This window comes from Caballeronia sp. LZ024 (assembly GCF_031451455.1).
Classification (GTDB): domain Bacteria; phylum Pseudomonadota; class Gammaproteobacteria; order Burkholderiales; family Burkholderiaceae; genus Caballeronia; species Caballeronia telluris.
On record NZ_JARUXL010000004.1, the window covers coordinates 793,422 to 1,243,131 of the forward strand.

Consider the following 449,710-nt stretch of genomic DNA (forward strand, 5'->3'; position numbering starts at 1 on the left):
GAGAATTTGCATGGCGTCACCTGGGCATTGGGGCTGGTCATCATACCGGGTGGCGCCATTTTTCTCAGATGATCGGCTTGCCGCCCGTCACGGCGACGGTCGCGCCCGAGGTGTAGCTCGATTCGTCGGAGGCCAGCATCACGTAGGCGGCGGCGAGTTCGGCCGGCTGGCCGGCGCGCTTCATCGGCACTTGCGAGCCGAAATTCTTGACTTTCTCGGGCGGCATCGTCGACGGGATCAGCGGCGTCCAGATCGGACCCGGCGCGACGCAGTTCGCGCGGATGCCCTTTTCGGCGAGCAGCTGCGCGAGGCCGCCGGTGAAGTTCTGGATCGCGCCCTTGGTCGTCGCGTAGGCGATGAGGCCGGGATTCGGCGCGTCGGCGTTGACCGAACTCGTGTTGACGATCGCGCTGCCCGGCTTCAAATGCGGCAGCGCGGCCTTGATGATGCGAAACATCGCGCCGATGTTGGTCGAAAAGGTCTTGTCCCACTCGTCGTCGCTGATGTCTTCGAGGCCGTCGTAGGTCATCTGATAGGCCGCGTTATTCACGATCACGTCGATGCCACCGAACTTCTCCACCGTTTTCGCGACCAGATCGCGGCAGTGCGCGCGATCCGTGATGTCGCCGGGCAAAAGCAACGCGCGCCGCCCCGCTTCCTCGACCCAGCGCGCGGTTTCCTGCGCGTCGTCGTCTTCGTTCAGATAGGCGATGGCGACGTCGGCGCCCTCGCGCGCGTAGGCGATCGCGACCGCCCGGCCGATGCCGCTGTCCGCGCCGGTGACGAGCGCGACCTTTCCGGCGAGGCGGCCGCTGCCCTTGTAGGATTTTTCGCCGTGGTCGGGCTGCGGGTTCATCGGCGCGGTCAGGCCGGGCTGGCGGTCCTGCTGCTGATCGGGAAACGGCGGGGTCGGATAAGAATGCTCGGTCATGGCGGTTCTCCTGATCGGTTGTCGAAGTGATACCCGGACCTTTTTTTAGCAAGCGCCGGGCCTGTCGTGGTCGCGCCGAACGCCTAGACTCGTTGATACGCAACGTCTTCGAATGGGCGCGAACCTCACGCATGACCGATTCCGTCACCCTTCCCGCGACCGTTTCACGCGACGCCGTTACGGTCGAATACGAATGGCTCGCCCACGAGGGCCGCGACGCGCCCATTGCCGTGTTTCTGCACAAAGGCGGCGCGCCGGACGAAACGTCCGATGACTGGCCGATCGCGCTCGGCCGGGCGCTGAATCGCGCGCTCGGCATCCGCGGACTGGTTCTTTGCCGACCACGCAGCGGCTGGCCCGCTTCCGTACACGCTCACCCGCATCCCTGGCCCATCGACCTGCTGCGCCGGCAGGCGTGCGACATCCTGCCCGGACTGCTCGACGCCCTCGACATCGATCCCGCGCGCCGACGCCGCATGTGGATCGTGGGCGCGCGCGACGGCGCGACCATCGCGTTGCTTTATGCGATCGCGCATCCGGACGCGCTGGCGGGCGCAGCACTGATCGCGCCGCAGGTTTTCGCGGAACCTGCGCGCACGGAGGACTTGCTCGGCGCGCGCGCCACTTTCGAAACGACGAACCTGCACAAACGCCTCGGGCGCTTCCACGGCGAGACCCTCGCGACACATGACGCTGCGCCCGCGAAGACGCCGCCCGAGCCGTCGCTCGTCAACTGGAACCTCGAAGGCGAACTGGATGCGATCCGCTGCCCGCTGCTCGCCCTTTCCGCGAACGCCGACGAGGACCACGGCACCGCCCGTCATCTCGATGCGCTTCGGCTGCATGCCACGCGCGTCTGTCCGCTGGAGATCCCGCCCGCACCGCCCGTAGACAGAGACGCGCTGATCGATACGATCGTGCGCTTCATCGCGCGCTGCACCCTCTATCTCAAAATTAGATAGGCGCTATGCGCCGTATCGCGTTGCGCGATACGGGCGGGCGGCATGACACTGTCTTCACAAAATCACACGCATTCATGGAGACAATCATGCGTACTCAAGTCGGCATCATCGGTGCGGGCCCTGCTGGCCTTCTGCTCTCCCATCTCCTCCATCTTCGCGGCATCGACTCGGTCGTGCTCGAAGCGCGCAGCCAGCACGACATCGAATCGACGATCCGCGCCGGCGTGCTCGAGCAGGGCACGATGGACCTGCTGAACGAGGCTGGCCTCGGCGCGCGGATGCAGGCCGAAGGCGCCCTGCACCACGGCTTCGAGCTGGCGTTCGAAGGACAGCGCCGCCGCATCGCGCTCACCGACCTGACCGGCCATTCGATCACCGTCTACGCGCAGCACGAGGTCATCAAGGATCTGGTGGCCGCGCGCATCGCAGCGGACGGCGCGCTGAAGTTCAACGTCTCCAACGTTTCGGTGCACGACTTCGACGATGCCGCCGACGCCAAACCGCGCATCAAATATCGCCACGAAGACCGCGACGAAGAACTGGAATGCGACTTCATCATCGGCTGCGACGGTTCGCAAGGCGTCGCGCGCGGCTCGATTCCGCAGGCGCTGCGCCACGATTACCAGAAGATCTATCCGTTCGGCTGGTTCGGCATTCTGGTGGAAGCGCCGCCCTCGTCGGAAGAACTTATCTACGCGCGGCACGATCGCGGTTTCGCGCTCATCAGCACACGCTCGCCCGGCATCCAGCGCATGTATTTCCAGTGCGACCCGAAGGATACGGCCGACGCGTGGTCGGACGATCGCATCTGGGCGGAACTCCACGCGCGCGTCGATACGGCGGACGGCTGGCAGATCACCGAGGGGAAGATCTTCCAGAAGAACATCGTCGGCATGCGCAGTTTCGTTTCCACGCCGATGCAGTGCGGCCAGCTCTTCCTCGCAGGCGACGCCGCGCACATCGTGCCGCCGACGGGCGCCAAGGGCCTGAACCTCGCCGTCTCCGACGTGAAAGTGCTGACGGCGGCGCTCGTCGCGTTCTATGAGGAAGGCCGCGGCGACAGGCTCGCGGGCTACACCGAGACGGCGCTCAAGCGCGTCTGGCGCGCGGAGCATTTCTCGTGGTGGATGACGCGCATGCTGCACAAGCTCGACGACACGTCGCCGTTCGAGCAGCGTCTGCAGGTGGCAGAGCTGGAACACGTGACGACTTCGCGCGCCGCCGCGACGGCGCTCGCGGAAAATTACGTGGGAAGCGTGGCAGTTTGACCGCGAAGGTGGCTGCGGACGGTTTCCGTGCGCAGCCGCCCGACGTTACAGCAGCGCGATAACGCGCACCTCCCCCTCCACCGACGGCACGACCTGCCCGCCCACGCGCCGGAACGTGATCGACACGGTCCGCTCGCCGACGCGCAAATCGCCGATCTCAAGCCAGTCGATGCCATCCGGCAGTTGCGGCCGGTCGATCCGCACTTCGTCGCGCGCGGCGTCGATCGTCAGGCCGAGACAGGCTTCCAGAATCATGAACGGCGCGCCCGCCGCCCACGCCTGCGGCAAACACGCGACCGGATAGGCGATCGGCTTCTCGCCGCGCTGGCGCGTGAAGCCGCAGAAGAGCTCGGGCAGCCTCATGTCGAAGGTCACCGCCGCTTCGAACAACGCCTGCAACAGCCGCACGGCGCCGCCCCGATCGCCGTAGCGGGCGAGGCCTCGCGCGCACATCGCGGTGTCGTGCGGCCAGACCGAGCCGTTGTGATACGACATCGGGTTGAAGCGCGGCTGGCTCGCGGCCAGCGTGCGCACGCCCCAGCCCGTGTGAAACAGTGTCGATTCCAGTTGCCGCGCGACCGCTTCGCCGCGCTCGCGCTCGACCAGATCGAACGCGAGCAGATGCCCCGCATTCGACGCCAGGACGCGGCACAACTCGCCGTGTCCGTCGAGCGCGATGCCGTAGAACTGCGACTCGGGCATCCAGTACATCGCCTCGACGCGATCGCGGATGTTCTGCGCGCGCGCTTCGTATTCGATCGCGTCGTCCTTGGCGCCGCGCTGGCGGGCGAGACGCGCCATCGTCGCGAATGCCGTCGCCGCATAGCCCTGCACCTCGACAAGCGCGATCGGGCCATCGGGGAAGCGGCCGTCTGCGTGAAAGACGGAATCCTGGCTGTCCTTCCAGCCCTGGTTCGCGAGACCGTGTTCGGACGCCCGCTGATAATCGAGCAGGCCGAACGCGTTCTTGTCGCAGTGGCGCGCGATCCACTGCGTGGCGAGTTGCAGCGACGGCCACAGTTCGTCGACGAGCGCGCGGTCGCCGGTTCGCTCCGCATAGGCGCCCGCGAGCACGACGAAGAGCGGCGTGCTGTCGACGCCGCCGTAGTACATCGCGAACGGCACCTCGCCCGTGGCGGCCATTTCGCTCTTGCGCGTTTCGTGCATGATCTTGCCGACTTCGGCATCGCGAAACGCCGAATCCTCGCGCGCCTGATGCGCCGCGAGAAAGCGCAGCACGCCGCGCGCAAGCGACGGCTGCAGCCACAGCATCTGCAGCGACGTGATGATCGCGTCGCGCCCGAACGCCGTCGAGAACCACGGAATGCCCGCGTAGGGATAGGGGCCCGTTTCCAGATCAGTGGTGAGCAAACCGAGATCGGACAGCGAGCGGTCGATCCATTCGCTGAAAAGCGGATTGCTCGACCTCACCCGCGCCGTCGCGCGACGCCGCTCGCGCATGCGCTGATGCGCCTCGACGAGCGCCTCGCGGATCGCGGAACGTCCCGATTCGCGCGCGCTTTCCGGCGCTTCGGCGGCGTTCAGCTTGCTCTGTTCGCTTGCGTCGCTGAGCGCGCGCGTGACGGCCGTGACCGAAAGATAGATGGAAATTGCCGTTTCCGACTGGATGTCGAGCGTGTAGTCGGCGCGGCTCGGCGAGAGCGCGTCCGGCGACGGCGTGAACTGGATGCGCGCGGTGCGCTCGACTTCATCGAGGCCTGTGTATTGCAGCACCACCTCGCCGTTCTCGACGACGGGCGGCCGCACCGTGCCGCGCTTCTTGCGCGTGGCGCCGCGCACTTCGAACATGTCGAGGAAGTCGGCGGCGAACGAAATCGACAGCGGCACGGTGGCCGGTTCTGTCCCGTAATTGGTGAGCACGATGCTTTCGTGCAGCACGTGACGCGACAGCACCCGTTTGCGCTCGACGTGGATCACGCCCTCGGGCGTGCGCGCGCCGCCGATGGGCGGCAGCGGATTATTGGTTAGATGCGCGGTGAAGACGGCGTTGTCGCTCGACACGCTGCCCGACAGCAGCGACGGCGCGCGGCCGCCGAAGGTCAGCACCAGTTCCGAGAGCACGCGCGTATCGTTGACGAACAGGCCGTCGTCGGTGCCGCGGATGTCGCCGTTCGCATCGTTGACGGCAAACGTGTTGCCCGATTTCAGCACGAACTGCCGCTCGCTCGCGATATTCGCGTGCTCCGTCGGGATGAACGCGTCGTCGGGATGCGGCGTGAGTTGCTTTGGTTCCATTTGCACCTTCCTGCATGATCGTGAACGAGCGCGAAACCGCGCGTCGAGGCGCCCTATTCTGCGCCTTCGTGCGCGCTTGCCGGCTCGGATTGGCTTGCGCAAAAGAAGCCGTCGGCCGCTACTCTGTATCGGGCCGCGCGGGCCAACTCCGGCCCATCGGGAGCGGGCCGGTCGCCGACCGGCTATCATCGACGGTTTTTCGACCGGCTCACGCCTAACGGGTTCTCCGCGCGAATGTCATTTCCGCATATCGACTTACTTTATTCTGCGTCCGGGCTGGCCGTCGGGTTCCTCGTCGGCTTGACGGGCGTGGGCGGCGGCTCCCTGATGACGCCGCTCCTCGTCCTCCTGTTCGGCATCCACCCGGCCACCGCAGTCGGCACCGACCTGCTCTACGCCGCGGCGACCAAGACGGCCGGGACGCTCGTGCACGGCATCAAGGGCTCGGTCGACTGGCGCATCACCGGCCGGCTCGCCGCAGGCAGCGTGCCGGCCGCCGCCATCACGCTCGTTTTGCTGCACTACTACGGCGTGCACTCGCCCGGCGCAGCCCGCGTGATCCAACTGATTCTCGGCACGGCGCTCCTCATCACCGCCGTTTCGCTCGTGTTTCGCCCGCAACTCGCGCGCCTCGCCTATCGCAAGGGAACGGGCCGCCCGGAACATCCGCAGCGCACCGCCGCGTGGACCGTGCTGACCGGCGCGATTCTCGGCGTACTCGTTTCGATCACGTCGGTCGGCGCGGGCGCGATCGGCGTGACCGTGCTCCTGCTGCTCTATCCGCGCCTTGCGACGGCCCGCATCGTCGGCTCGGACATCGCGCACGCCGTGCCGCTCACGCTGATCGCGGGCACCGGCCACTGGATGCTCGGTTCAGTCGACTGGGCGCTGCTCGCCTCGCTCCTCGTCGGCTCGCTGCCCGGCATCGCGATCGGCAGCATGCTCTCTTCAAAGGCGCCGGAGGCCCTTCTGCGCAATGTGCTCGCCGCGACGCTCCTTCTGGTCGGCGTGAAGCTCGTGCTCAGTTGATCAGTCGAATTCGTCGCTTGGTTGATAGTAGTCGCGTGCGATGACGGTTTCCAGTCGGCCAAAAGGTGTAGGCGAATCGCACATTCGTGCTTTTATTCATTTTGGCGTACTCCGTTCGGCCAGCTTTTCGGCGCCGCGCTTTCCGGGCAAGATGCGGTTCACCTGCTGTTGCGGGCGGCGCGCCGGGGTAAGCACCGGGTTCTGATCGGTTGGCGCGTCGGGCCGGATTGACCATAATGCCTGGCGCGCGCCGCCGCGCGTCCACGCAACTATCTTGCTTGGGACCAGCGTAAGGAGCCAGCGATGAGCCAGAACGACGATCCGCGTGACGACCTCCCTCCTCAAAGCGACGCGCCCGCGGACCCCGCGCGCCGACGCCTGCTTGCCGCCGGCGTCGGTCTCGCGGGCCTGTCGCTCGGCGGCTGCAACTTATTTGAGCCGAAGCCGGCCGCGCCCAAGACCGCCGCCGATCTCGCGCTCGACCGCACGCTGCAGGCGAAGGTGCGCCGCATCGTCGTGATTTACGCGGAAAATCGCAGCTTCACGAACCTGTACGGCGACTTTCCGGGCGTTCAGTATCCGCTCGCTTCCGTGCCGTCTGCGCGCTATATCCAGCTCGACCGCGACGGCCGCACGCCCCTTCCCACGCTGCCGGCCATCTGGGGCGGCCTCGTGCCCGAGGCGCAGGAGGTGAACGGCAAGCGCTATGCGATTTCGGAGAAACAGATCGCAGGGCTCGCGAATTCGCCGTTCCGCCTTTCGGATGCGCAGGGCGAGCCGCTACCGAACGGCGTCATCACGCGCGATCTCGTCCACCGCTTCTATCAGAACCAGATGCAGATCAACGCGGGGCGCAATAACCAGTTCGCCGCGTGGGGCGATTCCGGCGGCCTCGTGATGGGCCACTACCGCAATTCCGCCGATACGCTGCGCCTCTGGGGCCTGGCGAGCCAGTACACGCTCTGCGACAACTTCTTCATGTCCGCGTTCGGCGGCTCGTGGCTCAATCACATCTTCCTGATTTCAGCGCAGGCGCCGTTCTACCCGAACGTGGAAAGCGGCCCGGCGTCGAAGCTCGTTTCGGTCGTGGAAGGCGACGATCTCACCGGCACGCGCCTGAAGCTCGCCCCCGATTCGCCGAAATCGGCGCTGGAAGGCCCGCCCAAGTACGTGCGCGACGGCGCGCTGACGGCAGACGGCTACGCGGTCAATACGATGGCGCCGCCGTTTCAGCCGAGCAACGTGCGTCCGGCCGAACATGGCGATCCGATGGTGGCCGACCCCGCGAATCCGCGCGTGCTCCCACCCCAGGATTACGCGACGATCGGCGACCGGCTTTCGGCCAAGGGCGTCGACTGGGCGTGGTACAGCGGCGCATGGCAGTACGCACTCGACCATGCGGACACTGGCTCGGTGCCCGATTTCCAGTATCACCACCAGCCGTTCAACTACTTCCGCAACTTCGCGCCGGGCACGCAGGCGCGCGCGCAGCATCTGCGCGACGGCGGTATCGGCGACGATCCGTCGACCAACAAGCTGCTCGCCGACATCGACGCCGGCCGCCTGCCCGCCGTCACGTTCTACAAGCCGCAGGGCAATCTGAACATGCACGCCGGATATGCGGACGTGGAGTCCGGTGACCGGCATATCGCGAACGTGATCGAGCATATCCGGCGCGGGCCGCAGTGGGAAAACACCGTGGTAATCGTCACGGTCGACGAGAACGGCGGATGGTGGGACCACGTCTCGCCGCCGAAGGGCGATCGCTGGGGACCGGGTTCGCGCATTCCCGCGCTCGTGATCTCGCCTTATGCGAAGAAGGGTTTCGTCGACCATACGGTCTACGACACGAACTCGATCCTGCGCTTCATCTCGCGCGTGCACGATCTCCCGCCGCTCGACGGCGTCGCGGCGCGCGACCGCGCGTTCGCCGCGAATGGCGAAGCGCCGCTCGGCGACATGACATCGGCGCTGGATCTGGCGTAAGCGGGGGCGTCGGGGCGAACTTGGGCAAGCGCTAAGAGGAAGCCCGCCCCGCCCGTGCGTCCGCTGCATCGACGGCTTCCTGCCGCCAGCCGCGCCGCGTGCGCATCATCCGCCGCAGCGCGAGCCGCGCCATCTTGAGCCAACCGAACGGACGCGGATCGGCGAGCATGCTGAGCGCCCGCGCGTAGTCGAGCGTGAGGCCGGCGTCCAGGCCATCGTCGCCGCGCGCTTGCGCAGTTGCGCCGCGACCCACAGTTCCGGCGTCACGATGAGCCGCCAGAATGCGCGCCAGCCCGTATCGCGGCCATGAAAGTTGCCGACCGAGCCTTCGAGCGCCGCCTCCAGCGCATTCGACACCGTGCTCGAACAGTTGCGGTACGTGAGGTTGTAGGTCAGGTCCTGCCGGTACGCGTCCCAGAATTCATGGAGGCGCGCCGGGCTGTAATTGCGGATGCGCACCTTCGTCGTCGATTCGCACCAGGCCTTCGATTCCGTCGCGTAGTCCGGCTGGAAGACGCCCGGCACATCGTTTTCGCGGGTCGCGCGCAGGATGCGGCCGAATTCGTCCGGCGAGCGGTCGATCTCAACGCCCGGATACAGGCTGATGTAGATGCCCTCGGGCGACTCCAGCGCCGCGTGGCCGGTCGAGATCACGCCGTTGGCATCGACCGCCGCGATGTAGCGATCGACGATGAGCGCGCGCTGCGCCTGCGCGCGCGCCGATCCGACCGGCGTCCAGACATGAACCGTCAGCGCTTTTTCATCGGGCGCGGGCGGGCCGTCCCATTCGAACGGCGTATCGGCGGCGTCGGCATCAGCATCGGTGGCGGTCGCGGCGCGCGCTTCGGCGGATCGGGAGGCGATCGTATGATCGGCGATCACGTCGTCGGACAGACGCAGCGTGCGTTTGCGCTCCGCCGGGAGACGCCGTAGCGCACGCACGCGCAGAGCGATCCACAGCAGGTTCCAGCCGCCGAACGCGAGACCGAGACCCAGGCAGTAAGGCGCCGTGCCGACGTAATGCGTCGGATACGGCTGGAAGAAAAATATCGCGAGCAGGATTTCGACGACCGCCAGCGCGAGCACCACACGCCAGCGCGGATAGCGCACGACGTAAGCCGACGCGGCCTGTAACAACCCGTCGGCGAGAAAGAGCGTGCCGAAGATCATCGAGAGCACGAAGTTGCCGTGGTGATGTCCGGCGAGGATCAGCGCCGCCGCGACCACCACGGCGACGCCCTTCACGTAGCGCAGCACGCGTTGCCCGCCCGCGCCCGTCCAGGCGACCGCGAGCGTGGCGAGCCCTTCCGCGAGCAGCAGATAGGCGAGGAGCTGCATCGGGAAGTAAATGGCGTTGTCGAGTGCGTCGACAAAAAGACCTACGCCCGTCACGAGCCAGATGAGCCCGACGACGAAAAGTGTGCGCCAGCGCTTGCGCAGATAGTCGACGCCGAGGAGAAGCATGACGAGCTGAACCATGACGCAACCCGTAGTGACTGGACATCGGAATGATAAAGCGCCGTTCGGCCGCGCCAAACTGAACGAAAACTAGTCGCGCTCGACCCACGCCCGCGCGGCAATCTCCAGCAGGTAGCCGTAGTGCAGCGCGCCGACCGGCACGACCGCCCGCGCCGGCTTCCAGTCGCCGAAATGGCGCGCGTAGATCGCGTTGAACGCCTGCCAGTGCTCCACGCCGACGAGATAAACCGTCACCTCGATGCAGTCCTTCAATTCCGCGCCCGCCGCCGCGAGCACCGCGCGCAGATTGGACAAGGTCTGCTCGGCCTGCACGGCAAACGGTTCCGAACCGGTGTGCGTGCCGTCGGGGCGCATTGGCAACTGGCCCGACACGCAGATGAGATTGCCCGCGCGTGTCGCGTGGCTGTAGTGGCCGGCGGGCATCGGCAGGTCGGGGGCGTTGATGGCTTCGATCATCGTCATGGCGCTCGGTCGGGTCGGAAGGAAAAGCATACGCAGCCGCGTCTCACGCCGCCAGCTTCGCCGCCAGAAAATCGAGAAACGCACGCGCGCGCGCCGCCATCGACGCGCTCTGGTAATACACCGCGTTGATCGGCAGGCGGACGTCCGCGAGCGCGTGATCGAGCAGCGGGCGCAGGCGGCCGGCGGCGACGTCGGCGGCCGTCATGAACTCCGACAGACACGCGATCCCGCCGTCGAACAACGCCAGTTGCCGGATCGTTTCGCCGCTCGACGCCGCTACGCTCGGCGTGATGGTGACGAACGTGCCGCCGCGGCCGTCGCGCAACGGCCAGTCGTTCAGGCTTTCCGGCGCCGTGAAACCGATCAGCCGCTGACGCAGCAATTCGTCGACGTCGCGCGGTTCGCCGTGTTCGGCCAGATAGCCCGGGCTCGCGAGCACGCGCCAGCGCGTGCTGCCGAGCGAACGCGCGTGCAACGTCGAATCCTGCAGCGCGCCGAGCCGGATCGCGATGTCCACGCGCTGCTCCATCAGATCGACGATGCGTTCGTTGCTCGTCAGCTCCAGCCCGATTTCGGGATAGAGCGCGGCGAACGCCTTCACGTGCGGCACGATGCAATGCAGCATGAACGGCGAGGCGGCATCGACCCGCAATCGCCCCGCCGGCCGCTCGCGATGCCGTGCGATCGACTCCTCGGCGTCGTCCATCGCGGCGAGAATCGCCCGGGCGCGCGCGAGAAACAGTTCGCCTTCGTCGGTCAATTGCAGACGGCGCGTCGTGCGGCGCACCAGCGTGGCGTCGAGCTTCCTTTCCAGCCGCGTGAGCGCCCGGCTCACGCCGGAAACGGTCTGCTGCAAGGCTTCCGCCGCCGCCGTGATCGAACCGCAGTCGATCACGCTCACGAAAACCTGCAACTCGTCGGTGTTCGTCTTCATTGTTGATTCTGAATCAATATTGATTTGAGACTAGCACGGTTTTTGCGAAAGTCGAATGGGCCGATACTGCCATCCATCAACTCATCCACCGGAGCAGCAACATGAAAATTTTTGTCACAGGCGCAGGCGGTTTCATCGGCGGTTCAATCGCGGCGGGTCTCGCGCGCGACGGCCATCAGGTTCGCGGGCTCGTGCGCCGCGCGGAGCAATCGGACGAACTGAAGCGCCTCGGCATCGAGCCGGTGCTCGGCAGTCTCGACGACCGCGCGTTGCTTGTCGCCGAAGCGCGCGCGGCCGATGCCGTCATCAACGCCGCCAGCAGCGACCATCGCGGCGCGGTCGAAGCGCTGATCGACGGGCTCGAAGGCTCGAACAAGCCGCTTCTGCACACGAGCGGTTCGAGCATCGTCGGCGATGCATCCGGCGGCGAGTCGTCCGAAGCGATTTACGCCGAGGACGACCTGCCCGAGCCGACCGCCGACAAGGCGCCGCGCGTGGCGATCGACCGGCTCGTGCTCGACGCGGCGCAGCGCGGCGTGCGCTCGGCCGTGCTCTGCAACACGCTGATCTACGGGCACGGCGCGATTCCGACGGCCGCGAGCGTGCAGTTGCCGCGTCTTTTGCGACAGGCGCACAAGAGCGGCGTCGTGCGACACGTGGGACCGGGCCGCAACATCTGGTCGAACGTGCATATCGACGATGTCGTCGATGCGTATCGCCGCGCGCTCGACAAGACGCCCGCCGGCACGTTCTATTTTGTCGAAAGCGGCGAGGCGTCGTTTCGCGAGATGACGACCGCGATGGCCGAGGTGCTCGGTCTGGGCGCGCCGCAGGACTGGCCGCTCGAAGACGCGAAGCAGGAATGGGGTTACGAGATGGCGTCGTATGGGCTCGGCTCGAACAGCCGCGTGCGCGGCCGGCACGCGCGCGAACTGCTCGGATGGACGCCGAAGCGGACGTCCGTCGTCGAGTGGATCAAGAAAGAGATGGTCTGAGGCCTCTGAAGGCTCGCTGACCAGAAAGCCGCGCCGGGTCCGGCGCGGCTTTTCGCATTTAACGCAGTTGCGCCGCGAACGCTTCGATTTCGTCGGCCGGCATGCCTGACGCCGCAGCCGCGTCGCGAATCTGCTGCCAGGTCGTCGGGTCGATTGGCAAGCCGTTCGCGCCGCGTTCCCCGCGACGCGCCTCTTCCGGCTCGCCCGGCGCGTAAATGCGCTCGACGCCTTCCTGCAACGGCGACGCCTTCACCCAGTCGACGAACGCTTCCGCTTCGGCCTGCGCGGCGGGCGCGTCGAAGGCGTTCGGATCCAGAATCACCGAAGTCATGCAGTTGATGATCGCGTTCGATTTCTCCAGCGTGCTTTCGCGCGTCGTGTAGCCGCCCGACAGCGCGCCGCCGAAAATCTCGCACATCGCCGCGAGCCCGAATCCCTTGTGCAGTCCGAACGGCAGCAGCGAGCCAAACGGCTCCTCGTGCATCACCTTCGGCTCGACGGTCGGCGTACCGTCGTGTTCGATCAGATAGCCCGGCGCGACCTTCACGCCCTTGTTGTACGCGACGCGCGTCTTGCCATACGCGATGCCGCTTGTCGCGAAATCGAGCACGAGCGGCGTCTTTCCTTCGCGCGGAAAGGCCGCGCAGAACGGATTCGTGCCGAAGCGCCGGTCGATGCCGCCGAACGGCGCGACGAGCGGATCGCCCGCGACGTTCACGAAGTGAAACGACACGAGACCGGCCTTCGCGCACTGCTCGGCCCAGTGTCCGATGCGGCCGATGTGGTGCGCGTTGCGCAAGCCGACGGCGCACACGCCCAGTTTCTTCGCGCGCTCGATGCCGTGCTCCATCGCCTCGTAGGCGACGACCTGGCCGAACCCCTTGACGCCGTCGAGCGACAGGACGGCGCCGGCGTCGCGCACGATGCGCGCGTGTTCGTTGAGTTTCAGCTGGCCGTCCGCGAGCGACGCGACGTAGCGCGGGATCATGCCGACGCCGTGCGAATCGTGGCCTGACAGGTTCGCCATCACCAGATGGTCGGCGACGAGTTCCGCCTCGCGCGGCGCGCTGCCGGCGCGTTCGAAAATCGCGCGGACGTAGGCGTGGAGGGCTTCGGCGGGAATGCGCAGTTCGGGCGCGGCGGACGTTTTGATGTCGTTCATTGCTGCTTTCGTCTCCTTTCGGGGGTTGAAACGCGCGCTTTTCGCGCTTCCCACACTCTACAGACGATCAACTGGCCTTACCACTTTGTCCGCGCGCGCCGTCGAAAAAAAAAAGCGCGCAGTCGCTGCGCGCTTTCCTTGACACGCCAACCCGATCAAGGCGCCGACGCGATCACCTCGGCCACCGCCGCCGTCAGCTTCTTGCCGTACGGAACGTGCAGGAACTCGTTCGGCCCGTGCGCATTCGACTTCGGCCCGAGCACGCCGCACACCATGAACTGCGAGCGCGGAAAGCCTTCCTTCAGCGTGTTCATCAGCGGAATCGTGCCGCCCTGCCCGATATACGCGACATCGGCGCCGAAGTGCCGGCGCGACGCGTCGTTCAGCGCCGAGCCGAGCCACGGCGCGAGGTCGGGCGCGCTCCAGCCGGTCGCGGCGGCCGCTTCCGGCTTGAACATGACCTTCGCGTTGTAAGGCGGATCGAATTCGAGCAGCGCCTTCAGTTCCGTAAGAGCCTGCGTCGCCTCGACGAGCGGCGGCAGACGCAGCGACAGCTTGAACGCCGTGCGCGGCGCGAGCACGTTGCCGGCGTCGGCGAGCGGCGGGAGGCCCGCCGCGCCCGTCACCGTGAGCGACGGACGCCACGTCGAATTGAGGAGCGCCTCCTGCGGATCGGTCGTGGTCGGCAGCACCTGCCCGCCGTCCTGGCCGCAACTCCACGGCAGCTTCTTCCAGACGTCGTCGCCGAGAATGTGCGCCGTGGCTTCCGCCTCGCGCAGACGCTGCGCCGGGATCGGGCAATGGAAGCCCTTCGGCAGCAGATTGCCGGTGCTGGCGTCTTCGAGCCGCTCGAAAAGCTGGCGCATGATCCGGAACGTCGACGGCGCGATGCCGCCGTAGCCGCCCGAGTGAATGCCTTCGTCGAGCACCTGAACTTCGAGATTGCCCGCGACGACACCGCGCAGCGACGTCGTCAGCCAGAGCTGGTCGTAGTTGCCCGCGCCCGAATCGAGGCAGATCACGAGGCCGACGTCGCCCAGGCGCTCGCGCAACGCGTCGATGTAAGGCAGCAGATCGTAGCTGCCCGATTCCTCGCACGTCTCGATGATGCCGACGCAGCGCGGCCGCTCGATGCCCTGCGCGTCGAGCGCGGCAATCGCGGTGATGCTCGCGTAGGTGGCGTAGCCGTCGTCGGCGCCGCCACGGCCGTAGAGCTTGCCGTCTTCGAGCTTGGGCGTCCACGGACCGAGGTCGCGGCGCCAGCCTTCGAATTCCGGCTGTTTGTCGAGATGGCCGTACAGCACGACCGTTTCCGTGCTGCCCGAGCGGGTGGCAGGCGCTTCGAAGAAAATCACCGGCGTGCGGCCTTCGAGGCGCACGATCTCGACTTTCAGACCCGTCACGCGCTGCTGTTCGACCCATTGCACGGCGTCCGTCACGACCCGCTCGATGAAGCCGTGGCGCGCCCAGTCGGCATCGAACATCGGGCTTTTGGCGGGGATCGCGATGTAGTCGGTCAGCGCGGGAACGATCTCGTCGTTCCATTTGCGCTCGACGAAGGCGCTCAAGGCGGTGCGGTCGAGCTGCGTGGTGTCGTCGGAAATCATGACGGTGGTTCCATCCGGATAAACCTCCAATGATAGACGCGTTTGCGGCCTTTTCGGCGCGCGTTTCTCCGCGCCGTGACGGTTTCCCGGCGTTTACTGCGGCACGCGCCTCGGTCCGACCGCGCGCACGACCGGCTCCGGACGGCGCTCTCCCGTGAGCGTCGTGCGCTCGATCGCGGGATCTGCGTCGATCGCCTGATCGGTGAACGGGAAGCGCTGCCACGTCTTGGACGAGAAAAGCCGCGTGCCGTCGCCGGAATGCGGCGATGCCGGATCGTCGGATTCGGAGTGTGCGAGCATCGTGTCGGCCTCCACGCCCTGCTGCCCGAACGACACCACTTGTAAATAACTGTCGCCGTGGCCGTTGAAATCCATCGGATAGCCGCGCGAATCGAGCGGACGGCGCGCGCAGATGATCGTGAAATAGCCCGCTTCGTCGCACCCGCCATAGAGCGGCACGCGCGCGCCGTTGCGTGTCGAGTAGAGGATGTCGCCGCGCCGCGAATTCAGCGCGAAACCGTTCAACTTGAGCGCGAGCACTGCGCCGCCGAGCGCCTGCTTCAGGTCCTGCACGACGGCCGGATTTGACGTGTTGAAGCCGCCGGGCGTCGCGAGCGGCGCGGCCGGGTCGAAGCCGTTCGCGTACAGACGCTCGGGTGCGATGCGCGTCACGCGCACCCAGAATTCGTCCCACAGATTGGCGCCGCGCGCGTCGATGTTCGCGGTGCCGTCCCAGGCGCGCAGCACGTCGCAGGCTTCGCGCAGGTTGTTGGCCGGATCGCCGAAATTGCAGGCGGCGTCGAGCAGCGGCTTGCGAAAGAGGCGCTCGGACAGCGAGCCGCTTTCCAGCACGGCCGACTTCAGCGCGTCGCGCGTGACGCCGCCCGGTTCGCGCTGAAGCTGCGCGGCGAGCAGATGCCCGTAGCGCGTGCGCAGCGACTGCTGCGTGCCGGTCGCGCCCGCGATGCGCGGATAGCCCGTCATCGGCGCGTTCGCGTTGGTCAGCCAGTAGCTGTCGTTGAAATTGCCGACGTAGTCGCCGCGCGCGATGCTCGGCATCTGCTCGACGGGCAGCGAATCCGCCTGCACCGCCGGCGCGTCCGCGCGCCACATGCACGCGCTCTTCGAGCCGTCGAGGAACGGCACGCCCGGCACGCGGCCGTTGAACGCGCGGCCGGCGGGCGTCGTGCAGGCGTCGGCGAGGGCATCGGGCACGTTCGGCATCGGGCCGATGTCGGCGAACCAGACGCGCGCGTCGCCGCGGCCGATCGCGAAGGTGTTCACCCACGGCATCGCGGCAAAGCGCTTCTGGATCGCGATGAAATCGTTCAGCGAGCGCGCCTGGTTCCAGGCGAAGAAGTTGAGGAACGCGCGGTCGTTGTCGGTGTTGACGTCGCGCAGCGCGTAGGCGCGCTGCGCGGTCCAGCCGAGCCCCGGCGCCAGCGACGACAGGTCGACCACCGGCCCGAAGCGCGTGCGGTAGAGCGTGCGCGTGACGGTCTCCGACGAGCCGTCCGGGCGGCGCGACTGCACGGTGATCGGCACGGCCGTCATCGGCTCGGGACGGCCGTCGTAGACGTAGCGCGTCGGATCGGCGGGATCGAGCGTCAGCTGGAAGATGCCGAAACGGCGCGCGCTGGACACGGTGTGCGTCCACGCGACGTTGTCGTTGAAGCCGAGCACGATCACCGGCACGCCGAGAAACGACACGCCCGCGACGTTCACCACGCCCGGAATCGTCAGCTGCGCCTCATAGAAGCGGTCCGGCCCGCGCCAGAACCAGTGCGGGTTCCCGAAGAGAAGGCTTTGGTCGTCGTGCGTGATGGGCGCGCCGAACGCGAGCGCGTTGCTGCCGATGCCGGGCGTCGTGCCGATGTCGAAGCGCGACGGGTCGTCGTCGAGGGCGGTGTCCTGCGTGGCTTCGTCTTCGCCCGGCGCGGCGGCCGACGACGCGCGCGGCGGCCGCGCATTGGCGATCTGCTGCACGAAGCGCGTCGCGCCGCCGCCGAGATTCGCCGCGATCAGGCGCTGATAGACGTCGGCGGACGTGATCCGCCCGACCCACGGCTTGCCTTTGCAGGCGGCGTGCGCGTTGGGAAAACGGCCGGCGTCGAGGTCGCCCAGATAGCGGTTGTAGCCCGCCGCGAATCCTTCGATCAGGCTTTGCAGTGTCGCCGGCTGCGCCGAGCGATAGCGCTCGACGGCGGCGGCATCGTCGACGAGTCGAAAGAAGAAGTCCGCGTCCAGGTTGCGCGGCTGGCCGAAACTCGCGCCCGAAGGCGGCCGCGCGTCGGGGCCGAACCAGGCGGAGCGCTCGCCGCGATAGGTGACGAAGGCGTCGGCGAGCGTGCACAGGTTGTCCTGCGCCTGCGCGTAACCGTAGCCATAGCCGAGGCTGCCCCAGTCCGCGGCCTTGATGTGCGGCACGCCCGCCTGCGTGCGGCGGATTTCGGCGCTGTAGGGCGCCTCGGGCGCACCGGACAGATTCGGCTGGGGCTGGACACAACCGGCCAGCACGATACCCGCGAGCACCGTGGCGGCGGCGAACCTGGCGGTCTTGTTCATCGAAGGAACCTTTAATTCGTTCGAGATGCGGCTCGCCCGGCTTGATGCCATCGTGCGCGGCGAGCAGGAAATGACTCGTGGCGGGCCTCTCCCGCGTGATTCGTCCGCCACGGCTCGTGACTGCTGCGGGAAGTATGCCATTGGGCGATTCGCCGGGCGCCGCCAAAACCTAGCCGCCGGAGTCCGCGCGCGGCGATCGGGGCACAATGCGTGGATTGTGTTCCACCTTCGGAAAAATGCCCGACGCGCCCGACTCCGATCCCCGCCCCGTTGCGCCCGAGCGCCCCGCTCCCGACGAGTGCTGCCAGAGCGGCTGCGACCCGTGCGTGTTCGATCTGTACGAAGACGCGCTCGATCGCTACGAGGCGGCGCTGAAGGCGTGGGAAGACCGCCGCGCGAAGCGGTGAGGCGCGTTTGGGCAGCGAAAGGGGCGAAGCGCTATGCTTGACACCCCTTGTCAAAAGACGGAGACATTCATGTCCCTGACGATGTATCGCGCATCGATTCCCGTGTTCGTCCGCGGCCTTACCGTGCTCTCTTCGCTGCTGGAAAAGGCGGCCGCGTTCGCCGACGAAAAGAACATCGCGCACGCCGACATCATCGGCGCCCGGCTCGCGCCGGACATGCTCGCTTTCGCCGCGCAGATCCAGCGCGCGAGCGACACGGCGAAGCTTTCGGCGCAGCGGCTAGCGGGCGGTGAGGCGCCGAAGTTCGAGGACAACGAGGAAACGTTCGCGGACTTGCAGGAACGCATCGCGAAGACGCTCGCGTATCTGAAGAGCATCGACGCGAAGCAGCTGGACGACGCCGAAACGCGCACGGTCACGCTCAAGTTCAAGGACTTCGAGCCGAGCTTCAACGGCGTGGATTATCTGTTCGGCTTCGGGCTGCCGAATTTCCAGTTTCACATCGTGACGGCCTACGACATCCTGCGCCATCTCGGCGTGCCGATCGGCAAGCGCGACTATCTGGGCGCGCTCAAGTAAGCCCCGGATCGCGGATGGCGGCGGACCCGGAGCCTGTGCGCTTCACGCCCCGCCGCGCACCGCGATCTGCTTTTGCCAGCCGCCGAGGATGCGCCTTGCCAGCGCGTCGTAGTCGCCGCCGAAGTGGTGATCGCCCGGCGTTTTGATCACGTCGATGCCCGTCTTCGTCAGCTTCGGGCACAGCGTGTCCTCTTCCTTCTCGCCGTAAATGCACTGGACCATCGCGGGCGGCAGCTTGGCGAGTTCGCCCTTCACGGGCAGCGCCTTGTCGCTCGCCGGCATGCCGAGCCAGCCCGTCACGCGAATCTGGAAGTCGGCGGACGGCGCGAAGCCCATCAGCGAAACGTAGGACACCTTCGCGCGCATCGCGTCGGGCAGACGGTTGTAGGCGAACGGCATCACGTCCGCGCCGAACGAATAGCCAATCAACGCGACGTGGTTCGTGTGCCAGCGTGCGCCGTAAGTCTGGATCACGCGCGCGAGGTCCTGAGCGGTCTGCTGCGGCGACTTTTCGCTCCAGAAATAGCGCAGCGAATCGATGCCGATCACCGAGACGCCGTCCTTCTGCAGCGCTTCGGCGATCGTCTTGTCGAGATCGCGCCAGCCGCCGTCACCGGAAATGACGATCGCGAGCATGTCGGTCGGGCGCGCCGCGCGCAATTCGATCAGCGGCAGGTCGGATACGTCTTCCTCGTGCTCGGCCTGCGCCTTCAGATGCGGCGCCGTCATCGCGGTGAGCGCGTCGGCCTTGTTGCGGCCCGGCTGCATCGCGCCGCGCTCGACGAAGCCCGGCAGGCCCTTGCCGTGCGTGATCGTCGGGTCGGGCGGACAAAGGGAAAACCGCGCGTCGAGCTGCTTGTCGGCGTCGAGCGAAACGGCGCCCGCGACGGTGTTTTCCGGCGCCTGCGCCAGAATACGCTCGGCGAGGATCGCGCCCTGCCCCGTGCCCGCGACGATCGGCGCGAAATAGCGGCTCGTCTGCACGCCGCGTTCGAGCTGATGGCTCACGGCTTCGGCATCGCCGACGAGGTTATGGCAGCTTTCCTTCTCCGCCGGCGATTGCAGGCGCGCGGCGTAATGCTCCGTGTCCACGCCGACGACCATCGCGCCGTTCTTCGCGAGCGCGTCGGCGGCCTGCTGGTCGGCGGGGCTCCAGCCGCTCTTCTCCGAAAACAGCACGACGAAGCCGCGCATGTCGCCGACGGGTTTCGTCAGCGTGACCTGACCGTAACGGCCGCCGGGGATCGTGCCCGCGTGGGCGGTGGACAACAGCGCGAGCGAAAGCGCCGCGGCTTTGAAGAACGATTTCATGAACGCCAGCCTCCGGCCAGCAGGGAAAGATCAGCCAACGTGAAAAACACTCCGACCGAACCGGACGCCGCGAGATAACGCGGTTCCCAGCGCGGCTGGAACTTGCTCTTGAATCCGCGCAGGCCGCGGAAATTGTAAAAACGGCCGCCGAACCGCCAGATCAGCCCGGCGAGCCGGTGCCAGTACGAGGCGAGCGGCGTCGGCTGCATGCCGGACAACGGCGCGATCCCGAGCGACAGCGACTTGAACCCCGCCTGCTTCAGATGCAGCGCGAGCTTGGTGAAGAGATACTCCATCGCATACGGCGACGCGCTCGGCAAATGCCGCATCACGCCGACGGTCGCCTCGGTGTTGAGATCGGTCGTCATGAAGGTGACGAACGCGACCGGCACGCCCGCCTGGCGCACGAGCAGCACGGACTGCGCCGCCAGATATTCCTCGTTGAACGCCGCGACCGAAAAGCTCTTCTCGCGCGCGAGACGGCTTTCGAGCCAGGCGTCGGAGATTTCGCGCAGCATCGCCACGCTTTCCGGCACCTGCGGCGGCGCGATCACTTCGACGTCGAAACCGTCGCGCTCGCCGCGCTTCAACGCATAGCGCAGATGCGCGCGGTGCGAGCCCTTCAGGTCGAAGTCGTCGAGCACGACGTGCGCTTCCTCGCCGAGCTTCATCAGCGTGAGGCCGGCGTCGAGGTAGAGCGGCAGCGCGTCGGCGCGCACCTGATAGAACGCGGCGCGGCCGTTGTGCGAATGCGCCAGTTCGACGAACTTGCGGATCAGTTCCGCCCATTCGCGGCGCGGGCCGACCGGATCGTGCAGCGCGGCCCACGTGCGGCCGTGTTTCGCGTACATCAGGAACGCCTCGCGCGATTCGGAAAACAGGAAACTCTTGTCGCCCATCATCGCGAGGCCGGCGTCGCTGCGCTCCTGCGCGCGGAAGATGCGCGCGGCGTCCGCCAGATCCTGCGGCGCCGGCTTGACGAAGCGGCCGGCGGCCGGACGCAGCAGTTGCCACATCGCGAACACGGCGGCGAACAGCACGGCGGCGAGCGTCGCGCGCAGCGCGCGCGGGGCGCGGTGATCGAACGCGAACTGCCACCAGAGGTCGCCGCTATATTGAACGTCGCGGAATGCGAAGAACATGATCCACACCGCGAGCACCATCACGACGCCCACCGACGCGAGCCAGGTCGCCGTGAAACGCTCGGCGAACAGCGACGAGCGGCGGTTGAACCGATCGCGCGTCGCGAGCAGGAGGACGATCAGGAAACCGAGCACGCCGGCCTCGATGAACGCCAGCCCCTTCGCCAGCGAGAGCGCCAGATTCGCGACCGCGAGCATCAGCGCGAGCCACCACGCGGCGTCGAGGCGCCGCAACAGGCCGCGCGCGACGAACAGCAGCAGCACGCCGAGCACGCTGCCGAGCAGTTGCGAGCCTTCGAGCACCCAGAGCGGCAGGATCGTCTGGAGCGTCGCGATGCGTTTCGCGAACGCGGGCGTCGCGCCGGAAATGACGAGCATCGAGCCCGCCACGAACGTGACGATCGAGAGGAACAGCGGCGCGAGTTGGGACACGTGGGCCGGGCGCAAGAACGCGAAGCGGCCCTTGAGCGCGCGGCCTTCGAACGCGGCCATCACGCCGGCGGAGAGGATCAGCGGCACGCCGAAATAGATCGCGCGATACGCGAGCAGCGCCGCGACCATTTCCGGCGTCTGTACGCTGCCGCCGAGCGCGAACACCATCGACGCCTCGAACACGCCGACGCCGCCCGGCGTATGGCCGATCATGCCGAGCAGCATCGCGGCGGAATAGACAGTGAGGAAATCGCCGAAACCGACCTGCGCGTGCGGCAGCAGCGCCCACAGCGCAAGACCGGCGGCGATGACGTCGACGACCGCGAGCGCGATCTGCGCGACAAAATCGCGGCGCGCCGGCACCGTGAAACGCAGCCACGTCCAGCGCGAACTCAGGGTGCGCGGCGTTTTCCCGCAACACGCGACGAGCGCCGCCATCGCGAGGACGAGCGCCGCGCCGGTTGCGCGCAGCATCGCGGGCGACAGCGGCATCATGCGCGCGAGGGTGTCGGCGGACACGACCATGCCGGCCGCCGCCATCAGGACGAGCGAGAGCGCGAGCGTGACGCTCGTGAACACCGTCAGGCGCCCGACCTGCGCCGGCGTCACGTCCGCCGCGCCGTACACGCGGCAGCGCACCGCGCCGCCCGTCAGCGCGCCGAAGCCGGTCGCGTTGCCGAGCGCCGAACCGACCGTCGCGCCGACCCACAGGAGTGAGCGCGGCACCATCGCGCCAATATGTCGCAGCCCGACGGCGTCGCGGCCGATCAGCGCGACGAAGCTGAGCGCGGTCGCGCCGAGCGCGGCGCCCCAGGCGTCGAGCGGCAGTTGGCGCAATTGCCGCATCACCGATTTGTAATCGACGGCCTGCGACAGATGCTGGAACACGGCGAGAAGCAATGCGCACACGACGACCGTCACGAGCGGCGCAGCGAATCGCTGCAAACCATGCGCTTTGGACCATCGACTCAGTGTCGCGGTCACGCGGGCGGGATCGACCAACTTTCTGCGAGACATGCGTTCAACCAGACTTGCAGAGCAGCCGCAGCGTGGCCCGGAAGTCGGGACTGGGTGCGGCAACTCGGATTTATTGTGGGCGTCAGCGCTTATCGGCCGTTGTTCGCGGCGGATCGCTGCGCAATAAGAAACGCCTGTATAACGGCGTTCGTTGACCTGACTTAAGGAAATGGTAAGAAAAGCGCCCGCTGTCGAATGTCGGAATCGGACGAATTATCGAAATTTGATGAAATTTCGTCCAATTTTGCGGGCATTTCAGCGCTTCTCGTGCCAACCGGGTGCATCGGAGCCGCCGACGCCCCCGACAGGCGACCCGCGATCATACGCGATGACCCTTGCAGTCCGCTTTGCGGTTCGTCCGGCGAGCAGTTAGGATCGGGACGTCGATTCGCCTCAGACCGCAGCGGCGCTTATGCGCGGCCCTACCCGGAAACCACTGAACGCATGAACTTTCCCGCTCTCGCTTCGACTGCCGCCGCTTTCGCGCTCGTCCTTTCCGGCTGCGCCGCCTCGATGGACGACAGCAATCTGATGAAAAACGTGCCGGTCGGCGCCGGAACGTCGCATCTCGATATTTATCCGTTCGTCGACTGCGTGAAGGCGAAATGGACGCCCCAGGCGGGGCGCCTGCGCCAGTATTCGCCCGATGCCGACGGCCAGGTCCTCGCCGTGCGCAGCGCGACGAGCGGAGACTCGGTGCTGCTCTATGCGCAGCCTTCGGCGGCGGGCACGACCGGCTACACGATCTACGGCGACGTGGCCGCGGCGAGCCGCTACGTCGCGGCCGCCCACACCTGCGACTGAGCGGCGTTCCGGGTCGTTCCGCGTATCAGGAAGCGGCCTTGCCGCCGTGCAGATCGACGCTCGCCTGATGCGTTCCGACGATGCGCCCGATCAGATACCCATCCGCCGCGCACGCGTTCGTGCGCTCGTTGCCGTTCCACTGGATCTTGTACTGATCCTCGCGCGACTGGAGGCTCGACGCATCGAACTTGCGCTTGGGCGGCGTCTTCGCGCCGGAATCGCGCGCCAGCTCCATGATCAGACGATTCCACGTCAGCGCGTAGCCGTAGCGCACGCCATCGGCGAAAGCGTCGCTGTCGCAGACCTGCGAGGGCGGCACCAGCTTGAGCGTCACGTGATAGCCGCCCGGGCCGCCGACCACGATGCGCGTTTCGCCGGGCGGCCCCGCCGGCACGGGCGGGCCGACCAGCGTCGTCGTTGCGGAGGCCGCGTTCGGCGCTGCCGCCGGGGCGCTGCCGTCCGCATTCGGGGGAAGCGGCGCGCACGCGCTCAAAACGACCATCGCCGCGCCAAACACAGTCAAACGTCGGAAGAAAATCACCCTGCGGTTTCCATCTCAAAATAATCCGACCGCTACCTTAACATTTCAGACGAATCCAGATTTTTTGGAAACTCGACGAGATCATTCGGATCGGCGAGTGGTATTGCATCGAGAAGGAGGGATTCGATGGCGGATGCAAGGGCGAGTGGGGTCTCGTTCATCGGATAGTGGCCGGCGTTCTTCAGAACTTCGACGGTGGCGAGGGGATACCGGCGAAGGAACGTGTCAGCCATCAAACCCGCGTTGAATGTTGGATCGTGTTCGCCCACCAGCACCTTCACCGGGTGCTGACCGCGAATGTGGTCGCTGAAATCGGTATCGGCCCACGCACGGAAATACGCAGCGAACGCTTCCGCTGAAGAACGCGAGGCCGAATATTCCGCTTTCCAGCCGATCCACGACCATGGAAGTCGACCGCCGGTGCTGCGGTCGATGATGGTCCTGCGGTTGTCCAGGCGCACGGCGGCATCTTCGAGAAAGCGCCGCGTCGCGGTGTCGTACCGTATGCCGCCGCAAGGAACCGGGGCCACGGCAACCAGCGCCCGCACCCTGTCGGGCGCGATGGTGGCGACCCGCTCGATCGCCATACCGCCCATTGAGTGGCCGACCAGGCTGAAGGTGTTCAACCCCAGCGCGTCGGCAAGCGCCAGTGCATCGGCAGCAATCTCGTCGATCGTGTACTTTCCACGGGTTTCCAGCATGCCACCGTAGCCGCGATAGTCCATGAACACGTGGCTGGAAGCCTCGCGGGAAAGCCACGGCTCGATCTGCTCGAACGAGCGCGAATCGCCAAACCAGCCGTGCAGAACGAGGACAGCGCGAGGACCATTCCCCACGCGATGGTATGTATTAGGCATATCGACTCCGGTGTGATTTTAGGGTTGCCATTCCCTCGACGGATGAGGAGCGTAAGCGCGCCGTCGTCGGCCCGCCTTCTGCACCGGGTCATTCACTGTAGAATTCGGGCCATGCGAAATACGGTTGTCGATCCCTTTGAGGACATCTCGCGCATCGTGGTCGTGACTGCGAACGACTATCCCGCCGACTCGACGTTTCCGATGCATGCGCATCGGCGCGGGCAGTTCGCGTTCGCCTCTCGCGGCACGATCAGTGTGACGACACCCGCAGGCCGGTGGCTCGTGCCGCCTCAGCGAGCCTGCTGGCTACCCGCTGGCGTCGAGCATGAAATGACGATGAGAGGTCCTGTACGGATGCTCAACGCATTCGTGTCGGTCGACGATAAAAACGCGGCGCGAATGCCGGACCATTGCTGTGTCTACGGCGTTTCGATGCTGCTGAAGTTGTTGTTCGAGGAGGCCATCGACTTGCCCGCGATGTACGACCTTGAAGGGCGCGCAGGCAAGCTGATGGATCTGCTCGTTGCAGAAATCACGTTAATGCCGCGTCTTGCGCTTCACGCGCCGTTGCCGAGCGATGCTCGACTTGCTCGCGTGTGCGGACGCGTGTTCGATGCGCCATCGATTGCGATCGGACTCGACATGATCGCCACCGAAGCCGGAATGAGCCGGCGCACGTTTACCCGACTCTTCCGTGAGCAGACAGGCGTGAGTTTCGCCGAGTGGCGTCAGCAGGTGTGCCTGCTCGCGGCCATCGAACGTTTGAGCGAAGGTCAGCCCGTCACCCGCGTTGCGCTCGATTTGGGGTACGCAAGCCCCAGCGCGTTCGCATCGGCATTTCGTCGCGTTCTCGGGGACACGCCACGGGGGTATCTGGAGGTCCGCCGAACGCCATGAAAGCACGGCGTTCGATATCCACTCGATCGCGGACGATGCTCGCGCATCAACCGTTCGTTTTGCAGACCTCGTAAAGCGCGTCGAGGCGCCGCGCCGCATCCCTGACGAACGGATTCGTCTCGTCCCACGCATATCCCGCGAGCACGGCGCTGACCATGCGCCGTATCTGCGGCGTCTGCTGCGGATAAAACAGGATCTCCTGCAATTCGCCTGAGTACCACCGCTCGACGAACGCGCGAAACACGTCGATTCCGCGACGCAGTTCATCGTCGTACTCGCCTTGCCAGTCCACCGGCTCGCCCGACAGTTGCCGCGCGAGCACGCTTGCGGCGAGATGCGCGGATCGCAGCGCGATCGTCACGCCCGACGAAAACACCGGATCGAGGAACTCGCCCGCGTTACCGAGCAGCGCGTAACCGGGCCCATGCAAGCGCTCGACGTTGGCCGAGTAACCGCCGATCGTCCGCACCGGCATCAGGAAAGGCGCGTCGCCGAACCAGGCGCGAAGCGTCGGCTCCTGACGGATCAGCGAACGCAGCCGGCTCTCGCGCTCGTCTTCCGCGCAGTGCAGGAAGTCGCCTTCGGCCACGCATCCGACCGATGCGCGTCCGCCCGCGAGCGGGATCATCCAGTACCAGACATCGCCATGCTCGGGATGCACCACCACGCTGATCTTCTCGCGGTCGATCGCGCAGAGCGGCATGTCGTCGCGCACATGCGTGAAGAGCGCGGCGCGCGTCGGCAAGCCGGTCGGCGTTTCGAGGTCCAGAAGGCGCGGCAGAACGCGCCCGAAACCGCTCGCATCGAGCACAAAGCGCGCTTGCAGGCGATACGGCACGCCGTTTTCATCGGTGACGTCGAGCGCCGGCCGCTCGCCCGTTTCGATCGCATGCACGGTGTGGCCGAAGCGGACGTCGGCGCCCTGCTCCGCCGCGCAGCGGATCAGCAGATCGTCGAACGTCGCGCGTTCCACCTGATACGTCGTGCCCCAGCCCGGCGAATGTTTGTCGCGGAAATCGTAGGCCGACGTTTCGTCGCGCCGCACGAACCGCGCGCCGTTCTTGTACTGGAAGCCGGCTTCGACGACCGAGCGCAACATGCCCGCCTCTTCGAGATACGCCATGCTCTGCGGCAGCAGGCTCTCGCCGATGGAAAAGCGCGGGAATTGCTGCCGCTCCAGCACGCGCACGGTGCGGCCGGCCTTGCGCAGCAAGGCCGCCGCAACCGCGCCCGAAGGTCCCGCGCCGATGATGGCGACGTCCACGTCAACGTCGACGTTCCGATGATCCAGCGTACTCGTATTCAATTTGACCTCTTTCAATGCATGGGTGATGTGACGCTGTCGCGGCACGAGTGCCAGCACCTACAATGGCGCACTTCTTAACCACGCACCCAGCCGACGGAGCCAAGACGTGTCGCCATCTGAAATTCAACGTGTTCCCTTCGTGCCCGAGACGGCGTTCGGCATCTGGTTCCTGCGCACGCATACCTGGGAGCATCACGTCCTTCGCGTGGCGATCAACGACCTCACGCGGCTCATCGGCGACCGGCGGCCGGCGTCTCCCGTCATCGTCGATGTCGGCTGCGGACAGGGCAAGTCGTTCCGGCTGCTCGCCGATGCGTTCAAGCCGGCGCGCATCGTGGGCGTCGATTATCACGAGCCGTCGCTGCGCGTCGCGGCGCAAGCGGCCGACGCCTGCCGCACGCAAAGCGGCGCGCGCTGCGAGATCGAACTGCTGCATGGCGACTGCGCGAAGCTGCCGTTGCCCGACGCGAGCGCCGACATCCTGTTCTGCCACCAGACGTTCCATCACCTCGTCGACCAGGCGAGCGCGCTCGCGGAATTCCGGCGCGTGCTGAAGCCGGGCGGCGTGCTGCTGTTCGCGGAATCGACGGATGCCTACATCAAGTCGTGGGTCATCCGCCTGTTGTTCCGCCATCCGATGCAGGTGCAAAAGAGCGCTGACGCCTATCTGGACATGATCCGCGCCGCGGGCTTCGCGTTCGAGCCGCGCAACGTCTCGCTTCCCTATCTCTGGTGGAGCCGCGCAGCCGATTTCGGCCTTTTCGAACGGCTCGGGCTGCATCGTCCGAAACCCGGCAAGCGGCGCGAGACGCTCGTCAACGTGGCGGCCATCAGGCAAGCCGGCGACGAGCGTTAAGCACGGCGGCGCGGCGAAACGCGTCGCGTCAGCGAGCGCCGATCACGACCAGATCGCCGGCCACTTTCAGCGACGCGGCGCTCGGGCTCACGCCGCAGGCGAACTCCGTGGCCGCCTCCGGATCGTTCGCGTGAAACGACGTCCGGATGTTGACGACCGCGTTCGCGTTGCGGTCCTGGGCGTTCACTCGCAGCTTCTGCAGCCCTTCCGCGAACGCGCGTCTGCATGCGGTCGCGCTGTCGTCCGTGTTGCGCGCGATGCGCACGGAATGCTCGACGCGCCCGATCACCTTCACGACAGCCGGATGCGCTTGCGACTTCAGATAGAGCGCGACCTTCGCGTCCGGCGTCGTCGCCTGGTCTGCGACCGGCTGGGCCGGCAGCGACATGAAGCTCGTCCCGCAACCGCTCAGCGCGACGGTTGCCGCCAGCATGCTTACCCAGTATGTGCGTCTCATCGTTATTCCTTGTCGTGTAAAAAAGTATTTGGTTCGGCTTACGCCCAGGCTTCGAACATGAGGCTCGCGCAACTTCCGCCGAAGCCGAACGACACCGACATGGCCCGGCGAATCCGCGCCGCCCGCGACGCCATGACCACCGGAAGCGCGTTTATACAGACATCCGGCGCGTCGATATCGCCTGTTCCGGCTATGAACCCATCGCGCATCATGAGAAGCGTGTAGATCGCTTCGTGCGCGCCGCACGCGCCCAGCGGATGCCCGGTCCAGCGCTTGGTCGCGGAGAACGGTGGGATGTGCGCGCCGAACACGTCGGTCATCGCGCGTGCTTCTTCGCGGTCGCCGGTCACGGTCGATGGCGCATGCACGTTGACGTAATCGGGATACGAGCCCGCATCATCGAGCGCCGCGCGCATCGCTCGCGCGATTCCCCGCGCGCTCGGCGAGATCATGCTTGCGGCGTCGGTGCAATGTCCGAAGCCGGTTAGTTCCGCGTGGATGCGCGCACCGCGCGCGAGCGCATGATCGAGCGATTCGAGCACCAGCACGCCGGCGCCGGACGCGATCACGAAGCCGTCGCGCGCGGTGTCGTAGGGACGCGACGCGCGCTCGGGCGTGTCGTTGAAACGCCGCGACAACGCGCCCATCGCGTCGAACATCAGCGTCATGTTGTCGTGCAGCGCCTCGCTGCCGCCCGCGAGCACGATGTCCTGCCGGCCGCTCTCGATCAGTTGCATCGCCTGGCCGATGGCAAGCGCGGACGTCGTGCAGGCGGACGAAGGCGAATAGCTCGCGCCTTCGATGCCGAACAGTTGCGCGACGCTCGCGGACGCGGTGCTGCTCATCGCCTGCGGCACCGTGTACGGCGGCACGCGGTCGATGCCGCGCGCGTCGGCCGTCTTCATCGCGGCGTCATAGGCGGACATCGTGCCGATGCCCGAGCCGATCACCGCTCCGGCGCGCGGCGAGCGCAACGCATGCGGATCGAGGCCCGCGTCATCGAGCGCCTTGCGCGCGGCGTGACACGCAAAGCGCCCGGTGTCGCCCATGAAACGCTCGATCTTTCGATCGAACGGCGCTTCGTCGTCCACCGAGGCGACGCCCGCCACCTGACTCGCGAAGCCGCGCTCGCGCCATGCTTCGACACGCGTGATTCCCGAGCGTCCGGCGCGCAAACGCAAGGACACGTCGTCGAGCGAATTGCCAAGACACGACACGATGCCCATGCCGGTCACGACCACCCGCGACAATCCGCGACGCGCGATGTTGCTCACCGCGCGCGCCTGAAAATGAGCGACGTATTGATGCCGCCGAACGCGAAGTTGTTGCTCATTACATACTCGGCGTCGATCGCGCGCGCCTCGTGCATGATGTAGTCGAGCGGCGCGCAAGCGGGATCGGGCTGCGTCAGATTGAGCGTCGGCGCGTAGCGGTTGCGCTTCATCATTTCGATGCTCCACCATGCTTCGAGCGCGCCGCACGCGCCGAGCGTATGCCCGACGTAGCTCTTGAGCGAACTGATCGGCATGCGCTCGCCGAAGACCTGCGCCGTCGCGTGGCTCTCCGCGAGGTCGCCGCGATCGGTCGACGTGCCGTGCGCGTTCACATACGCGATCGCTTCGGGCGCGAGATGGGCGTCGTCGAGTGCGAGCTGCATCGCGCGCGCCATCGTCGCGGCGGTCGGCTGCGTGATATGCACGCCGTCCGAATTGCAGCCGAAGCCCACAATCTCCGCGTGGATGCGCGCCCCGCGCGCGACGGCATGCTCGTACTCTTCCAGCACGAGCGTCGCCGCGCCTTCACCGACGACAAGGCCATCGCGCGCGACATCGAATGGACGCGGCGTGAGATGCGGCTCGTCGTTGCGCGTGCTGGTTGCATAAAGCGTATCGAACACCGCGACCGCCGGCCCCGACAGTTCCTCCGCGCCGCCTGCGAGCATCATCGCCTGCTTGCCCGTCGCGATGCTTTCGTAGGCGTAGCCGATTGCCTGACTGCCCGATGCGCACGCGCACGAGGTCGGCACGATCCGCCCTTTCAGGTCCCAAAAGAGACTCACGTTGACGGCGCTCGTATGCGGCATCATCTGCACGTAGCTGTTCGACGTGACTTCGCTCATCGAGCCAGTTGAGAGCATCGTGCCGAACGCGCGTATCGGCTCGACCGATCCCGACGACGATCCATACGCCACGCCCATGCGGCCGTCCGCGATGCTCGTGTCGCCGCTCAGGCCCGCATCGGCGAGCGCGAGTTCGCTCGCGCGCACCGAATAGAGCGAGACGGGTCCCATCGAGCGCGTCTTCTTGCGCGGATAGTGCGCGGGCGTGACGAAACCCGGCAGCGGGCACGCGAGCCGCGTATGCAGCGACTCGAAAAAGTCCCACTCGGTCATGCGGCGCACGGCGTTGCGCCCGGCTTCGAGCGCGACTTCGATCTCGCTCCACTGATCGCCGAGCGCGCTCACGCCGCCCATTCCTGTTACGACGACGCGCTTCATCAGATCATCCCGCCGTTCACGCCGAGCACCTGGCGCGTGATGTAGGAAGCCGCATCTGACATCAAGAAGCTGACGGCCGCGGCGACTTCGGCGGGCTGTCCGACGCGGTTCATCGGCACGCCTTGCAGCGCTTTTTCAAGCGGCATCTGGTCGAGCATGCCGGTTTCGATCAGCCCCGGCGCGACGCAATTCACAGTGATATGGCGGCTCGCGAGTTCCACCGCGAGCGCCTTGGTCGCGCCGATCACACCGGCCTTCGCCGCGCTGTAGTTGACCTGTCCGCGATTGCCCGTCACGCCCGAAACGGAGGCGATCGTCACGATGCGCCCGCCTTGCTTCGCGCGCACCATCGGCATGGTCAGCGGATGAACGACGTTGTAGAACGCGTCGAGGCCAGTCTCAATGACGATGTCCCAGTCCTCGTCGGTCAGTGCGGGGAACGCGGCGTCGCGCGTCACGCCCGCGCAGCAGACGATGCCGTAGTACGCGCCGTGCGCGGCGACATCGGCTTCGAGCGCGCCGCGGCAGGCGGCGCGCTCGCGCACGTCGAACTGCAACACGCGCGACACGCCGCCCTGCGCGGCGATGCCGGTCGCAACCGCGTCCGCTTCCGCGCGGCCGGTGCGGCAATGCACCGTCACGGCGAAGCCGTCTGTTGCGAGCTGATAAGCGATCGCACGGCCGATGCCGCGGCTCGCTCCGGTGACGAGAACACGCCGGTTCATGAGCTGACACTTCCTTCGATGAAAGACCGGAAATCGGTCGGTTGAAACACCTTGACGACGGCCCGCGCGCAGCAGACTCCATCCATTGCGATTGCGCATTCATACGCGCCGTGGCCCGCTTCGCTGCGCAACAGTTCCGTCGCGCTGACGACGAGCCGCGAATCGCGCGCGAACGACGGCCGAAGCGCCTCGTAACTGCGCGATCCGAGCAGCACGCCGGGCCGCGCCTGTTCGCCCTTGCGCATCGCGATCAGCGCGACATGCGCGGCAATCGCCTGCGCCATCAGTTCGATGCCGATCCACGCTGGCATCGCGCCTTTCGCATCGGCGTACCAGGCGTCGCCATGAACCGTGGCGTGAGCGCGAAGCGACTCGTCGTCGAGCGCGGCGATCGAATCGAGCAGCAGCATCGTGCCGCGATGCGGCACGATCGTTTCGATCGGCGGGAACGGTTTGGACGTATCGAGAGGCATCGTCATGCACCGAGGATCAGGCTGGCGTTGCTGCCGCCGAATGCGAACGAATTGCTCATCGCGTAACGCGGACCCGCGACGGCGCGCAGAGGGCGCTCCGTCTCGACGAGATCGAGCGGCGGCAGCGCGCTGTCCGCTTCGCCGTCCCACAGGTGACGCGGCAACGCCATGCCCTCGCGGGCGAGCGCGAGCCACGCGAAGCCGAGTTCGGTCGCGCCGGCCGCGCCGAGCAGATGACCCGTCAGCGGCTTGGTGCCGCTCGCGGCGACGCCGCCGGGGAAGACGCGCGCCATCAGATGCGCTTCCATCTCGTCGTTCTTGCGTGTGGCGGTGGCGTGCAGGTTGACGTAGCCGATCGCGCGCGCGTCGATCTGCGCATCCGCGAGGGCCGCGCGCAACGCACGCTCGGCGCCGACGCCATGCGGATCGGGCGACGAAATGTGGTACGCATCGCTCGATTCGCCGGTGCCTGCGACGAACACGGGCGCCTCTTCGCGGCTCATCAAAAACACGGCCGCGCCCTCGCCCACATTGATACCGGCGCGATTGCGGCTCATCGGATTCGCGCGCGCTGGCGACGTCGATTCGAGCGATGCGAAACCCGCAAGCGTTAGTTCGCATGACGAATCGACGCCGCCGACCACGACCGCATCGCAGAGATGCAACTGCAAGAGGCGTCTTGCCGACGCGAACGCCTTCGCGCTCGATGTGCACGCGGTCGAGATCGTGTAAGCGGGTCCGCTGAGGCCGAGCGCCGCCGCCGCAAACGGCGCGGCCGTGCCGATTTCCATCTGCCGATAGTCGAAGCTAGCGGGCATCGCGCCGGTTCGTGCGCGATGCGCGAGCGCCGCTTCCGTCGCCGCGATGCCCGACGTGCTCGTGCCCAGCACCACGCCGATACGATGCGCCCCGAAACGCTCGCGAGCGTCGTCGATGGCAGGCGCGATTTGCGCGAGCGCGGCCAGCAGCAGCCGGTTGTTGCGGCAGTCGAAGGCCGCGAGCGCGGCAGGCGGCGCGACGTCGAGCGGCGCGCATACGCGGCCTGCGAAGACGGCGGCGCCGCGTGCGTCACGATGGGGCAGCGTGCCCATGCCGGGCGCGCTCGACGTAGCGAGCGCGTCAACGATCGTCGGCACGTCATCGCCGAGCGCGTTGAGCATGCCGAGCGCGTGCAGATAAACGCGAGGCAGTGTCATGAGAGGCTCCCTTGTTTCGATGGCATGCCAATCGGCGCAAGCATCACCGAGACCGCGATGCCGAGCGCGAGCGTCGCGCCGAAGCTCGTCAGCGCGGGCATCGCGCTCAAGGCGAGCATGCCGAAGGACAGCAGCGTCGTCGCCGCCGACAGCAGCACGCCCGCCCATACCGCGCCGAGATCGCCAGCGGCGCGCAACGCGCCTTCGCGCAGGAACACCGCATAGTTCGCGCCGACGCCGAGCACGAGCATCAGCGCGAGGCAGTTGAAGAGATTGAACGGCACGCGCAGATAACCGAACACGGCGAGCGTCACGCCGATCGCGAGCACGACGGGCAGCGTCGTCGCGATGCCGCCGCGCGGTCCGTAACGCCACGACAGCAACGCGGCGACCAGGAGCGTCGCGCCCGCGAGCCACGCGCCGCTGTCGATCCGATAGACGCCGAAGAGTTTCGACACGCTCATGGCCTTGTCGACGAAACTCGCGCCCGGCACCGCGCGCGCCGCCTTGACGAGCGCGGCTTCGTTCGCGGACGTCACGCCCTGCGGCATGACGACGGCCGCATAAGTGCGCGCCGACGCATCCACTTCACCGAGCCACAAATGGCGAAACGGCTGCGACCACGGCGCTTTGAGCCACGTGTCGATGCTCAGGATCGCGTCGCCGGATCGCGAGGCCGCGAGCCATGCGTCGGCGACGTTATCGCGAAAGCCCGCTTCGAGGAGCGTCGCACGCAGCTTCGCGGGATCGTCGAAGAGGCGCTGTTGAAGGAGCGCGCGATCTTCGCGCTGACGCCGCGCCGACGGCACGAACGACGCCGGCGACTGCCAGCCGCGCAGCCGTTCGCCGCCTTGCAGCGCATCGAGCCGCGCGCCGAGCGCCTCGGCGCGTTGCAGCACGATCTCCGGCGTCTCGCCGCGCACGACTAAGAACTGCGCGCCATCGTCGATGCCGACCGCCGCGCGCACCGCGCGCTCCTCGGCCATCAACGCGGGATCACGCTGGATCAAAAGGTGAATATCGTCGTCGCTCGACAGGCGCAACCAGCCCGGCACCGCGACGATCGCCAGCAGCACCGCGAGCATCCAGCCGCTGCGTCCACCCAATGCGCGCCGCCAGATCGCGAGCAATTTGCCGGACGCATCGAACAAGGAACGGGGACGGCGCTTCGGCGGCCGCGCCAGCATCGTCGGCAGGAGCCACGCGACCGATGCGAACGCCGTGAGAATGCCCGCCATCGCGAAGCACGCGATCTGTTCGAGCGCGGGGAACGCCACGCACGCCAGCACCGCGTAGCCGAGCAGGCTCGTTGCAAGCGCGACGCTGAGCGCCGGGCGCACCTTGCGCGCGCCCTGGACCGCGTCCCAGTCGCGCCCCGCGCCGAGATAGACGACGAAGTACTGGATCGAATAGTCCACTGCTTCGCCGATCAGACTCGCGCCGAAGACGAGCGTCAGCAGATGAAGCTGGCCGAACACGAGCATCGTCACGGCGAGCGCGGCGACGATGCCGAGCGCGGTCGACAGGAAACCGAGCATGATGAGGCGCGGCGAGCGGAACACCCACAGCATCAGGAGCGCGATGCCGCAGAGCGACACCAGCCCGATCAGATGCACTTCGCGTTCCGACGCACTGCGCGCGGCTTCGGCATAGAAGACCGCGCCCAGGCGATCGAGCGTGACGTCGGGATGCGTCTCGCCGAGCGAAGTTTTGGCGCGCGTGACTGCATCGTGAACCGCGCGCTGCACGCCCGATTCATACGCGGACCCGTCGAGCGTCGCGGTGACGAGCACGCTGGTCGCATCCCCGCGATGCGCAACGAGCAGGCCGTCTTCGAGTTCGAGGTTCGATGACGCGAGCGGCAGACCGCCGAGATAGCGTTGCAGCCAGCCGAACGGATCGTCGGCGAGCGGCGTCACGAGGCCGCTGTCGAGCGGGCTGTAGAGACGTTGCAACAGAGCTTCGCGAGCGACGAACGAGCCGTCCTGCAACGCGGCGCGATCGGCGGGCGCGAGCAGGCCGAAGCGGTACGGCAGGTAAAGCGCGCCGATCGACGAGACGTCGAAAGGCGGCAGCGTCGCGATCACCGAGCGGAACGCGCCGCTCGTTCGCAGCGTCGCGCCGAGTTGCTTCGCTGCGGCTTTCGCGTGTTCCGCGTCCTTGCTCGTCACGATGAAGACGGTACGATCGCCGAGCGCGGCGGCCAGTTTGCCAGCGGCTTTTTCGGCGACCGGATCGACTTCGGTCGCGGGCAGAAGCGCGAGGAGATTGGTCTGCAACGGCGACGACCCGGCGAAGCGCCAGCCGCAATACGACGCCGCGACGAGCGCGAACAGCAGCCACACGAAACGCATGGTCCAGAGCTGTCGCGACGAGCGCCGTTGCAGGACTTCCATCACGGCGCTCCGAACTGCGCGCGTTCAGCCGGCGACAGTTCGCCCGCCGGCGCGCTGCCGGTGAAGTCGATCTGCGTGGCGTCGCCATTGGCGAGGACGATGCGCAAGCCTTGCAGAAAATCGCCGCCGTTCATGTCGAGACGCCTGACCGACTGCGCGAGTTGCGGCTGGTTCGGCGTCAGTTCGATCCGCCAGTTCGACGGCGTGCCATGCGCCTTCACGTCGAATTGCGAATAGAGACCGGACAGATCGCCGCCGAGCATCGCGCGCATCATCCGCGACACCTGCGCCGCGCCGCGCGCGTCGTTGGCACGCGATGCGCGCGGCTTCCCGTTCACGCCGATCTCGCGCATGCCCGCATCGGTGATCGCGTAGGTCGCCTTGTACGGCGTCTCGACGCGCCAGATCACGCCGCGTTCGCGCACGAACACGATCGAGCCCGTGCTGACGAGCGGCTCTTTCATCGCGGCGAGCGTGCGCGTCTGCTTGAACTGCGCGCGCACGCCGCCCGCGTCGGCCAGATGTCGCGCGACACCGGAGACGAGCGTCGCGTCCTGCGCGCTTTCCGCCGCCCACGCGCCGCCCGCGAGCGACAACGCCGCCGCCGACATTGCGATCCAGCGCATCAGCGAGCCCATGCGCGCTCCAGTTTGTCGAACACGACCGGCGGCGACACGAACTGAAGCTCGTGCGTCGCGGCATCGACGGCGACCTGGATCGTATGTCCGCGCGTGAGCCGAACGCCCGTCGCCGGATCGACGATTTCGTAGCCGATCTTCAAGCGGTTCTCGAACTCCAGCAGTTGCGTGCGCACTTCGATTTCCTGGCCGTACACGGCGGGCCGCACATACTTCAAATGCGCCTCGACGATCGGCCACAGATAACCCGACGCCTGCATCTCGCGATAGTCGTAGTCGAACGTGCGCAAGAGCGCCGCGCGGCCGATCTCGAAGTACTTCAGATAATGTCCGTGCCAGCAGACGTTCATCGCATCGACGTCGTGAAACGGCACTTCGACGCGGGCGCTCGCCGCAAGCACGCTTTTCTCGCGGCTCATGCTTCGCTCTCCGAATGATTCGCGTCGGCATCGACCAGTGCGCATGCCGCGATCCGCGCCGTCAGCGCGCGCAGGTCGCTTTCCAGCGCGCGGTCCTCGTCGACGAACGCCGAGGCGCGCGTCACGCTTTCCATGAAAGCGCGCAGCGGCGCGGGCACGTGCGTCGCGCCGTCGATCCGCAAGCGCAGACGCGCCGCCTGCACGGTCGCGAGCGTGTGCGCCGCCGCGACCTGCTCCGTCAGTTCGAGCACGCGCAGGCAATCGCGCGCGGCGATCGTGCCCATGCTCACCTTGTCCTGATTGTGCGACTCGGTGGAACGCGAGAACACGCTCGCGGGCATCGTCAGCTTGAGCGCTTCCGCCGTCCACGCCGACGACGAAATCTGCACGGCCTTGAAGCCGTGATTGACCGGCGCGCGCTCCGCCGTCGCGCCCGACAGGTTGCGCGGCAGATGGTTGTTGAACTTGTCATCGACGAGCAGCGCGAACTGGCGGTCCATGAGGTCCGCGAGATTCGCGACGGCGGTCTTCAGCGCGTCCATCGCGAACGCGATGTGGCCGCCGTAGAAGTTGCCGCCGTGGAGCACGCGTCCGGTGTCGGGATCAATCAGCGGATTGTCGTTCGCGCTGTTGAGCTCGTTCTCGACATCGCGCCGCACCCACGAGAGCGCATCCCGCGCCACGCCGATCACATGCGGCGCGCAGCGAATCGAGTAGCGATCCTGCAAGCGATGACCCGGCGAATCGTCGCGGCCGGCGAGATCGGCGCGAATCCATGCCGCCGCTTCCGCTTGGCCCGCATGCGGCTTCACTTCGAAAAGAAGCGCGTCGAAATGCGCCGCGCGGCCATCGAGCGCGACCGTCGCGAGCGCGGTCAGACGCGCCGCGAGGCGGCTCAGATGCGACGCGCGCGCGAACGCGAGACACGCCAGTCCGGTCATCACGGCCGTGCCGTTCATCAGCGCGAGACCTTCCTTCGGCGCGAGCTGCAACGGCGCGTGGCCGAGTTCGGCCCACACGCCGCGCGCCTCGCGCAGACGTCCGCGATACATCACGTCCCGCTCGCCAGCGAGCGCGGCCGCGACATACGAGAGCGGCGTCAGATCGCCGCTCGCACCGACCGATCCTTCCGCCGGAATGCGCGGCAGCACGCGATGATTGACGAGATCGGCGAGACGTTCGAGCAGCACCGTGCGCACGCCCGAGAACCCGTATGCGAGCGAGTTGAGACGCGCGGCGATGACCGCGAGCGCTTCCGCGTCGTCGAGATGACGGCCGAGGCCGCAGCCGTGATAGCGCGTGAGTTGCAGCGGCAACGCTTCGACCAGCGCGTGCGGCACGTCGACCACGCAGGCGTCGCCATAGCCGGTGTTCACGCCGTACACGGTGCGTCCTTCGGCGAGATGCGAGCGCAGAAATTCGGCGCCGCGCTCGATGCGGGCACGCCACGCCGGATCGGCGTTCAGCGCGACGGGCGCGCCGTGCTGCGCGATGCAAACGATGTCTTCGATCGTCATCCTGCGCCCGCCGACGACGATTGCGAAAACGTCAGCGGCAACGGCCGTCGCCGTGGTCAGATCATGTTCGGCCATTCGCGTCTCCACCGGGACGCGCCCAGAAATCGAAGAAATTGAACCATTGATAGGGCGCCTTGCGGCAATAGTGTTCGAGGCGTTCGGCATAACGCTGGGTCCACGTGGCGAGCCGCTCGGCGCGCTCGCGGCGCGGTAGTTCGATGCGATCGGCGAACGGCTCGAAATAAAGGTGATAGCCCGTGCTTTCCTTCAGGCAGAAGAACAGATACACCGGGCAGCCCAGTGCGTGCGCCAAGATGTAAGGCCCTTGCGCGAACGGCGCGGGCGCGCCGAGGAACCGCGCGTCGGTGGTGCGCCCGGCGTCGTGCGCGGGCACACGGTCGCCCACGATGACGAGCAGTTCGCCCGCATCGACGCGCGTCTGCATCATGAGCGCCGTCTCCGGTCCGAAGTCGCTCACTTCGACGAGACGCTCGGAGAAATCGTCGTTCGCCGATGCGAGCACGCTGTTGAAACGGCGCGCATGATCCGTGTAGACGATCGCCGTGACCTTCGCGTGCGCGCCGCGCACGGCGAGCGCGCGCGTCATTTCGAGGTTGCCCAGATGCGCGCCGATCACGAGCGCGCCGCGTCCGCTCGCGACGAGCGCTTCGAAGGCGGCGGGGTCATCGAACGTGATGTCGGCATCGTTCACGCGGCCCGTCCACGCGCCCAGCTTGTCGAAGCCCGATTGCGCGAACGCCAGCATGTGCCGATATGCCGAGCGCCATCCCGGACGCGGCAAGCGGTCCTCCGGCGCGCTCGCACGCAACCGCGCGAAGTAGCGCGCCGACGCGCCGCGCGCCGCATGTCCCGTCAGCAGGAAATAAGCGACGACCGGATGCAGCCACAGCGAGGTGAAACGGCGTCCGAAGATGCGGCTGCTGAGGGCGAGCAGCTTCATGCCGACATGACTGCCGCGCTCCGCGATGCGCCACCAGTCGCTTGCGCCGTCGCGCGGCTTTGGCAGCAGTTTGCGCGCGAGCAGCAGCGGCAGCCGTGCCAGCATTCCCGCGACGAGGCGCGTATGCGCGGCGCTGATGCGCACGTTGTCCCACAGCACGTCGAAATGCGACACGCCGTCGGTGGCGTAAGTGACGCGCGTCGGGATGCCGTGGAACGCGAGGCCGCGCCAGTGCAGGCGCACGAGAATCGCGATGTCGAAGTCCATGCGCGTCGGCAGTTTCACGGAGTCGATCAGCGCGCACGCGGTGTCGAGCGGATACAGGCGAAAGCCGCACATCGAATCGCGGATTGACAGCGACAACGTCTCGATCCACACCCACACATGCGTGACATAGCGGCCATAGAGCCGTGAAGCGGGCACGCTTTCGTCGAAGACAGGCTGGCCGAGAATCACGGCTTGCGGCGCGGCGCGCGCTGCGTCGACGAAACGCGGGACGTCGGCGGCATCGTGCTGGCCGTCGGCGTCGATTTGCAGCGCATGCGTGTGGCCCGCGCGCCGCGCCGCGCGCAATCCAGCCATCACGGCCGCGCCTTTGCCGCCGTTGACCGGCAGGCGCAAGAGCGTCAACGCGCCGTCGTGATCCGCCGCGAGTTGTGCGAGCACGCGCTGCGTGGGCTCGTCGCTGCCGTCGTCGACGACGATGATCGGCAACCCATGCCGCCGAAGCTGCGCCACGGTGCCCGCGATCGCGTCCTTGTGGTTGTAGATCGGGATGACGATGCACGCCGAGAAGCTCATGCCGCGCTCCCATAGACGATCGCGCCCGAAGCGCAGTCGCGCGCCTCGGCGCCCCGGCCGAGCCGATACGCGAATTGCACGCGACCGCGCGCCGAATCCCGCGACAGGCGCAACGCGAGCAACGCGCCGGGGCCGACTGGGGCCATGAACTTCAGCCGATCAATCGACGCGACATCGCGCGTTTCGTCGAAGCACTCGGTCGCGAGCCGCACCGCCCAATCGAGCTGGACGACGCCCGGCAGGATCGGCAGGCCGGGAAAGTGTCCGGCGAAGTGCGCGAGTCCGGGCGGCACGCGCAACTCCAGCGAGCACGCGTCGCCATCGCGGCAGATCGACAGCAATTCGAAGCCTTCCGCGCGCGCGTCGAACGCGGCGGCGATTGCGGCGGCAGGCGTTTTCCCGCGCGCGTCGCACGGCAGCGCGAGCGGAAAGCGCCAATGGCGCGGCAGCACGACGAGATCGAAATAGCCCGCGAGATGACGACGCAACGCTTTCGCCAACGCCACGCGGCCGTCCGCCGCGAGCGCGGCGTGGCCTTCGCCGGTCAGCGCCACGACAGCGCCCGCGCGCTGTCGCGAGGTGGTCTCAAGCACGGCGACAGCCGCGCGCGCCACATACGGATGCAGCGCGAGACGCGCTTCGAGTTCGGGCAGCGAGACGCGTTTGCCGTCGAGCTTGACGACGCGATCCAGCCGGCCGTTCAGGCGGAAGCGGCCATCGGCGTCGAAGGCGACGGCGTCGTCGGTGCGATGCCAGTCGTCGTGGCCGAGATGCGGCGAACGCACCAGCAACGCGCCGTCCATGTCTCGCTCGATCGCGATGCCGGGAAGCGCTTGCCACGCATCCGACTGGTCCTGTCTGCGCCACGCGATGCCGCCCGTCTCCGTGCTCCCGAACACTTCGAGCGGCGCCGCGTCGAACGCGGCGCGATAGGTGCCCGCGGTATCGGCATCCAGCGGACCGCCCGACGAGAAGAACGCACGCGGGCGGCGCGCGAGCGAAGCGAAACCTGTCATCCACGGCCAGCGCGCGAGTTGCGCCGGCGTCGATACGGCGATTCCCGCATCGCACGCGGCAAGACGCGCGTCGAGTTGCTGCGGATCATGGCAAAGCGCGCGGTCGAACGGCCGGCCCGCCGCGAGCGGCCAGAACACGCGAAACAGCAGCCCGTAGATGTGATGATGCGGGACGCTGCCGAGCACGGTGGCGTCGCCCGCGAGCGCGCCCCATTGCGCTTCGAGCGTGCGAACTTCGGCGTCGAACTGCGATAGCGTCTTGCGGATCGGCTTGGGCGCACCGCTGCTGCCCGAGGTATAGAGCGTGAGCGCGGCGTCCGCGTCGATCGCATGGGCCATTTCCGGCGCGGTGCCCCCGCGTAATCCGGCTAGATCGGCATCGGTGATGATCGCGTCGAAATCTTCGGCGAGGCTCGCGAGATAGTCGGGCGAATGCGATGCGGGCACGACCGGATGCTTCGCGCACGCAAGGAGCGCGAACATCGCGCAGGCGAAGTCGAAGGGATCGTCGATGCACAGCGCGTAGCGCGTTGGCATTCGCCCGCGCCACGCGGCGGCGATCGCCAAGACGCGCGAGCGGAACGCCGCGCGATCGAGCGTCACCGCGCCGTCGATGCACACGGGCGTGCTGCCCGCGTCATCATCGAGCAAAAGATCATGCAACGGGATCATGCCGACTCCGAGCGCACGGAGCGCGGCAGCACGGCGAGATGCCGCCACGCAAGCTCGCCGAGCAGCAACCCGCCGATCACGCCGTACACGATCCCGCCGTTGTACAGCGACCACGCCGCGCGGCTCCACTGCAACGCGGTGTACGCGGAGAACGCCGCGTTGCACGCAAAGAACGCGCACCAGATCTGCGTGACGCGCAGCGTGTGACGCACGCCGAGCGCATCGAGTTGCGGATTGCCGAGCCGCGCGAACTTTTCGATCATCGACGGGCCGCGCACGAGCGTCGCGCCGAACGCGACCAGCAAGCCGAGATTGACGAACGACGGGTAGAGACGCATCAGCCGTTCGCTGCCGGTCAGCACGATCGCGACCGACACGCCGCTCAATACCGCGGCCACGCACCAGTCGAGCGCGGTGAGCCGGCGCAGCGATGTCGCGACGACGCCGCGGCCGAGCCAGCGCTGCATCCACAACAGCGCGAGCAGCAGCGCGCCGATAAGACGCGGCTTGTCCCATAGCCACGCGCAGAGAATCGTCGCGGGATACGCGACGGCGAGCGCGCACCGCGCCGCGCTCAACGCCTTATCGGCGAGACGGGAGCGCGTTCGATCGTGCGCGGGCTCGGCCGTCGTGCGACCGCCGCTCCGCGAATGCCCGACCGGCATCAGTCCTGCGCCGCGAGCAGCGACTCGACCGCACCGATTACATCGGCGACGGTCCGCACGGCCTTGAACTCTTCCGGCTTGATGCGCCGGCCGGTCATTTCCTGCAACTTGATGGCGAGATCGACTGCGTCGATGCTGTCGAGATCGAGGTCTTCGTACAGGCTCGCTTCCGGCGTCACGCGAGCCGGCTCGATCCCGAAGTTGTCCTGGAAAATCGCGCGGATGCGCTCGAGAATTTCGTCCCCGTTCAAGATGTTCTCCTCAGGCTGTTTTAGTCGTTGCGGCAACGCCGTCGTGCGTGCTCCGCTGGGTTTCGATCAACGCCGCGAGCGTGTTGATCGAGCGAAAATGGTCGCGCGTGCGCTCGCCGTTCGCTTCGATCGTGAGAGCGAAGTGCTTGCGCAGCACGATGCCGATCTCGAGCGCATCGATCGAGTCGAGTCCGACGCCGTCGGTCGAAAAGAGCGGAGCGTCGTCGTCGATGTCGGCGGGCGTCAGGTCTTCCAGATCGAGTGCCTCGATCAGCAGCGTTTTCAGTTCAAGTTTTAAAGAATCCATGGTCCAGAAGGCGCTGGTTGATATGTGCCTCGACGGCTTGAGTGAGCGCGCGCGCGGCGATCGCCGTGCTCGCGTGTTGTGCGGCGATCGCCGCCGCGTTGATCGGTTCGAGCACGTAGAGCCGCAGACGAAACGGACGCGACGGTACGTGATACCAGCGCATCTGCTTCGTGAACGCGGGCGGATCGCAGTCGATGAGCACGGGCAGAATCGGCGCGTCGGCCTTGAGCGCGATATGCGCGAAGCCGCGCGAGAACGCGTGAAGCCGGTCCGGCGCGGGACTGCGCGTGCCTTCGGGAAAAATGATCATCGTGTAGCCGGCGCCGAGCTGACGCGATGCCGACTCGACGAGTTCGGGCGGCGCCGCGTTGCTCACGTATTCGGCCGCGCGCACGATGCCCCAGAAACACGGATTGCGCCAGTGCGCGTGCTTGACGACGCAGCAAGCCGAAGGCGTCAGCGCCAGCAGGATCATCACGTCGAGATAAGTCGGGTGGTTCGCGACCACGATCATCGGCGCGCCCGTGCGCAAGGCCGATCCGTTGGCGATGTCGAGCCGCATCACGCCGAGCTTCTGCAGCGCGGCGACGAGCGTGCGAAAGAAAACGTGAATGATCGCCGTGACGGCGCGCTGGCGCGACACGCGATGCGGCCATATCGAAGCGAACGGGAACACGAGCACCGAAAACAACAGCCCGCAGACGCCGAACACGACGAAGCTCGCTCCGGTCGCAAGCAGACGCCAGATGAAGTCAGCGCGGGCCGGCATGCCAGCTCCATTGCCAGACGTCGCTCGTGTTCGCGGATTGCGCGCGCCATTGCGCCGCCGTCTTCGATTCCAGACAATGCATGAGCGCTTCGGCTTGCGTGGCGAATGACGGCGCGGCCAGCGCCGCTTCATGCGTCCGCGTGCATTCGATGCGTTGCGCGGCCCGTTCGTCGAGCAGGATCGCAAGCGCGCCGCTTGCTGCATCGTGCCCGGCGCCGTAGATCGGATCTGCCGGCTCGTCTGCATACACGACGAGCACCGGCGACGACGGATCGGTCGCGAGTTGCGCGTGCGCTTCGAGAAGCGCGAGTCCGAGCGTTTGCTCGCCTGCCGACAGCGCGCTCGCGGGCGCGCGCTCGCCGCGCGAAATGCCGAGGACGCCGGTCATTGCGTTGAGCACCGAGAGGCTGAAGGCCGTCGGCGAGACGGATTCGTTTTCGGTGATGGCGTGAAGGATGTCGGTCGTGCGCTTCAGTTCGCCGTGCCGCGATGCGAACACGACCCGGATACCCGCATCCGTGGAGGCGTCGGTCTGCGCGGGCAGGCAGTCGTGCGCGACCTTCAATGCGCTGCGCGAGAGGCTGCTCAACCGCCGGCGGACCATCGGCTCGATGAAGCCGACTTCCGCTGCGCCCGCGACTGCAAAGGACCAACGGGCAACGGGAAGGGTCCAGCGCAGAGCTTGCATATCGCAGGAAAAGGATCAGGCAACAGGGGTTTTGCGTCAGCCAGAACGGCACCGCAGCCAAAATTTAATGGATCAGCGCGATGGCGCAGCGGCGCCTGAATACGGTCGACGCCGGCGAATAAAGCGCAGATGCACCGGTTTACGGCTCACTTTGCCGGATCTTTAGGTAAGCCTGCTTACAAAATCGACGGCTTTCGCGGGCTCTAAACCTCGGGCGGACGTGCATCATACTGAAGAACGCCGGTCAAGTCAGCCAGAATGCGGGATGGGCGTCTCGCGCGTGCGACAGGGCTTGTGCAATTGCGTGGATGCTGCCAGCGGCTTCGCCTGGCGACTGCTGCGGCGGGCGGAGGCCGGCGGTATCGACACGAATCTCGGCCGCGAGCCGGCGCTTTCCGCCGCTGAACGTCGGTCCGATCGTCGCGGCCGGCGCATGGCAAATCCTTCGTGCCGAACCCGTCAGCGGCGATGGATACAAACCCTGCCGCATTTCCATCAGATAAGCATCACGAATCGTTATTCGGGAACAACCCGCCATGCCCCTCCACAAAGTCATCTACGATACCGATCCCGGCATCGACGACGCCATGGCGCTCGTTTTTCAGGCACTGCATCCGGAGATCGACCTGCTCGGTATCACGAGCGTCTTCGGCAACGCGACCATCGATACCACCACGCGCAACGCGCTATATCTGGCGCAGCGTTTCGCACCGGGCTTGCCGGTGGCGCGCGGCGCCGCCGCGCCGTTGCAGGGCGCCGCGCCCATGCCGCTCGGCTGGATTCATGGCGACGACGGTCTCGGCAATATCGCATTGCCCGAGCCGGATCACGGCAAACTCGACGCGCGGCCGGCGCATCGTTTCATCGTCGAGACGGTGCGCGCGCATCCCGGCGAGGTCACGCTGCTCGCGGTCGGGCCGCTGACGAATCTGGCGCTCGCGCTCGCCGACGATCCCGGCATCGCGCATCGGGTGAAGGAAGTGGTGATCATGGGCGGCGCGTTCGGAATACGCGGCGTGCTCGGCAACGTCACGCCCGCCGCCGAGGCCAACGTCCACGGCGACCCCGAAGCCGCCGACATCGTCTGCGCCGCGCCGTGGAAGCTCTCGATCGTCGGACTCGACGTCACGCACGAAACCGTGATGACGAACGCCTTCCTCGCGTCGATCCGCGACCGCGGCGGCGAGCCGGGCCGCTTCGTCTGGGACATTTCGCGCCACTACGAGCGCTTTCATTTCGAGAGCGACCGGATCGAAGGCATCTACGTGCACGATTATTCGGCGGTCGCGTACCTGCTCGCGCCGCATCTGTACGAGACGCGCAGCGGTCCGGTGCGCGTCGTGACGAGCGGCATCGCGACCGGGCAGACAATCCAGAAGCCGTCGGCGATGCACGTCGACGCGCCCGACTGGGACGGGCGTCCGGCGTGCGCGGTGTGCGTCGGCGTGGACGCGCCCGCGGTGCTGAACCTGTACGAAAGCACGCTCTGCGCTGGCGCTTAGGACGCCGCCGCGAGCCGCTCGCCGAGCCACTCGCGCAACGCCTCGATCTCTTCGAGGCAGACCGAATGCGGCATCGGATACGCGTGCCATTGAACCCGACAGCCTGCCGCCAGCGCGAAATCGCGCGCGGCTTCACCGAGTTTGAGCGGCAACACGTCGTCGGCTGTGCCGTGGGCGGCGAAGATCGGCGTGTCGCGGTTCGCGGCGCTGAACGACGCCTCGATCAGACTCTTCGACGGCGCGTAGCCCGACAGCACGATCAGTCCCGCGAGTTTGTCGGGGTGCGTGAGACCGGCCGTGTAGGTCATCGCGCCGCCCTGCGAAAATCCCGCGAGGAAAATCCGGTTGGTCGGAATGCCGCGCGCGTTCTGCGCCTCGATCAGCCGCCGGATCGTGGCGCACGATTCCAGAATGCCCGCCTCGTCGACGCGCCGCTCGATGCCCTCGAACGACAGAATGTCGTACCACGCGCGCATCACGTAGCCGTTGTTGGCGGTCACCGCGATCTCAGGCGCGTTCGGAAACACGAAGCGCACGGCGGGCGCGTCGGACAGACGCAACTCGGGGATGAGCGGCACGAAATCGTTCGCATCGGCGCCGAGGCCGTGCATCAGGATGACGGCGAAGGACGGGTTCGGCGCGGTTTCGATTTCGATCGTCGGCGGCTGGTCTGTCATGCGAATCCTTGTTCAAATGATGGGTACGAGCACCAGAATGATCCCCGCGAGCGAAGCGAGCCACACGAGCGAGCGCAAAAACGGCACGCCCGCCGCGTACAGCGGCACGTAGATCACCCGCGCGACAATATAAAGCAGCGCGCCCCAGTGCGTGAGCGCGCCTTCGCGTCCAGCGACATGCGCGATCAGGATCGCGGCGGCGAACACCGGCAGCGTCTCGAAGAGATTGCTCTGCGCGCGCATCAGGCGGCCGGTCAGCTTGCGAGGCGGCGGCGCGGGCGCGTCGCGCGGACCGGCGTTGTAGCCGATGCCCGTCTCGCCATTGCGCAAGACTGCGGGCAGGAGCACCTGAACGAGCGCGAGCACGAGCGTCCAGGCGAGAACCGTCAGTTCAAAGCTCATGGGGTCTCCGGGTGGCGAAGTGAATGGCGAGACAGCAAGCGGCGTGCGCGGACATCATGCCATCGCGGTCGCAATCTCGCGTGTAGTCTTGTTCCTTTCACGAGGAGAACCGCCCGATGCACACACTTCCACTGCGGCTCGTCCCCGGCGACGACCTGCGCTCGACGCTCGAAGACATCGCCCGCTCGCGCACGCCCGGTGCCGCGTTCGTGCTGCAGGGCATCGGCAGTCTGAGCGTCGCGCAACTGCGCTACGCGGGCGCCGACGATCCGGCCGAACTGCGCGGCGACCTCGAAATCCTGACGCTCGCCGGCTCGCTTTCGCCGGATGGCGCGCATCTGCACATGTCCGTCTCCGACCGCGACGGGCGCGTGTACGGCGGCCATGTCGCGAAAGGCTGCATCGTGCGGACGACGGCGGAAATCCTGGTCGCGTGTCTCGAAGAACACCGGTTCTCGCGCGAAACCGATCCGGCGACGGGCTTTCCCGAACTCGTCGTCAAGCCGCGCTAGGGCGTCGCCGCCTTCGCCACACCATCCGCGACACCTCGATGCTCAAAATGCACGCGACGAGCCACGCCGTCCCCGACGCGAAACCCGCCAGCACGTCGCTCGCGAAATGCACGCGCAGAAAAACGCGACTGCACGCGGTCGAGAACGCGACGACCGTCGCCGCCACCGCGATCGGCACGTGCCAGCGCGCGGGCGTCGTGCGCACGAGCACGTAGGCGATGATCCCGTAGGTCACGAGCGAGCCGGACGTGTGTCCGCTCGGGAAGCTCCAGCCGGCGGCCGTCGCGATCGACTGATCGTGCACTGGGCGCACGCGCTCGAAAATGTGCTTGAGCGTCTGGTTGAGCAGTCCGTTGCCGGCGATCGCGAGCACCACGCCGAGCGCGAGCAGCCGCCGCCGCGCGACGAACAGCGCCGCCGCGCCGCCGACACACCACACGGTCAGCACCCACGGATCGCCGAGATGCGTAATCCACGCGAACGCGCGGATTACGCCGGGCGCGACCGATTCCGCGATGGCGTCGGCGAACGTCTGGTCGAGCCGGCCGAGTTCTTCTTCGGCGCCGAGTTCGTCGGCGATCGCGGCGAAAAGCGCCGCCCCGCCCGCGATGACCGCGAAACTCACCGCAAGCTGGACGACGAGCAGCGTCTTCGGCGGAATGCGGCTGTCGTCGCGCGGCACGCCGTAGCGCAGCACGAAGCGCCACGCGAGCGGCACCGCGACCACGAGCGCGAGCAACGCGATGCCGAAGCCCGCGAGCGCGTGCTCGCCCGCGAAGCGCGCGAGCGTGCCGCTGTCGACGCGGCCGAGGGCGTTCATGGCATCGCGCAAGCCTGACGGGCTTCGTCGAAGACGAGTTCGTGATGCGTCACGCGCCCGAATGCGCCGCTCGCTTCCGCGAAATCCCAGCGCTCGACGACCGCGCGCCGCGGCCCGGGGTCCGTCTGATCGTAGCGAATCAGGTTCACCGAATTGTCGATCGTGCCGCGCACCCGCGCCGACACCGCCGTGCCCGCCTGCACCGCCCACATCCGGCGCGGCAGATTCGCGAAAGTATCGTGCAGCGGCAGCACGTAAGGCAGATGGATATGGCCGCCCATCACGAGATCGGCGCCCGCGCGCGCCCAGCGCTGCACGGCGCGCTCACGCCCGTGCAGCAGGTTCGCCTCGTCCTGCGCGCGCGTCACCGCGACCGGCTGATGCGTGACCACGATGCGCAACTGCTGGGGCGTCGCACGTTCGAGCCGGTCGGCCACGCGCCGCACCTGCTGCATCGACACCTCGCCGTCCTTGTGGCGATAGGGCCGCGTCGTGTTCAGCGCGATCACGAGCAGCGCGGGCGAATCGAACACCGGTTCGAGATCCACGCCGAACACGCGCTGATGGTTCACGTACGGACGGAACGCGCGCGCGAAGAGGTTGAAGAGCGGGATGTCGTGATTGCCCGGCACGACGAGCGTCGGCGTGGCGCCGAGCCGGTCGACGAACGCGCGCGCCGCGAGAAATTGCGCGCGGCGCGCGCGCTGCGTGAGATCGCCGGACATCACGACGAGATCGGGCGGCATCGAATCGACGAGACGCAGCAGCGCATCGACGACGCGCGGCCGTTCAGTGCCGAAATGCGGATCGGAAACCTGCAGCAGCAGCGTCATGAGCGATTGGCTTGGGCGATGTCGGGCTCCGGCTTGAGCAAAAAGAGCGGTTCCGGCGCGACGTGGAATTCGAGCGGCATGTCGAGCCATGTCGTTTCGCCGTCGGTCGCGATCTTCACGCGGCGGCGGCGCTTGCCCGGATGCGTCACGGTGATGCGGCGAAACGTAAAACTGACGACGTTGTCCGCGTCGGAAAGACGCCCCGCCGCGCCGCGCAGCGTGAGCACGATCTTCGCGAGCCGGCCGACCGCGCGCGGCGCGATCGCTGCGAGCAAGCCCTGTTCCAGAAGCGGCGCCTCCTTCATGCCGATCTGTTCCAGTTGCAGCCGGTTGTTGCCGACAAAGAGCGTCGACGTGCGGATTTCGCGCCGCTCTCCGTCGTGGTCGATGTGCAGCCGAAGATGGCGATGACGCCGCAGCAGGGTCGCCATCGCGGAAAAGAGCGCGATCAGGCGGCTGCGGCCGAACTGGCGCTTGTAGACTTCGCGGTCTTCGAGGAGCTTCGGATAAAGGCCGAGACTCGCGTTGACGAGAAACATGCGGCCGTTCACGACGCCGACCTGCACCGGATAGGCGCGCGCGGTGAGCAAAAGGCGCGTCGATGCTTCGAGATCGGCGGGAATGCCGTGGTCGCGGCTGAAGTAGTTGAACGTGCCGCGCGGCAGGACGGCGTAGGGGCAGCCGCTGCCGAGCGTCGCCTCGGCGACGGCGCAGAGCGTGCCGTCGCCGCCCGCGCCCACGACCACGCCGTTCTGTGCGATCGCGTCGGCCACGGCGCGACGCGCGGTGGCGCCGAGTTCGGCGGGATCGTCGACGAGACGCAGTTCATAGCGGCGTCCGGCGGCGCCCAGTTCGCGTTCGAGGATCGCGCGCGTCTGTGCGCTCTGCTTGCGGCCGGAACCCGCGTTCATGACGATGAAAAACGGGGCGTCGTCGGGGATCGTGAGAACGGGGGCGCAGGCGGGAGCTTCGTCCGGCGGTGCGGCGGGCGTGTCTAGCGGGGTCATCGGGCGGGCGCCTCCTCGTGCACAACGCGCCGCGTTTTCCGGATGAATCGCGACGCGGCGCGCGCTTCACGCGTCGCAGCCAGTATAGGAGTGGCTTACAGTTTGCTTGGTTCCGGGATCGAAGGAATGAGCCGGGCGCATGGCGCGCCCAGGCTCAGATACGCGCAGACAGCAGCCGTTGCACGCCCTACGTATGCTCCCCGCGAATATAGAATTCGAGCTGCTGAATGGTGAACTGCTGCTCGGAGATGATGTTCTTGACCAGATCGCCGATCGAAATCATGCCGACGAGCTTGCCGCCGTCGATCACCGGCAAATGGCGCATGCGCTTGTCCGTCATGAGCGCCATGCAGTCGTCGGTGGTCTGGTCTAGGCGCACGTAGCGCACCTGCGACGTCATGATGTCGCGCACCGGCGTCTGCTTCGACGCGCGGTCCATCAGCACCACCTTTCGCGCGTAGTCGCGCTCCGTCATGATGCCGACGATCTCGTCGCCCTCCGTCACCACCACCGCGCCGATGTGCTTTTCGGCCATCAGCTTGATCGCGTCGTACACCGACGACGTCGCGGCAATCGTATAGACCGTCTGTTCGGGCTTCGAATTCAGAACCTGTGCGACAGTTGCCATCGAGCGCCTCCGGTTTGACTGCACGGCACGCATCGGCCGATGCGCGCTTGTCCCATGCATAGTGCTGTTTCTTCTTCGGGATCGCCACTTCTCGCCGCGGTAAGCGTCCGCGCGCGCCGGCAATTTACGCCCCGATTACCCCGACTATTCAAAAAGTATAGATCAGAGACCCCTCGCGATGTGCGCCACCGCCCGCAACGCCGGTTTGCCGCCGGTCAAGGCCCGGCGGGATTTCGTATCGGACATGCCTTCAGTTTCGCAGAAGTCTGCCGCTAATCAGCAATCCATCGCCGCACACCGGGCGATGGCACGCAGACTTACACACACGCCTGGACGCGCACGCCGCTTCCCGGCGACGATCAGGGGCAAAGAGTGAGCAATTCACAGCACGACATCGAGCAGCGCGTCCGGCTCGCCGGCAACAACATGTTCGAGCTGCTGCTGTTCCGGCTGGGCGAAGCCCCGGATTCGGAGCAGCGGGAGCTTTACGGCATCAACGTCTTCAAGGTGCGCGAAATCCTCGCGATGCCGGCCATCACCGCCGTGGCGGGCGCGAACGACGAAATTCTCGGCGTCGCGGACATTCGCGGCCAGATCATTCCGGTGATCGACCTGGCGAAAGTCACCGGCTGCCGTCCGAAAAACGGTCCGAAGATCCTGCTCGTCACGGAATTCGCGCGCACGACGCAAGGTTTCGCCGTCGAGGAAGTCGACGATATCGTGCGGCTGGAGTGGAATCAGGTGTTGTCGGCGGAATCGCATTCGAGCGGCAGCACCGTGACGAGCTTCGCGCGCCTCGATGGCAATGTCGACGGCTCGCGGCTCGCGCAGGTGCTCGACGTCGAGCGCATCGTGCGCGACGTGCTGCCGTCGCAGGACGCCGACATCACCGAGGAAAGCACGGGCCACGTAAAGCTCAAGCCGGGCGCGAAAGTACTCGCCGCCGACGACTCGGGCGTCGCGCGCAGCCTGATCGAACAGAGCCTGACCGCGATGGGCGTGCCGTTCGTGATGACGAAGACGGGCCTGGAAGCGTGGAACGTGCTGCAAAGCGCGCAGAAAAAGGCCGAAGCCGACGGCACCGCCGTCAGCGACCAGATCGCGCTGGTGCTGACCGATCTCGAAATGCCGGAAATGGACGGCTTCACGCTCACGCGCCGCATCAAGGCGGACGCGGGCCTGCAATCGATTCCGGTCGTGATCCACTCGTCGCTGTCGGGTTCGGCGAACGAGCAGCACGTGCGCAAGGTCGGCGCGAACGCCTACGTCTCGAAATTTGTGGCGGCCGAGTTGGCGTCGGTCATGCGCGAAGCGCTCTACGGGACGTGATTGCGCGAGCAGCGCGCCGGAACTAAAGCCGAACTGAAGCCGCAAACGCGCCGACGCCCGGTGCAGCGAGACCTCGTGAGTCTGCTGCACCGGGCGTCGGTTCGTTTACGCGACGCGCCCGGACCGGCGGATAGCCGGTCGGACGCGGTTTCGATCAGTGACCGAAGTAGATCGAGTTCGTGTCGTTGGCTTGCGCGCGGCTGCCTGCCTGGCTCAGCGTGTCGCGCGAACCGCCGTAGGCGCGGGCGTCGCTGCCGCTCGTTGCCTGTTCAGCGGCGATGGTCTGTGCGCTCGGGCCTTGTTGCGAAGCGGGCGCCCCGACTGCCGGGCGATACGAAGGAGCCGGACCGTAGCCGCTGGCGAAAGCCGGCGCGGCGAGAGCGGCGGAAGCTGCGATCAGCAAGGTAGCGAGAAGATTGCGTTTCATGGTGTTCTCCAAAGGCGTTTGACGTTCGTTTCAGAAGACGCCGCAGCAGGCTTGCTTGAAACTGTGTGCTACGTCGATGAAATGCAGTGTATACCCCTACTATCGAATTTTTATCTCCATAAATTTCAATTCTCTTTTCGGGATAAACCAACAATCGATCTGGCACCGAAACATTAATCGGGCGCGAAGGCGCGCCGCGCAAGGCTTCTCGCGGATCGGACCGGCACGTTGGTTGACGGGGGCAGAACAATCGCGGCGCAGATTTTTCGTGCGCCGCGTCGTGAAGAGCGAGGAAGGCGGCTAGTGGACGAGCCGCTGGATGAGGTGAACCAGCGCGCCGGGCGTATTGCCCTTTTGGCAATAACCGTCGAAGCCAGCGCGCAGGCCTTGCGTGCGCACGTAATCTTCGCCCAGCGCGGTAAACGCGATGATCCCGACGTTGCGGGTCGGCGGAATTCGCCTCAGGACGCGCGCGGTGGCGAAACCGTCGTGCTCCGGCATGCTGATGTCGAGGACGATCACGTGCGGAATCCACCCGTCGATCGCGTGGAGGGCGTCGACACCGCTCAGCGCATAGCGGGTTTCGAGGCCATCGGCGGCGAGCGCGGCGGCGAGTCCTTCGGCGCTTGCTTCGTTATCGTCCACGACGAGAACGCGCCAACGCTGCAAATCGACGTCGACACTTCGATCCGTCCAGAGGACGCAAGAAGACTGAAAGACTGAATGCATGAAACGCCCGGAATATTCGCCTGAGCGACGGGAAGCAGGTTTCGCGCCCGGACCGGGCATCGCGCGGACGTTCGCGGCCGTGGGCGCGCTCAGGCGTCGTCTTTCTTGTTCCGCCGCCGCTTGACGGGCGCTTCTTCGCTGGCGCGAAGGCGCGCGTTCGCCTGCACGAGCAGATCGGCGCCGCGCTGGACGAGCGCATGTTCGAGCGCATCGATGGCATCGCGCAACGCGGCCTGCTCTGCCTTCCCGAGGCTCACCGGGCCCCGTTCGACGACACGCTTCGCCTCCTTTTCGAGACGCTTGTGCAGTTTCGCGCCCAACCTGCTGTCGATGGCCTGCTCGCGCATCAATTCGGTGATCGCCATGGCAAGCCGTATCAGGCCGGCCGCGCTCGTCTGCGTGGGCTCGTCGATTTCGTCCTGAATATCCACGTCGGTTCTCCGTAAAGCGGCGAATGCGAGGCAATCACGCGTCGTGTCATCGTAGTGGATCAATATGACAGTCACGCCAGCGATCCAATATGCACGATTTCACCGAGACGCGCAGCACTCGACGCGCGCAATCCGGGCAATCCGGCGGCGAACCGATGGCACACTACGGCACTGAAGGCGTTCCGAACCACGGCATCATCGACCATTCCACCCCCCGCATGAAATCCGCCACGATCCAGCCAGCGCCATACGGCTCCGACTTCTCGGGCCTCGTTTGCGGCTTTCGCTTCGTCGCCGACGAACCCGGCACGCCCATCGATTCGAGCGGCGTCGTCGAATGGCTGTCGCGCGCGGACGCCGCGAAGGAATTTCTCTGGCTGCACTTCGACCTTGCGAACAGTTCGAGCGAGCGCTGGATGCGCGCGCGGCTCGACCTGCCCGACGCTTTTTTCGACACCCTGCGCGACGGCTCGCATTCGACCCGCATCGAGCATCAGGAAGGCGCGCTCATCGCCGTCATCAACGACGTCATCTTCAACTTCGAACTGACGCCCGCCGAAATCGCGACGCTCTGGGTCTACACGCATCAGAGACTGCTCGTCACCGCGCGGCTCAAGCCGCTGCGATCGGTGGACACGCTGCGCGAATCCGTGCGGCGCGGCGAAGTATTCCGCTCGCCCGCCGAACTGCTCACGCACCTGTTGCGCGATCAGGGCGACCTGCTGGTGCAGATCGTGCGACGCACGAACGTCGAGGTGGACGGTATCGAGGATCGTTTCCTTTCGATGCGCGCGCCCGCCAGCCGCTCCGACCTCGGCGCCATGCGACGCGTCCTCGTGCGCCTCCAACGCCTGCTCGCGCCCGAGCCGGGCTCCGTGTTCCGCCTGCTCGCGCGGCCGCCGCGCTGGCTGCATCTGCATGATGTGCAGGATCTGCGCGACGCGACCGAAGAATTCTCGCTCGTGCTCGGCGATCTGGCCGGACTCGTCGAGCGCATCAAGCTCTTGCAGGAAGAAATCGGCACGCGCATGGACGAGCAGAGCAACCGCACGCTCTTCACGCTGACGCTGGTCACGGTGCTCGCGCTGCCGATCAACATCGTCGCGGGATTCTTCGGGATGAACGTCGGCGGCATTCCGTTCGCCGAGAATCATCACGGGTTCTGGCTGATGGTGCTGATCGTGGCAAGCTTCACCGTGCTCGCCGGATGGTGGGTGTTCCGCCGGCGACGCGATCGCTAGCCGGTCATAACCCGAGGTCGCTCAGGCCCGGATGATCGTCCGGGCGGCGGCCGAGCGGCCAGTGATATTTGCGCTCCGATTCCTTGATCGGCAAGTCGTTGATGCTCGCATGCCGGTGCGTCATCAGCCCAGCCTCGTTGAACTGCCAGTTCTCGTTGCCATAACTGGAGAACCAGTGGCCGGAATCGTCGTGCCATTCGTAGGCGAACCGCACCGCGATGCGCGAACCGTCGTGCGCCCACAACTCCTTGATCAGCCGATAGTCGAGTTCGCGCGCCCATTTGCGCTGCAGGAACGCCTCCACGGCGGCACGCCCGTCGACGAATTCCGCGCGATTGCGCCAGCGTGTGTCCTCGCTATACGCAAGCGCGACGCGCTTCGGATCGCGGCTGTTCCAGCCGTCTTCGGCCAGACGCACTTTCAGCTTCGCGGATTCGATATCGAACGGCGGGAACGGCGGTTTGGTTTCCATGGCGCATCCTGGTTACAGGTTCAGTGGCGGGTAGACAGACTTGTCTCCTCGCAAACTCTAGCGTAGGGAGACAGACCTGTCTACAATCGTTTGCATGAACCGCACCGCTCAAGCCGAAGCCACCGAAGCCAACGATCCCTCGCCGTCCGATCGCATCCTGCATACCGCGCACGATCTTTTTTATCGCGACGGCATCCGCGCGACCGGCATCGACCGGGTGATCGCGGAATCGGGCGTCGCCAAGAAGACGTTCTATCGGTATTTTCCGAGCAAGGACGATCTGATCGTCGCGTTCCTGGAGTATCGACACAAGAACTGGATGACGTGGTTCGCCGACGCGCTCGAACGTCACGGCGGCGGCTGCGCCGCGCTCGTGCCGGCGCTCGCCGAATGGTTCGAAAGCGATGTTTATCGCGGCTGCGCGTTCATCAATTCCGTGGCGGAAGTGGGTGGCACGCACGCGCACGCCCTGGATATCGCGCGCCGCCACAAGCGCGACATGACCGACGCGATCAGGAAGCTGCTGCCCGCCTCCCGGACCGCGAAGGCGGATGCGCAAGCGCTCGCGATGGCGGTCGACGGCGCGATCGTCGCCGCGCAGTTCGAGGACTCGCCGGCCGTCGCGTTGAAGTCGCTCGCGCGCATCGTGCGGGCGATGAGCGCGTAAGTCCCGCGGGCAAAAAAGCACCGGCACGACGCCGGTGCGAAGGGTTGGTCTACGGGATGTGACGCAACCGAGAGAAAACCGAGCTGAACGCGCCGTCACGCGACGGAGAAATCAAGCGTCCCAACGTCGCGATAGAGCGCGCCGCAGCGCTTATCGTGCGAGCACGATCTGCGCGATGATTCCCGAGGTCACCGCGACGAGCAGATAGTCGCCGCCCACGCCGACCCAGTGATAACCACGCGGCGGCTGGCGCAGCCCATAGCCGCGCCAGTCGTCGACGACATACTGGCGGTTGTGATAGTCGCTCGACAGGCGCTCGCCCTTGTGCCAGTCCCGATGATCCGGACCGTTGTCCGCGTGCGCCGGCGGACGTCCCATGTCGTGACGGTCGTCATGGCCCTGGTCGTGCGCTGCGCCCGGATGACCCTGTTGAGGCTGGTTGCTTGCATACGGCTGATGGCCCGGGCCGCCGTGTCCGTCTTCGGGGCCGCCGTGGATCTGCTGCGCGAAGGCCGCGCTGGTTGACAGACCTACGCTCGCGCAAAGTAGCGCAACAACGATTCGACTTTTCTTCATGAGCACCTCTTGTACGTTCCAGAAATCTGCCGATCAAAAAGGTCGTCCGGATCGGTCGATGCCGGACGAATCGGTAGTCGAAACTGTACGCGGCGGTGCGCGAAAGCGGCGTGATAATGTGTAAGCAACGCTTACTGCAAATTACGGGATAGGCGCGGCGCGATGCGTCATCGGCTGGTCTATCGGGCACGCGCGCGGATAACGGCAACGTGCTTGAGCGAATCGGCCCGCTTTGGGCTACATGAAATGTTTGAATTCCTCGAAGCGCATCCCAAAAACATAGGTGTCCTACAATCTGCTAGGTTTACGCCGTCATAAACGACGGGGCCGGCGATGGGTGGAATTGAACTGAAGACCGATTCGTTTCAACGCTGGATGATGTATAGCAAGGATGCCTACGGAAGTGGGCCAATTTTTCTCACCGCCGAGCAGAAACAGGCGATTGAAGAAGGCAAGAAATTTTCGCAACGCGCATTCGCCGATGTATGGGCAAAGGATGCCGCGCTTGTTCAACGGGTGCGCTCGTTTCTCGGGACGAATTTCCATTGGCATCAGCGGCTGGCAAAGCATGGCGCTGCCCTTGACGTCGTAGAAACCTTGCAGTCCATGATTCGCGGCGAGAGTGTTGTACTCATTGCCGAGCAAGCGCCACCAGGCGGCGCGGTGAGCAATCCGGCACCTAAGCCGCAAGAGCTTCCCAGTTTCCGCGAATCATTGATGACCGGCTTCGGGATGTCATACGATGCGGCGACGGCTTATATTGAACGCTATAACGACATGGTCGACCAGGTGAATGCCGTTGCCGCCCGCTATGCAAATGCGGGCGCTTCATCACTGGCCGACGGCGCTAGTGATCTGGCAGATGCCGCGACGCCGTCCGGGAATACCGAAGACAGCGACGGCGGTAGCCTGCTCAGTGACGCGCAGCCGTTTGAATATCAGCCGGATTCATCGAGCGGTGATATAACGGAACTGGCGGCGCGTGGTGTAAGTGAAGGAGAGGAAGGAGAGTGCTTCGCCGCTTACGAGAGGGACCTTGACATGTGCAACGCCCTCGCCATTCCGATGGGCGGCGCTCGCGCCCTTGCTCTGTGCAAGCAACAGGCATTCTCTAACTATCAGCAATGCAGGGGATATTGATGGCCGCAAAGCACCCACCCTATTCGGTTGTTTTGACTTACGCAGAAGACCGCCAAATGCTGACAGCGCGCACGGTTGAAACTGCCCGACTGGCCGACCTCATGGCAACAAGACTTGAGATGCCAATCCTTCTCGATGAATTCGAGTTCAAGCTCGACGACGAATTTGCAAGACGACTGGGCGTCGCGGTCCTCAACCTGATTGCACTGGGCCAGCCCGAGATCAAGCAATACATGACCGTGACGCAGGCACCACTCCCGCGCGACGAATAGCCGGTCAAGAAGCACCGGTCTTCCAGCGGTGCTCCTGCCTTTCTTTTTGCCGCGTCTAGTGCTCATGCGCGGCTCGTCGAGGCCCTTGCAGACGATACTAAGATGACGAAAACACCGCGAGCTACAATCGTTTTCTATGACGAAGATTCTGGGGAATTCAAAATTTGTAATATACAGCGAACACAGGTCCAGGCCCAGATTGAGCGAGCTATGGTTATGCCTGTACCGCTTGATGATCAGGACGCCTCAGACTCCGCGATCACTGACGAGGATGCGCGTAGGCTGGGAGGCATGTTGATGCTGATGCAAGGGTATTCGAATCCCGAATTGCGCGAACGTTTCAAATTCGCGACAGAACGGCCGATTAATTGGGACTCACCGACGCGACCCGCGCCGGATTAATTCACTGCCGGCAGCGACGAGAATTTGCGCTCAAGGTTGATGACAAGTTCGCCGCCCATTCGGTGCGGCAGTACTCGATCTGCTCGCCCTCTCACACCCGATCTCAAAGCGAAGATGAACCCCGCCCCGCACCCTGATGCTCGGCAACCCCATAAAGCCAAGCACTCCTTCATACAGGGCATTTTGCAATGGGCGGTGCGCGTTTCATGGATGCCTGTACTCAACGCGCGTTTCAGAACTATCAACAATGCAGGGGATATTGATGTCAGATCATCCAGAAAAGCGGTGCGTCGTAGTATTCTGGTCCGACGAAAAACAGGCGATCGTTTCTTATACGCTCGATCTTCGAAAGTCAGAGCGGTCACGTCACGGCTGTTTCCGTTGGAGCTACCAGCAGCCGAGTACAACAACGTTTTCGATGATGAGTTCGCTCGTAGATTTGGCGGCGCGACCCTGAAGTTGCTCGCGCATTCCAACCCGGATTTGAAGCCTCTTATCAAAGTGACAGACGCAGCAGACTGAGGAACGCGAAGCACTCTTCGACACCCTTGCGTGACAACGCACAAGCAACGCCCATCGCAAACTACGGCACAAGCGCCGCACGACGCGTCATCGCCTGTTCGATCGTCTGCGCGAGCGTGGCGAACGCGGGACCGATCTGCTCGCTCGGCACGCACGCATAACCGAGCATCAGCCCCGGCCGAGCCGAGGCCCCATCCGCGTAGTAATTGACGAGCGGCCTCGTGACGACACCCGCTTCGAGCGCCGCGGCGGCGACCGCGCGGTCGTCGGTGCCGTCGGGCAGGCCGAGCACGAGATGCAATCCGGCTTCATCGCCCATCACGTCGAGCGTGTCGCCGAAATGCGCGGTGATCGCGTCGATCAGCAATTGCCGCCGCTCTCCGTACAGCGTGCGCATGCGCCGCACGTGCGACGTCAGATAGCCGTCCATGATGAATTCGGTCAGCACGGCCTGCTGCATCAGTTGCCCTTCGCGATAAAGCTCGGCGATGCCCGTGCGGAACGTATCGACCAATTGTTCCGGCACGACCATATAACCCATGCGCAGACCCGGATACAGCATCTTGCCGAGACTGCCGACATAGATCACCTGCCCCGCTTCGTCGAGCCCCTGAAGCGACGCGAGCGGCCGGCTGCCGTATCGAAACTCGCTGTCGTAGTCGTCTTCAATAATCCACACGTCGTGCTGGCGCGCGAATTCGAGCAGCGAGCGCCGCCGCGCGAGGCTCATCACCATGCCGAGCGGATATTGGTGCGACGGCGTCACGAGCGCGAGGCGCGGCGGGTTCTGCATGTCTCGTTCGAGCGGGTTGAGCCCTTCGCCGTCGACGGGAATCGGCACGAGCGTCAGCCCCGCCGACTGAAGCACGCTCCGCGCGCCCCAGTAGCACGGCTCTTCGACCCACGCGCGGTCGCCGAAATCGTTGAGCAGGCGCACGGCGAGGTCGATCGACTGATGGATGCCGGTCGTGATCACGATCTGGTCCGGCGAGCACTTCACCGACCGCGCGACGCGCAGATAATCCGACAGCGCGCGCCTGAGTGGCCGGTAGCCACCGCCGGGCGCGTAGGTCAGCAGTTCGGGATTGGCGCGCTTCCAGAGCCGCGCTTGCAGGCGGCTCCAGGTGCGCGCGGGAAATTCGGAGACGTCGGGCACACCCGGCATGAAGGCGCCCCACTGTTTCGGCGAGACGCCCGCCTCCGCGATCAGCCGCGCGCCACGTCTGGAGAGCGCGCAGGGCTTGCGCGGCCCGCAGTCGTCGACGTGCGGCGCGGCTTCTTGCGGACGCGTGTCGGCAACATAGGTGCCGCTTCCCGTCGACGAAATCACGTAGCCCTCGGCCGTCAGCTGGTCGTAGACGTGCAGCACGGTATTGCGCGCGATTTCGAGGTCGGCGGCGAGCGTGCGCGAACTCGGCAGCTTGGTGCCGGGCGCGAGCTGGCCGGTCAGGATGGCCTGCTGCATCAGGTCGAGCACCTGACGGTATATCGGTGCGGCGTGCGCGCGGTCGAGCCGCGCGTGCAGCCAGTCGGAAAGGATGATCGTGTCCAAGGCGTTTCCTGCGCGCACTCGCGGCCGTCTTAAGTGGTTCTACCGTGAATATTGAAATGGCTCCACATTGTAGAACCGTACAGGGCTATAGTTATTGCAGGCAGTGGAAATAATTTCCGGTGCGGCGCCGCATGCGTTGCAACCGCGGTCATCCGCCATACAGGAATCGAAAGGAGACTCGGACGATGAAATCCGATCAGGTGATCGTCAGCTTTCGCGGCGTTCGCAAGACCTATGATGGCGAGACGCTCGTCGTAAAAGGCCTCGACCTCGACATCTATCAGGGCGAATTCCTCACGCTGCTGGGGCCGTCCGGGTCCGGCAAGACGACCTGCCTCATGATGCTCGCGGGCTTCGAGTTTCCAACGGGCGGCGAGATCTGGCTCGACGGCAAGCTGCTCAACAAGGTGCCGCCGCACAAGCGCGACATCGGCATGGTGTTTCAGAACTACGCGCTCTTTCCGCATCTGTCGGTTCATCAGAACGTCGAATATCCGCTGACGGTGCGCAAGATGTCCGCCGCCGAGCGCGCCGAACGCGTCAACACCGCGCTCAAGATGGTGCGCATGGAAAGCTTCGCGAAGCGTTATCCGGCGCAGCTTTCGGGCGGCCAGCAGCAGCGCATCGCGCTTGCTCGCGCGCTCGTGTTCGAACCGAAGCTCGTCTTGATGGACGAGCCGCTCGGCGCGCTCGACAAACAGTTGCGCGAACACATGCAATACGAACTGAAATCGCTGCACGAGAAGCTCGGCGTGACCTTCGTCTACGTGACGCACGACCAGGGCGAGGCGCTCACGATGTCCGATCGCGTCGCGGTCTTCGACAAAGGCATCGTGCAACAGCTCGACACCGTCGACCATCTTTACGAAGCGCCCTGCAATGAATTCGTCGCGAACTTCATCGGCGACAGCAACCGCCTGCGCGGGACCATCGAGCAGACACAAGGCGACTTCTGCGACATCCGTCTCGTCGACGGCACGCGCGTCTCGGGCCTGAACGTCGCGAAGGCCAAGCCGGGCTCGGAAGCCATCGCGTGCATCCGGCCGGAGCGCATGAAGCTCACGGCGATGGCGGGCAGCGGCCGTGCGGGCGCAAACGCGCTCGCGGGCGAGGCGAAGAGCCTGATCTATTTCGGCGATCACGTGCGCATGCGTTGCGGCGTGCGCGAGCAGGACGAGTGCTTCGTCAAGGTGCCGCTCGGCACGGACGCGCTCGCCGCCTTCACCCCCGGCGCGCCCATCGCGCTGGAATTCGCACCGGAGCACCTGCGCGTATTTGCTTGAGCACAACCACGGTTCCCAACAGCAGTCCACTCATAACAGCAAGCAGAAGAGGAAACCCGATCATGAAGAAGTTCGCAATGTGTTCCATCGCGGCTGCGGCTGCGCTCGTGTGTGCCTCGGGGGCGATGGCCGCCGAACTGACCGTCGTGAACTTCGGCGGCGCAAACGGCAACGCGCAGAAAGTCGCGTTCAACCAGCCGTTCGAGAAGGAATCGGGCGCCAAGGTCACGGCCGTCGAGTACAACGGCGAGCAGGCCAAGGTCAAGGCGATGGTCGAAGCGAAGCACGTGAACTGGGACGTCGTCGAAGTCGAATCGGGCGATCTCGGACGCGGCTGCGACGAAGGTCTGTACGAAAAGCTCGACTGGTCGAAGATCGCGAAGAAAGCGGACCTCGTGCCGGAGTCGCCAGCGACATGCGGCGTCGGGTTCTTCGTGTGGTCGACGGCGCTCGCCTACAACGCCGACAAGCTCAAGTCCGCGCCCGCCGGCTGGGCCGACTTTTGGGACGTGAAGAAATTCCCCGGCAAGCGCGGCATGCGCAAAGGCGCGCGCTACAACCTCGAATTCGCGCTGATGGCCGACGGCGTCGCGCCCAAAGACGTGTACAAGGTGCTCGGCACGAAAGGCGGCGCCGATCGCGCATTCAAGAAGCTCGACGAGCTGAAGCCGAACATCCAGTGGTGGGAAGCGGGCGCGCAGCCGCCGCAGTTTCTGGTCGCGGGCGACGTGGTGATGTCCACCGCCTACAACGGCCGCATCGACGCCGCGCAGAAGGAAGGCAAGAACCTGAAGGTCGTGTGGAACGGCAGCATCTACGACCTCGACTACTGGGCGATCCCGAAGGGCTCGCCGAACAAGGACCTGGCGACGAAGTTCATCGCGTATTCGGTGTCGGACAAGCCGCAGCAGGTCTATGCGCAGAACATCGCCTACGGCCCGGTGAACAAGGCCGCGATCAAGTCGCTCGACGCGAAGACGCAGGACAACATGCCGAACTCGCCGGCCAACGCGAAGAACGCGGTGCTGCAGGACATGGCGTTCTGGACCGATCACGGCGACGAACTGGAACAGCGCTTCACGGCGTGGGCATCGAAGTAAGGGAATGGCGGCCGCCTTCGCCATGCGAAAGGCGGCCGGGTCGACAGGAGACTTTTGCGTGAACACGATGACGATTGCCGCCGAACCGACGCTCGAATCCGCCGCCCGGCTCAAGCGCGAACTGAAGCTCGCGGAAGCGAAAAAGCGCGCGGTGGCGCTCGTCTTCATCGCGCCCCTCGCGATTTTCCTGTTTCTGATCTTCGTCGTGCCGATCGCCGCGCTGCTCACGCGGGCGGCCGAAAATCCCGAAGTCGCGACGGCGCTCCCGCACACGGGCGCCGCGTTGCGCGCGTGGGACCGCAGGACGCCGCCGCCCGATGCCGCCTATGCCGCGCTCGCCCAGGACCTGACCGCGATTCAGGACGGCGAGTCGATGGGCGCGCTCGCCCGGCGCCTGAACACCGAGATTCCGGGCTACCGCTCGCTCGTCGCGAAAACGGCGCGCGCGATGCCGCTCACCGGCGACGACGGCAAGCCGCTCGCCGCGCCGCAGATCCGCGCGAAGATCGTCGAACTCGACGAACGCTGGAACGACGTCAACTACTGGCAGGCGATCGCGAAAAACGCGGGCCGCTATTCGCCGTTCTATCTGCTGGCCGCGCTCGATCATCGCCAGGACGGCTTCGGCAACATCGAGCACGCAGGTCCCGACCAGTCGATCTACCTCAACATCTTCGGGCGCACCTTCGTGATCGGTGTCGCGGTGACGTTCTTCGCGCTCGTGCTCGGCTATCCGCTCGCGTACTGGATTTCGACCCTGCCCGCCCGCCGCGCCAACCTCGTAATGGTGCTCGTGCTGATTCCGTTCTGGACGTCGGTGCTGGTGCGCGTCGCCGCGTGGATCGTGCTGCTGCAAAGCGAAGGTCTCGTGAACAAGGCGCTGATCGGCGCGGGGCTGATCGACCAACCGTTTGCGCTGCTGTTCAACCGCGTCGGCGTCTACATCTCGATGACGCACATTCTCCTGCCGTTCATGATCCTGCCGCTCTACAGCGTGATGAAGTCGGTGCCGCCGACCTACCAGCGCGCGGCGGTGTCGCTCGGCAGCCATCCGTTCGCCGCGTTCTGGCGCGTCTACGTGCCGCAGACGTATCCGGGCGTCGGCGCGGGCGTGCTGCTCGTGTTCATTCTCGCGATCGGCTACTACATCACGCCGGCGCTGCTCGGCGGACCGAACGACCAGATGGTCAGCTACTACATCGCGTATTTCACCAACGTGACGATCAACTGGGGCATGGCCTGCGCGCTTGGCGCGCTGCTGCTCGCCGCGACGCTCGTGCTGTATGTGATCTACGGACGTTTCACGCGCTCGAACGTGAGCCTGGGGTAATCGAGATGAAACTTTCCAAGCCTTTGTTCGCCCCGCATACGTCGGTCGTCGAACGCATCTGGTTTTTCGCGCTGCGCATCATCTGCGTGCTGACGCTCCTTTACCTGATCCTGCCGGTGCTCGCGATCGTGCCGCTGTCGTTTTCGTCGAGCACGTTCCTCGTCTATCCGATTCCCGGCTTCTCGATGCGCTGGTACGAAAACCTCGTGATGTCCGACGAGTGGCGCATGGCCGCGAAGAACAGCTTCATCGTGGCGCCCTCGGCGACCATCGTCGCGACGATTCTCGGCACGCTCGCCGCCGTCGGCCTGACGAAAGCCAACTTCCTCGGCAAAAGCCTGCTGATGGCCGTGCTGATCTCGCCGATGATCGTGCCGGTGATCGTCGTCGGCGTCGGGATGTATCTGTTCTTTGCGCCGCTCGGCATCGCCAACACATATTTCGGGCTGATCCTGGCCCACGCGGCGCTCGGCGTGCCGTTCGTCGTGACGACCGTCGGCGCGACGCTGCAGAACTTCAACTACAACCTCGTGCGCGCGAGCCAGTCGCTCGGCGCGAGTCCGCTCGAAACTTTCTTTCGCATTACACTGCCGGTGATCGCGCCGGGCGTGATCTCGGGCGCGCTGTTCGCGTTCGCGACCTCGTTCGACGAAGTCGTCGTGACGCTTTTCCTCGCTGGCGCCGATCAAACCACGCTCCCGCGCCAGATGTTTACCGGCATCCGCGAAAACATCAGCCCGACGATCGCCGCCCTTGCGACGATCCTGATCGTGTTCTCGACGAGCCTTCTGCTCGCGCTGGAATGGCTGCGCGGCCGTGCGGCGGCGCGGGCGGTCGCTGCCTGACGTGGCTTTTCAGCACAGTCGCGTTTTATTCCACGCGATTATTCGTCCCAACGGGACAGTGTTTTCACCGATGCAGTATTTATCGGAATGTGCCTATTGACGTACGTTCTAGGGCAAGCAACGCCTGGAACAGATGCCATGACAGCATTACTGAAAAGAGCGGACCCGTGGATGCAGACGGTCCACCAGTTGAAGGCGCTCCCGAGCGAGAGCGTCGAGGGGAGCGCGCCGAAGGCGGCGCGCGCGGAAAGCGACTTCATTCTGCAACTGACGCGCGCGTGGGATCGGGATCATCCGCAGCCGTCGAACGACCGCCTGCCGTTCCCGCAGGCCGTGGTGCGGGTGATCGAGCGACCGAGCAGCGCGACGGCGCTCGTCTACTGGTCGGACCCCGGAACGTGCCACTACGGCTATCAGGGCTGGCGCGCGACGACGGCGACGAGCGAAGGCGTCTGCTCGCTTTCCGGCACGCCGATCCACCGCGGCGACCCGATTTACCGTCCGTCGCAGCGAGATCCGAAGCCGCAGAACGCATCCGCGATGATTCTCGCCGCCGCGATGCCCGTCGACGAGGAAGTGGAAGCCGACGTGCACGATTGACACGCCCAACGGCTGAACGCGGCGCTCGGAATAGCGCCGCTTGCGTTTGGCTTACGCCAGACCGGTCGATCAGTATCCGACCGTGAAGCGCTGGCGGATATGCGCGGGCTTTTCGAATTCGTCGAGAAAGGCGATCGCGAAATCCTGGAACGTGATCCAGCTCCGGCCGCTGCCGTCGACGAGCAACTCGTCGCGGCCGAGGCGGAAACGCTGCGTGCGCTTGCCATCGACGAACTCCGCCGACGGCGATACGAACGTCCAGTCCAGTTCCTTCTCGGCGCGCAGGGCATCGAGGAATGCGGCGCCTGCGGCCGCCTCTTCCTTGTACTGCGGCGGGAACTCGGGCGTGTCGATCACACGCACGCCGGGCGCGACGAAAAGACCGCCCGCTCCACCCACCACCATCAGGCGCGGGACGCCCGCCTCCCGCACCGGCCCGACGATCGCGCTCGCCGGAACGCCCGCGAAGCGCGCCGAACTGAATACGGCGTCGTGATCCTCCATTGCACCCGCCAGCGCGTTCGCGTCGAACAGATCGACGCTGCGGGCGCCCACGCCCTCCCGCCCTTCGAGCGGCGCCGCATTGCGCGCAATGCCCGTCACGGTGTGTCCGCGGCGCAACGCCTCCACGAGCAATTGCGTTCCGACGTGCCCCGTCGCTCCGATGATTGCGATCTTGCTCATAGCCTGTTCTCCTTACACGGCTCGCGGACAACGGCGCCCGCTCTGTCACCCCGATCATAGTGGCGAACAAAGCTCCAAGACAGCCGCGAAATGGGCAGAAATAATTTCCCGGACGAAGGAATCGCGCGGATTCTGCCTTTGGTCATTATCCCATTGCGCACCAAAATTGCGCATTAGGGCAATATTCACGCCCGCGCGCGGTGCGCAATCGCTATACCCGAACGTGCGCGCCATAACCCGGGCGAACATTCGCCTGGCACGGCAGCGATTAAACTGTAGAGCCGCGCACTCGTCGCAGACGCAGCCGGGCGTCCGATTCCTTTGCTTCGCGCCGCCTCCAGTCTGCTTTCGGGTGAAATGAACGTCGTCAATTTGTCATCCCTTTAGTCTATATTGCACTCTCTCGCCCGCTCCCACTACCGCAAGGAGTAAATCGTGAAGAATCCGCAAGTGCAGGGTGTGAACGAAGGAGGCGCGGTCCGTCCCGGCGAAGCGAACGTCGAGCCTCCGGTCCGCGCGATGCCCGAATCGTCCTCCGACGATTCCGGCTACTCCGATTCGCTAGACATCCCGCTCGACTACGGCATCGTGATGGATGCCGTCAGAGACGCCGTCAGGGCGAATCTGTGATCCACGAGCTGGTCCCTCGAACAGCGCCCCGAACGGGGCGCTTTTTTTTGCCCCTTCCCGCTGGACCCAAGCAAGTTGCCGCCAGAAAATCGTGTATTTCCGCTCGACGCAGGTAAACTCAGCGACCGCCGCGCCGTTAACGAGATAGTACAAACGGAAGCTTAGATCGGACGAATAGCGTGCTTTTCTGCTGATATGTGAACGCAGAGTTTTTGTCCATCCCTTAAAGCTGCGAATCGGTAAATTGCGGGGCGATTGGGGGTGTCTTCGTCAAATTCGATGGAGATGGCACTGCTAGTCTTTCTACTGGCGAAAAAAAACCCGTTGAAGTACCTTCGGGCGTGCGAAATCCCATAGATAAGCGCGCCGGATTATGTTGTCCACAAGCAGCGATTAAGCTTTCTATGCGATCCGAGTAAGAACGACCGAATATCGGTCGGAGTTCCCAGTCTCTTTCAGGGCCCACATGGTTGCCATTTTTGATTACCTGCTGGAACGCCAGATATCGACGCAATGGCGCGGCGTGCTCGCCGCGCTGGCCGAAGAATTCGAAGCGCAGATCGGGCGCAATGAACTGCGTCAACTGATGAACCGGATCGGGCAGCGCTTCGCGAACGCGCATCCGCTGCCCGCGTGCGAATCGCTCGCGGACCTCGTCGAATCGCTCAACGCCTTGTGGCGCGAGACCGAGTGGGGTTTCGTCGCGCTCGCGGAAGAGCCCGCATATCTGAGCATCACGCACTACTGCGCGCCGTTGCCGGCATTCGGTGAACGCGCGCTCGACTGGACGCCCGCGTTTCTCGAAGGCGCCTACCAGCACTGGCTAGGCGCGCTCGGCGCGGACGGTCTGGCGGTCAAGCAAGCCGGTGAATTCGACGAAAATGCCGCAGTCGAATTTCGATTGGCACGCGGCGCGGCATAAACGAAACATCGTCACTGGCAGAAAAAGCGAAGCGTGGACACGGCATCGAAATTCGATGCACTCGCTTTGAATCATTACCGCAGCGGTTCGGCGAAATCCGCGCGGCATTACTAAATTGCAAAGCGAATCAGGGCATTCCGAGGACGGCGGCATCATGAACACTTCGCGGGACATCGAAAAGTTATTCGAGCATTTCGGCGGCAACGCCGGTGATTATCAGGAAATTGGCAAGGAGAACGAAGCACGCTCGGCACGCACGCGCTGGCCGCTCCTTGCGACGCTCGATTTCGCGCAGCCGCCGATTCCCGAGGTCGCACAGCGTCGCGACGTCCAGTTGCCGACTGCGCGCGGCGCACGCGGCGAGGCGGCGGCCGACGCTTCGCCCACGCCGACGCCGATCAACCGCGGCAAGCCGCCGCTCTTCGCGCGAGCGCACCGGCGCACGATTCCGCCGGTCGGCAACGTGACGCTGCCGGCGGTCGCGCCGGGCGCTTCGCGCTTCGCGGATGCGGGTGAAGCGGCGCCATCGGCCGACGCAGCCCCGCTGACGGCGATGCCGCCCGCTGCGGCTCCGGTCCAGACGCCGTTGCGCGCCGCCATTCCGGTCGTGCCCGCTGCGCCTGTTGCACCGGCTGCACCCGCCGCGGCAAATCCGTTTGCATCGCGCCCGGTTCAGACGCCGCTGCGCGCCACCCTGAGCCCCACCCACGCGACGCCGCCCGCAGCACCGCCCGCCCGTCCGGCGGTTCTGCAACCGCAAGCGCCCGCCCCGGCGCCGCACTCGATTCTCGGCAAGCTTTTCGCCTCGCCCGCGCAGGATGCCGCGCCGCAGCCGCAAACCCCGGCGGCCACCGAGAAATCGCTCGTCTCGGTCTTCGATCGCCTGCGCGGTTCGCTTACCAACCCGGACGACGCCCGCCACGACAATCCCGCCGCGAGCCGCGCGTGGGCCACCAGCCGGACGTCGCGCTCATGAAAGTCATCACCGTGGTATCGGCCAAGGGCGGCGTCGGCAAGACGACGCTCGCCGCGAATCTCGCGTCCGTGCTCGCCGCGCGCGGACGGCGCGTGATCGTGCTCGACCTCGATCCGCAAAACGCGCTGCGCCTGCATTTCGGCATTCCGCTCGACAGCATCGACGGCATCTCGCGCGCGACGCTCGCCGGCGATGCCTGGCAAAGCGTGATGTTCGACGGCGTCGACGGCGTCACCGTCTTGCCCTACGGCGCGGTGCTCGAAGACGACCGCCGTCGCTTCGAGGCCCACGTCGATCGCGAGCCGGCGTGGCTCGCGCATTCGCTCGACACCCTCGGGCTCGATCCGTCGGACATCGTGATCGTCGATACGCCGCCGGGTTCGTCGGTCTACACGCGCGCCGCGCTGACGGCCGCGAATTTCGCGCTGAACGTCGTGCTCGCGGACGCCGCGTCCTACGCCGCGATCCCGCAGATGGAACGCATGATCGAGAACTACGCGTCACCGCGCAGCGATTTTGGCGGTCAGGGCTACGTCGTGAATCAGGTCGACCAGTCGCGCCAGTTGAGCAAGGACGTGCTGAAGGTGCTGCGCAACATGCTCGGCACAAAGCTGTTCCCAGGCGTGATTCATCAGGACGAAGGCGTGAGCGAATCGCTCGCGTGCGACACCACGCTCATCCATTACGACCCGCTCTCGCAGGCCGCCGCCGATCTGCGCGCGTGCGGCGACTGGCTGCTGTCGGCGATCGACACGATGCAGGTCTCGCCGAGGAACGTCGCATGAGCACGCCCAATGCCACGCCCGAGGCGGCCGAGAAGCCCTCGCGCCTCGAACGGTTCGTCGATGCGCGCATCTGGGCGAGCCGCCCGGTGACGATTCTCGTGACGCTGTTCGCGGTCGTCGCGCTGTACTTCGTGGTGACGGTGCCGCTCGCGTTCGGCCAGCAACTCGCGTTCGCCACGCTTTGTTTCCTGTTCGCGCTCGGTTTTCGCCGTCTGCAGGGCCAGTACGCGACGCTCGTGATGATCATGCTGTCGGTGGTCGCCTCGAGCCGCTACATGTTCTGGCGACTGACGGAAACGACGTACTGGGAGCGTCCGCTCGACGCTGCCTGGGGCTTGTTGCTCGTCTCGGCGGAAGTCTATTCGACGATCGTGCTGCTGCTCGGCTATTTCCAGACCGCGTGGCCGCTCAAGCGCAAGCCGATGCCGCTGCCCGCGTCGCGCGCCGAGTGGCCGACCGTCGACATCTTCATTCCGACCTACAACGAACCGCTGTCGGTCGTGAAGCCGACGATCTACGCCGCGCTCGCGCTCGACTATCCGACCGACAAGATCGCGATCCACGTACTCGACGACGGCCGTCGCCCGGAATTCAAGGCGTTTTGCGAGGAAATCGGCGTCAACTGGACGATCCGCACGCACAACCGCCACGCGAAGGCGGGCAACATCAACGAGGCGCTGAAGATCACGAAGGGCGAATATCTCGCCATTTTCGACTGCGATCACATCCCGACGCGCTCGTTCCTGCAAATCGGCCTCGGCTGGTTCCTGCGCGACAAGCTGCTCGCGATGCTCCAGACGCCGCACCATTTCTTCTCGCCCGACCCGTTCGAGCGCAATCTCGGCACGTTCCGCAAGGTGCCGAACGAAGGCGAACTGTTCTACGGGCTCGTGCAGGACGGCAACGATCTCTGGAACGCGACCTTCTTCTGCGGCTCGTGCGCGATCCTGCGCCGCACGATGGTGGAAGAAATCGGCGGCATCGCGGTGGAAACCGTGACCGAAGACGCGCATACGGCGCTCAAACTGCACCGCCTCGGCTACACGACCGCGTATCTCGCGATTCCGCAGGCGGCCGGACTCGCGACGGAAAGTCTCTCGGGACACATCGGCCAGCGCATCCGCTGGGCGCGCGGCATGACGCAGATTTTCCGCATCGACAATCCGCTGACCGGACGCGGCCTGAAGATCGGCCAGCGCCTGTGTTACCTGAACGCGATGATGCACTTCTTCTACGGCATCCCGCGACTCGTCTTCCTGACCGCGCCGCTGTCGTTCCTGTTCTTCGGCGCGCACGTGATCGAGGCGGCGGCGAGCACCATCGCGATCTTCGCGCTGCCGCACATGATGCACGCGAGCATCACGAATTCGCGGATGCAGCGCTCGTTCCGCCATTCGTTCTGGGCGGAAGTGTATGAATCGGTGCTGGCGTCGTACATCACGGCGCCGACGCTGCTCGCCGTCATCAACCCGAAGCTCGGCAAGTTCAACGTGACGGCGAAAGGCGGCCAGATCGCGAAAGACTATTTCGACTGGTCGATCTCGCGTCCTTACCTGTTCCTGCTGCTCTTGAACCTGATCGGCTTCGTCGCGGGCATCGCGCACATCTGGCTGTACTGGGACGTGCGAAGCGAAGTGCAGACGACCATCCTGAATCTGTGCTGGACCGTCTACAACATGCTGATCCTCGGCGCGAGCGTCGCGGCGGCGAGCGAGCGCCGCCAGGTCCGCACGACGCATCGCGTGCACATGCAGATGCCCGTGATGCTCAAGTTTTCGACCGGCCGCACGCTCGCGTGCGAAACGATCGACTACTCGGAAGGCGGCGTCGGCGTGAAGCTGCCGAGCGAGATCGAAGTGCCGATGCACGAACGCGTGACCGTCTCGCTCTTTCGCGGCGACGAGGAATACGCGTTTCCCGCGACGGTCGGTTTCACGGCGCCGGGGCGCGTCGGCCTGCGGTTTTCCACGCTCACGCGCGAACAGGAGTTCGAGTTCGTCAAGACGACCTTCGCGCGCGCGGATGCCTGGACCCAGTGGGGCGAGGGACGTCTCGCCGATACGCCCCTGCGCGGGTTGTCGCATGTGCTGCTGGTCGGCACGCGCGGCATCGCAGGATTGTTCGAACATCTGCACAGTGACCTTCGGACGTGGCTCAGCGCCAAGCGCCCCATCGATACCAAGAAGCTGAAAACGAAAGACTGAAAATGGGCAAGAGCATCTCGAAGTTGCGCGTGGATCACGAACCCGGCGAGCGCACGCCACGTTTCTGCGAAAGACCCCTCGGGCGCGTGCTGGCAATCTGGATGGCGTTGCAGACCGCGTTCGCGGCGCCGCTCGCGAGCGCGGCCACGGCGGCGAGCGCACCGAATGCGACCGACGCGACAGGCGTCGGCTCGGTGCCCGCGCCGAGTCCGGCCGTCGTGCTGAATCCGGCGACGGTCGCGCAGCCCGCGCTGGCGATGCCGGTGCCGGCGTTCTCGGGCAACCAGGGCAAGCCGCTCACCGTGCGCGTGCCGACCACCGCCGATCCGGGCACGCTCGTGCCGGGCGGGCGCCGTCAGACGCTCACGTTCGCCGATCTCGGCGCGCTCGATCCGCTGCAACTGCGCGGCACAGACGGCCAGAACGGCGTGCCGTTCTCCGTGCGCGGCGACGAAGTCGTGACGGCGGCGGTGCTGCATCTGATCTACAGCTATTCGCCGTCGCTGTTGCCGAACATCTCGCAGCTGAAGGTGCTGATCAACGGCGAAGTCGCGGCCACGCTGCCGGTGCCGCGCGATCAGGCGGGCACGCTCGTCGCGCGCGACGTCGCGATCGATCCGCGCTTCATCACCGAGTTCAACCACCTGAACGTGCAGTTGATCGGGCATTACACGCAGCAGTGCGAGGACCCGTCGAATTCGACGCTCTGGGCGACCGTCAGCAACGCCAGTTCGCTCGACCTGACCTATGCGTTTCTCGCGAGCAAGCCCGATCTCGCCGCGCTGCCCGCGCCGTTCTTCGACCGCCGCGACGTGCGCCGGCTCGAACTGCCGTTCGTGTTCGCGCAGAAGCCGACGAGCCAGACGCTCGAAGCGGCGGGCTCGGTGGCATCGTGGTTCGGTTCGCTCGCGGGTTATCGCGGCGCCGTGTTCCCCGCGCAGATCGACAACGCGCCGCTCTCCGGCAACGCCGTGATCTTCGCGACGTCCGATTCGCATCCGACGGGCGTCGAGATTCCGGCGGTCTCCGGGCCGACGATCGCCGTCGTGGACCGCCCGGCGCCCGCGCGCGGCCGGTTCCTGCTCGTGCTCGGCCGCAACGACACCGAGTTGAAGACCGCCGCGCGCGCGCTCGGCATGGGCCAGAACGCGCTGTCCGGCGCGAGCGCGACGATCACGCAATTGACCGACCTCCAGCCGCGCCGTCCATATGACGCGCCGAACTGGCTCGCGACCGACCGTCCGGTGCGTTTCGGCGAACTGGCGGAAGCCCGCGACCTGACCGCGACCGGCTACGACGCCGACGCCGTGCGCGTGAACCTGCGCGTGCCGCCCGACCTCTTCATGTGGCAGACCAAGGGCGTGCCGATCGACCTCGGTTATCGCTATACGGTGCGGCCCGCGCCGGACCGTTCGTCGCTCAACATCAGCGTGAACAACGGCTTCGTGCAGTCGCTGCGGATTCCGGCCGTGTCGGCGTCGACGTTCGATCTCGGCCAGTACTTCAGCCGCGTGATGCCGGACAAGACCGTCGCCGCGCGCCGCGAGATTTACGTGCCGCCGCTCCTGCTGACGCCGCGCGCGCAGTTGCGCCTGCACTTCTACTACGACATCCCGAAAACCGGCGAATGCACGGGGCGCGTGCTGGACAACGTCGTCGGCGCGATCGATCCGAATTCGACCATCGATCTCTCCGGTTTCCCGCACTACATGGCGCTGCCCGATCTGGCCGCGTTCGCGAATGGCGGCTTCCCGTTCACGCGTCTCGCGGATTTGTCGCAGACCGCCGTGATCCTGCCGAACGACGCCGGTTCCGCCGACTACAGCCTGTTCCTGCTCGAAATGGGCCGCATGGGCGCATCGACCGGTTATCCGGCGACGAACGTCGCGGTCGCGTCCGCCGATCAGGTCGACCAGTTCGCCGACAAGGATCTGCTGATCCTCGGCTCGCCGGGACGTCAGCCGCTTCTGCAACGCTGGTCGAAGTCGATGCCGTTCTCCGGCGACGGCGACGCGCGCACGTTCGAGCTGACCGATGTCGCGTACAAGGTCGTCGACTGGTGGCACGGACCGCACGGCGTCGAGCGCTCGCCCGCGCGCGCGGACCTCTCGCTCGTGAGTTCGAGCGGCGACGCGCTGATCACCGGCTTCGAATCGCCGCTGAAGAAAGGCCGGAGCGCGGTTGCGCTCATCAGCGCGGCGGGCCAGTCGGACGCCGATTTGAGCGCCGCGCTCCTCGACAACGACCTGCTGCCGGAAATCCAGGGCGCGATGGCGGTGATTCACGGCCGCTCGGTCACGGTGACGTCGAACGGCGAGGCGTACTACGTCGGCCATCTGTCGCCGATGCATTACATGCGCTGGGCGCTGTCGTCGCACCCGCTGTTGCTGGTGTTCTCCGGCCTGATCGCCGCGCTGATCATCGCCGCGCTGTTCTACCGTGCGTTGCGTGCGATCGCCGCGCGCCGCCTGAGGGACTGACATGCGGCATGCCCTCCGTCAGACGACCGTGGCGGCCGCGATGCTGCTCGCGGTCAGCGCGGCGAACGCCGCCGCGTGCAGCGCCGACTGGCCGGCGTACCGGACGTTCGTAGAACGCTTCGTTTCGTCCGACGGCCGCGTGATCGACTATTCGACGCCCGCGCAGCAGACCACGTCCGAAGGCCAGTCCTACGGGATGTTCTTCGCGCTCGTCGCCAATGACCGCGCGACCTTCGACCGCCTCGTCGACTGGACGCGCGCGAATCTCGCGGCGAATCGCTTCGATGCGCAGAACGTGCAGCTTCCGGCGTGGCAGTGGGGGAAGAAGCCCGACGGCTCGTTCGGCGTGCTCGATCCGAATTCGGCGTCGGACTCGGACCTCTGGATCGCCTACGATCTCCTGCAAGCCGGGCGGCTCTGGAAAGAGCCGGCCTACACGAAGCTCGGGCAGGCGCTCGCCGCGCAGATCGTGAAGCACGAAGTCGTCGATCTGGCCGGTCTCGGGCCGATGCTCTTGCCCGGTCCGCAAGGCTTTCGTACTGGCGACGTGACGCGCCTGAACCCGAGCTATCTGCCGCTTCCGGTGCTGCGCGCGCTCGCGCACGACGCGCCCGGCGGCCCGTGGACGCGCATCGCCGAGAACGCCTACAAGCTGGTGAAGACGACCGCGCCGCACGGCTACGCGCCCGACTGGGCGGCGTACAAGGACGGCCAGTTCGTCGTCGATCCGAAAAACGGCGATACCGGCAGCTACGACGCGATCCGCGTCTATCTGTGGGCGGGGCTCGCCGCGCCCGCCGATCCGCTCGCGAAGCCGTGGCTCGCCGCGCTGGGCGGCATGCGCCAGAGCATCGCGCAGACGGGCGTGCCGCCCGAGCGCGTCGCGGTCGCGACCGGCACGGCGAGCGGCGAAGGCCCGCTGTCGTATTGGGCCGCGCTCGCGCCGTACTTCAAGGCATTGAACGACGAACGCGGGCTCGGCCTTGCCCGCACCCATCTCGCCGCGTTCGACGCGCCCTCGCCGGGTGCCGGACGCGATCCTGTCTATTACGATCGTGTGCTGGGCTTGTTCGGCACGGGATTCATCGACGGCCGCTATCGTTTCGACGAAGCCGGCCGTCTCGTGCCAAGCTGGAGAAGCGCATGCTGATTCGCGCAAAAAGAAGCGCGCTCGCGCTCGGCATCGCGGCGGCATTCGCCGCCAGCGCGCCCGCCGTCGTGTTCGCGCAGGCCGCGGCCGATCCGCTCAACGTCCTGATCGACCAGGGCAAATACTGGCAAGCGCACAAGCGCGGCGACCTCGCCGAGCAGGCGTGGCAGAAAGTGCTGCGCATCGATCCGAAGCAGCCCGACGCCCTCTTCGGCATGGGCATGGTGCTCGCCGACCGCAAGGATGGCAGCGGCGCGCAGCAATATCTCGCGCGCCTGCGGGAAGCGGCGCCCAATTATCCGAACATCGACGAACTCGGCCGCCGGCTCGGCGAAACCAGTTCCCGCGACCAGACCGTGAACGACGCGCGCCGCCTCGCGCAGAGCGGCCAGAGCGCGTCGGCGGTGGAAGAGTACAAGCGCGCGATCGAAGGCAAGCCGTCGACGCCCGCGCTTCAGCTCGAGTACTACCAGGCGCTCGCGGCGACGCCGCAGGGCTGGGACGAGGCGCGTCGCGGGCTCGAACAGCTCGCGCGCCAGAATCCCGACGATCCGCGCTACACGCTCGCCTACGCGCAGCATCTGACGTACCGCGATTCGACCCGTCGCGACGGCATCGCGCGGCTCGCGCAATTGTCGAGCGACAGCACGGTCGGCGCGCAGGCGAAGAAAAGCTGGCGGCAGGCGTTGTTGTGGCTCGGCGCGCGGGCGTCGGATGCGCCGCTCTTCCAGGCGTATTTGCAGACCTCGCCCGACGACGCGGCCGTCAAAGCCCGCTTCGATTCGACGGTGCAGCAGGACAAGGCCGCCCGCGAGCGCGCGCAGGCCGACGCGGTCGTCGATGCGCGCGGACGCACTGTCGCCGAGGGCTTCACCGCGCTCGACCGCGGCGATCTCGTCACGGCGCGCGCGAAGTTTTCGTCGGTGCTGGCGTCGAATCCGAACGACGCCGATGCGCTCGGCGGCATGGGCGTCGCCTCGCTCAAGCAGGAAAAATTCGCGGAAGCGCGCACGTATCTCGAACGCGCGTCGCGGGCGGGCAACCCCGCGCGCTGGAAAGACGCGCTCACGAGCGCGACCTACTGGACCTACACGAGCGAAGCGATCGGCGCGCGCAGCAACGGCGACAACGCGAAGGCGAAGGCGCTGTTCGAACGCGCGATCGCGGTGAATCCGTCGGAGGTGACGGCGCAGACGCTGCTCGGCGAAACGCTGCTCGCCACGGGCGACGCGCGCGGCGCGGAAGCGGCGTACCGCATGGCATTGCGCCGTCAGGCCGACAATCCCGACGCGATCCGCGGACTCGTCGGCGCGCTCGCGGCGCAGGGTCGCGGCGACGAGGCGCTCGAATTCGCGAACCGGCTGAACGCCGAACAGCAGTCGAAGGCGGGCGGCATCAACAAGCTGCGCGGCGAAGCGCAAGCGGCGCAGGCGCGCGCGGCGGAAGCGCGCGGCGATCTCGGTCAGGCGCGCAGTCTGTTCGAAGACGCGCTCCTCAACAATCCCGACGATCCGTGGCTGCGCCTCGACCTCGCGCGCATCTACGTGCGCCAGGGCGCCGTCGCGAACGCGCGCAGCATGATGGACGGCCTGCTCGCGACGCATCCCGACATGACCGACGCGCTTTACGCGAGCGCGCTGTTGTCGGCGGAAACGCAGGACTGGTCGGCCGGACTCGCGCAACTCGACCGCATCGCGCCCGCGCAGCGCACCGCCGCGATGACGTCGCTTCAGCACCGGCTGTGGGTTCGGCAACAGGCCGACCTCGCGACGCGCCTCGCGCGCAACGGCCAGCGTCAGCAGGCGTTCGCGACGTTGCAGGCGGCCGAACCGGTCGCGTATGGATCGCCGGAACTGATCGGCGCGCTGGCTTCCGCCTATGTGACGGCGGGCGATCCGTCGCGCGCGCTCGCCCTCGTGCGCAGCGCGATGAGCGCCGCGCCGAACGATCCCGGTCTGCTGCTGCAATACGCGGGAATCTTGTCGGCGGCGCAGCAGGAGGCCGAACTCGGCTCCGTGATGCGCCGGCTCGTGGCGATGCCGCTCACGCCGCAGCAACGCACCGATTTCAACAATCTCAATCTCGGCATCGTCATCAAGCAGTGCGATGCCGTGCGGCTGCGCGGCGACCTCGCCGCCGCCTACGACGTGATCGCGCCGTGGCTCGCCGCGATGCCCGACAACGCCGATCTGCAGGCGGCGCTCGCGCGCCTCTACACCTCCGCCGGCGACGACGCGAGCGCGCTCAGGAGCTACCGCGCGGCGCTCGCTCGCCGTCCGGACGACCTCGGGCTGCAACTGGCGGCGATGTCGTCGGCGACGGCCACGAAGGATTATCGCTACGCGCAAACGCTCGCGAATCAGGCGCTCCAGGCCGCACCCGGCGATCCGGCGACGCTCGCCGCCGTCGGCCGGATGTATCGCGCCGAAGGCAAGCTCGATCTCGCGGCGCGGTATCTGCAACGCTCGCTCGTCGCGGCCAACACGCCGCTCGCGCCGACTGCGCGTGGCGCCGCCGGGGCGCCGTCGAACGTGCCGCGCGGCTGGGAAACCGCGATGCAGCGCGTCGGCGCGGCGCCCTTGCCCGGCACCAATCCGTTCGAAGGCAAGACGGCCGTCGATACGACGACGGCCGCGCCTTATTCCTCGGCCCCTTTCCAGCCGACTACTTCTCCGACTCAAGCCGTGCCGAACTATCTGCCGCCTTCCCAGCCCGCGCCTTATGTGGCGCCTTATGCGAATCCCGGCGCGCCGTCCGGTGCGACGCGTCCGGTCGCCGCGAGCGGCGGCTACGGTCCCGATACTGACGGCTCCGGACAATCGGGCGGGCCGGCTGCCGCCCCGCTGCAACCCTATCCGGGACAGGACGGGCAGGCGGTCTATGGCGCGCCGCAGTATCAGCAGGCGCCCGCGCAGGCGTATCAGCAGCAACCGGCGTATCCCGCGCAAAACGGTTACGTGAGCACGCCCTGGCCGATGTCGCCGGCAGCCCGCGACGCGCAGCCTTATGCCGCCGACGTCCCGTTGCCCGCCGCAGGCTCGAAGCGCTCGACGAGCAAAAGGCCGACGCCGGCGCGCGCGCCTCAATATGCGGCCGTGCCGACGTATCCGCAGGCGCCATATCCGCAGCAACCTTATCCGCAGCAACCTTATCCGCAGCAGCAGGCTTACGCCGCGCAGCCCTATGTGCCGCAGGCGCCGTATCCGCAACAGCCGCAGCCTTACCAGCCCTACGCGCAGCAGCAGTACATCCCGCAACCGCCGGCGGGCTACGCCCAGCCGTACAATCCGGCCCAGCCTCAAGCCCGTCAATCCGCAGGCGCGGCGGCGGCCAACGCGCAGATGCAGGGCGTCGCGGAAGAACTCGCGCAGATCGAGCGCGAGCAGGCGAGCACCGTGTCAGGCGGCATCGTGTTTCGCAATCGCAACGGCGAAGACGGACTGTCGAACCTGACCGACATCGAAGCGCCCATCGAAGGCCGCATCAAGGCGGGTAACGGCCACGTCGTCGTGCGCGTGACGCCCGTCACGCTCGACGCCGGCAACGCCGAAACCACTTCGCAGACGCTCGCGCGCTTCGGCTCCGGCCTCGGGCCCGTGACGGGCCTGGCGTCGGCCAACGCGCTCACCAACCCCTACGGCTCGCAGACAGCGACGGGCGTCGGCGTGTCGGTCGGCTACGAGAACCGCAACCTCAAGGGCGACGTCGGCTCGACGCCGCTCGGCTTCCGCGAGACGACCGTGGTCGGCGGCGTGCAGTACCAGAACGCAATCACCGACAAGGTGTCGTACTCGGTCGCGGTCGCGCGACGCGCGGTCACGGACAGCCTGCTCTCCTACGCCGGCGCGCGCGACAGCTTCGCGGGCCTCGAATGGGGCGGCGTGACGTCGAACGGCGTGCGCGGCGACCTCGGCTGGGACGACGGCACGAGCGGCGTCTACCTGAACGCGGCTTTCCAGTATCTCGACGGCAAGAACGTCGCGAGCAACAACGCGGTCAAGGGCGGCGGCGGCATCTATACGCGCCTCATCAAGGACGCGGACCAGACGCTGACCGTCGGCGCGAACACCACGCTGATGCATTACGACAAGAACCTGTCCTACTTCACCTACGGTCAGGGCGGCTATTTCAGCCCGCAGCAGTACGTGATCCTGAACTTTCCGGTCGAATATATGGGTCGCACCGGACTGTTCTCGTATGATCTGAAAGGATCGATCGGCGTGCAGCATTATCGGCAGGACAAGTCGGATTATTTCCCGACCAACGCCCGCTATCAGGCGGCCTACGCGAGCCTCGGATTCGCGCCCGATGCCGGCGCCGTCTATCCGGAGCAGAGCAAGACGGGCGTGTCCTACTCGCTCAACGCGACGGGCGAGTACCAGCTCGCGCCGCAGCTCGCGTTCGGCGCGACGGCGGCCTTCGGCAACGCGTATCAGTATCGCGAGTGGCTCGCGGCCGTGTATGTCCGCTACAGCTTCTCGAAGCAGTCGGGCATTGCGTCCTTCCCGCCGAATCCGCTCGTTTCGCCGTTCCTCTCGTTGTCCAACTGAGCGCGACCGCCGGGCGTTGCCCGGCGGTCGACGCCTGCACGCGCCGCCGCAAGGGCGGCGCGCTCACCCCATGTATCCAAGGTGCTCGGCGAGAATCAACGAGCCGATCGCGATCAGTATCACGCCCCCGCCGATTTCCGCCCGCTGCCCCACGACCGCGCCCAGAAAGCGCCCGACCATCACGCCGAGCGTGACCATCACCATCGTCGCGAGGCCGATGGTGGCGGCCGTCGAAAGGATGTTCACGTCGATGAACGCGAGGCCGGCGCCGACCACCATCGCGTCGATGCTGGTGGCGAAGCCCGTCAGCGCGAGCAGCCAGAACGAATGCCGGCTCGGTTTTTCGGATTGCGGCTCGGGCGTGCCGAACCCTGAACGGATCATCCGCAAGCCGAGCAGCGCGAGCAGTCCGAACGCGATCCAGTGATCCCATGAAGCGACATAGGGCGCGGCGGCCCGACCGAGCGCCCAGCCGATCAGCGGCGTGGCCGCCTCGATCAGGCCGAACACGAGACCCGTCCTGAGCGCCTCGCGCAGATGCGGCCGGTTGAGCGCCGCGCCTTTTCCGACGGCGGCAGCGAACGCATCCGTCGACATGGCGACGGCAAGCAGAAGCGTGGAGGCGATATTCATGTAGAAGGGTGCGCGCCGGGCGTGAACATGCGACATGCCCGCGCGCCCGGCTGGCCGCGCTGACATGTCGATGGTCTTGCCAACCTGAAAAGGCGCGACGGCTGCTCATGCCACGGTCGGTCCGACCAAGCGTGTTGACATGAGCGCTTCCGGAGACGGAAGCCGGCTACTCCCCAAAGACAGCCGAAAGCGTATCACAGAAAGGCATATGTAATAAATATGCTCATCCGATGGCTGCTTTCAGCAGGTTGATCCTTTTTTACATCATCTTGTTAATAATTATTACTCGTGTAATGATAACGATTCGCATTAACTATCGACAGCTTCCGTCAGCGAGTCCGGCGCGATGGCGGCTGCCTATCCATACCGGGCAGTTCGGCATCAGCCGCGGGCTGCGCCGTGACTGGACGGGCGGCGACTGACGTCGGTTGCGCCTGTCAGCAAAAAACTTTAAGTATCGGGGATTTACATGTTGAGGAAGACGCCGCTTGCCGCGGCCTTGATGACGATCGTCGCCGCGCCGCTTTACGCTCAGACCGCACCGCAAGCTGCACCGCAAACCGCGCAAACCCCGGCCGCCGCCGACACCGCCGCGCCCGCCGAAGGCGGCGCCCTGCCCGCCGTGCGCGTCATCGGCCAGGCCGACACGAGCGGCGACTTTCAGGCGGACACGTCGAGCGTCGGCGCCAAGGTGCCGACTGCGCTGCGCGACATTCCGCAGGCCGTGACCGTGGTGCCCAAGGCGCTGCTGCAATCGCAGGCGGTCACGTCGTTCAGCGATGCGCTGCGCAACGTCCCCGGCATCACGATCGGCGCGGCCGAAGGCGGGCAGATCGGCAACAACATCAACCTGCGCGGCTTCTCGGCGCGCACCGACATCTACCTCGACGGCTTTCGCGACCGCGGCCAGTACTATCGCGACACGTTCAACCTCGACTCGATCGACGTGCTGTACGGCCCGTCGTCGCTCTATTTCGGGCGCGGCTCCACGGGCGGCGTGATCAACCAGGTCAGCAAGCAGCCGAACCTCAAGCCCCGCGCCGACGTGTCGCTGATGGCCGGCACGCACGACCGCTATCGCGCGACCGTCGACGTGAACCAGCCGATCAACGATACGACCGCCGTGCGCGTCAACGCGTTCGGTCAGGACATCGGCACGACGCGCGACGTGATGAAGAGCAAGGACTACGGTATCGCGCCGGAGATCAAGTTCGGCATCGGCACGCCGACCGAAGTCACGCTGACCGCGCTGATCGAACACAACCGCGACCAGCCCGACTACGGCGTGCCGGCGCTCAACGGCCATCCGGCGCCCGTCGATCCCAAGACTTTCTACGGCTTCACCGACGACCGCACGATTCAGGACGTGCAAACCGTTTCGGCGCGCATCAAGCACCGCTTCAACGAGAACCTCACGCTGCGCAACCAGACGCAGTTCAGCCACTACGGCACCGAGGCGCGCGCGACCAATGCCGCCGCCGTGCTGACCGGTCCGCTCGGAACATCGACCGCGCTGACGAACGGCAATTACACGACGCTGCCGTTGTCGTCGCTGTACGTGAGACTGCAGGGCAAGGACCGCACGATCAACGATCATTCGGTCTACAACTCGACCGATCTCGAAGCGAAGTTCGACACCGGCTTTCTCAAGCACGACGTCGTGACCGGCGTGGACCTGAGTCACGAAACGTACAGCAACCAGAGTTTCACCTCGACCGCGGCGGGACTGCCGTCGAACACGCTCGCGATCGTGCCGCTCGTCGATCCGGTCTACACGACTCGGCCCGCGAGCACCCGGACTGTCGCGACCAATCTCGTGGAATCGAGCGCGAACAGCATCGGCCTCTATGTCAACGACACGGTTTCTATCGGCGAGCACTGGAAGGTCGTGGGCGGCGTGCGCTGGGACCGCTATGAAGCGTCGATCAACAATTCGATCAACCAGCCCCCGTATGCCACGCAGACGAACTTCTTCACGAGCGTGCGCGGCGGCATCATCTGGCAGCCGTCCGACTGGCAATCGTATTACGTGTCATATGGCACGTCGTTCAACCCGTCGCTCGAAGCGCTGACGCTCACCAGCGGCCAGCAGAATCTGCCGCCGGAGAACAACCGCTCTTACGAAGTCGGCTCGAAGTGGGACCTGCTCGGCGGCGGGCTGTCGGTCACGCAGTCGCTCTTCAACATCGAGAAGACCAACGCGCGCACGGCCGATTCGACGGGCGGCTACCATCTCGACGGCGATGTGCGCGTGCGCGGCTATCAGTTGGGCGTCGTGGGCCACATCACGAACAAGTGGCAGGTGTTCGGCGGCTACACGTACATGGACGGCGAAGTGCTGAAGGCGCTCGACGGCACGACCGGCCACACGCTCGCGAACACGCCGCGCAACATGCTGACGCTGTGGACCACCTATGCGTTCACGCCGCAGTGGGAAATCGGCGGCGGGCCGACGTACATGTCGTCGCGCTATGCGGCGAACACGAACTACGTATCGGTGCCGGGCTACACGCGTTGGGACGCGATGGCCGCGTATCACGCGAAGAAGTTCGACATCCAGTTCAACGTGCTCAACATGACCGACAAGAAGTACTACGACGCGCTCATCCCGTCCGATGGCGGACGCGCGGTGCCGGGTGTCGGACGCACGTTCATCGGAACGCTAAACTATCGCTTCCTGTGATCGCCTGAGACGACGATTCACCCACGCCGCCCGCTTCTGCTGGAAGCGGGCGGCCTTTACGCACGTAGAACCGGATCATGATTGTCTGCATCCCCAACGTACTCAGCCCCGAGAACGCCGCCGCGATGCGCGCCCGGCTCGAAGCCGCCGCCGACTCCTGGGTCGACGGGCGCGTGACCTCGGGCTATCAAAGCGCGCCCGTCAAGCAGAACCAGCAGATCGCGGAGAACTCGCCGATCGCGCGCGAGATGGGCGACGTCATCATCGGCGCGCTCGAACAGAATCCGCTGTTCATCAGCGCGGCGCTGCCGAATCGCGTCTATCCGCCGCTCTTCAACCGCTATGAAGGCGGCATGCATTTCGGCAGTCACGTCGATGGCGCGATTCGCATCGTGCCCGGACATGGCGCGCGCGTTCGCACCGACGTGTCGATCACGCTGTTCCTCTCGCGGCCGGAAGACTATGAAGGCGGCGAGCTCGTCATCGAGGACACCTACGGCGTGCAGGAAGTGAAGCTACCCGCCGGACACGCAGTCGTCTATCCGGCGACGAGTCTGCATCAGGTGCGCGCCGTGACGCGCGGCGCGCGCGTGTCGAGCTTCTTCTGGGTGCAGAGCCTCGTGCGCGACGACGCGCGTCGCACACTGCTCTTCGACATGGACTCGGCCATTCAGCGTCTTCCCGCCGATGATCAGGCACGCCGCACGCTCGTCGGCTGCTATCACAACCTGCTGCGCATGTGGAGCGACACGTAAGCGTCTACATTCCCCACCGCAGCCCTGGTGCATACACAGGGCTATCCCAGTGCGCGGTCATTTCGTCATCGAGCACGCATAGCGTGATCGACGCGCCCGCCATCTCCAGCGATGTCGTGAGCGGCCCGACCAGCACCCGCGCCACGTGCAGGTCGCGCTGCTGCAACCAAAGACGCGCCGAGTTGAACAGCAGATAAAGCTCGCCAAGCGGCGTCCCGCCGAGCCCATTCACGAGCACGAGCAACTGCGCGCCGGCTTGCGGTGCGAGATCGTCGACGATGGCGGTGAGCAACTCGCCCGCGATCGCATCGGCGGAGGCCATCGGCGCGCGTCGCCGCCCGGGCTCGCCATGAATGCCCACGCCCACCTCGATTTCATCGTCGCCGATCTTGAATGTGCGCGTGCCCGCCGCCGGCACCGTGCAACTCGTGAACGCGACGCCCATCGATGCCGTGCGCTTGTTGATGCGGTCCCCGAAGGTCTTGCACTGTTCGAGACTCGCACCGCTCTCCGCCATGCTGCCCACCAGCTTCTCGACGATCACCGTGCCCGCGACACCGCGACGCCCCGTCGTATAGCTCGAATTCTCGACGGCGACATCGTCGTTGATGAGCACCATCGCGTTCTCGACCTCGCACATCTCCGACGCCATTTCGAAGTTCATCACATCGCCGGAATAGTTCTTCACGATGAACAGCACGCCCGCGCCCATATCGACGGCCTTCGCGGCAGCCATCATCTGGTCGGGCGTCGGCGAGGTGAAGACCTGCCCCGGACACGCCGCGTCGAGCATCCCGTAGCCGACGAAGCCGCTATGCAGCGGCTCGTGTCCCGAGCCGCCGCCGGAGATCAGCGCGACCTTGCCGGGCTTCGGCTCACGCCGCCGCACGAACACGGGGTCTTCGTTGAGCACGACCAGATCCGCATGGGCGGCCGCGAAGCCGGCGAGGCTTTCCGTGAGAAAGTCGTCGACGTGATTGATGAACTTCTTCATGTCTCCACTCCTCTTCAACTGGATTGGGCAAGCCGCGCGCACACCGCCGCGATCATGAGCTGACTGGACCGCGCGCCGGGATCGATATGGCCGCGCGAACGTTCGCCGAGAAATGACGCGCGCCCCTTGGTCGCCAGCATGTCGCGCGTGGCGAGCATCGACGTTTCGGCGGTTTGCGGCAACGCGGCGAGCACGTCGCCAGCGGACGCGCCCACCGCAGCCAGTTCCTCGAAACGCCGGGCAACCGGGATCAGCACGTCCATCATCGTCTTGCTGCCCTCGCCCGTCTTGCCGCGCTGTCCGACCGCATCGACGCCGGCGGCGAAGATGCGCGCCAAGGCATCGACGTCGAGCGATTCGTTCGCGGATGCCTTTCCCATGCCGTTCAGCAACGAAAAGAACAAGGGACCCGACGAGCCGCCCACCGTCGAGAGGATCTTCATCGCGGCCAGGTCGAGCGCGGGCCCGAACGCGGCGGCCTCGATCTGCGCGCGCGCCGTGACGAGCGCTTCCATGCCGCGCAGCAGGTTGAAGATGTGATCGCCGTCGCCGATCTGCTGGTCGAGTTGCGCGATCTCGTCGGTGTTCGCCACGAGCGCTGCGTGCGCGGCCTCGATGCATGTCATGACCGTCTTGCCGTTCATGTCCGGATCCTCCTGCCGTCGGCGCGAAAATATAAAAGGCTCGGCGCGGGCAACGTGATGCCTACCGTCTGTCCCGGCCTGAAGTTGCGCTCCATCGAGGTCGTCGCGACGACCGGCGTGCCGTTGCGATCGAGAATCAGCAGATGCCGCAGCGGCGAATATTCGAGCACCTTCAATTCGAGCGCGTTCGGTTTGTCGGCTGCTTCGAGCACGATATCCTCCGGACGAATCGCGACGACGGACGCATCGGCCGGCAGCGAGGACGCATCGAAGAACGCGCGCGGCAGCAGGTTGATCGGCGGCGAGCCGAGACGCCGCGCGGCGGACAGGCATTCGGGATCGCCATAGACTTCGCGCGGCGTGCCGATCTGCACGAGACGCCCGTGTTCGAGAATGCCGATGCGGTCCGCGAGCGTCGTCGCTTCAACCTGATCGTGGGTCACATAGACGATGGTCGCGCCGATCTGCCGGTGCAGCCGCTTGAGTTCGATGCGCAGTTCCTCGCGCAGCTTGGCATCGAGCGACGAGAGCGGCTCGTCCATCAGGAACGCGCGCGGCTCGCGCACGAGCGCGCGCCCGATCGCGACGCGCTGCATCTCGCCGCCCGAGAGATGCGTCGCCATGTTGGCGAGCTTCGTCTCCATGTGCAGCATCCCGGCGACCTTCTGCACGCGCGCGCGCACTTCGCTCTCGCTCGTGCGACGGCGCGGCGAGCGCAGCGGAAACGCGAGGTTGTCGAAGACGCTCAGATGCGGATACAGCGAATACTGCTGGAAGATGAACGCGACATCGCGCTCGGACGGATGCACGCCGGTCGAAATCTCGCCGTCGATCAGCACGTCGCCCGCATCGGGGCCTTCGAGGCCCGCGATCAGACGCAGCGTAGTCGTCTTGCCCGCACCGCTCGGACCGAGGATCACGACGAATTCGCCGTCCTTCACGTCGAGCGAGAGATCGTCGACCGCGACGATCGCGCCGAAGCGCTTCGAGACGTTGCGCAACGCTATCTCAGCCATGACCGGCTCCCGGAAGCAATCGGCCGCTCGCCGCATCATAGAGCAGCGTGCGGTCGCGGCGCATCGACAACCCGACAGGCGACCCCGCCGCAAGCCTCGCGTCCTTGCTCGTGCGCGCGCGCACGACGCCCGCAGCGGTCTCGATGACGAGCACCTGATGCGAGCCGAGATATTCATCGGCGATCACCTTGCCGCGCAGCGGCCCCGCATCGTCGATTATCACATGCTCCGGCCGGATGCCGAGCAGCACGCGCTCGGCCGTGGCATCGCAACGCGGCACGGCAACCGCCGCGTCGTGCAGACGCACGGCTTCGTCGCCTGCCTGCACGGCGCCGTCCACCGGCAAAAAATTCATCGGCGGACTGCCAATGAAGTTGCCGACAAACACCGTCGCCGGATAGTGATAGATCTCGTGGGGCGGCCCTGCTTGCAACACCTCGCCCTGGTTCATCACGACGAGATCGTCGGCCATCGCCATCGCTTCGCTCTGGTCGTGCGTCACGTAGACGGTCGTCGCCGAGAGCGCGTTGTGCAGCTTGCGCAATTCGAGGCACATCAGTTCGCGGAAGTCGGCATCGAGCGTGCCAAGCGGCTCGTCCATCAGGAACGCCTTCGGCTGACGCACGATCGCGCGGCCAAGCGCGACGCGCTGCCGGTCGCCGCCCGACAGGCCGCCCGTCTTGCGATCCATCAACTGCTCGATGCGCAGCATGCGCGCGGCGGCATCCACGCGCGTCGCAATATCGCGGCGCGGCACATGCTCGTTCTTCAGCGGAAACGCGATGTTCTCGCGCACCGTCATGTGCGGATAGAGCGCGAACATCTGGAACACGAACGCGATGTCGCGTTGCCGCGCGCGCAACGCGGTGACGTCCTCGCCGTCGATCAGGATCTGGCCGGAGGTCGGCAACTCCAGCCCCGCGATCATGCGCAGTGTCGTCGTCTTGCCGCAACCCGACGGTCCGAGCAGCACGACGAAGCGCCCCGCGCCGACCGTCAGATCGGTGCCGCGCACGGCGGTGAAATCGCCGAAGCGCTTGTGCAGGTTGACGAGAACGATCTGCGACATGAGTCAGTCCGGGAAATGGCTGGTGACGAGAAACGCGAACGCGCCAACGAGGATCACGGGAAACGACCACGTGAAGAGCGCAAGCGAGAACGGCTGCACGAGCATCGCGACGCCCGCGCCGATCAGAATGGTCGAAAGCGCTTCGCCCGGTCCGCGCCTTAGCAGGTTCACGCGCGGCAGTGTCAGGTCGCGTTTCATTTGCGTACCGCTCCGAAAGTGATGCCGCGCAATAGGTGCTTACGCAGCACGACGGTGAAGAAGAGGATCGGCAGCACGAAGAGCGTCGTCGCCGCCGCGACCGCCGGCCAGTCCTGACCGCCCTCGCCGATGATGAACGGGATGAACGGCGGCATCGTCTGCGCATCGCCGCTCGTGAGCAACGAAGCGAACGCGTACTCGTTCCACGCGAAGATCAGGCAAAAGATCGCGGTCGCCGCGATGCCCGTGATCGCCTGCGGCAACACCACTTTCACGAACGCATGCAGCCGCGTGTAGCCATCGACGAGCGCAGCCTCTTCGTACTCGCGCGGGATCTCGTCCATGAAGCCCTTGAGCAGCCAGACCGCCAGCGAGACGTTCACCGCCGTATAGAGCACGATCATGCCGACATAGCTGTCGCTCAGGCCGAGCGCGCGATACATCAGGTAGATCGGGATCGCCACGGCGATCGGCGGCATCATGCGCGTCGCGAGGATGAAGAACAGCAGGTCGTCCGCGAGCGGCACCTTGAAGCGCGAGAACGCATACGCCGCGAGCGTGCCGAGAAACACGGCGAGAAACGTCGAGCCGAAACCGATCACAAGTGAGTTCATGAAGCGCGGCAAGACCTTCGATGGTCCCGCGATCACCATGCTGCGCTTTCTCACGTCGCGTTCGTACCAGGTCGTCGCGGGCGGCAGGCTTGCGATGAACTCGGGCGTCTGCCGCGAGCGGATCGTAAAGAGATTCACATAGCCTTCGAGCGACGGATGAAACACGAACACCGGCGGATACGCGATCGCGTCCTCTTGCGTCTTGAAGCTCGTCATGAAGATCCACGCGATCGGCAGCGTCGTCACGAGCGCGTAGGCGATCACGACGATCGCCGCGAAGCGCTTGCCGCCCGCCGATGCGGCCACCACGGAATAGGCGTTGCCAGACGGTCTCATCGCTGTTTGATCCGGTTGAGAGCCTTGATATAGATGTTCGCCGCGCCGAACACCGTCACGAAGAGAATGATCGCGAGCGCCGACGAATAACCCGTTTGCCATTTCTCGAACGCGGCGCGCTTCAGCGTGATCGATACGGTCTCCGTCACCGATCCCGGGCCGCCCGATGTCAGCAGGTTCACCATGTCGAACATCTTGAAGTTCTCGATGCCGCGAAAAAGCACCGCGAGCATCAGGAACGGCAGCGTCATCGGCAGCGTAATCGACCAGAACTGGCGCCACGGGCTCGCGCGATCCACTTCCGCCGCTTCGTAGATGTAGTCGGGAATGGAGCGCAGTCCCGCGAGGCAGATCAGCATCACGTAAGGCGTCCACATCCAGGCATCGACCATGACGATGGTCCACGGCGCTAGCGGCACGTCGCCGATCATCTGGAACGAACCGGGCGGGATGCCGGTGAGAAAGCTCACGATGTCGTTGAAAAGACCCGTCTGCGGTTGCAGCAGAAAGGTCCAGAAGTTGCCGACGACCGCGGGCGACAGCATCATCGGCAAGAGGATCAGCGTGGTCCAGAAGCTGTGACCGCGAAACTGCCGGTTGATCAGAAGCGCGAGACCGAAGCCGAGCAGCACTTCAAGTCCCACCGACCAGAACACGAAGCGCGCGGTGACCTGCATCGCGTACCAGATGTCTTCGTCGGTCAGGATGTCCACGTAGTTGTCGATGCCGACGAAGCGCGGCGCCACGCTCGGCATGTTCGACTTGAAGTTCGTGAACGACAGCCGCAGCGCCCAGATCAGCGGAAAGATGTTGATCGCCAGAAGCAGCAGGATCGTCGGAAGAATGAAGAGCCACGCGATCGTGCGGTCCGAAAGCCCGCGCAGCTTGCTGAGTGCGCGGCGCGACTGCGTCGCGTCGACTTCCTGCGTGACGAAAGGCCTGTCTGCCTGCATGCGCGTCTCCTTCTCATCGAGCGGCGGCTCCTGCGAGCCGCCGTCATGTTGCCAAACCTCAGTTCTTGCCCGCCTGCTTGAACACCTTGTTCCAGTCCTTGACGAGCAGATCCAGCGCTTCCTTCGCCGTGCCCTTGTCCGCGACCACGTAGTCGTGCACGCGCTTTTGCATGTCGAGCAAAAGCTCCGCATACGTCGGATCGGCCCAGAAGTCCTTGACGATCTCCATCGACTTCAGGAAGGCCGGCGCGAACGGAGCGCTGCCCGGAAAGCTCGGGTCCTGCACGACCGACTTCGCCGCCGAATAGCCGCCCAATTGCCACCACTTCTTCTGCACGTCGGCCTGGGCGAACCACTTGATGTATTCGAGCGCGTCGTCCTTGTGATCCGAGTACGACACGACCGAGATGCCCTGTCCGCCGAGTTGCGTGAACTGCTTCTTCTCGCGCGGATTGACGAAGAAGCCGATCTTGTCGCCGCCGACATTCGGGTCCTTGTACAGGCCGGGAAAGAACGCGAACCAGTTCATCTGCATCGCCACCTGACCCGACTTGAACGCATCGAGCCCTTCCTGCATGTACGCGTTCGTCATGCCGGGCGCCGTGCAGCACTTGTAGAGCGATTTATAGAACTCCAGTCCCTTCACCGCATCCGGCGAATTCACGAAGCCTTCGAGGTGATACGGCTTCTTCGGGTCCTGATACTCGAAGCCGAAGCTGTAGAGCGCGTTGGTCACACCCATCGTGATGCCTTCCGATCCGCGCTCGGTGAAGATATACGCGCCGTACACGGTCTTGCCGTCGATCTTGCGGCCCTGAAAAAACTCGGCGGTCTGCTTGAGTTCATCCCATGTCTGCGGCGGTTCGAGTTCGCGCTTGTACTTCTGCTTGAACTCCGCGCGCAACTCGGGCCGCGCAAACCAGTCCTTGCGATAAGTCCAGCCGACCGCGTCGGCCATGGCAGGCAACGCCCAGTAGTTCGGCGTGTTCTTCGGCCACTCCGCGTAACCGACGACCGTCGCCGGCATGAAGTCGTCCATCGAGATCTTGTTCTTTGCGAAGAAGTCGTTGAGCTTGACGTAGTGCCCATTGACCGCCGCGCCGCCGATCCACTGGCTGTCACCGATGATGAGATCGCACAGCTTGCCCTTCGAGTTGAGTTCGTTGAGAAAGCGGTCCGCGTAGCTCGTCCACGGAACGAACTCGAACTTCATCTGTATGCCGCTCTTCGCCGTGAAGTCCTTCGATAATTCGACGAGCGCATTCGCCGGGTCCCATGCCGCCCAGCAGAGCGTCAGCTGCTTGCCCTGCGCCTGCGCGCCGCCCGCCATGCAAAGCCCCAGCGACAACGCGAGAGCGGCGGCCATCCTTCGTGGTGTAAGCCGTAACATGTGTCTTCTCCTTCTTGCTTGCGGTCTCCATCCTGATGACGGTCGACGCCCATGCGCCGGGCGCCGTGCTTCGGCACTTGCGGGGTCAGCCGCCGGTCCGCGTGTCGCGATCCGTCTCGCGATCCGTTTCGCGATCGTTAGGCATGCGCATTCTCACGAAGATAAATCCGGGTATCCGGCGTCGGGATCGCGAGCGCGCCCCGCACGTCGTTCAGAAAGTTGACGGCCGCGATGCCCGCCCAATGCACGATGCCGCGCACGTCCTGATCGAGGATCACGTCGATCGCACGCTCGGCGAGTTGCGCTCGCGTCTCGGGCGAGAGGCCGTGGCCGATCACGACGACGCGCGCCTTGTCGCCCGCCTCCTGCAACGCCGACGCGATGCCCGAGATGCCGCCGCCCGTCGCATAGATGCCCGCGAGGTCTTCATGCCGCGCGAGCAGCCCGGCGGTCGCGAGGCCCGCGCCGTCGCTGTCTTCGGCGAAGTCGGGTTCGGCGATCCAGCGCAGATTGCGAAAATCTTCTTCGAGCACCTGCGAAAAGCCGGTGCGCCGTTCGAGTTGATCGTGAAGCCGCGACGATCCCGACACCACCGCGACCGTGCCGATGCGGCTGCCAAGAAAGCGGCCCATCAGGAGGCCCGCGGTGCGTCCCGCGATGCGGTTGTCCACGCCCACATACGCGGCGCGACTGCTGCCGGGAAGATCGGAAAAGACGGTGACCACGGGCACGTCGGCTTCGGCGAGTTCCTCGATCATGCGCTCCACCCACGGGTAATCGAGCGGCGCGAGCACGAGGGCGTCGTAGTCGCGTGCTTTCTCGGCGAACGCAACGGTCTCGCGCTGGCTCGCGAAGTCGCAGCGGTAGAACGAAGGCGTGACGCGATGCTCGCGAAAGAAGCTGGCGGACAACGCGATGTCGCGCTCGACGTGATCGAGGAAACGCGAGTTGACCTGCGGCAGCACGAAGGCCACGCGAAACGTGCTCGGCTTGGGAGGACGTCCGCGGCTCGCGCGTTCGTCGCGAAGATTGGCGAGCGCCACGTGCACGCGCTCGGCCGTCTCGGGCCGCACGGCCTGATCGTCGCGCAGCACACGATCGACCGTCGCCACACTGACGCCGGCTCGCCGCGCAATCATCATCCGTGTCGCCGGCATGGTCTCCTCCGCCGCGCTTGCATCGCTTTTGTTTAATCAAGTTAGTTTTTTCCGCGAGAAATGCAAGCTTTTTTCGCTGAGAAAAACTGTCATTTGATTGCATGCGTCAGCGCATTCAGATTTCAAATTCTTTAGCCATTTACTTCGGATGACGGATAAAGTTAATCGATGAGCATCCGTATGTAAATCTGAGCGAGAATGACGATTGCCTGCGCTTTCGCTAAGGGCAACAGGAGGAGCACATGACCACAATCACCTGGGTTCTTGCAGCCGACGGCTGCCGCGCCCGGATCTTCGAGACGCATGGACTCAAGCTCGACCTTCAGGAAATTGAAGACCTCACGAACCCCGTTGCCCGCTCGACCGAACTCAGCGACAAGGATCGCGAGAAGTTCGCGAGGAATGTCGCGAGTCATCTGGAACAGGCGCGCTTGCAGCATCGATTCGATCGTTTGCGCCTTGCCGTGGAACCCAGGTTTCTGGGCCTCTTGCGCGAACATCTGAGCAGCGAAACGCGCAAGCTCGTCTACGAGGAAGTGAACCACGACATCTCCAAGGTCGACTCGCGGGGCGTCGAGCGGCATCTGGGACGGCCCTGATGCGCGGCAATGGCGCCACGGCAAACGAAACGGGCCAGCGTTCACGCTGGCCCGTTTTCACATCGATGCAAGCGCGTTTCAGGCCGCCGGCTTGATGTTCTGGTTGGTGCAAAACAGGTTATGCGGATCGTACCGGCTCTTTACGTCCGTAAGCCGCGCGTAGTTCGGTCCGTATGCCGCCTTCACGCGATCCCCTTCGTCGCCCGTCAGGAAGTTAACGTACACACTGCCGATCGCATGCGGCGTGAGGGCGTCGAACACGTTGCGCGCCCAGCCGATGCAGGTCGCGTCCTCGGCAGCGTCGGTCCAGCGCGAGTGGATGTTCACCGTGTAAAGCGAATCGCGGTTCGCATAGGCCGTCGCGTTCACCGGCACGCGATTCGTCTCGCCACCCATCGCGCCGATGAAGATCTCGCAATGCGGCGACGGCAGATCGCCCGTATATTTCGCAAGCGACGCTAGCACGTCGTCGTCCATCGCGGCGAAGTTGTGCGACTTCCAGTAGTTGCGCGCGCCTGATGTCATCAACGGATCGAAGCCCTTTTGCCACGCGGTGAACGGCATCGCGCCAAGATGTTCGCCGTAGGGCGTACCGAAGTGACGCAGCGGCTCGACGGCCTCCGCACCGCTTTCGAGCGGACCGACATAACACGAAGCCAGCACGATGATCGGCTTGCCGTGCACGTCTTCGGGCAGGAAAGGCAGCGGTGGCGCGAGGCGCATCACGGCCCATACGGTCAGCTCGTCGGGCATCGCGGCGACGAAGTCGCGATACTTCGGCAGCACTTCGTTCGCCTGTTCGAGCGGATACACGACGAGGCCGCCATAGATCTGCGGACCCACCGGATGCAGGCGATACTCGAACAGCGTGACCACGCCGAAGTTGCCGCCGCCGCCGCGAATCGCCCAGAAGAGATCGGCGTCCTGCTCGGCCGTCACGCGATGCCACTTGCCGTCCGCGGTCACGATCTCGGCCGCGACGAGATTGTCGACCGCCGTTCCGAACTTGCGGCTGATCCAGCCAAAGCCGCCGCCGAGCGTGAGTCCTGCGACGCCCGTCGTCGAGTTGATGCCGAGCGGCGTGGCGAGACCGAACGCCTGCGCTTCGCCGTCGAGGTCGCCGAGCGTCGCGCCGGGTTCCACATACGCGCGCTTCGCTTCGGGGTCCACGCGCACCGACTTCATCGCTGAGAGATCGAGCATCACGCCATCGTCGCAGACAGCGCTGCCGGCGATGTTATGCGCGCCGCCGCGGATCGAGAGCACGATGCCGTTGTCGCGTGCGAATCCAACGGCGGCGATGACATCGGCCGAGCCCGCGCAACGCACGATGATCGCCGGACGCCGGTCGATGGTCGCGTTCCAGACCGTGCGCGCTGCGTCGTAGCCGGGATCGGACGGCGTCAGCACGGCGCCGCGCAGTTGGGATTTGAGAGTGTCGATTGCTTCGCTTGTCAGACTAACCATGGCTTTACCTCACTGCATACTTCAAGAATTGCGCGATGACGGACGCGCGCGCACAGCCGCATGCACCGCCGGTGCGGATCACCTGTCTCATGTTATGGATGATTGGAAGAGACTGGAGCGTTATGAGCCGAAGACGGGCAATCGTTTGCCCAAGCTCATTTAAGGATTGCGTCGCGCGGATGTAAAGGCTTGGTCAAGCGCGAGCGCGCATCACATCTAGCATCGATCGGACATTCGCCCCTGCTATGAGCGATAGCGCATTAAGGATCGCCAATTAAGTGCTTCAATGCGATGCTGAATCCAGCTTCGTCGCGTTTAGTCCGTCGAAGCTTGTATCGAGCGAATGGAGAGGTCGCCCGCCTTGTCGGAAATGCGCACGAGTTCGGCAAGCGAGTGCGCGCCCATCTTCTCCATCACGCGTGCGCGGTGGACCTTGATGGTTTTTTCGACCGTGCCGAGTTCGGACGCCACCTGTTTATTGAGGCGCCCCTTTACCACCAGCGCGAACACTTCCCGCTCGCGCGGCGTGAGTTTCGTCAGACGCAGCCGGATCGCGTCGATCTCGACGCTATCGCTTAGCGCTTCTCGCGAGCGCGCTAAGGCGACGTCGATCGCCCGAAGCAGGTCGTGCTCGCTCACCGGCTTCTCCAGAAAGTCGGCGGCACCGGCCTTCATCGCGGTGACGGTCATCGGAATGTCGCCGTGACCCGTGATGAACACGATGGGCAACGCCGCGCCCGCGCGGTTGAGCCTTTGCTGTAATTCGAGGCCGCTGAAGTCCGGCAGCCGCACGTCAAGGACAAGACATGCCGGGCGACCGGACGCGATCTCGAATGCGAGAAACTCGCTTGCGCATGCGAAGCCCTGCACGGCATAGCCCGCCGAGCCGATCAGGCGGCAGAGCGCACGGCGCACGGCGTCGTCGTCGTCGACGACGAATACGACGGGCTCCAGCTCGATCATGATGCGGGCCGCCACGATGCGTCGCGCGGCTCGACTGCGGCCGGCAACGTGAAATGGATGGTCGCGCCGCGCGCGTCGTTGCTCTCGGCCCAGATGCGGCCGCCGTGCATGTCGAGGATGGAGCGGCTAATCGACAGTCCGAGACCGAGGCCGTCGCGCTTGGACGTATAGAACGGCTTGAAGATACGGTCGCGGTCGTCGGCGGACAAGCCCGCTCCGCGATCCCGCACCGCGACGTGCACGCTGTCCGTGCCATCCGGAATCGCCGACACGACCACTTCCCGCTCGCTCGGCGCGCAATGGGCCATGGCATCGAATGCGTTGAGCAGCAGGTTGAGCATGACTTGCTGCAACTGCACCTTGTCGCCGCGCACGGGTGGCAGGGACGCATCGACGTCGAGCGTCACGCGCATCGATCGCACGATCGCATCGCTGTGGACGAGCAACGCCACGTCGCCGATCACGCTCGCGAGATTGAGCGGCGCGAGTTCGACTTCGCCCTTTTTCACGAGCGCGCGGATGCGGCGCAGAATGCCGCTCGCACGATTGTTGTCCTCGACGAGATCGCTCAGGATCTCGCGCACTTCGTCGAGGTCGATGGGTTCGCGCGTCATGAAACGCTGTGCCGCCTGCGCGTTGCTCAGGATCGCGGTAAGCGGCTGATTCAGTTCGTGCGCGAGCGACGCCGTAAGTTCGCCGAGTGCGCACACGCGCGTGAGATGCGCAAGTTCCTGCCGGTTGCGCTGAAGCTCGTATCGATCGGTGCGATCGATCACGAGCGCGCACGTGAAGCGCGTGTTCATCGACGGCACCGGATTGCGCGCAACCTCGACAAGAAACTGCGTGCCGTCCTTGCGCCGCGCGAAGTGGTGCTGCATGAGGGGCGCGTCGTCGCGTGCAGGCACGCTCGCGTGAGCATCGTTGAGAAAGCCAGGCACGAGCCATTCCGCCGCCGCGCCGATCATCTCGGCGCGCGCGTAGCCGAAAAGCTTCTCCGCCACCGAATTGACGAGTTCGATCCGACCCTCTTCGTCGACGATGAGCGCCGCGAGCGGCAGGCATTCGAGCGAGTCGCGACACTGCGCGTCGAGCGGCTCCGGATTCATGCGCTTGGGCGTCCTGCGCATGCGGCCGACGGGCAACATGGCGATGCGCCGGCGCACCGGCTGCCATCGGTCGCGCAGGAATTCCTGCCACAGCGCCGTGTGCGATGCGCGCGGCCGGCCGGACAACGCGGCGGCCTCGCCCGCATGGACGACGGCCGACGCAGCCGGCGGCGCCGCGAGGGCGGTGCGCCCGCGCAGGACGCGCTGCACGATCAACGCGGCGATCAGCATGGCCTCGCTGAATGCAGCGGCGTGAACGATGGTCATGGCCCCGTGCTCCTGTCGTTGAGCCCGCATCGCGCGAGCCGGTACTGGAAGACTCAAGGGACAACCGGAAGCAAGGCGAGTCGACGTTCAGGGTATCGCTGGAACGACTGCGTCGTCATGCACCGCGCTTACATGCGTTGTTTTTCCGTGCAGCGGTATTCGCAAAGCGCCACAGTGAGCGATGAAACGTGAGGGGGTCAACGAATGGTAGGCGGCGTATAAGGCTTTGTAAACCGTGCCTTTCGGTCGAAGCGGCCCGGTAGATGCGAGCATGACACTTGCATCTATCGGACGTTTCGCTCGACGCAATCAAGCGCGCGTTCGTTGCACGCGACGCCTCGGATACTCAGGATGCAACCGGAAAGCCCAGCGCGGCCGCCTTCGCGTGCAGGTCCGCGAAGCGGCAGCCTGCATCGCTCGTCGCCACGGAGCCGTCGCTCGGCGATCCAGGCTGCCGGTGATCCAGTTGCCGGATACCGCTCGTGATCGAGCCGGTGGAGATCAGCGAGCACGCCGACCCGAACACGCCTTGCGTCACCGCGATGGCCGGCGCGTCGGCACGCGCCGCGCTCTGCAAATCGAGCGCGTAGGCCATGTTGCCGGCTGCGCAACCAAGGCGCAGGCACGGCCCGTGCGTAAGGTGTCTGATCGAATGCGCTGCAGCGACAGCAAAGCAAACCGCGCACCTTGCCCCTTTCACTTCCATTCCAGCGTCGTCACAGGCGTTGCCAACTTGCGAGCATCGTCATGAAGAATCCGTGGACCAAGAAGAACCCGTTGATGAGCATGTGGCTGAGTGGCGCGAATGCCGCGGCCGGGTCCGCGCGCGGACATGCGAGCGCCGCCGCGAAGCGGCAGGCGTCGACGGCCGTCAGAAGGGGAAACAAGCAGATCGCCGATTTCTGGACGGCCGCGTTCACGCCGCCGAAACCGGCAAGAAAGAAGCGCCGCTGAGTCAGCGCGGCGCCGCAGAACGCGCCGTTCAGGCGCGTTCGAGCACCGCCATCTCGCGCACCACGACGAGCAGCATCGAAAGGCTCGCGCCGCCTGCCGCGCGCAGTTCGGTGAGGAGCCGCGCATAGCGTTCGAGCGCATCCGCACGCTTCGCACGCCAGCTATCGACGATCACATCGGGCGAATCGATTCCGCGCGACGCTTCGAGCGCGCTCATGGTGAGCGCGCGCTTGAGCCGCGCGAGTTCTTCCAGCGCGGCCGCGCGCGCGAGCAAGTCCCAGTGCGTGGCCGTGGGTAGCGCCATCGCCCGCTCGGCGATCCAGCCGTAGTCGAGCAGCGTGCCGATCGCGAAGTACACGCTCGCGACGACTTCCAGCGGACGATCGCAGTTTGCCGCGACTTCGGCGCTGTCCAGCACCGCCGTCGAGATGTCGCCGCTCGCGACCCGCGCCGCGAGCCCGCTTTCCACGCCCGCGTCTTCCAACTCGCGCCTGCGTGCATACCACGACTCCAGATCAGCCGTCGGCAGAAGCGCCGGCAACTGCGGCGCAAGCCGCGCCGCCGCTTCGCGGCAGCGCGCGAGCAGCACGGAGCCGTCGCCCGTGCGCTCCTTCAGACGCCGCAGGAACCAGAGCGTCGTGCCTTCGAGCAGCCGCACCACTTCGACGAACATGCGCGCCTGCACTTCATCGGCGACGACGTTGTCGAGCAGGTCGATGCGTTTCCACAAATCGTTGAGGTCGAAGACATCGCGCACCATCAGCGCCGCGCGCACGATGTCGCTCGGACACGCGTCGGTCTCTTCCATCAGACGCTGCACGAAGGTGCATCCCACGCGATTGACGAACGCATTGGTCAGATGCGTCGCCAGAATTTCGCGTCTGAGCGGATGTCGCTGCATCGGTTCGCTATAGCGCTGCTGCAGCGCCTGCGGAAAATAGTCGAGCAGCATGTCGGCGACGAGCGCATCTTCGGGCACGTCGGAGTCGAGCAGTTCGTCGTACAGCCACATCTTGCTGTAGGCGAGCAGCACCGCCCGTTCCGGCGACGTTAGCCCTTGCTTCGCCGCCTGCCGCTCGGCGATCTCGTCGTCGGAAGGCAGAAATTCGATCTTGCGCTTGAGCCGCCCCGCGCGTTCGAGCGAGCGCATCAGGCGCGCCTCGGCATCGAGCATCTCGGTCACGTAACGCTTCGCGATCGAGAGCGCCTGCGTCTGCGAGTAGTTGTCCTTCAGCACTAGCAGGCCCACTTCGTCGGTCATCTCGGCGAGGAGCTTGTTGCGCTGCTTCTCGGTCATCTCGCCGTCGGCCACCACGAGTCCGAGCAGGATCTTTATATTCACTTCGTGGTCCGAACAATCTACACCTGCCGAGTTGTCGATCGCATCGGTGTTGATGCGCCCGCCGTGCTGCGCGAACTCGATGCGTCCGAGTTGCGTGAAGCCCAGATTGCCGCCTTCGCCCACGACCTTGCAGCGCAACTCGGCGCCGTTCACGCGGACCGCTTCGTTCGCGCGGTCGCCGACCTGCGCATGCGTCTCGCGCGCCGACTTCACATAGGTGCCGACGCCGCCGTTGTAAAGCAGATCGACATCGGCAAGCAGGATCGCGCGGATCAGTTCGTTCGGCGCGAGCGTCGCCGCCGTGATGCCGAGCATCGCCTGCACCTCGGCGGAAATCGCGATGGTTTTCGCGGTGCGCGGATACACGCCGCCGCCCGCCGAAATCAACGATGCATCGTAGTCGGCCCAGCTCGAACGCGGCAGCGCGAAGAGCCGCTCGCGCTCCCTGAAACTCGCTTCGGTGTCGGGATGCGGATCGAGGAAGATGTGCCGGTGATCGAACGCGGCAACGAGCCGGATATGACGTGAGAGCAGCATGCCGTTGCCGAACACGTCGCCCGACATGTCGCCCACACCGACCACGCTGAAGTCGGTCGTCTGCGTATCGACGCCCATCTCGCGGAAATGCCGCTTGACCGATTCCCACGCGCCGCGCGCGGTGATGCCCATCTTCTTGTGGTCGTAGCCGACCGAGCCGCCGGACGCGAACGCATCGTCGAGCCAGAAGCCGTATTCGCGCGCGATCGCGTTCGCGTAGTCGGAGAACGTGGCCGTGCCCTTGTCGGCGGCGACGACGAGATAGGGATCGTCCGGATCGTGACGCACGACATCCGGCGGCGGTTCGATCTCGCCTGCCACGCGATTGTCGGTGACGTCGAGCAGGCCGCGCAGGAACATCTGATAGCACGCGATGCCTTCCTGCATGAACGCCTCGCGATCGCTCGCGGGCGGAGGATTCTTCACGACGAAGCCACCCTTCGATCCCACCGGCACGATCACCGCGTTCTTCACCATCTGCGCCTTCATGAGGCCGAGCACTTCCGTGCGGAAGTCCTCGCGGCGATCCGACCAGCGCAGCCCGCCGCGCGCGACGCGCCCGCCGCGCAGATGCACGCCCTCGACGCGCGGCGCATAGACCCAGATCTCGAACATCGGTTTAGGCTCGGGCAGGCCCGGCACCTTCGACGGATCGAGCTTGAACGACAGATAGGGACGCGGCCGGCCGTCCGCGTCCTTGCGGAAATGATTGGTGCGCACGGTCGCATTGATGACGCCGAGGAACTGGCGCAGGATGCGGTCTTCGTCGAGATTGGGCACCTTGTCGAGCGCCGCCTCGATCGCCTTCAGCATGCGCTCGACGAGCGTCTCACGCGCGCCGCCATCCGCGAGTGCCGGATCGAATCGCGCGAGGAACAGTTCGAGCAGCATGCGCGCGATGCCCGGATTGCCGGTGAGCGCGCGCTCGATATACGCGTCGCTGAAGGTCGAGCCCACTTGCCGTAGATACTTCGCGTAGGCGCGCAGGATCGTGACATCGCGTGCGCCAAGTTGCGCGCGCAGCACGAGCCGGTTGAAGTCGTCGTTCTCCACTTCGCCCGTCCACACGCACGCGAACGCGTTTTCGAAGAGCGCCTTCACCAGATCGATGTCGAACTCCACGTCATCCGCGAGTTCGAGGCCGAAGTCGTGGATCCACGCGTGCTGCGAGCCGGTCGGCTCAATGCGGTAAGGCCGCTCTTCGTCGACGCGCACACCGAGATGTTCGAGCATTGGCAGGCTGTGCGACAGCGCGATCGGCTCGCCCACGCGATACACCTTGAAGCGAAACGCCCGCCGCCCCGCTTCGATCGGACGATACAGGCTCATCGCGAGGCCGCTCGCGCGCGTCTGCGTCTCTTCGATCAGTTCGATGTCGCGCACGGCGGTGCGCGCCGGATAGTCTTCGCGATAGCCGGCGGGAAACGAATCCGCGTAACGTTGCAGCAGGCGGTTGCCTGCTTCTTCGCCGTGACTGTCGATGAGCGCATCGGCGAGATCGTCCTGCCAGCGGCGCGCCACCTGCACGACGCGCGCTTCGAGTTCGCGCGTGTCGACTTCCGGCATGCCGCCCTTCGCCGCGCGCACGACGATATGAATCCGCGCCAGCGGCGACTCCGACAAAAGCGGCGTGAACTCGATGCTCTTGCCGTTGAACGCTTCCATCAGCACCTTCGAGATGCGCCGCCGCAAGTCGGTGTTGAACTTGTCGCGCGGCACGAAGACGAGGCATGAGACGAAGCGGTCGAAGCGGTCGCGCCGCACGAAGAGCCGCGTGCGCTGATGCTCCTGAAGGCGCAGCACGCCGAGCGCGATGTCGAAGAGCACGTCTTCGTCGGCCTGAAAGAGTTCGTCGCGCGGATACTGTTCGAGCACCGTGATGAGCGACTTGTGCAGATGTCCCTTCGCGAGGAAACCCGCGCGCCGCACGATGTTCGCGCACTTGCGGCGCACGATCGGAATCTCGGATGTCGGCACGAGATACGCGGTCGAGGTATAGAGACCGAGGAAGCGCCGCTCGCCGATCACACGGCCGTCGGGCCCAGTACGCTTCACGCCGACGTAGTCGAGATAGCCCGGACGATGCACCGTCGCTCGCGAATTGGCCTTGGTCAGAAAGATCGGCGACGCGCCTTCGACGATCGACGCCGCTGCGGGCGGCAGCGGCGTGACGTCGTCGGCGGAGGGCGGGCGCAGCGTCTCGCGCAGAATGCCGGCGCCCGAGCCGGGCAGCCCGCGCAGCGCGAACGCGCCGTCCTGCGTCACGAGTTCGTAGTCGCGATGGCCGAGGAACGTGAAGTGATCGGCCACCATCCATTCGAGGAACGCGCGCGCCTCGATGCCGTCCGGGCTCGTATCGCGCGCCTTCATTTCGCCGATGGTCGCGCGCGCCACGTCGACGATCTTCGGCCAGTCTTCCACGGACGCGCGCACGTCGCCGAGCACGCGCGCGATGTTCACGCGCAGTTCGTCGAGCTTCGACGCTTCGCCGCAGCGGTCCACTTCGAAATGTATGAAGGATGCGAGCGACGACGCCTCTTTGTCGCTTGCATCGGCGTGGCCTGGACCGATCCGCTCAATCGCCCCGGACTTGCCGCGCCACACGCGAAAGACCGGATGGATCGCCGAATGCAGCGAGAGGCCGAGGCGGTTGATTTCCATCGTGACCGAATCGACGAGGAACGGCATGTCGTCGTTGACGATCTCGACGACCGTGTGGTCCGAATGCCAGCCGTGCTGCTCCAGATTCGGGTTGTAGACGCGCAGCACTTCGCGCCCCGTGACGAACTTCTGCGCCGTCTGCCAGTGCGCCATCGCGGCGCCGTAGAGATCGGCGAGGTCGCGGCTCTGGATGTCCTCGACGTCCACCAGTTCGTAGTAGCCGCGCAGGAAGGGTTCGATGACGGCGAACGTCTCTTGCGGCAAGCGTCCCCGCGCGAACTCGACGACATCGTCGAGCAGGCGCTCGACGCGCTCTTCGTTCTTGACCAGCATGGTGTCCTCCTGGCTCGCCGAGATGGCGTGCACTGCACCCGCATCGCATTTTCTGCGATTATGCGCCGGTTAGCGTGACGCGCGCGCGGCACGGGACGGAATCCGACCGAGCACGCTTCGGAGAAACGACATGCAGAACGATGAACACGATGCCGCACCGCGCAACGATGCAAACAAGCAGGAGCGCGTCGATCCGTACAACCCCGCGGACGGCCTCTAGAAGCCACCGCCCGAGGGCAGGCTCAGCGTGCCCTTGTCGTTGAAGGTCGCGCCGCCGAACGGGCCGCCCGCGAGCCGTCCGCGCAATGCATACGGGATGTTGTCGAACTGCGAGGCGTTCGCGAAGCCGAGCGCCTGGCGCGCCGCCGTGAACGCGGAAACGGTCACCGGCACGGCGAGCACGGCTTCGCCGAAGCGCGGCACGCTGCCTTTCTGGTCGCTCACGCCGCTCGCGAACGGCCGGCCGTTCAGGTCGAGATCGAGCGAGATGCCGTTGTAATCGATCGGCGCGTCGTTGGGATTCTGCACGCGCAGCTTCACGTTAAAACGCGCTTCGAGCCCTTGCCCCTCGAGCGGTTCGAGTCCGACGACGTTCACGCGCATCGCCTCGCGATTGAAAAGGCCCGCGCAGCCGCCGAGCGAGCACACCGCGAGCAACGCGAGGCACGCAAAGACGAAACGTCGGATCGTACGGACGGCGAAATCGGATTGCATGAACGGGTCACCGGTTTGAGTTGAACGGATCATTGTACTGGCGCGGCCTAAAGCCCGACCGCGCGAAAGAAGCGCAGGCTTTCGGTGCCGTGCAGCAATGCACCATGCAGCCAGACGTGATCGGCTGTGAGCCCCGCGCCAATCCACGCAGCGCCGACGACGAGCAGATCGCAACGCCCGCTCGTCCAGAGGTTCAGGGAATGGCGCGCGGCGATCCACGGCACGCCGAGCGGATTCGGCCAGTCGGCGAAGAGATGCATGAGGCCACCGCACGCGAAGCCGAACGTGACCGCCGCGGACGGATACACGCCGAGCAGCCGATACGAAATCACGCAGAGCGCGATCCATCCGACACCCCAATGCGTGAGCGTGCGATGCGTGATCCAGAGCCGCCTCGCACGCGACCACCACGCGACTTCGAGCCAGTCGGGCGCCGTGCTGCCGAGCACGGCCGCGGCGAGCGCGAGCACGCTGCCAAGCTGGTGAGGACCCGCGCCGCCCGTCTTGCTGACGAGCGCCGCCGCGATGATGCCGGCCGCCCAGCCGGTGGCGTGATGCGCCTTGTTTGAAGCCATGATGTCGATGCCGCGCTGCGATGATGAAATCAGGCCGCGCATCTTGCCACGCCGCGTGCGCCTTAACGACGATCCGAACACAAACTTACGCGTTTGGCTGCGCTCGTTACAATCGAGTCTTGTTCGCCGCCCTTTTGCCCCTTCCGACCGCCATGCAACATCTGAAATACCTGAGCGCCTATTCGGCCACGCTGCAGGAAAAGGTTCGCCGCCTGATCGCCGAGGGTCGGCTCGGCACCTATCTCGAAGCGCGTTATCCGCATCGTCATGCCGTGCAGTCGGACCGCGCGCTCTACGAATACTGCTGCGAACTGAAGCAGGAATTCCTGCGCGTCGCGCCCGCCATCGACAAGGTCGTCTACGACAGCAAGCTCGACGTGCTGCGGCACGCGCTCGGCCTGCACACGGCCATTTCGCGCGTGCAGGGCGGCAAGCTGAAGGCGAAGAAGGAGATCCGGATCGCGTCGCTGTTCAAGGACACCGCGCCCGAATTCCTGAAGATGATCGTCGTGCATGAACTCGCGCATCTGAAGGAAGGCGATCACAACAAGGCGTTCTACCGGCTCTGCGAATTCATGCAGCCGGGCTACCATCAGATCGAATTCGATCTGCGGCTCTATCTCACGCATCGGGACCTGTGCCGCATCCAGGCGGCCTGAGACGCTAGTGCGCTATCGCGCGATGGCGAGCACCAGCAGCACCGCGCCGCCGACCGCGATGACATCCTCGATCAGCGCCGCCGGCAGATCGCGTCCGAACGCGCGCGCCAGCGCGGCGCGTGCCTTCGCCCCGCCGAGCGTCCCGATGATCGCCCCCACGACACCCGCGACCAGCCCGCCGATCCACCCGCCCGCCGGCGTGGCGAGCGCCGCGCCGCACAACGCGCCGAGCACGATGCGCGCGCCGAACTGCATCGGCACTGTGCGGCTCGGGGTGCGCGGCAACTGGTCGGTGACCAGTTCGACGACGGCGAGCGCCGTGAAGATCCACGGCGTCGCGGAATAGCCGAAGAAGGCGAGCGGCGTGCCCGCGAGCGGCAGCCAGCCGAGATGCGCGGCCCAGCTCACGGCGGCGGGCGCGGTCATCGCCCGCAGGCCCGCGACGATACCCATCAGCAACGCGATCAGATACACGGACACGGACGCCTCCCCGGGCGAGAGCGATAAAGACGATCGGCGATACCGACGATCAGGCGAGCGACCGCCCCGTGCCGGCGGCAAGCAAGCGGCGCTTCGCATCGGCGAGCAGCGCGTCGAGCAGCGCCATGTCCACCGGCTTGACGAGATGCGCGTCGAAGCCTTCGCCGATCGAACGCTCGCGGTCCTGATTCTGCCCGAAGCCCGTCATCGCCGCAGTCACCGTGCGCGCGAACGCCACGTTTGCGCGCAGCGCCCGCAGCACGGCAAAGCCGTCCATGTCCGGCATCGCGAGGTCGACCAGCACGAGATCGGGCAGGAACTCCCGGGCGACGGTCAGGCCGCTCGCGCCGTCGTAGGCCGCGCGCGCCTCGTGGCCCTTCATGCCGATCAGCATCGCGAGGCTGTCGGAGGAATCGCGGTTGTCGTCGATCACGAGCACGCGCATCGCGTTCGCCGGCATGGGCGCCGACGGCCGCCCGGCGGCGTTTGCGGAGCGGGTGGCGCGCCGCCGCGCGCGCGGCAGGCGCACGGTGAAGACGCTGCCCATGCCGCGTCCCTCGCTTTGCGCCGAGATCATGCCGCCGTGCAGTTCGACGAGCGAGCGCGACAGCGTCAGGCCGATGCCGAGCCCGTTGTGCGTCGGGTCGAGCAGCCGGTCTTCCTGCGCGAAGAGCGTGAAGATGGTGTCGAGCGAGCCGGGCGAGATGCCGCGTCCCTGATCGCTCACCGTCAGCACGATGTTGCGCGCTTCGCTCACGATCTCGATGGCGATGCGCCCGCCCGTCGGCGAAAATTTCGATGCATTGTTCAGCAGATTCTGCAGCACCTGCACGAGCCGCACGAAGTCGCCCTCCACGACGACGCCTTCCGCCGGCAGCCGCACGTCGATCACCTGCTGGCGCTGGTCGGCGAGCGGGCGCGCCGCTTCCACGCTCTGCGCGACGACCTCGGCCATGTCGACGCTCGCCATGCGCAGATCGATCTTGCCGGTGGTGATGCGGCCCATGTCGAGCAGGTCGTCGACGAGCCGCGACAGTTGAATGGTCTGACGGTCGATCATGTCGCGGCACGAGGCGATGGTCGGCGAGAGCTGCGGTTCGAGCTGCATCACGCCGACCGCGTTGCGCAACGGCGCGAGCGGATTGCGCAGTTCGTGCGCGAGCGTCGCGAGGAATTCGCTGACGTGCTGGCTCGACCGCTCCAGTTCTTCCAGGCGCTTTCTCTCGCTCAGGTCGCGCGTGACCTTCGCGAAGCCGCGCAGCGTGCCGGACGAGTCGTACACGGCCGTGATGATGACGTTGGCCCAGAAGAGCGAGCCGTCCTTGCGCACGCGCCAGCCTTCGTCCTCGACGCGACCGAAGCGCGACGCGCGCGCGAGTTCGCCGGCGGGCTTGCCGGCGGCGTTGTCCTCCGGGCGGTAGAAGACCGAGAAGTGCTGCCCGATGATTTCGTCGGGCCGGTAGCCCTTGATCTCGATGGCGCCGGCATTCCAGCTCGCGACGCGGCCGTCCGGATCGAGCATGAAGATGGCGTAATCCTCCACCGATTCGACCAGCAGACGAAAGCGCTCCTCGCTCTGGCGCAGGCGCTCCTCTTCCTGGCGGCGCAGGGTGAGGTCGCGGGTGAGCTTGGCGAAGCCGATCGGCGTGCCGTCCGGGTCGCGCATGGTCGTGATCACGACGTTCGCCCAGAAGAGCGAGCCGTCCTTGCGCACGCGCCAGCCTTCGTCCTCGAAGCGTCCGACGGCGAGCGCCTCGCGCAACTCGTATGCGGGCCAGTCGCGTGCGAGCGCTTCCGCGGGATAAAAGCGCGAAAAGTGCTGGCCGATGATCTCGCGCGCCGCATAGCCCTTGATCTTCTGCGCGCCGGCGTTCCACGTGCGCACGCGGCCTTCGAGATCGAGCATGAAGATCGCGTAGTCCTCGATTTCCTGGACGAGCGTCCGGTAGAGCGAATCGCGGACCTCAGCGTCCTCGCGCGGCTCCAGGGCGGGAGTGTCCTCGGGACTCGGGGAGGAAGCGGGTTGGGTCATAGTGTCGTATTTTTGTAGAAGCTCAGGCGTTGACGAGCATACACCGTTCGGGTTCGATGACCAGCGTGCTCAAGCATCGCGGGTCGAATCGCGCAGTCGCGGATGCAGCAGCAAACGCGCGCAGCCATCGCCTTCGACGATCACGACCGCGTTCTGCTCGAATGTCACCATCAGATCGTCGGCGGCCGGGCGGTCTGCGCCGAGCGCGAGCACGCTTTCCTCGGACGGCCACTGGCCCGTCGGATCGATTCCGGCGCCTTCGATCGTCTCGAAGCCAAGGCGCGCGAGATGCGCCTTCAGCCTGAGCTGGCGCGCGGCGTTGTCGTCGTCGCTGACGCGCCGGCTGAACGGGTTGAACGCCGTCACGAACACCGCCGATCCGGCGCCATGCCGCGCGAGCAGCGCGGTCATCGCAGCGCTCGTTTCGCCGATGCGCATGTCGATCGGGATGTGGGCGAACACGCGATACCGCGTCGCCCGGTAAGCCGCGAGCGTCTCGCCGTTCACGACCGCTCCGGGCGGCGGCGCAGTTCGATCGGCTGGCCGTGGGGCGTCGCGCGCGCTGCGTCGTCCCAATCGGCGCGGCGGCTCGACAGCATGCCGTCCGTCACGAGTCCTTTCTCCGTGCTGATGCGCTCGAGCGCCGTCAGCCAGTGCGCGTAGTAAGTATCGCCGCGATCGGGGTCGCCCGCGGCCTGCGCGTCGGCGATCGCGCGACTCAGGTACTGCGCCCATTCATGCCAGGTGAAGAGCCCGCGCTCGTGCAGCGCTAGCGTCATCGCGAAGGCCTGCGCCTGCCACGGCGCATCGAAGACGGGACCGGCGGCGTCGGCGGGCAGTCCGGGCAACGCGGCGCGCCATCCGTGCGGATTCGGTTCGGTATCGTGCGATGTCATGCCGGACACGGTTCCAGATACGGCTCCCAGCAATCGACGCACACCGACGTCGCCGATGTCTCTGCGCCCCACAACTCGGCCGCATCGAAGCGCACCGTGTAGAGCCAGTGCGGCTCTTCGCCCGCGCCGATCGCGTGGGTATCGGGAAAGACGTGCGCGCCCCGCACCGCGACGATCTCGCCGCGCCTGCCCCGGCAATAGCGCGGCAGGCGCGTGTGCGTCGGCGGATGCATCTGCCGGGCGCGCACCGCATCGCCGGCCGCGAAACGCGCTGGCGCGCGCGCCGGGCGGTCGACGGGACTGCCGCGCAAAAGCGCCGCCTGCACCTGATCCGCGTGCAGGACGCGCTGCACGCGCGCCGCCGCGCTGCGCAACTCGCCCGACTCGATTTCTTCGACGGTGGCGAGACCCGCGTTCACCAGCAGCGTCTTCAGACCTTCGAACCAGATTTCGAAATAGCTGCTCGACAGGTATTGCGCAGGCGGGAGACTCTCGCGCGCGGCCCGCGATGCGTCGATGTTCCATGCGCCGGTCGCGCCCATCGCGAGCGTCACGGCGAGGACGCGGCGCTCCCAGTCGTCGTGCAGCGGCAAGTCGTTTTCGCGCGGGCGGATCGGCCCGAACGACTGCATGCCGCCCATGTCCTGCGCGCCGTTCATGCTGGCTCCTGTGTCCGGGTGGCCGACGAACCGGGCATCGCCGGCAGGCCGGTGCCGATCATCGAATCGCGCGTGACCAGTTCGGCGAGCGCGGCTTCGGCCATGTTCTCCGTGCCCGGCGGGCGCATCGGCAACACGAGATAGCGGACCTCGGCGGTCGAATCCCATACACGCAGTTCGACCTCGGCCGGCAATTCGACGCCGAATTCCGCCAGCACGCCGCGCGGGTCGATCACGACGCGCGAGCGATACGGCGCCGACTTGTACCACGCGGGCGGGAGGCCGAGGACCGGCCACGGATAGCACGAGCACAGCGTGCAGACGACGAGGTTGTGCACCGCGGGCGTGTTTTCGAGCACGACCATGTGCTCGCCCTGCCGCCCCGTGAAGCCGAGCGACGCGATGGCGGCGCTGGCGTCGTCGAGAAGCCATTGGCGGTAGGCCGGATCGGCCCACGCCTTCGCGACGACGCGCGCGCCGTTGCGTGGTCCGACCCGATGCTCGTAAGTGTCGATGAGGACATCGAGCGCCTTCGGGTCCACGTAACCTTTCTCGACCAGAAGCGACTCCAGCGCGCGCACGCGCAGGTCCATCTCCGGCAGCGCGCTGCCGGCGTGATCGTGGTCGTGGTCGTGGTGGTGGCTCATCGGCGCCGCTCCTTGCGCGAAGACGTCCATACCTTACCGGAGCGCGCGGACCTCCGCAAACGCACCGCAACACGGCTTTCGACATCTATACTTTCAGAAGCGTTTCCAGGTGGAACGCCTTCCGGCATCGCAGCGCTCTTACCGCGTTTTCCGGGCCCGCACGGCGATGCCTGCGGGCCGATGACCCGTTCGAGGGAGACATCATGACGCGCAAGTACATCGACTGCCGCGAAGTGCCGAGCGACAACAACTGCTCGGTGGCACTCTCCGCGGATTCCGACGACGAATTGCTCGAAGCAGCCGTGCAGCACGCGGTGTCAGTGCATCAGCATACGGATTCGCCGGAACTGCGTTCGCAACTGAAGACGTTCTTCCACGACGGCACGCCGCCCGTCGACACACCTCGCAAGTAACCGCGTTCAGCGAGCGCGTCCGGCGCAGCGCGGCGGATGCGCTCATCCGAGTTCGAACGACGTCACCCCGAACACGCAATCGAGCGGCACCGCAGGCGGCGCCTTCGTGTACATGCGCGCGGTCTCGAAGACACTCGACATGCCGTGACGCACGGCGAGCGCGACCGCCTCGGAATTGGCCTCGGGCACATCGAGAAACACGGCCGCGCCGGGCACACGGGCGACGAGCGCGCCGTACAGATCGTCGGCGATGCGCGCGTCGTCGGCGAAAAGCGGGCCGATCTTGTAGCCGCTGCGGCAGGCGCGCAACACGCCGTAACCGCGCACGCGACCGTTTTCCTGCGCAACGAGCGCGGCGCCTTCGGGCTGGGCGAGCCACGCGCGAAGGAACGCCTCGCGCGGCGCGCAAAACATCCGGCGATCATAGGCGGCGATTTGTTCGAACGGCACCGCCGACGCCTCCACGATGGCCGCAGACGTCGGCGCATCGTCGCGCGCGAGTCCCTCGAACCGGACGTTGCGGTACGCGAGCCGAAAACCCAAACGCCGATAATTCGCCTGCTGGCTCACGACGCCGTCGAGCCCGATATTACGCTCGCCGAGACTGGCGATTCCCGCGTTCCAGAGACGTATGCCGAATCCGCGTCCGCGAAAGGCGGGCGCCACGATGTAGAGGCCGATGAAGCCGAGCGTATCGCCGTAAGCGACGGCCGACAGGCACGCGACCGGCTCGCCGTCCAGTTCGCCGATGAAAAAGCCGTGCGGATCGGCGGCATGGAAAGCGCGCGCGTCGTTCAGCCCCGGATTCCAGCCTTCGACGGCGGCCCAATCCAGCGCGAGCCCGATTTCGTCGGCGCGCATGCGGCGGATCGTGTAGGCCGCGTCACGATTGACGGTCGCGTTCATGCCGTGCACCTCGGCGGGCGGGTTACGCAGATGCGTCGAGTGTCGCGCGATTCGTTACGCGAGGGGAAGGCGAAAAGAAGTATTGCGATCAGTCCGGCGACGCCCGCCGATACGGCGCGCGGACTGCGGCTCAGACGCCGGAATGGCTCGGTTCAGCCCGGCGCGCCCCGGACGCGCGCCATTCGCCCTCGCGCACCGCGCGCTGGCCGTCTTCGCGGGCGTCTTCCTCGGAAGCGAAGCCCTCGTAGCTATACGCGACGACTTTCATCCCGTTGCCTGTCGGCCGGGGGATGGTGATGGCCCAGTGCCACTCGCCGTCCTGCTCGAAGACGTGCAGCGTAGGGTCAGACGACTTCTGAGCGTCCATGATTCGACTCCTTGCGGCAAGCCACTGCGCGGCACCTCGTTTGCATCGTCTGGACGGAGATCCGGCTCGCCGGGGCGCCATGACAGCGCATCGATGCAAGGGCCACGCGATCCTGCCCAGCCAGTACAGGATACGCGGCGCTTTGTTGCGTTGCAACATCCGAATCCCCCGGACGTGGCGCGAATCGTACGGTCGTAAGTTGGACAAACGCACGCCGGGCGCGATCAGGCGGGCTCGCGGCGAATGCTGGCTTCGTGTTTAGCTTCATCGACTAAATAAAGCCAGTCGGCGATTGTGTCGCAGGTCCAGGCAGGGTCGTCGTGCGGCAAATCGTGTCCCGCCCACGGATGGCGCGCGTGCGTCGCGCCCCACTGGAAGGCGATGCGCGCGGAACAGACCGGATCGACGAGCCGGTCGTCCGTCGAGGACAGCAACAGCGTCGGGCAACACGGCGCTTCGCGCGGCGCCCGAAAGCGCGCCGCCGCCGCAAGCTGGCGCAACGCGCTCGCCGCGCTCACGGGCGCCGTGTTTCGCACATGATTCCACGCGGCGACGTCGGCGTCGAGCGTGTCGTGCCGGTGGCAGGTCAGCGCATGGACGATGCGCTCGCACTGTGCGCCGCGCGTCCAGCAAGCCGCGACGCGAACGAGCGCCGGCCACGCCGTCGGCCGCAAGCGCTCGCCGATGCCCGCAAACGGCCGCATGCTCGTGTTGATGAGCACGAGCCGGTCGATTTCGCCCGGATGGCGCGCCGCCCACTGCGTCGCGACCATCGCGCCGAGCGACATCGCGAAGAGCCGGTACGGCGCCGCGATTCCCGCCGCCTGCGCGCGCGAGCGGACCGACTCCGCGATGCCGTCCACGTCCGCGGGCACGCGCATCGCGCGCGCGGTGCCGTTGCCCGGCAGGTCGATCGCCAGAACGCCGCCGGCATCCGCGATCCGCGTGCGGAAATCGTCGGCGAAGGCGCCCCAGTGGCGCGTCTCGCGCGTGAGTCCGCGCAGCAGGATCCACTGGCTCATGGCGCGCCCTTGCTCCACCAGTGCTCGGCGGCGCGCGCCGTCACCTGCTCGCGGAAATCGCCGCGCGGCAGCCATCGATGCGAAGAAAACGCCGCGCGCGTCAGAAAGTCGAAGAAATTGGGATGCCGGCGCAGCACGCGCCTCGTCCGATGTGCCTTGATCGGGTTGTAGATGCCCAAGCGCGAGAACAATTGCGGCGGATTTTTCCTGATCCAGCGCCAGGAACCGAGTTCGAGCGTCATCGGCAGGAAAATGTTCGGCGCGCGCGTGCGGTCGTAGGCGCAATCCCAGAGATCGCCGTGCAGCAGGTACTGATGGCTCTGCGGTTCGAACGCGTAGCCGTGATGCGGACACGACTGCTCGAACATCGTCTTCAGCATGAACATCTCGGCGAGATGCGGCATCTGCCGGTCGGTGCGCGCGTAGGGAAACCAGATGCTGTCGTCCCAGCCGAAGCCCGAATGGCAGTCGAGTGCGAAGCTGAGCGGCCGCGACATCAGTTCCTCCTCGACAACAGAGAGGAGCGCCGCGCTTTCCACTTCCATCGACGCGTCGCGACTCCCGCGATACCACGGCAGCCACGGCCCGATGCGCTGTCCGCCCGCGAGCCACGGCACGCGGCCTTCGGCGCTTTGCGGGGCGTTGCGCATCAGGTCGACGCCGTTCGGGTTCGAGCGCGTGCGCGCCCACATGCCGCCGGGATTGACGATCGGCATGAAGACGAGCCGGATCGAACGCAATTGCTCCGACAAAAGATCGTCCCATTCGAGGCGGCGCAAAAGCGCGCGCATGTAGTCGAGGATCAACTGCGTGCCGATCCGCTCCAGTCCGTGCACGCCGCCGAAGAAGCCGATCGCGGGCGCGCCGGGATCGGTCGTGCCGAGGGTCGCGGTGAGGATAGGGAACGTGTGGCGGCTGGTCCGCACTTCGGTCACCGTGCGTCCGACGAACCAGGCGCGGCCGGCATCGAGCAGCGACCGGAGATCGTCGAGTTCCGCAAAGCTGTCCGAGGCAACCCGCAACGTGCTCATGGTCCCGCCCCTGTCGTGTGATTGTTCTGATGGTTTCGTGCGCAGCCGGCGCCCGCCGCGGGCTCCGATTTTCGCGCCACCGCATGACTGCGCACAGCGCAGCGCACGACAAGATGGCCTTTTGCATCGGACGGGCCGAGGGTATCGTTTCGGACCCGAATCGCGCCTCGCCTTGTGTAAAGCGTCGCCTAGAATGAAAAAACCGACTTCCGACGGTGCGAGGCTCCCGCCATGAAAAACCTTCCCTGCCTTCTGGCCGGCGCGCTGTTCGGCGCGTCGTGTGTCGCTTCGGCGTATGCACAACCGCCGTCGAAGTCCGATCCGTCCGCGCCCAAGACCCGCGCCGAGGTCAAGGCCGACACGCTCGCCTGGCTCGCCGCCGGCTACGATCCGAACAACTGGTGGGACTACCCCGACAACGCGCAGCGCGCCGGACGCATCGTCGCGGCCCAGCGCGCGCAGGAAGCGGGCGGCGCGCCGATGCGCCCGCAGTGACGTCCCGTTGACGCACGCGCCGCGTTCACGCAACGCGTCCAGCTGCACTCATTCCCGGCTCGCGCGCTTGTCGCCGCGCAGGATGCGTCGCGCGATGCTCCAGCGATGCACTTCCGAAGGACCGTCGTAGATGCGAAACGCGCGCATGTCCGCGAAGATTCGCGCGACGACGGTTTCGTGCGTCACGCCCTGTCCGCCCAGCACCTGCACGGAGCGGTCGACCACGCGCCACAGCGCCTCCGACGACACCACCTTCGCGATGCTCGATTCGTGCTTGCCGAGCACGCCCTGGTCGAGCACCCACGCGCAGTGCCAGATCGCGAGGCGCGTGACGTGCAGGTCCATTTCGTTATCGGCGAGCATGAAGCCGACGCCCTCGTGTTCGCCGAGCGCGCGCCCGAACGCCTGCCGCTCGCGCGCATACGCCGAAGCGACGTCGTGCGCGCGCCGTGCCGCGCCGAGCCAGCGCATGCAGTGCGTGAGACGCGCGGGCGACAGCCGCACCTGCGCGTAGCGAAAGCCTTCGCCGGCTTCGCCCAGCACGTTCGCCGCCGGAACGCGCAGACCCTCGAAACGCACGACGGCGTGGCCGCCCGGAAAACACGTGTCGAGCGAATCCATCGCGCGTTCGATCACGATGCCCGGGCTCGTCATGTCGGCGAGAAACATGGTCGCGGGACCGTCCGAGAGCTTCGCCATCACGATCGCAACCGCCGCGCCCTCCGCGCCCGTGATGAACCATTTGCGACCGTCGATCACGTAATCGTCGCCGTCGCGGGTCGCGACGGTCTGCAGCATCGACGGGTCCGCGCCCGCGCCGGGCGGCGGCTCGGTCATGCAGAAGCACGAGCGGATCTCGCCCGCCGCGAGCGGACGCAGCCAGCGTTCCTTCTGCTCGGGCGTCGCGATCGCTTCGAGCAGGTGCATGTTGCCTTCGTCGGGCGCGGCGATGTTGAGCGCGACCGGGCCGAGCGGCGAATAGCCGGCCTCCTCGAAAAGAATCGCTTTCGCGACATGGCCGAGCCCGAGGCCGCCGAATTCCGGCGACACATGGCTCGACAGCAGTCCCGCGCGCCGTCCTTTGGCGATCAGTTCCGCGCGCAGCGACTCGTTCGGCCCGTGCGGCGTGCAGCGCGGATCGCGTTCGAACGGCACGATTTCGTCGGCGATGAAGGCGCGCACGCGGGCCTGCAGGTCGGTCAGTTCGGGGGGAAGCGAGAAGTCCATCGGCGGTTCCTGTCGTTTGATGAAACGGCTTGCAGCCTCAATCCTCGTACTCACTATACTTGCGCGCGTCGCCGCGGACTTTGTGCGCCGGATATTTCGCCCGGTTCAGCGCCATCTTCTCGAACACCGCGCGATACAGATCGACGTCGAGCCGGTCGGCCAGCATCACGAGGTAGGCGAGCACATCGGCCATCTCATGGCGGACGGCGGTGAGCTTGGCGTCGTCAAGTTCGTCGCGCTCGCCCGAGGCGAGCCACTGGAACGGTTCGAGCAACTCGCTCGCTTCGACGCTGATCGCGGTCGCCAGGTTCTTCGGCGTGTGAAAGCGCGCCCAGTCGCGCTCGCGGACGAACTCGCGCGTCAGCGCGCGCAGTTCGTCGAATTCGCCACGCGAGGGCGGCGGGTCATGCGGTTCGTTCATGTCGAGGTTCCTTCTCGAGGTTCCTTCTTTTGGTTGCACGTGCGCTCAATCCGCCGGATACAGCCCGAGCGTGCGCGCCTTCAGCCGCGCGAGTCCGAAGAGCGCGTCGGTGAACGGCGTCGCGACGCCGGTCATCCGGCCGAGTTCGCACACCGCCGCCACCAGCGCATCCAGTTCGACCGGCCGCGCCGCCTCGACATCCTGCAGCATCGACGTCTTGATCGCGCCGAGCCTGAGCGTGACCGCGTGCCGGTCGGCGGGCGCCTGGTCGATCGGAATGCCGAAGCGAGCGCCGATCTCCTTCGCCTCCAGCATGATGCGCGTGACGAACCCGCGCACGAGGTCGTCGCCGAGGATGCGGTCGGTCGTGGCGCCGGTGATCGCGCTGATCGGGTTCATCGTCATGTTGCCCCAGAGCTTGAACCACACTTCGCGCTGGATCTGGTCGCACCCGCTCGCCTCGAAACCCGCTTCGTTCAGCCGCGCGCACAGCGCTTCCACGCGCTCGCTCGCGCGCCCTGCCGCTTCGCCGACGATCAGACCCTTGCCCTGAACGTGACGGATCACGCCGGGCGCGTCCGTCGCGCAGGCCGCGTGCACGACGCAGCCGAGCGTTAGCGCGCCGGGAATGGCCGCCGCGATTTCGCCGTGCGGATCGACGGAGGCGAGCCGCTTGCCCGCGAAGTCGCCGCGCAGGCCGTCGCAGAACCACCACGGCACGCCGTTCATCGCCGTGAGGACGACCGTGCCGGCGCCGAGAAGCGGCGCGATGCGCGCCGCCACCGACGCCATCGCGGGCGCCTTGACCGCCACCACGACGACGTCCTGCACACCGAGGTCGGCGGGATCGGCGCTCGCGCGCACTTCGACCGCGTGGGTCGCGCCGCCTTCCACGAGGCGCAGGCCGTGCGCGGCGAGCGCGTCGAGCGTCGCGCCGCGCGCGACCACGCTCACGTCGTGTCCCGCCTGAGCCAGCTTGACGCCGATCCATCCGCCGATCGCGCCCGCGCCGTAAATGCACACCTTCATCGTCTCGCTCCTTTGTCGCATGCGATGCGCGCGCCTGCCGCATCCCACGCGTCATGGTAAGTTGCAACCTGCGCGATCGTACCGAAAAATCTTTCCATGCCCCTTCCAGACCCCTTCATCGCCCTTGGCTTTGCGTTCAACCCGCTCAACCGGCATTCCGAAAAACGCGACGACGAAGCGTTCATCGAACGCCTGCATCGCGATCCGTCGACGCGGTTCGTCGTTTTCAGCTCGGATGTTCCGCTGCTGAAAGCATCGAACGGACACGACGCGCTCTTCTCCGCCGACGAAGCCGCCCGCTTCGGCGAGCCGGTGCAGACGGTCTTTCTCGGCCAGGAAACGGACGGCGAACACGAGGGCCGCGCGCTCTTCGCGCTGGGGTTCGGGAAGGACGCGATCGACGCACCGGCGCCGCACGCGGAAATCGAGCCGATCGACCTGCGCTCGATCGCGATGCGGGGCCTCGTTGCGCCTGCGCTCGTCGGCGCGCTCGGTCAGGCGAAGTCGATGCTCGACTGGCACCGGCGCCATCGCTTCTGCGCGAACTGCGGGCAGCCGAGCCGCGTGGCGGCGGCCGGCTGGCGCCGTCACTGCGACGCCTGCGGCACGCAGCACTTTCCGCGCGTCGACCCGGTGGTGATCATGCTCGCCATCGACGGTGAGCGCTGCCTGCTCGGCCGCCAGCGCCAGTTCGCGCCGGGCATGTATTCGGCGCTCGCGGGTTTCGTCGAGCCGGGCGAAACGGCCGCCGACGCCGTCGTGCGCGAAGTGCTGGAGGAGGCGGGCGTGCGCTGTTCCGGCGTGACGCAGTTCGCTACGCAGCCGTGGCCGTTTCCGTCTTCGCTGATGATCGGCTGCTTCGCGCACGCCGATGACACACAGATCGTCGTCGATACGGTCGAACTCGAAGACGCGCGCTGGTTCTCGCGTGCCGAAGTCGCGTCGATGCTCGATGGCACGCATCCGGACGGCCTTACGGCGCCGAAGCCCTTCGCGATCGCGCATCATCTGCTGCGCGCATTCGCCGACCGCGGCACCGCCGTGCTCGGCCACTGACCGCGCGATGCGGATCATCCCCGTCGTCGATCTTCTGGACGGCGTCGCCGTCCATGCGGTGCGCGGCGAGCGCAGCCGCTATCGGCCGGTGCAGTCGCAACTGTGCAGCGGCAGCGATCCGGCTGTCGTCGCGCGCGCGCTCGTCGACTATTGCGCGGCGCCCGTGCTCTACGTCGCGGACCTCGACGGCATCATGCGCGGCGCGCCGCAGCGGACCGCGCTCGTGCGTCTCGCCCGCGCGCTGCCCGGCGTCGAATTGTGGCTCGATGCGGGTTTCACCGACGGCGCGTCCGCGCTCGACACGATTGCCTCGTTGCGGGAAGACGGCGCGGTCGTCACGCCGGTCTTCGGCAGCGAGACCTTGCGCGCAGAACCAATTCACGCGTTCGCGCACGATGCGGTGCTCTCGCTCGACCGCCGGCTCGATGCGCCGCTCGGCGATCCCGCGCTGTGGCATGACGCATCGCGCTGGCCCGCGCGCGTGATCGCGATGTCGCTCGACCGCGTCGGCTCGTACAGCGGCCCTGATCTCGCAACGCTCGCCGATATCCGGCGCCGAGCGGGAAACGATCGAACGATCGCTGGCGCGGGCGGCGTGCGTCACATCGACGATTTGCGCGCGGCCGAAGCTGCGGGCGCGAACGCGTGGCTTATCGCGTCGGCTTTGCATGACCGCAGTATCGCGTCGTTCGATGCGGCCGGTATTTAGCTATCCGACCTTCTATAAACAAATCTTTTTTCGGCAACGAATGCGCGCAGGTGCGGGAGCGACACGTGCTTGAAAATACTGCGAGTCATCTTGGCAACATATGAACGAAATCTCTGACCAGCTTTCCGAGCATGGACACTTTCACGACTGGTATCTGGAAGCGATCATTATTCGGGGCACGGCTAACCGAAGGGTTCCCGATACACTTGTTCTTGGACTGTTCGAAAGCGAACGCGAGGCAACGATCACTTTCAGCGGCGTTACGCGACTCGGAATCGAGGATGGCGGCGCGCTGAACATTGTGAATGCAATAGAAGTGGTCGAATCGAACAGCCAGGCATTTCAGCAAGCGCAAAGCCTCCTCGCCAAGTCAGCGCACGACAAGCGGAAAGGAAACTATACGGTCTACCTGTATTCGACGGTCGGTGCTGAGATTGCGGTGGAATTCGACTCAATGAATATTGATTTGAAAAGGCCAATCGAAGTCGGCAAACTGCGTTAGTCAGAATTTTATGGCACCGACACATAAGCCGTCATCCATCGTGCTGTCTTATGCGCAGCACGAGGAACAACTTTTGATACATGTGGTTGAGACGGACAAGCTCTCCGCATTGACCGCACAGGTTCTCGAAGCGCCCATTCTCCTGTCGGAATCGGACTTCCGGCTAGACGACGAATTCGCGCGCGAACTCGGCGTATCGCTTCTGAATGTGCTTGCGCTCTCGCACCCTCACCTCTCCCAATACATGACCGCGACCCAGACACCGCTCCCACGCGATGAATAGCCGGTCAAACGAAGGCGCGTCACCGCGCGCCCGACCTACGTGCGCGAACCCGGCTGCTGAAGAAAATACTGCTCGATCACTTCGATGATCCGCGCCGGCTCGGTCGGCTTGACAAAGTACGCGTCGAAACCACTGCGACGCGAGCGCTGCCAGTCCGCGTAGTCGGTGGAACTCGTGTGCGCCATCAGCAGCATGCCGGGGTCCGACCCTCGGATCACTTCAGCCGCCTCCCAGCCGTCGCCGAGCGGCATCGTCAGGTCGAGCAGCACGGTGGCCGGCCGCCATTTGCGCGCCACGCCGACCGCATCGAGCCCCGTGTGCGCCGCGCGCACGACGAAGCCCGCATCCTCCAGCGCAAGCATCGTGGCGCGCGTGGCGTTGAGGTCGTCGTCGGCGATCAGGACGCGCTTTTCGTCAATCGGCGATGCCGCTTGCGGAATGCGCCAGATCGTTTCTCGCGGAGTGCGTTCGTAGGATTCCATGCGCCGTCGTTGCGCCCTTTTGCGTCGATTGTCCAAGAAAGCACTCTGTTAGCAACCGGCATACCTTCGACGCATTTCTACGGGAAAACGCCGAGGCGCGGCCTTCGGCGCTCCCGAACCACGAGCCGCTACAATCGGCCGACGCCGCTCTGGCGCGAGATTCCCGACCACGGAGACCCCGATGACGAACGCGAAACCGATCAGCCGTTACCCCGTACCCGATCCCGCTGCCTGGCCCGACGATATCCGCGCACGCATCGTCGCAGTGCAGGAAAAGGCCGGTTTCGTGCCGAACGTGTTCCTCACGCTCGCGCATCGCCCCGACGAATTCCGCGCGTTCTTCGCGTACCACGACGCGCTGATGCTCAAGGAAGGCGGCCTCACGAAAGGCGAGCGCGAAATGATCGTGGTCGCGACGAGCGCGGTGAACGAGTGTCTTTATTGCGTCGTCGCGCATGGGGCGATCCTGCGCATCTATGAAAAAAATACGCTGGTCGCCGACCAAATCGCGGTCAATCATCGCAAGGCGGACATCACGCCCCGGCAAAAGGCGATGCTCGACTTCGCGCTGAAGGTATGCCGCGCGTCGGGCAGTGTCGATGAAGCGGATTTCGCGGCGCTGCGCGAGCACGGCTTCTCCGACGAGGGCATCTGGGACATCGCCGCCATCACGGCGTTCTTCGGGCTCTCGAACCGGATGGCGAACGTGATTTCGATGCAGCCCAACGACGAGTTCTTCTTGATGGGCCGCGTTCCGAAGTCGTGATGACGCCGCTCACGCGAGCAACGCCCGCGCGATGACCGTGCGCTGGATCTCCGACGATCCTTCATAGATACGCAGGATGCGCGCGTCGCGCACGAGCCGTTCGAGCGGCAACTCGCGCGTGTAGCCGTAACCGCCGTGCATCTGCAAGGCGGCATCCGTGACGAAGCCGGCCATCTCCGTGGCGTAGAGCTTCGCCATCGAAGCAGCGTCGGTGAACGGCTCGCCCGCCGCGCGCCGCGCCGCCGCCTGAAGCGTGAGAAGCCAGGCGGCTTCGAGCCGCGTCTTCATGTCCGCGAGAACCCATTGCAGCCCCTGCTTGTGCGCGAGCGGCTCGCCGCCCACCTGACGCTGCTTCACCCAGCCGACCGCGTGCGCGAGCGCTGCTTCGGCGATGCCGAGCGCCGTCGCCGCCACATCGAGCCGGCTGCTGTCCAGCACCTTCATCGCCGTGCGAAAGCCGCTGCCCTCGGCACCGAGCCGGTTGACGGCGGGCACGAAGCAGTCGAGAGACACTTCATGCGCGGGCGCCCCGTGAATGCCCATCAGTTTCTCGGGCGGCCCGACATCGACACCCGCCGCGTGCCGGTCGACCACGAACGCGCTGATCCCGCGCACCCCCGCGTCTACGTTCGTCTTCGCATAGACGACGATGAAGTCGGCCGCGTGCGCGTTCGAGATGAAGTGCTTCATGCCGCAGAGCCGGTAGCCCTCGCCTTCGGGCGTGGCGCGCGTCGCCATGTCGGCGGGATTCGAGCCGGCGCGCGGCTCGGTGAGCGCGAACGCGCCGAGCTTGCGCCCCGCCGCTGCGTCGGGAAGAAAGCGCTCGCGCTGTGCATCGTCGCCGGCGATCAGGATCGAATCGGTCGCGAGATAGTGGGCGCCAATCATCGACGATGTCGCCGCGCACGCCCGCGCGATCTCGACGAGCGCCAGAACGATCGACGCAGGCGTTGCACCGCTGCCGCCCCAGCGTTCGGGCACGTTCATGCCCATGACACCGAGTTCGCCTAGTTGCGCAACATAGCGCGTCGCCGCGATTTCGTCGCGGTCCACGATGGCCGCTTGCGGCGCAAGCTCGCTCTGCGCGAAGCGCGCGACCGCATCGGCGATGTCGATGTCGCCGTCTTCGATGCCGAGTCGCTTAAACATGATCGCTCTCCTTCTGCACGGCGTTTCCGAAGGCGCCCAGCCGACGCAACGCTTCGATCTGGCTCGCGTTCATGCCGAGCTGGCCGCGCAGGATCGCGTCGGTATGCTCGCCGAGCGCGGGTGCGCGCGTCACGCGATTGCCCGCGTACCCCGAGAACTTCACCGGCTGCGAAGGCAGCCGCCGCGCGCGGCCACCAGTATGCGGCGTCTCGCTCAACAAGCCGCGAAATGCCGCGTGTTCGCTTTCGAGCGCCTGCCGGACGTTGCGGATCGGCGCGACCGGAATGCGCGCGGCTTCGAGCATCGCGTTGACCTCTTCCACCGACCGCTCGCGCGACCAGCTTTCGATCGCGTCCCGCAGCGCCGCTTCGTTCTCGCAGCGCGACTGATCGTCCGCGAAGCGCGGGTCGCTCGCGAGTTGCGGCGCGTCGATCGCCTGGGCGAACGCATCGAAGAGGCGGTTGTTCAGCACCGCCACGACGAAGAAGCCATCGGCGGCACGATACGCCCCGAACGGCGCCGATGACGCATGCCGGTTGCCCGTGCGCACGGGCGCGATGCCCGTCGCCGCATAACGCGCGACGAGCGTGGCCGAGAGGGCGAGCGTCGCATCGAACATCGACACGTCGACGTGGGTGCCGCGCCCGGTCTTTTCGCGCGCCAGCAGGGCGGCCAGCACGCCCCACGACGCGAACAGTCCGCTCACCACGTCCGACACCGATTCGCCGACGAGCGTGGGCGGGCCGTCGGGCGAACCGGTCGCGTCCATCAGGCCGCACATCGCTTGCAGGATGATGTCGTAGGCCGGCCGGTGCGCATGCGGTCCCGTCTGCCCGAATCCCGACACGCTTGCATAGACGAGCGCCGGGTTCACTTCGCTCAACTGCGCATGGCCGATGCCGAGCTTGTCGGCGACGCCCGGCCGGAAATTTTCCACGACGACATCCGCCCACGCGCACAGTGTTTGCGCGAGCGTGCGTCCGGCGTCGGTCTTCAGGTCAATGACGATGCTCTGCTTGTTGCGGTTCAGCGCGCCGAAGAGGCCGCTCTCGCCGTCGCTGAAAGGGCCGACCGAGCGGTAATCGTCGCCGTCGGGCGGCTCGATCTTGATGACTTCCGCGCCCAGATCGGCGAGCAGCGCGGTGCAGTAAGGACCCGCGAGCACGCGGGAAAAATCGATCACATGGATGCCGGCCAGCGGCAGCGCGTCTACGCTCACGTCGATCTCCTTCCCAGATTCGTCGATTGGCCGATTCTGTTCGCTGCAAGCTATCAAGTAAAATATCAGATTGAAATAGGTCTTATAGGATTTTCTAATGACCGTCTCGTTGCGCCTGCTTCGCTATTTCGTCGCCGCGGCGCAGTCGGGCAGCACGACCGCCGCTGCAAACGAACTGAGCGTGTCGCAACCGTCCATCTCGGTCGCGGTCCGCGAACTGGAGGCGCTGTTTGGCGAAAACCTCTTCGCGCGCGGCCCGGGAACGAAAATGACGCTGACGCGCTTCGGCACGCGCAAGCTCGACGAAGCACGGCGGCTCCTCAAGGCCGCCGCTGCTTTCGAGGCCGACGACGGCGGCGACCCCTCACGCGGCGAAGTGCAGATTGGCGTCTTCAGCACGATCGCGCCGGTGTATCTGCCGCTCGTGCTGCGCATCGCACGCGAGCGATATCCGAATCTCACAGTGCGTTTCGTCGAAGGCGATCTCGCTGATATCGAAGCGTGGCTGAAGAGCGGGCGCATCGAACTCGCGCTGACCTACGACGTCGCATTGCCCTCCGAGATCGCGCGCGAATGCCTGGCCGAACTGCAACCTTACGCGCTCGTGCCGGAGCAATCGCGTCTTGCCAGAAGGCGCGGCGCGATTGCGCTCGCCGAACTTGCGAAAGAACCGTTCATCCTCATCGACCTGCCGCACAGCCGCGATTTCCTGATGGCGCCGTTCTGGCAGTTCGGGCTCGCGCCGGAGGTCCGCTACCGGGCGACGTCGATGGAACTGGTGAGGGGCATGGTCGCGAACGGGCTCGGCGTTTCGCTGCTGATTACGCAGGGCGCGACGAATACACCAGTGCCGGGCATCGTCGAGCGGCCGATTCGCGAAGCGACCGTGCGCCAGCCGCTCGTGATTGCGCGCCCGACAAGCGCGGTGCCTACGCAGGCGTCCGGGCTCGTTGCCGAATGCGTGCGCGAAGCCGTTTCGCAAGTGCTGAAACGGCGCGCGCGCCGGCGCCCTGCGCCCTGATTGCGGTCCGTTGCAAGACGCCTGCAAAATGCTCCCGGAAAAGCCGTAGGGTGTTCCTATAATTGGAAGCGCCGCGCGAGGATTTGCGCGCGGCCGGCGTCACGGGCCGGCGCCTGTCCGCTGGCACACGCCGTGCTAGACGAGGCTTTGCGACTCAATCACGGAGAGATGACATGAATATTGAATTCAGCGGCCGCCGTCACATCGTAGCTGCTTCGCGCGTCGCGTTCGAAGCCAATGTCGACGGCCGTGAGGTCTGGTGCAGTGTGTCTCTCGATGCGCTCAACGATCATTTCGGCAATGCCGGCACGTCTTCTCATGCACTCTTGAGCACCTTCGAAGGCAGCCGCGTGCGCATCGAAGAGGCCGCGCGGCGCGTGCTCGATCACAATGGCGGACAGTCGGTGGAACTCGAAACCAGCGACTTCAAATAGCGGTCCATACGGGTTCGTGCTCTCGCCAGTCGCCCGGCCGGAGCACGCCCATCTTTCTCCTGCGGGCGCCCGTGACTTTGCGCCGCCTTGCATCGCGCGTCACGGCTAGTCAGCCCGTGTGACGCCCCTTCCGCTCGTGAGGCGAACTGAGCCCGACAGGTGCCTCTGTTCGCCCAATTGTCCGCGTGCGGCGTCGCTAGACTTGAATCATGTCAAAACGGCGACGGGCCAAGCAAAAGGAGAACGTCGATGAATTTGCGTCACTGGATCGTAGTGCTCGAATGTGCGTACATGGAGTACACCACGTGGGGCGACCGGCACGTCTTTCGCCGCACGGTCGGCTACGACCGCGTCGTCTGGTGCTAAGGACGCGGCTCGCGGAACGGCACTTGCTGCGCAGACGGATCTTCCGTCCATTGCAAGGAGTCCGCCCCGATGAAGCCTTATATCGTTGCCCACATGATGTCGTCGGTGGATGGCCGCAGTCTCACCGACGGCTGGCATCTCGACTATGCGAGCGATCTCTACGAGCGCACCGCCGCGACGTTCGAGGCCGATGGCTGGATCTGCGGGCGCGTGACCATGCAGGAAATTTCGCATGGCAAGGATTATCCGAAGGGTCTCGCGAAATCGCCGATTGCGCGCACTAACCATTTCGTGAAACGCGACGCCTCGCAATACGCGATCTCGATCGATCCGCAAGGCCGCGTCGCGTGGAAAAGCGACACGGCGCTCGAATCGCACGTGGTCGAAGTGTTAAGCGAAGCAGTGCCGGACGACTTCCTCGCCTATCTGCAATCGATCGGCGCATCGTATCTGTTCGGCGGCAAGTCGCACATCGACCTCGCTTCGGTCGTCGAGACGCTCGCGCGCGAACTGAACGTGAAGAAGCTGATCGTAGAAGGTGGCTCGCACGTGAGCGGCGCGTTCGTGCATGCGGGGCTCGTCGATGAAGTCAGCGTGCTGATCCTGCCGCTCGTCGATGGCCGCGACGAACACCCGTCGTCGTTCGAAGTGGCGATGCAACAGTGGAAAGCGCCGTCGTACCTGAAACTGGCGTCGGTCGAGAAGATCGAGCACGACGCGGTCTGGCTGCGCTACACGAAGCGATGACGCGCGTTCACGCCACGCGACGGCGGCGCGAACGTGCGACGAGCGCGTCGATGGTCATCTTCGCAATCGCCCTGCGCGTGCTTTTCGCCGCGCGCGCGAGGCGCCTCTCGCTCACCGGATGACGCGCCCACACGAACGCTGCAATCCATCCGACGATCGTCCAGCCGAGCAGCACGTTCACGATCGTGATGGCGAACGCGTCGTCGCGCGAGCGAATGTCCGCGACGATGGCTGGCGCGAGATACAACAAAAGCGCCGCGAGGTACGACACGGCTTCCAGAATCCCGAACATGGCGATGCCCCTGAATGGCCGTCGATGAAGACGATGGCGAGTTAAGCAGCGTCGCGCGCGTACATGGGTCGTCGTTCGCGACAGTCGATAAAATTCAGTTTAGGTCGCATCTATCGAACTACCATGCTGATAGAACGAAATCACTCTTGCCAATCGGCGAACAATCGCCCGGCGCTCACGCGTGCCGCAAGTGTGCGCGGCGACTCGGATCGCGGATACCCGTTTCAAGAGTGGCCGCGAAGGAAGGGATCGGCGGCGCGGGCAAAAAAAAGGCCGCCCTCGCGGGCGGCCAGCGTACATCTGAAACTCGAAGGCTGAAAACTTAACCGTGCGTCGCAGCGAGCGTCGCGTTCAGCGTCTTGCTCGGACGCATCACGGCATCGAGCTTGTCGAAATCGGGCTTGTAGTAGCCGCCGATATCCGCCGGTTCTCCCTGCACATCCGTCAGTTCCGCGACGATCGCCTGCTCGTTTTCGGCAAGACGCTTGGCGAGCGGCGCGAACTGCTCGGCCAGCCCCGCGTCTTCCGTCTGCGACGCGAGTTCCTGCGCCCAGTACATCGCGAGGTAGAACTGGCTGCCGCGGTTGTCGAGCTGACCGGTCTTCGGCGACGGATTCTTGTTATTGTCGAGCAGCTTGCCCGTCGCGGCGTCGAGCGTTTTCGCCAGGATCTTCGCCTTCGCGTTGCCGGTCTTGATGCCGAGATCTTCCAGCGACACCGCGAGCGCGAGGAACTCGCCGAGCGAATCCCAGCGCAGATGGTTCTCTTCGACCAGTTGCTTCACGTGCTTCGGCGCTGAACCGCCCGCACCGGTTTCGTACATGCCGCCGCCCGCCATCAGCGGAACAATCGACAGCATCTTCGCGCTCGTGCCGAGTTCCATGATCGGGAACAGGTCGGTGAGATAGTCGCGCAGGATGTTGCCGGTCACGGAAATCGTGTCGAGCCCGCGAATCACGCGTTCGAGCGTGTAACGCATCGCGCGAACCTGCGACATGATCTGGATGTCGAGGCCTTCGGTGTCATAGTCCTTCAGATACGTCTCGACCTTCTTGATGAGTTCGGCTTCGTGCGGACGATACGGGTCGAGCCAGAACACCGCCGGCATACCCGAGTTGCGCGCACGCGTGACGGCGAGCTTCACCCAGTCGCGGATCGGCGCGTCCTTCACCTGGCACATGCGCCAGATATCGCCTTCTTCGACGTTCTGCACGAGCAGCACGTCGCCCGTTTCGTTATCGACGATGCGCGCTTCGCCCGCTTCCGGTACTTCGAACGTCTTGTCGTGCGAACCGTATTCTTCCGCCTTCTGCGCCATCAGGCCGACGTTCGGCACCGTGCCCATCGTGCGCGGATCGAACGCGCCATTGGTCTTGCAGAAGTTGATGATTTCCTGATAGATGCGCGCGAACGTGCTCTCCGGAATCACCGCCTTGGTGTCCTTCGGACGGCCGTCTGCGCCCCACATCTTGCCGCCGATGCGGATCATCGCGGGCATCGACGCATCGACGATCACGTCGTTCGGCGCGTGCAGGTTCGAGATGCCCTTTGCCGAATCGACCATTGCGAGTTCCGGACGATGCTCGTGGCACGCGTGCAGATCGCGGATGATTTCTTCGCGCTTCGTGCTCGTCAGCGAATCCAGCTTGTCGTACAGGTTGACGAGACCGTTGTTCACGTTCACGCCGAGTTCGTCGAAGAGCGCGCCGTGCTTTTCGAACGCTTCCTTGTAGAAAATCTTGACCGCGTGGCCGAAGACGATCGGGTGCGAGACCTTCATCATCGTCGCCTTGACGTGCAGCGAGAACATCACGTCGGTCTTGCGTGCGTCTTCCATCTGCTCTTCGTAGAAGTCGCAGAGGGCCTTCTTGCTCATGAACATGCTGTCGATGATCTCGCCTTCCAGCAGCTTGACCTTCGGCTTCAGCACGATGGTCTTGCCGCTCTTCGTCACGAGTTCCATCTTGACTTCGCGCGCGCGGTCGAGCGTCATCGACTTTTCGCCATGATAGAAGTCGCCGTGCTTCATGTGCGCGACGTGCGTGCGCGACGCCATGCTCCACTCGCCCATGCTGTGCGGATTCTTCTTCGCGTAGTTCTTGACGGCGGCGGGCGCGCGGCGGTCCGAGTTGCCTTCGCGCAGCACCGGGTTCACCGCACTGCCGAGGCACTTCGAGTAGCGCTGGCGGATCGCGTTCTCGGCGTCGGTCTTCGGCTCTTCCGGGAAGTCCGGCACCTTGTAGCCCTTCAACTGCAACTCCTTGATCGCGCCGATCAGCTGATGCACCGATGCGCTGATGTTCGGCAGCTTGATGATGTTGGTGTCGGGCAGGAGCGTGAGGCGTCCGAGTTCGGCGAGGTTGTCGGGAACGCGCTGATCTTCGGTCAGGAATTCCGGGAATTCGCCCAGGATGCGGCCCGCCACCGAGATGTCGCTCGTCTCGACGTTGATCCCTGCCGGCGCGGTGAACGTGCGGATGATGGGCAGGAAGGCACTGGTCGCGAGCAGCGGTGCTTCGTCGGTGAGGGTGTAGATGATCGTCGGTTGCTGGGTACTCATCGCTTGTCTCAAGTTCGAGAATCGGGTTGGGAAGCTGGTCGGAAACCGGCGGCGGGGGCGCTGCGGCGAGGCGCAGGCCGGTGCCGAACCCTGAATTTTGCCTGATTTTCCGCCGCGACGGATTTGGGCGTCGATTTATCTCGGCGCGGGGCGCGACATATGGTCTCGCCACTGCCTCGGCCCACCCGTTTCGACAAGGTGAAGGAGGCGAAGTCGCTTAAGATTGCGCTCGCCGCATTGTCGCTGTCCGCAATCTCGATCGCGCGTGCGCAAACCCGGCTCCCGCCGCCAGCAACGCCACCGCGCAACAGCAGATCACGCAGTGTACGACGTGAACGCACCGCGCGGCCCAGCGCACGCCCGAGCCTCCCCAGCAAAGACGCAGACCGCGCCGGCAGGCTTGAGCGACTTCCGTTCAGGAACCGGCCCGCGCTTCATCGACCGCAGCGCCAGTCGCAGCGTCCGGGGCAATCGTCTTGGGCGGAGTGGCGGCGAACCGGTCCGACAGACACGCAAGAAGGCCGTCCGGAAGGGGATGGATCGAGGAATTCCAATCATGTACGAAGACCGCATTCGATGCGCCGCGCTGCGCGCGAAGATCACCACCGCGGACGACGCCGCGCGCCTCATCCACGACGGCATGACCGTCGGCGCGAGCGGGTTCACGCGCGCGGGCGACGCGAAGGCCGTCCCGGCCGCGTTCGCCGAACGCGCGCGCGCCGACGCCGCGCGCGGTATCGCGCCGCCGCGCATCACGCTCGTGACGGGCGCATCGCTCGGACACGACACGGACCGCGTCCTCACCGAAGCCGGCGTGCTGGCGCGCCGCCTGCCATTCCAGGTCGATTCCACCCTGCGCCGCGCGATCAACGACGGCCGCGTCATGTTCGTCGATCAGCATCTCTCCGAGACCGTCGAGTTGATCCGCGCGAACCGGCTCGGTCCGCTCGACCTCGCGATCATCGAAGCGGCCGCGATCACCGAAACGGGCGGCATCATCCCGACCACGTCGATCGGCAATTCGGCGAGCTTCGCGATTCTCGCGAAGAAGGTAATCGTCGAGTTGAACCTCGCGCAGTCCGCCGCGCTCGAAGGTCTCCACGACGTGTGGATTCCGGGGCGCCGCCCCGCGCGCGAACCGCTTCCGATCCTGAGCCCGCGCGACCGTGTCGGCACCGCTGCGATCCCCATTCCGCCCGAGAAGATCGCGGCCATCGTCGTCACCGACATGCCCGACAGTCCCTCGACCCTGCTCGCCGCCGACAGCGACACCGCGTTGATCGCGGGCCACCTGATCGAATTCATCCAGCACGAAGTGTCGCGCGGCCGCTTGCCGGCGACGCTGCCCCCGGTGCAGGCCGGCATCGGCACGATCGCCAACGCGGTGCTCGCGGGCTTCGCCGAATCGCCGTTCGAGGCGCTCACGCTCTATTCCGAAGTGCTGCAAGACTCGGCCTTCGACCTGATGGACGCCGGCAAGGTCGTGTTCGCCTCGGGCGCGTCGATCACGCTCTCGGCAGCGGCCCAGCAGCGCGTGCTGAACAACCTCGACCGCTATCGCGACCGGCTCGTGCTGCGCACGCAGGAAGCGAGCAATCATCCGGAAGTGATCCGGCGCCTCGGCCTCATTGCGATCAACACGGCGCTCGAAGTCGACATCTACGGCAACGTCAACTCGACGCACGTCGGGGGCACGCACATGATGAACGGCATCGGCGGCTCGGGCGACTTCGCGCGCAACGCAGCCTATGCGATCTTCGCGACGAAATCGATGGCGAAGGACGGCCGCATTTCCAGCATCGTGCCGATGGTCCCGCATTGCGACCACAACGAGCACGATGTCGACATCGTCGTCACCGAGCAGGGCCTGGCGAACCTCACTGGCCTCGCGCCGCGCGAACGAGCGCTGCTCATCATCGAGAAGTGCGCGCATCCGCGCTATCGCGACGTGCTGCGTGACTACTATCGCGAGGCGCTCAGGCACGGCGGACATACGCCGCACGACCTGACGCGCGCATTCTCGCTCCACACGCGCCTCGCCGAAACAGGCTCGATGCTGGCCTGAGCACAATCGCCGCCGGGCTTTCGAAACGCCGCGACGCCGCGCAAACGCTGCATCGCGGCGTTTCGGCGTTTCGCGCCCGCAGCAATGAAATCCGCTTGGGCCGGCGCATCGGAACATCCCGAACCCGCTCTTTCTCGCGCTCGCATCGCCTGCCGGCGTACCGGTGCCGCCGCAGAGCCGCTGACATGCTGTCATCCGGCTTGCCGTATCATGATTGCAGCACCAACCAGACACCCTCGACAAGGAATCCCGCTCCATGTCCGACAATTCGTCCACCCGCGAAGACCGCAACGATTCCGGCGAGCACGACCTGCTGTACCTGCTCAAGGGCGCGGACAAGTTCAGCCGCGACGTATTCCCGGACAGCGAAGACTTGTTCCGCAGCCTCGCCGCGCATCAGGCGCCGCACACGCTTTTCATCACCTGCGCCGATTCCCGCGTCTCGCCCGAAATGATCACGCAGACCGGACCCGGCGAGCTTTTCGTGTGCCGAAATATCGGCAACATCGTGCCCGCATATGGCGAGATGCTCGGCGGCGTGTCGGCGGTCGTCGAATTTGCGGTGCTCGGGCTGAACGTGCGGCAGATCGTGATCTGCGGCCACTCGGACTGCGGCGCGATGAAAGGGCTTGCGTCGGGCGCGACCATCGCCGATGAAATGCCCACCGTGCACGCGTGGCTGCGCAACGCGGAAGCCGCGCGCAGTGTCGCGCTTGCGCGCAAGTTGCACGACGAGCAGATGGTGCAGGCGATGGTGGAGGAAAACATCCGCCTGCAGTTGAACCATTTGCGCACGCATCCGGCGGTGGCGGGACGCCTCGCGCTCGGCACGCTGCAAGTGCAGGGCTGGGTGTACGACATCGGGCACGGGAAGGTGTCGGTGTTCGACGACGCGGCCGGCGTTTTCGAAACCACCGCCGAGGCCCGCGCGCGCCTCATGCGCAAAGCCGCGCCGTAGACGCTAGCGCGCCATTCGGGCTTCGAGCGTCGCCTTTACGCCGGGCCATTCCGAATCGATGATGCTGAAGCGCACCGAGTTGCGCACGCGGCCATCGGGCATGATCCGCTCGTGGCGAACGATGCCTTCCTGCTTCGCGCCGATCCGCAGGATCGCGGCGCGCGACTTCTCGTTGAGTTCGTCCGTCGTGAACTGCACGCGGACCGCCTTCATGGCATCGAACGCGTGGGTCAGCAGCAGATACTTCGCCTCCGTATTGACGCCCGAGCGCTGCACCGATGCGGCGAGCCACGTATGGCCGATCTCCATCTTGCGGTTCGCGCGGTCGATCTTCCAGAAGCGCGTGCTGCCGACGATACGACCGGTTTCGCGCATCGCGATGACGAAGGGCATCACGGTTTGCGCTTCGCGGCCGGCGAGCGCCGTGGCGATGTATCGGTCGACCGTTTCGGGGCCGGGCACGACAGTCAGCGTCAGGTTCCACAACTGGCCGTCGGCGGCGGCCTGAAGGAGCGCGGGTGCATCGTCGTCCTCCAGCGGGCGCAGTTCGACCGTCGTGCCGGTCAGCGTCGGCTGCATGGATGAAGGGTCGGTGTCGGTCATGTTCTAGCGGGCGTGAGTCGCGAAGCGCACATCTTAGCGCGGCGTCCGGGCCGCGTTGACACGCGCGCGCGAACGCCCGATGATCTGCGGGACCGAAGACGAAAAGGAAGACCACGGCGCCAGCCGATCCCTCATGTCATGACAAGTTATCGCGGTTCCTGCCACTGTGGCGCGGTGCGCTTTCGCGTCGATGCCGACATCGCCGAGCTGACGACTTGCGACTGCTCGCTGTGTCGCATGAAGAACGCGCTGATGACGAAGGTCCACGAGAGCCAACTGGAGATTCTCGAAGGCGCGCAGCATCTCTCGACATACCGGTGGAACACCGGACGCGCCCTTCACCATTTCTGTTCGCGCTGCGGCATCTACACGTTTCATCGCAAGCGCGCGGCGCCCGACCATTACGGCATCAACGTTTTCTGCCTCGCCGGCTTCGACCCTGCCGCGGTCCCCATGCGCGTGACGCCGGGCGCCTGCATGTCCGTCGTGACGCCGGATGCGCGCCCCGAATGGCCGGGACCGAGAGACCTCGGCGAATGATGCGCGCGCCGCCGCGTCACGCTCGAAAGGCTGCGGGCGCGGGGTTAAGATAGACCTGTCGACGCGCGGCAGGAACAAGGCGAACCGTGCCCCGCGAAGACCGTTACTCGTGACGTGCCGGTTCAGACCATCCGATGAGGCTCTCATGAAGCATCGTCGTCCGCAGCGGCCGCGTTTCCCGCAGGAGCACGCGAGAGCGGCCTGGCGCGACATGGCCGTGGCCTTCGCGCCCTTCGCGCTGATCTTCGTAGTGATGGCGGTGCTCGTCGTCTGGCTGATCAATCCGGCTCCGCCGCGCACCATCACGATGAGCGCCGGCCCGCGCGACAGTTCGTTTTTCGTCACCGCCGAGGAATATCGCAAGATCCTCGCGCGCAACGGCATCAAGCTCGACGTGCTGCTCTCCGATGGCTCGGTGCAGAATCTCCAGCGCCTGCTCGACCCGAAACAGCACGTCGATCTGGCGCTCGTGCAGGGCGGCGTGTCGGACGGGTTCGATACGTCGTCGCTCATCTCGCTCGGCAATGTCTTCTATGTGCCGGTCGTGGTGTTTTATCGCGGACGCGGCCTGACGCAGCTTTCGCAACTCAACGGCAAGCGGATCGCCATCGGCCGTGAAGGCAGCGGCACGCGCATGCTCTCGCTCAAGCTGCTCGCCGCCAACGGCATCGAACCGGCCAACGGTGCCGGCACGGGCACGACGCTGCTGCCCAGCGACGGCCTGGACGCCGCCAAGCAACTGGTCGCGGGCGAAGCGGACGCGGCGATCCTCAACGGAGATTCCGCCACGCGCGCGCTGATGCTGCGTCTGTTGCGCGTGCCCGGCATCTCGGTGATGGATTTCACGGAAGCCGCCGCTTACACGCGCCTTTTTCCCTACCTCGATGAGATCGACCTGCCGCCCGGCGTGCTCGACCTCGCCCGCCGCATTCCGCCCGAGACCGTGCACCTGATCAGCCCGACCGTCGAAATCGTCGCGCGTCCCAATCTGCATCCGGCCATCTCGGACCTCATCATCGAAGCCGCGCAGGAAATCCACGGCAGGCCCGGGCTTCTGCAACGGGCAGGACAGTTCCCGAGCCCGGTCACGCACGAATACGCGATCAGCGACGACGCCAAGCGCTATTACCGCTCCGGCAAGAGTCTGCTGTTCCGCACGATGCCGTTCTGGGTCGCGAGCGTGGTCGACCGGCTGCTGTTCCTGCTGCTGCCCGTCGCGGTCCTGCTGGTGCCGGCGTTGCGGCTGCTTCCGGCGCTCTACCAGTGGCGCGTGCGCTCGCGCATCTATCGCTACTATGGGTCGCTGATCGCGATCGAACGGCGCGCGTTCGACCATTCGACCGCCGACGAACGCAAGGCGCTCGTCGCCGAACTCGACCGGATCGAGGAATCGCTCAATACGTTGCGCATGCCGCTCGCCCATGCAGATGCGTTCTATGTCCTGCGCGAACACGTCGGATTCGTGCGCGACCGTTTGAGCGAAGCCGCGAGGGATGGCGCGCGTCAGTCGACGGTGAACGTGACCTCCGCGCAGTGAGCTTGTTCAGCGCGCGCTGTCCGGATAGCAGAACCCGAAGTCCTCGCAACCGGGACAGCCGGGCGCGCCCGTGACCGCGCGGCCATGCGCGAGCGCCACTTCCTGCGCGAGAAACTTCTTCCAGCGCAGCGCGTTCACGTTCCGCTCGACCAGCCGCGGATAGTGGCGCTCGAGGATCGCCGTGACGTCATCGCGGCCGGAAAGGCCCAGGTCGCGCCACAGATGATCGGGACGCAGGCAAGCAGCGGCGATGATGGTCGCGAGACAGTGCGCGTCGGCGGGATGAGCGGCCGCGGTGACATCGTGAGCGATCAGAAGCGCGCGCAGTTCGCTCACGAAAGACCAGTGCGGCGACCAGAGCAGCGCGTGCGGCAGGCCGGCGCGCGTCACGGCGCGCGGAAAATGACGTGCGATCAGCGCGTCCAGTTCGGAGCGCGCGAGGCCGAGCAGCAGCAGTTCACCGGAGCCGATGCGCGCGCCGATCAGGCGAGCGAACGCGACGGTGTCGGCCGAAGCCGGGTCGTTCGCACCCGAGATGAGCGCGAGCGCGTCGTCCCCGGACGAAGCGGCTTCGTTCACGACGGCGGCGAGAGCACGATCGCCTCGATGCGCGTGAGGCGCTTGACGTGCCGCGGCGCACGCACGGTATCCGCGCCGGAGACGAGCACGGGCAGGCCGTCGTCGATTTCCAGCGCTTTTTCCCCGCACGCATACGCGACCAGCGCGCGGTCCCCAACCGGCGAATTGAACAGCTCGTGCCACGAGAAAGTGACCGCGTAGCCGTCGTGTCCGTGCGCGAGAAACACGGTCCGCTTGAAGTCCGAACTTCCCGGACGACGCACGCCCGACGCATCGAGCAGCACGCGCAACGGCACGCCGCGATAGCTTTCGACCGTGCGAATGAAACGGCCGCTCGTAAAGCAGAACAGGTCGAAAGGTTCGAGCGACACGCTCTCGAATTCGCGCAGCGCGGCGACATCGAGCGACATCGGCCGCTCGACGCGTCCGTGGATCGTCACGACCGGTCCGGCCAGTTGAAGCAAGGTGGATTCGTCCATGTGCAAGGCTCGCTGGGAACGTTCGAATCGGGTTGAAGCGAATGCGTAATGTATCCGAGGATATGACGCGGTTCGCTTCAATGCCAGGATATTCGCTGCATGCCGGTCATGTTCGCCGGCGCATGATTCCCAAAAAGACCGTTCGCGCGGCCGCTCAATCCACCGCGATGATCACGCTCGACGCCTTGATGACCGCGCTGGCCGGCGTGCCGTTGACGAGTCCGAGGCGCGTGGCGCTGTCGTTGGTGATGATGGCCGCGATCTGCAGGCCGCCCGCCGAAATCGTGACTTCGGTGTTGACCGCGCCCGGCTTGACGTTCGAGACGGTGCCGGTGAGCACGTTGCGCGCCGAAATCTTGGCGGGATCGCTGTCCACCATGACGAGCACCGACGACGCCTTGATGAGCGCCGACGCCTTCCCGCCGACCGCGAGCCCGAGCGACTTCGTGCTTTCCTGCGTGACGACGGCGACGAGCGTCGTGCCGTCCACTTTTAGCGTGATTTCGTCGTTGACCGCGCCGGACTTGATTCCGGTGATTTCCCCTGAAAAATGATTACGCGCGCTGGTTTTCATGACCGTGCTCTCCGTGGTTGTGGTTTGAATCCCGGCAACTCTACCGCATCGGCGCGCGACATTTGCCCGTGTCGATGCGGCTAAGATGTGACGCAGGCGAAGGCAACGATCTTGCGATACTGCAAAACCCAAAACGTCAGGGGCGTGGAATGGATGGTCTCGAAGCAAAAATGACGCAATCGCTGCAATTCAGGCTTTCGCTGTGGCTCGCGGTGGCGATCCTCGCGAGCGCGCTCGCCGCTGGATCGTTTTCGTTCGCGGCGGCATTTCACGAAGCCAACCTGATCCAGGACGCGCAGTTGCACGAAGTGGCGTCGCTCGTGACGAGCCGCAACGTCGACGAAATGGCGCACGGCTCCGCCCGCTACGTGCCGACGCAGGAGCCGGAAGCGAAAGTGGTCGTCGAGCGCATTCCCGAGCGCGACGCCCTGCAAGGCACGTATTTCAGGGTCGTGCAGTCGCTCGGCGACGGCATCCACACGGTGACGATCGGCGGCCTCGAATGGCGCGTGATCGTGAAGACGCTCGAGGCCGGCATGCGCATCGCGATCGGCCAGCAGACGCGCGATCGCGACGAAATCGCGCGCAGCAGCGCCGCCGCGACGCTGATCCCGTTCATCGTGCTGGTGCCGGTTCTGCTCGCCATCGTCGCGGTGCTGGTGCGGCGCACGTTCCGCCCGCTCGCGCGGCTCGCCGCCGAACTCGACAACCGCAACGCAAACGACCTGTCGCCGGTCGCGGACACGGCAGGCGGTCGTCTGCCGACCGAAATCACGCCGTTCGTCGTGGCGAACAACCGGCTGCTCGCGCGCGTCGCGCACGCGGTCGAAGTGCAACGCCGGTTTGTCGCCGATGCCGCGCACGAACTGCGCTCGCCGCTCACGGCGCTCTCGCTGCACGCCGAGCGGCTCGACGCGGCGGAACTGGCGGCGCCGGCGCGCGAGCGGCTCGCGACGCTGCGCCAGGCCATCGCGCGCACGCGGGCGCTGCTCGAACAGTTGCTGACACTCGCGCGCGTGCAGGATGTCGCCGATGCGAGAGTCGGGCCGGTCCATGTCGCGGCGGTGTTCAGGCAGATCCTGGAAGATCTGGTCCCGATCGCGCAGGCGCGCAGACTCGACATCGGCGTGGTCGGCGACGCGGCGGCCGTCGTGGAAACGAGCGAACCCGAGCTTGCGACGATGCTGAAAAACCTCGTCGACAACGCGATCCGCTATACGCCGCCGGGTGGCCGCGTCGACCTGTCGGTGCGGGTCGAACATGGCGCGACGTCGATCTTCATCGACGATACCGGCCCCGGCATTCCGGAAAGCGAGCGCGAGCGCGTGTTCGACCGCTTCTATCGCGTGCTCGGGAGCGGCCAGTCGGGCTCCGGGCTCGGGCTGTCGATCGTGCAGACGATCGCCGCGCGGCTTGGCGCCAGCGTGGCGCTCGGCAGCGCGCCGTGGCCTTCGGGCGCGAGCGGACTGCGCGTGGCGGTCGTCTTCCCGGCGACGGTGCAGCGCCGCGCCGCCCGAACGCAGCCGCTGGCGACGAGCGCGTGAAACCCAACGCGGGCTAGCGCGCACGCATCCGGCGCGTTTCGGGCACAGTGCAGGCATTCGATGCGTACTTTTCCGGCCACTCGTCCCGATGCGCTTCTCACTCTCCACACTGATGCTCGGCGCGCTGCTTTCGGCGTGCGTCGGCACGCCGGCACAGACAACGCCGCAGCGCCCGGCGCCGATCCTCGCCAATACGCGCCCGCCGCTGCATCACGCGCGCCATACGGCGTCGGGCTACGTGAACAACTACGGCGACCTGCCGCACGCATCGTTTCTGAAATGGCAGTGGGAACGCTGGACGCAGGGCCTGCCGAAGCCGCCCGCGAACGGCTACCGGTTTCCGGTCGACCGTCCCGATATCGCGTGGCTCAAGGCGAACCGCAGCGTCGATACGCTCACCTGGATCGGCCATGCGAGCGCACTCGTGCAGATCGATGGCGTGAACGTGCTGACCGATCCGATGTTCTCGAAACGGGCGTCGCCGGTGTCGTTCGCCGGTCCCGAGCGCAAGGTGCCGGCGGCGATGTCGATTGCGGAGTTGCCGCACATCGACGTCGTGCTGATCTCGCACAACCATTACGACCACCTCGATACCGCGAGCGTGCAGGCGCTCAACGCCCAACCGGGCGGGCCGCCGCTCTTTCTCGTGCCGCTCGGGATCAAGGCGTCGATGGCGGACAAGGGCATTGCGAACGTCGAGGAACTCGACTGGGGCGACGAAACGCACGCCGCCGGCCTCGACGTATGGTTCGTGCCGAGCCAGCACTGGTCGGCGCGCGGCCTGACCGACCGCGCCGAGACGCTCTGGGGCGGCTGGGTCGTGAAGACGCCGCAGGGCGCGGTGCGCCCGTTTTCGTTCTGCTTCGTGGGGGATACGGGCTACTCGAAGGATTTCAGCGACATCGGCGAGGCATTCGGCGGCGTCGATCTTGCGCTGGTTCCGATCGGCGCCTACGCGCCGCGCTGGTTCATGCACGCGCAGCACGTCGATTCGGACGAAGCGGTGCGCGTCTTTCGCGATCTGCGGGCGAAGCGCGCGATCGGCATTCACTGGGGCACGTTCGAACTCGCCGACGACCCGCTCGACGAGCCGCCGCGCCTGCTCGCCGGAGCGGTCGCGAAGGCGGGTCTCGCGCCCGATGCGTTCACCGTGCTGCGGCACGGACAGACGATCCGGCTGGGCGGCGAAGGCGCTTCGTCGAACGCGTCTGCGCCAAAGCGCTGATCGCTTACCGCGACCGAAGCGCCGAGCGGTCCATTGCCGCGATAGACGGCGCGAAGCCGAGCATGGCGTCGCGGATTGCGTTGTCGTTCATGAACCGGCCTTCGCTGCGAGTTCTCCCCAACGCCTACGGCCGCGCGCCGGAAAGCTCGAGCAAAGGCCGGTATCAACGCCCGATCAGTTCGACACGTTCGCGACCAGCACCGCCTTGTCGCGATACAGGTCGGGGAACATCTGCTTGAGATAGTCGATCTTCGGCAGGTCGTTGATCGCGATGTAGCCGCTGTCCGGATGCAGCGTCAGGTAGTTCTGGTGATAATTCTCGGCGGGATAGAAGCCCTTGAAGTCTTCGACGCGCGTGACGATCTTGCCGTGAAACGCATGCGATGCATCGAGTTGCGCGATGTACGCATTCGCGACGGTACGCTGCTGCGCGTCGAGCGGAAACACCGCCGAGCGGTATTGCGTGCCGTGATCGGGCCCCTGGTAATTCAGTTCGGTCGGATTGTGCGCGACCGAAAAGAACACCTGCAGCAGCCGGCCGTAGCTGATCTCGGCGGGATCGTAGGTGACCTGCACGGACTCCGCATGGCCCGTATCGCCTTCGCTCACGACTTCATAGTGCGCCGTGTTCGCCGCGCCGCCCGAATAGCCGGACACCACCTGCTTCACGCCGCGCACGTGCTGGAACACGCCCTGCACGCCCCAGAAGCAGCCACCCGCGAACACGGCGGTCGCCGTGTGGGTCGCGCCGGCGTGTTCGTCCTGCGCGGGCGGCGCGATCTTCGTCGCGCCTTCGGTCGAATAGGCGACGCGCTGCAACGCGAACACGCTAACCACGAGCATCGCTGCGCCCGCTGCCTTGAACCACGGTTTGCGAGCCTGAAATTGAGTCGACATTGCCACTCCTTCGAAATTGACGGTGATGCCGGTTCGCCCGACGCAGGCGGATCAGCCGAACGTGAAGGCGTATGCCGCGACGCCCGCGTCCAGGAACTCGATGCTGAAAGTATGATCCTCGACCGGGCCCGGCTGTCGCACGAGCTGATAGAGGCGTTCCTCGGTGACCGTGCCGCTGCCGTCGGCGGCGACGTCGGTGCCGTGCGCTTCGCCGGGGGCGGCGCCGTCGATGCTCACGCGAAACCGCACCGGCTTGCCGTTCGCCGACGGCCCGAGCACCAGATGCAGGTCGCGCGCGTGAAAGCGATAGTCGATGCGACCCGCATTTCTGGCGAGCGTCGCGCGCTCGCCGCCAACTTGCCACGCTCCGGCAAGCGCCCAGTCGTTGACCGCGAGCCGCGCAGGCGCGGCGTAATCGTGCACGCGATCGCGCGCCTCGCCGCCGGGCGACGCGAAATGCTCCGCGCGTTCGTAGCCGAGATAGGTCTCGGGCGAGCGCACGTCGGCCGTGTCGGCGGCGGCCTGCACGCCTTGAGCGTTCTGCGCGTGATGTGCGTTCTGCGCGCCGTCATTCGTCAGACCAGCGGACGCTTTCGCGACGCCTCCGTGGCCCGCTTCGGCGAGCAGCCGCTGGATCACCTTCTCCGATTCCGCGTAGTTCCCCTCGCCGAAGTGGTGATAGCGGATCTGCCCTTGCGCATCGACGAAGTAGTGCGCCGGCCAGTACTGGTTGTCGAGCGCGCGCCAGATCGCGAAGTTGTTGTCGATCGCAACCGGATAGTCGATGCCGAGATCGCGCGTCGCCTTCTTCACGTTGTCGATGTTGCGCTCGAACGCGAATTCCGGCGCGTGCACGCCGATCACGACGAGCCCCTGATCGCGGTATTTCTGCGCCCACGCCTTCACATACGGCAGCGTGCGCAGGCAGTTGATGCAGGAATACGTCCATACGTCGACGAGCACGACTTTGCCGCGCAGCGCTTCGGCCGTGAGCGGCGGCGAGTTGATCCACTCCACGGCGCCCGACAGCGACGGCAGCTTGCCTTCCACCGGCAGCGCGGGTTCTGCGGCGGTGCTCGCGCGCATCATGCCGGGCGCGGCAGCAGTTTGTTCTGTCTTCATGCGCCCGCCGGCACCGAAACGGTCGACGAGCGTCTGCTCGATACCGCTCGTCGCCACGGTCGAGACGCGGGCGAGCACGCCGGTATCGAAGCCGAACGCAATGGCGACGACGCCCGCGAGCATCGCCGCGCCGATGCCTTTCCGGACCCATTCACCCGCGCCGAGCGAGCGCTTCATCGCGGTGAACACCCGGCCGCCGATCAGGAGCGCGATCGCCAGCGAAGTCGCCGCGCCCGCCGCATAGGCGACGAGCAGGAGCGTCGTGCCCGCGCTCGCGCCGCGCAGCGCGGCGCCGGTGAGCACGAGGCCGAGGATCGGGCCGGCGCAGGGCGCCCAGAGCAGCCCGGTCGCGATGCCGAGCAAAAACGAGGACCCGAACGACGACGCGAACGACGACTCGCCGCCCGCCGTTCCGCCGTCGCGCTGCGCGAAATTCGACAGCCGGTTGCCCGCGTCCACGAGCGGGCGCATCAGGCGCTCGGCGAAATCCGGCAGCAGGAGCGTCAGGCCGAACACGGCGAGCAGCGCAATGGCAACCCAGCGCCCGTACTGGTTCGCCTGCGTGACCCAGCCGCCGCCGACGGCGGCGAGCGTCGCGACGAGCGCGAACGTCAGCGACATGCCCGCGAGCAGCGGCAGGCCGTTGCGGACAAAAGGCTTGTCGGCGCGAGCGAACACGAACGGCAGCACCGGCAGGATGCACGGGCTGAGAATCGTGAGCGCGCCGCCGAGATAGGCAAGGACGATAAGTAACATGGTCGTGTGAAGGTTCGGTCTGAGGAAAGGCGGCGCGTCAGGCGGCGCCGGGCGTGAAGTTCATCGCGACGCCGTTCATGCAGTAGCGCAGGCCGGTCGGCTTCGGGCCGTCGTCGAAAACGTGCCCGAGATGGCCGCCGCAGCGGCTGCAATGCACTTCGGTGCGCACCGTGCCGAACGAAAAGTCCGAGCGCGTCGCGACGGCCTTGTCGAGCGGCGCCCAGAAACTCGGCCAGCCGGTATGGCTGTCGAATTTCGTGCGCGACGAAAACAGGTCGAGCCGGCAGCCGGCGCAGCAAAAGCGCCCCGCGCGATGCTCGTCGTTGAGCGGGCTCGTGTACGGGCGTTCGGTGCCTTCCTGACGCAGCACGCCGTACTGGGCGGGGCTCAGGAGCCGCCGCCATTCGTCGTCGGTGTGGACGACGCCGAAGGCCTCGCGCGGCGGGGCCGTCTCCGTCCCGCGCGCGACCGCTGCGGCGAGCGCCGCGGCCGCCGCGCCGGCGGTGAGCAGAAAGCGCCTTCGTGTGTGCATGATGTGCTCCTCGATCGGATTTCGTGTAGACGCATCATCGGCCGCGCCCGGTACCGAAGTCCTCACGAAAAGTTAAATTAATCGTGATACCTGGCGGCGCGGTTTTTTTGCACAATGACGAGGCCGCCACGGTGCCCCGTCCGGACAGCGGCCGCTTTCGAATCGAAGGGAACCCGGCATCGCATGGAACAACCGAAGCGCATTTTGATCGTCGAGGACGACGTCCACATCGCCGATGTCCTCAGTCTGCACCTGCGCGACGAGCGCTACGAAGTCGTGCACTCCGCCGACGGCGCCGAGGGCCTGCGTCTGCTCGAACAGGGCGGCTGGGACGCGCTGATCCTCGACCTGATGCTGCCGGGCGTCGACGGGCTCGAAATCTGCCGCCGCGCCCGCGCCATGACGCGCTATACGCCGATCATCATCACGAGCGCGCGTTCGAGCGAGGTGCACCGCATTCTCGGCCTCGAACTCGGCGCCGACGACTATCTGGCAAAGCCGTTTTCCGTGCTCGAACTGGTCGCGCGGGTCAAGGCGCTCTTGCGCCGCGTCGACGCCGTCGCGAAGGATCGCCGGCTCGATGCGGGACGGCTCGACGTCGCGGGCATCTCCATCGACCCGATCGCGCGCGAGGCGTCGGTGGACGGACAGCGCATCGAACTGACGCCGCGCGAGTTCGACCTGCTGTATCACTTCGCGCGCCATCCGGGCAAGGTGTTCTCGCGCATGGACCTGCTCAACGCGGTGTGGGGTTACAGCCACGAGGGCTACGAACATACCGTCAATACCCATATCAACCGGCTGCGCGCGAAGGTCGAGGCGGACGCGTCCGAGCCGCGCCGCATCCTCACGGTCTGGGGCCACGGCTACAAGCTCGCCGCCGATGCAGCATCCGGAGAGGCGCCGTGAGATTCCTCGTTCCGAATCTCACGCTGACGCAGCGGCTCGCGGCCGTCTTCTGCGTGTTGCTGCTCGCGTGCTGCGGGGCGTCCGCGTGGTTGCAGATCCGCGCGAGCGACCTGCGCGAGAAGGAAGTCGTCCAGAGCATTTCGCGCGGGCTCGCGGGGCACATCGCGCGCGACGCCGCCCTGATGGACGCGAACGGCCTCAAGCCCGACGCCGTGCGCAAGCTGTTCATGCAATTGATGGTGGTGAACCCGAGCGTCGAGGTGTATCTGCTCGACAAGGACGGCAACATCAAGGCGCACGACGCGCCGCCGGGACATTTGCGGCGCGACCATGTCGATCTCGCGCCCGTGCAGCGCTTCATCGCGGGCGACGCGCTGCCGATTCTCGGCGACGATCCGCGCGGCACGGAAAGTCACAAGGTGTTCAGCGCGGCGCCGCTCGTGTCGGCCGGACGCGAGCCGGCGGGTTACATCTATGTCGTATTGCTCGGCGAGGAACACGACGAACTGGCAGCGCGCGTGTCGGCGAGCGGCGTGCTGCGCACGACGCTCGCGTCGATGGCGCTCGTCACGCTGCTTGCGCTCGTCGCCGGGCTGGTCGCGTTCGGCCTCATCACGCGCCCGCTGCGCCGCCTGACCGACGCGATGCGCCGCTTCGACGCGAACGGCGCGCCCGACGACCAGCCGGGCGTGCCGCGCTCGCCCTACGCGAGCAAGGACGACGAGATCGTCGTGCTGGAGACGGCGTTCGAGCAGATGGCGCGGCGCATCGGCGAACAGTGGCGCGCGCTGACGCGGCAGGATCGCGAGCGGCGCGAACTCGTCGCGAACATTTCGCATGATCTGCGCACGCCGCTGTCGTCGCTGCACGGCTATCTGGAGACGCTCTCGCTCAAGGCGGACGCGCTCGGCGACACGGACCGCCGCCGCTATCTCGCGATCGCGCTCGCGCAGAGCGCGAAGGTCGGCCGGCTCGCGCAGGCGCTCTTCGAACTCGCGCGGCTGGAGCACGGCATGGTCGCGCCCGAGCGCGAGGCGTTCGCGCTTGCCGACCTGTTGCAGGACGTCTTCGAGAAGTTCGAACTGGCTGCCGAGTCGCGCGGGGTCGAACTGCGGGCGAGCATTCCGCCGCGCCTGCCGCCCGTCGTCGCCGATGTCGCGATGATCGAGCGCGTGCTCACCAATCTGCTCGACAACGCGATTCGCCATACGCCGCCCGGAGGCGAGATCGAGGTGGCGCTCGCGAGCGTCGACGGCAAGGTTTCGGTGACGGTCAGCGATACCGGTCCCGGCATTCCCGCCGCGTTGCGCGAAGCGCTTTTCCAGCGGCCGTTCAGCTCGGGCGGCGCGCAGCGCGGCGGCGGGCTCGGGCTTTTGATCGTGCAGCGCATGCTGCAGTTGCATGAGAGTCAGATCCGGCTCGTCGACCGGGCCGGCCGGGGCACGACATTCCAGTTCGAACTGGCGGCCGCCGATGTGACGCCCGGCGTGCGGCATGCGGAGTGAGCCGAGGTCGGATGTTCAACCGACCGCCTTTGCGCGCGGGCAAAAAAAGAGCGCTACAGGTCAGGCCTGCAGCGCTCAAATGGCAATAGGACGTCGGTTTCGCGCTTGGGCGAAAAGATGCGTTGGAACGCGTGAACGCGTCGATCAGAACTTGTGGCGCAACCCGATACGCGCCGCGAACTGATTGTTCGCGCCCGTGCCGGAATTGCCGATGAAGCTGGAACTCGAACCGATCTCCGCCTGCACCGGCACGCTGCGGCCAGCGACCGTGTTGCTGCCCGAAGCCTTCTGATAGATCGCGAGCACGTAGACGTCGGTGCGCTTCGAGAGCGCGTAGTCGACCATGCTGTTGATCTGATGCCACTTGCCCTCGAAGTTGTCGTCGAGCTTCGAGAAGGTGTAGCCGAGGCCCGCGCTCAACGCCGTCGTGAAGGCATATTTGCCGCCGATTTCGTAGTTGTTCAGCGTCGACGTGGCCGCAGTGATCGGCTCGAACTTCGTGTGCGTCCAGTTGCCCCAGATCGTGCCCGCGCCGACCATGTAGCGCGCGCCGACACCGTAGGTTTCGAGATCGCGCAGACCGCCCGTGTTCACGTTCGCGATGCTCACGCTGAAAGGCGGCGTCGCGCCGTTCGGGAAGCGGATGTTCGTGTACGCGCCGCCGATGCCGAACGGACCCGCCGCGTAGTTCACGCCGAAGCTGTATGCGCTCGACGAACCTTGCGTCGTCGCGCCGCCTGCCGTGACCGTCGGCGAGCCGGCGAACGCGCCCGCCTGATTCGAGAAGCCGTACATGGCGCCGAAGGTCAGGCCCGAGAAATTGGCGCTGCTGAACTTGACCGAATTGTTGATGCGGCTCGACGTGAGCTGATCGAGGTCGTTGATGTGGTACGCGTAGTTGCCGGCGGGCGTCTGACTGCCCATCGTGTACTGGCCGCCGAGGAAATCCGTCGAGAACGAGTACTGGCGGCCGAACGTGATCGAACCTACATCGTTCTTCGCGAGGCCGACGTAGGCCTGACGCCCGAACTCGGCGCCGCCTTGTTGCAGCGTGCCGTCACCGGAACTGAAACCGCTCTCCAGCACGAAGATCGCCTTCAGTCCGCCGCCCAGATCTTCCGTGCCGCGCAGGCCCCAGCGGCTGCCTTGCGCGACGCCGTCGCCGTACTTGAACAGATGATCGTGGCCCGTTGCCGTTGCTGCGTTCGTGACGTATGTGACGCCCGCGTCGATGATGCCGTAAAGCGTCACGCTGCTTTGCGCGTGTGCAGTCGCCCCAAGGCTGCTCAGGGCCGCAGCCGCCAGAATCTTCTTTTTCATTGGTTTTCTCTACGTTGTGTGCCGCGTCGACATCCGGTCGGACGCGGGCCGGGATTCGGCGCGAACGCCACGAGGATCGCCGCCCGGCGATGCCTCACCTCTTTGCGGCACGCGTTGCGCACCGTTATGTTTGCGTGAATATAACGAACGATTACACCGTGGTAAAGTCGATCGTCACGCTTCGTGGCGCATTCGACACAGCTTTGCCCGAATCCCGCTCATACGCCTTCGTGTATCCTCTCGGGCATGGTCACGCCCCTCAAGACAAAACAGGCCGCCGTCCGCAGTCGTCCCGAAGTACGCTTTCGCATGCGCATCCGCACGGGCGAAACCGTCGCGCTCGGACCCGGCAAGGTCGCGCTGCTGGAAGCCGTGCATGAGCACGGCTCGATCTCCGCTGCCGCGCGCAGCCTCGGCATGTCGTACCGGCGCGCCTGGCTTCTGATCGACGAACTGAACCGCTCGCTCAAGGCGCCGGCCACCGTCTCAGAACAAGGCGGCCAGAGCGGCGGCGGGTGCGTGCTGACGCCGGTCGGCGAGAACATCGTGCGGTTGTATCGCGAGGTAGAGACCGAGGCGCAAGCCGCCTGCGCCACGCAGATCGCCGCGCTGACGAAGCTGATCCGCTAGCAGGCCCGCGGCTCAACCGTGCCGCAAACAGAACGCCGACGCGGGCGGCGTCCCCGCGCGCACCGGCTCTGCGGGCGCGAGCCGCGCCATCAATTCGACAAAGCTCGCGACGCTCGCCGTCCGTATCGGGTAGTAACGCACCTGATGACGGTCGCAGACGCGCTTCACTCGGTTCATCGAGTCGTGATCGATGCAATCGACCGGGAACACCACAAGATCCGCGCCGGGCAGCGCGCTGGCGAGCAGACCTTTGCGGTCTTCGAGACCGCCGTCGTGCACGACGAGTTCGCCGCCCGCCGAGTCCACCAGCGCCTTGAGCGCCGCATTCGATCCCGGCCGGCCCCCGACGTACACGATCCGCCTGCCGCCGATCCACACATGATCGCTGCGGCGCGTGCCGGGGCGGTCCGCCTGCGGCGTCGTCGCGCGTTCGAGCGCATGGCACTCGGCCTGCATGATCTTGACGAGCGACTGCGCCTCGTCGAGACACGCCCGCAACGCCCGCGCGCTCCCCTGTTCGAGGACGGCGCGCGCTTCGGCCGCTTCGCAGCGGCTCGCGTGGAGCGCGAGTCGACGCTCGCAGTCTTCCAGCTTTTCTCTCAGGTGCACTACTTCCGATTCGGTGTCGATGGGGCGCGCCTGCGAAGCCGCGCGCGCGACGCGTTCAGCCAGTTCGCGCAGCGCGCCGTCGCGGTCTGCGGCCATCTCCCGCAGACGGCCCTGCTGACGCTCGACCTTGTCCCTCAGCGCCGCGTTCTCCTTTTCGAGCGCGACGAGCCGCCGGATGTCGGCGCGATTGGCTGCGCCGACGAGATGCGACAGCATGTGCAGTTCGCCGAACGCGGCCTGCCGCACTTCGATCGTCGATTGCGGATGCGTCATCAGCGCCCAGTAAGCGGGCGGGATGTCACCGTTCCTGCATGCTTCTTCCCACAACGCGAGCACGGCCTGCGGATCGCGGGCCGTTTCGAAGCGCCGGATCGCGCCCGCGTAGCGTTCGTCGAGCGCCTTGTGCAGCGCCTTGCTGCCGGGACCGTCGGCGATCGCCAGTTCGACCGCCGTGTGATGGATTTCCAGATCGCTCGCGCGTTGGCGGTCGATTCCGGCGAACTTCGGCACGAGCTTGCGCAACTCGTTCGTGCCGAGGCAGGTGCCGATGATCGAGCAATGCAGATGCGAATCCAGTTCCGCGAGCCGCACGCGCCGCCGCAACAACCGAAGCGACGGTTGCGCGGGCTGGCAACAGGCGTCGGCGGCACGCATACGGCCGGGATCGCGACTGTCGGCGAGGCTCACGCCGCGCGAGCGGGCAAGACGAAACGGCGGAGTTTGCATGTTGACCTCGTGTCCGGACTAATCTCGGCAGCGCTGTTTTATCCTTGCGTAATATACGACAGAATATAACGAATGCCAACGCCGGGCGCGTCGCGATGCATCTGCGACGCGCTAAAACAATTCCTTCTGCCCTGTCATCAGCGAGCCGAAATCGTCGCGCAGGAACGGCAGGATTGCATCGGCGACGGGCTGAAGCTGGCGCGTCAAATAATGGTCGTAGTCGATCGGCGCGCGTTGCGTTTCCACCGGCTCCGGTCCGGCCACCGTCATCACGTAGCTGACCCAGCCGCCGTTCTGATATTGCAGCGGGCGGTTCTGCCGGCGATTGAATTCGTCGGCGATGCGCGCCGCGCGCACGTGCGGCGGCACATTGCGCTGATAGTCGGACAATCGCCGTCGAAGCTGCTTGCGATAGACGAGCAGCGCGTCGAGTTCACCGGACAGCGTGCGCGCGACGTAATCGCGCACGAATTGCTGATACGGCTCGCCCTTGAAAATGCGCAGATAAAGCTGCTGCTGGAACTGTTGCGCGAGCGGCGTCCAGTCGGTGCGAACCGATTCGAGGCCCTTGAAAACCATTTCGTCGGCGCCGCGCGCATCGACGGTCAGGCCCGCGTAACGCTTCTTGCTGCCCTGCTCGGCGCCGCGGATCGTCGGCATCAAAAAGCGCCGATAATGCGTGTCGACTTCGAGCTCCAGCGCGCTTTCCAGCCCGAACGCCTCGCGCAGATGTGCGCGCCACCAGCCGTTCACGCGCTCAACGAGTTCGCCGCCGATGCGTTGCGCCTCGTCCTCCGTGCGCGCGTGCTTGAGCCACACGAAGGTGGAATCGGTGTCGCCATAGATGACCTGGAAGCCCGCGTCTTCGATCATCTCGCGCGTGCGGTGCATGATCTCGTGCCCGCGCATCGTGATCGACGAAGCGAGCCGCGGATCGAAGAAGCGGCAGCCGCTCGAACCGAGCACGCCGTAGAACGAGTTCATGATGATCTTGAGCGCCTGCGACAGCGGCTTGTTCTGCTGGCGCTTCGCCGTGTCGCGTCCTTCCCACACCTGTCCGACGATCGCCGGCAGGCTGTGTTTCGTCCGCGAAAATCGCGCGCCGAGAAAGCCGGGCACCGAATCGCGGTCGTCGGGATGACGCAGACCTTCCACCAGCCCGACCGGATCGATCAGGAAGGTGCGGATGATCGACGGATACAGGCTCTTGTAGTCGAGCACGAGCACGGAATCGTAGAGGCCGGGTTTCGAATCCATCACGAAGCCGCCGGGACTCGATTCGAGTTGCACGTCGCCGAGATTCGGCGCGACGAAGCCCACGCGATGCATGCGCGGCATGTAAAGGTGCGTGAACGCAGCGACCGATCCGCCGCTGCGGTCGGCCGCGAGTCCCGTGACCGTCGCGCGTTCGAGCAGGAAGGTGAGCAGTTCGGTCTTCGCGAAGACCTTCGTGACGAGTTCACAGTCGTTCAGGTTGTAGCGCGCGAGCGCGGGTTTATCCTCGGCGAAGCGGCGGTTGATCTCGTCCATGCGCTGGTACGGGCTCTCGATCGACTTGCCCTCGCCCAGCAGCGCCTGCGCGACGAATTCGAGGCTGAACGACGGAAAGGTCCACGTCGCGGACTTGAGCGCCTCGATGCCGTCGATCACGAGTCGTCCGGCAATCGACGTGAAATAGTGATTTTGCTTCAGCCCATGCTCGCGCCACTCGACGAGACTGCCGTCGCGCCCAAGCCGCAGCGCGACGCCATAGCGGTCCGCTTCCTTCTGCAGCACGCGCAAATCGAACTGCACGACGTTCCAGCCGATGATCGCGTCGGGATCGTGCCGTCTCATCCAGTCGATAAAGCGTTCGAGCAGTTGCGCGCGGCTCTCGCAGTAGTCGAGATCGAAGTCGCGCGGCCCGTCGACGCCGTTCGGCGGGCCGAGCATATACACCTGCCGCGCGCCGCAGCCTTCGAGCGCGATCGAATACAGGTCGCCGTGTTCGCTGGTTTCGATGTCGAGCGAGACGACCTTCAGCCGCGGACGATATTCCGGCGCGGGCCGCAGTTCGCTAGCCAGCAGCGGGCCGTCGCCGTTGGGCTCGCCGCTGAACCACACCGGCGCGGTAATGAAGCGCTCCATCAGATAGCGTTCGGGCGGGCGGATATCCGCCTCGTACACCTGCACGCCGCCATCCCTGAGCGCCTTGTCGAGCGCAGCCAGTTGCCGGTACTGTTGGCAGTACAGCCCGAGTACCGGGCGATGCTGGAAGTCGACGAGCGGCAGCGGCCGCAACTCCACGCCGCGCGCGCCGCCGATGATTCCCTCCGCGCGCTCGCGCTGCACGGCCGGCACGAACGCGACCGAAGGCTGCGGCGCGAGGCGGATGCGTCGCGGGCCGTGGTCGGTGGCGAGCCAGAACTCGACCTCCGTCCCGGCCGGCGTGTCGCGCCAATGTCGGGTCAGAAGAAAGCCCTGTTGTGTCTGCCGTTCCTGCGATGCCTGAGTCAAGCCGATGCCTTCGAAAGCCTGTGCGGTCGCATCATTTTACTTTCGATGGCCGAACGCCTCGCGCGTCGCCGTGACGTCAGTCGGGCAGCACCTCGATCGAATCGACGCGATCGGGATAGAACGCCAGATGCTCCCCGATCTGCGCCACCGCCTCATACGGCGCTTCGTAGGTCCAGACGGCGTTGACGCCGCGCTCGCCCGCCACGCTCACGCTGTAGTACGCCGCCTCGCCCTTGTACGGGCAATAGCTCTGATGATCGGTGCGCGCCAACAGCGACAGATCGACGTCCTTGCGCGGAATGTACTGCACCGGCGGATAGGCGGCCTCGCGCAGCGTGAGCGCGTCGCGCGTATCGGCGATCACGCGGCCCGCCACCTTGACCACGACTCGCGAGGAGGTCGGCGCGATATCGATCGGATGATCGGGCCCCGGGACTCGCTTCACTCTGGTTTGCGTCTGCATTCGATTCGGCTCCTGACATGAATGACGTTGAACCGCCCGAACGGGCGATCCGCCGTTTGATGCTACGTCATCGCGCGCCAGGGAAAAACGCCGGCGCAACAAACAAACATGTCGTTTCAGCCGAATAATCGGCGATCGGCGACGCGGCTCACGCCCAGTGCGCCGGGACGAACACGCGTCCCACCCAGTGCGCGGGCACCCATACGGCCGGACGGGGCGCGGGCGCGACGTACACCACATGCGGCGGCGCTGCCACGACGACTGCGGGCGGCGGCGCAGCGACCACCACGGTCGAAGGCGGCGGCGGCACGACGACAACCGGCGCCGTGCCGACGACCGCCACCGTGCTGCCGGTCGTCGTGACGCTGCCGGTCGTGACGGTCGACGATCGCGTGACCGTGCCGCTCGACGCGACCGTGCCGCCGTGCACGCCGGTCACGCTGCCGGTCGTCGTCACGACGCCCGGTGCGACGCGCGTCGCGCTGCCCGCGTGCTCGACCGTGCCGCCGTCGTTGCCCGTCACCGTGCCTGAACGCGCGCAAGTCGAGCCCGCACAGTTCGTCGATGCCGAATGGCCGACCGTATTGCCGTTCGCACCGTTGACCGTCCCCGACGACGAATACTGGCCGGGCGCCGTGCGCGTGACGGAGCCGTCGGTGGTCGCGGTCTTGCCGTCAGGGCCGGTCAGGTTGCCGGAGTGCGAACAGGTGCCGCCCGCGCAGTTCGTGTCGCCCGCGTGCTGGACGGAGTTGCCGTAGCGGCCGGTCGCGGTGCCCGAGTTGGAGAACTGTCCGGCTGCGTTGCGAGTGACCGTGCCGGTGTTGGTGGCAAGGCCGCCGAAGGGCCCCGCGACGCCGCCCGCGTGCGAGCAGCTTCCGCCGCCGCACGATCCGGCGTGCGCGCCGTTATACACGCCGCGCGACGTCGACATCGTGCCGTGCTGCGCCCATCCTGCGAAAGCCGGCGCGCTTGCGAAGGCGAACACGGCGGTGGCAGCCGCGACAACGAGCTTACGCAGGCCGATGCTTGCATTCGGGACGACAGACGATGAGTTGTTCACGGAGATGTCCTTCGCGGTTCGGGCCACTTCGTGCAGTGCAACTCAGTGCAGTGCGGCGTGGCGACGGAAAGGACTATAGAAGAACGCGGCGGCGCGGTCTGCCGCAAAGATATGTCGCGGAATTTCACGCCCCGCCGAGGGCCGCCGCGCGGGCTAGACGAGCGGCGCGGCGGGTCCGGGAACGGCCGGCGTTTCAGACACGCCGCCCACGACCGGCGCCAGATCGGCGATCGACAAACCCACAACCTCGTCCGCTTCGGACAGCGAATCGGCGTTATCCGCCTTGCCGTGATTGCGCCGCCAGCCGGCGGGCGGCATGCCGAATTCGCGCTTGAACGCGCGGTTGAACGCCGCTTCGGATTCGTACCCGACCCGCTCCGCCACCACCGCGACCGACTTCGTGCCCGCAAGCAGTTCCTGCGCCGCGATCTGCAGGCGCCAGCGCGCGAGATATTGCATCGGCGGCTGGCCGAGCAGTTGCGTGAAGCGCTGCGCAAGCGCCGAGCGCGAGAGTCCCGCCTTGCGCGCGAGTTCGTCGACGGTCCAGCCGTGCGCCGGTTGCGCGTGCAGCAACGCGAGCGCCCGCCCGACGAAACGGTCGCCGACGCCCGCGAGCCAGCCCTTGCGATCGGCGGGCAGCGCATCGATGCAGCGGCGCACCGCTTCCACGAAGAGCAGTTCCGAGAGCCGCGCAAGCACGATCGCGCTGCCGACGCGCCACTCGGCCGCCTCCGCCGCCGCGAACTTCAGCGACGATTCGAGCCACGCCGATTGCGGATCGTTGCGCATGTCGACTTTGAAGATGCGCGGCAGCGCCGACAGCACCGGATTGCTCAATGTGTCGTCGCAGGCGAGAAAACCGCAGACGAGCCGCGTGCGGTCGCCGCCGCCGCCATAGCTCAGCTTCATTATCTGGCCGGGCGTCGCTTCGAGCTGGCTCGACAGCAGATCGCCCGTGGGCGCGGGCGCGAGTTCGAGCGAGCTGCCCATCAGGTGAGATTCGCCTTGCGGCACGACCAGCAGTTCGCCCGCATCGACGCGGATCGCGGACGCGGGATCGCCCGCGAGACTGGCCCAGCAGCCGCCCTCGGTGATGAGGTGATAGGAGACGACGCGTTCGGCGCGCGGCAGATACGCGGCGCACAACGCCGCGTCCGCCTGGCCGTACAGGCACCAGGGCGCCGTGAAGTCGCCGTTTAGATAAACCGCGCCGCCGAGACGAACCACGCGAAGGACGTCGGATAAAGCATCCATGACAAGCCCGTCAGTTTCGGCGTCCTGCGCAAAACATCTGGACGCCTGGTCATTCATCGATACCGCCCGCGCGCTGATACTAGCACTCACGCGATTGCGCAACAACGAACGTCGGGCGCACGCGGCAGAACCTGCCACCCACATCATCGAAGGAGACCGACATGAGTCACGCAGATGCCTATCACGGCCAATGCTTTTGCGGCGCCGTGCAGTTCACGGTGAGCGGCGAACCCGCGGGCATGGGTTATTGCCATTGCGAATCGTGCCGGACGTGGTCGGCGGGACCCGTCAACGCGTTCACGCTCTGGCGGCCCGAAGCGGTGCGCGTCACGCGCGGCGTGGACCATATCGGCACTTACAACAAGACCGAGCACAGCTACCGCAAATGGTGCACGACGTGCGGCGGGCATCTCTTTACCGAGCATCCGGGGCTCGGGCTCACGGATGTCTACGCGGCCGTCATCCCGGATTTTCCGTATGAAGCCGGCGTGCATGTCCATTACCCCGAGTCGCGTCTGCCGATGAAGGACGGGCTGCCCAAACTGAAGGACCTGCCGAAGGAAATGGGCGGTTCCGGCGTGAGCGTCGCCGAATAGCCGTCACGCGTTTTTTGTCTTGCCCGCCCGCCGCGCGGGCACTCGAGCGGTTCGAACTCGCGGCGATATCAGAACAGGCAGCACGACCATGCACTCCCGCATCGCTGCCATCTTGCCTCTCAGGAGCATCGCCATGTCCGCAGCCGATACCGCCTTCTCGCCCGCCGCCGACCTCGCCGCTGTCAAGGTCCGTCAACAGGCCGCCTGGTCGACGGGCAACTATGCCGTCGTCGGTACCACGCTGCAGATCGTCGGCGAAAATCTCGGCGAGGCGCTCGATCTGCGCGCCGGCAGCCGCGTGCTCGACGTCGCCGCGGGCAACGGCAACGCGACGCTCGCCGCCGCGCGCCGCTGGTGCGACGTCACCTCGACCGACTACGTCGCTTCGCTACTCGACGCCGGCCGCGCGCGCGCCGGAGCCGAAGGCCTTGCGGTGCAGTTCCAGGAAGCGGATGCCGAAGCGCTGCCTTTCGCGGACGCCTCGTTCGACGTCGTGATGTCGACTTTCGGCGTGATGTTCACGCCGAACCAGGAAAAGGCGGCGAGCGAACTTGCGCGCGTCTGCAAGCCGGGCGGGAAGATCGGCCTGGCGAACTGGACGCCGGAAAGCTTCATCGGGCAGGTCTTCAAGACGATCGGCAAGTACATCGCGCCGCCTGCGGGCGTGAAGTCGCCTGCGCTCTGGGGCACCAAGGCGCGGCTGGAAGAGCTAGTCGGCGGCAGCGCGCGGAACATCGTCGCGACGAGCCGCGACTTCACGTTCCGCTACCGGTCGCCGGCGCACTTCATCGAAGTGTTCCGCACCTACTACGGGCCGATGAACAAGGCGTTCGCCGCGCTCGAAGGCGAGCGGCAGGCCGCGTTCCTCGGCGAGCTGATGGCGCTGATGGAAAGCCGCAACCGCTCGGGCGACGCGACGCTCGTGCTGCCGAGCGAGTATCTCGAAGTCGTGGTGGAACGAAAATGAACGGACTCGGACGGAGAGTCGCCGCGTCCCTCGCATCCGGGCTGCGTCTGTGGCCTTCGGCGTGCGTGGTCGGGCTTCGGTATGGCTCGGCGTTCATGGGCTTGCCGCTGTGCTCGTCGGTGTGCTTTTTCGGCCTTCGCTTCATCCTGACGACGCTCGGGCTTTCTGCCTGAGCGCCGCCAACCGCTTCGCCAGGCTTCGCCGCGCTCGCGTGCGCGGCGAAGCCGGCGCCACGCGTTGCCCGCCTTCACTGCCGCGCGAACGTCCGCGTGAACGGCTCCGGCCGCGCCGGCACGGGCTCGACCGGATAGCCGCGCGCGACCCACGCATCGAGCCCGCCCGCGAGCGTATGCGCATGCTCGACGCCCTCGCCGCGCAAGCGTCCGCAGACCCGCTTCGCGGTGACATCGTTCGGACACGCGCAATACACGACGACCTCGCGTTGCGCCAACCCCGAGCCCAGCGCGCGAGGCGCGTCCGGATCGAAGAGCAGCGCGCCGGGAATCCGGTACGGCTCCTGACTGATGGCGGTGGCGAGCCGCGCATCGAGCACGACGGGCGGCGCGGCGGAATGCATCATCGCGTCGAGTTGTTCGGCCGAGATGGTCAGGTCCCGCAACCATTTGCGCAGACGCCAGCGCCGCAAATACCGGTAGCCGATGTACAAGAGCGCCAGCGCCAGCAGCACGTCGACGACGGTCGCGCCATGCCGCTCCACGGTGCGCAGCAGCATCGCGAGTTGCCGGCTGAAGAGCGCGCCGCCGAGCAGCCAGAAGCCCGCCCACGCGAGCGCGCCGATCGCGTCCCACGTCACGAACGACCGGGCCGCGATGCGCGTCGTGCCCATCAGCGGCGGCGTGATGAGCGCGAGCCCCGGCACGAACTTGCAGACGGAGACGATCGGCACGCCGAAGCGCTCGAAGAGCGCGCGCGTCGTCTGCACGCTTGCGTCGATGGAAAGCGAAAAGCGCGCGAGCCGGTCGATGAGCGGCCGTCCGTAGACGCGGCCCGCCGAAAACCAGACGCCGTCGCCGATGAGCGCGGCCAGCACCGCCGCGAACAGGACGTGCGTGAACGAGAGCGTGCCGTGCGCCACCGCCGAGCCCGCGAAGACGAGCACCGGCACCGCCGGCACCGGCACGCCGAGACGCGTGCACAGCACGTTGACGAACACGGCCTCGCTGCCCCATGCCGTGACCGCTGCTGGCGTGACGTGTATCAATTGCCGCCCTCCTCGATCGGTTCCCGCTGCGTTTTCATTGTTGCATGGGCCGCCGCGCCTCGCCGCGTCAACGCGCGCGCGACGCGATCAGCGTCACCCGCACGCCCTCGCAGCCCATGCTGCGCGCCACTTCGATGTCGTGCCACGGCGATCCTTCGCCATGCTCGGCGATCATCGGCTCGACCTGGCCGGTCGGACGCAGCACGTTGAACGGCCACGACGGCCGGCGCAGGCGCTCGTGGACCAGCGAGCCGAGCCAGATCGGCGCGGCCGACGTGCCGTCGTGGCGTTCGACCGCATAACGCGTCGGCCAGAAGCGCAGCACGTCGCGCTGATCGTCGCCTTCGTGCGAGCGCACGAATTCGAGCTTCGACGGCTCGCCGTTGTTCAGGCGCGGCAGCACCGGCAACGCCGTCGCCGTGACGTTCGGCGACACCAGCGACAACAGGCTGTGCGCCGAGAGCCGCGTGCCTTCGGTCCAGCCGCGGCTTTGGAGCTGCACCTTCATCTGCTCGGCGGTCGCGGCCCATTGCACGGTGATCGGCTCGCGCCTGTCGCCCTCCATGTTCGAGCGATAACACGAGAACGTGCGCCAGATCTTGTCGGTCCATTGCGCCGGCGTCACGACGACGACTTCCGGACGCTCTCCGCCCTCGGCCGTCGGAAACGCGTTTCCCGTCGCGAGTTGCAGCGCGACCGCCACGCCGACCACCGCCACCACGGCGACGGGCAAGAGCGGCCGCGCGCGCGGCTTCTCGGGATGCCGCCAGACCGCCGTCAGCGCGACGAGAAACACCCAGATCGCCGCGAGCGCCGCGCCGCCGAGCGCGTCGGAGAGCGTGAAGCGGTCGAAGTAGAGCCCGGCGAGCGTGACGGCCGAGACGACCGCGACCGTCGCCACCGCGACCAGCACGCGCGCCACCGTGCCGACGCGCCGCTCGATGAGAAACGCGAGAAAGCCGTAGATGATGACCGTCGCCGCGACGTGGTTGCTCGGGAAGGCGCGCGCGTTCGACGCGAGCGCGCCGAGCGGCAGATGCCGCGTCGCGATCTGGATCGCGAGGATCAGCACCTGCGAGAACGCGACAGCCGCGAGCCAGTACGCGATAGTGCGCCAGCGCCGCTCGAACGACATCCACGCGATCACCAGCACGACGAGCGCCGTGAGCGTCGGCAGGCTGCCGAGCGTCGAGAGGACCGCGAGCACGTCGTCGGCCCAGGTCGAGCGGAACGACTGCAGGAACCGGTAGGCCGACATGTCGACCTGCACGATGGGGTCGCCGTGGGCGATGTCTTCGAGCGTCGAGAAGAACACCGCCGCCGACACGAGCAGGAACACCGAGATCGTCGCGATCAGGCCGGCCGCCGGGCTTTCCGGACTGAGCGCGCGCATCACGACGCGCCGGGAGCGGCCCGGATGCCGCTCAGCCCACGCGATCAGACGTTGCCGCGAACTGCTGGTCCACGAGCGCGCGTGAGAAACCGCGATGCGGATCACGTTGTAGATGAGCCAGGCCGCCACCGCGACGATCGCGACGACCACCACGAGCCGGAACGACACCGCGCCCGCCAGTTCGACCGACGCGCCGAACACCACGCCCGGCAGGATGTGCACGGGCGCCCACAGGAGCGCCGAGAGCACGTTGACCGCGAAAAAGCGCGCGGGCGCCATGCCGAGCATGCCAGCGACCACGGGCACGATCGCCCTGAGCGGCGGCAGGAAGCGCGCCGTCACGACGCTCTTCGCGCCGTGCATCAGGAAGTATTTTTCGCCTGCCGCGAGCATGGCGGGATGCGTGCGAAACGGCCAGATCTGCCGCAGCGACTCCTGGTAGCGCGCGCCGACCCAATAGCTCGCGGCATCGCCGGCGATGGCGCCCGCGATCGCGCAGACGAATACCCAGCCGAGGTTCAGCGTGCCCGTGCCGACGAGCGCGCCCGCGACGAACATCGCCGTGCTGCCGGGAATGAACGTTCCGATGAAGGCGACCGATTCCAGCAGCGCCGCCAGCGCGACCACGGCGAGCGCCCATCCGGGATGCCCCGACAGCAGATGCAGCAACTTGAAATAGGCATGCTCCATCGGCAGCTCCGTGTTCTTTGGTCCGATTCTAGCCCCGTTGGCGCGGCGTCTCCGGCCTCTCGCGGAGCGTAATCGGAGGCGGCCGCGGTCGATTTCGGCGCACGCCGTTCGTCGTATCGAAGGGAGGCGCATGTTGCGCGCCCGTTCCCTCATCGGAAATGGAGGTGGTACATGAATTACGTCGATGGATTCGTCGCGGCGGTGCCCGTCGCCAATCGCGAGGCCTATGTGAAGCATTCCCGGCTGGCGGCGGCCGTGTTCAAGGAAAACGGCGCGCTGAAACTCGTCGAATGCTGGGGCGACGACGTCCCGGACGGCGAACTGACGTCCTTCCCGATGGCGGTCAAGCGCAAGGACGACGAGGTCGTGGTGTTCGCGTGGATCGTCTGGCCGTCGCGCGAAACGCGCGACGCCGGCATGAAAGCCGTAATGGCCGACCCGCGTCTCCAGCCCGACGCAAACCCGATGCCGTTCGACGGCCGCCGCATGATCTACGGCGGCTTTCAGGTGATCGTCGACGAGTGAATGGCGTGAACATTTCTGAGGGCGTCCGCAAGTAGGCATCCGTAAGCGGGGATGTCTGAAGGCAGTCGTCGTGGGATAAAGCGCAAAACACGCCGCGCGTCGAAAGACGTGCATCCCAGGCGACAGCAACGATGTTGCATGGGGCCAGAGTAAGCGCTGAAGCGCTATCCCTGGCCGACAGGAGACGACGAGATGCCCTCAGATAACGCAATGCAGCCGCCGACGCGCGGCTACGCGAACCCCACACGCGACCGCTCGCGGCTGCTCTGGGCCTTCGTGCTGCTGGTGAATCTCGCGGGCGGCGTCTTCCTGTGGCTGCTGATGCCGCCCGGCGGCTGCGGGCAGGACGAGCCGTGCGGCATCGCCGAAAGCGTGCGTTCGTGGCTGTGGGGCATGGTCGGCCGCTCGCCCGCGCATGGCGACGCGTTGCGCGGACTCATGTCGCCCGACGATTTCGTCGTCGCGATCCTGCTGGCGGCGATCGTCTCGATGCTCGTCGCCGCGCCCTTCATCGGCTTTCTGACGCGCGGTTGGCTCGCGCGCGTCGACGAGTTCCGCAACAGTCTGCAAGACGGCGCGCTCCTCGCGTATCTGCGGCGCTTTTGATCGGTGCGTCTGCCCGGCGAGATCCATCGTGGTCCGTCGGCCGCGACAAGGACATTCCGCTCGCGCTCATGCAGATGAAGTTCCGCCAGATCGCGGGCGAAGAATACGCGCGGATGCTCTCGAAAATCGTTTCGCTGAGGTACTCGGCGTCCGACCTCGGCGGCGTGCAGGCGACGCGCGTCGATCCGGCGCAAAAGGCCGCCGCGTAAGGCCCGGCGCCACGTGACATGCCGCGAAATAATTGTCGAATGGAGTTCGCGAAGCCGCTCACCCATACTCGCCTCTGTCGCTGGAGCACGAAAGAAAGCGCGCCAGCCGAGGAGTATCGCGCAACGACGACATCGCCTCGCGATGTCCGGATTGCCCGGCGATACGTCGATCACGATAGAGACACGGCTGTGTCGTTTGAGAGGGTGAACATGTTTGCTTCGATCGGTTCTTTCGGTATTGCAAGTCGCAAGGGTCTGCGGATGGCTTCGGCGGCGATCGCCTTCAGTTCGGCGATGCTGGCGGGATGCGCGAGCACCGGCGCAAGCGCCGCGCAATATTCGGCGGCACCCGCGACGCGGCCGGACACCATCTACGTGTACGCGTTCGATAGCGCCGCCGGCGAAGTCAAGCTCGACAGCGGCATGATGCAAAAGATGAAGGCGCGGGTGGAAGGCAAATCGGCGGCCGACGAGCAGTCCGCCGACGCCGCCGAAGTCCGCGAGGACGTCGCGAACGAAATCGTGAAGCAGCTGCAGTCGATGGGCCTGCACGCGGTCCGCGCCGACGTGCCCGCGCCGGCCGCCGAGAATGTGCTGCTCGTGACCGGCCATTTCGACGACATCGATGCCGGGAGCCGCCGCCGTCGCACGCTCGTTGGGCTGGGCGCGGGCAAGAGCGAGGTGAGCACGTCGGTGCAGGTTCTCTACAAGCCGGCGGGCGGCGTTGCGCAGGTCGTGCAGAGCTTCGACGCGAGCGCCGACAGCGGCAAGATGCCCGGCGTCGCGGAAACGGCGGGCGTCGGCGCGGTCGCGGGACATGCGGCGGTGTCGGCTGCGGCGGGCGCGGGCCTGCACGGTGCGTCGGAAGCGAAGCGCGACAGCGTGTCCGCCGACGCGAAGCATCTCGGCGATTCCATCGCGAAGCAGATCGCGCAAGTCGGCGTCGCACAGGGCTGGATGTCGAGCGGCCGGGCCAAGGGTTGAGCCAGTCGGATCACGGCGCAACGCGACGGCATCGCGTTGCGCGTCAGATCAGCCGCACGTTGCCCGTCGCCAGATCGTAGATCCCGCCGACCACCTTCACGCGCCCGCTCTTCACATAGCGTTCGACCAGCGGTCGCGCGACCATCAGCCGGTTCGTGTTGAGCCGCACGTTTTCGATCGTGGTCTGCGCGATGAGGTCGCCGCCTTGCGCGCGGGCGATGCGCAACGCCGGCTCGATCGCCCGCACGAGTTCGGGCAGGTGGCCGGGCAGCCGGACGCCTTCTTTCACCGCTTTGACCGTCGCTTCGACCGCGCCGCAGTTGGTGTGTCCGAGGACGATGATCAGCGGCACGCCCAGAAACTCGACGCCGTATTCGAGGCTGGCAAGAATGTCGTCGTTGATGAAGTTGCCCGCGACGCGCACGACGAAAATGTCGCCGGGACCCTGGTCGAACGCCAGTTCCGGCGCGACTCGCGAATCCGCGCAACCGACGATCGCCGCGATCGGATACTGCGCCGACACGCGCGCGACCCGTCCGGCGGAAAAATCGCGGTTGGCCGGCTGGTTGGCCGCGTAGCGCGCATTGCCTTGCAGCAAGCGCGCGAGCGCCTCGTCGGGGTGGATCGAATTCGGCGCGGGACCGTCCGGCGGCGCCGCCGCCCGCGCATCGTCGAGCCGCAAGCCCGCGAATGCCGCCGACGCCACACCAGCGAGCAGCCAGTGACGCCGCGCGAGAGAACACGTTGGATCGCACATGGATCGCCTCGGATCGGAGAAGCGCGGCAGCGCGAACGTCCTTTTCGCGTCGTTCGCCTGCGCATCACATAGTCGCGCTTTTCGGGCCCGGTGCGCGCGAATCGTCGCGCGATAATCAGGCCAAATTCCTCGGCGAGTGAGCGGCTTCGCACAGACGATTTCGCGCGTGCCGCCCGAAGCTTCCAAGCCGAAACGCGCCGCACGGGCGCCGCCGCATCGGCATCGCCGGGGAGAACCTCGATGGGATCGACACCTTTGCAGGGACGCCGCCGCTTTCTCGGCGCCGCGCTGTGCGGCACGCTCGCGGCGTGCGGCGGCAGCGACTCGAACGGCGACGAGTCCCAGCCCGCGCCCGTCCCCGACAAGCAGATCAACGACGCCATCGGGCAGCTCGACAAGCTCGCCGCCGACCTGATGTCGAGCACCGGCGTCCCGGGCATGGCGGTGGCCGTCGTGCGCAACGGCCAGACGGTCTACGCGAAAGGCTTCGGCACGCGGCTCGTCGGCTCGGGCCAGCCGGTCGATGCCGATACGGTCTTCCAGCTCGCGTCGGTATCGAAGTCGGTAGGATCGAGCGTGGTCGCGCATCAGGTCGGGACCGGCAGCGTCGCGTGGAACACGCCCGTGCGCGCGCATTTGCCGTGGTTCACGCTCTCCGATCCCGAGGTCAGCCAGGCCGTGCAGATCGCCGACCTGTACTCGCACCAGTCGGGCCTGCCAGATCACGCGGGCGATCGTCTGGAAGACATGGGCTACGGTCAGACGGAAATCCTTCAGCGCCTGCGCTTTCTGCCGCTGCATCCGTTCAGGGGCTCGTACTTCTATACGAATTTCGGGCTGACGGCGGCGGCGGAGTCCGTGGCGACGGCTGCGGGCATCGACTGGGCGACGCTTTCGGAGCAGGTGCTGTATCAGCCGCTCGGCATGACCAGTACGAGTTCGCGCTACGCCGACTTCGCCGCGCGCAGCAACCGCGCGCTCGGGCATGTGAAGGCGAACGGCAAGTGGGTGCAGGGCTTAGGGACGATGCCCGATGCGCAATCGCCGGCGGGCGGCGTCAGTTCGTCGGTGAACGACATGGCGAAGTGGCTCGCGATGATGCTCGGCAATGGCGTGTTCAACGGCCGCCGCATCGTCGACGAGAAGGCGCTCGCCGCCGCCACCAGCGCGCAAGTGCAGTCCGCGCCGCCGGGCGACGGCCATCCCGCGAGCTTTTACGGCTATGGCTTCAACGTCGGCACGACGGCGGCGAACCGGCCGACTTACAGCCACTCCGGCGCGTTCGGCGTGGGCGCCGCGACCAACTTTGTCGTCGTGCCGTCGACGGGCGTCGCGATCATCGCGCTCACCAACGGCTATCCGATCGGCGTGCCCGAGACGCTGACCGCCCAGTTCTTCGATCTCGTGCAGTTCGGCTCGATCCAGCGCGACTGGGCGAAACTTTACGCCGATGCGTTCGCGTCGCTCAGCAAGCCGGAGGGTTCGCTCGTCGGCATGACGCCGCCCGCTTCGCCGCTGCCGGCCCGCGCCCTTTTCACCTACGCGGGAACCTATCGCAACGACTACTACGGGCCGATCCGGGTGGTCGATCAGGGCGGCTCGCTCGTGCTCTCGATCGGACCGCGCCCGATGATGCTGCCGCTCACGCATTGGGACGGCGATATCTTCACGTTCACGCTCGTCAACGAGAACGCGGCGCCCGGCACGATCTCGAAGGCGTCCTTCCTGAGCGACCGCGTGACGCTCGAGTATTACGACGAGGACGGCGTCGGCACGTTCATCCGCTGATCGGCGGCTTCGCGCGCGCCCGACGGCTCGGCTTGCGCGAGCGCCGCGGGCAGCAATTCGCCGCGCAACATCAGCGCGACCGTCTTCACGACCAGCATGCCGATCACCACGTTCGCCGCGATGAAGAGCGAAGGAGCAAGCCACACGACAAGCCCGGTGCTGCCGCGCTCGACCATGCGCATAGCGAGCGTCGGCAGCGCCGCGACCCCGAAGCTGAACGCCCAGTACGACGGCGCGAAGGCTTGCTTGCGAATCCACGGCAAGAGGCGCAGCAGCAGGAGCGCCTGATAGAGACCGTAACCGAGCAGGATCATCGCGAACACGTCGGGCGTGCCGTTCGTGATGCTCATGTACGTGACGCCGCCCACGACCGGAGGCGCAAGCTGGATGCCGAGCGTCGGCCGTAGCGCGTCGGGCAGCGGCTCGAGTACCGACGCGCGATGCAGGATCATCGATTCGAGCGCGAGCCACGACAGCACGCCCGCGCCGAAGAACAGCGCGCCGAGCTGGGTCCATCCGAACGCGGCCGCCGTCGTCCCGGCGACGAAGCTGGTGCCGACCGACGGCAGGTAGATGGCGGGCGTCGTGAGTTCTGCCTTGCGTCCGCCCTGCCAGAAACGGCCATGCAGGTAGACGCCGATTGCGAGCGCGCTCGCCGCCGCGACGACGAAGACCGCGAAGGCCAGCGGCCGCGAATAGTGGATCAGCGCCTGCGCGGCGAGCAAGCTCGACACCGGCCCGAGTGCTGAAAACGAAGATTGCACCGGATGCTGCATCTCGGCGATGGCTGCATCGCGATGCACGAGCCACTTGTGCGCATAGCCGCCCAGGACCGCGATCCACACGGCAAGCGCGGCGAGCGTCAGCAAGTGTTCGACTGCGGCCGGCACGGACCAGATTCTCTCCGCGACCCGCCACGCATTCGCCATCGCCAGCGCGCCCACCGCAATGCCGAAGAACGCCACCGGCATCGGTCCACGATTCTTGTTCATCGCTCTATCTCCTGAAGGATTGGCGACGGCCCGTTTCGTTGCGGCGAGCCCGTCAATGGGACGTAATTTAACGGGCGCCGTGTTTCTCGTGAATGCCGGTGGGGCTCAGGAACATGCTCGATCGGATCATGTGAGGTTAGTGGCGTAGGTCGCGCGCGCTGCGCGGCTCGCATCGTCGAATATCCCAAAAACATGGGTGTCCGGCAAGCTGCTAGGTTTATGCCCGCGCACGATTGGGATGATGGAGTGCGTGGCCGCATTTTCTCTATTACCGTGAGCATTTGCAGGAGATTGTATGGATACAGGCAAATACACCGATATTCGAACCGTCGCAGACTTCCCGAGCTTTCACGATGCGGAGTTATTCGGCATCGAGCACGACCCTGAGACGCGCTCACTCGAGCTTCGCTTTCGCCGGGTTGGCGGCGAAGTGGAGGCGCTAAGATTTTCAGGCGTGATAGGCCAACGCATGATTGATTTCGCTAGTCAGAATGTTGCGTCAAGGCTTCTAATCTCGCCGAGATACGCCTTTACATCGGCTGAAGCTTGCAAGTGGGTTCAGTGGATCAATAGTCGCGATGATTCGAAGGCCACCGCCATACGCGAAGACAAAGGCGATGAGTACGTCATGGATTTCCAATCCGGGTCACGGGTGCTGTTTGTTCTTGAGCCATCGTGTGGAGCAGAATTAGCTATCCTGTGTGAGTCCATTTCGCTTAAGCGATGATTTGCTCGTTGTTCGCGTCCGGCAGGTCGATCTTCTGCCCTGAAAAATAGAGCGAATATCCCAAAAACATGGATGTCCGACAATCTGCTAGGTTTACGCCGTCATAAGCGACGAGGCTGGCGATGGGTGCAACTGAACTGAAGACCGATTCGTTTCAACGCTGGATGATGTATAGCAAGGACGCCTAGGGACGTGGGCGCATCTTCCTTTCTACCGAGCAGAAGCAGGCAGTTGAAGAAGGCAAGAAGTTCTCCCAACGCGCATACGCCGATGTATGGGCGAAGGATGCTGCGCTTGTTCAACGGGTCCGCTCGTTTCTCGGGACGAATTTCCATTGGCATCAGCGGTTGGCAAAGAATGGCGCTAACCTTGATGTCATAGAGACCTTGCAGTCCATGATTCGCGGCGAGAGTGTTGTACTCGTTGCCGAGCAAGCGCGGGCAGGTGGCGCGGGGGGAAATCCGGCACCTAAGCTCCAGGGGCTTCCTAGTTTTCGCGAATCGTTAATGACCGGCTTCGGGATGTCATACGATGCGGCGACGGTCTACATTGAACGCTATAACGACTCGGTTGAGCGGATTAATGCGGTGCAGACCGCACGTGCTGCGGTGAGTAGCGGTAGCGGTGACCAGCCTGGTGAGGTCGAATCGGTGGGCGAAGAGATAGCCAACGCCGATGACCCAGCCGGGGAGGTGGGACCGGACGACACTGGCCCCGACGGATCGACGCCACTCGGCGACGCGCAGGCATTCGACTATCAGCCCGATATGCCGGACGGCGACGAGGAACGAGTCGCGGCGCGGGGCGTCCGTATGACGGGGAACGAACCTGGGGGCTTTGCCATTAACCCCCAATGGCCTGGACGTGGATTATTTCGATTCAGACGGCAATCTTTCGGCTCAATATCATGGAAGCCATGGCAATCCGCACGGACACAATTTTTCAGATGGCGTGCGGGACAACACCCACCTTCCAATGTCACCAATCAACTTTGACTAGGCGCGCGCCGAATAGAGGACTGTCATGAGCAAGGCAAACAGGACATGGGGTTGGCATCTTGCCAAGGATGGCAAATGGCTTGAATTGGTTCTAGGTGGATATTCGTCTTTCCACGATTCCGCTGTACGCTCATTCTGTTTGCAGAGAATCCGGCGAACGCACGAAGGTGTCAGTGGTCTTCCTTTGCCGGGGAATCGCACGCGCGAGATGCTAGACCTTCGGCTAGAAGTGCTTCACAACCGGTATGGCGCGCCGCCCGTTCCGGGGCAACCCGATTACATCGCCATACTCGACTTTCTGGATATCCGGGCGTCGGATATCGACGTGAACGGTATGGTCGAAGAAGCAACGATTACGGAAATGACGCTTGCAGAAACGCCGGAAGGTTTGATCCAGCTTGACCTTACACCAAACATTGGCCTTGATATCCGGCTAACGTGCAAGGAAGCCGTGGTTGTTGATTTGCGCCCTTACACGCGCGAAGCCTAACCTTTCCGAACGCAAATTCCGCCGATAGCTGCCCTCGATAGGCGGTTTTTTTGTGCGTGTCTATTGAGTCAACTCGCCAGCCCACACACATGCGCCGCCCACGCTTCCATCATCGGGCGTCGCTGTTCTGGCAAGTCCGTACAGTGATAGGTCGCTTCAACCTACGCCGCAATGGACAAAGGATATTGGGGTGTCTGCAAGGTGCGAGCAATGCAACGATATTCAAACTGTCTTCGAGGGAGATTTGTAGGATGAAGACAAAACCACGCTGCGTCGTCATCGCCTATGACGAGCACAACGATCAGATCGAAACTCGCACGGTTGATCGTGAGGCCATCGAGCGCCTTCGAACGGCTTCGATGATCATGCCGTGGTCCATCGCAGAACACGGCGGAAAACTAGGTGACGAATTCGCGCGAAAATTGGGAGGCGCGTCATTACTTTTGTTGGCAATCCAGCAGCCAGCGCTCAAGCCTTATATCGCGGTGACAGAGGATACCGGGAAGGGATAGAACGGCTTGGAAAAAAATGGGCCGCCTACCTGTACCCCAAAGGTCGGATCGGTGTACAACTCTGCGGGGTCAGTTCATTGCGGGCGCATCTTTCTTTCTACCGAGCAAAAGCTGGCGGTTGAAGATGGCAAAAAGTACTCCCGACACAGTATGGATTCGCACCAACTTGCACACGCATCATTCACGGTTTCAGGCGATGAAGTTTCCCCAACGTTCTGGACAGAATACTTCGGCGTTGTTCCAGATGTCGCGCACCGCAAAGGCGACGCAATATTCGACCGTAACGGACAACCACTAGGTATAGGCAGACGGACAGGGGTGTGGGGCGTCCGCAGCAAATCGGCGGTCAAGAGCGACCTCCTGGAACCCCATTTGCGATATCTCGTCGAGCATCTTGGCTTGCCGCGCGCAGACCTGCCCGAACTACTCAGGCACGGAAACGCGCGGATGCGCTTCTTTTGCTATTGGGACAATGAGACTGGCGACCGCGTGCCGGATGTGCCCGACGATATCCGCGCGATGATGGAGGCGATGGGCGGCACAATTGAGCTCGACGAGTATCGGTAGCCTGTCGTCCGCTTACGCATGCGGGAACATATCTGCGGCGGCGTCCGTCGATACCGACGCGCGCGCGGCATCTCTGTTCAGGCGCACGACGGCGCCTCGCGTGCAGCACCATCGAGGCGTTCGTCGCCGCCTGCCTTTCTGCGAAAAAGCGCGCGGCTGATGATTGAAAGCCCACCCGACTACACTCCCGATACCACACCGCAAGCGCGGCTTCGATCATCGGGAGAACCAGCATGCAAGCACCCAGCACAGTCCACCACGCCGCCGCCGACGGCTACACCACGCACACCGCCGACACCTACGTGCGCGGCCGTCCCGACTACCCGGCGGCGCTCGCCGACTGGTTGCGCGACCAGCTCGGCCTCGCAGAAGGCCAGACCGTGATCGATCTGGGCGCGGGCACCGGCAAGTTCACGCCGCGCCTGATCGCAACGGGCGCACGCGTGATCGCCGTCGAGCCGGTTGCGGCGATGCGCGAAAAACTCTCGGCGACGCTGCCGCAGATCGAAGCGCTCGCCGGCACCGCCGATTCGATCCCACTGCCCGATGCGTCGGTCGATGCGGTCGTCTGCGCGCAGTCGTTCCACTGGTTCGCGACGCGCGAAGCGCTCGCCGACATCCTGCGCGTGCTCAAGCCCGGCGGCAAGCTCGGGCTGGTCTGGAACCTGCGCGATGCGCGCATCGACTGGATCGCGCGACTCGATGCGATCGTGAACCGTCATGAAGGCGATACGCCGCGCTACTACACCGGCAAGTGGCGCGCCGTGTTTCCGTTCGATGGCTTCGGACCGTTGCAAGAGACCCGTCTTGCGCACGGCCACGCCGGCACGCCCGACGACGTGATCGTCAACCGCGTGCGATCGACGAGTTTCATCGCCGCGCTGCCGGCCGACGAGCGCGCAAGGATCGATGAGGAACTGCGCGCGTTGATCGCCAGTGAGCCGTCGCTTGCGGGAAAGACCGAGGTGACCGTTCCCTACGAAACCGCTGCGTTCTGTGTCGAGAAGGTCGCGAATTAGCCACGCGCCTCAGCGCTGGTTCGACCCCGACACCACGTCGATCCACACGGCGAGCACGAGAATGCCGCCCTTCACGATCATCTGCCAGTACGAATCGACATCGAGCATCGACATGCCGTTGTCGAGGCTCGCCATCACGAGCGCGCCGATCAGCGCGCCGTAGACCGTGCCCGACCCGCCGCGCATCGACGTGCCGCCGATGAAGCACGCGGCTATCGCATCGAGTTCGCCCATTGACCCCGCCGACGGCGAACCCGCCGCGAGCCGCGCCGTGTTGACGAGTCCGCCGAACGCGCACATGAGCCCCATCAGCGCGAAGATCGCAAGCTTCACGCGATTCGTGTTGACGCCGGAAAGGCGCGTCGCTTCGAGGTTCGATCCGACTGCGTAGATGCGGCGCCCGAACACCGTCTGCGTGGCGATGTACGTGAACACGCCGAGCAGCGCGAGCAGCAGCAACACTGGCACCGGAATGCCGCCGTAACGGTTGAGCGTCGCGACGAACGCAAGCAGGATCACGCCCGCCGCGACGATCTTCACGCCGTCCTGCCACATCGGCACGAAGGGCAGGCTATAGCGCTGGCGGTTGGTCCGCTGGCGCACGGTCAGCACCGCGAGCAGCACGAACAGCACCACAGCAAGCGCATTGCCGGCGATGCGCGGCAGATACCCTTGCCCGATGAAGACGAGATTGTCCGAGACCGGCGCGATGGTCGAACCGCCCGTGATGCCGAGCAGCACACCGCGATACGCAAGCATGCCGCCGAGCCCGACGATGAACGACGGCACGCGCAAGTACGTGGACCACCAGCCGTTGAAGAAGCCAATCGCGATGCCGAGCAGCATGACCGCCGGCAGCGTGAGCGCAAGCGGCCAGTGGTACGTGACGTCGAGAATCGCGGCCACGCCGCCGAGCAGGCCGAGCAGCGAGCCGACCGACAGATCGATCTCCCCCGCGATGATCACGAACACCATGCCGCATGCGAGCATGCCGGTGATCGACATCTGTCGCAGCAGGTTCGACAGGTTGCGCGGCGTGACGAACGCGCCTTCGGTCAGGAACGAGAAGAAGATCCAGATGACCGCGACGGCAAGCAAAAGCGCAAGCAGCTTGTAGCGCGCAAACAGTTGCTTGAAGCGCTGTCCCGGCGAACGGGAGGGGCCGCTCTTTGCGCTCTTGCTTGAAGTAGTGAGATCAGGCGTCATGCTGCACTCGCTGAGGTTGTCGCGTGTTTAGGGTTTCATTACCGCCAGCGCCGATCGCCGCCGACAGGATGTGTTCCTGCGTGAGTCCATCGTTGACGAAGTCGCCGCGCAGCTCGCCCTCGCCGATCACGAGCACGCGATCGCTCACGCCCAGCACTTCCGCCAGTTCCGACGAGACCATGATGATCGACACGCCGCGCTTAGCGAGCGCGAACATGAGCTTGTAGATCTCGAACTTGGCGCCGACATCGACGCCGCGCGTGGGCTCATCGAGAATCAGCACGGCCGGGTCGGTAAGCAGCATGCGCGTGAGCACTGCCTTCTGCTGGTTGCCGCCCGAGAGGCTCGCGATCGAAAGCATCGGGTGCGCCGCGCGCACCGACAAGCGCTTCATCTCGGTGTGGATCGTGTCGAGTTCGGCGGCGGCGTCGATGCGGCCGCCCTTCGCGAAGCGCGCCAGCACCGCGAGCGTGATGTTCTGCCCGACGCCCAGTTGCGGCACGATGCCGTGACGCTTGCGGTCTTCCGGCACCATCGCGATGCCCGCGCCAATGGCATCCGAGGGCGCCGCGATCTTCACGCGCTTGCCGTTCATCCAGACTTCGGCTTCGCTCACGCCCGGATACGCACCGAAGATGGCCTGCATCAGTTCCGTGCGCCCCGCGCCGACGAGCCCCGCTACACCGAGAATCTCGCCGCGCCGCAACGTGAACGACACGTTGTTGACGCGCTTGCGGTCCGCGTTCGTCACGTCGAGACAGGTCACGTTGCGCGCCTCGAAGATCACTTCGCCGATGTCGTGCGGCTCGCGTGGAAAGAGATTCGTGATCTCGCGTCCGACCATCATCGCGATGATGCGGTCGGTGCGCAGCTCCTTCATCGGCTGCGTGGCAACGTGCCTGCCATCGCGGATCACGGTGATGGTGTCGCAGACGGCTTCGACTTCATCGAGCTTGTGCGAGATATAGACGCAGGCCACCCCGCGCCGTTTAAGGTCGCGCACGATGTCGAGCAGGATGCGCGTCTCGGCTGCGGTCAGCGATGAAGAAGGCTCGTCGAGAATCAGGAGCTTCGCGCGCTTGTTGAGCGCCTTCGCAATCTCGATCAGTTGCTGATGTCCGCCGCCGTAGTTCATCACCGGCTGAGCGACGTTGATCCCTTCGATGTTCAGTTCGCGCAGCAACTCCGCCGCGCGCCGGTACATCGCCGCGTAGTTCATGCGCCCGCCGGGCAGCGTGATCTCGTTGCCGAGAAAGATGTTCTCCGCCACCGACAACTGCGGCACGAGCATCAGTTCCTGATGGATGATGACGATGCCCGCGCGCTCGGTGTCGCGGATGCTCATCGCGCGCAACGGTTCGCCTTCCCAGCGGATGTCGCCGTCCCAGGTGCCATGCGGATAGACGCCCGAGAGCACCTTCATCAGCGTCGATTTGCCTGCGCCGTTCTCGCCGCAAAGCCCCACGCATTCGCCGGGCGCGACGACGAGATCGATGCCGTCGAGCGCCTTCACGCCGCCAAACGACTTGACGATGCCGTGCATCTCCAGAAGCGCATGTGCCATGCTCGGATTCCTGGCTGATTGAGAGACGCGCGGGCGCACATTCGATGCGCCCGCGCTCGCCGCCTAGTTGCCAGCCAGTTGAGCCTGCGTATAGAAGCCGTCCTTGATGACAACGTCGACGTTGCCCTTCGTGAGGAGCGTCGGTTGCAACAGCACGGTATCGACCTGCTTCTTGCCGTTGTCGTACTTCGCGTTGAACTTGGGCGTCTGGCCTTTGGCGAGATCGACCGCAAGCTGCGCCGCATCGCCCGCGATCAGCTTGAGCGGCTTGTAGACGGTCATCGTCTGCGTGCCGGCTACCAGCCGCTTGACGGCTGCCAGGTCCGCATCCTGTCCCGACACCGGCACCTTGCCCGCCATCTTCTGCGCGGCAAGTGCCTGGATCGCGCCACCGGCCGTGCCGTCGTTCGACGCGACGATGGCGTCGATCTTGTTGTTGTTCGCGGTGAGCGCGTCCTCGGTGATGCGCAAGGCCGTCGCCGCGCTCCACTCCGGCACCCACTGCTGCCCGACGATCTTCACGTCGCCACGATCGATCGCGGGCTTCAGGATCTTCATCTGCCCTTCGCGCAGCATCTTCGCGTTGTTGTCGGTGGGCGCGCCGCCTAGCAGGAAGTAGTTGCCCTTCGGCTGCGCGCCGAACACGCCCTGCGCCTGCATCTCGCCGACCTTTTCGTTGTCGAAGGAGATGTAGGCATCGACATCGGCGTCGAGGATCAGGCGGTCGTAAGACACGACCTTGATGCCCGCCTTGTGCGCCTCGGCCACGACGTTGCCGAGCGTTTTCGAATTGAACGGCACGATCACGATCACATCGACGCCGCGCGAGATCAGGTTCTCGATCTGCGAAATCTGACGCGCTTCGCTCGCATCAGCCGATTGCACCGACACCTTCGCGCCGAGCTTCGTGGCGGCCGCCACGAAGTAATCGCGGTCGCGCGACCAGCGCTCGACGCGCAGGTCGTCGATGCAAAAGCCGATTTCGGGTTTGTCCTTGCTTGCGTGAGCCAGGGACGAAACCATCGACAGGCTGGCGAACATCGCTGTACAGACGAGCGTACTCAACGCCTTGCGGCGCATGGCTGATTTCATGTCTCACTCCTATATGGTTGGCGGCCGGTCCGTTCCCCGCATGCGAGAGAGAGGGAACGCCGCCGGAACCTGCTAATGCGCCGCGAATCGTGGTTCGCGGTCGTCGTTATGTGTGGTGTCGAAAACCGGTTGCAACGCTAACCATATATCGCCCGGTTGACGATGTTTTCGAGCCGTTCCTGCTGCCCGCTGACGTGCTTCGGTGCAATCTCGCGGGCAATAGCGTCGGCCGCGAGCGAGTCGAGCGAATACCCGCCCGCCAGCACCTTGCGGCCGAAGTCGCTATCCCAGTTCGCATAACGCGCTTCCTTGAGCCTTGCAAGCTGGTCGTCCTCAATGAGCGCGGCGGCACGCTCGAGCGCTACTGCAATCACGTCGATCGCGCCGATGTGACCGTGAACCAGATCCTCGGCATCGACGCTCTGGCGGCGCACCTTGGCATCGAAGTTCATGCCGCCCGTCGTAAAGCCGCCGTGACGCAGGATTTCATAGAACGCGAGCGTCAGTTCCTCGACGCTGTTCGGAAACTGATCCGTGTCCCAGCCGTTTTGCGGATCGCCGCGATTGGCGTCGATGCTGCCGAACACGCCGAGCGCAATCGCCGTCGCAATTTCGTGATGAAACGAATGACCCGCAAGCGTCGCGTGATTGGCCTCGATGTTCACCCGAATCTCGTCCTGCAAGCCGAACTGCGCGAGAAAGCCGTGAACGGTCGCCACGTCGTAGTCGTACTGGTGTTTGGTCGGCTCCTGGGGCTTCGGCTCGATCAGCAGTGCGCCCTTGAAACCGATCTTGTGCTTGTGCTCGACCACCATCGACAGGAAACGCGCAAGCTGTTCGCGCTCGCGCTTGAGGTCCGTGTTGAGCAGCGTCTCGTAGCCTTCGCGGCCGCCCCACAGCACGTAGTTCTCGCCGCCAAGACGCTGCGTCGCTTCGAGCGCCTGCAACACCTGCGTCGCCGCGAACGCGAACACATCGGGATTCGGATTCGTCGCCGCGCCCGCCGCGTAGCGCGGATGCGAGAAGAGATTCGCCGTGCCCCAGAGAAGCCTCACGCCCGTATCGGACTGCTTGCGCGCGAGGTAGTCGCTCATCTTCCTGAAGTTGCTCACATAGTGGCGAATGCTGTCGCCTTCGGGCGCGACGTCGGTATCGTGGAACGTATAGAACGGCGTGCCGAGTTTGCCGAACAGATCGAACGCGGCGTCCGCCTTGAGCTGCGCCATTTCGAGCGCATCGCCCGCCTGTTGCCACGGACGCTTGAACGTGCCCGAGCCGAACATGTCGGCGCCCGGCCAGACGAAGGTATGCCAGTAGCAGACAGCAAGCCGCAAATGATCTTCCATGCGCTTGCCGAGCACGAGCTTGTCGCGGTCGTAGTGGCGATAGGCAAATGGATTCGTCGTCTCGCGGCCCTCGAAGCGAACCGCGGGCAGGTGTTCGAAGTAGGACATGCGCGTCTCCATGAATGTTGTATGCCGCACCGCACGAAGCGCAACGGCGATGAAGTGACGCCATGCTGCCAGCATGCCGGGGATCGCGGCAATTGCGAAATCCGCCAGCGCCGATGTCGATTCTTGTTGTCGGCGATAATGCGCTGGCGGGCCGCTCGCACTGCGGCCTAGAATAAGCTGAACGCTTAAAACAAGGCGCAAGCCGCATAAGGAGACGACGAAGCGCACCGCTTCGTTCATGCACAGTCGATGACAAGACATCAGGCCGCTCCACGCACGCACCGCATCGCGCTGCTCTTCAATGCGAACAAGGTGTACGACCGCGAGATCATCACCGGCATCGGCAACTATCTGCTGTCGACGCGCGTCGCATGGGACCTTTTTCTGGAGGAAGACTTCCGCGCGCGCCTGACGGGCATCGAGCGCTTCGAAGGCGACGGCATCATCGCGGACTTCGACGATCCCGCCGTCTGCGATGCGCTCGCCGAGTGTCCGCTGCCGGTGGTCGCGGTGGGTTCGTCGTATGAAGACGCAGCGCGCTATCCCGCGAATCTGCCGTACATCGCCACCGACAACGCGAAGCTCGTGTCGCTCGCGTACACGCATCTGATCGGCGCGGGCTTGCAGCGCTTCGCGCTCTACAGCTTGCCGGAGTCACCCGAGAACCGCTGGGCGCAGGAACGCGAACTCGCGTTCCGCGCGCTGCTCGACGCCGACGGACTCGAAGCCGACATCCATCGCGGCCTGCCGACGAGCGCGCCCGTCTGGAATCAGGCGAGCGCGCAGCTCACGTCGTGGCTGCAAAGCCTGCCGAAGCCCGTCGGCGTGATCGCCGTGACCGATGCGCGCGCCCGGCATCTGTTGCAGGCGTGTCTGATCTCGGGCATCGCGGTGCCCGAGGAAGTCGCGATCATCGGCATCGACAACGATCCGCTGACGCGCTCGCTCACGCGCATACCGCTTTCATCCGTGATTCAGGGCACCGAGGAAATGGGCCGCACCGCCGCGCACTTGCTGCACCAGATGCTGGGCGGCGCGCGCTTCGCGGGACGGCGTATTCTCGTGCCGCCGGTCGGGATCAACGTGCTCGAATCGACGCGCCATCAGCCCGTGTCGAGCCCGCATGTGATGCGTGCGCGCCACTACATCAGGCAATATGGATGTCAGGGCATCAAGACCGAACAGGTCGCCGATTACGTGGGTGTGTCGCGCTCGTCGCTCGAAGATCACTTCAGGCGCGAACTCGGCTACACCGTGCATCAGGAAATCCTCAATCACAAGCTCGATGTCGCGAAGCAGTTGCTCGCGCGTCACGACATGTCGAGCGCCGAAGTGGCGATTCGCTGCGGCTTCACATCGGTGCAGTACATGTACGCTGTTTTTCGTCGCGAACTCGACTGCACGCCGCGCGAGTTTCAGGAGCGTCTGCAGAAATCGCAGACGCCGCAACCCGGCTGACGCCACGCATCCCCATCTTCCTCATGAATCTCGCCGACACCGGCAGCACCGGCCGCACCACTCACGCACGCATCGGCGTCGAGCGCTGGGGGCTCGTGCCCGGCGGCGACGCGGCACGCCTGTTCACACTGCGCAACGCGCACGATATGCGCGTGGCGATCAGCGACCTGGGCGCGACGCTCGTGTCGTGGCACGCGCCGGATCGCTCGGGCCGGATCGCCGACGTGCTGCTTGGACACGACACACCTGCGGACTATCTCGCCGCGAGCGCGTTCATGGGCGGCACGATCGGGCGCTGGGCGAACCGCATCGCGGGCGCGCGCTTCACGCTCGACGGCGTGACGTATTCGCTCGATCGCAATGACGGGCCGAATCATCTGCATGGCGGCGCGACCGGTTTTCATCGTGCGATGTGGAGCGCGCATGAAGCGGATGGCACGCTCGTCATGACGCACGAATCGCCCGAGGGCGACGCGGGTTTTCCCGGCGCGCTGAAGGTCGCGGTGCGCTTTTCGCTCGACGACGAGGGCACGCTCACGATCGACTACGAGGCGCATTCGGATGCGCCGACGCCCGTCAACCTGACGAATCATGCTTACTTCAATCTGTCGGGAGATGCGCCCGACGTGCGCGGACACGTCATCGCGATCGAAGCGGATGCGTTCTTCGAAGTGGACGACACGATGATTCCGGTGGCACGCGCCGAGGTCGCGGGCAACGCGTTCGACTTTCGCGCGGGTGCGCCGATCGGCGCGCGGCTCGACTGGCCCGACGTGCAGCTCGCGCGCGCCGGGGGATTCGATCATTGCTATGTGCTGCGTGGCAACAGCGATGCGTTGCGCACCGCAGCCGTTCTCTATGATCCCGCCAGCGGGCGCGAACTGACCGTCGCCACGGACATGCCGAGCATGCAGTTCTATACGGGGAATTTCCTCGCTGGCGTCGCGGGGCGCGGGGGCCGCGTGTATCGCAAGCATGCGGGGCTTTGTCTGGAGACGGGCGCGTTCCCCAATCAGATCAATATGGACGGCGAGGCGGCGGAGGTCGTGTTGCGCCCCGGCGAGTGCTACCGGCAGAGGACGAGTTACAGGCTGGGCGTGCGCTAGCCGATTGCTTTGCGTCGCCGCGCGCCCTGCACGGTCCGTGTGTCGCCGATAGAATCGGCAGCATGGCTACTTCGAATCCCCCCGCCGGCGACCAGGAACCGGAACTCCCGCTGCACACGCCGAGCGTCGCGTCGCTTTCGATGGCGGCGGCCATTGCGCTCATCGCGTGGCTCGCGCTCGCCGCGCAAACCGACATCACGATCGACCGCTGGGTATCGCGCGGCTATACCGTCTTCGACGGCATCGAGCGCATGAGCAGCTACCTCACGAACCTCACCGTGTTCCTGAGCGCGATCTGCTTTACCTGCGTCGCGACGCGCGCGCGTTCGCCTGTCGCGCGCTTCTTCCGGCAGCCGACTGTCGTGACGGCGATCGTCGTCTACATGGTGTTCGTCGGCATCGCGTACAACGTGCTGCTGCGCTATCTGTGGACGCCGTCAGGCTATCGCGCGCTCGTCAACGAGTGTCTGCACACGTTCGTGCCGGTGCTCGCTGCGCTCTTCTGGGTGTTCTTCGTGCCGCGCTTTCACCTGAGCGTGCGGCAATGCCTGCTTTGGCTCGTCTATCCGCTGGGGTATCTGTGCGTGACGCTCTTGCGCGGCAGCGTGTCGGATTTCTATCCGTATCCGTTCATCGATGTCGGCGAGCTCGGCTATCCGCACGTCCTCGCAAATGCGACGCTCCTCGTGCTTGCGTTTCTCACGCTGATGGGCGTGTTCATCGCGATCAATCATCGCCGCCGTGATCTCGACATACCCGACGCCGCCGAGCAAGAGGAGCAAGAAGAACACGCACGCGACGAACGCTGAGCGCCGTCGCGTCGCGACACCGAATCCGCGTTCAGGCTTCCTGCGTGTCGAACATCAACAACTCGACGCCGGCCTGCGCGAAGTTCGCAAGATCGCCGGCGGTCGCCTGTCCTTCGGGCGAGCCGAGTGCCGACTGGATCGCCGCGAGCGATTCGAATTCGAGAATCGCGACGAGGTAATACGGCGACTCGCCCGCCGCGACGCTCACGGGCCCCTTGCTCATCCGGTAACTATTGAGTCCCGGCAGCGTCTTCGCGAGCGGCGCATGCGTGGACGTGTAGTGCGCATCGAAGGCGGACGGGTTCGCGGGGGTCTTGTAGAGCGCCAAGAGTGTAGCCATCGGGTGTCTCCTGTGTGGACCTGAGTTGGACGTTTGAATGCCGGGTCACTGCTTTTCTAGTTGCAGATAAAGCCGCTGCACGTTCTGCGGCTGCGCGATTGCATACAGCTTGTAGTGGCGAAAATCCTTCAGTTGCACGGTATGCATCGCGTCGGTGAGGCCGGTGCCGTCGGCGTAGGCGCGGCGCACGGCAGTGTCGAGTTCGCGAAGATAGGTCGCGGTCTGCCTGAATCCGTCGCCGTCTTTCACGAGCGGTCCGAAGGCCGGCACCACGACACGCGGCTCCATCGCGCGCAATTGGTCGAGGGCCGCGAGCCAGCCGGGAATCTGTTCGTTGCGAAGCTCGGGAATTCGTCCGACGTTCACGAGGCCGCCCGCGAATACCGCGCCGGTCGCGGTATCGAGCACGGCGAGATCGCCGGGCGTGCTTGCCGGACCGAAATGCAGCAACTGCAGTTCGCGTCCGCCACTTTCGATGCGCGTGCTCGCATCCACCGTGCGATCGGGCACGGTCACGCGCGAGCCGCTCATCTCTTCGTCGCCGAGCGTGCGTTGCAGGTTCTTCAGACAGATCGCGCAGCGCTCGCGGATCAGTTCCGCCGCGCGGCGATGCGCGAGGATCGGCACGCCTCGGTCGCGGAACGCCGACGCCCCGAATACGAATTCCGGCGCCTGATGCGTGATGATGACGAGTTCGACGGGCAGCGGCGTGACCGCGCGGATCGCTTCGATCATCGCGCGCCCGTAGCGGTACGACGAACCGCTATCGATCACCGTCACGCCGCTCTTGCCGACGATGAATCCGTTGTTCGCGACGATGCCGCGATTGGCCGGCGCGACCGCGTCGGCGTCGCCTAACATCGCGTAGACGCCCGGCGCGATCTGCTTCGGCACGGGCACGTCGCCCGCAGCCGCGCGCGCCAGCGCCGCGCAGGCGAGCAGCATCGTCAAGAGGAAGAGCCGTTGCAAGGCGCGCATCAGAGCCCGTTCGATGAAGTCCGTTGCACGCCGCCTTGCGCGTTGACCGCGACGGCGCCCTGGAACTGCTTGTTCTTCGTGTCCTCGGCCTGCGCCTTCAGTTCGCCACTGCCTTGCGGCACGAAGTAGAAGCGAAAGTTCGGGTTCTCGCTGATCGAGAAATTGACGTTGGCCGTCATGACCGGCTTGCCGTCGTAGGTCACCGCGACCTTGCGGATGAAATACGCGCTCGCATAATTGCGCGTGACCTGGTTCATCGCCATGCCGGTGCGGTTCGGATGGCGCACCATCACCTGCGCGAGTTGCGGTTGTCCCACGACGGTCTTGCCTTCGGCCGTGACCCGGACCTGGCCCGCGCTTGCCTCGGCAGCGGCGTCGTCCTTGCCTGCGGGCGCCGAACACCCGCCCGATGCCTTGATGAAGCGCACCGCGCTATACAGATGTCCGTCGTTGGTCTCCGCGATGGCCCGCATGAACGTGTAGTCCTCCACCCGCACGCGCGTCTCGATGTTCGCAAGCCCGGATTCCGGCGTGAACTCGAAGAAGCCCGCATATGGCTCGGGATTCTCGTCAATGAAGAGATAGATCTTCCTGATGAAATGCGCGGGCGTCTGTGGAAACTGCGCGGTGATCGAAATCGGCACGACGGCGGCATCGGCGGCGCGCGCAGGAGCTTCGAGCTTGATGACGGCGTCGCCGTGCTCATCGACCGGCCGGCCCTTGAACATGCCCTCCTTGAAGTCGAGCCAACGCGCTTCCTTGCCCGGATCGTCGTCGGGCTGGGCGGCGTAGGCGCCGTTCAGTGCGAGCGTCGCGAACAAGGCAATCAGCGTGCTGCGCCTTGAGATGACCATGATGTCCCTCCGTTCTTTCTGCTTGCGTGACGGAATGCGTCGCGCGGCACTACCGCGGTCTTACTTTTCCCACTCGAGTTCGGCATACGCAGCCGTCACGTTGCGGCGATGGTAGAGGTCGAAGAGGAGCCACTTGTCGCGCTCGTTCACGCCGATCGTATCGATGGCCTGCTGCATCGTCTCGCCCCGTCCGATTGCCGCGCGCACATCGCGCGCCAGATTCGCGAGATAGCCTTCTTCAGCATCGAGCGCGGCGGGCCACGGCGTGTCGATGGGACCGTGCCCGGGCACCACGCGCCGCGGATTCATCTGGCGAATCAGCGCGATGTCGGCGAGCCAGCCCGTCACGCTGCCGTCGATCACGGGGATGCACTTCACGAAGAGCAGATCCGCGAGCCAAAGCGTGCCGGTCTTCTCATCGTATACCGTCAGGTCGTTGTTCGTATGAGCTGTTTTCCATGCGCGCAACACGAGCTTGCGATCGCCGAGATCGAGCGTCTTCGTCGACTCGACGAGGAGCGTCGGCATGACGATTTCGCTGCCGTCGGCGAGCGATCCGAGTTCGCGCCGCAGCACGCGCTGGTAGCTCTCGGCATGCGATGCCTCGGCCTCGCCGAGCGTGGCGCTGCCGACTAACTTCGGCCCGTCGTCGCGGAAGGCGGCGTTGCCGAAGATGTGATCCGGATGCATGTGCGTGTTGATGACGTAGCACACGGGAAGCGGCGTCACGGCGCGGATCGCGGCGCGCAGTTCACGGCCTTCTTCGGCGGTGCCGCCGGTGTCGATCACCGCGACGCAGCGCTTGCCGACGATAAAGCCGATGTTCGCGATATCGCCCTTGTTCTCGCGAGTCGCGACATCGTCGTGGCCGCGATGCACGTAGAGGCCGGGGGCGAATTGCGTCACCGCGAGTGGCGTGGCGGACTGGGCCGAGGCGCTCGTGCACAGAAGGAGTGTCAGGGTCAGGTGGTGACCGTAGCGCTTTCGGGCAACTTGCTTTCTTAGTGGTCTATTAGCACTGCCCCTGTCCGGGGCGGGACTTACTTTCTTTGCTGCTGCAAAGAAAGTAAGCAAAGAAAGCAGCTTTTCTGGCATCGGTCTCATGAGTGCAACGCCCGCACAATACAAAGTGGACATGCCGCCTAAGTGTCGCCCTCACTGGACTAACCCAGCTTGGTGCGATTAACTATTGTGTCATCGCACAGCAAACTACTTGGTAAGGCAGTCATCCACCCGTCCACGCGCCGCGGACGAAAGGCATAACCGAAAGCCACCGGTCCGCAATCGCAAACATCGACCGCGACCGATGCACCTGACGTCTGAGCGAAGCGAAGATGGATGGATGACTACTGTACCAATTCGTTCGCTGCGCGATGAGACAGTGGTTAATCGCGCCAAGCCGCTAAGACCTTTGAGGGAGACACCTAGGCGGTATGTCCACTCGTTACTTCAAGGGCGTTTCCGCTTCAAGACTGCTGCCTAAAAAAAGCTGCTTTCTTTGCTTACTTTCTTTGCAGCAGCAAAGAAAGTAAGTCCCGCCCCGGACAGGGGCAATGCTAATAGACCGACGTGAAAGCAAGTTCCATAGAAGCGCAGAAAGGTCAGACGGTGTTCACCCCACCCACCCCGACACCCGCCGCCAAGGCGCCCCCCCCAATCAACTCTCCCTGCGGCCGCTTCCCGCGCCGCACCCCGAACGGTGCATATTCCGCTTCGAGAAACGGCTCGGCATGTTCGAGCAGAAAGCGCCGAAACACGAGACAAGTGGGCGATAACTGTTTCGAACGCGAATGCACCAGTTGCCAGGTGCGCTCGATCGGCATCCCATTCACATCGAGCACCGCAATCTCGCCGGTGCGCAATTCGAGCGCGAGCGTGTGCAGCGAGATCAGGCTCACGCCCATGCCCGCCATCACGGCCTGCTTGATCGTTTCGTTGCTGCCGAGCGTCACGCTGCGCGCCGGCACGAACAGATGCTGGCGAAACATGTGCTCGGCGACCGCGCGCGTGCCGGAACCCGGTTCGCGCAACAGGAACGTATCTCCTGCAAGCTCCTGCAGGTCAAACCGCTCCGCATGCCGCAAGCGATGCGTCAGCGGCGCGACGATCACATGCGGGTGATACGCGAGCGGCTCGGCGGCCGTGCCCAGTTCGGGCGGCGGGCGGCCCATGATCGCGAGATCGGTGGCGTTATCGGCAAGCCAGCGCAGCAGGGTCTCGCGATTGCCGACGGAAAACCGCACGTCGACCTTCGGATATTGCTGCGAGTAAAGCGCGAGCAGCTTGGGCGCGAAGTAAGTCGCGGAACTCACGATGCTCACCGCGATGGAACCGCTGTCGGCCTGCGTGAGCGACATCATCGCGTCCTCGGCATCCTTGATCTCGCCGAGGATGCGGCTCGCGTGGTGCGAAAGCCGCTCGCCCGCCTCGGTCAGCGAAAGCCGGCGCGCGACGCGTTCGAAGAGCGGCAGTCCGATCGCCTCTTCGAGCTGCCGGATCTGCATTGACACCGCGGGCTGCGTGAGATGCAGTTCCTCGGCCGCGCGCGCGAAGCTCGGGCAGCGGCACGCAATCACGAAGATCTGCAACTGGCGCAACGTCAGCGAGCGGATGAAGTTCACGATGGGCGGCCATGCGTCGAGGAAAGCCGGACGACGCGCCCGGCTCCAACCACAATCAACGGCTCGCGCGCGGTGCGTTCGCCGGCTTCTGGGGAATGGGGTCGCCGGGCTTCGCCGGCACGAGCGCATGCTGCGCGCTCTGGAAGTTCAGCGTCTCCGTTTGCAGCGGATGATCGAAGTCGTTGTTCTGACCCGGCACTTCGGTGCGGATCGTCATCACGTGGCCGGGCACGTCGTCGGCGACGATGAATGTGTAGCGCTTGCCCGTGTACTGCGGAAAGCGCGAGGCGTTCGGGTCGTCGAGATACGGCTGGATCACGATCTTCTGCGCCTTCACCTTCTTGCCGCCCGCGTCGCTCACGATCTGCGTGATCGGCGGCCCGGCCGCAAGCGCAAGCCGCACGCGCTGCTGGAAATAGCGCCGCTTGCCGCCCGTCATCTGCTCCATCTCGGCGATGTCGTGTTCGAGAAAGTACAGGATCACCGGATTGCACGGCAGGTTGCCCGGCACGTCCACCGGCCCCGTTCGATCGGACACGCGCGCATCGCCGTTCGCGTTGCCCGCACTCACGACGAGCACGCGCACCGTGTCGTTGACCTTCGCCGGCGGGCCGGACATTTCCATCGCGTAGTCCAGTTCGGTCTCGGCACCGACGCTCTTCATATGCGGCGCCATGAAGAGCAGTTGTTCAGCCGGCGCGATGTTGCCGCCGGGCTTGTCGGCGGCGTTCGCCTGCATCGCGAGCGCGACTGCAAAGAAGCCTGCTGCGATCTTCATCACAGGCAAGCCCCTCATTGCGCGGACACCGGTTGCAACGGCAAAAGCGGCACCTGATAGCCCGTCAGGATCTGGTCGATCTTCGGCTGATTCGTGGCGATCCAGTTGTCGATCTTGTCCTTCCATGCCTTCTCGCCGTAGCGCACGCCCATCGATATTTCGTAATCGAAACGGATGCCGGGCGTCGGCGGGAACGGCACGAGCCGCACCGAATCGCCTGCGCGTTTCGTGAAGTAGCCGGCAATCGGTCCCCACAGGAACACGACGTCGACCGTGCCCTTCGTCAGGTCGTGCTCGATCATTTCGCCGGGGAACGCCTGCGGGTCGCCGCTTTGCACCTTGTACGACACGGCCTGCTCGATCAGGTTGTTGCCGAGCAGCCAGTCGACGGCGGGCGTCTGCGAGAAGATGCCGAGCCGCAGCTTCTTCAACTGGTCGGGCGGCAGCTTCAGCAGGTCGGAAGGCGTCTGGATGCTCGCGAACTCGGGTCGGTTCGGGAACACCATCGCGTAGGTTGAATGCAGATAAGGGCGCGTCGTGGCCGCTAGGTCGTAGCCCTTCGGCAAGCCGATCACGAGATCGCACTTGAAGCGCTCGGTGTCGGGCACCTTCGCGCGCAGCGTATTGCGGATGAAGCCCATGCGCTGCGGAAAATACGTGTACTCGATCTTGTAGCCGAAGTCGCTCGCCATCTGGTCCGCGATCTTGTTCTCGTAACCCTCGCCCTTGTTGTTCGACAGCGGCATGTTGTTCGGGTCGGCACAGACGCGCAGCACGCCGTCGGCGCCGTCGTTGTTGGGCAGCGCGGCATCCTGGGCGAATGCGCTCTGCGCGGCGCACGCCGAGAGCAGCGCCGCGACGAAGACACGCCTTACCTTGCAATCAGACATCGACACCTCCGGTTATGACTTCGGGCACACGATGACACAACGTAGCACGCAAGCGCGTCATTTGGCATCGATGGCCTGCAAGTCGCCCGGGTTGATCTTGCCGTCGGAGCGTCCCTTCAGATACGCGTAGAGGTTTTCCCAGTTCTTCTGCATCATCTGGCTCGAACTGAAGTCGGGCATGCCCTTGTCGATCCGTCCGCCGAATACCGTGCGATGAAACTCCTTCGTGTCGAGCGTCTTGAATGCCTCGATCAGCGACGGGCCGACCATGCCTTCCTGCTTCGCCCCGTGACAGCGTTCGCACGCAAGCGCCCGCCACGTCTTCCAGCCCTGCAGGGTGTTGCTGTCGACCTTGTTGCCGTCGACGACCTTGTACGCCACCGGCTTCATTTGCCCGGCATCGGTCTGGGCATAGGAAGGGGGCAACGCAAAGAGTGCTATCGCCAGCGGCAAAAGTGATCGGCCTTTCATCTGTCTGTCTCCTGTCGGCCGTAGCCGGCGCCTTGGCGCCCGACCCGGACCGCATGCAAGGGTTGCGGTTCTTCCGGCATACGCACCGGGGTGAAACACGAACTTCTGCTGCTTTCGGGACGCCGCCAGCCGCCGCCTCATGTTTCGAGGCGGGGCGTGACGTGCGTTTGACGCTTGATGTGACTCAGAGATCGGGCAGGAACAGATCAGCCGCCCGGGATGGCGAACACGAAGAGCGTGCCGCCGAGCGCCGTGTACTTCGCCAGTTCGCGATAGCCGCCGACCGCGCCCAGGCCTTCGGTCGACTTTTGCAGGCCGGCCGCCATGCCGATGCCCGCCCAGCCGCCAATGCCCGAATACACGCCGACGTACTGCTTGCCGTTGAACTGATACGTGAACACGTTGCCGATGATCCCCGACGGGGTCTTGAACTTCCACAGCTCCTTGCCGTCCTTGATGCGGACTGCCTTGATATAGCCTTCGAGCGTGCCGTAGAAGGCGATGCCGCCGGCCGTCGTGAGCGCGCCGGACCACACCGAGAACTTCTCCGGCTTGGACCACGCGATCTTGCCCTTGCTCGCATCCCAGGCGATGAAGTTGCCCATCGCGCCCTTTTCGTTCGGGCCCGGGAACATCGAGAGCGTCGCGCCGACAAACGGCTGGCCCGACACGTACTCGACTTCGAACGGCTCATAGTCCATGCAGACGTGATTCGTCGGCACGAGGAAGAGCCCCGAGTTCGGGTCGAACGAAGCGGGCTGCTGGTCCTTCGAGCCGAGCGCCGCCGGGCAGATGCCCTTCACGTTCTTGTCGGGACCGGCTGCCTGCGTCGAGTACTTCACGTTGCGCACCGGCAGGCCGCTCTTCACGTCGACGCTGTCGGCCCAGTTCACCGCCGGGTCGTACTTCTGCGCGACGAGCAGTTCGCCCGTCTCGCGATTGAGCGTATACCCGAAGCCGTTGCGGTCGAAGTGGACGATCGCCGGAACCTTCTTGCCGCCCATCGGCAGGTCCGCGAGGATCATCTCGTTCACGCCGTCATAGTCCCATTCGTCGTGCGGCGTCATCTGGTAGACCCACTTCGCTTTACCCGTATTCAGGTCGCGGGCGAAGATGGACATCGACCATTTGTTGTCGCCGGGACGCTGCGTGGGGTTCCACGTGCCCGGATTGCCCGTGCCGTAATAGACAAGGTTGAGCTTGGGGTCCCATGCGTACCAGCCCCAGGTCGTGCCGCCCCCGGTTTTCCACTGGTCGCCCTTCCAGCTCTTGAGCGACGAATCCGCACCGACCGGCGTCATCTTGCCGTCGGTCCAGGTCATCGTCTGTTGCGGGTCGAGCAGCATTTCGCTGTCGGGGCCCGTACTGTAGGCCTTCCAGACTTCCTTGCCGGTCTTCATGTCGTAGGCAATCAGCCGGCCGCGCACGCCGAACTCGCCGCCCGAGATGCCGGTGAGCACCTTGTCGCCGAAGACGTGCGGCGCATTGGTGTTGGTTTCACCCGCTTTCGGATCGCCGTTCTGCGCGGTCCATTTCACTTCGCCCGTCTTCGCGTCGAGCGCGACGAGTTTCGTGTCGGCCTGCTGCAGGAAGATCATTCCGTCGCCATAGGCGAGGCCACGGTTGACCGTATCGCAGCACATCACCGAGATGACCTGCGTGTCCTGCTTCGGTTCGTATTGCCAGATGAAGGTCTGGTCTTTCAGGTTGATCGCGATGACCTTGTTGGGGAACGGCGAGTGGATATACATCGTGTCGCCGATGACGAGCGGCGAACCTTCGTGACCGCGCAACACGCCGGTCGACATGGTCCAGGCCACTTGTAGCTTGCCGACATTCTGCTCGTTGACCTGCTTGAGCGGGCTGTAGCGGTGATTCGAATAATCGCCCGCCTGTGCCGCCCAGTTCGATGGGTTCTTGATCAGTGTGTCGAGCTGCGAGTCTGCTTGAGCGACATATGAATTCAGACTCGTCGTCGCGACCACCGCCAGTCCAAGAACCAGGGTGCGTAAGTTCATGTCTCCTCCAGAATGGTGATGCCGTCCGACCCAGGGATGACCACGCTACGCTTGCATTCCCGCGCGCCTTCTCGAATGCAGGTAACGAGCAACGCCCAAGCCCGGTTCATTGCCGGGCTGATTGCGTATCGGGGGCAATTGCATATTCCATGCCGGAAAGCGCGCTGCCCGCTCCGGTGCTGCCGCACGCGGGCTGCACGTGGCCTGCGCGCAGGTCGGCCCCGAGCGCCTGGCGTCGCCGCGACGGGCTTGCGACACATACTGTGTCAAATCCGCGATACGAAGCGCGCCGCGCGCCACACTTCCAACGCAGTCCGCACATGCCGCGATGCAGCACCCAAGCGCCTTTTTCTCGATGGCGCATACTGAACGCACGCACTTCGTGTTCATCGACATCGCCTCTGGAGGCCATCGCCATGACTCAAGCCGAGAAGGTCTACACCGAAGCAGAAATCAAGGAGCGGCTCACCGGCGCGCTGCAGCACTGGTATCTGGAAGACGGCTGGCTCAGGCGCAAGTACAAGACGGAGGGCTGGAAGGGCACGCTGATGGTGGTCAACACCGTGGGCCATCTCGCGGAAGCGGCGTGGCATCACCCGGACCTGACGGTCTCGTATGCGTTCGTCGTCGTGAAGCTGATGACGCACACGGCGAAGGGCATCACGGACAAGGACTTCGCGCTCGCCACGAAAATCGAGGATGTCATTCAGTGGCAGCCCGGCAAGGAAGAGGGTCCGCTCGAAGGCACCCCCGCCGACGACCAGCGCTTTCGCTATATCAAGTACGACGCGGCGAAGTCCTGAGCACTTTGCTGAAGTCCGGTTGAACAGTGTGGCGCAGGCGTGACGCAGTGCGCGCCGTCCCTGCGCGCGCGGGTGCCCGGGCCTGCCCGGCTCCGGCTGGTACGGCTCTTGCCTCAGATGCTCGGCTCGCGCGGCTGCCATGCGCGACGCGCCCAGCCAGCGCCGTCTGGAACGCCGACCTCAACTTGGGACATTCGCGATGCAGATGCCTTCCGGTCGCCTATCGCCGCCATCGGCCGTGACGGTCGATGCCCCCGCGCGCCTGCATCTCGGCTTCATCGATCCGAACGCCTCGCTCGGTCGCGCGTTCGGCAGCGTCGGCCTGACGATCGACACCCACGGCACGCGCATCACGGCACGGCACGCGGACACGATGCGGGTCGAAGGCGCCGCGAGCGAAGCGCAGCGCGCGCGCATCGAACGGCATCTGGAGCAACTGCGCTCGGCGTTCGGCGGCTCGCCGGTGGCGGTGGAAGTCAACGAAGCGCCGCGCGCGCATACGGGCCTCGGCTCCGGCACCCAGCTCGCGCTGGCGGTCGGCGCAGCCTACGTGCGGCTCGCCGGCCGCGGCGCGACCACCGCGCAGATCGCGCGCCTGCTCGAACGCGGCGCGCGCTCGGGCATCGGCATCCACGGCTTCGACCACGGCGGGTTGATGGTCGATGGCGGACACGGCGCGAACTTCACGGCCGGCAGCGTGCGCGTGGCGCCGCTCCTGTTTCGCCAGCCGTTTCCCGACGCCTGGCGCGTGCTGCTCGTCGACGACACGTCCCGCGAAGGCCTGCACGGCGACGAAGAGCGACGCGGCCTCGCCGCCCTCGGCGCCTTTCCGCGCGCACTCGCGGCGCATCTGAGCCATCTCGTCCTGATGCGCATCCTGCCGGGCATCGCCGAAAGCGACTTCGACGCCTTCGCGAAAGGCATCGGCGAATTGCAGCAGACGATCGGCGCGTACTTCGCGCCCGTGCAGGGCGGCGTGTTTTCCAGTCCCGCCGTCGAAAGCGTGCTCGGCGCGGTTGCCGCAGTCGAAACGGCGGGCATCGGACAGACCTCGTGGGGACCGACCGGCTTCGCCTTCCTGCGTGGCGAGCGCCAGGCCGAGCGCGCGCTCGCCGTCGCGCGCGAGGCGAGCCGCGCGCTGCCGTCCATTGCGTGCTCGATCGCCACCGGCCGCAATCGCGGCGCGAACTGGCGGGCGGCCAATCAAGAGAAATGCGGCATCGACGCCGCGTGACGTGAGAGGGCGTGCCCGGGCGTGCCGCGCTGCCCGTCCTGCCGCCGCAAAAACCCAAGCGAGCTGACCCATGCCCGAAGCCAACGAAAGCATTCCAAGGCCCTTCATCCTGCACATGTTCACGGCCACGCCGCAGATGAGCCCGTTCGACGTCAACATGGCCGCCGACGCCGGCTACCAGATCGTCGTGCCGTACTGCAACGTCGACGAGGACAGCGTCGTCCAGTTGACGCAGGACGCGATTTTCTCGCGCGGGCCGAAAGGCGTGTCGCGCACGGGCATTTTCATCGGCGGGCGCGACGTGATGCTCGCCGCCGACATGCTCGACCGCGCGCGCCAGGCGATGGTGCCGCCGTTCGAAGTCTCCGTGTTCGCCGACCCGAGCGGCTCGTACACCACGGCGGCAGCGCTCGTCGCGCTGGTCGAGCGGCATCTGAAGACGGAGCACAACGTCGAACTGGGCGGGCGGCGCGTGCTGATCCTCGGCGGCACGGGCGCGGTCGGGCGCGTCGCGGCGGCGATGGCGGCCTCGCTCGGCGCGGACGTCGCGATCGCGAGCCATTCGAGCCAGTCGCGCGCGACGCAGGTCAGCGACGAGATCAACCGCCGCTTCGACATCGCGACCTCGGGCGTCGCGACCGGCAATCCCGAGCAGCTGCACCGGGAACTGGCGCGCGCGGAAGTCGTGTTCGCGACCGCCGTGGCGGGCGTCCAGGTGATGAGCGCCGCCGATCTCGCGTTTGCGAAGAACCTGCTGGTCGCCGCCGACGTCAACGCGGTGCCGCCCGAAGGCATCGCCGGCGTGAACGTGATGGACGACGGCAAGCCGCTCGCGGGCGCGGCGCGTTCCGACGCGATCGGCATCGGCGCGCTCGCGATCGGCAACGTCAAGTATCAGGTGGAGCACCGGCTCTTTGTCCGGATGCGCACGAGCAACAAGCCGGTGTATCTCGGCTTCCCGGAAGCGTTCGACGAAGCCCGCGCGATCGCCGCCGGCCTCGGCTGATGCACGCGAGCACGCCTTTGTCGCGCGCGCCGTGCGTCGCGGTCGCGGGGCTGTCGGCGCGGATGCTGGCGCAGGCGGCGGCGCGCGCGGGGCTGAACCCGGTCGCGCTCGACCTGTTCGGCGACCGCGATACGCGCGAGTACGCGAGCGCGTGGTTCGACATCGGCGGCGAGGGGCTTTCGATCGACCGCGCGCGCCTGCTCGAAGCGCTCGAACGCGCGATCCGCCTGCCGCGCATGCTCGGCTTCATCGCGACGAGCGGCGTCGAGCCGCATCTGGATGCGCTCCTGCGGCATGGCGCGCGCTTGCCGAGACTGATCGGCAATGGCGCCGAAGCGACGGCGGCCGTGCGCGATCCGCGACGGTTTTTCGCGCTGCTCGACGAGCTTGGAATCGGGCATCCGGAGGTTGCGTTCGCGCGGCCCGCGAATCCGAAAGGCTGGATCGTGAAGCATGCCGATGGCTGCGGCGGCGTGCATATCGAAGCCGCGACTTCGAGCGCCGGCGATGGCTACTTTCAGCGCCGCGTGCCCGGCCGTTCGATGTCCGCGCTGTTCGTCGGCGCGCGCCGCGAGGCGACGCTGATCGGTTTCGCGGAGCAACTGAGCGTCGAGGCGGGCGCGCTGCCGTTCGTGCACGCCGGTTCGCTCGGACCCGTCGATCTGCCGCGCGACACCGCGCAAACACTTGAAGAAGCGATCCGCGCCATCGTCTGGCGCACCGGTCTCGCAGGGCTGAACAGCATCGACTTCCTGCTCGACGGCGACGCGATCCGCGTGCTCGAAATCAACGCCCGCCCCTCGTCGACGATGACGCTCTACGACGCCGTCTGGCCCGCCGTCTGGCCGCGCGGCCTGATCGGCTGCCACATCGACGCGTGCCTCGACGGCTTCTTGCCCGCCGAACCGCCCGCGCCGCCGCGCCGGGCGGGCCAGCGCGTGGTTTTCGCGCCGCGCGGCTTCACCGTGTCGCCGGCTTTCAGCGACGCCTGTCTCAGCGATCCCGCCTGCCACGACGTGCCGCACTCCGGCACGCGCATCGAAGCGGGGCAGCCGGTCTGCACGCTCGTCGTGACGGCGCCTTCCGTCGATGCCGTGCGCCGCGACATCGAACGCCAGCACGCGCTTCTCCTGCAACGCATCGAAACCTGCCGCGAGTTTTCCCATGACGTCATCCCAACCCATTGATCCCGCGCGGCCCTTGAGCGTGAACGCGCTCGCCGAGCGCCTCGTCGCGCGGCTCGTCGGAGAGGCCGCGCGCTTCGGCGTCACGGTCACGCGCACCGAAGGCGGCTCGACGATCGTCGATGCGGGCGTCGATGCACCCGGCGGCGTCGAAGCGGGCCTTCTGATCGCGCGCATCTGCATGGGCGGCCTCGGGCGCGTCGCGCGGCGCATGAGCGACGACGCCGAGCCGTTCTGGCCGAGCCTCGTCGAAGTGCACACGTCGACGCCCGTGCTCGCCTGCCTCGGCAGCCAGTACGCGGGCTGGAGCCTTTCCGCGAGCAAGGAGGAGACGGGCGGCAAGAAGTTCTTCTCGCTCGGCTCGGGCCCGGCGCGCGCGCTCGCCGTGAAGGAACCGCTCTTCGACGAACTCGGCTACCGCGACCGCCACGAACGCGGCGCGCTGGTCATGGAAGTGGACCGCCTGCCGCCGCAGATCGTGATCGACAAAGTGCTGCGCGACTGCGCGCTCGCGCCGGAAAACCTGACGATCGTCGTCACGCCGACACACTCTGTCGCGGGCACGGTGCAGGTCGTGGCGCGCGTCGTCGAGGTTGCGCTGCACAAGACGCACGTGCTCGGCGTCGATCTCGCGGAAGTCGTCGAAGGGAGCGGGACCGCGCCGCTGCCGCCGCCCTCGCCCGACGGCATCCAGGCGATGGGCCGCACCAACGACGCGATCCTCTACGGCGGCCGCGTGCATCTGACCGTGAAGCACGACGCGGTGGCCGAGCGGCTCGCCGCCGAACTGCCGTCGAAGAACGCGCGCGACTACGGGCGGCCATTCGCGGACATCTTCACGTCGTTCAACTACGACTTCTATCAGATCGACGCCGCGCTCTTCGCGCCCGCCGAAGTCTGGGTGAGCAGCCTCGAAAGCGGCGCGACGTGGCACGGCGGACGCATCGACGAAGCGCTCTTGCGCGCGCAGTGGGGAAAACCATGAGCGGGGCTTTGCGCATCGCGATCATGACCGACGAAACCGGCTGGCACACGTCGCGCCTGAAGAAAGCGTTTCGCGCGCGGGGCGCCGAGGCGCGCTGCGTCGATCTGGCCGACTGCCGCATCGACACGACCTGGGCGCCGCACGGTCTCGCGATTCCCGGTTTCGGCCACGCGCTGCCCGACGCGGCGTTCGTGCGCGGCATCGCGGGCGGCACGTTCGAGCAGGTGACGATGCGGCTCGGCATCCTGCACGCGCTGCGCGAATGCGGCGTGCCGGTCTACAACGACGCGCGCGCGATCGAGCGCAGCGTCGACAAGTCGATGACGAGCTTTCTGCTCCACCGCCACGGCGTGCCGACGCCCGCCACGTGGGCCGGCGAATCGGCCGCGTTCGCGCAGCGCGTGCTGATGCGCGAAGCGGCGGCCGGACGCAAGGTCGTGATGAAGCCGCTCTTCGGCTCGCAAGGCAAGGGCTTGCGGCGGCTCGGCGCGAGCGCGCGCGGCCGGCTCGCGCCGTTGCCGTCGCTGCGGGCATTCAGCGAAGTCGCTTACTTGCAGCGCTACGTCGAAGGCGGCCAGCCGGGCTTTGACTGGCGCGTGCTCGTCGTCGGCGGACGGGCGGTCGCCGCGATGCGGCGGGTCGGCGGCCAAGGCTGGATTCACAACTTCGCGCAGGGCGCCGCCTGCGAGCCGGCGCTCCTGACCGACGCGCTCGCCGCGACTGCCATCCGCGCGACGGAAGCGCTCGGCCTTGACTACGCGGGCGTCGACCTGATTCCCGCGAACGACGATCCGGCCAGCCCGCTGGTGCTCGAAGTGAACGGCGTCGCGGCGTGGCGCGGGCTGCAATCGGTGACGAAACTCGACATCGCCGCCGCGCTCGTCGACGACCTGCTGGATCGCAAGCTCGCGGGTTCGCGCGCGCCCGTCGCGCTCGCGAGTGGCGATGCGCCCCGCTGAAACCGCCGCGCGCGACGCGTTCCTGCGCGCGTGCGAATTGGACGTCGAGACGCCGAAGCCCGGCAATGTGAGCATCGCGAGCGCGGGACACGGAATGAGCGCCGCGCAGTTCATCGCGAGCGCGCGCGCGGCGGCCGGCGCGCTGTTCACGCCCGGCGCGCGCGTCGGCACGCGCATTCTCGACGCCATGACGCGCACGCTGGACGTCGCGGGCTGCAACACGAACCTCGGCATCGTGCTGCTCGTCGCGCCGCTCGCAGCCGCGCTCGACGACCTGGCGCGGCCGCTGTCGACCCGCGCATGGCAAGACGCGACGGAACGCGTGCTCGCGCGCCTCACTCTCGACGACGCCCGCGCCGCCTATCGCGCGATTGCGCTCGCGAATCCGGGCGGTCTCGGCGATGCGCCCGAGCAAACGGTCCACGCCGAACCGAGCGTCGATCTGCGCGCGGCAATGGCGCTCGCCGTCGATCGCGACAGCATCGCGCGTCAGTATGCGAACGGCTTTCGCGACGTCTTCGAGACGGGGCTCGCGGCAGTCGCGACTGCGCCGGCCGATACCCCGCAGGCGATCACGCTCGACGTGTTCCTGAGCTTTCTCGGCGGCTGGCCGGATTCGCACATTGTGCGCAAGCAGGGTGTGACGGTGGCGCAAAGTGTCACGGGAGAAGCAAAGCGTCATCGTGCGCGATGGCGCGCGGCGCCGGACGCGCGCGAGCTTGCGGCGTGGGACGCGCAACTCAAGGCGCGCGGCATCAATCCGGGCACGAGCGCCGATCTGACGGTCGCGACGCTCTTCGTCGCGGGATGCCTCGATCCGGCGCGCACCGGCGTCGGCGCGGCGCGCGGAGGCGATTGGCACGGATCATGATAGGTACACCACGTTCTGCTCACCTTGAGTCTTGCGCGGCCGGAATCCGGGCGTCGCGAGTTGTCTGCAAGTCGAAATATCCGAGACCTATTCACTGGAGGAACAGCATGGCTAAGATCAATCGTGTCATGGTAGGAGAGTCGCTCATCGGCGACGGCAACGAGGTCGCCCACATCGACTTGATTATCGGACCGCGGGGTTCCGCTGCCGAGACCGCGTTCTGCAACGCGCTCACGAACAACAAGGACGGCTTCACGTCGTTGCTCGCCGTCGTCGCCCCGAATCTGCTCACGAAGCCGAACACGATCCTCTTCAACAAGGTGACGATCAAGGGCGCGAAGCAGGCGGTGCAGATGTTCGGCCCGGCGCAGCACGCGGTGGCGCTCGCGGTGGCGGACAGCGTCGAGGACGGCACGATCCCGGCGGACGAAGCGGACGACCTGTTCATCTGCGTCGGCGTTTTCATCCACTGGCAGGCGGAAGACGACAAGAAGATTCAGGAGTACAACTACAAGGCGACGCGCGAAGCGTTGCAGCGCGCCGTGGCCGGCGAGCCGAGCGCGAAGGACGTCGTAGCGAAGAAGGGCGGCGCGGCCCACCCGTTCGCGCCGAACTGACTGCAGGCGGTTATCCGCGCGGCCCGGCGTGTTCCTGGCCGCGCGATTCCGAAGATCAACGATCCGAGGTTTTTCGCATGACATTACGACGTCGCGCGCTGCTGGCTCTCGCCTGCCTCTCGCTCGTTTCGCCGGTCGCGTTCGCGGCGGATAACACCGCTGCGGCGACCACGGCACAGAGCCACGATTACCCGACACAGGGGCGCGTGGAGTACGTACTCGGCTGCATGGACGACAACGGTCACGACTTCGTGAACGTCTACAAATGCTCGTGCGCAATCGACCGCATCGCGGCCAAGCTTCCCTATGACGATTTCGTCGAGCAGTCGACGTTTTCCAAGTACGCGACGCTTGGCGGCGAAGGCGGCGCGGAATTCCGCGTCGACCGCGCGAAGGCGCAGACCAAGAAGTTCCGCGCCCTGCAAGCCGAAGCGTATCGGGCTTGCGGTATCGGACAGGCCGCGGCGTTGAAGTGACCGTGCGCGTCTAGTTCGGAACGAGCCCCTCGCCGAGCGACGCATAAGTCGCCGCTCCGCGCGGACGACGCCGCTCGATCAGCACCCCGACCGCATCGACGTCGTCGAACTTGGCGGGCTTCGCCAGCGACACGCGCACCCAGTGCGCGCCGAAATCCGCGATCAGCAACTGCGCGATCCGTTCCGCGAGCGCTTCCAGCAGACGCACGCCGTGCGAAGCAAAGAGCCCGTGCAGCGCCTCGCGCACGGCGGCGTAGTTGATCGTGTCCTCGATCTGGTCCGTCCTGCATGCGCGGATCGCCGGCACGCCGATCGCGAGACTCAGGCGCACCGGCTGCGGCTCGTGCAACTCGCTGCTGTCGATGCCGATCACCGTGCTTCCCGTCAGCCCTTCGATATAGACGATGTCCATCGGCGTGTGCTCGCGATCATGTTGCGTCGCGGCATCGAAGGCCGGCGCATCGGGGAAACGGGAATGGGCAATCGCGTCGAAACGGTCCATGTCGATAGGCTCCGCCGCGCGCGCGGCTTGAAGGGTTGGTGTTTGCCCGAGGTTCCGGTGCAAGTCAGGGGAAGCGTAAGCAAAAACCGGGCAAGATCACGTTCCTCTGCGCGACTACTTATTGAACAAGCGCGCCATCGGATGTACAGTTTTGCGATAGTTTCGCGGTGGCCGGTCCGGCTGGCGGCACTGTCAGCCCGCGCCGCGCGGTGTGCATGCGTTCAGTTCTTCACCAGTCGTGATAGAAACGCAGCGCAAGGGGAATCACAACATACTAGGCGCCGAGTAAAATCCGCGAACAAAGCGGCACGCTTCGGACGCCAGGGAGACAGGCCCCCATGTCGTCGCTCGCTGACATCGACACACATGTCCGAGAAGTACTGAACATCGTCAACAACCCGCTCGCCGCGCGTGCCGCGAGCGACTCCGTTGCGCAATCGTGGATCCGCTGCCTGAACGAGTTCAGACTCGACCCCGCGCGCTTCGTGATGCCACCCGTGCTGACGCAGCCGGAACTCGTCGACCGCCGCGAGGCCGCGAGCGATCTGATCGCGTGCTCCAGGCTCGAAATGACCACGCTGTACCAGCAACTCGCGGACCCGGAACTCGCGGTCGTCCTCGTCGATGCGGACGGCGTGATCGTGCATCAGGTGTCGTCGGTGCCGTTCGGCGAAGCGGTCGCCGCCGACGGGCTGCGCGTCGGCGCGCTGTGGAGTGAGCGCGAAGCCGGCACCAACGGCATGGGAACGTGTCTCGCGGAACGCGACTGCATCGCCGTGTGCCAGCACGAGCACTTCTATCCGCGCTACACGTCGCTCACCTGCTCGGCCGCGCCGATCTTCGATGATCGTGGCACGATCGTCGGCGTGCTCGACGTCACGAGCCGCTCGAAGCTCTTGCAGCAGCATTCGCTCGTGCTCGTCGGCATGTCGCGGCAGATGATCGAAAATCGCCTGATCGACGCGCGCTACCGGCACGCGAACATGATCCACTTTCACAGCCGCCCCGAGTTCGTCGGCACGCTGCACGCGGGCAAGCTCGCCGTGAGCGACGACGGCGTCGTGCTCGCCGCGAGCCGCAGCGCGCTCTTCCAGCTCGACTTCCGCTCGCCCGCCGAGTTGTGCGGCAAGCGCATCGAGGAAGCGTTCAACGCGTCGCTCGAAGACATGATCGCGCGCAGCATCCGCGGCTCGTTCCATCCGGTGACGGTGTACAGCGCGAAGGCGAACAGCCGCTTCTTCCTGACCGCGCAAACGCCGCGCGACGCGGCCAAGAGTTCGACGCGCATCCTGCTCAGCGATCCGGTTTCCGCTGCATCGCGCGCGAAGGCCGTCAGGAAGGACGCGCGCGAGACGACCGGACGTCTAGACAAGCTCTCGCACCTCGAATTCGGCGATCCGCGCATGGCCTCGCAGATCCAGCTCGCGGCGCGCGTGATCCAGCGCAAGATTCCGATCATCCTGCGCGGCCAGACCGGCACGGGCAAGGAAGTGTTCGCCAACGCGCTGCACAGCATCAGCCCGAACAGCGGCGGGACGTTCGTCGCGGTGAATTGCGCGTCGCTGCCGGAGAATTTGATCGAAAGCGAACTGTTTGGCTATCGCGCGGGCGCGTTCACCGGCGCGCAACGCGAAGGACGGCGCGGCAAAATCGTGCAGGCGAACGGCGGCACGCTGTTCCTCGATGAAATCGGCGACATGCCGATGGCGCTGCAAGCGCGCCTCTTGCGCGTGCTGGAGGAGCACGAGGTCACGCCGCTCGGCGCGGAAACCACGGTCAAGGTCGATTTCCAGCTCATCAGCGCGAGCCACCGCAACCTGCTCGAACTGGTGCAGACCGGCGTGTTTCGCGAGGACTTGTATTACCGGCTGAACGGCATCGAAATCAATCTGCCGCCGCTGCGCGAACGCGCCGATGCGCTCGCGCTCATCAATCACATCCTCGAAAGCGAAACCGAAGACCCGCCGACCCTCAGCGCCGAAGCGCGTCACGTGCTGCTCAACTACGCATGGCCGGGCAACATCCGCCAGTTGCGCCATGTGCTGCAGATGGCGATCGCGCTGTGCGACGGACCCGAGATCAGGTGCTCGCATCTGCCCGCCGATATCGTGAACGGCAACGCACCGCAGCGCATGCCGGCGGCTCCCATCGCGCCGCAATCGGCGCCCCATCTCGCCGACGACGCCGACACCTCGGCGCTGAACGCGATCCAGGTGCGTGAGCGCGAGACGGTGCTGTCGCTGCTCGACGAGCATCGCTGGAACGTGAGCAATGTCGCGAAGGTGCTCGGCATTAGCCGCAACACGCTGTACCGGAAGATGCACAGGCTGCATATCCGGCTGTCGCACGACGGACCATCGGCCGCTTCCGACGCATGAGCGAACCCACGCCCGCCCGAAAGCTCGACGAGTTCAAGCCCGACGCGCGCTTCGCGTGGTGCGTGACCGGTTCCGGCCACATGATCGAGGAATCCATCGACCTCGCGCTGAAGCTGCCGGGCGTCGATCTGTTCTTGTCGTCGGCGGGCGAGGAAGTGCTGCCGCTCTATGGCTGGCCCGTGCCGAAACTGCGCGAGCATTTCCGCGTGTTCCGCGACAACAGCGCGAGCAGCGTGCCCGTCGGCATGCTGTATCAGGGCGACTATCACACGGTCGTGATCGCACCCGCGACGAGCAACACGGTCGCAAAGTGCGCGCTCGGCATCTCCGACACGCTGCCGACCAACCTCTATGCCCAAGCCGGCAAGCAGTGCGTCCCAGGCATCGTTTTCGCATGCGATACCGCGCCGAGCGTCATCACGCAGAGTCCGCACGAGTGGGTCGAGGTGCGGCCGCGCGCGATCGAATTCGAGAACGTCGAGCGGCTCGCCCGCATCGAACACACGACCGTCGCGCGCTCTCTCGACGACCTGAAGGCGGCGCTCGATCAACGGCTCTCGAACCTCGGGCTCGCATGGAACACATCGTCTTCCTGACTGGCCGTCTCGCCGAAAAAAGTCTGTATCAGGTGCTCGAAGGCATGCAGCCGACGCCGTTCTCGTGGGAAGTACGCGAGATCGGTTTGCAGGTCGCGGGGCTCATGACCGCCGACATGATCCGGCGACGCGTTGCCGCGCCGGTCGAGGCGAACCGCATCATCGTGCCCGGCCGATGCCGCGGCGATCTCGATGCGCTCTCGCAGCACTACGGCGTGAGCGTCGAGCGTGGACCCGAGGAGGTCAAGGACCTGCCGCAGTTTTTCGGGCGCGAAGCGAAGCACTTCGACCTGTCGCGCTACGAGACCGAGATTTTCGCGGAGATCGTCGACGCGCCGCGGCTCGATCTCGATGGCATCGCGGCGCGCGCGCGCGATTATGCGCGGCAAGGCGCGGACGTGATCGACATCGGCTGTCTTCCGGAGACGCCCTTTGCGCATCTCGAAGATGCGGTGCGCATGCTGAAGGAACAGGGTTATCGCGTGAGTGTCGATTCGATGCTCACCGACGAACTCGTGCGCGGCGGCCGCGCGGGCGCGGATTACCTGATGAGCCTGAACGTCGATACGTTGTGGGTCGCGGATGAAGTGGCATCGACGCCGGTGCTCGTCGCGCGTGAACCGGGCGATCCGGCTTCGCTCGATGCGGCCATCGACGCCATGACGAAGCGCTCGCGCGCCTTTCTCGCCGACCCGATCCTCGATCCGATTCCGTTCGGACTCGCGGCGTCGATCGCGCGCTATGTCGCATTGCGCGAGCGTTATCCGGAAGTCGCGATCATGATGGGCATCGGCAATGTCACCGAGTTGACCGAAGCGGACACGAGTGGCATCAATGCGGTGCTGCTCGGAATGGCGGCGGAACTGCGCGTGGCGGCGGTGCTGACGACATCGGTGAGCCTGCACGCGCGGCGTGCGGTGCGCGAAGCCGATGTCGCCCGCCGCGTCATGCATGCGGCACGCGAGGCGCAGGTGCTGCCGAAGGGCATCTCGGGCGATTTGTCGGCGCTGCATGCGAAGCGGCCGTTTCCTTATAGCGCGACGGAAATCGACGAGTTCGCGGCTGCGGTCCGCGACCCGAACTTTCGTGTGCAGGTCGCAGCAGATGGCATTCATGTCTATAACCGCGACGGTCATCAAACGGCGAACGATCCTTTCGAGCTTTACCCATCGCTGAATGTGGAGAACGACGGCGGGCATGCGTTCTATCTCGGTGTGCAACTTGCGCGCGCGGAGATCGCGTGGCAGTTGGGCAAGCGCTTCGATCAGGATCAGCCGCTCGACTGGGGATGCGAAGTGGATCGCGTCGAAGAGGATCTGATGGCGTGGCATGCGCCCGGGGCGACGAAGAAGAAGCATTGATCCGCCCGCTGCAAGCGAACCCGCCTTCACGTTCGTGATCGTCGTGCCGGCCGTGCCGCCGCCGAGCGTGACTTTGCCCTTGGTTGTATCGTCGTAGGCGACGAAGCTGTTCGTCGCAACGCCGCTGCTGTCGACAGTCAGGCCCGCTGCTTCCAACTAACCCACGTTGACGGGCGTCCGTGCCCTGCGTGCCCGCCGCGACGTTGACGATCTAACACTCGCTTCCTGCTGCGCCGACCGAAATCGTGTTGTTGCGGTTCGCTATGGATCTATTGCCGAGCGCGACGCTGTTACCGGAGGCGCGACCGCAAGCGCGCCCAATGCAACGCTATTCCAACCCGAAACAGTCGAAAGCGCGCCAATCGCTGTGCTTTCGCGGGCACTCCCCGATGCATTGGCCTGCGCGCCGATTGCTATGTTAGGCGATCGTCGCCATGAGCGCGGTCACGGACATGACCGGTCTTTTCACCGGAAGGATTTCCCTCGAAGCTGGGCGCGTATTTCAGCGCCCTTGTGTCAAGCCACGAATCGGACATGTTACCTCCATGACAACGGGTTCGGGCTTCGATGCGTCTGCACTGCCAAACATCGGTGGATAGCTGGCCCGCACATCCAGCCACTTTCGTTCCTCAGTGATACCTCTGCGCCATCGCCTCCAGCGGCATCGGCTTGATGCGCTCGGCCTGTCCCGCGCAACCGAACGCCTCGAAGCGCGCCCTGCACAAGTCGCGCGCCGCCGCCGTGGCCGCCTTGAGCGCGTGACGCGGATCGAACTCCGAACGCGCCGACGCCAGCGCGCGCCGCATCGCGCCATTCATCGCGAGCCGGATGTCGGTGTCAATGTTCACCTTGCGCACGCCGTGCCGGATGCCGCGCTGGATTTCCTCGACCGGCACGCCGTATGTCTCCGAAAGCTCTCCGCCGAATTCGCGGATCGTCGCGAGCCATTCCTGCGGCACCGACGACGACCCATGCATCACGAGATGCGTGTTTGGAATGCGCTCGTGAATCTCGACGATACGGTCGATCGCGAGGATGTCACCAGTCGGCTGACGGCTGAACTTGTACGCGCCGTGCGACGTGCCGATGGCGATCGCGAGCGCATCGACGCCCGTCGCTTCGACGAAGGCCTGCGCCTGCTCGGGATCGGTGAGCAGTTCGTCGCGCGAGAGCGTGCCTTCTGCGCCGACGCCGTCCTCCTCGCCGGCCACGCCCGTTTCGAGCGAGCCGAGACAGCCCAGCTCGCCCTCCACCGACACGCCCACCGAATGCGCCGCCTCGACCACGCGTCGGCTTACGTCGACGTTGTAGTCGTAGGCGGCGGGCGTCTTCTGGTCGGGCATGAGCGAGCCGTCCATCATCACCGACGTGAAGCCCGAGCGGATCGCCTGCTGGCACACCGAAGGACTCGCGCCATGATCCTGATGCAGCACGACGGGCAAGTCCGGATGCGCCTCGATGGCCGCGAGCACGAGATGCCGCAGATACGGCTCGCCCGCGTACTTGCGCGCGCCCGCCGACGCCTGCAGGATGACCGGACTCTTCGTGGCCTCCGCGGCCTGCATGATGGCCTGCACCTGCTCCATGTTGTTGACGTTGAACGCGGGCACGCCGTAGCCGTGCTCGGCCGCATGATCCAGCAATTGACGCAGGGCGATGAAGGCCATCACAGGCTCCTTGAAGACGTCACGACGCGCTGCGCTTCATCGACGAGCGCGCCGACAGTCAGCCCGAAATGCTCGAAGAGCGCGGAGGCTGGCGCGGACTCGCCGAAGGTATCAATGCCGACGACGCCGCCTTCCAGCCCTACGTACTGCCGCCAGAACGCGGTGACGCCCGCTTCGACCGCGACGCGTGGCACGCCCGGCGGCAGCACGCGTTCGCGCCATGCGAACGATTGCCGGTCGAAGACGTTGGTGGACGGCATCGACACCACGCGCGCCAGGATGCCGGCTTCGCGCAACGGTTCGATGGCGCCGAGCGCGAGCGCGACTTCGGAGCCGGTCGCGATCAGCACGACGCATTTATCATTCGGACCCGACGCATCCGGCCAGTCGCGCAACACATAGCCGCCGCGTTCGATCGCATCGAGTTGCTGTTCGCTGCGCGCGACGAACGGCAGGTTCTGGCGACTGAGCAACAAGCACGACGGCCGGTCGCGATCCACCGCGCTGACCCACGCCTGCGCGGTCTCGACCGTGTCGCACGGACGCCATACGTCGAGGCCGGGAATGAGTCGCAATGAAGCCGCATGCTCGACCGACTGATGCGTCGGACCGTCTTCGCCGAGGCCGATCGAATCGTGCGTGAAGACGAAGACGGTGCGCGTCTTCATCAGCGCCGCCATGCGCAGCGCGTTGCGCGAATAGTCGGAGAAGGTGAGGAACGTGCCGCCGAACGGCAGATAGCCGCGATGCAGCGCGACGCCGTTGAGCACCGCGCTCATGCCGAATTCGCGCACGCCGAAGTGGATATAGTTGCATCGCGAACTATTTTCACCCGGCTGCAGGTCGACGGCATCTTTCCAGCGCGTGAGGTTCGATCCCGTCAAATCCGCCGACCCGCCGAGCAGTTCCGGCAATGCGCGTGCGAGTCCTTCGATCGCGTTCTGCGATGCCTTGCGTGTCGCGATGGATTGCGCCTCGCGATTCGCGTCGCCGACCAACGCACGCGCCGCCTTGCGCCATCCGGCGGGCAACGCGCCGCGCGCGCGCCGTTCGAACTCGCCGGCCTGGTCGGGATAGTGTGCACGGTACGCTTCGAAGCGCTGTGTCCAGTCGGATTCGGCTGCCGCGCCTTCCTCGCGCGCATCCCACGCATGCCGTATCGACGAAGGGATCTCGAACGGCGCATGCGGCCAGTCCAACGCTTCGCGCGTCGCGGCGGCCTCCTTCGCGCCGAGCGGCGCGCCGTGCACGTCATGCGTTCCCGCCATCGACGGCGCGCCCTTGCCGATCACCGTCTTGCAGCAGATCAGCGTCGGCTGCTGCGATGTGCGCGCATTACGCAACGCTCGGTCGATGGCATCGACATCGTGACCGTCGACCTCGGGCAGCACGTTCCACCCGTAAGCCGCGAAGCGCGCGGGCGTGTCGTCGGCAAACCACTGCGTGACATGGCCGTCGATCGAGATGCCGTTGTCGTCGTAAAGCACGACGAGCTTGCCGAGTTCCAAGGTGCCCGCGAGCGACGCCGCTTCATGCGAAATCCCTTCCATCAGGCATCCGTCGCCGACGAACGCATAAGTCCGGTGATCGACGATCTCATGCCCCGGCCGGTTGAACTCACGTGCGAAAAGCGCTTCGGCGAGCGCCATGCCCACCGCATTCGCAAAGCCTTGTCCGAGCGGTCCGGTCGTCGTCTCGACGCCAGGCGTCACGCCCACCTCGGGATGTCCCGGCGTCTTGCTGTGCAACTGTCGAAAGCGCTTCAGTTCGTCGATGGAGAGGTCATATCCCGTCAGATGCAAGAGGCCGTAGAGCAGCATCGAACCATGTCCGTTCGACAGCACGAAACGATCGCGGTCGGGCCAGTCGGGATTACGCGGATTGTGCTTCAGGTGCCGGTCCCACAGCGCGACCGCGATCTCGGCCATGCCCATCGGCATGCCGGGATGCCCGGAGTTCGCCTGCTGGACCGCATCGACGGCGAGCATGCGCAGCGCATTCGCCATCGACCGCGTGTCGTTGCGCGTCTCTGGCCTGTCGAGTGTTTCAGCCACGGCATTCATGAATGCCTCCTTGTCTACGAGTCGAAGAAATCGGTTCAGGCGCGGGCGCAGCGGTCGCGCAACTGCAGGATCATCGGCGTGAAGATGAGTTGCATCGCCAGTCCCATCTTGCCGCCCGGCACGACGATCACGTTCGGCCGCGACATGAACGAGTCGTGCAGCATGGTGAGGAGATACGGGAAGTCGATGCCCTTCGGCCGCGTAAAGCGGATCACGACGAAGCTCTCGTCGGGCTGCGGAATCTCGCGCGCGGTGAACGGGTTCGAAGTGTCCACGGTCGGCACGCGCTGGAAGTTCACATGCGTGCGCGAGAATTGCGGACAGATGTGGTTCACGTAGTCGGGCATGCGTCGCAGGATCGTATCGACAACCGCTTCGTGCGAATAGCCGCGCATCGTCTGGTCCCGATGCAGCTTCTGAATCCATTCGAGGTTAATGATCGGCACGACGCCGACAAGCAGATCGGCGTGACGCGCGACATCGACCTTTTCCGTGACGGCGGCGCCGTGCAAGCCCTCGTAGAACATCAGGTCCGTGCCCTGCGCGATGTCTTCCCACGGCGTGAAGGTGCCTGCGTCCTGCTTGAAATGGGCGGCTTCGGCGTCGTCGTGGATATAGCGGCGGAGCTTGCCGGTGCCGCTTTCGCCGTAGCTCGCGAACAGTTGCTCCAGTTCTTCAAGCAGGTTCGCTTCCGGGCCGAAGTGGCTGAAGTTGATGAGGCCATCGCGCTCGCTCTGCTTCATCGCCTCGCGCATGCCGAGGCGGTCGTAGCGATGGAACGCATCGCCTTCTACGATCTGCGCGTTGATGCGCTCGCGCCTGAAGATGTGCGTGAAGCTTTTCATGACCGTGGTCGTGCCGGCGCCGCTCGAACCGGTCACTGCGATGATCGGATGCTTGACTGACATGCGCTGTCTCCCTTGTCTAGTGGTTCATTCGCGCGTTTGCAATCTCACACCGGATCGGGCAAAAACAGCGACCGCTCGTTGAACAGCGGCGACGTGTAAGGCTTGTCCTCGCCACGATCGTATTCGCCGTGATAGCGACCGATGCGCGCCACTTCGTTCTTCGATCCGAGAATCACCGGCACGCGTTCATGCAGCGCGCGCGGCGTCACGTCCAGGATGCGTTCGCGCCCGGTGATCGACATGCCGCCCGCCTGCTCGACGAGAAAGCTCATCGGGCTTGCTTCGTAAAGCATGCGCAGGCGTCCCTGCATCGCGGGGGTCTTGAAGTCGCGCGGATACATGAACACGCCGCCGCGCATCAGGATGCGATGCACTTCGGCCACCATCGATGCGATCCATCGCATGTTGAAGTCGCGCTCGCGGCAGCCGCTTCTGCCGTCCTTGCACTCCTGCACGTAGCGACGCACGGGCGGCTCCCAAAAGCGCTCGTTCGATGCGTTGATCGCGAATTCGCACGAGTCCTCGGGGATGCGGATATCGGAATGCGTGAGCACGAAGTTGCCGACATCGCGCTCCAGCGTGAACCCGTGGGTGCCGTTCCCGACGGAGAGAACGAGCATTGTCGAGGGGCCGTAGATCGCATAGCCCGCGGCGACCTGTTCACGGCCCGGGCGCAAGAAACCCGCTTCGCCGGACTCGCCGTTCACACGCAGCACCGAGAAGATCGAACCGACGACGCCGTTGATGTCGATATTCGACGATCCATCGAGCGGATCGAATGCGAGCAGATACTCGCCGCGCGGGTAGGCTTCAGGAATCTCATAGACGCTCTCCATTTCCTCGGACACCATGCCCGCAAGCAGGCCATCCCACTCGCAGTGCTGAAGGAAGATGTCATTGGTCGCGAGGTCGAGTTTCTTCTGCTCTTCTCCGTGGGTGTTGACGCTTTGCGCCGACCCGTAGTTGCCGCCGAGCGCGCCTTTCGTGAGCGCCGCCGAGATGGTCTTGATCGACGCGGCGACATCGATCAGGAGTGCCGATAAGCCGCTCTGCGATTGCGGCCCGGGCTTGCGGTCGAGCGTGTCGATGAGGAATTTCGAAAGGGTCGTTCGTCCGTCCTGCATGGCACTCTCCTTGGAGGTCTATCGAATCGGGTCGGGCGGCGGCGTATCGAACACGCGGCTTGCGCGGACGTCGCTTGCGGCGATGAGTGTCAGCGCGTCGCTGCCGGTCGGCTTGCCGCCTTGCAGCGCATCCGCGAAAAGGCGGTTCGCCTGACGCAGCCGCGCGCGGTCGAGCGCATTGCGCACCGAGCGCGCGTTCGCGAAGTTGGGCAGCGCGATGCGATGCGCGAGGTAGTCCTCGAACGCGCCGCGCGAACTATCGTCGAGCCGGTAGTGCATGGCATCGAGCATGCGTTCTGCAATTTGCAGCAGTTCGGCGGCCTCGTAATCGGGGAACGTGATGTGATGCGCGATGCGCGAGCGAAAGCCCGGATTGCTCCTGAAGAACGTGTCCATGCGGTCTTCGTAGCCCGCGAGGATCACGACGAGGTCCTCACGCTGGTTCTCCATCGTCTGGAGCAGAATCTCGATGGCTTCCTGTCCGTAGTCGCGCTCGTTCTCCGGGCGATACAGGTAATACGCTTCGTCGATGAAGAGCACGCCGCCCATCGCGCGCTTGAGCACGTCGCGCGTTTTCGGCGCGGTATGGCCGATGTACTGGCCGACGAGATCATCGCGCGTCACCGAGACGAGATGATTGCGCCGGATATAGCCGAGCCGGTGCAGCACTTCGGCCATGCGCAGCGCGACGGTCGTCTTGCCGGTGCCGGGGTTGCCTGAGAAGCACATGTGCAGCGTGGGCGCGCCGCTCGCAAGGCCGAGCGTATCGCGCGCGCGCTCGACGAGCAGATGCGCGGCGATCTCGCGGATGCGCGTCTTCACGGGCACGAGGCCGACGAGATCGCGATCGAGTTCCGCGAGCACGTCGCCGATGCCGGAGTCGCGAAACAGCGCGACGAGATCGACGTGCGGCGCTGTTGCGGCTGTCTCTTCCGACCGGTCGAGGATGGCTTCGGCGGACATCGTTCATCGCTCCGTGTAGCGTTCGCCAGCGGGGCGATCGGTGGCGTAGGTTCGCATCGCATAGTGCTGCGCGCGGCCGGGGCCTTCCTGGCGTTCGAGCCTGAAGCCTCGTTCGACGGCGGGGCGGTTGACGATGAACGAGAGCCGCATGGTCTCGAAGCCGCGCACCGAATCGAAGGCGTTCACCTTGATGTAGTGCTGCGGATAAGTCGTGCGGCAAGCGTTGACTTCTTGCAGTACGCCGGCGGCATCGTGAAGGTCGAACATGGGCAGGCCCCACATTTCCCAGTACGTATTGCGCGGATGCGGATCGTCGGTGAACTCGACTGAGCAGGCCCAGCCCTGACCCAGCGCGTAGTCGATCTGTTTGCTGATCTCTTCGTTCGTCAGGGGCGGAAGGAAGGAAAACGTTCCTTGAGTGATGTGCATGACTGGCGTCCTTGAGTGAGGGGTTCAGAACCGGTCTCTATACCGCAGTCGGCGTGACAGCGAAGTCGGGCGTATCGGTCGACGCATAGTTGAACGTGACATCGCGCCACGTATCGAGCGCCTGCTTGAGCGGCGAGCACCAGCGCGCCGCGGCCTCGAGCAACTCGGGCCCTTCGCTAGCGATATCGCGTCCTTCGTTGCGCGCCTTGACGATCGACTCAAGCGCCACGCGATTCGCCACTGCCCCAGCCTGAATCCCCCCCGGATGCCCGATCGTCCCGCCGCCGAACTGGAGGATGCAGTCGTCGCCGAAGAGATCGATCAACTGATGCATCTGCCCCGCATGAATGCCGCCCGACGCAACCGGCATCACCTTGCGCAGTCCGGCCCACGGCTGATCGAAGAAAAGTCCCCGCGACAGATCGACATCGTTGCGCGCCTCGCGGCACACGTTGTAATAGCCCTGCACCGAAAGCGGATCGCCTTCCAGCTTGCCGACGGCGGTGCCCGCATGCGCATGATCGACGCCGGCCATGCGCAGCCACTTCGCAATCACGCGAAACGAAATGCCGTGGTTGCGCTGTCGCGTGTAAGTGCCATGTCCCGCGCGATGCAGATGCAGGATCATGTCGTTCCTGCGCGCCCACTTCGACATCGACTGGATCGCCGTCCAGCCGATTACGAGGTCGATCATCACGATGCACGAACCCAGCTCCTTGGCGAACTCGGCGCGCTCGTACATGTCCTCCATCGTGCCGGCCGTCACGTTCAGATAGTGACCCTTCACTTCGCCCGTCTCGGCCTGCGCGCGGTTCACGGCCTCCATCGAAAAGAGATACCGGTCGCGCCAGTGCATGAACGCCTGCGAGTTGATGTTCTCGTCGTCCTTCAGGAAGTCGAGACCGCCCTTCAATCCCTCATACACCACGCGCCCATAGTTCTTGCCCGACAGCCCGAGCTTCGGCTTGACCGTCGCACCGAGCAGCGGCCGTCCGTACTTGTCGAGCCGCTCGCGCTCGACCACGATGCCCGTCGGCGGCCCCTGAAACGTCTTCAGATACGCGACCGGTATGCGCATGTCCTCGAGCCGCAATGCCTTCAACGGCTTGAAGCCGAACACGTTGCCGATGATCGATGCCGTCAGGTTGGCAACCGAGCCTTCCTCGAAGAGATCGAGTTCATAAGCGATGTACGCAAAGAACTGCGGCTCGCCGGTCGCCGACGCGGGCACCGGCTCCACGCGATACGCCTTAGCGCGATACATGTCGCAGGCAGTGAGCCGGTCGGTCCAGACGACGGTCCAGGTCGCCGTCGACGATTCGCCCGCCACCGCTGCCGCCGCTTCCTCCGGCTCGACGCCCGGCTGCGGCGTGATGCGAAAGAGCGCGATGACGTCGGTGTCCTTCGGCGTGTAGTCGGGCTGCCAGTAGCCCATCTCGCGATACTTCATGACGCCTGCCGCATAACGCGAACGCGGGTCCTGCGGATTGCGGACCGCCTCGACGGCGGCTTTGCTGAAGTCGTTCATTGCGGTTCCTCGAGAGTGGTGGTCCCTGTCTGCCTGCTGAGACTGCAGCGTAAGCGCGGCCTCTCTCGAAGTGAATTCACGAATTTCTTGTGCGGCCTTAAGCGATCCTTTTATCGCGGGTTATTGCCTATGATGCGAATGGAACACTTTGCTGCGTTTCCGCGACAGTCGTCGTCGAAAACGTGCGCCCGTTCCATTCGCCGTCGCTCGCGATCGCATTGGCATGACGCTTGCGTCATGATCGTCGCCTGCGCGTTGCAGCGAGCGATCGCTGAGGCGCAAGGGCATCGGTTGAATCACCAACGAGGAGGAACGTGTATGCAATGGACTACCCCGAGCTTCACCGATATGCGTTTTGGTTTCGAAATCACGATGTATATCGCCACCCGTTAATCCCGCACTGGCCGCGATGAGCGGCTCTCGTGCGGGATCGTTTCATCCGTAGTCCAACCTGCCGGCTCAAAGCCTGCCGCTACGACCAGCGTTCCCCGCCATGATTTTCGAAACGATCGTCACGACCGCGGCGCGCGATGGCCGGCCTCACATTGCGCCGATGGGCGTGCGCTTCGAGGACGACTTCGCGATCCTCGCGCCCTTTCGTCCCTCGACGACGCTCGACAACATCCTTGCCACGCGCGCCGCCGTGATCAATCTCACGACCGATGTGCGCCTCTTCGCGGGCTGCGTGACGGGCGCGCAGCGCGACTGGCCGACGCTGCCCGCGAGCCGCGTCGAAAGCGTGCGGCTCGACGGCTCGCTCGCGCACATGGAATTGCGCCTCGACGAAGTGCGCGACGACGACCAGCGTCCCATGCTGAGAATGAAGTGCGTGCATCGCGAGACGCACGCGCCGTTTGGCGGCTTCAATCGCGCGCAGAACGCCGTCGTGGAAGGCGCGATCCTCGTGAGCCGGCTTTTCATGCTGCCCGCCGACAAGGTGGACAGCGAGATGGCCTATCTTCAGATCGCCATCGACAAGACCGCTGGCGACGCCGAACGCATCGCGTGGAACTGGCTGACGGAAGCGGTCGCGCGGCATCGAAGCTCGAACCCGCAGTAACGGAGACACCCATGACCGCCTTGCTCGCGAGCGTGCGCTCGTCCGCTGAAGCGCTGGATGCCGCACATGCCGGCGCCGCGCTGATCGATCTGAAGGAACCGGGCGCGGGCGCGCTCGGCGGCGTGGCCGTCGACGAGATCGCGCGCATCGTGCGCGAGTTGCGCGCGCACTATCCGGTGAAACCGATCAGCGCGACCATCGGCGACCTGCCGACCGACGCCTTCGACGAAATCGCCGCGCGCGTGATCGACGTGAGCAACGCGGGCGTGGACTACGTGAAGGTCGGCGTGACGCCGGGGCCCGATGCGGCGCGCTGTCTCACCCTGCTCGCGAGCCTGCCCGCGTCGGTCGTACCGGTGCTGCTCTCGGACGATGGCGCGGACGAAGCGCTCGCGGCGTTCGCGGGAGGCCTCGGCTTCGCGGGCATCGTCTTCGATACGGCGAGCAAGGACGGCCGCACGCTCTTCGATTGCGTCGATGCGCCGACGCTCTCGCGCTGCCTGTGCGCGGCCGGCGCGCGCGGATCGATGACGTGCGTGGCGGGATCGCTCGGCTGGGCGCAGCTCGCGCAGATTCGCGCGCTCGGGCCGGATATCGCGGGGTTCCGCACAGCGCTCTGCGACGAGACGGAAGGACGCGCGGGAAGGCTCGACCCGAAGCGCGTCGCGCAACTGGCCGACGCGCTGCATCACCCGGCGCAGGCGGCGAGCGCGGTGTAAGGCGGCCTCAAACCACCGGCACGTTCAACAGCCTGTCGCGCATGACCGCGAGGTCGCCCTTGTTGAACATCTCGACGACGTAGTTCGCGTCCTTCACATGACCGACGAAACGCGCGTCCACGACGCCGCTCGCCGCGAGCGTCTCCAGCGGCGCGCCCGCGTCGACGGGACATGACTTCACGACCATCAGGCGCTCGGCGTTGAGCGACGTCGAGAGGATCGCCGCGAGGCTGTCAGAGGTCGTGTCCCAGTTGGTGGTCGTATCCGGCGTGATGCGCATCAGGCCGGTCGGCACCCACACCGCGACATGGCCGTCGCGCAACGCGCTGCGGATCCGTTCCTCGCTCGACGCCAGCACGAGTTCCGGCAGGATGCCCTGCATCAGGATCGCGTACTGCGCCATCGCGAGCAGACACATGTTGTGCGCGACGAGATCGTCGACCCGCCAGTCGAGCTGGTACTGGCGAACGGCGTCCGCGAAATCGGCGCCGCCCGGCACGATCACGACGCGCCCGCCTCCTATTTCCCAAAGCTGCGTGAGCCATTCGCGCAGCGCCGGGTCGTGACTCAGGCTTCCGCCGATTTTCACCACCCACATGACATGTGTCCTCGCATTGTCGTGACTACTTCGATGCCGCGCACCGCGTGTCCTGCCGTTCGATTGTCGTTTTCCCGCTGCCTTCGCGCGCCTTTTCCGCTGCGCGCGCGGCCATTCGCGCCGGTAAGCGTTCCTGTTTTCACGCCGCCATCGATTCTCCCTCGCCGCCCGCGCGCGGCTGTTCCGTCGAGGTCGCTGAAGCTGCTAGCAATCCGACGGCCACACTCGGCGCGCATGTCGACGCCCACTCGCCGAGGTCGGCGGCTTGTCCCGCGACACCGCGTGCCGCGCCCGCCAGCATCGCGAAATCGACGTAGCTGCGCGCGTCCTGGCGCGCGAGCGCCGCCGCCAGGAAACGTCCGCATCCCGCCCCGACGATCGGCGCCGCCGCCAGGTCCGGATGCGCCGCGCACACGCGCGCGAGGTTGGCCTCGATCGCGCGCAACTGCTCGCGGCGCCACTCGTCGGCGAAACGGCGCCAGTCGGCGTCGCTCGCATCGGTGGCATCGCGGCCGATCATGCGGGCCATGCGCGCACGGCTCGCGGGCTTCGTCTTCGGACCGTTGTCGGCGCTCGGATGCTGGTCGTGCGGCGGCCACAGTTCGTCCGTCAGACGATAGATATCCGCGCTCGTCGCGAACCATTCGTTCATCACGCTCGTCGCCTCGCCGCGAAACGCGATGCGATGCGCGATGCCGCACAGCGGCGTGCGCACCACGCCCTGATACACGAGTTCGCCCGTCACGAGCCGCTCGGCATCGTTCGAGCCGCGCGCCGCGACCTGGCCGCCGACGATCGGCACGATGTCCGTCGTCGTGCTGCCGATGTCGATGAAAAGCGCGTGGGGAACGCGGGTCGCGACCCATTGCGCGCTCGCGTGCCAGTTCGCGGACGCCACCTTGCGCCAGCCGTCCGCGCAGGCCGAGCGCGCGAGCCAGCCCGCCGCGCCCGCATAGAACAGCGTGCGCGGCCCGAGCCGCTGCGCGAGCGTGCTCGCGAGCACGCGCACGCCTTCGGCGCGGCTCGCGAAGAGATCGACCATTTCGCCCGTCATCGTGACCGCGTGGCGCGCGGCGGCATCGCCCGCGGCGGGCCAGCGCTCGAACACGGCGTCGATCGCGCGCTCCAGATGCGCGAGTCCCTGCCACAGCGGACACGCCCATTGCGCGACGTCGGCCACGATGCCCGCGCGGTTCGCCATCGACACCTTGACGTGCGCGCCGCCGACGTCCCAGCCGAAGACCGGTGCGTCCGAGGCGCTCACGAAAGTCCTCCGAACGCGCGAAAGCGCGGCTGGGCGTCGGGTTCGAAGCCCGCGACGCCGTGCACGGCGAGCAGGTCGCGCGCAAGATTGTGCTTCCGGACCCGCGACTGCCCGGCATACGCGACCGTCAGGCGCGGATTCACTTCGATCACGACCGGTCCGCGCTCGCGATGCCACACGAGATCGATGCCGGCGAAGCCTCGCAAACCCGGCAGCGCCCCGACGACGCGTTGCGCGAGCGCATCGAGCGTGCGCCCCTGCACGCCGCGCCGGTCGATGCGGTCGATGTCCACGCCGCTGAACTCGACGACACGTTCGTTGCGGCCCGGAGCGGCGGCGTCGGGCAAGCCGATGCGCTGGCGGTTGATCGAGAGAAGCGTCGCGCCGCGCTCGCCGCACAGGAGTGAGAGACTCAGCGGCTCGCCGTCGATCCATTGCTGGAGCACCGGATTGCGGCCCGCCTCCGCCCGCGCCTCGTATTCCGCGACGGCGTGGCCGAGATCGTCGAAGACGTAGGTGTCGAGGCCGCCGGCGCCGTCGTCGGGCTTGACGACCCACTTGCCGCCGTCGACAGCGGTGGCCGCAACCGGTTCGAGCGCGGGCGTCGTGACGATGCCGCGCGCGGCCAGGCACGTCGCCGTCGCGCTCTTGCTCGATGTCACCCGAATCGACTCCTTCGAGCAGCCGAGCCAGCGCGACGCGCCGACCGCATCGTAGAGCCGCAGCAACAGGCCGTCGCATTCCGGCGCAATGATCCACGCGTAGTCGTGCTCGCGGGCGATGCGGGCGACGAAGCGCGTCATCGGCTCGCCGGGTTCGGCGACGTGGCGCACGGTGTCCGTGTCCGCGCCGGCCGATTCGAAGCGCGAACTCGCGTAGGAAACCTCCACGCCGTCCAGCTCGCGCAGATCGGCGACGAGCGCATCGCGCATCACGCGGCCCTCCACGATCAGCGCACTCAGGTCCGCGAGGCTGCCCGCGCCCGCGACTTGCGGGTCGATGCCGCCGCCCGTGAGATATTCGAAAACGAAGATTCTGGTCAAAACGAGAGACCTCATCGCAGGTGATGCCGGTTGTCGATTGTGGACGGCTCACACAATATCCGTGCCATGTGGTGCGGCGCGTCATAGGCATCGGCGGGCTGTCATCCATCTGCAAGGCACTGTTGCAGCGCGTGTCCGGCGGGTGACACTGTGTTCCAGAAGGACGCACATTATGTTCGGCCAACGCGATTCGTCCGTTCGCGCACCGGCCGATGTGCCAGGCATGCATCGATCCCGGGCGTCGAAGCCCCCGAGCGGACGCACGCAGCGCGCGAGCGTGCCGTGCGAAAACCGGCATGGACCTTGCTCAAAGGGGCGCCATGCACGAACCGTCTCCCCCTACTTCGAGTGCCGGCCAACCGGGCGCCGCTGTCGCGCCTGCGCCGTCACCTTCATCGTCGCCTGCGCAGTCCGACCCGGTCACACGCGCGGCCAAAGGCGACTGGACCTGCCCGTTTTGCCCGCTGCTATGCGACGACATCTCGTTAGACTTGCACGGCGACGACAGCCTCGCCGCATCGAACACCGACTGCCCGCGTCTTGCCCGCTCGATTGCGCGCTTCGGCGCCGCCGATGCCGCGTGCACGCCGACGATCGACGGCGCGTCCACCGATCTCGCGTCGGCGCTCGCGCGTGCCGGGGAGATCCTGTCGCGCGCGGGCCGGCCGCTCTTCGGCGGCCTCGCGACCGACGTAGCCGGCGCCCGCGCACTGTATGAACTCGCGGCCCGCGAGGGCGCGGTGCTCGACCATCTGCACGGCGACGCGCTCGCCGCATCGACGCTCGCGCTGCAGGATCGCGGCGCGTTCTTCACGACGCTTTCCGAAGTGAGATCGCGCGCCGATCTCATGGTCGTATTCGCCTGCGAGCCCGCGCGGCGTTATCCGCGCTTTTACGAGCGCGCGTTGGGCGGCGTCGAGCGGGACGTGGCGGCCTGTTTCGTCGCCTGTTCCGTCGATCCGGCTGCGGCCGCGCTGCCTCACGTCAGCACCGATTCGATCCTCGCCGATGCCGATCCGTTCGACCTGCTCGCGCAATGGTCCGCGCTCATCGAAGGACGCGGCATCGCGGAACGCGACGTGTCCGCGCTCGCCGACCGGGTCGCGGCCGCGCGCTACACGGTGTTCGTCTACGAGCCCGCTGCGTTGCCGCAGCCGCACGCGGCGCTCTTGATCGAAGCGCTCAATCGCATCGTCAAGGCCGTGAATCGCACGACGCGCGCCGGCGGCCTCGCGCTCGGCGGCGACGACGGCGCGCTCACCGTCAATCAGGCGATGACGTGGCTCTCGGGCTTTCCGCTGCGCACGCACGTCTCGATGACCGCGCCGCTCGACTACGATCCGTATCGCTATCGCACGGAAACGCTGCTCGCCGACGGCGAAGCCGACGCGCTCCTGTGGATCGCGAGCTTCGGGCCGCAGCCGCTGCCCGCGTCGCTCGCGGACGACGTGCCGGCCATCGTGCTTGGCCATCCGGCGCTCGCGGGAATGCTCGGCAAGCGCAGCGCGCCTACGGTGTTCATTCCCGTGGCGACGCCCGGCATCGACAGCGGCGGGCATCTCTTTCGCATCGACGCGACGGTGGTCGCGCCGCTTCAGCCCGCGCGCCGTGCCGCGCTGCCGACCGTCGCGGCCATCGCGCAGCAGCTCGCGCAAAGGAGCCGGCCATGAGCCTCGCGCGGCTTAAGGGCGGCATCGTCTACGATCCCGCGAACGGCGTGAACGGCGAGCGCCGCGACGTGTACTTCCGCGACGGACGGATCGTCGATGTCGCGGCGAACGCGAGCGTCGATCACGATTACGATGCGTCCGGCATGGTCGTGATGGCGGGCGGCATCGATCTGCACTCGCACATCGGCGGCGGCAAGACGAACCTCTCGCGCCTGTTGCTGCCCGAAGACCATCGCGCCGATGCCGCGCCCGATGCCAACGGCAAATATCTGCGCTTGCCGTCGTGCGGCGTCTGCACGCCGGGCACGCTCGCGACCGGCTATCGCTATGCCGAGATGGGCTACACCGCGGCCTTCGAGCCGGCGATGATGCCGTCGAACGCGCGTCACACGCACCTCGAAATGGGCGACACGCCGATCATCGATCACGGCGCCTACGTGATGATGGGCAACGACGAACTGTTCCTGCAGATGCTCGCCGCGCGCGACGACTTCGAACGTCTGCGCGACTACGTCGGCTGGACGATCCACGCGAGCAAGGCGCTCGGCGTGAAGGTGGTGAATCCGGGCGGCATCTCGGCGTTCAAGTTCAATCAACGCTCGCTGAACGTGGACGAGGCACACGTCCACTACGGCATCACGCCGCGCGAAGTGCTCGCCACGCTCACGCGCGCGCTGACGGAACTGCGCGTGCCGCATCCGCTGCACGTCCACGCGAGCAACCTCGGCGTGCCCGGCAACATCGACTCGACGATCGCGACGATGGACGCCGCCGACGGCCTGCCGATCCACCTCACGCACATCCAGTTCCACAGCTACGGCACCGAAGGTCCGCGCAAGTTTTCGTCGGGCGCGCGGGCCATCGCGGACGCGGTGAACGCGCGGCCGAACGTCTCGATCGACGTCGGCCAGATCATCTTCGGGCAGACCGTCACCGCTTCCGGCGACACGATGATGCAGTTCAGGAACGCGCCGCTCGCGAATCCGCGCAAGTGGATCGTCGGCGATATCGAATGCGACGCGGGCTGCGGCATCGTGCCGTTCCGCTATCGCGAACAGAGCTATGTGAATGCGCTGCAATGGATCATCGGGCTGGAGATTTTCCTGCTCGTCGACGACCCGTGGCGCGTCTCGATGACGACCGATCATCCGAACGGCGGCCCGTTCACGAGCTATCCCCATCTGATCCGGTTGCTGATGGACAAGAGCTTCCGCGACGAACAGCTTGACCGTTTGCATCCGGAAGCGAAGGTCGCAAGCGCGCTCGCCGAACTCAGGCGCGAGTTCTCGCTGTACGACATCGCGATCATCACGCGCGCGGGTCCGGCGCGTTTGCTCGGGCTGAAGGATCGCGGACATCTCGGCGCGGGCGCGGCCGCCGACATCGCCGTCTATCGCGACGAGCCGGATCGCGAGCGCATGTTCACGTCGCCGGCTTACGTGTTCAAGGACGGGCAACTCGTCGCGGAGAACGGCACGCTGGTCGCCGCGCCGACGGGCGGCATCCACTTCATCGCGCCCGAATTCGATCGCGGCATCGAAAAGACGCTGCGCGCCTTCAGCGAAGCGAACCTCGCGGGCAACTTCGCGCACGCCGCCATCAGCGACGACGAAATCTGCGCCTGCTGCCGCGGCGGGCGCCTGTTGCCGGTCGCGTGCTTCGACCCCGCGTGAGCGCCATGCAGATCAACGACACGCTCATCGACGACACCTTCGCGGAAGCCTTCCCGATGAAGGCGACGCGTCTCGTCATCACCGCGCATACGCCGGCGTGGGCGCGCAACGCGGCGCTCTCGCTGACGGGCTTCGCGACCTCGGTGATCGACTGCGGCTGCGAGGCGGGCATCGAACGCGACCTCGCCGCGAGCGAGACGCCCGACGGCCGGCCGGGGATTTCGGTGCTGATATTCGCGGTGTCGTCGAAGGAACTGGCGAAGCAGATCGGACGGCGCGTCGGCCAGTGCGTGCTCACCTGCCCGACGACGGCCGTCTACAGCGGCATCGACCCGGCGACGAGCCGCGCGCCGCTCTCCGACAACGCGCCGCTCGGCAGCGGCCTGCGTTTTTTCGGCGACGGCTGGCAGATCTCGAAGATGCTCGACGGAACACGTTACTGGCGCGTGCCGGTGATGGACGGCGAGTTCGTCTGCGAGGAAAGCACGGTCACGGTGAAGGCGGTCGGCGGCGGCAACCTTCTTTTTCTCGCGCGCGACATCGACTCGGCGCTCGGCGCCGCCGAAGCCGCCGTCACCGCGATGCACCGGCTGCCGAACGTCATCACGCCGTTTCCGGGCGGCGTCGTGCGCTCGGGATCGAAGATCGGCTCGAAGTACGCAGGCGCGACCGCCTCGACCAACGACGCGTTCTGCCCGACGCTCATCGGGCTCTCGCGCAAGAGCGAACTCACGCCGGACGTCGCGTGCGTGCTGGAAATCGTGATCGACGGTTTGACCGACGCGGACGTCGGCGCCGCGATGACGGCGGGAATCGCGGCAGCGTGCGAACTTGGACGCGCCAACGGCGTGCTGCGCATATCGGCGGGCAACTATGGCGGCAAGCTCGGGCCTTATCACTTCCGTCTGCGCGAACTCGCGGCAAGCATCGATGGAGCGCGCGCATGAGCACGGTCACGCTTGCCGTAAAAAGTACATTCGACACGCGCATCGACGGGTCGAACTTACTGCCTGCCACGCTGGCCGCGCTTTCAGTCGACGAAATCAGGCGCGTCGCGCTGCGTGCGGGCAATGAGACGCGCGTGCTTGGCGACCTGTTCGATATCGCTCGCGAGGAAAGCGAAGCGCCGGCGCTCGTCATCGAAGGCGATGCGCGCCTGATCGACCGGCTCGGCACGAACATGAGCGAAGGGCGGCTCTCCGTGAACGGCGCGGCGGGCGACTACGCGGGTTTGCGCATGACAGGCGGCGAGTTGCGGATCGCGGGCGACGCGGGCCGATTCGCGGGCTGCGAGATGAGCGGCGGGCGGCTGACCGTCACCGGCCGTGCGGGCGACTTCGCCGCCGGCGCGCTGCCGGGCGACATGGAAGGCATGACGGGCGGCACGCTCACCATCCACGGCAACGCTGGCGCGCGTCTTGCAGACCGGATGCGTCGCGGACTCGTGCTGGTAGGCGGCGACGCGGGCGACTTTGCAGCGTCGCGCCTGATCGCGGGGACGGTCTGCATCGCGGGGCGCGTCGGCGCACACTATGGCTATGGCATGCGGCGCGGCACACTACTGCTGATGCGCGATCCCGGGCGCCTGCCGCCGACCTTCACCGAAGGCGGCCACGGCTTCGAGGTGTTCTGGTCGCTGTTCGTTCGCGCGCTTGGGGCGCAGATCGCGCCGTTTTCCGCGCTCGATCCGCGCGTGCCGCCGCGGCGTCATGCCGGCGACCTCGCGGTGGACGGACGAGGGGAATTGCTGATCGCGTAATCGTTCTCACGCGATAAGAATGGAACGAGCGTCAGATAAGGAAGTGAACGAGCGCGCGAGCGCTGGCGAAACCTGCGGCATTCGACGAGGAGCCTCGACATGAACACTGCGCAATCGCCCGGTGCGACGCGCGAACCGGACGGACGGACGAGCGCTGACACACAGCGCTTTGCCCGGCCGCTTGTCGTGCTGCACTGGCTGATCGCGCTGTGCATCATCGCGATGCTTGGCGTCGGACTGTATATGGTCGGCTTGCCGAAGGGGCTGCCGTTCAAGTCGACGGTAATCAACTTCCACAAGTCACTGGGAATGACGGTTTTCCTGCTGGTGCTGATCCGCATCATGGTACGCATGGCTTACGGTCGACCGCCTCTGCCGCCGATGGGAGCGTGGCAACGCGCCGCCGCGAGCACCACGCAGGCTCTTTTATATGTCGGCATGGCGGCGATGCCGTTGACCGGGTATCTGGGTTCGTCGTTCAACAAGTACGGGACCAAGTTCTGGGGATTGCCGCTGCCGCAGTGGGGACGCGACGATCCGCAGTTGAGGGAAGCGTTCTTTACCGCGCATGGCGCGATTGCCTGGGTCTTGATCGCGCTGATTCTGCTGCATTTTGCCGGGGCGATGAAACATCACTTCATCGATCGCGATGGGCTCTTGCGGCGCATGTGGACGTGATGTTTTGGTCGCGCTTGTGTTGTCGTGCTAAACCCATTTCCAACGAAGGACATGTCTGAATGAAGATCAAAGTGCTCGGCTCATCGGCCGGCGGCGGCTTCCCGCAATGGAACTGCAACTGCCGCAACTGCGACGGCGTGCGCAAACGCACGCTGAAGGCGATTCCGCGCACCCAATCCTCCATTGCGATCAGCGAAACCGGCCACGACTGGCTGCTCGTGAACGCTTCTCCCGACATCCTCGCGCAGATCGCCGCGAACCCTGAGCTGCAACCCGCGCGCCGCCCGCGCGATTCGGGCATCGCCGCCGTGCTCACCATCGACGCGCAAATCGATCACGTCACCGGTCTCCTGATGCTGCGCGAACGCGACACGCCTCTGCCGCTCTACGTGACCGATCCCGTGTGGCAAGACCTCTCAACCGGCTTCCCGGTCACGTCGATCCTCGCGCACTACTGCGGCGTCGAACGCCATCGCATCGCGCTCGACGGACAAGCGCTCTCGGTGCCGGCTCTGCCGAACGTGCGCATCGACGCGCTGCCGCTCACGAGCAAGGCACCGCCCTATTCGCCGCATCGCGAAGCACCCGAACGCGGCGACAACATCGGCCTCGTCTTCACCGATACGGTATCTAACCGGCGCTTGTTCTACGCGCCGGGCCTCGGCGCGATCGAGCCGCATGTGTACGAGGCGATGTCGAACGCGGACCTGATCCTCGTCGACGGCACGCTCTGGACCGACGACGAAATGATTCGCCTGGGTCTCTCGAAGAAGACCGGCGCCGACATGGGACACCTCGCGCAATCGGGCGCGGGCGGCATGATCGAAGTGCTCGATTCGATCGACCGGCCCGGCGCGCGCAAGGTGCTGATCCACATCAACAACACGAACCCGATACTCGTCGAGGACGGCCCCGAACGGCGCATCCTCGCTGAACACGGTATCGAGGTCGCGAGCGACGGCATGTCGTTCGAACTATGAAGAGGCAGGGAGAATCGTCGATGCAGAAAGAGAGACAAGCCGCCTGGACCCGCGACGAATTCGAAGCGCAGTTGCGCGCGAAGGGCACGGCGTATCACATCCATCATCCGTTCAACGTGAAGATGAATAGCGGCGGCTGTTCGCGCGAACAGATCCGCGGCTGGGTCGCGAACCGCTTCTACTATCAGATCAACATTCCGCTGAAGGATGGCGCCGTCATCTCGAACTGCCCCGACCGCGAAACGCGCCGCCGCTGGGTGCTGCGCATTCTCGATCACGACGGCTATGGCGACAATGAAGGCGGCATCGAAGCATGGGCACGCCTCGGCGATGCAGTCGGCCTCACGCGCGACGAACTCTGGTCGCTCGAACACGTGACGCCCGGCGTGCGCTTCGCCGTCGATGCCTACGTGAACTTCGCGCGCCGTGCGCCGTGGCAGGAAGCGGTCTGCTCGTCCCTGACGGAAATGTTCGCGCCGCAAATCCACAAGGACCGGCTCGCGACGTGGCCCGAGCACTATCCGTGGATCGAACCGGTGGGCCTCGCGTACTTCCGCTCGCGCATCTCGCTCGCGCAGCGCGACGTCGAACATGGACTCGAAGTGACACTCGACCATTTCACGCGCCGCGAGCAGCAGGAACGCGCGCTGGAAATCCTGCAGTTCAAGCTCGACATCCTGTGGACCATGCTCGATTCCATCGAAAAGGCGTTTCCGCAATGAACGACGAAGCCCATCGCCCGAAGCTCAAGAAGCTGTTCCGCCTGCAGTGGGAACCGGCGCAGGACGCGCACGTCCTGCTGTATCCGGAAGGCATGGTGAAGCTGAACCAGAGCGCCGCGCAGATTCTTCTGCGCTGCGACGGCACGCGCGATCTGCCCGCGCTCGTCGCCGATCTCGAACAGGCGTTCAACGCAACCGGGCTCGATGCCGACGTGCGCGCGTTCGTCGCCGGCGCGCAATCGCGCGGCTGGCTGGAGTAAGAGCATGACCGATCTCTCGCAACCGATGACCGAAGCCACGCCAGCGGCAATCGCGCCGCCGCTGTGGCTGCTCGCCGAACTGACCTACCGCTGTCCGCTGCATTGCGTGTTCTGCTACAACCCCGTGAACTACGCGGACCACAGCAGCGAACTCACGACGCAACAGTGGATCGACGTGCTGCGCGAAGCGCGCGCGCTCGGCGCGGCGCAGCTCGGCTTTTCCGGCGGCGAGCCGCTCCTGCGCGACGATCTGGAAGAACTCGTCGGTGAGGCGCGCAAGCTCGGGTTCTATACGAACCTCATCACGTCGGGCATCGGTCTGACCGACAAGCGGCTCGACGCGCTCAAGGACGCGGGACTCGATCACATCCAGTTGTCGTTTCAGGACTCGACGCAAGAACTCAACGACTTCCTTTCCAGCACGCGCACGTTCGACCTGAAGAACCGTGTCGCGCAGGCGATCAAGGCGCACGACTTCCCGATGGTCCTCAACTGCGTGCTGCATCGCTACAACCTGCCGCACGTCGACAAGATCATCGACATGGCGCTCGCGATGGGCGCCGAGTATCTCGAACTGGCGAACACGCAGTACTACGGCTGGGCGCACACGAACCGCGCGCAACTGATGCCGACCGCCGAGCAGCTAAAGGAAGCGGAAGCGGTAGTCGAGCGCTATCGCCGCGAGATCGGCGACCGGTGCAAGATCTTCTTCGTCGTACCCGATTACTTCGAGCGGCGTCCGAAGCGCTGCATGAACGGCTGGGGCTCGGTGTTCCTCGGCGTCGCGCCCGATGGCGCCGCATTGCCCTGCCACACCGCGCGCTCGCTGCCGGGTCTCACGTTCCCGAACGTGAAGGACATGCCGCTGCGCGAGATCTGGTACGAGAGCGATGCGTTCAACCGCTTTCGCGGCTTCGACTGGATGAAGGAACCATGCCGCAGTTGCGAAGAGAAGACCATCGATCTGGGCGGCTGCCGCTGCCAGGCGTATCTGCTCACGCAAGACCCTGCGAACGCCGATCCGGTTTGCGACAAGTCACCGCATCACGAGAGCGTCGTCAAGGTCGTGCGTGCCGCCGCCGCGCGCGAGCCGAACGAGCATCCCGTCGTCTTTCGCAACGATGCCAATTCGCGGCGCTTCACGTCGAAGCCCGCCGCGTCCGACGATCCGCCCAAGGGAGCGCGAACATGATCACCGCCGACATCTCGGTTCTGCTCGTCGACGATCACGCGGTGGTGCGCGAGGGCTACCGGCGTCTGCTCGAACTCAGCCCCGACGTGCGCGTCGCGGGCGAGGCCGCCAACGCGTCCGAAGCGTATCAGCGGTTTTGCGCGCTGCGGCCGGATGTCGTCGTGATGGATCTCGCGTTGCCGGGCGCGAGCGGTATCGAAGCGATGCGGCGCATGCTCGCGCGCGAACCGGATGCGCACGTGCTCATCTTCAGCGTCCACGAGGAAGCGATCTTCGTGCGCCGCGCACTCGATGCCGGCGCGCGCGGCTATGTGACGAAGGCAAGCGCGCCCGATGTGCTGGTCGAAGGGGTGCGCGCAGTGGCGAGGCGCGTGTGTTACCTGAGCGCGGATGTCTCCCAAGCACTCGCCTTGCGCACGACGTTCCAGGAAGGACCGCCCGGGCGGCAACTCTCGGCGCGCGAGTTCGAAGTGCTGCGTCTTCTGGTGCAGGGCTACACGCTGCCCAGCATCGCGGAGAAACTCGGCCTGAGCCAGAAGACGGTGGCGAACCATCAGTCGACGATCCGTCAAAAATTCGGCGCCGACAACGGTGTGCAGCTCGCGCAGATGGCGAGCCGTCTCGGACTTCACTTCTCCGATTTCGCGGGCGGCACACCCTCGTTTGGCTCGCTCGGCTCCGGCACGCCTGCATGAGCTGAGACGCGCGCGCAGAAGAGAAAGCCGTCGCCGGGCTGGCTCGCGATGTGGAACTCGCCGCCGAGCGCTTCGACGCGCTCGCGCATTCCGATCAGACCCAGGCCGCGGCGCGGTTTCGCGAGGTCCATGCCCGGTCCGTCGTCGGCCATCGTGACGACGATTTCGCCCGCACTCGAAGTCGCGTCGCCGCCCGGTGCGCGCACCAGATAGATCTCGACGCGCGAATCGCGCGCGAACTTCGACACGTTGGTCAATCCCTCTTGCACGAGCCGGTAGAGCGTGATGTTGAGCGCGTCGGAAAGCCCGGAAAAATCGCCGTCGACGGCGAGCGCAAAGCTCGCGTGCGGCAGACGCTCGCGCCAGCTTTCGACGCAATGCTCGATGGCGGTCGGCAGGCCGAATTCGTCGAGGCCGATAGGACGCAGACGACGGATCATTCCGCCGATCTCGCGGTACACGTGGTTCGCGCTTTGCATCAGCGCGAGCGAAAGGCGATGAATCTCGGGCTCGCGTTCTACCGACAAATCGCGGATGCGACCGGCATCGAGCGAGATCGCATTCAGATACTGGCCGAGTTCGTCGTGCAGTTCGCGCGCGAGGTGCCGCCGCTCGGACTCTTGCGCATCGAGCCCCTGCATCGCGAGACGCCGGTTGTCGGCGAGCAGCCGCTCCGCTTGTTCCTCCAGCGCGCGACGACGTCCCAATTCCTGCTGCGACTCGCGATAGCGCCGCCACGCAAACCACGCGCACCCGCTTGCGAGCACGACGAGCGTACCGGGCAGTTCATCGAGCTGAAAGCGCTCGGCGCTGCGGGTCCAGTGATACGCCAGCTCGCTGAAATCGAAGACGGAGAAGAGCACACCGGCAAGCGCGGTGAGCGCGAAGACGAACGCGAGATCGCGCCGCACCGTCGAGCGAGGCATGGCACGTTTCGCGGGCAATGGCAGGGAGTCGGGTGGCATCACGGAAGGCATTGTACGCATGGGCCTCGCCTCTCTCGGGTACGTGCGGATTCGTTTGGGAACGTTTCCCAGCGCGATCGGGAGAACTTCCCGGGGCGCTGCTGAAATCTTATGCGACGCTTACATCAAAGGCTCAAGCCCATAAAACAAGCGTGTGGAGACGACGATGAAGAGCATGACGCGCAAGACATGGCAAGCGCATCCGTTCAAACCCCGATCCGCGTTGCGGCTCTGCTTCGGCGGCGCACTCGCGAGCATCACGGTCAGCGCGTGGGCACAGGCCGAAGCGCCGTCGGCGGCGTCCGCGGCTTCCGCGCCCGTCGCGGCATCGGAGGCCGCGCCCGCACCCGTGCAGGCCGAGGCGCTGCCCTCGATCGTCGTGGTCGGCACGACGCCTTTGCTCGGCGTCGGCACGCCGCTCGAAAAAGTGCCCGCGAACGTGCAGACGATCCGCGGACGCGACATCGACGCCCAGCATCCGCAGACGATCTCCGATTACTTCGCGGCCAACGTCGTGAGCGTCGACATCAACGACGCGCAGGGTAACGGCTCGCAGGCCGACATCAACTATCGCGGCTTCACGGCGTCGCCGCTGCTCGGCACGCCGCAAGGGCTTTCGGTGTTTCTGGACGGCGTGCGCGTCAATGAACCGTTCGGCGACGTCGTCAACTGGGACCTGATTCCGCAGGCCGCGATCAACATGATCCAGATCGTGCCGGGATCGAATCCGACCTTCGGCCTGAACACGCTCGGCGGCGCCGTCGTCGTGACGACCAAGAACGGCCGGTCCAATCCGGGCGGCAATGTCGAAGCGAGCTTCGGCTCGTTCGGGCGCAAGACCGCGCAGATCGAACAGGGCGGCGTGATCGGCAGCAACCTCGACTACTACTTCACCGCCAACGTCACGAACGACAACGGCTGGGCGGACCACAACGCGAGCAAGCTGCGCCAGGCCTTCGGCAAGCTGCGCTACACCGACGCCGACACCACGCTTTCCCTTTCGATGGGTGCCGCCGACAACACGCTCGACGGCAGCCAGACGATCCCGACATCGTTCCTCGACAACCGCAAACAGGCCTACACGTATCCCGACACGAACGAGAATCAGGTCGGCTACCTGACGCTTTCCGGCGATCACTACTTCAGCCCGAACGTCCAGCTTTCCGGCAACCTGTACTACCGTCATTACCGCAACAAGAACACGAGCAGCAACGTCAACGACGAGTTCGGCTCGGTCGAGGACGACGGCGACATCGACGAGATTCAGGCGACGAACGACCAGTCGGTGATCGTCACCGACAGCTATGGCGGCAGCTTGCAGCTCACGCTGCTCAACAAGCTCTTCGGGCGCGACAACCAGCTGGTGCTCGGCGCCGCCGGAGACTTCGCGAACTCGCACTTCACGCAGGCATCGCAGGATGCGTTCTTCACCGACACGCGCGCGACCGTGGGCATCGGCGGCTTCAATCCGCAGACCGATGCGAAGACGCGCAACCAGAACTGGGGCATCTACTTCGAGAATACGTTCTCGTTCAACGAGCAGTGGTCGATGACGCTCGCGGGGCGCTACAACTGGTCGAAGGCCGTGATCGCCGATGAGAGCGGCGTGCAGCCGCTGCTCGACGGGAACCATACGTTCTCGCGCTTCAATCCGGCGATCGGATTCAACTGGAACCCGACGCCCGCGTTCACGGCCTACGCGACCTACAACGAAGGCATGCGTTCGCCGACGGCGATCGAGCTGGCGTGCGCGGACTCGGCGGCGCCCTGTTCCTTGCCGAACGATTTCATCGCCGACCCGCCGCTGAACCCGGTGATCTCCAAGACGTTCGAAGTGGGCGCACGCGGACGCCTCGGCAACGCGACGACGTGGAGCGCGGCCGTCTACAGCACGAATCTCACGGACGACATCCAGTTCGTGAGCAGCGAGGGCGCGGCGAGCACGCTGGGCTATTTCCAGAATGTCGGCAAGACGCGGCGGCAGGGGCTGGAACTGGCGGGGCGCACGCAGTACGGACCTGTCGGCATTGCGGCGAGCTACAGCTATGTGAGCGCCACGTATCGGTCGACGTGGACGGAGAGCAGCGGAAGCAATTCCAGCGCGGATGACGACGGCAACATCACGGTGCATTCAGGCGACCGCATTCCGGGCATTCCGGCGAACACGGTGAAGGTGAGGCTCGACTATTCGGCGACGCCGAAGTGGAACATCGGTACGAACCTGTCATATCGGGGCAGTATTTTTGCTCGCGGCGACGAGAACAATCAAGACACGAACGGCAAGATCCCGGGGTATTTCCTGATCGACCTCGATACGACGTACAACATCACGAAGCAGTTACAGGTGTTTGCCACGGTCAAGAATCTGCTGAACAAGAAGTACTCGACGTTCGGGATTCTCGGCGAGAACTTCTTCAACGGGCCGAACCATACGTTCAACGGAGCGGACACCGTCAATGAGCAGTTTCTCGGACTGGGGGCGCCGCGGGGCGCCTGGGTCGGAATGCGGTATGCATGGAAGTGAATGGCTGCTAGCGCCTGTTTGAAACAAGCGCCAGCAAAACCTCACCGTCCAATCGACCCCGCCGAAGGCGGAAAAGTCACGATCCCCCAGGCCAACGGCAACTCGTCGATCTGCTTGATCGTCTGGTAGTTCGCGGCATCGAGCACATAGACCGCATTCGACCTCCCGCACGCGAGCAGCAGCTTTGCCCCGTCCGGCGTGAAGCTGAAGTGCCAGCACCGCTGCCCCACGGGAACATCGCTCACGTGTTCATAAGTCTTGCCATCGAACACCTGCAAGGTCTTGTCTCGCGATGCGGCCACGAAAAGCTGCTTGCCGTCCGGCCCGAACGCGACCCCATATGGCCCCGTCTTCGTATCGACGGTCTTCACCGTCTTCAGATTGCGCCCATCGAGCACGATGAACTTGTTGGCGTTCTCCAGCGTGACGACATACTGCTTGCCATCCGGCGAAGCCTTGATCCCGCGCGGCCGCGATCCTTTCGCGAGCTTCACGGTGCGCAAGGGCTTGCCCGTCCCCACGCGATACACCGACACCGTATCGTCGCCCTCGTTGGTCACGAGAACTTCCTTGCCGTCAGGCGAAAACTCGACGCCTTCCGTCTCACGACCACTCTTCACCGAATGCACGACCTTCAGGCTTTTCAGATCGACGATGGCGACCTCCGCCGGCGGCGAGTTCTCGTCTTCCTTCTCTTCCTGCGGCGGCTGTCCCGGCGGACCGCTCTCGCCCGGCTCGTAGGTCACGTAGGCATAGCCCTTGAACACGCGCACGAACTCCGGGTTCTGGCCGATCTTCGCCCGGCGCACGATCTGTCCCGACGACGTATCGATCTCCGAGAGATCGCCCGTCGCCTTGTTCGCGACGTAGAGCCGCGTGCCGTCGGCATTCAGACTCAGTCCGCGCGGACCGTCCTTGCCGAGCGAGATGGTCTTCGTGAGCGTCATCTTGTCGAGGTCGATCACGCCGACACCCGCCGTCTCGCTCGTCACGTAGGCGACCGGCGCGGCGGCGTGGGCGGCGTTGAAGGCACTTGCGGCAAGCGTCGTCGCGGAAAGCAGCGCGAGGCGCGCCGCCTTGTATCTATCTTGCATGTTCGTCTCCGGCGTATTGTTCTTTGCCGCGCGCAGGCGATGCCGCCACGATGCGCGAGCCCCGATAGGCAAGTTAGCCCATCAGGCGTTCGCTTGACAATGGCAGAGGGCGGGAGATTTTCCCGATTCGTCCGCGCGCGGACGAGTCAACGCGCGCCGGCGTCGGCGGCGAGCAGATCGACGAGCGATTTCACGCCGCGCCGCCAGGACTGGTCGGTATTGCCGCGAATATCGACGGAGCGCTGGAACACCGCCTTGCCCGTCGCGACATCTTCGACGCGCAGGTTGATGTTGAGGATCAGATTGCTGATTTTCTGCACCCAGCAGACGCCCACGCGATCGACGCCAAGCGTGCGTCCCACTTCCAGTTCGCAGCCGTTGCACGCGTTGAGATCCTGCGATGCCTGGAGGCTTGCGATGAGTTTGCCGGCCGGCGCGTTGTCGGCGACCCGGAAGAGTTCGCGCGAGCGCAACTGGTCGCGTAATTCGTCGCTGATCATGCCGAGCCGCGCGTTCTGGACGCGCGTGAGTTCGGCGTCGTTGTAGGCGGCGTTGTCGTCGATCAGCGCGCAATTGACGACCGCGATCGAGCGAGGCGCAGCGTGCGCCGGCGAAGCGAGGATGCAAAAGCACGCGGCAAGAGTGCAGGCGATGGTCTGCCGGGTCATGGGTTCTCCTTTTCCAGACGACTGCGCAACGGATCGACGTTAAATCAACGCGGCCAGGAATTCAACGCGCATGCGTCGCACGCGGACCAACTGCGGTGCGCTGCCTGTTCGACCGAAGCCAACATGAGCGGCATCGAATACATCGCGCGTGAAGGGCGCGAGCCTTATCCCGCTTCGCTTCGCGCGGGCGACGACCCCGCTTCGCACGATTGGCACAGGCCTTGCAAAATACCGGACGAGCACACGCCGTGCTTGCGTCCGACCTCAAGGAGCCCATCATGGAACGCGCCCTCATCATCAAAGACCTTCCCTTCTCCGAAGAAGAAGCCACCCTGAACCGCGAGCAAATGAAGCAGCTTACCGGCGGCCGGGCCGTTCGGGTGCGCGTCGACAACAACGGCGTCGGCACGGTCGACGACTGGGAGATCAACACCGCCATCTTCGAGGGCCGCATCAAGGGGACGTATATCTGAAGCCTGCGCGGCGTGCGGTGACCCTTCGACGCGTCACCGCATCGTTCACAACGCCATGCTCCTTGAGGCGTTCGGCCTGCGCGATGGTGCGCTCGACGTTCGAGGTTCGCGTGCTGCCGTCAAACTCCATGCGCACGCAGCTCTCGCGCCCGTAGAGCAGCGCCAACGTCACGCATGCGGCAAGCACGCTCGGGCGAACCCCGCGACCTACACTGAAGAGACAACACCGCGAGGCGCTTCGTCCGTTTCGTCTGACGTGACGGTTAGCGACGCGGGCGGAAGGCAACAAAAAAACCACGAACATGCCACTCACCGAGTACCGCTTCTCGACCGTCTGGTGCATCGACGCGAACATCGAGCGCGTGTGGGACGTCATCCACGATGCCGCGCGCTGGCCCGACTGGTGGAAGAACGTCGAGCGCACCGTCGAATTGAAGCGCGGCGACCGCGACGGCGTCGGCGCGCTGCATCGCTATGTTTGGCGCGGCGTGTTGCCGTACCGCGTGGTCTTCGATATGCGCGTCACCCGCGTCGAGCCGTTGAGTGCGCTCGAAGGCGAAGCGAGCGGCACGGTCGAAGGCACCGGCTGCTGGCGCTTTAGCGCACTAGCCGAAGGAACGCAGATCCGCTATGACTGGCACGTGCGCACCACACGCTTCTGGATGAACCTGCTCGCGCCGCTCGCGCGCCCGCTCTTTCGCTGGAACCACGACGTCATCATGCGCGAAGGCGGTCATGCGCTCGCGCGGCGGCTCAATGCGCGGCTGATCCGCATCGAACAATGGTAGACCGCTCGCGGCCGCACCCTTCGATGGATTCGAACCATCAACTGGAGTAACGTTGGACCGGAGCGGCCCGGCGTTTCGTTGCTCGTTTCGCTGCTCATTTCGCGAGGCGTTCAACACGCACGTTCGCTCCGCACATTCGCCAACAAGGAGGCGCTCATGCCCGACGAACCTGCTCAATGGCACGTGTTTGAATACGAAGGCTTCGAAATCCACGTGCTGCCGCAATTGAAAACGGCTCCGGAGCACGCGCCGCCGCGCACGATCGAACGCTATGTGTATATCGGCCACGTGTGCCGGCACGGCGCGAACGCGAATATGCCCGGCGAGGCGGTGCATTTCCACGCCGACGGCAACGACGAGTTCAAGTCCGCCGACGATGCCGTCGACGACGCGCGGCACGTGGGCAAGACCATCATCGACGGCACGCATCCGGATCTTTCCGTGTTGCCGCTCGTGTCGCAGCACCATCATCACTGACAACCCGACGACCGCCGACGATGAATCTGTTGACCGAGCCGAGCTTCGAAAGCCTGAGCGCCATCACGCTCGTGACCCGCGACATGCAGCGCGCGGTGCGCTTCTATCAGACGCTCGGCTTGACGCTTCTTTACGGCGGTCCGCAGGAAGCGTTCACGTCGTTTGCGATCGGCGGATCGTTCCTCAATCTGATCGCGGAGGCGCACGAACCCGTCAGCGGATGGGGACGCGTGATCATCTATGTGTCCGACGTGGATGCGCTTTATCGCAAGCTGATGGCGGCGGGCATCAAGCCGTCGTTCGCACCACGCGACGCGCCCTGGAACGAGCGTTACTTCCACGTCATCGACCCCGACGGCCACGAACTCAGCTTCGCGCGTCCGCTCGGTTCATAGCGATCCTTCCCGGCACGAGATTCGCTCTGTTTCCGTCAAGGGTCTTTCCCGCGACGTTCTCGAACCCTATGAATGATGGCGCACAGACCCGCGCTGCGCTCACGCGCACGCTGAAGGCACGCATCGAAAGAAAGTACCGGTCTGTTGCTATTTCGCCAAAAAACGCACACCGAAGCTTTCGAAGCGTAGAGTTAAAGTGCTTTCTCAAGTGTGTGGTGCGACGCGGCAGCCGGCTCGGTTACGCGATGCGCGCAGTCCGCGCAAGGCGGCAGAAACCGGTGAGACGGAGAGTGGAAATGAAAAGCACGAGTGAGCGGTCTCTGCGGTATCAGGTCGAAAAGTGGCTTGCACCTGGATGCTCTGCGCCGGTTCACGTGATGGAATTCAGCCGGACGCGGGTCGGCCACAGGCGGTATGTGCGCGTCGAGACTTCGCAGCCAACGGGTACGCGTTCACTCTTTTTCTTTCGCCATGACGACGGCTTCTGGTGCGTCTTCCCGCCCGACAGCGATCGCGTGAAGATGCATGTCGAAAGGCTCGCAGCCTAAATCTTGCGGCTAGAACTTCAGGCCGTTGAGAAACTGGAACCACAGCGCGCCGAGATGATGGGCGTGCGCAGGTTCCTTCTCCTTATCTTTCGTTTCCGTCTGCGCTTCTTCCTGTTCCCCTGCTGTCTGCTGCCGCGAGACATGCAACGCGATGGCGCTGTCGGCGATCTGACCTGCGGTTTGCGCGTCGCATCGCTGGCCGAGCAGCACGCCGAAAACTACATCGCGGTTGTAGCCTTGCGTGGCAAAGTGCATCGCGAGCGCCACGCGCTCCGCATACTCGGCCTCGGCCGCCGCCTGCACGGCCGCGCGTCGTTCGGCTTCCTCGGCCTCTTCCTGCTGCCGCTGCGCTTCCCAGCGGCGCATCTCTTCCGCGAAGATCGAATCGTAGACTTGCCGCTGCGCCGGGTCAGAAAGGATCGCGTACGCTTCCTTGATCTCTTGAAACGCGGCGCGTGCAGTGTCCTCGCTGCCGACATTGCGATCCGGGTGACAGCGCATCGCGGCCTTGCGGTAGGCACGTTTGATTTCGTCGTCGGTGGCGTGCTCGTCGACGCCCAGCGTTTCGTATAGCGTTGCCATCGTGCGTTCGGTTCGTGTTCGGGTCGCGGATCATCGTAACATGCGAAAAATGCAGCCTCGCGACGGCGCGAAGCATGAGCCACTTCACGGCATCCGGCGTCCCGTGAGGTGGCTCACGCCCTCGGCGCCGAGCCGGTCGAAGACGGCGCGCGCTGCCGGAAGCTGGCGGCGGATGTGCAGCCTGATGTTGAGCATCGCCACCGCGAACAGCGCGACGGTCGCGACGAGGTAATCGCGACGGCCGGGCAGCACGCCATACCATGTATGCGCGAAGACGAGCGCGATCCACACGACGGCCGGCAGATGCAGCCCCCAATGCCGTTGCGCGAAATGCCATGCAAGGCGCCGCACCGCGCGCTTCGATGCGCGGTCGAGGCCCGCGAGCGGTGCGTGCCTGCCATCGGATGCAGGGGGCATCGAATTCTCCAGCTTCGGTGGACCGTGCCGCTCCGGCGACACGGGATCGACACACGCGGGCATTATGATCCCGCACAGACCTTCAAGGGCGGCGCTCTATTCCCCTCTCGCGACACACGATGGCACTTTCGATCGCCGACATTCAACATCTCTTCGATTCACACGGCGCGCTCGCCTACAGCGGCGAACCCGTCACGCAATGCCAGCACGCCTTGCAGACAGCGACGCTCGCGCACGAGGCGGGCGCGAGCGCGGAGCTCGTCACGGCGTCGCTGCTGCACGACCTCGGGCACCTGCTGAACCGGCAAGGCGAGACGCCGACCGAGCGCGGCATCGACGACCTGCATCAGTACTACGCCCTGCCCTTCCTGCGCCCGCTCTTCGCGGACGCGGTGCTGGAGCCGATCCGCCTTCACGTCGACGCAAAGCGCTGCCTGTGCGCGATCGATCTCGCGTATCGCGCGAATCTGTCCACGGACTCAGCGCGCAGTCTGCGCCTGCAAGGCGGCGTCTTTAGCGAAGACGAAGCGCAGGCGTTCCTCGCGAAGCCCTTCGCCGAAGACGCGATGTCGTTGCGACGCTGGGACGATCTCGCGAAAGACGCATCGCGTTCGACACCCACGCTCGCGCATTTCCTCGCGATCGCCGACAGCGTCGACCGTCGTGTATATCAAAACACCTTCACCGCTGAACCAACAATGCTCTCTGCGTCGCAGCGAACCCCGCCCCCACAGCGAGCAACGCTGCCGAATAAACAAGCCCTCGCGCGAGCCCGGCGCCATCGGAGATCAACCCGATGACCATCGGCCCGACGATCTGCCCGAACGCGAACACGATGGTGAAAGCGCTGATCCCTTGAGCCCAGCGCGCGGCCGGCAGGTTGTGCCGGACGAAAGCCGTCGTCGACGCGACGGCCGACAGGAACGTCGCCCCGAAGAGAATGCCGGACAGGAACGCGACGACGGTCGAGCCGAAAACCACGGGCATGATGGTAGCCAGCGCGAGCAAACCGTTGAGCGTTGCAAGCGCCTGCCCGCCGCGCATTCGGTCGAGAAGCCGCGACCACAGCCGCGCGGACACCACCGTCGCCAGCCCGAGCAGCACATAGAACGCAGTGACGGCAGAAGCGCTCATGCCGCCGTTGCGCAGCATCGCGATGATGAACGTCATGTAGCCGATATAGCCGACGCCAAAGAAAAAATAGCCGGCGAGCATGCGAGCGAAGCTCGGCCAGCGAGGCGCATCGGCGAGTGTCTGGGCGGCGCCCTGACCGCCGGGCTGCGTCGGCTCGCCGGCCTCGATGCGCCGCGCCGCACCGGCCGCGAACACCGACAACACCGCGCACGCGAGCGCCAGCGCGAACCACGCGAGCTGCCAGCCATGCGTGCCGCTTCGTATGCTCGATGGCACGAGCAGCGCGGAGACCACGATCCCCCATCCCGCGCCGCCGTAGTACAGGCCAAGCACGAGCCCCGCGTCGCGAGGATGCGACGACGCGAGCCGCGCCGCCAGCACGCCCCCGCCGATGAAGATGAACGCGCTGCTGATGCCCGTCGCGACCCGTTGTGCGAGCAGCGCGCCGGTGTCGGCGAGCACGCCGCTTATCGCCATCACGATCGCCGTGACGATACAGCCCGCGATGAACGACATGCCCGCCGTCCAGCGTCGCGAGCAAAGTGGAAAGACGAGTGCGCCCAGCAGATAGCCGAGCGCGTTGGCCGTGTTCATCGCGCCGGCCTGCGCGAACGTCCAGCCGAGGTCCGCCTTCATCGAAGGCAGCAAGAGCGCATAGGAAAAGCGCGTGAGCCCGAGCGCGATCGCGCTGCCGAGCGACAGGCACACCGCGAGCGCCAGCGTCTCTTTGCGAGAACGCGCCGCACGGTCCGATGCTGTCCATGTCGCTTCGTGCCGTTGCGCGGTGCTGCCGGTGTCGTCGGTCATCGGTTCTTGTGGTGGCGGATGTGCCGCCTATGGTATCGCGAGCGCTCGCCGCCCGTTAAGACCGTTCCGCGCGCAAAGCGCCGACACCTGCTCGCGCGCGTTCAAGTAGACTGGCCTTCGCCCGTCATTCGTCGATGGACTCGACGCACCTACAAGCCCGTGAACCAGTCAGTAAACTTTCGCATCACCGCGGCCGTCGTCGCGAGTGCGCTCTTCATGCAGAACATGGACGGCACGATCGTCGCGACCGCCATTCCGTCGATGGCGCGCGATCTGAACGTCGATCCCGTGCATCTGTCCAGTGCGATCACCGCGTACCTCGTCGCGCTCACGGTGTTCATTCCGGCGAGCGGCTGGGTCGCGGACCGCTTCGGCGCGCGGCGCGTCTTCATGTGGGCCATCGCCACCTTCACGCTGGCATCGATCGCGTGCGCGGCGTCGACGAGTCTCGCGACGCTCATCGCCGCGCGCATCGTGCAAGGACTCGGCGGTGCGATGATGGTGCCGGTCGGCCGGCTCATCCTCTTTCGCGGCGTGAAGCGCGAAGAACTGCTGCAAGCGACGACCTGGCTCACGATGCCCGCGCTGATCGGCCCGCTGCTCGGACCGCCGCTCGGCGGCTTTCTCACCGATACGCTGTCGTGGCGCAGCATCTTCTGGGTCAACGTGCCGGTCGGGATCGCGGGATTGCTGCTGACATGGCGACTCCTGCCGCCTTCGCATCCCGAACACAAGCGGCCACCCGACGTGCGCGGAATGGTGCTGATCGGCGCGTCGCTCTCGCTCTTCATGATCGGCATCGAAAGCGCCGGACGCGGCTTCCTGCCTCGCGGCTTGCCGTGGCTGCTCGCCGCGTGCGGCGCGCTGCTCTTCTGGCTCGGCGTGCGGCATTGCAAACGCGTGCCGGACCCGGCCGTCGACTTTTCGCTGCTTGGGATTCCGACCTTTCACGCCGCGACGATCGCGGGCAGTCTCTTTCGCGCGGGCGCCGGCGCACTGCCGTTTCTCGTGCCGCTGACGCTGCAGACGGGCTTCGGCTACAGCGCATCGGCGAGCGGCCTCATCACGTTCGCGAGCGCGCTCGGCTCGTTCTGCATGCGGCCGATGACTGCGCTCGCGCTGCGCCGCTTTTCCGTGCGAGCCGTGTTGTGCGCGGGGAGCGTCTCGTTCGCGATCGTGCTCGCCATCTGCTCGACGATGTCGCAGGCGTGGCCTGCCGCCGCGATCTTCGTGCTGCTGTTGCTCGGCGGCCTGAGCCGTTCGCTTTCGTTCGCGACGATGGGCGCGCTCGCCTTCGCCGACGTGCCGCGCCCGAAACTGGCCGCCGCGACCTCGTTTCAGGGAACCGCGCAGCAGTTGATGAAAGCGGTCGGCGTGACGGTGGCGGCGGGCACGATCCAGGTCACGATGTTGATTTCAGGCAGCGCGCGTGCCGAGCGCTGGCAGCTTGCGTGCGGATTCCTGGTCACGGCGGCCATCGTGCTCGGCTCACTGCCGATGTTCGCGCGACTCTCGCCGGAAGCGGGCGCTGGCATCTCGACGCCGGGCCGCAAGGCTGCTAGCCACACGGAAACGCGTTAGCGAAGTCGCACCGGGGCGCCCAAGCGGCGACGGAATTTCACCAACCCCATGATTTGCAAGGAATTTTATTGTCTGTATAATGCCGCTTTTGCTTTCCCGCCCCATTGTCATGCGCCGTCTTCTCCTTATTTCGCTCGTTTCGCTCAGTCTGACGCAAGGCGTCGCTGCGCAGGAGAACGCGCAAGCCGACCCCGCTGAACAACAGGCGAGCGAGCGCATTTCGCGCGTCATTTCGCAAAAATTCGGCGTGGCCCGGGAAAAGGCCCAGCAGATTTCGGTGGCGGTGATGTCGTCGGCATCGAAATATTCGCTTCCTCCGGCGCTTCTTCTCGCGATCATTTCCATCGAATCGCGCTTCAAGGAAAAGGCCAAAGGCGCTAACGGCGCGACGGGTCTGATGCAGGTCGTTCCGGCGGCGCACAAGCGGCTCGTGCGCAATGTCGATCTGACGGAACCGGAAGCGAACATCGAGGTAGGCTCGGCAATACTGAACGGCTACCTGAGGTCCGCGCAAGGCGATCTGGATTCTGCTTTGAAAAGCTATGGCGGATCGAAGGCCTACGCAGAGAAGGTCAGCTTGCGCGCGAAGAGCTTCGAGCCCGTCGCTCCTTCCGTCGACGCATCGGCTGACAGCCTGCCTTCCAACTAACGTCTCATTCGATATCGCCGCGCGCCCGATCCATATCGATGCCGCATGAAGCCGGCGATGGACAGTCAAAGGCGCGCGCGTTCTTACGTTTCTACAAGCGCTAAGGCGCTAAAGTCTTAGTAGCCTTTCTGCGTGCCGCCGGACGTGCCGCTCGTACCGTTCGAGTTCATCCCGCCGCTCGAATTGGGCGCCTTCCTTTGCATGGTCCCCGACGACGCATCGTTGCCCATCCCGCTCTTCGCGGCTCCCGTGCCGCTCGTGCCATCCGTCGAGCCACCCATGCCGTTGCCGTTCATCCCGGCGCCGCCGTTCATCCCCGCAGCCGGAGCCCCGGTGCTACCCGCCATGCCGCCAGTATTTGCGCCGCCCGCTGCGCCCGTACCCGTCCCGCCGCCACCGCCGGCCCCTTGCGCATAGGCGCCCCCCGACAGACCCAGCACGAGTGCGGAAATCAGAATCGTTTTCGTCGCTTTCATTGCAGCCTCCATAGGTGTGCATGTCAGGCGCGGCAACGAGGTCGTCGCAGCGCCCGTACTCACTTCTTTGCAAACCGCGTGCCGCATCCGGGCTTCGACGAAGGCTTCCAGTGACGAACGACCGCGCCCATTAATAGCCCGGCGCGTAGGCGGGGCCGCACGGCACGTAGGCGCGCCGATAGTTGTCGAAACAGTATCCGGGTGGCGGCGGCGCGGGCTGCGCATACGCCGGCTCTGCATAGACGGGTTGCGTGTACACCGGCTGGGCGTAGACGGGCGCCTGGTACACCGGCGCCCCATTCGCAGCCGATCCGACGATCGCACCCAGCACTGCGCCGCCGATCAGCGCGCCGACGATCGCGCCACCGTCGCCGCCTCCGTGGCCGTGCGCGGACGCCTGTCCCGCCACCGACAAACTGCCGATCATCACCAAAGCAACTGCTGCGCGTTTCATGAGGTTCTCCAGGTCCGGTCGTCGGGATATGGGGCGGATATTAAGCGGACCGCGAAGAAATATCTGCAGCAGTTGGTAACGGCACATTTCAGCGGAAACATTTGCGCAAGGAACAATCGCCTTTGCCAAGAACCCTGTCGTCCAAACCGACTTGAGGCTTTATACGACTGTGCTTCAAGTCATCTGTTCGGATTCCGTATCATTGTTAGCCGACGAAATCACGCGATCGGTAAGCACGCGCCATAGGCTAAGAGCCCGCCGGATGTTCTTACCGGAGCTGCGTTGCAATTGGTCGCGACTGGTTACCCTTTGTCACCAGATGATCGTCAACGCTTGTCAAACGTTCGACGTTGATATGGACAGCACTGACACAAGCAGTGCACATTTCAAAGGAGTCTAAAACCATGAAGAAGATCGTCGCTGCTCTCGCATCCGCCATGCTGGTTACCACGGTATTCGCGCAAACGGCCGCGCCGGCAACGGAGACCGGCAAGGCTCAGATGAAGGCCAACAGTGAAATGGGTGAAGCACAGGCAACGGCCAACAAGAAGAAGGCCGAAGCGCAGGGTGACGCCGCAAAGGCGCAGGCGTCGGCGAATGAAGACAAGGCATCGGCACAGGCCGACGCCGACAAGAAAGCCGCGAAGGTAGCGAAGGCGACCACGCCGGAGCAAGCCTCCGACGCTCGGGGCGATGCCGCGAAGGCGCAAACCAAGGCAAACAAGAAGAAGCACGATGCTCAGGTCAAGGCCGACAAGAAGAAGCACGATGCCGCCAAGGACGCCGATGTGGCGCAAGCAAAGGCCGACAAGGAAAAAGTCGAGGCTCAAAGCGACGCTAACAAGACGGCCGCCGATGCGAAGGTCGACGCTGCAAAGAAGTAACGGGGCGAACGTCACGCGCATCGCGCACATCGGACCGCTAACGCACGCGTCGCGCAGCGGCTCATGATGTGCGTCTCGGGGCGAGTCTCGCGACTCGCCCCTTTTCATGCGTCGGTGCGAATAAAGACGGCCTTTTCGAGCGCGTCGAGGTCGAAGGGTTTGGGCAGCAGCGTGGCGCCGCTCATGTCGTCGTCGAGTTCGGCTGCGATGCCTGCGCCGTAGCCCGACGCGAACACCACGCGCAGCCCCGGCTGCATGCGCTTCGCCGCACGCGCGAGTTCGATACCCGACATGCCCGGCATGCGCACGTCGGTGAGCAGCACGTCGAACGACTGCGCGTCGAAGAGCGCGAGCGCCGCCTGTGCGTCATCCGCCGCCGACACTTGCGCGCCGAGCAGTTGCAGCAGTTCGCGCGTGGCATCGCGCGTGTTGACATCGTCTTCGACGATCAACACGCGCAGCGGATCGGGCGTTTCGTTGCTCGGCGCGTGGCTGTCGCGGAACATTGCGCGGACCTTGCGCGCGAGCGCATCGCGCCGGTACGGCTTGCTGATGAGCGCGACGCCCGGATCGAGCCGCCCCTTGTGCACGATCACGTTCTCCGTATAGCCCGACGTGAAGAGCACAGAGATCGACGGAATCGCCTCCTTCGCGCGCCGCGCGAGTTCGACGCTCGTTAGCGGTCCCGGCATGACGACATCGGAAAAGAGCAAGTCGATTTGCCCGTCGGCGGATTCGAGCATCGTCAGCGCGCTCTGTGCGTCGGATGCCTGCTGCACGTGATAGCCGAGTTGCGCGAGCATGTCGACGGCGGTCGCGCGCACGTCCGGATCGTCCTCGACGACGAGGATCGTCTCTGTGCCGCCCGTGACGGGCTCGTTTGCCGTGTCGGGCGCGAGCGTTTCTTCTTCCGGCGTGCACGGCAAATAGAGCGTGACCGTGGTGCCGCGCTCGATCGCGCTTTCCAGATGGATCGCACCGCCCGTCTGCCGCAGGAAGCCGTAGGCCATGCTGAGGCCGAGGCCGGTGCCGCGTCCGTCCGACTTGGTCGTGAAGAACGGCTCGAATGCGCGTTCGAGCACGGCGGGCGTCATGCCGGAGCCGTTGTCCGACACGGTGAGCATCACGTAGTCGCCGGCCGGAACGAGTTCGTCGCCGAGCGCGCGGTCCGCATCGAGATGCGCGTTCGATGCGACGATCGCGAGTTTGCCGGCGCCGTCGATCGCATCGCGCGCGTTGATCGCGAGATTCACGATCACGTTTTGCAGATGATTGCGGTCAGCGAGCGTGTTGCAAAGCCCGTCCGCAATCTCGATGTCGAGTTCGATCGATTCGCCGAGCGTGCGTCGCAACGCATCGGAGCATCGGTGCAGCATCCGGCCGACGTCGATGGGAACCGGCTCCAGCGGCTGGCGCCGCGCGAACGCGAGCAGTTGCGAGGAGATCATCGCGCCGCGCTCGACGGCTTCGTGCGCGCTTTCAAGGCGACGCAGGAGCGTGGCATCGTCGTGCGCGTGCTGCGTCGCGAGTTGCAGATTGCCGCCGATCACTTGCAGCACGTTGTTGAAGTCGTGCGCGACGCCGCCCGTGAGCTTGCCGATCGCTTCCATCTTCTCGGATTGCGCGAGCCCCGTGTGGGTGTCGCGCTTACCCGCGTGGGCCTCTTGCTCGCGCATCGCGGCGTCGAGCGAGCGCTGAGCGAGCACGCGCTGCGTCGCGTCGCGCGCGACCGACACGAGCCATTGCACGTCGCCGTTCGCATCGGGCACCGGCGACACGGTCACTTCCCAGTGCTTCAGATTGCCTCGCGCGGTCGGGCAGACGGCCTCGAAGCGTGAATGACGGCCGGCCAGCGCGGCATCGGCGGCGTCCTGCGCCAGTTCGCGCGCCTCGTCGGGCCATTGCGAGACCCACGGCTTGCCGCGCAGCGCCGCGAAATCGTCGATTTCCTTCAGATGCAGGCCGCGCGGGTTGATCGAATCCAGCGTGCCGTCGCGCCGCACGATCTCGATGCAGTCGCTGCTGCCGCTGAGCATGCTGCGAAAGAACGCGTCGAAGGCCGGGTCCGCGGACGCAGGCGAAGCCGGTCGCGCGGAGGGATGAGCAGACGGTTCGAGAACGGCGAAAGCGGCTTCGTCCGGAGCCTGGGTCGGCGAAAAGCTGAGCGGGTCCGCGTCGAGACGCGCCGTCGCGGGGTCGGAATGGGACGAATCGGTCATTCAAACGGTCGGATCAGGGTGTGGCGGCTGACGGCGCGCAGTAGTCGGACCGCGCTCCGCAGGAGTAACCGGTTGTCTAAGCAAGCAGTGCGCCAGCATTACAAAAAACTGTCGAGCCGCGCGAACAATGGGCGCGCGGCCGTGCACGGAGCGGGCGGCAGGGAAACTCGGGAAAGACCATGTAAAAACGCGCCGGTGAAGCGGCATTGGCAGCGCGCACCTGCCTTATGATCTGAGCAAACAAACAAAATGAGGAGACAGACTTCATGCGAACGCTCGCCGACCAGCTTGCGCAATACGCCGCCTATCATCGCGACCGACGCAATGTCGCGACCCATTTCGTCGGCATTCCAATGATCGTGCTCGCGCTCGCCGCGCTGCTCTCGCGACCTTCGTGGCCGCTTGCCGGCACGTTCGCCCTCACGCCCGCGTGGCTTCTCTTTGCCACGGCCACGTTCTACTACCTCGCGCTCGACGTGCCGCTCGGCATCGGCATGGGCGTGTTTGCCGCGTGCTGCGCGGCGTTCGGACAATGGACGGCAGCGCAGCCGACGCCGCTCTGGCTCGCCATCGGCGTCGGGCTGTTCGTGGTGGGCTGGGCGTTCCAGTTCGTCGGACATGTCCGCTACGAGCATCGCAAGCCCGCTTTCGTCGACGATATCGTCGGCCTTCTGATCGGTCCGCTCTTCGTGCTGGCCGAAGCGCTGTTCGGCTTCGGCATGCGGCGCCCGCTGCACGATGCGATCGAGGCGCGGCTCGCACGCGGGACGCACGTCTCCGACTAGCCGCTTCGGCCTTTCATTCCACCGGTTCGAGCACGGCGCCGCTTTCGTGTTCCGCGCTCGAATGCTGTTCCGCGACAGGCAGTTCGCGCCGCCGCGCGCGTTCGCGTCGCACGAGACGCGCGCTGTGCACGGCGGTCAGCGCCACCGAGATCCAGATCGGTACATAGGTGCCGATCTGCTGCATCGAGAACGGTTCGCCAAGCAACAGCACCGCGACGCCCACCAGCAACACCGGCTCGACGTAGCCGAGCACGCCGAACAGCGCGATCGGCAGATAGCGGCTCGCGCGCAAATAGGACCCGAGCGCGATGGTACTCAGCACGCCGAGTCCCGGCAGAAGCAGCCACAGGACCGGCCGTGCCTCGACGACGGCCAGCGAATCGCGCACGACGAGCATCGCGAATGCGAACGGCGCGAGCAGCATCATTTCGATGGCGAACGACGCGAGCGGGTCCGCGTGGAGCTTGCGCCGCAGCATGAAATATGGCGGATAGCCGAGCGCGACGACGAGCGTCGGCCAGGAGAACGCGTGCGTCATCACGAGTTCATGCACGACGCCGACAGTAGCGAAAGCGACGCCAGCCCACTGGAAACCGTCGAGCGGCTCGCGATAGTGAAAGCGCCCGACCAGCACCATCACGAGCGGCAGCAGGAAGTAGCCGAGCGAGACTTCAAGCGCGCGTCCGTGAAGCGGCGCCCACAGGAAAATCCACAGTTGCACGCCGAGGAGCGCCGCCGCCGCGCCGAATCCGGCAAGCGAAAGCGGCGATCGGGCAAGCTTTGCGAGAAGCGCGCATAGTGTCGGCCAGCGCTTCGTCAACGCGACCAGGGCGAGCGCGCCGGGCAGCGTCCCCACGATGCGCCAGGCGAAGATGTCGAGGCCGTCGAGCGGCGCGAGCCACGTCGAATAGCCGGACATCAGCGCGAAAAGCGCGGACGCGGCCACCGACAACGCGATGCCGCGCCCGAGGACAGGTTGATTCATTGCGTGGCTTGCGGGAAGGAAGTGGAAGGGGCGAAGGTCCGCCATTTTAAACGCTCTCTCCACACGCCCGGCAGCCGTCGCCAGATCGTGCCCGCTTCTTGCTTCAACGGATGACTTTGGCCGTTCGCCGCGTCGGCATCGCGAGCGGAAATCTTCAGCTTTGCGCGGCAGCTTCACCGCTTCCGCATTCCGGGAGCCGGCGCCCACGGGCCACCGCTCACGTCTGAACACCCAAGCCGCGCCGCGTCGTGCGCCGGGCAAATCGTCACGGTTCGCCCCGCCGGCCGGAAAAAAACGCAGCATCACGGAGACGTCATGATCCAGCCCGCACGATCCCCGCAATTCCCCAACGCCTTTGCCGAAGCCGTCCACGACGGGCTCACGCACCATCCGCAGAAAGAACTGCCGTCGATGTATCTGTATGACGAAATCGGTTCCGGACTCTTCGAAGTCATCACGTCGCTGCCCGAATACGGCGTGACGCGCGCCGAGGAACGTGTGCTGAAAGACCACGCCGCCGATATCGTCGCAGCCTTGCCGCAGCATGTGAAGGTCGCGGAACTCGGCAGCGGCAGCGGGCGCAAGACGCGCCGCATTCTGGAGGCGCTTTGTAAGAAGCAGCCCACGCATTACTACCCGATTGAAATTTCGCGCACCGCGTTGCAGTTGTGCCATCGCGAACTCGGCGATATCGAACGCATTTCGATCGTCGGCTACGAACGCGATTATCTGGCCGGCCTCGCGGAAGTGAGCGCGAAGCGGCGCGATGGCGAAGCGCTGCTCGTGCTGTTTCTCGGCAGCACGATCGGCAATTTCTCGCGGCTCGCGGCGACGCGCTTCCTGTGCTCGATTCGCGGCATGCTCAAGCCCGGCGACGCGCTCTTGCTCGGCACCGACCTGATGAAGCCGCTGCCGACCTTGATCTCCGCCTACGACGATCCGGTCGGCGTGACCGCGGCGTTCAACCTGAACCTGCTCGCGCGAATCAACCGCGAACTCGACGGCGACTTCCCGCTCGATGCATTCGAGCACGTCGCGCGCTTCAATCCGGATGCGCGCAGCATCGAGATGCATTTGCGCGCGAAGCGCGCGCTCACGGCGCACGTGCGGGCGTCGGACTTGCGGGTGGAGTTCCGGGAAGGCGAGACGATCTGGACCGAGAGCAGCCACAAGTACGCGGCTGAAGAAGTCGCGCCGTTTGCCGCCGACGCGGGCTTCGATTGCGCGCATCAATGGCGCGACGACGCCTGGGGATTCGCGGAAAGCCTGCTGGTGGCGCAAGCCTGATCGTCGGCCCGTCGGCTGGCGTCAGTGCTGCTCGAAACGCTCGAAGCGCTTTTCGATGAAGCGCTCTTCGCTGACGAATTCGGTGACGCGGGCATGCGGCGGCCCGCGTCGCAACCATTCGAGCATCAGGTCGACCTGGTTGGCGGCGCCCTGCACCATCACTTCGACCGAGCCGTCATCGAGATTCGCGACCCAGCCGCGCACGCCGAGCGCGTGCGCGCGCCGCACCGTGTGGTGCCGGAAACCGACGCCCTGCACGACGCCTCGCACGTGTACGTAGTAGGTTTCGATTTTCGTGTCGAGATCGGGGCCGGGCATGGTGCATTCTCCAGAGTCGTTGCCGCGTAGTCGCATAGTCGCGTTTCAACGCGGCATTTTAGACAAGGCGCGCGATCCGCGTGCAACAGGCCCCGCCGCCGGCTTCAACTGAGCCTGAACGGCTGCGCCGGCTCCGTGCGTCCCACGCGCGGACGCGGCGCGCGCGGCAGCGTGACTTCGAAGGTCGTGCCCGAGTCGTTGGTCGAGCGCGCCTTCACGCTGCCGCCGTGCATCAGCGCGATCTCGTGCGTGATGTAGAGACCGAGCCCGAGCCCGCCCGATTCCTGCTGCGAACGTCCGGAGCGGAACGGCGCGAAGATCGTCGGCAGTACGTCGGCGGGGATTTCGCCCGCGTTCTGCACGCAAATCACAAGTTCGTCGGCCGCGCTGCCGTCGAGCCGCACCTGGATCGCCGAGCCGTCGCGGCCGTGCTGCAGCGCGTTGCCGATCAGGTTCGAGAACACTTGCGAGAGCAGATCGCCGTCGCCTTGCAGGAGCGTGTCGCCGTCGCGGAAGATGAAGATGCGCCCCTTGCCGACGCGCGCCTCGTATTCGTCGACGATATTGCGCGCGAGCGTCATCAGTTCCACCGGGCGCGGTTGCAGCGTCACGCGTCCGCCGCGCAGGCGCGCGAGGTTGAGCAGCTGGTCGACCATGCGCACCATGCGCATGCCGCTCGACTTGATGCGCGTGCCGATGTTCGCGACGTTCTCGTCCTGCACGAAGCGCGACAAATATTCCGCCGACGCGATCACCGCCGACAGCGGCGTGCGCAGATCGTGGCCGAGCACGGCCATCAGCATCTCGTTTGCATCGAGCAGTTGCTGCACGGTCGAGAGCTGGGCCGCGAGCTGCTGCTTCTGGCGCTCGATCTGGATGAACACGTCGACCTTCGAATTGAGGATGCGCGAATCGAAGGGCTTGTAGAGGAAGTCCACCGCGCCCGCTTCGTAGCCGCGAAACGTGCGGCCCGTGTCCTGCGCGGTCGCGGTCAGGAAGATGATCGGCACGCGCGCGGTGCGCGGGCTGCCGCGCATCAGTTCGGCCAGTTCGAAGCCGTCCATGCCGGGCATGTTCACATCGAGGATCGCGAGCGCGACTTCGTGCTTGAGCAGCAGTTCGAGCGCGGCCGGCCCGGATTCCGCCTTGAGCACCGAGACGTCCGGCCGCGCCAGCGACGCCTCCAGCGCGGTGATGTTGTTCCGGATGTCGTCGACGATCAGGACGTGGATGGGTTGCGTCATCGGTTGGCTCCAGGTCGCGCGCGCCCGACGCCGGCGGAGAGAAGCGCCGCCATGTCGTCGAGCGTCATTATTTGGTTGGCTGCGCCGTTGGCGATCGCAGCCTGGGGCATCGCGGACGCGCCCGCCGTCGCGGGGTCCTGCACCCAGCAGTGGCCGCCGGCTTCGCGGATGGCGAGCGCGCCGCGCGCGCCGTCGTCGTTCGCGCCGGACAGCACGATGCCGAGCAGCGCGCTCTTGTAGGCATACGCGGCCGATTCGAACAGCACGTCCACCGACGGCCGCGAAAAGCGCACGGGCGGGTCGATGGACAGCGCGATCGTCCGGTCGGGCTCGACCAGCATGTGATAGCCGGGCGGCGCCACGTAGACGGTGCCCGGTTCGATCGCGTCCTTGTCGTTCGGCTCGGCCACCGCGAGCCTGCAACGCGAGGCGAAGAGTTCCGGCAGGAGGCTCGGCACGTCGGCGCGCATGTGCACGACGACGAGCATCGCCGCGCCGAAATCGGCCGGCAGTTCGGGCAGCAGGCGGTTGAGCGCCTCGATACCGCCCGCCGACGCACCGATCACCACGGCCTCGACCGAGGCGGGATCGAAAGCGGACGCTTCGGATGTCGGGCTCATCGTTACACCTTCTGGTAGATGCGTTCGCGGGCGTTGAACTCGGCGAAGTTCGCGGCGTGCGTGGAAAAGCGCAGACTCTCCTTGCTGCCGAGGCCGAGAAAGCCGCGCCGCACGAGCGATTCGCTGAAGAGCCCGAGCGCGCGGTCTTGCAGCGCGCGGTCGAAATAGATCAGCACGTTGCGGCACGACACGAGATGCGCTTCGAGGAACACGCTGTCCGTGGCGAGGCTGTGGTCTGCGAACACGACGCGCGACTTGAGCGTCTGCGAGAACTTCGCCGCGCCGTATGCCGCGTGGTAGTAGTCCGACAGCGAGCGCTTGCCGCCCGCGGCCAGATAGTTCTGGCTGAAGCCCGCCAGCCGGTCGAGCGGATAGATCCCGCTTTCGGCCTGGCGCAGGGCGTCGGCGTTGATGTCGGTGGCGTAGAACACGGTGCGATCGGCGATCTTCTCTTCGGCGAAAAGCACGGCGAGCGACCACAGTTCCTCGCCGCTGCTGCACCCGGCGACCCAAACCTTGATCGACGGATAGGTCTGCAGAATCGGCACGACCTGTTCGCGGATCGCGCGGAAGTACTGCGGGTCGCGGAACATCTCGCTCACCTGCACCGTGAGGTACTGAAACAGGCGCGCGAAAAGCGCGGGGTCACGCAGGATGCGCTCCTGCAGTTGCGAGAGCGTGGGAATACCGAGGTCCGCGAGCGCCTGCGTGAGGCGCCGCCGCACCGAACTGACCGAATAGTGCCGGAAGTCGTGCTGATAGCGCAGGTAGATCGCCTCCAGCACGAGCTTCAGCTCGATGTCGAATGTGGACGAGGTCGTCGTTGCTTCGTGGTTTTCTGACACTTGATCGATCGTTGGCGCTCGTTGTTGGGTGGTCAGGTTGCTCAACGGTGTTGAACGGCAGACGAGCCCCAAACCTCACCGCAGCCAGACCCGACACAGCGAGACCAGCTTGTCGACATCGATCGGTTTGGAAATATAGTCATCGGCGCCGGCCCCCAGACACTTCTGCCGATCCGAAGGCATCGCCTTCGCAGTCAGCGCAATGATGGGCAAACGTGCATGCTCCGGCTGCTTGCGGATCTCGGTCATCGCAGTCAGCCCGTCCATCTCCGGCATCATGATATCCATCAGCACGAGGTCGATATCCGGATGCCGCGCGAGCGCTTCGAGCGCCTCGCGTCCGTTGCGCGCGATTTCCAGCTTCGCGCCGAGCGGTTCGATCACATGCGACAGCGCGAAAATATTGCGCACGTCGTCTTCGGCGAGAAGAATCGTGCGTCCCTCGAAGACGTCGTCGCGCTGGCGCGCCGCCCGCAGCATCCGCTGCTGCTCCGGCGGCAACGCGCTCTCGACGCTGTGCAGGAAGAGCGTCACCTCGTCGAGCAAGCGCTCCGGCGACTTCGCACCCTTGATGATGATCGATTTCGAATATCGCCGCAGACGCTGCTCCTCCTCCTGCGACAACATCCGCCCCGTATAGACGATCACCGGCGGCGACGCGTGCTCGCCGCTCGTCGAGACACGCTCCAGCAATTCGTATCCCGAGCCGTCCGGCAGCGCCAGGTCCATCACGACGCAATCGAACGTCGCGCGCGCCATCTCGTCGAGCGCGCCCGCCACCGTGCCCGCTTCGACGATCTCCACCGTCTCGCTCGCGAGCAGCGCATGGATGCTCTCGCGCAGCACCGGATCGTCCTCGACCACCAGCACGCGCCGCATGCCCTGCGCGGAACGCGCCTCGAGCTTGCGGATCGCGCCCGCGAGCGTCTCGCGCGCGCTCGGCTTGAGCGTATAGCCGATCGCCCCAAGATGCAGCGCGACGTCGGCGTGATCGGTCGCGGACACGATGTGGATCGGAATGTGGCGCGTGAGCGGATCGTGCTTCAGCCATTCGAGCACCGTCAGGCCCGACTGGTCCGGCAAGCCGACGTCGAGCAGGATGCCGCTCGGCTGCAGGTCGCGCGCGAGTTCCACGCCCTGCGTCGCCGTGGTCGCGTGCACGCAGTCGAAGTCGAGTTCGTGTGCGAGATCGTAGAGGATGTTCGCGAACGGCAGATCGTCCTCGATCACGAGAATCACGCGGTCCGGGCGCTGGAGATTCGCGCGGTCGTCGGCGATCGGGCTCGGCGCGGGCGTCGCGGGTGCGGGCGCGGGTGCCGGCGGCGCATCGCGAACCGGCGCGGCCTGCGCAGGCGCAGGCGCGAACGCCATCGCCGCGAGCGCGGAAACGGGCGCGGACTGCATGACGCCGGCCGCCGGCTGCATCGAATTGCCGCTCGTGTCGACCTTCGCGGTCACGGTGCCTGAGCGCGCCTCGATCGGCAGGGTCACGGAAAACACACTGCCCTTGCCGACTTCGCTGGATACCTTCACCGAACCGCCCAAAAGCCGCGAGAATTCGCGCGAGATCGAGAGGCCGAGGCCGCTGCCGCCGTATTTGCGACTCGTGGTGCCGTCGGCTTGCTGGAATGCCTGGAAGATCAGGTCCTGCTTTTCGGCCGCGATGCCGATGCCCGTATCGCGCACGTCAAAGCGCAGGGCGTCGTCGCCCGCCATTTCGACGGCCACGGTCACCTGGCCGCGCTCGGTGAACTTGAACGCATTCGACAGCAGATTGCGCAGCACTTGCAGGAGGCGCTGATTGTCGGTGACGAAGTATTGCGGCACGCCCGCGCCGTGCCCGGTCACGAACTCGACGCCCTTGTTCTGCGCGATCGGCGCGAACGACTGCCTGAGCGACTGCAGGATCGAATCGACGGCGACGGGCGCGAACTGCACGTCCATCTGCCCGGCTTCGACCTTCGAAAGATCGAGGATGTCGTTGATGAGCGCGAGCAGATCGCTGTTCGACGAATGGATCGTCGCGGCGTAGCGCACCTGCTCGTCGGTCAGGTTGCCGTGCTTGTTGTCCTGCAGGAGCTTCGCGAGAATCAGCGAACTATTGAGCGGCGTGCGCAGTTCGTGCGACATGTTCGCGAGGAACTCGGACTTGTACTGGCTCGCGCGTTCGAGCGTGAGCGCGTTCGCGGACAGTTCCTGCTGCGCCCGCAGCAGTTCCGCCTTCTGACGCTCCAGATGCTGCGCGTGCTCTTCAAGCTGCACATTGGTCTGTTCGAGCTCGGCGGCCTGCGTTTCGAGCCGCGCCTGCGAATCGAGCAGCGCGCGCCCGCGCTCTTCCAGTTCCTCGTTCGACACGCGCAGTTCTTCCTGCTGAACCTGCAACTCTTCGCTCTGACGCTGCGTTTCCTCGAGCAGCTCGACCAGCCGCGAGCGGTAACGCGCGGAGCGCAGCGCCATGCCCATGCTTTCGGAGGCCATCTCCAGCACTTCGCGCGTATCGTCGAAACGGTTGTCGTCGCCGAGGAAGCCCACTTCCATCACGCCCGCCAGTTCGCCATCCGCGAAGAGCGGCGCCATCACGATCTTCGACGCGCTCGCCGAGCCGAGCGCCGAGCCCGCCCTGAGATAATGGCCCGACGCGTCGCGCAACTCGAGCGCGCGCTTGTCGTCGATCATCTGGCCGGCGAGCCCGACGCCACGCTTGATCGTGCGCGGCGCGGCGTCTTCGCCCGGCAGCGCCCAGGACGCGATGCGCGTGAGTTCGTCGCCGTCGAGCGCGTAGATCACGCCGACTTTCGCATTGACGTATGGCACGAGGGAACGCAGGATGCTCGCGCCGATCGAAGCAGGCGACTGCTCGCCGCGCATCTGCAAGCCGATCTGCGCGACGCCTTGCTGCAGCCACGCGATGCGTTGTACGCTCAGCCGCGATTTGATATAGAGGTAGGCCACCGCGCCCAGCACGATCAGCACGAAGATGCCCATCGCGCGGTTGATCGACAGCACGTCGGTGTTGGCGGCCTCACTGCTGTTCGTGAGCACATAGCCCGCGACGACCAGCACGGAAGCGGCGCTCGCGGTCGCGACCGGCACGATCGGGCGATCGGTCCACATGCACATCACGACCGGCAGGACGTAGAACACCCAGATCGCAACGCGCATCGGCGTGAGCCAGTCGATCAGGAAGACCGTGACGAGCAGGATCGAAATGGCGAAGTAGAGCCAGACGGAGAGGTTTCGACTGTCTTTGGACATAGGCTGTTGGCTTTTTGTTTGGGACCGCGCGCATGGCCCGGAAGCGGCAGGCACGGACCATAGCACGTCCCGCAAGTCCTTGTCACACCTAGGTCCGCGGGCGTTTCAACGGGCGCCGGAGGTCCGCAGAAGTTACCCGCAGACCATTAGCGGAAGGCACAGAAGAGGAAAGAATGACCGATTTTTCAAGGGGCCGCGTGCTCGTCACCGGCGCGTCCGGGTTCGTCGGATCGGCGGTCGCGCGGATCGCCGTCGAACGCGGTTTCGACGTGCGCGTGCTGATGCGCACGACCAGTTCGCGGCAGAACATCGAAGCGCTCGACGCCGAAGTCGTGCTCGGCGACATGCGCGACGAAGCGTCGATGCGCGCCGCGTTGAAGGGCGTGCGCTTCCTGTTTCACGTCGCCGCCGACTACCGCATCTGGGCGCCGGACCCGAGCGAGATCGAGCGCGCGAACCTCACCGGCACCGAAGCCACGATGCGCGCGGCGCTGGCCGAGGGCGTCGAGCGCATCGTGTACACGAGCAGCGTCGCGACGCTGAAGGTGACGAGCGCGGGCGTGATCGTCGACGAGACGAAGCCCGCCGATCCGGGCCAGACCATCGGCGCGTACAAGCGCAGCAAGGTGCTGGCCGAGCGCGCGGTGGAGCGGATGGTCGCGAACGACCGGCTGCCGGCCGTGATCGTGAATCCGTCGACGCCGATCGGCCCGCGCGACGTCAAGCCGACGCCGACCGGGCGCATCATCGTCGAGGCCGCGACCGGCAAGATTCCCGCGTTCGTCGACACGGGCCTGAATCTCGTGCACGTCGACGACGTCGCGGCGGGCCATTTCCTCGCGCTCGAACGCGGCGTGATCGGCGAGCGCTACATCCTCGGCGGCGAGAATCTGCCGCTGCAGCAGATGCTCGCCGACATCGCCGTGCTCGCGGGCCGCAAGCCGCCCACCATCAAGTTGCCGCGCGGCCCGCTCTATCCGCTCGCCATCGGCGCGGAGATGGTCGCGAAGTTCACCGGACGCGAGCCGCTCGTGACCATCGACGCGTTGCGCATGTCGAAGAACAAGATGTACTTCACGTCCGCGAAAGCCGAACGCGATCTGGGTTATCGCGCGCGGCCGTACCGCGAAGGCCTGCGCGACGCGCTCGACTGGTTCCGAAGCAACGGCTATCTCGCTCGCTGACGCAGGCCTCAGGCGAGTCCGAACACGGTCTTACTGTCGATGACGTCGACTTCGACGCCGATCTCCTCCGCAAGATCGACGAGCCGCCCGGTGACGCCGGAGTCGTTGCCGGCGGGGTCCTTGTCCCAGAGCAGGATCATCGTCACGCGGTCCGGGCCAAAGGCGAGCGCATTGAACAGCATCCAGGCGCTGTTGCGGTGCCAGACGTCGTAGGGCGGCTGTTGTGCGAACCACTTGGGCACGCCCGCTTGCGGATCGGCGTCCGGGTCGAGATCCTGCAACACGCGACACGCCTCGCCGCGCTCGTCGAGCAGCGTGTAGAAGCGGCCGGCCCAGTCGTCGTCGGCGGGATTCACCGCCAGATTCGTGAAGTACGCCGACGGCCGCGCGAGATATAGCCATGTCGGGATACCGCTTGCCTTGCAGGCTTCGTGAAAGAGGATGTCGCCACCGCTGCGCCCGCTTGCCATCCCGAGTGCCACGCCGGCCGGGCGCGCGCGCACGCGCTGCAATCTCGCATCGATGGCCTGCGCCGCCGCCTGCCTCGCCTCCGGCGTGCGCGGAAAGCGCGCATTCTGCCGCCCGGATGGGTCGACGCAATGGCCCGCGAAGAGCACGATCCGGCCGCGCGCGCTGGCCGGCGCCCCGGCGGCAGCTTTCACGACGGGCGGAAAAGCCGCGAGCCCCGCGGCGACGTTGTCCTTCAGCACGCCGACCGTTTGCAACAAGTTGAGCTGTGCCCGCGCGGAGTCGATCGCGAACGGAAAAGCGTCCCTGTACTTCTCGATGACCTGCCGATAGCCCAGCCCAACCTTTCGCGGATCGCTGCTGACGAGGCAGCGCAGGTCGGCGGCGGTGAAGGCGCGCCAGACGGCGTTCTGCTCTGATTCGAACTCGTCCGCGCTTTCGAGCGCGAGCGCGACGCCGGCTTTCAGGCACTCGATCCGCTCCTTCACCCGATTGAATTCCCGGGACGCCATCTCGCCCGGTTCGAGGGTGTCGTCGTCGGGTTGACCCAGTTCCCACTGCTGCGGATAAAGCTCTGCGAGTTCGCGCCGGATCACCGTGAGCGCAAGCGCGTTGATCGCCGAGTAGTAGTGGTTGCGGTCCGCCCTGAAGCCTTCCTCGTAGGCCTTGAGCGAATCGGCGAAGAGCGCCGACTCCAGCGTGCTCTCCGGCGGCGAAGCCTTGAGCGATTCCAGCCATTGCACCTTCAGATTGCTGCCGAGCAGCGCCTGCTTTTCGGCGCGCAGGTTAGGCGCCAGATCGGTGCGCGCCCGAATGCGTTCGACCGCATCGTTCGACGCGTTGTAGTTGCCGAGCTTCTGATAGATCGTGCTCAACTTCAGGTTCGCTTCGAGGTCGGACTCGTCGTTGCGAAGGATCGCCTCCCAGGTCGCCCGCGCACCCACGTGCCGCTGATGATCGAACTGCTTGCGGCCGATCAGGCGCAAACCCGCCCTCGCCCACGGAAACGAGCGCGCTTCGCGGGCCAGCAGCGCGAGGTCGCCCCAGTAGAGATCGCGCGTATCGGTTCCAGCATACTTGCTCGCCCGCTCGATGGCGCGATCGGCGCATTCCTTGAAGCCGACCGGCACCGCGAGGAAGTCGTCCGGCGAGGGCGCGCGAAGTTTCGGCAGGAGCTTGAAGACGGGGCTGTCCGACGCGAACGAGGCCGAGCCCTGACTGATCGCCGCGACGAGTTTGCCGAGCGCTTCGGCCGGATTGCCGATCGGGTACGCCACGTAGCGGTCGGTCAGCAGGTCGAAGGGCACGGCGTCGGGCGCCAGTTCGGCAAGCTCGCCGCCGACGCCGCGCAAGAGCACCGTGATCCGGTCGCGCAACGCGTGGCGGATGCCGAGTTCGTAGTAGACGTTCGCGTTGTGCAGCGTCATGTCCGCGATGACGATGTCGGCGGTCAGGAGCAGTTCGAACATCGACTCGCGGATGTTGCCGGGACTCATGATCTCCGAGGTCGTCCGGCCTTCTATGCCGCATTGCGTCAGCGCGGCCCCGATGAGCGACTCGCCGACAAGGTCGAAGTCCATTCCCCGCTTCGTGCCGAAGGGGCGAACGATGAATGCGCGCATAGCGTGTACTCCTTTGCCCCGCCGACGCCCGGTGTCGGGATCGGCCGGTTCGATCGTTGCGGCGGGCGAGCGACTCGCCTCGGCAGTAATCTAGTCAAGGAATACCCGTTGCCTCAGACAATCGTTATGCGCGATGCGCCTTCGTATCGCGTCCTCACGCCGCCTTCACGCCGCCCGCAGCACGAACCGCTTCACGATCTGCTTCGCCTGAAAGACGCGCCGGTCCAGAAACAGCTTGCGGCGATACTTGACGACCGGCGGCAACGTCCGCCCCGCCGCATGCTCGCGATATTTGTCCGCGACGCTGCGCACGCGCGCTTCCGCCTCCCGCTGATCCTTGCCAGGCGTCTTCGACGCCTCCAGACACATGTAACGAAACGCCTTGTCGAAGATCGTCATCCAGTAGGCTTCGTTCGGCTTGTCTTCGTCGCTGCGTTCGAGGGCTTCTTCCGCGCAAAGGCCGAGGCAATGCACGGTGAAACTGCTCGCCCGATAAGTAATGCTGTCGCGCCGGCGCCGGTAGATATAAAGCTCCTCCGGCACGCGATACAGGCTGCGCGCCTTCGTATAGATGCCGGGAATGACCGCGAAATCCTCGTACACGCGGCCGGGCGGAAAAGGCACGCCGTTCCACAGTTCGCGGCGATACACGCGCGCAAACGCGAAGTTCTGGCAGACGTTGGCAAACTCCATCAGCGCGGGCGTGCCGCCCGGCATGAACCCCGAAGCGCCCGGCGGCAGCAGCTTGAGGTGATCGACGAGTTCGCCTTCGAGATTCATCACGCGAACATCGAATTCGATGATGTCGGCCGCCTGCTGCTCGACCAGCGGCAGGACGATCTCGCAGAAATCGGGGTGCAGCAGGTCGTCGGCATCGAGATAGCCGATGTACGGCGTCGTCACCGCCGCGATGCCGACGTTGCGCGCGACGCTCAGCCCGCCGTTCTTCTGCCGGATCACCTTGATGTCCTTGTCGGCATGGCGGTGGCGGACTTCCTCGATGCGCTCGAAGGTCGAATCGGTGGCGCCGTCGTCGACGATGATGAGTTCGACCTCCGCCGCCCTCGGTTGCGAAAGAAGCGAATCGAGCGCGGCGGTAATGAATCCCTCGACGTTGTAGGCCGGCACGATAACTGACATGAGCTTGGGCAATCTCGGTCTCCGGTCGCCGCAGCTTCCCGTCCGGCGTGCCCCTTTTTCGTGCCAGTTGTTTCGTGCAGGGCTGCAACAGGAAAGCGTGCGGCTTGGGTTGATGACCAGAAAAGGCTAACGGATCAGAATGGCACCCATTGTGCGACTACGCACAGACAGTCCGACTTGCCGCGAGGTGAATCCGGGGCCCGACCGATCGTCCTGAGGCTATCGCGCACGCGTCGGTAGTTCTGCCCTGACGGCGCGTAAGGACTGCCTCGGATCAAGGCGCTACGCGCATTTTGTTACAACGTGTAGGGACGACGCGGGGATGCAGCGGGTAAAATCGCGGCCTTGGATAGCAAGGCACACGAGACGCAAGGCAATCGCATGAAACTAGAAGACCAGCTCGGCGCACTGGAATTGAGCCTCGATGAACTCATCCAGGCCGCCACCACGCCTGTCGATACCGAATCCGCCGGTCCGGCCGCACAAACCGAAGCCGACGTCACACGCGCTGAAAGCGCTGTCGACGAAAAACCGATGCTGAACGTGTCGCGCCCGGACCGCGACGTAATCGAAATGTCGATCGGCGGACAGTCGGTGCTGCTCAATCCCGAGGGCGTGTCGCGCCTGATCGAGGAACTCGCGAACGCGCGCGCTTCGATGACGGTGGAACAGCCCGGCGGCCTGGCGCCGGGCTGGCGTTTCGCCGCCACGCGCAATCCGGCCATGGCGACGCAGAAGCAGTCGAACGGCGACCGTCTGCTCGTGCTGCGTCACACCGGCCACGGCTGGGTGCCGTTCACGTTCTCGCCCGATACGGTCATCGAAATGTATGCGATGCTGACCAAGCGCTAAGACGCGCGTTCAAGCGGGCCGCCGCGAACGCGGCCGCCCGCGCGCCGCTCAGGCGGCTTTCAGCAGCCCGTGCGGATCGATGACGAACTTGCGCGGCGCGCCGCCATCGAACTTCCGGTAGCCTTCCGGCGCTTCATCGAGCGACACCACCGACACATTCACGATATCCGCGATCGGCAGCCGGTCCCACAGGATCGCCTGCATCAGGTTGCGGTTGTACTTCATCACGGGCGTCTGTCCCGTATGGAACGAATGCGACTTGGCCCAGCCGAGTCCGAAGCGAATGCTCAGGCTTCCCCTGCGCGCGGCGGCGTCGGCGGCGCCCGGATCGTCGGTGACGTAAAGGCCCGGAATGCCGATCGCGCCCGCTGCGCGCGTGATTTCCATCAGCGAATTGAGCACGGTCGCGGGCGCTTCCTCGTTGTGTCCGCTGCTGCCGTGGCCGTGCGCCTCGAAGCCGACGCAATCCACCGCGCAGTCCACTTCCGGCTTGCCGAGAATCTGCTCGATCTGCTCGCCGAGCGTCGCGTCCTTCGAAAGGTCGATGGTCTCGAAGCCCATCTTGCGCGCGTGCGCGAGACGCTCCTCGTTCATGTCGCCGATGATCGTGCACGCCGCGCCGAGCAGACGCGCCGAAGCCGCCGCCGCCATCCCGACCGGCCCCGCGCCCGCAATATAGACGGTCGCGCCCGGCTTCGCGCCCGCCATTACCGCGCCGTGATAGCCCGTCGGCAGGATGTCGGAGAGGCACGTCAGGTCGCGGATCTTCGACATCGCCTGCGCGCGGTCGGGGAACTTCAGGAGATTGAAGTCGGCATACGGGACCATCACGTATTCGGCCTGTCCGCCGATCCACCCGCCCATGTCGACATAGCCATACGCACCGCCCGCCCGCGACGGATTCACGTTCAGGCACACGCCGGTGTGCTGCGCTTTGCACGTCGGGCAACGTCCGCAGGCGACGTTGAACGGCACCGAGACCAGATCGCCGATGGCGAGCGTTTCCACATCGCGGCCGATTTCGATCACTTCGCCGGTGATTTCGTGCCCGAGCACGAGGCCGACTTCGGCCGTGGTCCGGCCGCGCACCATGTGCTGGTCGGAGCCGCAGATATTGGTGCTGACGACTTTCAAAATGACGCCGTGGCCGATGTCGCGGCCACGCGGATCGACCATCTTCGGATAGTCGATCGACTGCACTTCCACCTTGCCCTGCCCTAAATACACGACGCCGCGATTGCTGCTCATTGTTCGTCTCCATGTCTCGTGGACGGCCGACGCGACTTCACGTCACGCCCCGTTCAACGAGCGTAGCGCCGCACGCACCATAAGAGTTACGCGCAACGCGACACGGGTTTGAACGATTGCGACACGCGCGATCCTCTGCGTTTTTATTGATTGGACGTTCAATATGAAATTCTTATTCAGACGCCCTACTTCGTCGCGAACGGGGCGAAGGCGACGAAGTAGGAGTTCGCTGTGCTTTGAATGTCGAAAGAGCCGCTGGCGGAGCGGCTCCTTGTCTTATTCGCGCGCGGGTCTCAGCACGCCGCTCGCATCGGACTCGACCGCTTCCGATACGAGCGTCTCCAGCGCGAGTCCGCGTGTCTCGATGCCGAGCACCCACACCGCCGCCGCCGCGATCACGAAGCAGAGCGCGCCGAGCGAGAACACGCCGCCCTGCCCGAACGCGGGCAACACGACGCCCACCACATACGGTCCGATCAGCGAACCCACGCGGCCGATCGCCGACGCGAAACCGGACCCCGTCGCGCGTGCACCAGTGCCGTAGAGCTCCGGCGTGTAGGTGTAAAGCACCGCCCACATCGCAAAGAGGAAGAACTGCATCGCGAGGCCCGCGCAGATGAGAAGCGTCCGCGTTTCCGCGTGCAAGGCGGTCTGTCCGTACACGTAGGCCATCACGCCGCTGCCGACGAGGGATGCGATACAGGTCGGCTTGCGTCCCCAGCGTTCGACGAGCCACGCCGCGCAGAGAAAACCGGGCACGCCGCCGAGCGAGATCAGGACCGTGTAGAGGACCGACTTCGTCACGGCGAAGCCTGCCTGCTGCATCAGCGCGCCGAGCCAGGACGTGAGGCCGTAGAAGCCGAGCAGCGCGAAGAACCACAGCATCCACACCATGACGGTACGCCGCCGATACGCCGCGCTCCAGATCTCGCGGAACGCGCCGGTGCCTTTCGGCGCCGGCGGTTCGTTCAGCATCGCGGGTGCGGGCAGCGCGCGCAGGCCGCGCGCTTTCATCACCTTCGCTTCGACTTCAGCGAGCACCTTGTCCGCTTCGGCGAGACGTCCGCAATGTTCGAGCCAGCGCGGCGACTCCGGCACGACGCGCCGCACGATCAGCACGAACACGGCCGGGATCGCGAGCAGCGCGAACTCGGTGCGCCAGCCGAACTGCGGCAGCACGAAGTACGAGACCACGCCCGACGCGATGAAGCCGAGCGGCCAGAAGCCGTCCATCAACGCGATGAGCCGTCCGCGCGAGGCGGCGGGCACGAACTCGGAGAGCAGCGTTTGCGCGATCGGAAACTCCATGCCCATTCCAACGCCGAGCAGCACGCGATAGAAGATCAGGGCCTCGACGCTATGCGCGGTCGAACAGAGATACGACGCGAGGCCCCACAGGACCATGCTCCACTGGAACACGGGGCGGCGTCCGAAGCGATCCGCGAGCAGGCCGGCCACAGCCGCGCCGATCACCATCCCGAAGAAGCTGGCGCTCGCGACAAGGCCGGCGGTCGCGGTGGACAAGCCGAACTCCGTCTTGATCGAACCGAGGACGAACGTCATCGTGCCGAGGTCGACGGAGTCGAAGAAGAACGCGATGGCGATGATGATGAAGATGGTGCGGTGGTAGCCTGAAAGCGGCAGACGTTCGAGTCGGGCAGCGGCGCTTGCGCGCGGCGGGACGGCAGTTGACATGGCTTTTCCTTTTGCGGACGCGCGCCGCGGACAAGTTGGGCCTGTTCAGTAGATGCCGACATTAAAGGGGGTGATGGAAGAAATGCGTCGCCGGCTAGTGTTCATGCGACATCAACGGAGGCGCGCCCTCGCGGCGAGCGCGACCCGCGCCAGTGCTTCATGACTGAGGCGCGCGGCCACCCTGCGCGCATACTCGTGATGCCGCTCGTCGAGCGGCGCCCCGAGATACTGCGCATGCAGATACCGGATCAACGCGATCTTCCGATGCTTGAGCGCGATGCTCTGTTCAAGCAAGGCCACCGCCGCACGCACGTCGCGTTGCTTGCAGGCAAGCTCGGAGAGCCGCGACGTTTCAATGCGCATCGACAGCATGACGTGAACGCTCCCGCATTGACCACGCCTCGAAGTCCGCGCGCCGCCAGTCGAGTTCGATACCCAGCCGCCGCGTGCCCTCGCGAATCTTCGGCTTGTAGAGCAACAGCGTGATCGCATCGAGCGCTGGAAACGCTTCGAACGACAGCGCCGCGATCTCCAACGCGAGCATCTCCAGCAGGCGCGTATGCGGCTTGGCAGTCAGATACGCGCTCACGCGCTCGCACCATGCTTCATAGTCGAGCAGATGCGAACACGCCTCGTCGGGCGCGCCGCGGTAGATCAGGCTCGCATCGATCGCGACCGGCTGCGGCGCACGGTATTCGTGCTCGTAAAGCCCGACGCGCGTCTCCACCACCAGCTCATCGACGACGATGCGCCAGCCGCGTCCTCCCGTAGACAACGCTTCGAACGGCTTCACGACATCAGCGGCTCGGCCGCATCGAGCATGATCTTCACGAAGTAGTCCGCGAAGCTGCGGCGCACGACCAGTTCGAAGCTGTCGTCGCCAGTCGGCACGAGCGTCAGCGATGCCTTGAAGTAATGGCTCTGCGCGCATTGACCGCGAGCGAACAGCTTCGGATGCAGGTCGAGCGGACAGCCGCGCGACAGCACCTCGCGCGTGCGCGTGCCGGTGATGTCGAGCACCGTGTAGCCGCTGCCGCTATCCACCGCCGACGCGAACACGCCCTTGAACGCCGCAATCAGCTTACCTTGCAACGGTGCCGTGCGCGATGCATCGTGCGCCGTGGCCGAACGCACGAGCCATTCATCGGGGCCGAGCCACAGCACGTCGTAGCCATTGCCTTGCGCGATCGTGTTCGGCTTCTCCGGCGGACGGCAGCCGATCACGCTTTCCGCTGCGCTCATGAACGCGGCATCGCGCGTGTCGCCGCGCACGATCACCAGTTCGAGAAACGGCCGCTCGGAAAGACGAAACGCTTTCGATGAAGTCGCCTGATGCTTCTTCAGCAGCGCGTCCACACCGACGAGCGGCGACTCCTGCCACACACCCTGGCCCGCGATGGCGCGATCCACGACCGTCGACGAACCTCTAGTTTCATTCCACATGTTGACGTGCTCCTTCGCTGTCGTAGAACACCGAGCTGGTGATTTTTGCTGCGATCTGCTTGCCGCCCGCGAGCGGGATCGTGACCGATTCGCCGATCTTGTCGAGGCCGCCCTTCACGACGGCAAGCGCGATCGAGCGCTTAAGAATGGGGCTGTAGTAACTCGACGTGACGTGTCCGAGCATCGGTGCGGTCTCGCCCTGCAAAGGACCCGCGATGATCTGCGAGCCTTCGGGAATGACGATCGTCGGATCGTCGGAAAGCAGGCCGACGAACTGCTTGCGCCCCGCCTTCGACGTGTCCGAACGCGTGAGCGAACGCTTGCCGAGAAAGTCCTTCGACTTCGCGACGAGGCCGCCCATGCCGAGGTCGTAGGGCGTCATCGAGCCGTCCGTGTCCTGGCCGACGATGATGTAGCCCTTCTCCGCACGGAGCACGTGCATCGTTTCGGTGCCGTATGGCGTGATGTCGAATTCGGCGCCCGCCGCCATGATCGCTTCCCACACCGCGCGTCCGACGTTCGCCGGCACGTTCACTTCATAAGCGAGTTCGCCCGAGAAACTGATGCGCATCACGCGCGATGCCGCGCCCGCGACCGTGCCTTCGCGATAGCTCATGAACGGGAAAGCGACGTTAGCGAAGTCGATGTCGTGACAGACCTTCTGCAATACCTTGCGGCTGTTCGGACCAACCACCGCGAACGTCGCCCAGTGATCCGTCACCGAGGCGAGGCGCACGCGCATGTCGGGCCATTCCGTTTGCAGCCAGCGTTCGAGCCACGTGAGAACGCGCGCCGCGCCGCCGGTCGTGGTCGTCATCATGTAGTGCTGGTCAGCGAGGCGCACGGTCACGCCGTCGTCGAAGATCATGCCGTTCTCATCCAGCATCAGGCCATAGCGGCACTTGCCGACTTCCAGCTTGCTCCACGGATTCGTATAGACCCAGTTCAACAGCTTCGCGGAATCCGGGCCCTGAATGTCGATCTTGCCGAGCGTCGAGGCATCGAGTATGCCGACGCTCTGACGCACCGCGAGCGATTCGCGCGCGACGGCCGCGTGCATGTCCTCGCCCGCCTTCGGGTAATACCAGGGACGCTTCCAGTTGCCGACATCCTCGAACGCCGCGCCGTTTTCGACGTGCCATTCGTGCACCGCCGTCTTGCGCACCGGATCGAGGAACTCGCCCAGTTCGCGCCCGGCGAACGTGCCGAACGTGACCGGCGTGTAGTTCGGGCGGAAGGTCGTCGTGCCGGTTTCGGGAATCGTCTTGCCGAGCGCCTGCGCGAGAATCGCCATGCCGTTGATGTTGCCGAGCTTGCCCTGATCGGTGCCGAAGCCCATCGCGGTATAGCGCTTCACGTGCTCGACGGATTCGAAGCCTTCGCGCGCGGCGAGGAAGATGTCGGCGGCGGAGACGTCGTTCTGATAGTCGATGAACTGCTTCGGCCCGCGCGTCGCGAGTTCGCGTCCGCCGACGAGCCACAGCGGCTGCATCGGCGCTTCGGTGATCTCGGCGACATGCACCGGGTTCGGACGCGTCACGATGTGACCCACCGCGCGCGCCGCGTCGACGCCTGCATCGACCGCGAAGCGGATGCCGCGCGCCAGCGTGAATTCGCCCGCGCATGCGCCGACGCTGCTCTCCGCCTGCATCGCCTTGCCCGGCACGAAGCACGCTTTCTCGTCGTGCCAGTGTGCCTTGCCGCCCGACTGCGCGAAGAGGTGCAGCACGGGGCTCCAGCCGCCCGACATCGCAACCAGATCGCAGTTCAGTTCGGCCTGTTTCGCGCCGACCGTGCCGTTCGAGTACGCGGCGACATCGGCGGATGCAACACGCAGCTTGCCATGCGCCGCCGTGACGACAGCACCGGTCATCACCTTGACGCCGTGGCGTCGTGCGAGCGCGGGCAGCGTGCCTTTCGACTCGCCGGCGCGCGGATCGACGACCGTCACCTGCGCACCCGCCGCTTTCAGATCGAGCGCGCATTGGTAGCCGTCGTCGTTGTTCGCGAACACGACGACGTTGCGCCCCGGCAGCACCGCAAACCGATGCAGGTAAGTCGACACGGCCGACGCCAGCATGATGCCCGGCAGATCGTTGTTGCCGAAGACGATGGGGCGCTCATGCGCGCCCGTCGCGAGGATCACGCGCTTTGCGCGCACCTTCCACATCAGCTCGCGCGTGCCCTTGCGCATGGACACCGGCAGATGGTCGGTGAGCTTCTGCGTGATCGTCACGAGGTTGTGGTCCTGATAGCCGAAGGCGTTGCTGCGCGAAAGAATCCTGACCCCGGGCATCTTGCGCAATTCGGCTTCGATGCGCTGCACCCATTGCAGCGCCGGCTTGCCGTCGATCTCCGCGCGGCAGGACATGAGCGAGCCGCCGAGTTCGTGCTGATCGTCGACGAGCATCACGCGCGCGCCGGACATCCCCGCCGCATGCGCTGCCGCCAGCCCCGACGGTCCGCCGCCGACCACCAGCACGTCGCAATGCGCGAAACACTTGTCGTAGCGATCGGCGTCGAGCTGCTCGGGCGCGCGGCCGAGACCCGCCGCATCGCGGATCACTTCTTCGTACTTCGGCCAGAGCTTGCGCGGCCACATGAACGTCTTGTAGTAGAAGCCCGCCGGAATGAAACGCGCGATCTTCTGATTGACCGCCATGCGATCGTTCTCGATGTTCGGCTTCGCGTTCACGCTCGTCGCGACGAGTCCCTGATACAGCTCGATCTCGGTCGCGCGCGCATTCGGCACCGTGTAGGCACCGGTTTCGAGTTGCACGACGGCGTTCGGTTCCTCGACGCCCGCCGTCACGATGCCGCGCGGCCGGTGATACTTCCAGCTGCGCGCGACGAAGTGCTGGCCGTTCGCGAGCAACGCGGACGCGAGCGTGTCGCCCTGAAAACCCTGATAGGTGCGGCCGTTGAACGTGAAGGTCAGCGGGTTCGCGCGGTTGATGCGCCCGCCCGTGGCGAGTCGGTCTTTCTGGCTCATTTCGTCGTGCCCTCGTTGCTATCCATGACGGCCAGCGGACGGTCGAACGTCTCATGGCCTTGAATCTCGTAGCTCACCGTGTCGCGCTGCACCTTGAACCAGCGGCGGCATCCTTGCGCGTGCATCCATTGCTCGCGATGCACGCCGCGCGGATTCTTGCGCATGAAGAGGTAGTCGCCCCATTCGCGGTCGGTGAGCTTGTCGGTGTCGAGCGGTCGCGCGATGTCGGCTTCGCCGCCGCACGAAAATTCGGTTTCGGCGCGCGGCCCGCACCAGGGGCATTCGATCAGCAGCATGTGTATGCTCCTGTGCGTTCGCGTTAGTGGGCGACGGCAGCAGCGCCGTGCTCGTCGATCAGATGACCGGTATAGAAGCGGTCGAGCGAGAACGCCGCGTTCAATGCATGCGGCTCGTCCTTCGCGATGGTGTGCGCGTATGCCCAGCCCGAGCCCGGCGTCGCCTTGAAGCCGCCCGTGCCCCAGCCGCAATTGAAGTAGAGTCCCTTCGCGTCGGTCTTGCTGATGATGGGGCAGGCGTCCGGCGAAAGATCGACGATGCCGCCCCATTGCCGGTTCATGCGCACGCGCGAGAACACCGGGAACATCTCGACGATCGCTTCGAGCGTCGCTTCGATCGTCTGGAAGCTGCCGCGCTGCCCGAAGCCCGCATACTGGTCGACGCCCGCGCCGATCACGAGGTCGCCCTTATCGGACTGGCTGATGTACGCGTGCACCGCGTTCGACATCACCACCGTGTTGACCACTGGCTTGATCGGCTCGGAGACGAGCGCCTGAAGCGGATGGCTTTCGAGCGGCAGACGAATGCCCGCCATGTCTGCGAGCGTGGACGTGTTGCCCGCCGCGACCACCGCGACCTTCTTCGCCTTGATGAAGCCCTTAGTCGTCTCGACCCCCGTCACCTGACTACCGTCGCGACGGATGCCCGTGACCTGGCAGTTCTGCACGATATCCACGCCAGCCTGATCCGCGCCGCGCGCGAAGCCCCACGCCACCGCATCGTGACGCGCGACGCCGCCGCGACGCTGGATCGACGCACCCAGCACCGGATAGCGGCTGTTCAGGTTGATAGTCGGTTCGAGTTCCTTGATCTGCGCGGGCGTAAGGAACTCGGCATCGACGCCGTTCAGCCGGTTCGCATTCACGCGGCGCTCGGTATCGCGCACGTCCTGCAACGTATGCGCGAGGTTCATCACGCCGCGCTGGCTGAACATCACGTTGTAGTTGAGGTCCTGCGAAAGCCCTTCCCACAGCTTCATCGCCTTCTCGTACAGCGCGGCCGATTCGTCCCACAGATAGTTCGAACGCACGATGGTCGTGTTGCGCGCCGTATTCCCGCCGCCGATCCAGCCCTTCTCCAGCACCGCGACGTTGCGAATCCCATGTTCTTTCGCGAGGTAATACGCAGTGGCAAGCCCATGACCGCCGCCGCCGACGATCACGACGTCGTATTCGCGCTTCGGCTCCGGGCTCTTCCACTGACGCTCCCAGTTCTCGTGATAGGACATCCCGTTGCGCAACAGGCTGAAGATCGAATAACGGCTCATGATGTTTCCTTTCCTTCGTGGCTTGCTTGGGCTTGCTGGATTCAGCACTCGATGACGTTCACGGCGAGACCACCGCGCGACGTCTCCTTGTATTTCGTCTTCATGTCCGCGCCGGTTTCGCGCATCGTCTTGATGACGTTGTCGAGCGAGACGTAATGCTGGCCGTCGCCCTTCATCGCCATGCGCGCTGCGTTCAGCGCCTTGATCGCGCCCATCGCGTTGCGTTCGATGCACGGAATCTGCACGAGCCCGCCAACCGGATCGCAAGTCATGCCGAGGTTGTGCTCCATGCCGATTTCGGCGGCGTTCTCGACTTGCGTCGGCGTGCCGCCCATCACGGCGGCTAGCGCGGCGGCGGCCATCGAGCACGCGACGCCGACTTCGCCCTGGCAACCGACTTCCGCGCCCGAGATCGACGCCGTCTCCTTGTAGATGATGCCGATCGCGGCCGCCGTCAGCAGGAACGTGACGATGCCTTCGTCGTTCGCGTTGTGCATGAACTTCACGTAGTAGTGCAGCACCGCCGGGATCACGCCGGCCGCACCGTTGGTCGGCGCCGTAACGACGCGCCCGCCCGCCGCGTTCTCTTCGTTGACCGCCATCGCGTAGAGGTTGACCCAGTCGAGCATCGAGAGCGGATCGCGCAGCGACTCTTCCGAACGTGAGCGCAATTGCGTGCTGAGATCGGCGGCACGGCGCTTCACCTTCATCGGACCGGGCAGTTCGCCGCGCACCTTGCAGCCGCGCTCGACGCACGCAGCCATCGTGCGCCAGATCGCCAGCATGCCGTCGCGCACTTCCTGTTCAGTGCGCGACGCGCATTCGTTCTTCATCGTGACCTGCGCGATCGACAAACCCGTTTCGCGGCACACGCGCATCAGGTCGTCGCCAGTGCGAAACGGATGCGGCACTTCGGCGCCCGCGCGCAGACCGTTCACGCGATCGCCTTCGCGATTGATCACGAAGCCGCCGCCGACCGAGTAATACTCTTTCTCGACGAGCAACTGGCCGTTCTCGTCGAACGCCTGAAAGCGCATGCCGTTCGGATGCACGATGCTCGATCCGGGCGCGCCCGGCATCAGCTTGCGAAAGAAGCCGAGATGCTCGCGTTCGTCGAACTTCACGACGTGCTTGCCGAGCAACGTTAGCTGCTTCGTCTCGCGGATCGCGAGCAGGCGCGGCTCGATGATGTCCGGATCGATGACGTCGGGCAGATTGCCTTCGAGGCCGAGCAGCACGGCCTTGTCGGTGCCGTGGCCCTTGCCCGTCGCGCCGAGCGAGCCCAGCAGCTCGACCTTCACGCGACGCACGAAAGCGAGCAGGTTGGCGTCTTCGATGTGCGACGCGAAGCGGCATGCGGCGATCATCGGACCGACCGTATGCGAGCTCGACGGTCCGATGCCGATCTTGAACAGATCGAAGACGCTGACGTTCATGGCTTCCTTTGCTGGTTGCGATGCGTTGGGTTCCGGGTATGGTGCTATTGCACCAGCGCAGCGTTTTGGCTGATAGAACAAAAACGGCATGCGAATGGGACGGCGACGTCAGACCGCTCACACGGCGATACGGCGACGGATTGACGATAATTGTCGAAGCGTTTATTGAAAACGCGCAGGCGGCATCGGACCGCCTGCGAGGCGCCGTGCGCGCCGTGGATGCCTAACGATCAGGCGGTCCCGGTCGGACTTGGAGGGTTGAGCATGTACGGGGCGAGAACCTTGCGCACGGGGATCGACAGCGCCTCGGGATGGTTCGCGAACACCGCTTCGAGCCCGCGAATCAGCGCACGCAGCGGATCACGCCGATGAATGGGCGGACCGCGTAGCACGAGCGTTTCCGCGGCTGCGACCGGACCGGTCGCAGCGAGCGCGAGCAGCAAAAAGCTGAACGGCGGCCGAAACAGCCCGCGCCCGAAATCGCGCACGAATCTTTCGACGATTTGCGCCGACACCGCAATGAAAGGCGGCGAGGCGCACAACAGATCGAATTGCGGAGTCGTCGGTCCGCCTTGTGTATCGAATTCCCGAATGTTCTCAATATCGCGCGCTAATCGAATCAGCGGCGCGGGATGCGCCATGATTATCGTTTTTACGCGTTCACAAAGCACTTTAATTTCCTTCTCGTCTAATACTGATAGTTCTCTCATAACCGGCCTCTCTGGTTTTGTTCACCTTGATGGTGATTTCTAAAAAGCGCCGGAATGATAATGAGATCATGTGCGTTGCGCGATCGGATATTCTGAATAAAATCCGAGGTTTACCCGGCATCTTAACCAGACGACAGGCTGCGTCCAGCGTAAAAGGAGAACATTCAATGATTTTATAGAATTTGAAGGCGAAATTAAGACTCCCATTCTGACGTCTGGTTACAATTAACTAACTGCGCATGGGCAAGCAAGCCGTCATATATTCGCCACGCGTGAGCGATTTTCCCAACATTTCGACCGGTCCGCGCAAACGCCCGGAATATTGCACGCGGTAAATCGGCGCGACGGCCCCGGTGATATGCTTGTCGCAACTCGGCTTTCCGGCTTGGCGCATGAACTCCGCAGAAGCAATCCCTCCGCAATCCATCGACGGCAAATCGAAGGAGCGCATCCGCTTTGGCATCATCTTGCTGCCGAATTTCACGCTGACGGCATTTTCCGGTTTCGTCGATCTGCTGCGGCTGTCCGCCGACGAAGGCGACTTCAGCAAGCCCGTGCGCTGCTCGTGGAGCGTCATCGGGGAAACCCTCGCGCCGGTGCGCGCGAGTTGCGGCATTCAGATCACGCCGTGGGAAACCTTCGATCAGGCCGAACCGTTCGATTACGTCGTCGTGGTCGGCGGACTGCTGCATTCGGGGCCGTCCGCGAGCGAGGCCACGCTGCAATTCATCCGCCGCGCCGCCACGACCGACGCGACGCTCGTCGGCATGTGCACCGGCGTATTCTCGCTGATGCGCGCGGGCGTGCTCGGCGGCCATCGTGTCTGCGTGAGCTGGTTCCACTACTGGGATTTCGTCGAGCGCTTTCCGGCAGTCGATGAAGAACTGCTGGTCGCGGATCGCCTCTTCGTAATCGACCGGCGGCGCATCACGTGTTCGGGCGGACGCGCGTCGATCGACGTGGCGGCGGCCATCTTGCTGCGCCACTTCGAAACGGCGACGGTGCAAAAGGCGCTGCGCATCCTGCTTGTCGACGACATGCAAAAGGGCAACGCGCCGCAGCCGCATCCGCCAGGTCTCGCGCCCGCGACGCATCCCAAGGTGAAGCGCGCGATCCTTCTGATGGAACAGCATGTCGGCCGTTCGCTGTCGCTCGACGAACTCGCGCACAAGCTCGATCTTTCGACGCGTCAGCTCGAACGGCTCTTCAAGGCCGAGACCGGCAAGGCGCCGCAAGCGTATGCGAAGCAGGTGCGCCTGCGCACGGCCGCGTGGCTGCTGACGAGTTCGGACAAGACCGTCGCGGACATCGCATCGAGCTGCGGTTTCTCCGATGCGTCGCATCTCGGTCGCGAGTTTCGCAAGCAGTTCGGCCTGCCGCCGATGATGTATCGCGAGCAGCGCGGCACCGCGGAAGCCGAAGACGCAGCCGAATACGACGAAACCTTCCCCGGCCGCGCACAGGCAATTTAGCAAGAGGACGAATCCCATGCCCCCGACGCAGGAAGAATGGACGGTGCGCTGCGAGCTTGCGGCGCTGTATCGGCTGGTCGCGCACTTTCGCATGACCGACATGATCGACACGCACATCACGGCGCGCGTGCCCGGCCCCGAGCATCATTTCCTCATCAACCGATACGGCGTGCTGTTCCATGAGATGCGCGCGTCGGACCTCGTGAAGATCGACAGCGCGGGGCGCGTCGTGCAAGCCGATGCCGAGATGCATCCCGAGCGCTATCGCGTGAACGCGGCGGGCTTCACGATTCATTCGGCGGTGCACATGGCGCGGCCCGATCTCGTCTGCGTGATTCATACGCATACGTCCGCGGGTTCGGCAGTGTCGGCGCAAAAGCAAGGTCTTTTGCCGATCAGCCAGCACGCGTTGAAGTTCTACGAGCACATGGCGTATCACGATTACGAAGGCATTGCGCTCGACCTCGGCGAACGCGAGCGGCTGGTTGCCGATCTCGGCCCGCACAACGCGATGATCCTGCGGAATCACGGCTTGCTGGTGGGCGGCACGTCGATTCCGGCGGCGTTCCAGGACATCTATTTCCTTGAGCGCGCCTGCGAGATACAGGTGCGCGCGCTTGCCGGCAACGCGGAGCTTTCGTTTCCGCCGGAAGCGGTGCGCCGGTTGACGGCGCAGCAATTCGCTCGCGACGAATCCGACAACACCGTGAGTCTGCAATGGCAGGCGGCGCTGCGGCTGATCGAAGGAAGCGGGACCAATTACCGCAGCTGACGTCGTTACTTGCCTGCCACGGGAGCCTACTTCAACAAAGTGGTATGCGCTCCGTTCAGCTCCGTCCGTGCTTCGCTTGGACGAAAGGCAAAACTAAGAACCAGCGGTTTGCAGCCTCAACCGCTAAGCTTCGCCGCGCGACCCGATTTACCGCTCGTTAGCGAAGCGGAAACGGATGAATGACTGCTGTGCCAATTCGTTCACTGTGCGATGGCACAGTGGTTAATCGCACCAGGACGGGTAAGTCCTTAGAGGGCGACACTTAGGCGGTATGTCCACTCAGTACTGCGAGTGTGTTGACGTGCTGTGACTGCTGCCTGAAAAAGCTGCTTTCTTTGCTTACTTTCTTTGCAGCAGCAAAGAAAGTAAGTCCCGCCCCGGACAGGGACAATGCTAATAGACCACTAAGAAAACCAGTTCCATAGAAGCACAACCAAGCCCGGCTTACGCAGAAAGCCGCCTTTCGACACTGGGCGCATGCCCAAACTGAGCGCGGTACGCCTTACTAAAATGACAAGGCGAGTGAAACCCGCAAACGGCGGTAACACGGGCAATGGAAGCATCGGTATTGCGCAATAACTCGCGAGCCCGCCGCAGGCGCAACGTCAAGTAGTAGTGCGTCGGCGAAACGCTAAGGAACGCCTTGAACATCCGCTGCAAATGTCTTTGCGACAACTGGACGAGCCGCGCGAGTTCCTCGAGCGAAAGCGGCTCTTCGATATTCGCCTCCATCAACCGCACGACTTCGATCAACTCGGCACGAGAGAACCCAACCCGCGCATCGACGGGAATATGCTGATAATCGCTTGACCCGCGAATCCGCTCGACGATGAACTGCTCCGACACCTGCGCCGCATGCGATTGCCCGAGCCGCATGCCAACCAGATTGAGCATCAGATCGAGCGGTGCAGTCCCGCCCGTACACGTCACGCGATCGCGATCAATCACGAACAGCTCATCGGCGAAACGCACGTGCGGATAGCTCTTGTGCAATGGCGACATATCCTCCCAATGCACCGTGCATCGATACCCATCGAGCAGGTTCGCCGCGAGCAACGCATAAGGCCCCGTGCAGATGCCGCCAAGCGGCACACCCTGCGCCGCCGCTTCCTGCAACAACGAAATCACTTTCTCGTCCACGTAATCGCGCACATGCCAGCCCGCGCACACGATCAGCACATCCGGCATGCCCGCTTCGGCGAGCGTCGTCGTCGGCTTGACGGTGATGCCGTTGCTTGCGCGCGCCGGTTCGCCATCCGGCGTGATCACCGACCATGTGTAGTGCTGCGCGCGACCCACGTAGTTCGCCATGCGCAGCACCTCGACCGCGCTCGTGAACGCGATCATCGAAAAGTTCGGCAGCGTGAGGAAGCCGTAGTGAGCCAGCTTCGATAACGGCGAATCGTTCGTGACGGGCGTGATCGCGTCGCGCTTCATGAGCCGCTCAGCCTTGCTGCGCCGCCGGCGCGCGGCGCACCTTCATGACGCTGCGAATGCCCGAGAGCAGCGGTGCGCGTGCCATGCCCGGCGAGCGGCCAAAGCTTTCCGTGATGCGGTCGAGAATGATCGCGAGCAACACCACCGACAAGCCGCTTTCGAATCCCAGCCCGATATCGAGCCGCTGAATACTCGCGAGCACATCGTTGCCGAGACCGCCCGCGCCCACCATCGACGCGATGATCACCATCGAGAGCGCCATCATGATCGTCTGGTTCACGCCGGTCATGATCGAAGGCAGCGCGTTCGGAAACTGCACCTTGTAGAGCAACTGCCACGGCGTGCAGCCAAAGGCCTGTCCCGCTTCGACGATCTCGCGGTTCACATGCTTGATGCCGAGCGACGTGAGACGCACCGCGGGCGGCATCGCGAAGATGACGGTCGAGAGAATCCCCGGCACGCGCCCGAGTCCGAACAGCATCGCGGCTGGAATCAGGTAGACGAACGCGGGCATCGTCTGCATCAGGTCCAGCACGGGGCGCACGGCCATTTCGACGTACTTGCTCTTCGCGGTCCAGATGCCGAGCGGAATGCCGAGCAAGAGGCTGATCAACGTCGACGAAAGCGTGAGGCCGAGCGTGATGACCATCTGATCCCAGAAGCCGGTCCCGTAGATGAGGAGCATGGAAAGCAACGTGAAGAACGCGAAGCGCCAGCCGACGCGCCACAGTCCGATGCCGACGAAGAGCGCCATCAGCGCCCACATCGGAATGGCCTGCAGGCTGTGTTCGACCAGGGCGGCAAAGCTCTCGATGACCTTGCCGATGGAATCGAACGTCTTGGCGTCGTGGTCGAGCAGATAGTGGACGCCGTGATCGACCCAGCTACCGAGCGGAATCATTTCAGACATGGGAACCTCGATGGCGCGTTAAAACCTTCAGCACGTTCGTCTTGTTGACCGAACCACAATAAGAACCGTCGGCCTCGACGACCGGCAGCGGCGCCCGGCTCGCGACGACGCGCGTAACGACGTCGTCGAGCGGCGTCGTGCGATCGATGCACTCGATCTGGTTCACGAGCGGCGACGCGCCGCCCGTCGCATCGCGGCACACGAAGCCGCGAATCCTGCGCTCGCCGTCGAGCACGAAGGCATAGTCGGCGCTGCCGTTGAGCGTCGCCGCCACCGACGACGCGTCGATCTGCGGCGAGTGCTTCATCAGCGGTACGGCGTCGGTCTGCATCAGGTCGCCGGCGGTGAGATAGCGGCTCGTGTCGATGCCGTCGAAGAACGCCTGCACGTAGTCGTCGGCGGGATTCGTGATGATTTCCTGCGGCGTGCCGATCTGCACGACACGCCCGCCTTCCATGATCGCGATGCGCGTGCCGATGCGCATCGCCTCTTCCAGATCGTGCGACACGAAGAGAATCGTGCGCTGCTGTTCGCGCTGCAATTCGAGCAGCACGTTCTGCATTTCCTTGCGCTTTAACGGATCGAGCGCGGAGAACGCTTCGTCCATGATCATCAGCGACGGATTGACCGCCAGCGCCCGCGCAAGCCCGACGCGCTGCTGCATGCCGCCCGAAAGCTGCGCCGGCAGCTTCTGCGCGAACGGCGCGAGGCCGACCTGTTCGAGCACCGTCATCGCGCGCCGCTCGCGTTCCTTGCGCCCGATGCCCGCTACTTCGAGCCCGAACGCGGCGTTCGACAGCACGGTGCGCTGCGGCATCAGCGCGAACGACTGGAACACCATGCTCATGTCCTTGCGGCGCAGCGCGGTGAGTTCCGAGCGCGGCACCGCCGCGACGTCGCGTCCGTCGATCAGCACCTTGCCGGCCGTCGGCTCGACGAGACGATTGATCAGGCGGATAAGCGTCGACTTGCCAGAGCCGGAAAGCCCCATCAGCACGAAGATCTCGCCTTCCTTCACTTCGAACGACACGTTGTGCACGCCGACGATCTGACCGGTGCGCGCGAAGACTTCTTCCTTCGTCGCGCCGCCTGCCAGCATATCGAGTGCCTGTTTGGGACTCGTGCCGAACACCTTGCACAGCCCTTCGACCACGACCTTGGGGGAATTCATTGAATGCTCTCCTAGCGTGGCGGACGTGCGTCCGCGCCGTGCATACATAGTTGCCAGAAAAAAGTGCGCCTAGCCGACTATTTGCGACAACCACATGAGGAAATACGACACCCGTTTGCGGTGCAACTCGCACCACGCTAGCCGGAGCCCTGTGCGGCAAGGGTTTGCGGGCGACGCGAACGCGCCGGCATGAGGTTTTTGGCGTGTCGTCCTGAGGCAAGTCGGGGCAAATTTCCCGCGGCAAAACGAACGATCGGCCGTAAAGAAACGCAACTCGGCGCCGTAAACCGTAGTAAGTCCCTATCTCCACCAGATCCGCAAGTCAATGATATTTATCAAGCTCCGCCGCGCGAATGTCGGCACCAAGTTTGCCGTTCTCGCGTGCGCGCTCGCCGCCGCGATCATCGCGACCTTCACGATCGCCGTGACCCGCTCGGCCGGCGAACAGGTCAACGACCACGCGCTCGCGCGCGTCGAAAGCGACAATCGCTCGATCGCTTCGATGATCGGCCTCTACAACAAGGCAGTCAGCGCCGAAGCCGAGCGCTTTATGTCGATCTTCACGACCGTCGTTCCGAAGGATTTCGCGCTCGACGAAAGCAAGAGCGTCGACATCGGCGGCGTCGCCACACCGACGCTCACGGCCGGCGGCACGCCGCTCAACCTCGATTTTTCGATTCCCGACGCGTTCCTCGAAAAGAGCGGCGCCATCGCGACGATCTTCGCCCGCACCGGCGACGACTTCGTGCGCGTCACGACCTCGCTCAAGAAGCAGGACGGGACGCGCGCGGTCGGCACGCTGCTCGACCGCAAGGGCCCGGCCTACGCGCCGGTGCTCGCGGGCAAGCCCTACATCGGCATCGCGGCGCTGTTCGGCAAGCAGTACATCACGGAGTACAAGCCCGTCACCGATGCGTCGGGCCGCGTGATCGCCGCGCTTTTCGTCGGCGTGGACGTGAGCGAGACCTTTGCGAAGCTCCAGCAGAACATCCGCGACCTGAAGATCGGCGAAAACGGCTACTACTTCGTCGTGGATGCGTCGAACGGCGCCAATCGCGGCAAGCTGATCGTGCATCCGGGCGCCGAAGGCCAGCCCGCCGATGAACACGTCGCGCCGTTCGCGCAGATGCTCGACAAGCGCGAGGGACGGCTCGATTTCGACGGCGCCGACATCGCCGGCGCCGATCCGAAAGTGCACGGCGGCGCGAAGGAAATCGCGTTCACGACAGTGCCGGAATGGCAATGGCTCGTCGGCGGCGTCGCGTATCGCGACGAGTTGCTCGCCGATGTCAACGCGAGCCGCAACCGCTTCCTGCTGATCGGGCTCGTCGTGGTCGCAGCGCTCGTCGCGGCGCTGCTGGTGGCGGTGCGGCGCCTCGTCGGCGAGCCGCTCGACGAAGTCACGAAGGCCTCCGAGCGGATCGCGGCGGGCGACCTGACCGTGCGCATGGATTCCGCGCGCGAGGACGACATCGGCCGCCTGATGCACGCGATAGACGGCATCGCGACGGGACTCGCGCGGATCGTCTCGCAGGTGCGCCACGCGTCGGCGGACATGTCGCACGCGACCGAGCGCATCGCGTCGGGCAGCAGCGACATCTCGCTGCGCATCGCCACGCAGGCGAGCAGCCTCGAGGAAACGGCGGCCAGCATGGAGGAAATCACGTCGACGGTGCAGCAGAACGCCGCCAACACGACGCAGGCGGACAAGCTCGTCGGCTCGGCGTCCGATGCAGCGCGCGCGGGCGGCGAGGCGGTCGGCCGCGTGGTCGCGACGATGAGCGAAATCGACAAGTCGGCGCGCAAGATCGCGGACATCACGTCGGTCATCGAAGGCATCGCGTTCCAGACCAACATCCTCGCGCTCAACGCGGCCGTCGAAGCGGCGCGCGCGGGCGAGCACGGCAAGGGTTTCGCGGTGGTCGCCTCGGAAGTGCGCGGGCTCGCGCAGCGCAGCGCGGCGGCGGTCAAGGAGATCGAGTCGCTGATCGCGGATTCGGTCGGCAAGGTGTCCGACGGCTACCGGATCGCGGAAGAGGCGAGCGGCCGGATGAGCGGCATCGTCGAGCGCGTGGCGCACGTGAACGCGATCATTGGCGAGATCAGCGCGGCGTCGCGCGAGCAGTCGAGCGGCATCGAGCAGGTCAACGTCGCCGTCATGCAGATCGGCGAGGCGACGCAGCAGAACGCGGCGCTCGTCGGCGAGGCGGAACATTCGGCCGCCGATTTGCGCGATCAGGCCGAGCGGCTCGCGCAGGCGGTGAGCGTGTTCAGGGTCTGATTCCGGCGGTTTTGCCAGAACGAAAGGCGCCTTGCGGAGCGCCTTTTTTCATGTCGATCGGCTACGCGGTCGGCCGGATCATCTCGAACATCTCGCCGATTTCCGCGTAGTCGCCGCGATAACCCGCGCGCATGATCGGCCGGGCGGCGGCGGTATCGAAGATGCCGTCCTTCAGGAATTCGCGCCGGATATGCACGCCAACCACCTGGCCGAGCGCGAGCCAGTTGTTCATCGGCTCGCCGTCCAGGTTCTTCAGGCGGACGATCTGCAACAGCTTGCATTCGAGCGCGGCCGGCGACTCCGCAACGTGCGGCACCTCCACGTTGCGCCCCGGCGCCTTGGTCAGCCCGGCAAGCTCGAATTCGTCGACCTCGTGTGCGACGGGCGCCGACGTGCGGTTCATTCGTTCGGCCAGCTCGCGATTCGACAGATTCCACACGAATTCGCCGGTCGCTTCGATGTTGCGGATGCTGTCCTTATAGCCTTCGCTCGAAAATCCGATGATGTACGGGAACGTCGCGAACGCGCCGAAGAAGCTGTACGGCGCGAGGTTCACGCGGCCGTCGGCGTCGCGGCTCGAAATCCAGCCGATCACGCGCGGCGCCACGATTGCCTTGAACGGATCGTGGCGCAGGCCGTGGCCTTCGTCGGGACGGTAGAAATGAACGTCGTCGGTCATGTGCGTTTGAGGTGTGCCAGGCGATGGAGCCCAAGCATAGCCGAGGGCGGCGATGTCGGCAGGACGATTTTTATCCGGGTTTAATTGACCTTCTATTTATACCCGGATAATATTCGGTCATTCTTCTTCCATCCGAGTTGTGCCATGACACCGGCTTTTGACAGTCGTTACACCACGTTCGAGGGCGGTCGACGCATCTCCGCCGGCTCGCTTCAGGCGAACGCCTTGGCGGCGAGACGTGCGATCGGAGACGGCGCGACCAAACCCGTCCTGATCTTCGAGGACGAAACGGGCCGCGTGATCGACATCGACATGCAAGCGCCGGCGGAAAACGAGGCGGCTCGGCTGCCTGAAGGCGCGGAATCGGCTGTCGCGGATGAACCTCGCGGGCGTGGACGCCCGAAGCTGGGCGTGGTCGCACGCGAGGTGACGCTGCTGCCGCGCCACTGGGAATGGCTCGCGACGCAACCGGGCGGCGCATCGGTGGCATTGCGAAAACTGGTCGAGGAAGCGCGGCGCGCGAACGGCGATCAGGACAGGACGCGCAAGGCGCATCAGCGGGCGTATCGCTTCATGTCGGCGATCGCGGGCGACCTGCCCGGCTTCGAGGAAGCGACGCGCGCATTATTCGCCGATGACGCACCGCGGTTCGCCGAACAGATCGGCGCATGGCCGTGCGATGTTCGCGACTACGCCACGCGTCTCGCTTTCGGCGACGGCCAACAGGCGCGGACAAAAAAATAGCGCCGAATGGCGCCGATGTGGACGTCGACAGAGAGTCCGTCGAGTAATTGATGGTGAAGCTAGAAAAACTACATTTCAGACTACGTGAAAGCGGGCGGAGAAAACCGGTCGATGGACCTTGTTCAGATGCTGTTATTCCTGTCCCGCACCGCTTTCGTTCAAGCTCACAGACGAATCCCGAAGGCCGTTCCGCGCGACTTGCGAATGCGCTCGGCTTCGCGGTGACGCGCTTGGTACGAGTAATCCGAGTCGAGCGGCAGGTGCGGCGATTCGAACAGCGAAGCAAATTTTTGCAGCAGGGCGAAGAGGTAGCTCATGTCAGACTCCGGTTAATGTTGCAGGGTTTTCCCTTAAGAAGAATTATAGGGTTTCCCCCTACCGATATCTAGTGCAATGCAGCATTTCGCCGCTAAAAACAGGTAGTTTTTCTACAACACCGTTCGAACAACGCCACGCATGGATAAGGGGACAGGTTTGGGACGGCCACCCGGCGGGCTTGTGCCGCCGAAACGGGGCCGTCGCGAGAACGGGCGCGCTGTGGCGCGCGCGTTACGGACGCGCGCAAATGACCGTAATCACGGAATGGAGAATGGCGGGCCCGCGCCGTTCAGCGCGCGGTCACGTGCGTGCGGTGGTGGGCGTGCTTCGGCGCGTGCTTTTTCGGCGCGGCGTCGTTGCGCGCGGCGCTCACCGGTTGGATCGGCGACGCATCGGCGGTTTCCTTCGGCGTGTTTAGCGCGTTGAGCGTGCTGACGTTCGCCGAATCGGTGTCGAACAGGGAGGAAAGCGTCGCCTGCTGGTTGAGCATCAATTGCTCGATGCGCTGCTGCCGCAACGCGCTGTCGCGGCTCATCCGCATCAGCAGGAGCGTCTGCGCGACGCCGGTCGCGACCGTCACGAGCATCGCGCAGACGATGATCGTCAGCATCGTCTTCATGCGGCGCGAGTGCGCCGTCGACGACACGCGCTGATCGGCGGTCACGGCGTAAAGCGCGTCGATGGTGTCGGCGAAGGCCGTCGCGCGGGCGCGGTCGAGTTCGGGCGCGGCGGTGTCGCTGCTGCGATGATTCCGCCGATCGGCATCGACGAGCGCAGCAGCCAGCGGCGACGGCGCCAGACGCCCCTCGGCGACGTCGCCCTGCGCCGGCGCGGCGGATTCATGCGGATTCGGGTCGGCGGCCGGGTTTTCCTCCGGCATCGTATCGATCGCCAGCGCCAGTTCTTCGTTCAACGCCGGTTTCGTCACAGCGGCGGCGGACCGCGTCGCTGAAGCCGACGCACTCGCCGCCTTGCCGCCTCGGCGCGCCTGCGCCGCCGGACCCGGCGAGTCGGCGTCGAGCGGAGCGCCGTCCGCGCGGATCGCACGCCTCGCCTGTGCACCCTCGGCACCCGCGCCCGACTGCACCACCGCCATGAACACTTCCGGCAGCTCGAAACCGGCGAGCGTGCCCTGCCGGATATCTGTGTTCATCGCCTGAAACGTCGCGCGCTCGATGTCTTCGGCGAATAGATCCGGCGTGGCATCGCCGCGCGGCGCGCTCGTCAGTTGCGCGAGCCGCTGCGCGGAGCGCGCGGCGCGGGCGAGTTTCTTTTCGGCATCAGTGGACACGGCGGGAGCGATGCTGTCCGGCCGCGAAGGCTGAGTCGTCGGGTCGGATCGGGATGCGGTTTTTACAGCGGAATCTGGCATAAGGTCGGAGAGCGGCGGCCGGAAAAGACGGCGCGCGGAAAGAAAATGCGGATCAGCGTTTTTTCGAGAGCGCATTGTCGCACGGCGCAGCGCCTTATCTGGCGGTAATCTGCGCGATTTCGCCGATTCCGCGCGACGCGCGTATACGTCCGCAACGTCATCGAACGAAGCCAGTCACGACGCGTCTTCTTCCCTGAATTCGCGCACGCTCGGCAGCGTGCGCAGCCGGTCGCAGATCGCCTGATATTCCGTCGACGACACGCGCGACAACACGACCTGCACTTCGTCGAGTTCCGGCGAATCGTCGCTCTGCTGCACGACGAACTGCTTCACGCGCACGCTGCCCGGCCCGAGCGTTTCATGCAGCGCGTGAAAACTCAGCGAGCCGCGCTCGACCAGCATCGTCAGTTGGCGACGCTGTTTCACGGAGATGAAGCGCCGTTCGAGCGGCTTGATGCCCGCGAGGATGATCAGAATGATCGCGGTCGCAGCGATCGACGCCGTGTAGAGCCCGCCGCCGACCGCGAGGCCGATCGCCGCCACCGACCACAAACTCGCCGCCGTCGTGAGCCCGCGCACGATCTCGTTGCGCAGCAGGATCGAGCCGGCGCCGAGAAAGCCGATTCCCGAGACGACCTGCGCGGCCATCCGCGAAGGATCGAGCACGACGCGATCGCCTTTCAGCGCGTCGGCGAATCCGAACGCCGACACGATCATGATCAGCGACGACCCGACGCACACCAGCATGTGCGTGCGCAGGCCGGCGGCCCACGAGAGGCGCTCGCGCTCGAATCCGATCACGCTGCCGAGCGCCGCGGCCATCACGAGCCGCGAGACGAGTTCCAGATTGCCTAACATGAATGTCGGTCCTCCTTTTCGTTGTCGATGTGTGCCCGCGCCGGTCGTCCCGCGTCCGCCGATGCGGGTTTGCTATGCTTGGCGCCTCGCACGCGCACGACGCGTGCCGCATGCCAACCACCCAGACTTCACCGTATGCAAGACCAGAAACCGCATGACGCATCCCGCCAGTCCGCCACGCCGGCCGCAAACGGCGCCGCGCTGCGCGATCACTACGCGAACGTCGTGCTGCCGATCTGGCGCGGCGCCGGGTTCAACGCGAAGCTCGGCCTCGCGTATGAAGCGGTATCGCCGGACGACCACGCCGCGCTGCCGCCGACGCGCTATCGGGCGATGGCTTGCGCGCGCCAGTTGTTCGTCTTCTCGCTCGCGGGCGATCTCGCGCATGCCGCCACGCTCTTCGCATCGTTGCGGCACTATTTTCAGGACAAGGAAAACGGCGGTTGGTTCTATAGCGTAGACGCGGATGGCGCGCCTTTCGAGCGTCAGAAGGATCTCTACACGCACGCGTTCGTGATTTTCGCCTGCGCGGCATACGCAAAGAAAAGCGGCTCGGCCGACGCAATCGCGTTATTGAACGAGACGTCGGCGCGGGTCGAAACGCGCTTCGCGTCGGGAAGCGGCGCGCTGAACGCGGTGATGTCGGAAGACTTTGCCGGCGTGCTGGAAACGCCTTTGCAGAACCCGCTGATGCACTTGACCGAAGCGTGGCTCGCCGCGCGCGACGCTACGGGCGACGCCGCGTTCGACCGTCGACTCGAAACGCTCGCGCACGAAGTCGCGCGGACGTTCGTGCATGGCGAAAGCGGTTGTATCGCGGAATTGCCGATTGGCGCGGCGGGCAATCGCCTGGAGCCGGGCCATCAGTTCGAATGGTATTTTTTGGTGGAAGGCAGCCGCCATCCGGCGTTCGAAGCGGCCGGCCTGCGCGAGCCGCTCGCGCGCGCGTTCGACTTCGCGCGCCGCTACGGCGTCGATCCGGCGACGGGCGGCGTGTTCGCCGCGCTCGACGAAACCGGCCGCGTGATCGATGGCACGCAGCGCATCTGGGCGCAGACCGAATATTTGCGCGCGCTGGCGACGCACGACAGCGAAGCCAGCCGCGCCGAACTGCCGTTGCAGATCGCGCGCTTCAGCGAGCGCTTCCTGCACGCGCGCGGCTGGATCGAATGCCAGTCGGCGGAAGGCGTGGTGACGCGCGCCGACATGCCATCGACCACGCCGTACCACCTCGCCACCGCCTACGCAGCGTTGCGCTGATCAAACCGCCGAGCGTAGCGTCGCGCGGAAGGAAGGCGCCGGTTCGCGCGTGTCGCGCGCGGCGCCTTCGAGCACCGCGTCGGAGATCTGGAACACCGCCACCGCCGCCTTTAACTGGCGCGTCTGCTCGTGCAGCGATTGCGCCGCGGCCGCCGCCTCTTCGACGAGCGCCGCGTTCTGCTGCGTCATCTCGTCCATTTGCGTGACCGCCTGGTTGACCTGCTCGATGCCCGTGCTCTGCTCCGCCGACGACGCGCTGATCTCGGCCATCATCTGCGTGACGCGCGAAATCGACGACGACACCTCGCGCATCGCCTGCCCCGCGCGCTCGACGAGCGCCGAGCCGTCGCTCACTTGCGACACCGACTCGCTGATCAGCTCCTTGATTTCCTTCGCCGACTGCGCGCTGCGCTGCGCGAGCCCGCGCACTTCGCCCGCGACGACCGCGAAGCCGCGTCCCTGTTCGCCCGCGCGCGCCGCTTCGACGGCCGCGTTGAGCGCGAGGATGTTGGTCTGGAACGCGATGCCGTCGATCACCGAAATGATTTCCGCGATCTTGTCCGAGCTTTGCGCGATGCTGCGCATCTTCTCGACCACATCCTCCACCACGCCCGTGCCGCGCGAGGTCGCGCTGAGCGCGTCGCCCGCGAGCGAATTCGCTTCGCGTGCGTGCTCGGCGTTCTGGCGCACGGTCGCGGTGAGTTCCTCCATGCTCGACGCCGTTTCTTCGAGCGACGCCGCCTGGTTCTCGGTGCGCGCCGACAGGTCGGCGTTGCCGGTGGCGATTTCATCGGCGCCGTAGTTGATCGAATCCGACGTCTCGCGCACCGTCGCAACCGTGCGCGCGACGCTCGCCTGCATCACCGCGAGACCCGCGAACAGACGGCCGATCTCGTTGCTGCCGCGCTCGGCGATGCGCTCGTCGAGCCGGCCTTGCGCGATGCGGTCGAAGTGACGGCCGGCTTCTTCGAGCGGCGCGACGAGGCCGCGGCGCAGCGCGACGTGCACGAGCACGATGCCCGCCACCAGCGCGATGAAGATGCCCGCGCCCACCGCGCGGAACAGGAAAAAGCGCTGATCGATCGATTCGAGATAAGCGCGGCCGGCGGCGTCGCCGAACTGCATGAATTTTTGCTGCTCGGCGAGATAGCGGTCCTGGAAGCCTTGCGTCGGCTGGTCGAGGAACGCCTGGATATTGCCCGAATCGAGATACTGGACGAGTTCGCTTAGCGCCTTCGAATAGGCCGCGTACTTCTCCTGCAGCGCCGCGACGCGCGCCTGGTTATCGTCGCCCGTTTTCGGCGCGCTGACGAACGCGCCGAACGACTTCTCCGCGAGCGCGATCTGTTCGCGCGCGTGCTGCACGATCTCGACCGGCTCCGCGCCACCGCGCACCATCCGCGTCCCGGCGCGCGAGAGGTTGATGCGCGCGTCCATCAGACGCTGCGTGGTCTCGTTGACCATGTTGACCTGCTTGAGCGCGATGTTGGACAAGTTGCCGACGTCGTCATGCGTGTTCGACAACGACCAGAAACCGAGCCCTTCCGTCACTACCTGAAACAAACAGAACACCAGCAATACTGCGAGCAAACCTGAAGCAACTTTGACTTTTCCCAACATCCTGACACCCGAATTCATGTATTGGCCCATGACTGCGGCAATGTGCGGGTTTACGGCAATCGGGGACGCGCACTTGAACGGAATTCGCACTTTTCTCTTCGACCACGCGCGTCGCAAGCTTTCTGAAACAATGACGAAAGTTTTTCGGCGGGTTTTGGCGAACTTCCTTGCAGAGTGGACGAACGCTACCTAAAGTCTTTGCAGGACCGAACCCACGAAGGAGTGTCCGAATGGCCGAAATCGTCGATATCGCTCGCGGTGCGCTGAACGCGCAACCGTTCAGCGCCTTGCTGGGCACGAAACTGATGCAGGTCGACGCAGCGAGTCTCACGCTGTGTCTCACCATTCGTGACGACCTGAGGCAGCAACACGGTTTCGTGCACGGCGGCGTCGTGAGTTATCTCGTCGACAATGCGCTCACGTTCGCGGGCGCGCTGAGGCTCGGCCCGAAGGTGGTGACGGGGGAATACAAGATCAATTATCTACGGCCGGCCGTGTCCGGCACGCTGATGGCGCGGGCCCGCGTGATCCACGCCGGCATGACGCAGGCGACCTGCCAGTGCGACGTCTACGTGACGGACGGCAACGCCGAGCGGCTCGTCGCGGTCGCGCAGGGCACGATCAACCGCATCGTCGAAGGCGCGCCGGAACCGATGATGTTCGACGCCTGAGCGCGTTTGCGCGTTTGTGGCGGCATCGAAGCGAAAAACCTCGCCCGATCGCGAGGTTTTTGTTTGCCTCGCACGCTCCCGTAAAAGCTCACTTTTGCGTCGGCGCGAAAAAAAGCCGCTGCGCGCGAACGCGCAACGGCTTTCGCCTTACTGCGCGGCGACGGTCTTTTGCTGCTGTTCGCCGAGGCCCTGAATACCGAGGCGCATCGTCTGCCCGGCCTTGAGGAACACGGCCGCGGGCTTCACGCCCATGCCGACGCCCGGCGGCGTGCCGGTCGAGATGACATCGCCGGGTTGCAGGCTCATCACCTTCGACAGATACGACACCAGTTGCGCGACCGTGAACACCATCGTGCGCGTGTTGCCGTTCTGATAGCGATGGCCGTCGACTTCGAGCCACAGGTCGAGTTTCTGCGGATCGGCGATTTCGTCCTTCGTGACGAGCCACGGCCCGATCGGCCCGAACGTGTCGAAGCCCTTGCCCTTGTCCCACTGCGTGCCGTGTTCGAGCTGCCACTCGCGCTCCGACACGTCGTTGATCACGCAATAGCCCGCGACGTAGTCGAGCGCGCTGGCTTCGTCGACGTACTTCGCTTCCTTGCCGATGACCACGCCGAGTTCCACTTCCCAGTCGGTTTTCTTCGACTCGCGCGGGATTTCGACGTCGTCGTTCGGACCGCAGATCGCGCTCGTCCATTTGCCGAAGATCACGGGTTCGGTCGGCACCGGCAGGTTCGACTCGGCGGCGTGATCGGCGTAGTTGAGGCCGATGCACACGAATTTGCCGACGCGCCCGACGCACGGGCCGATGCGCGGTTCGCCCGACGCGACCGGCAGCGTCGACGGATCGACGGCGCGCAGTTTCGCGAGACCCGCGTCGGTCAGCGTGGCGCCGGCGATGTCGTCGACGATGCCGGACAGATCGCGAATCTTGCCGTCGGCGTCGAGAAGACCCGGCTTTTCCTGACCCTTCGGCCCAAAACGAAGCAGTTTCATCTGGTTTGATCCTCGTGTTTCAAAAGGTGATTCGGTTGCCTTGCAGCCTAGTTCGACCAGCCGCCGTCGATCAGATGGATCTGACCGGTCGTGAACGACGACTCGTCGGACCCGAGATAAAGCGCGAGCGCCGCGATTTCCTCCGGCTTGCCCACGCGCCCCATCGGCTGACGCGCGACGAACGCCGCCTGAACCTGCTCGATCGTCGCGCCCTGCGCCTTCGCCTGCTCGGCGATGCGCTGCTGAAGCGATGGCGAATCGACGGTGCCCGGACAGATCGCGTTGCAGCGGATGCCGCGCGTGACGAAATCGGCGGCGACGGCCTTCGTCAGGCCGATCACGGCCGCCTTCGACGCACCATACACGAAGCGGTTCGGCACGCCCTTCACGCTCGACGCCGCCGACGACATGTTGATGATCGACCCGCCGCCCTTCGTGAGCATCGCCGGCAGGAACGCGCGGATGGTACGGTACATCGCCTTCGCGTTGAGATCGAACGCGAGATCCCAGTCCGCCTCGCTCGCTTCGAGGATCGAACCGGCGTGCACGAAGCCCGCGCAATTGAACAGCACGTCGATCGCGCCGATTTCGCTCGCCAGGTCGTTGACGGCTTGCGTATCGAGCACGTCGAGCTTACGGAACTCGAACGGCTTGCCTTCGAGCGACTCGGTGCGGATGTCGGTCGCGATCACGCGCGCGCCCTGGGCCGCAAACAGCTCGGCGGTCGCGAGGCCGATTCCCTGTCCCGCCGCCGTGATCAGCGCGGTCTTGCCTGCCAGTCTTTGTATCATCTACAGCTCCGGTTAAAAGTGTTTTTGAGACATGTCGGGTATTTCGGCGGTTTGCGCGCCGTCACAGGCGGTAGAACACATGGGCGTTCGCGCCGAAGATCGCCGCTTCGTCTGTTTTTTCAAGATGAGGACGCTGGTTGCAGAGCGCGCGGGCCGCGTCGTGCCAGCCAGCATAGTCGCCATTCAGGTTTAGTACCGGCCAGTCGCTGCCCCACATCAGGCGTTGCGCGCCGAAATGTTCGAAAAGATGGTCGACGTAGGGTTTCAATACGGATTCGTCGCATTCTTGCGCGGCTTCGGTGACGAGTCCGGACAACTTGCAATACGGTTTTTGCGGCAGTTCCGCCAGTTGCGCGATGCCGTCGGCCCACGGTTGCCAGCCTGCGGCGCCGTCGCGAATCGGCGGCTTTGCGCCATGATCGACGACGATTCTCAGCTCCGGGTAGCGCTGCGCGAACTTCGTGAAGGACGGAACGTGGCGCGCGAAGATCAGCGCGTCGAATGCGAGATCGAGTTCGATGAGCTTCCGAATAGCGGGTTCGATCGGTGCGGTTTCGATCCAGCAGTCGTCGGGCAAATCCTGAAGCATCGGGCGCACGCCCTTGAACTTCGGATCGCGCGCGAGTGTTTCGATCAACGCGGGCGCGTCGGGCGCATCGAGCGGCACCCAGCCGACGACGCCCGCGATCGATTCCTCGTTGTGCGCGAGGTTCAACAGATAGCGCGTTTCATCGACGGTCGGCGCGGCCTGGACGACGATCGTCCGCGCGACATTCGCCGCTTCGCGCAATGGCTTGAGCTCGTCGGGACCGAAAACGCGATACAGCGCCTTCATCTCCGGCTTGAGCCAGCCGTAATCGCCGCGCGCGGGGTCCCAGTAATGCTGATGCGCGTCGATATTCATCGCGGCACCGGCGCGTCCGGATGCAGCAACTTGTTCGCGCGCAGCGCGTCCCACAGCGCGGCGGGCAGCGGCTCGGCGAACGAAGCCGCGTTCTCGGCCACTTCGTGAGCGCTGCGCGCGCCCATCAGCACGGTCGCAATAACTTTATGCGCATAAGGAAATTGGAGGGCCGCGCTCGACAGCGCGACGCCGTGCTCACGGCAGACGCGTTCAAGCTTGCCGACCTGCTCGACGATCGCGGCGGGCGCATCGCCGTAGTTGAACTTCAGATCGCCTTCGGCGCCAGCGTCGAGACCGCGCGCGAGAATGCCCGAGTTGAACGCGCCGCCGAGCAGGATGCTGACCCCGCGTTTCGCGCACTCCGGCAGCAAGTCGTCGAGGACGGCTTGTTCGAGCAGCGTGTATCGTCCGGCGAGCAGCGCGCAGTCGATGTCGAATTCGGCCATTGCTTCCATGATCGCCGCGCCTTCGTTCACGCCGAGTCCGACCGCCTTCACGCCGCGCGTCTGGCGCAGTTCGTCGAGCGCGCGAAATCCGCCGTCGTCGGTGAGTTGCCGCCAGTAGAACGCGTTCTTTTCGCCGTGCGTCACGCGGCCGATGTCGTGAATCAGCACGATATCGATATCCACGATGCCGAGACGCTGCTGGCTGTCCTCGAACGAGCGCAGGATGCCGTCGTAGCTGTAGTCGTAGATCGCTTCGAAGGGCAGCGGATTCGCCCAGCCTTCGCTGCCGTCGTAGGGATGCACGCGCGGCACGAAGCGGCGGCCGACTTTCGTCGAAAGCACGTAGTCGGCGCGCGGATAGCGGCGCAGCGCGTTGCCGAGGCGGTGCTCCGCTTTCGTATGGCCGTAGTGCGGCGCCGTATCGAAGAAGCGGATGCCGCTTTGCCACGCGGCGTCGACGGTCGCCATCGCCGCCTCTTCCGACAACTCGTGATACAGCCCGCCCAGCGGCGCGGTCCCGAGCGAAAGCGCCGTCACTTCCAGCGCCGTGCGGCCGATCTTGCGGCGGCGACCGACCGCCGCGTCTCCTGCTTCGTTATTCATCTGCGCGGCCTCATTGCTGCGATCAAGTTGGCAAGCGTTCAACTGTTACGCCGCCTGTCACATTACGCGCGGTCGCCGCGCGCGGCAAATGCGCCGGCAGGCAAGCCGGCCCGACCGGCTCGAACGTCTTGTAAGTCAGGATGAATTCCTGATGGCCTAATCCTTCCGACTTCGACGCCGCGCCCGCCGCCACCGCGACGGTCGCATCGAAGACTTCGCGTCCGACTTCGTCGAGCGTCGCGCGGCCTTCGAGGATGCGGCCCGCGTCGACGTCCATGTCGCCGGACAGGTTGCGGTAAGTGGTCGGGTTGGCGCAGACCTTGATGACAGGCGAGATCGCCGAGCCGACCACCGAGCCGCGCCCGGTCGTGAAGAGGATCACATGCGCGCCGCACGCGATCAGTTCGACGATTTCCGCGTTGTCGCTGATGTTGGGAAAGCCAAAGCGCGGCTCGCCGTCGGGGACGACGTCGAGAAGGTACAGGCCGCCGGTCGGCGGAACGTCGCCGGGTTTGACGATGCCCGCGATCGGCGACGCCCCGCTTTTCGCATACGCGCCGAGCGACTTTTCTTCCTGCGTCGTGAGACCGCCGTCCGCGTTGCCGACGGCGAACGAGCCGTGGCCGAGGATCGAGTAATAGCGCGCCGCCTTCGCCACGCACGCGACGATTTCCGCGCCGAGTTCTGGCCGCGCCGCGCGCTTTTCCATGTGATATTCGCAGCCGACGAGTTCGCCGGTTTCTTCGAAGATGCACGTCGCGCCCGCTTCGATCAGCGCGTCGAACGCGCGGCCGACGGCCGGGTTCGCCGTGATGCCGCTCGTGCCATCCGAGCCGCCGCAGATCGTGCCGACGACGAGTTCATCGAGCGCCATCGGCACTTTCGGCTGCGCGGCGAGCGTCGCGCGCGCTTCGCGCACCCAGTCGAGACCGTTCTGGATCGTGCTGCGCGTGCCGCCCTTTTCCTGGATCGTGAGCACTTGCGCGGGACGGCCGCTCGCGCGCACGGCATCGACGAGATGATGCTTGTTCATGCTCTCGCAACCGAGCGAGACGAACAGCACCGCGCCGACGTTCGGATGCGTCGTCAGGCGTTCCATCATCTTTTCGGCGTAGCTATTCGGATAGCAGCCCGGGAAGCCGATCAGGTGGACGGGCGGTTCGTGCTCGTGATGATCGAACGCGTCGAACGAAGGGCGGAATTGCGCGACGATCTCGCGCGCCACGTGATGCGCGCATTCGACCAGATAGGCGACGGCCACGACATTGCGAATGCCTTTGCGTCCGTCGGAGCGTTGATAACCCAGCATGGGAAAGGATGTCGTTGGCATGGTTCGCGGAGTTGTTTTGCGTTGTCGGGGCGATGCTTTACCGCACGAATGTGTTCCCGGCGTCGTGCGTATAAGTGGGCAGGTAATCGCTGGCGAGATTGTGAGTATGCAAATGCTCGCCCTTTGCGACGTCGTGCGTGACATGCCCGATGACGGCGCCATACCGGAGCACTTTCTGATCGACCACGAGCGCGCACCGCGCGATCTTGTGTGCGAGATCGACGGCCCGCGCAAGCACGACGCTTTCGCCGTCGATCAGTACAGCCTCGCCCGCGGCGAGACGCGCACCCGCGATCAGACAATTGTCCTCGGGACTCAGCAAGATCAATCGCGGGTCGGTTTCGTTCATCGACGTCATCTCAGTTCTGCCCCTCGCCGCCCGCGAGCCGCGCCACCATCAGCGAGCCGAGGATGATCGCGCCGTAAATCGCCTGAATCCAGAACGACGGAACCTGCGCGAGCGTCAGCAAATTCTGCACGACGCCCAGCAACAGCACGCCGGACAACGCGCCGAGCATCGTGCCCTTGCCGCCATCGAGCGAAATGCCGCCGATCACCGCCGCCGCGAACACCGTGAAGATCATCCCGTTGCCCTGGTTCGCGTTGATCGCGCCGACGTAACCCGTCACGATCAGCCCGCCCACCGACGCGAGCACGCTGCCCAGCACGAACACGCCCCACGTGATGCGCTCGACGCGAATGCCCGCCGCGCGCGCCGCTTCCGGATTGCCGCCGATCGCGTACAGCGCGCGCCCGAGCCGGTGATAGCGCAGCATGAACGCGGCGACCGCGAACGCCACCGCTGCGAGCCACACGGACACCGGCAATCCGGCGACGAGCGTCGTCGCGAGCGTGAAGAAGGACGGCGGCATGTCGAAGAGCGTGCCGCCCTTGGTCGCGCCGACGAGCATCCCGCGCAGCACGATCAGCATCGCAAGCGTCACGATGAACGCGTTCAGCCGCAAACGCACGACCAGAAAGCCGTTGACGAAGCCGACGGCCGCGCCGACCGCGACGATCGCGAGCAATCCCGCCCACGCCGGCCATTCGAAGCCGAATCCCGCCGATGCCGCCGGCATCACGAGCATTGCGCCGACGGCAGGCGCAATGCCGACCGTCGATTCGAGTGACAAATCGAACTTGCCCGTCAGCACGATCAGCGATTCGGCCAGCACGACGAGCGCAAGCGCCGCCGACGCGCCGAGAATGCTGATGAGATTCGCCTTCGTGAGAAAGCTCGGGCTGACGAACGCGCCGATCGCGAGCAGCAACGCGAGCGCGGGCAGGAGCGCCAGGTCGCGAAAACGCGCGAGGTCGAGGCGCGCACGCCGCTCGCGCACGCCGACGCCCGCGCCTGGCGCGCTGCCGGCCATCGCGGCGCTCGGGACGTTATTCTTCATGGAGACTCACTCCTTCTACTGATGCAATCAGTTCATGGTCCTGCCAGCCGGCAGGAAATTCGGCGGCGACCGCGCCGCGAAACATCACGAGGACGCGGTCGCAGGTGCGCAAATCGTCCAGTTCGCCCGACACCACCAGCACCGCCTTGCCCTCGTCGCGCACGCGATCGACGACGCCGAGCAGCGCTTCCTTCGATTTCACATCGACGCCCGCCGTTGGGTCGATCAGCACAAGCACGTCGGGGTCGGTCGCGAGCGCGCGCGCCATCACCACTTTCTGCTGATTGCCACCCGACAGGCCCGACACCGCGTGCTCCGGTCCCTGCGTCTTGATGCCAAGCGCGTCGATCATGCGGCGACCGAACGCGTTCTTCTTCCCCGGCGACGCGACGCCGAAGCGCCCGAGCGTGCGCGCAATCGTCATCGACGCGTTTTCCGCCACCGATTGCGACAGCACGAGTCCCTCGCGATGCCGGTCCTTCGGCACGCAGCCGACGCCCGCGTCGAGCGCGGCGGGCACGTCGCCCGGCGGCAGCGCGCGGCCATCGACGCGAATCGTGCCCGCGCGCTGGGCGCTCAAGCCAGCGATCGCCTCCGCGACGCTCGTCCGGCCGCTCGATGTCGCGCCGGTCAACCCGACCACTTCGCCGCGCTTCACGCTGAACGACACGCCTTCGTAGTCCTCGCCGCAGAGCGCATCGACGTTGAGCGCGACGGGCGTATCGGCGGGCAATGCGGGACGCGCGGCGGCATCCGCGACGGCCAGGCCGCCCTGCTCGCCCGTCATCGCCTCGATCAGCTTTTCGCGCGGCAACGCGGAGACCGGCGCGCTCACGATATGCCGCGCGTCGCGCAGCACCGTGACCGCCTGGCAAATCTCGTACACCTCCTGCAAGTGGTGCGAAATGAACAGGAACGTCACGCCTTCGCGCTGCAATTCCTCGATGCGCCGAAAGAGCCGCTTGATTTCGTCGCCGTCGAGCTGCGCGGTCGGTTCGTCGAGGATGATGAAGCGCGCGCCGTATGACAGCGCCCGCGCGATCTCGACCAGTTGCCGCGCTTCCACCGTCAGATCGCCGGCGCGGGCGTCCTCGCGCACGTCGATCTTCCAGTGATCGAGCAGCGCGCGGGCGTCGCGGCGCATCGTCCGCCAGTCGATCACGCTGCCTCTGACCGGCTGACGGTTGATGAACAGATTCTCGGCGACGGAAAGTTCGCGGATGATCGTCGAGTGCTGGTAGACGCACGCGACGCGCTCGCGCCACGCGTCGCGGTCGGCGATGGGCGGCGCGGGCGCGTCGTTGAACCGCACTTCGCCCGTGTCCGGTTTGCGCAGGCCCGTGAGCATCGAGACGAGCGTCGATTTGCCCGCGCCGTTGCGTCCGACGAGCGCATGCGATTCGCCCGGCAGGACGCGCAGGCTCACGTCGTTCAACGCCGCCGTCGAGCCGAAGCGCTTCGTCAGATTGCGCGCCTCCACCACTGGAACGTTCATTTGATGGTATTTCCCCACAGCGACTTGTCGTCGACGTTCGCCTTCGTCACGAGCGGCGCGGGCAACTGGTCTTCGAGGATGCCGGGCGCGCGCTGCACGATCGTGCTGCCGTGATCCGTCGGGCCGGGCTGGAAGGTCTGGCCCGCGAGCGCCGCCTTGATATAGAAGAGGCCGTATTTCGCGTACAGGTCGGCGGGCTGCGAAATCGTCGCGTCGATCTCGCCGCGCCGGATCGCGTCGAATTCCTGCGGAATGCCGTCGTTGCTGACGATCACGACGTGCTTCGGATCGCCCGCCTTGAAGAGCATCTGCTTGCGGCGCAGCGTTTGCAGCGTCGGCGACAGATAGACGCCGCCCGCCTGCATGTAGATCGCCTTCACGTCGGGATTCGCGGTCAGCAGACTGTCGAGCGCGGTCGCGGCGACGTCGCCCTTCCAGGCCGCCGGAATTTCCAGCAGCGACAGACCCGGATATTTCTTGAGACACGCGCGGAACGCCTCGGAGCGGTCGCGGCCATTCACGGAAGCCAGATCGCCCATGATCTGCACGACCTTGCCCGACTTGACGTGCTCGCCGATGTAATCGCACGCCTTCGAGCCGTAGGCGCGGTTGTCGGCGCGCACGACCATCGCGACCTTGCCTTGCGTCGGCGCGACATCGACGGCGACGACCGGCACGCTCTTCGCCGACGACGTCTCCAGCGCGCGGCTGATCGCGGCCGAATCCAGCGGCCCGACGACGATCCCCTTCGCGCCGAGATTCAGCAGGTTGTTCATGTCGGTGATCTGCTGCGCGGGATCGCCGTTCGAATTGACGGGCGCGAGGATGTCGAGACCCATCTGCTTCGCGTAGACCGGCAGGTAGTTGTTGTACGACTGCCAGAACGGCGAAGTCAGCAGCGGAAGGCCCAAGCCGACCTTGCCGGCGTCGGCGGCGTGGGCGGTGGCGACCAGCCCCGCGCTCGCGGCCACGACGGCCGCAACGAAACGACGGGCCGTGGGTAGCCCCTTGATGAACGTCATATGCGTGTCTCCTGATGTGCTCGTTGGATTGCTATGGACTTCGGTCCAGTTCGGCCTTTTCACTCCGACCGTTCTTGCTTCGGGTTTGCCTTAATGCGCTCATTCATCAGTGAACGTATTATTCATATACGGATAAACCGAAGTCAAGGAAAGTGCGCTGCAGCATCGGTCGGTAGTTTCCCTAGCGCGCGGCGCCTGCCCGCCGCGCCGCGGACGGCTTACACTCGGCGCGGCCCAACAGAAATGAATCGACCCAGAACCCGAATGGACGTGGACGACACCAACGACGCCGACCGCTACCGCGCGCCCGCGCTGGACAAGGGGCTCGACATCCTCGAATTGCTTTCGGAACAGAAGGACGGGCTGACGCGCGCCGAAATCACGAAGCTGCTCGGGCGCAACGCAAGCGAGATGTACCGGATGCTGGAGCGGCTCGTCGCGCGGCAATACGTCGTGCGCTCGCCCGCCGGCGACCGCTATTCGCTGAGCCTGAAGCTCTATGCGCTCGCGCACCGGCATCCGCCGATGAACCGGCTGATCTCCGAGGCGCTGCCCGTGATGCAGCGTTTTGCCGATACCGCCGAACAGTCGGTGCATCTCGCCGTCTACGATCGCGGCAATCTGCTCGTGATCGCGCAGGTCGACGGGCCGGGGACGTGGGGCATTTCGGTGCGGCTCGGCTCGCGCGTCGGTTTGATCGACACCGGCTCGGGGCGCGTGATGCTCGCGTTCCAGAGCGCGGAGCAGCGCGAGCACATGCTTGCCGAACACACGAGGGTGAAGGGCGAACACGTGCTCGACCGCGATGTGCTGGACGCGGCCTACGCGCACATTCAGGCGGACGGTTTTTCGCGCAAGGACAGCCTTCAGACGGTGGGCGTGACGGACATCACGTTTCCGCTGCTCGGGCCGTCGGGTCAGGCGATCGCGGCGCTGACGTGTCCCTACATGCGGCGAATCGACGAATACGTCGCGCCGTCGATCGAGGACGTGACCGCGATGCTGAAAGACGCGGCGGCCGGTTTGTCGATGGCGGGAAATACGCCGGGACAGGAATCGGATTGAAGCGCGTCGCTGACGCGTTAGAATGGCGGCCCTCTCAAAAAGGCGGGCGGCTGTTTTAGCGGTCCGCCGCTTCCGACGTTAGCAATCTCAATGGCGAAACTCCTGTCCGATCCCGAATTCCAGCGCTTCACCGAGCTTCAGCAAAAGCAGGCGAGCTTCACGATCACGCCCGAAGAAGCCGACGAACTGCGCGACATCGTCGCTCGCGCGCAGAAAAAGCGCGACGACCGCGCGGCCGCGATGCAGTCGATCGAAACCTTCATCCAGCAGTTCGACATCGGCCCGGACGAGCTCTTCTCGCCCGAGCAGATCGGCGACGCGGCGCGCACTTACGGGCTGATTCCGGCCGCGAAGAAGGAACGCGCGCTCCCGCCGCAGCTCACCCATAACGGCAAGCCGTATCAGTGGACATCGCGCGCGCTGCCCGACGACATCCGCGTGCCGTTGTTCGAGGCGTTCGCGGCGGGCGCGTCGGTGAAGGGTTTCATCGCGACGCCGAAGGACGCGACGCGCTGCGCCGCCACCATCGCGCGGCTCGAACGCGAAACCGGCAGTACCTACGCCGACGCGTGGCTCGACGAACTGACGCTCACGCGTGCGCACATCGACGAAGCGCTCGCGAAGCTCGCGGCCTGATTTTTCTCGCAGCGAGACCAAAATCGCCGCCTTCGGGCGGCGATTTGTCGTTTACGGCGCCGCGTCGCGCGCGACGTCGGTTTTCGCGTCGCACAGACGCATCCGGAATCCGACGACGCCCGGATCTTCCGTCGACGTGACCTGGAATCCGGCGCGGCGCGCGAGTTCGATCATCGGCGTGTTTTCGCGCAGCGCCTCGCCGACGAGCCAGCGCGTGCCGCGATTGCGCGAATAGTCGATGATCCGCGACAGGAGCAGCGAGCCGAGTCCGCGCCCTTTCATGTCCGAACGCGCCGCGACCGCGAATTCGGCCGTCTCGTTATCCGGATCGGCGATCGCGCGCACGACGCCGAGCGTCTCCGTCGCGCCGGTCGAGTCCGGGCGGCATGCGATCAGCGCCATCTCGCGGTCGTAGTCGATCTGCGTCATGCGCGCGAGCTGCGAGTGGTCGAAGCTGCGCACCGCGCCGAAAAAGCGCAGGCGCAGGTCCTCGGCCGTGTTCGCCGCGACGAACGCGCGGTGCGCCGCTTCGTCTTCCGGACGGATCGGCCGCACGGTCAGGTTGAGGCCGCGCCAGTCGAGCGTTTCTTCGAGGCGGCGCGGATACGGCACGATCGCGAGCGGCTTGCGACGCGCGCCGAGCGTCAGATGCGGCTCGTGCACGGCGACCGATTCGCGCGTGACGCGCATCGTCATTTTCAGCGCGACGATCTGCTCGACGTCGCAGACGAGTTGCGAAAGCGAGGTCAGCGCGGCAAGCAACGTTTCCGCGGGCAGTTCGCGCGCACGCGGCGAACGCAGCACGAGATCGCGCGCGAGCACCGGATTGAGCGGCGGCAGCGCGAATTCATGCAGCGCGTCGGGCAGGCCGAGCGCGCCCTCGGCGCGAAATTCGAAGGCCGGACCGAACACGCGGTGATTGAGCAGCCGCACTTCGACCTCGACCGCTTCGTGACTGCGTGGTGGCGGCGGACCAGGCTTCACCACGATGCTGTAACGCGCGAGCAGCCGCGCGGCCCGCTCGCCGTCCAGTTCCGCGATGCCGCTCTGGAGCGCGGTGCACGCCTCGTTCTGCGCCGCCTCGATGTCTTCCGGGACGACGGCCGGCAGCCCTTCCGGCGTCTGCATCAGCAGTTCGCGGCCGAGCCGGTAGTCGACGAGACGCGCGAAACCGCGTGCAAGGCGATGCGGCGTCGTATGAACCGGGATGCCGTTTGCGTGCAGTTCGTCGCGCGTCGCCGCATCGACGCAACCGAAAAAACACGCCAGCAAACCGCGGTACGCGTGCTGCCGCGAGGCGATCAGCGTGCGCGCCACGTCGGCTACCGGCGCGCTGTGCGTCGGCGCATGGACGACGAACGCCGTGCCCGTCTCGCGATGCGCGGCCAGCGCTTCGAGCGCGACGCCGAAATCGGCGGGCGCGGCGGAATCGCCGAGCAACAGCGGATTGCCCGCCTGCGCGTGCGGCAGCGCGGCCGCGAGCGCGTCGCGCGCCGGCGCCGGCCAGTGCGCGAGGCTCGCGCCGGCGGCATCGAAGGCGTCGGCGGCCAGCGCGCCGACGCCGGGATCGCTCGTGATGACGGTCGCGAAATCGGCCGCCGCGACCCGGCCGACGCCGAGCGTTTCGATCTCGTCGAGCAGGTCGTCGAGCGAGGCGACCCGCACCAGGCCCGCGCGGCGAAACGCGGCGCCGTAGAGAGCGTCGAACGGATCGTCCTGACAGGTTCGCAGCACCAGAACGGGTTTGTTGCGCGCGGCCGCCCGCGCCGCCGACATGAATTTGCGCGCGGCCCGCACCGATTCGATCGCGAGCAGCACGGCGCGCGTCGTCGGGTCGCTCGCGAGGAAATCGAGGATGTCGCCCGCGTCGACGTCGGCTTCGTCGCCGAGCGCGACGACGCGCGAAAAGCCCAGACCGCGCGCCTGCGCCCAGCCGAGGACGCCGTTCGTCAGCGCGTTCGACCCCGACACCCACGCGACGCCGCCCGGTTTGATCGAGCAGGCGGGCGCGCCAAGGCACGCGCCGAGCGAGGGCGTCATCACGCCGACGCTCGCCGGACCGACCACGCGCAGCAGAAACGGGCGCGCGGCGGCGAGCGTGCGGGCGGTCCAGTCGTCGCGGTCGTGGGCACGCCAGGTCGCGGACGCGCCGGCGTGCCGCCGTCCGCCCGCCGCGCCGACAATGACGACGGCTTTGGTGCCGCGTTCGCCGAGCCGCTCGACGATCTGCGGCCACGTGGGCGGCGGCGTGCACAGCACGGCAACGCTCGGCGCTTCGGGCAGTTCGCGGACGTCGAAGAAAACGGGGTGTTCGCCCAGCCGCTCGTGTTTGGGATTCACCGGCCAGACCGGCCCGCCGAAACCGCTTTGCGACAGCCGCGACCACACCATCGCGCCGATGCTGCGTGGCCGCTCCGACGCGCCGACGACGGCAATCGACTTCGGGCGAAACAGGACATCGAGGTTGCGGACAGTCATGGTCGCTCCGGGCGGCAGATCGCGTGTGTGCGATCGGTTCGCCTAGGATAGGCGATTCCGGCGGGGCGCTCCATCGGCTGGATGGGATAGGAAAGTGAGGAATCGCCCGAGCGGTGCGCAGTTCGACGCGGGTGTAACGGTGGAGGCATCCGTATCGATTCTTAAACGGATCGTCCGACGCACGGCGCGCAGCAGCACGCGAATAGCGTTGGCTCAGAGCGACATATTCATTTGCACTCGAATGTCGTCAATGCGCAGACGTACTTACTTGCGCCTGCGCGCCGCTTTGCGTCATGAGCACCGGCCCGGAAATGCACTTCGACTCCACCGACAAATACGCTGTCGTCCCTTCGATCTGCTTCGGCAGCGTGTAGCTGATCTGGCACATCTCCTTCACGCCCTCGCCCCACGTCACGTTCAGCACGCCGCTGTCCTCGAGTCCGCGTGCGAAAATCCGGCTGCCCTGCCCGACGACACCCACCGACCGTCCCGCCACGTCTTCCACGCTCGCGCCGAAGGGCAACGCACCGCCGCCCAGCTTCGGCGCGCGGATCATCGCCGCGCGACCCGTCACCGTGTCGTACTTCAGCATCACGACCGATCCCGCGCGGGGCGCGACCTGCGCGGACGTCGACTTGAATTCGACATCCGTCGACGTGCCCTTCGGGTCGAGGTCCACGACGTTCATGCTGTACGGCGACAGGTACGGAATCACCGCGTAGCCATGCGAATCGATCTTCGTGCCGGGCGAACTCAGCACGTTTGCGCCCTTGGCCGCCGGCGCCTGCACGATGCCGAAGGTATCGCCGACCGTCTGCGAGAACGTCACGCCGCCGGGGTGCGCCACGACCGTGCCCGCCACGCCTGCCGACAGCTGGTTCACGCCGCTGCCGCCGCTCGCGGATGCATTGAACGTCGCGTAAGGCGCGCGATACGTGCCGCTCACGCCGGTCGTGCCCGAACTGGCGCCGGCGCCTGCGTTGTAGTTGCCGTAGCCGTTGTAGGAGAACTGGTTGAACTCCCCGAGCGAGCCGCCGATGTTCGCCTGCGTGTTCGTGGCGCCGTCGGAGTTGTGCGTGATGTTGGTCGTGAGCGTCGGTGCATGCGACGAGCGGCCGAGCGGCAAGGTCGTGCTCAACATGAATTCGTTCGACAGACGTCCGTCCATCGTGCGGGTGCGGCCCGCCGTCACGCTGTAGGTGCCGTACCTGAAGCTGTTCGTGTAACCGGCCTGATACAGCGTGTCGGTGCCGCTGCGGTTCCAGTAGTTCTGCGACGAACCTGTCAGATAGACCGTGCCGTGTTCGCCGAGCCGTTGGTTCACGGTGATTTGCACGCGATTACGCTGGCGAAAGAGCGCGTCGATGTCGCCGCCGCGATGCGCGATGTCGCGCACCGATGCGGCGTCGTTCAGGCTCAGGAAGCCCTTTGACGAGAACCGGTACGCCGCGATCGCGACGTTCGTGTCCGTCGGCACGAAGGCTTTGCTGTAGCCGAGGCGCAGACTCGCGCCGTGCATCGACGGATTATCGGGGACGTCGGTCTGCGATCCGGTCACGTCCATCGAGAACGCGCCGACGCGCGTGTTCAGCGCGGCGCCGAGGTTGACCGCGCCGTAGCCGGTCGAGGCGACGGCGCCGCCGTATGCCGTGACCACGTTGGTCAGGCCGCGCTGGATCGTGAACTGGCCGAAGATCGGCTTGTCTTCGAGTGAATCGTTGCGCAGTGCGCCCGCCGTGGCGCTAAAGCGCGTCACGCCCGGACGCAGCAGTTGCGCGACCGACGCGAACGGCACGGTGAACGTCTTCGTGCGGCCATCGGCTTCCGTCACGGTGACGACGAGATCGCCGCCGTAGCCGGTCGAATAGAGATCGTTGATCTCGAACGGCCCGGGCGCCACGTTGGTTTCCAGCAGAACTTGGCCGTTCTGACGAACGGTGACGCGCGCATTCGATTCGGCCGTGCCACGCACGACCGGCGCGTAGCCGCGCAGCGATTCGGGCAGCATGCGATCGTCGGTGGCGATCTGCACGCCGCGAAACGACACGCTGTCGAAGATTTCGCCCGTCGTGTAGGCATCGCCGAGCGTCACCTGCGCGCGCAGTTTTTCGACGTCGCGCTGCACGTAAGTGGCGATGTTGTCGAACTGGGTCGAACGGCCGACCGTCGAAGTCACCGACGATTGATGCCGGAAGTGCCACGCGCCGACGTTGACGCCCGCGTTCAGGCCGAGGTAGCTCTGCGTCGAGTCGAGTCCGGAGCCGCCGGTGCGAAACGTATTGGCGTTGTAGCTGAGGAAGCCGGCGTTGACGCCCTGATCCCACAGGTCCGGCGAGACATAGCCGCGCGCCGAGTTGCGCATGTACGCCTGCGGCACGCTCACGTCGAGGCGTTGTTCCTCGAAGTCGAAGTCGACGCTGGCGCCCGGAACGACGCCACCGATATCACCGCATATTTCCGCCTCGGCTGCGGCCGCGTTGGCGTGGCCGGATGCCGCATCCGCTTTGCCCAGATCGACGCCGATGCGTTGCAGCAATGCGCGGCTCAGGCAAGGACGCGCGCCTGCGCCGCCGCCCTTCGACGCGAAGCGAATCTCTTCCCGCGACACCCGCGCACCGTTGACGGTGAGCTCGACCATGTACGTCCCCGGCGACACGAGGTTGCCCCGCGTGAAGCGACCGACATCGACGGACTGACCCGCTTGCGTTCGCAGAAATGTATCGTCGAACTGCACTTCATCTGCGGCGCCCGGCCGGGTCGTGTCTGCGTTCACATTCGCTGCATTTGCTTCGGGCAATGCGGCGCACGTCATCATCACCAACGAGATGGCGGCCAACGGCTTAAGGCGAAAAGCGACGTCGTCCTGATTCGAGATGCGGGATGGCGGGGATTTCATGGTCAAGCCTGCGATCATTCGGTGAAAATCAGGCGCGAGTTGTCCCAGCGGACCGCCTGATGCGGTCCGCGCTGTAAGCGCGCTGTTTGTTGCGCCCTGAAAAACTTGGGCGCTTTGAGGTGCGCCGCCTGAGCCGGCGACGACACGTTGACTTATTCGCCGAGGGACGCTTCGTGCGGCGTTGCGCCGCCGTAATCGCTGATCGTGATGAATTTCACCTTGGCGCCTGCAGGAATCGCGGTGAGATGCTTGACCGGAAACACGGCACTGCTCTTCGGTCCAACCATGCCGCCCGCTTCATTCTTGAAGGTCTGGTCGCCGCTCACCACATCGATTTCACTAAACGACACGTGATAAGCGCTCGGATTCGCCGCGGCCACCGCATACCCTTTGTTATCCGGAGCAGGCACGATTTTCCATGTCAGCGTCTGGGCCGCATCGGCAGGCGTGCCGGGCAAATCCTTAGGACGTGCAAATACTTTGATGCGCGTGCGGAAAGCGAACTGGAGCGTGTTCTCCTCCGTGCCCGGCTTGGCTTTGGGCGGGACGTCGAGCACATTCAGCCAGAAGACCGATTCGCGATCCTTAGGCAAGGCATCGCCGGTGTACATCATGCGCAGCGTCTGCGCCTTGTGGCCGTCCATCCGGAAGATCGGCGGTGTCAGCACGAAGGGCGCGCTGGCATCGTCGGGCTTCGCGTTGGCGTCGCCCGAGTCCATCCAGACCTGGACGAGCGAGGGTTCGGCCCGGTCGTTGTCGAGCTTTACCGTGACTTCGCGATTCTCAAGGGGATACACCACGCGCGTGCCGCCTACCGTGACGCTGGCCGCGGCACAGCCTGCATACAGCGCAGCAACCACGCCCAGGGCACATGCCATTCGAGTAAGCAACTTCATCATGTATCTCCGTGAAAACCTGTCTCTAAATTTAGGGGAAAACCGGGTATCCGCGATGGCGGATACCCGCTGATAGTGCTTACTGGTATTGCATCGTGTACTGAACCGACGTCTTCACTTCGCCGGCCGTCGCTGCGCCCGTCGCGATGTACTGGGCGAAGTACTTCATGGTTCCGGAGCCGCTGCTGATGTCCACACCATCGGTCGTGAAATCATTGTTGACGCTGGTGACGACGTTGATCGGCTGAAGCGACGCGTTCAGTAGACGCACTTCGACGTTCGTGGCAGGCGAGTTCGTCGACTGGTTCGCGAGGTTGCCCGTCGCTTGATTGACGGTCGGACCATTCTCGAAGTGGGCGAGTGCCTTCGTGCCGCTCGTGCAGCCGGTCAGCGCGAAAGTCAGATCGGTTGCCGCCGACGTGCCGGCGGTCGCGCCGGTTGCGCCGAGCGTGCGCTTCGAAACGGTCGGCAGCGTAATAGCCTTGTTCACTGCGCCGCCGGCTTGCGTGTCGATCGAGCACGTCGTATCCGACACTTGGCCGGTGAAGCTGATCGTGCCGTCGGCAGCTTGCGCGCCCGTCGATGCGAGTGCGATGGCGCTAAGCGCCGCAATACCGGTCAGCGTGGAGATAAGGGATTTCATGACAATTCCAAAGAATAAATAGCGAAGTAAGGAAGGTTATTCGCGGCAGCTCAGCCGGATATGACTTATGCCGCAGCGCAGTCGTGCACCTTTTTGCCTTCAGCTTTACCGCTCGGAAGGAGCGAGGGTGTTTGTCTGCGATGACCGGCATCATACGGAGACTATTTCGGGATTACCCTGAGATAAGTCCGAAATTACAGATCGACTGGCTTTTTTCTTCTGAACCTCTGTTTCGCGTCAACGATTTTCCCGGAGCGCGCAGGACGCGCTTGGCTGGCTCATATGCTGCGGACGCTCCGCGATGCTCGCGAGACTTTATGCGCATAAAGTTTCGCGCCGGCCCGGGTGCCGAGCCCTCGTTAGACTCGTGGCGTGTACGCGCGGAAGCGGGCGTAGAGGGGATATGTCGTCGGCTCACCACAATCCTGCTTCCAAAATCGTCCGAATGGCTAACGCGCGCCGCTTTATCACTTTTCTACTTAAAAAATATAAACATTCAAAGTAGAATTCTTTTGCCTCAAAAAACAGGAGTGAACGACGTGGCAGCGGAAATCATTGCGATCACGCAACAGAAGGGCGGGGTCGGAAAGAGCACGATAGCGATGCACCTGGGTGCTGCTTTTCATGAAAAGAAGAAGCGCGTCCTGGTCGTAGATGCGGACGGGCAAAATACCTTGGTCCACTGGACAAGCGCTTCGTCGGAAGGGGCCGGCGGCATCCCGTTCCCTGTTGTCAATCTTTCCGAAGCTGGCGGACAGATCCATCGAGAGATCAAGAAGTTCGTCGGCGACTACGACATCATCGTGGTCGACTGCCCGCCGTCCATCACTGAGAAAGTCTCGGGTGTTGTCCTTCTTGCCGCCACTGTCGCGGTGATTCCCACGTCGTCATCACCCGCCGACTATTGGTCGAGCGTCGGTCTGGTCAAGCTCATTCAGCAAGCACAGGTGATGAACGAAGACTTGCAGGCGGTCTTTCTGCTGAACAAGACGGAAGAGAAGCGAATGCTGACGCGTGAGCTCAAGGTGGCACTCGAGGAACTCGGTTTCCCGCTCCTTAAAACGCAGATACCTACGCGCGAGTGCTACAAACAGGCGATGGCACTCGGCCAAACCGTCCTTCAGATGACAGACCGCGGTTCGCGGCTTGCAGCCGCCGAAATCCGAGCCTGTGCCGACGAAATTCTCGCGATGCTCCCCTGACTTTATGCGCATAAAGGTCCCTGAATGAAACCGTCCCAGTTCGCCAAAGGCTTTAAAGCCAGACCCGATACCACGAGTAGTGAAAAGAGAACCGCTCTGGACCGCCTGAATGCCATCGATGGCATTGTGAGTAACGAGCAGGTCAATCAGCCTGCCGCCAACGGTCGCTCAAGCGCCTTCACGCCGGACCAGGACCCGGACTCGTCAGCGATTCTCGAATCGGACGAGTTCAAAACGTGGCGTCGTTCGAATCGATATGCCGCCGGGCAAGTCATCGAATTGCCTTTAAAAGCGATCAAGCCAAGTCCGTTCAATCCGCGTCATTTTTATTTGAAGGCGTCGATTGCCGAACTCGCCGTGAACCTCGCGAAGCAAGGTCAGCAGCAAGCCATCCATGTCATTCCTGACTATGAAAGCCCAGGCACATTTTTTGTCAGCGACGGCGGGCGACGTGTCCGCGCGCTGAAAGAAGCGAATAAGGAAACCGTGAAGGCGGTGGTCGTCGACCTCCCGATTGGCATCGAGAGCTACAAGCTCGGCTACGACCTGAACGTGCAGCGGGATTCCCAGACGGTGTTCGACAACGCAATCGTCTGGAAGCGATTCCTCGACGATCAGCACTTTCAGAGTCAACGCGAACTCGCGGATCATCTCGGCCTCGACGAATCCACCATTGCGGTTGCTCTTTCAATTGCGAAGTTGCCCGAGAACGTCATGCACGAAATGGTGGCAAGACCCGATCGATTCGGTTCGAACATGGCATATCAGGTGACGCGGTACCACACGGCGCGCGGCACAGACGCGACCCTGCGGCTCATCAACAAGATTCTCTCCGACGATCTAAGCACCCGCCAGGTGGCAGACATCGTGAAAGGACGAGCGACCGCGCTGGACGCACCCAAAGTGGCGGGACGCCAGCGATACGCGCAGCGACTGGAGATCAAGCTCGACGGTATCTCGGTCGGAGACCTGAAGTCGTATGGCGACGACCGGCTCGAATTGCGCCTGCGCGGCTTGTCAAAGCAAAAGCGCGATGAACTGCTCGAGCAAATCGAGCAGATGCTGCAATCGAACGCAGCGAAGCAATAGGCAAGCTTAGGTTTTAGACATCACGCCCGCCGATCAGGCGGCGCGTGATTGATTGAGCGTGAAAGCGAGCAGATCGCCATCGGTGGGTTCTCCCCACGTCTTCCGGGCGAGCCAGTCAAAGAACGACGTTTCGGCCAGCTTCGACTCCAGTCCTCGCTTGCGCCAGTCGTCGCGCATATGAGTGCCGAGTTCGGGCAACACATCTTCCTCGAACGTCTGGCGCGCGAGTTCCCGTTCTTCCTCACCCTGTTCGTCGTAGAGCGCCCGCGCCTCCTTGCGACGATAGGCCGAAAATTCGCTGAGCAGCCGAGCCTTCAGGTCGTCCGCAGGCGCACCGCCGTTGCGCGCGGAAGCCGCGGGGACGGCCGGCAGCGCCTCGACCGGCGGCGCGTAGCCCTTCTTCAACGCATCCTTGAAGAGCGCAGCCGCGCTGCGCACCGGTGGCAACGACGTGCTCCGCATGCGCTGTTCGGTCATCTGGAGCGCCGCACGGATCCGATTTTCTTCGCTGTCGGCGTAAAGTGTTTGCGCGTCCTTCAGCGAAATGCCGATCTTCACCATGCGATCGACGAGCGTACTGTCGAAGACGTTCGGATGCTCATCGAGCGCCAGCATCGGCTGCTTTTGCTCCGTCACACGAAACTGAATCTCCGCCACTCGTCGCCCTTCGCGATGCTCGATCAATTCGACGACGATATTCGTGACAGCATTCACTTCGGCGATCGCCGGGCGCAGATAGTCGCGCTTGAAGTACTTGTATTCGCGCTTCGCCTCATCGCCGGCTTCGGTGTCGGGCGTCCCTGACAAGATCGGCCGCCACCATTCCCACGTCTCGCGCATCGTAAGGTGGCTTGGATTCGTCAGATAGCGCACGCAAATTTCGTACAGCGCCAACCCCGCGCTGCTGCGCAACTGACTCTGAAACTGCAGGCTCAGGCGCGCATATTGGACGGGGTCGAGCAGTTTCTTTTTGATTTTCGGCGCGAACGAAAACTCCACCCACACGCGGCGCGTCGCCGGATCCTCGAGAATTTCCGCATCTGCGATCAGCGTCGAGATTCCCCACTTGCGGCCCGGCTTTTGACTCGACGTACCGGTGCTCCATTCGACCTGCACCGAGACCATGCGTCGCAAATGTTCTTTTACGAGCGCCGTGTCGTTCGAATCGAACGCAGAATTTGCAACGATGTCCGACAACAAGGCGCGGTATGTGTCGCCCGATTCGTCGGCCTGCTGCGCGACGGCGAGAAGCACGTTGAAGAGCTTGCGCGTGAGCAGCGTGATTTTCCCGCTTTTCGGCTGGATCGCGATGGCCTCGACGGCCTTGCGCAACTCTGCGGAACTCGGGCTGACTACGTCGGTTTTCTTTGCGCGCTTGGTTGCCATGCGTCAGGCCAGATGGATTTTGCGATGAGGATACTGATTGCGGTGATGTCCGTCTAGAGGTGCACTCTCACCATCGTGCGGTGAAGTGCTAACTGCCGTATTGCCTCACTGCGGTGCGCTCCCGAAAAGTCTCACCGCTCACCATTCACGCACCACTCGGATGCTCAAGTTCCACGCGGGTAAACGGATTGCGCTCGGTTTACCGCTTTCATTACGCCCTCGTTTCTTCTCCCGAAAAGCCTCACCCGAAATTTTTTTGATCTTCTTCTTGTTGTTGTGGCGCTGGCACAGGCTAAGACAGCGATGCGGATGGTCAATTTACGGGCGTTTTTCCGACTCGCTTCGGAAAACTGCCTTGGATCGAAAAGATAGCTGCGCATCCGCTCCCGAAAACTCTCACCTTTCCCTGCACGAGCACCGCAGAGCATGGTCTTCCTGCCCGCAGCCATTGGGCGCGAAGCATGCGCGCGATCCCGAAAAACCTCACCTTTGCGATCCGAGGCAGCGGCGGATGATGTGGAAGATGCCCTGGTGTGCTCCCGGAAAAGCTCACCTCACGGGCTCGCGCCCGAAAATGGCTCTATCTTTCCGGTGCTTAGACGGGAAACCTGTTTCGAAGCCTCGAAGGATGCGTTCCCGTAGATTCTCACCTTCAGAGCTCGTCGTGCGAACCAGCGGCTCATCTACGACACGTGGGCCGCCCCCGAAAAACCTCACCTTTGCCAAATCGACCCCAACCTGGATTCGTGTAGACCATTGATTAATAGCCTTTTTTTTGTCATTCGCAGGCCTCTGCATGAAGTTGCCCCGTCGTGTGCGCAACGCGGCTTGCCGCGCGTCTCCCGCAAACGCTCACCTCAAGACTTGTTCTCGAGGACAAAATGAGCGGCCTCGCAGGCAATAACACTTCCCGTAAAGACTCACCTTGAGGTCTGTCTAGGGCGATTTTGGCGTCTTCCAGCGTGAATTTTGTCTACCTCGCACTCGGATGCGCTACGCGTAGCAGGCCAGTTCCCGCATTCCCTCACCATACTGAGGAATTTGGCACGAAAATGCTCGGAAACAGTCTTCGGGTCCCGTATAAGCTCACTCGGAATACCATTGGTGACCCGTAAAGTCTCACCTATAGGTAAAATGTACCTAGTTTAGAGCCGAAAGAGCGCGAATAAGTGTGTCCCGAAGAAGCTCACGTTTCGCGTCAGGCCGATCTGATTCGGCCCTTGCACCGCCTCGCTCTGCGCGCGCGCGTGTCCTGCATTTCCTCACCGACGCGATCGTGGTCCTCCTGAACGCACTCACGATGTGTCCCGGATATCCTCACACGTATCCCTGAACCCCGTCACCGATGCTTCCCGCACTCCCTCACCATGCCTCCCGAAAAGCTTCACCTTGCATGGCGCAAAGCCCCGTCCCATACGGGTTTGCGGCGGCGTTAACGTCTTTAACAAGGGTTCAAAGGTGTTTACTTCTAATACTCTCAACCGAGTCGACAGTGCACAGCTGAGAGATCCGCCAACGAGGAAACACGTGAAACATCCGGAAGATACAGATGGATCGACAAATTGCGAATACAATCATGAGGTTAGACACCAAACTTGATTATGTTTCACGGAATCATGGTCTGAGCGTCGTAGAATCTCCGAAAATGCATCGCACCCGCGTGCCGTACATTGCTATGATCGAAGCAACGCCAAAAATGTAACGAAGAATACGTAAAACGTTAAGATCTCTCCGGCAAAATCCCGAACTCATCCAGATGAACACCGTAGATCGCGACAAACTACGTCATGAAATCGAAGACCTGCGGACAAAAGGCGCGCGCCGGCGAGAACTTTCCATGCACGCGTGCGAGCGGTTGTTCTTCGATTTCGGAATCCGACCGTCCATCGCTACCGTTCGCGACTTCACGCAGACTGGCAGCGCGAGCGATATCCCCAAAGACATCGAGGCGTTCTGGGCGCGTGTCCGTTCCGCGTCCCGCGTTCGGATCGAAAGCGGCGCGATCCCGGAAGCATTGCAGGAACGCGCTGGAGAACTGCTCGGCCAGCTCTATTCGGAAGCCCAGGAATGCGCCCGCGCTGCGCTCGCAGTCGAACGGCAGCACATCCAGTCGATGGTTGAAGCGACCGAAAGCCGTCTGCATGACGCGGACGTCCGGCACGCCGCGATCGAAGAGGCTTACCAGCGCAGCGAATCGCGAGCCGAGGCGTCGGCGTCGCGCATCGCCGCCCTGCAAGCCGAGTTGACGGCGTTGCGCGGGCACGAAAGTCACGCGCACCACGGCTTGCAAACGCTGATAGCGCGGCTCGAACGGGAAAACGAGGCGCTCTCGAAGCGCATCGAACAGGAGCAGACCGCGAACGCCGCATTGCGCGACCGGCTCGACGCCTTGCAAACCGAACTGCGCGAGAACACGGAACACTACGCCCGACAGATCAAGGACGCCGTCAGCGAGGCCGAACGCCGCGTCAAGCCGATGCTGGTCGAACTTGATTCGCTACGCACGATGTCCGCGACCTACCAGGCCGGCGTGCGCGACGCCAGTCAGAAGGAATTCGAATTTATTCAACAACTTAGCGCGTCGAAAGGTCGTGCCGACCGGCTGGAGATCCAGGTTCGAAAGCAATCGGACGAAATCGATGCGCTCGCCCTCGAGCGCGACGCGTTGCGATCGCGGGGCGCAATGAGCGATGAAGTCGGCGGCACGCTTTGCGCGCTCGCCGCTCAGGGCCGGCTGTCCTCGGACGAACTGACAACGCTCGGCACGCTCGCCGATGCGTACGTCGCGCTTCCCGCGCGCTGTCCGGTCTGCGAGGTGGGCGAGCCTGAATTGTCGCGGCATGAGGACGAATTTGAACTGTCTTGCCCGGAGTGCGAGCACACGTCGGGTGCATCGTCGTCGAAACTGGCCGCGCTGGCCGGTTTCGGGAAGCCGGCGCGAGCCGAAACGTCCTGAACGGTCGGAAAACGCGAAAGGTGAGGGTTTTCGGGAGCAGCCGCCCAAGCGCGATGACGCGCGGATTCACGCGCTTTTCTCGTCGCCGCTCTCGCGTGCGCGGGCGATATCGCGCTCCCGTATTTCCTCACCCATCCAGTTTTGCCAAGCCCTGTGCAGCCGATGCGAGGAAATCGGCTGCTGAAAGCCGAGCCATTGACCGACGTGCTCGGCGTCCGTGCCGCCCTCGAACAATTCCGCCGCGAACGTGTTGCGCAACGTTTGCGGACTGGCCCGCGCGGTCCGTGACGCGGCAATCCCCGACGCGTCGATGACGGCGTCGATCGCGCGAAGCATCGTCGCTTTGTGCATGGGCCGGCCGGAGGGCGCGGCGGGGAACAGCAGATTGCCCGCGATGCCGACCGTCTTGCGCTCGCTGATCCAGTTGTCGAATAGCGCGATGGCGAACGGCGCCAAGCGTGTTTGACGCACGAACGCCGGGTTTTCGGCGTCCATCGTGAGCCACGGTTGGCCCCACGTATAGCAACTAACCGTCAACGCAGCGGCTTCCCCGGTCTTCACGCCTCCTCCGAGAAACGCGGCGACCAGCGCGCGATCGCGCCGCTCGCGCCAGCGTTGCCCGTTCGACAAGTCGCCGAGCGGCGCAAAAAGATGCGCGATCAGCCGAGCCCGTTCGCCATGCGCGAGAAAACCGGTCGGCTCGTTTTCGCGGGCGTCGCGCCACGGTGCGTCGCCATCCTGAGCGATGAAACGCGCTGGGTTCGTCGACGCCATTTCGATCTCGCGAACGTGGTCGAGCACGCGCTCGATCAGCCGCAGATAGCGCACGCGCTGGGGCCGCCGAATGTCGAGTTGCGTGACGAACTCCTCGATGACTTGCCGTTCCACCGTCCGCAGCGTCGTGCGCCTAACCTTGAGCCAGTCGAGAAACAGTCCCCATTGCGCGCGATACACATCCGCCGACGAAGCGCGGAAGTCCTGCTTGGCGAGCCACGCGTCGAAGGCGATCTGCGGATCGGAATGCCAGTCGGCGCGTTGCCGGTCGAAGAAATCGGACGAGTTCGGATTGTTCGGCACGGGCGGATTCCGGGTTCGGTTGAATTACCGTTAGTTGCTCCAGGAAGCTTCATTGTTCCGCTTCATTTCGTCAAGTTCGTCGGATGGCACACGATATTTTTCCTTGTGCGTCGCACGTAATCGGATACTGTCCATTCGACGGTTGCCTTCCAGAACATAAGCAAAACAAGGAGCGAGCCATGTCCGCTTTGCCGATGGGTGAAGAACGCCGGGCGCGCGGACGGGCCGCGCGTCAGCAGGCGCCACGCAGCACGCACAATGCAATCGGCGATGTCGATCGCGATCCCGTCGAGTTGCTGAAGCACAGCAGCGCCGGGCGCGTCGAGGCGCTCGTGCCGCTGCGTTACGGCCGAATGCTCGTGTCGCCGTTCACGTTCTATCGCGGCAGCGCCATCCTCCAGGCGCACGATCTGGCGGGCACGCCCGACAGCGGCATCCATCTGCAAATCTGCGGCGATTGCCATCTCTCGAATTTCGGCGGATTCGCGACGCCCGAGCGCTCGCTGATCTTCGATCTCAACGATTTCGACGAAACCGCCATCGGTCCGTGGGAATGGGACGTCAAGCGGCTGGTCGCGAGCTTCACCATCGCGGGGCGGCACCTGGGCCACGGCGACGCGGCCGCGGACGAATTCGCGTTTTGCGCCGCCGAAAGCTATCGCACGCGCATGCGCGAGTACGCGGACATGGGCGTGCTCGATCTCTGGTACGAGCGCATCACGTTCGACCGGATGTACGACGCCGTGCAGACCGATGACGCGCGCCGTCGCATCAAACGCGGCGTCGAACGCGCGACGCGTCGCACGCACGAAACGATGCTGCCGAAGCTCGCGGACCGCACCGAGCACGACTGGCGGATCCGCGATGCGCCGCCGGCGATCTTCCATATTGGCGGCAAAAACACGCTGTTCGATCAGAATGACGATGTGATGTCTCTCACCGCTCATCGCGACGAGATTCTGGCGCCCGTGTTGAGCGAATATTTCGCGTCGTTGACGGTCGAGCGCGCGGCGCTGCTCAGGCAATTCACGATTCAGGATCTGGTTTTCAAGGTGGTCGGCGTGGGCAGTGTCGGCACGCGTTGCATGGTGCTGCTGCTCATCGAGCCGCACGGAAAGCCGCTTTTCCTGCAGTTGAAAGAAGCGTCGAAGTCGGTCGTATCGATGTTTTTCAAAGGCGTCCGGGACGATCCTGCGGATCCGTCGCATGCCGGGAGGCGTGTCGTTCACGGCCAGCGGCTGATGCAGGCGGCGACCGATCCCTTTCTCGGCTGGTCGACCGGCCCGCTCGGCCGTGCACTCTATGTGCGCCAGCTGCGCGACATGAAGATATCGGCGGAACTGGAGACGTTCGGCGTGGACGCGTTTCGCGATTACGCGGCGCTGTGCGGATGGGGGCTCGCCCGTGCGCACGCGAAAGCGAGCGGTTGTGCGCTCGAAATCGCCGGGTATCACGGCTCCGGCCAGCGCATGGCGGACGCGCTCGTGCGCTACGGCCGCGCCTATGCGGACCAGGTCGAAAAAGACTACGACGCGTTTCGCGCGGCATGTCGCGACGGACGACTCGAAGCGCGCTCGGATGCCGACATGGCCGCGGATTTCGCGCCCTGAACGTCTTGAACGCCCCAAAGCACGCGTGTCGCGTGTTCGCTTCGTCTCAGTGCCCCGCCGCCAGCGCCAGCTTCGGCTTCCCGTGTTGCGCGGCGCGCTCGTAGGCATCGACGGCAAACGCGAAAACCGCCGGCAGCGCGTCGGACGATCGAAAATCGACGACGTCGTCGGTCTCGGGATACTGGAACGCGTCCGGACGCGCGAACAGTTCGCGCAAAGCCGCTTCGTGCCGGCCGGCGAATCCGAGGTCCGCCACCGCTTCCCCTTCGATCGCGTGCAGCAGTCGCCACGTGAGCGGCACACCCTGCTCGATGTAGCGCGCCGCGATCTGGCGGGTAATGCGCTCGAGATCACGCACTGCCCGGGCAAACTGCTTTTTGTTCAGATTTTCGCCGTTCGAGTCCATCTTGTTCCCCTTCTACACGTCTTGTGTACTGTACATACATACAGTATTTGTGGCAACGAGATTAGCGTCGCTCTACTCACGCGGTCTGTATGTGCGATTCCGCCTACGCGCTTATCAGACATGCGCGGCTATGCGCGCCGCGCCACGGAGCGCATCGTAGAGTCATGTTCGGCGACGTCTTCACGGACGCTCCCGGCGAGGCGCGACAGTGTCGGGGCGCACTGCGCCAAGCGCCTAAAACCCGATGCACTTCAAGGAGATCGACGATGAATAAGGATCAGACGGACGGCGTACTGAAGCAGGCGAAGGGCAAGGTCAATGAGGTTGTCGGCAAAGTCACCAATGACCCTGCGCAAGAAGCCAAGGGCGACATGCAGCAGGCGGCCGGCAAGGTACAGAAAGGAGTCGGCGATGCACGCGAGGACGTGAAGGACAGCGTGAAGAAGAACCCGTAAGGGTCGTGACGAGTTGTTCGGCCGCCTAGCCGTGGCCTGAGAGGCGGGATACGTTTAACGCGTGTCCCGTTTTTTTTGCGTCGTTCCGCTCCGCGCTGACGGACCCCTGAAACTTTATGCGCATCAAGTTTCGCTGCGCTCCGGCCGGCCCGCGCGTGTTGCCACCTCGCGACGTTCACCCGTGAATCACGACCAATAGCGCTTTCGCTTCCGCTCGCCCGACGTTGCGGATCGCGTGGGGTTCGTCGGCGGCATAGCGCGCGGTTTCGGCTGCCTTCACGCGCCGGGTCGTCCCCGATGCATCCACTTCGATGGTCCCATTGAGCACCGTGAGATGTTCGCGCGTGCCGGGCTCGTGCGCATTGGAGACGAGCGCCCCGCCCGGCTGCAGCGTCAGTTCGTACCATTCGAATTTGCCGGCCAGCTCGATGGGTCCCCACACGCGCAACCGGTATGCGCCTTCGTCGCCGCTCAAGGTCGGGATCTCGTGCGGTCCCGCGACGCGAATCGTGTCCGTTTGCTTCTGTTGCGCGAACAGCTGATCGAGGCTAATACCGAGCGCGTTCGTCAAACGCCAGGCCACCGCGATCGTGGGATTGGCTTTGTCGCGTTCAATTTCCGACAACATCGATTTCGATACGCCCGCTGCGCGCGATAAATCGTCGAGTGTCAATTTTCTTTCGTTGCGCAACCGCTGTATTTGTTCGCCGACCCGCGGCGGCGCCGCAACCGTCGGCGGCGCCAGCGCGCCTGCTTTCTCTCTCGTGCCCGAGCTTGCCATCGAAGCGTCTATCCCTTAGAGTGTTCGGTATATCGGAAATAAATTCGAAATATCGAATATGTCCATCCGGACGGATCGACTATAACAGGCTTGAGGCCCCGCGTAATCGACGCGACGAACCGCCTAGCCACCGACCACACGAGTCCACGATGAAAGAGCGCTATCTGTCTCACGTGCAGCACACGATTGACGAAATCCGCGCGGCGGGTTTCTACAAGACCGAGCGGGTGATCGCGAGTCCGCAATCGTCGGACATTCGGCTCGCCGACGGCGACGAAGTGCTGAATTTCTGCGCGAACAATTACCTCGGCTTGGCCGACGACCGGCGTCTCATCGACGCGGCCAAGGCGGGACTCGATGCGGACGGCTTCGGCATGGCGTCGGTGCGCTTCATCTGCGGGACGCAAAGCGTGCACAAGACGCTCGAAAAGGCGCTCGCCGATTTCCTGCTTACCGACGACGCGATTCTCTATTCGAGCTGCTTCGATGCGAACGGCGGTCTTTTCGAGACGTTGCTGGGCGAAGAAGACGCGATCATCAGCGACGAGTTGAACCACGCGAGCATTATCGACGGCGTGCGGCTTTCGAAGGCGAAGCGCCTGCGTTACCGGAACAACGATCTCGCCGATCTCGAAGCGAAATTGCAGCAAGCCGACCACGCCGGCGCGCGCTTCAAGCTGATTGCGACCGACGGCGTGTTTTCGATGGACGGCATCATCGCCGAGCTCGCCGGCATTTGCGATCTCGCGGACCGCTACGGCGCGCTCGTGATGGTCGACGACTCGCACGCGGTCGGCTTCATCGGCCCGAACGGGCGCGGCACGCCGGAACACTGCGGCGTGCTCGACCGCGTCGACATCATCACGGGCACGCTCGGCAAGGCGCTCGGCGGGGCGTCAGGCGGCTATGTCGCCGCGCACAAGGAAATCATCGAATTGCTGCGCCAGCGCAGCCGGCCGTATCTGTTTTCGAACACGCTCGCGCCGAGCATCGCGTCGGCGTCGCTGAAAGTGCTGGAATTGCTCGCAAGCGCGGAAGGCGACGCGCTCAGGCGGCGTGTCCACGAAAACGGCGCGCGGTTTCGCGCGGCAATGAGCGCGCTCGGCTTCACGCTCGTTCCCGGCGACCATCCGATCATCCCCGTCATGCTCGGCGACGCGCAACTCGCCTCGAAGATGGCCGACGCGTTGCTCGAAGAAGGCGTCTATGTGATCGGATTTTCTTATCCGGTCGTGCCGAAAGGGCGCGCGCGGATTCGCACGCAAATGAGCGCCGCGCATACGCCCGAACAGATCGACCGCGCGATCGACGCGTTCGCGCGAGTCGGACGATCGCTCGGCGTGATCTGAGCGGCGTCCGGGCGAGCACCCAAAAACTTGATGCGCATAAAGTTCGCCTCGAATCGCCTCGAATCGCCTCGTAGCAAGCGCGCATCGCTCATCACTATCGACGACCAAACACCGAGCCGCGCGTCGACCGCGCTTAAGGATCGCCACCCATGAAAGCTTTAGCCAAACTCGAACGTGCGCCCGGCCTGACGATGACGCGCGTCAAGCGTCCAGAGGTCGGCCATAACGACGTCCTCATCCGCATCAGGAAAACGGCCATCTGCGGGACCGACATCCATATCTGGAAGTGGGATGAATGGGCGCAAAAGACGATTCCCGTGCCGATGCACGTCGGGCACGAGTACGTCGGCGAAATCGTCGAGATGGGGCAGGAGGTGCGCGGATTTTCGCTGGGCGACCGCGTGTCGGGCGAAGGGCACATCACCTGCGGGTTCTGCCGCAACTGTCGGGCAGGGCGTCGCCATCTGTGTCGCAATACGGTCGGCGTTGGCGTGAACCGGGAGGGCGCGTTCGCGGAATACCTCGTGATTCCCGCGTTCAACGCATTCAAGATTCCCGCCGACATCTCCGACGACCTCGCCGCCATCTTCGATCCGTTCGGCAACGCGACGCACACGGCGCTGTCGTTCAATCTCGTCGGCGAGGACGTGCTGATTACCGGCGCCGGACCGATCGGCGTGATGGCCGTCGCGATTGCGCGGCACGTCGGCGCGCGCAATGTCGTCGTGACGGACGTCAACGAATACCGGCTCGAACTCGCGCGCAAGATGGGCGCGACGCGCGCTGTGAACGTCGCGAGCGAAAATTTGCGCGACGTGATGAGCGAACTCGGCATGACCGAGGGCTTCGACGTCGGGATGGAAATGTCCGGCGTGCCGAGCGCGTTCACAGGGCTGCTCGAAGCGATGAACCACGGCGGCAAGGTCGCGCTGCTGGGCATTCCGCCCGCGCAAACCGCGATCGACTGGAATCAGGTGATTTTCAAGGGACTGGAAATCAAGGGCATCTACGGGCGCGAGATGTTCGAGACCTGGTACAAGATGGTCGCGATGCTGCAGAGCGGACTCGACCTTTCGCCGATTCTTACGCACACCTATCCCGTCGACGACTTCGAGCGCGCGTTCGCCACGATGCTCTCGGGCAACAGCGGCAAGGTCGTGCTCGACTGGACCGCGGCCTGAGCGATCCCGCGCGCGCGATCGCTTCCGCTCACGGCGCCGCGTCTGCCGGCGTCTTCACGAACTCGGCCTGAATGGCGACGTGCACATCGTCGCCGACGGCCGGATACCACTTCGACAATCCGAACTGCGCGCGGCTGAAATGTCCGTCGGCGGAAAAGCCGAGCGTTTCCTGTTTCGTCAGCGGGTTGGGCGCGTGCCCGTTGAACGTCACATTCAGCGTGACCGGGCGGGTCGTGCCGTGCAGGGTCAGGTCGCCGGTCAGCGTGCCCTTGTCGTCACCGGTGCGCACGAAACGCGTGCTCACGAAGCGAAGCTCCGGATAGCGCGCGGTATCGAACATGTCTGGGCCTTTCACCAGCCGGTCGAGCAGGGCGACGTTCGTGTTCACGCTTGCGGTGTCAATCGTCGCGGACACCGTGCTTTGCTCGATACCGCCGCTGTTCCAGTCCAGCACGGCTGCGACCTTGTCGAAGCGAATGACGAAGCGCGAATAGTGAAAATGATCGACATCGAAACTCACGTTCCAGTGGTGCGGATCGAGCACGTAACGCCCGGCCGGCACGCTGGCCTCGTTCGGCGACACACGGTGCGTCACGACCTGCAACGGCGTACAGGCGATCAGGGCGAGAAGGGCGCCGCAGGCGGCCCAGGCGCGCGCGCGGTTCGATGCATGTCGGCTCATCATCGTGTTTCACTCGAATGACGGTTGCAGAAGCGACGCAACACGCGTTGCGCCGCGATTACGCCCCACACGATACACGCGCCTTCAGGTAGAGTTCCGGTCGAAAAACCTGTCTCGAAAAAGGCGTCCTCGCGAAATGCGACGGCGGAAAATACATGCGTTCATGGTTGACCCGACTCGGCGCGTTACGCGCGACATGGCTCGTGCTTGCGACTTGCGCATCGCTTGCGGCGGCGCCGGAAGCCCGCGCCGGCGACTGGTGCAGCAACGGCGTGTGGATCGACGCGATGATCGGCTCGCATCACATCCACCCGAAAAAGGATTTCGAGGAATTCAATCCGGGCATCGGCGTCGAGTGCTGGATCGCGCCGGAATGGGCGCTGACAGGCGGGTACTTTCGCAATTCGCTGTCGAAGCCGTCGCTGTACGGCGGCGGCGTCTGGGCGCCGGAATTCGCGCACTGGGGACTTATCCGGCTGGCCGCGATGGGCGGCCTGATCTCCGGCTATCCGTACGGCAACTGGGGCTTCGGGCACGATCACACGATCGGGCCCGTGATCGCGCCGCTCATCATGGCCGAGTACCGGCGCGTCGGGGCGAACATCATCCTGATTCCGCCGATTCCATCGAGCGATCTGCCGTTCACGATCGGGTTTCAATTCAAGGTTAAGTTTTGAAGCGCTGCGGAATCTGAGACGGCCGAGAAGCGCAAGCTGCAAGAGGTGCGTCGCACGTTGCAGCGAATCGCTATTTCCTGGCCGCGAGGCGCACGACTGCTAGTGCGCGATCCGGTCCGCGCCGCTCGTGCGGTCGCGCACGAGTGTGATCAGCGGATTGCTCGTCGAGGGATCGCGACCCACCATCTTGTCATTGTTCGTATCGAGGCCGGTCCGCGCGCCCGTCACGACGGTCGCGACCTGGATGACGTTCACCTCGCCATCGGGATTCGCGCTGGTGCCCGCGCAACGGGCTGGGAGAGCGCATAGCGCGCTTGGCGAAAACGCGTCTCCACGCGGTCCCGGAAATCATTCCCGCGATTCAAGGTCGCTGTCCTTTAGCCGTAAACGGAGGTTATTCCCGCCCGAAAAGCCACCGCCATGTTCGACCCCGACGACGCCATCGCGCGACGCATCCCCGCCGAAAACGGGCGCGTCGGCACGCCGACTTCGCGCCGCAAGTTCCTCTTGATGATGCTGGCGTCCGCGGGCGGAGCGATGCTGTCAGGGTGCGGCGGCGGCGGTGGAACACAGGCCGTGGGCAGTGTCGGCAAGGCGACGTCTGACCCGAGTCCCGCGTCGCAGGCCGTGGTGTCGGTTCCGGAGACAGTCCCGGAGACGGTCGCATCGTCTTCGAATGCCTCGACTCTCTTCTACGGCATGAACGGCCACATGGCCTACGGCAATGGCATTTACAAATCGATGTCGGCCGCCGAGCAACTCGCGATCCTCAAAGATCTGGGCGTGACCAACTACCGCTGCGACATCGCGGGCAGCGTCATGTCGCAAGTGCTCGCCGATGCGTTGACCGGGGCGTTCGCGGGCAGCGGCGTCTCGATCCTGCCTGTGCTCAATCCGTTTTCCGCCGGTTGGGACTGCACGAGTTCCGAAGCGGCGGCGTACACGCTCGGCTACGACCTGGGCGTGAACTGCGCACGGCCGCTGAAGGGGCTCGTGACGCACATCGAGTGCGGCAACGAACTCGACGTGCCGCTTAAGATCGGCGGCGACGGCAGTCTCTCGTCCGACTGGAACCCGGCTTACTGGCCGTCGTTTCGCGGCGCGTTGCGCGGGATGATCGACGGCGTGAAGTCGATCGATTCGTCTATCAAGTGCGGCGTCAACGTCGGCATTCCCATGGCCTATCGCGCGTTGCAGATGTTGTGGAACGGCGTTTCGCCCGATGGCAGCGCCGCTGGCGTGTCGGGCGCGGCGACGCTGCGCTGGGATTTCACGAGCTATCACTGGTACAAGAGTTCCGGCGACATCCAGTGCGGCGGACGTTTCAACGCGTGCGTGGACGTGTTGCAGGTACTGAAGGATTCGTTCGGCGTGCCGATCTGGCTGACGGAATGGGGCTGGGCCGGCAGCGGGGACACGCAGCAGTCGGCCGCCGACTACGTAACGAAGGCGCTCAAACAATACCGGTCGATCAAGGACAAGTACGACATCGAATCGGTGATGATGTACTGCTTGATCGACCCGAACTACGGGCTGATCCAGATGGACGGCAAGTCGAAGAATGCCGCTTACGCCGCATTCAGGGATTTCGTCGCGGCGAATCCGGTCTGAGCGTCGGCGCGCCGGCTAGCCGACTTTCTTCAGCACGAGCCGCGCCTCCAGCCCGCCGCCGGCACGGTTTTGCAGCGTCAGAGTCGAATCCATCGCGAGCGAGAGTTGCCGCGCGATCGCCAGACCCAGCCCGGTGCCGCCCGTGTGCCGGTTGCGCGAGCCTTCGAGGCGGTAGAACGGTTCGAACACGGCGTCCAGCGCGTCGGCCGGAATGCCCGGCCCGCGATCGAGCACCGCAATGACGACCTGACCGTCCGCGCGCGCCTCCACGCTGATTTCCGCCGCGCCGGCGAACTTCAGCGCGTTGTCGACCAGATTGCCGACGATCCGCCGCAGCGCCTGCGGACGCGTCACCAGCGGCCGCCCGACCCGACCCTGCAGCGACACCTTGCTCCCGGCGTCGAGATAATCGCAGACGAGGCTGTCGAAGAGCGCATCCGGATCGATGCGGCAGGGCACCTCGCTCGCGCCGTGCAGCGTGCGCGCATACGTCACGCCTTCCTTGACGAGCGTTTCCATCTCGCGCAGATCCTGTTGCAGCTTGGCGCCCTGCGCGTTGTCGTCCATCACGTCGACGCGCAGACGCATGCGAGTGATCGGCGTTTGCAGGTCGTGGGAAATCGCGGCCAGAATCTGCATGCGCTCGGTCATGTACATCGCGACGCGATCCTGCATCGCGTTGAAGGCCCGGGCCGCGCGCGCCACTTCGTCCGGACCGTCTTCCGGCAGGCGATCCGCCTTGAGGTCGGGTCCGAGCGTGTCGGCGGCCCGCGCGAGCTGCATGAGCGGCCGCGTGGCGAGGCGCACGGCGAGCCAGCAGCACGCGCCGAGCACCGCCAGTTGCAGTGCCAGCACGAGCGGCAGCCAGCGCGACAGCGGCGCGCCCGGCATCGGCCGATAGTCGATCGTGAGCGGCGTGCCGTCACTCAGGTTCAAATGCACTTGCAGACGTTCGGGATCGCCCGGAACGGCGTTCGCCGTCAGCGGATAGCGCTTGCCGATGCCTTCCGCAATCGAGCGGGCCACGCGCTCCGACAGTTCCGCATCGGGCGGTGCGCCCCCCATGCCTGGTCCGACTTCGAACGTATAAGTGCGCCGCGCCAGCCGGGGCAGCCATCCGGCGCGCTCGGCGGGCGGCAGATGATCGAGCAGCGCGACCGAACTCGCGACCTCGCGTTCGATATAACCCATCATGACGTTGGTCATCGTCTGGTCGCGCTCGGTCATCGTGAGCCAGAACGACAGCGTCTGCGCGATCGCCAGACCGACGAAGAGGATCAGCGCGAGCCGCGCGAAGAGGCTCTGCGGCCAGCGCAGCAAAGAGCGCGCGTTCATTGCGGACCTTCGAGCGGAACGACCGCCGCCGAGAACACGTAGCCTTCGCTGCGCAGCGTCTTGATGTAGCGCGGCTCGCGCGCGACGTCGTTCAGACGCTGACGCAGCCGGCTCACCAGCAAATCGATGGAACGGTCGAACGGGTCCGCTTGCCGGCCCTGCGTCAGGTTGAGCAACTGGTCGCGCGTCAGCACGCGCTGCGGGTGATCGAGAAACACGCGCAGCAGCCGGTACTCCGCGCCCGAGAGCGCGACCATCGTGCCGTCCGGATCGAGCAGATGACGCGCGGTCGTGTCGAGCCGCCAGTCGCCGAAGCTGAGTATCGGCGCGGATTCCACGACCTGCATACCCGGCGGCAACATGCGCGCGCGACGCAGCACCGAGCGAATGCGCGCCAGCAGTTCGCGCACCGCGAACGGCTTCGGCAGGTAGTCGTCGGCGCCCATTTCCAGACCGACGATGCGGTCCGCTTCCTCGTTGCGCGCGGTGAGCATCACGACCGGCACCGCGCGGAACTTGCCCGCCCGCAATTCGCGGCACAGGACGAGTCCGTCTTCGCCGGGCATCATCAGGTCGAGGACGATCAGATCGGGCGCGCCCTGTTCGAGCGCGGCGCGCATCTCGCGCCCGTTCGCGGCAAGCGACACGCGCATGCCGTTCTTCTCCAGATACGTGGCGAGCAGTTCGCGAATGCCGCGATCGTCGTCGACGATCAGCACGTGGTCAATGGTTTCCATCATCGGATCATGGTTTGTTGCGCTTGACCTGCACCCGGCAAGCGTCGATCAGACGACACTGCACCGGATGCGCCAGTTCGGCCGCGATTCCGCCTGCGAGAAACGCGACGATCGAAAGCAGCCGTCTCATGCGTCCTCCACGACCGACAGACTCGCGCCGTCCGAGAGACCAGCGTCAAGCGTATAGGGATCGACGCCTTCCAGGCAACCGATGTTCACGCGCCAGCGTTGCGGGTCCTTGCGCGTCTGGTGAAACGGATAGATGCCGCAGTGTTTGCAAAAATAGTGCTTCGCCACGCGCGTGTTGAACTGGTACTGCGTGAGCGCGTCTTCGCCGCTCAGGATCGCAAGCTCGGCGGCGGCGAACGGCGGCGTCATCAGCGCGCCCTTGCGGCGGCACAAGCTGCAATTGCAGCGCGACGCGGGCGCGAGTGCGGTGCGGACTTCGAACCGGACGCGGCCGCAATGACAGGCTCCCTGCAACAGCTGGGCATTCGTGCTCATGTGATTCTCCGTGATCGTCGATGACTGCGTTATAGCGCAGGTCGGGCGGAGTTTTGTATCCCAGTGTATCCCGCCATTCGCACGATACATAACATTGCACAAACCACCCCACAACGACACAAGCCGGATACGCGCAAACGGTCCAATACGGTCATTCCAACCCGTATCCAAAGGACCTGACATGCTCTCCCGACTCAAGAACGTCGCTGCCCTGACCGTCTTCGCCGTGGCCGCCGCGACCAGCGGCGCCGTCATCGCAGGCGCGCCGGTGAACAGCAAGCCCGCGCCGGAATTCACCGGCATCGATTCGTGGATCAACAGCGACCCGCTGACGCTCAACCAGTTGCGAGGAAAGGTCGTGCTGGTCGACTTCTGGACCTATAGCTGCATCAACTGCATTCATACGCTGCCGCAAGTCCAGAGCTGGAATCAGAAATTCAAGGATCAGGGGCTCGTGGTCGTCGGCGTGCATACGCCCGAGTTTCCGTTCGAGCGCGACACGGGCAACGTGAAGTCGGCCGTCAAGCGCTACGGCCTCACTTTCCCGGTGGCTCAGGACAATCGCTATGCGACCTGGCGCGCCTACGACAACCAGTACTGGCCCGCCTTCTATCTCATCGACAAGAAAGGTCAGGTGGTCTACAGCCACTTTGGCGAAGGCGATTACGCGCAGACCGAGGCCGCGATCAAGACCTTGCTCGCGCAGAAGTAGGGCGGTAGCCGCCGGGCTTTTCGGGTGGATTCGTATCGCAATGTATCCAGCGTCTCAGCCGATACACAACATTGCAAAACACCGATTCCCCGACATGAGCCGGATACATCGGGGGGTTCAAATTGCATCAACGACGGATTCCACACGACAAGCCCGCAGCACCCGATGGAATCCCGGCGTCTTACCTTTTAATCGTTCCAGGAGAACACCATGAAAACCTCGATCATCGCTTTGGCCCTCGCCGCTTCCGCCTTCACGGGCATCGCTCACGCTGCCGTGCCCGCGCCCGATGGCGCCGACAAGACGGCCATCGTGTCCGTGAGCCGCGACAGTGTGATGGCGAAGACGCGCGCCGACGTCCGGCAAGAACTGGTGCAGGCGCAGAAGGATGGTCAGATTGCGTCGCTCGGGAACCTGTATCGCGGTAGCTGAAAGCCGAAAGGCCGGTCCGATGATCGCATCGACCGGCCTCGCAACCTCATTCATTCATAAAGGATCGATCATGTTCAAACGTCTTATCACCGCGACTGTCGTCACCGTTGGACTCGCCGCCGCCGGCTCTGTGTTCGCGAGCAGCGGCTATGGCCCCGCGCCGCATTACAACCCGACGGCCGGTGCGCCCGCATCACAACGCGGCGTGAGCAATCAGACGATCAACGCTGAATTCGCGAAGGCCGACACCGGCAGGCAATCGTATGGCGGCGTGCGCGATACGACATCGCAATCGGGCGTCTTCGTGGGATCGAACGGGTCCGCTTCGCTCTTCGCGCATCACTAAGCCAATCCATCACGCAAGGAATTCATCATGACCCAGATCGACAAAGTGCTGTACACCGGCAAGACGCACACCACCGGCGGCCGCGATGGCGCCGCCCGCAGTTCGGACGGACACCTCGACGTCAAGCTCTCGGCGCCCGGCTCGAAGGGCAGCGGCACGAATCCCGAGCAAATGTTAGCGGCCGGCTGGTCCGCGTGTTTCATCGGCGCGATGGGGCTGGCGGCCGCGAAGATGAAGCTGCCCCTTCCCGCCGATACGGCCGTCGACGCCGAAGTCGATCTCGGTACGACCGATGGCGCCTACTTCCTTCAAGCTCGCTTGAACGTGAGCCTGCCGGGCGTGGATCGCGAAGTCGCCCGCGCGCTGGCGGACGCCGCGCACCAGACCTGCCCGTATTCGAAGGCGACGCGCGGCAACATCGACGTCGTCATCAACGTGGTCTGAAAAGAGGAAGCGAGGCGCCTTACCGAGCGCGCCTCGCGAGCGGATTGCCTTAGCCGGCAAGCGACGCCATGTCGATGACGAAGCGATACTTCACATCGCTCTTGAGCATGCGTTCATACGCTTCGTTGATCTGATCCATGCGGATCATTTCGATGTCGGACGTGATGCCGTGCTTGCCGCAGAAGTCGAGCATTTCCTGCGTTTCCGCAATGCCGCCGATCAGCGATCCCGCGAGCGAGCGCCGCTTGAAGATCATGCTCATCACAGACGGCGAAGGGTGAGGATGTTCGGGAGCGCCGACGAGGGTCATCGTGCCATCGCGCTTGAGCAGCGCGATGAACTGATCGAGATCGTGGGAAGCGGCCACCGTGTTCAGGATGAAGTCGAAGCTGTTCGCGTGAGCGGCCATCTGAGCGGGATCTTTCGAGATCACGACTTCATGCGCGCCGAGGCGTTTGCCATCCTCGATCTTGCCCGGCGACGTGGTGAACAGAACGACATGCGCGCCGAGCGCCGCCGCGATTTTCACGCCCATGTGCCCGAGGCCACCCAGCCCGACGATGCCGACCTTCTGCCCCTTTTGCACGTTCCAGTGCTTGAGCGGCGAGTAAGTCGTGATGCCCGCGCACAAGAGCGGCGCGACGGCGGCGAGTTCGAGGTTTTCCGGAATCGACAGCGTGAAAGCCTCGTCGACGACGACCGATGTCGAATAGCCGCCGAACGTTACGCCGCCCGAGTGCTTGTCGGGCGAGTTGTACGTTTGGATGAAGCTTTCGGGGCCTTCGCAATACTGTTCGAGGCCTTCCTTGCAGGCGGCACAGGTCCGGCACGAATCGACCATGCATCCGACGCCCGCGAGTTGCCCCACCTTGAACTTCGTCACTTCGGAGCCGACCTCCGACACCCGGCCGACGATCTCGTGTCCAGGCACGAGCGGGTAGTGAGTCGCGCCCCATTCGTTGCGGGCCATATGCAGGTCGGAATGACACACGCCGCAATAGAGGATGTCGATGCGCACGTCGTGTTCCTTGACGTCGCGACGCTCGACCGAGAAGGGCGCAAGCGGCGACTCCGCCGATTGCGCTGCATATGCGTGGGCTTTCATCATGTTTGGGAAATCTGAGAAGGGTTGGAGAAGAGGGCGCGCCGAGAACCGGCCTCGACGCGCCTGATGAGACGCCGCTCGACGAGCACGCGCCATCATCGCCGAAAAGAAGAAAGCACGCGCAAATGGCGGACGCCAGGGTTTGACGCGCAGCATGGTCCTTCCACCCGTCTTGCGACTCCTTTCCCGATCCATCTAATTTGTTTATGTCAGACGTAATAGCGATGATCCGGGGCCGAGCCGCATCCAGCGGGGACCGGAGAGCGGGAAAGGGGATCGCACAGCGTCGCAGGCGCGGCGGACATCTGGTTTACACCGGCTGTCGACAGGCGGACGCTTTCTCTTATCGTCGCGATTCACAGTAGCGGCCGGCCGGATCGACCGAAAGACCTGCAAAGCGTCGAAGCCCGGTTCAAACGAGTTTTGAAGGAGTACAAGCATGGCACGCATCATCGGAGGCATTGCCGCCTCGCATACGCCCACCATCGGTTTTGCTTTCGACAAGAACAAGCGCGACGACCCCGTCTGGGCGCCGATCTTCGAGAACTTCGCGCCCGTCGCCGACTGGCTCGCCGACAAGAAACCGGACGTGATTCTCACCATCTACAACGATCACGTCACGTCGTTCTTCTTCGACCACTACTCGGCGTTCACGCTGGGCGTCGGACCGGAATGGCACGTCGCGGACGAAGGCGGCGGCGCGCGCGACCTGCCGTCGATCAAGGGACATCCGGCGCTGGCCGCGCACATCGGCACGTCGCTGATGACCGATGAATTCGACATGTCGTTCTTCCAGAACAAGCCGCTCGATCACGGCTGTTTCTCGCCGCTGTCGATGCTCATTCCGCACAAGCCGGAGTGGCCCGTGAAGCTCGTGCCGCTGCAAATGGGCGTGCTGCAACTGCCGATTCCGAGCGCGCGCCGCTTCTACAAGCTCGGACAGGCGCTGCGCCGCGCCATCGAAAGCTATCCCGAGGACATCAAGGTCGCGGTGCTCGCGACCGGCGGCCTCTCGCACCAGGTGCATGGCGAACGGGCGGGCTTCAACAACACGCCGTGGGACCAGCGCTTTCTCGACCTGTTCGAACGCGATCCCGAGCAACTCGCCGACATGACCATCGCCGAATACGCGGAACTCGGCGGGTACGAAGGCGCGGAAGTCGTGATGTGGCTGACGATGCGCGGCGCGCTGTCGAACAACGTCGTGTGCAGGCACCGCAGCTACTACCTGCCGTCGATGGCGGGCATCGCGACGGCCATCTACGAAGGCGAGGACAGCGAGACGAAGCCGGCCATCGTCGAGCGTCATCGGCAGCGCATGGCGATTCAGCTGACCGATGTCGAGAAGCTCGAAGGCACATATCCGTTCTCGATCGAAACCGCCGTGCGCGCGTACCGGATCAACGACTACCTGCATCGCATGGTCGAGCCGGCGCATCGCGAGGCGTTCATGCGCGACCCGGAAACGAGCTTCGAAGCCGCGAGCCTCAGCGAGGAAGAGCGCGACATGATCCGCCGCCGCGACTGGCGCGCGCTGCTGCATTACGGCGTCATCTTCTTCATGCTCGAAAAGCTCGGCGCGGTCACCGGCGTGTCGAATCTGCACATCTATGCCGCGATGCGCGGCCAAACACTGGAAGAGTTCCAGCGCACGCGCAATGCGCCGGGCGCGCTCTACTCTGTGGCGGGCAAGAGCGCCGGCAAGCTCGACTGGGAAGGCGCGGAAAAGGGCAAGAACTGACCTTTGCGGCCGAGCCAGAAAATCATAGGCAATGTGGAGACAACAATGGCAAGCGGGAAAATGATTGACATCAAGGGCTTTATCGACGAGCGCCCGATTTCGCCTTACCAGTGGCTGCTGGTGGCGCTGTGTTTCCTCATCGTGACCGCCGACGGCATGGACGTCGCCATCATGGGATTCGTCGCACCGTCGATCATTCACGACTGGGGGATTTCGCGTCCCGCATTCGGTCTGGTGATGAGCGCGGCGCCGATCGGCCTCGTGATCGGGGCGCTGGCGGCAGGGCCGGCTTCGGACCGCATCGGCCGCAAGTGGGTGCTGATCACGTCGGTGTTCCTCTTCGGCATCTTCACGATCGCGACCGCGTTCACCACCACGCCGATGTCGATGGCCGCGCTGCGCCTCTTGACCGGCATCGGTCTCGGCGCCGCGATGCCCAACACGACGACGCTCCTCTCCGAATACGCGCCCCAGCGCAAGCGCGCGCTGATGATCACGATCATGTTCACGGGCTTCAATCTCGGTTCGGCGTTGATCGGGTTCGCGGCCGGCTGGCTGATTCCGGTGCACGGCTGGCGCTCGGTCCTGATCTTCGGCGGCGCGCTGCCGCTCGTGCTGATCCCGCTGCAAATGTGGCTGCTGCCGGAGTCCGCGCGTCTTCTGGCGGTGCGCGGCGCACCCGCCTCCCGGATCGGCGCGGTGCTGGGCCGGGTCTGCGGCGCGCGCTTCCAGGGCGACGAAGTCTTCGTCTCCAGCGAACCGCCGCTGCCCACCCGCAAGCCGATCGGTGTGCTGTTCTCGCAAGGCTACGGCCTGATGACGGCGGCGCTCTGGATCACGTACTTCATGGGCCTGCTCGTGATTTACCTGCTGACCGGTTGGTTGCCGACGCTCATGAAGGACGCCGGACTGACCGTGACCTCGGCGGCCAACGTGACGGCGATGTTCCAGGTCGGCGGCACGGTCGGCGCGATTTTGGTCGGCTTCATGATGGACAAGGTCCGGCCGGCGCCCGTCATCAGCGCGGCGTATCTCGGCGGCGGTCTGTGCGTGCTCGGGCTGGGATATATCGGCGCGATGTCGTCGTCGCTCACGCTGCTCGTGTTCGCCGCGGGTTTCTGCATGAGCGGCGCGCAAACCGGCCTGAACGCGTTCGCGCCGAGCCGCTACCCGACCGTGGCGCGCGCCACCGGCGTCAGCTGGATGCTCGGCATGGGACGCTTCGGCAGCATCTTCGGCTCCGCGATCGGCGGCGCGCTGCTCGGCCTCGGCTGGCAGTTCGGCGCGATCCTGGCGATGCTGGCCGTACCCGCGACGCTCGCCGCCATCGCGATCCTGCTGGCCCAGCGCACGAACGCCAGTGAAGCGGCGCCGCAGCCGAACACGGCGCACTAGAAGCGCTGGCGCGCGTGAAGACCGCGCGCCGGCAATCGAATCAGTTTTGGGAAAGACGATGATCATCGACATTCACGGCCACTACACGACCGCACCGAAAGCGCTGGAAACATGGCGCAACCGCCAGATCGCGGCGATCGGCAATCCGTCCGAGCGGCCGAAGGTATCGGAACTGCACATCAGCGACGACGAGCTGCGCGAGTCGATCGAAAGCAACCAGTTGAAGCTGATGCGCGAGCGCGGTCTCGACCTCACGATCTTCAGTCCGCGTGCGAGCTTCATGGCGCATCACGTCGGCGATTTCGAGGTGTCGAGCACGTGGGCCGCGATCTGCAACGAGCTGTGTTTTCGCGTGAGCCAGCTGTTTCCCGATCACTTCATTCCGGCCGCGATGCTGCCGCAAAGCCCGGGCGTCGATACGGCGAGCTGCATCCCCGAACTCGTCAAATGCGTCGAGCAGTACGGCAACGTGGCGATCAACCTGAACCCGGACCCGTCGGGCGGCCACTGGACCAGCCCGCCGCTCTCGGACCGCTACTGGTATCCGGTCTACGAGAAGATGGTCGAGTACGACATCCCCGCCATGATCCACGTGAGCACGAGCTGCAACGCCTGCTTTCACACGACCGGCGCGCATTATCTGAACGCGGACACGACCGCCTTCATGCAGTGCCTCACCTCCGACCTGTTCCGCGATTTCCCGGCGCTGCGCTTCGTGATTCCGCATGGCGGCGGCGCGGTGCCGTATCACTGGGGACGCTTTCGTGGCCTCGCGCAGGAGATGAAGAAGCCGTTGCTGAAGGATCATCTGCTCAACAACGTCTTCTTCGATACCTGCGTCTACCACCAGCCGGGCGTCGATCTGCTTACGCGCGTGATTCCCGTGGACAACATCCTGTTTGCAAGCGAGATGATCGGCGCCGTGCGGGGCATCGATCCGGAAACGGGCCACTATTTCGACGATACCAAGCGCTACATCGACGCCGCTCACATCGATGCGGAAGAGCGGTTCAAGATTTACGAAGGCAATGCGCGACGCGTCTACCCGCGTCTGGATGCCGCGCTGAAAACCAAGGGACGTTGATCATGTACGAACTCGGAGTGGTGTATCGCAACATTCGACGCGCGGAGGGCGACGTCGCCGCGAAACTCGGCGCGCTCGGAACCGCGACGGTCCACGAAGCGCTCGGCCGCGTCGGCCTGATGAAGCCCTACATGCGGCCGATCCATGCCGGCACGCAGGCGAGCGGCACCGCCGTGACGGTCTTGCTGCAGCCGGGCGACAACTGGATGCTGCATGTCGCGGCGGAACAGATCCAGCCGGGCGACGTCGTCGTGGCGGCGGTCACGACCGACTGCACCGACGGCTACTTCGGCGATCTGCTCGCGACAAGTTTCAAGGCGCGCGGCGCGCGCGGGCTCATCATCGACGGCGGCGTGCGCGACGTGCGCGTGCTGGGCGAGATGCAATTTCCGGTGTGGAGCCGTGCTGTCTCCGCGAAGGGCACGGTCAAGGCGACGCTCGGCTCGGTAAACATTCCGGTGGTTTGCGCGGGCGCGCTGGTGAATCCGGGCGATGTCGTCGTCGCGGACGATGACGGCGTGGTCGTGGTGCCGGCGGCTGTGGCGCAGAACGTGCTCGACAAGGCGCTCGCGCGCGAGGCGAACGAAGGCGAGAAGCGCGCGAAGCTGGCTTCCGGCGTGCTCGGCCTCGACATGTACAGCATGCGCGAGCCGTTGCGCGAGGCCGGTCTGCGCTATATCGACTGAGCGGCTTCGGACCATGATTACAGGCATCTCTTCGATGGCGACGCGTCTCGTGCTGGCCGACCTCGTCGAGCAATACGAGCGGCGCTCGGGACAGCGGGTCGTCGTCGAGTCGGTGGGCGGCGTCGCGGCGCTTGCGCGCGTTCAGGACGGCGAGCCGTTCGACATCGTCGTGCTCGCGGCGGACGTGATCGCGCGGCTCGCGGCGGCCGGTCGCGTCGATGCCGATAGTTGCGTCGATCTGGCACGTTCGGGTGTCGCGGTTGCCGTGGCTGCGGGCGCGGCGCGGCCGGAGATCGGATCGGAAGCGGCCGTGCGTGACGCCATTCTGGCCGCCCGTAGCATCGGCTATTCGACCGGGCCGAGCGGCGCACATCTCACGCGGCTCTTCGAGCGCTGGGGCATCGCCGGGACCATCGCGCCGCGCATCGTGCAGGCGCCGCCTGGCGTGCCGGTCGGCGCGCTCATCGCGCGCGGCGAAGTGGAACTCGGATTCCAGCAGATGAGCGAACTGATGCACCTGCCGGGCATCGAGGTGGTCGGCGCGCTGCCGCCCGCGATTCAGGTGATGACGGTTTTTGCGGCTGCGATCTGTACGGCGTCATCGCTGCCGGACGCGGCTGGGGCGTTGCTCGCGTTTCTTGCGTCGGACTCGGCCGAGTCGGCCAAGCTTGCGCATGGGATGGAGCCCGTTTGACTTGCTGGCGCTTGATGTACGGGAAATCGTCGTCATCGTGCGTCAGCAGCGGACTGCTGCTGGGGAGACTTAACGATGGGGTAGAACATCGCGAGAAACCGTTCGATTTCCGCTACGAACATCCGAACAGAGTCTTTCGGGTGGGGCTTGAATACCGTCGCGAACAAGGTTGTAGCCTATCCGCATGGATCGGCTGGAACAACGCCGCCAGATGATGAAAGCTTGGGCTGCGTATGTCTTTCCGCACTGAGCTAATGAAGGATGGCGGCAAGTTCAGCCGCCGCCAAGAATCATCTGCTTACGCTTCGCGAGTCGGTCCGCCATCCTCACGGCCCATCACGATCCACGTCACAGGGCCTTCGCTGCGGTCGCGGCCGATGCCTTCAGGGAAGATATCGCCCTCCTTGAACATGCGCTCCTGGACGAACGCGCCCGGCGATTCGAGCACGCCCCAGCGTCCGGCATACGGGCAGCGCTCGCCGGTCTTGCGCGAGATATGCGGCTTCTGCACTTCGCCCTGCGGAGCCTTCGCCTGTTCGCGCGCGAAGTCCACCAGGTCCTTTGGGTAGAAACGCATGTCGCGATAGCTGCTGTCGTCGATGTTCCAGAGCAGCGTCACCAGCCCGGCCTCGAATGACCAGTAGCCGAAAAATCCCGCCTCAAGACGCTTATGACGGTCATGCCAGTAGCAATCCTTCATGCCGCCGTACCAACACTTCAGGTAACTGGCCATCGCCTTTTGCTGTGCCTCACCTTGCGCCTCTGTTGCGCGCAGCAAGTCAGAGTACGGCTTCTCGTGGATCAACGATTCACCAGACAACGACACGCCCAAGCGGCCAAACAGGCGATTCACCAGCAGGTCCTGTCCGTCATCGGGATCGGTGCTGATCCACGTTGCAATGGTTGGCACCCATTCTTTCAGTCCCAGCAGCACCGCCAACGACAGCAGCCACATAACGTACTGATAGGCGTCCGGCTCCCAAAGCTTGAACTTGTCCTTACTAAACTGATCATATTTCTTAAAGTATTCAAACGCTCTGACCGCATCGGCTCTAAGAGATTGAACACCTTCACCCGCGGAGTAGCGCACAATCAAAATTTTCAGAGCATCACCGACTCGACTCCACAACAACTGAATCTTGTGGTCAAACTCCTCGTCTGGAGACGCCAAGATCGCATCGATTTCCGGGTCAACCAAACCGTCCTCATAGAACTTTAGCGTCTCCCGATAGTAATGCTCAGGAAGTAACGGTTCGCGCTTCACTTCATCAAAGGATTGATTCACGAATATCTCGCAATTTAACTGATATGAAACTAATTAATAGTCTCTGGCTGCACAGAAACCTTGATCGGTTTCCCGGCATCATCAAGCAGTGCATTACCAGCTTTATCCAATTTTGTAATGTCAACGACCGCACCCGTTTCGTCAACGACCATTAGCCAACTTTCATACTTTTCCTTCAGTATGTTACGAGCCTGAACTTGACCAACAGCATCTGGCAGTCGATCAGTGATCCATCTGGTGCTCATTTGTTTGGCCGAAGGATACCCCTTTGAACCCTTGGTGGTCGGCAAACCTTTGACCTTACCGTCCGCCCTGAACTTCGTCTCCGTCACCACATACGGCGGAGGGTCCGACTTGGGCGGTTTCCGGTACACGCCGTCAATACCCCGGCCCGTCGGCTGCTGTTCCAGCAAACGCATCTGCCGATCCGCCGACAGTTCGGACTTGTAGCCCCGGCCCGTCATGAAATCGTCGCTCACCTTCTCGCCAAAGATGCCCTTCAGCCACGGCGAATTGACCGGCGTCACGAGCGCAAGCCGCAATAATGCAAGCGTGGGCGGCGTAAGTCCTCCCGCACTGAGCCGATGAAAGATGGCGGCCATTTCCAGCCGCCGCCAAGAATCATTTGCTTACGCTTCGCGGGTAGGACCACCGTCCTCACGGCCCATCACGATCCACGTCACCGGTCCTTCGCTGCGGTCGCGGCCGATGCCTTCAGGGAAGATATCGCCCTCCTTGAACATGCGCTCCTGAACGAACGCCCCCGGCGATTCGAGCACGCCCCAGCGTCCGGCATACGGGCAGCGCTCGCCGGTCTTGCGCGAGATATGCGGCTTCTGCACTTCGCCCTGCGGAGCCTTCGCCTGTTCGCGCGCGAAGTCCACTAGGTCCTTTGGGTAGAAGCGCATGTCGCGATAGCTGCTGTCGTCGATGTTCCAGAGCAGCGTCACCAACCCGGCCTCGAATGACCAGTAACCGAAAAAACCGCTATCGAGATGCTTATGATTGTCGTACCAATAGCAATTCTTCATGCCGCCGTACCAGCGTTTCAGGTAGGCAGCCAGCGCCTGCTGCTGCGCCTCGCCGTGCGTCTCGGTGGCACGCAGCAGGTCGGTGTAGGGCTTCTCGTGGATCAGCGATTCACCAGGCAGCGACACGCCGAGGCGAGCAAACAAGCGACTCACCAGCACGTCCTGGCCATCCTCGGGATTGGCGCTGATCCACGTTGCTATGGTCGGCACCCATTCCTTCTGGCCAAGTAGTACCGCCAGCGACAGCAGCCACATAACGTACTGACACGCATCAGGTTCCCATAACTTAAGCTTCGCATCCGGAAATGCTGCATAGTGCCGTTGAAATTGAGAAAACGCTCGTGTACCGTATGCAACGAGGCTATTTAATGAATCGCCACCTGAATAGCGTTGAATCAGCAACTCAAGCGTATTAAAGGCACACCACCAGCTATTTCGCTTTCGCCGCGCTTTATCAACGGATGAATCTACCAGCATGGCAGCGACTTCTGGGTCAGCTAATTCCTTCTCTTTAAAGCTAACCGATTTCTGATAGAACAGCTCCTGTAATAAAGGCTCCCGACGCCTTTGTTCAAACGATTCATTCATATCTAATTCCTTCAAGTTCCCAATCTATTTAACAGGTACTGTAACCGGCTTCCCGTTTGCGCCCAGCAGTGCGGCTGCATTTTCATCTAGTTTCGTAATGCCTGTAACTTCGCCAGATTCGTCAACGACCATCAGCCATCGCTCATAATCCGTCTTTGTTATCGCCCTAGCTTTTTCTTCACCTACTGCTTGGCGTAGTCTCGGAACAATCCAGTCATCGCTCATCTGTTTTGCAGCAGGGTACCCCTTTGAACCCCGAGTACGTCGCAAATCGTCAGCATCGAAATTGCCGCCCGTCCTGAACTTCGTCTCGGTAATCACGTATGGCGGGGGCGGCTTACCGTTCATGTACACGCCGTCAATACCCCGGCCCGTCGGCTGCTGTTCCAGCAAACGCATCTGCCGATCCGCCGACAGTTCGGACTTGTAGCCCCGGCCCGTCATGAAATCGTCGCTGACCTTCTCGCCAAAGATACCCTTCTCGGCGCGGCTCATCTTTGCCACGTCGTCGCGATGCACGTTGCTGCTGCCCGGCACCGGCTCCTGCGGCTCGGGCAACTTGCCGCCACCAGCGCTGCCGGCACCCTCAACACCGTCACGCTTCATGGGCAGCTGCTTCGGCGGCTCGCCGATACCCGAACTCACGCGCACCTTCGGCGGCTTCACCACCTCGGCCTTCGGGGCCGGGACACCCGCATAGGCCGGATGGTAAGTTGGCGGCAGCTTGTCGTTCAGCAGCTTCTGTAACGCCTCGTCCAGCTTCGCCAGCGCCTGCGGTATCTCCTTCGCGCAATTCACTTGTACCGCGTAGAACGCCTTCTCCATGCGCTCCAGTTCCACCAGCAGCGCCCGCGCCCGACCAATGTACTCGACCTTGCTGAGCAGCCCTTTGACCTTCGTGATAAGCGCCTGCATGCCCTGAAAAAATTCCATCAGCTTCTTCAGCAGCGCGTCGCCGTAGGCGGCGAAGTGAATCTTCTCCAGCAGCTTGACGATGTTGCCCTTCGTGAAGCGCGACAGAAAACCCACCACCTTTTCCAGCACTTTGCCGCCCCTTTCGATGAGCAGCAGACACACCGCGCGGATCACCGCTGCGGCTTCATCACCGACTATTGCGCCAACCAGCGAACCCACCGCCGCACAGATCACCGGACCAAATACGCCCAACGCGGAAGCGATCAGGATCACCCATTCCTGCCATTCGGGATGGGCGGCATTCTGCGCACCGGTCGATACGCCTTCGTACCGCCTGCCGAGCCGCAGGGACACCGCTGCCAGATCGCGCGCGCTGGTGACGACCACCGCGCCCGGCACTGTCATGGCCAACAGCATGTCCGCAACGATCACGCTCGTGGGCCGGTCCTCCGCGAATTCCCCTAACGTCAGCGATTTCAGCCAGTTGTACGCCCCCACGGCTTCGTCCCACACTTCTCCGAGTATGCTCATGCCTTCGTCCCCGGCGTTGCCTGCTGCATCACATCGTTCAGGTCATCGTCTGCGGTGACCGTATGGATGCTGCTGTGCGAATTCGGGTCATCGAGATACCGAACCTTCGCATCGGGGCCAGCAGGCACGCCACTCAGGCGCATGTAGCCTTCGGCGTCGAGCGTGCCCCGCTGCGAGCGGCCATTGATCCAGGCCACGTAGCCGCATCCCGCGACCGGCGAGCCGTCGGGGTAGATGCGCCGGAATTCCAGATCGGTCACGGCAGGCGCGCCGCGTGGCAGGGACGGCATCGGTGTATTCATCGACGCCTTGCCCTTCTTTTGGACCGTAATGGTCTTCAGGAACAGATCGCCGGGACCACCGAGCGTGATACTGCCGTCCTTCATCTGGATGAACGCGCCACCGCACTCCAGAATGATTTCCTTCGCGGCAGACAGATTGACCTTGCCGTTGACGCTGGCGGCGTTCAGGTCCTTGTCTGCGATGAACGACATCGGGCCGTCCTGGGCCTGGAATTCGACGGGGCCTTTGGCCGCAAAATCTTGATGCCGAGCTTCTGCGCGAACAGCGATATCTTTTCGCCCGCTGCAACCGTGAAGCGTTTCAGCACACTCCAGTCGGCGTTCTTTCCGGCTACGGTCGAGATGCTGTCCTGCGCCGAAAGCTGCACGCCTCCGCCTGCGACGATGGCCGCCGAGGCAGGCGTGCTCATCAACAGCCCCGGCTTCTTTAAACCGTCTAAACCATCCTTCATCTGCTGCTGCGCGTCGGTGTCGGCTGGCTCGGCCTTTGCGCTGCTGGCGGACGCCGCCAGCGCCTTCGCAGTCGCCAATGCGCTTTCGAGCTGCGCGATGGTTTCCTGCATGTCCAGTTGCTTGCCGCTCGCGCCGGGACGGTCGTAGGTCGTGACCATCACGCCCTTGCCTGCGCGAAGCACTCCCCAGCCCGATGTTCTCGCCTCGAAGCCTTCGCCCCGGTATTCGAGCTTGCTGTTCACCAGATAGCCGAGATTCAGTTGCGACTTGCCCGAATGCTCGGTGCTGAGCTTGATGCCCTCCTGGCCTGCCCAATCCTCAAAGCGAATCTTGTTATTCTTTTGCGTGCGTATCATGTTGCGCGACAGCCAGCGACGGTCGTTCGTCACCAGGTCACGCGCCTGACTGTGATGATGGAACCCACTGATCTCAGGCTTGTCCGGGTCGCCATCGCGGCAGGTAATCACGGCTTCATCGTTGTCCAGCGCGGGGAAGTGCATGCCGGTTTGCCCCTTGCCCGCGAACGGCTTCGCGAGGCGCAGCGGTACGCTCTCGCCGCCGTTGGGCCACGTCTCGAAGTCCGAATCGAAGCGGACGATATAGCGCCCGTCCTTGTCGATGTACGAGTAGGTGTAGCTGTCCGGACTGCAAATCCGACCGCTGAGCGTGCCGCTCACCTTGGCCCATTTGTCCGGCTCCAGTTCCAGACGGAAACGCCGGTCGGCGGGAATCGCCTTGAAGGTATTGGAATAAGCCTTGTCACGCGCCCCGCGATGCGTGATCTCGATGATGACCATGCCCTTGGGCGCGTCGGGCAATACCATGTCCGTTTCGAACACGCGCGCGCACTGCAACGCGAGCACGTTGCTCTCGCCCTCGTACACGACCTGCCGGGCGATGGCCGCTTCGTGCCGAAGCTGCGCCTCCCACTGCGCGCCCGCCTGGTCGAGGTGATGCGTGCCATAGACATACGGCCGACCGTAAGTCGTGGGGTCTTGCGGCGCGATGTTCGCTTCGTCCCTGAAACGCTCCCAGGCGGCATCCGGGTTGTAATCCGCGACTGTGAACGACTGCGGCACCGTCTTCGTGTGGGTCTTCAGTGAGGTGACGGCTTCGACGCCGTTCGCGTCGAGTCCCGCCGCTTCGCGGTACGGCACCACCAGTTGCGGGTCGTAAATGTAGTGGTCGATATCGTCGCCATAAACCACCTCATCGCCGTGTTCGTTCTCGACCACATACGAATACACGCCGGATTTCTCCTGGAGCATGTGCCCATAATCGAAGTCCGTCATCCCGTGTTGCATGCGAAACGCGTGCTGGGGATACGATCGGCGCAGTCGAAACCGGAATTGATGGTCCTGCACGTCATGAGCTTGCAGGATTGCCTTCAGAATGTCCGGCGTCGAACCATGCTGAAAAATCCGGTTGCGCGTGACGGCCTTCAGCCGTGCCAGATGCGACCTCAACTCGATCTCGAATTTGACGAAATCCTTCGTGGTCTGCAACGTTGAAAAGCGTGCAATGAATCCGGAAAAGCGCCGCACGGTCCCGTCGTCGGCCTCGATGCTGAAAACCGCGTCACGGTTCAGATAATCGCCGCGCGGTAGCTGATGCGGGTGGGTCAGTTCGATTTGGACGACGTTGGGTTCGCCCATCTTTTCGGTGGCCGTGAACGACACGACCGAAAGCGCCGCTGCGGCCTCTGTGCCGGGCACCTCGAGGTGATACGCCTGCCTTCCCGGTATGGCTCGCAGTGCGCCTTGCAGGTCCGCCATAGGCTGGCCTCCTTGCCGTTATTTTGAGAGGCGCGGCCTGGTGCATCAGGACTGCAAAGGTTAAGAAGGCCGCGATGCGGGACCATTTTTAGGTCCGTTCCGCGTTATACCATCGGGATAGTCTTGCCACAAGGATTGGCAATCCTAAGTTTTGTGAATTATTGTCATGGAGACGGTACCTGCCCGTTGAGCGAGTATCTAACGGGCCGCTTGTAGCCGGGGCGACGACGACCTAATCGCAAACAACCGTGGACATCTTCGTGGTTGCGATTGTGAACCGACGGTTTTTGGTTGGGGTTCTCGTCCGCGAAGTGAGGACGGATGGATGAGAGCCTTGCCAAGCAGTTCGCTATGTGATGACACCGTGGTCAATCGAACCAAGGCGCTAAGGCCTTGGAGGGCGACGCTTAGGCGGTATTTTCGCTCAGTACCGCGATTGCGGTCACGTCCTGGCACCGTCTGCTGAATAAGTCCCGCCCCGGACAGGGGCGGTGCTAACAGCTCGCTAAGAAAGCACGTTCTCCAAAAACGTCCCGAAACATCAAAACCTCGCGAAACCAAAACCTCGCGAAACCAAAACCCCTCAATGCGAATGCCGCGGCACGTCGGCGCCCCGACACCCGACGAGAAAGTCGAAATCGCATCCCTGATCGGCTTGCAGCACGTGCTCGACGTACAACTTCCGATACCCACTCGCATCCTCGGGCACGGCCGTCTGCGACTCCGCCCAGTCGGCGAGACGCGCGCTCAGTTCGGCATCGCTCACGTCCAGATGCACCGTGCCGCCGAGACAATCGAGTTCGATCCAGTCGCCCTCCCTGACCACCGCGAGCGGCCCGCCCGCGCGCGCTTCAGGCGCGACGTGCAGCACCACCGTGCCGTAAGCCGTGCCGCTCATGCGAGCATCCGAGATCCGCACCATGTCCGTCACGCCTTGCGCAAGCAGCTTCGGCGGCAATCCCATGTTGCCGACTTCCGCCATCCCCGGATAACCCTTCGGTCCGCAATTCTTCAGTACGAGCACGGAACTGGCATCCACTTCTAAATCAGGATCGGCGATGCGCGCCTTGTAGTCGTCGAAGTTCTCGAACACGACCGCGCGCCCCCGATGCTTCAAAAGCGCAGGCGTCGCCGCCGATGGCTTCACCACCGCGCCGTTCGGCGCCAGATTGCCGCGCACGATGCACAGGCCGCCATCGTCGACGAGCGGCTTGTCGAGCGGACGAATCACTTCTTCGTCATGAATCGGCGCTTCCTTCACGTTTTCCCAGAGCGACCGGCCGTTCGCCGTCAGCGCGTCGGGATGCGGAATCAGACCCGCCTCGCCGAGCCGCCGGATCACGCCGGGCAAACCGCCCGCGTAATAAAACTCCTCCATCAGGAAGCGCCCGGACGGCTGAAGATCGACGAGCGTCGGCGTGCCTCGGCCGATGCGCGTCCAGTCGTCGAGTTCGAGATTCACGCCGATGCGCCCCGCAATCGCCTTCAGGTGAATCGCCGCATTGGTCGATCCGCCGATCGCCGCGTTCACGCGGATCGCGTTCTCGAACGCCTCGCGCGTCAGCAGTTTCGAAAGGCGCAAATCTTCCAGCGCCATCTCGACGATCCGCATGCCCGACATGTGCGCGAGCACGTAGCGACGTGAGTCGACGGCAGGAATCGCAGCGTTGTGCGGCAGCGTGACGCCGAGCGCTTCGGCCATGCACGCCATCGTGGAGGCGGTGCCCATCGTGTTGCAAGTGCCCGCCGAGCGCGACATGCCCGCTTCGGCCGACATGAATTCGTGCAACGTGATCTTGCCCGCCTTCACCTGCTCGCTCAGTTGCCAGACGACCGTGCCCGAGCCGATGTCGCGGCCCTTGTGCTTGCCGTTCAGCATCGGACCGCCGCTCACGACGATCGCGGGCACGTCGCAACTCGCCGCGCCCATCAGGAGGGCGGGCGTCGTCTTGTCGCAGCCGACCAGCAGCACAACGGCATCGACGGGATTGCCGCGAATCGATTCCTCGACGTCCATGCTGGCGAGATTGCGCGTGAACATCGCGGTCGGGCGCAGGTTCGATTCGCCGTTCGAGAACACCGGAAACTCGACCGGAAAGCCGCCGGCTTCCGACACGCCGCGCTTGACGTGTTCGGCGAGCTTGCGGAAATGCGCGTTGCACGGCGTGAGTTCCGACCACGTATTGCAGATGCCGATAATCGGCTTTCCCTGGAACTCGTGGTCCGGGATGCCCTGGTTTTTCATCCAGCTTCGGTACATGAAGCCGTTCTTGTCGGCCGTGCCGAACCAGCGGGCGGAGCGGAGAGGGCGTTTTTCGTCACTGGACATGCGGAGTTCCGTCTATCGTTTGGTGGAGTTTCAGGTGCTTTCTTTCGGTGTCAGCGATTCGGCGGCGTTGTTTTCGACATCGGGCGACAGTGGCGCGCGGCGCGCTCGCGTGGTTTCCGCGCGTTCGCCGAGCGACGTGCCGTTCGACCTGCGGCGCCCGGCGTGACGTTCGATGAGCCGCTGCAACAGACAGAACGCGCAGAGCAGCGCGCCGATCACGATGCGCGTCCACCACGAACTGAGCGTGCCGTCGAAGGTAATCAGCGTCTGAATCGTCCCGAGGATGCCGACGCCGAACAGCGTGCCGACGACATAGCCTACGCCGCCCGTCAAAAGCGTGCCGCCGATCACGGTGGCCGCGATGGCGTCGAGTTCCATGCCTTGTCCCTGCAAGCCGTAGCCCGAGAGCACGTAGAGCGTGAACACGACGCCGCCGAGCGCCGAGCAGAATCCCGAGAGCGCGTAGACGCCGACTTTGGTGCGCGCGACCGGCAGGCCCATCAGCACGGCCGAGCGCTCGTTGCCGCCGATCGCGTAGACGTTGCGCCCGAAGCGCGTGTAGTGCGCGACGAACACCGCGGCGGCGAGCACCGCGATGGCGACGAGCGCGCCCGTCGTCAGCGACGCCCCGCCGAGGTCGAGATGAAACGCGGAGAGCGCGCGGAACGTCGGATCGTTGATCGTGATCGACTGCGTCGTGATGAGAAAGCACGCGCCGCGCGCGAGGAACATGCCGGCCAGCGTCACGATGAACGGTTGCAGCCGGAAGAAGTGGATCAGCGCGCCCATCGCCGCGCCATACAGCGCGCCGAACGCGAGCACGAGCGGCAGGATGATCCAGACGGGCCAGTGGAACCGTTCGGTGAAGAGCGCGCAAAGAATCGTCGTCAGCGCGACGACCGAGCCGACCGACAGATCGATCCCGCCCGACACGATCACGAACGTCATGCCGATCGCGACGATCAGCAAAAACGCGTTGTCGATCAGAAGGCCGGCGAATACTTGCAGCGAGAAGAATCCGGTGTACATCACGGAGCCGAAGGCGAGCAGCGCCGCGAACAGCGCAATCGTCACGACGATGGGCAGCGTGCGCGGATCGATGAGCTTGTTCATTGCGCGCCCTCCGTCAATGTTCTCTTCGCCGCGACCGGGAACGCGCGCCGCACCTGCCGTGCGATGAACGCGCGCGCGCTCGTCGACTGGATCACGCTCACCATCAGCACGACCGCCGCCTTGACGACCAGCGTCGCTTCGGGCGGCACGCCGATGGAGTACGTCGTGTAAGTCAGCGTCTGGATGATGAGCGCGCCGAGCACCGTGCCCGCGAGGCTGAACCGGCCGCCGAGCAGCGATGTGCCGCCGAGCGTCACGGCGAGAATCGCGTCGAGTTCGAGCAGCAGGCCGGCGTTGTTGCCGTCGGCGCTGCGCACGTTCGAACTGGCGAGGATGCCCGCGATCGCCGCCGTCAGCCCGGAAAACGTGTACACGCCGAAGACGATCGCGCTCGAACGCAGCCCGGCCAGCCGCGTCGCGACCGGATTGATGCCGATCGCGCGGATGAAAAGTCCGAGCGCGGTGCGGTTCATGAGGAGCGTCGTCACCGCGATGGCCGCCGCCGCGATCCACATCGCGCACGGGATCAGCGCGAGATAGCCGCCGCCGAGAAAGAGATAGTCGCGCGCGCCGATCGGAATGATCTGACCGCCCGTCAGCAATTGCGCGACGCCGCGTCCGGCGACCATCAGAATCAGCGTCGCGATGATCGGCTGCATGCCAACGATCGCGACCAGCAAGCCGTTCCACATGCCGGCGAGCAAGCCGGCGGCGAGCGCGGCCAGGATCGCCAGGCCGATTTGCGACGGATCGGCGGCGAGGATGCTGGCCGCAGCCGCCCCGGCAATCGCGACCACGGCGCCGACGGAGATGTCGATGCCGCGTGTCGCGATCACGAGCGTCATGCCGAGCGACACCAGCACGAGCGGCGCCGCGCGGTTCAGGATGTCGATGGGCGCGCCGAACAGATGGCCGTCGAGGACCGAAATCGAGAGGAAAGCCGGGTTGTGCGAGAGATCGAGCAGCACGAGCAGCACGAGCGTCACGCACGGCCAAACGAGCGGATGGGCTGCGAGCCGTTTCATCGCTGTTCTCCTGCAATGAGTCGATACACCTGATCCTCCGACGCCTCGTTGCCCGCGACTTCGGCGACCTTGCGCCGGTCGCGCAGCACGGCGATCCGATGGCTCACGCGCACGACTTCGCTCACTTCCGACGAGATGAACAGAATGCCGAGTCCCTTCGCGCAGAGCGCCAGCATGCGATCCATGATTTCGAACTTGGCGCCGATGTCGATGCCGCGCGTGGGTTCGTCGAGGATCAGCATTTTCGGCTGGATCACGAGCCAGCGCGCGAGCAGCGCCTTCTGCTGATTGCCGCCCGACAGAAGGCCGATCGGCTGTTCGGCGTCGCGCGCCTTGATGCCGAGCTGCTTGATGCAGTCGTCGGCCATTTCGCGCTGTTTCGCGCGGCGGATCGGCCGCCACCAGCCGCGCCGCGCCTGCAACGCGAGAATGATATTTTCGCGAATCGACAGATCCGCGATGATCCCTTCCTTCTTGCGGTCTTCCGGGCAATAACCGATGCCGTGGCGCACTGCGTCGCGCGGAGAACGAAGCCGCGCGTCCTTGCCGCCGATCGTCATCGTGCCGGCATCCGGACGCTCGGCGCCGAAGAGAAGCCGCGCGGTTTCCGTGCGGCCGGAGCCGAGCAGACCCGCGAGGCCGAGAATCTGGCCGGGCTGCACGTCGATATCGACGGGATTCATCAGGCCGCGCCGCCCCACGCCGTGCATTTCGAGAAACGGCGGCACCGCCGATTTTTCCGCGGGCTGCTCCGATTCGGCGCGCTTCAGCCGTTCGGTCATCCGTTCATGGCCGACCATCTTCGCGACAAGCAGTTCGACCGGCAGATCCTTCGCCAGATATTCGCCCTCGCGCTCGCCGTTGCGCATGATCGTGATGCGATCCGAAATGGCGTAGGTCTGTTCGAGAAAATGCGTGACGAACAGAATCGCGATGCCCGACTGCTTCAGCTTGCGCAGCACGGTGAAGAGCCGCGCGACTTCGCCGTCGTCGAGACTGGACGTGGGTTCGTCGAGGATCAGCACGCGCGCGTCCACCGACACCGCGCGCGCGATCGCCACCATCTGCTGAACGGCGATCGGATAGGTATCGAGCGACTTGGTGACGTCGAGCGAAACGTTCAGCTCGGCGAGCGCGGCCTCGGCGCGCGCGTGAATCGTCTTCCAGTCGATCGCGCCGCGCCGCTTCGGGTGACGCCCGGCGAACACGTTCTCCGCGACCGAAAGGTTCGTGCACAGATTCACTTCCTGATACAGCGTGCGGATGCCGGCAGCTTCGGCGTCCAGCGGCGTCGCGAAACTGACGGGCGCGCCGGCCAGGCGGATTTCGCCCGCGTCGTGCTCGTGAACGCCGGTCAAAAGGTTGATGAGCGTCGATTTGCCGGCGCCGTTCTGGCCCATCAGCGTGTGGATCTCGCCGGGAAAGAGGCGGAAATCGACGGCGTTCAGCGCCTTCACACCGGGGAAGGTCTTCGACAATCCAATCGTTTCAAGCAGTGCAGCGCCGCTCATGTGCGAGTTCCGCGTGGGAAGAAGCAGGACGAAGGCGCCCGCCGCGCGCGGCGGCGGGCCTGGTTCGGGCAGGCGCTCAGTACTTGCGCTGCGGCAAGGTCTGGGCGGCGACGCTCATCGGGAAGATCGTCTCTTCCGTGACGATGCGCTTCGGCAACTGCTTGCCCGCGACCACGTCCTTCACGGCGCTCATCAACTGCGGCCCGAGCAACGGGCTGCATTCGACGTCCACGTTGATCTTGCCCGCGACCATGGCTTCGAAGCCGCCTTTGGTGGCGTCGAAGGAGACGACCGTGATGTCCTTGCCCGGCTTCATGCCGGCTTCTTCCATCGCCTGGATCGCGCCGAGCGCCATGTCGTCGTTATGCGCATAAACCACGTTGATCTGCTTGCCGTAGGTCTTGGCGAAGGCTTCCATGACCTGCTTGCCGCCCGCGAGCGTGAAGTCGCCGCTTTGCGAGGCGATCACCTTGAACTTCGGATCGTTCTTGATGACTTCGAGCAAGCCCGCGCGGCGGTCGTTCGCCGGCGCCGAGCCGACCGTACCCTGCAATTCGACGATATTGATCGGGCCCGGATCGTTCTTATAGTGATCTTCGAGCCACTTGCCGCCGCGACGGCCTTCTTCGAGGAAGTCGGAGCCGATCATCGTCACGTAGAGCGACTTGTCCTTCACGTCGATATTGCGGTCGGTCAGGATCACCGGAATCTTCGCGTTCTTCGCTTCGATCAGGATCGGCTCCCAGCCGGTTTCGACGACCGGCGAGAACGCGATCACATCGACTTTCTGCGCGATATACGAGCGGATCGCCTTGATCTGGTTTTCCTGTTTTTGCTGGGCGTCGGAGAATTTGAGGTTGATGCCGGCTTCCTGCGCCGCGCTTTTCACCGAGACAGTGTTCGCGGTGCGCCAGGCGCTTTCCGCGCCGACCTGCGCGAAGCCCAGCGTGATTTTCTTCTCGTCGGCGCGGGCGCTGAGGCCGGTCGTGAGAATCAGCGTGGAACAGAGAAGCGTGCCGAGAACTGCCCGTCGATTGGATTTCATTGTCGTCTCCTGTCGACCAGCGTTGGCCTTTTTTGGCGCCGACTCTGGTCCATGTGTTTTTGTGGTCATCGGTTGAGGGTGCGTGGTCGACCCTGCTCGCAAGCGTAGCCCTCGGGCACATGACGGTCCAATCCCTTTTTTCTTATCGGCGATACCGATTTTGGTATGGGAGGCGGTATGTGCGGCCGCGCCGAATGGGATTCAGCGGGAGAACGGAAGGGGCGGCAGAAACAAAAACGCCGCCCGAAGGCGGCGTTTTTGCGCGACGAGCGTTACTCCGTCTCGTCCTTGAGGCTCGGCAGCGCCGATGCCTCGCCGGTCTTCAGCAGACCGACCTGCGAGTAGATGCGCAGTTTGTCGCGCGTATCGGTGATGTCGAGGTTGCGCATCGTGAGTTGCCCGATGCGGTCGCGCGGCGAGAACGTCGACGCGACCTTTTCCATCGACAGGCGTTCCGGCTGATACGTCAGGTTCGGCGATTTGGTCGAAAGGATCGAATAATCGTTGCCGCGGCGCAGTTCGATCGTCACTTCGCCGGTCACGGCGCGCGCGACCCAGCGCTGGGCGGTTTCGCGCAGCATGATGGCCTGCGGATCGAACCAGCGTCCCTGATACAGCAGGCGGCCGAGACGGCGGCCGTTTTCGCGGTATTGCTCGATCGTGTCTTCGTTGTGGATGCCCGTCACGAGCCGCTCATACGCGATGTACAGCAGCGCGAGCCCGGGCGCTTCATAGATGCCGCGGCTCTTCGCCTCGATGATGCGGTTTTCGATCTGGTCGCTCATGCCGAGACCGTGGCGCCCGCCGATGCGGTTCGCTTCCAGCAGCAGTTCGACGGCATCCGCGAATTCCACGCCGTTGAGCGCGACCGGACGGCCTTCCTCGAAGCGGACCGTCACCGTTTCGCGGGCGATCTGCACGTCGTCGCGCCAGAACGCCACGCCCATGATCGGATTGACGATCTGCATGCCGCTTTCCAGGCTTTCGAGGTCTTTCGCTTCGTGCGTCGCGCCGAGCAGGTTCGAATCCGTCGAATAGGCCTTTTCCGCCGACATCTTGTACGCGAAACCCGCCTTGCTCATGAATTCCGACATTTCCGCGCGGCCGCCGAGTTCGTCGATGAACGTCTGGTCGAGCCACGGCTTGTAGATCTTGAGATCCGGGTTCACCAAAAGGCCGTAGCGGTAGAAGCGCTCGATGTCGTTGCCCTTATAGGTGCTGCCGTCGCCCCAGATGTTGACGCCGTCCTGCTTCATGGCCGCGACGAGCATTGTGCCGGTGACCGCGCGGCCGATGGGCGTCGTGTTGAAGTAGGTGACGCCGGCCGTCGAGATGTGGAACGCGCCGCACTGCAATGCCGCGATGCCTTCGGCGACGAGTTGCGCGCGGCAGTCGATCAGGCGCGCGCCTTCGGCGCCGTATTCGGTCGCGCGACGCGGAATCTGGTCGTAGTCGTCCTCGTCCGGCTGGCCGAGGTTGGCGGTGTAGGCATAGGGAACCGCGCCCTTGATGCGCATCCAGTGGAGCGCGGCGCTGGTGTCGAGACCGCCGGAGAACGCGATGCCGACCTTCTGGCCGGTCGGAAGACTTTCAAGAATCGTGGTCATGTAGATGCCGCCAAATCGTTGTGAAAGATCGAAAAACCCAAATTATGACGGATTGTCGGCGGTGTGGGCTTGTGAAGCGGCTTTTGAGCGCGAAACGAAGGGACGATTATGCAGACGGGCGGGCGACGGCTAGTGAAACCCGCTCGTGACTCCTTCCCCAAAATCCCAAATTTACCGACCGCCGAATTGACACCTAACTGAGTACCGTTTCGACGATTTGAAAAGAAAGTAAGCCGTGCATAATGCCTTAGGTGTACCGGGTCGGTTAAATGGTAAGCACAAGCGAATCCTCTTCCGGCCGCGTGTGGGCGCCTGTCTGCATCGATCAATGCGATTGTCTGCTTTCGACTGACAAAAGCCGTTTCGATCGTCGTCCCGCGTTCCTCTTCAACGCTGACCGCGCGTCAGCCGCCGCGATATGGCCCGCTTTAGGATTCAAGGAATGAAACCGGCAAAAAATTCGTTCTGGTCCAGATATGGACGTTACGTGACACTCGGCGTGACCGCCACGGCTCTGGCCGGCATCCTCACTTTCGCGCTCTGGCGCCACGAAAATCGCAGTGCGCAACTCGATTCGGCGCTCGACGGCGTCGCGAGCCAGATGCGCACCGACACCGCGCTCTGGACGCGTCAGGAAAAAGACGCATCCGAAATGCTGCGCGATATCCGCACGCAGGACGTGACCGCCATCGGTGTGAGCCCTAATGCGATCCTCGTTTCGACGCGCGCGGGCGCGAAGTATTTCGTCACCGATCACAACGGCGCGTTCTCGAACGCGCTCCTGCTCGGTGAGATGAAAGTCGATGCGCGTCCGCCGTATCAGCTCGTCTGGCTGCCGGATGCGAACATCCGTTCGGACGCCGCGCTCTGGATGGATACCTTCGACCGCACGCGCGACGTGCTCGGCCTCGTGTTGCCGCTGCTGCTGATCGGCGGCATGGTCTGGTTCATGCGCCGCGAGATGACGGGCGGCGCGAAGCTGCTCGGCGAAGCGCCGACGCTCTCGTTCCAGGACGTCATCGGCGCGGGCGAAGCGAAAGCCGCGCTCTCCGACATCCAGGCGTATCTCTCCAACGCGAAGCAGTTCACCGGCATGGGCGTGCGCGCGCCGTGCGGCGTCCTGATGGTCGGCGGCCCGGGCGTCGGCAAGACGCGGCTCGCGCAGGCGCTCGCCGGCGAATGCGGCGCGAACTTTATTTCCATTACGGGCAGTTATTTCAGCGCGAAGTACTACGGCGTCGGCGTCCAGAAGGTGAAGCACCTGTTCGAGCTCGCGCGCAAGAATGCGCCGACCGTGATCTTCATCGACGAAGCGGACGGCCTCGCCAAGCGCACGGACACGGGCAACGGCCCGGCCGAAGCGGAGAGCAACCGCGTCATCAACCAGTTGCTGGCCGAGATGGACGGCTTCGAGTCGAACGAGGGCGTGATCATCGTCGCGGCGACCAACCATCCTGACAATATCGACGAAGCGCTGCGCCGTCCGGGCCGTTTCGATCGCACGGTGCATGTGCGCCTGCCCGACCTCGACGACCGCGCCGAAATCTTCCGTTTCTATGCCGAAAAGCTGAAATCGAAAGCCGACGACGTCGATTTCCACCAGCTCGCGCGCCTCTCCACGGGACTGTCGCCCGCGACGCTTTCCATGATCGTGAATCAGGCCGGGCTCGTCGCGCGCAAGGCGGGCGAGACCACGGTGGCGGCGAAGCATTTCCTGGAAGCGATCAAAATCGCCCGGATCGGCGATGTGAGCGGCGCCGAGCGCGCGCTGAACGAGGACGAGCGCACGCGGATCGCGGTCCACGAGGCGGGTCACGGGCTCGTCGCCGCGCTGCTCGGCACGGGCGTGCTCGAAGAAGTGACGATCCTGCCGCGCGGCGGCGCGCTGGGCGTCGCGCTCATCACGAAGATGCAGGACAAGCATCTGTATCGCGAAACCGAAATGCGCAACGAAATCCAGGTGCTGCTCGGCGGCCGGAATGCCGAACTGCTGACGTTCTCGGAAGCGTCGAGCGGGGCCGCGCAGGATTTGCAGGAGGCGTCGCGGATCAGCCTCGACATGGTGTCGAAGTTCGGCTTCAACGCCGACGGCAATCTCTTCAGCCTGGCCGCGCTGCCGCCCCAGTACGCCGGCTTGCAGATGAAGGCGGCCATCGAGCACGCGAACATCCTGCTCAAGGATCTGAACGAGGCCTGCCAGGCGCTTTTGCGCGACAACGAGCCGGTGCTGCGCGCCATCGCGGAACGCCTGCTGGAATCGGAGACGGTGCCGGGCGAGACGGTCTACCGGCTGATCGACGAGCACAAGGTGCGCAAGGACGGACTGCATCTCGCGCAGGAAGAGCGCGAAGCGGCGTAACGAGCGGCGTCAAAGCGGCGGCGGGCCTAGCTCGCCGTCGATTCGTGCGCGCGCCGCAGCCGTTCGCGGCTGTTGCTCAGGTGCATGCGCATCGCGGCGCGGGCGTCGTCGGCGTCTTGCCGGACGATCGCCTGATAGATCAGTCGATGCTCGTTGAGCACGTTGCGCAGCCGTTCGATCTGATCCAATTGCGCGATTTCGGCCTTGCCGAGCCGCGTGCGCGGGCTCACGCCCGGACCCATCTGACTCAGCACGTCGAAGAAATAGCGGTTTCCGCTCGCGCGCGCGATCTGCAGATGAAATTCGACGTCGTGGGCGAGCGTGTCGGTGCTCCCGTTCGCGAGTTCCGCCTCGAAGCGGCCGAGCGCCTGCGCGATCTGTTTCAGATGCTGGTCGGTGCGGCGCTGCGCGGCGAGCGCGGCCGCCGCGGCCTCCAGATCGATCCGGAACTCGATGATCGCCATCACGTCGAGCATGCTGGAGAGATCGGCTTCGGGCAGCCGCAGCGCGTCTTCCTTGTCCGCCGGCGCAAGAACGAAGGTGCCGATGCCGTGGCGCGTCGCGACGACATGCGCCGCCTGCAAGCGCGAAACCGCCTCGCGGACCACGGAACGGCTCACCGACAGTTCCTTCATGAGCGCCACTTCGGTCGGAATCTTGTCTCCGGGGCGGAGCATGCCGCGCTCGATCTGCTCGCGCAGCGTAGTGACGACTTTATCGGTGAGACTGCTCATGGATGATGATGTCGAATGCGGTTGAACGGTGATCGGACGTCGCGAAGGGCAATGGAACGCTCGCCGCCGCAGTTGTCCGATGACTCGCAGTCTCGGCGACGGTGCGAGTCGCGTCAAGGCAGAGCGGGGCGCGTCCAATGTAAAAAAGCGGCCGAGGCCGCTTTTTCGTCTGAAGCACAGAGCACTCAGCCCTTCACGATCTCGCCATCCCGGCGACGCCACAGCGCGAGCGGATTCGCATCGGCCAGCGCTTCGGGCAACAGGTCGGCCGGGAAATCCTGATAGCACACCGGACGCAGGAAGCGTTCGATCGACGTCGTGCCGACCGAGGTCACGCGGCTGTCCGAGGTCGCCGGGAACGGACCGCCGTGAACCATCGCGTGCGACACCTCGACGCCCGTCGGGAAACCGTTCACGAGAATCCGCCCGGCCTTGCGTTCGAGCACCGGCACGAGTTTCTTCGCAGCCGGCAAGTCGTCGCGGTCCATCTGGATCGTCGCTGTCAACTGGCCGACGAAATGCTCGGCGACCCGCGCCAGTTCCTGTTCGTCCTTGCAGCGCACGATGGTCGACGCCGGTCCGAACACCTCGTCTTCCAGTTCGGCCTTGGTGAGGAACGTCGCGGCGTCGGTGACGAAGAGCGCCGCGCAAGCCTGCGTCGGACCGCTCGCCGCCTGCCCGTGCGCGACCGCTTCGACGCCCGCCGTGCCCGCGAGGCGGCTCTCGCCTTCGCGGTACGCCGCGTGGATGCCCGACGTGAGCATCGTCTGCGCGGGCTTCGCGCTCAGTGCCGCCGATGCCGCCTCGACGAACTTCGCGAGGTCCGGTCCGTCGATGGCGATCGCGAGTCCGGGGTTCGTGCAGAACTGTCCGGCGCCGAGCACGAGCGAATCGACGAAACCCTGCGCGATGGCCGCGCCGCGCGTCGCGAGCGCCGTCGGCAACAGGAACACCGGGTTGATGCTGCTCATTTCCGCGTAGACGGGGATCGGTTCGGGGCGGCGTGCCGCGACCTGCATCAGCGACGTGCCGCCCGCGCGCGAACCCGTGAAGCCGACCGCCTTGATGGCCGGATGCGCGACGAGCGCTTCGCCGACCGTGCGGCCCGCGCCGACGATCAGCGAGAACACGCCTTCAGGCAGATCCATGTCGCGCGCGACCTGCTGGATCACGCGGCCGACCAGCTCGGACGTGCCGAGGTGCGCGCTATGCGCCTTCACGACGACGGGACAGCCCGCGGCCAGCGCGGCGGCCGTGTCGCCGCCCGCCACCGAAAATGCCAGCGGGAAGTTGCTCGCGCCGAACACGGCGACGGGACCGAGCGCGATTTTCTGCATGCGCAGGTCCGAGCGCGGCAGCGGCTTGCGATCGGGCAGCGGCGAGTCGAGCGTGGCCGAGAGCCACTGGCCGGCGCGCACGACTTGGGCGAACAGTTTCAATTGGCCGATCGTGCGGCCGCGCTCGCCTTCGAGACGCGCCTTCGGCAGGCCGGATTCCTCTTGCGCACGCTGGATCAACGCGTCGCCGAGCGCGGCGATGCCGTCGGCGATGCGCTCCAGAAATTCCGCGCGCACCGTGAGCGGCAGATTGCGGTATGCGTCGAATGCCTTCGCTGCCAGATCGCACGCCGCTGCGACATTGTCCTGCGTGCCGCTGCCGAAAACCGGCGCGGCGATGTCTTCGCCCGTCGCGGGATTGAACGCGCGCAGGGGTTTGTCGGTGCCGCGCACGGCCTGACGGCCAATCAGCATTTCGCCGGTAATCTGCATTTCGTCTCCTGAATTCGATGGTATCAACATCAGTCATCGTATAACAGATGGCGCAGAGGCGACAAGCGCAATCGGTCTTTGTTGGTTTGCCTTGGAAAGAACCTTCGCGTTCAACGTTCAGACGTCATACAACCGTCGTGCCAGCACGGCGTAGAGTCATCTGATGTCTTGCCGATGATTGTTCCGATAGGCGTTCATCTATCGCTATCGCGCTCAAGTCCTTATCCGGTATGAGATTTCGGTGACGAGGGTAAACGCGCGATTGGAAATTGTTGAGGGAAAAAGTAGACTGTCGTCAGACAACGTAACACATGCGCGACGCAGAAGCGCCGCCCAGCATTCAACCTGACAGGTACTTTCCATGCCCACCACGAACACGATCCAACGCCACGCCACGCCGACCGTCACCGAACTGCGCGTCGTCCCGGTCGCCGGCCGCGACAGCATGCTGATGAACCTCTCGGGCGCGCACGGTCCGTTCTTCACGCGCAACATCGTGATCCTCACGGACAGCGCGGGCAACACGGGCGTCGGCGAAGTGCCGGGCGGCGAGGCGATCAGGAAGACCATCGACGACGCGCGCGCGCTCGTCGTCGGACAGTCGATCGGTAATCTGCAGGCGGTGCTGAACACGGTGCGCACGCAATTCGCCGACCGCGACGCAGGCGGCCGCGGCCTCCAGACGTTCGACCTGCGCACGACCATCCACGCGGTCACGGCGCTCGAAGCGGCGCTGCTCGACCTGCTCGGACAGCATCTCGGCGTGCCCGTCGCGGCGCTGCTCGGCGAGGGGCAGCAGCGCGAGGAAGTCGAGATGCTCGGCTACCTGTTTTACATCGGCGATCGCGGCAAGACCGATTTGCCGTACGCGAGCGGCGCAGACGGCCGCGACGACTGGGAGCGCCTGCGCACCGAAGAGGCGATGACGCCCGAGGCAGTCGTGCGTCTCGCGGAAGCGGCCCAGGCGCGCTACGGTTTCAACGACTTCAAGCTGAAGGGCGGCGTGCTCGCGGGCGATGCGGAAATCGAAGCGGTGACGGCGCTCGCCGAGCGTTTCCCGGACGCGCGCGTGACGCTCGATCCGAACGGTGCGTGGTCGCTCGCCGAAGCGATCCGCCTGTGCCGCGACCAGCACGACGTGCTCGCCTACGCGGAGGACCCGTGCGGCGCCGAGAACGGCTATTCGGGACGCGAAGTGATGGCGGAATTCCGCCGCGCGACGGGCCTGCCGACGGCGACCAACATGATCGCGACCGACTGGCGCCAGATGGGCCACGCGATCCAGTTGCAATCGGTCGACATTCCGCTTGCCGATCCGCATTTCTGGACGATGCAGGGCTCGGTGCGCGTCGCGCAGATGTGCAACGACTGGGGCCTCACGTGGGGCTCGCATTCGAACAACCATTTCGACGTCTCGCTCGCGATGTTCACGCACGTCGCGGCGGCGGCGCCCGGCAGGATCACCGCGATCGACACGCACTGGATCTGGCAGGACGGGCAGCGCCTGACGCGCGATCCGCTGCAGATCGTCGGCGGCAAAGTGAAAGTGCCGCAAAAGGCGGGGCTCGGCGTCGAACTGGATATGGACGAGATCAAGAAAGCGCATGCGCTCTATCAGCAGCATGGCCTAGGCGCGCGCGACGACGGCGTCGCGATGCAATACCTGATCCCGAACTGGAAGTTCGACAACAAGCGCCCGTGTCTCGTGCGATAAAAACGAGCGAGCAGCGCGTGCATTCCGACGCCCGCCGAGCCATCGGCGGGCGTTGTCGTTTGGGGTCCGGGCGACCGTCAATGTCGGCTAAATAGCGGTTTCCCAGTTACTGGAACGCGTGTGCAGCCCGGGCAAAAACCCCTTCTGTAATCGGCGCTGAAAGAGTAGTCTCGACGAGATTCAAAACAATCAGCGAACCCATTTCGGAGGAGACACCGATGGAGTTGGAGAACCGCACAATCAGGCACGTCATGATCCGGCTCGTGCCGTTTCTGATCCTTTGCTACTTCGTGGCATATCTCGATCGCGTCAACGTCGGATTTGCTGCACTGCAGATGAACAAGGCGTTGGCCTTCTCGGCAAGTCAGTTCGGTTTCGGCGCCGGGATTTTCTTCATCGCGTATTTCTTCTTCGAGGTTCCGTCCAACCTGTTGCTCGAACGTTTCGGCGCGCGACGCTGGATTGCGCGGATCATGTTCACGTGGGGCATCCTCGCTGCCGCGATGGCGTACATCCCGCAGATTTCGCGCTATACCGGTCTGTCTCCCGCGTATGTGTTCTACGGCTTGCGGGTGCTGCTCGGCGTGGCCGAAGCGGGGTTCTTCCCCGGCATCATCTTCCTGCTGACGCTCTGGTTTCCGGCTGCTTATCGCGGACGCGTCGTCGGGTATTTCATGGCGGCAATTCCACTGTCGACGGTGATCGGCGCGCCGATCTCGGGCGCGCTGCTGCAGATGGACGGCATCGCCGGCATGCAGGGCTGGCAGTGGATGTACCTGATCGAAGCGATGCCCGCGCTGCTGCTCGCCTTCGTGGTGTTCTTCTACCTGACCGACAAGCCCGCCGATGCGCACTGGCTGCCCGCCGACGAACGCGAATGGCTAGTGGCGCGCCAGGCGCACGAGCGCGCGCACCGCGAGTCCGTGCATAGCTTCAGCGTGAAGGAAGCCATCCTGAACCGCCGCGTGCTCGCGATCGCGCTCATCTACTTCGGCGCCAACGCGACCAACTATGGCCTGAGCTTCTTCCTGCCGCAGATCGTCAAGGCGTTCGGGCTGACCAACGTGCAGACCGGGTTCGTCACGTCGCTGCCGTATATCGTCGGCGTGATCAGCATGGTGCTCTGGGGACGTCATTCGGACCGCAAGCTCGAACGCAGATGGCACGTCGCCATCGCGCTCCTGGTCGCGGCGGGTGGCATCGCGGCCTCGGCGGGGCTCGACAACCCGGTCATGAAGATGATCGCGCTTTCGATCGCCGGTTTCGGCATCTTCGGCTGCCTGCCGGTGATCTGGACGCTGCCCGCTTCGTTCCTCTCGGGCGCGGCGGCGGCGGGCGGGATTGCGGCCATCAATTCGCTCGGCAATCTCGCGGGCTTCTTCGGGCCCTACGCGATGGGCTGGATCAAGGACAGCACCGGCAGCTTCGGCGCGGGTCTCTTGTGTCTGTCGGGCGCGGGGCTGGTCGGCGTGGCGGCCGTGCTGCTGCTGCATCACGATACGGCGCTCGAAAAGGTGTCGAGTCCGCAGGATGGGCGCGCGGCCGAGGGCGGCAGTGCGGTGAGTCCCTGAGCGGATGAGTTGAAGTGACGGGCGGCGCGCAGCGTGGCGCCGCCTTATTCGTCCAGTTCGTAGCTCGACTGGAATCTTTCGGCCTTGATCGCGTAACTGTCGGTGCCATCTTCGTTGTTGGAGACGAGATAGTCGCCGGGTTCGTAATGCGTCTGGCCTTCCTTGGTCGACACCTGTCCCGCGTTTTCCGCGACTTCGGCCCACACCGGCGTGATCTTGCGATACGCGCCGCGATGAACCTCCCGATAGGTCTGCGCGAACACCTGCGCATCGACCGTATAGATTTCGCCGTTGTTGTCGACGATCCAGTCGCCCTGCTTGCAGCGCTGCTCGCCTCCCCATTTGCGAAATACGAAGCCGTCGGTCTCCAGCCGCAACGGGACGGCGACGACGAACTGATCTGGTTTGCGGCGATAACGGCGTCGTTCGGACATGATGAGGGTCGGGACGAATTGACGATGGATGGGAGAAGCTGGGGTGCATTTACATGCTAGCGCAGATAACCGGGAAGCGCCGTCGCAATCGATTGCGTCTGGGAGCGCGATTTTGGCGTATGGACGCTGCCCGGCAATACTATGGTAGGAAGGCCGGCGAACGCCGCGCACTGGCTCGCGCATCGGCAGGCGAGCAGGGCGACCCAGGAGACGCAGATGCCCGCCAAGATCTTCCTCAGCCATACATCGGAATTCGCGCACATCGCCAAGAGCCTGAGAATGTCGATGCTCGCGCTGTGTCCGTCGCCGGGATTGATCGACGTGCGCGTGAACGAGGAGATGCCCGGCGGCACGAAGTGGCGCGAGTGGATCAACCTGAACACGCGCGACGCCGACGCCTTCATCTATCTCTACCCGAGCGCGGCGGTCGACAACGGCTGGCCCGGGTATGAACTCGCGCGCTTCACGGTCGTCGACGAGAAGACGGTCGTGTCGATCCGCAATCCCGATCTGAAGCTGCCGGGTATGTTCGACCAGTATCAGGGCTACGAAGCCACCGACGAAAGCATCCTCAAGTTCTTCCGCGATGTCTTCGTCAAGGGGCTGTTCAGCCGCGGCGAGCCGCTCAACGACGAGGTCGGCAACGTCGCCGGAGATTACTACGACACGGCCCGCACGGCGGCCCGCGAACTCGCGGAACTGTTCGCGAACGCGTCGATCAAGCCGCAGTACTACACGCGGCGCATCCAGCTCTCGCTTGCCTACGACAGGAACCACAAGCTCGATCCCGCGCAGTCGCAAGTGGAGGGCAACGGCGAGGGCATGAAGCTGATCGGCATGCGGCCCGACGCGACGGTGAGCTGGTCGGCCCTCTCGGCGATGCTGGGCGATTCGGTCGAGTGGCCGGCCGAACTGGAGCGCGAGATTCCGTCGCTCGTGTCGGGCGCGCTGCCGCCGCATCTCTCGCCCTTTGCCAATGAACAGGGCATCTTCATTCCGCTGATCTCGAAGAGCGAGGTCGTGCAATCGCTGCTGCGGCGCCTGACCGTGCTGTTCGTCGAGGCGAACAGCCAGAAGCTGCGGCCGATGTTCGAATGGAAGATGCCGGACGCGATGCCCGGCCAGCTCGCAACCTTCGTCCTGCTCGTCAGGCTGATTTTGCGGATTCGCTTCGACATCCTCGAACCGCGCTATCTGGAGGCGAAATACCACGCGCCGTCCCGCGAGGAATGCGTGGCGATGGTCGAAACGGTGCTCGAGGAATATGAAGAGGTGCAGGACGAGTCGAAGAAGATCGGCATTCCCGGTGTGTCGGCGTTCCAGATGCTGTTCGACAAATCGCTCTCCGAGAAGGTGGAGACGGCGACCTCCGAATACCTCGTGCGAAGCCGCGCGCTGCAGGCGTATCCGAAGCAACTCGACGCGCGCGGCGCCGACGCCGATCACGCGGCCATGCTCGCCGAATTGCTGCAATTGCTTCGCGAGAACAACGCGCACTGGCTCGCGATCGTGGCGGCGCAGTTCACGCTGCTCGACTGGCGCTAGGAAGCGCCTCACGATCCCGGCTAGCGGAGGGACCGGCGGCCCTCCTTAAAAGCGGCCGGCTCCCTCAACAAGCACGGTTTTGCGGATGTCGTTTCGCTTGGCCGTCGGCAAGCAGTCTTAGGCGTTGCGTTCGGAAGAAAAACGCAGCACCGCCAAACCCGCTCGCGACGCCAACGCGAAACGCCTCGCTTTCCCAGCTTGCCTGTCTTTCTCGCTCAGCCCAGCGTGAACCGGTCACGCGTCGTCACATAGTCGCTCGCGCCGAAACGCCCCACGGGAAAGTAGTGCTGAAGCCGCACGCGCCACGTGTCGATGTCGATCAATTCATCGCGTGCATGCAGCCGGTGCACCTTGCCGATGAAGATGTGCCGGCTCGTCGTCTCCAGCGTCTCCCATAGCGTGCATTCGAATGCGACCGGCGCTTCCGCGATGCGCGGCGGCGCGACATGCGAGCTTGCCACTGGCGTCAACCCGACGGAGGCCAGTTCGCTCACGTTCGGCGGGAAGCGTTCGCCGCATCGGTGCATCTTCTCCGCGATCGCCTCGTCGGACAGATGCACGACGAACTCGCCCGTGCGCGCGATGTTCACCGCCGTGTCCTTGAGCGTGCCGTCCGCGACGCGATTCACGCTGATCATCACGATGGGCGGTTCCTCGCCGAGCATGTTGAACATCGAAAACGGCGCGGCGTTCACGGTGCCGTCCTCGCCGAGCGTCGTGACGAGCGCGATGGGACGCGGCACGATGAGACTCGCCATCAGCTTGTAGCGCTGATATTCCGTGATGGCTTCGAAGTCGATTTCCATGTGGACCGCCTATGTGCCGGTGAGGCCGAGCAATGCGCCGAGGCTTTTCTCGCCCGGCATGCGCGACGTTTCGATGCGCGCTTCGAGTCCCCGAAGATGCGCGTCCATATGCGCGGCCGCCCCTGCGGCATCGCGCCTTTCCATGCAATCGAGGATTGCTGTGTGTTCGTCGTGCTCGCAGGGCGCGTTGCCCTTTGGCTCGTACACGCCGACGATCAGCGAACAGCGCGAGACCAGCTCCGTCAGGTAGTCGAGCAGGATCGTGTTGCCCGCGAGCGCGCCAATCGCCAGGTGAAAGCCGCTCGCGAGCCGCGCCCATGAAGGCTGATCGAAGCGATGCATCGCGTCGTGCTCTTCGGCGAGCCGTTCGCGCAACGCGGCGATGTCGGCGCTCTTTGCACGCGCAACCGCGAGTTCCATCAACGCGCGTTCCACCGCGCGACGCGCCTCGAAGATCTCGCGCGTTTCTTCGCGCGTGGGCTCCGCGATCACCGCGCCCTTGTTCGGCCGAAGCACGACGATGCCGTCATAAGCGAGCTTCTCCAGCACCCGCCGCACGACCGCGCGCCCGACGCCGAACAGCTGGCACAGTTCGGGTTCGGGCAGCTTCGTGCCCGGCGTCAGGCGACGGTTCAGCACTCCGTCGAAGATGGATTGATAGATGCGCGCGTCGACGTCCACGCTGTTCCTCGCGTGCTTCATGCGGGTCGATGCGTCGCTTCGTCCATGAAGGCGGCGATCCTGCCGGGTGTTGTCATCCATACGTCGCCGCGCGAGCGCGCTGCCGCGATATGCGCGAGCGCACGCCGAAGATGCCTTAGCCGATACGGCTGCCCAACGATGTACGGATGCAGCGCGATACCCATCACGAGCGCTTGCGGCGCGGCTCCTGAGCGAAGCTTGCGATTGCTTTGTTCGAGCATCTCGTCGAACTGATCGACGATCACGTCGGCGAACGCGCAGCCGTCCATTTGGCGCGCGACGATCATCGGCAAGTCGTTCAGTTCCTGCGGATATGGAATCGACCAGAGCGCACCCGCGCGCGTCGCCATACGCACGGGACGGTCATCGTGGCACCAGTTGAGCGTATAGCGGTAGCCGGTCTCGGCGAGCAGGTCGGGCGTCGCATGCGACTCGGAGATCCACGGCGACAGCCAGCCCGCGGGCGCGATGCCCGAGTGCGCCGCGATGCGTTCACGGCAATGCAGGAGCAACGCGCGCTCGGCCGCCTCGTCGAGATCGCTTTGCCGCGCGGCGTTCGTATGCCCGTGCGCGATCAGTTCGTCGCCACGCGCGGCGCAGGCATCGATCAGCTCGGGGCAATGGTCGTAGAGCGAGGTGTTGATGAGCGTGCCCGACGGCAGGTCGAGGTCGTCGAAGAGATCAATGCAGCGCCAGGCGCCGACGCGATTGCCGTATTCGCGCCAGCTGTAGTTGAGCACGTCCGGTTGCGGCGAGACGGGGCCGAGTGCCGCGCCGAGTCCTTCGCCGAACGCGAAGTGCTCGATGTTGAAGCCGAGATAGACCGCGAGGCCGCTGCCGTTGGGCCAGCGAAAGCCGTCGCTGTCGACGATCGGACGGTACGGAAAGCGGCCATGCGTCGCGAGCGGGCCGAAGCCGCTGCGCGAATCCAATGGCGCGATGCGTGAGTCGTTCATCTTGAGAAGCCGGTGGACGTTGTCGATAGGGATGAACCGGTTTGGCCCGAACGTGCCCCAATGCGGACGCGATTCGCACCGCCATCGCACAGAATCGTGCGTTGAATCGCCAACGATCGGGGCAGCGGATCGTGTGCAATATGCGAGCCAGTTCGCTGACACGCGCCCTCACGAGTCGATGGCATGTCAGAGGCATCGCACCGCACGCAATGGCATACCTCTTGCAAACACTGCGTCCGCACGCGTTCCCAACGTTCCGCCCTCAAGGACATGCCCTTCATGGTTCAGCCGGCATCAACAGTGGTACACACCTCGGCCGCGGATATCGAACTGGTCCACGTCTCCAAGCAATACGGCGACGCGCTCGCAGTCGATTCGATCGACCTGCGCATTCCCGGCGGCGCGTATTGCTGTCTGCTCGGACCATCGGGATGCGGCAAGACCTCGACGCTCAGGATGATCGCGGGCCACGAGTCGGTGTCGGACGGCGACGTCCTCATCGGCGGGCGCAATGTCACGCGCGAGGAACCCGCGTCGCGCGGCACCGCGATGGTCTTTCAGAGCTACGCGCTCTTTCCGCATCTGAGCGCGCTCGATAACGTCGCGTTCAGCCTCAAGATGCGCGGCGTCGCGAAGGACGCACGACACAAGCGCGCGGGCGAACTGCTCGAACTCGTCGCGATGTCGGCTTATGCAGAGCGCAAACCCGCGCAGTTGTCGGGCGGGCAGCAGCAGCGCGTGGCGCTCGCGCGTGCGCTGCTCAACCAGCCGCGCTGTCTCCTGCTCGACGAACCGCTGTCCGCGCTCGATCCTTTCCTGCGCGTGCAGATGCGCGCGGAACTCAAGCGTTGGCAGAAGGAACTCGGCATCACGTTCGTGCACGTCACGCATTCGCAGGAAGAAGCGATGGCGCTCGCCGACCTCGTCGTCGTGATGAGCCACGGTCACATCGAACAGAGCGGCACGCCGCACGACGTCTTTAACCGGCCGCGCACGGAGTTCGTCGCGCGCTTTCTCGGCGGCCATAACGTGCTCGGCGCGAACGGTCGGCTCTTCACCGTGCGCGCCGATCATCTGCGCATCGCGCCGCATGGCGTGACGCCCGTTCAGGCCGCGGGCGAAAGCGGCTTGAGCCGCATCGGCGGGATCGCGTGCACCGTGCGCGAGGCCGAGTACCAGGGCACCCATCTGCGTATGACGCTCGATCCGCTCGACGGCTCGCCGGAACTAGTGTCGCTCGTGAGCGACGCCGACTACGATCCGCACCGCTTCGGCCCGGAGGCGCGCGTGACCGTCTGGTGGGACGAGCAGAACGCGCATCCGCTTGCGGCATGAGCGAACAGGCACGCAAAAAACGCCGGACCCCAAGACGATTTCAACGAGGAGAAAGAGCAATGAGCGAATCCAAAGAGAGCCCGGCAACGCCCGAATCCGACGTGACGGGCAAAGGGCTGTCGCGCCGCACGTTCATCAAGGGCGCGGTCGCGGCGGCGGGCATCGCCGGCTTTCCGTACGTGCATGCGCAGGAAAAGATCGTGCTGCGCTATCTGGGCACCGCGGTGAACCAGAGCGCGGACATCGCGAGGAAGTTCAAGGAAGACACGGGCATCGAGATCCAGTACATCCCCGTCACCACGGACGATGTCGCCAAGCGCATCATCACGCAGCCGAACTCGTTCGACATCGTCGATACCGAGTACTTCTCGCTCAAGAAACTGATTCCGTCCGGCACGCTCGCGGGCATGGACGTCAAGCGGATCAAGCTCGCCGACAAGATCACGCCGGTGCTGACCCGTGGCGAGATCAACGGCAAGAAGATCGGCGATCAGGGCACGGCGCCGAAGAAGGTGATGTTCCTCAAGGGCGCGCGCTCGACCGAGTTCTCCGCGACGCCGACCGAGTGGATGACGCTGATCCCGACGACGTACAACGCCGACACGCTCGGTATTCGCCCGGACCTCATCAAGCGGCCGGTCTCGACGTGGGCCGACCTGCTCAATCCGCAGTTCAAGGGCAAGGCGGCGCTGCTCAACATTCCGGCGATCGGCATCATGGATTCGGCGATGGCGATCGAGGCGATGGGTCAGGTCAAGTACGGCGACAAGGGCAACATGACCAAGGCCGAGATCGACCAGACGATCAAGATCCTGATCGAGGCGAAGCGCGCGGGACAGTTCCGCGCGTTCTGGAAGGACTTCAACGAGAGCGTGAACCTGATGGCATCGGGCGAGGTCGTGATCCAATCGATGTGGTCGCCGGCGGTCACGAAGGTGCGCACGATGGGCGTCGCCTGCACGTTTCAGCCGCTCAAGGAAGGCTATCGCTCGTGGGCGTCGGGCTTCGGCTTTCCGCGCTCGTTGCAGGGCAAGAAGCTCGATGCCGCGTATGAGTTCGTCAACTGGTTCCAGGACGGCTGGGCGGGCGCGTATCTGATGCGTCAGGGCTATTACTCGGGCGTGCTTGAGACGGCGAAGACGCACATGCAGCCCTACGAATGGGACTACTGGATCGAAGGCAAGCCGGCCGCGCAGGACATCAAGGCGCCGGACGGCCAGTTGCTCGAAAAGGCCGGCACCGTGCGCGACGGCGGCTCGTACACGCAGCGCATGGGCGCAATCGCCTGCTGGAACGCCGTGATGGACGAAAACATCTACATGGTGCAGAAGTGGAACGAGTTCATCGCCGCCTGATTTGACTCACGGCCGGCGAGATGCCGGCCGTCTCCGGACGAACACCGCCTATGGCTTCGATCGAGTTCCTTCCTCGCGCCGGGGATGCGCCCGTGCGACACCGGCGCGTGAGCGCGTGGCTGCAGGCCACGCCGCTCACGCTGACCTTCGCGCTCTTTTTCATCGTGCCGCTTCTGATCACGCTGATCGTGAGCTTCTGGGACTTCAACGAGTACCAGATCATCCCGGCATTCACGCTGAAGAACTACGCGGCGATCTTCGACGGCTGCTCGTCGATGACAGATATGTGCGTCACGTTCAAGACCTACTGGTCGACGATCAAGTTCTGCGCGATCGTGTGGGCCGTCACGCTGCTGCTGGGCTTCACGCTTGCGTATTTCCTCGCGTTCCATGTGCGCACGACCGCGATGCAGACCGTGCTCTTTCTCGTCTGCACGATTCCGTTCTGGACCTCGAACGTGATCCGCATGATCTCGTGGATTCCGCTGCTCGGCCGCAACGGGCTCGTCAATCAGGCGCTGATCGGCGCGCATATGATCGATCAGCCGCTCGAATGGCTGCTGTATTCGAACTTCTCCGTGGCCCTCGCGTTCGTGCATCTGTACACGTTCTTCATGATCGTGCCGATCTTCAACGCGATGATGCGCATCGACCGCTCGCTGCTGGAAGCCGCGCGCGACGCGGGCGCAAGCGGCTGGCAGGTGATCCGCGACGTGGTGCTTCCGCTTTCGAAGACGGGGATCGTGATCGGTTCGATCTTCGTCATTACGATCGTGATGGGCGACTTCCTCACGGTCGGCGTGATGGGCGGCCAGCAGATCGCATCGGTCGGCAAGATCATTCAGGTGCAGACGGGCTATCTGCAGTTTCCCGCGGCGGCGGCCAATGCGGTGGTGTTGCTCGCGGTCGTGCTGATGATCGTTTGGGCGCTGACGCGCGTCGTCGATATTCGAAAGGAGCTTTGACATGACGACGCGTGCGCTCAGGCATCACCGCGAGCATCGGCCGGCGAGCTTCTACTGGCTCGCGCTCGTGTTCGGGCTCTTCGTGCTGTTTCTTTATGGTCCCGTCATCACGATCTTCATTCTGTCGTTTCAGGGTCCCGAAGGCGGTCTGACGTTTCCGATGCGCGGCGTGTCGCTGCACTGGTTCGAGGCGCTTCGCAACGGTGTCGGCGATATCGACATCTGGGGTGCGTTCTGGCGCTCGGTGCGCCTCGCGCTCGCGGTGACGGTGCTGACGGTGCTGTTCTCGGTCGCGGCGGGGCTGGCGTTCAGACGGCGTTTTCGTGGCGATACCGCTGTGTTCTATGTGTCGGTGGCGAGTCTCATCATGCCTTCGATCATCGTGTCGCTCGGGATCGGGCTGACGTTCCGGTTGCTCGACAACGGCATCAAGTATCTCGCCGCGGCTTGGGGATTCGAGTCGTTTGCCGACAGCTATACGACGTCGATGGGGCTCTTCACGTCGGCACTGGGCGCGCATCTCACGTGGACGTTGCCTTTTGGGCTGCTGGTGATGTTCGCGGTGTTCAACCGCTTCAATCCGGCTTACGAGGAAGCGTCGCGCGATCTCGGAAGCACGCCGTGGCAGACGTTCAGACATGTCGTGTTGCCGATCATCGGGCCTTCGGTCATCGGCGTCGGGATGTTCGGGTTCACGCTGTCATGGGACGAGATCGCGCGGACCTCGCAGGCCATCGGCGAGCAGAACACGCTGCCGCTGGAACTCCAGGGGCTGACGACATCGGTCACCACACCGGTGATCTACGCGCTCGGGACGATGACGACGGTGTTGTCGCTGACCGTGATGGTCGGATGTTTGCTGGCGGTGAGGTGGCTGGCGAAGAGGCGAGTGGCCGCTATACGCTAGGATCGCGCGCCCCCACGATCGCCCCCATCAACATCCGCGCCCCCGGCGACAGCGGGGCATCGCGCCGCGTCACCAGCTCATACGCCTCGCTCTGCGACGACAGCTTCAGCGGCAGCGTGCACGCAACGCCATGCTCCGTGCAAAACCTCGCGACGTCGACCGAAACCAGCGCGACCAGTGCCGCATTCTTTTGCAATAGCGAAAGCGTCGCGAACGCCGACGTCGTCTCCAGCAGATGCGCGGGAAACCGCAGCCCGGCATCGTGGAATTCGCGTTCGAGCAACACGCGCATCGGCATGTTCGCGCGGTACACGATCCACCGGTAACGCGCGAGATCGCCGAGCGAAAGACGGCGGCGCCGCGCAAGCGGATGCGTCGTGTTCGCGATGACCGCGAGCGTCTCGTCCTGCACGAACACGCTGTCGTACAGATACGGCGTCTGGCTCACACTGGTGCGGCAAACGGCGAGGTCGAGCCGGCCGGCATCGATCAGGCTGAGCAGCGTGGCGCTCGTGTCCTCGACGATTTCCACCGACATCTCCGGCTGCTCCTCCATCACGGCGGTGATCGCGTCCGTCAGGAGCGGCACGGCGCCCATGATGACGCCGACCGAGACCCGACCGCCCGCGCCGCGCATGATGCCGACGATCTCCTCGCGCAGATGCGCGAGATCGGTATGGATGAGCCGCGCGTAACGAAGCACGCAATGACCGGCCGCGTTGGGTTCGAGTCCGCGATTTGTGCGCACGAAGAGCGGCGTCCCGAAGGTCGTTTCGATCTCGTGCAGCGCCTTGCTCGCGCCGGGCTGCGTCAGGGCGAGTTGCTTCGCGGCGCCGAGCAGTGAGCCATGTTCTCCGAGCGCGATCAGAAGCCGCAGTTGCTTGACGTGCAACCGGGAGATGATCGAATTGAGCGTGGGTGTCATGCGGAAATACGGCCTGAAGCGCCTGCCTTGAGAGAAAGTTATAACGGTATCAAAAGTCGTCAATATCGGGGCGAGCGTTTGCTCACTATACTGGGTGAATCTCCCGCTCGTATAACTTCGCGTCAGCCATCCATGTCCCTCATCAACTACATCACCCAGATCCAGTTCGACTGCGGCGCGATCCGCCTGCTTGCCGGCGAATGCGAGCGCATCGGCATTCGTCGTCCGCTCATCGTGACGGACGCGGGCATTCGTGCCGCCGGCATTCTCGATACCGTGCTCGCCGCACTCCCGGACGCGACGCCCGTAGCGGTATTCGACCGCACGCCGCCGAATCCGAACGAATCCGCCGTGCGCGATGCCGTCGCGGCGTACCGCGCGGGTGATTGCGACGGCGTGATCGCGGTCGGCGGCGGCTCGTCGATCGATCTGGCGAAGGGCGTCGCCGTTTGCGCGACGCACGAAGGCCCGCTGCAAAGTTTCGCGCTGATCGAAGGCGGCGCGGCGCGCATCACGTCGGCGACCGCGCCCGTCATCGCGATCCCGACGACGGCCGGAACCGGCAGCGAAGTCGGCCGCGGCGCGATCCTGATTCTCGACGACGGCCGCAAGGTCGGCGTGATCTCGCCCCATGTCGTGCCGAAGGTGGCGATCTGCGATCCGGACCTGACGGCAGGCCTGCCGCCGATGCTCACGGCCGCCACCGGCATGGACGCGATCGCGCATTGCCTCGAAACCTTCATGGCGCCTGCGTTCAATCCGCCCGCCGACGGCATCGCGCTCGATGGCCTCTGGCGCGCGTGGCGTCACATCGAGCGGGCAACGCGCGATGGCAGCGACCGCGTAGCGCGACTGAACATGATGAGCGCGTCGATGCAGGGCGCGCTGGCGTTCCAGAAGGGGCTCGGTTGCGTGCACAGCCTGAGCCATTCGCTCGGTGGCATCGATCCGCGCCTGCATCACGGCACGCTCAACGCGATCTTTCTGCCCGCCGTGATCGCGTTCAACAGCGCGGCTTCGTCGATGAAGGAAGAGGGCAAGCTCGAACGCATTGCGCAGGCCATGAGTCTGACAAGCGGCGAGGAAGTCGGCCCGGCGATCCGCGCGATGACCGCGAAGCTCGGACTGCCGGCCGGGCTCGCCGAACTGGGCGTGACGCGCGAGATGTTCCCGCGCATCGTCGCGGGCGCGCTGAAGGACCACAGCCACAAGACCAATCCGCGCGAAGCTTCGCCCGACGACTATCTGACGATGCTCGACGCCTCCATGTGATCCGCATGGCGATCCTGAGCATTTCTGCTTAATCGGATAAGATCGATGGTGGTCCCGCATCACCGGCCGCCGCGTCCCGATTGCATCCGATGAGCGGCGACCCTTCAACCGTAAGGAACACGACATGGCTACTTCAGGCTACACAGACACCCGGCTCCTCATCAACAACGAATGGTGCGACGCCCTGAGCGGCAAGACGCTCGACGTCGTCAATCCGGCGACCGGCAAGCCCATCGGCAAGGTCGCGCACGCCGGCATCCCCGATCTGGACCGCGCGCTCGAAGCCGCGCAGAAGGGCTTCGAGGCATGGCGCAAGGTGCCGGCCAACGAGCGCGCCACGACGATGCGCAAAGCCGCTTCCCTCGTGCGCGAGCGCGCCGCCGACATCGCGCGCCTGATGACGCAGGAGCAGGGCAAGCCGTTCCCGGAAGCGCGCGTCGAAGTGCTCGCGGCCGCGGACATCATCGAATGGTTCGCGGACGAAGGGCGCCGCGTCTATGGCCGGATCGTGCCGTCGCGCAACCTGTCCGCGCAGCAGCTCGTCATCAAGGAACCGATCGGGCCGGTCGCCGCGTTCACGCCGTGGAATTTCCCGGTCAACCAGGTCGTGCGCAAGCTGAGCGCGGCGCTCGCGAGCGGCTGCTCGTTCCTCGTGAAGGCGCCCGAAGAAACGCCGGCGTCGCCCGCCGGCCTCCTGCAGGCATTCGTCGATGCGGGCGTGCCGGCCGGCACGGTCGGCCTCGTGTTCGGCGACCCCGCCGAGATCTCCGGCTACCTGATTCCGCATCCGGTCATCCGCAAGGTGACGTTCACCGGCTCGACGCCCGTCGGCAAGCAGCTTGCCGCGCTCGCGGGTTCGCACATGAAGCGCGCGACGATGGAACTGGGCGGCCACGCGCCGGTGATCGTCGCGGAGGACGCGGATGTCGCGCTGGCCGTCAAGGCTTCCGGCGGCGCGAAGTTCCGCAACGCGGGGCAGGTCTGCATTTCGCCGACGCGCTTTCTCGTGCATAACAGCATCCGCGAGGAATTCGTGCAGGCGCTCGTGAAGCACGCGGAAAGCCTGAAGCTCGGCGACGGTCTCGCGGAAGGCACGACGCTCGGGCCGCTCGCGAACGCGCGCCGTCTCACGGCAATGGACAAGGTGCTCGAAAACGCGCGCGCAACGGGCGCGACGGTCGCAACGGGCGGCGAGCGCGTGGGGTCGGAAGGCAACTTCTTTGCGCCGACGGTGCTGACCAACGTGTCGCTGGACGCCGACGTGTTCAACAACGAGCCGTTCGGTCCGGTGGCGGCCGTGCGCGGCTTCGACACGCTGGAAGAGGCAATCGGCGAAGCGAATCGTCTGCCGTATGGCTTGGCGGGCTATGCGTTCACGAAGTCGTTCAAGAACGTGCATCTGCTGTCGCAGCAGCTGGAAGTCGGCATGCTGTGGATCAACCAGCCCGCCACGCCTTCGCCGGAAATGCCGTTCGGCGGCGTCAAGGATTCCGGATACGGGTCCGAGGGCGGACCCGAAGCGATGGAAGCGTATCTCGTCACCAAGGCCGTTTCGGTGATGGCGGTTTAAGGCGCGTTTCGCTTCGGCCTTGAATCAATGCGGGGACCCGGCCTCACGGCGGGTCCCCGTTGCATTTGGCTTCATCCGCAGCACGAACACCCGCCGCGATGACGCATTCCGTAGCTGCCCGCCGAGTCGTCCTGCATGCGTGACGAGTCGCCTCCGAGCGTCGGCGCGCCGATCACGACGCGCGTCGCGGCCGTTCCGCATCGTGGGCAAAGAGCGGGATCGTCGCGTTCGGCAATGCGGCGGACCACTTCGAAAGCGCCGCAGTCGGCGCACGCGTAATCGTAGACTGGCATGGCGTTGGAGCTTGAAGGACAACCGGATACCCCATGATACGCGCCGCGCCGGCCATCGCGCCGTCAGCGCGCAATGACGGGCTAATGTAAAATCCTTGCCTCCGCAGTCGATTCATCGCGACGCCAGCCCATCGCGTTCCCCGCTTCGCCCCAACAGTTCCCGGACATCTCATGGAAGTTCTCACCGCCGAAACCAGCCGGTTTGCGGACATGCGCAGCAATGTGCTCGCGGGCCTCACGTCCGCATTCGCGCTCGTTCCCGAGTGCATCGCGTTCGCGCTCGTCGCGCAACTGAACCCGCTGATGGGCCTCTACGGCGCGTTCTTCATCTGCACGATCGCGGCGCTCTTCGGCGGTCGTCCGGGCATGATTTCGGGCGCGGCCGGGTCGATGGCGGTGGTCATCGTCGCGCTGGTCGTACAGCACGGCGTGCAATATCTGCTCGCGACCGTCCTCCTCGGCGGCGCGCTGATGATCCTGTTCGGGCTGCTGCGGCTCGGCAAGCTGATCCGCATGGTGCCGCATCCCGTGATGCTCGGCTTCGTGAACGGCCTCGCGATCATCATCGCGATGGCGCAGCTCGAACACTTCAAGGAGACGACGCCCGCCGGCGTCGCCTGGCTTCACGGCGACGCGCTCTGGCTGATGTGCGGCCTAGTCGCGCTGACGATGTGCATCGTCTACCTGCTGCCGCGCCTGACGAAGGCGGTGCCGCCTGCGCTCGTCGCGATCGTGGGTGTCGGCGTGTTCGCACAACTCCTGCACCTGCCGGCGCGAACACTCGGCGACATGGCGCACATCGCGGGCGGCCTGCCGACCTTCGCGATCCCGAGCGTGCCGTTCAACTTCGAGACGCTCTCCATCGTGTTCCCCTACGCGGTGCTGATGTCGGTCGTCGGGCTGCTCGAAACGTTGCTCACGCTCAACCTCACCGACGAACTGACCGAAACGCGCGGCCAGCCGAACCGCGAATGCATCGCGCTCGGCGCGGCCAATGTGGTGTCGGGCCTGTTCGGTGCGATGGGCGGCTGCGCGATGATCGGCCAGACGATGATCAACCTGAGTTCCGGCGGACGTTCGCGCCTGTCGGGCGTGACGAGCGGCGTGATGATCCTGCTCTTCATCCTGTTCTTCTCGCCGCTGATCGAGCGCATTCCGCTCGCCGCGCTCGTCGGCGTGATGTTCGTCGTGGCGCAGCAGACGTTCGCGTGGGGTTCGTTGCGCGTGTTGAACAAGGTGCCGCGCAACGACGCGCTCGTGATCGTCGCGGTCACGACGATCACCGTGTTCACCGACCTGGCGATCGCCGTCCTCTGCGGCGTCGTGATTGCGGCGCTGAACTTCGCGTGGCAGCACGCGGGCGACATCCGCAGCGACAGGAAAGACGAGGCGGGCGCGCGAACCTACGTCCCGCACGGCACGCTCTTTTTTGCATCGAGCGCGCATTTCCAGGGCTTGTTCGATCCGCTGAACGATCCGCAACACGTGACGATCGATTGCAGTCATCTGCGTTTCGCCGATCATTCCGCCATCGCGGCGGTCGAGGCCATCAACGAGCGTTACGAAAAGGCCGGCAAACAGTTGACGCTCACGAACCTGTCCGCGCGCTGCCAGCGGATGCTGCAACGCGCCCGCGTGGGCCTCGCGCTCGATTGCTGAGCGAAACTTGCTGCAATAGCCGATAACACCTCGAAAGGACTTCGCGAAGACGAACGTTGCTTGCCGCTTTGCGCGGTGCAAGGTTGCCCGAACATGACGATGCGCGATCAATCGATTGCGCCATGTGAACCAACCCTCGATAAACGCACCGTCAAGCCATGCAAGCACGTCTTCGTATCCGTTCCTGTTCCTCCGCGCTCAAGAGCGCGCTCGCCGCGTCCTCCGTCGCGTTCCTGGCATTCGCCACGCCGACGCATGCCTTCGCCGAAGATCTTCCCGACGTCTGCTCCGCGCTCAAGGCGATCGTCGCGGCGAAGTCCTTCAGCACACTCGATGCCGCGCATCCGCCGATGCCCGCTGGCGCGCCCGGACAAGGCACCTGCCGCGCGAGCGCTCATGCATACGATTGCCGCTGGCAGGCGCACTGGGGCGCGGACGGCGTCGTCGCCGATCCGCTGCAGGAACTCGGTGCGGATATCGCCGCGTGCTTTCCCGACGTGAGGCACGACGTCAACACCGCGACGCGCCAGCATTTCGTGATTCGCGCGAACGAAGGCGGCGTCCGCGCCGTGCGTCCCGTCGCGCTGACGGCGACCATCGACGGCCCGAACGTGCTTCGCCTTCGCGTCGTGCGCTGAAGCGCCCGCGATGCGTGCGATGAATCGTGCGAAGTTCGCGGCGGCGTGCGTGTCGGTCGTGGGCGCGAACCTGCTCTCGGGCTGCGCGTGGACGCTCATCTCCGCCGCCGACGCCGCCGGCTCGCTTGTGCAGGCGGGCTTCACGGTGGCATCGAACTATTCGTCGCCGTCGTTCGTCACGGGCACGCCTGCGACGCTGCGCTCGGTCTGCATCGAACTGAACCAGACGGTCAACGCGAGCGACTTCGTGCCGACCCTGCAACTCGCGTTGCAGCGGCGCGGCGTGAACTCGATGGTCTACAACCCTGGCACGTCACCGCCCGGCTGCGAAGCGATGCTCGTGTACGCCGCGACCACCGACTGGGACCGCCGCGCGTTCAGCGACGAACCGACCTCCTATCTCGCCGCCATCGACCTCACGCTCGTGAAGCAAGGCCAGATTCTGGTGACGGCGCGCTACGAGACGCGCGGACTGAACGTCGACCGCTTCGCGAGCGCGCGCCAGAAGCTCGCTGCGCTCGTCGACAAGATGGTGGTCGCGCGGGCGGATTAATCGACGGCGCACTCGCCGGCTATCCCTGCTTCCTTCCCGAGCCTTACTTCGGCCAATGTCGGCGTGCAGACGCTGCTATCTTCGCCTCGTAGTTGCTTCAATATCGATCCCTCTTCGGTCCGCCCGGGTCTTCCCGGGACGGACCGTCTTTTTATCCGCGCGGCGCTTCTTGCCTTCAGAGCACGAGTCTCGCGCGCAGCATTTCGATGTCCGCCCGCGCGACGCCCAGGCCCTTCACAAGATAGTCGGTCAACGTGCCGAAGCGCTGCTGCATCTGGTCGAACGCAGCTTCGAGCGTCGTGCTTTGCGAGCGAAAGAGCGGCGCGACGTTGGCCGCGACCGTGCCCGTGCGCGCCGCATGCGCATCGATGCGCGACTGGATCGCCGAGGCCGCGACGCTATTGGTCAGCAGATAGTCCTGCACGATCACATCCAGCGGCACGCCCGCGATCGCGAGCAGCAGCGCGGCGGCCCAACCGGTGCGGTCCTTGCCGGCCGCGCCGTGAACGATCTGCGGTCCTGCCGTGTTCGCGAGGCGCGTGAAGACGACGCCGAGCCGCGCGCGCGCCGTCGCATCGAGTACGAGAGAACGCTGCGCCTCGGCGATCCACGCGCTCGCGGCGGCTGCGCTGGCGGGCGCGGCGGAGGCGAAGTCGAACGGCGCGATCTCGGCGAGATCGCGCGTGGCGCCGGCCGGCACGCGGTCCGGTGCGAGCGATGCCTCGTCGAGCGTGCGCAGGTCGTGAACCGCCTGGATCTGCAGGCGGTTCAGCGTGGCGGCGTCGTTGTCGTCGGGCGCGAGGGCGCCCGAGCGATAGAACACACCGCGTCGCAGGCGACGGCCATCGGCGGTCGGATAGCCGTTTGCATCGCCGGCTATGTCGCGGAAGTTTTCGACCGAAACGAGGCGCGGCGTGTCGACGGCCTGCGTGTTGTCGTTCGCGCCGCCGCAAGCCGCGAGCAAGCTCGTGCCGAAGCCGCCGGCCGCGGCGGATGCGAGCGCCGAACGGGCGCCGCCGCGCAGGAACGCGCGGCGCGAAAGCGGGGCGTCGCGCAGAAAAAGTGGGTGCATGTCGTCGTCGATGGTGTGATCGGTCGGGCAATCGCTTCAGGCGATTTCGGCTACGCGTGATTCATGGCGCGCGGCGGCGGGCATCGCGATGCGCACGAGCAGCCCGCCGCCCGTCGCGTTGCGCACTTCGCAGCGTCCGCCGTGCTCGCCCGCGAGCCGCCCGACGATGGCGAGGCCGAGCCCGCAATGGCCGTCGCCGCTGCGCGCGGGATCGAGCCGCACGAACGGCTTGAGCGCTTCCTCGATGCGGTCCGCGGGAATGCCCGGACCGTGATCGCGCACTTCGACGATCCACTCGCCCGCCTGCCGCGCGGTGCGGATCTCGACCGGCGGCTCGCCGTGTTCGAGCGCGTTGTCGACGAGATTCGTCATCAGCCGGTCGATGAACGTGCGCGGCAGGCGAAACGCGTCGCCCGCTTCGAGCGACAGCGCGAAGAGCGGCGCGTCGCTGTCCTCCGGTAAGGAGAACTGCTCGGCGAGAAACGCATCGACGCCGACTTCCGGCCCGTGCGAGGGCGAGCGCGCCGCGAACTCCAGAAATTGCTGGACGATGCGCGTGAGCGAATCGATGTCGCGCATGAAGTGACTGCGCTCGGCGTCGTCGTCGACGAGCATGCTCGTGCGCAGCTTGAGCCGGGTGAGCGGCGCTTTCAGGTCGTGCGCGATGCCCGCGAGCATCACGGCCTTGTCGTCATCGGACTCGCTGATCGTGCGCATCATCTGGTTGAAGGCGCCGATCAGATCGCGCAATTCACGCGGCCCGTTCTCGCCGACCGGCACCGGCCGCTCGCCCGCGCCGAAGCGGCGGGCCGCGTGCGCGACGCGCGAGAGCGGGCGCTGCAACTGCCACGTCGCGAAGAGCGAGAGGACCACGGCGCCGATGAGCATCGCGATCGATTCCATCATGAAGGGCGGCGCGGGCGGCAGGTCGATCGGCGTGACGATCCAGTTGCTGCTCGTCGGATAGCGCACCCAGAGGCGCGGCTCGCGCTCCTCATTGCCGTCGACCGCGAGTTGCGTGCCCGGCGGCAGGTCGCCCGCGAGCTGACGCGCAAGCGGCGCGAGCGGCGTCTTCGCGGGATCGCGCAACGCGACCGATGCGGGCATGTTCCACACCGGCACGAGATGGACGCGCATCGCGCGCGCGAGGCGTCCGCCGAGCGTCGCGTCGCTGTTGGCCGCTTCGATCACGAGCAGCAGACCGCGCGCGTAGCCGTCGGCATCGTGCAGCGGACGCTCGATCGCCAGGAGCGTGAACCAGCCCGCCTGCACCACGACGAGCACGGTCACGGAGATCAGCGCCATGCGCCCGAACAGCGAATTGAACGGGCGGCACAGAGACGTTCGCAGGGTCATCGGTCGGGCGCGTCCGTGCCGGGGAAGGCGGCGCCGTCGGCGTCCGGGACGAACACGTAGCCCTGGCCGCGCACCGTCTGAATGTGGCGCGGGTTCGACGGATCGTCCTCGACGATACGGCGCAGGCGCCAGATAGGCACGTCCAGCCCGCGATCGCGGAACGCGAGATCGTCGCTGTGTACCAGATCGTGAATCAGCACGCGCGAGAGCACCTTGTACGGGTGCCTGATGAACACCTTCAGCAACGCGAACTCGCTGTCGCGCAAGGGCATGCGCTCGTCGCCCGACATCAGCGAGCGCGTCACGAAGTCGACTTCGAAGCGGCCGAAGCGCTCGCGCGCGCGCGGCTCCGGCTTGCTCGCCACGGGCGCGCGGCGGCGCAGCACCGTTTCGATGCGCGCGAGCAGCTCGCGCGGGTCGAAGGGCTTCGCGAGATAGTCGTCGGCGCCGGCTTCGAGGCCGCTCACCTTGTCGGTCACGCTGCCGCACGCGGTGACGAGGATCACAGGGATGTCGTCGCCGGCGGCGCGCAACTGACGCAGCGTCTGCAATCCGTCCGTGCCCGGCATCATGATGTCGAGCACGACGATGGACGGCCGCTCGAGTTCGAGCCGCCGGCGCAGGCCGCCGCCGTCGTGCAGCACCGACACGTCGAAGCCGCGCGTTCTCAGAAATCGGCACAGCAGGTCGCGCACCGTGGGGTCGTCGTCGACGATCAGAACCGATGTAGTCATCCCGAAATTTTATTACCGCATCTCGAAATTAATGACATCTCGCGGCCGCGAACGCATTACGGAATCTTACGCAGTCTTGTGGAAAGCGTTTGCGCGCTTCGTCCCGCGGCGAAAATAGCGCTTGTTTCATGCGGTAAAAACTACGGTCGGCCCAAGTGGCACGGGTTCGGGCGGGTGCGTGCGGATACGTCAGGCGAGACAGGCGCAGTAAGAATCGGAAAGCGATTCGGTATCGCGGAAAGATCGCGATGCGTCTTAAAATGAATCGCATGACTCAACAAGTACTGATCGTCGATGACGACCCCGTGGTGCGCGACCTCGTTCGCGAATATCTGCAATCGCATGGCTTCGCGGTCTCCGTGCTGCATGATGGCGCGAGCCTCAAGCGCCGTATCGAAGCCGAGCGGCCCTCCATTGTCGTGCTGGACGTGATGATGCCCGAGCGCGACGGCATCAGCGCGTTGCGCGAATTGCGCGACAGCGGCGAGGACATCCCCGTGATTTTTCTGACTGCGCGCGCCGATGTGGTTGATCGCGTGATCGGCCTGGAACTCGGCGCCGACGACTATCTCGCGAAGCCGTTCGATCCGCGCGAACTGGTGGCGCGGATCCGCTCGGTGATGCGGCGCCGTCATGCGGCCGTGCCGGGCGCGCCGGAGAATCGTCCGCCGTATCGTTTCGGACCGTTCGAAGTGGACTTTGCCGCGCGCGAATTGCGGCGCGCAGGCGAGCGCGTGCCGCTGCGTTCCGGCGAGTTTGCGACGCTCAAGATCTTCGTGAAGAACGCGATGATGGTGCTCACGCGCTCGCAACTGAACGAGAAGCTGCGCGGACAGGCGGGGTCGTATCGCGACCGGAGTCTCGACGTGTCGATCTGGCGGCTGCGGCGGCTGCTCGAAACCGATCCTTCGGAACCGCGCTATGTGCAGACCGTGTGGGGGCAGGGGTATATCTTCGTGCCGCACGGTGAGACGGGGGCCGCCGAGCGCGTTCGCGGGCACGCGTAGGCTTCCCGACGCGCCCGCCCCTAAAAAGTCAGCACACTCAAGAAGAGCCGCTGCAACCAGCCCATCGTAGTGGAGTCGGCGAGCATGCCGACCCCCGCCTGCTCGATGCGCGCATTGGCAACCTTATTCGACGGCACGTAGTTGCCCGCCTCGATGTCCTTCGGGTTCACGATGCCTGAGAGCCGCAGACGGTCGTTGTTGCCGCTCATCGCGATGACCTTGTCGCCGGCGACGATCAGGTTGCCGCTCGGCAGCGTGCCGATCACCGACACCGCGAGCGTTCCGTTCATCGCGCTCACGTTCTTCGTGTTGCCTTCGCCCTTGAACGTCGTGTTCGCCGAGCCGATGTTGAACAGGCGCGCGAGCCGCGCGGCCGCGCCGGTCGACTTGTCGGCGGCTTCCGCGCTGATGCTGCTCGCGCGGCTCGCGGCGGCATCGGCGGAACTGCTGCCCTCGTAGTTCTCTGAGAGCCGGATGGTCAGCACGTCGCCGACGCGCTGCGCACGCGGCGTCTCATAGAGCGAGAGCGAACTGCTCGCCTGGAAGATCGCGCCCTGCGTGTTGACGTTGACCGGCTGCGCGACCGCCGGCGCGAACGTCGGCATCTCGACGATCGAGCGTGGCGGCGAAGACGTACAGGCGCTTGCCGCAAGGGAGGCACAAAGAACAAGGATTCGGTTGCGTCGGATCATGTCGGTGAGGAGGAAGGTCGGTCGCGAGGTCATGGCGCACTCAGCGATGCAGTGGCGGAGCGCCATCGGTTCATCACGTCGCGCAGGTACGCTTCGTGATCCTTCAGGCGATAGATCACGCGGCCCGTCGCGGCGACACCGTTCGTTTCCAGCGTGATCGAACTGGAGGCGTTTTCCCACACGCGCTTCGATGCGCCGTACTCGCGCTCGACGCGGCTCGCGCCGTACTTCGACGTGAGCGCATCGGTGAGATCGGCAAACACGGCGGCATCGACGACGAACGACATGCGATAAAGCCGCGGCGACGCTTCGCCCGGCAACGCGAGAAAGCGCAGGACGTGATCGCGCGCGGGCGTGCCGTCGACCACCGCTTGCGACGCATGCCAGCCATCGTCGGCGCGATGCGCCCACTTGCACGCGATCGACAGGCTCTCGGCATTGCGCAGGTTCATGCCGAGCGCGGCGGCTTCGGGATCGGTCTCGCAGATCGCGATGCTGCCAGCGGGCGTCGCGCGCGCGGCCTCGTGGCGGCGGAACGCGTCGAGGGTGATGCCAAGCGGCAGGCCGCGAAATTCGAATGGCTTCTGCGCTTCGGCCACCGACGGCATCAGCGCGCAGGCCGCGAACGCGCAGGCGGCGAGCGTCGTATTGAAGGCAAGCATGGGTTCACGCGCTCAGTCGATGGCGTTCGCGCAGACGTCGAACGGCGACGCCGCCGCGTGGCCGACCACGGGCACGATCTTCAGCGTCGCGGAAGTCAGGCGGCACGGAAGCGCGGCGAGCGCGCAGCCGTCGAGCATCAGCGTGCAGGCGATCAGCGCGCCGCCGAATGCGGCGCGAAAGGCGTATCGGGCGAGCATCGGCGGATCAGGCGGTCGTGTCGATGGTCGTGCCGAGATGCGAAGGCAGCGAGCGAGTGGGTGTCGCCGGGGTCGTCGTCGATTTGGTCGATGCCGCGCTGGACGTGCCGGTGTTGCGCTGAAGCGGCAGGGTGCGCGCGGGCGATTGCGGGGCGTGATTGCCGATCGGGTTGCTGACGGTCATGGCCTGTTCCGTGAAGAGTGATTGTCTGGATCGAAGCGCCGGGTGGCTCGTCGATGCATGAATCTTCACGTAGGGACCGTCTCCCCGATGAAGCGAGAAACGCGCGGTTTCCGGGGGTTCTTACTCGCCGTTACCGCGTGTGAGGGATGGTGAAAGAGACGCGGTGAAAGGACGCGGTGAAAAAGACGCGCGCCTCATCCTTCCTTCGACACCATCCAGCCCACGCCGCGCACGTTCCTGATGGCGTCGCTGCCGAGCTTCTTGCGCAGCGAATAGATGATGAATTCGACCGCGTTACTTTCCACTTCCTCGTTCCAGCCGTAGATGCGGTCTTCGAGTTCGGCGCGTGAGAGGATCGCGCCGGGCCGGATCATGAGCGCCTGCAAGAGCGAGAACTCGCGGCCGGAAAGGCGCGTCGCCTGGCCGTTGACGATCGCCTCGCGCGTCGCCGGATCGAGCGAGAGCGTGCCGTTCGTCATGACGGGCGCCGCCAGCCCGCCGCGTCGCCGCATCACCGCGCGCATGCGGGCGAGCAGCTCGGTCATTTCGAACGGCTTGAGCACGTAATCGTCGGCGCCGCCGTCGAGGCCGCGCACGCGGTCTTCCACCGTATCGCGCGCCGTGATGACGACGAGCGGCACCGGATTCATCGACGCGCGCACCGTCTGCAACACCTCGAGACCGTCGCGCTTCGGCAAGCCGAGGTCGAGCAGCACGACGTCGTACACCTGCGTCTCGATGCTCGCGAGCGCGGTCTGTCCGTCGCACACCCAGTCGACGGCGTAGCTCGCGTCCCTTAGCACGCTCGCCACGGCCTCACCGATCATCAGGTCGTCCTCGACCAGCAATACCCTCATCGCGCTGCTCCGCTTGTTCATGATCGCCACGCCCGAGCATAGCCTACGGGTTGCGGGCGAGTCGAAAGGCTGTCTCGCCCGTAGTTGAGGAACGCTTAAGCGCACAAACACACTCGGGAAAGGTCCTGCGCAAGCAAAAAAAGCCCGGCTTTCGCCGGGCTGAAGAGGACGGTCACGATTCCGAGGCCGCGGCCGTCCGCGTGGGTGTATGGCTTCGAAGCGCGTGGTCGTTGATACGCAGCGCCTCCGCAAATTCCACTTTGTCCGGCCAGACTTAGAACAGACTTAGGCCGCACGTCGGTTGAACCACCTGGCGGAAAGTCGCTACCCTTTGGCGGTTATCCTCCCTTGCTGTGGTTGCACGGCTTGCAGAGCGCGCCGGCGGCCGGTTCATGAGGCTTCCTCGGATGGAAAGTCGTGCACCGATGGTCTAATGTCGATGCATGGCCGCCCGCATCGCCATTCCTTCGACGATAAGCGCAGTCCCGCGCGCGAGCGGGCCACGCGGGGCGTTTGCGCGCCCGGAGGAACCGGCATCATGAAGCAGACTGTTACGAGCCCCGAGCAATTGCTGCGCTACAAGACGCTTCGTGAACTGCTGGCGGGCAAGCCGCCCGGCGCGTACACGGTGGCACCGGACGCGTCCGTGCTGTCCGCCCTGCAGACGATGGCGGATAAGGATGTCGGCGCGCTCGTCGTGCTGGACGGGCGGCGGCTCGTCGGCGTGATCTCCGAGCGCGACTACGCGCGCAAGATCGTGCTGACCGGCAAGACGTCGAAAGAGACGCCGGTCGCCGACGTGATGTCCGCCGAGGTCCATTTCGTCAGCCCCGAGCACACGGTTCCGCAATGCATGGAACTGATGACCGGCAAGCGCATCCGGCATCTGCCGGTGGTGGCGGACGGCGAGGTGATCGGGATGCTTTCCATCGGCGACCTGCTGAAGGAAATGCTCGCGCATCACGAGCAATTGCTCAGGCGCATGGCGATCGAACAGACCATTCTGCTCACCGCCGACCCCAGCAGCTACTGAACAACCGTGCGCGGCCATTGCCGCGGGCAAGCGGAAAAAACGCCGCACCGTGCCGACCATGCTTCGCGCGGCCGGGGTAAAGTGTTGGCGCGGCACCGCATTCGTGACGCGGCCCCGCGACGCCCGGCGAGCGGCATGAGTGTTGCTCGAATGCATCATCCCACGCGAATCGCTCGCGGCCCACGCGAGAACCCAGGAGACAGTCATGGCTGAGCAAACGAATCCCTTTGGCGATCTGACCAAGATGCTCGAACAGTTCAAGGTGCCGGGCGTCGACATGTCCGCGCTGATGGAGTCGCGCAAGAAAGACATCGAGGCGATCGTCGAGGCGAACAAATCCGCTTATGACTCGATGCAGGCGGTGGCCCGCAAGCAGACCGAGATGCTGACCCGCGCGATGCAGGACATCCAGGCAGCCGCGACCGCCGGCGCCGATCCGACCAAACACACCGAAGTGGCGCGCAACGCGTGTGTCAAGGCGCTCGAAGATATCAAGGATCTCGCCGAGATCGCGCGCAAATCGCAGACCGATGCGATGACGAGCATCACGCAGCGCGCCAACGAGCACATGGAAGAGATCAAGAAGATGCTGCAGCGCAAATAGCGCGGGCCCACGCCGGCGTCGCGCTGAAGGCGATCCGGCGCCGGTGCGAAGCGCGTCGCGCGAGGCGGCGCGCAGGAGGCCTTTTGACTCTGCAACCCCAAGGAGAAAGCATGACCGCGCCGTTCAACATGCCGGACGAGTTCGTCCGGGGTTTCTTCAAATCGGGGCAGACGCTGTTGCAAGCCTATACGGGCGCAGCCGGAGAAACCGGCGTTCAGCCGGCGGCTGCTCCCAAGATGCCCGCGCTCGCGCTGGCCCAGGCGCAGGCGCATTACTGGCAGCAGCAGATGGCGCTTTATATGGGCATGATGGCGAGCGCCACCGGACAGGCCACCGAGCCCGCCGTGCAGCCCGAGCGCGGCGACCGCCGCTTTTCCGCCGACATGTGGCGCGACAACCCGTGGTACAGCCTGCTCAAGCAGACCTATCTGCTTAATTCGAAGCTCATCAACGACATGGTCGAGGCGTCGGGCGTCGGCGCGAAGGAGAAGCACAAGCTGCGCTTCTACGCGCGCCAGTTCATCGATGCCATGAGCCCCGCTAACTTCGCCGCCACCAATCCCGAGGCGATGAAGACCGCGCTCGAAACGCATGGCGAAAGCATGCGCGCGGGCTTCGCGAACCTGCTGGAAGACTTGAAGCGCGGGCGCATTTCCATCACCGATGAAAAGGCCTTCGAAGTGGGCCGCAACGTGGCGGTGTCCAAGGGCTCGGTCGTCTTCGAAAACGATCTGTTCCAGCTGATCCAGTACTCGCCGCTCACGGACAAGGTCGCCGAGCGGCCGCTCGTGATCGTGCCGCCGTGCATCAACAAGTTCTATATCCTCGATTTGCAGCCGGAGAACTCGTTCGTGCGCTTCGCGTGTGAGCAGGGCAATACCGTGTTCCTCGTCTCGTGGCGCAATCCCGATGCGAGCCTCGGCCATATCACGTGGGACGACTACGTCGAGCAGGGCGCGCTCAAGGCACTCGAAGTGGGCCGCGCGGTCAGCGGCGCCGACAAGGTGAACGCGGTGGGCTGGTGTGTCGGCGGGACGATTCTGTCGTCGGCGCTCGCGGTGCTGCGTGCGCGCGGCGACGACACCGTGGCGAGCCTCACGCTTCTCACGACGATGCTCGATTTCAGCGATCCGGGCGACCTCGGCGTGTTCATCGACGAGCAAGGCGTTTCGCAACGCGAGCAGAGCATCGGAAAGGGCGGCATCTATGCGGGCAGCGAACTTGGCTTCGTGTTCCAGACGCTGCGCGCCAACGACCTGATCTGGCCGTATGTCGTGAACAATTATCTGAAGGGCGGCGCGCCGCAGGCGTTCGACCTGCTCTACTGGAACGCCGACGGCACCAATCTTCCTGGACCGATGTACGCCTGGTATCTGCGCAACATGTACCTCGAAAACAACTTGTGCAAGGCGGGACGGCTCACGATGTGCGGCACGCCGGTGGACCTTTCGCGCATCGACATGCCGAGCTATATCTTCGGCACGCAGGAGGATCACATCGTGCCGTGGAAGGGCGCCTATCGTTCGACGCAACTTGTCGGCGGCGAGACGCAGTTCGTGCTCGGCGCAAGCGGGCATATCGCGGGCGTGATCAATCCGGCATCGAAGAACAAGCGCTCCTACTGGACCGACGGCAAGCTCGACGACGATCCGGAAGCGTGGCTTGCGTCGGCGACGTCGCAGCCGGGCAGTTGGTGGACGCACTGGAGCACCTGGTTGCAGTCGCATGCCGGCAAGCAGGTCGCCGCGCCGAAGAAGCTCGGCAACGCGAAGTTCAAGCCGATCGAGCCCGCGCCGGGGCGCTACGTGGCGAAGCATCCGCCGGAGGTGATGGGCGCGTGAGCATGGCTATCCGCGAAGAAGACAAGATCGATTGCCACAACCATATCTTCGATCCGGCGCGCTTTCCCTATTGTGACGACACGGTCTACCGGCCTTCGGGCCAGGAGATCGGCACGGCCAGCCAGTTCCTGCGCGTGATGGACGCTCACGGCGTGCGTCACGCGCTACTCGTCGGACCGACAAGCGGCTATCGCACGGACAACCGCTGCATGCTCGATGCGATCGTGCAGGGAGCGGGGCGGTTCAAGGGGATCGCGGTGGTCGATAACGATATCGGCCGAAGCGAACTTCAAGCGCTGAAGGCGGCGGGTGTGGTCGGCGTCGCGTTCAATCCGGCGATGGAAGGCGCGTCGGTTTTCAACGATGCCGGCGCGCTGCTCCACCTGCTCGCCGACCTCGACATGTTCGCGCAGATTCAGGTCGTCGGCGATCAGTTGGTGGCGTTGCTGCCGATGATCGAACGCACGCGGATGCGGGTTTTGATCGACCATTGCGGGCGGCCGGAAGTCGAGCACGGCTTAAATCAACCGGGGTTTCAGGCGCTGCTGCGTCTCGCGGATAGCGGGCGCGTGACGGTCAAGCTGTCGGGATGGCAGAAGTTCTCGAAGCAGGATCATCCCTACGAAGACGCGCAGCCTTACGCGAGGGAACTGCTGCGCGCGTTCGGGCCGGATGCGTGCGTGTGGGGATCGGACTGGCCGTTTCTGCGCGCGACGTCGCGGCTGGATTATGGGCCGCTGGTTGAAGTGTTCGCGCAGATCGTTCCCGATGCGGGGGAGCGGCGGCGTGTGTGGTGGGAGACGCCGCGGAGGTTGTTCGGCTATTGATCACTTGCCTTACGGCAAGCCGCTTTCGCGAGCTTATTTGCAGGTCCGTGTAGTCATTCCTTGCTGGACCGATCAGAAGCGTCCTTGCTGAGCCATCGGACATCTGGAGTCTTTGGAATCGTCCGAACTCAATCTGCAGGGTTGTTTTTATCGACGAGATACTCGGCCTCCCTCTCGCTGTGATTGCACAGGGCATGAACGAATTGGTAAGAATTGATGGCGCAAATAAATTAGGAATCGAAACGAAAATGTTGATCGTGGTTAACTACATGCGTTGTCTAACCTGTCCCTGGCTTCCATAGGAATTAGACTGACTCAACGTGAAGAGGAACCGGCCGTCGCTCCATGCGCGACAGCAGCCGCGCAAACCCTGAGCATCGGCGTTCCATTGCGGCGGACAATGTGCCACCGGTCTGGTACTAGCATAATAATAAGTATGACGAAGGATAAGGTTTTACCCGTGGGGCAAACTGCGTCGCGATTCGCAAGGGGGGATTCGGATACATCCCTTGTGCGACCACATGCTCGACGTTGCGTGGTGCTTTCGTCGGATCGTCGAATGTGATCGGGTGAACGGCGCACTGCGGGCCACCGCAGGTCGCGCATTGAGCCCGCGGGATCTGGACCGACTCGCAGTCTTCGCCTATCTGCATGATCTTGGCAAAGCGAACGCGGGTTTTCAGGGTAAGTATTGGAGCGCCGGCGAGGTGCCTCCGGGCTGGCCTGCATCGCATGGTCACGGTGTCGAGGCGTTGCTGACGTTTGAAAACGGTGTGCTTTCTGATCTTTCGTTTGACGAAATAGCGGCGCAGTGGGGCGCGGATGCGGGGTGGGCACTCGTGCGAGCGAGCCTCAGCCATCATGGCGGGCCGCTTCCCGAACCCGTCAATCTTGATTCACGTATCTGGCAACCCGTGCGCGCCTCAACGGCTGGACCTTCGTATGACCCCGCGCACACTCTCCGGCAAATTGGTGAGCAGGTACAAGAGGTGTTCCGCCAGGCGTTCGAACCTGGCGGCGCGCAATTGCCCGATGCGCCGGCATTCGTTCACTTGTTTGCGGGGCTCGTGCAACTCGCAGACTGGCTCGGTTCCGACGAGCGCTTTTTTCCCTATTCCGAGGCAGGCGAGCATCGGCCGAGCACGGCTCCCGACATGGCGCGCAAGGCAGTGGATGCGATCGGCTTGGACGTGCACAGGCTTCGCGGACAGCTTCGAGCCGAAGCGCCTTCGTTTGCGAGCGCATTCGGCATGTCCGAGCCGCGCCCGGTCCGGCGCGCGCTCGGCGACACGGAGCTTGGGCCATTGCTGATTCTGGAATCGGAGACCGGCAGCGGGAAGACCGAGGCGGCGCTGTGGGGTCGCCGGTGCGCTCGGACTGGACGAGGGACCGGCGCGGACCGGGCTGAGCGCGCGTCCCTTTCCGCAAGACTGGCGAGAGCGCCAGACGCTTGGCTTCAGCGTGCGCGTGCGTCCCGTTCGACGCAGCATCCTCGACGGTCGCGAGCGGGACGTTTTTCTCGCCGAGGCCGAAAGGGCGGACAGGACGGGCGCGCATACCAACGTGATCCGCGAAGCTGTGTACCGCCAGTGGCTCGAGCAGCAATTCGGCGCGCACGGCGCGGCTCGCGTCGTCGATGCGCGGATGACCGCGTTTCAGCTCGCCGAGTTGACACTGCGCACGCAGGTCACGGAACAGTCGACGGCAGGACGCACGAAGCGCTCCGTCTGCGGTCCCGATGCGACGTTCGAGGGGGATGTGCAAATCGGAGACCCGCGGGCGTTCGCGGATCTCGTCGCGCGCGGGGTCGGGCGGCATCGGGCGTTTGGTTTCGGCATGCTGCTGCTCAAACCGGCGTCCGCTTCGAGGTAGCCGGGTGCTGAAAGGCCGACTCGGGCTGGAAACGGCGCGCATTCTTCACGCCGACCGTCACGGGCTCGTGTGGCTCGAGCGCGGAGCGTTGTGCGTGGTCGACGGGTGTCTGCATTTTGATCCTGCTTGGACCTGGCAGCAGCGTGACGCACGACGCGCTGCGTTTGCTCGCGCGTCACGGCACCTTGCTCGCGGCAGTCGGCACCGATGGCGTGCGCAGCTACACTGCGCCGCCGCTGCTGCCGGACCGATCAGACGTGGCGCGCGGTCAAGCCGAACTTTTGGGGAGTCCGCGACGGCGCATCAGCGTCGCGCGGCACATGTATGCGCTGCGGCTGGGCGAAGTGTTGCCGCATCGCGATCTGGATACGCTGCGCGGCATCGAAGGTGCCCGCGTCAAGGCGATCTACAAACTGAGGGCGCAGGAGTTCGGCATCGCGTGGGAGGGACGCAGGTACGATCGCTTCAATCCCGACGCCACCGACCTGACCAATCAGGCGATCAATCATGCTGCGACTGCGGTGCAGGCTGCGGCCGCCATCGCGGTGCAACGCTCGCGGCGGTGCCGCAGCTTGGATTTATCCACGAGGATTCCGGACAGGCTTTCGTACTGGATGTGGCGGACCTGTTTCGCGATGACATCACGTTGTCCATCGCCTTCGCGGCAGTGAAAGCTGCGGCCGGCAGCGACCAGACGATCGACCGGCTCGTGCGTCGGGAGGCGTCGCGCGTGTTCCGCAAGCGCAGCGTGATTCCGTCGATGATCGACAGGATCAAGCTGATGTTGCGACTGGGGGAAGACGATGGCGCTCGTGGTGATAGTGACGCGTGACGTCGCGGATCGTTTCCGCGGATTTATCGCTTCGGTCATGCTGGAGGTGGCGCCGGGCGTGTATGTTTCGCCGCGCATGAGCAAGGGCGTGCGCGAGAGGACGTGGTCGGTGCTGGCGGATTGGCATGGGCGCGAACCGCGCGGCAGTGTCGTGATGATCTGGCGTGATCTCGATGCGACCGGCGGCGTCGGGCTGATGCATTTGGGTACGCCGCCGCGCGAGCTCGTCGAGGCGGACGGGATGTTGATTACCCGACGTCGTGGCGGGTGACGCGGGCTGGTGAGCCGTGCGGCGGGCTCTTTGAAAATTTGGAGTGGGGAAGGGCGAATTCTTTGGTGGATCAAGGGGTTATGTGGGAGAGGTTCCTCCGCGTGCGCGGAGATGGGCCGCCGAGTGCGCACCGTGTGAGGCTTAGCCGATCGGTTCCTCCGCCTTCGCGGAGATAGCCCCCATCGACCACCGCGCGACATGATCCAAAGTTGGTTCCCCGCGTTTGCAAACACAGACGCGTTCACATACGGAAGACCATCAAACGAAGGCACAAACCTCAAGCCCGCAATCCGGAAACTGTGCCAATGGATAACCCACGCCCAAACGCCCCAAACGCCAAACCCTCACCGCCCCGCCGCCGCCCGCACCATTCCCCGACGCTGCGACATCCCCCACGCCACCGTCATCCCGATTCCGAGCGTCGCGAGGCACACCATCGGCACGACCATCGGCGCGCCTGCGTTGCCCGCCACCTTCCCGACATACGGCATCAGATTCTGGCTGAAGAACCCGCCGAGATTGCCGATCGAATTGATCGCCGCGACGCTCGCCGCCGCCCGCGCGCCCGAAAAGAAGCGCGGCGGCAGCGACCAGAAGCACGGATACAAGAGCGGAATGCACGCCCCGCCGAGCACGAGCGCGGCAAAGCGCAGCGGCAGCGTCGGCAACGCCAGACTCAGCGCGAAACCCACCACGCCGACGCCCGCGACGATCGCCATCGCCTTCAGCACGACGCCCTCGCGCTTGAGTTTCGCGGGCAGCCACAGCAGCAGCAGCGCGCCGATCCCCCACGGAATCATGTTCAGCAAGCCATTGAGCGACGACGGTACACCGCCGCTTTTGAGCAGCGTCGGCATCCAGTAGGTCACGCCGTACAACGACGTCGACATCAGCATGTACGCGGCGGCGAACATCAACACGCGCGGATCGATCAGCGCGCGCCACGGATGTGCCGACGTCGCCTCGGGTGACGCCTCGCGCAGCAACGCGCTCTTCATCACGCGCTTTTCGTCTTCGGAGAGAAAGGGCGCGTCGTCCACCGAGTTCGGCAGAAAACGCAACGCGACGCCCGCGATCAGGATCGCCGGCGCGCCCGTCGCGACGAACACCCATTGCCAGCCGGCGAGGCCGAAGTTGCCGTCGAGTGAGAGCAGCAGCCCGCCCGCGAGCGAGCCGAGCATGTTGGCAAGCGCGCTGCCGAGCGTGAAGAACCCGAGCATGCGCGTGCGATGGCTCTGCGGAAACCACAGCGTCAGATAAAAGATCACGCCCGGATAAAAGCCCGCTTCGGCCACGCCGAGCGCGAAGCGAAAGACGTAGAAGAGGCCCATCGAATGCGTGAAGGCCATCAGGACCGTGATGACGCCCCATGTCAGCATGATCCGCGCGAGCCACAGCCGCGCGCCGAAACGATGCAGCGCGAGCGTGCTCGGCACCTCGAACAGCAGATAACCGATGAAGAAGAGCGAGGCGCCCAGTCCGTACGACGCCTCGGTCATGCCGAGGTCGTGCACCATTTGCAGCTTGGCGAAACCGACGTTCTGCCGGTCGATGAACGCGATCAAAAACATGACGATCAACAAGGGCATCAATCGCCATGCGGTCTTGGTCACGACCTGCTGTTCGCTGGGGGAAGTCGTCGTGGTCATACGGTGTCTCCGTGAAATTCATATATATGTTTGGTGGAATTTGACGGGCCGACAATCAGTGATTACCCGGCGAGAAAGCTTTTTAGGGTTTGTCTTAAGGTGACATCGACGACCAACACATGCAAACATATACATGAATTCACGACGCAGACCGTCATGCAAGCCGACAACCGACTCCCCCGCTACCAGCGCCTGCGCGACGAACTCGTCGCGCAGGTCGCCGCGCGCCATTGGCGTCCGGGCGAAGCCATTCCGACCGAACAGGCGCTCGCTAAAAGCTATGACGTCGCCGTCGGCACGGTGCGCAAGGCGGTCGATCTGCTGGTGAACGAAGGCATGCTCGAGCGCTTTCAGGGCCGCGGCACCTTCGTGCGGCGCGCGAGCTTCGACAGTTCCCTCTTCCGCTTCTTCCGCTTTCAGACGAAGCAAGGCGAGCGGCGCATCCCCGAGAGCCGGATCCTGCGGCGCGAAATCACCGAGGCGCCGTCGGCCGTCGCGGCGGCGCTGCAGATCGCGCCGAAGGCACGCGTGATCCGCCTGTCGCGGCTGCGCCTGATCGACGACGTGCCGATGCTCGCCGAGGAAATCTGGCTGCCGTTCGAGCGCTTCGCGGCCTTCGCGCAGTTGCCGATCGACGACATCGGCGACCTGCTCTATCCGGTCTACGAGGCGCAGTGCAACCAGGTCATCGCATCGGCGACGGAGACGCTGACCGTCGAGTCGATCGGGCCGTTGCATGCGCGCCTGCTGCGCATCGAGCCGGGCACGCCGACGGTCGTCATCGAGCGTCTTGCCTATGGCTACGATCGCCAGCCGCTGGAATGGCGACGCTCGCGCGGTCCGGCGAGCGAATTCATCTACACCGCCGAGATCCGCTGATCCAGCGCGGGCGCAGCCAGGAGTCAACGATGTTCCGATGGTTCAGGGAAATATCCGGCAACGAAAAGCGCACGTTCTGGGCGTGCTTCGGCGGCTGGGCGCTCGACTCGCTCGACGTGCAGATGTTTAGCCTCGTGATCCCGGCGATCATCGCGGAATGGTCGATCAGCCGCACGCAGGCGGGCCTGGTCGGCGGCGCGACGCTGGTGGCATCGGCGATCGGCGGATGGGTCGCGGGCATGCTCGCGGACCGCATCGGCCGCGTGAAGACGTTGCAGTGGACCGTCGCGTTCTTCTCGGTCTTCACGTTCCTTTGCGCGTTCGCGCAGACCTATCCGATGTTTCTCGTGCTCAAGAGCCTGCAAGGGTTCGGCTTCGGCGGCGAGTGGGCTGCCGGCGCCGTGCTGATGGCCGAAACGATTCGCCCCGAGCATCGCGGCAAGGCGATGGGCACGGTGCAGAGCGCGTGGGCGGTCGGCTGGGCGGCGGCCGTGCTGCTCTATGCGCTCATGTTCTCGCTCGTCCCCGCCGACACCGCGTGGCGCGTCATGTTCGGCATCGGCATCCTGCCGGCGCTGCTGATCCTCTATGTGCGGCGCGGCGTCGAAGAACCGGTGGCGCGCCGCGACGTGCACGCCAAGGGCATGCCGCTCTTCGGCATCTTTTCGCCGCAGGTGCTGCGCATGACGCTCGTTGGCGGATTGCTGGGTGTCGGCGCGCACGGCGGCTATTACGCGCTGATGACGTGGCTGCCCACGTTCCTCAAGACCGAGCGCCATCTCTCCGTGCTCGGCACCGGCGGCTATCTCGCGGTGATCATCGTCGCGTTCTTTTGCGGGTGTCTCGTGAGCGCGCAACTGCTCGACCGCATCGGCCGGCGCGCGACGATCCTGCTCTTCTCGATCTGCTGCGTGGCGACGGTCGTCGTCTATCTGTTTCTGCCGCTCGGCAATGTCGCGATGCTCGTGCTCGGCTTTCCGCTCGGCTTCTTCGCGGCCGGCATTCCGGCGAGTATGGGCGCGCTCTTCTCGGAACTTTATCCGCGCGGCACGCGCGGGACCGGCGTGGGCTTCTGCTACAACTTCGGGCGCGTCGTCTCGGCGGGCTTTCCGGTGCTGGTCGGGCATATGTCCGCGAACATGTCGCTCGGCATGGCGATCGGCATCGATGCGGCGATCGCGTATTCGATCGTCGTCGTGGCCGTGCTGATGCTGCCGGAAACGCGCGGCAGGATGCTCGCCGACGACCTGCCGGAACCCGAGACGATCGTGCCGCTGCCGCGCGCGCATCGGCGCTGAAGCGGGGCCGACGCAACATGGCGAACCAGCAGCAACACGACGCGGCGATCACCGCCATCGATGCTCACGCGCACGTCTTCGAGCGCGGGCTGCCGCTCGCGGCGCGGCGCCGCTACGCGCCGGATTACGACGCGACGCTCGCGGACTATCTCGCGACACTCGACGCCCACGGCATTTCGCACGGCGTGCTTGTGCAGCCGAGCTTCCTCGGCACCGACTGCCGCTATCTGCTGGACGCGCTGGCGTGCGCGCCCGGGCGTTTGCGCGGGGTCGCCGTGATTGACCCGTCGTGTGAGCCCGCGATTTTCGAGGCGATGGATCGCGCGGGCGTCGTCGGCATCCGGCTGAATCTCCTGCAAGCGCCCGATCCGCATTTCGACGATCCGGCATGGCGCGCGGCGCTCGCGCAGATCGCGCGGCTCGGATGGCATGTCGAGTTGCATGTCGAGGCGGCGCGGCTCGCGGGCATCGCGCGGCCACTCCTGAATTACGACGTGCGCATCGTCGTCGATCATTTCGGGCGGCCGGAGCCGTCGCTGGGCGTCGGCGATCCGGGTTTTCGCGATCTGCTCGCGCTCGGGCGCACGGGGCGCGTGTGGGTGAAGGTGTCCGGCGTCTACCGGATCGGCGGGCTCGCGTTGGCGCGGGCTGCAACCGACGCGCTGAAAGCCGCGTTCGGGATGGACCGTCTCGTGTGGGGCAGCGACTGGCCGCACACGCAGTTCGAGCGGGCGGAGCGCTTCGACGACGCGTTGCGCGTCCTGCACACGCTCATTCCGGACGTGCACGAGCGGCACGCCGTGCTGGCGAACACGCCCGCGCAGTTGTTCGGTTTCGTCTAGCGCGCTTCAGGCCGCCTTGCCGCCGACGTCCTGCCCGGCCCAGATCTGGCTGTCGGGAAACCAGAACGCTTCCGGCCTCGGCGGCGCGGCCAATGTGACGGGCAAATCGGGATTGAATATCTTCGACCACGCCGATAAATACGACGGCATTTTCACGAGATAACCGCAATTCGAAAGCAGCAGGCTCGATACCAGCGCTTCGCGTCCGATTTCGAGTCCTGGATAACCGCTGAAATGAATCGGCCTGTCGCCGTCCGAAAGCAGTTTCGCGGGTGCGATCTTAATGGGGCGGCTGAACGGCCACGCGCAAAAGAAATCGATGAACGGCTGTTCGTCGCTTGAAACGAATATGTTCGTCAATTGCGGATTGAGCGCGAGCGTCTGTTCGACCAGGCGGCAAAAATCGCCCCACGGCACCGTCATCGCCTCGATCTTTTTATCGGTGCCTCTGAAATGCACGCCCAAAGTCGATTTGCCGATGTCGAGTCTTTTACATATCGATTCGACTTCATCGCGAACAGGCGCCGCCGGCCGATAATACGACCGGAATAGTGCGCTCGCGCTGTGCAGGCGAAGTCCCGCCTCATAACGCTGGCGAAAACCCAGTTGAACCAGATCGCGCACGGTGGAAGTGCGCACCTTGCGCGGCGAGGGCGCGCCGGGCAACGGCCGCACGGTTTCGAACAGTGCAGAGAACCAGTCGATCTTGCCTTCCGGATCGCCGTAAAGGCCGCCGCGCGCCGAGATGCGCGGTGTCAGCCGCTTCTCTTCGCAATGCATGAGAATGAACAGGACCATTTGCATCACGGAAAAGAAGCCGGAGTTTTCCCTGATCTCGATGGCGAATACGCTGCGGTTCAATCGCTGCCGCGCATGCAGCGAGAACCGGATCGGCGTGGCGACGGAATGCTTGAATCCTTCGCTGTGCCGGAATTGTCTTACCCGATCGACCACCCTTCGCAACATCGCGTGACTCCTAATCAATTAGGCTTGTTGGAATTTGCGTACGGCGTGCGATACCAGGAACTGTGCGTCAAGAATAGCACCGCCATATCGCAGCGGAGTAAGTCCAGCATGCAATTTCATTGGATAACAAACGCAGTCCGGTAAGAATTTCTTTACCGAAACTAATCGATCTTTTACGCAAACGTTGGCGACGCCAATGGCGATGTCTTTCATATCCAGCTGATTGGAGTTAACCCCGAACGACGCCGCGAACGCGTGTATCGTGCATGTTCCGCGAACGCCGCCATGCCTCATGACCGATCTGTCGATATACGGCGGGCTTTTCGTCGTCGCGCTCGTCGCCGCGACGATTTTCCCGCTCCAGTCCGAAGCGCTGCTCGTCGGCTTGCTGCTGCACGGCGGACATCCGGCGTGGCTGCTGGTCGTGGTGGCGAGCGTCGGCAACATCGCGGGCTCGACGATCAACTGGGTACTCGGGCGCTCGATCGAGCGGTTCCGCGACCGCCGATGGTTTCCGATCAAGCCGGCCGCGCTCGATCGCGCGGAACGCTGGTATCGTCGATACGGTCGCTGGACGCTGCTGCTGTCATGGACGCCCGTCATCGGCGACCCGCTCACGATGATCGCGGGCGTGCTGCGCGAGCCGCTGCCGTCGTTCCTCTTGATCGTCGCAATCGCGAAGACGGGGCGGTACGTCGCGGTGGCGGCGCTGACGATGATGTAAGGCCGCAACGCATCCCGCGCGCAGAGTTTGCGTTTTCCATCCTTCGGTGACAGTCGATCGACGCACGCTGACCATGAACGCTCGCCCGCCCGACCCGCGCCCTTCGCCGTTCGCGACGCTCATCCGCATCACCCGCGACGCCGCGACGGCGCTCGGTCGCGAACTCGCCGCATGGAAGCCTTCGTCCGAGCGCGCGGGCTTCGCCGCGCAGGCGATGGCGTCGGTCGCCCTCGCGGTGGCGCTCGCGCGGGCGTTCGACCTGTCGAACACCTGGTGGGCGGCGATCAGCGGCTTCGCCGTCATGCAGACGAGCTTCGCCGCGTCCGCGCGACGCGGGCTGCATCGGATGCTCGGCACGGTGCTCGGCGGGCTGCTCGGCGCATTGGCCGGTCCCGCGCTCGGCGGTCTGCCGTGGCTCTTCGTGCCGGCGATGGGCGCGATCGGAGGCGTCGCCGTGTACCGGGCGCTGGCGTCGGAATTCAGCTACGCGTGGGTGCTCGGCGGCGCCACCGCGCTGATGGTGATCTTCGAGGCGCACACGCTTCCCACCTTCGCGGCGACCGCCTCGTTCGCGACGCTGCGCGTGTCTGAGGTCTTCGTGGGGACGCTGGCCTGCGTGGCGGTGTCGGGCGTCTTCCACGCGGGCGAGCGGCAGTATCGTCGATATCGCCCGCTGGCCGCCGTCGAGGCGCTCGCCGCGACGGTCGCACAGCCGTCGCCGAAGTCGATTCGCGCCGCGCGCAAGCTGCTCGCGTGGCAGGGCGCGGTATCGATCGCGATCCTGGCAGCGCTCATCTACATCCTGAAGCTGCCCGGTTTCGCGCAGGCGATGGTCACCGCGATGGCCGTGCTCATTCTGCCGGCGGCGTCGCTTGCGGGTCACACGCGACGACCCGTCGCCGAACGGATGGTCCAGCGCTTCGCGGGCTGTCTGCTGGCGGGATTGATCGGCGTGGCGCTTTTGCCGCTGCTGGGCGATCACGCCTGGCTTTCGATGATCGCGCTGTCGGCCGGCGTGTGGTCCGGTTGCCATGTGCAGACCGGGAAGGAGGGCGCGAGCTATGTCGGGCGGCAGTTCACCATCGCGTTCATCATGGTGTTCGTGCAGGACCATCGCTGGTCGGCCAATCCGCTGCCGGCGCTCATGCGCCTGTCGGGCATCCTGACGGGCGTCGTCGTGCTCGCCGCCGTGATGCTCGCGATGAGCCGGCTGCCGCTCGCGCGCGAAAGCAGCGACGCGCTCTGAACGCGGCGGCTAATGGATCGGCACGAAGGATGCGGGCGCGTGCGCCTCGGGCGACAGGCGCGGCACTTCGACCACGCGCGGCATCACCTGATACGTGATGTGCGAGTGAGTTGAAAACACGCGCAGGCGATCGGCCGGTAGCGCGTCCGACACGGCGTCCTGCTTGCTGATAGCGGCCAGTTGGCCCGGCATGTAGAGCGACACGGCCGGCGACGGTTCGGGCCTTGCCGCCACCACGCCGAACTCGCCGCGGCCCGAGCCCAACTGCATGAAGACCCATCCCGTCGAATAAGACGGCCAGACGCGGCGCCACCGCAGGAAGTCCATGCCGAGCAGCATGTCGGTCGACATGGGCGTGTCGATCACGCCGACACGTGCATTTTCGAATGCACGGTCGCCCACCGTCATCTCCCTGAACCGGTGAACGCGAACGTCCAATGGCTTACCGCTGATGCCCTGGCCCGAGCTTGCGGGATCGTTCGCGTTGATGTCGGCGCCGGCGTCGAGTGCCGCCTTTCGCGACACGACCGTGGATTGCGCTCCGGTATCGAGCAGCGCCCGCATCCGGTGACGATCGAGCCCGAGCGTCAGGATGAAACGATGACGCGGCGTGTATTCCGCCGATTACGCCTGGTAGTCGCCGCTCCACGGCGCGAAGCGGCCGCGACAGTTGCGGGCGGAATAGAGCGTCATCGTCTTCGCCGGGAAGTCCAGTTCGACGTCGAAGCGCGACAGGACGTCGTTCCCGAGGATGCCGATCACGGACGCCTTCGTGTCTTGCGCGGTAAAGCTCATTTTTGCTGTCGGCGTGACGAGACGGGTCCATTCCACCGGCCCGAGCTTCAGCGAATCGACGATGCGCGGATAGTCGTGCTCCGCGCTCTCGCCGAGACCGTTCACTTGCTCGGTGTGCGCGATATTGCGCGGCAATTGCAGCGCGTCGGCCGCCTCGGCGGAGCGCAGCGTTTTGTCGGAACCGGTATCGAGCATGAACAGGCGCGTTTCGCCATTGAAGCCGACCGGCACGGCGTAGTGCTTGCCGATGTCAGTCAGCGGCAGCTTTGCTTCGATATCCAGGTGACGGCCGGCACCCGGCGACGCGTTTTGCGCCTGCGCGGCCGCCCAGGGCGTCAGCGCGACGAAGCAGAAGGCGATCGCTTGCCTGCGGAGCTTTCGGATCATGTTTGCGGAGCGTATAGGCGTGACGGAGAGATATTAAACATGGCATATCAATACGGTCGGCAAGCCCGGCGTCATTGTTAAATTCTGCTTCGAAACGGCCCGGCGAATCAGTGACGCAGTTCCCCCGGTCCTTTCCCCGTCCAGCGTTTGAGCGCCCGCCGGAAGTTCGCGGCATCGCTGAAGCCGAGCAGCATCGCGATATCGTCGGTGCTCATCTTGGTCGTCTTCAGATATTCCGTCGCGAGCGAGCAGCGCACGTCGTCGACGATCGCGACGAAGGACGTTCCCTCCACCTCCAGACGGCGCCGCAGCGTGCGGCTCGTCATCTTCAGGACTTGCGCGACCACTTCCATGCTCGGGAAGACACCGGGTTCGCGCATCAGCACCTGATAGACCTCGCCGGACGCGCCCACCGACGTCTTCGCCTGCCCGATCAGACGGTCACAGGTTTCCTGGAGCAGCGCCGCCGAATGCAGATGCGCGAGCTGCGGCTTCTGGTCGAGGATCGCGCTGTCGTAGATCAGTTCGCATTGGTCTTGATCGAACTCGCACGGGCAGCCGAGATACTTCGGATAGAGATCGGCGTGGGCCGGAGCGGGATACGAAAAGCGGGCCTTCACGGGCGGGCAGCTTCGGCCGGCGACATCCTGAAGATGCGTGACGTGCTGCGTGAATTGCTGTTCGATCACGAACTCGCGCAGTTCGCGCGACGGACTGGAGATGAACGCATCGGGAAAGGTCCAGACGCCTCTGTCGGGATATTCGGTCCAGGCGATCGTGACCGTGGGCGTCGCGAGCTGGTGGTATTTCACGCCGAGCCTGAAGTAATCGCGCAGCGACAGGCACGACATCAGCGCGTAGCCGTACATGCCGTAAGCGGACAGGTGCAGCCGCGAGCCCACTTCGAACGGCGTGGCCGGATCGGTGGACAACAGGATGGCGTTCTTGCACACGGCCGCGTACTGGCGCACCGAGGTGAGCGTGGCTGCGTCGTAGATCTCCTCGGCCTTCACGCCGCTGCCTTTCAGGCTGTCCTCCGGCGCGATGCCTTGCTCCGCCAGCACTTCCACCAGCGCTGCGATCTTGTAGGGCGCGTAAATGCGCTCATTGAGCAGCGGATATTTCGACGACACGGCCTGCCTCCGAGAATGTCCCCGACAGCTACCCATCTGTCCGGAAATGACCTTACCGGCGCCATGCTATCCCACTACCATCGGTATCACAAGGGAGCGGTCCGCACGCCGCTTACCGCTCACAGAAAACACCGGAGACAGCATTCAGCCATGAGCACTACCAGCCGCAAGGTCATCATTTCCTGCGCCGTGACGGGTTCCGCGCATGTTCCGTCGATGTCCGACTATCTGCCGATCACGCCCGAGGACATCCGCTCACAGGCGATCGAAGCGGCCGAAGCCGGCGCCGCGATCCTTCACCTGCATGCGCGCGATCCGCGCGACGGCCGGCCGACGCCGAGCCCCGACGTCTACCGCGAGTTCGTGCCCGCGATCGCGCAGGCGACCGACGCCGTCATCAACATCACGACGGGCGGCAGTACGCGCATGACGCTCGACGAGCGGCTCGCCTATCCGCGTATCGCGCGGCCCGAGATGTGTTCGCTCAACATGGGATCGATGAATTTTTCCCTGCATCCGGTGGCGGCGAAGATCGAAACGTGGCGCTTCGACTGGGAAAAGGGCTACGTCGAAGGCATGGAGGACATGATCTTCCGCAACACCTTCCGGGACATCCGCAACATCCTCACGGAGTTTCAGGACTATGGCACGCGCTTCGAGTTCGAATGCTATGACGTCGGGCATCTGTACAACCTGGCGCATTTCGTCGATCAGGGATTGATCAAGGGGCCGTTCTTCATCCAGTCCGTGTTCGGGATTCTCGGCGGCCTCGGCCCGGATCCGGAAAACGTGGCGCTCATGCGCTCGACCGCCGACCGGCTTTTCGGTCGCGAGAATTACCATTTCTCGATTCTCGGCGCGGGCCGCCACCAGATGTCGCTCGTGACGATGGGCGCGATTCTCGGCGGCAACGTGCGCGTCGGGCTGGAGGACAGCGTGTACCTCGAGAAGGGCGTGAAGGCGAAGACCAACGCGGAACAGGTCCGCAAGATCCGGCGGATCCTCGAAGAACTCTCGTTCGAGATCGCGACGCCCGCCGACGCCCGCCAGATGCTCGGCTTGAAGGGTGCGGGCAAGACCTCGCTCTGACATCCGCTGCGCAATACAAACAAGCTGCATACAAGCAGATTCCTTGCAGGAGACACCATGACTACGCATTCCACCGGACACGGCACGGACGACACGCATCGGATCGCCACGCTCAAGGCGATGCAGAAGCTCATCCCGCTGATGTGCGCCATCTATTTCATGTCGTATCTCGACCGGACCAACGTCGCGCTCGCCAAGGCGCAACTCGCGGCCGATCTGGGCATCAGCGCCGCTGCCTACGGGCTCGGCGCGGGCATCTTCTTCCTCGGCTATGCGCTGCTCGAGGTGCCGAGCAATCTCGCCGCGCACCGGGTTGGGCCGCGCCGCTGGATCGCGCGTATCGCGGTGACGTGGGGCGCGCTCTCCGCCGCGATGATGTTCGTGAAAGGCGAGTATTCGTTCTACGCGATCCGCGTGCTGCTCGGCATCGCCGAAGCGGGTCTGTTTCCCGCGCTGATGTACATGGTCACGCTCTGGTTCGCGCCGAAGGACCGTCCGGTGGCCGTCGGGTGGATTTACACCGCGCCGGCCACCGCGCTCGTGATCGGCAATCCGCTGGGCGGCGCGCTGATGCAGCTCGACGGCATGGGCGGTCTGCACGGCTGGCAGTGGATGTTCCTGCTGGAAGGCCTGCCGACGATCGTCGTCGGCGTGCTGCTTTATTTCAAGCTGCCCGAGCGGCCGCGCGACGCCCGCTGGCTCACTCCAGCCGAAGCGCACTCGCTCGAAACGCACGCGGTCATCGACACGCACGGTCACGCCGACCTCTCGTCCGCGAACTGGGTCGCGGCGCTCAAGCGTCCGAGCACCATCCTCATCGGCCTCATCTACTTTCTGAACCAGGTGGCGTTCGTCGGGCTCGTGTTCTTCACGCCGGCCATGATCCAGCAGATGCAGGTAAAAACGCCGATCGTCGTCGGGCTGCTGTCGAGCAGTGTCGGCATCGGCTTTTTGCTGGGCGTGCTGATCCTTCCGCGCATCCATCGCCGCATGAAGGGCGACTGCCTGTACCTCGGCGTGCTGACGGCCGGGCTGGTTGCGAGCGGCCTGGCGTTCATTGCGTCGACGAGTCCGGTCGTGCAGATCGCGCTCTTCGTGGCTACCGCCTTCTTCGGCGGCGGCGTGCTGCCTTCCTACTGGGCCATCGCGATGAAGCGGCTGCAAGGCATCCAGGCCGCGGCGGGGCTGGCGTTCATTAATACCATCGGGCTGATCGGCGGCTTCGTGGGTCCGTATGTCTTCGGCATGGCCGAGACGGCGTCGGGCAGAAGCGCCTCCGGCTTCACCGTGGTGGTCGCGGCGGCGGTGCTGGGGCTCGTGCTCGTGCCGCTGCTCGCAAAGGCGATCCGGCTCGAAGCGCGCCCGGACGCGCTCGGCCAGCCCGCGCTCGAAGTGGATGCGTGACGAGGCGCGGGGTTCAAATTCAAAATGAGCGGAGAGCAGGAAATGAGACTGAAAGGCAAGGTAGCGATCGTGACCGGCGCGGGCCAGGGAATCGGCGCGGCGACGGCGCTGAAGTTCGCGCGCGAAGGGGCGGTGGTCGCGGCATGCGACGTGAATCGCGAGGCGTTGTCGAAAGTGGTCGAGGCCTGCCGTGAAGCGGGCAGCGAAGCCGAGGCCTTCGTCGTGGATGTCGCGGACCGGAAGTCGGTCAACGAGATGGTGGCACGCGTGCTCGCGACGCACGGCCGGATCGACGTGCTGGTGAACAACGCCGGCATCACGCGCGACGCCCGGCTCCAGAAGATGTCGCTCGAACAGTTCGACGACGTCATCGACGTCAATCTGCGCGGCGTCTTTCATGCGGCGCAGGCTGTGGTCGATACGATGGTGGAGCAGCGAAGCGGCGTCATCCTGAACGCAAGTTCGGTGGTGGGGATCTACGGCAACTACGGCCAGACCAACTACGCGGCGGCCAAGTTCGGCGTGATCGGCTTCACGAAAACGTGGAGCCGCGAACTCGGGCCAAAGGGCATCCGCGTGAACGCCGTCGCGCCGGGTTTCATCGACACGCCCATTCTCTCGACCGTGCCCGACGAAGTCATGGCGAAGATGCGCGAGCAGGTTCCGCTGCGCCGTCTCGGCAAACCCGAGGAAATCGCCAGCATCTACGCGTTCCTCGCAAGCGACGAGGCGAGCTACATCAATGGCGCGGTGATCGAGGCATCGGGAGGCATGTCGCTATGAGCGTACTCGATCTTCTCAAGCCCGCGCCGGGCCTTCGCGTTCTCGTGACGGGCGCCGCCACGGGCATCGGCGCGGCCATCGCAGAGGCCTTCCTCGAAGCGGGCGCAGCCGTCTATATCTGCGACGTGGACGCCGCCGCCGTCGAGCGCGCGAAGGCGCGCCATCCGCGCCTTCGCGCGGGCGTCGCGGATGTCGCGAATCGCGAGCAGGTGGACGCCGTCATCGACGATGCGCGCCGCACGATTGGCGGGCTGGACGTTCTCGTGAACAACGCGGGCATCGCCGGTCCGACGGGCGCGGTGGAGTCGATCGACCCCGCCGAGTGGGAGCGCACGGTCGCGACCAATCTCAACAGCCAGTATTACTTCCTGCGAAAGGCCGTGCCCGTGCTGAAGGAGACCTCCGACGCGCCGGCCATCATCGCGATGTCTTCCGTGGCGGGCCGTCTCGGCTACGCGTTTCGCACGCCCTATGCCGCGACCAAGTGGGCGATCGTCGGCATGATGAAGTCGCTCGCCGTCGAACTCGGGCCGGACAACATTCGCGTGAATGCCATCCTTCCCGGCGTGGTCGAAGGCGAGCGAATGGACCGCGTGATCGCGGCGCGCGCGCAATCGCTCGACATTTCAGTCGACGCCATGCGCGACGCGTATCTGCAAAAGATCTCGCTGCGGCGCATGGTCACCGTCGACGACATCGCCGCGATGACGCTGTTTCTCGCATCGCCCGCGGGCCGCAACATCTCGGGGCAGGCGATCAGCGTGGACGGCAACGTCGAATATCTGTAGTTGCCGCCGCCGCGGGACGTGGCTCAGGCCTCTTCGGCCCAGGCCATGTTCTCGCGCGCCATCAGCGCCGACGATGCCGCCGGCCCGAACGTCCCCGCCGTGTAGGTGCGCGGCCGGTCGTTCAGCTCCTTCCAGCCGCCGAGAATCGGTTCGACCCACGCCCACGCGGCTTCGAGTTCGTCGCGCCGCATGAAGTGCGTGAGACGCCCACGGATCACGTCGATGAGCAGACGCTCGTAGGCTTCCGCGCGACGCTCGGTGAACGCCTGCTGCAAGTCGAGGTTCAGGTTCACCGGCAGCATGTGCATGCCGCTGCCGGGTTCCTTCGCGAGCATCTGAAGCTGGATCGACTCTTCCGGCTGCAACTGGATGATGAGCCGGTTGCCGTAGTTGCGCGGGCCGCTCGGGATGATCGAGAACGGCAGGTCGGCGAAATCGATCACGATCTCCGATTGCCGTTTCTGCAACCGCTTGCCGGTGCGCAGGAAGAACGGCACGTTGGCCCAGCGCCAGTTGTTGATATGCGCGCGGATCGCGACGAAGGTCTCGGCGCGGCTGTCCTGCGGCACGTTCGCCTCTTCGAGATACCCCTTCACCGGCTCGCCGCCGATCGCGCCCGCCGCATACTGGCCGCGCACGGTATCGCGCGCGATGTCGGCGACCGACATCGGCCTGAGCGAGCGCAGGACTTTGAGCTTTTCGTCGCGCACGGCATCGGGATCGAGCGACACGGGCGGCTCCATCGCGACGATGCACAGCAGTTGCAACAAGTGGTTCTGCACCATGTCGCGCAGCGCGCCCGTCTGGTCGTAGAAGCCCGCGCGGCTGCCGACGCCCACCGTTTCCGACACCGTGATCTGCACGCTCTTGATATACGGCGCCTGCCACAGCGGCCCGAAGATCGCGTTGCCGAAGCGCAGCACCATCAGGTTCTGCACGGTCTCCTTGCCGAGATAGTGGTCGATGCGATAGATCTGCGCTTCCTTGAAATGCCGCCCGACCGATGCGTTGATCGCCTGCGCCGAAGCGAGATCATGACCGAGCGGCTTTTCGAGCACGACGCGCGAATGCTCGTCGACGAGACCCGCGTTCGCGAGGTTATCGCAGATGGTGGTGAAGAGATCCGGCGCGGTCGCGAGATAGAAGACGCGCAGCGCGTTCGGCCGCGACACCTGCGCGAGCCGCTCGAAGTCGGCGGCGCTGTCGATGTCGATGCGCACGTAGTCGAAGAGCGCGAGGAACTTGTCCCACGCTTGGGCGTCGAGCGCCTTCGCGTCGACGAACGGGCGCGAGTGCTCTTCCATGAACGCGAGGTAGTCGTCGCGCGACCAGTCCTTGCGGCCGATCGCGATGATGCGCGTCTCGGCCGGCAGGTTGCAGTGCAGATGCGCCATGTAGAGCGCGGGCAAAAGCTTGCGGGCGGACAGGTCGCCGCCGCCGCCGAAGATGATCATGTCGACGGGACGGTCGGTGGCGGATGGGTTCTGTGTCGTCATGGTGCGTAGGGGTCGCCGGTTGAAGGGGCCCTGAAAGGCCGATTGAAGAGGCAAGATCAGAACGGTCCGAAGATTGCTATGTTGCATGCTTTGCGCTTTTTTTGCACGCAACGCCGCCTGCGCGCCGCGTGGCGCGACCGTGAGCCGGAAGTCTTTCAAAAAGTCGAGACCGACTCTGCGTCCGGTTAATTCAGCGACGGGTCGGCGCGCAGGGTATCGATGGCGAGGTCGAGGAACGCACGGACCTTCTGCGTCGCATGCCGCCCTTCGCGATGCACGACCTGGATCGGCAGCGCGGGCGGCTCGAAATCCGGCAGCACGATCTCGAGCGTGCCGTCGCGCAAGTGCTGCGCAATCTGGTACGACAAAAGGCGCGTGATGCCGAAGCCCGCGACGGCGGCCGTGATCGCGGCGTCGTTGGTGGTGGTCGTGAGGCGCGGCTGAAGGCGCACGACCGTTTGCTTGCCGTCGTCGAAGAGACGCCATTCGGGCGTCGTCGAGATGCCGCTCGCGAGAATCGTCGTGTGGCCGCTCAGGTCTTCCGGGCGGCGCGGCGTGCCGTGTTCCTTCAGATAACCAGGCGACGCGCACAGCACGCGCCGCACGCGGCCGACGCGGATCGCCTGCAAGGTGGAATCCGGCATCTCGCCGATGCGCACCGCGACGTCGATCCCCTCGTCGACCAGATTCACCACGCGGTCGATGAACCACGCGTTGACGTCGGCCTGCGGATAGCGCGACAGATAGTCGATCACGACCGGCATCACGAAGTACTTGCCGAACAGCATCGGCGCGGTGATCGTCAACTGGCCGCGCGGCGTCGAGTGCGTGCCGGTCGCCGAGCGTTCGGCGTCGTCGACTTCGCCGAGAATGCGGCGGCAGTCCTCGAAATAGGCCGTGCCGACCTCCGTCAGCCGCACGACGCGCGTCGTGCGCGTGAGGAGCCGCACGCCGAGCCGCTCTTCCAGTTCCGTCACGACGCGGCTCACCACCGAGGGCGAGACGTCTAGTTTGCGCGCGGCGGACGCAAAGCCGCCGGTTTCGACTACGGTCACGAACGTCGCCATCGCCTGGAATCGGTCCATCTCGCTCTCTCTGTGCCCGCGGTGACGTGCATTCTCAGACATGCGACGCCGCGGAGCAATGGCGAGGCGCTTTTACAGATCGAGCACGAGCGGCCCCGCATGCGAGGCGGCGGGCACGGCGCAGCAGATGAGCGCCTCGTCGTCGCCTATCTGAAACGACGGCGCGACCGGATACGCGACCTCGCCCTCGATGACGCGCGTCCTGCACGTTCCGCAGCTTCCGCCGCGGCAACTGAATTCGGGCGCGAGGCCGCGCGCTTCGGCGAGTTCGAGCAGCGTGCCGGCGGCGGGCGTCCAGCGCGCTTCCTTCGACGACTTCACGAACGCCACCGGCACGGCTTCGGTCGCGGGAAGGCGGGCAGGCGACTTGGATGCGCCTTCGTCCCGCTTGCGCGCGAGCCCGGACGGGCCAAACGCTTCGGCATGAATGCGTCCATCGGCGACGTTCAGGCTGCGCAGGCCGTCGTAGATCGCCTGCATGAAGGCGGCGGGGCCGCACAGATAGAAGTCGTAGTCGTCGAAGGGAAGGATGCCTTTGAGCATGTCGATGTCGATGCGGCCTTCGATGTCGTAATCGGCGCCTTCACGCGCGTCTTCGGTATTCGTCAGTGAGCGGATCACGTGCACGGCGCCGCCCGCGCGTTCGGCGAGGCCGCGGATTTCATCGGCGAAAGCGCGCTCTGCCAGCGAACGCGCCGCGTGGAAAAACCACACCGGCCGCACGCGCCGCTTGCGCTCTCCTTCATAGACGAGGTGACGCAGCATCGCGAGCATCGGCGTCACGCCGACGCCCGCCGCGATCAGCACGGCCGGGCGCGTCTCGCTGGCGTCGATCGTGAAGTCGCCGGCCGGAGCGCGCGCCTCGACGATGCCGCCCGCGCGCAGCGTGTCGTGCAGATGCGCCGACACGATCCCCTGGCGCTTCACGCTGATGCGATAGAAACCGTCCGACGGCGCGACGGACAGCGTGTACGTGCGGATCGCGGGCGGACCGCCTTCAGCCGTCGTCACGCGGATCGGCAGATGCTGGCCGGCCGCGTGCGCGACGATGCCCGCGCCATCCGCCGGTTCGAGATAAAACGAGCGGATCGCGTCGCTCTCGTCGACTATCTTCGCGACGCGAAACGGCCGCCACGCGCGGGCGAGCGAGGCCGCGTTCAGACGCTCGGCGGTTTCGTTCCAGTTTCCGGTCAGAAGCGAATTCGGCGACTGGCCGGCGGCGTCGGCGTGCCAGCGCAGCGGCAGCGCGTCGGCACGATAGACGATCCGGCGCGGCGCGAAGCGCCACAGCCGCTCCGCGCCCTGGAACGCGGCGATCTCCGGCGAATCGAGGATGACTTCGGCGTCGCCCGCGAGTTGCAGCAGATCGCCGGTGTCGAAATCGGCGAAGACCAGACCCGCCTTGCCGTTCACCAGGATGTTGCCGAGCGTGTTGAAGAACAGGTTGCCCGCGAAATCGGGGATCGTGAGCACGCCGTCTTGCGCAAGACGCACGAAGCCCGGCTTGCCGCCGCGATGCGAAACGTCGACTTGCCGTTCGCCGTTCTCGCGGTCCGCGTAGGACGCGACAAAGAACGTGTCCGCGTTCGCGATCATGTGCGCGGCGCGTGCGGACAGCCGGTCGAGCCGTTCGGGCGCAGTCGACGCGCGCACGGCCGGATCGCGAATCGACTCGAAGTCGCGCAACTGGATGTACTGCGGACAGTTCCCGTAGCTCTGCACGACCTCGACGCCGAACGCCGCGTCGCTGTCGCGCCGGATCACGCCGTTCAGACGATTGCGCCGGCGCGTGGCGAGGTCGATGCCGAGCAGGCCGATCGCGGCGCCGTCGCCGAAACCGGCATCGGCGGGGTCGTCGGGATCGCGCGCTGCGTGCACGTCGAGCATCGCGGGGGTCGGCGCTTGCAGGAAGCCCGGCTGGCCCGCAAGCACGGTCGCCCAGGCGTCGCCTTCGGCATCGACCGCGCCCGCCACGATGAACGGCAGCAGTGGATAGAACTGCCGATGCTGGTCAAGCAGATGATCGCGCACGAAGCGGCGCCCGGGGCCGTCCATCCGCTCGACGACACCCGCGTTGCGCTGCAGCGCGAGTTCGCCATCGTGCCAGGGTGAACGCAGACTCGCTTTCAAGATGCTGGACATGATGATTCGCCTTTCGACGTGAATGAAGCGGCCAGACGCGGCTAGACGCGCTCAGGCGGCCGCGGTGAGCCCGGCGGGCGTCTGCTGGAACTCGACGAAGCCCGGCAGCGCCTCGATGCGCGCGAGCCACGCATTCACGTTGCGATAGCCGGAGAGATCGACGTTGCCTTCCGGCGCGCGCGCGATGTAGCTGTAGAGCGCGACGTCGGCGATGGTCGGGTGGTCGGCCGCGAGCCATTCGCGGCCGGCCAGTTCTTCGTCGATCAGCTTGAGGACCGCGTGCGCGCGGGCGATCACTTCCTTCGCGTTGAACGGCGCGCCGAACACGGTGACGAGGCGCGCGGCCGCCGGGCCGAACGCGATCTGCCCCGCCGCGACCGACAGCCAGCGCTGCACGGCGGCCGCATCGGCGGGTGCGGTCGGCAGCCAGTCTTCCTTGGCGTATTTCTTCGCGAGATAGACGAGGATCGCGGCTGAATCGGCGATGACCGTGTCGCCATCGACGAGCACGGGAATCTGGCCGAAGCGGTTCAGGCGCAGGAACTCGGGCGACTTGTGCTCGGCCGCCGCCAGATCGACGTGAACGATCTCATGCGGCACGCCGAGCAGCGACAGGAACAGGCGGGCGCGGTGAGCGTGGCCGGACAGCGGGTGGTGATAGAGCTTCATGGGCGACTCCTTCGATCGGTGGATGGGCCGGGGCGTTTCCCTGGCGCTGGATCGAAGTGTGGGGTCGCGGCCTGCGTTGTTGAATACCAGCGAAATTCAATTCACCATTCTCGAAACGAGAATGGTGAGCGATGCGGGCGCCTTTTAGTCCGGCGTTTGTCCGTCCGGCTTGACGTTCACCTTGCTGCCCGCGAGCGGCGAGCCATAACCGCCGCCGAGCGCATTGTTCGGCAGCCCGTTGGCGAGTTGCGCGCGCGGATCGGTCGGATTGAGGTTGAGCTCGCCGGCCTGCTGGTTGCCGTGCGAAGGATACTGGCTGCCGAGCGCCGCGTTCGGCTGAAGCTTCGGGTTGTTCTCGGGCGCGGACATGTCGGTTTCGGGATTGGGCCGCGACAGCGACTGGGCGCTCGCGGCCTGAATCGACAGGCAGGCAACAGCGGACATCGACACGGCGAGGGCCGTGCGCACGATAGCGTTCATGACTGAACTCCCTGGAGATGACGAGGTTCGTGTCCGGTCCACGCGTCGTGTCGGTCGGTTTGCCGCGGCGTGGTCATTGAGACCAGTCTAGTCCACCGTCTTGGCGCGCGCCTTCATTTGCCGTGCTTCTTGAGCTTGTGTTTGCGCTTGCCGCGTTCGTCGATGATTCTTGTCCGGTGTTTGTCCTTCATCTTCTTCCACTGCTTGCATTCGTCCTTCGTGCGCAGGCAGCCGATGCAAAAGCCCGTCTTCTCGTCGAATTTGCAGATGCTGATGCAGGGCGATTCCACGGCCATGAACGGTTCACTCGGATTGTCGGCTTGGGGACGGTCAATCTCGCATGCCGCGTGCCCGCCCGGCCAACTGATTGTTTCAATGGCGTCCATAGGCGAGGGCGGCCGGTCGAGGCATCGCGAGCGCAGGTAAGCCGTTTTCTCCGATGCTAAGATGCGCGCATTATCCATCGCGTGATAACGCGCGATCAAACGCGGCCGGGTGCGCTCTGGCACTTCATGACATGCGGCGACCACTTGTCTTTTCAACCTTGAGCCGGCTCGAATTCGAGCGTGCGGTGCTTGGCCGTGTCGTGGCCGGCATGCCGCTCGCCGAGGTGCTCGCGCACGTGATCCATCGCGTGGAGGCGCTCTCGGGCGAGCGCATGTACGCGTCGATCCTGCTCGTCGATGCAAGCGGCAAGCATCTCGTGCACGGCGCCGCGCCGAGCCTGCCCGCGAGCTACAACCAGGCGATCGACGGCCTCGAATTCGGCCCGATGACGGGTTCCTGCGGCGCGGCGGCGTACAACGCGGTGCCGGTGATCGTCGACGACATAGAGACCGATCCGCTCTGGGAGAATTTCCGCGATCTCGCGCTGAGTCACGGCCTGCGCGCGTGCTGGTCGGCGCCGATCCGTGCCGCCGACGGCCGCGTGCTCGGCACCTTCGCGAACTACTATCCGATTCCGAAAAGCCCGTCGAACGACGATCTCGAAGAGATCGCGTTCGTCGCGAGCGTGACCGCGCTCGCCATCGAGCGCTATAACGGCGACCGCGCGCTGCGCGAAAGCGAGGAGCGGTTGCGCATCGCGCAGCAGGCGGGCCGTGTCGGCACCTTCGAGCTGTTTCCGGAGCGCGGGCGCGTCGCGTTGTCGGAGGAATTCTGCCGGCAGTGGGGTCTGCCGGTGCTCGCCGAATTCGACATCACCGAATTGATCGCGCTGATTCATCCGCAGGATCGCGCGCACGTGCTGACGGGCACGCCCGAGGTGCCGAATCACGCGCTCGACTACCTCGAATACCGCGTCCGCCGCCCCGATACCGGCGAGGAACGCTGGATGGGCCGCCGCGGCGAGGCGATCGACGGCGCGCTCGGCAAGCGCTATCTCGGCGTGTCCTACGACATCACGGAGCACAAGCGCGTCGAGGAGCGGCTGCGCGTGAGCGAGGCGCAGTTGCGGCGCCTGAACGATTCGCTCGCGGCCGAAGTCGAGGCGCGCACGCGCGAGCGCGACCGTATCTGGCGCAATTCGCGCGATCTCTTCATGGTGGCAAGCGAGGACGGCGTGCTCGGCGCGATGAATCCGGCATGGACGTCGATTCTCGGTTTCACCGAGGATGAACTGGTCGGCCGCACGTTCGAGTCGATCGTGCATCCCGAAGACGCCGACGCGACCCGCACCGCGCTCGAAGTAGCGATCGGCGCGGGCTTTGCGCGCTTCGAAAACCGCAACCGGCACAAGGACGGCACGTATCGCTGGGTGTCGTGGGTCGTGACGCGCGAAGGCGGCGCGCTCTACGGCAACGGACGCGACATCACGCGCGAGAAGGAGACGCAGCGCGCGCTGCGTCAGACCGAAGAGGTGCTCAGGCAGGCGCAGAAGATGGAAGCGCTCGGGCAACTGACGGGCGGCATCGCGCACGACTTCAACAACCTGCTGCAAGGCATCACCGGGCCGCTCGAACTGATTCGCCGCTTCGTGCAGTTGGGGCGCATCGACGAAATCGACCGCTTCATCACGATGGCGATGGGTGCGGCCAGTCGCGCGGCTTCGCTCACCCATCGGCTGTTGGCGTTTTCGCGGCGCCAGCCGCTCGACCCCAAGCCAGTCAACGCCGACGAGCTGCTGCATTCCATCGACGACCTGTTGCGCCGGACGATGGGCGAGGCGATCGACGTCAAGGTGATCCGCAACGAGCAACTGTGGCTCACCCGTTGCGATGCCAACCAGCTCGAAAACGCGCTGCTCAATTTCGCGATCAACGCGCGTGACGCGATGCCCGATGGCGGCAGCCTCACGCTCGGAACCGCCAACGCGGAACTGGACGCCGAGTTCGCCGCGCGCCATCCGGAGGTGCTGCCGGGGTCCTACGTCGCGGTGTCGGTGTCGGACACGGGGAGCGGCATGCCCGACGACGTCCGCGAGCGCGCCTTCGACCCGTTTTTCACGACCAAGCCGCTCGGGCAGGGCACGGGACTCGGGCTCTCGATGGCCTACGGTTTCGCGCGGCAGTCGGGCGGCATCGCGACGATCGACAGCGCGCCCGGCGCCGGCACCACGGTGCGGCTCTACCTGCCGCGCCATCAGGGCGGCGCCGCGCGCGTCGAAGCCGTGGGCGAACTGAGCGAAGCGCATCGCGCGCAGGAGCGGCACGCGATCCTCGTCGTCGAGGACGATGCTTCGGTGCGCGAGCTCGTCTGCGAAATCCTGCGCGACCTCGACTACGAAGTGATGGAAGCCGTCGATGGACCGGCCGGCCTCGCCGTGCTGAATTCGCCCGCGCGCATCGACCTGCTCGTGACCGATGTCGGCCTGCCGGGCCTGAACGGCCGCCAGCTCGCCGATGCCGCGCGCGCCACGCGGCCGTCGCTGAAAGTGCTTTTCATGACGGGCTACGCCGAAGCGGCTGCGCGCGGCAGCGGCTTTCTCGACGCCGGCATGGAACTGATCACGAAACCGTTCACGCTGGAATCGATGGCGAGCCGCATCCGGCGCATCGTCGCGACGCCCTCGCCGCAATAACGCGGGGCGACGCGGCTCCCGGATTGTCTCACCGTCGCTATCCCGCAGGCGCTCACCTTGCCGAAGAAGCGGCACGTTGCTTGCTTCACTGCTTGTGCCGCGACTTCCCGCCGCCCTACGAGGACGACTCCATGCCGCAACTGCCCGGCTCGCGCCGGCCGCCCGCCAAGGTCCTGCCGCCCGAGGTGCCGAGCATCCGGGCGTTGACGTCGCTCGTGACCGGCGTCGTCGTGATCTGCGCGCTTTACTTCGGGCGCGCGGTCATGATTCCGATCATCCTCGCCGTGCTCCTTAGTTTCCTGCTCGCGCCTTTCGTCGACCTGCTGCGGCGCTTCAAGTTCGGGCAGGTGCCTTCGGTGATCGTCGCGGTGCTGCTGGCGCTTTCCGTGCTGACGGCGGTCGGCGCGCTGATCGGCGCGCAGATCGCGCAGCTAGCCGGCGATTTGCCGAAGTATCAGGTCGCGGTCGAGCGCAAGGTCGACGCGGTGCAGAAGATGACCGTCGGTCGCGCCGATGAGTTTCTCGGCAAGGCTTCGCACGCGCTCAAGCGTCTCTCGCCCGCGCGCGAGCAGGAGGCGCGCAAGGACGAAAACGATCAGACCGTCTCGCCGATCGATCAGCCGATGCCGGTCGAAGTGCACGAGCCGTCGCCGTCGCCGCTGGAACTCGCGCAGCGTTTCCTCTCGCCCGTGATCAGTCCGCTGGAGACGACCGGCATCGTGCTCGTCGTCGCGATCTTCATCCTGTTGCAGCGAGAAGACCTGCGCGACCGGCTGATCCGGCTCTTCGGCTCGCGCGACCTGCACCGCGCGACCACCGCGATGGACGAAGCTGCGCGCCGGCTCTCGCGCTATTTCCTCGCGCAACTCGGCATCAACGTGGGCGTGGGGATCGTCATCGCGATCGGGCTTGCGATCATCGGCGTGCCCGGCGCGCTGCTGTTCGGCGTGATCGCGACCTTGCTGCGCTTCGTGCCGTACGTCGGCACGTGGATCGCCGCGCTGATCGCCGTCGTGTTCGCGGCGGCCGTCGGTCCAGGCTGGTCGATGCTGATCTGGACCATCGTCCTGTTCGGCGTCACTGACGTGCTCGCGGGCCAAGTGGTCGAGCCGCTGCTGTACGGGCACAGCACGGGGCTGTCGCCGTTCGCGGTGATCGTCGCGGCGATTTTCTGGAGCTGGATCTGGGGGCCGATCGGCCTCGTGCTTTCGACGCCGCTCACGCTCTGTCTCGTGATTCTGGGACGCCACGTCGACCGGCTGGAGTTCCTCGACGTGCTGTTCGGCGACCGGCCCGCGCTCACGCCAGCCGAAAATTTCTACCAGCGCCTGCTGGCGAACGATCCCGACGAAGCGCTGATCCAGGCGGAGTCGCTGCTGAAAGAGCGCTCGCTCACGGCGTATTACGACGAAGTCGCGCTCGCAGGCCTGCGTTTCGCGCACAACGACGTGATGCGCGGCGTGGTGACGGTGGACCAGTTGCGGCGGATCAACGAATCGGCGCTCGACATCATCGAAGGTCTGGAAGACGCCGAGGATCTCGTCACCGCGCGCGCGCCCGAAGAGGAGCCGCCCGCGAGTCTCGAAAGCGCGAGCGAGCGCGCGGGCGTTGCGTCGGAGTCGCCTCCCGAGCGCTTCGATGCCGCGCGCGAAGGGCACACGGCGTCGGTGCTGTGCATCGCGGGGCGCGGCGAACTCGACGATCTCGCCGCGACCATCGCCGTGCAGCTTTTCAGGAAGCACGGCATGAGCGCCGACCTCGCGCCCTACGAGCGTTTCTCGCGCAACCGCTTTGCGGACGTGGACCTGAGCGGCGTGTCGATCATGTGCGTCGTCTCGTTCGATGCCGCCGAATCGCCGCCGTATCTGCGTAACTTGCTGCGGCGGCTGCATCAGCGGGCGTCGTCGGCGGAACTGATCGTCGGGCTCGTCGTGCCGGAAAGTTCGCTGCAAGGCGAAGCGCTCGTGCGCACCAGCTCGGCGGCGACGTCGTTCAAGGAGCTCGTCGATGCCTGTGTCGCCGCCGCGCGCCGCCAGTCGAACGACGGCGTGTCGTGGGCCGGGCTCAATCCGCCCGACGAAGCGGCCGAGGACAAGCCGCAAGAGGCGCCGCGCGTGCCCGTGTTGCGCGGCGCCTGAACGCGGCGCGCGCTCAGCGGTTGCCGTCGAAGAGATCGTTCAGCATGGTGTCGAAGGCCGCCTGCGCTTCTTCCAGTTCCTGAAGCGCGGCGTCGAACGTCTGCAGCGCCATCTGCGACGGGCGGCCGTCGCCTTCCGGCGGAAATTGCGTCTGAAGCGCGGTGAAAGCCGTCTGCACCTGCTTCGTCGCGTTCACGATGCGTTCCATCGCCCGCGCTTCTTCTACGCGATTATTTTCAGCGCTCATCGAATACTCCTCGGTGGTAATGCTCCGATAGTACCAAGCGATGCCGACTCCGGCTCTGCGTCAGCGCTGCTTCGTCCTCTACGCGCCGACGCGCGGGCGCTCCTCGATCCTGGGGACCGTGAACAGGCGCACGGCCGCGTCGAGCACGCCCGCGCGGTCGACGAGACTCTGCGCGGTCGCCGCCGCCTGTTCCACGAGTGCGGCGTTTTGCTGCGTGGCGTCGTCGAGATTCGCGACTGCCTCATTCACCTGGCGGATGCCGAGCGCCTGTTCGCTGCTCGCGTTCGCCACTTCGAGAATGATCGCCGAGACGCGGTTGACGGCGGCGTCGATCGCGCGCATCTGGCTCGTCGTGCGCGCGACGAGCCCGGTTCCGGCCTCGATCTGCGCGGCGCTCGCCTTCACCACGCCTTCGATTTCCTTCGCCGCCGCCGCCGACCGCTGGGCGAGATTGCGCACCTCGCTCGCGACGACCGCGAACGAGCGCCCCGCCTCGCCCGCGCGGGCGGCCTCGACGGCGGCGTTCAGCGCGAGGATGTTGGTCTGGAACGCGATGCCGTCGATCACGCCGGTGATGTCGGCGATGCGCCTCGCAGCCGCGTTGATGCCCGCCATCTTCTCTTCGACCTGGCTCGCGATCCGGTCGCCGTCGTTGGCCGCGGCGAGCGCTTCCCTGACGACGTCGAGCGCACGCGCGCTGGCGTCGGCGTTGCCCTCGACGGTGGCGGTGATCTGCTCCATCGCGGAGGCCGTGTCCTGCAGCGAGTGCGCCTGCGATTCCGTGCGGCGCGACAGTTCCGTGTTGCCGGTCGAAATTTCGCGCGCGGAGTCGAGCAATCCGCCGATCTGGCCGCGCACGTCGAAGACGATCGCCGAGAGATTCGCCTTCAACTGATTCAACGCGCGCTGCACGTCGCCGAGATCGCCTTCGGCGCCGGCCTGCGTATCGGCGGTCAGATCGCCCGAGGCCATGCGCGCGGCGAATCGGGACATGGCGCGCACGGGCGTGTCGAGCTGGCGCGCGAGCGACAGCCAGCCGCACGCGGCGGCGGCGGCGCCCGCCGCGAGCGCGATCCAGAACGGCAGCGGCGGTGCGCCGCGCCACTCCACCATGCCCGCCACCGCGAGTGCGAGCGGCGCGGCGGCGTGGCTCGCGACCAACCGCGATGCCAGCGGCATCTGCCTGAGCCGTTGCCACGTTCCCGCGATGCCAGTTCGCCTCAGTACGCCGTGTTCGAGCCGCGCGCCGTGCAGCATTCCCGCGCGCATCGTCGCGTAGAGCGCATCGGCGGCTTTCACTTCGTCGCGGCCGGGTTTGACGCGCACGCTCAGATAACCGACCGCCTTGCCGTTCTCCAGAACCGGCGTGACGTTCGCGCGCACCCAGTAGTGATCGCCGTTCTTGCGCCGGTTCTTGACGATCCCGGTCCACGAGCGGCCAGTACGTATCGTCGACCAGAGATCGGCGAACGCTTCGCGCGGCATGTCGGGATGGCGGATGATGTTGTGCGGCTGACCGGTCAGGTCTTCCTTCGAATAGCCGGAAACGGCGACGAAGGCCGGATTGCAGTACTGGATGTTGCCAGAGAGATCGGTCGCGGAGACGAGCATCTGCGACGCCGGATAGTCGTATTCGTGCTGGCTGACGGGCTGGTTGTTGCGCATGCGGATGTCCTTGTATCGTCGTTCTGACGCGCCGCGACCGCGGCGCGCTGGCTTGTGCATACAAGGCATAACGGCGATTAACCCCACATTCTTAAGGGGTATCCGACTAACGCGCTCGGGTAAACGAGGGCTTCAGTCTTGCGCGAGGCTCACTGCGCGCTCCAGCCGCCGTCGATCTGGAGCGCCGCGCCGCGCATTTCGCTGGCGGCGTTCGAGCAGAGGAACACGGCCATCTCGCCGATCTGCTGCGGCGTCACGAATTGCGCCGACGGCTGTTTTTCGCCGAGCAGTTTCGCCCGCGCGTCGTCGGGTGAGAGCGATTCGCGGGCGGCGAGGTCGTCGATCTGTTTCTGCACGAGCGGCGTGAGCACGAAGCCCGGGCAGATCGCGTTGACGGTCACGCCGGTGCGCGCGTTTTCGAGCGCGGCGACCTTCGTCAGCCCGACGATGCCGTGCTTCGCCGCCACATACGCCGACTTGCCCGCCGAGCCGACCAGCCCGTGCACCGAAGCGATATTGATGACGCGGCCCCAGCCGCGCTCGCGCATCGCGGGCAACGCGGCGCGCATCGTGTGGAACGCGGAACTGAGGTTGATCGCGATGATCGAATCCCAGCGCTCGACCGGAAAGGTGTCGATGGTCGCGACGTGCTGGATGCCGGCGTTGTTCACGAGGACGTCGACGGCGCCGAAGCGCTCGGCTGCAAAGGCGATCATCGCTTCGATTTCGTCGGGTTTCGACATGTCGGCGCCGTGGTAGGCGACCTGCACGCCGAGGGCTTCGATCTGCGCGACGGCAGCTTGCGAGTCGCCGAAGCCGTTGAGCACGAGATTGGCGCCGGCTGCGGCGAGCGCGGTCGCGATGCCGAGTCCGATGCCGCTCGTCGAGCCGGTGACGAGGGCGGTCTTGCCGCTGAGAGACGGGTTTGCTGCAGGGGTCATGGCGGTTCCTGTAATGGGATGAATCAGGCGATCACGGCGGGCATACATTGCTTCGGAGATACGCAGGCCTTACCTCAAACCAGCCCCGTCATGTAATACACCGCGATCACGAAGAACACCGCCAGCGTCTTGATGATCGTCACCGCGAAGATGTCGCGGTAAGACTCGCGGTGCGTGAGCCCCGTCACCGCGAGCAGCGTGATGACGGCGCCGTTGTGCGGCAGCGTGTCCATGCCGCCGCTCGCCATCGCGACCACGCGATGCAGCACTTCCAGCGGAATGTGCGCGGCTTCGGCGCCCTTGATGAAGGTATCCGACATCGCCGCGAGCGCGATGCTCATCCCGCCCGACGCCGATCCCGTGATGCCCGCGAGCGAACTCACCGACACCGCCGCGTTCACGAGCGGATTCGGAATGTTCTTGAGCGCATCGCTCACGACGATGAATCCCGGCAGCGCCGCGATCACGCCGCCGAAACCATATTCCGACGCCGTGTTCATCGCCGCGAGCAGCGCGCCCGACACCGCCGCGCGCGTGCCCACCGCGAAACGCTCCTTCACGCGGCCAAACGCCGTCAGCAACACGAGCACGATGCCGAGCAAGAGCGCGCCCTCGACGGCCCAGATCGCGACGACCGTCTTCACCGCCGTCGTCACCGGCGCGTGGACGCCCGGCAGCACGTCGGGCGCGACCGTATAGCTCGCGCCGTACCAGGTCGGAATCCACTTGGTCAGCACGAAATTCGCCACGCCGACGAGAATCAGCGGCGCGATCGCAAGCAGCGGATTCGGCAGCGACTTCGCCTCGACGCGCTCCGGCTCGTTCACGAGCGACGTGCCGTAGCCTTCACCCTTCGCCATCGCGGAACGGCGGCGCCATTCGAGAAACGTCAGCCCGACCACGATGATGAACAGCGAGCCGATCACGCCCAGCCACGGCGCCGCCCAGCCGGTGGTCTTGAAAAAGGTCGTCGGGATGATGTTCTGGATCTGCGGCGTGCCGGGCAGCGAATCCATCGTGAACGAGAACGCGCCGAGCGCGATCGCGCCGGGCATCAGGCGCTTCGGAATATTGCTCTGGCGATACATCTCGGCCGCGAACGGATAGACCGCGAACACGACCACGAACAGCGAGACGCCGCCATAGGTGAGCAGCGCGCACACCGCGACGATCACCGCATTCACGCGCGACCTGCCGATGTAGCGGATCGCCGCAGCGACGATCGACTCGGAGAATCCCGACAGTTCGATCACCTTGCCGAACACGGCGCCGAGCAGGAAGACGGGGAAATACAGCTTCACGAAGCCGACCATCTTCTCCATGAAGATGCCGGAGAAGACCGGCGCAACGGCGGCGGGCTCGGTGAGGAGCACCGCGCCGAGTGCTGCGATCGGCGCGAAGAGAATGACGCTGTAGCCGCGATAGGCGGCCAGCATCAGGAACGCCAGGGCGGCGAGCACGATGATGAAGGACATTGAGTCTCCGTTGATGTTGTTGTGGGCGGCTTCTCGTGAAAGCCAGTGTGCGGACGATGACGCGACGGGCGTCACCGTAGGCAGGTTCCGTGCCAGCGTCGGTTCCGCGCGCCTCGCGGGCTTACCCCCGCGCCAGTCGATGAGCGATTGTACTGAAATGTCCACGAAGCGAGACAGCCGTGCGTGACGAAATCTCACCCGTGAATGCTCCATTCAAAGCATGAACATGGCATTGCGGGCTGTCTCCGTTATGAGATATTCTGTCTCGATAAAGAGATCGCGATAACGATAAACATGAGACACGCATCGATGCACAACGACTGGACCACCGTGCCGGCGAATTACAGCGACGTGCTGCGGCGCGCGATGGAATCGCTTTTCAAGACCTTCGAGAACCTGAGCGAGGGCACGTTTATCGTCGATGCGGACGCGCGCGTCGTCTGGATCAACAAGCGCTATGCGGCGCGTTTCGGCTTCTCCGATCCGGCGCAGGCGATCGGCCGCGACTGCGAAGCCGTGATTCCGCACAGCCTGATGCGCGAAGTCGTGACGACCGGCAAGCCGATCCTGCTCGACGTGCTGGAAACCGACCGCGAGCCGCTCGTCGTCACGCGTCTGCCGCTCAAGGACGACCACGGCGCGACGGTCGGCGCGATCGGCTTCGCCCTCTTCGACGAGATGAAGGCGCTCACGCCGCTCTTCGCGCATTACTCGCGCGTGCAGCAGGAACTGATCGCGACGCGTCAGTCGCTCGCGCAGGCGCGGCGGGCCAAGTACACGTTCGCGAGTTTCGTCGGCACGAGCGCGGCGAGCCTCGAAGTGAAGCGCAAGGCGCGCCGCGCCGCGCAGGTCGAATCGCCGGTGTTGTTGCTCGGCGAAACCGGCACCGGCAAGGAACTGCTCGCGCACGCGATCCACGGCACCTCGACGCGCGCCGCCCGGCCGCTCGTCACCGTGAACGTCGCGGCGATCCCCGACACGCTGCTCGAAGTCGAGTTCTTCGGCGCGGCGCCGGGCGCTTACACGGGCGCGGATCGCAAGGGGCGCGTGGGAAAATTCGAGCTGGCCGACGGCGGCACGCTCTTTCTGGACGAGATCGGCGATATGCCGCTGCCGCTTCAGGGCAAGCTGTTGCGCGTGTTGCAGGACAAGGAGTTCGAGCCGCTCGGCTCGAACCGCATCGTGCGCGCGGACGTGCGGATCATCGCGGCCACCTCCGCCGATCTGCCCGCGCTGGTCGCGGCGGGCCGGTTTCGCGCGGACCTGTTCTATCGCCTGAACGTGCTGACGATCCACGCGCCGCCGCTGCGCGAACGGCTCGGCGACATCGAAGCGCTTGCCTACGCGATCCTCGAAGAACTCGCGACCGAGGCGCGTCCCGGCCACGCGGGCCACGCCGTGCTGCAGGACGATGCGCTGCGGCTTCTCTGCGCGTATCCGTGGCCCGGCAACGTGCGCGAGTTGCGCAACACGCTCGAACGCGCGCTGATGCTGTCGGACAGCGAGCATATCGACGCCCGCGCGCTCGCGCCGTTCATCGGCTCGGCGCGCGTGCAGCCTGCGGGCGAGCAGCCGGTGAGCGTCGAAGAACCCGCCATGTCCTACGCCGACGCGATGGCGAACTTCGAAAAGACCTTCCTCGTCGATGCGCTCCGCGTGAGCGGCGGCCGCGTGACGGAGACGGCAAAGCGGATCGGTATCGGCCGGGCGACGCTTTACAAGAAGATCGTGGCGCTCGGGATCGACGTGTAGCGCCGCGCACGTCGATATCCGCGTGGCATACTCCGGGGATCAAAAAATACAGCGTGAACAAGGGGTTGGCATGAAGATCGGGATACGGTTCGGCGTTTCGGTTTTGCTTGCGGCGACGGCATCGGTGCTTGCCGGTTGCAGCAGCGCGCCGCCGCTCTTTTCCGCCGACGGCCGCCCGACCACGCTGATCCAGTGCCCGGCTGCCGGCGGCTGGAGCCTGTGCACGCAAAACGCGCGCGCCACCTGTCAGGGCGGGAACTACGACGTGCTCGAACAGTCGCTCGACAACGGCCAGAACGGACTGTTGATCGCCTGCAAGCCGCAGTAAGGGCCCTGGCCTAAGCTGCGGGACGAACGGCGCTCGTGTTGCACGCTGACTGTGCCAACCCGACAGGAGAACCGATGTCGAAAGCCGGCTTTGCCCCAGAACGCCTCGCGCGCGTCACCGGCGCGCTGCAACGTTTCGTCGACTCCGGCGATGTCGCCGGCATCGTCACGCTCGCGTGGCGCCACGGCGAGATCGCTCACGCCGACACGCTCGGCTGGCGCGATCTCGACACCCGAACGCCCATGACGCGCGACACGCTCTTTCGCATCGCGTCGATGACCAAACCGGTCACGAGCGTCGCCGCGCTGATGCTGATCGAAGAAGGGCGGCTCGATTTCGACAGCGCGGTGTCGAAGTGGCTGCCGGAACTGAACAAGCTCGCGGTGCTCGCCACGCCCGACGCGCCGCTCGACCGCACCGAGCCGCTGGCCGCGCCGATCACGCTGCTCGATCTGCTCACGCATCGCGCGGGCTTCGCGTATCACTTCACGGCGGAAGGCGCGCTCGCCGACGCCTACGAGAAAGTGTTCAACGGCTTCGACGTGATGGTCGATCCGGCGCGCTGGCTGGAACATGTCGTCGAGCTTCCGCTCATGTATCAGCCGGGCGCGCGCTGGCATTACGGCATCACGACCGACGTGCTCGGCGTGCTGATCCAGCGCGTCGCGGACATGTCGCTCGACGACTTCTTCCGCACGCGCATCTTCGAGCCGCTCGGCATGCCGGATACCGGCTTTGTCGTGCCGCAGGAGAAGGTCGGCCGCCTGTCGACCTCTTACGCCGTCGATACTGCGAGCCGCCGGCAGGCGCCGGAAGATCATCCCGCGACGAGCCGCTGGATCGACCCCGCGCGTTTCCAGGGCGGCGGCGGCGGGCTCGTTTCCACCGCCGACGACTATCTGCGATTCGCCCGCATGCTGCTTGGCCGCGGCCGGCTGCAAGGCGATGCCGACGAACGCATGCGCGGCCCGCGCCTGCTCTCGCACAAGTCGATCGACCTGATGCGCTCGAACTTTCTCAGCGCCGAGCAGCGCCGCATTCCGGCGTTCGGCTTTCCCGTCTGGTCGAGCCAGGGTTTCGGCCTGGGCCTCGCGATCGTCGACGACGCCGCGCGGCAACTGCGCGCCGGCTATCGTTCGCCGGGCACCTTCGGCTGGCCCGGCGCGCTCGGCACGAGCTGGTTCGCCGATCCGGTGGAAGACATGATCGGCATCTTCATGATCCAGCGGCGCGCCGAGGAGCCGTTCCCAATGGCGCAGCAGTTTGAACGTCTGCTTTACGACGCCATCGACGACTAAACTAAAAGAACTGACGAATCCCGGCACTTTTTTAGCCGCTAGCGGTCTGCTGATCATTCGAATACTGCGGAGCAAGGATTCATGGCGACCTACAGGCAACTCACGGCACAACTCGAAAAATTGCAAGCCGAAGTCGCGGCGGCGCGCGAAAAGGAAGTCGCCGACGCTATCGCAGAAATCAAAACGAAGATCGCCGAATACGGGCTGACCGCCGAGGAACTCGGCTTTCGCGCGACGCGCGGCCGCGGCGCGGCCGTTGCGAAAAAGGCGCCGCTGCCGCCGAAATACCGCAACCCGAAGACGGGCGAAACCTGGAGCGGACGCGGACGCACGCCCGCATGGCTCGCGGGGAAGAACAAGGAACGCTTCCTGATCGAATAGCGCCGGTGCGAGCGCGCGAAAGCCGTCAGTCGTGCCGCGTCTCGCGCAACATCGTCACGTCGTAGCCGAGCGCGCGTGTCCGCTCGATCAGCGCGGTGCGTTCGGCGGCAGCGGGCCGCGCCTCGCGCGTCAGTATCCACAAGTAGCGGCCGCTCGGCTCGCCGACGATGGACCACGAATAGTCGTCGGCGTGATCCAGCACCCAATAATCGCCAACATAGAACGGTCCGAAGAACGACACCTTCAGCTTCGCATTCTCCGACCCCGCAACGATCTTCGCGCGTCCCTCAGATGCTTTGTACGGTCCCGTTAGCCCGCCCACGCGACATGCGTTGACGACGGAAACGAGGCCGTCGTCGCGTTTGGCATAGTTGGCCGTGACGGCTTCGCAGTTGCGCTCGAAGCGGTTCTCATAGCGCGCAAACTCATACCATTGACCGAGGTAGCGGTCGAGATCGACGGGCTTCGCCGGTTCCGGCACCTTTGCGTTGCCGCTCTTGCTGGCGCCTTGCGTGGCGCAGGCCGCAAGGAGGCCGACGGCGCCGATCGCGAGCACCGCCGCGGCGCCATAAAGCCAGGGACGTTTCAGGGTCATCGTTATTCCGCGCTGATGGACGAAGAGAATTCCGGTGCAGCAAGCTTCGTTCCGACCTCCCGAAAGCGCTCACCTTTGCGGCCTGCGGGCTGTCCGGAGTGTGTGCGCGAACACATTCCAATCTGCGTAAAGCACTTCGAATGAATCGTGCAAACCATTGATCCGATTGAATTTACGCATACGCGCGAGAAACGCTTTTTCCAGCATGCGACGGGCGGGTCCGGCAACCTAACGCGGGTCCCGTATTAGCTCACCTGAAGCGTCAGCAAGCGAGCGCATGCGCGGCGCGGAAAAAACCGTTGCGTATGCAACGATCGGTATAGCGGCGTGTCACGCGGGCTTTGCAAAATCGCGCAAAGCCTTATGAAACAAGGGCTTGATGGCAAACGACAGAAACTGTCGACGGCTCGCGCGGATGCTTAGAAATACTGTGAATCGCGCAATCGTGAGCTTCGGTGAGTCCTGGCGACTCACCCTGCGGCGGCTCCCGAAATGTCTCACCTTTGGCCGCGTCTCGACCTGCGGCCGGCTGCATCAGACGGTATCCTTGCCTCCACCCAACCATCCGCCGCCTGGCCGTTTCCCTTCATGCCGCCATTGGTTTCATCGCTGTTCACGCCGCTTCTCACCATCATCCTGCCGATCTTCGGGCTGATCTTCGCGGGCTTCGCCGCCGCGAGACTGCGCAAGCTCGGACCCAGCGCATCGTCCGAACTGAACCGTTTCGTCGTCTATCTTGCGTTGCCCGCGCTGCTCTTCGACATCATGGCGAAAACGCCGTGGCGCATGCTCGACCAGCCCGCGTTCATCGCGGTCTTCGGGATCGGCTCGGGGGTCGTGTTCGCCGCGACCGCGCTCGTGCGGCTCAGGCAGTCGCGCCATCTCGCCGATGCGAGCATCGACGGACTCAACGCGGCCTATCCGAATACGGGCTTCATCGGCTTGCCGCTGTGTCTGCTCGCGTTCGGCCAGCCGAGCCTCGCGCCGGCCGTCATCGCGACCATCATGACGGTGTGCGTGCTGTTCGCGGTTGCCATCGTGATGATCGAACTCGGCCTGCAGACCGAGCGGCATATCGGTGCGACGCTCGGCCGGGTCGCGAAGTCGCTCGCGACGAATCCGCTGCTCGTCGCGCCGCTCGCGGGCGCGTTGTGGAGCGGCGCGGGGATGCATGTTTCGGGCGGCGCGGAAGCGTTTCTGAAGCTGCTGGGCGGCGCGGCGAGTCCGTGTGCGCTCGTCGCGCTGGGGCTTTTTCTCGGCGAGAAGGCCGGCGTGGGCCACGCGAAGACCGCGAGCGCGCTGGTCGCGCTGAAGCTCGTCGCGCAGCCGCTGCTGACGTGGTGGCTCGCGTTTCACGTGTTTGCCCTGCCGCCGTTGTGGGCGAAGACGGCGGTGATCCTGAGCGCGCTGCCGACGGGTACCGGACCGTTCATGCTCGCCGAGTTTTATCGGCGGGAGGCGGCGGTGACATCGAGCGCGATTCTCTTTTCGACGCTTGTATCGCTCGTCACCGTGACGCTGTGTCTGGCGGCGATGCTCTGAAGCGCGTTCCGGCGAAAAAACGCCCGGCGCGATGCGGCGGGCGAAACCACCATCGAACGATGGGTGGAGGAGGCCGGTTTCGTTCTGCGTTACTGGGTCTTCGTGGCGCGGCTGGCGACGAGTTGGGCGCGGCGTTGCTGATACGGCAGCAATTGCGGATAGGTGCGCTCGTTGACCGCTTCGAGATCACCGTTGCGACGCGCGGTCGCCAGTTCGGCTTTGACTTCTGCGCGGGTCTTGCCGGTGACACTTGAAGTCACCGCGCCGGACGATTGAACGACATCGCCGGCGAAAGCCGGAGCGGCCGCGACGAGCGCGGAAATCAGCAATCCGTTGATCAGTGCGCGTTTCATGTCGACTCTCCTGAATGCATCGATGGACGGAGTGTAGGAGAGAAGCTATCGAACATTAATGGCGATTGAGCGAACAGATTGTTGTCTGGCTGGCGCGAAATGCTGGCACGCGGCCACGCGCAGCAAGTTGGCCCGAACGCGATTTTCCGCAGGCGCCGCTCAAGCCGCCGATTCACAGCCGCAAAGCTGTCAGGGTGCGGCATCGCAATGCAACGTGTTTTTCGGACAATAAGACGCGCCATATCCGCCGATTTGCATCACATCGAATGCGAGCGCGCCGGCAAGCGCTCTCGCTTGCGTTTACCGATCCCGAACTAAACGATACGGAGACATCTCCCCAAGTTATCCACATTTTCTGTGCATAACTGTGTGGAAATCGACGTCTGAAGGGCGAGCGCTCGCGCCATCGACCGGGTTGCACCGCGCTTGCGCATCGGGCGGGCGTCTGTGCGTGGCAGGTTCGCAATCCGGCGCCTATGATGGGCGGATCGCGATGACGGCCGCGCCGCGCGGCCCGGCCTTTTGCGCCGCCCGCTGGCGGACAGCCTTCCATCGATGCCTCGATTCACTCAATCAAGGGAACGCGTCATGACCTACAAAGTTGCGGTTGTCGTCGGAAGCCTTCGTCGTGAGTCGTTCAACCGGCAGCTTGCGCACGCGCTCATCTCGCTCGCGCCGGGCGATTTCTCATTCGAGTTCCTCGACATCGGCAGCCTGCCGCTCTACAGCCAGGACTACGACGCCGATTTCCCCGAAGCCGCGCGCACGCTCAAGCAAAAGATTTCCGAAGCGCACGCGCTGCTCTTCGTCACGCCCGAATACAACCGCTCGATGCCCGGCGTGCTGAAAAATGCGCTCGACTGGGGTTCGCGGCCGTGGGGACACAGCGCCTGGGGCGGCAAGCCCGGCGCGGTGATCGGAACCTCGGTCGGGGCGATCGGGACGGCGCTTGCGCAATCGCACCTGCGCGTCGTGTGCGCGTACCTCGACATCGCGTTGCTCGGCCAGCCGGAGATGTACATCAAGCACGACGAGAAGCGTATCGATGCGAGCGGGAAGATCGTCAGCGAAGACACGCGCAAGTATCTGCAAGGCTTCATGGACAAATACGTCGCGTGGGTGAGGGACCACGCGAACGTCTGAGGCGACGCCTGACGCGCGCGCAAAAAAACGGCCCGCGCGAGCGGGCCGTTGCACGACACAAGCTGCAAAACAGGATCAGACGTGATGATGTCCGGTCACGCGATCCCAGCCATGACGGATCGCGGCCTTGAAGCGATCCCAGGTATCGCCGCCTTCCGGATGACGGCTTTCCCAGTCGCGCTGCAGCTCGTACTCCATCTGATCGTCCCACTGGCGGCTGCGAAAGCGCTCGTCGTTGCCGAGATTCGCGCCATAGCGATAGGCGCCTTCGTAATCCTCGTAGGGCGAGCCAGTCGCCGCGTACTTGGAGTCGTAATCGCTGCGGAAGTCGTCGGAATACTCCATGTATTCGTCGGGGATGGTCTGCGGACCGAGCGCTCCGGGCGCCTGGCCCGAAGCCGACGGCGCGCCCATGCGCGCGGCATCCGGCGCGTCGGGCTCCGATACGCGCGGCGCGAAGGCATCGTTCGCGGCCGCATCGGTTTCGTCGAGCGAACTGACCGGACGCCAGTCGCGCGCCGACTCGGCGCTCGCGCCCGCCAACGGGCCGCCTGGAAGGGAAGCGCCCTCCGTCGTTCGATCGGGCGCGCTCGGCATATCGCGTTGAGCTTGCGGGTCGTAGCGATACGTTGCGTCGCGGCCGCCGAGCGCGTCGCTCGCCGGCGTCGCGGGCGAACCCGATGCCGGCGATATCGGATCGCGCTGCGCCGGCGTACCGACGTTGCCCGCAGACAGCGGATCGCGGCCCGTCAGCGCATCGCGTTCGCCGAGCGCGTCGCGTGCGAACGAGTCGCTTGCCGGCGTGGCGGGCTTGAGCGGCGCGAGCGGATCGGCGCCGACGAGCGCATCGCGCTCGGAGAGCGAAGTGGGCGACAGCGTGTCGCGCTGGGCGGGCGAGCCGATATTTTCCGCCGTCAGCGGATCGCGGCCGGCCGTGCCGCGCGCGAGCGAGTCTTCGCGGGTGGCGGGCATGTCGAGCGGTCCGAGCGGCTCGGCGGGCGTTTCGGTGAAGATGTCGCGCGAGGAGAGCGTCGCCGGGTCCTGCGGACGCAGCGGATTGCCGAGCGGATCCCCCAGCGGATCGAGCATCGGTTCGACGGCCGGATCGCCGACATCCGCACGCGGATAAGCCCGCGCCCGGTTCAGGTCGGCGCGCGCGGCGGAGCGCTCCGCGTCCAGCGGATCGCGCCCCGGCACGGCGCTGCCGCGTCCGAGGCCGAGTTCGTCGAGCACGGAATGATCGCGATCGTCCTCCGTGGCCGTTGCGCCATGCGCGAGCGCACCCCAGCTCGCGGCGCGTTCGTCGATGTCGACGGCGCCTTGATCCGCGAGCGTCGTGCGCGCGATATCGACTTCGGCTTCGGTGTTGGTATCCACCGCGACCAGCACGGCGCCGCGCCGCACGGCTTCGGAATAATGCGCGACTTCGGGCGGCTGATCGCGGCCGCCGAACAGCATCGAGAAAAAGCGCTCGATATTCGCAAGCACGCCCGGTTCGGCATGCGTCTCGGCGTCGGGCGCGAGCGACGGTTCGGCGGCGTCGTCGCGTTTCGGGTTGGCCTGTAGTTCGATGTCGCCGTGCGAAAAGCCCGCGACCGTGAGCGCCGAGCGCGCCTGCTCGGCTTGCGCGTAAGTGTCGAAAACACCGATGACGGTATGTCGCATGGTTGCCTCCTTCGAATGGGTGAGATCTCTGGACGCAGCACGCGCGAACCGGTGCGGCGTATGTCAGTGCTCTCACGCAACTCGCGTGCCGGACGCCAGGCGCGGCGCGGCCGTGCGCGGAGGCCGCGTCGGGCGGGATTTCGCAAAATGCGCTGTTTTTACAAAACCGGTAGAAAGGTGAAACGCGGGGGATTCGTCGCGCGGCCGGGCGTCAGAGCGCGGCGCTGCCCGTCGCGCGGTCGGCGGAACGCGCCGCGCGTTTCGCCGCCGTGCCGCCTTCCTTGATCGACTGGAGCAAGGCGTCGAGTAACGCGATGTCGAAGGGTTTCGAGAGCACGCGCGCATCCACGTGACGCGCGCGGTCGAGTTCCTCCGCGTAGCCGGTGACGAGGATCGCCGGCACGCGCGGCTCGAACGACTGCAGGATTTCAGCGAGGTCGATGCCGTTCAGCTTGCCCGGCATGTGGATGTCGGACAGCACGACGTCGAAGGGCAGCGTGCTGCCGGGCGGCACGGCGTCGCGATGAGTTTCGAGCAGCGCGAGCGCGGCGTCGGCGTTGAACACGTAGGTGACGCGATGGCCCATCATCGTGAGCAGCGCCTCGGTGCCGGCGGCGACTTCCTCGTTGTCTTCCACGAGGAGCACATTCAACGCGTGCGATTCGACGGGCACGGCGGCCTCTTCCTTGACCACCACGGCGGGCGCGCTCACCGCGCCCGCGCGCGGCAGATAGAGCCGCACCGACGTGCCCGCGCCGATCGCGCTATCGATGGCCGCGAGTCCGCCCGCGCGCTCGCAGAACGCGAACACCTGCGGTAGCCCGAGGCCCGTGCCCAGTCCCTTCGGCTTGGTCGTGAAGAGCGGCTCGAACGCGCGGTTCAGCACGTCGGAATTCATGCCGGCGCCGGTGTCCTCCAGCGAGAGCTGCACGAAATCGCCGACGATCGGAAAGCCGTCTTCGTGACGGAAGCTGATGTTGTCGGCGTGAACGGTGAAGGTGCCGCCATTGGGCATCGCGTCGCGCGCGTTCACGGCGACGTTGATCAGCGCGAGTTCGAGTTCGGCGGGATCGACGCGGATCGGCCAGATGTCGGCCTCCACCTCGATGCCGAGCGCGACCTTCGCGCCGAGCGACGCCCGCAGCAGTTCGCGCGCGGCCGGCACCCATTTGCCGATCGCGATGTTCTCGATGCGCAGCGGCTGCTTGCGCGCGACGCCGAGCAGTTGCCGCGTGAGCGACTGGCCGCTCTTGAGCGCGCGTTCCATCGCGGAGAGTTCGCGTTCGAGGCTGGCGGCGCCGCGTAGCCGCGCGATCTGCACGTTGGTCGATATGATCATCAGCAGGTTGTTGAAATCGTGCGCGACGCTGCCGACCAGATTGCCGAGCGCTTCCATCTTGCGCGCCTGGCGATAGGCGGATTCGATCGAACGACGCATCGACGCTTCCGCCTGCCAGCGCTCCCACGCGTCCTCTTCGGTGGCGAGCCGTTGCAGCGACAGCCAGATCACGCCCCACAGCACGATGCACGGCGCGAACACGGAAAGCGCGAGCACGCTCACGTGGCGATACCACTCGGCCCAGACCGTCGAAATCGGATAACCGCTCGACACGTACACCGGATACACGCCGACGCGCCGGAACGCGACGATCTTCATCTCGCTGTCGAGCCCCGAGCGCATTTCGACGACGCCGTTTCGCATTCCCTGGCCGTAGGCCGCGCGCAGCGGCGAGGTCGGCGAGAGCGAGTTTCGGCCGGCTGGGCGCGGCGGATACCATGCGAGCACTTCGCCGTCGGCGCGCGTGAGGCCGAGCGTGACGGTCGGCTGGTCGCCGAGCAGTTCGCGATAGAACGCGCCGAAGTACGCCGGACGCAGCGCGATCGACACGATCCCGTTGAAGTTGCCGTTGATCTTGCGGCGCGTCACGGCGGTGTTGAAGACGCTCTCGCCCGCGACGCGGCCCTGCATCACGCGCGAAAACTGCTCCATCGGATGGCCGCGCTGCATGCCGGCGAAGTCCTCGCGATTCGCGATCGAGACGGGCGGCGTCGGATAGGTGCGGCTCGTCGCGATGAGGCTGCCGTCGGCACCGAAGATCGACACCGCCGCGACCTGCGGGTAAGTGCCGCCCATCGCCCGGAGCCGATTGTAGATCGCTACGTCGTCGTGACGGATGGCGGCGTCGTCGAGGCCGTCGACCAGATCGAGCACGCGCTCGTTGAGCATCACGTTCATGTCGAAGACCTTGAGCGCATGCTCTTCCGCGACGCGTGCATTGCGCGACACGACGTCCGTCGCCGCGGCGATGCGCCCACGGTAGTCGTTGTAAGCCGTCATCGCCACATAGATGCACGGCAGCACGATGGCCGCGACGAGAAGCGCATAGAGCGTGAACCGCTGGGCCGCGAAGTTGCGCTCGGGCACCACCGGAAATGGCGGTTCGTCCTCCCAGGACTCGGCGGCAGGCCCGGCCTCGGGCTCGTCACGTGGCGGCGTCATTGGAAATGGGTGCAGGTTTTATTCAAATTCGGGCGTGTCATCTTAAACGCAAAGCCGATACGCACCGATTACAAACGCGAGGCAAACGTTTGGCTATGATTTTCGCGAAAATACTGCAATCGGACGAGCGGAATTTTATTTGTTCGCATAAAGCGTGCCGAAAAAACCTGTCTGTGATTCGGCGCAAATAAAATGGCATTGCCGTAAAAGCTGAAATCAGCGAGATTTCCGGAAGCGCAAACGTACACAAAAGAATGAAAAATATCTGCACACTGATATGTGGGAAAAATTTACTCAAGTTCCCGCTGAGACGATGAAAAACAGATGGTCTTGGGGTTTTGGTGAGTTGCTTTGACATCCCTTTGGCCGGACAATTGAATTGTCTGATGGTCATGCGCCTGAAAGAGCGCACACCGCAGGGCGAGGACTTCGCGCGGGCGTTCCGGGGAAATGACGGCTAGAAGCGGTTGGAACCGCCAGCGCCGCGCCAGCGCGAGGGAAAACGAGAAACGATTCGGCCACGAGGCGCGAATCCTGTACGGGGCTGGCTTCCATGATGCCGAACGAAACCGTCATTGCTGCGCGCGCGCCGACCACGCCGCGCACGCCTGCCGCATGGCGCGCGTATGCGCATTTGCGCCGCACGCAACGCGCTTTCACCGACGCGCGCGCGACCGCCTGCGCACGACAGCGACGGATTTATCCAGGCGTCCCGCTGAATCTGCGCAATTTCCACGAGCGGCCGTTGTCGGCGTTTCCGGCGCATTTTTAGCGCGTTTCGATTCGCGTTTTTCATTCGATTCCTATAAAGAACATCGTCATTGCGCCGTAAACGAATGCGTAAAGCGCGTCGTTCGGGTGCGCACAGCCCGATAAACCGTTAATCGATCCCGCCGACCATGCCCTTGCCGATTGTTATTGCCGACGATTCCCTGCTTGCCCGCAAGGTATTGACGCGCGCGCTGCCCGAGGACTGGGACGTCGAGATTTCCTACGCGACCAACGGCCGGGAAGCGCTCGAGCTTTATCGCGCGGGCCGCGCGGCGGTCATGTTCCTCGATCTCACGATGCCCGACATGACGGGCTATCAGGTGCTCGACGTCCTCCAGCACGAGGACCTGAACACGTTCGTGATCGTGGTCTCGGCCGACGTGCAGCCGATGGCGCAGGAGCGCGTGCGCGCGCTCGGCGCCATTGCGTTCTTGCCGAAGCCCGTGTCGCCCGAGGCCTTGCGCCCCGTCCTGAAGGAGTTCGGTCTTGTCTGAACCAGCCATGAACGAAGATCAGCGCGACGCGCTGCAGGAAGTTGCCAACATGGCGATGGGGCAGGCCGCGACGCGCTTGTCGAAACTGCTCGGCACGTTCATCGAATTGTCGGTGCCGCGCGTGCGGGTGGTCGGCGTCGCGGAGGCGTCCAGTGCGCTCGCCGCGATGACCGGCATCACCGATACCGTCACCGCCGTGCGTCAGGGCTTTCGCTCGGACATCAAGGGCGAGGCAATCGTGCTGTGCCGCAGCGGCAGCGTCGAGCAGCTTTGTGCGCTCGTCGACGACCCGTACACCAAGTCAACTTACGAAGCGACCTCGCAGGCCGAGCTGATCTTCGACGTCGCGAACGTGCTGATGGGCGCGTGCGTCGGATGCATCTTCGACCGGCTCGGACGCACGCCGATCTTCTCGCCGCCGGGCATGCTCGGCACGGCGCTCGCGCTCGACGACGTGTTCCATCCCGCCTCGCTCGCGTGGAAGACGGCGCTGCTGCTGGAAGTGAACTTCGCGCTCGAAGATCACAGTTTCCGCGCGCATCTCGTGATGCTGATGGCGGAAGACTCGATTTTGCGCATGAACGAGGCGCTCGACGCGCTCCTCTCCAGCTTATGAACGACTTGCGGCACGTGCTCTCCGAACTGGTCGTCGAACGCGTCGGGTTCGGGATTTTCGTGCTCGACCGCGACCTGAACGTCGTGATGTGGAACCGCTTCATGCAGGATCACAGCGGCAGGACGGCGGAGCAGGTGATCGGCCGCTCGATCTTCATGAGCTTTCCCGAACTGCCGCGCGTGTGGCTCACGCGCAAGGTCGAAAGCGTCTTTCAGCTCGGCAGCTTCGCGTTCAGTTCGTGGGAGCAGCGCCCGTATCTCTTCAAGTTCGATCACGACCGGCCGATCACGGGCGGCGTCGATTACATGCAGCAGGACTGCACGTTCATGCCGCTCGTGCGCGAGCGGGAAGTGGTCGCCGTGTGCGTCACGATTTCGGACGTCACGCACGCGAGCATGATGCAGCGCGCCCGCGACGAAGCCGTCGCGAAACTCCAGGAATACGCGGACCGCGACGGCCTGACGGGCATCGCGAACCGCCGCTATTTCGAACTGCGCCTCGCCGACGAATTCGCGCGCTGGCAGCGCTACGGCGGCGCGCTTTCGCTGCTGCTCTTCGATCTGGACCACTTCAAGCGCATCAACGACGAATTCGGCCACCTCGTCGGCGACACGGTGTTGCGCGTGACGGCCGGGCGCGTCGCGGAGACGATCCGCGTGCAGGACCTGTTCGGCCGCTTCGGCGGCGAGGAATTCGCGCTTCTGTTGCCGTGCACCGGCTTTCCGGACGCGATGGCCGTCGCCGAGAAGGTGCGGCGGGCGATCTGCGAGACGCCGATCGACGTGCAGGGCACCCGCGTGCCGGTCACGGCGAGCTTCGGCGGCGCGCAGGCGAAGAAAGACGTCACGTCGTCCTACGAGGCGCTCATCAACGAAGCGGACGCCGCGCTCTACAGCGCGAAACGCCAGGGGCGCAACCGCTCGATCGGCTTCTGCTGACGCCGCCCGCTCCGCCTTGCCCCGCGGCCATCAGCGCGGCGGGTGCCAAAGATTGCTATACTTTTTGCCGCTTCCGGCCGTACAGAGCCGGCGAGCGCCGGTTTGACCGTGCGGTGCGCCACCCACGCGCGCCGCTTGCGGCCCGCCCGACAGCCGGCGCCAATCCCTAACATTGCCCTTGGGGGCGCCACAGCGGAGTCCGTCTTGGCTGTTTCCAACCTGATCGTCGACGATGCCGAACCCGATGCCGCGAAGGTGACGTCGGGCAGCTCGTTTTACCTCGCGATGCGCATCCTGCCGGCCGCGCAGCGGGACGCGATGTACCAGATCTACGCGTTCTGCCGCGCGGTCGACGATATTGCCGACGAAGGCACCTTGCCGCGCCGCGAGCGCGCGGTGGCGCTCGACCGCTGGCGCGCCGACATCGACGCCTGCTATGCCGGCACGCCGAAAAAATCGCTCGAAGCGCTCACGCGCCATATCCGCGCGTTCCACCTTTCGCTCGACGACTTTCACGCCGTGATCGACGGCATGGCGATGGACGCCGCCGGCGACATCGTCGCGCCCGATGAAGCCACGCTCGATACCTACTGCGATCGCGTCGCGAGCGCGGTCGGGCGGCTGTCGGTGAGAATATTCGGGATGCACGAGGACGCTGGCCGCCGTCTCGCGCACCATCTCGGCCGCGCGCTGCAACTGACCAACATCCTGCGCGACATCGACGAAGACGCCGCCATCGGCCGCGTCTATCTGCCGCGCGAACTGCTGTCGCGCGAAGGCATTTCCACCACCGATCCCGCCTCGATCGTCGCCGACGCGCGTTTGCCGCGCGTGTGCGCCGTCCTCGCTGAACGCGCGAAGGGCCATTTCGCGCAGTCGGACGCGATCATGGCCGCCTCGCCGCGCGCGCAGGTTCGCGCGCCGCGCATCATGGCGGGCGCATACCGGTGTGTGCTCGACGCCAATCTCAGACGCGGCTTCGACCAGCCTCGCACGAAAGTCCGTACGCCGCGTTCGCGCCTGCTGTGGATCGTCGCGCGTAACGTGTTCTGATGTCCCGGCTCGTTCATGTGATCGGCGCGGGCCTTTCCGGCCTCGCCGCGGCGGTCCAATTGCAGCGTCGCGGCGCGCGGGTCGTGCTGCACGAAGCGGCGCCGCACGCGGGCGGACGCTGCCGCTCGTATTTCGACGCCAAGCTCAACGCGACCGTCGACGTCGGCAACCATCTCGTGTTGTCGGGCAATTACTCGACGCTCGGCTTCGCGCGCGCGATCGGCGCCGCGGACGATCTCCTCGGCCCGACGCGCCCGGAATATCCGTTCGTCGACTTGAAGAACGACGCGCGCTGGACCGTGCGGCTGTCGCCGGGCCGGCTGCCGAAGTGGGTGTTCGATCCCGCGTCGCGCGTGCCCGGCACCCAGCCCGCCGATTATCTGTCGCTCGCGCCGCTGCTTTGGGCGAAGCCCGGCCGGACGGTCGCGCAGTCGCTGCGCGCGCACGGCCGCGTCTGGGACGCGCTGCTGCGGCCGCTGCTGCTCTCCGCGCTCAATACCGATCCGGCCGAAGCCAGCGCGCTCGTCGCGGGCAACCTGCTGCGCGAGACGCTGCTCGCGGGCGGGCAGGCGTGCCGTCCGCTCGTGGCGGGCAGCGGACTCGGCCATGCGTTCGTCGATCCGGCGCTGCGCCATCTGCAATATGGCGGCGCCGACATCCGGCTCGGCGCGCGTCTGTCCGGCATCGGCTTTCACGGCGCGGATTCGAAACAGCGCGTGAGTGCGCTCGATTTCGCCGACGGCGCGATCGCGGTGGCGCCGAGCGACGGCGTCGTGCTCGCGGTGCCGCCCGACGTCGCGCGAATGCTGGTGCCGGGGCTCACCGCGCCGACCGGATACCGGGCGATCGTCACGGCGCATTTCGCCGTCGATCCGCCGTTCGGCTTCGCGCCCGCGACCTGCCTGCTGAACGGCACGGCCAACTGGCTCTTCGCATTCGACGGCCGTCTTTCGGTGACGGTCTGCGACGCGGGCCGTTTTCTCGACACGCCGCACGACGAACTGGCGCGCACGCTCTGGGCCGAGACGGCGAAAGCCGCCGGCATCGCCGCCGCGCCGATGCCGCCCTGGCAGGTCGCCGCCGAGCCGCGCGCGACGCTGGCCGCGCTTCCCGCGCAAGACGGGCTGCGCCCGGCCACGCGCACGCGCTGGCTGAACCTGATGCTCGCGGGCGACTGGACGGCCACGGGCCTCCCCGCGACGATCGAAGGCGCGATCCGCTCCGGCCAGAAGGCCGCGGACGCGCTGATGAACCCATCGATGGATAGATGATGAACGATACTTCCCTGCCGGGCCCTGACCGGCCCCGGCCGGTTTCCCCCGCCGCGCTCGAAACGGCGGTCGCGAAAGCCACCGACGCGCTGCTCGCCGCGCAACACGCCGACGGCTACTGGCTGTACGAACTCGAAGCCGACGCCACGATTCCCGCCGAGTACGTGCTGCTCGTGCATTACCTCGGCGAGACGGCCAACGTCGCGCTCGAAGCGAAAATCGCGCGCTATCTGCGCCGTATCCAGCGCGAAGACGGCGGCTGGCCGCTGTTCGCCGACGGCGCGATGGACGTCAGCGCGAGCGTCAAGGCGTATTTCGCGTTGAAGATGATCGGCGATTCGCCCGAGGCGCCGCACATGCAGCGCGCCCGCCGCGCGATTCTGGCCGCGGGCGGCGCCGAGCAGGCGAATGTGTTCACGCGCATTCTGCTGGCGCTGTTCGGCGTGGTGCCGTGGCGCGCGGTGCCGATGATGCCCGTCGAAATCATGCTGCTGCCGATGTGGTTCCCGTTCCACCTGTCGAAGGTGTCGTACTGGGCGCGCACGGTGATCGTGCCGCTGCTCGTGCTGAACGCGCGGCGGCCGGTGGCGCGCAATCCGCGCGGCGTGCGCATCGACGAGCTTTTCGACGACGCGCCCGTGAACACGGGTCTGCTCCACCGCGCGCCGCATCAGAAGAAGGGCTGGTTCGCGTTCTTTCGCTGCGTCGATACGGTGCTGCGCGCCGTCGACGGCCTGTTTCCGCACGACAGTCGCGAACGCGCGATCCAGGCGGCGGTGAATTTCGTCGACGAGCGGCTGAACGGCGAGGACGGCCTCGGCGCGATTTTCCCGGCGATGGCGAATTCCGTGATGATGTACGACGCGCTCGGCTACCCCGCCGACCACCCGAATCGCGCGATTGCACGCCGTTCGCTGGAAAAGCTGCTGGTCGTCGACGCATCGCCCGACGGCGAAGCGTATTGCCAGCCGTGCCTTTCGCCAGTGTGGGACACGTCGCTCGCGGCGCACGCGCTGCTCGAAACCGGCATGCCGAAGGCGCGCGCGGCGGTGTCGCGCGGGCTCGAATGGCTGCGCCCGCTGCAGATTCTCGACGTGCGCGGCGACTGGATCTCGCGCCGTCCGAACGTGCGTCCGGGCGGCTGGGCGTTCCAGTTCGCGAATCCGCACTATCCGGACGTCGACGACACGGCGGTCGTCGCGATGGCGATGCAGCGGGCCGACCGCGAGAACGGCACCGCCCTGTACGACGAAGCGATCGCGCGCGGTCGCGAGTGGGTCGTCGGCATGCAGAGCAGCGACGGCGGCTGGGGCGCTTTCGAGCCGGAAAACACGCAGTACTACCTGAACAACATCCCGTTTTCGGACCACGGCGCATTACTCGATCCGCCGACGGTCGACGTGTCGGCGCGGTGTCTGTCCATGTTGGCCGAACTCGGCGAGACGCCGTCGAACAGCGAGCCGGCCAGGCGCGCGCTCGACTACATCCTGCGCGGGCAGGAGCGCGACGGAAGCTGGTACGGCCGGTGGGGCCTGAATTACGTCTACGGGACGTGGTCGGCGCTCTGCGCGCTCAACGCGGCCGGCCTGCCGCCGACCGATTCGCGCGTGCGGCGCGCGGCGGAATGGCTGATCGGCATTCAGAACGCGGACGGCGGCTGGGGCGAGGACGGCGATAGCTACAAGCTCGACTATCGCGGCTACGAGCAGGCGCCGAGCACGGCGTCGCAGACCGCGTGGGCGCTGCTCGGACTGATGGCGGCGGGTCTCGTCGATCATCCGGCGGTCGCGCGTGGCGTCGCGTATTTGCAATCGACCCAGCGCGAACACGGCCTCTGGGACGAAACGCGCTTCACCGCGACCGGTTTTCCGCGCGTGTTCTATCTGCGCTATCACGGCTATCGCAAGTTCTTTCCGCTGTGGGCGCTCGCGCGCTATCGCAACCTGACGCGCGAAGGCCTCTCGCGCGTGACGGCGGCGATGTGAGCGCGCGCGACGTGCGCCGCTTTCGCGATGCGCGCGGCCCGGGCGGCGTGCCCGTCGTCGCGGTCACGGGCATGGCGTTCGAGGCGAAGATCGTGCGCGGACGCGGCGTCGATGTCGTGTTCGCGGCGCGCGCCGACTGGCTCGAACGCGCGCTTTCCGAAGCGGTGGCGCGCGGCTGCTCGGGCATCGTCAGCTTCGGCACGGCGGGCGGCCTCGCGCCCGATCTGGAGCCGGGGACGCTCGTCGTCGCGGATGCCGTTTCGGGTCCGTTCGGCCGGCTCGTTACCGACATCGACTGGTCCGAGCGCATCGCCGAATCTTTCGCCGGCACGCCGCTCGCGGCCCTGACGCGTCGCGGAACGATCGCCGCCGTCACCGAGCCGGTCACGAGCGAGCAGGCGAAGCGCTCGCTGTACCAATCGACGGGCGCGCTCGCCGTCGACATGGAATCGCACATCGCGGGCGCGATCGCGACGGCGCGCGGCTTGCCGTTCGCCGTGTGCCGCTCGATCGTCGATCCGGCGTGGCGCACCTTGCCGAGCGCGGCGACGGCGGGCTTGCGCGACGACGGTCACACGGCCATCGCGCCGATCCTGCGGGAATTGCTGCGCCAGCCGTCGCAGCTCCGCGCGCTCCTGCGGCTCGCTTCCGACGCGCGCGCCGCGCGCACGTCGCTCGTTCAGGCGCGGCATGCACTCGACGCCACGCGGGCGCTGGCGTTCGACTGAGCGCTTCTCTCCGCCTGGTGAGCGAAATTCCTCCAGACGCTCCCTGATTTCCCCCGGTTTAGAATAAAATTCAACTGAGTAGTTGATGGAACGGGTTTCGTTCCGGCTCGGCGCTGCGCGTCGCAAGACCGTACGCTGGCCGTTCGGACGAGGCGACAACCGCGCTCGGCCGTGCGAACCTGCAGTTCAGGAAACAAGGTCAGGCCGGGGGTGGGAAAAACATGCGGCGATTGCCATAATTTGTCGGATTGCGTTTTTTCGAGGAGTCGGCACGCCAGCTCAGCTTCAATCGCGCGGCGCGCGCGCTGTACGTCACGCAGGGCGCGGTCAGCCGGCAGATTCGACAACTGGAGCAGTCGCTCGGCGTGAAGTTGTTCGAACGCGACCAACGCGGCGTTCGGTTGACGCCCGCCGGTGTGTTGCTGAACGCATCCGTCGCGGAAGCATTCGATGCCATCGAGCGCGGCACGTGCGCGCTTGCTGGCTCGTCGAACCGGAAGCGCCTCATCATGTGCCTGCCTCCCACTTTCGCGACGCAGTGGCTTTCCCCACGCCTCAGCTTGCTGGCCGTGCAGTTGCCGGGCGTCGAGCTATCGCTGCGAACGCAACCGAGCGATGCGTGTCATTGCGCGATTCGATTCGGGCGCGACCCGCTTGCGGAAGGCCACTCCGAACTGCTGATAACAGAGCGCCACGCGCTCGTCGGTTCAGCGTCGCTCGCGGGACAGGACGTCGAAACGCTGCTCGAACATCTGCCCGCGCTGCATGTGCTTCACGACGATATCCGCCTCGAACTCTGGCCCAACTGGCTTGCTGCGGCGCATTGGCCACAGCGACTCGCGGAGAACGGCATCGAATTCTCCAACCTCGAACAGGCGATCCAGGCGGCGAAACGAGGCGTCGGGCTTGCTGTCGTCGATTTGAACATGATCGTCGATGAACTCGCTGAAGGCGTTCTCGTGAAGATGTCGGAAGTCGAGGTGAGCGGCCCGTTCGGTTACTGGCTTGACGTGCCGGCGCGGAACATGGATTCGCCGCACGTGAGCGCCGTGGCCGCGTGGCTGCTTTCGCAGGTCCCTAAAGAATGAAATGAACTGAGGTGGATGAATGGCGGCGCTGTTCGCGCCTGCCATTTCGCCCGCTCAGCCGTGGCTCGCATCCCGCAGCGTCAGGTTCTTTGTCTCCGGCGCCCACGCAATCGACACGATCATCCCGATCAACAGGACGCCCGCCAGCGCCATCATCGTCGCGTGAAAGCCGAATCGCGCGATGCCGACCGGCAGCAGGAACGTGCCGATCGCGGAGCCTAGCCTGCTGCATGCAATAGCCAGTCCGACGCCGCATGCACGCACTTCCGTCGGGAAGCACTCGGGTGGAAACACGCCGACGAGGTTGCTGAACGCCGACATTGTCAGCGTGAAGACCGCGAACGCAAGGATCATCGCGAGCGCGGCCGTCGACGGCAACACGCTCAGCGCCACGAGCATCGCGCACGTCACGGCGAAAGAGCCGATCAGAAAGTGCCTGCGCGGCAGCTTGATCGTGAGCCAGATGCCGAGCACCGCGCCAATGACGAGGATCGCGTTCAGCAGCAGGTCGGCGCCGAAGCCTTCGCTCAGTCCGACGACCTTCAGAATGGCCGGCAGGAAGGTATAGATCGCGAAATAGGGAATCACGAGACACACGAAAAACGCGCAGTTGAACACCGTGCGGCGGATCAGATCGCGGCCGAACAGACGCGCATAGCCGCGTTTGCTGTTGTGCTCGTCGATTGCGCTGTCTGCGTCGAGCGTGACGTGGGCGCCGAAGTGCTTGCGAACGATGTCGTTCGCTTCGGCGGCGCGTCCCTTGCCGAGCAGCCAGCGCGGTGACTCCGGCGTGCCGATGCGCAACAGGAGCACGATCAGCGCGGGCGCCGCCGCCGATGCCAGCAGCCAGCGCCACGCGTCCGGAACGGCGTTGCCGTAGCGCAGACCGAGCACGTTCGCGGCCACGTAGCCGATCGTCCAGACGACGCTGAACGAACCGAGCAGCGCGCCGCGATGCTTGCGCGGCGAGAATTCCGCGAGGATCGCGTGACCGACGGTGAAATCGCCGCCCATGCCAATACCGATCAGGACGCGCAGCAAAAACAGTTCGACTGGCGAGGTGGCAAAGAACTGCAAAAACGCAGCGAGCGTGATGATGACGAAGCTTGTCAAAAAAATGTGTTGCCGCCCCAGACGGTCAGAAAGCCAACCGAACAGCAAGCTGCCCAGAAAGATGCCGATCAGCGCGGAACTGCCAATCGCGCCCATCCAGAACGAATCGAGCGGAATTTGCCGGTTCAGCGAGGCTAGCGCATAACCCACCGTGCCGAGCGCGTACCCCTCGGTGAAATGCGCGCCGAACGTCAATCCCGCGATCTTGATGTGAAAACGGTTGAGCGGCAGATCGTCGAGCGCGACGGGATCGGTTGGATGATGCGGGTCCAACGTGGCGATGGACCGCTGGGCGACCATTCCTGGCGTGGTGACTGGACTGTCTTGTTGGCTCATCGGCGTCTCCTTATATTGCGTTCATGCGACGGACGCCCACGCATCGGAGCGCGGCGCCAGCCGTGGTGACTCAGCGGCCGAGACCGCTGATCATCATGTATTTCAGTTCGACGTATTCATCGAGCCCGTACTTCGATCCTTCGCGGCCGAGGCCGGACTGCTTGACGCCGCCGAACGGCGCGACCTCCGTCGAAATGATTCCTTCGTTGATGCCGACCATGCCGCTTTCAAGCGCCTCCGCGATGCGCCACGTCCGGCCGAGATCGCGTGTGTAGAAATACGCGGACAGGCCAAATGGCGTGTCGTTGGCGCGTTCGACGACTTCCGCCTCGGTTTCGAAGCGAAAGCACGCGGCGACCGGACCGAAGGTTTCCTCCTGCGCGATGAGCATCTCTTCGTTCGCTTCCGTGAGGACGGTTGGTTCGTAGAATGTGCCGCCGAGCGAATGCGGCCGGCCGCCGGTCAGAACTGTCGCGCCATGCTCGAGCGCGTCGTCTACATGCTTTTGCACTTTCGCAAGCGCCGCTTCGTTGATCAGCGGCCCCTGGTCCACTTCGCCCTTCAGCGCCTCACCGACGCGCAGCTTAGTGACCGCTTCGGCGAGGCGCCGCGTGAACGCGTCGTAGACGCCGTCCTGCACGTAGAAGCGGTTCACGCACACGCACGTCTGCCCCGTGTTGCGGAACTTCGATGCCATTGCGCCCTGCACGGCAGCGTCGAGGTCGGCATCGTCGAAAACGATGAAAGGTGCATTACCGCCTAGTTCGAGCGAAAGCTTTTTGAGCGTCTCCGCCGACTGCGCGGCGAGCAGCTTGCCAACCCGCGTGGAGCCGGTGAACGAGAGCTTGCGGACCACCGGCGACGCCGTGAGCGTGGCACCGATCGCGACGGGATCGCCGGAGACGACGTTGAAAACGCCCGGCGGAATGCCCGCCTCTTCGGCGAGTACGGCGAGCGCGAGCGCCGAGAGCGGCGTTTCCTCCGATGGCTTCAGCACCATCGTGCAGCCCGTGGCGAGCGCCGGACCCGCCTTGCGCGTGATCATCGCAAGCGGGAAATTCCACGGCGTGATCGCCGCGACGACGCCGACGGGCTCGCGCGTGACGATGATCTTCGAATCGGGCTTCGGGCTGGGAATGACGTCGCCGTAGCTGCGTTTGGCCTCTTCCGCGAACCATTCGAAGAAACTGGCCGCATAGGCCACTTCACCTTTGGCTTCGGCGAGCGGCTTGCCCTGCTCGCGCGTCAGCAGTTCGGCGAGCGCATCGCGGCGAGCGAGCATCAACTCTCCCCAGCGCTTCAGGCGCGCGCCACGCTCTTTTGCCGTCAACGCGCGCCATGCGGGAAACGCTTTCTGCGCCGCGTCGATGGCTTGCCGCGTCTCTCGTGCGCCTGCCTTAGCGACGTCCGCGATGATTTCGGCCGTCGCCGGATTGCGCACCGGATAGGTTTCCGCGCTTTGGATCCAGGCGCCGTCGATGTAATGACCCTTGCGAACCAGCGTCATGCCGCCTGCTCCAGTGCGTGAGCGAACATGCCCTCGGCCGGGCGCGCTTCGCGCGCGATGCGGCGTCCCGCCGTGTAGTCGTTGATCAGGTCGCATGGCGTGTAATTGCGCTCGAGTTCGAAGATTTCGTCGGCGTCGAGTTCGGTGCCGAGCGCCGCGAGCGCGCTGTCGAACTGGGCCGGCGAATCCGCGCCGACCAGCACGCTCGCAACGCCTTCCTTGCGCAGCACCCAAGCCTGCGCGATCTGCGCCGGACTCACGCCGCGCCGTGCCGCGACGCGGGCCACCGACGCCGCGATCGCCCGAGAAGCGGCGTCGCCATACATCTGCGCGGTGAAGAAGTCGGTTTGATTGCGCGTGGACGACGCTTCGCACGTGAGCAGGCCGCGCGCGAGCGGACTGAATACGGAAACGCCCACTCCTTGGTCCGCGCAATACGGCATCATCTCGCGCTCTTCCTCGCGGTAGGCGAGGTTCAGTTGCAATTGCATGTTGATCGGCTTGTGCCAGCCGTTGCGCTCGCACACCTGCATGATCTTCGCCAGTTGCCACGTAAACATCGTCGACACGCCGATGTATCGAGCCTTGCCCGCACGCACGATGTCGTCGAGCGCGGCCATCGTTTCCTCGATCGGCGTGTGCACGTCGAAGTAATGCAGCATGTAGATATCGACGTAGTCCATGCCGAGGCGTTTGAGCGACCCGTCGATGCCGTCCATGATGTGCTTGCGCGAGTGGCCGCCCGCGTTCTGATACGCGCCCATGTCATAGCCGACCTTCGTCGTCACGACGATTTCCTCGCGCCGCGCGAGCCGCCCGAGAATCCGCCCGACGACTTCCTCGCCCACGCCCGTGGAGTAGAAATCGGCGAGGTCGATGAAGTTGACGCCCGCGTCCAGCGCGTGACGCACGATCGGTTCGCTTTGCCGTTCGTCGAAGATCCAGGGCTTCCACTGCGGCGTGCCCATGTTCATCGTGCCGAGGCACAAACGCGACACCTTCAGGCCCGAATGGCCCAGGCGAACAAATTCCATTGCTGTCTCCGAGGCCGGAACGCGTTCCGGCTAGTGTGGTCCGGTTGCGCTTCAGCGCACATTGGGCGTGTAGAAAGGATTCGATACGTCGCGTGCCGCCGCGAATACGTCGCTTTTCTTCGGCAGGCCGAACATCGCGGCCTTGATGGCGGTTTTCGCGGCGAGAAAGTTGTTGCGATAGACGGCGTCGAGATCGTCGGCTTTCGGGTTGACCCAGTTGGCCGACACGACTACCCATTCGTTCTCCGCTTCGGGCGGCAGCGTGCCGTCTTCCAGCGACTCGACGACGGCCTTCGCGATGCCCGCCTGTGATGCGCCCCAGGTCGCGTTGCCGTGAAATTCGCCGTTGATCTGCGCTTTGTTGACGTACAGCGTGAGCGGCTTGGCGGGCACGCCCGGGCGCGCGATCACGACGAACGGCGCGTGGCCGGCGGAAGGCGTGGCGAGTGCCGTGGCGAACGCCTGGCCCGCCGGTCCGCTGCGCGGGCCGACAAGCACGTTGATATGAGCGAGATTGACGCCGGGGCCTTCGAAGCCCTCGCCGATGAAAAGCTTTGCTGACTGGTCGTTTCCTGACATCGCACGGTTCCGTTTCGGTTCGAAATGAGGTGAACCGATTGTGCGAGAAGAGACGACGAAGGCTGGATCGATGATTTTTCCGCCTCGTTATGAGCCGGAGTCATGTCCGGGAAGCCCCCTAAGCCATGAGCGCGGGCGGTCTTGCTTTCTGCGGGTTAACCCTCATATCTGTATAATCAGGGAAAACCCTTATTCGTGACGTGCGACAAGATGCTTGTCGGCGTTCAATGGCAGAGAGAGGTACCGCAATGAATTTTCACACCCGCAAGTGGGTCAAGCCCGAAGACCTGAATCCCAACGGCACGCTGTTCGGCGGCAGTTTGCTGCGCTGGATCGACGAAGAAGCCGCCATTTACGCCATTCTTCAGCTCGGTAATCAGCGCGTGGTCACCAAGTTCATGTCGGAGATCAACTTCGTCAGTTCGGCAAAGCAAGGCGACGTGATCGAACTCGGCATGACGGCGACGCATTTCGGCCGCACGTCGCTCACGTTGCGCGCCGAAGTGCGCAACAAGATCACGCGCAAGAGCATCCTGACTGTCGAGAAGATGGTGTTCGTCAACCTCGATGAGAACGGCGAACCCGCGCCGCACGGCCGCACGCAAATCCGCTATGCCGACGAGCTGTTCGAAGCGTACCGGCGCGGCCGCGACGGTGCGATCGAGGCGCCCAGCGCATCCGACGACGAAGCGCGCCGCATCGAAACGGCCGAAGTAATGCACTGAGCCGTTCAGGCCCAGAAACGCGAAAGGCCCGGCTGGCGTTTCGCCAGTCGGGCCTTTGCTTTTTGCTTTCTGCTCCGAATCAGCGTCGCGTCATTTCGCAGCCGGCGCCGCACCCGGGTCTTCGTAAGTCGGCAAGCCTTGCGCCTTGCTGCCGCCGCCCGACTCACCCGGCGCGCCCGGCACCGCCGTCGCACTCCCGCCTTCCGGCGCGGCGGCGCCCGTGTCGTCGCCGTAATCGGGCAGGGTCGCGCTGCCGCCGCCCGTCAGCAGATACTGCCGGCGTTGCGTATACGCGTCGCGCACGAACGCGTATTTGTCGAGCGCCGCCTGCGACAGAATATCGGTCGCGCCGATCAGGTCGGCCCGCGCGCTCACGAAGTTCAGGCCGAACAGCAGATTACGTGGAAGCGGGTCCAGATACGTGACCGGATCAAGCCGAAAGGCGACGAGCCAGTTCGTCGCATCGCGGAACGAACTCGGCCCGAAAATCGGCAGCACCAGATACGGCCCTGACGGCACGCCATAGTGCCCGAGCGTCAGCCCGAAATCCTGGTGATGCTTCGGCAAGCCCGCCTGCGACGCGATGTCGATCAGCCCGCCCATGCCGAACGTCGAATTGAAGGCGAAGCGCACGAAATCCTGCGTGGCGTCGGTGATCTTCAATTGCAGCAGGTTGTTCGCGAAATTGCCGATGTCGCCGAGATTCGAAAAAAAGTTGCTCACCGCCGTGCGCAGCGGGCTCGGCGTGACGTTCACGTAGGCCTGCGCGACGGGGCGTGCGACGTATTTGTCGACGCCGTCGTTGAAGCCGAAGATCGCGCGGTTCATCGGTTCGAGCGGATCGCCGGGATGGCGGTCCGCGCCGGTTGCGCACCCGGCGGTTGCCAGAACACCTGCGATGGCGACGCTCACCCCGAGCGTGCGGATCGTTCCGGCAGCCAAAGCCCTTCTCATTCTTCAATTCCTCTTAAGTTATCGTGTCGTTGGGCGGCCCGCAGATTGGCCCGCTCCGTCGCGCGGACCTTGCGCGGCTTGCCCATCAGGACCGGCTGAAACACCACCGCGCCGATCAGCGTGCAGAAGAGCGACAGCGCGAGCAGCCGTCCCATGCTCGACGTTCCCGGATGATGCGAAAACCACAGGCTGCCGAACGCGGTCGCCGTCGTCGCCGCGCTGAACATCACGGCGTGCGTGAGGCTCGACTGCAACAGACGCGTCTGGCCGGAGCGCCACGCCATCACGAAATAGATCTTGAATGCCACGCCGACCCCGAGCATCAACGGCAACGCGATGATGTTCGCGAAATTGAGCGGCATGTCGAAGACAACGCACAGTTCCAGCGTGACGATCGCGGAGACGAGCAAAGGTATCAAAGTTCTTAAAACGTCGCCAAGACGACGCAGCGTGATCCACAACAGCACCGCGATGGCGAGCAGGGAAAGCGCCGCCGCCTGCTGGAACGCCTTGATGATCGTCTCGGCCGAATGGCGGACGGAGATCGGCCCGCCGATGGCGTCCGGCTCGGCTTTCTGGACTGCATCGGCGAAACGGGCGAGCATGCGGTCGTCGTTCTGGTCGACGCCCGGCGGCACTTTCGGCGACACCTCGACGAGCGCCTGGCCGTCCGGCGTCACGAAGCTCTCGGCGAGCGAGTGCGGCAATGTCGCGCGGGTAATTTCCGTCGGCTGCAGCAGCGCGCGCAATTGCGCGAGCGCGAGCCGCAGCGGCTCGGCCATCGCGTGCTCGGCGCGCTCGCGCGTGGCGGCGTCGGCCTCTGCGAGCTTCGCGAGCGTCCTGGACAAATGCTTCGCCTGTTCGTCGCCGGGACCGGGATGCTCGTCGGCGGCGAGCGACAACTGGCTCGACAGGCGCTTCAGCGCCGCAACCCGCACCGCATCCGTGACCGGCGCCGCGACCGGCTGGTTCAGCGCGGGCAGCAACTGCGCGGCGGCCGCGCGGATCAGGTCGAGCTTTTTCGGCTGGTCGGCGGGGATCAGCGAATCGAGCGTCGTCACGCGGCCGACTTCGGGCAATGCGCTGAGTTTCTCGCCGATTTTCTTCGCGTCCGCGAGCGACGGCGCGAGCACGGCGACATCGTTGACCGACGCCTCGGGCGCGTCCTTCAGTGCGATCAGCGTCGCCATCGACTGGGTGTGCGGGTCCTTCAGATGTAGCGGATTGAAGTCGAAGCGCAGGTTCAGCAGCAGCGGCAACGCGCCGATCACGATGATCAGCGTGCCGATCAGCACGGGCTTGCGGTTGCGGTCGAGATATTCGTCGACGGGCGCGAGCGCCGGGAAGCCCGGCGCGTCCGGCTCGCCAGGCGGCGCGAACACTTTCAGAAGCGCCGGCAGCAGCGTCATGTTGGTCACGAACGCGACGATCATCCCGACGCCCGCGATCAGCCCGAGTTCCGACACGCCGCGATAGGCGGTCGGCAGGAACGAGAAGAAGCTCGCGGCGGTCGCGGCGGCGGCGAGCGTCAGCGGCACGGCGACGTGCCGCGCGGTTTCGGCGAGCGCGACATCGAGCCGTCGATGCCGGTGGCGTTCCTCGCGATACCGCACGCCGAACTGGATCCCGAAATCGACGCCGAGCCCGACGAACAGCACCATGAACGCGACCGAGATCATGTTGAGCGCATGAACCATCAGGAGACCGAGCGCGGCCGTGATCGCGAGCCCGACGAACACCGTGACGAACACCGCGACGATCATTTTTCCCGAGCGCAGCGCGAGCCAAAGGATCACCAGCACGACGATGAAAGTTGCCACGCCGTTCAGCACGGCGCCGTCCTTGACCGAGGCGAATTCCTCGTCGGCGAGCGGCTGGGCGCCCGTCAGCCGGACCGCCGCGCCGTATTTCTGCGCGAGGCCGAGTTCGTTCGCGGTGGCGCGGATCGCTTCGGAGGCGCCCGCGCCGGCTTCGAGCGCGTTGTAATCGAGCATCGGCTGCACGGTCACGAATGCATATGCGAGCTTGCCCGAACCCGGCGAAGCCGACGAATCCGCGAGATTGCGCCACGAAAACGCGGCTGGCTGGTTTGCGAGCACGCGGTCGAGCACGGTCGCGCTCTGGTTCAGCAGCTTCGACATCTGCCCGAGCGTCACCTGTCCGAGTTGCAACGGCAGGTTCAGGCTCGTGTTGAGCGTCTGCGCGAGTCCGGTGAGCGACGGGTCGTGGGCGAGCGCGTTGATGAGCGGCCGCGCCTCTCCGAGCTGCTGCGTCGTTTGCGCGACCTTCTCGGCCGACAGATAAAGCAGGCCGTTGTGCTCGAAGAAGTCGCCGCCCGAAGGCTGCGATACCGACTTGAAGCGGTCCGGATGCTTCTCGAGTGCGCCAGCGAGATCGTTCGCGGCGGCTTCGGCGAATTCGGGCGCTTCGGCCTCGACGACGACGAGCAGCGTCGAGCCGCGCTGCGGGAACGCTTGGTCGATCGCGTGACTGCGCGCGGCCCATTCCGGCTCCGTTTCGATCAACTGGCTGACGTCGGTGCTGATCTTGAAGTGATGGACGACGTAGATCGAACTCAGCACGGCCAAGAGCAGCGATACGACGATGATCCACGCCGGCCGGCGAATGGAAATCGTGACGAGGCGGGTGAGGTGGGACGTCAGCATGAAGACGGGTACCGTTGGTGCTGCTTTTAAAGTGCGGGATGTGCTGGACAAATCCGCGCGTTCGGAAAACCGCGAGCGCGCACAGCCGGGAACGGCGCAAGTATACCGGGCGGGGCAGGAAGCGCTCCGGTGAACTGTCGGCGCGCGGGCGAGTCGATATACTGGCTTGCAGCCGTGCCGCATGCCGGCTTGCCGCAAGCCGCGCCGCGCTGAAAACCCATCAAGCCCGCGCGTTCAACTTTCCATATAGAGAACGGGTTCCATGAAACGCTATCTGTCTGTTTGCTTCGCTTTCCTTGCCGCCTCGCTGTTCTTTTCCGGCGAAGCCTTCGCCCAGGCGAGCCCCGACGGGGTCGTGAAAACCGCCGTCGAAGGCACGGTCAACGCGATGAAAGCCGACCCCCAAGCCCGCGGCGGCGACATGGCGAAGATCACGCAACTCGTCGAGACGCGCTTCGTGCCCGCTACCGATTTCGAGCGCATGACGCGCATCGCCGTCGGCAAGGCCTGGAGCACCGCCACGCCCGAGCAGCAAAAGCAGCTCTACGAGCAGTTCCAGAAGCTCTTCGTGCGCACCTACGCTTCGTCGCTCGCGCAGTTGCGCGATCAGGACGTCAAATTCGTCTTCGATACCCCCAAGGTTGACGCGAGCGCGAAGGACGTCGTCGTCGAATCCCACGTGATTTCCACGGGCGGCGACAACCCGGTGCGCTACCGCCTCGCCAAGGGCGCCCAGGGCTGGAAAATCTACGACATCGACATGATGGGCGCGTGGCTCGTTCAGGTCTATCAACAGCAGTTCGCGGGCCAGTTGTCGAAAGGCGGCGTGGATGGGCTCATCAAGTTCCTGACCGAGCACAACGCGCGCTCCGAATGAGGCGCATCGGCGTTCAGGTGCGGCGGTGTTCCACCGCGAACTTGATCAGTTCCGCCTGACCGTCGATGTCGAGCTTGCGCTTCAGGTTCAACCGGTGCGTTTCCACCGTGCGCACCGACAACCCATGCTGCTGCGCAATCTGCTTGCTCGACAACCCTTCGGCGAGCGCATCAAGAATGTCGCGCTCGCGCGGCGTCAGGCGTTCGAGCGGCGTCTCGGCGTAGCGCGCCTGGATCATCCGCATCGCGAGGCCCGCGCTGAAGAAGGTTTTGCCGGCGAGCACGGCGTCGATCGCCTGGAGGATTTCGGTCGCCGGCGAATCCTTCAGCACATAGCCGCTCGCGCCCGCCCGCACCGCTTGCGTCACGTATTCCGCGTTGTCGTGCATCGACAGCATCAGCACGCGAATCGCCGGAAAACGCTCGTGAAACAGCGCCGCCAGTTCGATTCCGCTCATCCCCGCCATGCCGACGTCCATTAGCGCGAGATCGGGCGGATTGGCTTCGTCGGCGGCGAGCGCGAGCGCCTCGGCCGCGTTGCCCGCCTCGCCGATCACGGTAAGATGCGGCGCCGCTTCCAGCCGGGCGCGGAGGCCGTCGCGCACGAGCGGATGGTCGTCGATCAGCACGAGGCGCGCGGGATCAGTGGTCATCGGTCAATCCTTGCAGGGTGGGAACGGCGAGCGGCAGCGGCACCTTCGCGGCGATCACCGTGCGCCCGAGCTGCGACGCGATCGATAGCGTCGCGCCGAGCGCATCGAGCCGCTCGCGCATGTTGCGCAGGCCGACGCCGCTCTTCGGATCGACGAGCGCGGCGTCGACGTCGAATCCTTCGCCATTGTCCGCGATCGTGAGCGTGACCGCGTCCGGCGCGAGGTCGAGCGTGAGCAGGGCGCGCGTCGCCCTTGCGTGCCGGACGATGTTCGTGAGCGCTTCCTGCGCGATGCGAAACAGCACCGTGTTGACTGCATCGGGCAACGCGGGCGCCGCGCTCGCGGGCGTGTGCGTCACCGATTCGAAGCGCACGTCGAGCGCGCCCTGTTCGCCGAGTTCGCGAGCGAGCTGCTGGAGCGCGGCGGCGAGACCGAGGTCGTCGAGCATCGCGGGGCGCAGCGCGTGCGAGATTTGACGCACCTCGCGCAGCGTGTCGGCGAGGCGGCCGAGGCTGGTGGAGAGCGCGGCTTCGGCGGCGGGCACGCGCGTTTCGCCGTTCTCGAAGCGCGCGAGCGCCGACTCCAGCAGCAATTTCACCGACACCAGCATCTGGCTGATGCCGTCGTGCAGTTCGCGCGAAAGGCGCGCGCGTTCCTGTTCCTGCGAATCGACCACCTGCCGTGCGAGGCGCTTCAACTTGGCGTCGGCGCTTCGATGCTCGCTGATGTTGAGCACCGCGCCGCACGCCGCGATCACGCCGAGCGCCGCCAGCGCGATCGTGAAAATCCACATCACGGTGCGCTCGATATGCGCGGCCGCTTGCTCGTCGATGCGCGCGAGCGTCGTCTCGACATCCTCCAGATAAATGCCCGTGCCGATCATCCAGCCCCAGCGTTCGAGCGGCACGACATAGCCGAGCTTCGGCGCGAGCTTGCCCGTCGACGGCCGGCGCCACACGTAGCGCACGTAGCCGCCGCCGCGCGACGCTTCGGTGACGAGCTTCTGGATGGTGAGCGCGCCCGCCGGATCGCGCATTTCCCACAGATCGCGGCCGACCAGATCCGGCTGGCGTGGATGCATCAGCGAAGTCCCGTGCATCGTGTACGCGAAAAAATAGCCGTCGGCGCCGAAATCGAGTTGCTGCAGCGCGTCGAGCGCCTGCTTCTGGCGCCGTTCTTCTTCGGCGGGCGTGCCGGCGGGCGCGTCGTAGAACGGCGCGATCGCGCTCTTCGCGATCTCCACGTAATGCCGCAATTCGATTTCCTTGCTCGACATGTACGCGGACTGCATTGTCGCGTGTTGCGACTGCGCGAGGGTCGTGGCTTGCTGGCGCACGCCATACTGGATGCCGCCGATCGCGAGCGCGAACGGCACGATCGCGAGCAGAAAGATCTTGGCTTTGAGATTCATGTCGAGCTTGATGGACGGCGCGTTCCGTCTTCCTACGTAATTTTACGTAGTTGACTTACGTAGTTGTCCGCTTGTAAGGGCCGCGGCGAAGGCGAATACTACACGCCCATGGCGCCATTGGCGCACTACGTCCGCTTTGTCAATCGGATACGGCGGGTACTTCAAACTAAAAGACAGGAGACACCATGAATCGGGCTTCCGGATTCCTGGTCTGGATCGCGATCGCGCTGCTCGGCGCGTTCTCTTTCGGCACCATTGCGCTCGCGCACGGGGAGCGCATCAGCGCGCTCTGGGTCGTGATCGCCGCGGTCTGCGTGTATCTGATCGCTTACCGCTTCTATTCCCGCTTCATCGCCAGCAAGGTCCTGCAACTCGACGGCCTGCGCATGACGCCGGCCGTGCGCCACAACGACGGCCTCGACTACGTTCCGACCAACAAATACGTTCTGTTCGGCCACCACTTCGCGGCGATTGCCGGCGCGGGGCCGCTCGTCGGGCCGGTGCTGGCCGCGCAGATGGGCTACACGCCCGGCATGCTCTGGATTCTCGCGGGCGTCGTGTTCGCGGGCGCGGTGCAGGATTTCGTCGTGCTCTTCATCTCGACGCGCCGCGACGGCCGTTCGCTCGGCGACCTCGTCAAGATGGAACTGGGCCTTGTGCCCGGCGTGATCGCGTTGTTCGGCGCGTTCCTCATCATGGTGATCATTCTCGCGGTGCTCGCGCTGATCGTCGTGAAGGCGCTGACCGGTTCGCCGTGGGGCACGTTCACCGTCGCCGCGACCATTCCAATCGCGATCTTCATGGGCATCTACACGCGCTATATCCGGCCGGGACGGATCGGCGAGGTGTCGATCATCGGCTTCTTCGGCCTGATGTTCGCGATCGTGTACGGCCAGCACGTGGCGGAATCGGCGACGCTCGCGCCGTTCTTTACGTTCACCGGCACGCAACTGACGTGGATTCTGATCGGCTACGGTTTCGTCGCTTCGGTGCTGCCGGTGTGGCTGCTGCTCGCGCCGCGCGATTACCTCTCGACGTTCCTCAAGATCGGCACGATTCTCGGCCTTGCGATCGGCATTCTGATCGTCGCGCCGGAACTGAAGATGCCGCAGTTCACGAAATTCGTCGACGGCACCGGCCCGGTCTGGGCGGGCAGCCTGTTCCCGTTCCTTTTCATCACGATCGCGTGCGGCGCGGTGTCGGGCTTCCACGCGCTGATCTCGTCGGGCACGACGCCCAAGCTGATCGACAACGAAGTCAACATGCGCTTCATCGGCTACGGCGCGATGCTGATGGAATCGTTCGTCGCGATCATGGCGCTGGTGGCCGCTTCGGTGATCGAGCCGGGCATCTACTTCGCGATGAACAGCCCGGCGGCCGTGCTCGGCACGACCCCCGAAGCCGTCGCGCAGACGGTGACCGGCTGGGGCTTCATGCTCACGCCCGACATGCTGACGTCGACGGCGAAGGCGGTCGGCGAGACGACGATCGTCGCGCGTGCGGGCGGCGCGCCGACGCTGGCGGTCGGCATGGCGCAGATCCTGCATCAGGTGATCGGCGGTCCGGCGATGATGGCGTTCTGGTACCACTTCGCGATTCTGTTCGAGGCGCTCTTCATCCTGACGGCGGTCGACGCCGGCACGCGCGCCGGCCGCTTCATGCTGCAAGACCTGCTCGGCACGTTCAACCCGGCGCTGCGCCGCACGGAGTCGCTGCCAGCGAATCTGATCGCGACGGCGTTGTGCGTCGCGGCCTGGGGCTACTTCCTGTATCAGGGCGTGGTCGATCCGCTCGGCGGCATCAATACGCTGTGGCCGCTCTTCGGCATCTCGAACCAGATGCTCGCGGGCATTGCGCTGACGCTCGGCACGGTCGTGCTGTTCAAGATGAAGCGCGAGCGTTACGCGTGGGTGACGGTCGTGCCGACGGTGTGGCTGCTCATCTGCACGATGACGGCCGGCTGGCAGAAGATCTTCCATCCGAACCCGAAGGTCGGCTTCCTCGCGCATGCGTCGAAGCTGAACGAGGCGCTCGACGCAGGCAAGATCGTCGCACCGGCGAAGTCGCTGGATCAGATGAAGCAGGTCATCTTCAACGACTACATCGACGCGGCGCTCGCCGGGCTGTTCATCTTCGTGGTGGTGGCGATCGTGGTGTATGGTGTGATGGCGGTGATGCGCGCGCGTCGCGAAACGCGTCCGACCGTGCGCGAAACGCCGTTCGAAGCGATCCCCGCCGGCACGCCGACGGGCGCCGCGATCCGCTCGGGACATTGACGGCGCGGCATCGACATCGACAGGAGAACACCATGTTCACCGATCTTCGACAGGCAGGACGGTATCTCGGGCAGGCAATGCGTCTGATGGTGGGCTTGCCCGACTACGACACCTACGTGTCGCACATGCAGGCGACGCACCCGGACCGGCCCGTGATGACCTACGAGGAATTTTTCCGCGAGAGACAGGAAGCGCGGTATGGGTCGGGAGCGGGGAAGTGTTGCTGAGGCAATAGCTATCCGCGTCTGGAATAAAAAAGCGCGACGGCGAAAGCCGTCGCGCTTTTTTTATCCGCGGTGCGAAGGGCAGCGCCTCAAACCTCCGACACCAGCACCACCGCCTTCGCCGACACGCTCTTCGCCGACCTGAGCGCCTTGTCGCGCACGGCGGTCATGTCTTCGACCTCGCTCGAATACCGATAGCTCGCCGGCAACAGGCGGAAGTCGCCGCCCACCTGCGCGGCCTTCGTCTCGCTGAATCCGAGCTTGCGCAACGTCCTGCCGAGCAGCGAGTAGTCGTCGAGATCGGCCTTGCCGAGGTTGATCAGTATGTTGAATTGAGCCATGACTTCCCGTGCATCCTGTCGAAGAGCCGCGAATCGTACATCGGTCGGCGCCTCGCACCCGGACGCATCGACAAAAAGCACCAAAACGAAAGCGTCGCATGCGTCGATCCGCGACACCAAAACCAACGGGCAGATGAAGCCGCCGGTTACGGCGACCTCTTCTGCCCGCGAACTCATCGCATGGTGACGACGCTCAGTGCGCCGTCGCCGTCTGCTTCGCGCCCTTGTTCTTGCTCGCGCGGCCGATCTCTTCCAGCTTGATCTCGACGTGCTTCGAGAACACGAATTCCGCCGGACGCTGCTTGTCGATCGGCAGGTCCTTCGCGTAGGCGCCTTGCGTGCGCGGGCCACGCAGCGACACGCCGAGCGCCTTCAGCGGATGCGCCACGGTATCCATCACCGCCGTCGCTTCGAAACCGCTGTGGACCATGCAGTCCGCGCACTTCTCGTAGTTGCCCGTGCCGTACTTTTCCCACTCCGTGGTTTCCATCAGTTCCTTGAAGGTCTTCGCATACCCTTCGCCGAGCAGATAGCACGGACGCTGCCAGCCGAACACCGTGCGCGCCGGGTTGCCCCACGGCGTGCATTGGTACGTCTGGTTGCCCGCGAGGAAGTCGAGGAACATGCCCGACTGGCTGAACGACCAGTTCTTGCCGTTGTTGCCGCGCTTGAAGATTTCGCGGAAGAGCGTCTTCGTCTTGTCGCGGTTCAGGAAGTGCTGCTGGTCCGGCGCGCGCTCGTAGGCGTAGCCCGGCGACACCGTGATGCCGTCGACGCCCATCGGCCCGAGCGTGTCGAAGAACGCGGCGACGCGTTCCGGGTTCGCATCGTTGAAGAGCGTGCAGTTGATGTTCACGCGAAAGCCGCGGCGCTTCGCTTCCTTGATCGCTTTCACGGCCTTTTCGTACACGCCGTCCTGCGAGACCGAATGGTCGTGCGTCTCGCGGTCGCCGTCGAGGTGGACGGACCACACGAAGTACGGGCTCGGCTCGTAGTCGTCCATCTTCTTTTCCATCAAGAGCGCGTTCGTGCAGAGATACACGAACTTCTTGCGCGCGATGATGCCCTTCACGACCTGCGGCATTTCCTTGTGCAGGAGCGGTTCGCCGCCCGCGATCGACACGACCGGCGCGCCGCATTCATCGACGGCACCGAGGCATTCTTCCAGCGACAGACGCTGATTCAGGATCGGGTCCGGATAGTCGATCTTGCCGCAGCCGTTGCAGGCGAGATTGCAGCGGAACAGCGGTTCGAGCATCAGCGCGAGCGGATAACGCTTGTTGCGCATGAAATGCTGACGCGCGATGTACGCGCCAACCCGGACTTTCTGCAGCATCGGAATAGACAATTGGGTGCTCCTTAATCGTCGCGCGCGGCCGTCGCATCGACCGCGGCAAGCGGTTGCGTCAGTTTCGCGGGGAGTTTGAATTCGACCTTTTCTTCGCGGCCGCTCATCGTCGATACGTCGACGTGACCGAGCGCGCGCAAGGCGTCGATGACATGGTTGACCATTTCCTCGGGCGCCGAAGCGCCCGCGGTTATGCCGACGGTCTGCGCGTTCGCAAACCAGCCCGGCTTCACTTCCGTACCGTCCGCGACGAGATAGCTCGGCACGCCGCTCTCGGCACCGATCTCCCGCAGACGATTCGAGTTGGAACTATTGGTGGCCCCGACCACGAGCAGCACGTCTACTTGGGTCGACAGCTCGCGCACGGCGGCCTGGCGGTTTTGCGTCGCGTAGCAGATGTCGCGCGTGTCCGGGCCGACGATATCGGTGAAGCGGCGCTGCAACGCGTCGATGATGCCGCGCGTGTCGTCCACCGAGAGCGTGGTTTGCGTGACGTAGGCGCAGGGCGTGTCGACAGGCAAGTCGAGCGTGGCGACTTCGGCTTCGCTTTGCACCAGCACGACCTTGCCGGGAATCTGGCCGATCGTGCCTTCGACTTCCGGGTGCCCCGCGTGGCCGATCAGGATCAGCGTGCGGCCTTGCGACACATACTGGCGCCCCTGAACGTGGACTTTCGTCACGAGCGGACAGGTGGCGTCGAGCACGTCGAGACCGCGCGCCTGCGCATCGGCTTCGACGGCCTGCGCGACGCCGTGCGCGCTGAAGATCGCGACCGCGCCGTGCGGCACTTCGTCGAGTTCCTCGACGAATCGTGCGCCTTTGTTCCGCAGATTGTCGACGACGTGGCGGTTGTGAACGATCTCGTGGCGCACGTAGACGGGCGCGCCATGCCGTTCGAGCGCCCGATCGACGATCTCGATCGCACGGACCACGCCCGCACAAAAGCCGCGGGGCTGAGCAAGGATGATACGCATATTCGGGCGAACTCCGACTGGCGCGGGTTTCGGGTGAGCCGGCGCAGGTGCGCGCGGCCATTCGAGTCCGTCTCGTCCGACGAGTCGGGCGGCTGACGGACTCACGAAGACGATCGGTAATAAAGGAACAATTCTTTCAAACTTCGCGTCGAAGTTGACCGCGTATTCTAACGCGTTCGCTTTTTGGATGCTTGTTACGCGCTTATGACGCGGCGAGCCGCGAAATAGATCAATTACTGCGAATCGTAGAACCCAGTAAACTGTCCGGCGTTCCGGCGCTGACCGGTTTTCGTCTTACTCCTGCGCGTCGATTCTGGCGATTCCGGCCGAATGCGGATGGTGTTTTCGGCTGCCGCGCCCTGTGTTCAGCCACGTCGCCGCCGTTGCGCGCAAGCGCATTTTCCGAAGGCTCATTCATTCATGTTACTGATCGCCTGGCTGTCGTTTCTCATCTGGCTCGTGCTCGTGTTCGCGCGCGGCGGGTTCTGGCGCGTGCAGCCCGCCGCGCCGCTCTCGGACACCACGTTGCACGCCGTCGGGAATGCGGAGATCGCGCGGCACGGCGCGTGGCCCGCGCTCGTCGCCGTGGTGCCGGCGCGCAACGAAGCGGACGTGATCGGGCGTGCCGTCGGCTCGCTGCTCAAGCAGGACTACGCGGGGTCGTTTCACGTGGTCGTCGTCGATGACCACAGCACCGACGGCACCGCGGACGCCGCGCAGTCCGCCGCCCACGAACTTGGCCTCGAAGACCGGCTGACGGTGCTGACGGCCGCGCCGTTGCCGGCCGGCTGGTCGGGCAAGGTGTGGGCGCAGTCGCAGGGTATCGGGGCGATCGGAAAGCTCGGCCTGCCCGCGGAGTTCCTGCTTCTCACCGACGCCGACATCCATCATCCCGCCGAGGCCGCGACGCAGCTCGTCGCGCGGGCGATTCTCGAAGACCGCGATCTGGTGTCGCTGATGGTGCGGCTGCGTTGCGATTCGCCGTGGGAGAAGGCGCTGATTCCGGCGTTCGTTTTTTTCTTCGCGAAGCTGTATCCGTTTTCCTGGGTGAGCGACGTGAAGAAGCCGACGGCGGGTGCCGCGGGTGGCTGCATGATGGTGCGGCGCGACGCGCTGGAAGCGGCGGGCGGGATCGAATCGATCCGTGCGGAACTGATCGACGATTGCAGTCTCGCCGCGCGCCTGAAGCATCGCGACGGACGCGACGAGACGCGCCCGATCCGGCTGGATCTGGCGGAGCGCAGCGCGTCGCTGCGTCCCTACGACGACTGGCGCCAGATCTGGAACATGATTGCGCGCACGGCGTTCACGCAGTTGCGGTATTCGCCGTGGCTGCTCGCGGGGACCGTGCTGGGGATGGTGCTGATCTATATCGTGCCGCCGGTGCTGGCGTTGTGGCTCGGGCCTCGGGCGTGGCCGGCGTGCGCGGCGTGGGCGCTGATGTGCATCGCGTATGCGCCGATGTTGCGGTACTACCGTCGCTCGTTGTTGTGGGCGCCGGTTTTGCCGCTTGTCGCGCTCTTCTACGTGAGCGCGACCGTCGGGTCGGCGGTGAGGTTCTGGCGCGGCAAAGGCGGACAGTGGAAGGCGCGCGTGCAGGCGCCGGGGAAGGGATCGTAGCGGACCGCTTGGACGTTAGCCTCGCAGCCCTAGCCTCAAGCCACCATCGCCGGCACCACGGCAAGCGATGGCACCTGCTTGCGCCGCTCCCGCGTGGGCGCCGTCCCAAACGCATCGCGATAGCTCTTGGAAAAGTGACACGCGGACTGGAATCCGCAAGCCATCGTGATGTGCATGATCGACATATCGGTCTGGAGCAGCAACTCCCGCGCGCGTCTCAGCCTTAACATCAGATAGTAATGCGTCGGCGTCATGCCGAGATGCTCGCGAAAGATCCGCTGCAACTGCCTCTGCGACATCCCCGCAAGCCGCGCGAGTTCTTCGCGCGACAAAGGCTCTTCGATGTTGTTCTCCATTAGCGAGATCACCTCGAAGAGCGACTTGTTCGCCGATCCCAATCGCGCCACGAGCGGCATGCGCTGCTGCGCGCTCGTATCCCGCACATGCTCGACGATGAACTGCTCCGCGATCTGCGTCACGCGCGCGGTGCCGACACGCGCGGCAATCAGGTTCAGCATCATGTCGAGCGGCGCGACGCCGCCGGTACACGTCACACGATCCCGATCGACGACGAACAGTTCCTTAAGAAAGCGCGTGTCCGGAAACTCTTCCTTGAGCGCGGACATGTTCTCCCAATGGATCGCGCACGCATAGCCCGCAAGCAGACCGGCGCGCGCGAGCGCATACGTTCCGGTGCAAAGGCTACCAAGCACACTGCCTAGCCGCGCGAAGCGACGCAGCGCTGCAAGATGCGCCGGCGTGGTCTCGCGCTGCACGTCGATGCCGCCGACCACGAACACTATGTCCGGCTGCCCGACGCATTCGACCGGTCCCGTATCGACCGACAAACCATTGCTCGCCGTGACGGGTCCGCCATCGGGACTGACGATCGACCAGCGGTAAAGCGGCTGTCCCGTCAGATAGTTCGCCATGCGCAACACTTCGATGGCGTTGGTGAACGCGATCATCGTGAAGTTGGGAAGCGGCATGAATGCGAAGTGCGACAGCGACGCCGTGCGATCGGGGGACATGGGAGCCGTGATTCCTTGGAATCTGTAGTTTGAGGCCGGCGTGGGGAGCGACGGCTTATTCATTTTGATTTCTTGTGCAACTACCATGCCATAAGGCTAAACCCTGAGCGAGGCGTGGCCGTGCCCCACGGCGGCGCTAAGGTCGCACCGCAAACGGGTTGAGACGGCCGCCGCGCGGGCATCCGCGCTTCACGGCAGTGCAATGCGCAAACCCGCTACCTCAAATCGCGCGACGCCACTTGTCGAAAAAGGACGTGCATGTCGGAAAAGGCCAAGAACGCGTCTGAATTCGTAAATTGACACGACGGGCATGAGACAAGAATAGACGCATCGAAGCGCAGTAACGGACGGCCCGCCGGGCTAGGCCGCGGCGCCTCGGAACCGTTCCAATTCCTTGATCCACGGACCCTACATGTCGAATCCGAATCCTTTCTTCGAAGAGTCGCTGGCGACGCGCGATGCCCTCGTGCGCGGCGCCGTACTGAAAGAACTCGAGCGCCAGCAATCGCAAGTCGAACTGATCGCGTCGGAAAACATCGTGTCGCGCGCGGTGCTCGAAGCACAGGGTTCGGTGCTGACCAACAAGTATGCCGAAGGCTATCCGGGCAAGCGCTATTACGGCGGCTGCGAATTCGTCGACGAAATCGAAGCGCTCGCCATCGAGCGCATCAAGCGGCTCTTCAACGCGAAGTTCGCGAACGTGCAGCCGCATTCCGGCGCGCAAGCCAACGGCGCCGTCATGCTCGCGCTCGCCAAGCCGGGGGACACGGTGCTCGGCATGTCGCTCGACGCGGGCGGCCACCTGACGCACGGCGCGAAGCCCGCGCTCTCGGGCAAGTGGTTCAACGCGGTCCAGTACGGCGTGAATCGCGAGTCGATGCTGATCGACTACGAACAGATCGAGGAACTGGCACAACAGCACAAGCCGTCGCTCCTGATCGCGGGTTTCTCCGCGTATCCGCGCGAGCTCGACTTCGCGCGCCTGCGTTCGATCGCGGACAACGTCGGCGCCAAGCTCATGGTCGACATGGCGCACATCGCCGGCATCATTGCGGCGGGCCGCCACGACAATCCGGTCGATCATGCGCACGTCGTGACGTCCACGACGCACAAGACCTTGCGCGGCCCGCGCGGCGGCTTCGTGTTGACCAACGACGAAGACATCGCGAAGAAGATCAACTCCGCCGTCTTTCCCGGCCTGCAAGGCGGCCCGCTGATGCACGTGATCGCGGGCAAGGCCGTTGCGTTCGGCGAAGCGCTGCGGCCGGACTTCAAGACCTACATAGACAACGTGCTCGCCAACGCACAGGCGCTCGGTGATGTGCTCAAGCAAGGCGGCGTCGATCTCGTGACGGGCGGCACCGACAACCATCTGCTGCTCGTCGACCTGCGTCCGAAGGGCCTGAAGGGCAACCAGGTCGAGCACGCGCTGGAGCGCGCGGGCATCACCTGCAACAAGAACGGCATTCCGTTCGATACCGAGAAGCCGACCGTCACCTCGGGCATTCGCCTCGGCACGCCGGCGGGCACGACGCGCGGCTTCGGCGTCCACGAGTTTCGCGAGATCGGACGCCTGATCGTAGAAGTGTTCGATTCGTTGCGCGACAGCCCGGAAGGTCATGCCGCCACCGAACAGCGCGTGCGCCGCAAGATCTTCGCGCTGTGCGAACGCTTCCCCATCTACTGAGAACGCCTGGAGCATTCAGATGAGCAACCTGCACGAAAACAGCATCATCATCGACGGACTGAACATCTCGAAGTTCGAGCGCTCGGTGTTCGAGGACATGCGAAAGGGTGGCGTCACCGCTGTCAACTGCACGGTGTCGGTGTGGGAAGACTTCCAGAAGACCATCGACAACATCGCGGAAATGAAGCAGCAGATCCGCGAATACAGCGAGATCCTGACGCTCGTGCGCACGACCGACGACATCCTGCGCGCGAAGAAGGAAAACAAGACCGGCATCATCTTCGGCTTCCAGAACTCGTATGCGTTCGAGGACAACCTCGGCTACATCGAAGTGTTCAAGGAACTCGGCGTGAACGTGGTACAGCTTTGCTACAACACGCAGAACCTCGTCGGCACCGGCTGCTATGAAGCGGACGGCGGCTTGTCGGGCTATGGCCGCGAAGTGATTCAGGAGA

The 449,710-nt window shown here is 65.2% G+C and carries 429 protein-coding genes, 4 pseudogenes and 1 riboswitch (2 of these 434 only partly in view); of the genes and pseudogenes, 193 read left to right on the forward strand and 240 right to left on the reverse strand.

Going from position 1 to position 449,710, the window contains the following annotated elements; translation table 11 throughout:
- Positions 1–12: the start of a YaiI/YqxD family protein gene (locus tag QCE48_RS25815; protein WP_309783224.1), read on the reverse strand. Its footprint begins 450 nt before the window's first position; 12 of the gene's 462 nt are visible here — the first part of the coding sequence; its start codon is at positions 10–12; its stop codon lies off the left edge, out of view.
- 52 nt (positions 13–64) lie between these two features.
- Complete coding sequence (locus QCE48_RS25820) at positions 65–931, reverse strand: SDR family oxidoreductase (protein ID WP_309783226.1); 867 nt, start codon at positions 929–931, stop codon at positions 65–67.
- A gap of 131 nt (positions 932–1,062) precedes the next feature.
- On the opposite strand from QCE48_RS25820, the gene QCE48_RS25825 reads away from it, so the two are divergent.
- Together QCE48_RS25825 and QCE48_RS25830 are read left to right on the forward strand one after the other, a co-directional pair.
- The gene (locus QCE48_RS25825) at positions 1,063–1,893 is read left to right on the forward strand and encodes an alpha/beta hydrolase (RefSeq protein ID WP_309783228.1); all 831 of its coding nucleotides are present in this window, start codon (positions 1,063–1,065) and stop codon (positions 1,891–1,893) included.
- 86 nt (positions 1,894–1,979) lie between these two features.
- The gene (locus tag QCE48_RS25830; protein ID WP_309783229.1) at positions 1,980–3,161 is read left to right on the forward strand and encodes a 4-hydroxybenzoate 3-monooxygenase; all 1,182 of its coding nucleotides are present in this window, start codon (positions 1,980–1,982) and stop codon (positions 3,159–3,161) included.
- A gap of 45 nt (positions 3,162–3,206) precedes the next feature.
- Here the strand turns inward: QCE48_RS25830 and QCE48_RS25835 are convergent, their stop codons facing one another.
- Entirely contained in the window at positions 3,207–5,417 is a 2,211-nt protein-coding gene (locus QCE48_RS25835; protein WP_309783231.1) for an amylo-alpha-1,6-glucosidase, read from the reverse strand.
- 234 nt (positions 5,418–5,651) lie between these two features.
- Between QCE48_RS25835 and QCE48_RS25840 the strand changes: the two genes are divergently transcribed.
- Positions 5,652–6,446, forward strand: a complete 795-nt coding sequence (locus QCE48_RS25840) for a sulfite exporter TauE/SafE family protein (RefSeq protein ID WP_309783233.1) — start codon at positions 5,652–5,654, stop codon at positions 6,444–6,446.
- A gap of 303 nt (positions 6,447–6,749) precedes the next feature.
- Positions 6,750–8,432: an acid phosphatase gene (locus tag QCE48_RS25845; RefSeq protein WP_309783234.1), complete on the forward strand. Its 1,683-nt coding sequence runs from the start codon at positions 6,750–6,752 to the stop codon at positions 8,430–8,432.
- A 31-nt stretch (positions 8,433–8,463) separates the two neighbouring features.
- Here the strand turns inward: QCE48_RS25845 and QCE48_RS25850 are convergent.
- From QCE48_RS25850 to QCE48_RS25860, 3 genes and pseudogenes are all read right to left on the reverse strand, one after another.
- Positions 8,464–9,911 (reverse strand): annotated as a pseudogene (locus QCE48_RS25850) (HdeD family acid-resistance protein).
- A 69-nt stretch (positions 9,912–9,980) separates the two neighbouring features.
- On the reverse strand, positions 9,981–10,373 hold the full coding sequence (locus tag QCE48_RS25855) for a RidA family protein (RefSeq protein WP_309783235.1): 393 nt from the start codon (positions 10,371–10,373) through the stop codon (positions 9,981–9,983).
- Between the two features lie 43 nt (positions 10,374–10,416).
- A complete protein-coding gene (locus QCE48_RS25860) occupies positions 10,417–11,307 on the reverse strand; it encodes a LysR family transcriptional regulator (RefSeq protein WP_309783236.1) in 891 nt (296 codons plus the stop codon).
- A gap of 101 nt (positions 11,308–11,408) precedes the next feature.
- Between QCE48_RS25860 and QCE48_RS25865 the strand changes: the two genes are divergently transcribed.
- On the forward strand, positions 11,409–12,302 hold the full coding sequence (locus QCE48_RS25865) for an NAD-dependent epimerase/dehydratase family protein (RefSeq protein WP_309783238.1): 894 nt from the start codon (positions 11,409–11,411) through the stop codon (positions 12,300–12,302).
- Between the two features lie 58 nt (positions 12,303–12,360).
- Here QCE48_RS25865 and QCE48_RS25870 read toward each other — a convergent pair whose 3' ends face one another.
- The 3 genes from QCE48_RS25870 to QCE48_RS25880 all read right to left on the reverse strand — a co-directional run bounded on the left by QCE48_RS25870 (position 12,361) and on the right by QCE48_RS25880 (position 17,636).
- Entirely contained in the window at positions 12,361–13,464 is a 1,104-nt protein-coding gene (locus tag QCE48_RS25870) for a malate/lactate/ureidoglycolate dehydrogenase (RefSeq protein ID WP_309783239.1), read from the reverse strand.
- 155 nt (positions 13,465–13,619) lie between these two features.
- The gene (locus QCE48_RS25875) at positions 13,620–15,071 is read right to left on the reverse strand and encodes a M20 family metallopeptidase (protein WP_309783240.1); all 1,452 of its coding nucleotides are present in this window, start codon (positions 15,069–15,071) and stop codon (positions 13,620–13,622) included.
- 93 nt (positions 15,072–15,164) lie between these two features.
- Positions 15,165–17,636: a penicillin acylase family protein gene (locus QCE48_RS25880; RefSeq protein ID WP_309783242.1), complete on the reverse strand. Its 2,472-nt coding sequence runs from the start codon at positions 17,634–17,636 to the stop codon at positions 15,165–15,167.
- 215 nt (positions 17,637–17,851) lie between these two features.
- On the opposite strand from QCE48_RS25880, the gene QCE48_RS25885 reads away from it, so the two are divergent.
- Both QCE48_RS25885 and QCE48_RS25890 read left to right on the forward strand, forming a co-directional pair.
- Entirely contained in the window at positions 17,852–18,043 is a 192-nt protein-coding gene (locus tag QCE48_RS25885) for an oxidoreductase-like domain-containing protein (protein WP_404982181.1), read from the forward strand.
- Between the two features lie 69 nt (positions 18,044–18,112).
- Complete coding sequence (locus tag QCE48_RS25890) at positions 18,113–18,622, forward strand: DUF1993 domain-containing protein (protein WP_309783244.1); 510 nt, start codon at positions 18,113–18,115, stop codon at positions 18,620–18,622.
- Between the two features lie 42 nt (positions 18,623–18,664).
- Here QCE48_RS25890 and QCE48_RS25895 read toward each other — a convergent pair whose 3' ends face one another.
- Complete coding sequence (locus QCE48_RS25895) at positions 18,665–19,933, reverse strand: AcvB/VirJ family lysyl-phosphatidylglycerol hydrolase (protein WP_309783246.1); 1,269 nt, start codon at positions 19,931–19,933, stop codon at positions 18,665–18,667.
- Positions 19,930–22,524, reverse strand: a complete 2,595-nt coding sequence (gene mprF, locus QCE48_RS25900) for a bifunctional lysylphosphatidylglycerol flippase/synthetase MprF (RefSeq protein WP_309783248.1) — start codon at positions 22,522–22,524, stop codon at positions 19,930–19,932. The genes QCE48_RS25895 and mprF overlap by 4 nt, the downstream gene beginning before the upstream one ends.
- A gap of 444 nt (positions 22,525–22,968) precedes the next feature.
- Between mprF and QCE48_RS25905 the strand changes: the two genes are divergently transcribed.
- Positions 22,969–23,328: a hypothetical protein gene (locus QCE48_RS25905; protein ID WP_309783250.1), complete on the forward strand. Its 360-nt coding sequence runs from the start codon at positions 22,969–22,971 to the stop codon at positions 23,326–23,328.
- A 25-nt stretch (positions 23,329–23,353) separates the two neighbouring features.
- On the opposite strand, the gene QCE48_RS25910 is transcribed toward QCE48_RS25905, so the two are convergent.
- Both QCE48_RS25910 and QCE48_RS25915 read right to left on the reverse strand, forming a co-directional pair.
- Entirely contained in the window at positions 23,354–23,830 is a 477-nt protein-coding gene (locus tag QCE48_RS25910) for a hypothetical protein (RefSeq protein ID WP_309783252.1), read from the reverse strand.
- A gap of 71 nt (positions 23,831–23,901) precedes the next feature.
- Positions 23,902–24,726, reverse strand: a complete 825-nt coding sequence (locus QCE48_RS25915) for an alpha/beta hydrolase (protein ID WP_309783253.1) — start codon at positions 24,724–24,726, stop codon at positions 23,902–23,904.
- Between the two features lie 111 nt (positions 24,727–24,837).
- Between QCE48_RS25915 and QCE48_RS25920 the strand changes: the two genes are divergently transcribed.
- On the forward strand, positions 24,838–25,623 hold the full coding sequence (locus tag QCE48_RS25920) for a helix-turn-helix transcriptional regulator (RefSeq protein WP_309783796.1): 786 nt from the start codon (positions 24,838–24,840) through the stop codon (positions 25,621–25,623).
- A gap of 46 nt (positions 25,624–25,669) precedes the next feature.
- On the opposite strand, the gene QCE48_RS25925 is transcribed toward QCE48_RS25920, so the two are convergent.
- Positions 25,670–26,929 carry an NAD(P)/FAD-dependent oxidoreductase gene (locus QCE48_RS25925; protein WP_309783254.1) on the reverse strand — a complete coding sequence of 420 codons (1,260 nt, stop codon included), beginning with the start codon at positions 26,927–26,929 and terminating at the stop codon, positions 25,670–25,672.
- Between the two features lie 106 nt (positions 26,930–27,035).
- Between QCE48_RS25925 and QCE48_RS25930 the strand changes: the two genes are divergently transcribed.
- Positions 27,036–27,785 carry a class I SAM-dependent methyltransferase gene (locus tag QCE48_RS25930; RefSeq protein WP_309783255.1) on the forward strand — a complete coding sequence of 250 codons (750 nt, stop codon included), beginning with the start codon at positions 27,036–27,038 and terminating at the stop codon, positions 27,783–27,785.
- A gap of 28 nt (positions 27,786–27,813) precedes the next feature.
- On the opposite strand, the gene QCE48_RS25935 is transcribed toward QCE48_RS25930, so the two are convergent.
- From QCE48_RS25935 to QCE48_RS26020, 18 genes are all read right to left on the reverse strand, one after another.
- Positions 27,814–28,242 (reverse strand): signal peptidase, encoded by a 429-nt coding sequence (locus QCE48_RS25935; protein WP_309783256.1) that lies wholly within the window; start codon positions 28,240–28,242, stop codon positions 27,814–27,816.
- Positions 28,243–28,280: 38 nt separating this feature from the next.
- Positions 28,281–29,516 (reverse strand): beta-ketoacyl-[acyl-carrier-protein] synthase family protein, encoded by a 1,236-nt coding sequence (locus tag QCE48_RS25940; RefSeq protein WP_404982186.1) that lies wholly within the window; start codon positions 29,514–29,516, stop codon positions 28,281–28,283.
- Positions 29,513–30,739 carry a beta-ketoacyl-ACP synthase gene (locus tag QCE48_RS25945; protein WP_309783258.1) on the reverse strand — a complete coding sequence of 409 codons (1,227 nt, stop codon included), beginning with the start codon at positions 30,737–30,739 and terminating at the stop codon, positions 29,513–29,515. The genes QCE48_RS25940 and QCE48_RS25945 overlap by 4 nt, the downstream gene beginning before the upstream one ends.
- Complete coding sequence (locus tag QCE48_RS25950; RefSeq protein ID WP_309783259.1) at positions 30,739–31,464, reverse strand: 3-ketoacyl-ACP reductase FabG2; 726 nt, start codon at positions 31,462–31,464, stop codon at positions 30,739–30,741. Before QCE48_RS25950 ends, QCE48_RS25945 begins: the two co-directional genes overlap by 1 nt.
- Positions 31,461–31,943 carry a hotdog family protein gene (locus QCE48_RS25955; RefSeq protein ID WP_309783260.1) on the reverse strand — a complete coding sequence of 161 codons (483 nt, stop codon included), beginning with the start codon at positions 31,941–31,943 and terminating at the stop codon, positions 31,461–31,463. The genes QCE48_RS25950 and QCE48_RS25955 overlap by 4 nt, the downstream gene beginning before the upstream one ends.
- Complete coding sequence (locus QCE48_RS25960; RefSeq protein ID WP_309783261.1) at positions 31,940–33,133, reverse strand: beta-ketoacyl-[acyl-carrier-protein] synthase family protein; 1,194 nt, start codon at positions 33,131–33,133, stop codon at positions 31,940–31,942. The genes QCE48_RS25955 and QCE48_RS25960 overlap by 4 nt, the downstream gene beginning before the upstream one ends.
- A complete protein-coding gene (locus tag QCE48_RS25965; RefSeq protein ID WP_309783262.1) occupies positions 33,130–35,529 on the reverse strand; it encodes an MMPL family transporter in 2,400 nt (799 codons plus the stop codon). Before QCE48_RS25965 ends, QCE48_RS25960 begins: the two co-directional genes overlap by 4 nt.
- Complete coding sequence (locus QCE48_RS25970) at positions 35,529–36,167, reverse strand: outer membrane lipoprotein carrier protein LolA (protein WP_309783264.1); 639 nt, start codon at positions 36,165–36,167, stop codon at positions 35,529–35,531. The genes QCE48_RS25965 and QCE48_RS25970 overlap by 1 nt, the downstream gene beginning before the upstream one ends.
- The gene (locus QCE48_RS25975; protein ID WP_309783265.1) at positions 36,155–36,586 is read right to left on the reverse strand and encodes a thioesterase family protein; all 432 of its coding nucleotides are present in this window, start codon (positions 36,584–36,586) and stop codon (positions 36,155–36,157) included. Before QCE48_RS25975 ends, QCE48_RS25970 begins: the two co-directional genes overlap by 13 nt.
- Positions 36,583–38,178, reverse strand: a complete 1,596-nt coding sequence (locus QCE48_RS25980; RefSeq protein WP_309783267.1) for an aromatic amino acid ammonia-lyase — start codon at positions 38,176–38,178, stop codon at positions 36,583–36,585. The genes QCE48_RS25975 and QCE48_RS25980 overlap by 4 nt, the downstream gene beginning before the upstream one ends.
- Positions 38,165–39,865 carry a glycosyltransferase gene (locus QCE48_RS25985; protein WP_309783269.1) on the reverse strand — a complete coding sequence of 567 codons (1,701 nt, stop codon included), beginning with the start codon at positions 39,863–39,865 and terminating at the stop codon, positions 38,165–38,167. The genes QCE48_RS25980 and QCE48_RS25985 overlap by 14 nt, the downstream gene beginning before the upstream one ends.
- Positions 39,862–41,553 (reverse strand): AMP-binding protein, encoded by a 1,692-nt coding sequence (locus QCE48_RS25990; protein ID WP_309783271.1) that lies wholly within the window; start codon positions 41,551–41,553, stop codon positions 39,862–39,864. Before QCE48_RS25990 ends, QCE48_RS25985 begins: the two co-directional genes overlap by 4 nt.
- Entirely contained in the window at positions 41,550–42,218 is a 669-nt protein-coding gene (locus QCE48_RS25995; RefSeq protein ID WP_404982190.1) for a hypothetical protein, read from the reverse strand. Before QCE48_RS25995 ends, QCE48_RS25990 begins: the two co-directional genes overlap by 4 nt.
- Positions 42,218–42,469 carry an acyl carrier protein gene (locus QCE48_RS26000; protein ID WP_309783274.1) on the reverse strand — a complete coding sequence of 84 codons (252 nt, stop codon included), beginning with the start codon at positions 42,467–42,469 and terminating at the stop codon, positions 42,218–42,220. Before QCE48_RS26000 ends, QCE48_RS25995 begins: the two co-directional genes overlap by 1 nt.
- A 10-nt stretch (positions 42,470–42,479) precedes the next feature.
- Complete coding sequence (locus QCE48_RS26005) at positions 42,480–42,776, reverse strand: phosphopantetheine-binding protein (protein ID WP_309783276.1); 297 nt, start codon at positions 42,774–42,776, stop codon at positions 42,480–42,482.
- Positions 42,757–43,545, reverse strand: a complete 789-nt coding sequence (locus tag QCE48_RS26010; protein WP_309783280.1) for a lysophospholipid acyltransferase family protein — start codon at positions 43,543–43,545, stop codon at positions 42,757–42,759. Before QCE48_RS26010 ends, QCE48_RS26005 begins: the two co-directional genes overlap by 20 nt.
- Positions 43,529–44,233: a beta-ketoacyl synthase chain length factor gene (locus tag QCE48_RS26015; RefSeq protein WP_309783282.1), complete on the reverse strand. Its 705-nt coding sequence runs from the start codon at positions 44,231–44,233 to the stop codon at positions 43,529–43,531. Before QCE48_RS26015 ends, QCE48_RS26010 begins: the two co-directional genes overlap by 17 nt.
- Before the next feature lie 244 nt (positions 44,234–44,477).
- Positions 44,478–44,771 (reverse strand): hypothetical protein, encoded by a 294-nt coding sequence (locus QCE48_RS26020; RefSeq protein WP_309783284.1) that lies wholly within the window; start codon positions 44,769–44,771, stop codon positions 44,478–44,480.
- Here QCE48_RS26020 and QCE48_RS26025 point away from each other — a divergent pair.
- Positions 44,770–45,735, forward strand: coding sequence for a nucleoside hydrolase (locus tag QCE48_RS26025; RefSeq protein WP_309783285.1), 966 nt, complete (start codon positions 44,770–44,772; stop codon positions 45,733–45,735). The genes QCE48_RS26020 and QCE48_RS26025 overlap by 2 nt on opposite strands.
- Here QCE48_RS26025 and QCE48_RS26030 read toward each other — a convergent pair.
- Both QCE48_RS26030 and QCE48_RS26035 read right to left on the reverse strand, forming a co-directional pair.
- Complete coding sequence (locus tag QCE48_RS26030) at positions 45,732–46,412, reverse strand: alpha/beta hydrolase (protein ID WP_309783286.1); 681 nt, start codon at positions 46,410–46,412, stop codon at positions 45,732–45,734. The genes QCE48_RS26025 and QCE48_RS26030 overlap by 4 nt on opposite strands.
- Positions 46,413–46,424: 12 nt before the next feature.
- On the reverse strand, positions 46,425–46,814 hold the full coding sequence (locus tag QCE48_RS26035; protein ID WP_087628609.1) for an MAPEG family protein: 390 nt from the start codon (positions 46,812–46,814) through the stop codon (positions 46,425–46,427).
- A 116-nt stretch (positions 46,815–46,930) separates the two neighbouring features.
- Here QCE48_RS26035 and QCE48_RS26040 point away from each other — a divergent pair, with 116 nt between their 5' ends.
- Complete coding sequence (locus QCE48_RS26040; RefSeq protein WP_309783288.1) at positions 46,931–47,326, forward strand: DNA-binding protein; 396 nt, start codon at positions 46,931–46,933, stop codon at positions 47,324–47,326.
- On the opposite strand, the gene QCE48_RS26045 is transcribed toward QCE48_RS26040, so the two are convergent.
- The 4 genes from QCE48_RS26045 to QCE48_RS26060 form a co-directional block, all read right to left on the reverse strand.
- Positions 47,313–48,146 carry a phosphatase PAP2 family protein gene (locus QCE48_RS26045; protein ID WP_309783289.1) on the reverse strand — a complete coding sequence of 278 codons (834 nt, stop codon included), beginning with the start codon at positions 48,144–48,146 and terminating at the stop codon, positions 47,313–47,315. The genes QCE48_RS26040 and QCE48_RS26045 overlap by 14 nt on opposite strands.
- Positions 48,143–48,979 carry a metallophosphoesterase family protein gene (locus tag QCE48_RS26050; protein WP_309783290.1) on the reverse strand — a complete coding sequence of 279 codons (837 nt, stop codon included), beginning with the start codon at positions 48,977–48,979 and terminating at the stop codon, positions 48,143–48,145. Before QCE48_RS26050 ends, QCE48_RS26045 begins: the two co-directional genes overlap by 4 nt.
- Positions 48,976–49,986 (reverse strand): diacylglycerol/lipid kinase family protein, encoded by a 1,011-nt coding sequence (locus QCE48_RS26055; RefSeq protein WP_404982193.1) that lies wholly within the window; start codon positions 49,984–49,986, stop codon positions 48,976–48,978. The genes QCE48_RS26050 and QCE48_RS26055 overlap by 4 nt, the downstream gene beginning before the upstream one ends.
- A 187-nt stretch (positions 49,987–50,173) precedes the next feature.
- Positions 50,174–50,614 (reverse strand): CBS domain-containing protein, encoded by a 441-nt coding sequence (locus QCE48_RS26060; RefSeq protein ID WP_116563231.1) that lies wholly within the window; start codon positions 50,612–50,614, stop codon positions 50,174–50,176.
- 372 nt (positions 50,615–50,986) lie between these two features.
- Here QCE48_RS26060 and QCE48_RS26065 point away from each other — a divergent pair, with 372 nt between their 5' ends.
- Complete coding sequence (locus QCE48_RS26065) at positions 50,987–51,943, forward strand: chemotaxis protein (RefSeq protein WP_309783291.1); 957 nt, start codon at positions 50,987–50,989, stop codon at positions 51,941–51,943.
- Between the two features lie 154 nt (positions 51,944–52,097).
- Here the strand turns inward: QCE48_RS26065 and QCE48_RS26070 are convergent, their stop codons facing one another.
- From QCE48_RS26070 to QCE48_RS26080, 3 genes are all read right to left on the reverse strand, one after another.
- On the reverse strand, positions 52,098–52,370 hold the full coding sequence (locus tag QCE48_RS26070; RefSeq protein ID WP_309783293.1) for a hypothetical protein: 273 nt from the start codon (positions 52,368–52,370) through the stop codon (positions 52,098–52,100).
- Positions 52,371–52,670: 300 nt separating this feature from the next.
- The gene (locus tag QCE48_RS26075) at positions 52,671–53,015 is read right to left on the reverse strand and encodes a response regulator (RefSeq protein WP_309783294.1); all 345 of its coding nucleotides are present in this window, start codon (positions 53,013–53,015) and stop codon (positions 52,671–52,673) included.
- A 173-nt stretch (positions 53,016–53,188) separates the two neighbouring features.
- Positions 53,189–53,530, reverse strand: a complete 342-nt coding sequence (locus QCE48_RS26080) for a hypothetical protein (RefSeq protein WP_309783295.1) — start codon at positions 53,528–53,530, stop codon at positions 53,189–53,191.
- 218 nt (positions 53,531–53,748) lie between these two features.
- Here QCE48_RS26080 and QCE48_RS26085 point away from each other — a divergent pair, with 218 nt between their 5' ends.
- The gene (locus QCE48_RS26085) at positions 53,749–54,771 is read left to right on the forward strand and encodes a transporter (RefSeq protein ID WP_309783799.1); all 1,023 of its coding nucleotides are present in this window, start codon (positions 53,749–53,751) and stop codon (positions 54,769–54,771) included.
- Between the two features lie 4 nt (positions 54,772–54,775).
- Here QCE48_RS26085 and QCE48_RS26090 read toward each other — a convergent pair whose 3' ends face one another.
- On the reverse strand, positions 54,776–55,243 hold the full coding sequence (locus QCE48_RS26090; RefSeq protein WP_309783296.1) for a nuclear transport factor 2 family protein: 468 nt from the start codon (positions 55,241–55,243) through the stop codon (positions 54,776–54,778).
- Between the two features lie 94 nt (positions 55,244–55,337).
- On the opposite strand from QCE48_RS26090, the gene QCE48_RS26095 reads away from it, so the two are divergent.
- Positions 55,338–55,910, forward strand: a complete 573-nt coding sequence (locus tag QCE48_RS26095; RefSeq protein ID WP_309783297.1) for a TetR/AcrR family transcriptional regulator — start codon at positions 55,338–55,340, stop codon at positions 55,908–55,910.
- Positions 55,911–56,060: 150 nt separating this feature from the next.
- Here the strand turns inward: QCE48_RS26095 and QCE48_RS26100 are convergent, their stop codons facing one another.
- On the reverse strand, positions 56,061–56,486 hold the full coding sequence (locus QCE48_RS26100) for an RcnB family protein (RefSeq protein ID WP_309783298.1): 426 nt from the start codon (positions 56,484–56,486) through the stop codon (positions 56,061–56,063).
- Between the two features lie 333 nt (positions 56,487–56,819).
- On the opposite strand from QCE48_RS26100, the gene QCE48_RS26105 reads away from it, so the two are divergent.
- From QCE48_RS26105 to QCE48_RS26115, 3 genes are all read left to right on the forward strand, one after another.
- Positions 56,820–57,626, forward strand: coding sequence for a hypothetical protein (locus tag QCE48_RS26105; protein ID WP_309783300.1), 807 nt, complete (start codon positions 56,820–56,822; stop codon positions 57,624–57,626).
- Positions 57,626–57,898: a hypothetical protein gene (locus QCE48_RS26110; protein ID WP_309783301.1), complete on the forward strand. Its 273-nt coding sequence runs from the start codon at positions 57,626–57,628 to the stop codon at positions 57,896–57,898. Before QCE48_RS26105 ends, QCE48_RS26110 begins: the two co-directional genes overlap by 1 nt.
- Positions 57,899–58,414: 516 nt before the next feature.
- The gene (locus QCE48_RS26115) at positions 58,415–58,822 is read left to right on the forward strand and encodes a hypothetical protein (protein WP_309783302.1); all 408 of its coding nucleotides are present in this window, start codon (positions 58,415–58,417) and stop codon (positions 58,820–58,822) included.
- 61 nt (positions 58,823–58,883) lie between these two features.
- Here the strand turns inward: QCE48_RS26115 and QCE48_RS26120 are convergent, their stop codons facing one another.
- Entirely contained in the window at positions 58,884–60,374 is a 1,491-nt protein-coding gene (locus QCE48_RS26120; RefSeq protein WP_309783303.1) for a PLP-dependent aminotransferase family protein, read from the reverse strand.
- A 185-nt stretch (positions 60,375–60,559) separates the two neighbouring features.
- Between QCE48_RS26120 and QCE48_RS26125 the strand changes: the two genes are divergently transcribed.
- The 5 genes from QCE48_RS26125 (at position 60,560) to QCE48_RS26145 (ending at position 65,532) form a co-directional block, all read left to right on the forward strand.
- Entirely contained in the window at positions 60,560–61,657 is a 1,098-nt protein-coding gene (locus tag QCE48_RS26125; protein ID WP_309783304.1) for an ABC transporter ATP-binding protein, read from the forward strand.
- A gap of 62 nt (positions 61,658–61,719) precedes the next feature.
- Positions 61,720–62,757: an ABC transporter substrate-binding protein gene (locus QCE48_RS26130; RefSeq protein ID WP_404982199.1), complete on the forward strand. Its 1,038-nt coding sequence runs from the start codon at positions 61,720–61,722 to the stop codon at positions 62,755–62,757.
- 58 nt (positions 62,758–62,815) lie between these two features.
- Positions 62,816–64,087, forward strand: coding sequence for an ABC transporter permease subunit (locus tag QCE48_RS26135; protein ID WP_309783305.1), 1,272 nt, complete (start codon positions 62,816–62,818; stop codon positions 64,085–64,087).
- Between the two features lie 5 nt (positions 64,088–64,092).
- On the forward strand, positions 64,093–64,932 hold the full coding sequence (locus tag QCE48_RS26140) for an ABC transporter permease (RefSeq protein WP_309783307.1): 840 nt from the start codon (positions 64,093–64,095) through the stop codon (positions 64,930–64,932).
- Between the two features lie 138 nt (positions 64,933–65,070).
- The gene (locus tag QCE48_RS26145) at positions 65,071–65,532 is read left to right on the forward strand and encodes a DUF3331 domain-containing protein (RefSeq protein ID WP_309783309.1); all 462 of its coding nucleotides are present in this window, start codon (positions 65,071–65,073) and stop codon (positions 65,530–65,532) included.
- Positions 65,533–65,601: 69 nt separating this feature from the next.
- Here QCE48_RS26145 and QCE48_RS26150 read toward each other — a convergent pair whose 3' ends face one another.
- Positions 65,602–66,216 (reverse strand): NAD(P)-dependent oxidoreductase, encoded by a 615-nt coding sequence (locus tag QCE48_RS26150; RefSeq protein ID WP_309783310.1) that lies wholly within the window; start codon positions 66,214–66,216, stop codon positions 65,602–65,604.
- A gap of 435 nt (positions 66,217–66,651) precedes the next feature.
- On the opposite strand from QCE48_RS26150, the gene QCE48_RS26155 reads away from it, so the two are divergent.
- The 8 genes from QCE48_RS26155 (at position 66,652) to QCE48_RS26190 (ending at position 79,913) form a co-directional block, all read left to right on the forward strand.
- Positions 66,652–66,846 (forward strand): hypothetical protein, encoded by a 195-nt coding sequence (locus tag QCE48_RS26155; RefSeq protein WP_309783311.1) that lies wholly within the window; start codon positions 66,652–66,654, stop codon positions 66,844–66,846.
- 466 nt (positions 66,847–67,312) lie between these two features.
- Positions 67,313–67,768, forward strand: coding sequence for a cellulose biosynthesis protein BcsD (gene bcsD / locus QCE48_RS26160; RefSeq protein WP_309783312.1), 456 nt, complete (start codon positions 67,313–67,315; stop codon positions 67,766–67,768).
- Positions 67,769–67,922: 154 nt separating this feature from the next.
- Positions 67,923–68,744 carry a cellulose biosynthesis protein BcsP gene (gene bcsP / locus QCE48_RS26165; RefSeq protein ID WP_309783314.1) on the forward strand — a complete coding sequence of 274 codons (822 nt, stop codon included), beginning with the start codon at positions 67,923–67,925 and terminating at the stop codon, positions 68,742–68,744.
- On the forward strand, positions 68,741–69,529 hold the full coding sequence (gene bcsQ / locus QCE48_RS26170; RefSeq protein ID WP_309783315.1) for a cellulose biosynthesis protein BcsQ: 789 nt from the start codon (positions 68,741–68,743) through the stop codon (positions 69,527–69,529). Before bcsP ends, bcsQ begins: the two co-directional genes overlap by 4 nt.
- Complete coding sequence (gene bcsA, locus QCE48_RS26175) at positions 69,526–71,733, forward strand: UDP-forming cellulose synthase catalytic subunit (protein WP_309783316.1); 2,208 nt, start codon at positions 69,526–69,528, stop codon at positions 71,731–71,733. Before bcsQ ends, bcsA begins: the two co-directional genes overlap by 4 nt.
- A gap of 2 nt (positions 71,734–71,735) precedes the next feature.
- Positions 71,736–74,213: a cellulose biosynthesis cyclic di-GMP-binding regulatory protein BcsB gene (gene bcsB / locus QCE48_RS26180; protein WP_309783317.1), complete on the forward strand. Its 2,478-nt coding sequence runs from the start codon at positions 71,736–71,738 to the stop codon at positions 74,211–74,213.
- Between the two features lie 40 nt (positions 74,214–74,253).
- A complete protein-coding gene (gene bcsZ / locus QCE48_RS26185; protein ID WP_404982312.1) occupies positions 74,254–75,363 on the forward strand; it encodes a cellulose synthase complex periplasmic endoglucanase BcsZ in 1,110 nt (369 codons plus the stop codon).
- The gene (locus QCE48_RS26190; RefSeq protein ID WP_309783319.1) at positions 75,357–79,913 is read left to right on the forward strand and encodes a cellulose synthase subunit BcsC-related outer membrane protein; all 4,557 of its coding nucleotides are present in this window, start codon (positions 75,357–75,359) and stop codon (positions 79,911–79,913) included. The genes bcsZ and QCE48_RS26190 overlap by 7 nt, the downstream gene beginning before the upstream one ends.
- A gap of 63 nt (positions 79,914–79,976) precedes the next feature.
- Here the strand turns inward: QCE48_RS26190 and mntP are convergent, their stop codons facing one another.
- Complete coding sequence (mntP, locus tag QCE48_RS26195; RefSeq protein WP_309783320.1) at positions 79,977–80,546, reverse strand: manganese efflux pump MntP; 570 nt, start codon at positions 80,544–80,546, stop codon at positions 79,977–79,979.
- A 15-nt stretch (positions 80,547–80,561) separates the two neighbouring features.
- Positions 80,562–80,733: riboswitch (yybP-ykoY riboswitch) on the reverse strand.
- A 282-nt stretch (positions 80,734–81,015) separates the two neighbouring features.
- Here mntP and QCE48_RS26200 point away from each other — a divergent pair.
- The gene (locus QCE48_RS26200) at positions 81,016–83,229 is read left to right on the forward strand and encodes a TonB-dependent siderophore receptor (RefSeq protein WP_309783321.1); all 2,214 of its coding nucleotides are present in this window, start codon (positions 81,016–81,018) and stop codon (positions 83,227–83,229) included.
- Between the two features lie 77 nt (positions 83,230–83,306).
- Positions 83,307–83,984, forward strand: coding sequence for a Fe2+-dependent dioxygenase (locus QCE48_RS26205; RefSeq protein WP_309783322.1), 678 nt, complete (start codon positions 83,307–83,309; stop codon positions 83,982–83,984).
- A 4-nt stretch (positions 83,985–83,988) separates the two neighbouring features.
- Here QCE48_RS26205 and dhaK read toward each other — a convergent pair whose 3' ends face one another.
- From dhaK to QCE48_RS26250, 9 genes are all read right to left on the reverse strand, one after another.
- Entirely contained in the window at positions 83,989–84,978 is a 990-nt protein-coding gene (gene dhaK, locus QCE48_RS26210; protein ID WP_309783323.1) for a dihydroxyacetone kinase subunit DhaK, read from the reverse strand.
- Positions 84,979–84,992: 14 nt separating this feature from the next.
- Positions 84,993–85,622 carry a dihydroxyacetone kinase subunit DhaL gene (dhaL, locus tag QCE48_RS26215; RefSeq protein ID WP_309783324.1) on the reverse strand — a complete coding sequence of 210 codons (630 nt, stop codon included), beginning with the start codon at positions 85,620–85,622 and terminating at the stop codon, positions 84,993–84,995.
- Positions 85,619–86,638 (reverse strand): ABC transporter ATP-binding protein, encoded by a 1,020-nt coding sequence (locus tag QCE48_RS26220; protein ID WP_309783325.1) that lies wholly within the window; start codon positions 86,636–86,638, stop codon positions 85,619–85,621. Before QCE48_RS26220 ends, dhaL begins: the two co-directional genes overlap by 4 nt.
- Positions 86,631–87,707: an ABC transporter ATP-binding protein gene (locus QCE48_RS26225; protein WP_309783326.1), complete on the reverse strand. Its 1,077-nt coding sequence runs from the start codon at positions 87,705–87,707 to the stop codon at positions 86,631–86,633. The genes QCE48_RS26220 and QCE48_RS26225 overlap by 8 nt, the downstream gene beginning before the upstream one ends.
- Positions 87,708–87,710: 3 nt before the next feature.
- Positions 87,711–87,905 carry a hypothetical protein gene (locus QCE48_RS26230; RefSeq protein ID WP_309783327.1) on the reverse strand — a complete coding sequence of 65 codons (195 nt, stop codon included), beginning with the start codon at positions 87,903–87,905 and terminating at the stop codon, positions 87,711–87,713.
- Positions 87,902–88,855, reverse strand: a complete 954-nt coding sequence (locus QCE48_RS26235; protein ID WP_309783328.1) for a carbohydrate ABC transporter permease — start codon at positions 88,853–88,855, stop codon at positions 87,902–87,904. Before QCE48_RS26235 ends, QCE48_RS26230 begins: the two co-directional genes overlap by 4 nt.
- On the reverse strand, positions 88,852–89,808 hold the full coding sequence (locus QCE48_RS26240; protein ID WP_309783330.1) for a sugar ABC transporter permease: 957 nt from the start codon (positions 89,806–89,808) through the stop codon (positions 88,852–88,854). The genes QCE48_RS26235 and QCE48_RS26240 overlap by 4 nt, the downstream gene beginning before the upstream one ends.
- 58 nt (positions 89,809–89,866) lie before the next feature.
- The gene (locus tag QCE48_RS26245; RefSeq protein WP_309783331.1) at positions 89,867–91,198 is read right to left on the reverse strand and encodes an extracellular solute-binding protein; all 1,332 of its coding nucleotides are present in this window, start codon (positions 91,196–91,198) and stop codon (positions 89,867–89,869) included.
- A 137-nt stretch (positions 91,199–91,335) separates the two neighbouring features.
- On the reverse strand, positions 91,336–92,355 hold the full coding sequence (locus QCE48_RS26250) for a LacI family DNA-binding transcriptional regulator (protein WP_309783333.1): 1,020 nt from the start codon (positions 92,353–92,355) through the stop codon (positions 91,336–91,338).
- Positions 92,356–92,597: 242 nt separating this feature from the next.
- On the opposite strand from QCE48_RS26250, the gene QCE48_RS26255 reads away from it, so the two are divergent.
- Positions 92,598–92,954 carry a host attachment protein gene (locus QCE48_RS26255; protein WP_309783334.1) on the forward strand — a complete coding sequence of 119 codons (357 nt, stop codon included), beginning with the start codon at positions 92,598–92,600 and terminating at the stop codon, positions 92,952–92,954.
- A 78-nt stretch (positions 92,955–93,032) separates the two neighbouring features.
- Here the strand turns inward: QCE48_RS26255 and QCE48_RS26260 are convergent, their stop codons facing one another.
- The 4 genes from QCE48_RS26260 to QCE48_RS26275 form a co-directional block, all read right to left on the reverse strand.
- Complete coding sequence (locus QCE48_RS26260; RefSeq protein WP_309783336.1) at positions 93,033–94,421, reverse strand: FAD-binding oxidoreductase; 1,389 nt, start codon at positions 94,419–94,421, stop codon at positions 93,033–93,035.
- Between the two features lie 315 nt (positions 94,422–94,736).
- Entirely contained in the window at positions 94,737–95,384 is a 648-nt protein-coding gene (locus QCE48_RS26265; RefSeq protein ID WP_309783338.1) for a response regulator, read from the reverse strand.
- Positions 95,381–96,757: an ATP-binding protein gene (locus QCE48_RS26270; RefSeq protein WP_309783340.1), complete on the reverse strand. Its 1,377-nt coding sequence runs from the start codon at positions 96,755–96,757 to the stop codon at positions 95,381–95,383. Before QCE48_RS26270 ends, QCE48_RS26265 begins: the two co-directional genes overlap by 4 nt.
- A 346-nt stretch (positions 96,758–97,103) precedes the next feature.
- Positions 97,104–97,352, reverse strand: a complete 249-nt coding sequence (locus tag QCE48_RS26275; RefSeq protein WP_309783342.1) for a hypothetical protein — start codon at positions 97,350–97,352, stop codon at positions 97,104–97,106.
- Positions 97,353–97,504: 152 nt separating this feature from the next.
- Here QCE48_RS26275 and QCE48_RS26280 point away from each other — a divergent pair, with 152 nt between their 5' ends.
- Positions 97,505–97,711, forward strand: coding sequence for a hypothetical protein (locus tag QCE48_RS26280; RefSeq protein ID WP_309783343.1), 207 nt, complete (start codon positions 97,505–97,507; stop codon positions 97,709–97,711).
- A gap of 28 nt (positions 97,712–97,739) precedes the next feature.
- Here QCE48_RS26280 and QCE48_RS26285 read toward each other — a convergent pair whose 3' ends face one another.
- The 3 genes from QCE48_RS26285 to QCE48_RS26295 all read right to left on the reverse strand — a co-directional run bounded on the left by QCE48_RS26285 (position 97,740) and on the right by QCE48_RS26295 (position 103,873).
- Complete coding sequence (locus QCE48_RS26285; RefSeq protein WP_309783344.1) at positions 97,740–102,584, reverse strand: NAD-glutamate dehydrogenase; 4,845 nt, start codon at positions 102,582–102,584, stop codon at positions 97,740–97,742.
- A gap of 216 nt (positions 102,585–102,800) precedes the next feature.
- Positions 102,801–103,298, reverse strand: a complete 498-nt coding sequence (locus QCE48_RS26290; RefSeq protein ID WP_309783346.1) for an LEA type 2 family protein — start codon at positions 103,296–103,298, stop codon at positions 102,801–102,803.
- Positions 103,299–103,345: 47 nt separating this feature from the next.
- On the reverse strand, positions 103,346–103,873 hold the full coding sequence (locus QCE48_RS26295; RefSeq protein ID WP_309783347.1) for a metal-dependent hydrolase: 528 nt from the start codon (positions 103,871–103,873) through the stop codon (positions 103,346–103,348).
- Positions 103,874–104,025: 152 nt separating this feature from the next.
- On the opposite strand from QCE48_RS26295, the gene QCE48_RS26300 reads away from it, so the two are divergent.
- A complete protein-coding gene (locus QCE48_RS26300) occupies positions 104,026–104,532 on the forward strand; it encodes a M48 family metallopeptidase (RefSeq protein WP_309783349.1) in 507 nt (168 codons plus the stop codon).
- Between the two features lie 12 nt (positions 104,533–104,544).
- On the opposite strand, the gene QCE48_RS26305 is transcribed toward QCE48_RS26300, so the two are convergent.
- The 6 genes from QCE48_RS26305 to nthA form a co-directional block, all read right to left on the reverse strand.
- Positions 104,545–105,012 (reverse strand): DUF4126 domain-containing protein, encoded by a 468-nt coding sequence (locus QCE48_RS26305; RefSeq protein WP_309783351.1) that lies wholly within the window; start codon positions 105,010–105,012, stop codon positions 104,545–104,547.
- A 49-nt stretch (positions 105,013–105,061) separates the two neighbouring features.
- Complete coding sequence (locus QCE48_RS26310; protein WP_309783353.1) at positions 105,062–107,044, reverse strand: PAS domain S-box protein; 1,983 nt, start codon at positions 107,042–107,044, stop codon at positions 105,062–105,064.
- A gap of 69 nt (positions 107,045–107,113) precedes the next feature.
- A complete protein-coding gene (locus tag QCE48_RS26315; RefSeq protein WP_309783354.1) occupies positions 107,114–107,551 on the reverse strand; it encodes a DUF3293 domain-containing protein in 438 nt (145 codons plus the stop codon).
- A complete protein-coding gene (locus QCE48_RS26320; RefSeq protein ID WP_309783355.1) occupies positions 107,548–107,940 on the reverse strand; it encodes a nitrile hydratase accessory protein in 393 nt (130 codons plus the stop codon). Before QCE48_RS26320 ends, QCE48_RS26315 begins: the two co-directional genes overlap by 4 nt.
- Positions 107,937–108,599 carry a nitrile hydratase subunit beta gene (gene nthB / locus QCE48_RS26325; RefSeq protein WP_309783356.1) on the reverse strand — a complete coding sequence of 221 codons (663 nt, stop codon included), beginning with the start codon at positions 108,597–108,599 and terminating at the stop codon, positions 107,937–107,939. The genes QCE48_RS26320 and nthB overlap by 4 nt, the downstream gene beginning before the upstream one ends.
- Complete coding sequence (nthA, locus tag QCE48_RS26330) at positions 108,596–109,246, reverse strand: nitrile hydratase subunit alpha (RefSeq protein WP_309783357.1); 651 nt, start codon at positions 109,244–109,246, stop codon at positions 108,596–108,598. Before nthA ends, nthB begins: the two co-directional genes overlap by 4 nt.
- A 203-nt stretch (positions 109,247–109,449) precedes the next feature.
- Between nthA and QCE48_RS26335 the strand changes: the two genes are divergently transcribed.
- On the forward strand, positions 109,450–109,659 hold the full coding sequence (locus QCE48_RS26335) for a DUF1059 domain-containing protein (protein WP_062633205.1): 210 nt from the start codon (positions 109,450–109,452) through the stop codon (positions 109,657–109,659).
- Between the two features lie 42 nt (positions 109,660–109,701).
- On the opposite strand, the gene QCE48_RS26340 is transcribed toward QCE48_RS26335, so the two are convergent.
- The 4 genes from QCE48_RS26340 to QCE48_RS26355 form a co-directional block, all read right to left on the reverse strand.
- Positions 109,702–110,565 (reverse strand): GNAT family N-acetyltransferase, encoded by an 864-nt coding sequence (locus QCE48_RS26340; protein WP_309783360.1) that lies wholly within the window; start codon positions 110,563–110,565, stop codon positions 109,702–109,704.
- A gap of 130 nt (positions 110,566–110,695) precedes the next feature.
- On the reverse strand, positions 110,696–110,932 hold the full coding sequence (locus tag QCE48_RS26345) for a hypothetical protein (protein WP_309783361.1): 237 nt from the start codon (positions 110,930–110,932) through the stop codon (positions 110,696–110,698).
- A gap of 224 nt (positions 110,933–111,156) precedes the next feature.
- Positions 111,157–111,954, reverse strand: a complete 798-nt coding sequence (locus tag QCE48_RS26350; protein WP_309783363.1) for an alpha/beta fold hydrolase — start codon at positions 111,952–111,954, stop codon at positions 111,157–111,159.
- Positions 111,951–112,985 (reverse strand): M14 family zinc carboxypeptidase, encoded by a 1,035-nt coding sequence (locus QCE48_RS26355; RefSeq protein WP_309783364.1) that lies wholly within the window; start codon positions 112,983–112,985, stop codon positions 111,951–111,953. Before QCE48_RS26355 ends, QCE48_RS26350 begins: the two co-directional genes overlap by 4 nt.
- A gap of 231 nt (positions 112,986–113,216) precedes the next feature.
- Here QCE48_RS26355 and QCE48_RS26360 point away from each other — a divergent pair, with 231 nt between their 5' ends.
- Complete coding sequence (locus tag QCE48_RS26360; protein ID WP_309783365.1) at positions 113,217–113,480, forward strand: DUF4148 domain-containing protein; 264 nt, start codon at positions 113,217–113,219, stop codon at positions 113,478–113,480.
- 48 nt (positions 113,481–113,528) lie between these two features.
- Here the strand turns inward: QCE48_RS26360 and QCE48_RS26365 are convergent, their stop codons facing one another.
- The 3 genes from QCE48_RS26365 to QCE48_RS26375 are packed head-to-tail and all read right to left on the reverse strand — an operon-like array spanning position 113,529 to position 116,157.
- Positions 113,529–114,707 (reverse strand): acyl-CoA dehydrogenase family protein, encoded by a 1,179-nt coding sequence (locus QCE48_RS26365; RefSeq protein WP_309783366.1) that lies wholly within the window; start codon positions 114,705–114,707, stop codon positions 113,529–113,531.
- A gap of 37 nt (positions 114,708–114,744) precedes the next feature.
- Positions 114,745–115,128 carry a nucleotide pyrophosphohydrolase gene (locus QCE48_RS26370; RefSeq protein WP_309783367.1) on the reverse strand — a complete coding sequence of 128 codons (384 nt, stop codon included), beginning with the start codon at positions 115,126–115,128 and terminating at the stop codon, positions 114,745–114,747.
- 45 nt (positions 115,129–115,173) lie between these two features.
- Positions 115,174–116,157 carry a 2-dehydropantoate 2-reductase gene (locus tag QCE48_RS26375; RefSeq protein ID WP_309783368.1) on the reverse strand — a complete coding sequence of 328 codons (984 nt, stop codon included), beginning with the start codon at positions 116,155–116,157 and terminating at the stop codon, positions 115,174–115,176.
- 96 nt (positions 116,158–116,253) lie between these two features.
- Here QCE48_RS26375 and nudC point away from each other — a divergent pair, with 96 nt between their 5' ends.
- The 4 genes from nudC (at position 116,254) to QCE48_RS26395 (ending at position 118,707) form a co-directional block, all read left to right on the forward strand.
- Positions 116,254–117,213 carry an NAD(+) diphosphatase gene (gene nudC, locus QCE48_RS26380; RefSeq protein ID WP_309783370.1) on the forward strand — a complete coding sequence of 320 codons (960 nt, stop codon included), beginning with the start codon at positions 116,254–116,256 and terminating at the stop codon, positions 117,211–117,213.
- A 7-nt stretch (positions 117,214–117,220) separates the two neighbouring features.
- Entirely contained in the window at positions 117,221–117,922 is a 702-nt protein-coding gene (locus QCE48_RS26385; protein ID WP_309783371.1) for a HisA/HisF-related TIM barrel protein, read from the forward strand.
- Between the two features lie 100 nt (positions 117,923–118,022).
- A complete protein-coding gene (locus tag QCE48_RS26390) occupies positions 118,023–118,424 on the forward strand; it encodes a hypothetical protein (protein WP_309783373.1) in 402 nt (133 codons plus the stop codon).
- A 10-nt stretch (positions 118,425–118,434) separates the two neighbouring features.
- Positions 118,435–118,707 carry a hypothetical protein gene (locus tag QCE48_RS26395; protein ID WP_309783375.1) on the forward strand — a complete coding sequence of 91 codons (273 nt, stop codon included), beginning with the start codon at positions 118,435–118,437 and terminating at the stop codon, positions 118,705–118,707.
- Positions 118,708–118,742: 35 nt separating this feature from the next.
- On the opposite strand, the gene QCE48_RS26400 is transcribed toward QCE48_RS26395, so the two are convergent.
- Positions 118,743–119,189, reverse strand: coding sequence for a response regulator (locus QCE48_RS26400; protein ID WP_309783377.1), 447 nt, complete (start codon positions 119,187–119,189; stop codon positions 118,743–118,745).
- 181 nt (positions 119,190–119,370) lie between these two features.
- Here QCE48_RS26400 and QCE48_RS26405 point away from each other — a divergent pair, with 181 nt between their 5' ends.
- Complete coding sequence (locus QCE48_RS26405) at positions 119,371–119,955, forward strand: peroxidase-related enzyme (protein ID WP_309783379.1); 585 nt, start codon at positions 119,371–119,373, stop codon at positions 119,953–119,955.
- Between the two features lie 9 nt (positions 119,956–119,964).
- Here the strand turns inward: QCE48_RS26405 and QCE48_RS26410 are convergent, their stop codons facing one another.
- Positions 119,965–121,104, reverse strand: a complete 1,140-nt coding sequence (locus tag QCE48_RS26410; protein WP_309783381.1) for an acyl-CoA dehydrogenase family protein — start codon at positions 121,102–121,104, stop codon at positions 119,965–119,967.
- Positions 121,097–122,323: a CoA transferase gene (locus QCE48_RS26415; protein WP_309783384.1), complete on the reverse strand. Its 1,227-nt coding sequence runs from the start codon at positions 122,321–122,323 to the stop codon at positions 121,097–121,099. Before QCE48_RS26415 ends, QCE48_RS26410 begins: the two co-directional genes overlap by 8 nt.
- A 97-nt stretch (positions 122,324–122,420) precedes the next feature.
- Here QCE48_RS26415 and QCE48_RS26420 point away from each other — a divergent pair, with 97 nt between their 5' ends.
- The 3 genes from QCE48_RS26420 to QCE48_RS26430 all read left to right on the forward strand — a co-directional run bounded on the left by QCE48_RS26420 (position 122,421) and on the right by QCE48_RS26430 (position 124,891).
- Entirely contained in the window at positions 122,421–123,344 is a 924-nt protein-coding gene (locus QCE48_RS26420) for a LysR family transcriptional regulator (RefSeq protein ID WP_309783385.1), read from the forward strand.
- A gap of 173 nt (positions 123,345–123,517) precedes the next feature.
- Positions 123,518–123,778, forward strand: a complete 261-nt coding sequence (locus tag QCE48_RS26425) for a DUF1488 domain-containing protein (protein ID WP_087628543.1) — start codon at positions 123,518–123,520, stop codon at positions 123,776–123,778.
- Positions 123,779–124,213: 435 nt separating this feature from the next.
- Complete coding sequence (locus QCE48_RS26430) at positions 124,214–124,891, forward strand: dihydrofolate reductase family protein (protein WP_309783388.1); 678 nt, start codon at positions 124,214–124,216, stop codon at positions 124,889–124,891.
- Between the two features lie 7 nt (positions 124,892–124,898).
- Here QCE48_RS26430 and QCE48_RS26435 read toward each other — a convergent pair whose 3' ends face one another.
- Together QCE48_RS26435 and QCE48_RS26440 are read right to left on the reverse strand one after the other, a co-directional pair.
- Positions 124,899–125,183: a superinfection immunity protein gene (locus QCE48_RS26435; RefSeq protein WP_309783390.1), complete on the reverse strand. Its 285-nt coding sequence runs from the start codon at positions 125,181–125,183 to the stop codon at positions 124,899–124,901.
- Between the two features lie 322 nt (positions 125,184–125,505).
- The gene (locus QCE48_RS26440; protein ID WP_309783392.1) at positions 125,506–127,743 is read right to left on the reverse strand and encodes an NADP-dependent isocitrate dehydrogenase; all 2,238 of its coding nucleotides are present in this window, start codon (positions 127,741–127,743) and stop codon (positions 125,506–125,508) included.
- Between the two features lie 556 nt (positions 127,744–128,299).
- Here QCE48_RS26440 and QCE48_RS26445 point away from each other — a divergent pair.
- Together QCE48_RS26445 and QCE48_RS26450 are read left to right on the forward strand one after the other, a co-directional pair.
- Positions 128,300–129,808: a succinate CoA transferase gene (locus QCE48_RS26445; RefSeq protein WP_309783393.1), complete on the forward strand. Its 1,509-nt coding sequence runs from the start codon at positions 128,300–128,302 to the stop codon at positions 129,806–129,808.
- 256 nt (positions 129,809–130,064) lie between these two features.
- The gene (locus QCE48_RS26450) at positions 130,065–130,766 is read left to right on the forward strand and encodes a carbonic anhydrase (protein WP_309783395.1); all 702 of its coding nucleotides are present in this window, start codon (positions 130,065–130,067) and stop codon (positions 130,764–130,766) included.
- Between the two features lie 3 nt (positions 130,767–130,769).
- Here the strand turns inward: QCE48_RS26450 and QCE48_RS26455 are convergent, their stop codons facing one another.
- On the reverse strand, positions 130,770–131,369 hold the full coding sequence (locus QCE48_RS26455) for a GNAT family protein (protein WP_309783397.1): 600 nt from the start codon (positions 131,367–131,369) through the stop codon (positions 130,770–130,772).
- 138 nt (positions 131,370–131,507) lie between these two features.
- Between QCE48_RS26455 and QCE48_RS26460 the strand changes: the two genes are divergently transcribed.
- Both QCE48_RS26460 and QCE48_RS26465 read left to right on the forward strand, forming a co-directional pair.
- Positions 131,508–131,909 carry a GFA family protein gene (locus QCE48_RS26460; RefSeq protein ID WP_309783400.1) on the forward strand — a complete coding sequence of 134 codons (402 nt, stop codon included), beginning with the start codon at positions 131,508–131,510 and terminating at the stop codon, positions 131,907–131,909.
- A gap of 145 nt (positions 131,910–132,054) precedes the next feature.
- Complete coding sequence (locus tag QCE48_RS26465; RefSeq protein WP_309783402.1) at positions 132,055–133,446, forward strand: TAXI family TRAP transporter solute-binding subunit; 1,392 nt, start codon at positions 132,055–132,057, stop codon at positions 133,444–133,446.
- Positions 133,447–133,452: 6 nt separating this feature from the next.
- Here the strand turns inward: QCE48_RS26465 and QCE48_RS26470 are convergent, their stop codons facing one another.
- The 3 genes from QCE48_RS26470 to QCE48_RS26480 form a co-directional block, all read right to left on the reverse strand.
- The gene (locus QCE48_RS26470) at positions 133,453–134,025 is read right to left on the reverse strand and encodes a nitrogen fixation protein NifQ (protein WP_309783405.1); all 573 of its coding nucleotides are present in this window, start codon (positions 134,023–134,025) and stop codon (positions 133,453–133,455) included.
- A complete protein-coding gene (locus QCE48_RS26475; RefSeq protein WP_309783407.1) occupies positions 134,022–134,504 on the reverse strand; it encodes a molybdopterin-dependent oxidoreductase in 483 nt (160 codons plus the stop codon). The genes QCE48_RS26470 and QCE48_RS26475 overlap by 4 nt, the downstream gene beginning before the upstream one ends.
- Positions 134,505–134,658: 154 nt before the next feature.
- The gene (locus QCE48_RS26480; protein ID WP_309783409.1) at positions 134,659–135,078 is read right to left on the reverse strand and encodes a TOBE domain-containing protein; all 420 of its coding nucleotides are present in this window, start codon (positions 135,076–135,078) and stop codon (positions 134,659–134,661) included.
- 149 nt (positions 135,079–135,227) lie between these two features.
- On the opposite strand from QCE48_RS26480, the gene QCE48_RS26485 reads away from it, so the two are divergent.
- On the forward strand, positions 135,228–136,622 hold the full coding sequence (locus tag QCE48_RS26485; RefSeq protein ID WP_404982221.1) for an ATP-binding protein: 1,395 nt from the start codon (positions 135,228–135,230) through the stop codon (positions 136,620–136,622).
- A gap of 88 nt (positions 136,623–136,710) precedes the next feature.
- Positions 136,711–137,847 carry an MBL fold metallo-hydrolase gene (locus tag QCE48_RS26490; RefSeq protein ID WP_309783414.1) on the forward strand — a complete coding sequence of 379 codons (1,137 nt, stop codon included), beginning with the start codon at positions 136,711–136,713 and terminating at the stop codon, positions 137,845–137,847.
- Between the two features lie 174 nt (positions 137,848–138,021).
- Here the strand turns inward: QCE48_RS26490 and msrA are convergent, their stop codons facing one another.
- From msrA to msrB, 3 genes are all read right to left on the reverse strand, one after another.
- Complete coding sequence (gene msrA, locus QCE48_RS26495) at positions 138,022–138,690, reverse strand: peptide-methionine (S)-S-oxide reductase MsrA (protein WP_309783801.1); 669 nt, start codon at positions 138,688–138,690, stop codon at positions 138,022–138,024.
- A 105-nt stretch (positions 138,691–138,795) separates the two neighbouring features.
- Positions 138,796–140,622, reverse strand: a complete 1,827-nt coding sequence (locus QCE48_RS26500; protein WP_309783417.1) for a cytochrome c biogenesis protein DipZ — start codon at positions 140,620–140,622, stop codon at positions 138,796–138,798.
- A gap of 37 nt (positions 140,623–140,659) precedes the next feature.
- Positions 140,660–141,154 (reverse strand): peptide-methionine (R)-S-oxide reductase MsrB, encoded by a 495-nt coding sequence (gene msrB, locus QCE48_RS26505; RefSeq protein WP_309783420.1) that lies wholly within the window; start codon positions 141,152–141,154, stop codon positions 140,660–140,662.
- 183 nt (positions 141,155–141,337) lie between these two features.
- On the opposite strand from msrB, the gene QCE48_RS26510 reads away from it, so the two are divergent.
- Positions 141,338–142,063: a response regulator transcription factor gene (locus QCE48_RS26510; protein WP_309783421.1), complete on the forward strand. Its 726-nt coding sequence runs from the start codon at positions 141,338–141,340 to the stop codon at positions 142,061–142,063.
- Positions 142,060–143,568 carry a HAMP domain-containing sensor histidine kinase gene (locus QCE48_RS26515; protein ID WP_309783423.1) on the forward strand — a complete coding sequence of 503 codons (1,509 nt, stop codon included), beginning with the start codon at positions 142,060–142,062 and terminating at the stop codon, positions 143,566–143,568. Before QCE48_RS26510 ends, QCE48_RS26515 begins: the two co-directional genes overlap by 4 nt.
- 144 nt (positions 143,569–143,712) lie before the next feature.
- Here QCE48_RS26515 and QCE48_RS26520 read toward each other — a convergent pair whose 3' ends face one another.
- Positions 143,713–144,888 (reverse strand): porin, encoded by a 1,176-nt coding sequence (locus tag QCE48_RS26520; protein ID WP_309783426.1) that lies wholly within the window; start codon positions 144,886–144,888, stop codon positions 143,713–143,715.
- Between the two features lie 246 nt (positions 144,889–145,134).
- On the opposite strand from QCE48_RS26520, the gene QCE48_RS26525 reads away from it, so the two are divergent.
- Positions 145,135–145,518 (forward strand): LysR family transcriptional regulator, encoded by a 384-nt coding sequence (locus QCE48_RS26525; protein WP_116563301.1) that lies wholly within the window; start codon positions 145,135–145,137, stop codon positions 145,516–145,518.
- Positions 145,519–145,530: 12 nt separating this feature from the next.
- On the opposite strand, the gene QCE48_RS26530 is transcribed toward QCE48_RS26525, so the two are convergent.
- From QCE48_RS26530 to QCE48_RS26550, 5 genes are all read right to left on the reverse strand, one after another.
- Positions 145,531–146,853, reverse strand: coding sequence for a DUF2325 domain-containing protein (locus QCE48_RS26530; RefSeq protein WP_309783428.1), 1,323 nt, complete (start codon positions 146,851–146,853; stop codon positions 145,531–145,533).
- 111 nt (positions 146,854–146,964) lie between these two features.
- Positions 146,965–149,349: a DNA polymerase II gene (locus QCE48_RS26535; RefSeq protein ID WP_309783430.1), complete on the reverse strand. Its 2,385-nt coding sequence runs from the start codon at positions 149,347–149,349 to the stop codon at positions 146,965–146,967.
- A gap of 76 nt (positions 149,350–149,425) precedes the next feature.
- Positions 149,426–149,812 (reverse strand): DUF427 domain-containing protein, encoded by a 387-nt coding sequence (locus tag QCE48_RS26540; RefSeq protein WP_309783432.1) that lies wholly within the window; start codon positions 149,810–149,812, stop codon positions 149,426–149,428.
- A 148-nt stretch (positions 149,813–149,960) separates the two neighbouring features.
- A complete protein-coding gene (locus QCE48_RS26545; protein ID WP_309783433.1) occupies positions 149,961–150,872 on the reverse strand; it encodes a hypothetical protein in 912 nt (303 codons plus the stop codon).
- 153 nt (positions 150,873–151,025) lie between these two features.
- Complete coding sequence (locus QCE48_RS26550) at positions 151,026–152,126, reverse strand: AraC family transcriptional regulator (protein WP_309783435.1); 1,101 nt, start codon at positions 152,124–152,126, stop codon at positions 151,026–151,028.
- Between the two features lie 161 nt (positions 152,127–152,287).
- On the opposite strand from QCE48_RS26550, the gene QCE48_RS26555 reads away from it, so the two are divergent.
- From QCE48_RS26555 to QCE48_RS26565, 3 genes are all read left to right on the forward strand, one after another.
- Entirely contained in the window at positions 152,288–152,722 is a 435-nt protein-coding gene (locus QCE48_RS26555) for a GFA family protein (protein ID WP_309783437.1), read from the forward strand.
- A gap of 133 nt (positions 152,723–152,855) precedes the next feature.
- Complete coding sequence (locus QCE48_RS26560) at positions 152,856–153,689, forward strand: class I SAM-dependent methyltransferase (protein WP_309794352.1); 834 nt, start codon at positions 152,856–152,858, stop codon at positions 153,687–153,689.
- Entirely contained in the window at positions 153,686–153,862 is a 177-nt protein-coding gene (locus QCE48_RS26565; RefSeq protein ID WP_309783441.1) for a hypothetical protein, read from the forward strand. The genes QCE48_RS26560 and QCE48_RS26565 overlap by 4 nt, the downstream gene beginning before the upstream one ends.
- 74 nt (positions 153,863–153,936) lie before the next feature.
- Here the strand turns inward: QCE48_RS26565 and QCE48_RS26570 are convergent, their stop codons facing one another.
- Together QCE48_RS26570 and QCE48_RS26575 are read right to left on the reverse strand one after the other, a co-directional pair.
- On the reverse strand, positions 153,937–154,911 hold the full coding sequence (locus tag QCE48_RS26570) for a VTT domain-containing protein (protein ID WP_309783443.1): 975 nt from the start codon (positions 154,909–154,911) through the stop codon (positions 153,937–153,939).
- A 67-nt stretch (positions 154,912–154,978) separates the two neighbouring features.
- Positions 154,979–156,994 carry a VTT domain-containing protein gene (locus tag QCE48_RS26575; protein WP_309783445.1) on the reverse strand — a complete coding sequence of 672 codons (2,016 nt, stop codon included), beginning with the start codon at positions 156,992–156,994 and terminating at the stop codon, positions 154,979–154,981.
- A 171-nt stretch (positions 156,995–157,165) separates the two neighbouring features.
- On the opposite strand from QCE48_RS26575, the gene QCE48_RS26580 reads away from it, so the two are divergent.
- The 4 genes from QCE48_RS26580 to QCE48_RS26595 all read left to right on the forward strand — a co-directional run bounded on the left by QCE48_RS26580 (position 157,166) and on the right by QCE48_RS26595 (position 159,318).
- On the forward strand, positions 157,166–157,519 hold the full coding sequence (locus tag QCE48_RS26580; RefSeq protein WP_309783447.1) for a DUF1428 domain-containing protein: 354 nt from the start codon (positions 157,166–157,168) through the stop codon (positions 157,517–157,519).
- Positions 157,520–157,711: 192 nt separating this feature from the next.
- On the forward strand, positions 157,712–158,125 hold the full coding sequence (locus tag QCE48_RS26585) for a hypothetical protein (protein WP_309783449.1): 414 nt from the start codon (positions 157,712–157,714) through the stop codon (positions 158,123–158,125).
- Positions 158,126–158,193: 68 nt separating this feature from the next.
- The gene (locus QCE48_RS26590; RefSeq protein WP_309783451.1) at positions 158,194–158,334 is read left to right on the forward strand and encodes a hypothetical protein; all 141 of its coding nucleotides are present in this window, start codon (positions 158,194–158,196) and stop codon (positions 158,332–158,334) included.
- 210 nt (positions 158,335–158,544) lie between these two features.
- On the forward strand, positions 158,545–159,318 hold the full coding sequence (locus tag QCE48_RS26595; protein ID WP_309783454.1) for a DUF4410 domain-containing protein: 774 nt from the start codon (positions 158,545–158,547) through the stop codon (positions 159,316–159,318).
- Between the two features lie 43 nt (positions 159,319–159,361).
- Here the strand turns inward: QCE48_RS26595 and QCE48_RS26600 are convergent, their stop codons facing one another.
- On the reverse strand, positions 159,362–160,075 hold the full coding sequence (locus QCE48_RS26600) for a carbonic anhydrase (RefSeq protein WP_309783457.1): 714 nt from the start codon (positions 160,073–160,075) through the stop codon (positions 159,362–159,364).
- A 240-nt stretch (positions 160,076–160,315) separates the two neighbouring features.
- Here QCE48_RS26600 and QCE48_RS26605 point away from each other — a divergent pair, with 240 nt between their 5' ends.
- Positions 160,316–161,863 (forward strand): serine hydrolase, encoded by a 1,548-nt coding sequence (locus QCE48_RS26605; protein ID WP_309783459.1) that lies wholly within the window; start codon positions 160,316–160,318, stop codon positions 161,861–161,863.
- On the opposite strand, the gene tehA is transcribed toward QCE48_RS26605, so the two are convergent.
- Entirely contained in the window at positions 161,827–162,855 is a 1,029-nt protein-coding gene (gene tehA, locus QCE48_RS26610) for a dicarboxylate transporter/tellurite-resistance protein TehA (RefSeq protein WP_309783461.1), read from the reverse strand. The genes QCE48_RS26605 and tehA overlap by 37 nt on opposite strands.
- Positions 162,856–163,150: 295 nt before the next feature.
- On the opposite strand from tehA, the gene QCE48_RS26615 reads away from it, so the two are divergent.
- The 6 genes from QCE48_RS26615 (at position 163,151) to QCE48_RS26640 (ending at position 167,168) form a co-directional block, all read left to right on the forward strand.
- Positions 163,151–163,582, forward strand: coding sequence for a hypothetical protein (locus tag QCE48_RS26615; protein ID WP_309783466.1), 432 nt, complete (start codon positions 163,151–163,153; stop codon positions 163,580–163,582).
- Positions 163,583–163,929: 347 nt separating this feature from the next.
- On the forward strand, positions 163,930–164,577 hold the full coding sequence (locus QCE48_RS26620; protein WP_309783468.1) for a hypothetical protein: 648 nt from the start codon (positions 163,930–163,932) through the stop codon (positions 164,575–164,577).
- 28 nt (positions 164,578–164,605) lie between these two features.
- Positions 164,606–165,070, forward strand: coding sequence for a hypothetical protein (locus tag QCE48_RS26625; RefSeq protein ID WP_309783470.1), 465 nt, complete (start codon positions 164,606–164,608; stop codon positions 165,068–165,070).
- Positions 165,071–165,321: 251 nt separating this feature from the next.
- Complete coding sequence (locus tag QCE48_RS26630) at positions 165,322–165,582, forward strand: hypothetical protein (RefSeq protein ID WP_309783472.1); 261 nt, start codon at positions 165,322–165,324, stop codon at positions 165,580–165,582.
- Positions 165,583–165,732: 150 nt separating this feature from the next.
- Positions 165,733–166,149: a DUF4279 domain-containing protein gene (locus tag QCE48_RS26635; protein WP_309783475.1), complete on the forward strand. Its 417-nt coding sequence runs from the start codon at positions 165,733–165,735 to the stop codon at positions 166,147–166,149.
- 233 nt (positions 166,150–166,382) lie between these two features.
- Complete coding sequence (locus QCE48_RS26640; RefSeq protein WP_309783477.1) at positions 166,383–167,168, forward strand: class I SAM-dependent methyltransferase; 786 nt, start codon at positions 166,383–166,385, stop codon at positions 167,166–167,168.
- 9 nt (positions 167,169–167,177) lie between these two features.
- Here the strand turns inward: QCE48_RS26640 and QCE48_RS26645 are convergent, their stop codons facing one another.
- From QCE48_RS26645 to xylA, 4 genes are all read right to left on the reverse strand, one after another.
- Entirely contained in the window at positions 167,178–168,374 is a 1,197-nt protein-coding gene (locus tag QCE48_RS26645) for an ABC transporter permease subunit (RefSeq protein WP_309783479.1), read from the reverse strand.
- Entirely contained in the window at positions 168,364–169,938 is a 1,575-nt protein-coding gene (gene xylG, locus QCE48_RS26650) for a D-xylose ABC transporter ATP-binding protein (protein WP_309783481.1), read from the reverse strand. Before xylG ends, QCE48_RS26645 begins: the two co-directional genes overlap by 11 nt.
- A 63-nt stretch (positions 169,939–170,001) precedes the next feature.
- A complete protein-coding gene (gene xylF, locus QCE48_RS26655) occupies positions 170,002–171,030 on the reverse strand; it encodes a D-xylose ABC transporter substrate-binding protein (RefSeq protein WP_309783483.1) in 1,029 nt (342 codons plus the stop codon).
- Between the two features lie 137 nt (positions 171,031–171,167).
- Positions 171,168–172,484 carry a xylose isomerase gene (gene xylA, locus QCE48_RS26660; protein ID WP_309783485.1) on the reverse strand — a complete coding sequence of 439 codons (1,317 nt, stop codon included), beginning with the start codon at positions 172,482–172,484 and terminating at the stop codon, positions 171,168–171,170.
- 249 nt (positions 172,485–172,733) lie between these two features.
- On the opposite strand from xylA, the gene QCE48_RS26665 reads away from it, so the two are divergent.
- The 3 genes from QCE48_RS26665 to QCE48_RS26675 all read left to right on the forward strand — a co-directional run bounded on the left by QCE48_RS26665 (position 172,734) and on the right by QCE48_RS26675 (position 175,857).
- Positions 172,734–173,942: a DNA-binding transcriptional regulator gene (locus QCE48_RS26665; RefSeq protein WP_309783489.1), complete on the forward strand. Its 1,209-nt coding sequence runs from the start codon at positions 172,734–172,736 to the stop codon at positions 173,940–173,942.
- 23 nt (positions 173,943–173,965) lie between these two features.
- A complete protein-coding gene (locus QCE48_RS26670; RefSeq protein ID WP_309783490.1) occupies positions 173,966–175,048 on the forward strand; it encodes an aldose epimerase family protein in 1,083 nt (360 codons plus the stop codon).
- Positions 175,049–175,110: 62 nt separating this feature from the next.
- Positions 175,111–175,857 (forward strand): Pr6Pr family membrane protein, encoded by a 747-nt coding sequence (locus QCE48_RS26675; RefSeq protein ID WP_309783492.1) that lies wholly within the window; start codon positions 175,111–175,113, stop codon positions 175,855–175,857.
- Between the two features lie 31 nt (positions 175,858–175,888).
- Here QCE48_RS26675 and QCE48_RS26680 read toward each other — a convergent pair whose 3' ends face one another.
- The 9 genes from QCE48_RS26680 to QCE48_RS26720 all read right to left on the reverse strand — a co-directional run bounded on the left by QCE48_RS26680 (position 175,889) and on the right by QCE48_RS26720 (position 184,807).
- Positions 175,889–176,197: an EthD family reductase gene (locus tag QCE48_RS26680; protein ID WP_309783494.1), complete on the reverse strand. Its 309-nt coding sequence runs from the start codon at positions 176,195–176,197 to the stop codon at positions 175,889–175,891.
- A 45-nt stretch (positions 176,198–176,242) separates the two neighbouring features.
- Positions 176,243–177,175 carry an MBL fold metallo-hydrolase gene (locus QCE48_RS26685; RefSeq protein WP_309783495.1) on the reverse strand — a complete coding sequence of 311 codons (933 nt, stop codon included), beginning with the start codon at positions 177,173–177,175 and terminating at the stop codon, positions 176,243–176,245.
- Positions 177,175–178,029 carry a quinoprotein dehydrogenase-associated SoxYZ-like carrier gene (locus tag QCE48_RS26690; protein WP_309783497.1) on the reverse strand — a complete coding sequence of 285 codons (855 nt, stop codon included), beginning with the start codon at positions 178,027–178,029 and terminating at the stop codon, positions 177,175–177,177. The genes QCE48_RS26685 and QCE48_RS26690 overlap by 1 nt, the downstream gene beginning before the upstream one ends.
- 60 nt (positions 178,030–178,089) lie before the next feature.
- Positions 178,090–178,935: a quinoprotein relay system zinc metallohydrolase 2 gene (locus QCE48_RS26695; protein ID WP_309783499.1), complete on the reverse strand. Its 846-nt coding sequence runs from the start codon at positions 178,933–178,935 to the stop codon at positions 178,090–178,092.
- A 695-nt stretch (positions 178,936–179,630) separates the two neighbouring features.
- Positions 179,631–180,650 carry a LysR family transcriptional regulator gene (locus QCE48_RS26700; RefSeq protein ID WP_309783500.1) on the reverse strand — a complete coding sequence of 340 codons (1,020 nt, stop codon included), beginning with the start codon at positions 180,648–180,650 and terminating at the stop codon, positions 179,631–179,633.
- Positions 180,651–180,705: 55 nt separating this feature from the next.
- Complete coding sequence (locus tag QCE48_RS26705; protein ID WP_309783501.1) at positions 180,706–181,428, reverse strand: hypothetical protein; 723 nt, start codon at positions 181,426–181,428, stop codon at positions 180,706–180,708.
- 14 nt (positions 181,429–181,442) lie between these two features.
- Positions 181,443–182,318, reverse strand: coding sequence for a substrate-binding domain-containing protein (locus tag QCE48_RS26710; RefSeq protein WP_309783503.1), 876 nt, complete (start codon positions 182,316–182,318; stop codon positions 181,443–181,445).
- Between the two features lie 57 nt (positions 182,319–182,375).
- A complete protein-coding gene (locus QCE48_RS26715) occupies positions 182,376–182,789 on the reverse strand; it encodes a c-type cytochrome (protein WP_309783504.1) in 414 nt (137 codons plus the stop codon).
- Positions 182,790–182,995: 206 nt separating this feature from the next.
- Entirely contained in the window at positions 182,996–184,807 is a 1,812-nt protein-coding gene (locus QCE48_RS26720; RefSeq protein WP_309783506.1) for a methanol/ethanol family PQQ-dependent dehydrogenase, read from the reverse strand.
- A 416-nt stretch (positions 184,808–185,223) separates the two neighbouring features.
- On the opposite strand from QCE48_RS26720, the gene QCE48_RS26725 reads away from it, so the two are divergent.
- The 9 genes from QCE48_RS26725 to QCE48_RS26765 all read left to right on the forward strand — a co-directional run bounded on the left by QCE48_RS26725 (position 185,224) and on the right by QCE48_RS26765 (position 192,942).
- Positions 185,224–185,610: a 4a-hydroxytetrahydrobiopterin dehydratase gene (locus QCE48_RS26725; protein ID WP_309783508.1), complete on the forward strand. Its 387-nt coding sequence runs from the start codon at positions 185,224–185,226 to the stop codon at positions 185,608–185,610.
- A gap of 199 nt (positions 185,611–185,809) precedes the next feature.
- A complete protein-coding gene (locus QCE48_RS26730; RefSeq protein WP_309783509.1) occupies positions 185,810–186,844 on the forward strand; it encodes a beta-ribofuranosylaminobenzene 5'-phosphate synthase family protein in 1,035 nt (344 codons plus the stop codon).
- Positions 186,845–186,914: 70 nt separating this feature from the next.
- A complete protein-coding gene (locus QCE48_RS26735; RefSeq protein ID WP_116563327.1) occupies positions 186,915–187,850 on the forward strand; it encodes an NAD(P)-dependent methylenetetrahydromethanopterin dehydrogenase in 936 nt (311 codons plus the stop codon).
- On the forward strand, positions 187,850–189,037 hold the full coding sequence (locus QCE48_RS26740) for an ATP-grasp domain-containing protein (protein WP_309783510.1): 1,188 nt from the start codon (positions 187,850–187,852) through the stop codon (positions 189,035–189,037). The genes QCE48_RS26735 and QCE48_RS26740 overlap by 1 nt, the downstream gene beginning before the upstream one ends.
- Positions 189,015–190,019 carry a methenyltetrahydromethanopterin cyclohydrolase gene (gene mch, locus QCE48_RS26745; RefSeq protein WP_309783511.1) on the forward strand — a complete coding sequence of 335 codons (1,005 nt, stop codon included), beginning with the start codon at positions 189,015–189,017 and terminating at the stop codon, positions 190,017–190,019. Before QCE48_RS26740 ends, mch begins: the two co-directional genes overlap by 23 nt.
- On the forward strand, positions 190,016–190,978 hold the full coding sequence (locus QCE48_RS26750) for a RimK family alpha-L-glutamate ligase (protein WP_309783513.1): 963 nt from the start codon (positions 190,016–190,018) through the stop codon (positions 190,976–190,978). The genes mch and QCE48_RS26750 overlap by 4 nt, the downstream gene beginning before the upstream one ends.
- Complete coding sequence (locus tag QCE48_RS26755) at positions 190,965–191,849, forward strand: triphosphoribosyl-dephospho-CoA synthase (protein WP_309783514.1); 885 nt, start codon at positions 190,965–190,967, stop codon at positions 191,847–191,849. The genes QCE48_RS26750 and QCE48_RS26755 overlap by 14 nt, the downstream gene beginning before the upstream one ends.
- Before the next feature lie 107 nt (positions 191,850–191,956).
- Complete coding sequence (fae, locus tag QCE48_RS26760) at positions 191,957–192,466, forward strand: formaldehyde-activating enzyme (protein WP_309783515.1); 510 nt, start codon at positions 191,957–191,959, stop codon at positions 192,464–192,466.
- A gap of 77 nt (positions 192,467–192,543) precedes the next feature.
- Complete coding sequence (locus QCE48_RS26765; RefSeq protein ID WP_309783516.1) at positions 192,544–192,942, forward strand: hypothetical protein; 399 nt, start codon at positions 192,544–192,546, stop codon at positions 192,940–192,942.
- Positions 192,943–192,952: 10 nt separating this feature from the next.
- On the opposite strand, the gene QCE48_RS26770 is transcribed toward QCE48_RS26765, so the two are convergent.
- Positions 192,953–193,444: a dihydroneopterin aldolase gene (locus tag QCE48_RS26770; protein WP_309783518.1), complete on the reverse strand. Its 492-nt coding sequence runs from the start codon at positions 193,442–193,444 to the stop codon at positions 192,953–192,955.
- Positions 193,445–193,782: 338 nt separating this feature from the next.
- On the opposite strand from QCE48_RS26770, the gene QCE48_RS26775 reads away from it, so the two are divergent.
- The 3 genes from QCE48_RS26775 to QCE48_RS26785 are packed head-to-tail and all read left to right on the forward strand — an operon-like array spanning position 193,783 to position 197,779.
- Entirely contained in the window at positions 193,783–195,822 is a 2,040-nt protein-coding gene (locus QCE48_RS26775) for a sigma-54-dependent Fis family transcriptional regulator (RefSeq protein ID WP_309783520.1), read from the forward strand.
- On the forward strand, positions 195,819–196,418 hold the full coding sequence (locus QCE48_RS26780; protein ID WP_309783522.1) for a flavoprotein: 600 nt from the start codon (positions 195,819–195,821) through the stop codon (positions 196,416–196,418). Before QCE48_RS26775 ends, QCE48_RS26780 begins: the two co-directional genes overlap by 4 nt.
- Complete coding sequence (locus tag QCE48_RS26785) at positions 196,397–197,779, forward strand: DUF6513 domain-containing protein (protein ID WP_309783523.1); 1,383 nt, start codon at positions 196,397–196,399, stop codon at positions 197,777–197,779. The genes QCE48_RS26780 and QCE48_RS26785 overlap by 22 nt, the downstream gene beginning before the upstream one ends.
- 261 nt (positions 197,780–198,040) lie before the next feature.
- Here the strand turns inward: QCE48_RS26785 and QCE48_RS26790 are convergent, their stop codons facing one another.
- From QCE48_RS26790 to QCE48_RS26825, 8 genes are all read right to left on the reverse strand, one after another.
- Positions 198,041–198,196, reverse strand: coding sequence for a hypothetical protein (locus QCE48_RS26790; RefSeq protein WP_309783802.1), 156 nt, complete (start codon positions 198,194–198,196; stop codon positions 198,041–198,043).
- A gap of 212 nt (positions 198,197–198,408) precedes the next feature.
- Complete coding sequence (gene fba, locus QCE48_RS26795) at positions 198,409–199,446, reverse strand: class II fructose-bisphosphate aldolase (protein WP_309783525.1); 1,038 nt, start codon at positions 199,444–199,446, stop codon at positions 198,409–198,411.
- Entirely contained in the window at positions 199,446–201,509 is a 2,064-nt protein-coding gene (tkt, locus tag QCE48_RS26800; RefSeq protein ID WP_309783526.1) for a transketolase, read from the reverse strand. Before tkt ends, fba begins: the two co-directional genes overlap by 1 nt.
- A gap of 35 nt (positions 201,510–201,544) precedes the next feature.
- Positions 201,545–202,417, reverse strand: coding sequence for a phosphoribulokinase (locus QCE48_RS26805; protein ID WP_309783528.1), 873 nt, complete (start codon positions 202,415–202,417; stop codon positions 201,545–201,547).
- Positions 202,418–202,461: 44 nt separating this feature from the next.
- Positions 202,462–203,541 (reverse strand): class 1 fructose-bisphosphatase, encoded by a 1,080-nt coding sequence (locus QCE48_RS26810; RefSeq protein WP_309783529.1) that lies wholly within the window; start codon positions 203,539–203,541, stop codon positions 202,462–202,464.
- Positions 203,542–203,559: 18 nt separating this feature from the next.
- The gene (gene cbbX, locus QCE48_RS26815) at positions 203,560–204,504 is read right to left on the reverse strand and encodes a CbbX protein (RefSeq protein ID WP_309783530.1); all 945 of its coding nucleotides are present in this window, start codon (positions 204,502–204,504) and stop codon (positions 203,560–203,562) included.
- A 3-nt stretch (positions 204,505–204,507) separates the two neighbouring features.
- Positions 204,508–204,933, reverse strand: coding sequence for a ribulose bisphosphate carboxylase small subunit (locus tag QCE48_RS26820; RefSeq protein WP_309783532.1), 426 nt, complete (start codon positions 204,931–204,933; stop codon positions 204,508–204,510).
- Between the two features lie 37 nt (positions 204,934–204,970).
- A complete protein-coding gene (locus tag QCE48_RS26825) occupies positions 204,971–206,461 on the reverse strand; it encodes a ribulose-bisphosphate carboxylase large subunit (protein WP_309783533.1) in 1,491 nt (496 codons plus the stop codon).
- 318 nt (positions 206,462–206,779) lie between these two features.
- Between QCE48_RS26825 and pqqA the strand changes: the two genes are divergently transcribed.
- From pqqA to QCE48_RS26840, 3 genes are all read left to right on the forward strand, one after another.
- Positions 206,780–206,854 (forward strand): pyrroloquinoline quinone precursor peptide PqqA, encoded by a 75-nt coding sequence (gene pqqA, locus QCE48_RS26830; RefSeq protein ID WP_008354335.1) that lies wholly within the window; start codon positions 206,780–206,782, stop codon positions 206,852–206,854.
- Between the two features lie 100 nt (positions 206,855–206,954).
- Positions 206,955–207,521 carry a DUF447 domain-containing protein gene (locus tag QCE48_RS26835; protein WP_309783536.1) on the forward strand — a complete coding sequence of 189 codons (567 nt, stop codon included), beginning with the start codon at positions 206,955–206,957 and terminating at the stop codon, positions 207,519–207,521.
- Positions 207,522–207,532: 11 nt separating this feature from the next.
- A complete protein-coding gene (locus QCE48_RS26840; protein WP_309783538.1) occupies positions 207,533–208,240 on the forward strand; it encodes a (5-formylfuran-3-yl)methyl phosphate synthase in 708 nt (235 codons plus the stop codon).
- Between the two features lie 7 nt (positions 208,241–208,247).
- Here the strand turns inward: QCE48_RS26840 and QCE48_RS26845 are convergent, their stop codons facing one another.
- The 3 genes from QCE48_RS26845 to QCE48_RS26855 form a co-directional block, all read right to left on the reverse strand.
- Positions 208,248–208,838 carry an aspartate kinase gene (locus QCE48_RS26845; RefSeq protein ID WP_116563346.1) on the reverse strand — a complete coding sequence of 197 codons (591 nt, stop codon included), beginning with the start codon at positions 208,836–208,838 and terminating at the stop codon, positions 208,248–208,250.
- Between the two features lie 139 nt (positions 208,839–208,977).
- Positions 208,978–210,102: a hydantoinase/oxoprolinase family protein gene (locus QCE48_RS26850; protein ID WP_309783539.1), complete on the reverse strand. Its 1,125-nt coding sequence runs from the start codon at positions 210,100–210,102 to the stop codon at positions 208,978–208,980.
- A complete protein-coding gene (locus QCE48_RS26855) occupies positions 210,099–211,145 on the reverse strand; it encodes an ATP-grasp domain-containing protein (RefSeq protein ID WP_309783540.1) in 1,047 nt (348 codons plus the stop codon). Before QCE48_RS26855 ends, QCE48_RS26850 begins: the two co-directional genes overlap by 4 nt.
- Before the next feature lie 320 nt (positions 211,146–211,465).
- Here QCE48_RS26855 and QCE48_RS26860 point away from each other — a divergent pair, with 320 nt between their 5' ends.
- The 10 genes from QCE48_RS26860 to QCE48_RS26905 all read left to right on the forward strand — a co-directional run bounded on the left by QCE48_RS26860 (position 211,466) and on the right by QCE48_RS26905 (position 220,774).
- Positions 211,466–212,815, forward strand: coding sequence for a formylmethanofuran dehydrogenase (locus QCE48_RS26860; RefSeq protein ID WP_309783541.1), 1,350 nt, complete (start codon positions 211,466–211,468; stop codon positions 212,813–212,815).
- Entirely contained in the window at positions 212,812–214,488 is a 1,677-nt protein-coding gene (locus tag QCE48_RS26865) for a formylmethanofuran dehydrogenase subunit A (RefSeq protein WP_309783543.1), read from the forward strand. The genes QCE48_RS26860 and QCE48_RS26865 overlap by 4 nt, the downstream gene beginning before the upstream one ends.
- 5 nt (positions 214,489–214,493) lie before the next feature.
- On the forward strand, positions 214,494–215,435 hold the full coding sequence (fhcD, locus tag QCE48_RS26870) for a formylmethanofuran--tetrahydromethanopterin N-formyltransferase (RefSeq protein ID WP_309783544.1): 942 nt from the start codon (positions 214,494–214,496) through the stop codon (positions 215,433–215,435).
- Positions 215,432–216,247: a formylmethanofuran dehydrogenase subunit C gene (locus QCE48_RS26875; RefSeq protein WP_309783546.1), complete on the forward strand. Its 816-nt coding sequence runs from the start codon at positions 215,432–215,434 to the stop codon at positions 216,245–216,247. Before fhcD ends, QCE48_RS26875 begins: the two co-directional genes overlap by 4 nt.
- Positions 216,248–216,346: 99 nt before the next feature.
- Positions 216,347–216,925, forward strand: coding sequence for a cytochrome b (locus tag QCE48_RS26880; protein WP_309783548.1), 579 nt, complete (start codon positions 216,347–216,349; stop codon positions 216,923–216,925).
- A 59-nt stretch (positions 216,926–216,984) separates the two neighbouring features.
- Positions 216,985–217,905, forward strand: a complete 921-nt coding sequence (pqqB, locus tag QCE48_RS26885; RefSeq protein ID WP_309783550.1) for a pyrroloquinoline quinone biosynthesis protein PqqB — start codon at positions 216,985–216,987, stop codon at positions 217,903–217,905.
- A 20-nt stretch (positions 217,906–217,925) separates the two neighbouring features.
- Entirely contained in the window at positions 217,926–218,627 is a 702-nt protein-coding gene (pqqC, locus tag QCE48_RS26890; RefSeq protein ID WP_309783552.1) for a pyrroloquinoline-quinone synthase PqqC, read from the forward strand.
- Positions 218,624–218,887, forward strand: a complete 264-nt coding sequence (gene pqqD, locus QCE48_RS26895) for a pyrroloquinoline quinone biosynthesis peptide chaperone PqqD (RefSeq protein ID WP_087628463.1) — start codon at positions 218,624–218,626, stop codon at positions 218,885–218,887. The genes pqqC and pqqD overlap by 4 nt, the downstream gene beginning before the upstream one ends.
- 4 nt (positions 218,888–218,891) lie before the next feature.
- A complete protein-coding gene (gene pqqE / locus QCE48_RS26900) occupies positions 218,892–220,079 on the forward strand; it encodes a pyrroloquinoline quinone biosynthesis protein PqqE (protein ID WP_309783554.1) in 1,188 nt (395 codons plus the stop codon).
- Entirely contained in the window at positions 220,076–220,774 is a 699-nt protein-coding gene (locus QCE48_RS26905) for a response regulator transcription factor (RefSeq protein WP_309783555.1), read from the forward strand. Before pqqE ends, QCE48_RS26905 begins: the two co-directional genes overlap by 4 nt.
- Here QCE48_RS26905 and QCE48_RS26910 read toward each other — a convergent pair.
- On the reverse strand, positions 220,708–221,739 hold the full coding sequence (locus QCE48_RS26910) for a histidine kinase (RefSeq protein ID WP_309783803.1): 1,032 nt from the start codon (positions 221,737–221,739) through the stop codon (positions 220,708–220,710). The genes QCE48_RS26905 and QCE48_RS26910 overlap by 67 nt on opposite strands.
- 166 nt (positions 221,740–221,905) lie before the next feature.
- Here QCE48_RS26910 and QCE48_RS26915 point away from each other — a divergent pair, with 166 nt between their 5' ends.
- Positions 221,906–224,263 (forward strand): TonB-dependent receptor, encoded by a 2,358-nt coding sequence (locus QCE48_RS26915; RefSeq protein WP_309783557.1) that lies wholly within the window; start codon positions 221,906–221,908, stop codon positions 224,261–224,263.
- A gap of 41 nt (positions 224,264–224,304) precedes the next feature.
- Here the strand turns inward: QCE48_RS26915 and QCE48_RS26920 are convergent, their stop codons facing one another.
- Positions 224,305–225,357: a beta-propeller fold lactonase family protein gene (locus tag QCE48_RS26920; protein ID WP_309783559.1), complete on the reverse strand. Its 1,053-nt coding sequence runs from the start codon at positions 225,355–225,357 to the stop codon at positions 224,305–224,307.
- 146 nt (positions 225,358–225,503) lie between these two features.
- Positions 225,504–226,025, reverse strand: a complete 522-nt coding sequence (locus tag QCE48_RS26925; protein ID WP_309783560.1) for a DUF3280 domain-containing protein — start codon at positions 226,023–226,025, stop codon at positions 225,504–225,506.
- A gap of 278 nt (positions 226,026–226,303) precedes the next feature.
- Here QCE48_RS26925 and QCE48_RS26930 point away from each other — a divergent pair, with 278 nt between their 5' ends.
- Entirely contained in the window at positions 226,304–226,498 is a 195-nt protein-coding gene (locus QCE48_RS26930) for a hypothetical protein (RefSeq protein ID WP_309783561.1), read from the forward strand.
- Here the strand turns inward: QCE48_RS26930 and QCE48_RS26935 are convergent.
- Entirely contained in the window at positions 226,479–226,664 is a 186-nt protein-coding gene (locus tag QCE48_RS26935; protein WP_309783562.1) for a hypothetical protein, read from the reverse strand. The genes QCE48_RS26930 and QCE48_RS26935 overlap by 20 nt on opposite strands.
- A gap of 136 nt (positions 226,665–226,800) precedes the next feature.
- Here QCE48_RS26935 and QCE48_RS26940 point away from each other — a divergent pair, with 136 nt between their 5' ends.
- The 4 genes from QCE48_RS26940 to QCE48_RS26955 all read left to right on the forward strand — a co-directional run bounded on the left by QCE48_RS26940 (position 226,801) and on the right by QCE48_RS26955 (position 228,706).
- Positions 226,801–227,286, forward strand: a complete 486-nt coding sequence (locus tag QCE48_RS26940) for an SRPBCC family protein (protein WP_116568134.1) — start codon at positions 226,801–226,803, stop codon at positions 227,284–227,286.
- A gap of 156 nt (positions 227,287–227,442) precedes the next feature.
- The gene (locus QCE48_RS26945) at positions 227,443–227,763 is read left to right on the forward strand and encodes a hypothetical protein (RefSeq protein ID WP_309783563.1); all 321 of its coding nucleotides are present in this window, start codon (positions 227,443–227,445) and stop codon (positions 227,761–227,763) included.
- A 20-nt stretch (positions 227,764–227,783) separates the two neighbouring features.
- Positions 227,784–228,158: a VOC family protein gene (locus QCE48_RS26950; RefSeq protein WP_309783564.1), complete on the forward strand. Its 375-nt coding sequence runs from the start codon at positions 227,784–227,786 to the stop codon at positions 228,156–228,158.
- Positions 228,159–228,454: 296 nt separating this feature from the next.
- Positions 228,455–228,706, forward strand: coding sequence for a hypothetical protein (locus QCE48_RS26955; RefSeq protein WP_087628453.1), 252 nt, complete (start codon positions 228,455–228,457; stop codon positions 228,704–228,706).
- Between the two features lie 9 nt (positions 228,707–228,715).
- Here QCE48_RS26955 and QCE48_RS26960 read toward each other — a convergent pair whose 3' ends face one another.
- Together QCE48_RS26960 and QCE48_RS26965 are read right to left on the reverse strand one after the other, a co-directional pair.
- Positions 228,716–229,288 carry a J domain-containing protein gene (locus QCE48_RS26960; protein ID WP_309783565.1) on the reverse strand — a complete coding sequence of 191 codons (573 nt, stop codon included), beginning with the start codon at positions 229,286–229,288 and terminating at the stop codon, positions 228,716–228,718.
- A gap of 84 nt (positions 229,289–229,372) precedes the next feature.
- Positions 229,373–229,705, reverse strand: coding sequence for a hypothetical protein (locus QCE48_RS26965; protein WP_309783568.1), 333 nt, complete (start codon positions 229,703–229,705; stop codon positions 229,373–229,375).
- 119 nt (positions 229,706–229,824) lie between these two features.
- On the opposite strand from QCE48_RS26965, the pseudogene QCE48_RS26970 reads away from it, so the two are divergent.
- Positions 229,825–230,367, forward strand: a pseudogene (locus QCE48_RS26970) (phosphonate degradation HD-domain oxygenase); the annotation flags it as partial.
- A 19-nt stretch (positions 230,368–230,386) separates the two neighbouring features.
- Here the strand turns inward: QCE48_RS26970 and QCE48_RS26975 are convergent.
- On the reverse strand, positions 230,387–231,646 hold the full coding sequence (locus QCE48_RS26975; protein ID WP_309783569.1) for a YbfB/YjiJ family MFS transporter: 1,260 nt from the start codon (positions 231,644–231,646) through the stop codon (positions 230,387–230,389).
- Between the two features lie 159 nt (positions 231,647–231,805).
- Between QCE48_RS26975 and QCE48_RS26980 the strand changes: the two genes are divergently transcribed.
- Together QCE48_RS26980 and QCE48_RS26985 are read left to right on the forward strand one after the other, a co-directional pair.
- Positions 231,806–233,227, forward strand: coding sequence for an MFS transporter (locus QCE48_RS26980; RefSeq protein WP_309783570.1), 1,422 nt, complete (start codon positions 231,806–231,808; stop codon positions 233,225–233,227).
- A 109-nt stretch (positions 233,228–233,336) separates the two neighbouring features.
- Positions 233,337–233,876: a transglycosylase SLT domain-containing protein gene (locus QCE48_RS26985; protein WP_309783572.1), complete on the forward strand. Its 540-nt coding sequence runs from the start codon at positions 233,337–233,339 to the stop codon at positions 233,874–233,876.
- A gap of 116 nt (positions 233,877–233,992) precedes the next feature.
- On the opposite strand, the gene QCE48_RS26990 is transcribed toward QCE48_RS26985, so the two are convergent.
- Together QCE48_RS26990 and QCE48_RS26995 are read right to left on the reverse strand one after the other, a co-directional pair.
- Positions 233,993–234,352, reverse strand: coding sequence for a hypothetical protein (locus QCE48_RS26990; protein ID WP_309783574.1), 360 nt, complete (start codon positions 234,350–234,352; stop codon positions 233,993–233,995).
- A 130-nt stretch (positions 234,353–234,482) separates the two neighbouring features.
- Positions 234,483–234,806: a hypothetical protein gene (locus tag QCE48_RS26995; RefSeq protein ID WP_309783576.1), complete on the reverse strand. Its 324-nt coding sequence runs from the start codon at positions 234,804–234,806 to the stop codon at positions 234,483–234,485.
- A gap of 404 nt (positions 234,807–235,210) precedes the next feature.
- On the opposite strand from QCE48_RS26995, the gene QCE48_RS27000 reads away from it, so the two are divergent.
- Positions 235,211–235,690, forward strand: a complete 480-nt coding sequence (locus QCE48_RS27000; RefSeq protein ID WP_309783577.1) for a hypothetical protein — start codon at positions 235,211–235,213, stop codon at positions 235,688–235,690.
- Between the two features lie 104 nt (positions 235,691–235,794).
- On the opposite strand, the gene QCE48_RS27005 is transcribed toward QCE48_RS27000, so the two are convergent.
- The gene (locus QCE48_RS27005) at positions 235,795–237,909 is read right to left on the reverse strand and encodes a response regulator (protein ID WP_309783578.1); all 2,115 of its coding nucleotides are present in this window, start codon (positions 237,907–237,909) and stop codon (positions 235,795–235,797) included.
- A 266-nt stretch (positions 237,910–238,175) separates the two neighbouring features.
- Between QCE48_RS27005 and QCE48_RS27010 the strand changes: the two genes are divergently transcribed.
- Positions 238,176–238,694 carry an Mpo1-like protein gene (locus QCE48_RS27010; protein ID WP_309783579.1) on the forward strand — a complete coding sequence of 173 codons (519 nt, stop codon included), beginning with the start codon at positions 238,176–238,178 and terminating at the stop codon, positions 238,692–238,694.
- Positions 238,695–238,707: 13 nt separating this feature from the next.
- Here the strand turns inward: QCE48_RS27010 and rarD are convergent, their stop codons facing one another.
- Positions 238,708–239,679 carry an EamA family transporter RarD gene (gene rarD, locus QCE48_RS27015; RefSeq protein WP_309783581.1) on the reverse strand — a complete coding sequence of 324 codons (972 nt, stop codon included), beginning with the start codon at positions 239,677–239,679 and terminating at the stop codon, positions 238,708–238,710.
- Positions 239,680–239,994: 315 nt separating this feature from the next.
- Between rarD and egtD the strand changes: the two genes are divergently transcribed.
- Positions 239,995–240,966 (forward strand): L-histidine N(alpha)-methyltransferase, encoded by a 972-nt coding sequence (egtD, locus tag QCE48_RS27020; protein ID WP_309783582.1) that lies wholly within the window; start codon positions 239,995–239,997, stop codon positions 240,964–240,966.
- Positions 240,967–240,987: 21 nt separating this feature from the next.
- Here the strand turns inward: egtD and QCE48_RS27025 are convergent, their stop codons facing one another.
- From QCE48_RS27025 to QCE48_RS27045, 5 genes are all read right to left on the reverse strand, one after another.
- On the reverse strand, positions 240,988–241,284 hold the full coding sequence (locus tag QCE48_RS27025) for an acylphosphatase (protein ID WP_309783584.1): 297 nt from the start codon (positions 241,282–241,284) through the stop codon (positions 240,988–240,990).
- A 104-nt stretch (positions 241,285–241,388) separates the two neighbouring features.
- A complete protein-coding gene (locus QCE48_RS27030) occupies positions 241,389–242,528 on the reverse strand; it encodes a hybrid sensor histidine kinase/response regulator (protein ID WP_309783586.1) in 1,140 nt (379 codons plus the stop codon).
- Positions 242,525–243,148 carry a chemotaxis protein CheB gene (locus tag QCE48_RS27035; RefSeq protein ID WP_309783589.1) on the reverse strand — a complete coding sequence of 208 codons (624 nt, stop codon included), beginning with the start codon at positions 243,146–243,148 and terminating at the stop codon, positions 242,525–242,527. The genes QCE48_RS27030 and QCE48_RS27035 overlap by 4 nt, the downstream gene beginning before the upstream one ends.
- 2 nt (positions 243,149–243,150) lie before the next feature.
- Positions 243,151–243,993, reverse strand: a complete 843-nt coding sequence (locus tag QCE48_RS27040; protein WP_309783592.1) for a CheR family methyltransferase — start codon at positions 243,991–243,993, stop codon at positions 243,151–243,153.
- 75 nt (positions 243,994–244,068) lie between these two features.
- Complete coding sequence (locus tag QCE48_RS27045; RefSeq protein WP_309783593.1) at positions 244,069–247,248, reverse strand: response regulator; 3,180 nt, start codon at positions 247,246–247,248, stop codon at positions 244,069–244,071.
- Positions 247,249–247,421: 173 nt separating this feature from the next.
- On the opposite strand from QCE48_RS27045, the gene hpnA reads away from it, so the two are divergent.
- A complete protein-coding gene (gene hpnA, locus QCE48_RS27050; RefSeq protein ID WP_309783595.1) occupies positions 247,422–248,432 on the forward strand; it encodes a hopanoid-associated sugar epimerase in 1,011 nt (336 codons plus the stop codon).
- An 8-nt stretch (positions 248,433–248,440) separates the two neighbouring features.
- Here the strand turns inward: hpnA and QCE48_RS27055 are convergent, their stop codons facing one another.
- Both QCE48_RS27055 and QCE48_RS27060 read right to left on the reverse strand, forming a co-directional pair.
- A complete protein-coding gene (locus tag QCE48_RS27055) occupies positions 248,441–250,480 on the reverse strand; it encodes a tetratricopeptide repeat-containing protein (RefSeq protein WP_309783596.1) in 2,040 nt (679 codons plus the stop codon).
- Positions 250,481–250,687: 207 nt separating this feature from the next.
- Positions 250,688–251,662, reverse strand: coding sequence for a glycosyltransferase family 2 protein (locus QCE48_RS27060; protein ID WP_309783598.1), 975 nt, complete (start codon positions 251,660–251,662; stop codon positions 250,688–250,690).
- Positions 251,663–252,043: 381 nt separating this feature from the next.
- Here QCE48_RS27060 and QCE48_RS27065 point away from each other — a divergent pair, with 381 nt between their 5' ends.
- Positions 252,044–252,514 carry a hypothetical protein gene (locus QCE48_RS27065; protein WP_309783599.1) on the forward strand — a complete coding sequence of 157 codons (471 nt, stop codon included), beginning with the start codon at positions 252,044–252,046 and terminating at the stop codon, positions 252,512–252,514.
- Positions 252,515–252,562: 48 nt separating this feature from the next.
- Here the strand turns inward: QCE48_RS27065 and fdhA are convergent, their stop codons facing one another.
- From fdhA to QCE48_RS27115, 10 genes are all read right to left on the reverse strand, one after another.
- Complete coding sequence (gene fdhA, locus QCE48_RS27070) at positions 252,563–253,762, reverse strand: formaldehyde dehydrogenase, glutathione-independent (protein ID WP_309783600.1); 1,200 nt, start codon at positions 253,760–253,762, stop codon at positions 252,563–252,565.
- Between the two features lie 276 nt (positions 253,763–254,038).
- Positions 254,039–255,457 carry an MFS transporter gene (locus QCE48_RS27075; protein ID WP_309783602.1) on the reverse strand — a complete coding sequence of 473 codons (1,419 nt, stop codon included), beginning with the start codon at positions 255,455–255,457 and terminating at the stop codon, positions 254,039–254,041.
- Positions 255,458–255,568: 111 nt separating this feature from the next.
- Complete coding sequence (locus tag QCE48_RS27080) at positions 255,569–255,829, reverse strand: hypothetical protein (RefSeq protein WP_309783604.1); 261 nt, start codon at positions 255,827–255,829, stop codon at positions 255,569–255,571.
- Positions 255,810–256,250 (reverse strand): dihydroneopterin aldolase, encoded by a 441-nt coding sequence (locus tag QCE48_RS27085; protein WP_309783606.1) that lies wholly within the window; start codon positions 256,248–256,250, stop codon positions 255,810–255,812. The genes QCE48_RS27080 and QCE48_RS27085 overlap by 20 nt, the downstream gene beginning before the upstream one ends.
- Positions 256,247–256,900, reverse strand: coding sequence for a sarcosine oxidase subunit gamma (locus tag QCE48_RS27090; protein ID WP_309783607.1), 654 nt, complete (start codon positions 256,898–256,900; stop codon positions 256,247–256,249). The genes QCE48_RS27085 and QCE48_RS27090 overlap by 4 nt, the downstream gene beginning before the upstream one ends.
- Positions 256,890–259,892 (reverse strand): sarcosine oxidase subunit alpha family protein, encoded by a 3,003-nt coding sequence (locus QCE48_RS27095; RefSeq protein WP_309783609.1) that lies wholly within the window; start codon positions 259,890–259,892, stop codon positions 256,890–256,892. Before QCE48_RS27095 ends, QCE48_RS27090 begins: the two co-directional genes overlap by 11 nt.
- On the reverse strand, positions 259,889–260,188 hold the full coding sequence (locus QCE48_RS27100; RefSeq protein WP_309783610.1) for a sarcosine oxidase subunit delta: 300 nt from the start codon (positions 260,186–260,188) through the stop codon (positions 259,889–259,891). The genes QCE48_RS27095 and QCE48_RS27100 overlap by 4 nt, the downstream gene beginning before the upstream one ends.
- 23 nt (positions 260,189–260,211) lie before the next feature.
- Positions 260,212–261,456 carry a sarcosine oxidase subunit beta family protein gene (locus QCE48_RS27105; RefSeq protein ID WP_309783612.1) on the reverse strand — a complete coding sequence of 415 codons (1,245 nt, stop codon included), beginning with the start codon at positions 261,454–261,456 and terminating at the stop codon, positions 260,212–260,214.
- Between the two features lie 41 nt (positions 261,457–261,497).
- Positions 261,498–262,892, reverse strand: coding sequence for an L-serine ammonia-lyase (locus tag QCE48_RS27110; protein WP_309783614.1), 1,395 nt, complete (start codon positions 262,890–262,892; stop codon positions 261,498–261,500).
- 230 nt (positions 262,893–263,122) lie between these two features.
- Positions 263,123–263,533, reverse strand: coding sequence for a hypothetical protein (locus tag QCE48_RS27115; RefSeq protein WP_309783615.1), 411 nt, complete (start codon positions 263,531–263,533; stop codon positions 263,123–263,125).
- 461 nt (positions 263,534–263,994) lie between these two features.
- Between QCE48_RS27115 and QCE48_RS27120 the strand changes: the two genes are divergently transcribed.
- A complete protein-coding gene (locus QCE48_RS27120) occupies positions 263,995–265,074 on the forward strand; it encodes a GlxA family transcriptional regulator (protein ID WP_309783617.1) in 1,080 nt (359 codons plus the stop codon).
- A gap of 16 nt (positions 265,075–265,090) precedes the next feature.
- On the forward strand, positions 265,091–265,846 hold the full coding sequence (locus QCE48_RS27125) for a class II aldolase/adducin family protein (RefSeq protein ID WP_309783618.1): 756 nt from the start codon (positions 265,091–265,093) through the stop codon (positions 265,844–265,846).
- Between the two features lie 444 nt (positions 265,847–266,290).
- Here QCE48_RS27125 and QCE48_RS27130 read toward each other — a convergent pair whose 3' ends face one another.
- Genes QCE48_RS27130 through QCE48_RS27140 form a run of 3 tightly spaced genes read right to left on the reverse strand, consistent with a single transcriptional unit; the run spans position 266,291 to position 269,364 of the window.
- Positions 266,291–267,283 carry a GlxA family transcriptional regulator gene (locus tag QCE48_RS27130; protein ID WP_309783619.1) on the reverse strand — a complete coding sequence of 331 codons (993 nt, stop codon included), beginning with the start codon at positions 267,281–267,283 and terminating at the stop codon, positions 266,291–266,293.
- Between the two features lie 7 nt (positions 267,284–267,290).
- The gene (gene choW / locus QCE48_RS27135) at positions 267,291–268,193 is read right to left on the reverse strand and encodes a choline ABC transporter permease subunit (protein ID WP_309783620.1); all 903 of its coding nucleotides are present in this window, start codon (positions 268,191–268,193) and stop codon (positions 267,291–267,293) included.
- Entirely contained in the window at positions 268,186–269,364 is a 1,179-nt protein-coding gene (locus QCE48_RS27140) for a glycine betaine/L-proline ABC transporter ATP-binding protein (RefSeq protein WP_309783621.1), read from the reverse strand. Before QCE48_RS27140 ends, choW begins: the two co-directional genes overlap by 8 nt.
- 325 nt (positions 269,365–269,689) lie before the next feature.
- On the opposite strand from QCE48_RS27140, the gene QCE48_RS27145 reads away from it, so the two are divergent.
- Complete coding sequence (locus tag QCE48_RS27145) at positions 269,690–271,645, forward strand: Cache 3/Cache 2 fusion domain-containing protein (protein ID WP_309783622.1); 1,956 nt, start codon at positions 269,690–269,692, stop codon at positions 271,643–271,645.
- 61 nt (positions 271,646–271,706) lie between these two features.
- Here QCE48_RS27145 and QCE48_RS27150 read toward each other — a convergent pair whose 3' ends face one another.
- Complete coding sequence (locus QCE48_RS27150) at positions 271,707–272,324, reverse strand: flavin reductase family protein (protein WP_309783623.1); 618 nt, start codon at positions 272,322–272,324, stop codon at positions 271,707–271,709.
- Between the two features lie 144 nt (positions 272,325–272,468).
- Between QCE48_RS27150 and QCE48_RS27155 the strand changes: the two genes are divergently transcribed.
- Complete coding sequence (locus tag QCE48_RS27155) at positions 272,469–273,068, forward strand: DUF2239 family protein (RefSeq protein ID WP_309783624.1); 600 nt, start codon at positions 272,469–272,471, stop codon at positions 273,066–273,068.
- A gap of 164 nt (positions 273,069–273,232) precedes the next feature.
- Here the strand turns inward: QCE48_RS27155 and QCE48_RS27160 are convergent, their stop codons facing one another.
- The 3 genes from QCE48_RS27160 to QCE48_RS27170 all read right to left on the reverse strand — a co-directional run bounded on the left by QCE48_RS27160 (position 273,233) and on the right by QCE48_RS27170 (position 275,616).
- On the reverse strand, positions 273,233–273,385 hold the full coding sequence (locus tag QCE48_RS27160; RefSeq protein ID WP_165829974.1) for a hypothetical protein: 153 nt from the start codon (positions 273,383–273,385) through the stop codon (positions 273,233–273,235).
- 290 nt (positions 273,386–273,675) lie between these two features.
- Positions 273,676–274,677: a hypothetical protein gene (locus QCE48_RS27165; protein WP_309783625.1), complete on the reverse strand. Its 1,002-nt coding sequence runs from the start codon at positions 274,675–274,677 to the stop codon at positions 273,676–273,678.
- 255 nt (positions 274,678–274,932) lie between these two features.
- Positions 274,933–275,616 carry an MgtC/SapB family protein gene (locus QCE48_RS27170; protein WP_309783627.1) on the reverse strand — a complete coding sequence of 228 codons (684 nt, stop codon included), beginning with the start codon at positions 275,614–275,616 and terminating at the stop codon, positions 274,933–274,935.
- A 135-nt stretch (positions 275,617–275,751) separates the two neighbouring features.
- On the opposite strand from QCE48_RS27170, the gene QCE48_RS27175 reads away from it, so the two are divergent.
- The gene (locus QCE48_RS27175) at positions 275,752–276,876 is read left to right on the forward strand and encodes an AGE family epimerase/isomerase (RefSeq protein WP_309783628.1); all 1,125 of its coding nucleotides are present in this window, start codon (positions 275,752–275,754) and stop codon (positions 276,874–276,876) included.
- On the opposite strand, the gene QCE48_RS27180 is transcribed toward QCE48_RS27175, so the two are convergent.
- Positions 276,877–278,496 carry a methyl-accepting chemotaxis protein gene (locus QCE48_RS27180; RefSeq protein ID WP_309783629.1) on the reverse strand — a complete coding sequence of 540 codons (1,620 nt, stop codon included), beginning with the start codon at positions 278,494–278,496 and terminating at the stop codon, positions 276,877–276,879.
- A gap of 230 nt (positions 278,497–278,726) precedes the next feature.
- Between QCE48_RS27180 and QCE48_RS27185 the strand changes: the two genes are divergently transcribed.
- Positions 278,727–279,167, forward strand: coding sequence for a PaaI family thioesterase (locus tag QCE48_RS27185; RefSeq protein WP_309783631.1), 441 nt, complete (start codon positions 278,727–278,729; stop codon positions 279,165–279,167).
- Positions 279,168–279,314: 147 nt separating this feature from the next.
- On the opposite strand, the gene QCE48_RS27190 is transcribed toward QCE48_RS27185, so the two are convergent.
- The 9 genes from QCE48_RS27190 to QCE48_RS27230 form a co-directional block, all read right to left on the reverse strand.
- Positions 279,315–280,163 (reverse strand): ureidoglycolate lyase, encoded by an 849-nt coding sequence (locus QCE48_RS27190; protein ID WP_309783633.1) that lies wholly within the window; start codon positions 280,161–280,163, stop codon positions 279,315–279,317.
- A 47-nt stretch (positions 280,164–280,210) separates the two neighbouring features.
- Positions 280,211–280,954, reverse strand: a complete 744-nt coding sequence (locus QCE48_RS27195) for an SDR family oxidoreductase (protein WP_309783634.1) — start codon at positions 280,952–280,954, stop codon at positions 280,211–280,213.
- A 61-nt stretch (positions 280,955–281,015) separates the two neighbouring features.
- On the reverse strand, positions 281,016–281,858 hold the full coding sequence (locus tag QCE48_RS27200) for an amidohydrolase family protein (RefSeq protein WP_309783635.1): 843 nt from the start codon (positions 281,856–281,858) through the stop codon (positions 281,016–281,018).
- Positions 281,855–282,907 carry an aldo/keto reductase gene (locus QCE48_RS27205; protein ID WP_309783637.1) on the reverse strand — a complete coding sequence of 351 codons (1,053 nt, stop codon included), beginning with the start codon at positions 282,905–282,907 and terminating at the stop codon, positions 281,855–281,857. Before QCE48_RS27205 ends, QCE48_RS27200 begins: the two co-directional genes overlap by 4 nt.
- A 22-nt stretch (positions 282,908–282,929) precedes the next feature.
- Positions 282,930–284,216: a UxaA family hydrolase gene (locus QCE48_RS27210; RefSeq protein WP_404982265.1), complete on the reverse strand. Its 1,287-nt coding sequence runs from the start codon at positions 284,214–284,216 to the stop codon at positions 282,930–282,932.
- A 58-nt stretch (positions 284,217–284,274) separates the two neighbouring features.
- A complete protein-coding gene (locus QCE48_RS27215; protein ID WP_309783642.1) occupies positions 284,275–284,595 on the reverse strand; it encodes a UxaA family hydrolase in 321 nt (106 codons plus the stop codon).
- Between the two features lies 1 nt (position 284,596).
- Positions 284,597–285,637: an ABC transporter permease gene (locus tag QCE48_RS27220; RefSeq protein WP_404982268.1), complete on the reverse strand. Its 1,041-nt coding sequence runs from the start codon at positions 285,635–285,637 to the stop codon at positions 284,597–284,599.
- The gene (locus QCE48_RS27225; RefSeq protein ID WP_309783643.1) at positions 285,627–287,132 is read right to left on the reverse strand and encodes a sugar ABC transporter ATP-binding protein; all 1,506 of its coding nucleotides are present in this window, start codon (positions 287,130–287,132) and stop codon (positions 285,627–285,629) included. The genes QCE48_RS27220 and QCE48_RS27225 overlap by 11 nt, the downstream gene beginning before the upstream one ends.
- Entirely contained in the window at positions 287,129–288,154 is a 1,026-nt protein-coding gene (locus QCE48_RS27230; RefSeq protein WP_309783645.1) for a sugar ABC transporter substrate-binding protein, read from the reverse strand. The genes QCE48_RS27225 and QCE48_RS27230 overlap by 4 nt, the downstream gene beginning before the upstream one ends.
- Positions 288,155–288,418: 264 nt before the next feature.
- On the opposite strand from QCE48_RS27230, the gene QCE48_RS27235 reads away from it, so the two are divergent.
- Both QCE48_RS27235 and QCE48_RS27240 read left to right on the forward strand, forming a co-directional pair.
- A complete protein-coding gene (locus tag QCE48_RS27235; protein WP_309783647.1) occupies positions 288,419–289,219 on the forward strand; it encodes an IclR family transcriptional regulator in 801 nt (266 codons plus the stop codon).
- Positions 289,220–289,309: 90 nt separating this feature from the next.
- On the forward strand, positions 289,310–289,855 hold the full coding sequence (locus tag QCE48_RS27240; RefSeq protein WP_309783649.1) for a hypothetical protein: 546 nt from the start codon (positions 289,310–289,312) through the stop codon (positions 289,853–289,855).
- 51 nt (positions 289,856–289,906) lie between these two features.
- Here QCE48_RS27240 and QCE48_RS27245 read toward each other — a convergent pair whose 3' ends face one another.
- The 4 genes from QCE48_RS27245 to QCE48_RS27260 form a co-directional block, all read right to left on the reverse strand.
- On the reverse strand, positions 289,907–292,333 hold the full coding sequence (locus tag QCE48_RS27245; RefSeq protein WP_309783650.1) for a GNAT family N-acetyltransferase: 2,427 nt from the start codon (positions 292,331–292,333) through the stop codon (positions 289,907–289,909).
- Positions 292,334–292,580: 247 nt separating this feature from the next.
- Entirely contained in the window at positions 292,581–295,106 is a 2,526-nt protein-coding gene (locus tag QCE48_RS27250) for a fimbria/pilus outer membrane usher protein (protein WP_309783652.1), read from the reverse strand.
- 275 nt (positions 295,107–295,381) lie between these two features.
- Positions 295,382–296,128: a fimbria/pilus periplasmic chaperone gene (locus tag QCE48_RS27255; protein WP_309783653.1), complete on the reverse strand. Its 747-nt coding sequence runs from the start codon at positions 296,126–296,128 to the stop codon at positions 295,382–295,384.
- A gap of 76 nt (positions 296,129–296,204) precedes the next feature.
- Positions 296,205–296,768 carry a type 1 fimbrial protein gene (locus tag QCE48_RS27260; RefSeq protein WP_309783654.1) on the reverse strand — a complete coding sequence of 188 codons (564 nt, stop codon included), beginning with the start codon at positions 296,766–296,768 and terminating at the stop codon, positions 296,205–296,207.
- 539 nt (positions 296,769–297,307) lie between these two features.
- Here QCE48_RS27260 and parA point away from each other — a divergent pair.
- Both parA and QCE48_RS27270 read left to right on the forward strand, forming a co-directional pair.
- Positions 297,308–297,970 carry a ParA family partition ATPase gene (gene parA, locus QCE48_RS27265; protein ID WP_309783656.1) on the forward strand — a complete coding sequence of 221 codons (663 nt, stop codon included), beginning with the start codon at positions 297,308–297,310 and terminating at the stop codon, positions 297,968–297,970.
- Between the two features lie 24 nt (positions 297,971–297,994).
- Positions 297,995–299,059, forward strand: coding sequence for a ParB/RepB/Spo0J family partition protein (locus tag QCE48_RS27270; RefSeq protein WP_309783657.1), 1,065 nt, complete (start codon positions 297,995–297,997; stop codon positions 299,057–299,059).
- A 33-nt stretch (positions 299,060–299,092) separates the two neighbouring features.
- Here QCE48_RS27270 and QCE48_RS27275 read toward each other — a convergent pair whose 3' ends face one another.
- Positions 299,093–300,445 (reverse strand): replication initiation protein, encoded by a 1,353-nt coding sequence (locus QCE48_RS27275; protein WP_309783659.1) that lies wholly within the window; start codon positions 300,443–300,445, stop codon positions 299,093–299,095.
- 1,837 nt (positions 300,446–302,282) lie between these two features.
- On the opposite strand from QCE48_RS27275, the gene QCE48_RS27280 reads away from it, so the two are divergent.
- The gene (locus QCE48_RS27280; RefSeq protein WP_309783806.1) at positions 302,283–303,401 is read left to right on the forward strand and encodes a DNA-binding protein; all 1,119 of its coding nucleotides are present in this window, start codon (positions 302,283–302,285) and stop codon (positions 303,399–303,401) included.
- Between the two features lie 66 nt (positions 303,402–303,467).
- On the opposite strand, the gene QCE48_RS27285 is transcribed toward QCE48_RS27280, so the two are convergent.
- Entirely contained in the window at positions 303,468–304,478 is a 1,011-nt protein-coding gene (locus QCE48_RS27285; RefSeq protein WP_309783661.1) for a site-specific integrase, read from the reverse strand.
- A gap of 179 nt (positions 304,479–304,657) precedes the next feature.
- Here QCE48_RS27285 and QCE48_RS27290 point away from each other — a divergent pair, with 179 nt between their 5' ends.
- Positions 304,658–306,088: a DUF2252 domain-containing protein gene (locus QCE48_RS27290; RefSeq protein WP_309783663.1), complete on the forward strand. Its 1,431-nt coding sequence runs from the start codon at positions 304,658–304,660 to the stop codon at positions 306,086–306,088.
- Between the two features lie 46 nt (positions 306,089–306,134).
- Here the strand turns inward: QCE48_RS27290 and QCE48_RS27295 are convergent, their stop codons facing one another.
- A complete protein-coding gene (locus tag QCE48_RS27295; RefSeq protein ID WP_087628361.1) occupies positions 306,135–306,494 on the reverse strand; it encodes a DUF2471 family protein in 360 nt (119 codons plus the stop codon).
- Positions 306,495–306,760: 266 nt separating this feature from the next.
- On the opposite strand from QCE48_RS27295, the gene QCE48_RS27300 reads away from it, so the two are divergent.
- Positions 306,761–306,949, forward strand: a complete 189-nt coding sequence (locus QCE48_RS27300; RefSeq protein ID WP_309783665.1) for a CsbD family protein — start codon at positions 306,761–306,763, stop codon at positions 306,947–306,949.
- A gap of 175 nt (positions 306,950–307,124) precedes the next feature.
- Here QCE48_RS27300 and QCE48_RS27305 read toward each other — a convergent pair whose 3' ends face one another.
- Positions 307,125–307,730: an XRE family transcriptional regulator gene (locus tag QCE48_RS27305; protein WP_309783666.1), complete on the reverse strand. Its 606-nt coding sequence runs from the start codon at positions 307,728–307,730 to the stop codon at positions 307,125–307,127.
- A gap of 149 nt (positions 307,731–307,879) precedes the next feature.
- Between QCE48_RS27305 and QCE48_RS27310 the strand changes: the two genes are divergently transcribed.
- The gene (locus QCE48_RS27310) at positions 307,880–309,079 is read left to right on the forward strand and encodes a glycine C-acetyltransferase (protein WP_309783667.1); all 1,200 of its coding nucleotides are present in this window, start codon (positions 307,880–307,882) and stop codon (positions 309,077–309,079) included.
- A gap of 149 nt (positions 309,080–309,228) precedes the next feature.
- Complete coding sequence (tdh, locus tag QCE48_RS27315) at positions 309,229–310,260, forward strand: L-threonine 3-dehydrogenase (RefSeq protein WP_087628357.1); 1,032 nt, start codon at positions 309,229–309,231, stop codon at positions 310,258–310,260.
- A gap of 28 nt (positions 310,261–310,288) precedes the next feature.
- Here tdh and QCE48_RS27320 read toward each other — a convergent pair whose 3' ends face one another.
- Positions 310,289–310,942, reverse strand: coding sequence for a YceI family protein (locus tag QCE48_RS27320; RefSeq protein WP_404982316.1), 654 nt, complete (start codon positions 310,940–310,942; stop codon positions 310,289–310,291).
- A 155-nt stretch (positions 310,943–311,097) separates the two neighbouring features.
- On the opposite strand from QCE48_RS27320, the gene QCE48_RS27325 reads away from it, so the two are divergent.
- Positions 311,098–311,619 (forward strand): hypothetical protein, encoded by a 522-nt coding sequence (locus QCE48_RS27325; RefSeq protein WP_309783671.1) that lies wholly within the window; start codon positions 311,098–311,100, stop codon positions 311,617–311,619.
- A 99-nt stretch (positions 311,620–311,718) separates the two neighbouring features.
- Here the strand turns inward: QCE48_RS27325 and QCE48_RS27330 are convergent, their stop codons facing one another.
- On the reverse strand, positions 311,719–311,874 hold the full coding sequence (locus QCE48_RS27330) for a hypothetical protein (protein ID WP_309783672.1): 156 nt from the start codon (positions 311,872–311,874) through the stop codon (positions 311,719–311,721).
- Positions 311,875–312,039: 165 nt separating this feature from the next.
- On the opposite strand from QCE48_RS27330, the gene QCE48_RS27335 reads away from it, so the two are divergent.
- Entirely contained in the window at positions 312,040–313,230 is a 1,191-nt protein-coding gene (locus QCE48_RS27335; protein WP_309783673.1) for a glycosyl hydrolase, read from the forward strand.
- Positions 313,231–313,245: 15 nt separating this feature from the next.
- Here the strand turns inward: QCE48_RS27335 and QCE48_RS27340 are convergent, their stop codons facing one another.
- From QCE48_RS27340 to QCE48_RS27355, 4 genes are read right to left on the reverse strand one after another with little or no spacing between them, the layout of a single operon-like run.
- Positions 313,246–314,565, reverse strand: a complete 1,320-nt coding sequence (locus tag QCE48_RS27340; RefSeq protein ID WP_309783675.1) for a HAMP domain-containing sensor histidine kinase — start codon at positions 314,563–314,565, stop codon at positions 313,246–313,248.
- On the reverse strand, positions 314,562–315,302 hold the full coding sequence (locus QCE48_RS27345) for a response regulator (RefSeq protein WP_309783677.1): 741 nt from the start codon (positions 315,300–315,302) through the stop codon (positions 314,562–314,564). The genes QCE48_RS27340 and QCE48_RS27345 overlap by 4 nt, the downstream gene beginning before the upstream one ends.
- Before the next feature lie 7 nt (positions 315,303–315,309).
- Positions 315,310–315,432, reverse strand: a complete 123-nt coding sequence (locus QCE48_RS27350) for a hypothetical protein (protein WP_309783678.1) — start codon at positions 315,430–315,432, stop codon at positions 315,310–315,312.
- Positions 315,429–315,806, reverse strand: coding sequence for a GFA family protein (locus QCE48_RS27355; RefSeq protein WP_309783679.1), 378 nt, complete (start codon positions 315,804–315,806; stop codon positions 315,429–315,431). Before QCE48_RS27355 ends, QCE48_RS27350 begins: the two co-directional genes overlap by 4 nt.
- Positions 315,807–315,987: 181 nt before the next feature.
- On the opposite strand from QCE48_RS27355, the gene QCE48_RS27360 reads away from it, so the two are divergent.
- The 4 genes from QCE48_RS27360 (at position 315,988) to QCE48_RS27375 (ending at position 317,740) form a co-directional block, all read left to right on the forward strand.
- The gene (locus QCE48_RS27360; protein ID WP_309783681.1) at positions 315,988–316,518 is read left to right on the forward strand and encodes a thioredoxin family protein; all 531 of its coding nucleotides are present in this window, start codon (positions 315,988–315,990) and stop codon (positions 316,516–316,518) included.
- A 210-nt stretch (positions 316,519–316,728) separates the two neighbouring features.
- A complete protein-coding gene (locus QCE48_RS27365) occupies positions 316,729–316,950 on the forward strand; it encodes a DUF4148 domain-containing protein (protein ID WP_309783682.1) in 222 nt (73 codons plus the stop codon).
- Positions 316,951–317,020: 70 nt separating this feature from the next.
- Positions 317,021–317,296, forward strand: a complete 276-nt coding sequence (locus QCE48_RS27370) for a hypothetical protein (protein ID WP_309783684.1) — start codon at positions 317,021–317,023, stop codon at positions 317,294–317,296.
- A gap of 27 nt (positions 317,297–317,323) precedes the next feature.
- Positions 317,324–317,740 carry an organic hydroperoxide resistance protein gene (locus tag QCE48_RS27375; RefSeq protein ID WP_309783686.1) on the forward strand — a complete coding sequence of 139 codons (417 nt, stop codon included), beginning with the start codon at positions 317,324–317,326 and terminating at the stop codon, positions 317,738–317,740.
- A gap of 49 nt (positions 317,741–317,789) precedes the next feature.
- Here QCE48_RS27375 and QCE48_RS27380 read toward each other — a convergent pair whose 3' ends face one another.
- Positions 317,790–318,848, reverse strand: coding sequence for an NAD(P)-dependent alcohol dehydrogenase (locus QCE48_RS27380; RefSeq protein WP_309783688.1), 1,059 nt, complete (start codon positions 318,846–318,848; stop codon positions 317,790–317,792).
- A gap of 436 nt (positions 318,849–319,284) precedes the next feature.
- Here QCE48_RS27380 and QCE48_RS27385 point away from each other — a divergent pair, with 436 nt between their 5' ends.
- The 5 genes from QCE48_RS27385 to QCE48_RS27405 are packed head-to-tail and all read left to right on the forward strand — an operon-like array spanning position 319,285 to position 324,445.
- The gene (locus tag QCE48_RS27385; protein ID WP_309783690.1) at positions 319,285–320,586 is read left to right on the forward strand and encodes a gallate dioxygenase; all 1,302 of its coding nucleotides are present in this window, start codon (positions 319,285–319,287) and stop codon (positions 320,584–320,586) included.
- A 45-nt stretch (positions 320,587–320,631) separates the two neighbouring features.
- A complete protein-coding gene (locus QCE48_RS27390; protein WP_309783692.1) occupies positions 320,632–321,981 on the forward strand; it encodes an aromatic acid/H+ symport family MFS transporter in 1,350 nt (449 codons plus the stop codon).
- A gap of 58 nt (positions 321,982–322,039) precedes the next feature.
- Positions 322,040–323,065 carry an amidohydrolase family protein gene (locus QCE48_RS27395; RefSeq protein ID WP_309783693.1) on the forward strand — a complete coding sequence of 342 codons (1,026 nt, stop codon included), beginning with the start codon at positions 322,040–322,042 and terminating at the stop codon, positions 323,063–323,065.
- A 2-nt stretch (positions 323,066–323,067) separates the two neighbouring features.
- Positions 323,068–323,751, forward strand: a complete 684-nt coding sequence (gene ligK / locus QCE48_RS27400) for a 4-carboxy-4-hydroxy-2-oxoadipate aldolase/oxaloacetate decarboxylase (protein ID WP_309783695.1) — start codon at positions 323,068–323,070, stop codon at positions 323,749–323,751.
- A gap of 13 nt (positions 323,752–323,764) precedes the next feature.
- Positions 323,765–324,445, forward strand: a complete 681-nt coding sequence (locus QCE48_RS27405; protein WP_309783696.1) for a substrate-binding domain-containing protein — start codon at positions 323,765–323,767, stop codon at positions 324,443–324,445.
- Between the two features lie 298 nt (positions 324,446–324,743).
- Here QCE48_RS27405 and QCE48_RS27410 read toward each other — a convergent pair whose 3' ends face one another.
- The 11 genes and pseudogenes from QCE48_RS27410 to argG all read right to left on the reverse strand — a co-directional run bounded on the left by QCE48_RS27410 (position 324,744) and on the right by argG (position 339,955).
- Complete coding sequence (locus QCE48_RS27410) at positions 324,744–325,730, reverse strand: PoNe immunity protein domain-containing protein (protein WP_309783699.1); 987 nt, start codon at positions 325,728–325,730, stop codon at positions 324,744–324,746.
- A 29-nt stretch (positions 325,731–325,759) separates the two neighbouring features.
- Positions 325,760–326,332: a hypothetical protein gene (locus tag QCE48_RS27415; protein WP_309783701.1), complete on the reverse strand. Its 573-nt coding sequence runs from the start codon at positions 326,330–326,332 to the stop codon at positions 325,760–325,762.
- A gap of 27 nt (positions 326,333–326,359) precedes the next feature.
- Positions 326,360–327,349, reverse strand: a complete 990-nt coding sequence (locus QCE48_RS27420) for a PoNe immunity protein domain-containing protein (RefSeq protein WP_309783702.1) — start codon at positions 327,347–327,349, stop codon at positions 326,360–326,362.
- Positions 327,350–327,373: 24 nt separating this feature from the next.
- Complete coding sequence (locus QCE48_RS27425; RefSeq protein WP_309783704.1) at positions 327,374–328,795, reverse strand: hypothetical protein; 1,422 nt, start codon at positions 328,793–328,795, stop codon at positions 327,374–327,376.
- A pseudogene (locus QCE48_RS27430) lies at positions 328,792–331,325 on the reverse strand (type VI secretion system Vgr family protein). Before QCE48_RS27430 ends, QCE48_RS27425 begins: the two are co-directional and overlap by 4 nt.
- Positions 331,326–331,908: 583 nt before the next feature.
- On the reverse strand, positions 331,909–333,654 hold the full coding sequence (locus tag QCE48_RS27435; protein WP_309783705.1) for an IlvD/Edd family dehydratase: 1,746 nt from the start codon (positions 333,652–333,654) through the stop codon (positions 331,909–331,911).
- A gap of 30 nt (positions 333,655–333,684) precedes the next feature.
- Positions 333,685–334,767 (reverse strand): galactofuranose ABC transporter, permease protein YjfF, encoded by a 1,083-nt coding sequence (gene yjfF, locus QCE48_RS27440; RefSeq protein ID WP_309783707.1) that lies wholly within the window; start codon positions 334,765–334,767, stop codon positions 333,685–333,687.
- Positions 334,764–335,792: an ABC transporter permease gene (locus QCE48_RS27445; protein WP_309783708.1), complete on the reverse strand. Its 1,029-nt coding sequence runs from the start codon at positions 335,790–335,792 to the stop codon at positions 334,764–334,766. Before QCE48_RS27445 ends, yjfF begins: the two co-directional genes overlap by 4 nt.
- Positions 335,789–337,303 carry a sugar ABC transporter ATP-binding protein gene (locus QCE48_RS27450; protein WP_309783709.1) on the reverse strand — a complete coding sequence of 505 codons (1,515 nt, stop codon included), beginning with the start codon at positions 337,301–337,303 and terminating at the stop codon, positions 335,789–335,791. Before QCE48_RS27450 ends, QCE48_RS27445 begins: the two co-directional genes overlap by 4 nt.
- Positions 337,304–337,379: 76 nt before the next feature.
- Positions 337,380–338,348: an ABC transporter substrate-binding protein gene (locus QCE48_RS27455; protein ID WP_309783710.1), complete on the reverse strand. Its 969-nt coding sequence runs from the start codon at positions 338,346–338,348 to the stop codon at positions 337,380–337,382.
- A 272-nt stretch (positions 338,349–338,620) separates the two neighbouring features.
- The gene (argG, locus tag QCE48_RS27460) at positions 338,621–339,955 is read right to left on the reverse strand and encodes an argininosuccinate synthase (RefSeq protein WP_309783711.1); all 1,335 of its coding nucleotides are present in this window, start codon (positions 339,953–339,955) and stop codon (positions 338,621–338,623) included.
- A gap of 442 nt (positions 339,956–340,397) precedes the next feature.
- On the opposite strand from argG, the gene QCE48_RS27465 reads away from it, so the two are divergent.
- Positions 340,398–342,314, forward strand: coding sequence for an AAA family ATPase (locus QCE48_RS27465; protein ID WP_309794357.1), 1,917 nt, complete (start codon positions 340,398–340,400; stop codon positions 342,312–342,314).
- A gap of 26 nt (positions 342,315–342,340) precedes the next feature.
- Here the strand turns inward: QCE48_RS27465 and QCE48_RS27470 are convergent, their stop codons facing one another.
- Positions 342,341–343,048 carry a FadR/GntR family transcriptional regulator gene (locus tag QCE48_RS27470; RefSeq protein WP_309781625.1) on the reverse strand — a complete coding sequence of 236 codons (708 nt, stop codon included), beginning with the start codon at positions 343,046–343,048 and terminating at the stop codon, positions 342,341–342,343.
- A gap of 185 nt (positions 343,049–343,233) precedes the next feature.
- Positions 343,234–344,817, reverse strand: a complete 1,584-nt coding sequence (locus tag QCE48_RS27475; RefSeq protein ID WP_309781626.1) for an aldehyde dehydrogenase (NADP(+)) — start codon at positions 344,815–344,817, stop codon at positions 343,234–343,236.
- Between the two features lie 361 nt (positions 344,818–345,178).
- Between QCE48_RS27475 and gudD the strand changes: the two genes are divergently transcribed.
- Both gudD and QCE48_RS27485 read left to right on the forward strand, forming a co-directional pair.
- Positions 345,179–346,531 carry a glucarate dehydratase gene (gene gudD, locus QCE48_RS27480; protein WP_309781627.1) on the forward strand — a complete coding sequence of 451 codons (1,353 nt, stop codon included), beginning with the start codon at positions 345,179–345,181 and terminating at the stop codon, positions 346,529–346,531.
- 218 nt (positions 346,532–346,749) lie between these two features.
- Positions 346,750–348,102, forward strand: coding sequence for an MFS transporter (locus QCE48_RS27485; protein WP_309781629.1), 1,353 nt, complete (start codon positions 346,750–346,752; stop codon positions 348,100–348,102).
- Between the two features lie 44 nt (positions 348,103–348,146).
- On the opposite strand, the gene QCE48_RS27490 is transcribed toward QCE48_RS27485, so the two are convergent.
- Positions 348,147–348,536 carry a hypothetical protein gene (locus QCE48_RS27490; protein ID WP_309781630.1) on the reverse strand — a complete coding sequence of 130 codons (390 nt, stop codon included), beginning with the start codon at positions 348,534–348,536 and terminating at the stop codon, positions 348,147–348,149.
- 216 nt (positions 348,537–348,752) lie between these two features.
- Between QCE48_RS27490 and QCE48_RS27495 the strand changes: the two genes are divergently transcribed.
- The gene (locus QCE48_RS27495; protein ID WP_309781632.1) at positions 348,753–350,081 is read left to right on the forward strand and encodes a hypothetical protein; all 1,329 of its coding nucleotides are present in this window, start codon (positions 348,753–348,755) and stop codon (positions 350,079–350,081) included.
- Between the two features lie 215 nt (positions 350,082–350,296).
- Here QCE48_RS27495 and QCE48_RS27500 read toward each other — a convergent pair whose 3' ends face one another.
- The 3 genes from QCE48_RS27500 to QCE48_RS27510 are packed head-to-tail and all read right to left on the reverse strand — an operon-like array spanning position 350,297 to position 352,545.
- Positions 350,297–350,887: a flavin reductase family protein gene (locus QCE48_RS27500; protein WP_309781634.1), complete on the reverse strand. Its 591-nt coding sequence runs from the start codon at positions 350,885–350,887 to the stop codon at positions 350,297–350,299.
- A gap of 9 nt (positions 350,888–350,896) precedes the next feature.
- The gene (locus QCE48_RS27505) at positions 350,897–351,589 is read right to left on the reverse strand and encodes a GntR family transcriptional regulator (RefSeq protein ID WP_309781635.1); all 693 of its coding nucleotides are present in this window, start codon (positions 351,587–351,589) and stop codon (positions 350,897–350,899) included.
- On the reverse strand, positions 351,586–352,545 hold the full coding sequence (locus QCE48_RS27510; protein WP_309781636.1) for a polysaccharide deacetylase family protein: 960 nt from the start codon (positions 352,543–352,545) through the stop codon (positions 351,586–351,588). Before QCE48_RS27510 ends, QCE48_RS27505 begins: the two co-directional genes overlap by 4 nt.
- A gap of 279 nt (positions 352,546–352,824) precedes the next feature.
- On the opposite strand from QCE48_RS27510, the gene QCE48_RS27515 reads away from it, so the two are divergent.
- The 4 genes from QCE48_RS27515 to QCE48_RS27530 are packed head-to-tail and all read left to right on the forward strand — an operon-like array spanning position 352,825 to position 357,107.
- On the forward strand, positions 352,825–353,880 hold the full coding sequence (locus QCE48_RS27515) for an ABC transporter ATP-binding protein (protein ID WP_309781638.1): 1,056 nt from the start codon (positions 352,825–352,827) through the stop codon (positions 353,878–353,880).
- A 59-nt stretch (positions 353,881–353,939) separates the two neighbouring features.
- Positions 353,940–355,235, forward strand: coding sequence for a PotD/PotF family extracellular solute-binding protein (locus QCE48_RS27520; protein WP_309781639.1), 1,296 nt, complete (start codon positions 353,940–353,942; stop codon positions 355,233–355,235).
- Between the two features lie 50 nt (positions 355,236–355,285).
- A complete protein-coding gene (locus QCE48_RS27525) occupies positions 355,286–356,200 on the forward strand; it encodes an ABC transporter permease (protein WP_309781641.1) in 915 nt (304 codons plus the stop codon).
- Position 356,201: 1 nt separating this feature from the next.
- Positions 356,202–357,107 (forward strand): ABC transporter permease, encoded by a 906-nt coding sequence (locus tag QCE48_RS27530; RefSeq protein WP_309781642.1) that lies wholly within the window; start codon positions 356,202–356,204, stop codon positions 357,105–357,107.
- Here the strand turns inward: QCE48_RS27530 and QCE48_RS27535 are convergent.
- Positions 357,097–358,032 carry a LysR family transcriptional regulator gene (locus tag QCE48_RS27535; protein ID WP_309781644.1) on the reverse strand — a complete coding sequence of 312 codons (936 nt, stop codon included), beginning with the start codon at positions 358,030–358,032 and terminating at the stop codon, positions 357,097–357,099. The genes QCE48_RS27530 and QCE48_RS27535 overlap by 11 nt on opposite strands.
- Before the next feature lie 132 nt (positions 358,033–358,164).
- On the opposite strand from QCE48_RS27535, the gene QCE48_RS27540 reads away from it, so the two are divergent.
- Together QCE48_RS27540 and QCE48_RS27545 are read left to right on the forward strand one after the other, a co-directional pair.
- Positions 358,165–359,304, forward strand: a complete 1,140-nt coding sequence (locus tag QCE48_RS27540) for an iron-containing alcohol dehydrogenase (protein ID WP_309781647.1) — start codon at positions 358,165–358,167, stop codon at positions 359,302–359,304.
- A gap of 124 nt (positions 359,305–359,428) precedes the next feature.
- Complete coding sequence (locus QCE48_RS27545) at positions 359,429–360,874, forward strand: NAD-dependent succinate-semialdehyde dehydrogenase (protein ID WP_087628319.1); 1,446 nt, start codon at positions 359,429–359,431, stop codon at positions 360,872–360,874.
- 71 nt (positions 360,875–360,945) lie between these two features.
- Here the strand turns inward: QCE48_RS27545 and QCE48_RS27550 are convergent, their stop codons facing one another.
- Complete coding sequence (locus tag QCE48_RS27550; protein ID WP_309781650.1) at positions 360,946–361,167, reverse strand: zinc ribbon domain-containing protein; 222 nt, start codon at positions 361,165–361,167, stop codon at positions 360,946–360,948.
- A 171-nt stretch (positions 361,168–361,338) separates the two neighbouring features.
- On the opposite strand from QCE48_RS27550, the gene QCE48_RS27555 reads away from it, so the two are divergent.
- The 3 genes from QCE48_RS27555 to QCE48_RS27565 all read left to right on the forward strand — a co-directional run bounded on the left by QCE48_RS27555 (position 361,339) and on the right by QCE48_RS27565 (position 364,017).
- Positions 361,339–362,826, forward strand: coding sequence for a SulP family inorganic anion transporter (locus tag QCE48_RS27555; protein ID WP_309781652.1), 1,488 nt, complete (start codon positions 361,339–361,341; stop codon positions 362,824–362,826).
- 158 nt (positions 362,827–362,984) lie between these two features.
- Positions 362,985–363,464, forward strand: a complete 480-nt coding sequence (locus tag QCE48_RS27560; RefSeq protein WP_309781654.1) for a hypothetical protein — start codon at positions 362,985–362,987, stop codon at positions 363,462–363,464.
- A 19-nt stretch (positions 363,465–363,483) separates the two neighbouring features.
- Positions 363,484–364,017, forward strand: a complete 534-nt coding sequence (locus QCE48_RS27565) for a hypothetical protein (RefSeq protein ID WP_309781656.1) — start codon at positions 363,484–363,486, stop codon at positions 364,015–364,017.
- A gap of 175 nt (positions 364,018–364,192) precedes the next feature.
- On the opposite strand, the gene QCE48_RS27570 is transcribed toward QCE48_RS27565, so the two are convergent.
- Genes QCE48_RS27570 through QCE48_RS27580 form a run of 3 tightly spaced genes read right to left on the reverse strand, consistent with a single transcriptional unit; the run spans position 364,193 to position 367,179 of the window.
- Entirely contained in the window at positions 364,193–365,089 is an 897-nt protein-coding gene (locus QCE48_RS27570) for a tyrosine-protein phosphatase (RefSeq protein WP_309781657.1), read from the reverse strand.
- 36 nt (positions 365,090–365,125) lie between these two features.
- Entirely contained in the window at positions 365,126–366,445 is a 1,320-nt protein-coding gene (locus tag QCE48_RS27575) for an ATP-binding protein (protein WP_404981851.1), read from the reverse strand.
- The gene (locus QCE48_RS27580) at positions 366,442–367,179 is read right to left on the reverse strand and encodes a response regulator (protein WP_309781659.1); all 738 of its coding nucleotides are present in this window, start codon (positions 367,177–367,179) and stop codon (positions 366,442–366,444) included. The genes QCE48_RS27575 and QCE48_RS27580 overlap by 4 nt, the downstream gene beginning before the upstream one ends.
- A 269-nt stretch (positions 367,180–367,448) precedes the next feature.
- On the opposite strand from QCE48_RS27580, the gene QCE48_RS27585 reads away from it, so the two are divergent.
- A complete protein-coding gene (locus QCE48_RS27585) occupies positions 367,449–368,186 on the forward strand; it encodes a response regulator (protein ID WP_309781661.1) in 738 nt (245 codons plus the stop codon).
- 20 nt (positions 368,187–368,206) lie between these two features.
- On the opposite strand, the gene QCE48_RS27590 is transcribed toward QCE48_RS27585, so the two are convergent.
- The 5 genes from QCE48_RS27590 to QCE48_RS27610 all read right to left on the reverse strand — a co-directional run bounded on the left by QCE48_RS27590 (position 368,207) and on the right by QCE48_RS27610 (position 370,779).
- The gene (locus QCE48_RS27590; protein ID WP_309783715.1) at positions 368,207–368,878 is read right to left on the reverse strand and encodes a flagellar basal body L-ring protein FlgH; all 672 of its coding nucleotides are present in this window, start codon (positions 368,876–368,878) and stop codon (positions 368,207–368,209) included.
- A 29-nt stretch (positions 368,879–368,907) separates the two neighbouring features.
- Positions 368,908–369,540: a hypothetical protein gene (locus tag QCE48_RS27595; protein WP_309781663.1), complete on the reverse strand. Its 633-nt coding sequence runs from the start codon at positions 369,538–369,540 to the stop codon at positions 368,908–368,910.
- A gap of 12 nt (positions 369,541–369,552) precedes the next feature.
- Complete coding sequence (locus QCE48_RS27600; protein ID WP_116563485.1) at positions 369,553–369,738, reverse strand: DUF6726 family protein; 186 nt, start codon at positions 369,736–369,738, stop codon at positions 369,553–369,555.
- Between the two features lie 7 nt (positions 369,739–369,745).
- A complete protein-coding gene (locus QCE48_RS27605; RefSeq protein WP_309781667.1) occupies positions 369,746–369,922 on the reverse strand; it encodes a hypothetical protein in 177 nt (58 codons plus the stop codon).
- 194 nt (positions 369,923–370,116) lie between these two features.
- Positions 370,117–370,779 (reverse strand): response regulator transcription factor, encoded by a 663-nt coding sequence (locus QCE48_RS27610; RefSeq protein WP_309783716.1) that lies wholly within the window; start codon positions 370,777–370,779, stop codon positions 370,117–370,119.
- A gap of 538 nt (positions 370,780–371,317) precedes the next feature.
- Here QCE48_RS27610 and QCE48_RS27615 point away from each other — a divergent pair.
- From QCE48_RS27615 to cas2e, 9 genes and pseudogenes are all read left to right on the forward strand, one after another.
- Positions 371,318–371,812: a CBS domain-containing protein gene (locus QCE48_RS27615; protein ID WP_309781669.1), complete on the forward strand. Its 495-nt coding sequence runs from the start codon at positions 371,318–371,320 to the stop codon at positions 371,810–371,812.
- A 205-nt stretch (positions 371,813–372,017) separates the two neighbouring features.
- A complete protein-coding gene (phaP, locus tag QCE48_RS27620; RefSeq protein WP_087628302.1) occupies positions 372,018–372,416 on the forward strand; it encodes a TIGR01841 family phasin in 399 nt (132 codons plus the stop codon).
- Positions 372,417–372,526: 110 nt separating this feature from the next.
- Positions 372,527–374,257, forward strand: coding sequence for a class I poly(R)-hydroxyalkanoic acid synthase (locus QCE48_RS27625; protein WP_309781673.1), 1,731 nt, complete (start codon positions 372,527–372,529; stop codon positions 374,255–374,257).
- Between the two features lie 2 nt (positions 374,258–374,259).
- On the forward strand, positions 374,260–375,084 hold the full coding sequence (locus QCE48_RS27630) for an amidohydrolase family protein (protein ID WP_309781675.1): 825 nt from the start codon (positions 374,260–374,262) through the stop codon (positions 375,082–375,084).
- Between the two features lie 470 nt (positions 375,085–375,554).
- A pseudogene (locus tag QCE48_RS31980) lies at positions 375,555–376,181 on the forward strand (CRISPR-associated endonuclease Cas3''); the annotation flags it as partial.
- Positions 376,182–376,488: 307 nt separating this feature from the next.
- The gene (gene cas6e, locus QCE48_RS27635) at positions 376,489–376,956 is read left to right on the forward strand and encodes a type I-E CRISPR-associated protein Cas6/Cse3/CasE (RefSeq protein WP_309783718.1); all 468 of its coding nucleotides are present in this window, start codon (positions 376,489–376,491) and stop codon (positions 376,954–376,956) included.
- Between the two features lie 143 nt (positions 376,957–377,099).
- Positions 377,100–377,627 (forward strand): hypothetical protein, encoded by a 528-nt coding sequence (locus tag QCE48_RS27640; protein WP_309781677.1) that lies wholly within the window; start codon positions 377,100–377,102, stop codon positions 377,625–377,627.
- Complete coding sequence (locus QCE48_RS27645) at positions 377,603–377,788, forward strand: hypothetical protein (protein WP_309781679.1); 186 nt, start codon at positions 377,603–377,605, stop codon at positions 377,786–377,788. The genes QCE48_RS27640 and QCE48_RS27645 overlap by 25 nt, the downstream gene beginning before the upstream one ends.
- Positions 377,760–378,059, forward strand: coding sequence for a type I-E CRISPR-associated endoribonuclease Cas2e (cas2e, locus tag QCE48_RS27650; RefSeq protein WP_309781681.1), 300 nt, complete (start codon positions 377,760–377,762; stop codon positions 378,057–378,059). Before QCE48_RS27645 ends, cas2e begins: the two co-directional genes overlap by 29 nt.
- A 344-nt stretch (positions 378,060–378,403) precedes the next feature.
- Here the strand turns inward: cas2e and QCE48_RS27655 are convergent, their stop codons facing one another.
- Entirely contained in the window at positions 378,404–379,708 is a 1,305-nt protein-coding gene (locus QCE48_RS27655) for an MFS transporter (RefSeq protein ID WP_309781682.1), read from the reverse strand.
- A gap of 156 nt (positions 379,709–379,864) precedes the next feature.
- Between QCE48_RS27655 and QCE48_RS27660 the strand changes: the two genes are divergently transcribed.
- From QCE48_RS27660 to QCE48_RS27670, 3 genes are read left to right on the forward strand one after another with little or no spacing between them, the layout of a single operon-like run.
- Entirely contained in the window at positions 379,865–380,587 is a 723-nt protein-coding gene (locus QCE48_RS27660; RefSeq protein ID WP_309781683.1) for a GntR family transcriptional regulator, read from the forward strand.
- 29 nt (positions 380,588–380,616) lie between these two features.
- Positions 380,617–381,885, forward strand: coding sequence for an MFS transporter (locus QCE48_RS27665; protein ID WP_309781685.1), 1,269 nt, complete (start codon positions 380,617–380,619; stop codon positions 381,883–381,885).
- A gap of 17 nt (positions 381,886–381,902) precedes the next feature.
- On the forward strand, positions 381,903–382,727 hold the full coding sequence (locus tag QCE48_RS27670) for an amidohydrolase family protein (RefSeq protein ID WP_309781686.1): 825 nt from the start codon (positions 381,903–381,905) through the stop codon (positions 382,725–382,727).
- A gap of 6 nt (positions 382,728–382,733) precedes the next feature.
- Here the strand turns inward: QCE48_RS27670 and QCE48_RS27675 are convergent, their stop codons facing one another.
- On the reverse strand, positions 382,734–383,693 hold the full coding sequence (locus tag QCE48_RS27675) for a hypothetical protein (protein ID WP_309781688.1): 960 nt from the start codon (positions 383,691–383,693) through the stop codon (positions 382,734–382,736).
- 292 nt (positions 383,694–383,985) lie between these two features.
- On the opposite strand from QCE48_RS27675, the gene QCE48_RS27680 reads away from it, so the two are divergent.
- The gene (locus QCE48_RS27680) at positions 383,986–384,417 is read left to right on the forward strand and encodes a YqaA family protein (RefSeq protein WP_309781690.1); all 432 of its coding nucleotides are present in this window, start codon (positions 383,986–383,988) and stop codon (positions 384,415–384,417) included.
- 73 nt (positions 384,418–384,490) lie between these two features.
- A complete protein-coding gene (locus QCE48_RS27685; RefSeq protein ID WP_309781692.1) occupies positions 384,491–385,663 on the forward strand; it encodes an FUSC family protein in 1,173 nt (390 codons plus the stop codon).
- A gap of 9 nt (positions 385,664–385,672) precedes the next feature.
- Here QCE48_RS27685 and QCE48_RS27690 read toward each other — a convergent pair whose 3' ends face one another.
- The 3 genes from QCE48_RS27690 to QCE48_RS27700 form a co-directional block, all read right to left on the reverse strand.
- The gene (locus tag QCE48_RS27690) at positions 385,673–386,257 is read right to left on the reverse strand and encodes a retropepsin-like aspartic protease (protein WP_309783720.1); all 585 of its coding nucleotides are present in this window, start codon (positions 386,255–386,257) and stop codon (positions 385,673–385,675) included.
- A gap of 30 nt (positions 386,258–386,287) precedes the next feature.
- Positions 386,288–386,845, reverse strand: coding sequence for a retropepsin-like aspartic protease (locus QCE48_RS27695; RefSeq protein WP_309781694.1), 558 nt, complete (start codon positions 386,843–386,845; stop codon positions 386,288–386,290).
- Between the two features lie 107 nt (positions 386,846–386,952).
- Positions 386,953–387,978, reverse strand: coding sequence for an AraC family transcriptional regulator (locus QCE48_RS27700; RefSeq protein ID WP_309781695.1), 1,026 nt, complete (start codon positions 387,976–387,978; stop codon positions 386,953–386,955).
- Between the two features lie 150 nt (positions 387,979–388,128).
- Here QCE48_RS27700 and QCE48_RS27705 point away from each other — a divergent pair, with 150 nt between their 5' ends.
- Genes QCE48_RS27705 through QCE48_RS27720 form a run of 4 tightly spaced genes read left to right on the forward strand, consistent with a single transcriptional unit; the run spans position 388,129 to position 392,042 of the window.
- The gene (locus tag QCE48_RS27705) at positions 388,129–389,067 is read left to right on the forward strand and encodes a 3-keto-5-aminohexanoate cleavage protein (RefSeq protein WP_309781697.1); all 939 of its coding nucleotides are present in this window, start codon (positions 388,129–388,131) and stop codon (positions 389,065–389,067) included.
- Positions 389,068–389,124: 57 nt separating this feature from the next.
- Positions 389,125–390,471, forward strand: coding sequence for an MFS transporter (locus tag QCE48_RS27710; RefSeq protein ID WP_309781699.1), 1,347 nt, complete (start codon positions 389,125–389,127; stop codon positions 390,469–390,471).
- A 42-nt stretch (positions 390,472–390,513) separates the two neighbouring features.
- Positions 390,514–391,254: a 3-oxoacyl-[acyl-carrier-protein] reductase gene (gene fabG, locus QCE48_RS27715; RefSeq protein ID WP_309781700.1), complete on the forward strand. Its 741-nt coding sequence runs from the start codon at positions 390,514–390,516 to the stop codon at positions 391,252–391,254.
- Positions 391,251–392,042 (forward strand): SDR family oxidoreductase, encoded by a 792-nt coding sequence (locus QCE48_RS27720; RefSeq protein WP_309781701.1) that lies wholly within the window; start codon positions 391,251–391,253, stop codon positions 392,040–392,042. The genes fabG and QCE48_RS27720 overlap by 4 nt, the downstream gene beginning before the upstream one ends.
- 23 nt (positions 392,043–392,065) lie before the next feature.
- Here QCE48_RS27720 and zwf read toward each other — a convergent pair whose 3' ends face one another.
- From zwf to QCE48_RS27750, 6 genes are all read right to left on the reverse strand, one after another.
- Positions 392,066–393,538 (reverse strand): glucose-6-phosphate dehydrogenase, encoded by a 1,473-nt coding sequence (gene zwf, locus QCE48_RS27725; RefSeq protein WP_309781703.1) that lies wholly within the window; start codon positions 393,536–393,538, stop codon positions 392,066–392,068.
- A gap of 185 nt (positions 393,539–393,723) precedes the next feature.
- Positions 393,724–394,623, reverse strand: a complete 900-nt coding sequence (locus QCE48_RS27730; protein WP_309781704.1) for a LysR family transcriptional regulator — start codon at positions 394,621–394,623, stop codon at positions 393,724–393,726.
- 72 nt (positions 394,624–394,695) lie between these two features.
- A complete protein-coding gene (locus QCE48_RS27735) occupies positions 394,696–396,765 on the reverse strand; it encodes a pyridoxamine 5'-phosphate oxidase family protein (RefSeq protein ID WP_309781706.1) in 2,070 nt (689 codons plus the stop codon).
- A gap of 51 nt (positions 396,766–396,816) precedes the next feature.
- A complete protein-coding gene (locus QCE48_RS27740) occupies positions 396,817–397,434 on the reverse strand; it encodes a glutathione S-transferase (RefSeq protein ID WP_309781707.1) in 618 nt (205 codons plus the stop codon).
- Positions 397,435–397,578: 144 nt separating this feature from the next.
- Positions 397,579–397,914, reverse strand: a complete 336-nt coding sequence (locus tag QCE48_RS27745; protein WP_309781708.1) for a hypothetical protein — start codon at positions 397,912–397,914, stop codon at positions 397,579–397,581.
- Between the two features lie 113 nt (positions 397,915–398,027).
- Positions 398,028–398,210, reverse strand: a complete 183-nt coding sequence (locus QCE48_RS27750; protein ID WP_087628756.1) for a DUF1289 domain-containing protein — start codon at positions 398,208–398,210, stop codon at positions 398,028–398,030.
- Positions 398,211–398,431: 221 nt separating this feature from the next.
- Between QCE48_RS27750 and QCE48_RS27755 the strand changes: the two genes are divergently transcribed.
- Both QCE48_RS27755 and QCE48_RS27760 read left to right on the forward strand, forming a co-directional pair.
- Entirely contained in the window at positions 398,432–400,933 is a 2,502-nt protein-coding gene (locus tag QCE48_RS27755) for a PAS domain-containing protein (protein WP_309781709.1), read from the forward strand.
- A gap of 131 nt (positions 400,934–401,064) precedes the next feature.
- Complete coding sequence (locus QCE48_RS27760) at positions 401,065–403,071, forward strand: AI-2E family transporter (RefSeq protein WP_309781710.1); 2,007 nt, start codon at positions 401,065–401,067, stop codon at positions 403,069–403,071.
- Positions 403,072–403,084: 13 nt separating this feature from the next.
- Here the strand turns inward: QCE48_RS27760 and QCE48_RS27765 are convergent, their stop codons facing one another.
- The 4 genes from QCE48_RS27765 to QCE48_RS27780 form a co-directional block, all read right to left on the reverse strand.
- Positions 403,085–403,318 carry a hypothetical protein gene (locus QCE48_RS27765; protein ID WP_062638405.1) on the reverse strand — a complete coding sequence of 78 codons (234 nt, stop codon included), beginning with the start codon at positions 403,316–403,318 and terminating at the stop codon, positions 403,085–403,087.
- 78 nt (positions 403,319–403,396) lie between these two features.
- Positions 403,397–404,983 (reverse strand): methyl-accepting chemotaxis protein, encoded by a 1,587-nt coding sequence (locus QCE48_RS27770; RefSeq protein WP_309781711.1) that lies wholly within the window; start codon positions 404,981–404,983, stop codon positions 403,397–403,399.
- 149 nt (positions 404,984–405,132) lie between these two features.
- On the reverse strand, positions 405,133–405,924 hold the full coding sequence (locus QCE48_RS27775; RefSeq protein WP_309781712.1) for a 3-hydroxybutyrate dehydrogenase: 792 nt from the start codon (positions 405,922–405,924) through the stop codon (positions 405,133–405,135).
- Positions 405,925–405,998: 74 nt separating this feature from the next.
- Positions 405,999–407,399, reverse strand: a complete 1,401-nt coding sequence (locus QCE48_RS27780; RefSeq protein ID WP_309781713.1) for a GntP family permease — start codon at positions 407,397–407,399, stop codon at positions 405,999–406,001.
- A gap of 309 nt (positions 407,400–407,708) precedes the next feature.
- On the opposite strand from QCE48_RS27780, the gene QCE48_RS27785 reads away from it, so the two are divergent.
- The 4 genes from QCE48_RS27785 to QCE48_RS27800 all read left to right on the forward strand — a co-directional run bounded on the left by QCE48_RS27785 (position 407,709) and on the right by QCE48_RS27800 (position 411,158).
- Positions 407,709–409,151: a sigma 54-interacting transcriptional regulator gene (locus QCE48_RS27785; RefSeq protein WP_309783723.1), complete on the forward strand. Its 1,443-nt coding sequence runs from the start codon at positions 407,709–407,711 to the stop codon at positions 409,149–409,151.
- Between the two features lie 70 nt (positions 409,152–409,221).
- On the forward strand, positions 409,222–409,479 hold the full coding sequence (locus QCE48_RS27790; RefSeq protein ID WP_309781714.1) for a hypothetical protein: 258 nt from the start codon (positions 409,222–409,224) through the stop codon (positions 409,477–409,479).
- 74 nt (positions 409,480–409,553) lie between these two features.
- Positions 409,554–410,777, forward strand: a complete 1,224-nt coding sequence (locus tag QCE48_RS27795) for a serine hydrolase domain-containing protein (RefSeq protein WP_309781715.1) — start codon at positions 409,554–409,556, stop codon at positions 410,775–410,777.
- Between the two features lie 81 nt (positions 410,778–410,858).
- Positions 410,859–411,158, forward strand: a complete 300-nt coding sequence (locus QCE48_RS27800; protein ID WP_309781716.1) for an H-NS histone family protein — start codon at positions 410,859–410,861, stop codon at positions 411,156–411,158.
- Between the two features lie 25 nt (positions 411,159–411,183).
- Here QCE48_RS27800 and QCE48_RS27805 read toward each other — a convergent pair whose 3' ends face one another.
- Positions 411,184–411,753: a lipocalin family protein gene (locus tag QCE48_RS27805; RefSeq protein WP_309781717.1), complete on the reverse strand. Its 570-nt coding sequence runs from the start codon at positions 411,751–411,753 to the stop codon at positions 411,184–411,186.
- Positions 411,754–412,341: 588 nt separating this feature from the next.
- Here QCE48_RS27805 and QCE48_RS27810 point away from each other — a divergent pair.
- Positions 412,342–413,295: an AEC family transporter gene (locus tag QCE48_RS27810; RefSeq protein WP_309783725.1), complete on the forward strand. Its 954-nt coding sequence runs from the start codon at positions 412,342–412,344 to the stop codon at positions 413,293–413,295.
- An 89-nt stretch (positions 413,296–413,384) separates the two neighbouring features.
- Here QCE48_RS27810 and QCE48_RS27815 read toward each other — a convergent pair whose 3' ends face one another.
- On the reverse strand, positions 413,385–413,648 hold the full coding sequence (locus QCE48_RS27815) for a DUF4148 domain-containing protein (RefSeq protein WP_309781719.1): 264 nt from the start codon (positions 413,646–413,648) through the stop codon (positions 413,385–413,387).
- A gap of 588 nt (positions 413,649–414,236) precedes the next feature.
- Between QCE48_RS27815 and QCE48_RS27820 the strand changes: the two genes are divergently transcribed.
- On the forward strand, positions 414,237–414,791 hold the full coding sequence (locus tag QCE48_RS27820; protein ID WP_309781720.1) for an NADPH-dependent FMN reductase: 555 nt from the start codon (positions 414,237–414,239) through the stop codon (positions 414,789–414,791).
- A 75-nt stretch (positions 414,792–414,866) separates the two neighbouring features.
- Here QCE48_RS27820 and QCE48_RS27825 read toward each other — a convergent pair whose 3' ends face one another.
- Both QCE48_RS27825 and QCE48_RS27830 read right to left on the reverse strand, forming a co-directional pair.
- On the reverse strand, positions 414,867–416,456 hold the full coding sequence (locus tag QCE48_RS27825; RefSeq protein ID WP_309781721.1) for a hypothetical protein: 1,590 nt from the start codon (positions 416,454–416,456) through the stop codon (positions 414,867–414,869).
- 211 nt (positions 416,457–416,667) lie between these two features.
- Positions 416,668–418,956: a response regulator gene (locus QCE48_RS27830; protein ID WP_309781722.1), complete on the reverse strand. Its 2,289-nt coding sequence runs from the start codon at positions 418,954–418,956 to the stop codon at positions 416,668–416,670.
- 899 nt (positions 418,957–419,855) lie between these two features.
- On the opposite strand from QCE48_RS27830, the gene QCE48_RS27835 reads away from it, so the two are divergent.
- The 8 genes from QCE48_RS27835 to QCE48_RS27870 all read left to right on the forward strand — a co-directional run bounded on the left by QCE48_RS27835 (position 419,856) and on the right by QCE48_RS27870 (position 427,900).
- A complete protein-coding gene (locus QCE48_RS27835) occupies positions 419,856–420,221 on the forward strand; it encodes a response regulator (RefSeq protein ID WP_309781724.1) in 366 nt (121 codons plus the stop codon).
- Positions 420,214–420,837, forward strand: coding sequence for a chemotaxis protein CheC (locus QCE48_RS27840; RefSeq protein WP_116563449.1), 624 nt, complete (start codon positions 420,214–420,216; stop codon positions 420,835–420,837). The genes QCE48_RS27835 and QCE48_RS27840 overlap by 8 nt, the downstream gene beginning before the upstream one ends.
- Positions 420,834–421,775, forward strand: coding sequence for a diguanylate cyclase (locus tag QCE48_RS27845; RefSeq protein ID WP_309781726.1), 942 nt, complete (start codon positions 420,834–420,836; stop codon positions 421,773–421,775). The genes QCE48_RS27840 and QCE48_RS27845 overlap by 4 nt, the downstream gene beginning before the upstream one ends.
- Positions 421,776–421,979: 204 nt before the next feature.
- Complete coding sequence (hpnD, locus tag QCE48_RS27850; protein ID WP_309781727.1) at positions 421,980–422,828, forward strand: presqualene diphosphate synthase HpnD; 849 nt, start codon at positions 421,980–421,982, stop codon at positions 422,826–422,828.
- Positions 422,828–424,099 (forward strand): hydroxysqualene dehydroxylase HpnE, encoded by a 1,272-nt coding sequence (gene hpnE / locus QCE48_RS27855; protein WP_309781728.1) that lies wholly within the window; start codon positions 422,828–422,830, stop codon positions 424,097–424,099. Before hpnD ends, hpnE begins: the two co-directional genes overlap by 1 nt.
- Positions 424,099–426,084, forward strand: a complete 1,986-nt coding sequence (gene shc, locus QCE48_RS27860; RefSeq protein WP_309781729.1) for a squalene--hopene cyclase — start codon at positions 424,099–424,101, stop codon at positions 426,082–426,084. Before hpnE ends, shc begins: the two co-directional genes overlap by 1 nt.
- A 71-nt stretch (positions 426,085–426,155) precedes the next feature.
- On the forward strand, positions 426,156–426,812 hold the full coding sequence (locus QCE48_RS27865) for a phosphorylase (RefSeq protein WP_309783727.1): 657 nt from the start codon (positions 426,156–426,158) through the stop codon (positions 426,810–426,812).
- A 248-nt stretch (positions 426,813–427,060) separates the two neighbouring features.
- The gene (locus QCE48_RS27870) at positions 427,061–427,900 is read left to right on the forward strand and encodes a LysR family transcriptional regulator (protein ID WP_309781731.1); all 840 of its coding nucleotides are present in this window, start codon (positions 427,061–427,063) and stop codon (positions 427,898–427,900) included.
- A gap of 54 nt (positions 427,901–427,954) precedes the next feature.
- Here the strand turns inward: QCE48_RS27870 and QCE48_RS27875 are convergent, their stop codons facing one another.
- From QCE48_RS27875 to fae (QCE48_RS27890), 4 genes are all read right to left on the reverse strand, one after another.
- A complete protein-coding gene (locus QCE48_RS27875) occupies positions 427,955–429,313 on the reverse strand; it encodes an MFS transporter (RefSeq protein WP_309783729.1) in 1,359 nt (452 codons plus the stop codon).
- Between the two features lie 106 nt (positions 429,314–429,419).
- Entirely contained in the window at positions 429,420–430,856 is a 1,437-nt protein-coding gene (locus tag QCE48_RS27880; protein ID WP_309781732.1) for an NAD-dependent succinate-semialdehyde dehydrogenase, read from the reverse strand.
- Positions 430,853–431,890: an aldo/keto reductase gene (locus tag QCE48_RS27885; protein ID WP_309781733.1), complete on the reverse strand. Its 1,038-nt coding sequence runs from the start codon at positions 431,888–431,890 to the stop codon at positions 430,853–430,855. Before QCE48_RS27885 ends, QCE48_RS27880 begins: the two co-directional genes overlap by 4 nt.
- Positions 431,891–431,941: 51 nt before the next feature.
- A complete protein-coding gene (fae, locus tag QCE48_RS27890) occupies positions 431,942–432,469 on the reverse strand; it encodes a formaldehyde-activating enzyme (protein WP_309781734.1) in 528 nt (175 codons plus the stop codon).
- Between the two features lie 248 nt (positions 432,470–432,717).
- On the opposite strand from fae (QCE48_RS27890), the gene QCE48_RS27895 reads away from it, so the two are divergent.
- Complete coding sequence (locus QCE48_RS27895) at positions 432,718–433,194, forward strand: hotdog domain-containing protein (RefSeq protein WP_309781735.1); 477 nt, start codon at positions 432,718–432,720, stop codon at positions 433,192–433,194.
- A gap of 90 nt (positions 433,195–433,284) precedes the next feature.
- On the opposite strand, the gene QCE48_RS27900 is transcribed toward QCE48_RS27895, so the two are convergent.
- Both QCE48_RS27900 and QCE48_RS27905 read right to left on the reverse strand, forming a co-directional pair.
- Positions 433,285–434,148: a VacJ family lipoprotein gene (locus QCE48_RS27900; protein WP_309781736.1), complete on the reverse strand. Its 864-nt coding sequence runs from the start codon at positions 434,146–434,148 to the stop codon at positions 433,285–433,287.
- The gene (locus QCE48_RS27905) at positions 434,145–436,814 is read right to left on the reverse strand and encodes an MMPL family transporter (protein WP_309781738.1); all 2,670 of its coding nucleotides are present in this window, start codon (positions 436,812–436,814) and stop codon (positions 434,145–434,147) included. The genes QCE48_RS27900 and QCE48_RS27905 overlap by 4 nt, the downstream gene beginning before the upstream one ends.
- Between QCE48_RS27905 and QCE48_RS27910 the strand changes: the two genes are divergently transcribed.
- Both QCE48_RS27910 and QCE48_RS27915 read left to right on the forward strand, forming a co-directional pair.
- Positions 436,813–436,947 (forward strand): hypothetical protein, encoded by a 135-nt coding sequence (locus tag QCE48_RS27910; RefSeq protein ID WP_309781739.1) that lies wholly within the window; start codon positions 436,813–436,815, stop codon positions 436,945–436,947. The two genes, QCE48_RS27905 and QCE48_RS27910, sit on opposite strands and share 2 nt — an antisense overlap.
- 129 nt (positions 436,948–437,076) lie before the next feature.
- Positions 437,077–437,691 carry an ABC transporter substrate-binding protein gene (locus tag QCE48_RS27915; RefSeq protein WP_309781740.1) on the forward strand — a complete coding sequence of 205 codons (615 nt, stop codon included), beginning with the start codon at positions 437,077–437,079 and terminating at the stop codon, positions 437,689–437,691.
- Between the two features lie 13 nt (positions 437,692–437,704).
- Here the strand turns inward: QCE48_RS27915 and QCE48_RS27920 are convergent, their stop codons facing one another.
- Both QCE48_RS27920 and QCE48_RS27925 read right to left on the reverse strand, forming a co-directional pair.
- On the reverse strand, positions 437,705–438,343 hold the full coding sequence (locus QCE48_RS27920) for a response regulator transcription factor (RefSeq protein WP_309781741.1): 639 nt from the start codon (positions 438,341–438,343) through the stop codon (positions 437,705–437,707).
- The gene (locus QCE48_RS27925; RefSeq protein ID WP_309781742.1) at positions 438,333–439,754 is read right to left on the reverse strand and encodes a cache domain-containing protein; all 1,422 of its coding nucleotides are present in this window, start codon (positions 439,752–439,754) and stop codon (positions 438,333–438,335) included. Before QCE48_RS27925 ends, QCE48_RS27920 begins: the two co-directional genes overlap by 11 nt.
- Before the next feature lie 185 nt (positions 439,755–439,939).
- Between QCE48_RS27925 and QCE48_RS27930 the strand changes: the two genes are divergently transcribed.
- Together QCE48_RS27930 and QCE48_RS27935 are read left to right on the forward strand one after the other, a co-directional pair.
- Positions 439,940–442,030 carry a carbon starvation CstA family protein gene (locus QCE48_RS27930; RefSeq protein WP_309781744.1) on the forward strand — a complete coding sequence of 697 codons (2,091 nt, stop codon included), beginning with the start codon at positions 439,940–439,942 and terminating at the stop codon, positions 442,028–442,030.
- A 32-nt stretch (positions 442,031–442,062) separates the two neighbouring features.
- Positions 442,063–442,257 (forward strand): YbdD/YjiX family protein, encoded by a 195-nt coding sequence (locus QCE48_RS27935; protein ID WP_309781746.1) that lies wholly within the window; start codon positions 442,063–442,065, stop codon positions 442,255–442,257.
- Positions 442,258–442,343: 86 nt separating this feature from the next.
- Here QCE48_RS27935 and QCE48_RS27940 read toward each other — a convergent pair whose 3' ends face one another.
- The 3 genes from QCE48_RS27940 to ispH form a co-directional block, all read right to left on the reverse strand.
- Complete coding sequence (locus QCE48_RS27940; RefSeq protein ID WP_062637576.1) at positions 442,344–442,595, reverse strand: hypothetical protein; 252 nt, start codon at positions 442,593–442,595, stop codon at positions 442,344–442,346.
- Positions 442,596–442,788: 193 nt separating this feature from the next.
- Positions 442,789–443,943 carry an adenosyl-hopene transferase HpnH gene (gene hpnH / locus QCE48_RS27945; RefSeq protein WP_309781751.1) on the reverse strand — a complete coding sequence of 385 codons (1,155 nt, stop codon included), beginning with the start codon at positions 443,941–443,943 and terminating at the stop codon, positions 442,789–442,791.
- An 11-nt stretch (positions 443,944–443,954) separates the two neighbouring features.
- Positions 443,955–444,917 (reverse strand): 4-hydroxy-3-methylbut-2-enyl diphosphate reductase, encoded by a 963-nt coding sequence (gene ispH, locus QCE48_RS27950; RefSeq protein ID WP_309781754.1) that lies wholly within the window; start codon positions 444,915–444,917, stop codon positions 443,955–443,957.
- 420 nt (positions 444,918–445,337) lie between these two features.
- Between ispH and QCE48_RS27955 the strand changes: the two genes are divergently transcribed.
- Positions 445,338–446,537, forward strand: a complete 1,200-nt coding sequence (locus tag QCE48_RS27955; protein ID WP_309781755.1) for a glycosyltransferase — start codon at positions 445,338–445,340, stop codon at positions 446,535–446,537.
- 35 nt (positions 446,538–446,572) lie between these two features.
- Here QCE48_RS27955 and QCE48_RS27960 read toward each other — a convergent pair whose 3' ends face one another.
- Positions 446,573–447,568 carry a GlxA family transcriptional regulator gene (locus tag QCE48_RS27960; protein ID WP_309781757.1) on the reverse strand — a complete coding sequence of 332 codons (996 nt, stop codon included), beginning with the start codon at positions 447,566–447,568 and terminating at the stop codon, positions 446,573–446,575.
- Positions 447,569–447,980: 412 nt separating this feature from the next.
- Here QCE48_RS27960 and QCE48_RS27965 point away from each other — a divergent pair, with 412 nt between their 5' ends.
- Positions 447,981–449,255 (forward strand): serine hydroxymethyltransferase, encoded by a 1,275-nt coding sequence (locus QCE48_RS27965; protein WP_309781758.1) that lies wholly within the window; start codon positions 447,981–447,983, stop codon positions 449,253–449,255.
- 19 nt (positions 449,256–449,274) lie between these two features.
- On the forward strand, positions 449,275–449,710 hold the 5' end (the start) of the coding sequence (locus QCE48_RS27970) for a dipeptidase (RefSeq protein ID WP_309781759.1). Its footprint extends 536 nt past the window's final position; only the first 436 of its 972 coding nucleotides appear in the window; the start codon lies at positions 449,275–449,277; its stop codon lies beyond the right edge, outside the window.

Bases quoted from the DNA above. Each gene is read 5' to 3' on its own strand.
- QCE48_RS25820 (WP_309783226.1), bottom strand. From the start codon at position 931: ATGACCGAGCATTCTTATCCGACCCCGCCGTTTCCCGATCAGCAGCAG.
- QCE48_RS25825 (WP_309783228.1), top strand. From the start codon at position 1,063: ATGACCGATTCCGTCACCCTTCCCGCGACCGTTTCACGCGACGCCGTT.
- QCE48_RS25830 (WP_309783229.1), top strand. From the start codon at position 1,980: ATGCGTACTCAAGTCGGCATCATCGGTGCGGGCCCTGCTGGCCTTCTG.
- QCE48_RS25835 (WP_309783231.1), bottom strand. From the start codon at position 5,417: ATGGAACCAAAGCAACTCACGCCGCATCCCGACGACGCGTTCATCCCG.
- QCE48_RS25840 (WP_309783233.1), top strand. From the start codon at position 5,652: ATGTCATTTCCGCATATCGACTTACTTTATTCTGCGTCCGGGCTGGCC.
- QCE48_RS25845 (WP_309783234.1), top strand. From the start codon at position 6,750: ATGAGCCAGAACGACGATCCGCGTGACGACCTCCCTCCTCAAAGCGAC.
- QCE48_RS25855 (WP_309783235.1), bottom strand. From the start codon at position 10,373: ATGACGATGATCGAAGCCATCAACGCCCCCGACCTGCCGATGCCCGCC.
- QCE48_RS25860 (WP_309783236.1), bottom strand. From the start codon at position 11,307: ATGAAGACGAACACCGACGAGTTGCAGGTTTTCGTGAGCGTGATCGAC.
- QCE48_RS25865 (WP_309783238.1), top strand. From the start codon at position 11,409: ATGAAAATTTTTGTCACAGGCGCAGGCGGTTTCATCGGCGGTTCAATC.
- QCE48_RS25870 (WP_309783239.1), bottom strand. From the start codon at position 13,464: ATGAACGACATCAAAACGTCCGCCGCGCCCGAACTGCGCATTCCCGCC.
- QCE48_RS25875 (WP_309783240.1), bottom strand. From the start codon at position 15,071: ATGATTTCCGACGACACCACGCAGCTCGACCGCACCGCCTTGAGCGCC.
- QCE48_RS25880 (WP_309783242.1), bottom strand. From the start codon at position 17,636: ATGAACAAGACCGCCAGGTTCGCCGCCGCCACGGTGCTCGCGGGTATC.
- QCE48_RS25890 (WP_309783244.1), top strand. From the start codon at position 18,113: ATGTCCCTGACGATGTATCGCGCATCGATTCCCGTGTTCGTCCGCGGC.
- QCE48_RS25895 (WP_309783246.1), bottom strand. From the start codon at position 19,933: ATGAAATCGTTCTTCAAAGCCGCGGCGCTTTCGCTCGCGCTGTTGTCC.
- mprF (WP_309783248.1), bottom strand. From the start codon at position 22,524: ATGTCTCGCAGAAAGTTGGTCGATCCCGCCCGCGTGACCGCGACACTG.
- QCE48_RS25905 (WP_309783250.1), top strand. From the start codon at position 22,969: ATGAACTTTCCCGCTCTCGCTTCGACTGCCGCCGCTTTCGCGCTCGTC.
- QCE48_RS25910 (WP_309783252.1), bottom strand. From the start codon at position 23,830: ATGGTCGTTTTGAGCGCGTGCGCGCCGCTTCCCCCGAATGCGGACGGC.
- QCE48_RS25915 (WP_309783253.1), bottom strand. From the start codon at position 24,726: ATGCCTAATACATACCATCGCGTGGGGAATGGTCCTCGCGCTGTCCTC.
- QCE48_RS25920 (WP_309783796.1), top strand. From the start codon at position 24,838: ATGCGAAATACGGTTGTCGATCCCTTTGAGGACATCTCGCGCATCGTG.
- QCE48_RS25935 (WP_309783256.1), bottom strand. From the start codon at position 28,242: ATGAGACGCACATACTGGGTAAGCATGCTGGCGGCAACCGTCGCGCTG.
- QCE48_RS25945 (WP_309783258.1), bottom strand. From the start codon at position 30,739: ATGAAGCGCGTCGTCGTAACAGGAATGGGCGGCGTGAGCGCGCTCGGC.
- QCE48_RS25950 (WP_309783259.1), bottom strand. From the start codon at position 31,464: ATGAACCGGCGTGTTCTCGTCACCGGAGCGAGCCGCGGCATCGGCCGT.
- QCE48_RS25955 (WP_309783260.1), bottom strand. From the start codon at position 31,943: ATGACGATGCCTCTCGATACGTCCAAACCGTTCCCGCCGATCGAAACG.
- QCE48_RS25960 (WP_309783261.1), bottom strand. From the start codon at position 33,133: ATGACACTGCCTCGCGTTTATCTGCACGCGCTCGGCATGCTCAACGCG.
- QCE48_RS25965 (WP_309783262.1), bottom strand. From the start codon at position 35,529: ATGGAAGTCCTGCAACGGCGCTCGTCGCGACAGCTCTGGACCATGCGT.
- QCE48_RS25970 (WP_309783264.1), bottom strand. From the start codon at position 36,167: ATGGGCTCGCTGATGCGCTGGATCGCAATGTCGGCGGCGGCGTTGTCG.
- QCE48_RS25975 (WP_309783265.1), bottom strand. From the start codon at position 36,586: ATGAGCCGCGAGAAAAGCGTGCTTGCGGCGAGCGCCCGCGTCGAAGTG.
- QCE48_RS25980 (WP_309783267.1), bottom strand. From the start codon at position 38,178: ATGGCCGAACATGATCTGACCACGGCGACGGCCGTTGCCGCTGACGTT.
- QCE48_RS25985 (WP_309783269.1), bottom strand. From the start codon at position 39,865: ATGAGCTTCTCGGCGTGCATCGTCATCCCGATCTACAACCACAAGGAC.
- QCE48_RS25990 (WP_309783271.1), bottom strand. From the start codon at position 41,553: ATGATCCCGTTGCATGATCTTTTGCTCGATGATGACGCGGGCAGCACG.
- QCE48_RS25995 (WP_404982190.1), bottom strand. From the start codon at position 42,218: ATGCCGGTCGGGCATTCGCGGAGCGGCGGTCGCACGACGGCCGAGCCC.
- QCE48_RS26005 (WP_309783276.1), bottom strand. From the start codon at position 42,776: ATGGATTCTTTAAAACTTGAACTGAAAACGCTGCTGATCGAGGCACTC.
- QCE48_RS26010 (WP_309783280.1), bottom strand. From the start codon at position 43,545: ATGCCGGCCCGCGCTGACTTCATCTGGCGTCTGCTTGCGACCGGAGCG.
- QCE48_RS26015 (WP_309783282.1), bottom strand. From the start codon at position 44,233: ATGCAAGCTCTGCGCTGGACCCTTCCCGTTGCCCGTTGGTCCTTTGCA.
- QCE48_RS26025 (WP_309783285.1), top strand. From the start codon at position 44,770: ATGCCCCTCCACAAAGTCATCTACGATACCGATCCCGGCATCGACGAC.
- QCE48_RS26020 (WP_309783284.1), bottom strand. From the start codon at position 44,771: ATGGCGGGTTGTTCCCGAATAACGATTCGTGATGCTTATCTGATGGAA.
- QCE48_RS26030 (WP_309783286.1), bottom strand. From the start codon at position 46,412: ATGACAGACCAGCCGCCGACGATCGAAATCGAAACCGCGCCGAACCCG.
- QCE48_RS26035 (WP_087628609.1), bottom strand. From the start codon at position 46,814: ATGAGCTTTGAACTGACGGTTCTCGCCTGGACGCTCGTGCTCGCGCTC.
- QCE48_RS26040 (WP_309783288.1), top strand. From the start codon at position 46,931: ATGCACACACTTCCACTGCGGCTCGTCCCCGGCGACGACCTGCGCTCG.
- QCE48_RS26045 (WP_309783289.1), bottom strand. From the start codon at position 48,146: ATGAACGCCCTCGGCCGCGTCGACAGCGGCACGCTCGCGCGCTTCGCG.
- QCE48_RS26050 (WP_309783290.1), bottom strand. From the start codon at position 48,979: ATGACGCTGCTGCTGCAGGTTTCCGATCCGCATTTCGGCACTGAACGG.
- QCE48_RS26055 (WP_404982193.1), bottom strand. From the start codon at position 49,986: ATGACCCCGCTAGACACGCCCGCCGCACCGCCGGACGAAGCTCCCGCC.
- QCE48_RS26060 (WP_116563231.1), bottom strand. From the start codon at position 50,614: ATGGCAACTGTCGCACAGGTTCTGAATTCGAAGCCCGAACAGACGGTC.
- QCE48_RS26070 (WP_309783293.1), bottom strand. From the start codon at position 52,370: ATGAAACGCAATCTTCTCGCTACCTTGCTGATCGCAGCTTCCGCCGCT.
- QCE48_RS26085 (WP_309783799.1), top strand. From the start codon at position 53,749: ATGAAATCCGCCACGATCCAGCCAGCGCCATACGGCTCCGACTTCTCG.
- QCE48_RS26090 (WP_309783296.1), bottom strand. From the start codon at position 55,243: ATGGAAACCAAACCGCCGTTCCCGCCGTTCGATATCGAATCCGCGAAG.
- QCE48_RS26095 (WP_309783297.1), top strand. From the start codon at position 55,338: ATGAACCGCACCGCTCAAGCCGAAGCCACCGAAGCCAACGATCCCTCG.
- QCE48_RS26100 (WP_309783298.1), bottom strand. From the start codon at position 56,486: ATGAAGAAAAGTCGAATCGTTGTTGCGCTACTTTGCGCGAGCGTAGGT.
- QCE48_RS26105 (WP_309783300.1), top strand. From the start codon at position 56,820: ATGGGTGGAATTGAACTGAAGACCGATTCGTTTCAACGCTGGATGATG.
- QCE48_RS26110 (WP_309783301.1), top strand. From the start codon at position 57,626: ATGGCCGCAAAGCACCCACCCTATTCGGTTGTTTTGACTTACGCAGAA.
- QCE48_RS26115 (WP_309783302.1), top strand. From the start codon at position 58,415: ATGAACCCCGCCCCGCACCCTGATGCTCGGCAACCCCATAAAGCCAAG.
- QCE48_RS26125 (WP_309783304.1), top strand. From the start codon at position 60,560: ATGAAATCCGATCAGGTGATCGTCAGCTTTCGCGGCGTTCGCAAGACC.
- QCE48_RS26130 (WP_404982199.1), top strand. From the start codon at position 61,720: ATGAAGAAGTTCGCAATGTGTTCCATCGCGGCTGCGGCTGCGCTCGTG.
- QCE48_RS26140 (WP_309783307.1), top strand. From the start codon at position 64,093: ATGAAACTTTCCAAGCCTTTGTTCGCCCCGCATACGTCGGTCGTCGAA.
- QCE48_RS26145 (WP_309783309.1), top strand. From the start codon at position 65,071: ATGACAGCATTACTGAAAAGAGCGGACCCGTGGATGCAGACGGTCCAC.
- QCE48_RS26150 (WP_309783310.1), bottom strand. From the start codon at position 66,216: ATGAGCAAGATCGCAATCATCGGAGCGACGGGGCACGTCGGAACGCAA.
- bcsD (WP_309783312.1), top strand. From the start codon at position 67,313: ATGGTTGCCATTTTTGATTACCTGCTGGAACGCCAGATATCGACGCAA.
- bcsP (WP_309783314.1), top strand. From the start codon at position 67,923: ATGAACACTTCGCGGGACATCGAAAAGTTATTCGAGCATTTCGGCGGC.
- bcsQ (WP_309783315.1), top strand. From the start codon at position 68,741: ATGAAAGTCATCACCGTGGTATCGGCCAAGGGCGGCGTCGGCAAGACG.
- bcsA (WP_309783316.1), top strand. From the start codon at position 69,526: ATGAGCACGCCCAATGCCACGCCCGAGGCGGCCGAGAAGCCCTCGCGC.
- bcsB (WP_309783317.1), top strand. From the start codon at position 71,736: ATGGGCAAGAGCATCTCGAAGTTGCGCGTGGATCACGAACCCGGCGAG.
- bcsZ (WP_404982312.1), top strand. From the start codon at position 74,254: ATGCTGCTCGCGGTCAGCGCGGCGAACGCCGCCGCGTGCAGCGCCGAC.
- QCE48_RS26190 (WP_309783319.1), top strand. From the start codon at position 75,357: ATGCTGATTCGCGCAAAAAGAAGCGCGCTCGCGCTCGGCATCGCGGCG.
- mntP (WP_309783320.1), bottom strand. From the start codon at position 80,546: ATGAATATCGCCTCCACGCTTCTGCTTGCCGTCGCCATGTCGACGGAT.
- QCE48_RS26200 (WP_309783321.1), top strand. From the start codon at position 81,016: ATGTTGAGGAAGACGCCGCTTGCCGCGGCCTTGATGACGATCGTCGCC.
- QCE48_RS26205 (WP_309783322.1), top strand. From the start codon at position 83,307: ATGATTGTCTGCATCCCCAACGTACTCAGCCCCGAGAACGCCGCCGCG.
- dhaK (WP_309783323.1), bottom strand. From the start codon at position 84,978: ATGAAGAAGTTCATCAATCACGTCGACGACTTTCTCACGGAAAGCCTC.
- dhaL (WP_309783324.1), bottom strand. From the start codon at position 85,622: ATGAACGGCAAGACGGTCATGACATGCATCGAGGCCGCGCACGCAGCG.
- QCE48_RS26220 (WP_309783325.1), bottom strand. From the start codon at position 86,638: ATGGCTGAGATAGCGTTGCGCAACGTCTCGAAGCGCTTCGGCGCGATC.
- QCE48_RS26225 (WP_309783326.1), bottom strand. From the start codon at position 87,707: ATGTCGCAGATCGTTCTCGTCAACCTGCACAAGCGCTTCGGCGATTTC.
- QCE48_RS26230 (WP_309783327.1), bottom strand. From the start codon at position 87,905: ATGAAACGCGACCTGACACTGCCGCGCGTGAACCTGCTAAGGCGCGGA.
- QCE48_RS26235 (WP_309783328.1), bottom strand. From the start codon at position 88,855: ATGAGACCGTCTGGCAACGCCTATTCCGTGGTGGCCGCATCGGCGGGC.
- QCE48_RS26240 (WP_309783330.1), bottom strand. From the start codon at position 89,808: ATGCAGGCAGACAGGCCTTTCGTCACGCAGGAAGTCGACGCGACGCAG.
- QCE48_RS26245 (WP_309783331.1), bottom strand. From the start codon at position 91,198: ATGTTACGGCTTACACCACGAAGGATGGCCGCCGCTCTCGCGTTGTCG.
- QCE48_RS26250 (WP_309783333.1), bottom strand. From the start codon at position 92,355: ATGCCGGCGACACGGATGATGATTGCGCGGCGAGCCGGCGTCAGTGTG.
- QCE48_RS26255 (WP_309783334.1), top strand. From the start codon at position 92,598: ATGACCACAATCACCTGGGTTCTTGCAGCCGACGGCTGCCGCGCCCGG.
- QCE48_RS26260 (WP_309783336.1), bottom strand. From the start codon at position 94,421: ATGGTTAGTCTGACAAGCGAAGCAATCGACACTCTCAAATCCCAACTG.
- QCE48_RS26265 (WP_309783338.1), bottom strand. From the start codon at position 95,384: ATGATCGAGCTGGAGCCCGTCGTATTCGTCGTCGACGACGACGACGCC.
- QCE48_RS26270 (WP_309783340.1), bottom strand. From the start codon at position 96,757: ATGACCATCGTTCACGCCGCTGCATTCAGCGAGGCCATGCTGATCGCC.
- QCE48_RS26275 (WP_309783342.1), bottom strand. From the start codon at position 97,352: ATGGCCTACGCGCTCGATTTGCAGAGCGCGGCGCGTGCCGACGCGCCG.
- QCE48_RS26280 (WP_309783343.1), top strand. From the start codon at position 97,505: ATGAAGAATCCGTGGACCAAGAAGAACCCGTTGATGAGCATGTGGCTG.
- QCE48_RS26285 (WP_309783344.1), bottom strand. From the start codon at position 102,584: ATGCTGGTCAAGAACGAAGAGCGCGTCGAGCGCCTGCTCGACGATGTC.
- QCE48_RS26290 (WP_309783346.1), bottom strand. From the start codon at position 103,298: ATGCAATCCGATTTCGCCGTCCGTACGATCCGACGTTTCGTCTTTGCG.
- QCE48_RS26295 (WP_309783347.1), bottom strand. From the start codon at position 103,873: ATGGCTTCAAACAAGGCGCATCACGCCACCGGCTGGGCGGCCGGCATC.
- QCE48_RS26300 (WP_309783349.1), top strand. From the start codon at position 104,026: ATGCAACATCTGAAATACCTGAGCGCCTATTCGGCCACGCTGCAGGAA.
- QCE48_RS26310 (WP_309783353.1), bottom strand. From the start codon at position 107,044: ATGACCCAACCCGCTTCCTCCCCGAGTCCCGAGGACACTCCCGCCCTG.
- QCE48_RS26320 (WP_309783355.1), bottom strand. From the start codon at position 107,940: ATGACATCGCACGATACCGAACCGAATCCGCACGGATGGCGCGCCGCG.
- nthB (WP_309783356.1), bottom strand. From the start codon at position 108,599: ATGAACGGCGCGCAGGACATGGGCGGCATGCAGTCGTTCGGGCCGATC.
- nthA (WP_309783357.1), bottom strand. From the start codon at position 109,246: ATGAGCCACCACCACGACCACGACCACGATCACGCCGGCAGCGCGCTG.
- QCE48_RS26335 (WP_062633205.1), top strand. From the start codon at position 109,450: ATGACGCGCAAGTACATCGACTGCCGCGAAGTGCCGAGCGACAACAAC.
- QCE48_RS26340 (WP_309783360.1), bottom strand. From the start codon at position 110,565: ATGAACGCGACCGTCAATCGTGACGCGGCCTACACGATCCGCCGCATG.
- QCE48_RS26345 (WP_309783361.1), bottom strand. From the start codon at position 110,932: ATGGACGCTCAGAAGTCGTCTGACCCTACGCTGCACGTCTTCGAGCAG.
- QCE48_RS26350 (WP_309783363.1), bottom strand. From the start codon at position 111,954: ATGAGCCAGTGGATCCTGCTGCGCGGACTCACGCGCGAGACGCGCCAC.
- QCE48_RS26355 (WP_309783364.1), bottom strand. From the start codon at position 112,985: ATGAGCACGTTGCGGGTTGCCTCGGACAGCTTTGCGGAACTCGACGAT.
- QCE48_RS26360 (WP_309783365.1), top strand. From the start codon at position 113,217: ATGAAAAACCTTCCCTGCCTTCTGGCCGGCGCGCTGTTCGGCGCGTCG.
- QCE48_RS26365 (WP_309783366.1), bottom strand. From the start codon at position 114,707: ATGGACTTCTCGCTTCCCCCCGAACTGACCGACCTGCAGGCCCGCGTG.
- QCE48_RS26370 (WP_309783367.1), bottom strand. From the start codon at position 115,128: ATGAACGAACCGCATGACCCGCCGCCCTCGCGTGGCGAATTCGACGAA.
- QCE48_RS26375 (WP_309783368.1), bottom strand. From the start codon at position 116,157: ATGAAGGTGTGCATTTACGGCGCGGGCGCGATCGGCGGATGGATCGGC.
- nudC (WP_309783370.1), top strand. From the start codon at position 116,254: ATGCCCCTTCCAGACCCCTTCATCGCCCTTGGCTTTGCGTTCAACCCG.
- QCE48_RS26385 (WP_309783371.1), top strand. From the start codon at position 117,221: ATGCGGATCATCCCCGTCGTCGATCTTCTGGACGGCGTCGCCGTCCAT.
- QCE48_RS26390 (WP_309783373.1), top strand. From the start codon at position 118,023: ATGAACGAAATCTCTGACCAGCTTTCCGAGCATGGACACTTTCACGAC.
- QCE48_RS26395 (WP_309783375.1), top strand. From the start codon at position 118,435: ATGGCACCGACACATAAGCCGTCATCCATCGTGCTGTCTTATGCGCAG.
- QCE48_RS26400 (WP_309783377.1), bottom strand. From the start codon at position 119,189: ATGGAATCCTACGAACGCACTCCGCGAGAAACGATCTGGCGCATTCCG.
- QCE48_RS26405 (WP_309783379.1), top strand. From the start codon at position 119,371: ATGACGAACGCGAAACCGATCAGCCGTTACCCCGTACCCGATCCCGCT.
- QCE48_RS26410 (WP_309783381.1), bottom strand. From the start codon at position 121,104: ATGTTTAAGCGACTCGGCATCGAAGACGGCGACATCGACATCGCCGAT.
- QCE48_RS26420 (WP_309783385.1), top strand. From the start codon at position 122,421: ATGACCGTCTCGTTGCGCCTGCTTCGCTATTTCGTCGCCGCGGCGCAG.
- QCE48_RS26425 (WP_087628543.1), top strand. From the start codon at position 123,518: ATGAATATTGAATTCAGCGGCCGCCGTCACATCGTAGCTGCTTCGCGC.
- QCE48_RS26430 (WP_309783388.1), top strand. From the start codon at position 124,214: ATGAAGCCTTATATCGTTGCCCACATGATGTCGTCGGTGGATGGCCGC.
- QCE48_RS26435 (WP_309783390.1), bottom strand. From the start codon at position 125,183: ATGTTCGGGATTCTGGAAGCCGTGTCGTACCTCGCGGCGCTTTTGTTG.
- QCE48_RS26440 (WP_309783392.1), bottom strand. From the start codon at position 127,743: ATGAGTACCCAGCAACCGACGATCATCTACACCCTCACCGACGAAGCA.
- QCE48_RS26445 (WP_309783393.1), top strand. From the start codon at position 128,300: ATGTACGAAGACCGCATTCGATGCGCCGCGCTGCGCGCGAAGATCACC.
- QCE48_RS26450 (WP_309783395.1), top strand. From the start codon at position 130,065: ATGTCCGACAATTCGTCCACCCGCGAAGACCGCAACGATTCCGGCGAG.
- QCE48_RS26455 (WP_309783397.1), bottom strand. From the start codon at position 131,369: ATGACCGACACCGACCCTTCATCCATGCAGCCGACGCTGACCGGCACG.
- QCE48_RS26460 (WP_309783400.1), top strand. From the start codon at position 131,508: ATGACAAGTTATCGCGGTTCCTGCCACTGTGGCGCGGTGCGCTTTCGC.
- QCE48_RS26465 (WP_309783402.1), top strand. From the start codon at position 132,055: ATGAAGCATCGTCGTCCGCAGCGGCCGCGTTTCCCGCAGGAGCACGCG.
- QCE48_RS26475 (WP_309783407.1), bottom strand. From the start codon at position 134,504: ATGGACGAATCCACCTTGCTTCAACTGGCCGGACCGGTCGTGACGATC.
- QCE48_RS26480 (WP_309783409.1), bottom strand. From the start codon at position 135,078: ATGAAAACCAGCGCGCGTAATCATTTTTCAGGGGAAATCACCGGAATC.
- QCE48_RS26485 (WP_404982221.1), top strand. From the start codon at position 135,228: ATGGATGGTCTCGAAGCAAAAATGACGCAATCGCTGCAATTCAGGCTT.
- QCE48_RS26490 (WP_309783414.1), top strand. From the start codon at position 136,711: ATGCGCTTCTCACTCTCCACACTGATGCTCGGCGCGCTGCTTTCGGCG.
- msrA (WP_309783801.1), bottom strand. From the start codon at position 138,690: ATGCTCGTGGTTAGCGTGTTCGCGTTGCAGCGCGTCGCCTATTCGACC.
- QCE48_RS26500 (WP_309783417.1), bottom strand. From the start codon at position 140,622: ATGTTACTTATCGTCCTTGCCTATCTCGGCGGCGCGCTCACGATTCTC.
- msrB (WP_309783420.1), bottom strand. From the start codon at position 141,154: ATGCACACACGAAGGCGCTTTCTGCTCACCGCCGGCGCGGCGGCCGCG.
- QCE48_RS26510 (WP_309783421.1), top strand. From the start codon at position 141,338: ATGGAACAACCGAAGCGCATTTTGATCGTCGAGGACGACGTCCACATC.
- QCE48_RS26520 (WP_309783426.1), bottom strand. From the start codon at position 144,888: ATGAAAAAGAAGATTCTGGCGGCTGCGGCCCTGAGCAGCCTTGGGGCG.
- QCE48_RS26525 (WP_116563301.1), top strand. From the start codon at position 145,135: ATGGTCACGCCCCTCAAGACAAAACAGGCCGCCGTCCGCAGTCGTCCC.
- QCE48_RS26530 (WP_309783428.1), bottom strand. From the start codon at position 146,853: ATGCAAACTCCGCCGTTTCGTCTTGCCCGCTCGCGCGGCGTGAGCCTC.
- QCE48_RS26540 (WP_309783432.1), bottom strand. From the start codon at position 149,812: ATGCAGACGCAAACCAGAGTGAAGCGAGTCCCGGGGCCCGATCATCCG.
- QCE48_RS26550 (WP_309783435.1), bottom strand. From the start codon at position 152,126: ATGGATGCTTTATCCGACGTCCTTCGCGTGGTTCGTCTCGGCGGCGCG.
- QCE48_RS26555 (WP_309783437.1), top strand. From the start codon at position 152,288: ATGAGTCACGCAGATGCCTATCACGGCCAATGCTTTTGCGGCGCCGTG.
- QCE48_RS26560 (WP_309794352.1), top strand. From the start codon at position 152,856: ATGTCCGCAGCCGATACCGCCTTCTCGCCCGCCGCCGACCTCGCCGCT.
- QCE48_RS26565 (WP_309783441.1), top strand. From the start codon at position 153,686: ATGAACGGACTCGGACGGAGAGTCGCCGCGTCCCTCGCATCCGGGCTG.
- QCE48_RS26575 (WP_309783445.1), bottom strand. From the start codon at position 156,994: ATGGAGCATGCCTATTTCAAGTTGCTGCATCTGCTGTCGGGGCATCCC.
- QCE48_RS26580 (WP_309783447.1), top strand. From the start codon at position 157,166: ATGAATTACGTCGATGGATTCGTCGCGGCGGTGCCCGTCGCCAATCGC.
- QCE48_RS26585 (WP_309783449.1), top strand. From the start codon at position 157,712: ATGCCCTCAGATAACGCAATGCAGCCGCCGACGCGCGGCTACGCGAAC.
- QCE48_RS26590 (WP_309783451.1), top strand. From the start codon at position 158,194: ATGCAGATGAAGTTCCGCCAGATCGCGGGCGAAGAATACGCGCGGATG.
- QCE48_RS26595 (WP_309783454.1), top strand. From the start codon at position 158,545: ATGTTTGCTTCGATCGGTTCTTTCGGTATTGCAAGTCGCAAGGGTCTG.
- QCE48_RS26600 (WP_309783457.1), bottom strand. From the start codon at position 160,075: ATGTGCGATCCAACGTGTTCTCTCGCGCGGCGTCACTGGCTGCTCGCT.
- QCE48_RS26605 (WP_309783459.1), top strand. From the start codon at position 160,316: ATGGGATCGACACCTTTGCAGGGACGCCGCCGCTTTCTCGGCGCCGCG.
- tehA (WP_309783461.1), bottom strand. From the start codon at position 162,855: ATGAACAAGAATCGTGGACCGATGCCGGTGGCGTTCTTCGGCATTGCG.
- QCE48_RS26615 (WP_309783466.1), top strand. From the start codon at position 163,151: ATGGATACAGGCAAATACACCGATATTCGAACCGTCGCAGACTTCCCG.
- QCE48_RS26625 (WP_309783470.1), top strand. From the start codon at position 164,606: ATGAGCAAGGCAAACAGGACATGGGGTTGGCATCTTGCCAAGGATGGC.
- QCE48_RS26630 (WP_309783472.1), top strand. From the start codon at position 165,322: ATGAAGACAAAACCACGCTGCGTCGTCATCGCCTATGACGAGCACAAC.
- QCE48_RS26635 (WP_309783475.1), top strand. From the start codon at position 165,733: ATGGATTCGCACCAACTTGCACACGCATCATTCACGGTTTCAGGCGAT.
- QCE48_RS26640 (WP_309783477.1), top strand. From the start codon at position 166,383: ATGCAAGCACCCAGCACAGTCCACCACGCCGCCGCCGACGGCTACACC.
- QCE48_RS26645 (WP_309783479.1), bottom strand. From the start codon at position 168,374: ATGACGCCTGATCTCACTACTTCAAGCAAGAGCGCAAAGAGCGGCCCC.
- xylG (WP_309783481.1), bottom strand. From the start codon at position 169,938: ATGGCACATGCGCTTCTGGAGATGCACGGCATCGTCAAGTCGTTTGGC.
- xylF (WP_309783483.1), bottom strand. From the start codon at position 171,030: ATGAAATCAGCCATGCGCCGCAAGGCGTTGAGTACGCTCGTCTGTACA.
- xylA (WP_309783485.1), bottom strand. From the start codon at position 172,484: ATGTCCTACTTCGAACACCTGCCCGCGGTTCGCTTCGAGGGCCGCGAG.
- QCE48_RS26665 (WP_309783489.1), top strand. From the start codon at position 172,734: ATGACAAGACATCAGGCCGCTCCACGCACGCACCGCATCGCGCTGCTC.
- QCE48_RS26670 (WP_309783490.1), top strand. From the start codon at position 173,966: ATGAATCTCGCCGACACCGGCAGCACCGGCCGCACCACTCACGCACGC.
- QCE48_RS26675 (WP_309783492.1), top strand. From the start codon at position 175,111: ATGGCTACTTCGAATCCCCCCGCCGGCGACCAGGAACCGGAACTCCCG.
- QCE48_RS26680 (WP_309783494.1), bottom strand. From the start codon at position 176,197: ATGGCTACACTCTTGGCGCTCTACAAGACCCCCGCGAACCCGTCCGCC.
- QCE48_RS26685 (WP_309783495.1), bottom strand. From the start codon at position 177,175: ATGCGCGCCTTGCAACGGCTCTTCCTCTTGACGATGCTGCTCGCCTGC.
- QCE48_RS26690 (WP_309783497.1), bottom strand. From the start codon at position 178,029: ATGGTCATCTCAAGGCGCAGCACGCTGATTGCCTTGTTCGCGACGCTC.
- QCE48_RS26705 (WP_309783501.1), bottom strand. From the start codon at position 181,428: ATGAAGATCGCAGCAGGCTTCTTTGCAGTCGCGCTCGCGATGCAGGCG.
- QCE48_RS26710 (WP_309783503.1), bottom strand. From the start codon at position 182,318: ATGTCTGATTGCAAGGTAAGGCGTGTCTTCGTCGCGGCGCTGCTCTCG.
- QCE48_RS26715 (WP_309783504.1), bottom strand. From the start codon at position 182,789: ATGAAAGGCCGATCACTTTTGCCGCTGGCGATAGCACTCTTTGCGTTG.
- QCE48_RS26720 (WP_309783506.1), bottom strand. From the start codon at position 184,807: ATGAACTTACGCACCCTGGTTCTTGGACTGGCGGTGGTCGCGACGACG.
- QCE48_RS26725 (WP_309783508.1), top strand. From the start codon at position 185,224: ATGACTCAAGCCGAGAAGGTCTACACCGAAGCAGAAATCAAGGAGCGG.
- QCE48_RS26730 (WP_309783509.1), top strand. From the start codon at position 185,810: ATGCAGATGCCTTCCGGTCGCCTATCGCCGCCATCGGCCGTGACGGTC.
- QCE48_RS26735 (WP_116563327.1), top strand. From the start codon at position 186,915: ATGCCCGAAGCCAACGAAAGCATTCCAAGGCCCTTCATCCTGCACATG.
- QCE48_RS26740 (WP_309783510.1), top strand. From the start codon at position 187,850: ATGCACGCGAGCACGCCTTTGTCGCGCGCGCCGTGCGTCGCGGTCGCG.
- mch (WP_309783511.1), top strand. From the start codon at position 189,015: ATGACGTCATCCCAACCCATTGATCCCGCGCGGCCCTTGAGCGTGAAC.
- QCE48_RS26750 (WP_309783513.1), top strand. From the start codon at position 190,016: ATGAGCGGGGCTTTGCGCATCGCGATCATGACCGACGAAACCGGCTGG.
- QCE48_RS26755 (WP_309783514.1), top strand. From the start codon at position 190,965: ATGCGCCCCGCTGAAACCGCCGCGCGCGACGCGTTCCTGCGCGCGTGC.
- fae (WP_309783515.1), top strand. From the start codon at position 191,957: ATGGCTAAGATCAATCGTGTCATGGTAGGAGAGTCGCTCATCGGCGAC.
- QCE48_RS26765 (WP_309783516.1), top strand. From the start codon at position 192,544: ATGACATTACGACGTCGCGCGCTGCTGGCTCTCGCCTGCCTCTCGCTC.
- QCE48_RS26770 (WP_309783518.1), bottom strand. From the start codon at position 193,444: ATGGACCGTTTCGACGCGATTGCCCATTCCCGTTTCCCCGATGCGCCG.
- QCE48_RS26775 (WP_309783520.1), top strand. From the start codon at position 193,783: ATGTCGTCGCTCGCTGACATCGACACACATGTCCGAGAAGTACTGAAC.
- QCE48_RS26780 (WP_309783522.1), top strand. From the start codon at position 195,819: ATGAGCGAACCCACGCCCGCCCGAAAGCTCGACGAGTTCAAGCCCGAC.
- QCE48_RS26785 (WP_309783523.1), top strand. From the start codon at position 196,397: ATGGAACACATCGTCTTCCTGACTGGCCGTCTCGCCGAAAAAAGTCTG.
- fba (WP_309783525.1), bottom strand. From the start codon at position 199,446: ATGGCCTTCATCGCCCTGCGTCAATTGCTGGATCATGCGGCCGAGCAC.
- tkt (WP_309783526.1), bottom strand. From the start codon at position 201,509: ATGAATGCCGTGGCTGAAACACTCGACAGGCCAGAGACGCGCAACGAC.
- QCE48_RS26805 (WP_309783528.1), bottom strand. From the start codon at position 202,417: ATGTCAGTCAAGCATCCGATCATCGCAGTGACCGGTTCGAGCGGCGCC.
- QCE48_RS26810 (WP_309783529.1), bottom strand. From the start codon at position 203,541: ATGCAGGACGGACGAACGACCCTTTCGAAATTCCTCATCGACACGCTC.
- cbbX (WP_309783530.1), bottom strand. From the start codon at position 204,504: ATGTCCGCCGAAGCCATCCTCGACCGGTCGGAAGAGACAGCCGCAACA.
- QCE48_RS26820 (WP_309783532.1), bottom strand. From the start codon at position 204,933: ATGCACATCACTCAAGGAACGTTTTCCTTCCTTCCGCCCCTGACGAAC.
- QCE48_RS26825 (WP_309783533.1), bottom strand. From the start codon at position 206,461: ATGAACGACTTCAGCAAAGCCGCCGTCGAGGCGGTCCGCAATCCGCAG.
- QCE48_RS26835 (WP_309783536.1), top strand. From the start codon at position 206,955: ATGATTTTCGAAACGATCGTCACGACCGCGGCGCGCGATGGCCGGCCT.
- QCE48_RS26840 (WP_309783538.1), top strand. From the start codon at position 207,533: ATGACCGCCTTGCTCGCGAGCGTGCGCTCGTCCGCTGAAGCGCTGGAT.
- QCE48_RS26845 (WP_116563346.1), bottom strand. From the start codon at position 208,838: ATGTGGGTGGTGAAAATCGGCGGAAGCCTGAGTCACGACCCGGCGCTG.
- QCE48_RS26860 (WP_309783541.1), top strand. From the start codon at position 211,466: ATGCACGAACCGTCTCCCCCTACTTCGAGTGCCGGCCAACCGGGCGCC.
- QCE48_RS26865 (WP_309783543.1), top strand. From the start codon at position 212,812: ATGAGCCTCGCGCGGCTTAAGGGCGGCATCGTCTACGATCCCGCGAAC.
- fhcD (WP_309783544.1), top strand. From the start codon at position 214,494: ATGCAGATCAACGACACGCTCATCGACGACACCTTCGCGGAAGCCTTC.
- QCE48_RS26875 (WP_309783546.1), top strand. From the start codon at position 215,432: ATGAGCACGGTCACGCTTGCCGTAAAAAGTACATTCGACACGCGCATC.
- QCE48_RS26880 (WP_309783548.1), top strand. From the start codon at position 216,347: ATGAACACTGCGCAATCGCCCGGTGCGACGCGCGAACCGGACGGACGG.
- pqqB (WP_309783550.1), top strand. From the start codon at position 216,985: ATGAAGATCAAAGTGCTCGGCTCATCGGCCGGCGGCGGCTTCCCGCAA.
- pqqC (WP_309783552.1), top strand. From the start codon at position 217,926: ATGCAGAAAGAGAGACAAGCCGCCTGGACCCGCGACGAATTCGAAGCG.
- pqqD (WP_087628463.1), top strand. From the start codon at position 218,624: ATGAACGACGAAGCCCATCGCCCGAAGCTCAAGAAGCTGTTCCGCCTG.
- pqqE (WP_309783554.1), top strand. From the start codon at position 218,892: ATGACCGATCTCTCGCAACCGATGACCGAAGCCACGCCAGCGGCAATC.
- QCE48_RS26905 (WP_309783555.1), top strand. From the start codon at position 220,076: ATGATCACCGCCGACATCTCGGTTCTGCTCGTCGACGATCACGCGGTG.
- QCE48_RS26910 (WP_309783803.1), bottom strand. From the start codon at position 221,739: ATGCCACCCGACTCCCTGCCATTGCCCGCGAAACGTGCCATGCCTCGC.
- QCE48_RS26915 (WP_309783557.1), top strand. From the start codon at position 221,906: ATGAAGAGCATGACGCGCAAGACATGGCAAGCGCATCCGTTCAAACCC.
- QCE48_RS26920 (WP_309783559.1), bottom strand. From the start codon at position 225,357: ATGCAAGATAGATACAAGGCGGCGCGCCTCGCGCTGCTTTCCGCGACG.
- QCE48_RS26925 (WP_309783560.1), bottom strand. From the start codon at position 226,025: ATGACCCGGCAGACCATCGCCTGCACTCTTGCCGCGTGCTTTTGCATC.
- QCE48_RS26930 (WP_309783561.1), top strand. From the start codon at position 226,304: ATGGAACGCGCCCTCATCATCAAAGACCTTCCCTTCTCCGAAGAAGAA.
- QCE48_RS26940 (WP_116568134.1), top strand. From the start codon at position 226,801: ATGCCACTCACCGAGTACCGCTTCTCGACCGTCTGGTGCATCGACGCG.
- QCE48_RS26945 (WP_309783563.1), top strand. From the start codon at position 227,443: ATGCCCGACGAACCTGCTCAATGGCACGTGTTTGAATACGAAGGCTTC.
- QCE48_RS26950 (WP_309783564.1), top strand. From the start codon at position 227,784: ATGAATCTGTTGACCGAGCCGAGCTTCGAAAGCCTGAGCGCCATCACG.
- QCE48_RS26955 (WP_087628453.1), top strand. From the start codon at position 228,455: ATGAAAAGCACGAGTGAGCGGTCTCTGCGGTATCAGGTCGAAAAGTGG.
- QCE48_RS26960 (WP_309783565.1), bottom strand. From the start codon at position 229,288: ATGGCAACGCTATACGAAACGCTGGGCGTCGACGAGCACGCCACCGAC.
- QCE48_RS26965 (WP_309783568.1), bottom strand. From the start codon at position 229,705: ATGCCCCCTGCATCCGATGGCAGGCACGCACCGCTCGCGGGCCTCGAC.
- QCE48_RS26975 (WP_309783569.1), bottom strand. From the start codon at position 231,646: ATGACCGACGACACCGGCAGCACCGCGCAACGGCACGAAGCGACATGG.
- QCE48_RS26985 (WP_309783572.1), top strand. From the start codon at position 233,337: ATGCGCCGTCTTCTCCTTATTTCGCTCGTTTCGCTCAGTCTGACGCAA.
- QCE48_RS26990 (WP_309783574.1), bottom strand. From the start codon at position 234,352: ATGAAAGCGACGAAAACGATTCTGATTTCCGCACTCGTGCTGGGTCTG.
- QCE48_RS26995 (WP_309783576.1), bottom strand. From the start codon at position 234,806: ATGAAACGCGCAGCAGTTGCTTTGGTGATGATCGGCAGTTTGTCGGTG.
- QCE48_RS27000 (WP_309783577.1), top strand. From the start codon at position 235,211: ATGAAGAAGATCGTCGCTGCTCTCGCATCCGCCATGCTGGTTACCACG.
- QCE48_RS27005 (WP_309783578.1), bottom strand. From the start codon at position 237,909: ATGACCGATTCGTCCCATTCCGACCCCGCGACGGCGCGTCTCGACGCG.
- QCE48_RS27010 (WP_309783579.1), top strand. From the start codon at position 238,176: ATGCGAACGCTCGCCGACCAGCTTGCGCAATACGCCGCCTATCATCGC.
- rarD (WP_309783581.1), bottom strand. From the start codon at position 239,679: ATGAATCAACCTGTCCTCGGGCGCGGCATCGCGTTGTCGGTGGCCGCG.
- egtD (WP_309783582.1), top strand. From the start codon at position 239,995: ATGATCCAGCCCGCACGATCCCCGCAATTCCCCAACGCCTTTGCCGAA.
- QCE48_RS27025 (WP_309783584.1), bottom strand. From the start codon at position 241,284: ATGCCCGGCCCCGATCTCGACACGAAAATCGAAACCTACTACGTACAC.
- QCE48_RS27030 (WP_309783586.1), bottom strand. From the start codon at position 242,528: ATGACGCAACCCATCCACGTCCTGATCGTCGACGACATCCGGAACAAC.
- QCE48_RS27035 (WP_309783589.1), bottom strand. From the start codon at position 243,148: ATGAGCCCGACATCCGAAGCGTCCGCTTTCGATCCCGCCTCGGTCGAG.
- QCE48_RS27045 (WP_309783593.1), bottom strand. From the start codon at position 247,248: ATGTCCAAAGACAGTCGAAACCTCTCCGTCTGGCTCTACTTCGCCATT.
- hpnA (WP_309783595.1), top strand. From the start codon at position 247,422: ATGACCGATTTTTCAAGGGGCCGCGTGCTCGTCACCGGCGCGTCCGGG.
- QCE48_RS27055 (WP_309783596.1), bottom strand. From the start codon at position 250,480: ATGGACTTCGACCTTGTCGGCGAGTCGCTCATCGGGGCCGCGCTGACG.
- QCE48_RS27060 (WP_309783598.1), bottom strand. From the start codon at position 251,662: ATGTCAGTTATCGTGCCGGCCTACAACGTCGAGGGATTCATTACCGCC.
- QCE48_RS27065 (WP_309783599.1), top strand. From the start codon at position 252,044: ATGAAACTAGAAGACCAGCTCGGCGCACTGGAATTGAGCCTCGATGAA.
- fdhA (WP_309783600.1), bottom strand. From the start codon at position 253,762: ATGAGCAGCAATCGCGGCGTCGTGTATTTAGGGCAGGGCAAGGTGGAA.
- QCE48_RS27075 (WP_309783602.1), bottom strand. From the start codon at position 255,457: ATGTCAACTGCCGTCCCGCCGCGCGCAAGCGCCGCTGCCCGACTCGAA.
- QCE48_RS27080 (WP_309783604.1), bottom strand. From the start codon at position 255,829: ATGCTGTCGATGCGCATTGAAACGTCGCGGCTCTCCGAGCTTGCCTGC.
- QCE48_RS27090 (WP_309783607.1), bottom strand. From the start codon at position 256,900: ATGTGGAATGAAACTAGAGGTTCGTCGACGGTCGTGGATCGCGCCATC.
- QCE48_RS27095 (WP_309783609.1), bottom strand. From the start codon at position 259,892: ATGAGCCAGAAAGACCGACTCGCCACGGGCGGGCGCATCAACCGCGCG.
- QCE48_RS27100 (WP_309783610.1), bottom strand. From the start codon at position 260,188: ATGCTGCTGATCGAATGCCCCTGGTGCGGGCCGCGCGCCGAAACCGAA.
- QCE48_RS27105 (WP_309783612.1), bottom strand. From the start codon at position 261,456: ATGAGCCGTTATTCGATCTTCAGCCTGTTGCGCAACGGGATGTCCTAT.
- QCE48_RS27110 (WP_309783614.1), bottom strand. From the start codon at position 262,892: ATGAACGTCAGCGTCTTCGATCTGTTCAAGATCGGCATCGGACCGTCG.
- QCE48_RS27115 (WP_309783615.1), bottom strand. From the start codon at position 263,533: ATGGCGCATCCCGCGCCGCTGATTCGATTAGCGCGCGATATTGAGAAC.
- QCE48_RS27120 (WP_309783617.1), top strand. From the start codon at position 263,995: ATGAACTCCGCAGAAGCAATCCCTCCGCAATCCATCGACGGCAAATCG.
- QCE48_RS27125 (WP_309783618.1), top strand. From the start codon at position 265,091: ATGCCCCCGACGCAGGAAGAATGGACGGTGCGCTGCGAGCTTGCGGCG.
- QCE48_RS27130 (WP_309783619.1), bottom strand. From the start codon at position 267,283: ATGAAGCGCGACGCGATCACGCCCGTCACGAACGATTCGCCGTTATCG.
- choW (WP_309783620.1), bottom strand. From the start codon at position 268,193: ATGTCTGAAATGATTCCGCTCGGTAGCTGGGTCGATCACGGCGTCCAC.
- QCE48_RS27140 (WP_309783621.1), bottom strand. From the start codon at position 269,364: ATGAATTCCCCCAAGGTCGTGGTCGAAGGGCTGTGCAAGGTGTTCGGC.
- QCE48_RS27145 (WP_309783622.1), top strand. From the start codon at position 269,690: ATGATATTTATCAAGCTCCGCCGCGCGAATGTCGGCACCAAGTTTGCC.
- QCE48_RS27150 (WP_309783623.1), bottom strand. From the start codon at position 272,324: ATGACCGACGACGTTCATTTCTACCGTCCCGACGAAGGCCACGGCCTG.
- QCE48_RS27155 (WP_309783624.1), top strand. From the start codon at position 272,469: ATGACACCGGCTTTTGACAGTCGTTACACCACGTTCGAGGGCGGTCGA.
- QCE48_RS27160 (WP_165829974.1), bottom strand. From the start codon at position 273,385: ATGAGCTACCTCTTCGCCCTGCTGCAAAAATTTGCTTCGCTGTTCGAA.
- QCE48_RS27170 (WP_309783627.1), bottom strand. From the start codon at position 275,616: ATGTTAGGCAATCTGGAACTCGTCTCGCGGCTCGTGATGGCCGCGGCG.
- QCE48_RS27175 (WP_309783628.1), top strand. From the start codon at position 275,752: ATGCAAGACCAGAAACCGCATGACGCATCCCGCCAGTCCGCCACGCCG.
- QCE48_RS27180 (WP_309783629.1), bottom strand. From the start codon at position 278,496: ATGTTGGGAAAAGTCAAAGTTGCTTCAGGTTTGCTCGCAGTATTGCTG.
- QCE48_RS27185 (WP_309783631.1), top strand. From the start codon at position 278,727: ATGGCCGAAATCGTCGATATCGCTCGCGGTGCGCTGAACGCGCAACCG.
- QCE48_RS27190 (WP_309783633.1), bottom strand. From the start codon at position 280,163: ATGAAACTGCTTCGTTTTGGGCCGAAGGGTCAGGAAAAGCCGGGTCTT.
- QCE48_RS27195 (WP_309783634.1), bottom strand. From the start codon at position 280,954: ATGATACAAAGACTGGCAGGCAAGACCGCGCTGATCACGGCGGCGGGA.
- QCE48_RS27200 (WP_309783635.1), bottom strand. From the start codon at position 281,858: ATGAATATCGACGCGCATCAGCATTACTGGGACCCCGCGCGCGGCGAT.
- QCE48_RS27205 (WP_309783637.1), bottom strand. From the start codon at position 282,907: ATGAATAACGAAGCAGGAGACGCGGCGGTCGGTCGCCGCCGCAAGATC.
- QCE48_RS27210 (WP_404982265.1), bottom strand. From the start codon at position 284,216: ATGCTGGGTTATCAACGCTCCGACGGACGCAAAGGCATTCGCAATGTC.
- QCE48_RS27215 (WP_309783642.1), bottom strand. From the start codon at position 284,595: ATGACGTCGATGAACGAAACCGACCCGCGATTGATCTTGCTGAGTCCC.
- QCE48_RS27220 (WP_404982268.1), bottom strand. From the start codon at position 285,637: ATGAAGAATAACGTCCCGAGCGCCGCGATGGCCGGCAGCGCGCCAGGC.
- QCE48_RS27225 (WP_309783643.1), bottom strand. From the start codon at position 287,132: ATGAACGTTCCAGTGGTGGAGGCGCGCAATCTGACGAAGCGCTTCGGC.
- QCE48_RS27230 (WP_309783645.1), bottom strand. From the start codon at position 288,154: ATGACGTTCATCAAGGGGCTACCCACGGCCCGTCGTTTCGTTGCGGCC.
- QCE48_RS27235 (WP_309783647.1), top strand. From the start codon at position 288,419: ATGGACGTGGACGACACCAACGACGCCGACCGCTACCGCGCGCCCGCG.
- QCE48_RS27240 (WP_309783649.1), top strand. From the start codon at position 289,310: ATGGCGAAACTCCTGTCCGATCCCGAATTCCAGCGCTTCACCGAGCTT.
- QCE48_RS27245 (WP_309783650.1), bottom strand. From the start codon at position 292,333: ATGACTGTCCGCAACCTCGATGTCCTGTTTCGCCCGAAGTCGATTGCC.
- QCE48_RS27255 (WP_309783653.1), bottom strand. From the start codon at position 296,128: ATGATGAAGTTGCTTACTCGAATGGCATGTGCCCTGGGCGTGGTTGCT.
- QCE48_RS27260 (WP_309783654.1), bottom strand. From the start codon at position 296,768: ATGAAATCCCTTATCTCCACGCTGACCGGTATTGCGGCGCTTAGCGCC.
- QCE48_RS27270 (WP_309783657.1), top strand. From the start codon at position 297,995: ATGAAACCGTCCCAGTTCGCCAAAGGCTTTAAAGCCAGACCCGATACC.
- QCE48_RS27275 (WP_309783659.1), bottom strand. From the start codon at position 300,445: ATGGCAACCAAGCGCGCAAAGAAAACCGACGTAGTCAGCCCGAGTTCC.
- QCE48_RS27280 (WP_309783806.1), top strand. From the start codon at position 302,283: ATGCACGCGTGCGAGCGGTTGTTCTTCGATTTCGGAATCCGACCGTCC.
- QCE48_RS27290 (WP_309783663.1), top strand. From the start codon at position 304,658: ATGTCCGCTTTGCCGATGGGTGAAGAACGCCGGGCGCGCGGACGGGCC.
- QCE48_RS27295 (WP_087628361.1), bottom strand. From the start codon at position 306,494: ATGGACTCGAACGGCGAAAATCTGAACAAAAAGCAGTTTGCCCGGGCA.
- QCE48_RS27300 (WP_309783665.1), top strand. From the start codon at position 306,761: ATGAATAAGGATCAGACGGACGGCGTACTGAAGCAGGCGAAGGGCAAG.
- QCE48_RS27305 (WP_309783666.1), bottom strand. From the start codon at position 307,730: ATGGCAAGCTCGGGCACGAGAGAGAAAGCAGGCGCGCTGGCGCCGCCG.
- QCE48_RS27310 (WP_309783667.1), top strand. From the start codon at position 307,880: ATGAAAGAGCGCTATCTGTCTCACGTGCAGCACACGATTGACGAAATC.
- tdh (WP_087628357.1), top strand. From the start codon at position 309,229: ATGAAAGCTTTAGCCAAACTCGAACGTGCGCCCGGCCTGACGATGACG.
- QCE48_RS27320 (WP_404982316.1), bottom strand. From the start codon at position 310,942: ATGAGCCGACATGCATCGAACCGCGCGCGCGCCTGGGCCGCCTGCGGC.
- QCE48_RS27325 (WP_309783671.1), top strand. From the start codon at position 311,098: ATGCGTTCATGGTTGACCCGACTCGGCGCGTTACGCGCGACATGGCTC.
- QCE48_RS27335 (WP_309783673.1), top strand. From the start codon at position 312,040: ATGTTCGACCCCGACGACGCCATCGCGCGACGCATCCCCGCCGAAAAC.
- QCE48_RS27340 (WP_309783675.1), bottom strand. From the start codon at position 314,565: ATGAACGCGCGCTCTTTGCTGCGCTGGCCGCAGAGCCTCTTCGCGCGG.
- QCE48_RS27345 (WP_309783677.1), bottom strand. From the start codon at position 315,302: ATGGAAACCATTGACCACGTGCTGATCGTCGACGACGATCGCGGCATT.
- QCE48_RS27350 (WP_309783678.1), bottom strand. From the start codon at position 315,432: ATGAGACGGCTGCTTTCGATCGTCGCGTTTCTCGCAGGCGGAATCGCG.
- QCE48_RS27355 (WP_309783679.1), bottom strand. From the start codon at position 315,806: ATGAGCACGAATGCCCAGCTGTTGCAGGGAGCCTGTCATTGCGGCCGC.
- QCE48_RS27360 (WP_309783681.1), top strand. From the start codon at position 315,988: ATGCTCTCCCGACTCAAGAACGTCGCTGCCCTGACCGTCTTCGCCGTG.
- QCE48_RS27365 (WP_309783682.1), top strand. From the start codon at position 316,729: ATGAAAACCTCGATCATCGCTTTGGCCCTCGCCGCTTCCGCCTTCACG.
- QCE48_RS27370 (WP_309783684.1), top strand. From the start codon at position 317,021: ATGTTCAAACGTCTTATCACCGCGACTGTCGTCACCGTTGGACTCGCC.
- QCE48_RS27375 (WP_309783686.1), top strand. From the start codon at position 317,324: ATGACCCAGATCGACAAAGTGCTGTACACCGGCAAGACGCACACCACC.
- QCE48_RS27380 (WP_309783688.1), bottom strand. From the start codon at position 318,848: ATGATGAAAGCCCACGCATATGCAGCGCAATCGGCGGAGTCGCCGCTT.
- QCE48_RS27385 (WP_309783690.1), top strand. From the start codon at position 319,285: ATGGCACGCATCATCGGAGGCATTGCCGCCTCGCATACGCCCACCATC.
- QCE48_RS27390 (WP_309783692.1), top strand. From the start codon at position 320,632: ATGGCAAGCGGGAAAATGATTGACATCAAGGGCTTTATCGACGAGCGC.
- QCE48_RS27395 (WP_309783693.1), top strand. From the start codon at position 322,040: ATGATCATCGACATTCACGGCCACTACACGACCGCACCGAAAGCGCTG.
- ligK (WP_309783695.1), top strand. From the start codon at position 323,068: ATGTACGAACTCGGAGTGGTGTATCGCAACATTCGACGCGCGGAGGGC.
- QCE48_RS27405 (WP_309783696.1), top strand. From the start codon at position 323,765: ATGATTACAGGCATCTCTTCGATGGCGACGCGTCTCGTGCTGGCCGAC.
- QCE48_RS27415 (WP_309783701.1), bottom strand. From the start codon at position 326,332: ATGGCCGCCATCTTTCATCGGCTCAGTGCGGGAGGACTTACGCCGCCC.
- QCE48_RS27420 (WP_309783702.1), bottom strand. From the start codon at position 327,349: ATGAATGAATCGTTTGAACAAAGGCGTCGGGAGCCTTTATTACAGGAG.
- QCE48_RS27425 (WP_309783704.1), bottom strand. From the start codon at position 328,795: ATGAGCATACTCGGAGAAGTGTGGGACGAAGCCGTGGGGGCGTACAAC.
- QCE48_RS27435 (WP_309783705.1), bottom strand. From the start codon at position 333,654: ATGTCCAGTGACGAAAAACGCCCTCTCCGCTCCGCCCGCTGGTTCGGC.
- yjfF (WP_309783707.1), bottom strand. From the start codon at position 334,767: ATGAACAAGCTCATCGATCCGCGCACGCTGCCCATCGTCGTGACGATT.
- QCE48_RS27445 (WP_309783708.1), bottom strand. From the start codon at position 335,792: ATGAAACGGCTCGCAGCCCATCCGCTCGTTTGGCCGTGCGTGACGCTC.
- QCE48_RS27450 (WP_309783709.1), bottom strand. From the start codon at position 337,303: ATGAGCGGCGCTGCACTGCTTGAAACGATTGGATTGTCGAAGACCTTC.
- QCE48_RS27455 (WP_309783710.1), bottom strand. From the start codon at position 338,348: ATGAAATCCAATCGACGGGCAGTTCTCGGCACGCTTCTCTGTTCCACG.
- argG (WP_309783711.1), bottom strand. From the start codon at position 339,955: ATGACCACGATTCTTGAAAGTCTTCCGACCGGCCAGAAGGTCGGCATC.
- QCE48_RS27465 (WP_309794357.1), top strand. From the start codon at position 340,398: ATGAAACCGGCAAAAAATTCGTTCTGGTCCAGATATGGACGTTACGTG.
- QCE48_RS27470 (WP_309781625.1), bottom strand. From the start codon at position 343,048: ATGAGCAGTCTCACCGATAAAGTCGTCACTACGCTGCGCGAGCAGATC.
- QCE48_RS27475 (WP_309781626.1), bottom strand. From the start codon at position 344,817: ATGCAGATTACCGGCGAAATGCTGATTGGCCGTCAGGCCGTGCGCGGC.
- gudD (WP_309781627.1), top strand. From the start codon at position 345,179: ATGCCCACCACGAACACGATCCAACGCCACGCCACGCCGACCGTCACC.
- QCE48_RS27485 (WP_309781629.1), top strand. From the start codon at position 346,750: ATGGAGTTGGAGAACCGCACAATCAGGCACGTCATGATCCGGCTCGTG.
- QCE48_RS27490 (WP_309781630.1), bottom strand. From the start codon at position 348,536: ATGTCCGAACGACGCCGTTATCGCCGCAAACCAGATCAGTTCGTCGTC.
- QCE48_RS27495 (WP_309781632.1), top strand. From the start codon at position 348,753: ATGCCCGCCAAGATCTTCCTCAGCCATACATCGGAATTCGCGCACATC.
- QCE48_RS27500 (WP_309781634.1), bottom strand. From the start codon at position 350,887: ATGGAAATCGACTTCGAAGCCATCACGGAATATCAGCGCTACAAGCTG.
- QCE48_RS27505 (WP_309781635.1), bottom strand. From the start codon at position 351,589: ATGAAGCACGCGAGGAACAGCGTGGACGTCGACGCGCGCATCTATCAA.
- QCE48_RS27510 (WP_309781636.1), bottom strand. From the start codon at position 352,545: ATGAACGACTCACGCATCGCGCCATTGGATTCGCGCAGCGGCTTCGGC.
- QCE48_RS27515 (WP_309781638.1), top strand. From the start codon at position 352,825: ATGGTTCAGCCGGCATCAACAGTGGTACACACCTCGGCCGCGGATATC.
- QCE48_RS27520 (WP_309781639.1), top strand. From the start codon at position 353,940: ATGAGCGAATCCAAAGAGAGCCCGGCAACGCCCGAATCCGACGTGACG.
- QCE48_RS27525 (WP_309781641.1), top strand. From the start codon at position 355,286: ATGGCTTCGATCGAGTTCCTTCCTCGCGCCGGGGATGCGCCCGTGCGA.
- QCE48_RS27530 (WP_309781642.1), top strand. From the start codon at position 356,202: ATGACGACGCGTGCGCTCAGGCATCACCGCGAGCATCGGCCGGCGAGC.
- QCE48_RS27535 (WP_309781644.1), bottom strand. From the start codon at position 358,032: ATGACACCCACGCTCAATTCGATCATCTCCCGGTTGCACGTCAAGCAA.
- QCE48_RS27540 (WP_309781647.1), top strand. From the start codon at position 358,165: ATGTCCCTCATCAACTACATCACCCAGATCCAGTTCGACTGCGGCGCG.
- QCE48_RS27545 (WP_087628319.1), top strand. From the start codon at position 359,429: ATGGCTACTTCAGGCTACACAGACACCCGGCTCCTCATCAACAACGAA.
- QCE48_RS27550 (WP_309781650.1), bottom strand. From the start codon at position 361,167: ATGCCAGTCTACGATTACGCGTGCGCCGACTGCGGCGCTTTCGAAGTG.
- QCE48_RS27555 (WP_309781652.1), top strand. From the start codon at position 361,339: ATGGAAGTTCTCACCGCCGAAACCAGCCGGTTTGCGGACATGCGCAGC.
- QCE48_RS27560 (WP_309781654.1), top strand. From the start codon at position 362,985: ATGCAAGCACGTCTTCGTATCCGTTCCTGTTCCTCCGCGCTCAAGAGC.
- QCE48_RS27565 (WP_309781656.1), top strand. From the start codon at position 363,484: ATGAATCGTGCGAAGTTCGCGGCGGCGTGCGTGTCGGTCGTGGGCGCG.
- QCE48_RS27570 (WP_309781657.1), bottom strand. From the start codon at position 365,089: ATGCACCCACTTTTTCTGCGCGACGCCCCGCTTTCGCGCCGCGCGTTC.
- QCE48_RS27575 (WP_404981851.1), bottom strand. From the start codon at position 366,445: ATGACCCTGCGAACGTCTCTGTGCCGCCCGTTCAATTCGCTGTTCGGG.
- QCE48_RS27580 (WP_309781659.1), bottom strand. From the start codon at position 367,179: ATGACTACATCGGTTCTGATCGTCGACGACGACCCCACGGTGCGCGAC.
- QCE48_RS27585 (WP_309781661.1), top strand. From the start codon at position 367,449: ATGACTCAACAAGTACTGATCGTCGATGACGACCCCGTGGTGCGCGAC.
- QCE48_RS27590 (WP_309783715.1), bottom strand. From the start codon at position 368,878: ATGATCCGACGCAACCGAATCCTTGTTCTTTGTGCCTCCCTTGCGGCA.
- QCE48_RS27595 (WP_309781663.1), bottom strand. From the start codon at position 369,540: ATGCTTGCCTTCAATACGACGCTCGCCGCCTGCGCGTTCGCGGCCTGC.
- QCE48_RS27600 (WP_116563485.1), bottom strand. From the start codon at position 369,738: ATGCTCGCCCGATACGCCTTTCGCGCCGCATTCGGCGGCGCGCTGATC.
- QCE48_RS27605 (WP_309781667.1), bottom strand. From the start codon at position 369,922: ATGACCGTCAGCAACCCGATCGGCAATCACGCCCCGCAATCGCCCGCG.
- QCE48_RS27610 (WP_309783716.1), bottom strand. From the start codon at position 370,779: ATGAGGGTATTGCTGGTCGAGGACGACCTGATGATCGGTGAGGCCGTG.
- QCE48_RS27615 (WP_309781669.1), top strand. From the start codon at position 371,318: ATGAAGCAGACTGTTACGAGCCCCGAGCAATTGCTGCGCTACAAGACG.
- phaP (WP_087628302.1), top strand. From the start codon at position 372,018: ATGGCTGAGCAAACGAATCCCTTTGGCGATCTGACCAAGATGCTCGAA.
- QCE48_RS27625 (WP_309781673.1), top strand. From the start codon at position 372,527: ATGACCGCGCCGTTCAACATGCCGGACGAGTTCGTCCGGGGTTTCTTC.
- QCE48_RS27630 (WP_309781675.1), top strand. From the start codon at position 374,260: ATGGCTATCCGCGAAGAAGACAAGATCGATTGCCACAACCATATCTTC.
- cas2e (WP_309781681.1), top strand. From the start codon at position 377,760: ATGGCGCTCGTGGTGATAGTGACGCGTGACGTCGCGGATCGTTTCCGC.
- QCE48_RS27655 (WP_309781682.1), bottom strand. From the start codon at position 379,708: ATGACCACGACGACTTCCCCCAGCGAACAGCAGGTCGTGACCAAGACC.
- QCE48_RS27660 (WP_309781683.1), top strand. From the start codon at position 379,865: ATGCAAGCCGACAACCGACTCCCCCGCTACCAGCGCCTGCGCGACGAA.
- QCE48_RS27665 (WP_309781685.1), top strand. From the start codon at position 380,617: ATGTTCCGATGGTTCAGGGAAATATCCGGCAACGAAAAGCGCACGTTC.
- QCE48_RS27670 (WP_309781686.1), top strand. From the start codon at position 381,903: ATGGCGAACCAGCAGCAACACGACGCGGCGATCACCGCCATCGATGCT.
- QCE48_RS27675 (WP_309781688.1), bottom strand. From the start codon at position 383,693: ATGTTGCGAAGGGTGGTCGATCGGGTAAGACAATTCCGGCACAGCGAA.
- QCE48_RS27680 (WP_309781690.1), top strand. From the start codon at position 383,986: ATGACCGATCTGTCGATATACGGCGGGCTTTTCGTCGTCGCGCTCGTC.
- QCE48_RS27685 (WP_309781692.1), top strand. From the start codon at position 384,491: ATGAACGCTCGCCCGCCCGACCCGCGCCCTTCGCCGTTCGCGACGCTC.
- QCE48_RS27695 (WP_309781694.1), bottom strand. From the start codon at position 386,845: ATGATCCGAAAGCTCCGCAGGCAAGCGATCGCCTTCTGCTTCGTCGCG.
- QCE48_RS27705 (WP_309781697.1), top strand. From the start codon at position 388,129: ATGAGCACTACCAGCCGCAAGGTCATCATTTCCTGCGCCGTGACGGGT.
- QCE48_RS27710 (WP_309781699.1), top strand. From the start codon at position 389,125: ATGACTACGCATTCCACCGGACACGGCACGGACGACACGCATCGGATC.
- fabG (WP_309781700.1), top strand. From the start codon at position 390,514: ATGAGACTGAAAGGCAAGGTAGCGATCGTGACCGGCGCGGGCCAGGGA.
- QCE48_RS27720 (WP_309781701.1), top strand. From the start codon at position 391,251: ATGAGCGTACTCGATCTTCTCAAGCCCGCGCCGGGCCTTCGCGTTCTC.
- zwf (WP_309781703.1), bottom strand. From the start codon at position 393,538: ATGACGACACAGAACCCATCCGCCACCGACCGTCCCGTCGACATGATC.
- QCE48_RS27730 (WP_309781704.1), bottom strand. From the start codon at position 394,623: ATGGACCGATTCCAGGCGATGGCGACGTTCGTGACCGTAGTCGAAACC.
- QCE48_RS27735 (WP_309781706.1), bottom strand. From the start codon at position 396,765: ATGTCCAGCATCTTGAAAGCGAGTCTGCGTTCACCCTGGCACGATGGC.
- QCE48_RS27740 (WP_309781707.1), bottom strand. From the start codon at position 397,434: ATGAAGCTCTATCACCACCCGCTGTCCGGCCACGCTCACCGCGCCCGC.
- QCE48_RS27745 (WP_309781708.1), bottom strand. From the start codon at position 397,914: ATGAACGCTATCGTGCGCACGGCCCTCGCCGTGTCGATGTCCGCTGTT.
- QCE48_RS27750 (WP_087628756.1), bottom strand. From the start codon at position 398,210: ATGGCCGTGGAATCGCCCTGCATCAGCATCTGCAAATTCGACGAGAAG.
- QCE48_RS27755 (WP_309781709.1), top strand. From the start codon at position 398,432: ATGCGGCGACCACTTGTCTTTTCAACCTTGAGCCGGCTCGAATTCGAG.
- QCE48_RS27760 (WP_309781710.1), top strand. From the start codon at position 401,065: ATGCCGCAACTGCCCGGCTCGCGCCGGCCGCCCGCCAAGGTCCTGCCG.
- QCE48_RS27765 (WP_062638405.1), bottom strand. From the start codon at position 403,318: ATGAGCGCTGAAAATAATCGCGTAGAAGAAGCGCGGGCGATGGAACGC.
- QCE48_RS27770 (WP_309781711.1), bottom strand. From the start codon at position 404,983: ATGCGCAACAACCAGCCCGTCAGCCAGCACGAATACGACTATCCGGCG.
- QCE48_RS27775 (WP_309781712.1), bottom strand. From the start codon at position 405,924: ATGACCCCTGCAGCAAACCCGTCTCTCAGCGGCAAGACCGCCCTCGTC.
- QCE48_RS27780 (WP_309781713.1), bottom strand. From the start codon at position 407,399: ATGTCCTTCATCATCGTGCTCGCCGCCCTGGCGTTCCTGATGCTGGCC.
- QCE48_RS27785 (WP_309783723.1), top strand. From the start codon at position 407,709: ATGCACAACGACTGGACCACCGTGCCGGCGAATTACAGCGACGTGCTG.
- QCE48_RS27790 (WP_309781714.1), top strand. From the start codon at position 409,222: ATGAAGATCGGGATACGGTTCGGCGTTTCGGTTTTGCTTGCGGCGACG.
- QCE48_RS27795 (WP_309781715.1), top strand. From the start codon at position 409,554: ATGTCGAAAGCCGGCTTTGCCCCAGAACGCCTCGCGCGCGTCACCGGC.
- QCE48_RS27800 (WP_309781716.1), top strand. From the start codon at position 410,859: ATGGCGACCTACAGGCAACTCACGGCACAACTCGAAAAATTGCAAGCC.
- QCE48_RS27805 (WP_309781717.1), bottom strand. From the start codon at position 411,753: ATGACCCTGAAACGTCCCTGGCTTTATGGCGCCGCGGCGGTGCTCGCG.
- QCE48_RS27810 (WP_309783725.1), top strand. From the start codon at position 412,342: ATGCCGCCATTGGTTTCATCGCTGTTCACGCCGCTTCTCACCATCATC.
- QCE48_RS27815 (WP_309781719.1), bottom strand. From the start codon at position 413,648: ATGAAACGCGCACTGATCAACGGATTGCTGATTTCCGCGCTCGTCGCG.
- QCE48_RS27820 (WP_309781720.1), top strand. From the start codon at position 414,237: ATGACCTACAAAGTTGCGGTTGTCGTCGGAAGCCTTCGTCGTGAGTCG.
- QCE48_RS27825 (WP_309781721.1), bottom strand. From the start codon at position 416,456: ATGCGACATACCGTCATCGGTGTTTTCGACACTTACGCGCAAGCCGAG.
- QCE48_RS27830 (WP_309781722.1), bottom strand. From the start codon at position 418,956: ATGACGCCGCCACGTGACGAGCCCGAGGCCGGGCCTGCCGCCGAGTCC.
- QCE48_RS27835 (WP_309781724.1), top strand. From the start codon at position 419,856: ATGCCCTTGCCGATTGTTATTGCCGACGATTCCCTGCTTGCCCGCAAG.
- QCE48_RS27845 (WP_309781726.1), top strand. From the start codon at position 420,834: ATGAACGACTTGCGGCACGTGCTCTCCGAACTGGTCGTCGAACGCGTC.
- hpnE (WP_309781728.1), top strand. From the start codon at position 422,828: ATGTCCCGGCTCGTTCATGTGATCGGCGCGGGCCTTTCCGGCCTCGCC.
- shc (WP_309781729.1), top strand. From the start codon at position 424,099: ATGAACGATACTTCCCTGCCGGGCCCTGACCGGCCCCGGCCGGTTTCC.
- QCE48_RS27865 (WP_309783727.1), top strand. From the start codon at position 426,156: ATGGCGTTCGAGGCGAAGATCGTGCGCGGACGCGGCGTCGATGTCGTG.
- QCE48_RS27875 (WP_309783729.1), bottom strand. From the start codon at position 429,313: ATGGTCGCCCAGCGGTCCATCGCCACGTTGGACCCGCATCATCCAACC.
- QCE48_RS27880 (WP_309781732.1), bottom strand. From the start codon at position 430,856: ATGACGCTGGTTCGCAAGGGTCATTACATCGACGGCGCCTGGATCCAA.
- QCE48_RS27885 (WP_309781733.1), bottom strand. From the start codon at position 431,890: ATGGAATTTGTTCGCCTGGGCCATTCGGGCCTGAAGGTGTCGCGTTTG.
- fae (WP_309781734.1), bottom strand. From the start codon at position 432,469: ATGTCAGGAAACGACCAGTCAGCAAAGCTTTTCATCGGCGAGGGCTTC.
- QCE48_RS27895 (WP_309781735.1), top strand. From the start codon at position 432,718: ATGAATTTTCACACCCGCAAGTGGGTCAAGCCCGAAGACCTGAATCCC.
- QCE48_RS27900 (WP_309781736.1), bottom strand. From the start codon at position 434,148: ATGAGAAGGGCTTTGGCTGCCGGAACGATCCGCACGCTCGGGGTGAGC.
- QCE48_RS27910 (WP_309781739.1), top strand. From the start codon at position 436,813: ATGAAGACGGGTACCGTTGGTGCTGCTTTTAAAGTGCGGGATGTGCTG.
- QCE48_RS27905 (WP_309781738.1), bottom strand. From the start codon at position 436,814: ATGCTGACGTCCCACCTCACCCGCCTCGTCACGATTTCCATTCGCCGG.
- QCE48_RS27915 (WP_309781740.1), top strand. From the start codon at position 437,077: ATGAAACGCTATCTGTCTGTTTGCTTCGCTTTCCTTGCCGCCTCGCTG.
- QCE48_RS27920 (WP_309781741.1), bottom strand. From the start codon at position 438,343: ATGACCACTGATCCCGCGCGCCTCGTGCTGATCGACGACCATCCGCTC.
- QCE48_RS27925 (WP_309781742.1), bottom strand. From the start codon at position 439,754: ATGAATCTCAAAGCCAAGATCTTTCTGCTCGCGATCGTGCCGTTCGCG.
- QCE48_RS27930 (WP_309781744.1), top strand. From the start codon at position 439,940: ATGAATCGGGCTTCCGGATTCCTGGTCTGGATCGCGATCGCGCTGCTC.
- QCE48_RS27935 (WP_309781746.1), top strand. From the start codon at position 442,063: ATGTTCACCGATCTTCGACAGGCAGGACGGTATCTCGGGCAGGCAATG.
- QCE48_RS27940 (WP_062637576.1), bottom strand. From the start codon at position 442,595: ATGGCTCAATTCAACATACTGATCAACCTCGGCAAGGCCGATCTCGAC.
- ispH (WP_309781754.1), bottom strand. From the start codon at position 444,917: ATGCGTATCATCCTTGCTCAGCCCCGCGGCTTTTGTGCGGGCGTGGTC.
- QCE48_RS27955 (WP_309781755.1), top strand. From the start codon at position 445,338: ATGTTACTGATCGCCTGGCTGTCGTTTCTCATCTGGCTCGTGCTCGTG.
- QCE48_RS27960 (WP_309781757.1), bottom strand. From the start codon at position 447,568: ATGTCCCCCGATCGCACGGCGTCGCTGTCGCACTTCGCATTCATGCCG.
- QCE48_RS27965 (WP_309781758.1), top strand. From the start codon at position 447,981: ATGTCGAATCCGAATCCTTTCTTCGAAGAGTCGCTGGCGACGCGCGAT.